General features: G+C 70.1%; 297 protein-coding genes, 5 tRNA genes, 2 pseudogenes and 2 riboswitches. Of the genes and pseudogenes, 196 read left to right on the top strand and 108 right to left on the bottom strand.

Annotated features, from left to right (window positions below; all coding sequences use genetic code 11):
- Positions 1 to 1,161 (bottom strand): maltotransferase domain-containing protein (locus OO69_RS24240; protein ID WP_033282825.1); only part of this gene is annotated, 1,161 nt, incomplete at its 3' end.
- Positions 1,162 to 1,381: 220 nt separating this feature from the next.
- Positions 1,382 to 2,584, bottom strand: a complete 1,203-nt coding sequence (locus OO69_RS24235; RefSeq protein WP_033282824.1) for a S8 family peptidase — start codon at positions 2,582 to 2,584, stop codon at positions 1,382 to 1,384.
- 223 nt (positions 2,585 to 2,807) lie between these two features.
- Between OO69_RS24235 and OO69_RS24230 the strand changes: the two genes are divergently transcribed.
- Positions 2,808 to 5,432, top strand: a complete 2,625-nt coding sequence (locus OO69_RS24230; protein WP_033282823.1) for a glycosyltransferase family 1 protein — start codon at positions 2,808 to 2,810, stop codon at positions 5,430 to 5,432.
- A 76-nt stretch (positions 5,433 to 5,508) separates the two neighbouring features.
- Here OO69_RS24230 and OO69_RS24225 read toward each other — a convergent pair whose 3' ends face one another.
- The 3 genes from OO69_RS24225 to OO69_RS24215 all read right to left on the bottom strand — a co-directional run bounded on the left by OO69_RS24225 (position 5,509) and on the right by OO69_RS24215 (position 9,858).
- Positions 5,509 to 6,018, bottom strand: a complete 510-nt coding sequence (locus OO69_RS24225; RefSeq protein ID WP_033282866.1) for a DUF1990 family protein — start codon at positions 6,016 to 6,018, stop codon at positions 5,509 to 5,511.
- Between the two features lie 82 nt (positions 6,019 to 6,100).
- Complete coding sequence (locus OO69_RS24220) at positions 6,101 to 7,756, bottom strand: M4 family metallopeptidase (RefSeq protein WP_033282822.1); 1,656 nt, start codon at positions 7,754 to 7,756, stop codon at positions 6,101 to 6,103.
- 257 nt (positions 7,757 to 8,013) lie between these two features.
- A complete protein-coding gene (locus OO69_RS24215; RefSeq protein ID WP_033282821.1) occupies positions 8,014 to 9,858 on the bottom strand; it encodes a M4 family metallopeptidase in 1,845 nt (614 codons plus the stop codon).
- Positions 9,859 to 10,229: 371 nt separating this feature from the next.
- Here OO69_RS24215 and OO69_RS24210 point away from each other — a divergent pair, with 371 nt between their 5' ends.
- Both OO69_RS24210 and OO69_RS24205 read left to right on the top strand, forming a co-directional pair.
- On the top strand, positions 10,230 to 11,654 hold the full coding sequence (locus OO69_RS24210; RefSeq protein ID WP_033282820.1) for an ammonium transporter: 1,425 nt from the start codon (positions 10,230 to 10,232) through the stop codon (positions 11,652 to 11,654).
- Between the two features lie 24 nt (positions 11,655 to 11,678).
- The gene (locus OO69_RS24205) at positions 11,679 to 12,014 is read left to right on the top strand and encodes a P-II family nitrogen regulator (RefSeq protein ID WP_033282819.1); all 336 of its coding nucleotides are present in this window, start codon (positions 11,679 to 11,681) and stop codon (positions 12,012 to 12,014) included.
- Positions 12,015 to 12,041: 27 nt separating this feature from the next.
- Here OO69_RS24205 and OO69_RS24200 read toward each other — a convergent pair whose 3' ends face one another.
- Positions 12,042 to 12,437 carry a Dabb family protein gene (locus tag OO69_RS24200; RefSeq protein WP_033282818.1) on the bottom strand — a complete coding sequence of 132 codons (396 nt, stop codon included), beginning with the start codon at positions 12,435 to 12,437 and terminating at the stop codon, positions 12,042 to 12,044.
- Between the two features lie 93 nt (positions 12,438 to 12,530).
- On the opposite strand from OO69_RS24200, the gene OO69_RS24195 reads away from it, so the two are divergent.
- A complete protein-coding gene (locus OO69_RS24195; protein WP_033282817.1) occupies positions 12,531 to 13,160 on the top strand; it encodes a TetR/AcrR family transcriptional regulator in 630 nt (209 codons plus the stop codon).
- Positions 13,161 to 13,178: 18 nt separating this feature from the next.
- Here the strand turns inward: OO69_RS24195 and OO69_RS24190 are convergent, their stop codons facing one another.
- The 3 genes from OO69_RS24190 to OO69_RS51390 form a co-directional block, all read right to left on the bottom strand.
- A complete protein-coding gene (locus OO69_RS24190; protein WP_033282865.1) occupies positions 13,179 to 14,945 on the bottom strand; it encodes an ABC transporter ATP-binding protein in 1,767 nt (588 codons plus the stop codon).
- An 11-nt stretch (positions 14,946 to 14,956) separates the two neighbouring features.
- Positions 14,957 to 16,669 carry an ABC transporter ATP-binding protein gene (locus OO69_RS24185; RefSeq protein WP_033282816.1) on the bottom strand — a complete coding sequence of 571 codons (1,713 nt, stop codon included), beginning with the start codon at positions 16,667 to 16,669 and terminating at the stop codon, positions 14,957 to 14,959.
- Between the two features lie 179 nt (positions 16,670 to 16,848).
- Complete coding sequence (locus OO69_RS51390; protein WP_033282815.1) at positions 16,849 to 19,131, bottom strand: LPXTG cell wall anchor domain-containing protein; 2,283 nt, start codon at positions 19,129 to 19,131, stop codon at positions 16,849 to 16,851.
- Positions 19,132 to 19,339: 208 nt separating this feature from the next.
- Here OO69_RS51390 and OO69_RS51990 point away from each other — a divergent pair, with 208 nt between their 5' ends.
- Positions 19,340 to 20,038 (top strand): DUF6333 family protein, encoded by a 699-nt coding sequence (locus OO69_RS51990; protein ID WP_158713416.1) that lies wholly within the window; start codon positions 19,340 to 19,342, stop codon positions 20,036 to 20,038.
- A 6-nt stretch (positions 20,039 to 20,044) separates the two neighbouring features.
- Here OO69_RS51990 and OO69_RS24170 read toward each other — a convergent pair whose 3' ends face one another.
- The 4 genes from OO69_RS24170 to OO69_RS24155 form a co-directional block, all read right to left on the bottom strand.
- Positions 20,045 to 20,953, bottom strand: coding sequence for an alpha/beta hydrolase family protein (locus tag OO69_RS24170; RefSeq protein ID WP_033282813.1), 909 nt, complete (start codon positions 20,951 to 20,953; stop codon positions 20,045 to 20,047).
- 24 nt (positions 20,954 to 20,977) lie between these two features.
- On the bottom strand, positions 20,978 to 21,997 hold the full coding sequence (locus tag OO69_RS24165) for an aldo/keto reductase (RefSeq protein WP_033282864.1): 1,020 nt from the start codon (positions 21,995 to 21,997) through the stop codon (positions 20,978 to 20,980).
- Positions 21,998 to 22,239: 242 nt separating this feature from the next.
- Positions 22,240 to 24,108, bottom strand: a complete 1,869-nt coding sequence (locus tag OO69_RS24160; RefSeq protein WP_033282812.1) for an ABC transporter ATP-binding protein — start codon at positions 24,106 to 24,108, stop codon at positions 22,240 to 22,242.
- A complete protein-coding gene (locus OO69_RS24155; protein ID WP_033282811.1) occupies positions 24,105 to 25,940 on the bottom strand; it encodes an ABC transporter ATP-binding protein in 1,836 nt (611 codons plus the stop codon). The genes OO69_RS24160 and OO69_RS24155 overlap by 4 nt, the downstream gene beginning before the upstream one ends.
- Positions 25,941 to 26,146: 206 nt before the next feature.
- Here OO69_RS24155 and OO69_RS24150 point away from each other — a divergent pair, with 206 nt between their 5' ends.
- The 4 genes from OO69_RS24150 to OO69_RS24135 are packed head-to-tail and all read left to right on the top strand — an operon-like array spanning position 26,147 to position 29,721.
- The gene (locus tag OO69_RS24150; RefSeq protein ID WP_033282810.1) at positions 26,147 to 27,058 is read left to right on the top strand and encodes an ABC transporter ATP-binding protein; all 912 of its coding nucleotides are present in this window, start codon (positions 26,147 to 26,149) and stop codon (positions 27,056 to 27,058) included.
- On the top strand, positions 27,055 to 27,789 hold the full coding sequence (locus OO69_RS24145) for an ABC transporter permease (RefSeq protein WP_033282809.1): 735 nt from the start codon (positions 27,055 to 27,057) through the stop codon (positions 27,787 to 27,789). Before OO69_RS24150 ends, OO69_RS24145 begins: the two co-directional genes overlap by 4 nt.
- A 26-nt stretch (positions 27,790 to 27,815) precedes the next feature.
- On the top strand, positions 27,816 to 29,084 hold the full coding sequence (locus tag OO69_RS24140) for a sensor histidine kinase (RefSeq protein WP_033282808.1): 1,269 nt from the start codon (positions 27,816 to 27,818) through the stop codon (positions 29,082 to 29,084).
- Positions 29,077 to 29,721: a response regulator gene (locus tag OO69_RS24135; RefSeq protein WP_026151002.1), complete on the top strand. Its 645-nt coding sequence runs from the start codon at positions 29,077 to 29,079 to the stop codon at positions 29,719 to 29,721. Before OO69_RS24140 ends, OO69_RS24135 begins: the two co-directional genes overlap by 8 nt.
- On the opposite strand, the gene OO69_RS24130 is transcribed toward OO69_RS24135, so the two are convergent.
- Complete coding sequence (locus OO69_RS24130; protein WP_033282807.1) at positions 29,722 to 31,128, bottom strand: sulfatase; 1,407 nt, start codon at positions 31,126 to 31,128, stop codon at positions 29,722 to 29,724. It lies immediately after the preceding gene.
- 148 nt (positions 31,129 to 31,276) lie between these two features.
- Positions 31,277 to 33,568 (bottom strand): glycogen debranching protein GlgX, encoded by a 2,292-nt coding sequence (gene glgX, locus OO69_RS24125; RefSeq protein ID WP_033282806.1) that lies wholly within the window; start codon positions 33,566 to 33,568, stop codon positions 31,277 to 31,279.
- Between the two features lie 152 nt (positions 33,569 to 33,720).
- Between glgX and OO69_RS24120 the strand changes: the two genes are divergently transcribed.
- From OO69_RS24120 to OO69_RS24090, 7 genes are all read left to right on the top strand, one after another.
- On the top strand, positions 33,721 to 34,953 hold the full coding sequence (locus tag OO69_RS24120) for a L,D-transpeptidase (RefSeq protein WP_078652546.1): 1,233 nt from the start codon (positions 33,721 to 33,723) through the stop codon (positions 34,951 to 34,953).
- Positions 34,954 to 35,120: 167 nt separating this feature from the next.
- Positions 35,121 to 36,365 (top strand): L,D-transpeptidase, encoded by a 1,245-nt coding sequence (locus tag OO69_RS24115; protein ID WP_033282805.1) that lies wholly within the window; start codon positions 35,121 to 35,123, stop codon positions 36,363 to 36,365.
- Positions 36,366 to 36,445: 80 nt separating this feature from the next.
- Positions 36,446 to 37,213 carry an enoyl-CoA hydratase/isomerase family protein gene (locus OO69_RS24110; protein WP_033282804.1) on the top strand — a complete coding sequence of 256 codons (768 nt, stop codon included), beginning with the start codon at positions 36,446 to 36,448 and terminating at the stop codon, positions 37,211 to 37,213.
- 285 nt (positions 37,214 to 37,498) lie between these two features.
- On the top strand, positions 37,499 to 38,002 hold the full coding sequence (locus tag OO69_RS24105) for an ATP-binding protein (protein ID WP_033282803.1): 504 nt from the start codon (positions 37,499 to 37,501) through the stop codon (positions 38,000 to 38,002).
- A gap of 205 nt (positions 38,003 to 38,207) precedes the next feature.
- Positions 38,208 to 38,999: a polysaccharide deacetylase family protein gene (locus OO69_RS24100; RefSeq protein ID WP_033282802.1), complete on the top strand. Its 792-nt coding sequence runs from the start codon at positions 38,208 to 38,210 to the stop codon at positions 38,997 to 38,999.
- Positions 38,999 to 40,177 carry a beta-propeller fold lactonase family protein gene (locus OO69_RS24095; protein WP_199811007.1) on the top strand — a complete coding sequence of 393 codons (1,179 nt, stop codon included), beginning with the start codon at positions 38,999 to 39,001 and terminating at the stop codon, positions 40,175 to 40,177. Before OO69_RS24100 ends, OO69_RS24095 begins: the two co-directional genes overlap by 1 nt.
- 98 nt (positions 40,178 to 40,275) lie before the next feature.
- Complete coding sequence (locus tag OO69_RS24090) at positions 40,276 to 40,875, top strand: ADP-ribosyltransferase (RefSeq protein WP_033282801.1); 600 nt, start codon at positions 40,276 to 40,278, stop codon at positions 40,873 to 40,875.
- Between the two features lie 29 nt (positions 40,876 to 40,904).
- On the opposite strand, the gene OO69_RS24085 is transcribed toward OO69_RS24090, so the two are convergent.
- The gene (locus OO69_RS24085) at positions 40,905 to 41,540 is read right to left on the bottom strand and encodes a GNAT family N-acetyltransferase (RefSeq protein ID WP_033282800.1); all 636 of its coding nucleotides are present in this window, start codon (positions 41,538 to 41,540) and stop codon (positions 40,905 to 40,907) included.
- 57 nt (positions 41,541 to 41,597) lie between these two features.
- On the opposite strand from OO69_RS24085, the gene OO69_RS24080 reads away from it, so the two are divergent.
- Both OO69_RS24080 and OO69_RS24075 read left to right on the top strand, forming a co-directional pair.
- Positions 41,598 to 42,515, top strand: coding sequence for a MerR family transcriptional regulator (locus OO69_RS24080; RefSeq protein ID WP_033282799.1), 918 nt, complete (start codon positions 41,598 to 41,600; stop codon positions 42,513 to 42,515).
- A 48-nt stretch (positions 42,516 to 42,563) separates the two neighbouring features.
- Positions 42,564 to 42,776 carry an EF-hand domain-containing protein gene (locus OO69_RS24075; protein WP_033282798.1) on the top strand — a complete coding sequence of 71 codons (213 nt, stop codon included), beginning with the start codon at positions 42,564 to 42,566 and terminating at the stop codon, positions 42,774 to 42,776.
- A gap of 65 nt (positions 42,777 to 42,841) precedes the next feature.
- Here the strand turns inward: OO69_RS24075 and OO69_RS24070 are convergent, their stop codons facing one another.
- A complete protein-coding gene (locus tag OO69_RS24070) occupies positions 42,842 to 43,630 on the bottom strand; it encodes an ABC transporter ATP-binding protein (protein ID WP_033282861.1) in 789 nt (262 codons plus the stop codon).
- Positions 43,627 to 45,225 carry a 2-isopropylmalate synthase gene (locus tag OO69_RS24065; RefSeq protein ID WP_033282797.1) on the bottom strand — a complete coding sequence of 533 codons (1,599 nt, stop codon included), beginning with the start codon at positions 45,223 to 45,225 and terminating at the stop codon, positions 43,627 to 43,629. Before OO69_RS24065 ends, OO69_RS24070 begins: the two co-directional genes overlap by 4 nt.
- 195 nt (positions 45,226 to 45,420) lie before the next feature.
- Between OO69_RS24065 and OO69_RS24060 the strand changes: the two genes are divergently transcribed.
- Together OO69_RS24060 and OO69_RS24055 are read left to right on the top strand one after the other, a co-directional pair.
- A complete protein-coding gene (locus tag OO69_RS24060; RefSeq protein ID WP_033282796.1) occupies positions 45,421 to 46,098 on the top strand; it encodes a FadR/GntR family transcriptional regulator in 678 nt (225 codons plus the stop codon).
- 120 nt (positions 46,099 to 46,218) lie between these two features.
- Positions 46,219 to 46,878 carry an NADPH-dependent F420 reductase gene (locus OO69_RS24055; protein ID WP_033282795.1) on the top strand — a complete coding sequence of 220 codons (660 nt, stop codon included), beginning with the start codon at positions 46,219 to 46,221 and terminating at the stop codon, positions 46,876 to 46,878.
- A gap of 32 nt (positions 46,879 to 46,910) precedes the next feature.
- On the opposite strand, the gene OO69_RS24050 is transcribed toward OO69_RS24055, so the two are convergent.
- Positions 46,911 to 47,468, bottom strand: a complete 558-nt coding sequence (locus tag OO69_RS24050; RefSeq protein ID WP_033282794.1) for a glycoside hydrolase family 25 protein — start codon at positions 47,466 to 47,468, stop codon at positions 46,911 to 46,913.
- A 35-nt stretch (positions 47,469 to 47,503) separates the two neighbouring features.
- The gene (locus OO69_RS24045) at positions 47,504 to 48,544 is read right to left on the bottom strand and encodes a phosphatidylinositol-specific phospholipase C domain-containing protein (RefSeq protein ID WP_033282793.1); all 1,041 of its coding nucleotides are present in this window, start codon (positions 48,542 to 48,544) and stop codon (positions 47,504 to 47,506) included.
- Positions 48,545 to 48,721: 177 nt separating this feature from the next.
- Between OO69_RS24045 and OO69_RS24040 the strand changes: the two genes are divergently transcribed.
- The 4 genes from OO69_RS24040 (at position 48,722) to OO69_RS24025 (ending at position 53,823) form a co-directional block, all read left to right on the top strand.
- Positions 48,722 to 49,708, top strand: a complete 987-nt coding sequence (locus tag OO69_RS24040) for an LLM class flavin-dependent oxidoreductase (protein WP_199811006.1) — start codon at positions 48,722 to 48,724, stop codon at positions 49,706 to 49,708.
- Between the two features lie 185 nt (positions 49,709 to 49,893).
- The gene (locus OO69_RS24035; RefSeq protein WP_234444512.1) at positions 49,894 to 51,510 is read left to right on the top strand and encodes a streptophobe family protein; all 1,617 of its coding nucleotides are present in this window, start codon (positions 49,894 to 49,896) and stop codon (positions 51,508 to 51,510) included.
- Complete coding sequence (locus OO69_RS24030) at positions 51,497 to 52,243, top strand: response regulator transcription factor (RefSeq protein ID WP_199811005.1); 747 nt, start codon at positions 51,497 to 51,499, stop codon at positions 52,241 to 52,243. The genes OO69_RS24035 and OO69_RS24030 overlap by 14 nt, the downstream gene beginning before the upstream one ends.
- Positions 52,240 to 53,823 carry a sensor histidine kinase gene (locus tag OO69_RS24025; RefSeq protein WP_051801174.1) on the top strand — a complete coding sequence of 528 codons (1,584 nt, stop codon included), beginning with the start codon at positions 52,240 to 52,242 and terminating at the stop codon, positions 53,821 to 53,823. The genes OO69_RS24030 and OO69_RS24025 overlap by 4 nt, the downstream gene beginning before the upstream one ends.
- On the opposite strand, the gene OO69_RS24020 is transcribed toward OO69_RS24025, so the two are convergent.
- The gene (locus OO69_RS24020) at positions 53,794 to 54,726 is read right to left on the bottom strand and encodes an aminoglycoside phosphotransferase family protein (RefSeq protein ID WP_051801173.1); all 933 of its coding nucleotides are present in this window, start codon (positions 54,724 to 54,726) and stop codon (positions 53,794 to 53,796) included. The two genes, OO69_RS24025 and OO69_RS24020, sit on opposite strands and share 30 nt — an antisense overlap.
- A gap of 64 nt (positions 54,727 to 54,790) precedes the next feature.
- Entirely contained in the window at positions 54,791 to 54,970 is a 180-nt protein-coding gene (locus OO69_RS24015; RefSeq protein ID WP_033282789.1) for a hypothetical protein, read from the bottom strand.
- A gap of 385 nt (positions 54,971 to 55,355) precedes the next feature.
- Between OO69_RS24015 and OO69_RS24010 the strand changes: the two genes are divergently transcribed.
- Both OO69_RS24010 and OO69_RS24005 read left to right on the top strand, forming a co-directional pair.
- Entirely contained in the window at positions 55,356 to 55,712 is a 357-nt protein-coding gene (locus tag OO69_RS24010) for a PRC-barrel domain-containing protein (protein WP_033282788.1), read from the top strand.
- 54 nt (positions 55,713 to 55,766) lie between these two features.
- Positions 55,767 to 56,054, top strand: a complete 288-nt coding sequence (locus tag OO69_RS24005) for a hypothetical protein (protein WP_019060897.1) — start codon at positions 55,767 to 55,769, stop codon at positions 56,052 to 56,054.
- Here OO69_RS24005 and OO69_RS24000 read toward each other — a convergent pair.
- Complete coding sequence (locus OO69_RS24000) at positions 56,051 to 57,262, bottom strand: N(5)-(carboxyethyl)ornithine synthase (protein ID WP_033282787.1); 1,212 nt, start codon at positions 57,260 to 57,262, stop codon at positions 56,051 to 56,053. The genes OO69_RS24005 and OO69_RS24000 overlap by 4 nt on opposite strands.
- Positions 57,263 to 57,502: 240 nt before the next feature.
- Between OO69_RS24000 and OO69_RS23995 the strand changes: the two genes are divergently transcribed.
- From OO69_RS23995 to OO69_RS23975, 6 genes are all read left to right on the top strand, one after another.
- Positions 57,503 to 57,994, top strand: a complete 492-nt coding sequence (locus OO69_RS23995) for a MarR family winged helix-turn-helix transcriptional regulator (protein ID WP_033282786.1) — start codon at positions 57,503 to 57,505, stop codon at positions 57,992 to 57,994.
- A 285-nt stretch (positions 57,995 to 58,279) separates the two neighbouring features.
- Complete coding sequence (locus tag OO69_RS23990) at positions 58,280 to 59,896, top strand: MFS transporter (RefSeq protein ID WP_033282785.1); 1,617 nt, start codon at positions 58,280 to 58,282, stop codon at positions 59,894 to 59,896.
- Positions 59,897 to 60,180: 284 nt separating this feature from the next.
- The gene (locus tag OO69_RS51985) at positions 60,181 to 60,336 is read left to right on the top strand and encodes a hypothetical protein (RefSeq protein WP_158713415.1); all 156 of its coding nucleotides are present in this window, start codon (positions 60,181 to 60,183) and stop codon (positions 60,334 to 60,336) included.
- The gene (locus OO69_RS23985; protein ID WP_051801172.1) at positions 60,333 to 61,247 is read left to right on the top strand and encodes an aminoglycoside phosphotransferase family protein; all 915 of its coding nucleotides are present in this window, start codon (positions 60,333 to 60,335) and stop codon (positions 61,245 to 61,247) included. The genes OO69_RS51985 and OO69_RS23985 overlap by 4 nt, the downstream gene beginning before the upstream one ends.
- Positions 61,244 to 63,145 carry an ATP-binding cassette domain-containing protein gene (locus tag OO69_RS23980; protein WP_051801171.1) on the top strand — a complete coding sequence of 634 codons (1,902 nt, stop codon included), beginning with the start codon at positions 61,244 to 61,246 and terminating at the stop codon, positions 63,143 to 63,145. Before OO69_RS23985 ends, OO69_RS23980 begins: the two co-directional genes overlap by 4 nt.
- 28 nt (positions 63,146 to 63,173) lie before the next feature.
- Positions 63,174 to 64,241, top strand: a complete 1,068-nt coding sequence (locus tag OO69_RS23975) for a bifunctional class I SAM-dependent methyltransferase/NUDIX hydrolase (RefSeq protein WP_033282784.1) — start codon at positions 63,174 to 63,176, stop codon at positions 64,239 to 64,241.
- Positions 64,242 to 64,297: 56 nt separating this feature from the next.
- On the opposite strand, the gene OO69_RS23970 is transcribed toward OO69_RS23975, so the two are convergent.
- Both OO69_RS23970 and OO69_RS23965 read right to left on the bottom strand, forming a co-directional pair.
- Positions 64,298 to 65,014 (bottom strand): GAF and ANTAR domain-containing protein, encoded by a 717-nt coding sequence (locus OO69_RS23970; protein WP_033282783.1) that lies wholly within the window; start codon positions 65,012 to 65,014, stop codon positions 64,298 to 64,300.
- Positions 65,015 to 65,093: 79 nt separating this feature from the next.
- Positions 65,094 to 65,861, bottom strand: coding sequence for an ANTAR domain-containing protein (locus OO69_RS23965; RefSeq protein ID WP_033282782.1), 768 nt, complete (start codon positions 65,859 to 65,861; stop codon positions 65,094 to 65,096).
- A gap of 953 nt (positions 65,862 to 66,814) precedes the next feature.
- Between OO69_RS23965 and OO69_RS23960 the strand changes: the two genes are divergently transcribed.
- Entirely contained in the window at positions 66,815 to 67,813 is a 999-nt protein-coding gene (locus OO69_RS23960) for a hypothetical protein (RefSeq protein ID WP_033282781.1), read from the top strand.
- Positions 67,814 to 68,637: 824 nt separating this feature from the next.
- Here OO69_RS23960 and OO69_RS23955 read toward each other — a convergent pair.
- The 6 genes from OO69_RS23955 to gcvT form a co-directional block, all read right to left on the bottom strand.
- Complete coding sequence (locus tag OO69_RS23955; RefSeq protein ID WP_033282780.1) at positions 68,638 to 69,537, bottom strand: nucleotidyl transferase AbiEii/AbiGii toxin family protein; 900 nt, start codon at positions 69,535 to 69,537, stop codon at positions 68,638 to 68,640.
- Positions 69,537 to 70,151, bottom strand: a complete 615-nt coding sequence (locus OO69_RS23950) for a type IV toxin-antitoxin system AbiEi family antitoxin domain-containing protein (protein ID WP_033282779.1) — start codon at positions 70,149 to 70,151, stop codon at positions 69,537 to 69,539. The genes OO69_RS23955 and OO69_RS23950 overlap by 1 nt, the downstream gene beginning before the upstream one ends.
- A 229-nt stretch (positions 70,152 to 70,380) precedes the next feature.
- Positions 70,381 to 71,748: an L-serine ammonia-lyase gene (locus OO69_RS23945; RefSeq protein WP_033282778.1), complete on the bottom strand. Its 1,368-nt coding sequence runs from the start codon at positions 71,746 to 71,748 to the stop codon at positions 70,381 to 70,383.
- Between the two features lie 90 nt (positions 71,749 to 71,838).
- Positions 71,839 to 73,098: a serine hydroxymethyltransferase gene (gene glyA / locus OO69_RS23940; protein ID WP_033282777.1), complete on the bottom strand. Its 1,260-nt coding sequence runs from the start codon at positions 73,096 to 73,098 to the stop codon at positions 71,839 to 71,841.
- Positions 73,099 to 73,112: 14 nt separating this feature from the next.
- The gene (gcvH, locus tag OO69_RS23935; RefSeq protein WP_019058529.1) at positions 73,113 to 73,490 is read right to left on the bottom strand and encodes a glycine cleavage system protein GcvH; all 378 of its coding nucleotides are present in this window, start codon (positions 73,488 to 73,490) and stop codon (positions 73,113 to 73,115) included.
- A 111-nt stretch (positions 73,491 to 73,601) separates the two neighbouring features.
- Positions 73,602 to 74,729, bottom strand: a complete 1,128-nt coding sequence (gene gcvT / locus OO69_RS23930; RefSeq protein WP_033282776.1) for a glycine cleavage system aminomethyltransferase GcvT — start codon at positions 74,727 to 74,729, stop codon at positions 73,602 to 73,604.
- A 144-nt stretch (positions 74,730 to 74,873) separates the two neighbouring features.
- A riboswitch (glycine riboswitch) is annotated at positions 74,874 to 74,973 on the bottom strand.
- Between the two features lie 149 nt (positions 74,974 to 75,122).
- On the opposite strand from gcvT, the gene OO69_RS23925 reads away from it, so the two are divergent.
- The 10 genes from OO69_RS23925 (at position 75,123) to OO69_RS50315 (ending at position 86,512) form a co-directional block, all read left to right on the top strand.
- Positions 75,123 to 75,806: an AAA family ATPase gene (locus OO69_RS23925; protein ID WP_033282856.1), complete on the top strand. Its 684-nt coding sequence runs from the start codon at positions 75,123 to 75,125 to the stop codon at positions 75,804 to 75,806.
- A gap of 64 nt (positions 75,807 to 75,870) precedes the next feature.
- A complete protein-coding gene (locus OO69_RS23920; protein WP_033282775.1) occupies positions 75,871 to 76,656 on the top strand; it encodes an enhanced serine sensitivity protein SseB in 786 nt (261 codons plus the stop codon).
- A 151-nt stretch (positions 76,657 to 76,807) separates the two neighbouring features.
- The gene (locus OO69_RS23915; RefSeq protein WP_033282774.1) at positions 76,808 to 77,596 is read left to right on the top strand and encodes an enhanced serine sensitivity protein SseB C-terminal domain-containing protein; all 789 of its coding nucleotides are present in this window, start codon (positions 76,808 to 76,810) and stop codon (positions 77,594 to 77,596) included.
- Positions 77,597 to 77,939: 343 nt separating this feature from the next.
- The gene (locus OO69_RS23910) at positions 77,940 to 78,938 is read left to right on the top strand and encodes an ABC transporter permease (RefSeq protein WP_033282773.1); all 999 of its coding nucleotides are present in this window, start codon (positions 77,940 to 77,942) and stop codon (positions 78,936 to 78,938) included.
- A 53-nt stretch (positions 78,939 to 78,991) separates the two neighbouring features.
- Entirely contained in the window at positions 78,992 to 80,743 is a 1,752-nt protein-coding gene (locus tag OO69_RS23905; protein ID WP_033282772.1) for an ABC transporter substrate-binding protein, read from the top strand.
- 75 nt (positions 80,744 to 80,818) lie between these two features.
- The gene (locus OO69_RS23900; RefSeq protein ID WP_033282771.1) at positions 80,819 to 81,826 is read left to right on the top strand and encodes an ABC transporter permease; all 1,008 of its coding nucleotides are present in this window, start codon (positions 80,819 to 80,821) and stop codon (positions 81,824 to 81,826) included.
- On the top strand, positions 81,823 to 82,929 hold the full coding sequence (locus OO69_RS23895) for an ABC transporter ATP-binding protein (protein WP_106971101.1): 1,107 nt from the start codon (positions 81,823 to 81,825) through the stop codon (positions 82,927 to 82,929). Before OO69_RS23900 ends, OO69_RS23895 begins: the two co-directional genes overlap by 4 nt.
- Positions 82,926 to 84,320, top strand: a complete 1,395-nt coding sequence (locus OO69_RS23890; RefSeq protein ID WP_033282770.1) for an ABC transporter ATP-binding protein — start codon at positions 82,926 to 82,928, stop codon at positions 84,318 to 84,320. Before OO69_RS23895 ends, OO69_RS23890 begins: the two co-directional genes overlap by 4 nt.
- A 97-nt stretch (positions 84,321 to 84,417) precedes the next feature.
- Positions 84,418 to 85,809 (top strand): M1 family metallopeptidase, encoded by a 1,392-nt coding sequence (locus OO69_RS23885; RefSeq protein WP_033282769.1) that lies wholly within the window; start codon positions 84,418 to 84,420, stop codon positions 85,807 to 85,809.
- Positions 85,810 to 85,855: 46 nt separating this feature from the next.
- Positions 85,856 to 86,512: a trimeric intracellular cation channel family protein gene (locus OO69_RS50315; RefSeq protein ID WP_078652544.1), complete on the top strand. Its 657-nt coding sequence runs from the start codon at positions 85,856 to 85,858 to the stop codon at positions 86,510 to 86,512.
- Here the strand turns inward: OO69_RS50315 and OO69_RS23875 are convergent.
- Positions 86,421 to 87,659: an alpha/beta hydrolase gene (locus OO69_RS23875; RefSeq protein WP_033282854.1), complete on the bottom strand. Its 1,239-nt coding sequence runs from the start codon at positions 87,657 to 87,659 to the stop codon at positions 86,421 to 86,423. The two genes, OO69_RS50315 and OO69_RS23875, sit on opposite strands and share 92 nt — an antisense overlap.
- 163 nt (positions 87,660 to 87,822) lie before the next feature.
- Here OO69_RS23875 and OO69_RS23870 point away from each other — a divergent pair, with 163 nt between their 5' ends.
- A complete protein-coding gene (locus tag OO69_RS23870; protein ID WP_033282767.1) occupies positions 87,823 to 88,695 on the top strand; it encodes a thioesterase family protein in 873 nt (290 codons plus the stop codon).
- Positions 88,696 to 88,873: 178 nt separating this feature from the next.
- Here OO69_RS23870 and OO69_RS23865 read toward each other — a convergent pair whose 3' ends face one another.
- Positions 88,874 to 89,461 carry a TIGR03086 family metal-binding protein gene (locus tag OO69_RS23865; protein ID WP_033282766.1) on the bottom strand — a complete coding sequence of 196 codons (588 nt, stop codon included), beginning with the start codon at positions 89,459 to 89,461 and terminating at the stop codon, positions 88,874 to 88,876.
- A gap of 78 nt (positions 89,462 to 89,539) precedes the next feature.
- On the opposite strand from OO69_RS23865, the gene OO69_RS23860 reads away from it, so the two are divergent.
- Both OO69_RS23860 and OO69_RS51980 read left to right on the top strand, forming a co-directional pair.
- A complete protein-coding gene (locus tag OO69_RS23860; protein ID WP_033282765.1) occupies positions 89,540 to 90,517 on the top strand; it encodes a helix-turn-helix transcriptional regulator in 978 nt (325 codons plus the stop codon).
- 140 nt (positions 90,518 to 90,657) lie between these two features.
- The gene (locus OO69_RS51980) at positions 90,658 to 91,029 is read left to right on the top strand and encodes a hypothetical protein (RefSeq protein ID WP_033282764.1); all 372 of its coding nucleotides are present in this window, start codon (positions 90,658 to 90,660) and stop codon (positions 91,027 to 91,029) included.
- Positions 91,030 to 91,108: 79 nt separating this feature from the next.
- Here the strand turns inward: OO69_RS51980 and OO69_RS23850 are convergent, their stop codons facing one another.
- Positions 91,109 to 91,732, bottom strand: a complete 624-nt coding sequence (locus tag OO69_RS23850) for a TetR family transcriptional regulator (RefSeq protein ID WP_033282763.1) — start codon at positions 91,730 to 91,732, stop codon at positions 91,109 to 91,111.
- Positions 91,733 to 91,882: 150 nt separating this feature from the next.
- Between OO69_RS23850 and OO69_RS52545 the strand changes: the two genes are divergently transcribed.
- The 3 genes from OO69_RS52545 (at position 91,883) to OO69_RS23835 (ending at position 93,645) form a co-directional block, all read left to right on the top strand.
- Entirely contained in the window at positions 91,883 to 92,050 is a 168-nt protein-coding gene (locus OO69_RS52545) for a hypothetical protein (RefSeq protein ID WP_033282762.1), read from the top strand.
- A gap of 65 nt (positions 92,051 to 92,115) precedes the next feature.
- On the top strand, positions 92,116 to 92,409 hold the full coding sequence (locus OO69_RS23840; RefSeq protein WP_033282761.1) for a hypothetical protein: 294 nt from the start codon (positions 92,116 to 92,118) through the stop codon (positions 92,407 to 92,409).
- Between the two features lie 72 nt (positions 92,410 to 92,481).
- The gene (locus OO69_RS23835) at positions 92,482 to 93,645 is read left to right on the top strand and encodes a cysteine desulfurase family protein (protein ID WP_033282760.1); all 1,164 of its coding nucleotides are present in this window, start codon (positions 92,482 to 92,484) and stop codon (positions 93,643 to 93,645) included.
- A gap of 22 nt (positions 93,646 to 93,667) precedes the next feature.
- Here the strand turns inward: OO69_RS23835 and OO69_RS23830 are convergent, their stop codons facing one another.
- Positions 93,668 to 95,230, bottom strand: coding sequence for a multicopper oxidase family protein (locus OO69_RS23830; RefSeq protein ID WP_033282759.1), 1,563 nt, complete (start codon positions 95,228 to 95,230; stop codon positions 93,668 to 93,670).
- A gap of 214 nt (positions 95,231 to 95,444) precedes the next feature.
- Positions 95,445 to 96,185 (bottom strand): N-acetylmuramoyl-L-alanine amidase, encoded by a 741-nt coding sequence (locus OO69_RS23825; RefSeq protein WP_033282758.1) that lies wholly within the window; start codon positions 96,183 to 96,185, stop codon positions 95,445 to 95,447.
- Positions 96,186 to 96,245: 60 nt separating this feature from the next.
- On the opposite strand from OO69_RS23825, the gene mnmA reads away from it, so the two are divergent.
- A complete protein-coding gene (gene mnmA / locus OO69_RS23820; protein ID WP_033282757.1) occupies positions 96,246 to 97,376 on the top strand; it encodes a tRNA 2-thiouridine(34) synthase MnmA in 1,131 nt (376 codons plus the stop codon).
- A 45-nt stretch (positions 97,377 to 97,421) separates the two neighbouring features.
- Here mnmA and OO69_RS23815 read toward each other — a convergent pair whose 3' ends face one another.
- Positions 97,422 to 98,201 (bottom strand): alpha/beta fold hydrolase, encoded by a 780-nt coding sequence (locus OO69_RS23815; RefSeq protein ID WP_033282756.1) that lies wholly within the window; start codon positions 98,199 to 98,201, stop codon positions 97,422 to 97,424.
- Between the two features lie 37 nt (positions 98,202 to 98,238).
- Positions 98,239 to 98,562, bottom strand: a complete 324-nt coding sequence (locus OO69_RS23810; protein WP_033282755.1) for a DUF427 domain-containing protein — start codon at positions 98,560 to 98,562, stop codon at positions 98,239 to 98,241.
- A 50-nt stretch (positions 98,563 to 98,612) separates the two neighbouring features.
- On the opposite strand from OO69_RS23810, the gene OO69_RS23805 reads away from it, so the two are divergent.
- The 6 genes from OO69_RS23805 to OO69_RS23780 all read left to right on the top strand — a co-directional run bounded on the left by OO69_RS23805 (position 98,613) and on the right by OO69_RS23780 (position 106,110).
- A complete protein-coding gene (locus OO69_RS23805) occupies positions 98,613 to 99,152 on the top strand; it encodes a TIGR00730 family Rossman fold protein (protein ID WP_033282754.1) in 540 nt (179 codons plus the stop codon).
- A 7-nt stretch (positions 99,153 to 99,159) separates the two neighbouring features.
- Positions 99,160 to 99,858: an SDR family oxidoreductase gene (locus tag OO69_RS23800; RefSeq protein ID WP_033282753.1), complete on the top strand. Its 699-nt coding sequence runs from the start codon at positions 99,160 to 99,162 to the stop codon at positions 99,856 to 99,858.
- On the top strand, positions 99,855 to 100,238 hold the full coding sequence (locus tag OO69_RS23795) for a hypothetical protein (protein WP_033282752.1): 384 nt from the start codon (positions 99,855 to 99,857) through the stop codon (positions 100,236 to 100,238). The genes OO69_RS23800 and OO69_RS23795 overlap by 4 nt, the downstream gene beginning before the upstream one ends.
- Before the next feature lie 127 nt (positions 100,239 to 100,365).
- Positions 100,366 to 101,373 (top strand): methionine synthase, encoded by a 1,008-nt coding sequence (locus OO69_RS23790; protein WP_033282751.1) that lies wholly within the window; start codon positions 100,366 to 100,368, stop codon positions 101,371 to 101,373.
- A 15-nt stretch (positions 101,374 to 101,388) separates the two neighbouring features.
- Positions 101,389 to 103,581, top strand: a complete 2,193-nt coding sequence (ligA, locus tag OO69_RS23785) for an NAD-dependent DNA ligase LigA (protein ID WP_033282750.1) — start codon at positions 101,389 to 101,391, stop codon at positions 103,579 to 103,581.
- 270 nt (positions 103,582 to 103,851) lie between these two features.
- A complete protein-coding gene (locus OO69_RS23780; RefSeq protein WP_033282749.1) occupies positions 103,852 to 106,110 on the top strand; it encodes a putative bifunctional diguanylate cyclase/phosphodiesterase in 2,259 nt (752 codons plus the stop codon).
- Positions 106,111 to 106,203: 93 nt separating this feature from the next.
- On the opposite strand, the gene OO69_RS23775 is transcribed toward OO69_RS23780, so the two are convergent.
- Positions 106,204 to 106,788, bottom strand: coding sequence for a TetR/AcrR family transcriptional regulator (locus OO69_RS23775; RefSeq protein ID WP_033282748.1), 585 nt, complete (start codon positions 106,786 to 106,788; stop codon positions 106,204 to 106,206).
- Positions 106,789 to 106,884: 96 nt separating this feature from the next.
- On the opposite strand from OO69_RS23775, the gene OO69_RS23770 reads away from it, so the two are divergent.
- From OO69_RS23770 to gatB, 6 genes are all read left to right on the top strand, one after another.
- Positions 106,885 to 107,256: a DUF4267 domain-containing protein gene (locus OO69_RS23770; protein ID WP_033282747.1), complete on the top strand. Its 372-nt coding sequence runs from the start codon at positions 106,885 to 106,887 to the stop codon at positions 107,254 to 107,256.
- Positions 107,257 to 107,315: 59 nt separating this feature from the next.
- Positions 107,316 to 107,810: a cupin domain-containing protein gene (locus OO69_RS23765; protein WP_033282746.1), complete on the top strand. Its 495-nt coding sequence runs from the start codon at positions 107,316 to 107,318 to the stop codon at positions 107,808 to 107,810.
- Between the two features lie 92 nt (positions 107,811 to 107,902).
- On the top strand, positions 107,903 to 108,199 hold the full coding sequence (gatC, locus tag OO69_RS23760) for an Asp-tRNA(Asn)/Glu-tRNA(Gln) amidotransferase subunit GatC (RefSeq protein WP_007384860.1): 297 nt from the start codon (positions 107,903 to 107,905) through the stop codon (positions 108,197 to 108,199).
- A gap of 5 nt (positions 108,200 to 108,204) precedes the next feature.
- Positions 108,205 to 109,707 (top strand): Asp-tRNA(Asn)/Glu-tRNA(Gln) amidotransferase subunit GatA, encoded by a 1,503-nt coding sequence (gatA, locus tag OO69_RS23755; RefSeq protein ID WP_033282745.1) that lies wholly within the window; start codon positions 108,205 to 108,207, stop codon positions 109,705 to 109,707.
- Complete coding sequence (locus tag OO69_RS23750; RefSeq protein ID WP_019058562.1) at positions 109,704 to 109,946, top strand: hypothetical protein; 243 nt, start codon at positions 109,704 to 109,706, stop codon at positions 109,944 to 109,946. The genes gatA and OO69_RS23750 overlap by 4 nt, the downstream gene beginning before the upstream one ends.
- A 15-nt stretch (positions 109,947 to 109,961) precedes the next feature.
- On the top strand, positions 109,962 to 111,476 hold the full coding sequence (gene gatB, locus OO69_RS23745) for an Asp-tRNA(Asn)/Glu-tRNA(Gln) amidotransferase subunit GatB (protein WP_033282744.1): 1,515 nt from the start codon (positions 109,962 to 109,964) through the stop codon (positions 111,474 to 111,476).
- A 54-nt stretch (positions 111,477 to 111,530) separates the two neighbouring features.
- Here gatB and OO69_RS23740 read toward each other — a convergent pair whose 3' ends face one another.
- Complete coding sequence (locus OO69_RS23740; protein ID WP_033282743.1) at positions 111,531 to 112,313, bottom strand: SAM-dependent methyltransferase; 783 nt, start codon at positions 112,311 to 112,313, stop codon at positions 111,531 to 111,533.
- A 117-nt stretch (positions 112,314 to 112,430) separates the two neighbouring features.
- Here OO69_RS23740 and OO69_RS23735 point away from each other — a divergent pair, with 117 nt between their 5' ends.
- From OO69_RS23735 to OO69_RS53070, 7 genes are all read left to right on the top strand, one after another.
- On the top strand, positions 112,431 to 112,724 hold the full coding sequence (locus tag OO69_RS23735; RefSeq protein ID WP_033282853.1) for a hypothetical protein: 294 nt from the start codon (positions 112,431 to 112,433) through the stop codon (positions 112,722 to 112,724).
- Positions 112,725 to 112,942: 218 nt separating this feature from the next.
- Positions 112,943 to 115,186 (top strand): MMPL family transporter, encoded by a 2,244-nt coding sequence (locus tag OO69_RS23730; RefSeq protein WP_033282742.1) that lies wholly within the window; start codon positions 112,943 to 112,945, stop codon positions 115,184 to 115,186.
- The gene (locus tag OO69_RS23725; protein ID WP_033282741.1) at positions 115,164 to 115,739 is read left to right on the top strand and encodes a GNAT family N-acetyltransferase; all 576 of its coding nucleotides are present in this window, start codon (positions 115,164 to 115,166) and stop codon (positions 115,737 to 115,739) included. The genes OO69_RS23730 and OO69_RS23725 overlap by 23 nt, the downstream gene beginning before the upstream one ends.
- Positions 115,740 to 115,774: 35 nt before the next feature.
- A complete protein-coding gene (locus tag OO69_RS23720) occupies positions 115,775 to 116,383 on the top strand; it encodes a hypothetical protein (protein WP_033282740.1) in 609 nt (202 codons plus the stop codon).
- A 209-nt stretch (positions 116,384 to 116,592) separates the two neighbouring features.
- Positions 116,593 to 116,778, top strand: a complete 186-nt coding sequence (locus OO69_RS23715; RefSeq protein ID WP_033282739.1) for a hypothetical protein — start codon at positions 116,593 to 116,595, stop codon at positions 116,776 to 116,778.
- 113 nt (positions 116,779 to 116,891) lie between these two features.
- On the top strand, positions 116,892 to 119,963 hold the full coding sequence (locus OO69_RS23710; RefSeq protein ID WP_033282738.1) for a helix-turn-helix transcriptional regulator: 3,072 nt from the start codon (positions 116,892 to 116,894) through the stop codon (positions 119,961 to 119,963).
- Between the two features lie 37 nt (positions 119,964 to 120,000).
- Positions 120,001 to 120,345, top strand: coding sequence for a DUF6191 domain-containing protein (locus OO69_RS53070; protein ID WP_106971099.1), 345 nt, complete (start codon positions 120,001 to 120,003; stop codon positions 120,343 to 120,345).
- On the opposite strand, the gene OO69_RS23705 is transcribed toward OO69_RS53070, so the two are convergent.
- Positions 120,302 to 121,462, bottom strand: coding sequence for a PQQ-dependent sugar dehydrogenase (locus tag OO69_RS23705; protein WP_033282737.1), 1,161 nt, complete (start codon positions 121,460 to 121,462; stop codon positions 120,302 to 120,304). The genes OO69_RS53070 and OO69_RS23705 overlap by 44 nt on opposite strands.
- Positions 121,463 to 121,682: 220 nt before the next feature.
- Positions 121,683 to 122,681 carry an aldo/keto reductase gene (locus OO69_RS23700; protein ID WP_033282736.1) on the bottom strand — a complete coding sequence of 333 codons (999 nt, stop codon included), beginning with the start codon at positions 122,679 to 122,681 and terminating at the stop codon, positions 121,683 to 121,685.
- Between the two features lie 76 nt (positions 122,682 to 122,757).
- Between OO69_RS23700 and OO69_RS23695 the strand changes: the two genes are divergently transcribed.
- The 6 genes from OO69_RS23695 to serA all read left to right on the top strand — a co-directional run bounded on the left by OO69_RS23695 (position 122,758) and on the right by serA (position 132,722).
- A complete protein-coding gene (locus OO69_RS23695; protein WP_033282735.1) occupies positions 122,758 to 123,729 on the top strand; it encodes a 2-hydroxyacid dehydrogenase in 972 nt (323 codons plus the stop codon).
- Between the two features lie 446 nt (positions 123,730 to 124,175).
- On the top strand, positions 124,176 to 127,154 hold the full coding sequence (locus OO69_RS23690) for a putative bifunctional diguanylate cyclase/phosphodiesterase (protein WP_033282734.1): 2,979 nt from the start codon (positions 124,176 to 124,178) through the stop codon (positions 127,152 to 127,154).
- A 243-nt stretch (positions 127,155 to 127,397) separates the two neighbouring features.
- On the top strand, positions 127,398 to 129,245 hold the full coding sequence (locus OO69_RS23685) for an acetolactate synthase large subunit (protein ID WP_106971103.1): 1,848 nt from the start codon (positions 127,398 to 127,400) through the stop codon (positions 129,243 to 129,245).
- 20 nt (positions 129,246 to 129,265) lie between these two features.
- Positions 129,266 to 129,793, top strand: a complete 528-nt coding sequence (ilvN, locus tag OO69_RS23680; protein ID WP_033282732.1) for an acetolactate synthase small subunit — start codon at positions 129,266 to 129,268, stop codon at positions 129,791 to 129,793.
- A 111-nt stretch (positions 129,794 to 129,904) separates the two neighbouring features.
- Positions 129,905 to 130,903, top strand: coding sequence for a ketol-acid reductoisomerase (ilvC, locus tag OO69_RS23675; protein WP_019058578.1), 999 nt, complete (start codon positions 129,905 to 129,907; stop codon positions 130,901 to 130,903).
- A gap of 229 nt (positions 130,904 to 131,132) precedes the next feature.
- On the top strand, positions 131,133 to 132,722 hold the full coding sequence (gene serA, locus OO69_RS23670; protein ID WP_033282731.1) for a phosphoglycerate dehydrogenase: 1,590 nt from the start codon (positions 131,133 to 131,135) through the stop codon (positions 132,720 to 132,722).
- A gap of 72 nt (positions 132,723 to 132,794) precedes the next feature.
- Here the strand turns inward: serA and OO69_RS23665 are convergent, their stop codons facing one another.
- On the bottom strand, positions 132,795 to 134,357 hold the full coding sequence (locus OO69_RS23665) for an MFS transporter (protein WP_033282730.1): 1,563 nt from the start codon (positions 134,355 to 134,357) through the stop codon (positions 132,795 to 132,797).
- Positions 134,358 to 134,454: 97 nt separating this feature from the next.
- On the opposite strand from OO69_RS23665, the gene OO69_RS23660 reads away from it, so the two are divergent.
- Positions 134,455 to 135,030, top strand: a complete 576-nt coding sequence (locus tag OO69_RS23660; RefSeq protein WP_033282729.1) for a TetR/AcrR family transcriptional regulator — start codon at positions 134,455 to 134,457, stop codon at positions 135,028 to 135,030.
- On the opposite strand, the gene OO69_RS23655 is transcribed toward OO69_RS23660, so the two are convergent.
- Together OO69_RS23655 and OO69_RS23650 are read right to left on the bottom strand one after the other, a co-directional pair.
- Positions 134,981 to 136,207, bottom strand: coding sequence for an MFS transporter (locus tag OO69_RS23655; RefSeq protein WP_033282728.1), 1,227 nt, complete (start codon positions 136,205 to 136,207; stop codon positions 134,981 to 134,983). The two genes, OO69_RS23660 and OO69_RS23655, sit on opposite strands and share 50 nt — an antisense overlap.
- 33 nt (positions 136,208 to 136,240) lie before the next feature.
- Positions 136,241 to 136,834, bottom strand: a complete 594-nt coding sequence (locus OO69_RS23650; RefSeq protein WP_051801170.1) for a Type 1 glutamine amidotransferase-like domain-containing protein — start codon at positions 136,832 to 136,834, stop codon at positions 136,241 to 136,243.
- A 149-nt stretch (positions 136,835 to 136,983) separates the two neighbouring features.
- On the opposite strand from OO69_RS23650, the gene OO69_RS53065 reads away from it, so the two are divergent.
- Positions 136,984 to 137,094 (top strand): DUF4240 domain-containing protein, encoded by a 111-nt coding sequence (locus tag OO69_RS53065; protein ID WP_234444511.1) that lies wholly within the window; start codon positions 136,984 to 136,986, stop codon positions 137,092 to 137,094.
- A gap of 6 nt (positions 137,095 to 137,100) precedes the next feature.
- Here OO69_RS53065 and OO69_RS23645 read toward each other — a convergent pair whose 3' ends face one another.
- Together OO69_RS23645 and OO69_RS23640 are read right to left on the bottom strand one after the other, a co-directional pair.
- Complete coding sequence (locus tag OO69_RS23645) at positions 137,101 to 137,763, bottom strand: HAD family hydrolase (RefSeq protein ID WP_033282727.1); 663 nt, start codon at positions 137,761 to 137,763, stop codon at positions 137,101 to 137,103.
- Positions 137,764 to 137,793: 30 nt separating this feature from the next.
- On the bottom strand, positions 137,794 to 139,071 hold the full coding sequence (locus OO69_RS23640) for a PucR family transcriptional regulator (RefSeq protein ID WP_106971097.1): 1,278 nt from the start codon (positions 139,069 to 139,071) through the stop codon (positions 137,794 to 137,796).
- A 129-nt stretch (positions 139,072 to 139,200) separates the two neighbouring features.
- Between OO69_RS23640 and OO69_RS23635 the strand changes: the two genes are divergently transcribed.
- The 6 genes from OO69_RS23635 (at position 139,201) to OO69_RS53560 (ending at position 143,688) form a co-directional block, all read left to right on the top strand.
- The gene (locus OO69_RS23635) at positions 139,201 to 140,127 is read left to right on the top strand and encodes a proline dehydrogenase family protein (RefSeq protein ID WP_033282726.1); all 927 of its coding nucleotides are present in this window, start codon (positions 139,201 to 139,203) and stop codon (positions 140,125 to 140,127) included.
- Between the two features lie 59 nt (positions 140,128 to 140,186).
- The gene (gene pruA / locus OO69_RS23630; RefSeq protein ID WP_033282725.1) at positions 140,187 to 141,818 is read left to right on the top strand and encodes an L-glutamate gamma-semialdehyde dehydrogenase; all 1,632 of its coding nucleotides are present in this window, start codon (positions 140,187 to 140,189) and stop codon (positions 141,816 to 141,818) included.
- Between the two features lie 39 nt (positions 141,819 to 141,857).
- Entirely contained in the window at positions 141,858 to 142,346 is a 489-nt protein-coding gene (locus tag OO69_RS53740; RefSeq protein WP_324604566.1) for an alpha/beta fold hydrolase, read from the top strand.
- Positions 142,347 to 142,727: a hypothetical protein gene (locus OO69_RS53735; protein WP_324604565.1), complete on the top strand. Its 381-nt coding sequence runs from the start codon at positions 142,347 to 142,349 to the stop codon at positions 142,725 to 142,727.
- A 24-nt stretch (positions 142,728 to 142,751) separates the two neighbouring features.
- Positions 142,752 to 143,294, top strand: coding sequence for a GNAT family N-acetyltransferase (locus OO69_RS23620; RefSeq protein WP_033282724.1), 543 nt, complete (start codon positions 142,752 to 142,754; stop codon positions 143,292 to 143,294).
- 262 nt (positions 143,295 to 143,556) lie between these two features.
- Complete coding sequence (locus OO69_RS53560) at positions 143,557 to 143,688, top strand: hypothetical protein (RefSeq protein WP_106971096.1); 132 nt, start codon at positions 143,557 to 143,559, stop codon at positions 143,686 to 143,688.
- A gap of 58 nt (positions 143,689 to 143,746) precedes the next feature.
- Here OO69_RS53560 and OO69_RS23615 read toward each other — a convergent pair whose 3' ends face one another.
- Positions 143,747 to 145,306 (bottom strand): purple acid phosphatase family protein, encoded by a 1,560-nt coding sequence (locus OO69_RS23615; protein ID WP_033282723.1) that lies wholly within the window; start codon positions 145,304 to 145,306, stop codon positions 143,747 to 143,749.
- Positions 145,307 to 145,459: 153 nt separating this feature from the next.
- Between OO69_RS23615 and OO69_RS23610 the strand changes: the two genes are divergently transcribed.
- From OO69_RS23610 to OO69_RS48885, 4 genes are all read left to right on the top strand, one after another.
- The gene (locus tag OO69_RS23610; RefSeq protein WP_033282722.1) at positions 145,460 to 146,503 is read left to right on the top strand and encodes a 3-isopropylmalate dehydrogenase; all 1,044 of its coding nucleotides are present in this window, start codon (positions 145,460 to 145,462) and stop codon (positions 146,501 to 146,503) included.
- A 263-nt stretch (positions 146,504 to 146,766) separates the two neighbouring features.
- Positions 146,767 to 147,855: a branched-chain amino acid aminotransferase gene (locus OO69_RS23605; RefSeq protein ID WP_033282721.1), complete on the top strand. Its 1,089-nt coding sequence runs from the start codon at positions 146,767 to 146,769 to the stop codon at positions 147,853 to 147,855.
- 120 nt (positions 147,856 to 147,975) lie between these two features.
- Positions 147,976 to 149,043: a hypothetical protein gene (locus OO69_RS23600; protein WP_158713414.1), complete on the top strand. Its 1,068-nt coding sequence runs from the start codon at positions 147,976 to 147,978 to the stop codon at positions 149,041 to 149,043.
- A gap of 14 nt (positions 149,044 to 149,057) precedes the next feature.
- The gene (locus tag OO69_RS48885; RefSeq protein ID WP_051801168.1) at positions 149,058 to 150,377 is read left to right on the top strand and encodes a KamA family radical SAM protein; all 1,320 of its coding nucleotides are present in this window, start codon (positions 149,058 to 149,060) and stop codon (positions 150,375 to 150,377) included.
- On the opposite strand, the gene OO69_RS23590 is transcribed toward OO69_RS48885, so the two are convergent.
- Positions 150,324 to 151,757 (bottom strand): cytosine permease, encoded by a 1,434-nt coding sequence (locus tag OO69_RS23590; RefSeq protein ID WP_051801167.1) that lies wholly within the window; start codon positions 151,755 to 151,757, stop codon positions 150,324 to 150,326. The two genes, OO69_RS48885 and OO69_RS23590, sit on opposite strands and share 54 nt — an antisense overlap.
- 117 nt (positions 151,758 to 151,874) lie before the next feature.
- Here OO69_RS23590 and ureA point away from each other — a divergent pair, with 117 nt between their 5' ends.
- The 5 genes from ureA to cimA all read left to right on the top strand — a co-directional run bounded on the left by ureA (position 151,875) and on the right by cimA (position 157,865).
- Positions 151,875 to 152,555, top strand: coding sequence for an urease subunit gamma (ureA, locus tag OO69_RS23585; protein WP_033282720.1), 681 nt, complete (start codon positions 151,875 to 151,877; stop codon positions 152,553 to 152,555).
- Positions 152,552 to 154,225: an urease subunit alpha gene (locus OO69_RS23580; RefSeq protein ID WP_033282719.1), complete on the top strand. Its 1,674-nt coding sequence runs from the start codon at positions 152,552 to 152,554 to the stop codon at positions 154,223 to 154,225. Before ureA ends, OO69_RS23580 begins: the two co-directional genes overlap by 4 nt.
- A 41-nt stretch (positions 154,226 to 154,266) precedes the next feature.
- Positions 154,267 to 155,301 (top strand): agmatine deiminase family protein, encoded by a 1,035-nt coding sequence (locus OO69_RS23575; protein ID WP_033282718.1) that lies wholly within the window; start codon positions 154,267 to 154,269, stop codon positions 155,299 to 155,301.
- Positions 155,302 to 155,318: 17 nt separating this feature from the next.
- On the top strand, positions 155,319 to 155,921 hold the full coding sequence (locus OO69_RS23570) for a TetR/AcrR family transcriptional regulator (protein ID WP_033282717.1): 603 nt from the start codon (positions 155,319 to 155,321) through the stop codon (positions 155,919 to 155,921).
- Between the two features lie 339 nt (positions 155,922 to 156,260).
- Complete coding sequence (gene cimA / locus OO69_RS23565) at positions 156,261 to 157,865, top strand: citramalate synthase (protein WP_033282848.1); 1,605 nt, start codon at positions 156,261 to 156,263, stop codon at positions 157,863 to 157,865.
- A 161-nt stretch (positions 157,866 to 158,026) separates the two neighbouring features.
- Here the strand turns inward: cimA and OO69_RS23560 are convergent, their stop codons facing one another.
- Positions 158,027 to 159,895, bottom strand: a complete 1,869-nt coding sequence (locus OO69_RS23560; protein ID WP_033282716.1) for a ricin-type beta-trefoil lectin domain protein — start codon at positions 159,893 to 159,895, stop codon at positions 158,027 to 158,029.
- Between the two features lie 134 nt (positions 159,896 to 160,029).
- Here OO69_RS23560 and OO69_RS23555 point away from each other — a divergent pair, with 134 nt between their 5' ends.
- On the top strand, positions 160,030 to 163,041 hold the full coding sequence (locus tag OO69_RS23555) for a glycoside hydrolase family 3 protein (RefSeq protein WP_033282715.1): 3,012 nt from the start codon (positions 160,030 to 160,032) through the stop codon (positions 163,039 to 163,041).
- 57 nt (positions 163,042 to 163,098) lie between these two features.
- Here OO69_RS23555 and OO69_RS23550 read toward each other — a convergent pair whose 3' ends face one another.
- Together OO69_RS23550 and OO69_RS23545 are read right to left on the bottom strand one after the other, a co-directional pair.
- A complete protein-coding gene (locus OO69_RS23550; protein WP_033282714.1) occupies positions 163,099 to 164,175 on the bottom strand; it encodes a sensor histidine kinase in 1,077 nt (358 codons plus the stop codon).
- Positions 164,176 to 164,204: 29 nt separating this feature from the next.
- Positions 164,205 to 164,900, bottom strand: a complete 696-nt coding sequence (locus OO69_RS23545; RefSeq protein ID WP_033282713.1) for a response regulator transcription factor — start codon at positions 164,898 to 164,900, stop codon at positions 164,205 to 164,207.
- 93 nt (positions 164,901 to 164,993) lie between these two features.
- Between OO69_RS23545 and OO69_RS23540 the strand changes: the two genes are divergently transcribed.
- A complete protein-coding gene (locus OO69_RS23540; RefSeq protein WP_051801178.1) occupies positions 164,994 to 165,986 on the top strand; it encodes an endonuclease/exonuclease/phosphatase family protein in 993 nt (330 codons plus the stop codon).
- A gap of 93 nt (positions 165,987 to 166,079) precedes the next feature.
- Positions 166,080 to 167,435 (top strand): hypothetical protein, encoded by a 1,356-nt coding sequence (locus tag OO69_RS23535; protein ID WP_033282711.1) that lies wholly within the window; start codon positions 166,080 to 166,082, stop codon positions 167,433 to 167,435.
- Positions 167,436 to 167,450: 15 nt separating this feature from the next.
- Here OO69_RS23535 and OO69_RS23530 read toward each other — a convergent pair whose 3' ends face one another.
- Positions 167,451 to 167,825: a hypothetical protein gene (locus tag OO69_RS23530; RefSeq protein WP_051801166.1), complete on the bottom strand. Its 375-nt coding sequence runs from the start codon at positions 167,823 to 167,825 to the stop codon at positions 167,451 to 167,453.
- Between the two features lie 36 nt (positions 167,826 to 167,861).
- A complete protein-coding gene (locus tag OO69_RS23525; protein ID WP_033282710.1) occupies positions 167,862 to 168,305 on the bottom strand; it encodes a MarR family winged helix-turn-helix transcriptional regulator in 444 nt (147 codons plus the stop codon).
- Between the two features lie 62 nt (positions 168,306 to 168,367).
- Here OO69_RS23525 and OO69_RS23520 point away from each other — a divergent pair, with 62 nt between their 5' ends.
- Positions 168,368 to 169,432, top strand: a complete 1,065-nt coding sequence (locus tag OO69_RS23520) for an FUSC family protein (RefSeq protein ID WP_158713413.1) — start codon at positions 168,368 to 168,370, stop codon at positions 169,430 to 169,432.
- Here OO69_RS23520 and OO69_RS23515 read toward each other — a convergent pair.
- Together OO69_RS23515 and OO69_RS23510 are read right to left on the bottom strand one after the other, a co-directional pair.
- The gene (locus OO69_RS23515) at positions 169,396 to 170,055 is read right to left on the bottom strand and encodes a response regulator (RefSeq protein WP_033282708.1); all 660 of its coding nucleotides are present in this window, start codon (positions 170,053 to 170,055) and stop codon (positions 169,396 to 169,398) included. The genes OO69_RS23520 and OO69_RS23515 overlap by 37 nt on opposite strands.
- Positions 170,052 to 171,212, bottom strand: coding sequence for a sensor histidine kinase (locus OO69_RS23510; protein WP_051801177.1), 1,161 nt, complete (start codon positions 171,210 to 171,212; stop codon positions 170,052 to 170,054). Before OO69_RS23510 ends, OO69_RS23515 begins: the two co-directional genes overlap by 4 nt.
- A gap of 131 nt (positions 171,213 to 171,343) precedes the next feature.
- On the opposite strand from OO69_RS23510, the gene OO69_RS23505 reads away from it, so the two are divergent.
- Genes OO69_RS23505 through OO69_RS23495 form a run of 3 tightly spaced genes read left to right on the top strand, consistent with a single transcriptional unit; the run spans position 171,344 to position 174,581 of the window.
- Complete coding sequence (locus OO69_RS23505; protein ID WP_033282707.1) at positions 171,344 to 172,297, top strand: ABC transporter ATP-binding protein; 954 nt, start codon at positions 171,344 to 171,346, stop codon at positions 172,295 to 172,297.
- On the top strand, positions 172,297 to 173,829 hold the full coding sequence (locus OO69_RS23500) for an ABC transporter permease subunit (RefSeq protein ID WP_033282706.1): 1,533 nt from the start codon (positions 172,297 to 172,299) through the stop codon (positions 173,827 to 173,829). Before OO69_RS23505 ends, OO69_RS23500 begins: the two co-directional genes overlap by 1 nt.
- 5 nt (positions 173,830 to 173,834) lie before the next feature.
- Entirely contained in the window at positions 173,835 to 174,581 is a 747-nt protein-coding gene (locus OO69_RS23495; protein WP_234444513.1) for an ABC transporter permease subunit, read from the top strand.
- Here the strand turns inward: OO69_RS23495 and OO69_RS50300 are convergent.
- From OO69_RS50300 to OO69_RS23485, 3 genes are read right to left on the bottom strand one after another with little or no spacing between them, the layout of a single operon-like run.
- The gene (locus tag OO69_RS50300; protein ID WP_078652543.1) at positions 174,562 to 174,762 is read right to left on the bottom strand and encodes a DUF397 domain-containing protein; all 201 of its coding nucleotides are present in this window, start codon (positions 174,760 to 174,762) and stop codon (positions 174,562 to 174,564) included. The genes OO69_RS23495 and OO69_RS50300 overlap by 20 nt on opposite strands.
- Positions 174,763 to 174,769: 7 nt before the next feature.
- Complete coding sequence (locus OO69_RS23490; RefSeq protein WP_033282705.1) at positions 174,770 to 175,012, bottom strand: DUF397 domain-containing protein; 243 nt, start codon at positions 175,010 to 175,012, stop codon at positions 174,770 to 174,772.
- Complete coding sequence (locus OO69_RS23485; protein ID WP_033282704.1) at positions 175,012 to 175,830, bottom strand: helix-turn-helix domain-containing protein; 819 nt, start codon at positions 175,828 to 175,830, stop codon at positions 175,012 to 175,014. Before OO69_RS23485 ends, OO69_RS23490 begins: the two co-directional genes overlap by 1 nt.
- Before the next feature lie 112 nt (positions 175,831 to 175,942).
- Between OO69_RS23485 and OO69_RS23480 the strand changes: the two genes are divergently transcribed.
- Positions 175,943 to 176,362 carry an ATP-binding protein gene (locus OO69_RS23480; RefSeq protein WP_033282703.1) on the top strand — a complete coding sequence of 140 codons (420 nt, stop codon included), beginning with the start codon at positions 175,943 to 175,945 and terminating at the stop codon, positions 176,360 to 176,362.
- Here OO69_RS23480 and OO69_RS23475 read toward each other — a convergent pair.
- Positions 176,353 to 178,554 (bottom strand): tetratricopeptide repeat protein, encoded by a 2,202-nt coding sequence (locus OO69_RS23475; RefSeq protein ID WP_051801164.1) that lies wholly within the window; start codon positions 178,552 to 178,554, stop codon positions 176,353 to 176,355. The genes OO69_RS23480 and OO69_RS23475 overlap by 10 nt on opposite strands.
- A 97-nt stretch (positions 178,555 to 178,651) precedes the next feature.
- Between OO69_RS23475 and OO69_RS23470 the strand changes: the two genes are divergently transcribed.
- Positions 178,652 to 179,491, top strand: coding sequence for a hypothetical protein (locus tag OO69_RS23470; protein WP_051801163.1), 840 nt, complete (start codon positions 178,652 to 178,654; stop codon positions 179,489 to 179,491).
- The gene (locus OO69_RS23465) at positions 179,484 to 180,554 is read left to right on the top strand and encodes a DNA glycosylase AlkZ-like family protein (protein WP_033282702.1); all 1,071 of its coding nucleotides are present in this window, start codon (positions 179,484 to 179,486) and stop codon (positions 180,552 to 180,554) included. Before OO69_RS23470 ends, OO69_RS23465 begins: the two co-directional genes overlap by 8 nt.
- Here OO69_RS23465 and OO69_RS23460 read toward each other — a convergent pair.
- Complete coding sequence (locus OO69_RS23460; protein WP_033282701.1) at positions 180,541 to 181,149, bottom strand: YceI family protein; 609 nt, start codon at positions 181,147 to 181,149, stop codon at positions 180,541 to 180,543. The genes OO69_RS23465 and OO69_RS23460 overlap by 14 nt on opposite strands.
- A 433-nt stretch (positions 181,150 to 181,582) precedes the next feature.
- Here OO69_RS23460 and OO69_RS23455 point away from each other — a divergent pair, with 433 nt between their 5' ends.
- Both OO69_RS23455 and OO69_RS50295 read left to right on the top strand, forming a co-directional pair.
- Positions 181,583 to 183,166: an acyl-CoA carboxylase subunit beta gene (locus OO69_RS23455; protein WP_033282700.1), complete on the top strand. Its 1,584-nt coding sequence runs from the start codon at positions 181,583 to 181,585 to the stop codon at positions 183,164 to 183,166.
- A 56-nt stretch (positions 183,167 to 183,222) separates the two neighbouring features.
- Positions 183,223 to 183,414 carry an acyl-CoA carboxylase subunit epsilon gene (locus OO69_RS50295; protein ID WP_078652542.1) on the top strand — a complete coding sequence of 64 codons (192 nt, stop codon included), beginning with the start codon at positions 183,223 to 183,225 and terminating at the stop codon, positions 183,412 to 183,414.
- A gap of 66 nt (positions 183,415 to 183,480) precedes the next feature.
- On the opposite strand, the gene OO69_RS23450 is transcribed toward OO69_RS50295, so the two are convergent.
- From OO69_RS23450 to OO69_RS23410, 9 genes and pseudogenes are all read right to left on the bottom strand, one after another.
- Positions 183,481 to 186,576: an NACHT domain-containing protein gene (locus OO69_RS23450; protein WP_033282699.1), complete on the bottom strand. Its 3,096-nt coding sequence runs from the start codon at positions 186,574 to 186,576 to the stop codon at positions 183,481 to 183,483.
- A 142-nt stretch (positions 186,577 to 186,718) separates the two neighbouring features.
- Positions 186,719 to 187,051 (bottom strand): annotated as a pseudogene (locus OO69_RS23445) (GTP-binding protein); the annotation flags it as partial.
- On the bottom strand, positions 187,032 to 187,604 hold the full coding sequence (locus tag OO69_RS23440; protein WP_033282698.1) for a DUF742 domain-containing protein: 573 nt from the start codon (positions 187,602 to 187,604) through the stop codon (positions 187,032 to 187,034). The pseudogene OO69_RS23445 and the gene OO69_RS23440, both read right to left, overlap by 20 nt.
- Positions 187,605 to 187,698: 94 nt before the next feature.
- The gene (locus OO69_RS23435; protein WP_019058640.1) at positions 187,699 to 188,112 is read right to left on the bottom strand and encodes a roadblock/LC7 domain-containing protein; all 414 of its coding nucleotides are present in this window, start codon (positions 188,110 to 188,112) and stop codon (positions 187,699 to 187,701) included.
- Between the two features lie 10 nt (positions 188,113 to 188,122).
- On the bottom strand, positions 188,123 to 191,416 hold the full coding sequence (locus tag OO69_RS23430; protein ID WP_033282697.1) for a nitrate- and nitrite sensing domain-containing protein: 3,294 nt from the start codon (positions 191,414 to 191,416) through the stop codon (positions 188,123 to 188,125).
- Positions 191,417 to 191,834: 418 nt separating this feature from the next.
- Positions 191,835 to 192,152: pseudogene (locus OO69_RS23425) on the bottom strand (GTP-binding protein); the annotation flags it as partial.
- Positions 192,133 to 192,531, bottom strand: a complete 399-nt coding sequence (locus tag OO69_RS23420; protein WP_019058642.1) for a DUF742 domain-containing protein — start codon at positions 192,529 to 192,531, stop codon at positions 192,133 to 192,135. The pseudogene OO69_RS23425 and the gene OO69_RS23420, both read right to left, overlap by 20 nt.
- Before the next feature lie 111 nt (positions 192,532 to 192,642).
- Positions 192,643 to 193,056, bottom strand: coding sequence for a roadblock/LC7 domain-containing protein (locus OO69_RS23415; RefSeq protein ID WP_005479910.1), 414 nt, complete (start codon positions 193,054 to 193,056; stop codon positions 192,643 to 192,645).
- Between the two features lie 9 nt (positions 193,057 to 193,065).
- The gene (locus OO69_RS23410) at positions 193,066 to 197,010 is read right to left on the bottom strand and encodes a nitrate- and nitrite sensing domain-containing protein (RefSeq protein ID WP_106971095.1); all 3,945 of its coding nucleotides are present in this window, start codon (positions 197,008 to 197,010) and stop codon (positions 193,066 to 193,068) included.
- A 572-nt stretch (positions 197,011 to 197,582) separates the two neighbouring features.
- On the opposite strand from OO69_RS23410, the gene OO69_RS23405 reads away from it, so the two are divergent.
- The 10 genes from OO69_RS23405 to OO69_RS23360 all read left to right on the top strand — a co-directional run bounded on the left by OO69_RS23405 (position 197,583) and on the right by OO69_RS23360 (position 202,252).
- The gene (locus tag OO69_RS23405; RefSeq protein ID WP_019058645.1) at positions 197,583 to 197,768 is read left to right on the top strand and encodes a hypothetical protein; all 186 of its coding nucleotides are present in this window, start codon (positions 197,583 to 197,585) and stop codon (positions 197,766 to 197,768) included.
- 79 nt (positions 197,769 to 197,847) lie between these two features.
- The gene (locus tag OO69_RS23400) at positions 197,848 to 198,624 is read left to right on the top strand and encodes a fumarylacetoacetate hydrolase family protein (RefSeq protein ID WP_033282696.1); all 777 of its coding nucleotides are present in this window, start codon (positions 197,848 to 197,850) and stop codon (positions 198,622 to 198,624) included.
- Complete coding sequence (gene gltX / locus OO69_RS23395; protein WP_033282695.1) at positions 198,608 to 200,092, top strand: glutamate--tRNA ligase; 1,485 nt, start codon at positions 198,608 to 198,610, stop codon at positions 200,090 to 200,092. Before OO69_RS23400 ends, gltX begins: the two co-directional genes overlap by 17 nt.
- Before the next feature lie 114 nt (positions 200,093 to 200,206).
- A complete protein-coding gene (locus OO69_RS23390) occupies positions 200,207 to 200,866 on the top strand; it encodes a DUF4241 domain-containing protein (protein ID WP_033282694.1) in 660 nt (219 codons plus the stop codon).
- A gap of 50 nt (positions 200,867 to 200,916) precedes the next feature.
- Positions 200,917 to 201,648 (top strand): HAD family hydrolase, encoded by a 732-nt coding sequence (locus OO69_RS23385; RefSeq protein WP_033282693.1) that lies wholly within the window; start codon positions 200,917 to 200,919, stop codon positions 201,646 to 201,648.
- Positions 201,649 to 201,739: 91 nt separating this feature from the next.
- Positions 201,740 to 201,811, top strand: a tRNA-Gln gene (locus tag OO69_RS23380).
- A 42-nt stretch (positions 201,812 to 201,853) separates the two neighbouring features.
- Positions 201,854 to 201,926: transfer RNA gene (locus tag OO69_RS23375), tRNA-Glu, on the top strand.
- 61 nt (positions 201,927 to 201,987) lie between these two features.
- Positions 201,988 to 202,060: transfer RNA gene (locus OO69_RS23370), tRNA-Glu, on the top strand.
- Positions 202,061 to 202,080: 20 nt separating this feature from the next.
- Positions 202,081 to 202,152 (top strand) — tRNA-Gln (locus tag OO69_RS23365).
- A 27-nt stretch (positions 202,153 to 202,179) separates the two neighbouring features.
- Positions 202,180 to 202,252: transfer RNA gene (locus OO69_RS23360), tRNA-Glu, on the top strand.
- 155 nt (positions 202,253 to 202,407) lie between these two features.
- On the opposite strand, the gene ndgR is transcribed toward OO69_RS23360, so the two are convergent.
- Positions 202,408 to 203,124: an IclR family transcriptional regulator NdgR gene (gene ndgR, locus OO69_RS23355; RefSeq protein WP_019068721.1), complete on the bottom strand. Its 717-nt coding sequence runs from the start codon at positions 203,122 to 203,124 to the stop codon at positions 202,408 to 202,410.
- Between the two features lie 191 nt (positions 203,125 to 203,315).
- Between ndgR and leuC the strand changes: the two genes are divergently transcribed.
- The 4 genes from leuC (at position 203,316) to OO69_RS23335 (ending at position 206,602) form a co-directional block, all read left to right on the top strand.
- A complete protein-coding gene (gene leuC / locus OO69_RS23350; RefSeq protein ID WP_033282692.1) occupies positions 203,316 to 204,740 on the top strand; it encodes a 3-isopropylmalate dehydratase large subunit in 1,425 nt (474 codons plus the stop codon).
- A gap of 5 nt (positions 204,741 to 204,745) precedes the next feature.
- Positions 204,746 to 205,339: a 3-isopropylmalate dehydratase small subunit gene (gene leuD, locus OO69_RS23345; RefSeq protein WP_033282691.1), complete on the top strand. Its 594-nt coding sequence runs from the start codon at positions 204,746 to 204,748 to the stop codon at positions 205,337 to 205,339.
- Between the two features lie 276 nt (positions 205,340 to 205,615).
- Entirely contained in the window at positions 205,616 to 205,846 is a 231-nt protein-coding gene (locus OO69_RS23340; protein ID WP_033282690.1) for a hypothetical protein, read from the top strand.
- A 138-nt stretch (positions 205,847 to 205,984) separates the two neighbouring features.
- Complete coding sequence (locus OO69_RS23335) at positions 205,985 to 206,602, top strand: HU family DNA-binding protein (protein WP_033282689.1); 618 nt, start codon at positions 205,985 to 205,987, stop codon at positions 206,600 to 206,602.
- A gap of 103 nt (positions 206,603 to 206,705) precedes the next feature.
- Here OO69_RS23335 and OO69_RS23330 read toward each other — a convergent pair whose 3' ends face one another.
- Positions 206,706 to 206,909: a hypothetical protein gene (locus OO69_RS23330; protein ID WP_033282688.1), complete on the bottom strand. Its 204-nt coding sequence runs from the start codon at positions 206,907 to 206,909 to the stop codon at positions 206,706 to 206,708.
- A gap of 19 nt (positions 206,910 to 206,928) precedes the next feature.
- Positions 206,929 to 207,567, bottom strand: coding sequence for a 2-phospho-L-lactate guanylyltransferase (cofC, locus tag OO69_RS23325; RefSeq protein WP_033282687.1), 639 nt, complete (start codon positions 207,565 to 207,567; stop codon positions 206,929 to 206,931).
- A gap of 144 nt (positions 207,568 to 207,711) precedes the next feature.
- Between cofC and OO69_RS23320 the strand changes: the two genes are divergently transcribed.
- The 3 genes from OO69_RS23320 (at position 207,712) to OO69_RS23310 (ending at position 210,867) form a co-directional block, all read left to right on the top strand.
- Entirely contained in the window at positions 207,712 to 208,521 is an 810-nt protein-coding gene (locus OO69_RS23320; protein ID WP_033282686.1) for a lysophospholipid acyltransferase family protein, read from the top strand.
- Positions 208,518 to 209,528 carry an NAD(P)H-dependent glycerol-3-phosphate dehydrogenase gene (locus OO69_RS23315; RefSeq protein ID WP_033282685.1) on the top strand — a complete coding sequence of 337 codons (1,011 nt, stop codon included), beginning with the start codon at positions 208,518 to 208,520 and terminating at the stop codon, positions 209,526 to 209,528. The genes OO69_RS23320 and OO69_RS23315 overlap by 4 nt, the downstream gene beginning before the upstream one ends.
- 181 nt (positions 209,529 to 209,709) lie before the next feature.
- Positions 209,710 to 210,867 carry a D-alanine--D-alanine ligase family protein gene (locus tag OO69_RS23310; RefSeq protein WP_033282684.1) on the top strand — a complete coding sequence of 386 codons (1,158 nt, stop codon included), beginning with the start codon at positions 209,710 to 209,712 and terminating at the stop codon, positions 210,865 to 210,867.
- Between the two features lie 23 nt (positions 210,868 to 210,890).
- On the opposite strand, the gene OO69_RS23305 is transcribed toward OO69_RS23310, so the two are convergent.
- Positions 210,891 to 211,382 (bottom strand): DUF3515 domain-containing protein, encoded by a 492-nt coding sequence (locus OO69_RS23305; protein WP_033282683.1) that lies wholly within the window; start codon positions 211,380 to 211,382, stop codon positions 210,891 to 210,893.
- A gap of 20 nt (positions 211,383 to 211,402) precedes the next feature.
- Positions 211,403 to 211,636, bottom strand: a complete 234-nt coding sequence (locus OO69_RS23300; RefSeq protein WP_003997603.1) for an Lrp/AsnC family transcriptional regulator — start codon at positions 211,634 to 211,636, stop codon at positions 211,403 to 211,405.
- A gap of 212 nt (positions 211,637 to 211,848) precedes the next feature.
- Between OO69_RS23300 and OO69_RS23295 the strand changes: the two genes are divergently transcribed.
- Positions 211,849 to 212,814: a thiamine-phosphate kinase gene (locus tag OO69_RS23295; protein WP_019058663.1), complete on the top strand. Its 966-nt coding sequence runs from the start codon at positions 211,849 to 211,851 to the stop codon at positions 212,812 to 212,814.
- Positions 212,811 to 213,596, top strand: a complete 786-nt coding sequence (thiD, locus tag OO69_RS23290) for a bifunctional hydroxymethylpyrimidine kinase/phosphomethylpyrimidine kinase (RefSeq protein WP_033282682.1) — start codon at positions 212,811 to 212,813, stop codon at positions 213,594 to 213,596. The genes OO69_RS23295 and thiD overlap by 4 nt, the downstream gene beginning before the upstream one ends.
- 89 nt (positions 213,597 to 213,685) lie before the next feature.
- Here the strand turns inward: thiD and rpmB are convergent, their stop codons facing one another.
- The gene (gene rpmB / locus OO69_RS23285; protein ID WP_033282681.1) at positions 213,686 to 213,871 is read right to left on the bottom strand and encodes a 50S ribosomal protein L28; all 186 of its coding nucleotides are present in this window, start codon (positions 213,869 to 213,871) and stop codon (positions 213,686 to 213,688) included.
- 260 nt (positions 213,872 to 214,131) lie between these two features.
- On the opposite strand from rpmB, the gene OO69_RS23280 reads away from it, so the two are divergent.
- Positions 214,132 to 215,820, top strand: a complete 1,689-nt coding sequence (locus OO69_RS23280) for a DAK2 domain-containing protein (RefSeq protein WP_033282680.1) — start codon at positions 214,132 to 214,134, stop codon at positions 215,818 to 215,820.
- 15 nt (positions 215,821 to 215,835) lie between these two features.
- Here OO69_RS23280 and OO69_RS23275 read toward each other — a convergent pair whose 3' ends face one another.
- On the bottom strand, positions 215,836 to 218,778 hold the full coding sequence (locus OO69_RS23275; RefSeq protein ID WP_033282679.1) for a tetratricopeptide repeat protein: 2,943 nt from the start codon (positions 218,776 to 218,778) through the stop codon (positions 215,836 to 215,838).
- Positions 218,778 to 220,595 carry an HSP90 family protein gene (locus OO69_RS23270; protein ID WP_033282678.1) on the bottom strand — a complete coding sequence of 606 codons (1,818 nt, stop codon included), beginning with the start codon at positions 220,593 to 220,595 and terminating at the stop codon, positions 218,778 to 218,780. The genes OO69_RS23275 and OO69_RS23270 overlap by 1 nt, the downstream gene beginning before the upstream one ends.
- 168 nt (positions 220,596 to 220,763) lie before the next feature.
- Between OO69_RS23270 and recG the strand changes: the two genes are divergently transcribed.
- From recG to mutM, 8 genes are all read left to right on the top strand, one after another.
- A complete protein-coding gene (recG, locus tag OO69_RS23265) occupies positions 220,764 to 222,977 on the top strand; it encodes an ATP-dependent DNA helicase RecG (RefSeq protein WP_033282677.1) in 2,214 nt (737 codons plus the stop codon).
- An 80-nt stretch (positions 222,978 to 223,057) separates the two neighbouring features.
- On the top strand, positions 223,058 to 223,645 hold the full coding sequence (gene rsmD, locus OO69_RS23260; protein WP_033282676.1) for a 16S rRNA (guanine(966)-N(2))-methyltransferase RsmD: 588 nt from the start codon (positions 223,058 to 223,060) through the stop codon (positions 223,643 to 223,645).
- Positions 223,646 to 223,671: 26 nt separating this feature from the next.
- On the top strand, positions 223,672 to 224,151 hold the full coding sequence (coaD, locus tag OO69_RS23255; RefSeq protein ID WP_199811009.1) for a pantetheine-phosphate adenylyltransferase: 480 nt from the start codon (positions 223,672 to 223,674) through the stop codon (positions 224,149 to 224,151).
- Between the two features lie 99 nt (positions 224,152 to 224,250).
- Positions 224,251 to 225,333, top strand: a complete 1,083-nt coding sequence (locus OO69_RS23250) for an ATP synthase F0 subunit B (protein ID WP_033282674.1) — start codon at positions 224,251 to 224,253, stop codon at positions 225,331 to 225,333.
- A gap of 155 nt (positions 225,334 to 225,488) precedes the next feature.
- Entirely contained in the window at positions 225,489 to 226,142 is a 654-nt protein-coding gene (locus OO69_RS23245; RefSeq protein ID WP_033282673.1) for a YceD family protein, read from the top strand.
- A gap of 2 nt (positions 226,143 to 226,144) precedes the next feature.
- Positions 226,145 to 226,318, top strand: a complete 174-nt coding sequence (gene rpmF / locus OO69_RS23240; RefSeq protein WP_015657589.1) for a 50S ribosomal protein L32 — start codon at positions 226,145 to 226,147, stop codon at positions 226,316 to 226,318.
- 19 nt (positions 226,319 to 226,337) lie between these two features.
- Positions 226,338 to 227,183, top strand: coding sequence for a ribonuclease III (gene rnc / locus OO69_RS23235; RefSeq protein WP_033282672.1), 846 nt, complete (start codon positions 226,338 to 226,340; stop codon positions 227,181 to 227,183).
- A 79-nt stretch (positions 227,184 to 227,262) separates the two neighbouring features.
- Positions 227,263 to 228,117 (top strand): bifunctional DNA-formamidopyrimidine glycosylase/DNA-(apurinic or apyrimidinic site) lyase, encoded by an 855-nt coding sequence (mutM, locus tag OO69_RS23230; protein ID WP_033282671.1) that lies wholly within the window; start codon positions 227,263 to 227,265, stop codon positions 228,115 to 228,117.
- A 13-nt stretch (positions 228,118 to 228,130) separates the two neighbouring features.
- Here mutM and OO69_RS23225 read toward each other — a convergent pair whose 3' ends face one another.
- Both OO69_RS23225 and OO69_RS23220 read right to left on the bottom strand, forming a co-directional pair.
- Positions 228,131 to 228,532: a winged helix-turn-helix transcriptional regulator gene (locus OO69_RS23225; protein WP_033282670.1), complete on the bottom strand. Its 402-nt coding sequence runs from the start codon at positions 228,530 to 228,532 to the stop codon at positions 228,131 to 228,133.
- 80 nt (positions 228,533 to 228,612) lie between these two features.
- Entirely contained in the window at positions 228,613 to 229,884 is a 1,272-nt protein-coding gene (locus tag OO69_RS23220; RefSeq protein WP_033282669.1) for a CAP domain-containing protein, read from the bottom strand.
- Between the two features lie 155 nt (positions 229,885 to 230,039).
- On the opposite strand from OO69_RS23220, the gene OO69_RS23215 reads away from it, so the two are divergent.
- The 4 genes from OO69_RS23215 (at position 230,040) to OO69_RS23200 (ending at position 236,370) form a co-directional block, all read left to right on the top strand.
- Positions 230,040 to 230,321 (top strand): acylphosphatase, encoded by a 282-nt coding sequence (locus OO69_RS23215; RefSeq protein ID WP_051801162.1) that lies wholly within the window; start codon positions 230,040 to 230,042, stop codon positions 230,319 to 230,321.
- A 393-nt stretch (positions 230,322 to 230,714) separates the two neighbouring features.
- Entirely contained in the window at positions 230,715 to 230,915 is a 201-nt protein-coding gene (locus OO69_RS23210; protein ID WP_033282668.1) for a hypothetical protein, read from the top strand.
- A 218-nt stretch (positions 230,916 to 231,133) separates the two neighbouring features.
- A complete protein-coding gene (gene smc / locus OO69_RS23205; protein ID WP_033282667.1) occupies positions 231,134 to 234,739 on the top strand; it encodes a chromosome segregation protein SMC in 3,606 nt (1,201 codons plus the stop codon).
- A gap of 209 nt (positions 234,740 to 234,948) precedes the next feature.
- Positions 234,949 to 236,370 carry a sugar porter family MFS transporter gene (locus tag OO69_RS23200; RefSeq protein WP_033282666.1) on the top strand — a complete coding sequence of 474 codons (1,422 nt, stop codon included), beginning with the start codon at positions 234,949 to 234,951 and terminating at the stop codon, positions 236,368 to 236,370.
- 129 nt (positions 236,371 to 236,499) lie between these two features.
- On the opposite strand, the gene OO69_RS23195 is transcribed toward OO69_RS23200, so the two are convergent.
- Complete coding sequence (locus tag OO69_RS23195) at positions 236,500 to 236,859, bottom strand: hypothetical protein (protein ID WP_234444509.1); 360 nt, start codon at positions 236,857 to 236,859, stop codon at positions 236,500 to 236,502.
- Between the two features lie 70 nt (positions 236,860 to 236,929).
- Complete coding sequence (locus OO69_RS23190; protein ID WP_033282664.1) at positions 236,930 to 237,901, bottom strand: LLM class flavin-dependent oxidoreductase; 972 nt, start codon at positions 237,899 to 237,901, stop codon at positions 236,930 to 236,932.
- 177 nt (positions 237,902 to 238,078) lie between these two features.
- Here OO69_RS23190 and ftsY point away from each other — a divergent pair, with 177 nt between their 5' ends.
- A complete protein-coding gene (gene ftsY / locus OO69_RS23185) occupies positions 238,079 to 239,281 on the top strand; it encodes a signal recognition particle-docking protein FtsY (RefSeq protein ID WP_033282663.1) in 1,203 nt (400 codons plus the stop codon).
- Positions 239,282 to 239,411: 130 nt separating this feature from the next.
- Here the strand turns inward: ftsY and OO69_RS23180 are convergent, their stop codons facing one another.
- The gene (locus tag OO69_RS23180) at positions 239,412 to 240,077 is read right to left on the bottom strand and encodes a bifunctional DNA primase/polymerase (RefSeq protein WP_033282662.1); all 666 of its coding nucleotides are present in this window, start codon (positions 240,075 to 240,077) and stop codon (positions 239,412 to 239,414) included.
- A 446-nt stretch (positions 240,078 to 240,523) separates the two neighbouring features.
- Here OO69_RS23180 and OO69_RS23175 point away from each other — a divergent pair, with 446 nt between their 5' ends.
- From OO69_RS23175 to ftsH, 6 genes are all read left to right on the top strand, one after another.
- Positions 240,524 to 242,008 carry a hypothetical protein gene (locus OO69_RS23175; RefSeq protein ID WP_033282661.1) on the top strand — a complete coding sequence of 495 codons (1,485 nt, stop codon included), beginning with the start codon at positions 240,524 to 240,526 and terminating at the stop codon, positions 242,006 to 242,008.
- Between the two features lie 506 nt (positions 242,009 to 242,514).
- Positions 242,515 to 243,846: an ammonium transporter gene (locus OO69_RS23170; protein WP_033282660.1), complete on the top strand. Its 1,332-nt coding sequence runs from the start codon at positions 242,515 to 242,517 to the stop codon at positions 243,844 to 243,846.
- Positions 243,843 to 244,181: a P-II family nitrogen regulator gene (locus OO69_RS23165; RefSeq protein ID WP_003997576.1), complete on the top strand. Its 339-nt coding sequence runs from the start codon at positions 243,843 to 243,845 to the stop codon at positions 244,179 to 244,181. The genes OO69_RS23170 and OO69_RS23165 overlap by 4 nt, the downstream gene beginning before the upstream one ends.
- Before the next feature lie 24 nt (positions 244,182 to 244,205).
- Positions 244,206 to 246,656, top strand: a complete 2,451-nt coding sequence (locus tag OO69_RS23160) for a [protein-PII] uridylyltransferase (protein ID WP_033282659.1) — start codon at positions 244,206 to 244,208, stop codon at positions 246,654 to 246,656.
- 300 nt (positions 246,657 to 246,956) lie between these two features.
- Positions 246,957 to 248,510 carry a signal recognition particle protein gene (ffh, locus tag OO69_RS23155; protein ID WP_033282658.1) on the top strand — a complete coding sequence of 518 codons (1,554 nt, stop codon included), beginning with the start codon at positions 246,957 to 246,959 and terminating at the stop codon, positions 248,508 to 248,510.
- 124 nt (positions 248,511 to 248,634) lie between these two features.
- Positions 248,635 to 250,572: an ATP-dependent zinc metalloprotease FtsH gene (ftsH, locus tag OO69_RS23150; RefSeq protein ID WP_033282657.1), complete on the top strand. Its 1,938-nt coding sequence runs from the start codon at positions 248,635 to 248,637 to the stop codon at positions 250,570 to 250,572.
- 33 nt (positions 250,573 to 250,605) lie between these two features.
- On the opposite strand, the gene OO69_RS23145 is transcribed toward ftsH, so the two are convergent.
- Positions 250,606 to 251,463, bottom strand: a complete 858-nt coding sequence (locus OO69_RS23145) for an SAM-dependent methyltransferase (protein WP_199811003.1) — start codon at positions 251,461 to 251,463, stop codon at positions 250,606 to 250,608.
- A 198-nt stretch (positions 251,464 to 251,661) separates the two neighbouring features.
- Here OO69_RS23145 and proS point away from each other — a divergent pair, with 198 nt between their 5' ends.
- The 18 genes from proS to OO69_RS23055 all read left to right on the top strand — a co-directional run bounded on the left by proS (position 251,662) and on the right by OO69_RS23055 (position 267,166).
- Positions 251,662 to 253,077: a proline--tRNA ligase gene (gene proS / locus OO69_RS23140; RefSeq protein ID WP_033282655.1), complete on the top strand. Its 1,416-nt coding sequence runs from the start codon at positions 251,662 to 251,664 to the stop codon at positions 253,075 to 253,077.
- A 260-nt stretch (positions 253,078 to 253,337) separates the two neighbouring features.
- Positions 253,338 to 253,931: a hypothetical protein gene (locus tag OO69_RS23135; protein WP_033282654.1), complete on the top strand. Its 594-nt coding sequence runs from the start codon at positions 253,338 to 253,340 to the stop codon at positions 253,929 to 253,931.
- Between the two features lie 287 nt (positions 253,932 to 254,218).
- Positions 254,219 to 254,638 (top strand): 30S ribosomal protein S16, encoded by a 420-nt coding sequence (gene rpsP / locus OO69_RS23130; RefSeq protein WP_033282653.1) that lies wholly within the window; start codon positions 254,219 to 254,221, stop codon positions 254,636 to 254,638.
- 2 nt (positions 254,639 to 254,640) lie between these two features.
- Entirely contained in the window at positions 254,641 to 254,880 is a 240-nt protein-coding gene (locus tag OO69_RS23125) for an RNA-binding protein (protein ID WP_005479813.1), read from the top strand.
- Between the two features lie 82 nt (positions 254,881 to 254,962).
- Positions 254,963 to 255,523, top strand: coding sequence for a ribosome maturation factor RimM (rimM, locus tag OO69_RS23120; RefSeq protein WP_033282652.1), 561 nt, complete (start codon positions 254,963 to 254,965; stop codon positions 255,521 to 255,523).
- A complete protein-coding gene (gene trmD / locus OO69_RS23115; RefSeq protein WP_019058700.1) occupies positions 255,520 to 256,353 on the top strand; it encodes a tRNA (guanosine(37)-N1)-methyltransferase TrmD in 834 nt (277 codons plus the stop codon). The genes rimM and trmD overlap by 4 nt, the downstream gene beginning before the upstream one ends.
- Before the next feature lie 133 nt (positions 256,354 to 256,486).
- Positions 256,487 to 256,837, top strand: a complete 351-nt coding sequence (gene rplS, locus OO69_RS23110) for a 50S ribosomal protein L19 (RefSeq protein WP_033282651.1) — start codon at positions 256,487 to 256,489, stop codon at positions 256,835 to 256,837.
- Positions 256,838 to 256,882: 45 nt separating this feature from the next.
- A complete protein-coding gene (gene lepB / locus OO69_RS23105; RefSeq protein WP_033282650.1) occupies positions 256,883 to 257,599 on the top strand; it encodes a signal peptidase I in 717 nt (238 codons plus the stop codon).
- A complete protein-coding gene (gene lepB / locus OO69_RS23100; RefSeq protein ID WP_033282649.1) occupies positions 257,592 to 258,713 on the top strand; it encodes a signal peptidase I in 1,122 nt (373 codons plus the stop codon). The genes lepB (OO69_RS23105) and lepB (OO69_RS23100) overlap by 8 nt, the downstream gene beginning before the upstream one ends.
- The gene (gene lepB, locus OO69_RS23095) at positions 258,601 to 259,575 is read left to right on the top strand and encodes a signal peptidase I (RefSeq protein WP_078652539.1); all 975 of its coding nucleotides are present in this window, start codon (positions 258,601 to 258,603) and stop codon (positions 259,573 to 259,575) included. The genes lepB (OO69_RS23100) and lepB (OO69_RS23095) overlap by 113 nt, the downstream gene beginning before the upstream one ends.
- Positions 259,576 to 259,653: 78 nt before the next feature.
- Positions 259,654 to 260,433 (top strand): signal peptidase I, encoded by a 780-nt coding sequence (gene lepB, locus OO69_RS23090; RefSeq protein ID WP_033282647.1) that lies wholly within the window; start codon positions 259,654 to 259,656, stop codon positions 260,431 to 260,433.
- Positions 260,423 to 260,962 (top strand): NUDIX hydrolase, encoded by a 540-nt coding sequence (locus OO69_RS23085; protein WP_033282646.1) that lies wholly within the window; start codon positions 260,423 to 260,425, stop codon positions 260,960 to 260,962. The genes lepB (OO69_RS23090) and OO69_RS23085 overlap by 11 nt, the downstream gene beginning before the upstream one ends.
- Before the next feature lie 56 nt (positions 260,963 to 261,018).
- Entirely contained in the window at positions 261,019 to 261,327 is a 309-nt protein-coding gene (locus OO69_RS23080; RefSeq protein WP_003965949.1) for a DUF2469 domain-containing protein, read from the top strand.
- Between the two features lie 128 nt (positions 261,328 to 261,455).
- Entirely contained in the window at positions 261,456 to 261,818 is a 363-nt protein-coding gene (locus tag OO69_RS23075) for a YraN family protein (RefSeq protein WP_033282645.1), read from the top strand.
- 1 nt (position 261,819) lies between these two features.
- The gene (locus OO69_RS23070; RefSeq protein ID WP_033282644.1) at positions 261,820 to 263,445 is read left to right on the top strand and encodes a YifB family Mg chelatase-like AAA ATPase; all 1,626 of its coding nucleotides are present in this window, start codon (positions 261,820 to 261,822) and stop codon (positions 263,443 to 263,445) included.
- 626 nt (positions 263,446 to 264,071) lie between these two features.
- Positions 264,072 to 265,376: a DNA-processing protein DprA gene (gene dprA / locus OO69_RS23065; RefSeq protein ID WP_420707901.1), complete on the top strand. Its 1,305-nt coding sequence runs from the start codon at positions 264,072 to 264,074 to the stop codon at positions 265,374 to 265,376.
- A gap of 271 nt (positions 265,377 to 265,647) precedes the next feature.
- Entirely contained in the window at positions 265,648 to 266,490 is an 843-nt protein-coding gene (gene whiG / locus OO69_RS23060) for an RNA polymerase sigma factor WhiG (protein WP_019058710.1), read from the top strand.
- Between the two features lie 118 nt (positions 266,491 to 266,608).
- On the top strand, positions 266,609 to 267,166 hold the full coding sequence (locus OO69_RS23055; RefSeq protein WP_033282643.1) for a TetR/AcrR family transcriptional regulator: 558 nt from the start codon (positions 266,609 to 266,611) through the stop codon (positions 267,164 to 267,166).
- 64 nt (positions 267,167 to 267,230) lie between these two features.
- Here OO69_RS23055 and OO69_RS23050 read toward each other — a convergent pair whose 3' ends face one another.
- Positions 267,231 to 267,773 carry a murein hydrolase activator EnvC family protein gene (locus OO69_RS23050; RefSeq protein ID WP_078652538.1) on the bottom strand — a complete coding sequence of 181 codons (543 nt, stop codon included), beginning with the start codon at positions 267,771 to 267,773 and terminating at the stop codon, positions 267,231 to 267,233.
- Between the two features lie 307 nt (positions 267,774 to 268,080).
- Between OO69_RS23050 and rpsB the strand changes: the two genes are divergently transcribed.
- The 9 genes from rpsB to OO69_RS23005 all read left to right on the top strand — a co-directional run bounded on the left by rpsB (position 268,081) and on the right by OO69_RS23005 (position 278,076).
- A complete protein-coding gene (gene rpsB, locus OO69_RS23045) occupies positions 268,081 to 269,031 on the top strand; it encodes a 30S ribosomal protein S2 (protein ID WP_033282642.1) in 951 nt (316 codons plus the stop codon).
- Positions 269,032 to 269,204: 173 nt separating this feature from the next.
- Positions 269,205 to 270,041: a translation elongation factor Ts gene (tsf, locus tag OO69_RS23040; protein WP_033282641.1), complete on the top strand. Its 837-nt coding sequence runs from the start codon at positions 269,205 to 269,207 to the stop codon at positions 270,039 to 270,041.
- Positions 270,042 to 270,245: 204 nt separating this feature from the next.
- The gene (gene pyrH, locus OO69_RS23035) at positions 270,246 to 271,004 is read left to right on the top strand and encodes a UMP kinase (protein WP_033282640.1); all 759 of its coding nucleotides are present in this window, start codon (positions 270,246 to 270,248) and stop codon (positions 271,002 to 271,004) included.
- Between the two features lie 130 nt (positions 271,005 to 271,134).
- Entirely contained in the window at positions 271,135 to 271,692 is a 558-nt protein-coding gene (frr, locus tag OO69_RS23030; protein ID WP_019058716.1) for a ribosome recycling factor, read from the top strand.
- Entirely contained in the window at positions 271,692 to 272,882 is a 1,191-nt protein-coding gene (locus OO69_RS23025) for a phosphatidate cytidylyltransferase (RefSeq protein ID WP_033282639.1), read from the top strand. The genes frr and OO69_RS23025 overlap by 1 nt, the downstream gene beginning before the upstream one ends.
- Before the next feature lie 92 nt (positions 272,883 to 272,974).
- Positions 272,975 to 274,081: a 23S rRNA (adenine(2503)-C(2))-methyltransferase RlmN gene (rlmN, locus tag OO69_RS23020; protein WP_033282638.1), complete on the top strand. Its 1,107-nt coding sequence runs from the start codon at positions 272,975 to 272,977 to the stop codon at positions 274,079 to 274,081.
- Positions 274,082 to 274,105: 24 nt separating this feature from the next.
- Positions 274,106 to 274,211: riboswitch (TPP riboswitch) on the top strand.
- 71 nt (positions 274,212 to 274,282) lie between these two features.
- Positions 274,283 to 275,359 carry a thiamine ABC transporter substrate-binding protein gene (locus OO69_RS23015; protein ID WP_033282637.1) on the top strand — a complete coding sequence of 359 codons (1,077 nt, stop codon included), beginning with the start codon at positions 274,283 to 274,285 and terminating at the stop codon, positions 275,357 to 275,359.
- A gap of 44 nt (positions 275,360 to 275,403) precedes the next feature.
- Entirely contained in the window at positions 275,404 to 277,005 is a 1,602-nt protein-coding gene (locus OO69_RS23010) for an ABC transporter permease (protein ID WP_033282836.1), read from the top strand.
- Positions 277,006 to 278,076 carry an ABC transporter ATP-binding protein gene (locus OO69_RS23005; protein ID WP_420707900.1) on the top strand — a complete coding sequence of 357 codons (1,071 nt, stop codon included), beginning with the start codon at positions 277,006 to 277,008 and terminating at the stop codon, positions 278,074 to 278,076. It abuts the gene before it with no gap.
- 98 nt (positions 278,077 to 278,174) lie between these two features.
- On the opposite strand, the gene OO69_RS23000 is transcribed toward OO69_RS23005, so the two are convergent.
- The 7 genes from OO69_RS23000 to OO69_RS22970 form a co-directional block, all read right to left on the bottom strand.
- Positions 278,175 to 278,858, bottom strand: a complete 684-nt coding sequence (locus OO69_RS23000) for an LAETG motif-containing sortase-dependent surface protein (RefSeq protein ID WP_033282636.1) — start codon at positions 278,856 to 278,858, stop codon at positions 278,175 to 278,177.
- Between the two features lie 160 nt (positions 278,859 to 279,018).
- Positions 279,019 to 280,140 carry an LOG family protein gene (locus tag OO69_RS22995; RefSeq protein ID WP_033282635.1) on the bottom strand — a complete coding sequence of 374 codons (1,122 nt, stop codon included), beginning with the start codon at positions 280,138 to 280,140 and terminating at the stop codon, positions 279,019 to 279,021.
- A gap of 25 nt (positions 280,141 to 280,165) precedes the next feature.
- A complete protein-coding gene (locus OO69_RS22990) occupies positions 280,166 to 280,573 on the bottom strand; it encodes a VOC family protein (protein ID WP_033282634.1) in 408 nt (135 codons plus the stop codon).
- Positions 280,574 to 280,637: 64 nt separating this feature from the next.
- Complete coding sequence (locus tag OO69_RS22985) at positions 280,638 to 281,975, bottom strand: hypothetical protein (RefSeq protein ID WP_033282633.1); 1,338 nt, start codon at positions 281,973 to 281,975, stop codon at positions 280,638 to 280,640.
- On the bottom strand, positions 281,957 to 282,697 hold the full coding sequence (locus OO69_RS22980) for an ABC transporter ATP-binding protein (protein WP_033282632.1): 741 nt from the start codon (positions 282,695 to 282,697) through the stop codon (positions 281,957 to 281,959). Before OO69_RS22980 ends, OO69_RS22985 begins: the two co-directional genes overlap by 19 nt.
- Before the next feature lie 210 nt (positions 282,698 to 282,907).
- Complete coding sequence (locus tag OO69_RS22975; protein WP_033282631.1) at positions 282,908 to 284,287, bottom strand: aspartate aminotransferase family protein; 1,380 nt, start codon at positions 284,285 to 284,287, stop codon at positions 282,908 to 282,910.
- Positions 284,272 to 284,790 carry an Lrp/AsnC family transcriptional regulator gene (locus OO69_RS22970; RefSeq protein WP_033282630.1) on the bottom strand — a complete coding sequence of 173 codons (519 nt, stop codon included), beginning with the start codon at positions 284,788 to 284,790 and terminating at the stop codon, positions 284,272 to 284,274. Before OO69_RS22970 ends, OO69_RS22975 begins: the two co-directional genes overlap by 16 nt.
- A 208-nt stretch (positions 284,791 to 284,998) precedes the next feature.
- Between OO69_RS22970 and OO69_RS22965 the strand changes: the two genes are divergently transcribed.
- The 3 genes from OO69_RS22965 to OO69_RS22955 all read left to right on the top strand — a co-directional run bounded on the left by OO69_RS22965 (position 284,999) and on the right by OO69_RS22955 (position 289,016).
- Positions 284,999 to 286,438 (top strand): gamma-aminobutyraldehyde dehydrogenase, encoded by a 1,440-nt coding sequence (locus tag OO69_RS22965; protein WP_033282629.1) that lies wholly within the window; start codon positions 284,999 to 285,001, stop codon positions 286,436 to 286,438.
- Between the two features lie 264 nt (positions 286,439 to 286,702).
- On the top strand, positions 286,703 to 287,893 hold the full coding sequence (locus tag OO69_RS22960; RefSeq protein ID WP_033282628.1) for an extracellular solute-binding protein: 1,191 nt from the start codon (positions 286,703 to 286,705) through the stop codon (positions 287,891 to 287,893).
- A 205-nt stretch (positions 287,894 to 288,098) separates the two neighbouring features.
- Positions 288,099 to 289,016 carry an endo-beta-N-acetylglucosaminidase H gene (locus OO69_RS22955; RefSeq protein ID WP_033282627.1) on the top strand — a complete coding sequence of 306 codons (918 nt, stop codon included), beginning with the start codon at positions 288,099 to 288,101 and terminating at the stop codon, positions 289,014 to 289,016.
- Positions 289,017 to 289,164: 148 nt separating this feature from the next.
- Here OO69_RS22955 and OO69_RS22950 read toward each other — a convergent pair whose 3' ends face one another.
- The gene (locus tag OO69_RS22950) at positions 289,165 to 290,034 is read right to left on the bottom strand and encodes a helix-turn-helix transcriptional regulator (RefSeq protein ID WP_033282626.1); all 870 of its coding nucleotides are present in this window, start codon (positions 290,032 to 290,034) and stop codon (positions 289,165 to 289,167) included.
- Positions 290,035 to 290,184: 150 nt separating this feature from the next.
- Between OO69_RS22950 and OO69_RS22945 the strand changes: the two genes are divergently transcribed.
- The 5 genes from OO69_RS22945 to OO69_RS22925 all read left to right on the top strand — a co-directional run bounded on the left by OO69_RS22945 (position 290,185) and on the right by OO69_RS22925 (position 293,857).
- Positions 290,185 to 290,511, top strand: coding sequence for a carboxymuconolactone decarboxylase family protein (locus OO69_RS22945; RefSeq protein WP_033282625.1), 327 nt, complete (start codon positions 290,185 to 290,187; stop codon positions 290,509 to 290,511).
- Between the two features lie 56 nt (positions 290,512 to 290,567).
- The gene (locus OO69_RS22940; RefSeq protein WP_033282624.1) at positions 290,568 to 290,975 is read left to right on the top strand and encodes a cupin domain-containing protein; all 408 of its coding nucleotides are present in this window, start codon (positions 290,568 to 290,570) and stop codon (positions 290,973 to 290,975) included.
- 29 nt (positions 290,976 to 291,004) lie between these two features.
- A complete protein-coding gene (locus tag OO69_RS22935) occupies positions 291,005 to 292,021 on the top strand; it encodes a zinc-dependent alcohol dehydrogenase family protein (protein ID WP_033282623.1) in 1,017 nt (338 codons plus the stop codon).
- A 30-nt stretch (positions 292,022 to 292,051) separates the two neighbouring features.
- On the top strand, positions 292,052 to 292,822 hold the full coding sequence (locus tag OO69_RS22930; protein ID WP_033282622.1) for a glucose 1-dehydrogenase: 771 nt from the start codon (positions 292,052 to 292,054) through the stop codon (positions 292,820 to 292,822).
- 63 nt (positions 292,823 to 292,885) lie between these two features.
- Complete coding sequence (locus tag OO69_RS22925; protein WP_033282621.1) at positions 292,886 to 293,857, top strand: aldo/keto reductase; 972 nt, start codon at positions 292,886 to 292,888, stop codon at positions 293,855 to 293,857.
- Between the two features lie 23 nt (positions 293,858 to 293,880).
- Here the strand turns inward: OO69_RS22925 and OO69_RS22920 are convergent, their stop codons facing one another.
- Positions 293,881 to 294,852, bottom strand: coding sequence for an Lrp/AsnC ligand binding domain-containing protein (locus OO69_RS22920; protein WP_033282620.1), 972 nt, complete (start codon positions 294,850 to 294,852; stop codon positions 293,881 to 293,883).
- Between the two features lie 112 nt (positions 294,853 to 294,964).
- Between OO69_RS22920 and OO69_RS22915 the strand changes: the two genes are divergently transcribed.
- Together OO69_RS22915 and OO69_RS22910 are read left to right on the top strand one after the other, a co-directional pair.
- The gene (locus tag OO69_RS22915) at positions 294,965 to 296,407 is read left to right on the top strand and encodes a carboxylesterase/lipase family protein (RefSeq protein WP_033282619.1); all 1,443 of its coding nucleotides are present in this window, start codon (positions 294,965 to 294,967) and stop codon (positions 296,405 to 296,407) included.
- 95 nt (positions 296,408 to 296,502) lie between these two features.
- Positions 296,503 to 297,351 carry a PhzF family phenazine biosynthesis protein gene (locus tag OO69_RS22910; protein WP_199811002.1) on the top strand — a complete coding sequence of 283 codons (849 nt, stop codon included), beginning with the start codon at positions 296,503 to 296,505 and terminating at the stop codon, positions 297,349 to 297,351.
- 17 nt (positions 297,352 to 297,368) lie between these two features.
- On the opposite strand, the gene OO69_RS22905 is transcribed toward OO69_RS22910, so the two are convergent.
- Positions 297,369 to 297,824, bottom strand: coding sequence for an Lrp/AsnC family transcriptional regulator (locus OO69_RS22905; protein ID WP_033282618.1), 456 nt, complete (start codon positions 297,822 to 297,824; stop codon positions 297,369 to 297,371).
- A 159-nt stretch (positions 297,825 to 297,983) separates the two neighbouring features.
- On the opposite strand from OO69_RS22905, the gene OO69_RS22900 reads away from it, so the two are divergent.
- Both OO69_RS22900 and OO69_RS22895 read left to right on the top strand, forming a co-directional pair.
- A complete protein-coding gene (locus OO69_RS22900; RefSeq protein ID WP_033282617.1) occupies positions 297,984 to 299,168 on the top strand; it encodes a trans-sulfuration enzyme family protein in 1,185 nt (394 codons plus the stop codon).
- 49 nt (positions 299,169 to 299,217) lie between these two features.
- Positions 299,218 to 300,504, top strand: a complete 1,287-nt coding sequence (locus OO69_RS22895; RefSeq protein ID WP_033282616.1) for an amidohydrolase family protein — start codon at positions 299,218 to 299,220, stop codon at positions 300,502 to 300,504.
- A 24-nt stretch (positions 300,505 to 300,528) separates the two neighbouring features.
- Here OO69_RS22895 and OO69_RS22890 read toward each other — a convergent pair whose 3' ends face one another.
- The 6 genes from OO69_RS22890 to manD form a co-directional block, all read right to left on the bottom strand.
- The gene (locus OO69_RS22890) at positions 300,529 to 301,170 is read right to left on the bottom strand and encodes a bifunctional 4-hydroxy-2-oxoglutarate aldolase/2-dehydro-3-deoxy-phosphogluconate aldolase (RefSeq protein ID WP_033282615.1); all 642 of its coding nucleotides are present in this window, start codon (positions 301,168 to 301,170) and stop codon (positions 300,529 to 300,531) included.
- A 61-nt stretch (positions 301,171 to 301,231) separates the two neighbouring features.
- Positions 301,232 to 302,248: a sugar kinase gene (locus OO69_RS22885; protein WP_234444508.1), complete on the bottom strand. Its 1,017-nt coding sequence runs from the start codon at positions 302,246 to 302,248 to the stop codon at positions 301,232 to 301,234.
- Between the two features lie 43 nt (positions 302,249 to 302,291).
- Positions 302,292 to 303,413 (bottom strand): L-idonate 5-dehydrogenase, encoded by a 1,122-nt coding sequence (locus OO69_RS22880; protein WP_234444507.1) that lies wholly within the window; start codon positions 303,411 to 303,413, stop codon positions 302,292 to 302,294.
- On the bottom strand, positions 303,410 to 304,810 hold the full coding sequence (locus OO69_RS22875; protein WP_033282614.1) for an MFS transporter: 1,401 nt from the start codon (positions 304,808 to 304,810) through the stop codon (positions 303,410 to 303,412). Before OO69_RS22875 ends, OO69_RS22880 begins: the two co-directional genes overlap by 4 nt.
- 71 nt (positions 304,811 to 304,881) lie before the next feature.
- Positions 304,882 to 306,351, bottom strand: a complete 1,470-nt coding sequence (locus tag OO69_RS22870) for a mannitol dehydrogenase family protein (RefSeq protein WP_234444506.1) — start codon at positions 306,349 to 306,351, stop codon at positions 304,882 to 304,884.
- Entirely contained in the window at positions 306,348 to 307,556 is a 1,209-nt protein-coding gene (gene manD / locus OO69_RS22865; RefSeq protein WP_033282613.1) for a D-mannonate dehydratase ManD, read from the bottom strand. Before manD ends, OO69_RS22870 begins: the two co-directional genes overlap by 4 nt.
- A 122-nt stretch (positions 307,557 to 307,678) precedes the next feature.
- Here manD and OO69_RS22860 point away from each other — a divergent pair, with 122 nt between their 5' ends.
- The gene (locus OO69_RS22860; RefSeq protein WP_033282612.1) at positions 307,679 to 308,392 is read left to right on the top strand and encodes a GntR family transcriptional regulator; all 714 of its coding nucleotides are present in this window, start codon (positions 307,679 to 307,681) and stop codon (positions 308,390 to 308,392) included.
- Positions 308,393 to 308,407: 15 nt separating this feature from the next.
- On the opposite strand, the gene OO69_RS22855 is transcribed toward OO69_RS22860, so the two are convergent.
- On the bottom strand, positions 308,408 to 308,857 hold the full coding sequence (locus tag OO69_RS22855) for a MarR family winged helix-turn-helix transcriptional regulator (protein ID WP_033282611.1): 450 nt from the start codon (positions 308,855 to 308,857) through the stop codon (positions 308,408 to 308,410).
- A 93-nt stretch (positions 308,858 to 308,950) separates the two neighbouring features.
- Between OO69_RS22855 and OO69_RS22850 the strand changes: the two genes are divergently transcribed.
- The 7 genes from OO69_RS22850 (at position 308,951) to OO69_RS22820 (ending at position 315,465) form a co-directional block, all read left to right on the top strand.
- Positions 308,951 to 310,045 carry an ABC transporter permease gene (locus OO69_RS22850; RefSeq protein WP_033282610.1) on the top strand — a complete coding sequence of 365 codons (1,095 nt, stop codon included), beginning with the start codon at positions 308,951 to 308,953 and terminating at the stop codon, positions 310,043 to 310,045.
- Between the two features lie 95 nt (positions 310,046 to 310,140).
- On the top strand, positions 310,141 to 311,571 hold the full coding sequence (gene lpdA / locus OO69_RS22845; RefSeq protein ID WP_033282609.1) for a dihydrolipoyl dehydrogenase: 1,431 nt from the start codon (positions 310,141 to 310,143) through the stop codon (positions 311,569 to 311,571).
- A 144-nt stretch (positions 311,572 to 311,715) separates the two neighbouring features.
- Entirely contained in the window at positions 311,716 to 312,093 is a 378-nt protein-coding gene (locus OO69_RS22840) for a hypothetical protein (RefSeq protein ID WP_033282608.1), read from the top strand.
- Positions 312,090 to 312,701 (top strand): class F sortase, encoded by a 612-nt coding sequence (locus tag OO69_RS22835; protein ID WP_033282607.1) that lies wholly within the window; start codon positions 312,090 to 312,092, stop codon positions 312,699 to 312,701. Before OO69_RS22840 ends, OO69_RS22835 begins: the two co-directional genes overlap by 4 nt.
- A 58-nt stretch (positions 312,702 to 312,759) precedes the next feature.
- Complete coding sequence (locus OO69_RS22830) at positions 312,760 to 313,251, top strand: RNA polymerase sigma factor (RefSeq protein ID WP_033282606.1); 492 nt, start codon at positions 312,760 to 312,762, stop codon at positions 313,249 to 313,251.
- Entirely contained in the window at positions 313,235 to 313,711 is a 477-nt protein-coding gene (locus OO69_RS22825) for a hypothetical protein (RefSeq protein WP_033282605.1), read from the top strand. The genes OO69_RS22830 and OO69_RS22825 overlap by 17 nt, the downstream gene beginning before the upstream one ends.
- Positions 313,712 to 313,845: 134 nt before the next feature.
- Complete coding sequence (locus tag OO69_RS22820) at positions 313,846 to 315,465, top strand: carboxylesterase/lipase family protein (protein WP_234444505.1); 1,620 nt, start codon at positions 313,846 to 313,848, stop codon at positions 315,463 to 315,465.
- A gap of 15 nt (positions 315,466 to 315,480) precedes the next feature.
- Here OO69_RS22820 and OO69_RS22815 read toward each other — a convergent pair whose 3' ends face one another.
- Positions 315,481 to 316,173, bottom strand: coding sequence for an IclR family transcriptional regulator (locus tag OO69_RS22815; protein WP_033282603.1), 693 nt, complete (start codon positions 316,171 to 316,173; stop codon positions 315,481 to 315,483).
- Positions 316,174 to 316,246: 73 nt separating this feature from the next.
- Here OO69_RS22815 and OO69_RS22810 point away from each other — a divergent pair, with 73 nt between their 5' ends.
- Together OO69_RS22810 and OO69_RS22805 are read left to right on the top strand one after the other, a co-directional pair.
- On the top strand, positions 316,247 to 316,891 hold the full coding sequence (locus OO69_RS22810) for a nitroreductase family protein (RefSeq protein ID WP_033282602.1): 645 nt from the start codon (positions 316,247 to 316,249) through the stop codon (positions 316,889 to 316,891).
- A gap of 64 nt (positions 316,892 to 316,955) precedes the next feature.
- Positions 316,956 to 317,483 (top strand): hypothetical protein, encoded by a 528-nt coding sequence (locus tag OO69_RS22805; protein WP_033282601.1) that lies wholly within the window; start codon positions 316,956 to 316,958, stop codon positions 317,481 to 317,483.
- On the opposite strand, the gene OO69_RS22800 is transcribed toward OO69_RS22805, so the two are convergent.
- Positions 317,476 to 318,627, bottom strand: coding sequence for a serine hydrolase domain-containing protein (locus OO69_RS22800; RefSeq protein ID WP_033282600.1), 1,152 nt, complete (start codon positions 318,625 to 318,627; stop codon positions 317,476 to 317,478). The genes OO69_RS22805 and OO69_RS22800 overlap by 8 nt on opposite strands.
- A 331-nt stretch (positions 318,628 to 318,958) precedes the next feature.
- Between OO69_RS22800 and OO69_RS22795 the strand changes: the two genes are divergently transcribed.
- Together OO69_RS22795 and OO69_RS53060 are read left to right on the top strand one after the other, a co-directional pair.
- Positions 318,959 to 320,248 (top strand): alginate lyase family protein, encoded by a 1,290-nt coding sequence (locus OO69_RS22795; protein WP_033282599.1) that lies wholly within the window; start codon positions 318,959 to 318,961, stop codon positions 320,246 to 320,248.
- Between the two features lie 32 nt (positions 320,249 to 320,280).
- Positions 320,281 to 322,356, top strand: coding sequence for an RNA polymerase sigma factor (locus OO69_RS53060; RefSeq protein ID WP_037831839.1), 2,076 nt, complete (start codon positions 320,281 to 320,283; stop codon positions 322,354 to 322,356).
- On the opposite strand, the gene OO69_RS22780 is transcribed toward OO69_RS53060, so the two are convergent.
- The gene (locus OO69_RS22780; protein ID WP_078652537.1) at positions 322,338 to 322,724 is read right to left on the bottom strand and encodes a winged helix-turn-helix transcriptional regulator; all 387 of its coding nucleotides are present in this window, start codon (positions 322,722 to 322,724) and stop codon (positions 322,338 to 322,340) included. The two genes, OO69_RS53060 and OO69_RS22780, sit on opposite strands and share 19 nt — an antisense overlap.
- Before the next feature lie 36 nt (positions 322,725 to 322,760).
- On the opposite strand from OO69_RS22780, the gene OO69_RS22775 reads away from it, so the two are divergent.
- A complete protein-coding gene (locus OO69_RS22775; protein WP_033282827.1) occupies positions 322,761 to 323,399 on the top strand; it encodes an NADPH-dependent F420 reductase in 639 nt (212 codons plus the stop codon).
- 13 nt (positions 323,400 to 323,412) lie between these two features.
- Here the strand turns inward: OO69_RS22775 and OO69_RS22770 are convergent, their stop codons facing one another.
- The 3 genes from OO69_RS22770 to OO69_RS51975 form a co-directional block, all read right to left on the bottom strand.
- Positions 323,413 to 324,099 (bottom strand): glycerophosphodiester phosphodiesterase, encoded by a 687-nt coding sequence (locus tag OO69_RS22770; protein WP_033282598.1) that lies wholly within the window; start codon positions 324,097 to 324,099, stop codon positions 323,413 to 323,415.
- A 20-nt stretch (positions 324,100 to 324,119) separates the two neighbouring features.
- Positions 324,120 to 325,187, bottom strand: coding sequence for an adenosine deaminase (locus tag OO69_RS22765; RefSeq protein ID WP_033282597.1), 1,068 nt, complete (start codon positions 325,185 to 325,187; stop codon positions 324,120 to 324,122).
- Positions 325,188 to 325,371: 184 nt separating this feature from the next.
- The gene (locus OO69_RS51975) at positions 325,372 to 325,617 is read right to left on the bottom strand and encodes a hypothetical protein (RefSeq protein WP_158713412.1); all 246 of its coding nucleotides are present in this window, start codon (positions 325,615 to 325,617) and stop codon (positions 325,372 to 325,374) included.
- Between the two features lie 166 nt (positions 325,618 to 325,783).
- Here OO69_RS51975 and OO69_RS22760 point away from each other — a divergent pair, with 166 nt between their 5' ends.
- Positions 325,784 to 326,587 (top strand): DUF4190 domain-containing protein, encoded by an 804-nt coding sequence (locus tag OO69_RS22760; protein ID WP_033282826.1) that lies wholly within the window; start codon positions 325,784 to 325,786, stop codon positions 326,585 to 326,587.
- The last annotated feature ends 246 nt before the right edge of the window (positions 326,588 to 326,833 follow it).

Genomic DNA, 326,833 nt, shown 5'->3' with positions numbered 1-326,833 from the left:
CGGGTAGATGTCCTGGTACTTCTTCGGCGGGTTCTCCGCGTACGCGATCGTCCCGTCGGGGCGGTGGTGGAACCACTCCGGGTGCTTCTCCACCCACGGGTGGTCCGGGGAGCACTGGAGCGCGAAGTCCAGCGCGATCTCCATGCCCAGCTCGGCGGCCCGCGCGACGAACGCGTCGAAGTCCTCCAGCGTGCCCAGCTGCGGGTGGATCGCGTCGTGGCCGCCCTCGGGGGAGCCGATCGCCCACGGGACGCCGACGTCGTCCCGCCCTGCGGACAGGGTGTTGTTCGGGCCCTTGCGGAAGGTGGTCCCGATGGGATGGATCGGCGGGAGGTAGACGACGTCGAAGCCCATGGCCGCGATCCCGTCCAGGCGTTTCGCGGCCGTGCGGAACGTGCCGTGGGGCTGGGCCGGGGTGCCCTCGGAGCGCGGGAAGAACTCGTACCAGGCGCCGTAGAGGGCCCGTTCCCGCTCGACGAGAAGCGGCCGGGGCTCGGCGGCCGTGACCAGTTCCCGCAGGGGATACCGGGCCAGGACCCCGTCCACCTCCGGCGTCAGCGCGGCGGCGAGGCGGGACGCGGGCGGGCGGGTCTCGTCGCGGAGGGCGGACACGGCGGCGCGGAGGACGGGGCGGAGGCCCTTGCCCTTCGGGACGCCGGAGATGGCGCGTTCGTACAGTCGCGCGCCCTCCTCCAGGACCAGGTCCGTGTCCATTCCGGCCGGGATCTTGATCCGGGCGTGGTGGCGCCAGGTGGAGACGGGGTCGCTCCAGGCCTCCACGGTGTAGGTCCACCGGCCGGGTGCGCCGGGCGTGACCGTGGCGCCCCAGCGGTCGGAGCCCGGGGCGAGCTCCCGCATCGGGGTCCACGGGCCGGGGCGGCCGTCCGGGTCGTAGAGGACTGCGTTCGCGGCGACCGCGTCGTGGCCCTCGCGGAAGACGATGGCCGAGACCTCGAACGTCTCACCGGTGACCGCCTTGGCGGACCGGTGGCCGTGCTGGACGACCGGCCGGACATCGAGGACGGGGATGCGTCCGATGCCGGGCGAGGTGCCGTCCGCGGAGGGTGGCTCCGGGGCGGGGGGTGCCGTGCCGGCGGGGCGCACGGGGGGCGTGGCCTTGCCGGGTGTCGGGGGTGGTGACGAGTGGTGCGTGGCGGGCATGACCGCTCCTGTCCGCGTCAACGTGGGTGTGGGCGGATGGATGTGGGGAGGTGGGTCCTGCGAAGGAGATCCCGTGGTGCGTCTGGGGGGCGTACCGGTGGAGCCTTCCCACCCTATTCGGGTTAGCAATCCGGCAGGTTGCTAACTACTTACGCGCAGGTCTCCACAAAAGATCCAGGCCCCGTCCTGGGCGGACGGGGCCCGAACCGTCACTCCCGCGCTACGACCGCGGTACTTGCAGAAGTTTGTCCGGCGAACCGATCCCCGCGCCGGACACCTTCCCGGAAACCGCCCCCGAGACAAGAGCCGCGGAGACCTGTGCCGGGGTGGCACGCGGGTGGCCGGCGAGATAGACGGCCGCCGCGCCTGCCGCGTGGGGTGACGCCATGGACGTACCGGAGAAGGTCGCCTTCCCCGTGTCGCTCGCGTACGACGCGGAGGTGATCGAGACGCCCGGGGCGAACAGATCGACGGCCGGGCCGAAGTTCGAGAAGGCCGCCCGGGCGTCCGTCCGGTCGGTGGCGCCGACCGTGACGGCCTCCTTCACGTCCGCGGGGGAGTACAGGCCGGCCTGCAGCCCGTCGTTGCCCGCCGCGACCGTGTACGTGACACCGGCGGCGATCGAGTTGCGTACGGCCGCGTCCAGCTGGGCGTTGTGGATGCCGCCGAGGCTGAGGTTGGCGACCGCGGGCTTGTGCGCGTGCCGGGTGACCCAGTCGATACCGGCGATGACCTGCGAGGTCGTACCGGCTCCCGCGTTGTCGAGGACCCGGACGGCGACGACCTTGGCCTTCTTGGCGACGCCGTACGTGGTGCCGGCGATCGTTCCGGCGACATGGGTGCCGTGGCCGTTGCCGTCCTGGGCGGTGGCGTCGTTGTCGACGAAGTCCCAGCCGTAGCTCGCCCGGCCGCCGAAGTCCTGGTGGGTGATCCGGATGCCGGTGTCGATCACGTACACCGTCACGCCGCTGCCCCCGGCGGTCGGCGAGGTGTAGCTCTTGCTCAGCGGCAGGCTCGGCTGGTCGAGACGGTCCAGGCCCCAGGACGGCGGGTTGCGCTGGGTGCGGTCCACGGTGATCCGGGTGTCCTGGGCGACCGAGGCGACCCGGGCGTCCGCCGCGAGGAGTCTGGCCTGTCTCTCGTTGGCCTCGATGGCGTAGCCGTTCAGCGCCGTGCCGTAGGTGTGGCTTATTCTCGCCCCGTACTTCGTGGCGAGGCCCTTGCCGACGGCCGACGGAGCCGCGGTTCCCCCCTTCAGAGTCACCAGGTAACTGCCGCTCACGGAACCGGGTTCACCGGCGCCGAGTATGGTCCCCTCCGGTGCGGCGTGCGCGGGCAGGGTGATGGCCGAAAGCACCACGATGGTGGTGACCGCGGTCAGGCCCCCCGCCCGGCGCAGACGCCGCGTGCGCGTCCGTGCCATGTCGAGTTCCCCTCCTTCAACTCTCCACAGGGCAGCCTCTCGTGAGGCGCGAAGCACCACAAGGGCGCATGAGGGCGCCTTTTCAGTACATGCCGGTTCAACTTCTTCAGCGGGGGTCTGGGGGCGAAGCCCCCAGCAACGCCCACACCATCACCGGTACCGTCATCACACACGACGACGCACATAGCCGTGTGTCATCCAGCGAACGCGCCGAGGTGGAGCTGTGAAGGCGATCCGTCGATTCACCGTCCGTCCCGTTCTCCCCGAACCCCTCCGACCTCTCAGTGATCTGGCGCGCAATCTGCGCTGGTCCTGGCACGCCGACACCCGCGATCTCTTCCAGTCCGTCGATCCCGAGCGCTGGACCGCCTCGGAACGCGATCCCGTACGACTCCTCGGCAGCGTCTCCGCCGAGCGGCTCGCGGAGCTGGCCGAGGACAGCCGTTTCCTGCGCCGGCTCACCGAGGTCGCCGGAGACCTCGCCGACTACGTGGGCGGTGACCGCTGGTACCAGACCCAGGCCGCCGAACGTGAACTCCCCGCCGCCGTCGCCTACTTCTCGCCCGAGTTCGGTGTGACGGCCGCCCTGCCGCAGTACTCCGGCGGCCTCGGCATCCTCGCCGGCGACCATCTGAAATCGGCCAGCGATCTCGGCGTACCGCTGATCGGTGTCGGACTCCTGTACCGGCACGGATACTTCCGCCAGTCGCTGTCCCGGGACGGCTGGCAGCAGGAGCACTATCCGGTCCTCGACCCCAACGAACTCCCGGTCGCGCTGCTGCGGGAGGAGGACGGCTCCCCGGCCCAGGTCTCCCTCGCGCTGCCCGGAGGGCGTTCCCTGCGCGCCCGCGTCTGGCTGGCCCAGGTCGGCCGGGTGCCGCTCCTGATGCTCGACTCCGACGTCGAGGAGAACGACCTCGGCGAACGCAGCGTGACCGACGTCCTCTACGGCGGCGGCAGTGAACACCGGCTGCTCCAGGAGATGTTGCTCGGTATAGGGGGTGTGCGGGCGGTCCGGACGTACTGTCGCCTCACCGGTCACCCCGAGCCCGAGGTGTTCCACACGAACGAGGGACACGCGGGCTTCCTCGGCCTGGAGCGGATCGCCGAACTCTGCGACGCGGGGCTGGACTTCGACGCCGGCCTGGAGGCGGTGCGGGCCGGCACGGTCTTCACCACGCACACCCCGGTCCCGGCCGGAATCGACCGTTTCGACCGGGAGTTGGTGGCCCGGCACTTCGGTTCCGAGGCCGAACTCCCGCGCCTGGACGTCCAGCACATCCTGAACCTCGGCATGGAGACCTACCCGGGCGGCGAACCCAACCTCTTCAACATGGCCGTGATGGGCCTGCGCCTGGGGCAACGGGCCAACGGCGTCTCCCTGTTGCACGGCCAGGTGAGCCGCGAGATGTTCTCCGGACTCTGGCCGGGGTTCGACGCCGAGGAGGTGCCGATCACCTCCGTGACCAACGGGGTGCACGCGCCGACCTGGGTCGCCCCCGAGGTGTTCCGGCTCGGGGCGCGGCAGATCGGCGCTCAGCGCACCGAGGACGCTCTGACGGTGGGCGGTTCGGACCGCTGGGACGCGGTCGCGGAGATCCCGGACCAGGACATCTGGGAGCTGCGCCGCGATCTGCGTGAGCAGCTGGTGGTGGAGGTACGGGAGCGGTTGCGTGCCTCCTGGCGTCAACGCGGCGCGGGATCAGCCGAGTTGGGCTGGATCGACGGTGTCCTCGACCCCGACGTCCTCACGATCGGATTCGCGCGCCGCGTCCCGTCGTACAAGCGTCTGACGCTGATGCTGCGCGACCGGGACCGGCTGATGGATCTCCTCCTGCACCCGGACCACCCGATCCAGATCGTGGTGGCGGGCAAGGCGCACCCGGCGGACGACGGGGGCAAGCGGCTGGTGCAGGAGCTGGTGAAGTTCGCGGACGATCCGCGCGTCCGGCACCGCATCGTCTTCCTGCCCGACTACGGCATGGCGATGGCGCAGAAGCTGTACCCCGGCTGCGACATCTGGCTCAACAACCCGCTGCGCCCGCTGGAGGCGTGCGGCACGAGCGGGATGAAGGCGGCGCTGAACGGCTGCCTCAACCTCTCGGTGCTGGACGGCTGGTGGGACGAGTGGTTCCAGCCGGACTTCGGGTGGGCGATCCCCACGGCGGACGGTACGGGCACGGATCCCGATCACCGGGATGACGTGGAGGCCGCGGCGCTCTACGACCTTCTCGAGCAGCGGGTCACCCCGCGGTTCTACGAGCGCGGTCAGGACGGGCTGCCGGACCGGTGGATCGAAATGGTGCGCCAGACGCTGACGTTGCTCGGGCCGAAGGTGCTTGCCGGGCGCATGGTGCGTGAGTACGTGGAGCGGCTGTACGGGCCGGCCGCGCATGCCCATCGCGCGATGACCCCGGATGCGGCTCGTGAACTGGCCGCCTGGAAGGGGCGGGTGCGGGCTGCTTGGCATGGGGTGACCGTCGATCACGTGGAGGCGTCTGCGGCTACGGCCACGGCGGAACTCGGTACGACGCTGAATCTCCGGGTGCGGGTGGGGCTGGCGGGGCTTGCTCCGGATGATGTGGAAGTGCAGGCCGTTTCGGGGCGGGTGGATCCGGAGGATCGGATCGGGGACGCGACGACGGTTCCCTTGAAGCCGGCGGGGGGTCCGGATTCGGAGGGGCACTGGTTGTACGAGGGGCCGCTTGCCCTTGATCGCACCGGGCCCTATGGATACACCGTGCGGATCCTGCCTGCGCACCGACTCCTCGCGTCCAGTGCGGAGTTGGGGCTGGTGGCGGTGCCGGTGGAGGACGGGGTTGAAGGCGCGGGCGTGTTGATGCGGTAGTTCTTTGTCTGCCAGTCCGTCGTGGCTGGTCGCGCAGTTCCCCGCGCCCCTCTGGGGCGCGGGTCGTCCCCCTCTCCTACACCTCCGAATACGGCGCGCACATCTGCCTCAGCGTGCTGCCGAGCTTTCGGGCGTACGCGTGTTGCAAGCCCCTCGTCGCCGGGCCGCCCAGGCGGGCGTACCACTTGGCGCCTCGGCTGAAGGCGGAGACCGTCAGCCAGACCGTGCCGTCGCCCGTGCGGTCGACGACGAAGGCTTCCTCGCCGGATTCGGGGTGGCCGGGGAGGGTGCCGTAGGCCCAGCCCGCCCGGCGGTGTTCCTCCACCGTCCAGACGATGCGGCAGGGGGCCTTGATGAGGCCGGCGAGGGTGACCGTCACGTCGACGCCGGGGGCCGCTTTTTCTGCGGTCGCCTCGATGCCTACGCCCATTTCGCGGTGGAGTTCCCAGGTCAGGACCGCCTCGGCGGCCCGGCGGAAGACCTTCTCGCCCTCGCCGATACGTGTGCGCACATACATGGGGTGGAAGCCCGGGGGGCAGAAGCCGCGTTCGCGGGTCGCGCCGACGTCGTCGTACGTGAAGGACATGGAACCCAAGAGTAGGGCGGTACCCGGAATTGCCTTCGCTCCGGGTACCGCCCTAGTCACTTACCTGTCAACTCGGCTGTCGTCAGCTGACGTTGACGGCCGACCAGGCGGCCGCCACCGCGTTGTACTCGGTGGAACCGGAGCCGTACAGCGCCGCCGCCGCCGACAGGGTGCCGGTGCGGGCGCCCGCGTACTTGGTGGTCGACGTGAAGTACGTCGTCAGCGCCTTGTACCAGATCTGCAGCGCCTTGGCGCGGCCGATGCCGGTGACCGTGGAGCCGTTGGACGTGGGCGAGTTGTAGCTCACGCCGTTGATGGTCTTCGCGCCGCTGCCCTCGGACAGGAGGTAGAAGAAGTGGTTGGCGACGCCCGACGAGTAGTGCACGTCGAGGTTGCCGACCGAGGAGGACCAGTAGTTGGCGGAGCCGCCGTCCTTGCTGGGCTGGTCCATGTAGCGCAGCGGGGTGCCGTCGCCGTTGATGTTGATCTTCTCGCCGATGAGGTAGTCACCCACGTCGGACGAGTTGTTGGCGTAGAACTCCACGCCGGTGCCGAAGATGTCCGAGGTCGCCTCGTTCAGGCCGCCGGACTCGCCCGAGTAGTTCAGGCCCGCGGTGTTGGAGGTGACGCCGTGGCTCATCTCGTGGCCGGCCACGTCCAGCGAGGTGAGCGGGTGGGTGTTGCTCGACCCGTCGCCGTACGTCATGCAGAAGCAGCTGTCGTCCCAGAACGCGTTCACGTACGAACTGCCGTAGTGGACACGGGAGTAGGCGCCGACACCGTTGTTCTTGATGCCGCTGCGGCCGAACGTGTCCTTGTAGAAGTCCCACGTCTCCTGGGCGCCGTAGGCGGCGTCCGCGGCGGCGGTCACGTCCGTGGTGGAGCTGGACGCGGCGCCGGTGCCCCAGGTGTTGGTGGTGTTGGTGAAGAGGGTGCCGGTGCCGGACGTCCCGTGCTTCAGGTTGTACGTCTTGTGGCTGCCGCGCGAGGCGTCGGTCAGCGAGTACGTCGTGCCCGACAGCGTGGTGGTGAGGCTGACGGTGCCCGAGTACAGGGTCTTGCCGGTGCCGGTGGCGTTCTCGATGCCCTGGTACTCGAAGAGCTTCTTGCCGGAGGCCGCGTCGGTGATGACGTGCAGCTGGTTCGGGGTGCCGTCGTCCTGGAAGCCGCCGACGATCGTCTCGTAGGCGAGGACGGGGGTGGCGCCGCCGGCCCAGATGACCTTGCGGGCACCGTCGGCGGCGGTCTTGTCCGAGCCGGCGGCCTTGGCGATGGTCAGCGCCTGCTTCTCGGCCTTCGCGGTGGAGATCTTCGGCGTGACGGTGGAGACCTTGATGGCCGCCGCGTGCGCCTTGGTGACACCCTCGGTCTTGCCGGCCGGCGAGGTGTGCACGACGAGGTCGCCACCGAGGACCGGGAGGCCCGCGTAGGTGCGCTCGTAGCGGGTGTGGAGCGTGCCGTCGACGTCCTTGACGACGTCCTTGACGACCAGCTTCTCCTTGGTGCCGAGGCCTATCTGCTGGGCCGTCTCGGGCGCGGCGGCCTGCTTCTCCTGGACCAGCGCGGCGCGCGCGGAGTTGGAGAGGAGCTGCGGGGCGGCGGCCAGGGGCGCCGGCTTGGCCGCGGCGGGCTGGGCGGAGGCGCCGGTGCTGACACCGGTGGCGAGCAGGGCGCCGGCGGCGACCGCGGTGGCGATGGCCAGGGTGGTGCGCTTGTGACGCGCGTAGAGGGGGGTCACGCAAGCTCCTCTGTGGGGGAGTCCGGCAGTGTGGGGTTACTGACCGGAGCGGGTTGTGAATTGGCTGTGCTGAAGCGGCGTGAGGGAAGAGTGGCATCAGGGGCGCGTACATGTCAGGACCCCCAAGTGATGTTGGCTGAAAATCGACTGTCCGGGAAACATTGCGGCAATGTAAACGTCCACAACAGAGCGCCGCCCCGGAGTTGAAACCCCGAGGCGGCGTCTTGTTTGCGCGGCGTGAAGTGGACGCCTGGGTTTTACGGGAACGTAAGCTTCCAGCTGTTGATGTAGCCGGTGTCCTGTGCCGCCACGTCCTGGACCTTCAACTTCCAGACGCCGTTGGCGACTTCGGAGGACGCGTTGACGGTGTAGGTCGCCTGCACGTTGTCCGCCGAGTCGGACGAGCTGGAGTTCTTCAGCCGGTACGTCGACCCGTCCGGAGCGACCAGGTCGATCACCAGGTCACCGCGCCAGGTGTGCACGATGTCGACCGTGACCGAGAGGTTCGAGGGCGCGTTGCCCGTCCGCCCGGACACGGTGACCGAGGAGGTGACGGCCGCCCCGTTGTCCGGAATCGACACGTCGGCCGTGTTCTCGAACGACGTGCCGCCACCGCCGCCGCCACCGGAGCGCGCACCGACCGCCACGGCCGCCCACGCGTCCTGCACCGCCTTGTACTCGGCGCCCGTCGTGCCGTACAGCTCACCGGCCGCCGCCAGCGTCCCGGTGCGGGCCGCCGCGTAGTTGGTGGTGGACGTGAACTTCGTGGTGAGCGCGCGACTGTCCGCGGAGCCGCCGTCCTTGCTCGGCTTGTCCATGTAACGCAGCGGCGTGCCGTCGCCGTTGATGTCGATCTTCTCGCCGATGAGGTAGTCGCCCACGTCGGTCGAGTTGTTGGCGTAGAACTCGACGCCGGTGCCGAAGATGTCGGAGGTCGCCTCGTTCAACCCGCCTGATTCACCGGAGTAGTTGAGCCCGGCGGTGTTGGAGGTGACGCCGTGGCTCATCTCGTGGCCGGCCACGTCGAGGGCCGTCAGCGGGTCCGCGTTGCCGGAGCCGTCGCCGTACGTCATGCAGAAGCAGCTGTCGTCCCAGAACGCGTTGACGTACGAATTCCCGTAGTGGACACGGGAGTAGGCGCCGACGCCGTTGTTCTTGATGCCGCTGCGGCCGAACGTGTTCTTGTAGAAGTCCCAGGTCTCCGCCGCGCCGTAGTGCGCGTCGGCGCCGGCCGTCGCCGCGTTCGACGTGGTGCCGTTGCCCCAGGTGTTGGTGGTCTGCGAGAACAGCGTGCCGGTGCCGGACGTCCCGTGGTTCAGGTTGTACGTCTTGTGGCCGCCGCGGTCGCCGTCGGTCAGGGTGTAGTTGGAGCCCGACTGCGTCGTCGTCAGCGGGACCGAGCCGCTGTACTGGGTGTTGCCGGTGCCGGTGGCGTTCTCGATGCCCTGGTACTCGTAGAGCTTCTTGCCGGTGGCCGCGTCCGTGATGACGTGGAGCTCGTTCGGGGTGCCGTCGTCCTGGAGGCCGCCGACGACCGTCTCGTAGGCGAGAACCGGCTTGCCGCTCGCGGCCCAGATCACCTTGCGGGCCGAGTCCGCGGCCGACTTGGTGGAACCGAGGGCCTTGGCGCGGGAGACCGCCTGCTTCTCGGCCGCCGCCGTCGTGACGTCCGGGGTGAGGTCGGCGACCGCGATGGTGGCGTTGGTCGCCTTGATGACGCGCTCGGTGGCACCGGACTTGGCGGTGTCGACGACCAGGTCGCCGCCCAGGACCGGGAGTCCGCCGTAGGTGCGCTCGTAGCGGGTGTGGACCGTGCCGTCGGCGTCCTTGACGACGTCACGGACGACGAGTGCTTCCTTGGTGCCGAGGCCGATGTCCTTGGCCGTCGAGGTCCGCGCCGACGCGGCGTCGCGGAGCAGCTCGGCGCGCTGCGAGGGGGAGAGCGAGAGGGCCATGTGCGCCGGATTCCCCTTGCTGGCAAGGGGGTTGGCCGGAGCGGCGGAGGAGGTCGCGCCGGCCTGGACGGCTGCGGCGAGCAGAGCGGTGACGCCGGCTACGGCGACTATGTGGGAGGTGCGTCTGCGCGAGGAATTGCTTCTCAACACTGACTCCTTCGGGACGGTCGCGGATCGCGCGACCTGGGGAGATCACAGGGATCACAGTGATCACTGGTGTGAAGCTGTGGGGTTGCTGTGAAGCGCCAGGGGGAAGAGTGGCAGCAGCTCGCGCTTTCTGTCAGGAGCGCGTCAGGAGGTTGGCCGGAATTCGTTCGTTGTCCGGATGTTCAAGTCCGTTATGCGGATCGTCACTTGACGCATGCGAAGCACTGCTTGACGATTCTTTGACCGTGAACAGAAATTTTCCGGGCCGACATGCCCCCGGAACCAACCCGTAAAAGATCCGGCACGATCCTGCCGTTCGAACCGGCGGTCCTGCCGGACCGCCGCTCCCACGAAGGGAGTTGACGGCTGCAGTGATTCCTTATCCCAACTGGCTGGACGCGGGCGACAACGCCTGGCAGCTCGTCGCGGCGACACTCGTCGGCCTGATGAGCATCCCCGGCATCGCGATCCTCTACGGCGGCCTGGTCCAGCGCAAATGGGTCGTGAACACCATGTTCATGGCCTTCACCGGCTTCTCGCTGGTCCTGGTCGGCTGGGTCCTCTGGGAGTTCAAGATGGGGTTCGGCGAACCCCTGGACTCCCACTGGCCCGGCATCCTCGGCGCGTTCGTCGGCCGGCCCGGCACCATCGTCGGTTCGGCGAGCGAACAGCAGCAGGCGTGGATACCGCTCGTCAACGGCAACGACCTGATGCCGAGCTTCCACTTCCCGCAGGCCACCCTCGCCTACTTCCACTTCGCGTTCGCGGCGATCACCCCGCTCCTCTTCATGGGCAGCGTGATCGGCCGCATGAACATCCGCGCGTGGCTGCTCTTCGTCCCGATCTGGTCGACCCTGGTCTACACGGTCAACGCCTTCCTGCTCTGGGGCGGCGGCTGGTGGGCGGCCAAGGGCGCGCTCGACTACTCCGGCGGCTACGTCATCCACCTCGCCGCCGGCACCTCGGGCTTCGTCGCGGCGGCGGTGATCGGACCGCGCCTGGCCCGCGACCGCGCCCACGGCGTGCCCAACAACCTCCCCATGGTCGCCGTCGGCGCGGGCATCCTCTGGCTCGGCTGGAACGGCTTCAACGGCGGCGACATGTACTTCGGCGGCCACAACGCGGCCCTCGCCGTCCTCAACACCAATCTCTGTACGGCAGTTGCCCTGCTGGTGTGGGTCTTCTGGGACATGTTCGTCGGCCCGCAGCGCAAGCCGACCTTCCTCGGCGGCATCAACGGCATGATCGTCGGCCTGGTGGCGATCACCCCGGCGGCCGGCTTCGTCACCGGGATCGGCGCGATCTACATCGGCATCATCGCGTCGTCCATCGTCTGGCTGGCCTGGAACTACCTCTCCAAGGTCCCGCCGTTCAACAAGGTCGACGACGCGCTCGGCGTCGTCTACACCCACGGCATCGCGGGCCTCGCCGGCGGCATGCTCGTCGGCATCTTCGCCGACCCGGCGGTCGCCGTGTACCTCAACAAGGACGGCACCACGGCGTTCTCCACCAGCGGCTGGCTCTACGGCAACCTCGACCAGCTCTGGAAACAGGCGGGTTCGGCCGGCACGGTCATCGTCTACGACGCCGTGATGACCTTCCTCATCCTCAAGGCGATCGGCCTGTTCGTGAAACTCCGGGCGCCGGACGAGGTGTTGGAGGCCGGCGACATCGCGGTCCACGACGAGGAGGCGTATCCGGCGGAGTCGGCGGTGGCGTCGGCGTCCGTGTCCGAACCGGTGGGCGCGGTGGCGGCACCGGCCGCGGAGAAGGCCAAGGAACCGGACTCCAGCTGAAATGGCCGGAGTTGAGGAAGACCCGTGAAACTCGTCACCGCGGTCCTCCCTCCGCACCGCGTCCCGGACGTCATGAAAGCCCTCCAGTCGTTCGGGGTGCGCGGAGTGACGGTGACCGAGGTGAGCGCCTACGAGCCCCGGCAGGTCCGGGTCGAGGTCTACCGGGGCAGCGAGTACCGGGTGAACCTCGCCCCGCGGCTCCGGCTCGACATCCTCACCCTCGACTTCGACGCGACCGACCTCGTCCGTGTCATCCGCGCCGCGGGAGGACGCGGCACGGGCGGCGGCACGGTGTGGGTGACTCCGGTGGAGGAGGTGGTGCGGATCCGGACGCGGGAGCGGGGGCCGGACGCGGTGTGAGCCGGCCGTCCCGGAGGTTCGTACGGCTCAGCCGAAGCGTGCCTCCGGGATCGCCTCCAACTGCTGTGCCCACGCGGGGTACTTGGCGACCTTCGCGGCGGCCGCCCGGCCGACCTCCGTGGCGAGGCCAGGGTCCATGTCGTCGGAGAAACGGACGGCGGTGATGCGCTGGATGTGCGGCAGGATCGTGTCGTCGCCCGCCAGATGGACCGGGTCGTGCAGGTACCGCTCCAGCGCGGCGAGGTCCGGCACGGCCGCGCAGTAGGTGTGCGTGTACCCGTCGTCCGGGCCGATGTCCTGGCCGACGACACCGAACGCGGCCGATTCCACGGACGCCGTCCGCCGCATCGCCGCGAGCACCGCGGCCTTCTCCTCCTCGGTCGTGCCGTCCTTGAAGCTGAACCGCAGGATGTTGACGATCACCGGATTCCCTCCCGGGGGCCGTATGCCGTAACTGAACCGATTGGTTCAATCTATTGGTCCATCAGATCCACCACAAGGGGATACCCTGCGGAGGTGACTGCGACGGCCCGTGGAGCCCGGGGGCGGATCGACAAGCGGCAGGCGATCCTGGACGCGGCCTTCGTCGTCTTCGCGCGCCGGGGGTACGCGCAGGCATGCGTGAAGGAGATCGCCGACGAGGCGGGCGTGGCCAAGCCGACCGTCTACAACCACCTCGCCGACAAGGAGACCCTCTTCCGGCACGCGGTGGAGACCGCGGCGGACGCGGTGGCGGCGGAGAACCTCGCCGTCCTCGAACGGCTCCGCGACCCGGGTGACGATCTGCGCGAGACCCTCGCGGACACCGGTCACCGGCTGCTCGGGGTGTGCTGCGGCGAACGCTCCCGGGCCCTGCGGTGGCTGACGTACTCGCAGGTCGGCGGCTTCCCCGACCTGATCGAGGCGGTCCAGTCGCGTACGTCGGACCGGATCGCCGAGGCGCTCGCCGACCGGCTGGCCCGCCTCGTGCTGGCGGGCCGGCTGCGCTCCTGCGACCCGGCGCTCGCGGCGGAGCAGTTCCTCGCTCTCCTCACCGGCCCGCTGGAGGGCCGCAGCCGCCTCGGTACGCGCGAGGTGCCGGCCGCGGAGATCCGCGCGGTGGCGGATGCGGCGGTCGACACCTTTCTGCGGGCGTACGGGGTCTGAACTCCTCGAGGGCGTCGGTCAGTTGGCTCCGGTGCCCGGCCGCTCCCCGTGCCACGAATGCCACAGCGCCGCGTACGCCCCCTCCGCCGCCACCAGCTCCTCGTGCGGCCCCAGTTCGGTCAGCAGGCCGTTCTCCATCACCGCCACCCGGTCCGCGTCATGCGCGGTGTGGAGACGGTGGGCAATGGCAATCACGGTGCGGCCCTCCAGCACGGCGGCCAGGGCGCGCTCGGTGTGGCGGGCGGTGGCCGGGTCCAGCAGGGCCGTCGCCTCGTCCAGGATCAGCGTGTGCGGGTCGGCCAACACCACGCGGGCCAAAGCGAGTTGCTGGGCCTGTGAGCCGTCCGTGGCCGAACCCCGGGGGCCGAGGCGGGTGTTGAGGCCGTCCGGCAGGTCCCGGACCCACTCCTCGGCGCCGACCGCGTTCAGCGCCGCCCACAACTCCTCGTCCGTGGCGGCCGGTTCGGCGATCAGGAGGTTGTCGCGGACCGAGCCGAGGAAGACGTGGTGCTCCTGGGTGACCAGCACGACCTGGCGGCGCAGCGTCTCCGGTGAGAGGCCGTGGACCGGCACCCCGCCGACGGTCACCGTGCCCTCGGTCGGCGCGTCGACGCCGGCCAGCAGCCGGCTCAGCGTGGTCTTGCCGGCGCCCGACGGGCCGACCACCGCGAGCCGTTCACCCGGCCGTACGGTCAGGTCGACGCCGTGCAGGACCTCGCCGCCGCGCTCGTAGGCGTACCGCACGCCCGTCACGTCGATCCGGTCGTCCGCCGGGGCCGGGGCGTCGCCCTCGCCCTCCGCGCGGGGCGCCCGGGCCAGCCCCTCCACACGGGCGAACGAGGCGCCGCTGCTCTGGAGTTGCTCGATCCGCATCAGGATCTGGTCCAGCGGTTCGGTGAACTGCCGCAGATACAGCGCCGCCGCGACCACCGCACCCAGGCCAACCTCCCCGCGCCCGTGCAGCCACCCGCCGACGAACAGCACGCCCGCCACCGGGATCGTGTACGACACCTCGACCGCGGGGAAGAACACCGTCCGCAGGAACAGGGTGTAGAGCCTGCTTCGCAGCGCCGTCCGCAGCGTGTCGCGGCTCGCGGTGACCCGGCGCTCCTGGAGCCGGAACGCCTCCACCGTGCGGGCCCCGGCCACGGTCGCCGTGAGGATCTCGGCGACCTCCGAGTTGGCCGCGCCCTCCGCGAGATAGCCGTCCCGGGCCCGCCGTAGATACCAGCGCAGCGCGAACCACACCGGCGTCAGCCCCAGCACCCCGAACAGCCCGAGCAGCGGGTCGAGGGCGAACACCGCGCCCATCACGAACAGCGCCTGCACCGAGTTGACCAGCAGATCCGGCCCGACATCGCGCAGGGTCGTCCCCACGATCGCCACGTCCGCCGTGCCGCGCGCGGTCAAGTCCCCCGTCCCGGCCCGCTCCACGACCGACGCGGGCAGCGCCAGCGCCCGGTCGACGAAGTCCTCCCGGACCCGCGCCAGCGTGCGCTCGCCGAACCGGTGCCCCACGTACCGCGCCCACCGCGCCAGCAGCAACTGGGCCAGCGCGCACGCCACAATGACCAGGGCCAGCCGGTCCACCGTGCTCACCCCGGCCCCGGCCCGCACCTCGTCCACGATCCGCCCGAGCAGCCACGGCCCGGCGAGCCCTGCCCCGGCGGCCAGCGCGTTCACGACGAGCACGACGGCGAACGCCCGCCGGTCCACTCGTACGAGACGAAACGCGGCCCGCCGTACGTCCGCCCGCTCCGCGACCGGCAGTTGACCCTTCGCCAACGAGGACTGCGTCACCGTACGACCTCTTCCTCTTCCGCGTCCCGGGCCACCAGCGCGCGGTAGCCGGGTTCCTCCGCCAGCAGCTGGCGGTGGACTCCGCTGGCCGCGACCTTGCCGTCGACCAGGTAGTGCACGGTGTCCGCGTGGTCCAGGACCAGCGGGGACGTCGTGGTCACCACCGTCGTACGGCCGGTGCGCTCCGCGTGCAGCCGTAGCGCGACCGCCGCCTCCGTGTGCGCGTCGAGCGCCGAGGTCGGCTCCACCGCGAGGAGCACCTCGGGTTCGGCGAGCAACGCCCTTACCAGGCGCACCCGTTGACGCTGTCCTCCGGAGAGACTGCGCCCCTGCGCGGCCACCGCCGAGTCGAGTCCCTCCGGCAGCCCCTGCACGATGTCGTCGGCGGCGGACGCGCGCACGGCCTTCGCCACCGCCTCCGCCGGCCGCTCGTGGCGCCCGGACACGACCTCCGTCAGCGGTCCGGCGAACAGGTCGGCCTCGTTGTCGGCGACCAGGATCCGCGCCCGCACCTGCTCCAGCGGAATCGCGTCCAGCCGTACCTCACCCCAGGTCGCCACGGACGGCGCGTACCGCCCGAGCCGGTCGACCACCGCCAGCGCGTCGGCGGGCCGCGCCCCGACCAGCGCGGTCAGCCGCCCCGGCAGCACCCGCACCCCGGAGTCGGGATCGTGCAGGACGGCCGGTTCGGCGGGAGCGTCCAACTCCCCGCGGTCCGGGGTGGGTTCGAGCCGCAGCAGGTCCACGACCCGCCGCGCGGCGACCACGCCCCGGCTCAGCTCGTAGACCATCTGCACGAAGAACGCCACCGGGCCGATCAGCACCGCGACATAGCCGTACACCGCGACCAACTCGCCGATGCTGAGCTGCCCTTGGGCCGCCAGCCGGGCCGCGAGCCAGGTCACCACGGCGAGGAACAGCGTCGGCAGTCCGACCCCGATCGCCTGCACCCAGCTGGCCACCGCGCCCACCCGGTACCCCTGCGCCCGCAGTCGCTGCGAGTCACGGCGGAACGCGTCGGCGAACAGCCCTTTGCCGCCAAGGCCGTTGAGGACGCGCAGGCCGCCCGCGAGATCGCCGATGCGCGCGGTCAGCACGCTCTGCCGCTCCCGGTACTCCGTCTCCACGCTCTGCAGCCGCAGCGTCAACGGCCCCGCGAGCAACGCGATCACCGGCACACCCAGCAGCACCACGGCGGCCAGCGGCGCCGAGATCGACAGCAGCACGCCCGCGACCACGCCGTAGACGACGAGGGCGCCGAAGCCGGGGCCGACGACCGTCAGGGACTGGGCGATCGTCCACACGTCGCCGACGCCGGTGGTGATGACCTCGCCGGCCTGCGCCCGTCGGGAGAGCACGGCGCCGAGCCGGACCGTCTGGCCGACGATCAGCTTGACCGTGCGGAAGTTGGCGTCGATCCGGACCCGGGTCATCGTGCGGTGGCGCATGATGCTCAGCCACGAGTTGACCGCGCCGACCACGAACAGCACCCCGGTCCACCAGGCCAGCGCGCCCATGTTCCCCGGCACCAGCCCGTCGTCGACCGCCCGGGACATCAGATACGGCGCCGCCGCCATCAGCACCATCCACACGCTCGACAGCAGCGCCCCGGACACCGCCCGCGCCCGCTGCCGCCACACCAGCCACCACAGGAACCGCCAACCGCCGCGACAGTCGGGCGTCCCGGGATCCTCGTACGCGTCGATCATGTGCCTCCTTGCCCGGGCTGCCGGGCGCGCGCAGCCGTGAGCGATCCGGGGGTGGTTGGAGGCAACGAAGATTACCGAGCGTGAGCGCGGTTGCCCATCGAATATCGGGCGCCCGCACGCCGAGGGGCCGGTACGCAGGCTGCGCGTACCGGCCCCAACAGGTGTTCGTCAGCCTGGGGTTACCCCTGCGCGGTCCTACGGCGGCGCATCCACCACACGAGCGCTCCGCCCGCGACGGCGAGGGCGCCGGCGATGCCCGCGATCAGGCCGACCGGGGTGTCGTTGCCGGTGTGGGCGAGGTCGCCACCGGAGTCGTCGGGCGCGGGTGTCGTGGGTGCCGGTGCCGGGGTGCTCCCGCCGCCTCCGCCGCTGTGGGTCGGGGTGGGCGTCGGCTTCCCGGTGTGGGTCGGGGTGGGTGTCGGGGTCGGCGTGGGGGTGGACGTGCCGGTGTCGTCGGCGGCCGTGTTCGCGCCGAGGAGCACCTGACCCGTCGTGTCGGTGTTGTCGGTCAGGGTCCTCACGCTGGTCTGCGTCTGCCGGGGCAAGTACCGGTGCTGGGCGGTGAATTGGACCTTGCTGACGTTCTTCTTGGGCTGCTTCGAGAGGTCGACGCCGCCCACGATGTAGACCTGCACGGTGCCGTTGGCGGGGACGTCGTACGTGAACTCGCCGTGCGTGTAGATGTACCGGTACTTCTGGAACAGCGCCTCGCGGGTCCAGTTCTGGTTGGGCGCGCGCAGCGGCCAGCGCGTGGCGTCGCCGCTGTTGATGATGGCGTGGTAGTCGGTGGGCGCCTTGGCGTCCTGCTGGCGGATGTACTCGGCGGCGACGCGCGCGGTGTAGACGCGACGCAGATCGGCGTATTGGGGCGCGGTGTTGATGGTCTTCTCCACCGCGGGCACGATCATCGAGTCGATGACCCGCTGGGCCGCCGCGGTCTGGGCCGCGTCCGGGGTGCAGATCGGCTCGCCGGGACCGGGCGTGACGGTGGTCTGCGCGGTCGACTTCAGGCGCAGCGGGGTGTCGAGGATGTAGATGCCGCCGTCCTGCTCACGGACCTGCGCGGTCTTCGGCTCGATCCAGTTGCGCAGCCCGGGCATGCAGGGCTTGCCGTTCACCTGGGGAAGAGCGGCCCAGTAGCGCTTGCCGAGGTCGGTGGCGGGGTCCATGGCCTTGTAGAAGTCGTGCTTCATCTGGAGATCTGCCTCCAGGAGCACCCGACCGGCGTCCGTCTTGCCGAACTTGGCGTCCATGATGCGGTCCGGCTCGTCCGGGTTGAGATTGACCCAGAACTTGTCGGGGGTCAGCGCGAGCCACGTGAAGAACGCGTCCGAGATCAACTGGGAGTTGGCCTTGCCGCCCCACCCGGACTGCTCGGCCGGGTCCTCCTTGGCGTCGAACGCGAAGTCGACTCCCTTGCCCCTGACCGGCTTGCCGACGTACTTCAGGTCCAGCGTCGAGAAGTCGACACCGCCGGGGCCGCGCGGCAGGCCACCCGGGTTGGCGGCGTTCTTGGCGTTCAGGAAGTCCGCCATGGTCTTCGGGGTGGGCCGCGACTCACGGATCAGATCGGTGAGCCCGCCCCGGGTGGAACCGGCCTGCCCGGGGGGCTGCATGAGCCCGCTGCTCGCGCGCTCTCCAACACCCTTGGGTGCCAACTCCACGCGGTCCGTACGGTAGTTGTACTCGGTGACCCGGTTGCCGGCCACCTGCCGCATCTCCCCGAGGAACTTCTTCGCGTCCGCCTTCTGCGGCTCCGCGAAGACATACTTGACCTTGCTGTCCTTCCACGCCGGGTCCTTGGCCCACGCCAGGTCCTTGGGCACCTGGGTGCGATCCGGGCTGCCGTTGGACTTGATCTCCAGGATCTGCTTCGTCCGCGTGTTGTACGCGTCGAGCTTGCGCCGGTACGTCTTGCCGGTGTCGGGGTCCTTGAACTCGACCTCCTTCTGGCAGATCCACTCCGGCCCGACCAGCCCGTGATCCTTGATCACCTTCTGCTCGAAGGCCTTGCCGCGCGGGTCGTTCCCGGAGTTCGGGATGAAGGCGGCGTCCCGATAGTCGGTGAAATTCGGGTACTTGTCCTTCTGCTGGAGCCACCGCCACCAGACCCGGTCGGGCTGCGTGGCCGGCGCCTTGGTCAACTCGGACAGCGCGGCCTGCTTGACGGCGGACGGCGCCCCGAGCCCGTCCCACTCCTTCGCCGGATTGACGTACGAGTAGTCGTCCCACTGCGAGGTCGCGCGGGACGCGTCGAACTGCGGAAGCCCCACGGTGGGGCGGGTGTTGGAAGGCAGGCCGTACAACTCGTCACAGCGCTTGCCCGGGTCGAGTGGTCGCGGCGCGGCCTCCGCCGACGTGATGCCCGGAAGCCCGGTGAGGGCCATGACCGAGGCGCACGCGAGCGCGACGACCGACCGCCGCAGCGCGCGCAACCGCCGGGCGCGTATGGGTGTTTGCACGTGAAGTCCCCGTGGGGGCCCAGTAGGCATGGGGTGTCCGCGCGGCACCAGGGGCCCCCGTGGTCGATGTGGCGCCGACGAACGGACCACACGCTAGACACGCCCATGTACATGCCGAAGCCGATCCGTCCTTCGGTGACCGGGTCAACTCGCCTTCTCCACAGGCTGTTCACAGCTTGGTGCGGGCCCGCGTCATACGCTCGGCGCCATGAGCCCCGTATCTCCCGAAACCCGGGTGGACCCCCGTCGCAGCGGGCACGCACATCTGGTCGTCGTCCAGCCCCCCTTCGCGCCTCCGCTACGTCCCGACGAGCGCCCGCCGGTTGTGGCGCATGCCCCGGAGGCGGCGCGGGCGGCGGTGTTGTCGCTGTCGTCGGTCGCGGGGATTCGGCGTGAGGAGACTCCGTCGGGGCTGGGTCATCCCGAAAGCCCTGCGGATCGGCGGGAGTTGGACGTCGTACGGGCCGCTGTGTGGGGGTCCACGGTCAAGGTGACGGACCCGGCGCTCGTCGAGGACGGGGTGTTGTCCAGCGCGTTGGAGGACGAGTTCCGGGCGCAGAAGAAACTGCACCCGGACGCCCGCGTCGTCGCCGTGTGCGAACGGGACTTCGGGGCCGCCTACTTGAAGATTCTGGTGGCGGTGCCCGGGGCGCCCGATCTGACGGTCGAGGGCTTCGACGAGCTGGATGTCACCGGTGACGCTCGCACCACGCTGACCGCCGTGGGTGCCGATCCCGGTCAACTGATCGACGAGGACGCGGACTTCGTCGACTACGACGGGTTGTTGCACGTGCTGACCGGCGGGGCGTTGTCCGTCTACGCGGATGAGCAGCGGGGGGAGTCGACGTTCGTGGTCGACCGTAGTGCGGAGGGGGAGGCGGAGATCGAGGAGGTGTGGTTCGCCTGAACCCCGCTACTTGCTCTCCAACTTGCCCAGGGGGCTTGGGACTTGGTCCAGCGCGGTGACCGCCGCCTGCCAGTCGGTGTCCTCGGGATGCAGCGCGCTGCGCAGGAACGCCGTGGTGAGCTGCTGGAGCAGGGACACGCGGGCGGGGTTCTCGTCCGTCGTCTCGGCGACCTCGTAGCCGGGGATGCCGCCCAGCGAGTGTTCCGCGTCGAAGAGGGTGAGCAGGGTCTTGTCGCCGGGGCTGTAGGTGTACGGGTCGGTGAACCAGTCGGGGCCCCGGGTGGAGAGCGGGGAGTCGTCGTGGTCTCCGGCGACGATGAGGGCTGGGGTGGTCATCGTGGTGAACGACGGCCGCATGAAGGGGAGTTGCTCGGCGGCGAACGGGGTCAGGGAGTCGCCCAGGCCGGTCAGGGCCAGCAGAATACCCGCCTTGACGCGGGGGTCTGACAGGTCCTCGCCGGGGACGCCGTCGGAGTCGAGGACGCGGGCGCCCAGGAGCGTGCTCGCCGTCTGGGCTCCCCAGGAGTGGCCGGCCACGGCGATGCGGTCGTGGTCGACGCGTCCCGCGAGGCCCGGTACGGAGGCTTCCAGGACGTCGAGTTCATCCAGTACGTGCTTGAGGTCCGCCACGCGGAAGCGCCACATCTGTGGGAAACGGGGGTCCTCGTGCGGGATGGCGAGCGTTCTTGAGTCCAGGTGGGTCGGCTGGATGACCATGAAGCCCTGTGCGGCCCAGTGGTCGGCCAGCGGGGCGTAGCCGTTCATCGACCAGCCGTAGCCGTGTGAGAAGACGAGGACGGGCAGGTCGTCGCCGGTCACGGGTGCGGAGACGCGGACCTGGAGGTCCTCGCCCCGGTCGGGGGCCGAGAGGGTCACCGGCTTCACGGACACGATCGCGGGGGGTGAGTCGGACATCGTTGTAGTTCCGTTCCGGTGGGCTCAGCGGCGGCGCAGGGCCGGGTCGAGGAGTGCGGGCGGGGTGTCGTTCTTCTCGTGGGCGGCGAGATCGGTGCCGGGGGCGACGATCGTGTCGATCGCGTCCAGTACGTCGGCGGAGAGTGCCGTGTCGGCGGCGGCGAGCTGGCTGTGCAGGTGGTCCAGGGTTCGCGGGCCGATCAGCGCGCTGGTCACGCCGGGGTGTGCGGTGACGAAACCGAGCGCGAGCTGGATCATCGTGAGCCCGGACTCGTCGGCGACCTTGGCCAGCTGTTCGACGGCGTCGAGCTTGGCGCGGTTGGCGGGGACGGTGGTGTCGAAGCGCTGCGGCATGAACGAGGAGCGGCTGGTGCTGACCTCCCGGCCCTCGCGGATCGCGCCGGACAGCCAGCCCGAGGCGAGCGGGCTCCAGGCCAGGACGCCGAGGCCGTACTCCTCGGTCACCGGAAGTACGTGGGTCTCGATGCCGCGCTGGAGGATCGAGTAGCTGGGCTGCTCCGTGACGTAACGGCTCAGGTGGTGCTCCCGGGCGGCCCACTGCGCCTGGACGATGCGGTATGCGGGGAAGGTGGAGGAGCCGAAGTAGCGGATCTTTCCCGCGCGTTGGAGGTCGGTCAGGGCGGAGAGGGTCTCCTCGTCGCTGGTGCGGGGGTCCCAGCGGTGTATCTGGTACAGGTCGACGTGGTCGACGCCGAGCCTGCGCAGGCTGTTGTCCAGCTCGGTGACCAGCCAGCGGCGCGAGGCGCCCTGGTGGTTGCGCTCCTCGCCCATCGGCAGGCTCGCCTTCGTGGCCAGCACGAGGTCGTCCCGGCGACCGGCGATCGCCTTGCCGAGCAGCTCCTCGGACTCGCCTCCGCTGTACGCGTCTGCGGTGTCGATGAGATTCACCCCGCCCGCGAGAGCGGCGTCGACGATCGCGGTGACCTCGTCCTGGCCCGTGCGGCCGATCCGGCCGAAGTTCATCGCACCGAGCGCGAGGGTGCTGACCTGTATGCCGGTGCGGCCGAGGGTGCGGTATTGCATGACGGCGTCCTCCACAATGGGTAAACGGAACCTTGTTCCGGTAACGATACGGAACGGGGTTCCGCTTAGCAAGCGGGGAGGGGTGGGGGGTGGGGTGCGTTGGCTGCTTGCGGTGCGTCGTGGCTGGTCGCACAGTTCCCCGCGCCCCTTAAAAGACACGGCGGGTCGGCGCTTTTAGGGGCGCGGGGAACTGCGCGACCAGCCCCCACCGGCCGGCAGCCAAAAAACAACCTCACCCGCGCTTATGCCAGGCTGTCCCGCCACGCCCGGTGCAGGTCCGCGAAGCGCCCCGCCCCCGCGATGAGCTCGGCCGGGGTGCCGTCCTCGACGACTCGGCCGTGTTCCATGACCAGCACCCGGTCCGCGATCTCGACCGTGGAGAGCCGGTGGGCGATGACGACCGCCGTGCGGCCGCGCAGGACCGTCGACATCGCGCGCTGCACCGCCTGTTCGCCGGGCACGTCCAGGGAACTCGTCGCCTCGTCCAGGATCAGGACCGCCGGGTCGGCGAGCAACGCCCGTGCGAACGCGACGAGTTGGCGCTGACCCGCCGAGATACGGCCACCCCGCTTGCGTACGTCCGTGTCGTAGCCGTCGGGCAGCGCGCTGATGAAGTCGTGCGCGCCGATCGCCTTCGCGGCCCGCTCGATCTCCTCACGGGGTGCGTCCGGGCGCCCGATCGCGATGTTCTCGGCGACCGTGCCGGAGAACAGGAACGCCTCCTGCGTCACCATCACCACCCCGCGCCGCAGTTCGGGCGCGGACAGCTCGCGCAGGTCGACGCCGTCGAGCAGGACCCGCCCGTCCGAGGGGTCGTAGAACCGGGCCAGCAGCTTGGCCAGGGTGGACTTGCCCGCGCCGGTGGAGCCGACGACGGCGACGGTCTGGCCGGCGGGGAGGGTCAGGTCGAAGACGGGCAGCACCTCGCCGCCGGTGCGGTAGGCGAAGCGGACCCCGTCGAAGACGACCTCGCGGCCGGGTTGGTCGGTCTCAAGTTCCGGGAGCTGGACGGGGGTTGAGGGTTCGGGGACCGACGGGGTCTGGGCCAGCAGGCCCGCGATCTTCTCCAGGGAAGCCGCGGCCGACTGGTACGAGTTGAGGAACATGCCGAGCCGGTCGATCGGGTCGTAGAGCCGCCGTAGGTACAGCACCGCGGCGGCCAGTACACCCAACTCCAGTGAGCCGTCCGCGACTCGGGTCGCGCCCCAGAGCACGATCACCGCGACGGCCGTGTTGGCGACCAGACGGGAACCGGTGACATAGCGGGCCATCTCCAACAGGGCGTCGCCGTTGGAGCGTTCGTGCTGTTGGTTGAGGACCTGGAAGTCGGCGTCGTTCACCGCCTCGCGGCGGAACGCCCGGACCGGGCGGATGCCGTTCATCGTCTCGACGAACTTGACGATCACGCGCGCGATCGCCGTGGACCGGATCGCGTACACCCGTACCGCGCGCCGCTGGTAGACCCGCACCAGCAGGTACAGCGGCACGAAGGACGCCACCGCGACGGCGCCGAGACCGAGGTCCAGCCAGAGCAGCATCGCCGAGATGTACACGAACGACAGGATGACCGTGATCAGCTCCTGGAGTCCCTCGCTGAGCAGTTCGCGCAGGGCCTCGATGTCCGTGGTGGAACGGGAGATGAGCCGGCCGGACGTGTACCGCTCGTGGAAGTCGATGCTGAGCGCCTGCGCGTGCCGGAAGATACGGCCGCGCAGGTCGAGCAGCACGTCCTGGTTGACGCGGGCGGAGGCGCCGATGAAGGCGTACTGGAGTCCGCCGGAGAGCAGCGCGCAGAGCAGGTAGCCCGCTCCTACGGCGATCAGCGGGCCGTGGTCGTCGTTCCGGAACGCCGGGACCGCGCGGTCGATGGCGTACGCGACCAGCAGCGGGCCCACCTGTACCGCCGCCTGCTGGAGCAGCAGGAGGAGCGTCGTGACGGTGACCCGTGCCTTCATCGGTGCGAGCAGGGAGCGCAGGAGGGTGGCGGTCGCGCCCGGGGGAGTGGGCAGGACGTCGTGGTCGAAGGGGTCGCCCGCGGCGGCGGGCGGGCGTGGGGGTTCGGGGTTGTCGTCGTCGCCTGTGGTGGGGGTGGAGGTGGTGGCCGCGGTCATCGTTCGTCCCCCTGGTGGTCGGCGCCCGACATCAGGTACGCGTACTCCGTGTTCGTCCGCAGGAGTTCCTGGTGGGTGCCGACGGCTGTGATGCGGCCGTCCGACAGCAGGGCCACGCGGTCGGCCAGGAGGACCGTGGACGGGCGGTGGGCCACGATCAACGCCGTTGTGTCGGCCAGGACTTGGCGCAGGGCGGCCTCAACTGCCGCCTCTGTGTGGACGTCCAGGGCGGAGAGCGGGTCGTCCAGGACCAGGAAGCGGGGGTTGCCCACCACCGCTCTTGCCAGGGCGAGGCGTTGGCGTTGGCCGCCGGAGAGGCTGAGGCCCTGTTCGCCTACCTGGGTGTCCGTGCCCTGGGGGAGGGTGTGCGCGAAGTTGGCCTGTGCGACGGCGAGGGCTCGTTCCAACTCCGGTTGTCCCGCGCCCTCTTCTGATCCCATGAGTACGTTCTCGCCGACGCTGGCTGAGAACAACGTGGGTTCCTCGAAGGCCACAGCCACGAGGGCGCGCAGCGAATCCCGGGGCATGGCGGTGATGTCCTTGCCGTCCAGTGTGATCTGGCCGGAGGTCACCTCGTGGAGGCGGGGGACGAGGGCGGTGAGGGTGGTTTTTCCCGTGCCGGTGGCTCCTACCAGGGCCATGGATTCGCCGGGTTTGATGTGCAGGTTGATGTTGTCGAGGGTGGGTGGGGAGTCGGGCGGGGCGTCTGGGTAGCGGAAGGAGACTGAGGAGAAGCGGATGCCGTCGTTGTTGGGTGCGGGTTCGTGGGGGCTGGTCGCGCCGTTCCCCGCGCCCCTTTGGGGCGCGTCCCCTGAGGGCGTTTTTTGGTCCTCCGGTGATTCATCCATGACCTCGAAGTAGCGCTCCGTCGCCGTCGCCGCCTCCTGGCTCATCGCCAGTAGGAAGCCGATCGACTCCACGGGCCAGCGCAGTGCCAGTGCCGTGGACAGGAACGCCACCAGGGTGCCCGCCGACAGGCCCCCGTCCGCGACCTGGACCGTCCCCACCACCAGCGCTGAACCGAGGGCCAGTTCGGGCAGGGTGACGATGACGCCCCAGATGGTGGCCAGGAGCTGAGCCTTACGCAACTCCGTGCCGCGCAGGGTGCGGGAGAGGTCGCGGAAGGCTCGGGCCTGGGTGCGGTGGCGGCCGAAGCCCTTGATGATGCGGATGCCGAGGACGCTCTCCTCGACGACCGTCGTCAGGTCGCCGACCTGGTCCTGGGCGCGGCGGGCCACGTGCGCGTACCGCTGCTCGAAGATCACGCAGGTGATGATCACTGGGATGGCGGGGCCGAGGATGACCAGCCCCAGTGTCCAGTCCTGGAGCAGCATGATGATCACGCCGACCAGGATCGTCACCGCGTTGACCAGCAGGAACGTCAGGGGGAAGGCGAGGAACATGCGGAGGAGCATGAGGTCGGTGGTGCCTCGCGAGAGGAGTTGGCCCGACGGCCATCTGTCGTGGAAGGACACCGGCAGGCGTTGCAGATGCCGGTACAGGTCCGCCCGCATCTCCGCCTCGACGTGGGACAGCGGTCGCGCCACCAGCCAGCGCCGCAGCCCGAACAGGGCCGCCTCCGCGATCCCCAGCAGCAGGAGATACAGCGCCCCGAGCCACACACCCGCCGTGTCCCGGTCGGCGACCGGTCCGTCCACCATCCACTTCAGGACGAGCGGGAACACCAGCCCCGTACAGGACGCGACGACGGCGACCCCGGCCGCGGCGAACAGCCGTACGCGCACGGGGCGGACGTACGGCCACAGCCGCGCGAGCGTGCGGACGGCGGACCGGTCGGAGTGGTCCTCGGCGGAGGCGGGTGTCGTGGTCATCACGGGCGAGCCTACGGACCACCACTGACAGTGCCCACCGAGTTTTGGCCGGACCGGGATCGGCCGTTGGTCCTACGACCTGGGTGTTCGAGGGGTCGTAGCGGCGCGTCCGGGGGAGTCGTAGGGGCGCATCAACCGATCGGTTGATGTCCCTTCGAGCGCGATGGGCGATGTGGCGGACCCGGCGCCGGCGGGACCCTCGGTACATGTCAGCCACACCAGTCATCGAAGTCACCGCACTACGGAAGTCCTACGGCGGCCGGGCCGTCGTGGACGGGGTCTCGTTCGCCGTCGAGGAGGGTGAGATCTTCGGGATCCTCGGCCCGAACGGTGCCGGCAAGACCACCACCGTCGAGTGTGTCGAGGGTCTGCGGGTTCCCGACGCGGGACGGGTCCGCGTCACCGGACTCGATCCCGTCGCCGACCACGAAGAGGTGGCCCGGGTCCTCGGCGCCCAGCTCCAGGAGAGCGAGCTCCAGGCCAAGCTCACCGTCCGCGAGGCGCTGGAGCTGTACGCGTCCTTCTATCCGCACCCCGCCGACTGGCGGCCGCTGGCCGAACGCCTGGGCCTGACCGCCAAGTTGACCACCCGGTTCGCGAAGCTCAGCGGCGGTCAGAAGCAGCGGCTGTTCATCGCGCTCGCGCTGATCGGCAACCCCCGCGTCGTCGTCCTCGACGAGCTCACCACCGGCCTCGACCCGCGTGCCCGCCGTGACACCTGGCAGCTGATCGAGGACGTGCGGGCGAGCGGGGTCACCGTCCTGCTGGTCACGCACTTCATGGAGGAGGCGCAGCGGCTGTGCGACCGGATCGCCGTGATCGACAAAGGGCGGGTGGCCGCGCTGGACACCCCGGACGGGCTGATCCGGCGTTCGGCGGGGTCGACCGTCATCAGTTTCACGCCCTCCGCGGCGCTGGACGACGGTGATCTGAACTCCCTTCCCGCGCTCACGTCCGTGGCGCGCAAGGACGGCCGGATCACGCTCTCCGGCTCCGACGAGACCGTCAACGCGGTCATCACCCTGCTCGCCCGCAACCACATCACCGCCCACCAACTCCGCGTGTCCGACGCCACGTTGGACGACGCGTTCCTGGACCTGACGGAGGTCTCCGCATGAACACCGCAGTGCTGCGTACGGAGTTGCGTCTCTTCCGCCGCGAACCCGGCGCGCTCTTCTGGATCCTGCTCTTCCCCACCCTGCTGCTGGTGATCCTGGGTTCCATCCCGGGCTTCCGCCACCACGACGCCGACCTCGGCGGGCTGCGCACGATCGACGTGTACGTCCCGGTCGCCGTCCTGCTCGGCATGATCGTCGGCGCGCTCCAGTCGATGCCGCAGAACCTCACCGGCTACCGCGAACGAGGCATCCTCCGCCGCATGTCCGCCACCCCGGTCCGCCCGACCGCCCTGCTCTCCGCGCAGATGGTGGTCTACGGCGCGGCGGCCCTCGTCTCCGCCCTGCTCGCGCTGGTCGTCGGGCGGCTCGCCTTCGACGTACGGCTGCCGAAGCAGCCCGGCGGGTATCTCCTCGCCCTGCTCCTCGCGATCCTGGCCGCGCTCGCGCTGGGCGCGGTGGTCTCCGCGCTGTCCCGGACCACGAAGATCGCCGGTGCCGTCGGGTCGGCCGTGTTCTTCCCGATGATGTTCTGCGCGGGTGTGTGGATCCCGGTGAACGCCATGCCGGACGTCATGGCCCGCATCGTCGGCTACACCCCGTTCGGCGCCGCCGCCGAGGCCCTGAACCGGGCGGCGGCCGGGAACTGGCCGGGCTGGACGCACCTGGGCGTGCTGGTCGCCTGGACCGTCCTGCTGACCGCCGGCGCCTCGCGCTGGTTCCGCTGGGAGTAGGGGGAGCGGCCGTGCAGACTGGGGAGATGACCACCAAGGACGGGCAGATCGAGCGGCGCTGGGAGCAGCTGCACACCTGGGGGCCGTACGCGCTGCTCGGAGTCAGTGTCGTCCTCGCGCTCGCCTCCTCCGGTCTGTTCGACTACTCCGCCGCCCAGTGGTGGATCGGCTGGTCCCTGGCCGGCGCCGCGCTCGTCCTCCAGCTCTGGTGGCACGGCACCCGCTCCCGCCGTCCCGGCCGCGGCCGGACCCCGTCGCGGGCGGGGACGCTGTACTACGTCGTCCGATGGGCCATCGCCTTCGTCCTCACCTGGATCGACCCCTTCTTCGCGTTCTACGCCGCCTCCGGATTCATGGACGCCGACGAACTGATCCCGGGCACGGTGGCACAGCGGGTCGGGCTGTTCGCGAGCGCGGTCACCGTGGCCGGAGCGCAGGCGGGCGGGATGCCGTTCGGGAGCGGGCTCCAATGGGTCCTCTTCGCGGCGCTCGTGGCCGCCAACTCCGGTCTGCAGATGGCGATCGCGCATCTCACCCAGCAGGAGACGGAGCGCTCCCGCGAGCGCACCGAGACCATCACCGAACTCGAACGCACCAACACCGCGCTCCAGCAGGCCCTCGACGAGAACGCCGCCCTGCACGCCCAACTCCTCGTCCAGGCAAGGGAAGCGGGGGTCGCCGACGAACGCCGCAGGCTCGCCGCCGAGATCCACGACACCATCGCCCAGGGACTGACCGGCATCATCGCCCAGCTCCAAGTCGTAGCCAACGCACCCGACTTGAGCACCGCGCGCACCCACCTCGAACGCGCCTCCACCCTCGCCCGGCACAGCCTCGGCGAGGCCCGCCGCTCCGTGCAGAACCTCGCGCCCATCGCCCTGGAGAACGACGGATTGCCCGAGGCCCTGAAGAACACGGTCGCGGAGTGGGGCGAACGCACCGCCGTCCGCGCCGAGTTCACCGTCACCGGCATCACCGAGCAGCTCCACGACGAGATCTCGGCGACCCTGCTGCGCATCGCCCAGGAGGCGTTGTCGAACGCGGCCCGGCACGCCCGCGCCACCCGCGTCGGCGTGACCCTCAGCTTCCTCGGCGACGAGGTCATCCTCGACATCCGGGACGACGGCCGGGGCTTCGACCCGCTCGCCCTCCCCGAACGCACCCGCACCGGCGGCTTCGGCCTCGACGGCATGCGTGCCCGCGCCGAACGCGTCGCGGGCTCCCTCGCGATCGAGTCCGAGCCGGGGCACGGCACGGCCCTCTCGGCTCGCGTACCGTTGGTCCGCCATGAGTGACGAGTTGCTGATCTCCCTGTTGATCGTCGACGACCATCCCGTCGTACGGGACGGTCTGCGCGGCATGTTCGAGTCCGCGCCCGGATTCCGCGTCCTGGGCGAGGCGTCCAACGGCGTCGAGGCCGTGGAGCGGGCCGCCGACCTCGACCCCGACGTGATCCTGATGGACCTGCGGATGCCGGGCGGCGCGGGCGTCGACGCCATCCGCGAGCTGACCCGCCGCGCCGCCCGCGCGAAGGTGCTCGTCCTGACGACGTACGACACGGACTCCGACACGCTCCCCGCGATCGAGGCGGGCGCGACGGGTTACCTGCTGAAGGACGCCCCGCGCGACGAGTTGTTCACCGCCGTCCGCGCGGCGGCGGAAGGCCGCACGGTCCTCTCACCCGCCGTCGCCTCCCGCCTGGTCTCCGCGGTCCGCAGCCCCCAGTCGCCCGGCAACGAACCGCTCTCCGCCCGCGAACGCGAGGTCCTCGCCCTGGTCGCCAAGGGCACCTCGAACCGCGAGATCGCCCGCGAACTCTTCATCAGCGAGGCGACCGTGAAGACCCATCTCACCCACCTGTACGGCAAGTTGGGCGTCAAGGACCGGGCTGCGGCGGTCGCGGTCGCCTACGACCGGGGCATCCTCGGCTGATCAGGCGGCGGGGTACGGCAGCAGCCCGGCGTTCGTCCTCTCCCAGGCCGCCTTCAGCTCGGCGAGCAACTCCGGCTTGTCGGGGGCGAGATCGGCCTGTTCGCGGACGTCGGCGCCGAGGTCGAAGAGGTGGTCGTCGCCGTCCGCGTCCTGGTAGTACTTCCAATCCCCGCGCCGCAGCGCCCGGTTGGCCCGCACCCGCCAGAACAGGTCCCGCTCGGGCGGCTGTTCCCCCTTCAGCAGGTAGCCCGCGAGGCTCGTGCCGTCCAGCGGGTACGCCGGGTCGGGGCGGGCACCGGCCAGCTCCAGGAAGGTCGCGGTCCAGTCGGGGGAGAAGTTCGGTTCGTGGCTGACCTGGTTGCCGTCGATGCGGTGCGGCCAGCGGACGATGGTCGGCACCCGGATGCCGCCCTCCTGGAGCACGAACTTCTCGCCGCTCAACGGCCAGAGGTACGACCAGCGTTCACCGCCGTTGTCGCTGGCGAAGTACACCAGCGTGTTCTCCTCCTGCCCGGACCGGCGCAGCGCGGCGAGCACCTCGCCGACAGCCGCGTCGAGGCTCTGCACCATCTCCGTGTACTTGGCGACCGAGCCGCCGTCGTAGTGGTTGAGGGCGTCGCTGATCTCCGACTGGCTTGTCGCGGCCCGGATCTTCGCCGCGATCTCGGCGCCGGTCTCCTCGTCGCCCTCCGCGAGCCAAGGCCAGTGCGGGGTGGTGAAGTTGAGGTTCAGCAGCCACGGCTCGTCGTGCTTCCGGCCGACGTACTCCACGGCCCGCTCGGTCAGCACCTGCGTGTAGTAGCGCAGGTCCTTGTAGGTCGCGTCGCCCTCGTACAGGTCGTAGTCGCCGAGCTGGCCCAGCTTGGAGAAGTACTCCAGCACGCCCCCGTGGTTGCCGAAGAACTCGTCCCAACCCGACTTCGTGGGGCTGTAGTCGGGCAGCCAGCCGCAGTGCCACTTGCCGATGAGGGCGGTGGAGTAACCCGCCTTCTTCAGCAGGGAGGCGAGGGTCGGGTGGCTCGGGTCAAGCCCCTGCGTCTTGTTGGCGATCGGTTCGGCCAACCCGCCTGGCGTACGGCCCGGATAGCGCCCGGTGTACAGGCTGAACCGGGTCGGGGAGCAGGTCGCCGAGCCCGAGTACGCGTCGGTGAACCGCACGCCCTGCCGGGCCAGCCGGTCCAGGTTCGGCGTCTTGATGTGCGGGGCGCCGTAGGAGGAGAGGTCGGCCCAGCCGAGGTCGTCGCCGAGGATGACGAGGAGGTTGGGACGCTTGCCGGAGGCGGCGGGGCGGGCCGCGAAGGGGCGTTCCGCGGGAGCGGCCTCGGCGGTGGCGGCCGTACCGGCGACGGCGGTGACGGCACCGCCACCGACCAGGCCGCCGAAGGCGCGGCGGGATATCTCGGGCATGCGGGGTCCTTGTGGGGAAGACGGCGGGAGGCGGCGGAAGCCGTGGGGGGCGACCTCCATGTGATCACCGGGCCCGCCCCAAGCCCAGCCATCCGCCCGGGAGTTCACGGACCTGAAACGTCACCCCGGCCGGAACCCCGGTCGCCCCTCAGCTCACCACCTTCAGCAACAGCACAGCCCGCGCCGGCACAGTGATCGCCGCCCCCGCACGGTGCACCACCCCGGGCGCCTCCCCCTGCTCCTCCCGTGACGTGTCGACGACCACCTCGTACCGCTCCGCCCACGGCGGCCCCGGCAGCACGAAGCTCACCGGCCGGTGCCCCGCGTGCAGGACGGCGAGGAAGCTGTCGTCGACGATCGGGGCGCCGCGTTCGTCGCGGCCGGGGATGTCCCGGCCGGAGAGGTACATGCCGAGGGTGGCGGCGGGCGCGTACCAGTCGCGTTCCGTCATCTCCGTGCCGCGTGCGGTGAACCAGGCCAAGTCCCTTATGCCGTCGGCCGAATGGGCCCGCCCGGAGAAGAACGCCCGGCGGCGCAGCACCGGGTGGCGGTGCCGCAGGTCGATCAGGCGGGCGGTGAGGTCGGTCAACGCCCGCCAGCCGGGGTCCTCTTGCAGACCCCAGTCCACCCAACTGATCTCGTTGTCCTGGCAGTAGGCGTTGTTGCTGCCGCGCTGCGTCCGCCCCAGCTCGTCACCCGCGACCAGCATCGGCACGCCGGTGGAGAGGAGGAGGGTGGTGAGGAGGTTCCTCAACTGCCGTCGCCGTAGCGCCTTTACGCGCTCGTCGTCCGTCTCGCCCTCGACCCCGCAGTTCCAGGAGCGGTTGTCGTCGGTCCCGTCCCGATTGCCCTCGCCGTTGGCCTCGTTGTGCTTGCGTTCGTACGACACCAGGTCCCGCAGGGTGTAACCGTCGTGCGCCGTAATGAAGTTGACCGAGGCGTAGGGGCGGCGGCCGCCCCACGCGTACAGGTCGCTCGACCCCGACAGGCGGTACCCGAGGTCCCGTACGTCCGGCAGCGCGCCGCGCCAGAAGTCGCGGACGGCGTTGCGATAGCGGTCGTTCCACTCCGTCCACAGGGGCGGGAACGCGCCCACCTGGTAGCCGCCCGAGCCGACGTCCCACGGCTCGGCGATCAGCTTCACCCGTCGTAGGACCGGGTCTTGGGCGATCACCGCGAGGAACGGGGACAGCATGTCGACGTCGTGCATCGAGCGGGCCAGCGCCGCCGCGAGGTCGAAGCGGAAGCCGTCGACGCCCATCTCGGTCACCCAGTAGCGCAGCGAGTCGGTGATGAGCCGGAGCACGTGCGGCTGGACGACGTGCAGGGTGTTGCCGCAGCCGGTGTAGTCCGTGTAGCGGCGGGCGTCGCTCTGGAGGCGGTAGTAGCCGCGGTTGTCGATGCCCTTCAGGGAGAGCATCGGGCCCAACTCGCCTGCTTCCGCGGTGTGGTTGTAGACCACGTCGAGGATGACCTCGATCCCGGCCTCGTGCAGCGCCCGCACCATCCGCTTGAACTCGCCGACCTGTTGACCCGCCGTACCGGTCGCCGCGTAGCCCGCGTGCGGGGCGAAGTAGCCGATGGAGTTGTAGCCCCAGTAGTTCTTCAGGCCCCGGCGCAGCAGATGGTCCTCGTGCGCGAACTGGTGCACGGGCAGCAGCTCTACGGCCGTCACGCCCAGTTTCACCAGGTGCTCGATCGCGGCCGGGTGCGCCAACCCGGCGTAAGTGCCCCGGAGTTCCTCGGGTATCCCGGGGTGCAGTTTGGTGAAGCCGCCGACGTGGAGTTCGTAGATGACCGAGTCCGCCCACGGTGTCTTCGGGCGGCGGTCGTCCATCCACTCGTCGTCGGTGGTGTCGTCGTGGACCACAACCCCCTTGGGGACGTGGGGTGCTGAGTCGCGGTCGTCGCGCACGGTGTCCGCGACCTGCTGCTGCGGCCAGTCGCGGACGTGCGCGTACACCTCGGGCGGCAGCCCGAACTCGCCGTCCACCGCGCGGGCGTAGGGATCGAGGAGCAGCTTCGCCGGGTTCCAGCGGGCCCCGGTCCACGGGTCCCAGCGGCCGTGCACCCTAAAGCCGTAGCGCTGTCCCGGCATGACACCCGGCAGGAAGCCGTGCCAGATCTCGTGCGTCAGCTCGGTGAGGGGGACCCTGGCCTCCACGCCCTCCGCGTCGAAGAGACACAGCTCGACGGCCTCCGCACCCCCCGCCCACAACGCGAAGTTGGTGCCCGCCACCCCGTCGGGGCCGACCCGGTACCGGGCCCCCAACGGCATCGGCGTCCCCGGCCACACGGGCATCGGAGGCCCGGTGTGCGGGGCGCCGTTCAGGACGGGGGCGGCACGCGGCGCCGGTACGGCCTCCACGGCGCGCTCCATGGGCACGCCGTCGTCGACGCGCCCCTCCTGCACGGCCTCCTGCTCGGCTGCGCTCGACACCGTCCGGCCTCCCGCGGCTCATGGAACGACGAGGTGAAGGGCGTACGGCGTCCCGGCCGCGCACGTCTGTCATGTCGTTCTCCCCACTGTTCTGCCCAGAGCTTGGGTCGCACTCACGTTTCCCTGAGGCGGGCCCGCTCGTTGGGCACCCCGTGAGGCATGCACAAGGACGCGCGCGACGCGCGGGGGTCGCACTGGCCGCCGTACTGACATGGGCAGGACTGCTGGCCGGAGCCACCGGCTGTACTTCGGACGGCTCGGGCGGGGGCGGTATCGACGAGCTCTTCGGCAAGGCGCCGTCGCCCGAGGATGTGATCCGGATCTCGCCCGACGACGCCAGCAAGGGAGTCAAACCCGACCAGCGGCTCGTGGTCCGGGTGCCCAGCGGACGCCTGGAGTCCGTGCAGGTAGTCAAGGAGCAGGACGCCCAGGACAGCCCGGTCCCCGGCCACATCTCCGACGACGGACTGCGCTGGGAACCCGAGGACGGGAAGCTCGCGCTCGCCGCCGAGTACACCGTCGACGCGGTCGCCCTCGACGGCCACGGCCGCCGCTCCGCCCGGCACACCACGTTCACGACCTACGTCCCCGACGAGCGGTTCATCGCCTACGTCGCCCCGGAGAACCGCGCCACCGTCGGCACCGGGATGATCGTCTCCCTCGGCTTCAACCGGGAGATCGAGAACCGGGCCGCCGTCGAGCGCGCGATCCACGTCACCGCGAAGCCGGCCGTCGAGATCCGCCCGCACTGGTTCGGCAAGGCCCGCCTGGACTTCCGCCCCGAGGCGTACTGGAAACCCGGCACCCAGGTCACCGTCTCCCTGCGCCTGCGGGACGTGGAAGGCGCGAAGGGCGTCTACGGCCTCCAGTACAAGACGTTCGCCTTCACCGTCGGCCGCAGCCAGGTCTCCCTCGTCGACGCCGCCAAGCACACGATGGAGGTACGGCGCGACGGCGACCTGCTGGCCACCGTCCCGATCACGGCCGGTGCCCCCGGGAAGACCACGTACAACGGGAAAATGGTGGTCATGGAGATGCTGGAGGTGACCCGTATGAACAGCCGTACGGTCGGCTTCGGCGGTGAGTACGACATCCCCGACGTCCCGCACGCCATGAAGCTCACCGACTCCGGCACCTTCCTGCACGGCAACTACTGGGCGCCGTCCGCCCCCGGACACGTCAACGTCAGCCACGGATGCGTGGGGTTGAGGGACGTCAAGGGCGGCAGCTCGGACACCCCGGCCGGGTGGTTCTTCGACCGCAGCATCGTCGGGGACGTCGTCGAGGTCGTGAACAGCGACGACAAACAGGTCGCTCCGGACAACGGCCTCGGCGGGTGGAACATGGGTTGGAAGGAGTGGAAGGCGGGCAGTGCGCTGAGGTGACCCGAGAAGGGGTCGGGTCCCTGTGTCAGGCGGCAGTTGAAGTTGCGACCGAACGGTGACATTCGCCTGACATGAAGCTCAAATCCTGGCGGTTAATATGCGCGGACGTGCACGTCAGATGCGCGAAGGGGTGCGGGCCTGACCGGGCCCGGCGAGGGGAGAAAGTCTTGAACGTGCGACCGATATCGGGGGCGTCGGTTGACGCGCGCGGCCGGAGAAACAAGGGGCTGCTGGCGCTGATCCTCGGCGTGCTGCTGCTCGCCGTGACCGCGTGCGGAGGCGGCGGCTCCAACTCCGGGTCCGCCTCGGGCGACGGCAAGGCCAAGGGCTCGGACACCGCCGAGACCAAGCAGTCGCAGGCGGTCGTCACCATCGCCCCGAAGAACGGCTCGAAGTCCGTCGACACCAGCGGCGCCCTCAAGATCAGCGCCGCGAAGGGCAAGTTGACCGAGGTCGAGGTCAAGGACGCCGACGGCGCCAAGGTCTCCGGCGCGATCACCGGCGGCGGCGCGAGCTGGACGCCGGCGACGCACCTGGCCGCCGCCACCAAGTACACCGTGCACGCGGTCGCCAAGGACTCCGACGGCCGGGTCGCCGCCGAGGACTCCAGCTTCACCACGCTGACCCCGAAGAACACCTTCGTCGGCTACTTCACCCCCGAGGACGGCTCGACGGTCGGCGTCGGCATGCCGTTCTCCATCCGCTTCACCCGGGGCATCACACACCCCGAGGACGTGAAGAAGGCCATCAGCATCACGACCTCGCCGGCCGTCGACGTCGAGGGCCACTGGTTCGGCAACGACCGCCTCGACTTCCGCCCGGAGAACTACTGGAAGTCCGGCACCAAGGTCACGATCAAGCTCAACCTCGACGGAGTCGAAGGCCGTTCGGGCGTTTACGGCAAGCAGACCAAGACGGTCAAGTTCACCGTCGGCCGCAACCAGGTCTCCATCGTCGACGCCAAGAAGCACACGATGAAGGTCACCCAGGACGGCAAGACCATCAGGACCATCCCGGTCACGACCGGCAAGCCCGGCTACGACACCTGGAACGGCCAGATGGTCATGAGCGAGAAGCTCGAAGTGACCCGGATGAACGGTGAGACGGTCGGCTACGGCGGCGAGTACGACATCAAGGACGTCCCGCACGCCACCCGCCTGACCGACTCCGGCACCTTCGTGCACGGCAACTACTGGGGCGGCGGCGCCTTCGGCAACTACAACGCGAGCCACGGCTGCATAGGCCTCCAGGACGTCAAGGGCGGTTACAGCAAGACCGTCCCGGCCGCGTGGTTCTTCAACCACTCGATCCTCGGTGACGTCGTGGTCGTCAAGAACTCCAACGACGCGACCGTGGCACCGGACAACGGGCTCAACGGCTGGAACATGTCGTGGGCGAAGTGGAAGGCGTAAGCGGTTAGTTGACGTACGGGCCCGGTGCTGTGACACACAGCACCGGGCCCGTTGTCGTTAGCGCGCGTTAACCTGCCGGCATGACCGTGAATCTCGAAGTCGCCGAGGGCGTCGGCACCATCCGCCTCGACCGCCCGCCGATGAACGCGCTGGACGTCGCCACCCAGGACCGCCTCAAGGAACTCGCCGAGGAGGCCTCGCGGCGCGACGACGTGCGGGCCGTGGTGATCTACGGCGGGGAGAAGGTGTTCGCGGCGGGTGCGGACATCAAGGAGATGCAGCGGATGGACCATGCGGGGATGGTCGTGCGGTCGCGGGCGTTGCAGGAGTCGTTCACGGCGGTGGCCCGGATTCCGAAGCCGGTGGTTGCGGCGATCACGGGCTATGCGCTCGGCGGGGGTTGTGAGTTGGCGTTGTGCGCGGACTTCCGTATTGCCGCCGACAACGCGAAGTTGGGGCAGCCGGAGATCCTGCTCGGGTTGATTCCGGGTGCGGGTGGGACGCAGCGGCTGGCGCGGCTGATCGGTCCGTCGAAGGCGAAGGATCTGATCTTCACGGGTCGGATGGTCAAGGCCGATGAGGCTCTGGCGCTGGGGCTGGTGGACCGACTCGCCCCGGCCGCCGAGGTGTTCACCGAAGCGCATGCGTGGGCGGCGAAGTTGGCGCAGGGTCCGGCGATTGCGTTGCGTGCGGCGAAGGAAGCGATCGACACCGGGTTGGAGACGGACATCGAGACGGGGCTGGCGGTCGAACGCACGTGGTTCGCGGGGCTGTTCGCGACCGAGGACCGTGAGCGGGGGATGCGCAGCTTCGTCGAAGAGGGTCCCGGCAAGGCGAAGTTCCAGTGAACCGGACCGTCAAATACCGCTCAACCACTTGCAATTGACGTGATGTCTCATACAGGTCCCTCGGCGGGGCGGTTTATGGGAACCTTAACGTGACCTTAAGCCTGCCTTGTCGAGGGAGCCTGTCGATTGCCTCCAACAGAGCCTTCACCGCAGGTCGGAGGGGCTGTGGCTGGCCCTGAAATGACAGTGGCACATGCCAATCGGATGTCGCGGAACGGGGGCTTCCGGGGGGCGTATTCCTCCGGAACCGCCCCGGAGCCCGTTCGGGGCGGCCATGATGGACGCATGGCGGGGCTGGAAGGTATCGGACAGCCGCGGGGACAAGGCCGTGCGACCGCGGCGCGCTGGTCGCCTGCGGTCGAGGACGAGCGGGCGCTCAAGGCGATCGAGTTGTTCGGCAATCCGACGGAGGCGGAGGTTCCGCTCCCGTCCCGTCCGGAGTCCGCGGCGACGGCCCGTCGGCTCACCCAGATCGTCGTTCTGCGGCACTGGGGGCTCAGTCCGAAGCTGACGGAGGACGCCGTTTTACTTGTCTCGGAGCTTGTCGGGAATGCCGTGCGGCATACCGGGGCGCGGGTGTTCGGGCTGCGGATGAAGCGGCGGCGGGGGTGGATCCGGGTTGAGGTTCGTGATCCCTCGCGTGGGTTGCCGTGTCTGATGCCGGTTCAGGAGATGGATCTGAGTGGGCGGGGGTTGTTCCTCGTCGACAAGCTTTCCGATCGGTGGGGTGTCGATCTGTTGCCGCGTGGGAAGACGACGTGGTTCGAGATGCGCGTGTCTGATCGTTGAGCGGAACTGTTGTGGATGCCGGGGCAGGTTGTCGGTTGTCTGCGGGTCCGCTGTGGCTGGGCGCGCAGTTCCCCGCGCCCCTTTAAGGCATCGTCGGACCGGAGTTGACTGGTGCGGCCCCTGTTGTGAACCTTCGTTCTCGGCGCGACCCGGGCGGGTCCCCCGAACGGGTTAATGCCCCGGTTTCTTACTCGGCGCCCCTTAAATGGGGCGGGTGACCACGACCGACCGCCGTACGGCGTTGCGTGCGGGTGCCGGGCTTGTCGCCGGGGGCGCTCTCGCCGCCGGATGTGCCACGACCGGCTCCACCGCATCCCCCGCCGCCCCCGCCAGCGGACCGGCCCCCGCCGCCAAGGCGACGCCGCTCACCGCACCCGCCCCCCGCGCCTTCCCCCACCAGCCCGCGCAGATCACCCACGGACCCCGCGACCGTCCCGCCGTCGCGCTCACCTTCCACGGCCAGGGCGACCCCAAGATCGCCACCGCCCTTCTCGCCGAGGCGGAGAAACACGGCGCCCACGTCACCGTCCTCGCCGTCGGGACCTGGCTCGACACCCACCCCGAGATGGCCCGCCGCATCCTCGACGGCGGCCACGACCTGGGCAACCACACCCAGCGGCACATCGCCGTCAACACCCTGTCCGAGGCCGACGCGCTGGCCGAGATCACCGGTTGCGCGGACCGCCTCAAGCGGCTCACCGGCTCGATCGGCACCTGGTTCAGGCCCTCGCGCGCCCCGGCCGCGTCCCCGCTCGTCCAGCGCCTGGCCCACCGCGTGGGCTACCCGCACGTGCTGTCCTACGACGTCGACTCCCTCGACTTCACCGCGCCCGGCGCCCCCGCCGTCACCCGCAAGGTGCTCGCCGAGGTCCGGAACGGGTCGGTCGTCAGCATGCACTTCGGGTACGCCGACACGGTCGCCGCGCTCCCCGCCGTACTGGAAGAACTCCACCGCCGCGGACTGCGCGCGGTGACGACCACGGAGCTGCTGAGCTGATGCGACACATCCCCCTCACCCGCGCCCTCGTCGCCGGGATCGCGCTGGCCGCCCTCGCCGGCTGCGGCTCGCAGGACCACGCCGACGAGGCCCTCGGCACCAAGGCCGCGCTCCAGCCGCAGCAGCAGAAGAAGGCGCAGGTCGCGCGGGCGCTGCCCGGTATGCCGCCGGTGCTGAACCCGGCCGACGTGTACGCGGCCGACCGGCCCAACCAACTCTCCCCGGTGGTGCGGGACTTCCCGTCCCGGGTCTACGTCCCCAACACCAACTCCAACACCGTCTCGGTGATCGACCCGAAGACGTACAAGGTCATCGAGACGATCCCGGTCGGCGTCCAGCCCCAACACGTCGTCCCCTCCTGGGACTTGAAGACGCTGTGGGTCAACAACGACCGGGGCAACACCCTCACCCCGATCGACCCGCGAACGGGCAAGGCGGGCAGGCCCGTTGACGTGCACGACCCGTACAACCTGTACTTCACGCCCAACGGCAAGTACGCGATCGTGATGGCCTCGCTGGACCGGCAGCTGGTGTTCCGGGACGCGCACACGATGAAGACGGTGAAGGCGGTCCACGTCGGCTGCTACGGCGTCAACCACGCCGACTTCTCGCCGGACGGGCGGTACTTCATCGTCTCCTGCGAGTTCAGCGGCGAACTGCTCAAGGTCGACACCGAGAAGATGAAGGTCGTCGGGCAGCAGAAACTGCCGTTCCACGGTTCGATGCCGCAGGACGTCAAGATCTCGCCCGACGGCAAGAAGTTCTACATCGCCGACATGATGGCCAACGGCATGTGGGTCCTCGACGGCGACACCTTCGCCAAGCCGGACTTCCTGCCCACCGGCAAGGGCTGCCACGGTCTGTACATCAGCCGGGACTCGCGCGAGATGTACATCTCCAACCGCGGTGAAGGCACCATCTCCATCTTCGACTTCACCAAGAACAAGCTCACCAAGAAGTGGCACCTTCCCAACGGCGGCAGCCCCGACATGGGCGGCGTCTCCGCCGACGGCAAGGTCCTGTGGCTCTCCGGCCGCTACAACTCCGAGGTCTACGCCATCGACACCCGCACCGGCACCCAGCTCGCCCGCATCAAGGTCGGCGGCGGCCCGCACGGTCTCGCCGTGTACCCGCAGCCGGGCCGCTACTCGCTGGGCCACACGGGCATCTTCCGCTGAGGCCGGCCGAAGACCGACTGAAATGCGGTCAGTTGGACACGCCCCCGTACGGGTGATGATCCGCGACTCGTCGCCGCAGAACCGGGATCGTGCCCTGCATGATCACGATTCACCTGTGGCGACGAGCCGTTGCCGCCGCCCTGTCCCTCGCGGCCGTCTTCGCCACCACCGCCGCCACCGTCCCCGCCCACACCCCGGCCCGCGCCGCCGCGCCCGCCTGTCCCGTCGTCGCCGACCCCGCGATGGCCGCCGTCGACCAGCGCGTGGACATCAGCCGCATCACCCCCGACCCGGTCTGGCGCACCAGCTGCGGCACCCTCTACCGCAGCGACAGCCGCGGCCCCGCGATCGTCTTCGACCAGGGCTTCGCCCCCAAGGACGTCGTCAACGGCCAGTACGACGTCGAGAAGTACGTCCTGGTCAACCAGCCCTCGCCGTACGTCTCGACGACGTACGACCACGACCTGTACAAGACCTGGTACAAGTCGGGCTACAACTACTACATCGACGCCCCGGGCGGTGTGGACGTCAACAAGACCATCGGCGACACCCACAAGTGGGCCGACCAGGTCGAGGTCGCCTTCCCCGGCGGGATCCAGCGGCAGTACATCATCGGCGTCTGCCCGGTCGACAAGAAGACCAAGGTCGAGATCATGAGCGACTGCGAGAGCAACCCGAACTACCGCCCGTGGCACTGACGTTCAGCACGTACTGACGTCCAGCGGCTCTATCGCGCGCTGAGCAGCACCGCCTCCGAACCCACCGGACGGTAGCCCGCCGCCAGGAACGCCCGCATGCTGCGGGCGTTCCCCGGCGCGACCTGCGCCCACAGCGGCTCGGCGGTGAGATGCCGGGCCGCCGCCACCAGGGCGCGGCCCAGCCCCCGGTGTCGTACGTCCTCGTCGATCTCCACGGAGACCTCAAGCCGGCCGCCGACCCCGCGGCCCAGCACCACCACCCCACCCTCCGTCGTCCACGCGCGCACGTCGTCGCGGCGGCCGCGGGCGTACACGATGCGCGGATGGTCGCCGTCCGTGATCTCCGTGAGGGGGAGCGGGGGTTCGCCCGGCAGCGGGGCGCCCACCAGCATCGCGTCGATCGTCTCCGACCGGCGGCCCGTCCGCTCCAGGAGGGCCATCAGGAACCACGGGTTCATCGGCGCGGCGAGCGCGTCGCAGGGGACGGCCGAGAGGGTGTCGTGGACCCACTGCGGGTCCTCGTCGATGAAGACGACGGCGTGCGCGGTGAAGGCGAGCACCCCCGCGTCCCGTTCGGACATCTGCGGTACGACGGTCACGCGGCCGTCGGGCGGCGGGATGTCGTCCCGGGCCACCGCATCGAGAATGTCCCGAAGAGTCTCCATCGCCAAGCTCCTTGCGCCGCTTGAGTCTCCACCCACTGGAAGGCCCACACTCAGGACATGATCGACGACGGCACCGGACTCCTCACCATCGGGGAACTGGCCAGGTCCACCGGACTGACCGTGCGCACCATCCGCTACTGGTCCGACGAGGGCGTCCTCACCCCCGTGACCCGCTCCGCGGGCGGCTACCGGCTCTACGACGCCGAGTCCGCCGCCCGCCTCGAACTGATCCGTACCCTGCGCGAGTTGGGCCTCGGTCTGGACGCCGTGCGCAAGGTGCTGGCCGGTGAGACGACCGTCGCGGAGGTGGCCGCCACGCATGTGGTGGCGCTGGACGCACAGATCAGGTCGCTGAGGGTGACCCGGGCGGTGCTGTCGACCGTCGCGAGACGCGGTTCGACCGCGGAGGAGATGACGCTGATGAACAGGCTGGCACGGCTGTCGGCGGCCGAACGCAGGCGGATCATGGAGGAGTTCGTGGAGGAGCTGTTCCACGAACTCGACGCCGTCGATCCCTGCATCAAGGAGCGGATGCGCTCCATCGCGGTGGACCTGCCGGACGACCCGACCCCCGAACAGGTCGACGCCTGGGTGGAGTTGGCGGAGATGGTGCAGGACCCGGAGTTCCGGGCGCAGATGCGCAAGGCCGTCGAGTTCAACGCCTCGGACCAGGAGCGCGCCTCCGTCCGCGGGCGGTCCACCTGGTTTCCCATGCGGCTGGTGCAGCTGGGCGCGGAGGCCAGGGAGCGGGGGATCGACCCCGGGTCGCCGGAGGCCGACGCGATCCTGCGGGAGGTGCTGGGCGACGGCGGCGACCCGGCCGTCGTACTCGAACGCATGGAGTCGACGTCCAACGAACGGCTCGCCCGGTACCGGGAGTTGCTGGCCACGGTGAAGGGTGGCGGGCCCGCGGCGGCGCACCGGCCGGAGTTCGCGTGGGTGGTCGCCGCACTGCGGGCGCGCGCGGCCGGTTAGTCTGACGTCCGTCAACAGGCAGTAAAGCGTTACGAAGGGGCGGATCCGGTGGCGGACATCGAGGAAGCACGCAAGCATTTCCAGCGGATCGACACGGACGGTGACGGTGTCATCACCGCGGCCGAGTTCAAGACCGCCCTGGCTCAGGGAGGCGACTGGAACGTCACCGAGACGGTCGCCGAGGCCATCATCAAGAGCCGGGACCTCAACGGGGACAAGGTCCTGTCGTTCGACGAGTTCTGGGCCCACCTGAACAAGTGACCCGAGAGTGACCCTCACCTGAGCGGAAGGGGCGCCCGTCCTGTGTCGGACGGGCGCCCCTCTCGTCATCGCCGTCGCCTGATCCGCACGCTCCAGCGGCCCTCGTGCCGCTCCAGCATCAGCGGCAGGTCGAAGCACTTGCCGACCTGGTCGCTGGTGAGGATCTCGGCGGCCGGGCCCTGCGCGAGTGGGCGGCCGTCGCGCAGGAGCAGGGCGTGGGTGGTGCCGACGGGCAGTTCCTCCAGGTGGTGGGTGACCAGGACCGTGGCGAGGTCCGGATGCTCCCGGCGCAGCCCGTCCAACGCTTCGAGCAGCCGCTCCCGGCCCGGCAGGTCCAGGCCCGTCGCCGGTTCGTCCAGCAGCAGGAGCCGGGGCTCGGGCATCAGCGCGCGGGCGATCAGGGTCCGGCCGCGCTGCCCCTGGGAGAGCGTGGGCCAGCGGGCGTCGCGCAGTTCCGCCAGCCCCATCGTGTCGATGAGCCGCTCGGCCCGCGCCTCCTGGTCGGCCGTGGGACGCCAACGGGGGAGCGGGGCGACGGAGTTGGTCAGCCCGGTCAGGACCACCTCCCGGACCCGGAGGGGTTCGGCGAGCGGGTGGCGCGGGTTGACGTGGCCGACGTAGGACCGCAACTCCCGTACGTCGACGCGGCCGAGCTTGCGGCCCAGTACCTCCACCGTGCCACCGGTGGGGTGGACCTGGGCGCCGAGCAGGCTCAACAGGGTTGATTTTCCTGCCCCGTTGGCGCCGAGGAGGGCCCAGTGCTCGCCGGTGCGGACGGTGAGGGAGACCTCGGCGAGGATGGGGCGGCCGTCGCGTACGACCCGTACGTCCTCGGCGCGCAGTACGTCTGTCATCGCGGCACCCGGTTCACTGCGGAGCGGACGGCCCGCACGGAGGCCGCCGGGCCCTCCGCCGCGCCCCACACCGTGACGCCGTCGACCTGGCATTCGGCGTAGGCGGCGGTCTCGTCCTCGGTCAGTTCCAGTACCTCCACGGTGCGGCCGGTCGCGGCCAGTGTCTCGACCAAGGTGTCCAGATCCGCCAACTCGGCCTGTTCTGGGGGGCCTTCGATCACGTAGGTCTCCCGGAAGAGTTCGTACAGCTCCTTCGGGGTCGCCTCCCGGCCGCTCGTGTCCGTCGCCTCCTGGACGACCCGGGAGAAGTCGGGGCGCAGGCGCGGGGGCAGGTCGAGGCCGTGGTGGGTGCGGAGCAGGTACGCCATTCCGCCCTTGCCCGACTGGGAGTTGACGCGGATCACCGCCTCGTAGGAACGGCCCACGTCGGCCGGGTCGATCGGCAGGTAGGGGACGGACCAGGGGGCGCGGCTCTCGGGAACCCCCAACTTCGCCGCGCTGCGGGCGTGTTGTGCGAACCCCTTGCTGATCGCGTCCTGGTGGGTGCCCGAGAACGCCGTGTAGACGAGGTCGCCGGCGTACGGGTGGCGGGGGTGCACCGGCAGCCGGTTGCAGTGCTCGACAGTGTCGCGGACCGCGTCGATGTTCCCGAAGTCGACCATGGGGTCCACGCCTTGGGCGTACAGGTTGAGGGCGAGGGTCACCAGGTCGACGTTGCCGGTGCGTTCGCCGTTGCCGAACAGGCAGCCCTCGACGCGCTGGGCACCGGCCAGGACGGCGAGTTCGGCGCAGGCGACGCCGGTGCCGCGGTCGTTGTGCGGGTGGACGGAGAGGATCACCGCGTCGCGCCGGGAGAGGTTGCGGTGCATGTACTCGATCTGGTCGGCATAGACGTTCGGCGTCGCGATCTCGACCGTGGCCGGGAGGTTGTGCGTGACCGGACGGTCCGGGCTCGCGTCCCACAACTCCGTGAGCCCGTCGCACAGTTCGAGGACGAAGTCGGGCTCGGTGAGGTTGAAGGTCTCCGGCGAGAACTGGAAACGGATGCCGGGCGCGTCCCCGGCCCGGCGCGCCATGTGCTCGGCCGCCGCGCGCACGGTCGCCCACACCTCGCCGCGGTCCCGGCCCAGCACGACCTCCCGCCACACCGGGGAGGTCGCGATGTACAGGTGGACCACCGCGCGGGGCAGTCCCTCGATCGCGTCGAAGGTGCGGTCGATCAACTCCGGCCTGGCCGGGGTGAACACGACCGGTGTGACGTCGTCCGGCACGGCGCCGGAGGTCACCAGGTGCCGTACGAAGTCGAAGTCGGTGCGGCTGGCGGAGGGGTAGCCGACCTCGATCTCCTTGAAACCGGTCGCCACCAGCAGGTCGAACAGGCGGCGCTTGCGCGGGGTGTCCATCGGCTCGGCGAGCGCCTGGTTGCCGTCGCGCAGGTCGACGGGGACCCAGAGCGGGGCGCGGTCGATCCGGGCAGCGGGCCAACTCCGGTCCCCGGCAGGGACGTTGACGCGTTCGTGGAAGGGGCGGTAGCGGTCGTACGGCATCGGGCTCGGGCGCTGGGGGTTCCAGCGGAAGGGCGTTGCGATGGTCATCGTCTGCTGACTGCTCTCGGCTCGGTCGGACGGTGACCGGCAGCACGGCGACCCGCGGCGGGGTGCCGGTCGCGTCAGGCCCCGCCGCGGCAGCCGAGAAGAAGGAGACCGCGAAGCGTCATGCCGGTAGGCTAGCCACACCTCAGGTCCTCAGACAAGTGAGAATCTGCTGACCTCCAGGTTGGTGAAGTTCCCGTGCCGCTAGGTCCCGTCCGTCCCAGTCCCCTCGTCGAACAGGCCGCCGAGCGGTTGCGCGCGCAGATCGCCGCCGGTGAGTGGCCGGTCGGCAGCAAACTGCCCGGCGAGACCACGCTGGCAACGGAGTTGGGCGTCGGCCGCTCCACGGTCCGCGAGGCGTTGCGGGCGCTCGCCGGGGCGGGCCTGGTCCGGCCGCGGCAGGGCGCCGGAGTCTTCGTCGTCGCCACCGAACCCGCCGAGGACTGGCCGACCCGGCTGCGCAGGGCCGCCGTGACCGACGTCTACGAGGTGCGGATGGGCGTCGAGGTCCAGGCGGCACGGCTCGCGGCGAGCCGTCGTACGCCCGAGGACGTGACGGCGCTGGAGCGCGCGCTGGAGGCCCGCCGGGCCGCTGCCGGGGCGGACGACCTCGCGTTCGTCGACGCCGACATCGCGTTCCACGCGGCCGTGGTCGCCGCCGCCCACAACCCCGTACTCGCCGATATCTTCGGCCAGTTCACGCCGGTGCTGCGGGAGGGGCTGGTGGAGCTGCTGGCGCTGACGGAGCTGCGCGCGCACGATCCGAACACCGGGGACGAGGCTCATGAGGCGCTGGTGCGGGCGGTCGTGGAGGGGGACGCGGAGGCGGCGGCGGAGGTGCTGCGGGCGGAGCTGGAGGATCCGTTCGGGGAGTAGGTGCCGGGGGCGCGGTGTCACTCGTACGGGGGAGGGTCCGGAATAGGGGGCGGGCACCCGGGGTTGCAGCCGTCCAGAAGCATGCGCATGCATGGAGTCTGGATCGGCGAAGGGTCTGTCATGAAGATCGGCATCATCGGCGCGGGCAACATCGGCGGCAACCTCACCCGGCGGCTCACCGCGCTCGGGCACGACGTCTCCGTAGCCAACTCGCGCGGCCCGCAGACGCTCACCGCGCTGGCCGAGGAGACGGGGGCCACCCCCGTACCGGCCGAGGAGGCGGCGAACGGGGCCGAGGTCGTCGTGGTCACCGTCCCGTTGAAGGCGGTCCCGGACCTGCCCAAGGGCTTCCTCGACGGCGCGGCGGAGAACGTCGCCGTCATCGACACCAACAACTACTACCCCGGGCGGGACGGCCGGATCGACGCCATCCTCGACGACGGCCTCACCGAGAGCCGCTGGGTCGCGCGGCAGATCGGCCACACCGTGATCAAGGCCTTCAACGGCACCTACGCCCAGGACATCCTGGACCGCCCCCGCCCGTCCGGCGCCCCCGACCGCCTCGCCCTCCCGGTGTCCGGCGACGACGAGGCCGCGAAGCGCGTGGTCCGGGCCCTGATCGACGACCTCGGCTTCGACACGGTCGACGCGGGCACCCTCGACGAGTCCTGGCGGCAGCAGCCGGGGACGCCGGTGTACGGGCTGCGGGAGGGTGTCGACGGGATCGTGAAGGGGCTGGCGGAGGCTTCGCCGGAGCGGACCGGGGACTTCAAGGCCTGAGAGGGCGGCTCGCGCGCCGACTTACACGGCCGTCAGGCGTCCTTCGCCCACGTCTGCAGCGCCGCCTTCGTCGTGAAGTCGGCGACGTCCTTGTCGTGGGGGTCCGAGGTGTACTGGTGGAACTTCCAGTCCGCCTTGACGCGGGGCTTGCCGGCCGTGACGTAGTCGGCGATCCAGAGGCCGTCGCCCGCGTAGGACGTTGTGTCGATGTTCAGCCAGAAGTTGCGGTTCGTGTAGAGGATGACGCGGTTGTTCGGGCGGAGGGACTTGACCTTGCGGATGAAGCTGTCCTTCTCCGCGTTCGTGGCGTGGGTGCCGTCGCCCGTGGTCTCCCAGTCGACGGCCAGCAAGTCCCCTGCTTTTTCAGGGGCCTTGCTGACGAAGTACTCCGCCTGGGCCGTGATGTTGCCCGGCCAGAGGAAGTGGTAGAAGCCGACGACCAGTCCCGCGTCACGGCCCGTTTTCGTCTGGGCGGTGAGTCTGGGGTTGACGTACGAATGGCCCTCCGTCGCCTTGATGAAGACGAAGGAGGAGCCGTCCGTGTCGTACGCGGTGGACTGGAACGCGCTTACGTCGATGCCATGCAACATGGGGGACTTGTGCCCCGTCCCCGCTATCCGGAACCTCAGCTTCTGGTGGCCACCGACGACAGCACCGACGCCGATTTCGCCGACCAGTCAGAAGTGATCACGCTTGCGTGGTCAGCCGCCAGGAGTGCCAGTTTGGCGGCGACTTCCGCGTCTGTTGGGGCAGTTGAGGAGATCGCGGGGGCCACCGCGTACGCGTCCGTCATGATCAGGATGTAGTGGTTCGTGGAGTAGAACGACGTGTCGTAGCCGTTGTTGACGTACGTCGCCGCGTCACCGTCGAAGAAGACGAACCACGGGCGGATCGAGGTGTCGGAGGTCCAACGGGTCGCCCTGGGATCGCCGTTGGCCGCGCCCAGTACCGCCGGGAAGGCCTGCGCCTGGCTGATCGTGCCGGCCGCATACAGGTCGCGCAGATGGTCGCCGTACTCCTGGTCGGTCCAGTAGTGGTCGAACGGGTTGGCCTGCTCGACCGTGCCCGGGATCAACTCGAAGATGAACTTGCCCTTGAGGTCGTCGCGTGAGGGCCACGCGTTCGCCTGGGCCGCCGCCTCCAGCGTGGAGTAGGAGGAGCCGAGCAGGTCGGACGGCTTGTAGACGCTGTTGCCGAGCTTCTGCGAGACCAGGGTGTCGAAAGCGGTCGGGCCGAGGCCGATGGTCTGGTTGAAGCCGACCTTCATCTCCACCTTGATGATGATGGGCGCGTGGTCCGGGTGCAGGGTGTTCCAGGCGGCCATGTTGTCCAGGCAGCTGCCGAGGTCCTGGTTGCGGTCCTTGCTGTACAGGTCGGCGGGGGTGCTCGCGTACTCGCAGTTGTTGTCGTTCGAGAACAGGTCGCTGTGGCTGACCCGCCACCGCTTGCTCAAGCTGTCGACGTAGACGTCCAGTTCGAGCAGCGAGGCCCCGGAGTCCAACGCCTGCGCCCAGTACGTGTACTTGTCCTTCTCGTACGCGTTGTGCGTCCCGATCGTCGTCGTCTCGGAGAACTTCGCCGCCGCCGCGTGGGCGTTGCCCGCGGCCCCCGTCAGGAGCAGGGCCGTACCGGCGAGCAGTGCCGCCAGCCGTCTTATCGCCTTCATGAGTCTCAAGTCCCCTTCGCCGTGGCCTAGTTGGAGCCTTGGTGGCGGCAGCAGCGTAGGGCGAAGGGGTTACTGCCCGGTAGAGGCTGGGGGAACATCAGCTTCCGCCGACTTGGCAAAGGTTGTCCCCGCTCGCGGATATTGCGTTCTCCTCATCGAGAATCATATTCTCGGACGATGACTGGTCCTGGTGTGGGGTTCGCTCTTCGATTCGACTTCCGTAACCCGGAGTCGGCCGGTACGGCCATGGCGGACCGGTACGCGGCCGCCCTCGACATGGCCGAGTGGGCCGACGGGCTCGGCTGTACACGGATCACCGTCTCCGAGCACCACGGTTCGCCGGACGGCTATCTGCCCAGCCCGGTCCAGATGTTGGCGGCGATGGCCGCCCGCACGAAGCAAGTCCGGTTCGTCGTCGCCGCGTTGATCGCGCCCTTCCACGATCCGCTGCGCCTCGCCGAGGAGTTGGCGGTCCTCGACAACATCAGCCGGGGGCGCGTCGACCTGATCGTCGCGGGCGGCTATGTGCGCGAGGAGTTCGCCATGTTCGACGTGCCGATGAAGGAGCGCGCCAAGCGGGTCACCGAGGTGGTGACCACCCTCAAGTCGGCTTTCACGGGGGAGCGGTTCAGCTATCGCGGCCGTACGGTACGCGTCACGCCGGCGCCGTTCCGGCCGGGCGGGCCCGCCGTTCTGCTCGGCGGCAGCAGCGAACCCGCGGCGCGCCGGGCCGCCCGGATCGCCGACGGTTTCGTGCCCTCCGTGCCCGAGGTGTGGGAGTACTACCGCGACGAGGTCGGGAAGTTGGGGCGCCCGGACCCCGGGCCCAGTCCGATCGGGCCGAACCAGGTGGTGGCCCTCGCCGAGGATCCCGACGAGGGGTGGGAGCGGATGGCACCGTTCTTCCTGCACGAGACCAACGCCTACGGCGAGTGGCAGGCCCAGGACGACGTGGCCGCGCCCTTCCGTACGGCCGACGGGCTGGCGGAACTGCGGCGCGGCAGCCAGTACCGGGTCCTCACGCCCGAGCAGTTCGTGACCGAACTCAAGGCCGCGCCAACGCCGTTCACCCAGTTCCATCCACTCTGCGGGGGCATGCCGATGGACCTGGCGTGGTCGAGTCTGCGGCTGTTCGAGCGCGAGGTGCTGCCCGCCTTCGGCTGACGGGCCGCTCGGCGCCTCTGGGAACTTCCTGGGAACCCGGTCGGCCGCGCGCAGCCCCGCGCCCGTGACCTGCACCCGTTCCGCGCCGACTCTCAGAAACCTCCCAGAACCTCTCCGGAACCCGGCAAACGCGTACGCCACCTTGTGCGGACGACGTCCCCGAAACACCCCGGAGGGTTCCCGCGATGACCGCCTCTGCCTCTGCCTCTACGACCGCAAGGTCCCGTCCTGTTTCCCGTCCCGTCTCTGTACCCCTGCCCGACGGCCCGGGAGTCAGCGCCCTCGAAGGAGCCGCGGCCGCGCTGTGCGCGCTCGTCGCGATGGCCGCCGTGGCGTGGCTCGCGTTGTGGCTGCTGGGGGCGGGTTCGGCGGGATCGCTGGGCACGATGGCAATGGCCCTGGCCGCCATGGCGGTTGGCGGGTCGGTGAGTGCGGGCTCCGTCAACTCCGGTGGGGGCACGGGCGGTTCGGGGTCGATGAGTTCGATGCTGTCCGGACTCTTCGGTGGCGGCGGAGGTGGGATGAGCCCGTCGATGAGCGGCGCCGCCGACCTCGCGCCGCTCGGGGTGACACTCGTCGGGTCCGTGGTGCTGTGGCTGGTGTTCTCACGGCGGTTGCGACAACGGACGATCACCGCACGGGAGTTGGGTGCCCGTGCCGCCGGTGCGGCAGCGGCGGCGCTGGTCGCGTTCGTGCTCGTCGCCACCCTCGCGCACGGGACGTTCAGCCTGCCCGCCTCGGCGATGAGCCGCGGGCTCGGCGGCGGGGCGCAGGGCGCCGGGGCGAGCGGCGCCGGTGGCGCGATGGGCGCGCTCGGCGGGATGTTCGGCGGCAGCAGTGGCGGTGCCGCGCAGGACACGACCATGTCCTACGACGTCCACGTCGGCGCGACCGCGTTCGGCGCCCTGGTGTGGGTGGCCGTCGTGCTCGCGCTGGGGTGCCTGGTCAGCCGCCGGGTGCGGGTGCCGTTGGGCGGGGCGGTGGACCGGGTGCGGCCGGGGTGGGCGCCGGGTCTCTCCGCGGTCGTACGCACACTCCTGGTCCTGGTCGCCGTACCGATGGCGCTGATGACGTTCGTCGGGGTGGTGGCCGGTGGGCGGGTGGGGACCGTGGCCGGTGGGGTGCTGCTGCTCGCGCCGAACGCGCTGGCCGTGCTGCTGACCCTGGGCGTGGGCGCGCCCTGGACCGCCGCGACGCACCCCGTGCAGAGCCAGGGCGGCAATCCGCTCGCCTCGCTCATGGGCGCCCTGGGCGGCGGCGGACAGCAGGCCACCGCGCAGCAGCAGGACCGTACCGAGCACCTCAGGAGTCTCGCGGCGGGCGGCTGGCCGTTGTGGCTCGGGGCGCTCACGGTGACCGCGGTCATCCTCCTGACCTGCGCCTTCGTAGCCGCCCGGAACACGGTCCCCGCGCACAGCCGCCCGCTGCATCGCTACGACGGTCCGCTGGCCCGGCACCTCGGGACGGCCGAGCGGTTCGGGGTCGTCACGGCGGTCGTGCTGGGGTCGGCGGCCTGGCTGGCCGGGGCGTCCGGGCACTTCGGGGTCAGCATGTTCGGGAGTGAAATGGGCGGTACGCGGGCCGAGTTGAGCGGCGGCGTGCTGTGGACGGTGGTGTTCGGGCTGCTCGCCGGAGGCGTGGCCGGATTCCTAGGGAGCCTGCTGCGCACAGCGGACCTTTACGGAGGAATGACATCCTCCCGCCGTATCCTCGCGCGCAAGTCCCCGTCGGCCGCGTCCTCGCACGCCCCGGCGCCGGGAACCGATCCCGGCACCCTGGAGGCACCCCTTGGCAACCGTTGAGCGCGCCGGACCGCACCTCTCCCGGCCCACCACCACGGACGTGAACCTGCTGGTCGTGGACGACGAGCCGACCGTACGGGAGCTGCTGTGCGCGGCGCTGCGGCACGCGGGGTTCACGGTCGCCGCGGCCGCCACCGGGCAGGAGGCGCTGGACGGGGCGCGTGACGTCTCGCCGGATCTGGTTCTGCTGGACGTGATGCTGCCCGACATGGACGGTTTCGAGGTGATACGGCGGCTGCGGGAGCAGCGGGGCGCGGACTCGCGTGCGGGGCACATCCCGGTCGTGTTCCTCACCGCCCGCGACGCCACGCAGGACAAGATCGAGGGGCTGGTCCTGGGCGGCGACGACTACGTCACCAAGCCTTTCGACCTCCAGGAGCTGATCGCCCGGATCGGCGCGGTGCTGCGCCGCACGAGCGGTGACCCCTCGGCGCTGCTGCGGGTCGCCGATCTCGAACTCGACCCGGAGGGCGTCCAGACGACCCGCGCGGGCGAGCCGATACGGCTTTCGCCCACCGAATTCCGGTTGCTGCACTACCTGATGACCAACGCCGGGCGCACGGTCGGCAAGGCGCAGATCCTCGGGCGGGTGTGGGAGTACGACTTCGGCGGCGACACCGGGATCGTCGACACGTACATCAGCTATCTGCGGCGGAAGCTGGACAACGGCGGGCCGAAGCTGATCCACACGGTGCACGGCGTCGGGTACGTCCTGCGCGGGCCGCGAGCATGAGCGCCAAGTCGCTTGGGCCGCGGGTCATTTGGGCGCGGGCCTCGCTGCGGAGCCGGGTGCTGCTGATCGCCGTGGTGCTGCTGACGGCCGGGTTCACCGCGTTCAGCCTCGTCACCGGGAACGCGCTGCGGGCGTACATGGGGGACCGCGTCGACGCCCAACTCCGGGCCTCCGCGCAGGTGTTCGCGGCGCTTCCGCCGACCGTGGCGAAGACGGGGGCCGACGGGAGGATGCCCCCGGGGCTCACCGACTTCAGTACGGAGGTGCTGGGCAACCCGGTCATCACGTACGTGGACAAGGACGGCGTCGTAGAGAGCAGTATCGACTCGCTCGCCGGGCCGAAGCGCACCGAGGACGCGTCGGGGCCGGATCTGCCCGGGCTGGACGCGTCCGCGGTCGCCGCCCGGGCGGGCAGGGCGTTCACCGTGGCCGGTACCTCGGGCGACACCCGGTGGCGGTCGATCGCCGTGCCCCGGGTGCCGCGTGGCGTGTTGCCGGGTGGCGGTACGGCCGACGACGCGGGCGGCAGCGTCATCGTGTCGGCGTCGATGAGCCAGGTGGACGGCACGGTGGACCGGATGTGGCACATCTACGAGACCACCGGGCTCGGGCTGCTCGTGGTGCTGGGCCTCGCCGGGTGGTTCGCGGTGCGGTCCGGGCTGCGCCCGCTGACCCGGATCGAGCAGACGGCGGCCGAGATCGCCGCCGGTGACCTGTCCCGCCGCGTGCCCGAACTGGCGGGCCCGCACACGGAGATGGGCCGTCTCGCCACCGCCCTGAACGGGATGCTCGCCCAGGTGGAGACCGCGTTCGCGGCGCGTGCGGAGTCCGAGGCGAGGATGACCCGTTTCGTCGCCGACGCCAGCCATGAGCTGCGTACTCCGCTGGCCGGGATCAAGGGCCTCACGGATCTGCACCGCATGGGCGCGGTCTCCGACCGGGAGGACATCGACGCCACGATGGCCCGTATCGCGCGGGAGTCGGACCGGCTCGCCCGGCTGGTGGAGGACATGCTGCTGCTGGCCCGCTTCGACGAGCACAGCCTGGGCACCACCGGCGACTCCGGTCCCGCCCTCGAACTGGCCCCCACCGACCTGCGCACCCTCGCCGCCGACGCCCTGCACGACGTACGGGCCCTGGACTCGACCCGGCCGGTCGCCCTCACCGGCCCCGGTGGCGTCGGCGCCCCCGCCTCGGCCCCCGCCCTGGCCGACGAGGCCCGCCTGCGCCAGGTCGTGACCAACCTCGTCGGCAACGCGGTCGCCCACACCCCGCCCGGCACCGCGATCCGCATCGGGGTGGGCACGGTCGGCGAGGACGCGGTCCTGGAGGTGGCGGACGAGGGGCCGGGGCTCACCCCGGCCCAGACCGCCCACATCTTCGAGCGCTTCTACCGCGCCGACACGTCCCGTACGCGTGCCACCGGGGGCGCCGGGCTGGGGCTGGCCATCGTCGACTCCCTGGTCAGTGCGCACGCGGGGCGGGTCGAGATCGACTCGACGCCCGGGCGGGGCGCCACCTTCAGGGTCCGGCTCCCGCTTCACTCCGAACTACGGGCGCCGGCCGGTCTGTTGGGGTGACTCCCGGGTGCTGAGTGTCGCGTGCTCGGTGAGTACCTCGGTGAGCTGGCGGGTGCTCTGCCGGGCGACATGGGGTTCGGTGGCCGCGACCCGTGTGTAGGCGTTCAGCGCGGTGGTCAGGGCCCAGCCCATGCCGCGTGTCCAGGTGGCGTCGTCCAGGGCGAGCGCGGTGCGGAAGAGCGGGCGGGTCGTGGCCGACAGCAAGGTGTACGCGATGACCAGATCGCAGGCGGGATCGCCCATGCTCAGGCCGCCGAAGTCGATGACGGCGGAGACACGGCCGTCGACGGTGAGCAGGTTGCCCGCGTGGAAGTCCCCGTGACACCAGACCGGTTCGCGGTCCCAGGCGGGGGCGTCGAGCGCCCTGTCCCAGACCTCGGTCAGGGCGGCCGTGTCGAAGACGCCGTCCACGGCCTCGATCGCCGCCCGGGTCGATCGGTCCCGGGTGGCCAGTGGGGGACGGGTCAGCTCGGGCTGAGGTCCGGGGGCCAGGACGTCGGCGGCCGGGATGCGCTGCAACGCCCTTAGGAAGTCGGCGAGTTGGGCGGCCGCGAGATCGGGGTCGGCGAGGCCGTCCACGGTCGCCGTCGTCCCGTCGAGCCAGCGGGTGACGGACCAGTGCCACGCGTAGCCGCAGCCGGGTGTGCCGAGGGCGAGCGGTTCCGGTACGGCCAGGGGGAGTTGGGGTGCGAGATGGGGGAGCCAGGTGTGTTCCTTGGCGGCCTCGCCGTCCGCCCAGCCGCTCCGGGGCAGCCGTACGGACATGGTGTCGCCGAGGCGGTGGATTACGTGGTCCGAACCGGCGGATTCGAGTGGTTTCAGGGGTAGTTGGGCCCACTGGGGGAACTGCGCGGCGAGCAGGCCGCGGACGAGGGCGGGGTCGATGGCGGGGGCCATGGTCATCTCTCGCTTTCGTGTCCTCCTGGGCGAGGACGACGCCGACCGGCCCACCGGGCGGGTAAGAGGCCTATTTTACCGGTGAGTTCCCGGTAGCCGGAGTCTCGGTCAACTGGGCCTCGGAGTCGAGGAGTTGGGGGAGTGGAGCCGGGGCCGGTGTCGGCAGGATGCGGTCCTCCCACCAGGACAGGCCCAGGACGGTGGCGAGCAGGACGAAGGGGGTCGAAGCCGGAACGATCAGCGCGTACATGTGTCCGCCTGTCGTGGAACGCGAGCGAGGCGGCGGGCGGCGGAAAGGCGCCCGCACGGAGCGCGTCGAGCCGCGGGGCGATCCGGCACCGATGCGCGAGACGCGCCCCCGAGGAGCGCGGGAGAGCGAGCGAGGGTCGACGCTGCCGGGGGCTGGGGCCGTAGGACACACGCTAGTCCTCGCCGCACCTCCCGAACAGGCGTCCGGTGGCCATCCGTCTGACGGCCCTCCGCTCCGGCCTCCGCGTCCGCAAGCCGTCGTCCCCGATCACTGTGCGCGTTCTGTGGTGGGGACTACGCTGGTGGAGCCGGGTCTGGGCCCGGCCCGGACCCCGGGACACCGCTTCGGATCCCGCTGGTGGACGCGTCGTCCGAAGGAGAAGGTCATGATTCGGTCAGCCGATGTCCGGGAGTGGCGGGAGCGTGACGTCGTGGACGCGGAGTCGCACAAGATCGGGGTGCTGGAGGCGGTGTATGTGGACACCGCCACCGACGAGCCGGCCATGGCGACGGTCCGGGTCGGGCTGCCCACGCGGCATCGGCTGGTCTTCGTGCCGTTGGACGACGCGATCGTGGGGCCGGACTACGTGAAGGTCGGGTATCCCAAGGCCCTGGTGAAGCAGGCCCCCTCGATCGGTACGGACGACGTGCTGCCCGCCGAGCAGGAGGAAGGCATCTTCAAGCACTACGGCCTGCCGTACCAGCCGGGTGCCGGAGGCGAGCGCCAACTGGCCCGCCGCTGACGGCACCGGAACACCGAGAGGTTTCAACTCGGCGTTCCGGGCCACCCGTTGAACATGTCCAGACGCTACGGCGGAAGCCCCGCGGGGACGGTCATCTCCGTCATCGCGGACATCGCGGCACTGATCCTGATCCTGTGGATCGCTCTCTATCTGTTCGACGCCAACACCGCGAACAACTCGGTCGACTGGGTCCACAACGCGGCCGACTGGCTATCGGGCTGGTCGCACAACCTGTTCACCATCCACTCGGCGGACTGGCGCACTGTCGTCAACTACGGCCTGCCCGCCCTCGTCTACCTCTTCATCGGCCACGCGGTGGCCACCGGTGTCAACCGGAGCTAGACCACCACTGGGCCGTCAACTGCCCTGCCGTCAGGCCGCCTTACCCCATTGCCTTCAGGCCGTAGTGCCTCGGGGCTGTGCGGGTAGGCGGCCGACCGGTGCTGGAAGGAGAGGATCTTCGGGTTCTGGACGACACCGTCCCGGATCTCGATGGCCTTGCGCACCGTGACGTCGCCGTCCCACGCGCCGGGTCCGCTCATGACCGTACGCAGATACGGCAGGAGCGCCTCGCTGATCTCCCACGTCGCGGAGTTCCACAGGTGGGACGGGCTGTGGTCCACGGCGTAGTAGTGGCAGCCCGGTCCGACCGTGGACATCGGGTCGCCGAAGCCGCTCGGCCGGGCCCAGGCGAAGCCCATGCCCTCGTCGCAGGCCACGTCGATGAAGAAGGTCCCCGGCTGGAACAGCGCGAGTTCCTCGTTGTTGACGAACATCAGCGGCGCGTCGGTGTCCTGCAGAACGCAGTTGACGACGATGTCGAACCCGGCCAGATACTGCGCGAGCGGCACGGGTCCGAGCCCGGTGGCCGCCTGGAGGCGCGTCGGGTCGTCCTCCTGCTCCTCGAAGTGCCCCATCACGACCGACGGCATCGGCGAGGCCACGGCCGCCGCCGCGCGCTGCGTGAGCACCGTGACGTCGGAGACACCCATCGCACCCAGGCCCGTGACCGCGCCGCGTGCCGTGGCGCCGAAGCTTATGACCACCGCGCGCAGCCGGCGGCCGTAGCTGCCGGTCAGTCCGCCGAGCTGGAGGGCGTGCAGGACCGAGCAGTAACCGGCCAGCTCGTTGTTCTTGTGGAACACGTGGACGCTGAAGGCGCCCGTGGAGGTCCAGTGGTTCATGGCCTCCCAGGCGATCAGGGTCAGCCGCCGGTCGATGCCGATCTGAGTCGTCTTCTCGTCCTGCACGCAGTGCGGCCAGCCCCACAGCACCTGGCCCTCGCGCAGCTCGGCGAGGTCCTCGTGCATGGGCTTGGGCAGCAGCATGATGTCGCACTCCGCGACCAGCTGCTCACGGGATCGGAGTCCGCCGACGAGGGGCCGCAGCGCGTGGTCGGCGAGGCCGAACCGCTCGCCGTAGCCCTGTTCGAGGAAGATTCTCTCCCGGATGTCCGGCGCGATCCGCTCGAGGTGGCGCGGGTGCAGCGGCAGACGGAACTCGTTCTCCTTGCGGGAGGAGTGCAGTACTCCGAGACTCATCAGGCTCATGTGGGGCGGCTCATTTCCGGCCGGAACACGAAGCGCTCCGGCGTTGCCGTTCCCCGAGGGCGACGCCGAAACGGCTGACGGCGTGCGAGGTGCGCTCGGTGATGCCACGGTACTCCAGTCCGGAAAGGGCTGGATTCCGCCGACGGGGGCGCTGCGGCGCATCGGACGGCGCCTGCCGGAGCACGCTGAGAACGTTGTATCTTCGATGGTGGAGATTGCGACGATCGAAGGAGTCGGCTCATGGTGCGCACCGGTGGCACGGAGCAGTACGGGGTGTCCCCCCGGGAGGACTTCCTCATCGCCGAGCGTCCCGGCTATCTGCTCCACAAGGCGGGGCTGGTGCTGGTCGAGGACGTGGAGAAGGCGCTGGGCGCGGTCGGTATGCGCATCCGCGACTTCTTCGTGCTGGCCGCGCTGGCCGGTGGGCCCGAGCTCTCCCAGCAGGATCTGAGCCGGCTGCTCAACCTCGATCCGACCACGGTCGTGACGGTGATCGACGAGATGGAGCGCAACGCGTACGTGGAGCGCCGCCGCAACCCCGCCGACCGGCGCCGCTACAACCTGATCCTCACCGAGAGCGGCCGCGAGGCCCTCGCGATGGCGGACCGGGTGGCCACGGAGGTCGAGTCGGCGTTCTTCGGCGCGCTCTCCGAGGACGAGCGCGGGGTGCTGCGCAAGATGCTCGGCACGCTGATGGCCGGCCGCTGGCCCGCGTCGGTCTGCTCGGACTGACGAGGAGCCGGCTTGAGTTGACGGACGCCGTCCGGGAGTTGACGCAGTACGCGCTCCAACTCACCTAGAACGTCCGCGAGTTGACGTAGAACAACCCCGAATTCCCGCAAGCCCGTGGTGCCGACCGGTGCCGCGGGCTTTGTCGTGCCCGGTGGTCGTCACTCCGGGTTACTTCGCTCGCCGTGCCGACCGTGGCGGCGTTGACTCATGACTTTCCAATCATCTAGATTTCCATCATCTATGGATCCTAAGGTCCAAAGTTCCTGGTGATTGGAAGGTCCCCGCATGTCCGCAGAACGCGCACCATCTCCCACTAGGTGGTGGACACTCGGGATCGTCGCGTTGGGCTCGTTCATGCTGATGCTCGACCTGAGCGTGGTCTCCATCGCGCTGCCGCAGATCCACAAGAGTCTGGGCAGCAGCTTCGCCGACCTGCAGTGGGTGTTCGACGCCTACGCCCTCACGCTCGCGATCTTCCTCGTCGCGGCGGGCTCGCTCGCCGACCGGATCGGCCGCAAGAAGGTCTTCCAGGTCGGCTTCGCGGTCTTCACCGCCGCGTCCCTGGCCTGCGGACTGGCCGACGGGGCAGGGGAGTTGAGCTGGTTCCGGGCCGTCCAGGGAGTCGGCGCCGCCATCATGTTCGCGGTCGGCCCCGCGATGCTGAGCCATGAGTTCCACGGCAAGGAACGGGCCACCGCGTTCACCGCGTTCGGCGCCGCCGTCGGCCTCGCCGTCGCCACCGGACCGCTCATCGGCGGCTCGCTGATCAACGCGCTGTCCTGGCGCTGGATCTTCTACATCAACGTGCCGGTCGGCGTGCTCGCCCTCCTCATCGGCGCGCTGCGCGTCCGCGAATCCCTCAACACCCGGGCCCACCCCACCGATTGGGCCGGCCTCGGCACCTTCAGCCTCGCGCTCGGCGCCCTCGTCCACGCCACCGTCCGTGGCCCGGTGGAGGGTTGGACCAGCGCCGACACGCTCGGCCTCTACGCGGTGAGCGTCCTCTTCCTGGTCGTCTTCGTCGCCATCGAGCGCCGGCTCGGTGAACGCGCCCTGATCGACCCGGCGTTCTTCCGCAGCCCCACCTTCGTCGGCATCTCCCTCGTCGCGATGATCGGCAACGCGGGCGCCCTGCCCTCGGTGTTCTTCGAGACCAGCTACCTGGAGAACATGCTGCACGTCGACGCGTGGGGGACGGGTCTACGGTTCCTGCCGCTGACCGGCGCGATGTTCGTGGCCGGTGCGCTCGGCGGCGGCCTCATCGGCAAGGTCCCCTTCCGGATCCTGCTGGGCGGCTCGACCCTGGTCATGGCCATCGGCATCCTGTGCTTGAACCTCACCGAGGCGGACTCGTCCTGGACCGTGCTCGTCCCGGCGCTGGTCGTCTCCGGCTTCGGCATGGGCGCCTTCAACCCGGCCCGCGCAGCGCTGGCCATCGGGGTCGCCGAACCGGCCAAGTCCGGTGTCGCGTCCGGCATCAACGAGACTTTCCAGCAGGTCGGCATCGCGGTCGGCATCGCCGGTATCGGCGCCTACTTCCAGCACACCGTGTCCAAGGACTTCACCTCCTCGGCCGTGGGCAAGCAGCTCGGCGCCGACACCGCGGAGAGTGCCGCCCACGGCATCAGCGCCGGTGGTCTCGACGCCGTCGTCAAGGCCGCACCGGACGCGCTGCGCGAGAAGGTACTGGCCGCCGGACAGGACGCGTTCATGAACGCCTTCCACGGAGCGATGACCCTCAGCGCGATCCTCGGCTTCGTCGCCGCGGTCATCGGCTTCACGATGCTCCGCACGAAGGACCTCCACTCCAGCGCCGTCTCGACGATCCCCCCTGACGTCGACGAGGACGGCGAGGCACGCCCCGACGACGCGTCGGACCTCCCGGTCGCCGCCCCGGCCTGACCGCGCCGCGCGGCTGAACAGCCCGCCCGATGCACCGTCCCAGTGGCCGATGCCCCGCGCCACCGGGACGGTTCAGTGCTGTCCGGCAATCCCTCGATCAGGTGACGGCTCCCGGTACGGCCGATCGAACACCGGATCGTGGCCACACCTCCCAGCGGCCCCTAGGGCGGCACCCGCGTCCTCGAACTTTCGTCCGACGGTTCGCCCGTCCGCACCCGTGACGGCATCGTGATCAGGCACGTTCTTCTGGCACCGAGTCACCGCACCGACCGCAGGAGGTTGCCATGAATCCCGTGCCCGTCCCCGCCCTCGTCCCGCTCGCGTTCGAACATCGCACCCCCGCGGTCGCGGTCCCGCTCCCGCCCGCGATGCACGAGGTTGACGCCACGGCCGCCGCCGACGCGGATACGTCACGACGCGCACCGAGGTGGGGGGCATGACCGGAGCGACCACACTGCCGGACCCCGTCCGGGCCTGGGCCGAATCCGTCATCGGCCCCCTCACCTGTCTCCGCGACGCCTCCGCCGCCCACCCCTCGCGCGTGTGGGAGGTGACTACACGACCGGAGAGCGGCCGGCGCTTCTGCGTGAAACTCGCCGCCTCCCCCCTCGCCTTCACCCGCGAGACCTTCGCCCACCGGCACGCCGTGTCCTACCTCGGCCCCGGCCGCGCACCTCGCCTCACCGCGACCTCGGCCCAGCACCTCGCCCTGCTCATGACCGCCCTCCCCGGCACCCCGCTGAGCGACCTCAGGGCGACCGGCGCCGCGCTGGAGACCGTCCACCGCAAGGCCGGCGCCCTCGTCGCCCAACTGCACCAGGCCGGAAAACTGACCCCCGCGGCCCGCGAGGAAGCGGCCCAGACACTACGCCGCACCGCCGACAGCGCCGAGCGGAGCGTCCACGCGTCCGGAGACCAAATGCCGCCCGAGGAAAGGGAGTTCGTGCTGGCCCGCGCCGCCGAACTCCGCACCCTGGGGCGGGTCCCGCTCGGCTACATCCACGGCCACGTCGACGAGCACACCCTGCGGTGGTCCGGCACCCGGGAACCCCTCGCGCTGATCGCCTTCGAGCGGGCCCGGTTCGCCCCCGTCGTCCAGGACTTCGTCCCCCTGGCCCGCGGACCCTGGGCAGAACAACCCCGCCTGAGAACCGCGTTCTTCACGGGCTACGGCCGCCCCCTCATCCCGGAGGAGAAGCGCGCCCTGCTCTGCCTGACCGCGCTGCACGGGGTCGGCGTTCGGGCGGCTAGTACCGGAGCCGTCGGGGGAGGCTGCCGTATGACGCATCCCGAACCCCGCCTGCCCGAACGGCAGTTGACGCCCCGCCGCGCCGAGAGTGCGGCCCGATGAGCGCCGGGACGACCGGCCGGGCACCGCTGCCCGGGACCGCCACGCGTGTGCCGCCACCGCAGCCCGCCGAGCTCCGCTACGAGGGCCGGCACGCCCAGAACCCGTTGGCCGAGGCCGAGTTCGGGAAACTCTGCGCGCGCCTGCCCTCGGTCCTCGCGCAGACCGCGCGGATGGCGTGGGCCATCGACCGGTCCGCAGTCCTCCTCCTGGCCGGCTGCCAACTGGCCGTCGGCGCCGCCGCCGTGGTGCTGCTGCTGTCCACCGCGCGGGCGATGCGCTCGGTGCTGGCCGCCGGGCCCGTGAGTGACCGGCTGCATCAGGCGCTGCCCGCGCTGCTGGTCATCGCCGTCGCGGCGGCGGTCGGCCGGGTCGCGAGCGCGTTGTCCTCGTACGCGGACGGGCGGATCACCCCGCGGCTGACCACGGCGGCGGACAGTTCCCTGGTCGAGGCGGTGTGCCGGGTGGAGGCCGCCGCGCGGGCCGAGGACGGGTTCGCAGACCGGCAGGAGGCCGCCGAGATGGGGGTGATCCGGGGCCATGTGATGGTGCAGGACGCCACGCGCTTCACCGCCGCCGTGGTCCGGATGGTCAGCGCGAGCGGGGTGCTGTCCGTGCTGCACCCGCTCATGCTGCCCCTGCTGCTGCTCGCGGTCGTGCCCGCCGGTGTGGGCGCGATCCTGCACGCGAAGGTCCAGTACGAGACGCACTACGCCAACATCGGCGACCGCAACGTCCGCCAGAACATGCGGGGTTGGGTGACCAGCCCGAAGTTCTCCGACGAGATCCGCGCCAACGGGATGGTCCCCTACCTCGGCTTCTGGCACCGGACGATCTCCGAGCGCATCGACCGCCGGGTCCTGGACGTGGCGCCGCGGATGCTGCGGATCGTGCTGGCCAGTTCGGCGATCGGCGGTGTCTTCCTCATCGCGACCTGGGCCGCGCTCGCCTGGCTGGCCGCCACCGGACGCGTCGAACCCGCCATCGCCGCCACGGCGGTCGTCGCCGTCCAGACCACCCTCGCCGCGCTCGGCCAACTCGTCGTCTACGGCGCCGCGATGTTCCACACCGCCCTCTACCTAGCCGACCTGGAGGGCTTCCTCGCCTTCGCCGACGAACGCGCCCCGAGGCGCGGGGAGTTGGGGCCAGGTCAGCCGGTGGAGGAGATCCGGCTCGACGAGGCCGTCTACTGCTACCCGGGCAAGGAGATCCCGGCGGTGGCCGGGGTCTCGCTGACCGTGCGGCGCGGGGAGATCCTCGCCGTGGTCGGCGAGAACGGTTCCGGCAAGTCCACGCTGACCCGGCTCCTCGCGGGCATCTTCCTCGCCGACAAGGGCACGGTCAGCTGGAACGGGCACGACCTCGCGGGTCTCGCCCCGGACACGCTCTGGGAGTTGTCGGGACTGGTGCCGCAGAACTTCGCCCAGTGGCCCCTCAACGTCCGCGACAACGTCACCCTCGGCCAGCCCCGGACACAGGACGACCTGTTGGTGTGGGAGGCGCTGGACGCCGTAGGGCTGCGGGAGTCGGTGGAGGAACTCCCGTACGGGCTCGACACGTTGCTGGCCCGCGAGCTGTGGGGCGGTACCGAACTGTCCGGCGGCCAGTGGCAGCGGCTGGCCTGTGCGCGGGCCCTGTACCGGCAGCCGGACCTGCTCATCCTGGACGAGCCGACCAGCCAGATGGACGCGCGCGGCGAACACGCCGTCCTCGAACAGATCAAGGCGATCGCCGCCCGCCGGATGACCATCGTGGTCACCCACCAGCTGGTCAACACGAAGATCGCCGACCGGGTTGTGGTCATGCGGCACGGTCGCATCGTCGAACAGGGTACGTACGACGAACTCGCCCATGGCGGTGGCCTGTTCGCCGAGCTCCTGGCCCTGTCGAACGACCGCTGACCGATCACCGCTTCGCAAGGAGAACCCCGTGACCGACGCATGGGACGCGCACTACGCCGACGGCAACACCTTCAGCCCGCTCCGTGACTCCGAACGCGCGCTGCTCGCCGAGCACGCGCCCGTCCCCGAGGGTGGCGGATACGCCCTGGACATCGGCTGCGGGCTGGGTGAACTCGCCCGGCATCTGGCCGAGTCGGGGTACGAGGTCGACGCCGTCGACTTCGCGCCAGCAGCCCTCGCCCGTGCTCGCGCCGGAGCCCAGCCCACCGCCGCCAACTCGGCCGTGAACTACCGCCTGTTGGACTTCGAGCACGACAGCCTCGATGCCCTGCCGCATCCCGCCTACGACCTGATCACCCTCCGTCTCGGCTGGGCCTTCGTGCACGACCGCACCCGGGTGATGAACCGGCTGCGGGAGCGGCTGCGACCCGGTGGCGTCGTCTGTGTCATCACGCCCGTCGCGGAGGAGGCGGGGGACGGCAGGCGCTCCATCGCCCTGGACGACGAGGAGATCCGTGCGCTGTGCGGGAGTTGGGCGGTGGCCGAACGGTTCGACGCGGACGGGCTGGCGTTCGTCGTCCTGCGTGATCCCGCTCCCGGGGCCGTCACCTGCGCGGGCAAGAAGCGGCCCTCACCGCACGCCCTCACCGGTGCCGGTGTCGTCGTGACGGACTCGGCGGGCCGGATCCTGCTGGGCTGGTCGGTGCGCGGGGTCTGGGAGTTGCCCGGTGGCAAGAACGACCCCGGCGAGGGCTTTCTGGAGGCGGGCGTAAGGGAGTTGGAGGAGGAGACAGGCCTGAAGGCGGACCCGATCCCGGGCGGCGCGCGGCTGTTGGCCCTGCTGATGGACTCCACGCACGGGATGCCCCGGCTGACGGGAGCCGTCCGGGTCACCGCCTGGACCGGTCAACCGACCGTCACCGAACCGCAGTTGATCCACCGCTGGGAGTGGCACGAGGTCGCCGATCTGCCCACCCTGGCCCAGCCGCTGTTCACGCCGAGCGCGCATGTCATCGACACGGTCTGGCCGGGGTTGCTGCCCGGCCTGCCACCGGTCCACCGTTATCCGGTGGCCACGACCGCCGTCACTTCATAGCGGCGGCGGCCGTCCGGACCGTAGAGCGGCAGGCCAGGACCCCAGCCGCAGCTACTTCACGACCCCAGACCCGGCAGCGGCTCGGAGCCGTCCACGAAGGCGCGGGCCACGTCCGACAGGCGCCGGTTGTGCGCGCGGGCGTAGCCGCGGAGGGTGGTGAAGGCGCGCTCCATGTCGATGCCGAGGCGTTCGGCGAGTTTGCCCTTGGCCTGTTCGATCAGGACGCGGCTGTTCAGGGCGGTCTGGAGTTGCTCGTTGAGGAGCGTGCTGCGGTGGCTGGAGCGTTGTTGCAGCAGGCTGATGGTCGCTACGTCGGCCAGGGCCTGGGCGATCAGGGTGCCGGCCGGGTCGAACGGGCCGGGGGCGGCCCGGAAGAGGTTGAGGGCGCCGACGACCTCGTCCCGCAGCCGCATCGGCAGCGCCTGCACGGCGGTGAAACCGCTGCGGTGGGCCGTCGTGACGAAGCGCGGCCAGCGCTCGGCCTCCCGGGTCAGATCGGGGACGACCACGGGTGCGCCGGAGCGGAAGCACTCCAGGCAGGGGCCCTCGTCGTTCTGGAGCTGGAACAGTTCCAGGAGGCGCACCTGTTCGTCGGAGGCCGCCATCACGCGCAGTTCGCCGTCGCGGTCCGCGAGCAGCACGCCCGCCGCGTCGGCTCCGAGCATGCCCACGCAGCGGTCGGTGAGCAGGCGCAGGAAGTCGATCAGATCGAAGTCGGCGACCAGGTTGTCCGCCAGTTCGACGAAGGTCTTGGCCAGGAGCTGCTGATTCATCGTGTCACCTTCGTTGGGGACCGGGTTCCGCCGGGAGGGGGCGGGAAGTGCGGCGCGTCGGTCGGCCGACGTCGACGCGTCAGGTGTCCTCGTCGGACCGGTCGTCCTGGTCCGGCTCGGCGTGCGGGGAGAAGCGGAGCCGGTGGGCCACGATGTCGGCGGCCACGTCGGCGAGCCGGCGCCCCCGCATATAGGCGTGCGCGCGCAGCCGTACGAAGGCCTCGTCGATGCCGATGCCGAGCTGGACGGTGAGGATGCCGGTGGCCTGGTCGATCTGCGCGCGGTATCCGTCCAGGTTCCAGAAGTCCCGGTCCGCCGGGGCCTGTTGGGCGGACGGGCCGCCCGACCCGTCGATCCGGGCGTCGAGCAGGAGCAGCGTCGCGAGATCGGCGAACGCGAGGGCGTCGGCCAGCTGTTCGCCGTTCAGTACGGTCGGCACGTCGGCGTACAGGTCCAGGACTCCCGGGCTGATCGCGCCCACCTGCAGGGGGAGCGCGAACACCGCGCGTGCCCCGGCCTCCAGGGCCGCGTCCGCGAACACGGCCCAGCGGTCCTGGAGTTGGCCCGTGAGGAGGTCCGGTGTCAGGACGGCCGCACCGTCCAGGAACGCGTCCACGCACGGCCCCTCGCCCAACGTCAGCTGCAGTTCCTCCAGTTGCTCGCTGATGTCGTCGGTGCTGCACAGCGGATGGCTCGCGGCGGTGCGGGACATCGCGGACAGCCCCGCCCCGCCGACCGGGAGCGCGGCCACGGCCGCGGTGCACACGTCCACCACCCCGGCCCGCCCACCGCGCCGCGCCGCCTGCTCGGCGACCAGCACCTGGATCCGGGCCGACCGGGCGGTCACCGTGCGTCCCCGGAGAGGCCGGGACTCACGGCCGGGGTGGTCGGTGCCCGTGTCCTTCGGTCGTGGCGGTCGACGGTGAGCTGCGTGCGGGGCATGACGCCTCGGTTCGGGGGACCATCCGGCAACGGGTGTGGTGACGACGGGAGTTCCGGCGCCCGGGCCGCGCTGCGGGCGGGGGGCGTACGTTCGGCGGAGCGGGTACGGGGACGGGTCCGTGGGCCTGCGCTCCAGGACGGCGGACCCACCCAGATCCCTCCAGGGATGCGCCGGGCGACGGACGAAGAATCCGCTCCCCGCAACCATCTGTGTCGAGCTACGACAAGCCGCCGGGGTCTGGGACGTCCGTGCAGCAGCATAGTCCTCGTGCGGGTGCGCGCACGGTCCTCACCGGTAAGTGGTGGGCACGGCACGGGAGTTGCCGCTGGGGGTGTCCTGGACGAGGACACCCCCAGCGGCCGTGGGAAACGGCTCGGTGGTCAGTCCAGCCTGTGGGCGGCGTTCGTGCACTTCGGCCCATGAACCCGAACCGCAAGCCCGGATCGCATCATTGACCAGGAACGGCAACGGGCGAGGAAGGCGGTTCTCAACCAAGACTGCCTCGCCACAAGTTGGGACGCCGCGGGCGAGAGGCAAGCGGAACCTGCAGCAGACCCGGCGACTGGGCGTGGGAAGACGCTGGCAGGGGATGCTTCCTCCTCGGCCGGGGCTGCCGGTGACACCAGGCAGTGTTGGCCTTGCCGGCAGCCACCTGCTCCCGCGAAGCCAGGCAAGCTGGTTGCGGCGTGCTACACGTACACCTGGGGTGCACGGAGGCAAGGAGCTCGGGATAGGACCTGGGCCACCGCCGGTCTCTTCGAGGTACGGAGCGTCGGAACGCGCCCTCGCCACCGCCTCTCTCCGCATTCTTCCGTGACCACCAGGCTGTCTCGGCTCGGTGGTCGAAAGGCGTTCTCATGACCGTTTACTCTCAGCACGCGAACCGCGGGAAGACGCAGATTCTGGCGACCTACCAGGGGCCGGGCGGGGTCGAGTCATCGACTGTCACCAGCCTGGCCACATCCGCCCTCGCAGCACCGATCGTTGACGCGCTCAATCGGGTCTCAGCCCTCACCACCGTTCCGGTGAGCGTTTATGATCGTCGTGACCACGGGGTGGCGCACTATCCGACGAAGCACCTTGCAGCGCTGACCGACGTGGCTTCGCGCGCCGATCTTCTGAGTGGTACGCACAGCCTGTGGTACGAGTACACCTGTCTGGAACTCCACCAGGCGCTTGCCGATTTGGACGAAGCTCTGACGGCGGTACCTGAGCCCATCCGCGTCGCGATCCACGCGGAACTGGAAACGGAAGCACGGCAGTTGTCCGAGGCGCTCGCCGAGTACTCAGAGGGAACTTCCGTGCCCGAGACGGATGGCCGGCGTTCTTGGGACTTCGGCCAGCCGTTCGTGACGTATGACGGCGGGGTGGACATGCTGAGCCGTGAGGCGCGTGAGCAGCTGGATCGTCTCGAAGAAGGGACCACCCCCGAGGAGCGTGAGGAGGCCGTCGCAAACCTGCGGGTGCTGGTCACCGCCTGCTCTCGGTTCCCTGCCATGTTGGGGGGACTGGAAGAGGCCAACCTTGCGATCTTCGCTGAGCCGTACGATTCAGATGGGTACTACCTGTCTGTTCATGCGCCGGAGCCCGGTGACGGCGGCGCCGATTCCTGGCACGTCGAGATCGGCCGCTGGGTACCCGATGACCCCGATGAGGACTACGGGGATTGCGACAGCGCGACAGGTAGTGCGGTAGTTCGCTGTGTACTCCCCAGGTCGCCGGGCGCTGATGAGATCGCCGATCTGTTGAACCGGGTTGAAGGCCAACCGGACCTGCTTGCCAAGTGGGCCGAGGTGCCTGTCGGAGGGGTACTCGATGGGACGCGGTTCCTCGTCACCGAGTGCTACGACGACTGATCCTCGGCCCTCATCATCAGGCGGTCGGTGGTCCCAGGGCGGCAACACTCGATCTACTTCTCGTCCCCAACCGAGTTTGCGGTCAGCCGCCCATGGTGTGCGGGCTGCTGCCTCTGACGCGTAAGTAGGTCCAGATCGGGGGCTGTTCGGGCAGGGCTGGGTGCCCGGTGGTCGTGGTAGCCGCCGGGCACTTGGGCTATGGATGGTCAGGCTGCGTCTTGGACCAGGTTGAGGGTGATGGTGTATCCGAGCTGGTTGAGTGCGGTGATCGCGCGGCGGATGGCGCGTTCGGGGTCGCGGCGGGCAGTCATCCGTTTGTAGCGGGCCTGCAGGTAGGTTTTTGTTGGTTCTCTGGGTGGTGAACGTTCCCGGCCGCTCCGTGGTCAGGTTGCGGACGCGCGCTTTGACGTCCTTCTTGCTGATGTCCAGGCTGGCGCAGCATTCATGCAGAACGTCCACGTTCCGGGAGGGCCAGGGTGGATCAAGGATTCTCACGCGCGTGCTCACAGCAACACTCCACGGTTCCCATGGATGGCCCTCGGCACCATGTTGACCTGCGAGCTCACCGGCATCATAGAAGCGTCGGTTTCGACCGGAACGAACACCTCCAGTGTCCCGGACCGGCCTCGGCCCACGTCAGGGCGGACAGAAGTACCTCCGGCGCGCGCCACAGCATTTATCACGCCCCGGCGCGCTGATTCCCTGACGAGGGAAAAGCGGATCGAGCGCGATCACGGGTCAGCGACCGTCACGATCGTGCAGGCCCTCGCAATGCGTAGTTCCCGGGTTCGCCCCGAAGGTTTGGCCGGTCGGCCGGGTATGGTTCATGACCACGTGAGGGTCGCCGAACTCCAAGTGAGAGTGAGAGCCTCGCCGTTGAGAAGTGTGTCCGCGAAGCCGGTGACCCGTCGGACGACGTCGGTGAAGCGTTCGGGGTAGCCGGTTGCCGCGGGACCTTGCCGACGGCGCCAGGCGGTGTACGAGGTCTGGCGACGTTCGCCGAGGTCGCTGATGGCGGTGCTGAGGGGTTTCAGGGTGATGCCGCGGTGTGCGGCTGTGGCGTTCAGTGCGGTGGTGAGTTCCTGGCCGTCGAGGTCGTTGAGCGTCAGCAGGCGGTAGAGGTCGCCGTAGTCGCGGTCGCGGGTGTTGAGATCGCCGAGTGAGACGGCGGTGGAGAGTTTCTCGGCGATGACGGTAGCGAGCGGGTAGCCGAAGAGTTGGAAGCTTTCCGCGGTGAGGTGCTGTGGGTAGTTGATGGTCTGAGGTCCAGGGGTGACGGGGTCACCAAAACTGACGTCCAATTGGAGCTTGAGCCGGGCCCGGGCGATGGACGCGGCCATCGACAGGCGCAGGCCGTGGTACTCGTCCTCCTCGCGGATGGGCACGGTCTTGAGTGTCGCGGGATCGAATACGACTCCGTCGTCGATCTCGGTGGCGGCGATGGCCGCGATCCTGTGGACGATTTCGGTTTCGGTGCCTGGGAACGAGCGGCCGAGGATGTCGATGTCGCGGGTCATCCGGCGTGCGCCGAACTGGGCGAGGAGCAGGCCACCCTTGAGGACGAAGTGTTCGCGGCCGAGGGGCGATGTGGCCAGGCGGTAGAGGAAGCGTTCGAGGACGTACTCGACCATGATCTCGTCTGTTGACCGGCTGGTGCGTCGGGCCAGGTTGCGCAGGTCGTTGTAGACGCGGCCGGCGGTGGTGTCACGCGTGGGGTTGGCCATCAGGCGAGCACCGCCTCAACGGCAGGGCGGATGACGGAGAGAGCGCCCAACTCGCGCGCGATGTCCTGGAGTTCGCCGACGTTTCGGCGTCCGCCCTGGCGCAGATAGCGGCCGAGCGCGGACAGGGCGAGGGTCTCGCCGATGCGGCTGCGGTGGCGCATTGCGTCGACGACGCTGCGGGCGGCGCTGTACACGGGGATGGTTTCTCCTGGGGCTGCTTCGAATCGTTCGACGCCGAGGGCGAAGGTCGTCTGGGCGTACTGCGCCACTACGGTGGGCGGGTAGGAGATCGTGGGGCGGCGTGTACCGCGCGGCACGGCGATGTGTACCGCTGTAGGGATGTCGTCGATGAGTTCATGCAGGGCCAGGGCGGACTCACCGCACACCACGGCACGCGGAGCCCGCGCGCACACGGCCAGCAGATCGGCGTGCGCTGTCTCTGGTGCGTCTGCCCGTCGGTAGACACCCCGGGACAGTTCGTCTATCTCTCCCGCCGCGACCAAGGACGCCAGATCACGGGGGGAAAGCAGGGCCTGACGTGCCTGTGCCGTCGTGAACGTGGGGGCGAGGCCGGTCAGCCGCTGCTCCAGGCGTGAGGTCTCCGCAGCACTCATGTATCGAATGGTACCCCTGTGGTGGTCTTAGGGGATCGATTTGATACATTCTCGCGGTTGTCGGCGGCCTGTGCGAAGCGAAGCAGTAATTGAGGGTGTTGTGATTCCCCAGGTCAGGTGTCTGTCCCGTGGGACAACCCAGGGAGTTTCCAGGGACTTTCCGTCGCGTGATCACGGAAGGCCCTGACAGTGCTGAAAGACGCGAACGCGCTGGTCAGGGCCTACGCCCTCAGCACTCGATGATGTTCACAGCCAGCCCACCCCGGGCCGTCTCCTTGTACTTCACGCTCATATCCGCCCCCGTCTCCTTCATCGTCTTGATGACCTTGTCGAGGGACACCTTGTGCGACCCGTCCCCCCGCATCGCCATCCGCGCGGCGGTCACCGCCTTCACCGCCGCCATGCCGTTGCGTTCGATGCAGGGGATCTGGACGAGGCCGCCGACGGGGTCGCAGGTGAGGCCGAGGTTGTGTTCCATGCCGATCTCGGCCGCGTTCTCGACCTGTTCCGGGGAACCGCCGAGGACCTCGGCCAGCGCGCCCGCCGCCATCGAGCACGCCGAGCCGACCTCGCCCTGGCAGCCGACCTCGGCGCCGGAGATGGAGGCGTTCTCCTTGAAGAGCATGCCGATGGCGCCGGCCGAGAGCATGAAGCGGACCACGCCCTCCTCGTCGGCGCCGGGCACGAAGTTGATGTAGTAGTGCAGGACCGCCGGGATGATGCCGGCGGCGCCGTTCGTCGGGGCCGTCACCACGCGGCCGCCCGCCGCGTTCTCCTCGTTCACGGCCATCGCGTAGAGCGTGATCCACTCCATCGCGTGGGCCAACGGGTCGCCCTCCGCCCGGAGTTGGCGTGCCGACATGGCCGCCCTGCGGCGGACCCGGAGGCCGCCCGGCAGGATGCCCTCCCGCGACATGCCCCGCGACACGCACGCCTGCATCACGCGCCAGATCTCCAGCAGCCCGGCCCGGATCTCCTCCTCCGTGCGCCAGGCGCGCTCGTTCTCCAGCATCAGGGCCGAGATCGACAGGCCCGTCTCCTGGGTGAGGCGCAGCAGCTCGTCGCCCGTGCGGAACGGGTACTTGAGGACCGTGTCGTCCAGCTTGATCCGGTCGGCGCCCACCGCTTCCTCGTCGACGACGAAACCGCCGCCCACCGAGTAGTACGTCTTCGACAACAGCTCGGTGCCTGCCTCGTCGTACGCCCACAGCGTCATGCCGTTCGCGTGGTACGGCAGGGTTTTCCGGCGGTGCAGCTTCAGGTCGTTGTCGTAGGAGAAGGGGATCTCGTGCTCGCCGAGGAGGCGGATGCGGCCCGACTCCCTGATCTGCTCGACCCGTTCGTCCGCGCCCTCCACGTCCACCGTGCGCGGCGACTCGCCCTCCAGGCCGAGCAGCACCGCCTTCGGGGTGCCGTGGCCGTGGCCGGTCGCGCCGAGGGAGCCGTACAGCTCGGTGCGGACGGAGGCGACGGAGTCCAGCAGCTCCTCGTTGCGCAGCCGGCGCGCGAACATGCGGGCCGCCCGCATCGGGCCGACCGTGTGGGAGCTGGACGGGCCGATGCCGATCGAGAACAGGTCGAAGACCGAGATGGCCACGGTGACTCCTCAGAACGCAAGACGTGCGGGGTGGTGCAGGGGTAGGACACCGGCGCGCACCTTCCAGTGTGCGCCGGTGTCCCCTCAGGGCTACAGCCCGGGATACAGCGGGTACTTCTCCGCCAGCGCGGTCACGCGGGCCTTGAGGCCCTCCACGTCGTACGACGGCTTCAGCGTCTCCGCGATGACGTCGGCGACCTCGGCGAAGTCCTCGGCCGTGAAGCCGCGGGTCGCCAGCGCCGGGGTGCCGATGCGCAGGCCGGACGTCACCATCGGGGGCCGCGGGTCGTTCGGGACGGCGTTGCGGTTGACCGTGATGCCGACCTCGTGGAGCCGGTCCTCGGCCTGCTGGCCGTCCAGCTCGGAGTTCCGCAGGTCGACCAGGACAAGGTGCACGTCCGTACCACCGGACAGGACATCGACGCCTACGGCCTTCACGTCGTCCCGGACGAGACGCTCGGCCAGCAGCCGCGCCCCCTCCACGGTACGTCGCTGCCGCTCCTTGAAGTCCTCGCTCGCGGCGACCTTGAAGGAGACCGCCTTGGCCGCGATCACATGCTCCAGCGGACCGCCCTGGAAGCCGGGGAAGACGGAGGAGTTCAGCTTCTTCGCGAACTCCTTCTTCGCCAGGATGATCCCGCCGCGCGGGCCGCCCAGCGTCTTGTGGGTCGTGGACGTGACGACATCCGCGTACGGCACGGGGTTCGGGTGCAGCCCCGCCGCGACCAGGCCCGCGAAGTGCGCCATGTCGACCCACAGGTAGGCCTCGACCTCGTCCGCGATCCGGCGGAACTCGGCGAAGTCCAGCTGGCGCGGGTACGCCGACCAGCCCGCGATGATGACCTTCGGGCGGTGCTCCTTGGCGAGCTTCTCCAGCTCGGCCATGTCGACCAGACCGGTCGTCGGGTCCACGTGGTAGGCGACCACGTCGAACTGCTTGCCGGAGAAGTTCAGCCGCATTCCGTGGGTCAGGTGACCCCCGTGCGCCAGGTCCAGGCCGAGGATCGTGTCGCCGGGCTTGGCCAGCGCGAACAGGGCGGCCTGGTTCGCGGAGGCGCCCGAGTGCGGCTGCACGTTCGCGTACTCGGCGCCGAACAGCTCCTTGACCCGGTCGATCGCGATCTGCTCGGCCACGTCGACGTACTCGCAGCCGCCGTAGTAACGACGGCCCGGGTACCCCTCCGCGTACTTGTTGGTGAGGACCGAGCCCTGCGCCTCCATGACCGCGACCGGAGCGAAGTTCTCCGAGGCGATCATCTCCAGCGTGGACTGCTGCCGGCGCAGCTCGGCGTCGACGGCCGCGGCGATGTCCGGGTCGAGCTCGTGCAGGGGCGTGTTCAGGACGGACATGTTTCTACGACTCCTCAGCCGGCGGAAAACGCGGTGTACTCGTCGGCGGAGAGCAGGTCGCCCGGCTCCTCCGCGACACGCACCTTGAAGAGCCAACCGCCCTCGAAGGGCGCCGAGTTCACCAGCGACGGGTCGTTCACGACGTCCTCGTTGATCTCGGTGACCTCGCCGCCGACGGGCGAGTACAGGTCGGACACCGACTTCGTCGACTCCAGCTCACCGCAGGACTCGCCCGCGGTCACCGTGGAGCCGACGTCGGGGAGCTGGGCGTAGACGACATCGCCGAGCGCGTTGGCCGCGAACTCGGTGATGCCGACCGTCGAGACGCCGTCCTCGGCGACCGACAGCCACTCGTGCTCCTTGCTGTAGCGCAGCTGCTGGGGGTTGCTCATGGCCTGAATTCTCCTGTACGCGGGGGAGTGCTGATGAATGGGGGACTACGAAGGACATCGACAGGCAGGGGCGATCCGCCCCGGGTCACAGACGTGACGCTACGACGACTGTCACTTCTCGCGCTTGTAGAAGGGCAGCGCCACGACCTCGTACGGCTCGTGGCTGCCCCGGATGTCCACGCCGACACCGGTCGTGCCCGGCGCCGAGTGCGCGGCATCGACGTAGGCCATGGCGATGGGCTTGCCCAGCGTGGGGGAGGGGGCGCCGGAGGTGACCTCGCCGATGACCTGGCCGTCGGCGACGACGGGGTACCCGGCGCGCGGGACCCGGCGGCCCTCGGCGACGAGCCCGACGAGGACGCGCGGGGGCTGCGAGGCGGCGCGCTCGGCGGCTGCCTCCAGGGCGCCGCGCCCGACGAAGTCGCCGTCCTTCTCGAACTTCACGACCCGGCCGAGCCCGGCGTCGAAGGGCGTCAGCGACGTCGTCAACTCATGGCCGTACAGCGGCATCCCGGCCTCCAGGCGCAGGGTGTCCCGGCAGGACAGCCCGCACGGGATCAGCCCGACCTGCGCCCCGGCCTCGGTCAGCGCCAGCCACAGCTTCTCCGCGTCACCGGGGGACACGAACAGCTCGAAGCCGTCCTCGCCGGTGTACCCGGTGCGGGCGATCAGCGCGGGGACGCCCGCGACCGTGCCCGGCAGACCGGCGTAGTACTTCAGGCCGTCGAGGTCGGCGTCGGTGAGCGACTTGAGGATGCCGGGGGACTCGGGGCCCTGCACGGCGAGCAGGGCGTACGCGTCACGGTCGTCGCGGACGACCGCGTCGAAGCCCGCGGCCCGCTCGGTGAGCGCGTCCAACACCACCTGCGCGTTGGAGGCGTTGGCCACCACCATGTACTCGGTGTCCGCGAGCCGGTAGACGATCAGGTCGTCCAGGATGCCGCCGTCGGCCCGGCAGATCATGGTGTAGCGGGCGCGGCCGAGGCCCACGGAGGCGATGTTGCCGACGAGGGCGTAGTTGAGGAGCTGGGCGGCCTGCGGTCCGGTGACGGTGATCTCGCCCATGTGGGAGAGGTCGAAGAGGCCGGCCTTCGTGCGGACGGCGAGGTGCTCGTCGCGCTCCGAGCCGTAGCGCAGCGGCATGTCCCAGCCGGCGAAGTCGGTCATCGTCGCACCGAGCGAGCGGTGCAGCGCGTCCAGCGCGGTGCGGCGCGTCTCAGGGGTGGCGGTACTGCTCATCGGTCGGTCTCCCAAGGCATGACGGCGAGGTCGTTCCTCCCCATCTGTCATCGGGACCTGAGAGGTTCGCCATGACCGCGCGCGGGACATGGGTTGCACCTTGGGTGGGACCACCGTCGCCGGCGGTCCGCTTTTCAGATGTGCCTCGCCCGCGCGGTAACGGGGCCTGAGAGATTCAAGGGAGGGACTTGCTCCTTCGGCGCCCCAGGCGACGTACGACTGGGAACTCTCCCGCGCGGATTCAAGCGGCCGGTATGCAGTTAGGCGGGCACATCATCGCACAGGCTTTGTAACAGGCCTGTGGCTGGACGCGAACCGAACCGCGAGACACCGTGCATTACCTTCTCTTTACGTTCAGTGGGGAGAACCTTTCCTGACCCCGCAGGGAGGACGATCACGGTGACAAGGACCACGGTGTACGCCACGACCTCGGCCGTAGCGCTGCCCAAGCAGCCCTCGGCCCCGGCCAGAGAGGCATGCCAGGCCCGCCCGGCACCGGTCGTCCGCGACCTCCGCGAGCGCGCGGGGCACAGCCCGCACGGACTCCGCTTCGGCCCCCGCGACCTGGTCGTGGTCACCGGCCTGCCCGGCAGCGGCAAGTCCACGCTGATGCGGCGCGCGGTGGCGGGGGGCAACGGGGTCCGCGTCGACAGCCAGGACACCCGGGACCGCTGGGACGCGCGCATGTCCGGAGTCCTGCCCTACGCGACCTACCGCCCCCTGGTCCGCCTCGCCCACTACGCCGGACTGCACCGAGCCCTGCGCTCCGCGTCCGGAGCCGTCGTGCACGACTGCGGTACGCAGACCTGGGTGCGCGGCTGGCTGGCCCGGGCGGCCGGGCGCCGGGGCGGGGCGCTGCACCTGGTGTTCCTCGACGTCAGCCCGGACACCGCGCTCGGCGGGCAGCGCGAGCGAGGGCGCGGGGTCTCGCGGTACGCGTTCCTGCGCCACCGTCGGGCCGCCGCGCGCCTGTTGCGCGCGGTGGAGCGCGGCGAACTGCCGCACGGTGTCGGCTCGGCGGTCCTCCTGGACCGGGACGCGGCGGACGTGCTGCGCCGGATCGACTTCGCGGACTGAGCCGCTAGCCTTTTCAGCCACAGCAGGGTTACAGCAGGCGGTTTCACCAGCAGGCGGTAGGTAGATGGACTTCCCGGCGGACTTCCCCGGTCAGGCGTACCCCCACCCGCATCCGCACGGCGGATGGCCGGGCAACGAGCTGGAGGAGGTGCTCTCGGTGTCCCTCGGCATGCCCTCGGCAGGCGGCCGGATCGTCGAGGTGCTCGGCCGCAGCTTCGTCTGGGTCCCGCTCCCCAGCGGCGGCGGCCCGCAGAGCGGCCCCCTGGACCTGCCGACGCTGGACATCGAGGGGCAGGCGTACGTCCCGGTCTTCAGCTCCGAGGAGCAGTTCCGCCAGGTCGTCGGCTCGCATCTGTCGTTCACCATCGCGCCGGCGGTGGAGTTCGCCCGCGGGCTGCCGCCGCAGGTCGGCATCGCGGTGAACCCGGGCGGCATGGTCGGCGTCCCGCTCCCGCCGCTCGCGGTGGCCGAGCTGTGCCGCATCGGCCGCACCGCCCTCGACGGCCCCACCAGCGGCGGCCGCGTCCGCCTCTTCGAACCCGACTGGCAGGACGACCCTGTCGACTTCCTCGCCGCCGCCTCCGCCGAGTTCGCCGCGATCGGCGTGGTCGGCTCGGCCCGCCGCTGCCTGGCTTCGATCGAAACAGCCGCCCCCGTGATGTTCGTAGGCGTAGAACTGACCAACTGGGACGGCGACTTGAGAGCGGCCCCGATGGAAGCGCTCGCCCGAGCCCTGGGCCAGGTAACGGTCCAGTGGCAGGTCAACCTGGTCCTCCTGGACGTGACCCAGGACCCGGTGGCGGACTGGATGCGCCAGACAGTGCGCCCCTTCTATACACAGGGTCACTAGAAGTCGGCCCAAGGGCCAACTCCCCAGGGGCGCGGGGAACGGCGCGACCAGCCACACTCGACCCGCACTCGCCAACGCACACAAGGCCCCCACCCCTCGGGCGCTTAAGCTGTTTCCCAACGCAGGCCAACTACCAGAAGGGGCGGTACACGTGAGCGCCAGCGGCACAGCGACCGGCCAGGTCGAGCACATGCTGCGCCAGGTGACGCCCGGGCGCTACGACGCCTACGAGGCGCTCCTGCGCGCCCTCGCGACCCCCCACTCCGGTCAGATCTGGATGCTCCTGTGGCACGGCCAGTCAGGCTCCCCGGACGCCCAGTACGGAAACATGCAGGTCGACAAGTACGGCTACGCCCCCTGCGTCACCTCCGCCCAGGAACTGTCGGCGAGCGGCTGGAACCGCTCCTACGAGGTGGTCGACGGCCTCGACGTGGCCCGCACCCTCTACCCCGACCACTTCGGCCTCTGGCTCAACCCGCACGCGCCGGGCGGCGGCGTCGGCATCCCCTGGCTCGACCTCCGCCGCATCGCCACCGGCCTGGAACGCCAGCCCGCAGGGCCCCTGCGCCTGTCGGAACCGGGCATCGAGGTCCCGCAGTTCTACGCCCTGCTCACACAGAACGCCCACCGCACCCCGGCGGTCCGCGCCCTGCGCCGCGCCTGGGTCCAGCCCGCGCTCGGAGCGCCGTATCTCGCGATCGGTCTGGACGTCTACGACACCAGCCCGCCCGCCGTCGACTCGGTGCGCGGCATGATGCAGCAGTCGATCGGCGCGGTCCCCGACGGACTGCCGGTGTCGACCGTGGCGATGTCCGACGAGTACGACCCGGTCGCGCTCTGGCTGCGGGCGAACGCCCGCCCGTTCTACGACCGTGAGGCCCACGCGGCACCCGCTCAGGCGGGCGGGTACGGATACCCACCCGTCCGTGGTGGATACTGAACCCGCGAGTCCTCTTCCCAGCTTCTCCGCAGGATTTACGTCTACGACACATTTCTTCGCGCGTAGACGGCGGTGTGGTGCCCCGAAAGACGCCGAATCTCTGTTCTGTCCCAAGTGTCCGGCGTCCGGGGTGCGTTACCCACTGTTCGGATAACGGAATCCCTAGTTAAGCATCACGGTTGCGCATACTTTCGCCGTCAGACCTGGCGGGTGATCGCAGCCACGCTGAAGACTCGCGACTCAGACACAGGGTCCAGGGACCCATGTCCACTGCAAGTCGACAAAGCCGCTAATCCGCGGCAGGCGTAAGCCGGTAACCACCGGCGAGAGGGGTCGGGTCACAGTGACCGCACCGATCGAGACCACGGGGGCGGAAGCCGGGGCGCAGCCGGAGGCTGTGCTGGCCGGCGCCGAGAAGGGGCAGATCGAGGGCCGTTCCCTTGGACAGATCGCCTGGACCCGGTTCAAGAAGGACAGAGTCGCCGTCGCCGGCGGCGTCATCGTCGTCCTGCTGATCCTGGTCGCGGCACTCTCCCGTCCGATCCAGTCGGTGTTCGGGCTGGATCCCGACGCCTTCCACCAGAACCTGATCGACGCCAACACCTCGCTGCCCAAGGGCGGTTGGGGCGGCATGAGCTGGGACCACCCGCTCGGCGTGGACCCGCAGTTCGGCCGGGACGTCGCCACCCGCATCCTCGAGGGCTCCTGGGTGTCCCTGGTGGTCGCCTTCGGCGCCACGATCCTGTCGAACGTGATCGGCACGATCCTCGGCGTCGTCGCCGGGTACTACGGCGGCCGGGTCGACTCGATCATCAGCCGTCTGATGGACACCTTCCTCGCCTTCCCCCTGCTGCTCTTCGCGATCGCCATCTCGGCGACCCTGCAGGGCGGTGCCTTCGGCCTCAACGGCCTGCCGCTGCACCTGAGCGTGCTGATCTTCGTCATCGGCTTCTTCAACTGGCCCTACCTGGGCCGGATCGTCCGCGGCCAGACCCTCGCCCTGCGCGAGCGCGAGTTCGTGGACGCCTCCCGGGGCATGGGCGCCAAGGCGCCGTACATCCTCTTCCGGGAGCTGCTGCCCAACCTGGTCGGCCCGATCATCGTCTACTCGACGCTGCTCATCCCGACGAACATCCTCTTCGAGGCGTCCCTCAGCTTCCTCGGGGTCGGTATCCAGCCCCCGCAGGCATCCTGGGGCGGCATGCTGCGGGACGCGGTCACCTATTACGAGGTCGACCCCGCGTACATGATCGTGCCCGGCCTCGCCATCTTCGTGACCGTCCTGGCGTTCAACCTGCTGGGCGACGGTCTCCGCGACGCTCTCGACCCCCGCAGCCGCTAGGGCCCGCACCCGAGAGTCCATCAAGTTTCCGACAATGGAGGAAGCAGACCATCATGCGAAGGTCAGCGCTGGCCGCAGTTGCGGCCATCGGCTCCGCGACACTGCTCATGGCAGGTTGCAGCAAGGCCGATGACAGTAAGAGTGACAACGGTGGTACCAAGGCGGCTGGGGCCAACGCAGCGACCAAGGACGTCGTCAACGCCTCTACCCACAAGGGCGGGACGGTCACCTACGAACTGTCCGACGTTCCGGACTCGTTCGACCCGGGCAACACGTACTACGCGTACATGTACAACTTCAGCCGGCTGTACGCCCGTCCGCTGATGACGTTCGAGCCCGGCCCCGGTTCCAAGGGGAACACCCTGGTCCCGGACCTCGCCGCGAGCAAGGGTGTCTCCAGCGACGGCGGCAAGACCTGGACGTACAAGCTGCGTTCGGGCCTGAAGTACCAGGACGGCACGGCGATCACGTCCAAGGACGTCAAGTACGCCGTGGAGCGTTCGAACTTCGCGCGTGACGTGCTCTCCCTCGGCCCGAACTACTTCCAGCAGTTCCTGGTCGGCGGCAAGGACTACAAGGGCCCGTACAAGGACAAGAGCGCCGAGGGCCTCAAGTCCATCGCGACGCCCGACGACACCACGATCGTCTTCCACCTGAACACGGCCTTCCAGGAGTTCGACTACCTGGTCGCGGCGCCGCAGACGGCTCCGGTGCCGCAGGCGAAGGACACCGGCGTCGACTACGTCAAGAACATCGTGTCCTCCGGCTCGTACCAGTTCCAGAGCTACCAGGACGGCAAGCAGGCCGTCCTCGTGCGCAACAAGAACTGGAACGCGGCGACGGACCCGCTGCGCAAGCAGTACCCGGACAAGATCGTCGTGAACCTGAAGGTCAACGCCGACACGATCGACAAGGACGTCCTCGCGGGCAACGCGATCGACATGGGCGGTACGGGTGTCCAGGCCGCGACCCAGGCGCAGCTGCTGACCTCGGCCGACAAGAAGGCCGGCACGGACAACACCTTCGGTGGCCGTCTCGTCTACATGGCGATCAACACCAAGGTGAAGCCGTTCGACAACGTGGCCTGCCGCAAGGCCGTCGAGTACGCCATCGACAAGGTCTCCGTGCAGACCGCCGAGGGCGGCCCGATCCGCGGTGAGATCGCCACCACCGTCCTGCCGCCGGACATCACCGGCTACGAGAAGACCGACCAGTACGCCACCACCGGCAACAAGGGTGACGTCGCCAAGGCCAAGGAGCAGCTGAAGGCCTGCGGCAAGACGTCGATCTCGACGAACCTGTCGGCCCGCAGCGACCGTCCGCAGGAGATCTCCGCGGCCACCGCGATCATCAACTCGCTGAAGGCCGTCGGCATCAACGCCAGCCTGAAGCAGTACCCGTCGGGCAAGTACTTCACCGACTACGCGGGTGTCCCGAAGTTCACCGAGCAGCAGAACATCGGCCTGATCATGATGCAGTGGGGTGCCGACTGGCCCTCCGGCTACGGCTTCGAGCAGCAGATCCTGAACGGTGAGGCGATCGGTGCCTCGGGTAACACCAACCTGTCGCAGTACAACAACAAGACGGTCAACAACCTCCTCGCCAAGGCCATCGGCACCGAGGACGTCGCGACCCGCAACAGCATGTACGCCCAGATCGACAAGCAGACCATGAGCGATGCGGCCCTCGTTCCGCTGACCTACTTCAAGGTTCTGCTGGCCCGTCCGGCGAACTACAGCAACCTGGTGTCGACGGCGGCCTTCAGCGGCCAGTACGACTACCTCAACATCGGCACCACGAAGTAGTCGTAGCCCCGGAAGGCAGGTGAAGGCATTGGTGCCCGCGGGCTTTGCGGCCCGCGGGCACCAGCGCCGATCCCCGTGATCTCGTACATTCTCCGTCGGACGGTCGCAGCGGTGATCCTGCTGCTGGTCGTCTCCGCGGTCACCTTCGGCATCTTCTTCCTGCTGCCACGGCTCGCCGGCCAGACCGCGGACCAGCTGGCCCAGCAGTACATCGGGAAGAGCCCGTCCGCGGCGGACATCGCCGCGGTCAAGCACAACCTCGGTCTGGACCAGCCCCTTTACCTGCAGTACTGGCACTTCATCAAGGGGATCGTGGCGGGCGCCACCTACAACCTCGGCCCCACCACGGTGCACTGCGACGCGCCCTGCTTCGGCTACTCCTTCAAGGACCACGTCGAGGTCTGGCCGCAGCTCACCTCCCGCCTTCCGGTCACCATCTCGCTGGCCTCCGGCGCCGCCGTGCTCTGGCTGCTGTCCGGTGTCACGGTCGGTGTGATCTCCGCGCTCAAGCCGCGGTCGTTCTTCGACCGCGCCTTCATGGGCGTGGCGCTCGCGGGTGTCTCGCTGCCCATGTTCTTCACGGGCAACCTGGCCATCCTGCTCTTCACGTACCAGTGGCCGATCTTCGGCCGCACCTACGTCCCGTTCACCGAGAACCCGGCGCAGTGGGCCAACACCCTCTTCCCGGCGTGGTGTTCGCTCGCGCTCCTCTACTCCGCCATCTACGCGCGGCTCACCCGCTCGGGCATGCTGGAGACGATGAACGAGGACTTCATCCGCACGGCCCGCGCCAAGGGCCTGCGGGAACGCAACGTCGTCGTCAAGCACGGTCTGCGGGCCGCCCTGACGCCGATCATCACCGTCTTCGGCATGGACCTCGGTCTGCTGCTCGGCGGCGCTCTGATCACCGAGTCGGTGTTCTCCCTGCACGGCATCGGCCAGTACGCGGTGCAGTCGATCGAGAGCAACGACCTGCCCCCGATCCTCGGCGTGACCCTGCTCGCAGCGTTCTTCGTAGTGATCGCAAATCTCCTGGTGGACCTGTTGTACGCCGCCGCCGACCCGCGGGTGAGGCTCTCGTGACCGACCTTGATCCCCTGTCTGCGACTGGCGCCGCAGTGGGCGAGCCCGTCAACTCGCCCGGCAAAGCCCCGAGTTCGTTCCTGGAGGTCCGCGACCTCAAGGTGCACTTCCCGACCGACGACGGCGTGGTCAAGTCGGTCGACGGGCTCAGCTTCTCGCTGGAGAAGGGCAAGACCCTCTCCATCGTGGGCGAGTCGGGCTCCGGCAAGTCCGTCACCTCGCTGGCGATCATGGGTCTGCACCGGCTCGGCCCGCGCGGCAAGAACGTGCGGATGACCGGCGAGATCTGGCTCGACGGCCAGGAGCTGGTCAACGCCTCGCCGGACGACGTGCGCAAGCTCCGCGGTCAGCAGATGTCCATGATCTTCCAGGACCCGCTGTCCGCGATGCACCCGTACTACAAGATCGGCGACCAGATCGTCGAGGCGTACCGGGTGCACAACGACGTCAGCAAGAAGGTCGCCCGCACCCGCGCGATCGAGATGCTCGACCGGGTCGGCATCCCCGAGCCGGCCAAGCGCGTCGACGGCTACCCGCACGAGTTCTCCGGCGGTATGCGGCAGCGCGCGATGATCGCGATGGCCCTGGTCAACAACCCCGAACTGCTCATCGCGGACGAGCCGACGACCGCCCTGGACGTCACCGTCCAGGCGCAGATCCTCGACCTCATCCGGGATCTGCAGAAGGAGTTCGGCTCCGCGGTCGTCCTGATCACCCACGACCTCGGTGTCGTCGCCGAGATCGCCGACGACGTCCTGGTCATGTACGGCGGCCGGTGCGTGGAGCGCGGTCCCGTCGACGAGATCTTCGAGAAGCCGCAACACCCGTACACCTGGGGCCTGTTGGGCTCGATGCCGCGCATCGACCGGGAGACCTCGGAGCGGCTCATCCCGGTCAAGGGCCAGCCGCCGAGCCTCATCAACGTCCCCTCGGGCTGCGCCTTCCACCCGCGCTGCCCGTACGCGGACATCCCCAAGGGCGACGTCACGCGAACCGTGCGCCCCGAGCTGGAGCTGGTTCCCGGCGGGCACTGGTCCGCCTGTCACCTCCCGGCTGAGGACCGTACGCGGATCTGGACCGAAGAGATTGCGCCGAAGCTGTGAGCGATACGAACAAACAGGCCGCCACCGCGGTCGTACCGGAGCAGGCGGCCTCCTCGGGGGACCGTGAGGTGCTGCTCAAGGTCGAGGGCCTGAAGAAGCACTTCCCCATCAAGAAGGGGATCCTGCAGCGCCAGGTCGCCGCGGTGAAGGCCGTCGACGGCATCGACTTCGAGGTGCGCAAGGGCGAGACCCTGGGCGTCGTCGGCGAGTCGGGCTGCGGCAAGTCGACCATGGGCCGGGTCATCACCCGGCTCCAGGACCCGACGGGCGGCTCGATCCACTTCGAGGGCCAGGACATCACGACCCTGAACGCGGCGGGCATGCGTCCGCTGCGCCGGGACATCCAGATGATCTTCCAGGACCCGTACGGCTCCCTGAACCCCCGGCACACCATCGGCTCGATCGTCTCGGCGCCGTTCCGGCTCCAGGGCGTGGAGCCCGAGGGCGGGGTGCGCAAGGAGGTCCAGCGCCTGCTGGAGCTGGTGGGTCTGAGCCCCGAGCACTTCAACCGCTACCCGCACGAGTTCTCCGGCGGCCAGCGCCAGCGCATCGGCATCGCCCGCGCGCTCGCCCTCAAGCCCAAGCTCGTGGTGGCGGACGAGCCGGTCTCGGCGCTCGACGTGTCGATCCAGGCGCAGGTCGTCAACCTCATGGACGACCTCCAGACGGAGCTCGGCCTGACGTACGTGATCATCGCGCACGACCTCTCCGTCGTCCGCCATGTCTCGGACCGCGTCGCGGTGATGTACCTCGGCAAGATCGTCGAACTCGCCGACAGCACCAAGCTGTACGAGTCGCCGATGCACCCGTACACCAAGGCCCTGATGTCGGCCGTGCCGGTGCCGGACCCCAAGCGCCGGGGCGCCAAGAGCGAGCGCATCCTGCTCAAGGGCGACGTCCCCTCGCCGATCTCCCCGCCCAGCGGCTGCCGTTTCCACACGCGCTGCTGGAAGGCCACGGAGATCTGCCGGACGGCGGAGCCCCAGCTGATCGAGCTCCGGCCCGGCCAGCAGGTCGCCTGCCACCACCCGGAGAACTTCGCGGACCAGGCCCCGCAGGACACGGTCCTGCTGAGCGCCGCGAAGGAAGCGGTGGAGCTGGTGGGCGCGGCGGTCCTGGAGAAGTCGGCGGAGCCCGAACCGGAAGCCGAGGTCGCGGCTGTGACCGAGGCGGCGGAGGTGGCTGCGCCCGCCGCGACCGAGAAGCCGGCGGAGCCGACGGCGCCTGTCGTCGCGGAGCCGGCTGCCGCCGAATCCGTGGCCGACACGGAGGAAGCCGCTGCGGAGGCGCCCGCCGCCGAAGCCCCGGCCACCTCCGAGGAGACCCCCGAGGCCCCGGCCCCCGCTTCTCCCGAAGCGGAATCCGGCGATCAGGAGTCAACTGCCAAGTAGCACATGACGAGTTGGTAAAGTCATGTTCATGGCGAAACGGGAGAGTGCAGAGTCGAGCGCGTCCGTCTGATCGGAAACGCACCCGAAGGGACGACTCATGGCACTCTCCCGTTCGGCACGTCTGGGGGCCCTCGCGACAGCGGCGGCCTCTTTTCTTGTCATCGCCGCTTCCTCCGCCCCCACCCCCGGCGCCGACGGCATCGGTGACCCCTACTTCCCGCAACTGGGCAACGGCGGCTTCGACGCCCGGCACTACGCCCTCGATGTCGCCTACAACCCGGACACCGACCGCCTCGACGGCCGTACGACACTCACGGCACGCGCCACCCAGAACCTCTCCTCCTTCGACCTGGACCTCCAGAAGCTGGAGGTCACGCAGGTCCAAGTGAACGGAAGACGGGCCCAGTTCACCCGCACCGGCGACGAACTGCGCATCACCCCGCGGGACTTCCTCCGCAAGGGCAGGGACTTCACGGTCGCCGTCACCTACGGCGGTGTCCCCGAACCCCTCAACGGGCCCATCGTGTTCGGCTCCGACTACGGCTGGATGAAGACCCCCGACGGAGTCTTCGTCGCCTGCGAACCCAACGCCGCCTCCACCTGGTTCCCGTCCAGCGACCACCCCTCCGACAAGGCCACCTACGACATCCGCATCAAGGCCCCCAAGGGCCTCACCGGAGTCTCCAACGGCCGGCTCGTCTCGACGTACAGCAAGGGCGACTCGACGTACACCCACTGGCGCGAGAGCAAGCCCATGGCGACCTATCTCGCGACCGCCACCATCGGGAAGTTCGACGTCAAGACCGGCAAGACCCCAGGCGGCATCCCGATCTACGTCGCCATCGACCCCGTCCTCGCCAACAGCAACAGCGTCGACGTGTACGCCGTGACGGCCGCCGCCACCGACTACTGGTCGCAGCTCTTCGGGCCGTACCCCTTCGAGGAGACCGGCGCGATCGTCGACGACATGCCGGAGGCCGGGTTCTCGCTGGAGGTGCAGAGCAAGCCCGCCTACTCGGCCGTGCGCAACGAGACGACGATCGTGCACGAGCTGGCCCACCAGTGGTTCGGCGACTCCGTGTCGGTCGCGCACTGGAAGGACATCTGGCTCAACGAGGGCTTCGCGACCTACGCCCAGTGGCTGTGGGCCGAGCACCAGGGCACCCGCACCGCGCACGACTCGTTCCTGGCCGGCTACAACTCCCGCCCCGCCGACAACGCCTTCTGGCAGACCGTCGTGGCGGACCCGCAGCGGGACACCATGTTCGCCTCGGCCGTCTACCAGCGCGGCGCGATGACCCTCCAGATGCTCCGCGAACGCATCGGCGACACCGCGTTCTTCAAGCTGCTCCCCGCGTGGACCAAGCTCCACCGCTACGGCAACGGCGACACGGCCGGGTTCATCAAGCTTGCCGAGAAGATCAGCGGGCAACAGCTCGACGACCTGTTCCAGACCTGGCTGTTCACGCCAGGGAAACCGACCCTGTAACCCTTGCTTTGAAAGGGAGGCACCCTTCTGTAGGTAAGAATGTGGGGTGCTTCAGCAACTGTTCAGTCCCTCCGTCCAGCACACGCTCGACCTCGTCGGCATCTTCGTGTTCGCCATCTCCGGCGCGCTGCTGGCCGTCCGCAAGAACTTCGACGTGTTCGGCATCGCCGTGCTCGCCGAGGTCACCGCGCTGGGCGGGGGGGTCTTCCGGGACCTCATCATCGGGGCCGTACCCCCGGCCGCCTTCACGGACCTGGGCTACTTCAGCACCCCGCTCTTCGCCGCGCTCCTCGTGTTCTTCCTCCATCCGCACGTGGAGCGCATCCAGGCCGGCGTCAACGTCTTCGACGCGGCCGGCCTCGGCCTGTTCTGCGTCACCGGCACCGTGAAGGCGTACGACTACGGGCTCGGCCTGACCGCCTCGGTGGCCCTCGGTCTCGGGTCCGCCGTCGGCGGCGGTGTGCTGCGGGACGTCCTGGCCAACGAGACTCCCTCCCTGCTCCGTTGGGACCGCGACCTGTACGCGGTCCCCGCCATCGTCGGCGCCACCATGGTCGCCGTCTGCATCCGCTACGACGTGCTGGGCCCGTTCACCAGCGGGCTCGCGGTCGTCACCGCTTTCGTGTTGCGCCTGCTCGCGATGCGGTTCCACTGGCGAGCTCCGCGTGCGTGGAACCGGAGGTCGACCGTCCGTGAGGAGTAGCCGATCCGGTCTTCGCGTGCGGGTGGTTCTTGCCCATCTCCAGGGTCAGCCAGCGGAAGACCGCCTTCACCTGCGGCCGCCACAGCGCCATCGTGTGACCGCCGTCGCTGCGCGGCAGGAACACCACGTGCACGGTCGTCGGAGCCTCGGCGACGGACGCCAGGGCGGTGCCCGCCTGGTAGCCGTCGCCGGACTCGCCGGAGATGTACAGCGCGATCGGCGGCGGGGTCTTCTTCGCCTTCAGCAGCAGGTACGGGTTGTTCGCGGCGCGCAGGGCCGGGCTGGCCGCGGCGAGTGAATTGCGTTCGCCGATCGGGTCGTTGTAGCCGGACATGCCCACGGCCGCGCGGTAGCGGTCCGGGTGGGCGACGGCGAGCTTGACCGCGCAGTGCGCGCCGGCCGAGTAGCCGGCCACCGCCCAGCCCGAAGGGGCGGGCTCCGCGCGGAAGTTGTCCATGACCATCTTCGGTACGTCGACGCTCAGCCAGGTGTCGGCGTTGACCGTGCCGGTGATGTTGGCGCAGCCCGTGTCGACGCCGGCCAGCAGGTTGGTGCGCGGGGCGACCAGGATGAAGGGCGCGACCCGGCCGCTCTTCATCAGCGGCATCAGCTGCTCGTTCGCGTGCAGCGACCCGAACCAGGCCTTCGCCGAACCGGGATAGCCCGGCAGCAGTTCGACCACCGGGAACTTGTGGTGCCGGTAGGCGGGCTCCTTGTACTGCGGCGGCAGCCACACGTACACCTCGGCGTTGACACCGGAGACCTGGCCCTTGAGCTGGGTGACCTCGACCCCGCCGGCCGCGCGCATGCCCGGGCCCTCGGCGGGAGAGAAGTCCTGCTTCACCTTGGGCAACCGTTTCAGCGAGATGTTCCCGGTGCCGTTCTTGCCGAGGTTGGCGGCCTGCTGGACGTGGTTGCCGGTGCCGAGGAGGTCGGCCCAGTTGTCGTAGAGGTTGTTCTGGTTGTTCACCATGACGAACACCAGGGTGACGGCCGTCGCCTGGGCGAACAGCAGCATCAGGGCCCGTGCCGCCACGCGAACGGCCTTGGGGCCGCGCATCCGCGACCACAGCACGAGCGGCAGTATGAGGGCGACGATCGTCAGCACGACTGCGGTGTAGAGGAACGAGGTCCCGGTGAGGCTCATGTCCCCAAAGAGGGGGATCACGGGCCGCGGGTCACGGACGAGTTCGGACACTTACCAAGAAATTGCCGGTTCCTCACCCGGTCGGCGGACAACCGGCTGGTGTTTTCATATGCCCGCAACAACAAAGCTACCGCTTAGTAATGTCATGTTGTACGGTTCATCCATGCGAGAAGCAGCACCCGCCCCGGCACCCACGCGGGCCGCACCGGCCACGATCGGCGACAGTGAGTTCGACCGCGACACGGCGGTCACGCGCCGCGCCCCGGGCGTCTACGACATCGACCTCTCGGCCGGCTGGACGATCATCAGCGCGGTCAACGGCGGCTACCTCCTCGCCGTCCTCGGCCGAGCCCTGGCGGACGCGCTCCCGCACAGCGACCCGTTCACGATCTCCGCGCACTACCTGACGGCGTCCCAGCCGGGCCCGGCGGTCATCCGCACGGACACGGTCCGCACCGGCCGCACGCTGTCCACCGGCCAGGCGTCCCTCTTCCAGTACGACGAAGAGGGCGGGGAGATCGAGCGCATCCGAGTCCTGGCCTCCTACGGCAACCTGGACACCCTCCCGGACGACGTCCGCACGACGGCACGCCCGCCGGTGTTCCCGCCCATGGACCAGTGCTTCGGCCCGCAGGACGCCCCGGCCCCGGTCCCCGGCAGCTCGGCGATCGCCGACCGCCTGATGCTCAAGCTCGACCCGTCCACCCTCGGCTGGGCCCTGGGCGCCCCCTCCGGCAAGGGTGAGATGCGCTCCTGGTTCGGCCTGGCGGACGGCCGCGACGCCGACCCGCTGTCCCTTCTCCTCGCGGTGGACGCCCTCCCTCCCACGGCCTTCGAGATCGGCCTGAAGGGCTGGGTCCCCACGGTGGAACTCACCGTCCACGTCCGAGCCCGCCCGGCCCCGGGCCCCCTCCGCGTCTCCATCACCACCCGCAACCTGGCCGGCGGCTTCCTGGAGGAGGACGCGGAGATCTGGGACAGCGCGGACCGACTCGTCGCGCAGTCACGGCAGTTGGCACGGGCGAGGCTGGGCTGAGGGGCGTGCGGTTCGACGGGGGCGCCAACTCCCTTTGGGGGAGGGCTTCTTCGGGTGTCGGTTCGGTCGAGGTGCAGAGGGACCGGCGGGGTTTCAGGTGCGGACCGCGATCTCCGTGGCGCCGTACTCGATCCGCGGCCGTCGGCCTGCGGCCGCCGGCACATCGCCCGCGCCGGACTCAGCCGAGCGGCTTCCGGCCCAGCCAAGCCGCCAACTGCCCGTAGGCGTCAGCTCCTTCGGGCGCCGGCTGTGCCGTGTCGAAGGGCGTGTCCGCGTCCCGTTCCTCGTCCGGCAGGACCCGGCGGGCGATGGCGAGGGCGAACTCGGCCAGTTCCGGGTCGAGTTGGACGGGGTGGCCCAGGGACTCCGAGAGGTCCCAGACGTGGGTGACGTTCTCCATGACGTAGCCGGAGAGGGCGACGCGGCCCGGGGCCTCGCCCCAGGGGACCTGGACCAGGGCGTCCAGGCGGGTGTCGTCCGCCCAGGCGGCGCGGACCCGGGTGCGGGCCTCGTCGTAGGCCGTCGGCCAGCCCTTGTCGTCGATGCCGTGGACGAAGGGGTGTACGGCCATGCCGTCGCCGCCCTCGCCGATCGTCGCGATGCGGTGGGTGCCGCCGGTGAGGTGGCTCAGGAGGGTGCGTACGTCGAACTCCGGGCAGGGGGTGGGGGAGGAGAGCTGGTCCGGGCGTACCGTCCTGATCAGGGCGGCGGCCTGCTCGGTGGCTCGGGTGTACAGGGGGCGGGGGTCGTTCGCGTTGGGGTTCATGGCAGTGATGGTGGATCCATAACCTGACAGTTTCCGTCAACATTTGCGCGGGGTTTCCGGGAGGCGGATCCTGGGGGCGTGAAGGCCGACCGACTGCTCTCGATCCTGTTGCTTCTGCAGACCCGGGGGCGCGTTCCCGCGCACGAACTCGCCGACCGGCTCGAGGTGTCGGTGCGGACCATCTACCGCGACGTCGAGGCGTTGTCCGCCTCCGGGGTGCCGGTGTACGCGGAGCGCGGGCGGCACGGTGGGATCGAGCTGCTCGCCGGGTTCCGTACGGACGTGACGGGACTGACCGCCGACGAGTCGCGCGCCCTGTTCATCCTGGCCGCGCAGGGCGCCCACGCCGCCCTCGGCCTCGACGCCGCGCTCGGTTCCGCGCTGCGCAAGGTGATGGCCGCGCTGCCGGCGCCGTACCGGCCGGCCGCCGAAGTGACCTCGCGGCGCATCCTCGTCGACGCCACGCGGTGGAAGGGCGGGCCTCAACCCGCCGTGGATCTGGACGTGTTGCAGGACGCGGTCTTCGCCGACCGGCGGCTTCGGCTGCGCTATCGGCACAGCGGGGCGAAGGAGCCGAGCACCTACACCGTCGACCCGTACGGTCTCGTCTCCAAGGCCGGTGTCTGGTACCTCGTCGCCGACCGTCGAGCGCGCCCCCGCCTCTTCCGCGCCGACCGCGTCCACTCGGCCACCCTCCTCCCCGACCCCGTGAAGCGCCGCCCGGGCGTCGAACTCGCCGACGCCTGGGAGGAGTTGCGCCGCCAGGTCGAGGAACGCCCCGGCGGACTCGACGTCACCGTCCGCGTCCGCCGCTCCCGCCTCGACATGTTCCTGCGCCTCAACGCCTCCTCGCTCGCCGAACTCCCCGAGGACGAGGGCGAGAAGGAGTGGGTGACGGTCCGGCTGTCCTACGGAGTCGTCCGTGAGGCACGCCAACTGCTCCAGTTCGCCGACGCGTTGGAGGTCGTATCACCGCCGGAGGTACGCGCGGAGGTGGCCGCGGCGGCCGCTTCTGTCACGGAGCTGTACCAGCGAGTAGGTGCGGGCCGAGAGTGAAGTAGCAGGTCAGAGCGGTCTCTTGGGCTGCCCTTTACTTCGCGCACAGGGTGGGGACAGGGCTCCGACAACGAAGGCTTAAGCGGCGTTGGTTGAGTTCCCGTCACAAGACATCCTCATCGTTTTTGGAGCTGTTTCTCATGAAGCGTGCGCGTCTCCTCCCCGCAGTGGCCCTGCTGGCGCTCTCGCCCCTGGCCCTGGCGGCCTGCGGTTCGAGCGACTCGTCGTCGTCCTCCGGCAGCGGCAACTCCGGTTCCACACAGTCCTGTTCCGCCTCCGGCATGCCCACCGGCAACGCCACGGCACGGCCCAGCGGCGCCCCCTCCGGCGCGCCCACGGGTGCCGCGGCCTCGGGCAAGCCGACGGGCCAGCCGACCGGCAACGCCTCCGGCATGCCGACCGGCGGCCCCGGCGGGGGCGGCGGGCAGGGCGGCCAGGGCGGCGGCCCCGGCGGCGGGTGCGGCGGTGGCCCGGGCGGCGGCCAGATGAGCGGGGCCCCGCAGCAGGGCTGACCGCGGCCCCGCACGACAGGGGCGGCACGCTCGTACACCGGGCGTGCCGCCCCTGTCGTATGTCCCGCGTGCGTGGTGGTCAGCCGAGCCAGTGCCGCCGCCCCACGCTGATCAACCGCATTTGCTGCTGGGCGAGTTGGGCCACCCGCTCGCGCTCCTCGGCCGGTGCCTCCAGCGCCTCCAGGAAGAGCGAGGCCGTGATGAGCATCTGGTCGACGTAGAGGTGGGCCAGCATCAGCAGGTCGTCGTCGCGCCAGCCCCGCGACTCGGGGTCCTTGGCGAGCTCGGCCTTCACCTCCTCGGCGAACCGGGCGAGTTGGTCCCGGATGGCCTCCCGCACCGGCTGCACCCCGCCGTGCCGCTCGCGCGCGATGAAGCGGACGTGCGCCGGATACGTGTCCACGTGATGGGCGATCAACTCGACGGCCCGCGTGATGCGTTGGCCGCTGTCCGCCGGGGCCACCGTCTGCCGGATCATCGGGTGCAGACTGCCCAGCGCCTCCTCGACGAGCGCGACCCCGAGGTCGGCCGTGGAGCGGAAGTGCCGGTAGAAGGCGGTCGGGGCGACGCCCACGGCCCGGGTGACCTCGCGCAGGCCGAGACTGCTCAGGCTCTGCTCCTCCAGCAGCCCCAACGCGGCGTCCAGCAACGCCTGTCGGGTCTTCTGCTTCTGTGCCTGCCGGATGCCGAGGGTGTGACTCATGTCATCCAGTTAACAACTGTTCTCCGTAATTGGAAAGTCGCCGGACGCGCTAGACTCAAGTTCAGTGAACAAGTGTTACTACAACCGTTCACCGAAACGTAACGAGAGCCGTCCCGGACGTCCCGGCCGACTCGGAGGGGGATTCATCCCATGCTGTTCCTCGTCGTAGCGCTCCTGCTGTTCGGCGTCGTGGTGGGCACCGTGGCCCACGCGCCGCTCGCCTTCACCGCTGTCGCCGCCACCGTCATCACCGTCTGGCTGGGCATCTTCGCGCTCCGCGAGCGGCACGGCCGCCGCAGCCGTACGACCGCCAACTGACCATCCGCGGCTGCCAGTCGACCGCCCGACCCACCATCCACCCGATCCTCGGGAGCCGAACCGCCATGCAACTCACCGCACCGGCACACAGCAGCACCACCGAAAACCCGCACGTCAAGCCCACCGGCCGTCGTGACGCCGACGGCATGGCCGTCGCGTCCTTCATCCTCGGCCTCGTCGGTCTGCTCGTGCTCAACGTCTTCCTCGGCCCGATCGCCATCGCCCTGGCCGGCGTGGCGCTGTGGCGCGGCACCGGCCGCCGCGGCCGGGCCTTCCTCGGCCTGGGACTCGGCATCGCCGATCTGCTGGTCCTCGTGGCCTTCATGCAGCTGGACAGCACGGTCTCCTGGAGCTTCTAGGGGACCGGCCGGATCCCGTCGGGCGCCCGCCCCTCCGGGGTGCGCACCGGGGCCCGTAGAATCGGCGTCACCATGGCATACCTCGACCACGCCGCGACCACCCCGATGCTTCCCGAGGCAGTCGAGGCGATGACGGCCCACCTGAGCATCACGGGCAACGCCTCCTCCCTCCACGCTTCCGGCCGCAAGGCCCGCCGCACGGTCGAAGAGGCCCGGGAGACCCTCGCCGAAGCGCTCGGCGCCCGCCCCAGCGAGGTCGTGTTCACCTCCGGCGGCACCGAGGCCGACAACCTCGCGGTGAAGGGCCTGTACTGGTCCCGCCGCGACGCCGACCCGGCCCGCACCCGGGTACTGGCCAGCCCCGTCGAGCACCACGCCGTCCTGGACGCCGTCCACTGGCTGGGCGAGCACGAGGGCGCCACCGTCGAGTACCTCCCGGTCGACTCCTACGGCCGGGTCCGCCCCGAGGTGCTGCGCGAGGCGATCGCCCGCAACCCCGACGACGTCGCCCTGGCGACCGTGATGTGGGCCAACAACGAGATCGGCACGGTCCTGCCGGTGCGCGAACTCGCCGATGTGGCGGGGGAGTTCGGCATCCCGCTGCACGCCGACGCGGTGCAGGCCTTCGGTCAGATCCCCGTCGACTTCGCCGCCTCAGGACTCGCCGCGGCCACCGTCTCCGGGCACAAGATCGGCGGCCCGTACGGCATCGGCGCCCTGCTGCTGGGCCGCGAGTACACCCCCGTACCCGTCCTGCACGGCGGCGGCCAGGAACGCCATGTCCGCTCCGGCACCCTCGACGTCCCCGCGATCGCCTCCTTCGCGGTCGCGGGCCGGCTGGCCGCCGAACAGCGCGAGTGGTTCGCCCGCGAGATCGGCGCCCTGCGCGACGAGTTGGTCTCCGCCGTCCGTACGGCGGTCCCGGACGCGATCCTCGGCGGCGACCCGGTGGACCGCCTCCCGGCCAACGCGCACTTCACGTTCCCCGGCTGCGAGGGCGACTCCCTGCTGCTCCTGCTGGACGCCCAGGGCATCGAGTGCTCCACCGGATCGGCCTGCACGGCGGGCGTCGCCCAGCCCAGCCACGTCCTCCTCGCCACCGGCACCGATCCGGACCTGGCCCGCGGCACCCTGCGCTTCTCCCTCGGCCACACCTCCACGGAGGCCGATGTGGAGGCGGTCGCGAAGGCGATCGGCCCGGCGGTGGAGCGTGCTCGCGCCGCCGGGCTGACCTGAGGGCTGCTCCTCGGCGTCCCGCTTAACTCTCCGTCACCATGAGGGAGGCCATCATGCCCTCGTCCTCGTGCTGCAGGAGATGGCAGTGGAGCATGTACATATAGGTGTCGTCGGAGAAGTCGGTGAACTCCATGGCGATCTTGATCGAGCCGCCGCCGACCACCTCGTAGGTGTCGTACCAGCCGAGCTGGACCCCGGTGGGATCCTCGCCGTTGATGGAGATCAGCTGGTAGGGCACGTCGTGCAGATGGAACGAGTGTTCCAGCTGGGTGGAGTTCTGGATCGTCCAGATCTCCTTCGCGCCGACCGTCGTGCTGATCATCGCCATCGCGGCCATGGTGGTGCCCGCCGACCCGTTGATCAGCATGGTCGCGCCGCTCTGGCCCAGGGTGATCGTCCGGGCGGTGAAGTCGGTCGTGTCGTACCGGTCGATGGTGTTGAGGGTGGGCAGGTCGGCCGGGGTGTCGGTGCCGCTGGCCGTCACCGCGAGGACGTCGTAGGTGCCGCTGCCGCCGCGGATCCAGCCGGTGGTGATCACGGCCTGGAGGGTGGCGTCCGCGGTGAGGTCCATGACGAACTCGGCCCGGGCACCGGCCACCAGGCGGATCGTGGTCACCTCGGTGGCCTCGGTCAGATAGCCCTGGTCGGTGCTGATCTGGGTGAGGGTGCCGCCGTCGCTGCGCTGGATCACGATGATGTCGGACGGCGAGGCGTTCAGCGCGCGGAACCGGGTCCGGGTCTTGGTGGCGGTGAAACCGAGCGTGGTGGAGTCCACGTTGGTCCCGTTGAGCAGGAGGGGGAAGGTGGTGGTGCTCAGCCGGTAGCCGGCCGCGTCGTACTTGATGTCCCCGTCGGTGTCCACGGCGAGGGACTGGAAGATCAGCGGGACGTCGTCGACGCCGTAGTCGCTGGGCAGCGCGGTGGACGCGTCCGTGGAGTCCTCGACGATGATCATCCCGGCCAGGCCGTGCACGGCCTGCTTGGCGGTGGTGCCCAGGGCGTGCGGGTGGTACCAGAGCGTGGTGGCGGGGTCCTTGACCGTGAACGTGGGGGACCAGGTCGTGCCGTCCGCGAAGGCGACCTGCGGGCCGCCGTCCATCTTCGCGGGCACGTGGGCGCCGTGGAAGTGGACCGTCGTGTCCTCGCCGATGTCGTTGGTGATGTTGAGAAGGACCACGTCGCCGTTGGTCCACTTCAGGGTCGGGCCCAGGAAGTCCTGGTTGTAGCCCATCGTGCTGCTGGTGACGCCCGAGATCACCTCGTGGGTGCCGGTCTTGGCCTCCAGCGTGTACGTGGTGACGCCGTCGGTGGTGGTGCCCTCGAGGAGGTCCGGGATGGTGAGGGTGGCGTCCGCCGCGGAGGCCTTGCTCTTCGCCGCGCCGTTCAGCAGGGCGAAGGCGCCGCCGGCCGCCGCGACCGCCGCGATGCCGGTGCCGGCCATGCCGCCGAGGAACTTGCGCCGGTGCAGACCCTTGCCCCGGGCCGCGGTGTCCTTGCCGTGGTCGCGCTTCTCGGCCGTGTTCTTGCGGTGGTTGCCCTGGTTGTCTCTGTTCTGATCGGACGCGGGCTCGCTGGTGTGTGTCATGAGGCCAGAGATTTGACCTAAGGGCTGTGTAAAGACTGGGGGGTTGTTAGCAGTCAGCAGAGCAATCTATGAAAGATAAGCGTGCGGGCTCGCTCCCCAACTCCCCTTGGCTGAAAGCCGAGTTGGCGTGCCCCAGGTCACATCCGGAACAGGGGACGCATCGGACACCGCCGTGACTGAAACGACTCATAGCCAAACCGCCCTGTGACCCGAGTCACACCTGCGTCCGGTGTGCCCGCCTTACGAGCGTCATGTACCGGTCCCAGTCCCAGTACCGCCCGGGATCCGTGTGATCCGTCCCCGGCACCTCCACATGCCCGATGACATGCTCCCGGTCCACAGGGATTCCGTAACGCCCGCATATCTGGGCCGTCAGCCGCGCGGAACTCGCGTACATCGCCTCGGTGAACGACGACTTCCGCTCCACGAAGCCCTCGTGCTCGATGCCGACACTGCGTTCGTTGTACGACCGGTTCCCCGCGTGGAAGGCCACGTCCAGCTCGCGGATCATCTGCGTGACGTCGCCGCGCTGCCGGACGATGTAGTGCGCGGCCGCCTGGTGCCCGGGGTCCTGGAAGGCCTTCACGGCACTCGCGTAACTGCCCTGTGTGACATGGATGACCACCCGGTCTATCGCGTAGTCGTCCGGCCGGTCGGCCCGCCGGTAGTTCGCCGAGGAAGCCGCCACCCACGTGGCCCCCCGAAAATCGACGGCCCCCGGAGTCCGCGGCTTCTCCACCCCCGGCGTCCGCCACCACAACCGCGCCAACTCGTCCCGGGCCACCACAGCGGTCCCTACGGCGGCCACGGCCCCGCCGATGAGCAGCGCACGCCGCCCGGGGTGCCGGCCGGTGCCGCCCGGCGGCTTCTCGTCGGTGCCGGGCGGCTTCGCCGGCCGGTCGCCCGGATCGCCCTGGGCGTCCTGACGGTTCTGATCGCTCTGTGTCTCCCCCATGTGATCGTCAACGGATACTCGCGGGTCCCGGTTCCCGAGGACCCGTACCCTGGAAGGGTTATGACTGAGACCTCGCAGCGCCCCCGCCCCCTTCGCGTACTCGCCGCCATGTCGGGCGGCGTCGATTCCGCCGTCGCCGCCGCCCGCGCCGCGGAAGCCGGCCACGACGTGACCGGTGTCCACCTCGCGCTCTCCGCGAACCCGCAATCGTTCCGCACGGGCGCGCGTGGCTGTTGCACGATCGAGGACTCACGGGACGCCCGCCGCGCCGCCGACGTCATCGGCATCCCGTTCTACGTCTGGGACCTCGCCGACCGCTTCCGCGAGGACGTCGTCGAGGACTTCGTCGCCGAGTACGAGGCCGGCCGCACCCCGAACCCGTGCCTGCGCTGCAACGAGAAGATCAAGTTCGCCGCGCTCCTCGACAAGGCGCTCGCCCTCGGCTTCGACGCGGTCTGCACCGGCCACTACGCCCAGGTGATCGTGAACGAGGACGGCACCCGCGAACTGCACCGCGCCTCCGACATGGCCAAGGACCAGTCGTACGTCCTCGGCGTCCTGGACGAGCGGCAGCTCGCGCACGCCCTCTTCCCGCTCGGCGACACGGTCACGACGAAGGACGAGATCCGCGTGGAGGCCGAGCGCCGTGGCCTCGCGGTCGCCAAGAAGCCCGACTCGCACGACATCTGCTTCATCGCCGACGGCGACACCCAGGGCTTCCTCGCCAACCGCCTCGGCAAGGCCGAGGGCGACATCGTCGACGAGTCCGGCTCCGTCATCGGCTCGCACGAGGGCGCGTACGGCTTCACCATCGGCCAGCGCAAGGGCCTGCGGATCGGCACCCCGGCCGCCGACGGCAAGCCGCGCTACGTCCTGGACATCTCCCCGGTCGACAACACGGTGACGGTCGGCCCGGCCGCCTCCCTGGACGTCAGCGGCCTCACCGCCGTCAAGCCCCGCTGGTGCGGCACGGCCCCGACCGGCCCCGGCACCTACACCGCCCAGCTCCGCGCCCACGGCGGCGAGACCGAGGTCACCGCCGAACTCGTCGACGGCACCCTGGAGGTGTCGTTCACCGAGCCGGTGCGGGGCGTGGCCCCCGGGCAGGCGATCGTGCTGTACGACGACACGCGCGTGGTGGGGTCGGCGACGATCGCGACGACCACGCGCGCGGCGACGGCGATGGCCTGAGACAGCCGATGCCGGGCCCGTCCGTGTGATGTCGGGCCCGTGTGGCTAGTCGGCGAAGAACTCCGTGAGCACCGGTGCCAGGACGGCCGGGTCCACCATGTGGGTCTGACCGTCCAGCGTGCGGTACGTCCCGTCCGGCGCCGTGTCCGCCACGGCCCGGGCGGCCTCCCGCATCCACTCGGCGCTCGCGCCGCCCGCGATGGTGAGCACCGGGACGGACAGGGACGCCAGCCGCTCCGCCGGCACCAGACCGTCGCCCATGGCCGCGTCGTCGTAGGCGAGGGTGGGGGCGATGGCCTCCATGCCGGGCCACATGGGGGAGTGGCGGGCGCCGTCGATCATCTCCGGGGGTGCGCCGGTGAGCGCCATGAAGAGGGCGACGGCGTCGCCGTGGCGGCCCTCGGCGAGGAGTTCCGTGAGGCGCCCGGTGTACTCGGCGCGCTCCTTGGCGCCGGTCGAGTCGAGGGCGAACGGGGGCTCGTACAGGGCGACTTGGGTCACCGGCAGGCCGCTCGCCACCGCGTGCAGGGCGAGGGCGGCGCCGGACGAGTGGCCGTAGAGGGCCGCGCTGCCGCCCACGGCGTCGATCAGCGCCGCGAGGTCCTCGACCTCCCGGGCCACCGCGAACGGCGCCGTGTCGCCGCTCGCGCCCCGGCCGCGGCGGTCGTACGGGACGGCCCCGAACCGGTGCGCGAGCTGCGCCGCGAGCGGCAGGAGCCCGTCGCCCGTCGTCATCGCGCCACCGACGAGGACGACGGGCGGACCCGCACCGATGCGTTCGTACGCGATGGCGGTGCCGTCGCGCGAAACAGTCTTCTTGTCCATGGAACGGGAGACTGCCGCACCTCAGGGAACTAATCGGTCACAACACTTCTACTTCGTAGAAGCAGAGGTGGTCCTTGATCTGGGCCACGTCGGGCTTGGGGTCGGGGTACGCCCACACCAGGTCGGGCGCGTCCGGCAGCGACCAGTAGGACGCGTCGCCCTTGAAGGGGCAGTGGGTGTGGGTCTCGGAGGGGGTCAGGAGGTCGAGGCGTACGTCCTCCGGGGGGAGGTAGTACCGCACCGGAGAACCGGTCTCCTTCAGGACGAGGGGGCGGTCGCTCTCCGCCAGCACCTGGTCGCCGTGGACGACGCGGACGTGCCGGTCGCCCTGCTCGATCGTGATCGTGTGTCCTTGGGCCATACCGGAAAAGCACTCGCGGGCCCCTGGTTCTTCCCGCGTACGGTGACGACATGAAGATCTGTGTCTTTCTCTCCGCCGCCGACCTGGACGAGCGCTACACGCGCCCCGCGCGCGAGTTCGCGGAACTGCTCGGCAAGGGCGGGCACACGCTCGTGTGGGGCGGTTCGGACGTCGGGCTGATGAAGGTGGTCGCGGACGGCGTTCAGGCCGCCGGTGGACGGCTGGTGGGCGTCTCGGTGACCTTCCTGGCGGCGAGGACGAGGGCCGGCGCCGACGAGATGGTGATCGCGGCCGACCTCGCCGAACGCAAGAAGCTCCTCCTGGAGAAGGCCGACGCCGTGGTGGTCATGGTGGGCGGCACGGGGACGCTGGACGAGGCGACGGAGATCCTGGAGCTGAAGAAGCACGGCCACACCGACAAGCCGGTCGTGCTGCTCAACACCGCGGGCTTCTACGACGGCCTGAAGACCCAGTTCCGGCGGATGGAGGACGAGGGGTTCCTGCCGGTCCCGCTCACGGACCTGGTGTTCTTCGCGGAGGAGCCGGTGGGGGCGCTGGCCTACCTGGAGGAGTCTTTCGGTACCCGCTGATGCGAGCATGGCGGACATGGCAACACATGTGATCACCGGGGCCGGTTCCGGTATCGGCGCGGCCGTCGCCCGCCGGCTGCACGCGCGCGGGGACCAACTCGTGCTCCACGCGCGCGACGCGGGCCGCGCGAAGGAACTGGCGGCGGAGTACCCCGGGGCGAGCACCCTGGTGGGCGACCTGGCCGACCCGGACAAACTCAGCTGGGCGTTCTCCCACCAGACCCTGCCCGACCGCGTGGACACGCTCCTGCACATCGCCGGGGTGGTCGACCTGGGCCCGGTGGGCGGGCTGACCCCGAAAACCTGGCGCCACCAGCTCAACGTCAACCTGATCGCCCCCGCCGAACTGACCCGCCACTTCCTGCCCCAACTCCGCCTGTCCGGCGGCCACGTCCTCTTCGTGAACTCCGGCGCGGGCCTGCGGGCGAGCGCCGACTGGTCCGCGTACGCCGCCTCCAAGCACGGCCTGAAGGCTCTGGCGGACTCCCTGCGCCACGAGGAACACGCCAACGGCGTCCGCGTCACCTCGGTCTACCCGGGCCGCACCGCCAGCCCCATGCAGGCGAAGGTCCACCAACAGGAGGGCAAGCAGTACGACCCCTCCCAGTGGATCGACCCCGAGTCGGTCGCGACGACGATCCTGATGGCGATCGATCTGCCGGGGGATGCGGAGGTCAACGACCTGACGGTGCGGCCGGGGCGGTGAACGGGGCGAGCGGTGCTGAAATCCTGGACTGGCTCGACGAGGTCTGGGGGCGCACGGCAGCCGCGGTCGTCCTCGAAGGCGGCGACAACTATGGGCCGCTCGCCGAACGGGGGCTCATAGGTGAGGTGTTCGACGCAGAGGAGCTCGCGGAGCTGCGCTCTCTCACCACGACCGGCGCTTTCATCGACGACATCTGCCGCTGCTTCGGCAGCGTGACCATCGCCCTGCTCGACGCCGACGGCGAGTTCATCGGGAGCGGCAGCGTGCACGGCGGGACGGATGTCTCCTGGGAGCGCGACCGCTTCGGCAACAACCTGGAGGTCGCGGACCCGGAGCGGATGGTCGCGTTCCTGGGGCGGCTCAGGATCCGGATGCGTTGAATCGCCGGTCGTTTCCCAGCCCGTCCGGCGTCTGAGGACAAGGCCCTTTCGGGGCCGGAGCGGGAGTCTGGGGGCGCAGCCCCCAGGGGCTCTGCTTCACCCCCGGAGGGTTCCGTAGGCTTCCAGGGTGAGCAACAACAGCCAGTTCAGCTTCGGTCCCGCCACCGGTGTCGGTTCCCTGCCCGGCACCGACGCCCGTGAGGCCGCGAAGACCGCGACCGGGGCCTTCGAGGACTTCCCGTTCCTGCCCGAGCTGCCCGCCCGGGGACCCGGCGCGGACATGATCGGCCGGACCGCGGGACTGCTCGTCGAGGTGTACGCGCGTGTGGAGCCCAGCGGGTGGCGGATCGGGGACCGGCCGGGGCGGGACACGAAGCGGGCGTGGGCGTGGCTGGGGGAGGACCTCGACGCGTTCGAGGAGTTCACCCAGGGGTACGAGGGGCCGCTCAAGGTGCAGGCCGTGGGGCCCTGGTCGCTCGCCGCCGGCCTGGAGTTGAGGAACGGCGAGGCCGTGCTCTCCGACCCCGGCGCCTGCCGCGACCTCGCCGGCTCGCTCGCCGAGGGCCTGGGCATCCACCTCGGCGAAGTCCAACGCCGCGTCCCCGGCGCCCAGATCGTGCTGCAGCTCGACGAGCCGTCCCTGATCGGCGTCCTGCGCGGACACGTCAGGTCTGCCAGCGGCTACCGCACCTACCGCGCCGTCGACCGTCAACTCGTCGAGAGCACGCTCCGCGAGGTCGTCCGGGTGCACGTGGACAGCCCGGTCGTCGTCCACTCCTGCGCACCGGACGTGCCGTTCGCCCTGCTGCGCCGGGCGGGCGCGGCCGGGATCTCCTTCGACTTCTCGCTCCTCACCGAGCGTGACGACGACGTGATCGGCGAGGCGGTCGAGGCCGGCACCCGGCTCTTCGCCGGTGTCGTGCCGGGCACGGACACCGCGTTGTCGGACCCTGCCGGTAGCGTCATGGGTGTCAGGACGCTGTGGCGCAGGCTGGGGCTGCGACCGGGACTTCTCGCGGAGGCGGTCACGATCACCCCGTCGTGCGGACTCGCGGGGGCTTCTCCCGAGTACGCGCGCCAGGCCCTCGCCCACTGCGTCCGGGCGGCGAGATCCCTCGCGGACAACCCTGAGTGACGGAAGGACAACACGGTGGCCGGCGACAGGCAAGCGGAGACGGCGGTGCCCGCAGAGGCACGGGAGAAGCACGCGCAGCTCGCTGAGCAGATCGAGGAGCACCGCTTCCGGTACTACGTGAACGATGCACCGGTCGTCAGCGACGCGGACTTCGACAAGCTCCTGCGCTCCCTGGAGGCGCTGGAGGAGGAGTACCCGGAGCTGCGCACGCCGGACTCGCCGACCCAGAAGGTCGCGGGGGCGTACGAGACGGAGTTCACCTCCGTCGTCCACCGCTCCCGCATGCTCTCCCTGGACAACGCGTTCGACGACCTGGAGCTGGCGGCCTGGGCCGAGCGTGTCCAGAAGGACGTCGGTACCTCCGACTACCACTTCCTGTGCGAGCTGAAGGTCGACGGCCTCGCCGTCAACCTGACGTATGAGCACGGCCGTCTCACGCGCGCGGCGACCCGCGGTGACGGCCGTACGGGCGAGGACATCACGCCCAACGTCCGTACGATCGCGGAGATCCCGGACCGCCTGACCGGCGACCGCGTGCCCGACCTCGTGGAGATCCGCGGCGAGGTCTACTTCCCGATGGAGAAGTTCGAGGAGCTGAACGCCCGGCTGGTCGAGGCCGGCGACAAGCCCTTCGCCAACCCCCGGAACGCGGCGGCGGGTTCACTGCGCCAGAAGGACCCCCGCGTCACCGCCACCCGCCCCCTGCACATGGTCGTGCACGGCATCGGCGCCCTGGAGGGCTTCGACCCCCTCACCCGCCTCTCCGAGGCGTACGCCCTGCTGAAGTCCTGGGGCCTGCCGACCTCGTCGTACAACAAGGTGGTCGACGACCTCGACGGCGTACGGGAGTTCATCCGGTACTACGGCGAGAACCGCCACTCCGTGGCGCACGAGATCGACGGCGTCGTCGTCAAGCTCGACGAGATCCCCCTCCAGGGGCGGCTCGGCTCCACCTCCCGCGCCCCGCGCTGGGCGATCGCGTGGAAGTACGCGCCCGAGGAGGTCAACACCAAGCTCGTCAACATCCGCGTGGGCGTGGGCCGTACGGGCCGGGTCACGCCGTACGCCCAGGTCGAGCCGGTGACGGTGGCCGGCTCGGAGGTCGAGTTCGCGACGCTGCACAACCAGGAGGTCGTCAAGGCCAAGGGCGTCCTCATCGGCGACACGGTGGTGCTGCGCAAGGCCGGTGACGTCATCCCGGAGATCCTCGGCCCGGTCGCCGACCTGCGCGACGGCAGCGAGCGGGAGTTCGTGATGCCGGCCGAGTGCCCCGAGTGCGGGACCCCGCTGCGGCCGATGAAGGAGGGCGACATCGACCTCCGCTGCCCGAACGCCCGTGCCTGCCCTGCCCAGTTGAGGGAGCGGCTCTTCTACCTCGCGGGCCGCAAGGCGCTGGACATCGACCACTTCGGCTATGTGTCGGCCGCCGCTCTCACCCAGCCGCTGGAGCCGGCCGACCCGCCGCTGAAGGACGAGGGAGACCTGTTCGACCTCACCATCGAGCAGTTGCTGCCCATCAAGGCGTACGTCCTCGACCAGAACAGCGGGCTGCCCAAGCGCGATCCGAACACCGGCGAGGAGAAGATCGTCACGGTCTTCGCCAACCAGCAGGGCGAGCCCAAGAAGAACGCGCTGGCGATGCTGGAGACCATCGCGGCGGCCAAGGACAGCCCGCTCGCCCGCATCCTCACCGGCCTGTCGATCCGTCATGTCGGCCCGGTCGCGGCCGAGGCGCTGGCCCGCGAGTTCCGTTCGATCGAGCGGATCGAGCAGGCCACCGAGAAGGAGTTGGCGGACACCGCCGGTGTCGGCGGGATCATCGCCGCCTCCCTCAAGGAGTGGTTCGCCGAGGACTGGCACCAGGAGATCCTCCGCAAGTGGCGGGCCGCCGGGGTCCGGATGGAGGAGGAGGGTTCCGCCGAGGACGAGGGCCCGCGCCCGCTCGAAGGTCTCACCGTGGTCGTCACCGGCACACTCGAGCACTTCACGCGGGACGGGGCGAAGGACGCCCTGCAGAGCCGGGGAGCGAAAGTGACCGGTTCTGTTTCGAAGAAGACGTCTTTCGTTGTCGTAGGTGACAATCCTGGTTCGAAGTACGACAAGGCGATGCAGGTCAAGGTGCCTGTTCTGAACGAGGACGGCTTCGTTGTCCTGTTGGAGCAGGGACCCGAGGCTGCCGCCGAAGTCGCGCTTCCGGTCGAGGAGTAGCGAGGTGCGGCGGTTGAAGCCCACCCGATCGGCGCATACCAGATGCATACGGGTGGCCGGGTCGCATTCGGGCAACCGTCTACGACCGCTGCCCGTGGAAGCCTTCTGCGGCCTACTGTTGAGGTGTGCACCTGCCGTGCCCAGCTGCGGTTGGGGCAACCCCCTGCTCTTGGTGAGCAGGGGGAGGGGTTTTCCAAACGCGGTGCCGTTGACGGAAGTCGGGCATCGGACCGCGTGGCGTGGGCACCGCCGGCTGTGAGAGGGACGGGAATGGAACCGACCGAGAGCGCCCCCCCGGACTCACTGCTGCGCCGGCTCACCGGCGCCTGGCGGGAGAGTCGTTGGGGAGCGCGACCCGTGGAGCGTCCGGGCGCCACCCAGCCGCGCGCCACCGGACAGTACTCCACACCCGACGCCCGCCACTCCGCACCACTCTCCGCCGACCCGGGCTCCGGGCTGCCGGGCGACGGCGACCGCCATCTGACCTGGCCCGCGCTGCCCACGGCGGTCGTGGTCGCGGCCGGCTTCGTCCTCGGCGCCGGCTTCTTCCGGGCGTTCACCGGCGACCACGCGCTCTTCCCGTCCGGCACGGTCGGCTGGTCGCTCGCCGTCCTGACCGGCATCATCGTCGGCCACCTCGTCGCCCTCGGCCGCGCCCGCTGGTGGGGCGGCACCGGCTCGGGCGCCGCCCTCACCCTCGGCGTCCTGCTGCTCTACGGCTGGGTCGCCGCCGGCATGGTCAGCCTCACGGTCGTCGTCCTGGTCGGCATAGCCAGGCGCAACCGCTGGCGCCAGGGCGTCCTGCACGGCGCGGTGGACATCCTCGGCATAGCCGCCGGCGCACTCGTGCTGGGCGCCTTCGGCCGGGTGCCGTCCGTCGAGAAGCCCTGGAACCCGGACACCTGGACGGTCTACACCGCCCCCGAGGTGGTCCTGGTCGCCGTCGCGTACCTCGCCGTGACCCGCACCCTGCTCTGGTATCTGCACGCCCCGCGCCACGGCGGACTGCCCACCGTCGCCCGCACCGCCCTGCTCAGACAGGGCCTGGTCGCCGTAGCCCTGCTCGGTATCGCGCCGCTCATCTGCGTGGTCGCCGTGGCCCAGCCGGTCCTGCTGCCCCTGTTCTCGATCCCGCTCATCGCCCTCGACTCCACCCTGTGGATGGCCCGGGCCCGGGCCGAGGAGCAGCTGCGCGACCCGCTCACCGGGCTGCCCAACCGGCAGTGGCTCCTGGAGCGCATCTGGACCGCTCTGGACGACGCCGAGCGCATCGGCGCCAAGGCCGCGCTCATGCTGATCGACCTCGACCGGTTCCGGTCGGTCAACGACACGTTGGGCCATCTCGCCGGTGACCGGCTGCTGTTGCAGATAGCCGACCGGCTGCGGGTGGCGCTGCCGCGCGGGGCGGAGGCCGCGCGGCTCGGCGGTGACGAGTTCGCCGTCCTGCTGCCCGTCGCCGACTCCACGACATCCGCGACCCGGGTCGCCCGCAACCTCGTCGCCGCGCTCAGCTCCCCGCTCGACCTCGACGGACTCACCCTCGTCCTGGAGGCCAGCGCGGGTGTCGCCGTCTTCCCCGACCACGCCCTCGACGCCGAGGGGCTGCTGCGGCGGGCCGACGTCGCGATGTACCAGGCGAAGCGGGACCGTACGGGCGTAGAGGTCTACGAGTCCAAGCGGGACTCCAACACCCCTGACCGGCTGGGCCTGTTGGGGGATCTGCGGCGGGCGCTCGACGCGCACGAGGTGCAGCTGCACTACCAGCCCAAGGTCCGGTTCGACGGTCAGGTGGCGGGGCTCGAGGCGCTGGTGCGGTGGGTGCACCCGGAGCGCGGGAAGGTGCCGCCGGACGAGTTCATAGCGATCGCCGAGTCGTCCGGGCTGATGCCCCACCTGACGGAGTACGTGCTGGACACGGCGCTCGCCCAGGTCGCCAGGTGGCGCGCCCAGGGGCTGTTCGTGCCGGTCGCGGTGAACGTCTCCCCGCGCGACGTCCACACCCCCGGCTTCGCCGGCTCGGTCGCCGCGCGCCTCGCCCGGCACGGTGTCCCGCCGGGCTCGCTCCAGCTGGAGATCACCGAACACGTCCTCCTGGAGGACCCCCAGCGCGCCGCCGACACCCTCAACGGGCTGACCGGGCACGGCGTGAAGATGTCTCTCGACGACTTCGGTACGGGGTATTCGTCCCTGGTGCATCTACGGCGGCTGCCGGTCAGTGAGTTGAAGATCGACCGGTCGTTCGTGGCTCGGCTGGCGGTGGACACGGAGGATGCGGAGATCGTTCGGTGCACCGTTGATCTCGCGCATTCCCTCGGGTTGCTCGTCGTGGCTGAGGGGGTTGAGGACGACGAGACGTGGGAGCGGTTGCGGGATCTTGGGTGTGATGCCGTGCAGGGGTGGCTTGTTGCTGCGGCGATGCCTCCCGAGGACATGACGGCTTGGTTGCGGGCGCGGGGGTCTCGGGGGTGGCAGCGGCCTCGGGCTGCGTTGCCGGCGGCGGCTGCGGATGATCCGGGGCGGATCGGGTGACCTTCTGCGCCTAGTGGGGTGGGGGCTTCTGTTTGGTCGCGGCTGCGGCCCGGTTGTGGCTGGTCGCGCAGTTCCCCGCGCCCCTAGGGGGGTTCAACTTGCCCCTGCTGTGAAGTGGGCGGTCAGTAGCGCGAGTCGCTGCTCGTGGGCCTTCTCCGGTAGGCGGCCGCTGCGCATCAGCGTGACCAGTCCGTGCAGGCCCGCCCAGTACGTCTCCGTCAGCACGCCCGGGTCGTCGCCCTCGGCCGCGATGGGCTCGACGGCCTGGAAGATCTCGCCGAAGGCCGCCTGCAAGGGCGCCGGTGCCTCCGGGGTGGCGAACGGCAGGTCCACCATGTGCGTGAACATCGCGTCGTAGAGGGCCGGGCGGCGGCGCGCGAACGACGTGTACGTCTCACCGACCGCGCTCAGTGCCCCGCGCGTGCCCTTCGCCGCCGTGCGCGCCGTACGCAACTCGGCGGCCAGCACGGCGCAGCCCTCCACCGCCACCGCCGCCATGATCGCGCCCTTGTCCTTGAAGTGGCTGTAGAGGACGGGCTGGCTGTACTCGATCTCGGATGCCAGGCGCCGGGTCGTCACCGCGTCCCAGCCCTCCGTCTCGGCCAGTTCGCGTGCGGCCGAGACGATCAGTTGCTCCCGCTCCGCCCGTTCGCGCTCCCGGCGCGTCTGAATCGTCATGCCCGGGATTCTAGCATCGCTAGCGTTTCTTTCGATGCTCTGTTAGCTTCGCTCTTGTCGCTAGCGTTGCTAGAAAACGAGACGAGGAGAAGTGGCATGACCATCACCGCGTACACCCTGGCGATCGTGCTCGACCTGTTCTGCCTGTTCCTGGGCTACCGGTTCCTGTTCCAGCCCGGCTCCGCCGCCGCCGGTTACGGGGTCCCGGCCGACCCCGCCGGTGACGCCGGCGCCTACCTCACGATCAAGGGCCTCAGGGACGGCACGCTGGGCGTGGTGGGCCTCGCGGTGCTGGCCTTCGCCGGGGCGCACGCGGAGGCCTGGTTCATGCTCGGCGTGGCCCTCGTGCCGTTCGGCGACACCCTGATAGTGCTGCGCCACGGCGGGGCGAAAGCCGTCGCTTTCGGGATCCACTTCGCCACGGCGATCGTTGTACTGATCAGTGCCGTGCTGCTGTTCCTTGCCTGAGCCGTCCGAGTCGTGCTTCTCCTTCTCGTCCGCATTCCTCATCCGAACGGGGCCCCGAAATGTCGTTGCTCGTACCGAAGTTCGACGAGTCCGTGATCGTCCGCGAGGCCGAGGCCGAGGTCGTCGGCCGGGCGCCGACCACCGTCAAGCTGCTGGCGGACAGCAGCGCGACCGGCGGGGCGCTGTCCACCCAGCGCGTCACCCTCAGCGGGGGAGCGGACGGCGCCAAGCCGCACTGGCACGACAACTCCGCCGAGATGTTCTTCCTGCTCGACGGCGCCGCCGAGATCCTCTCCGGCGACCAGGTCGTCACCGCCGGACCCGGTGACCTGGTCGTCGTCCCGCCGGGCCTGCCCCACGCCTTCGCCGCCGCACCCGGTGCCGACGCCGACCTCCTCATCGTCATCACCCCCGGTGTCGAGCGCTTCGAGTACTTCCGTCACCTCCAGCGCATCGCCCTCGGAGAGGTCGGTCCGGAGAGCCTTCTGGAGGTGCAGGAGCTGTACGACAACCACTTCATGAAGAGCCCGGTGTGGGACGCGCGAGGCCGGTGACCGGGGTCCCGGCGAAACCGTTTAACGGCTGAGGGCCCCCGCCCCATAGGATTGGCGCCAAACCACACACACTCACCCCAGAGGAACGCCGCATGCCTGGCATCACGCGCGAGGAGGTCGCCCACCTCGCCCGGCTGGCGCGTCTGGAGCTGAAGCCCGAAGAGCTCGAACACTTCGCGGGACAGCTGGACGACATCATCGGCGCGGTCGCCCGCGTCAGCGAGGTCGCCGACCAAGACGTACCGCCGACCTCCCACCCGCTGCCGCTGACGAACGTCATGCGCGCGGACGAGGTCCGTCCCTCGCTCACCCCCGAGCAGGCGCTCTCCGGCGCCCCGGCCCAGGAGCAGCAGCGTTTCAAGGTGCCGCAGATCCTGGGGGAGGACTAACCACCATGACGGACCACAGCAGCATCATCCGGCTCACCGCCGCCGAGATCGCCGCGAACATCGCGTCCGGCGTGCTCACGGCCGTCGAGGTCACCGAGGCCCACCTCGCCCGGATCGAGGAAGTCGACGCGAAGGTGCACGCCTTCCTGCACGTCGACCGCGAGGGCGCCCTCGCGCAGGCCCGCGCCGTCGACGAGAAGCGGGCCAGGGGCGAGCAGCTCGGCCCGCTGGCCGGCGTACCGCTCGCGCTCAAGGACATCTTCACCACCGAGGGCATCCCGACCACGGTCGGCTCCAAGATCCTCGAAGGCTGGATCCCGCCGTACGACGCGACCGTCACCAAGCGGCTGAAGGCCGCCGACGTCGTCATCCTCGGCAAGACCAACATGGACGAGTTCGCCATGGGGTCCAGCACCGAGAACAGTGCTTACGGGCCTACCGGCAACCCCTGGGACCTCACCAAGATCCCCGGCGGCTCCGGTGGCGGTTCCTCCGCCGCGCTCGCCTCCTTCCAGTCGCCGCTCGCGATCGGCACGGACACCGGCGGTTCCATCCGCCAGCCCGCCGCCGTCACCGGCACGGTCGGTGTCAAGCCGACGTACGGTGCGGTCTCCCGCTACGGCATGGTCGCCTTCTCCAGCTCCCTGGACCAGGGCGGCCCGTGCGCCCGTACGGTCCTGGACGCGGCGCTCCTGCACGAGGCGATCGCCGGACACGACCCGCTCGACTCCACGTCGATCGACGCCCCGGTCCCGCCGGTCGTCGAGGCCGCCCGCAACGGCAGCGTGCAGGGCATGCGCGTAGGCGTCGTCAAGCAGTTCCGCGGCGAGGGCTACCAGGCCGGCGTCATCCAGCGCTTCGACGAGGCCGTCGCGGTGCTGAAGGAACTGGGCGCGGAAATCGTCGAGTTGGACTGCCCGTCCTTCGACCTCGCCCTGTCGGCGTACTACCTGATCGCGCCCTCCGAGTGCTCGTCGAACCTGGCCCGCTTCGACGGCCTGCGCTACGGCCTCCGGGTCGGCGACGACGGCACCCACTCGGCCGAAGAGGTCACCTCCATCACCCGTGAGGCGGGCTTCGGCCCCGAGGTGAAGCGCCGCATCATGCTCGGGACGTACGCGCTGAGCTCCGGCTACTACGACGCGTACTACGGCAGCGCCCAGAAGGTCCGTACGCTCATCACGCGCGACTTCGAGAAGTCGTTCGAGAGCGTCGACGTGATCGTCTCGCCGACCACGCCGACCACCGCCTTCCCGATCGGCGAGCGCGCCGACGACCCGATGGCGATGTACCTCGCGGACCTGTGCACCATCCCGACCAACCTGGCGGGCAACTCGGCCATGTCGCTGCCCTGCGGTCTCGCGCCGGAGGACGGTCTCCCGGTCGGGCTGCAGATCATCGCCCCGGCGCTGAAGGACGACCGTCTTTACAAGGTCGGCGCCGCCGTCGAGGCCGCCTTCGTGGAAAAGTGGGGCCACCCGCTGCTTGAGGAGGCACCGTCGCTGTGAGCAATGCACTGTCGAAGGCCAAGGGCTTCAAGAAGTCCAAGTCCGGCACGTACGTGTCGATGGCCACCACCGCGTTCGGCGCGCTGGGTGTCGCCAAGCAGATCAAGAAGGCGCGCACCGAGCACGACACGCTCCGTCTGATCGACGCCACGGTGTCCGCCGTCGCGCTCGTCACCGGCTTCGCCATCCTGTACCGCGAGCTGAAGCGGCTGGGCGACGACGACGTCCTGCTGGGCTGAGAGGGAAAGTTCACCGTGACCACCACGACCGACCTGGAGTCGTACGAGGACGCTCTCGCGTCGTACGACCCCGTCATGGGCCTTGAGGTCCATGTCGAACTCGGCACCAAGACCAAGATGTTCTGCGGCTGTTCGACCGAGCTGGGCGCCGAGCCCAACTCGCAGACCTGCCCGACGTGCCTCGGCATGCCCGGCGCGCTCCCGGTCGTCAACGCGATCGGCGTCGAGTCCGCGATCAAGATCGGCCTCGCGCTGAACTGCGAGATCGCCGAGTGGTGCCGCTTCGCCCGGAAGAACTACTTCTATCCGGACATGCCGAAGAACTTCCAGACCTCCCAGTACGACGAGCCGATCGCCTTCAACGGCTATCTGGACGTCCAGTTGGAGGACGGCGAGACCTTCCGGGTGCAGATCGAGCGCGCCCACATGGAGGAGGACACCGGCAAGTCGCTGCACGTCGGCGGCGCGACGGGCCGTATCCACGGCGCCTCGCACTCGCTGCTCGACTACAACCGCGCCGGCATCCCCCTCATCGAGATCGTCACCAAGCCGATCGAGGGCGCCGGTGAGCGTGCTCCCGAGGTCGCGAAGGCGTACGTCGCCGAGCTGCGCGAGCTGATCCGGGCGCTCGGTGTGTCGGAAGCCCGTATGGAGCAGGGGCAGATGCGCTGCGACGTGAACCTGTCGCTGCGCCCGCACGGCCGAGAGAAGTTCGGCACCCGGAGCGAGACGAAGAACGTCAACTCGCTGCGTTCCGTGGAGCGTGCCGCCCGTTACGAGATCCAGCGCCACGCCGCGGTGCTGAACTCCGGCGGCACGATCATCCAGGAGACCCGCCACTTCCACGAGGACACCGGGTCGACGACCTCGGGCCGCGTGAAGGAGGAGGCGGAGGACTACCGCTACTTCCCCGAGCCGGACCTCGTTCCGGTGGCCCCCTCGCGCGAGTGGGTCGAGGAGATCCGCGGCGGTCTGCCCGAGCAGCCGCTCGCCCGCCGCAACCGGCTGAGCGAGGAGTGGGGGATCACCGCGTTCGACATGCAGTCGATCCTCAACGCCGGTGCCATCGACCCGATCGTCGCCACGATCGACGCCGGTGCCGACGCGGCCTCCGCCCGCAAGTGGTGGATGGGCGAACTCGCCCGCAGCGCCAACGAGTCCGGCAAGGCGCTCGACGAGCTGCCCATCACGCCGGAGCAGGTCGCCCGGGTCACCGCGCTGGTCACGGCCGGCGACCTGAACGACAAGCTCGCCCGCCAGGTCATCGAAGGCGTCCTCGCCGGCGAGGGCACCCCGGACGAGGTCGTCGAGAAGCGCGGCCTGAAGGTCGTCTCGGACGACGGCGCCCTCACCACCGCCGTCCAGGAGGCCATCGCCGGCAACCCGGGCGTCGCCGACAAGATCCGCGGCGGCAAGGTGGCCGCGGTCGGCGCGCTGGTCGGCGCGGTCATGAAGGCCACCCGGGGCCAGGCCGACGCGGCCCGCGTCAAGGAGCTCATCCTGGAGCAGCTGGGTGTCAGCGAAGGCTGAGCCAGTACGCCCCAGCGAACGGCCCCGGAGACCCGCTCTCCGGGGCCGTTCCCGTCACACCCGGCGGCCCACGACCCGGGCGAAGCCGAGGAGTTGCCCCTGGTCGGCCTTCACCAGGTCCACCGACTCACGGGCCATGTCCGCCATCCACGCGTACGGACTCTCCGCGGCGCACACCTCGCTCCACAGCAACCAGTCCTTCCAGCCGTCGGGCTGCCAGTCGGCGGTCTCGACCTGCACGGTCCCGCCGCGGGTCCAGTGGCGGCGCCACCAGGCGGGGGAGTGGAACGCCCAGAAACCGGGGTCCCAGAAGGGCTTGAGGTGCTCCGGGGGTTCGTCGCCCGCGAGTTCCTCCCGGAGGGCGGGCATGACGACCCCGATCCGGCCACCCGGCTTCAACAGCCTTGTCAGGGTGGGCAGATACAGGTCGGCGGTACCGAAGTACTGGTAGGCGTCGATCGACACGATCGCGTCGAACGTGCCCTCCCCGAAGGGGATGTCATGCGCCTCCACCCGGAGGGGGAGCACGCGGTCGGCGACACCCGCCTCCGCGATCCGTACGGCGTTCTCGTCGGGCTTCACCCACAGGTCGGCCGCGGTGACCTGGACGCCGTACTCCTTGGCGAGGAAGACGGAGGTCATGGCGCGTCCGCAGCCCAGGTCCAGGACGCGGGCGCCCGGGGGCAGGGTGTCCAGGCCGAGGGCCGGGGCCAGCCATTCCAGGAGCCACAGGGCGTGCGGGCCCATCTGGTTCTCGATGGTCCAGCTGGCGTCGTAGGTGTTGCTGCGCGGGTAGTCGGGGTGGGTCAGGCGGGCGGTCAGGTCGGTGTCCGGCATCGGTGAACGGTGTCCTCCGGTTCTGCGTAGGTTGCTGTGAGGAAGCAACGAGATTGTGGAGGACGTCGGTTGGCCGCGCACCAGGTTTCTCAGGCGGAGGCGCTACCCTCGCCCGCCATGGACGGACGCGGAGATTCCGAGACACCGGACTTCGGGGACCCGGCGCTGGACGCGCGACGGGCCCGTTGGACGGCCGCGCTGACCGGTGCCGTGCTGGCCCTCGCGGGCGTGGCCGCTGCGGTGCTGCGGGCGAGCGGGGCCGCGCCGGTGCTCGTCCCGGCTGCCTACGCGGTGGGCGCCGCGGTGTGCGCGCTCGCGTCGGTGCTCGGGTCCAGGGGCCGTACCAGACGGGCGCTTTGGCTGCTGGTCGTCGGGGCGATGGTGATGGCGCTGGGGGACCAGTTCGACTGAGCGGGCGGTCAAGGCGGCAGTCGGGGCTACAGAGTTGCCGTTACTGTCCTGTGATCTGGCTCCCACTCCCGTGATTCAGCGCACGAACGTCATAAACGATCATTTTCTGCTGCAAGAGTGAACCCTGTATTGCTCATGCGTTCTTTGCGGGCTGTTCATCCCTTGAACCAGGATTCCCGGTCAAAGATCCACAATTCGCCTTCCCCGGGAGCACGTTCGTGGCAGCCCTTGCCCGCTGGTGTGTTCGGCACCGCCTTGTCGCCGTCCTGCTGTGGCTCCTCGCGCTCGGCGGGGTCACCGCGGCCGCCGCCGTCACCGGCTCGGCGTACTCGAACGACTACGAGGCCCACGGCACCGAGTCGGGTCGTGCGACCCAGTTGCTCAAGGAGGGGTTTCCGGATCTCGGCGGCGACAGCGACACCGTCGTCTGGCGCACCTCCCCCGGCTCCGTCCGCGCCGCCGCCGTCGAACAGACCATGACCGGCGCCCTGGACAGGATCGCCGACCTGCCCGGAGTCGCCTCCGTCGTCAGTCCGTACGACGGCCAGGGCACGGGACGGATCAGCGCCGACGGACGCACCGCCTACGCCACCGTCACCTTCGCGCACCAGGCCGAGGACATCGACAAGTCCGAGGCGCAGGCGGTCGTCCGGGTCGCCAAGGCCGCCCAGACCGACGGACTCCAGGTCGAGTTGGGCGGCAGCGCCATCGCGCTCACCGAGGCATCCAGCGGGCACACCGCCGAGATCGTCGGGGTCGCCGTGGCCGCCCTCGTGCTGTTCCTCGCGTTCGGGTCGCTCGCCGCCTCGCTGCTGCCCATCGGCACCGCCCTGGTGAGCGTCGGCACCGCGTACGGGGCGATCGTGCTGCTCGGGCACGCCATGACCGTCGCCGACTTCGCGCCCATGCTCGGCATGCTGATCGGGCTCGGCGTCGGCATCGACTACGCCCTGTTCATCGTGACCCGGCACCGGCGCGGGCTGAAACGCGGCCTGTCCGTCACCGAGGCGGTCACCAACGCGGTCGTCACCACCGGACGCGCGGTCGTCTTCGCGGGCGCCACGGTGTGCATCGCCCTCCTGGGGATGCTGATCCTGCGGCTCGGCTTCCTCAACGGGGTCGCCATCGCCGCCTCGTTGACCGTGGTGCTCACCGTCGCGGCCTCCGTGACGCTTCTCCCGGCCCTGCTGTCCTTCATCGGCCCCCGCGCCCTCAGCCGCCGCGAACGGCGCCGGCTGGCCGAGCACGGGCCCCAGCCGGAGCTCCCCACCGGCCTCGCCGCCCGCTGGTCCGCGTTCGTCGAGCGCCACCCGAAGTTGCTCGGCGCCGTCGCCCTGGTCGTGATGGCCGTCCTCGCGCTGCCCACCCTCGCCCTCCACCTGGGCACCTCCGACCAGGGCAACGACCCTCAGTCGTCGACCACGCGCCAGGCCTACGACCTCCTCGCGACCGGATTCGGCCCCGGCGTCAACGGCCCCCTCACCCTCGTCACGAAGATCGGCGGCGCCGAGGACAAGCTCACCCTCGACAACCTCGACGCCACACTCCGCACCACCGAGGGCGTCGCCTCCGTGACCCCGGTGACCTACGACGCCGGCGGCTCCACCGGGTACTTCAGCGTCGTACCGGACTCGGCACCGCAGTCGCAGCGGACCAGCGACCTGGTCGACCGGCTGCGCACCGAGGTGCTGCCCCGGGCCGAGACCGGCACCTCGCTCGACATCCACGTCGGCGGCGTCACGGCGAGCTACGACGACTTCGCCGACGTGATCGTCGGCAAGCTCCCGCTGTTCGTCGGGGTCGTCATCTCGCTCGGCTGCGTACTGCTCCTGCTCGCCTTCCGGTCGATCGGCATCCCGCTCAAGGCCGCCGCGATGAACGTCGCCGCCGTGGCCGCCGCCTTCGGGGTCGTCGTCGCGATCTTCCAGTGGGGCTGGGGGAGCGAGTTCCTCGGCCTGGGACGCGCCGGGCCCATAGAACCCTTCCTCCCCGTGATCATGGTGTCGGTCCTTTTCGGGCTCTCCATGGACTACCAGGTCTTCCTGGTGAGCCGGATGTACGAGGAATGGCTGGAAACCGGCGACAACCGCCGTGCCGTCCGCGTCGGCCTCGCCGAGACCAGCCGGGTGATCAACTCGGCCGCCGTCATCATGATCTCGGTCTTCCTCGCCTTCGTGCTCAGCGGGGACCGCGTGATCGCCATGTTCGGCATCGCCCTCGCGTCCGCCGTCGCCCTGGACGCGTTCGTCCTGCGCACTCTCCTGGTGCCGGCCCTGATGCACCTCCTGGGGGGCGCCAACTGGTGGCTGCCCCGGGGCCTCGACCGCGTCCTGCCCCGCATCAGCATCGAGCCCCCCGAGTGCCGCGCCGCCCATGAGAGGCTGGCCGCCGTGACGGACGCCGAGGTGGCGGACGTCCTGGCGAAGGAGCAGGAGCAGGATGTACGCGATATCCCTGGGTGACGACGGAGCCGAACTGCGCCCCCTGGAGCCGTGGTACGCCGAGGAGTTTCTCGCCCACCTGGACCGCGGCCGGGAGTTCATCGGCCAGTTCATCACCTTCGGCTCCAAGGCGACGGACGTCGACTCCGCGCGGGCCATGCTCCAGCGCTACGCCGACCTCCGCGCCGCCGACGAGGCCTCCCTGCACGGCATCTGGCTGGACGGCAAGCTCGTCGGCGGGGTCCTCTTCCTGAACTTCCACGCCGACCAGGGCAACTGCGAGGTCGGCTGCTGGCTGGAACCCGCCGCCGCCGGGCACGGGCTGATCACCCGCGCGATACGGATTCTCATCGACTTCGCGATCGAGCAGCGCGGCATCCACCGGGTCGAATGGCACGCCGCCGCGGGCAATGAGAAGAGCCTGAATGTTGCCCGCCGCATGGGCATGACCAGGGACGCGGTCCTGCGCGAGTCCCACCCCTACGGGGGCGTAAGACACGACATAGAGGTGTGGTCCGTGCTCGCCCCCGAGTGGCGCGAGGCACGCGCGCGTGCGCAACACAGCGATCTTTAAGGAACTTCTCAGACTTCACCCCTACCGTGCGCACCATGGGTACCAAGACTGTTGACGAGGCCGCGAACGAGGCCACCGAGGTGAAGAGCGACGCGGAGACCGTCGATGTCACCAAGACCGACGAGGAAGTGACCGAGCCGGAGACCGCGAACACCGAGGCCGAGGCCGCCGAGGACGAGGACGACCTCTCCGAGGAGGAGTACGCGGCCGAGCTCGCGAAGCTCCAGCTGGAGCACCCCGAGGAGGGCCCCTCCGGCGTCGGCCAGGGCGCGGCCGCGGTCGTCTCCGCCGCGCTCGGCTTCATCTCGCTCTCCGGCGGCTGGGTCGGCTCCGTCGCCGCCGCCCGCGAGACCCTCGTGGGCCAGCTCCACACCGCCTCCACCGCGAGCGTGGCCACCCAGATCAAGGAGGTCTACGGCGACGCCTGGCACACCACCGCGCTGTGGGCCGGCATCTTCGCCCTGGTCGGCGCGCTCGTCGGTGTCGCGGCCCTCATCCGGCCCGCGTTCGGCACCCCGGGCAGGCCGCAGGCCACCTGGATCAAGTCGGTCGCCTGGGCGGGCGTCGCGCTCGGTGTCGTAGGACTGCTCCTGGCCGTCCTCAAGTACACCGACGTCCTGCTCAGCCTGCCGTCGGCCACCTGACCGCCGGCTCGCGCCACCGCACGTGACCAGGGGTCTTAGGGCCTCCGTAAGCACCTTACGGAGGCCCTAAGACCCCTTACGCATGTCTAAGGCCCGCCCGGCCCCGCAAGATGCGGAACTCTCCCGATGTGGCGGACCCCCCTTGGAGACGAAGGTTGAGGCATCGCAACAAGCGAAGCCGAAGAACCGCCTCCACCAAGGGACTTGAGATGTACGAGTACGAACTCCACCAGATCCGATCCGCCGAACTGCGCCGGCAGGCCGCCAACGAGCGGCTGGCCCGCGAGGCCGTGCGCGGCGCCCGCGCCGCCCGCCGCGAGCAGGCCCGCCAGGCAGCCGAGGGGGAGGTGCATACCCAGCGCCCCCGCAGGCACCTGTTCGCCCGTGCGTCGTGACCGCCCGGGCCCGGGAGGACGGCCGTACGGCGCCCGCCCGGCAGGTTCGCGGGGCGCTCCTCCCCGCGGCCGCCCTCCCGAAAACCGGTGCCGCGTTGTCAGACCCGCGTGACATGCTCGCAGGCGTGGAGACCAGGTCCGTCAGTCCGGTCTTCGTCGGCCGTACCGACGAACTGGACACGCTGAACGATGCGCTCGCCCGCGCCGCCGCGGGCGAGCCGCAGGCGTTGCTGCTGGGCGGCGAGGCGGGCGTCGGCAAGACCAGGCTCGTCGAGGAGTTCGCCACCGCCGCCTGCCGCCGGGGTGCCGTCGTTGCGCTCGGCGGCTGTGTCGAGATCGGCGCGGACGGACTGCCCTTCGCCCCGTTCTCCACCGCCCTGCGCGCGCTGCGCCGTGAGCTGCCCGACGAGCTGTCCGCCGCGGCCGCCGGCCAGGAGGAGGAACTCGCCCGGCTGCTCCCGGAGTTGGCGGAGACGGCCACTCTCCAGCGGGCCGGCCGGCACGACGAAGAGGGCATGGCCCGCCTCTTCGAGCTCACCGCGCGCCTCCTGGAGCGCGTCGCCGCCGAGCGCACGGTCGTCGTCGCCCTGGAGGACCTGCACTGGGCCGACGCCTCCACCCGCCACCTCCTCGCCTACCTCTTCCGCACGCTGCGCACCGGCCGCCTCGTCGTCCTCGCCACCTACCGCGCCGACGACATCCACCGCCGCCACCCGCTGCGCCCCCTGCTCGCCGAACTCGACCGGCTCCGCACGGTCCGCCGGATCGAACTGGGCCGCTTCAACCGGCAGGAGGTAGGCCGCCAGATCGCCGGCATCCACGCCGCCGAACCCGACCCCGCCCAGGTCGACGAGATCTTCGAACGCTCCGACGGCAACGCCTTCTTCGTCGAGGAACTCGCCGTCGCCGCCCACGACGGCTGCCGCAGCAACCTCACCGACTCCCTGCGCGACCTGCTCCTCGTCCGCGTCGAGTCGCTGCCCGAGAGCGCCCAGCGGGTCGCCCGGATCGTCGCCGAGGGCGGTTCCACCGTCGAGTACCGGCTGCTCGCCGCCGTTGCCCGGCTCGCCGAGGACGACCTCATCGAGGCGCTGCGGGCCGCCGTCGGCGCCAACATCCTCCAGGCCGCGCCCGGTGACGACGGCTACCGCTTCCGCCACTCCCTGGTCCGCGAGGCCGTCGGCGACGACCTGCTGCCCGGCGAGCGCTCCCGCATCAACCGCCGCTACGCCGAGGTCCTGGAGGCCGACCCGACGCTCGTCCCGGCCGACCAGCGCGTCATGCGGCTGGCGAGCTACTGGTACCACGCCCATGACGCCGCCAAGGCCCTCCCCGCCGTCCTGGACGCCTCCGTAGCGGCCCGCGGCCGGCACGCCCACTCCGAGCAACTGCGGCTCCTGGAGCGGGCGATGGAGCTGTGGGACACCGTCCCCGACGCCGTCCGCGCGGGACTTCGCCCCGTGGACTACACCGAGGTGTACCCGCCCTGCGGCTGCGACCCGGAGACCGCGCCCCTGCGCTACCTCGACCTGATGGCGGAGGCCGCCGTCGCCGGGCGGCTGAGCGGGGAGCGCGAGCGCGCCCTGAAGATCACCAAGCGGGCCCTGCACCTCCTGGAGGACGAGGGGGATCCGCTGCGCGCCGCCTGGTTCTGGGTGCAGCGCTCCGTCCTCGTCCGGTCCCAGGCCCGCGGTGACGGCTGGCCGGAACTCGCCGCCGCGCAGGAACTGGTCCGCGGACTGCCGCCCTCCGAAGTGCACGCGGAGGTCCTCGCCAAGGTCGCCGGCTGGTCCATGGTCCATGTCCCGGGACCCGACGCCTACGTGGCCGCCGAGCGCGCGGTCGAGTACGCGCGGATGGTGGGCGCCCGCGAGATCGAGATGGACGCCCGCCTCACCCTGGCCGGCCTCATGGTCGCCTCCGGAGACGTCGAGGGAGGCCTCGCCGAACTGGTCGAGGTGAACGAACGCACGGTCGCCGAGGGCATCTCCATCGTCGCCGGCCGCAGCTACGTCAACCTTCCCTCCTCCCTCCAGACCGTCGGCCGCTCCCGCGAGGCCGTGTCCATCCTGGAGACGGGGCTCGTCTTCGCCAAGAAGTTCGGCCAGTTCGACAAAGAGGCCTGGATCTGGGGAAACCTCGCCGAATCCCTGTTCTCCCTGGGCCGTTGGGACGAGGCCGCCGACGCGGCGGCCAAGTCGGAGCGCATGGGCCAGAGCGCCCCGCCGCGCGGCTTCCGCGCCCGGCTCCGCGCCGAACTCGCGCTCGCCCGCGGCGACCTGCCCGAGGCCCGCCGTCAACTGGCCGCCGCCCGCGAGCACTTCGGCACCCATGACGTCGCCCCCCAGCACCATCTGCCCCTGGAGCGGATCGAACTCCAGGTCGCCACCGCCGAAGGCCGCCTCCTCGACGCCCGCGCCACCCTCGAACTCGTCCTGGACGCCGGCTTCCGCCCCGGCACGTACTTCGAGGTCTGGCCCCTGCTGGTCACCGCGGCCACCGCCGAGACCCAGGCCGTCGGCCTGCCCGTCGCCGACCCCGGCCGCCCCAAGATCCTCGAACGCATCCGGGAGGCCGCGAAGCCGGTGCCCGCCAACGTCCCCGTCTGGCAGGCCCACGAACGCTGGCTCCGCGCCGAACTCCTGCACGCCGAGGGCCGCTCCACCCCGGACCACTGGTCCGAGGCGGTCGCCGCCTTCGAATGCCTCGAGCGCCCCTACGACCTCGCCCGCGTCCGGCAGCGCCTCGCCGAGGCGCTGCTGTCCGACCCCGACGGGGGTGACGACGAGCGGGATCGCGCCACGGAACTGCTCCGCCTGTCCGCCGCCGTGGCCGACCACCTCGGCGCCCGCCCGCTCGCCGACTCCGTCGCGCTGCTCGCCCAGCGGGCGCGGCTGACGCTCACGAAGGTCCCGGAGCGGCGAGGGGTCTCCTCCGACCCCGCCGACCCCGTCGAGGCGCTCGGCCTCACCAGCCGTGAGCGGGACGTCCTGCGGCTGGTCTCCGCCGGCCGCACCAACCGGCAGATCGCCGAGGAACTCTTCATCTCGCCGAAGACCGCGAGCGTCCACGTCTCGAACATCCTCGGCAAGCTCGGCGTCTCGGGCCGGGGAGAGGCCGCCGCGGTCGCCCACCGCCTCGAACTGTTCCCGCCCGACCCGCTCACCGCGCGCTCCGCGCGATGAGTCGTACGCTGTAGGGGACCGGCACAGGGGAGGCGCCGTGTTCAACATGTTCGAGGAGTTGTTCTCACCGGGCCGCAAACACACCCAGGACGAGGCCAACCGGCTTGAGCTGACCAGGGTCGACGTCGCGGACGGGGATCCTGGGCGCGGGCCGATAGACCTGGAGTCCGGGAAAGTGGTCGTACGCCTGCCAGAGGCAGAGGCAGAGGCAGAGGCAGAGGCCGGCGCCGATTCCGATCCCGAGTCCGATGCTGGCCCCGGGTCCGAGTCCGACCCTGATTCTGAGCTGGACGCCGACGCCGACGCCGGTCCCGAGTCCGCTCCGTCGTCTGGAGCGGCTACGTCACCTGAATCTCCAGAATCCGGTCGTCCCCCGACTTAGGCGTGCCCCTGCCGTCCGTGTTGCTGGTGATGAGCCACAGCTTGTTGCCGCCGGCCGAGGCGACCGTGCGTAGGCGGCCGTACTCGCCGGTGAGGAAGGCCTGGGGGGCGGCGGATGTCTTGACGCCGTTCAGCGGGATGCGCCACAGGCGTTGGCCCTTGAGGCCGGCCATCCATATCGAGCCCTCGGCGTAGGCGATGCCGCTGGGGGAGGCGTCGTCGGTGTGCCACTGGGTGATCGGGTTGTGGTACTTGGGGTTGTCGCCCTTGCCTTCCGCGTTCGGCCAGCCGTAGTCGTCGCCCGGAGTGATCGCGTTCAGCTCGTCCCAGGTGTCCTGGCCGAACTCCGAGGCGAACAGGCGTTGCTTGGAGTCCCAGGCGAGGCCCTGCACATTGCGGTGGCCGTAGGTGTACACCGGCGAGTCCGGGAACGGGTTGCCCGGCGCCGGGTCGCCCTCCGGGGTGAGCCGCAGGATCTTGCCGCCGAGGGACTTCCTGTCCTGGGCGAGGCCCCGCTGACCGCTCTCGCCGGTGCCCGCGTACAGCATGCCGTCCGGGCCGAAGGCGATGCGCCCGCCGTTGTGGATGTAGCCCTTGGGGATGCCCTTGAAGATGGTGTCGGGCGCGCCCAGCTGCTCACCGGCCGGCTTCTTCTCGTCGTACAGCATGCGGGCGATGCGGTTGTCCGAAGCCGTGGTGAAGTACGCGTAGATCATGTGGTCCGAGGCGTAGTCCGGGGAGAGCGCGATGCCGAGGAGGCCGCCCTCGCCGGCCGCGGAGACCCCGGACACCTTGCCCAGCTCGGTCTTCTTCCCGGTCTTCTCGTCGATCCGGGTGATCGTGCCGTCGTCGCGGGAGGACACGAGCAGGTTCCCGTCGGGCAGCGGGGCGAGACCCCAGGGCGTCTTCAGGCCCTCGGTGACCGTACGCAGCACCTTCACGGTGCCCTTGGCGGGCGGGGTCTGCTCGGCGGCCTGCGCGGAGGGCGGGGCCCCCGTACCCGTACCGCCGGACGACGAACCGGAGGACGCACTCGTGCCGTCGCCCGGGGATCCTCCCCCGTCGGAGGAACAGCCGGCCGTCAGCAGGAGCGCGGTCACGGCCAGGGCGGCCGGCACGACTCGACGTCGCACGATCAGGTCCTTTCGACGGGCGGGTTCTACTTTTCATACACCGCTCGCGCCGCCCGGGTTCCCGATCACCGCGCACCGACGCACGATCGAGCCGTCGGGGCGGGAAAGCGAGGCGGCGCTCATCCCCGAGCCCCCAGCCCGTACACCCTCAGTCCCGAGCCCCTGAGCCCCCTGAGCCCCCAGCACCCTCGGCGACTTCACACCCTCAATCCCAAGACCCCAACGCCCCCGGCAACTCCGCCACCTCCGCAAGATCCTCCCCCGTCAACCGCAACCCCGCCGCCCCCGCGTTCTCCACCACCCACCGCTCCCGCTTCGTCCCCGGCACCGCCACCACATGCACCCCCTGCGCCAGCACCCACGCCAGGGCGACCTGGGCCGGGGTCACCTCCGGACCGTGGCGGCGGGCGACGCGGCGCAGGCCGGCGATGATCGGCTGGTTCGCTGCGGTCATCTCGGCGGTGAAGCGGGGGTGGCGGGCGCGGACGTCGTCCGGTTCGAAGCCCTCGCCCGGGGTGAGGGTGCCGGTGAGGAAGCCGTTGCCCAGGGGCATCGCCGCGAGGAAGCCGACGCCTCGGGCCGTGCACCACGGCAGCAGCGATTCCAGGGCCTCCGACGACCACACCGACAGCTCCGCCTGCACCGCCGTCACCGGGAACACCTGCTGTACACGCTGGAGTTGGCGGATCGTTCCGTCATGGAGGCGGGCCCCGGGTCGGCGGGCGGAGCGGGCGCCTACCGCGCACATGCCCAACGCCCGTACTTTTCCGGCCTGTACGAGGTCCGCCATCGCACCCCACGTCTCCTCGACGGGGACCTCGGGGTCGGCGCGGTGGAGTTGGTAGAGGTCGATCACATCCGTCTGGAGGCGGCGCAGTGACGCGTCGCACGCGCGTCTCACATAGCCGGGGCGGCCGTTGGCCACGATGTGCTGCTCGCCGACCAGCAGGCCGACCTTGGTCGACACGAACGCGTCCGCACGGCGCTCCTTCAACACCCGCCCCAGCAACAGCTCGTTGGTGAACGGGCCGTACATGTCGGCGGTGTCCAGCAGGGTCATCCCCAGATCGAGCGCCCGGTGCACGGCCCTGACCGACTCGTCGCCCCGCCGCCGCGACCCGCTGTAGGCCCAGTGCATCGGCATGCAGCCGAGTCCGACGGCCCCCATCGCGAGCGCCCCCGCGCCGATCGTCCTGCGCTCCACCTGCTCGTGACCCTCTCTCTTCCGGCCCACCAACCTAGCCGCTACGCGCGCGTGGCCCTGACATAGCCTCCTGACCATGACCAATGACGTATGGCTGCCCATCCCCCCGGAGGAGATCGAAGGGCTCCCCGAGGGCCCCAACTACCTGTTCTGGGACGGGGGTGAGGACGGCGATCAGGCGTTCCCCGGTGATCCAGCTGACTGCGTTCTATACGTAGTGCCGTACATGAAGCGTCACCCTGTGAAGACACGGCCCTTGGAGCAGATGCGGAATCTGCAGGTCATCCAGACCCTCACCGCCGGCATCGACGACATGACCGCGAGCCTCTCGTCCATCGTCCCGGGGGTGCGGCTCTGCAACGCGCGCGGAGTGCACGAGGCGAGCACCGCCGAGCTCGCGCTGGCCCTGACGCTCGCCTCGTTGCGCGGTATCCCGGGGTTCGTGCGGGCGCAGCAACAGGAGCACTGGCAGGGGGACTTCCACCCGGCGCTCGCCGACCGGTCCGTCCTCATCGTCGGCTACGGGGCGATCGGGTCCGCCATCGAGGACCGGCTCACTCCCTTCGAGCTCGCGCGGGTGGCGCGGGTGGCGCGCTCCGCGCGTGCCACCGCGCGCGGGCCGGTGCATCCACTCGCCGAACTGCCCGCCCTGCTCCCGGACATGGACGTCGTCATCCTGTCCACGCCGCTCGACGAGACCACCCGCCACCTCGTCGACGCCGAGTTCCTGGCGCGGATGAAGGACGGGGCGCTGCTGGTCAACGTGGCCCGTGGTCCGGTGGTCGACACCAAGGCGCTGCTCGCGGAGCTCGAAACCGGCCGTATCACCGCCGCGTTGGACGTCACCGACCCCGAACCCCTGCCCCAGGGACACCCGTTGTGGCACGCGCCCGGCGTGCTCATCAGTCCCCATGTCGGCGGGCCCACCTCGGCGTTCCTGCCGCGTGCGAAGCGTCTGGTCGCCGACCAGTTGGGACGATTCGTGAACCGGGAGCCCTTGCGCAACGTGATCCTTACGACAGGTGATACAGGGAAGCCGGAGAACTAGCCGCAACAGGCGGGTAGTCCGCTTCCAGCACCCTCCGCAACCTTTCGGAAGCGGGGTGTGCACGCATCTCCGCTGGTCGTTACGGAGCGTAGAGGAACTATGTCCCTGAGTGACGAGACTGGTGTATCGTCCCGGCAGGGGCTGCGCCGCGCACCGTTCGGCGCCGGGGATGGACATTTCAGACTGTGAGGGGGGCGACGGGCGATGCACGGCCTATGGACGAGCGATCCGACGCGGCGGGGCCGCCGACGGCGACCCTGGCGCACCGCCGCGCGCGGCCGCGGCCATCACGCCAACCACTGCGCCCACGGCGGACATGGCGGCCGCGGCGGACATCACAGCAGCCACAGCCATCACCACCGCAGGCCCAACAGCCGCCGCAGGCACGCTCATCCAGCGCACCGGGGCCCGCGGGACCCGGGAGCGACGCGGAGCGGGAGGGCCCGGTGAGTTCGCCACCGTCTCCGACGACCACCCTCAACGGGGCGCTCCGGGACCGGACTTCACCCGGGGCGCGGCAGCCACGACCGCCGGCGACCGGCGGCACGTGGAGCCTGGTCCAGCAACTCGTCCTGGCCCTGGTCTGCGCGGGATACGCCGTCGGTTCCGCGCTCGACTGGGGGTCCGCCCAACTCGCCCTGATCATGGGCGACTTCGGGCTCAGCGCGGCAGCCGGTACCGCCGCCGTCTCCTGCTTCCTCTACGCGCGAAGCCGCCGTATCCGCTTTCGACCCGCCTGGCTGCTGTTCTCGCTCTCCTCGGCGATGGCGGCACTGGGCAACGGAGTCTGGGGGTGGTACGAGGTCGTCCTGGAGCGCCCCGTGCCCAGCCCCAGTTTCGCCGATCTGTTCTTCCTGTGCTTCGCACCGCCCGCCATCGTCGGGCTCCTGGTCCTCGCCAAAAGGCCTGTCACGAAGGCCGGTTGGGTCTGTCTGGCGCTGGACGCCTGGCTGATCGGGGGCTCGCTGCTCACGCTGTCCTGGAGCCTCGCGCTGGCCCAGGCCGCCAAGTTCGACGGGCCGAGCGTGGCCCACACCGCGCTGTCACTGGCGTACCCGCTGCTCGACATCGCGCTCGTCAGCATGGTGCTCGCGCTGCACTTCCGGCGCTCCTCGGTCAACCGCACCGCGGTGAACACCGCGATCGGCGCGCTGGCCCTGACGGTGATGTGCGACGCCCTGTTCACCTCGCCGCTGCTCCACAACAACTACCACTCGGGCCAGTTGCTCGACGCGGGCTGGTTCGCCGGCTCCCTGCTCCTCGCCTACGCCCCCTGGGCCACGCCCCGGCACACCCACCCCGAGGACGACGGGCACACGCGCGTGGTGCACGAGCACCGGCCCGGACAGCGCACCGGCGCCCCGCCGCAGGCCTCCGCGCCCGGCGTCGACCACGGGCGGTATCCGGCCACCCGGCCCATCGCCGGTTCGCTGGCCGCGCTCACCCCGTATCTCGCCGCCGCCGTCTGCACGTTGGGGGTTCTCTACAACGTGCTCAACGGCCGCAGCCCCGACCGCGTGGTGCTCATCACCGCGGGCTGCGTGGTCCTCGCCCTCGTGGTGCGCCAGGGCATCATGCTGCTCGACAACATCACCCTCACCCAGGAGTTGGCCCAGAAGGAGAACCACTTCCGCTCCCTGGTCCAGGGCTCCAGCGACGTCATCATGATCGCCGCCCCGAACGGCATCCTCCGCTACGTCTCCCCGGCCGCCGCCGGTGTCTACGGCAAGGCCGCCGAGGAACTGGTCGGGACCGAACTGGCCTCGCTGATCCACCCGGAGGACCTCGGCTGTGTGGTGCACGAGGTGCGCCGCTTCCTCACCGCCAGCCCCTTCGAGGAGTCCACCACCCGCATCGAGTGCCGCTTCCGTTCCGGCGACGACGGCTGGCTGAACGTCGAGTCCACCGTCAACCGCCACCACGGCGGCCTGATCTTCAACAGCCGGGACGTGACCGAACGGGTGCGCCTCCAGGCGCAGTTGCAGCACAACGCCGAGCACGACCCGCTCACCGACCTGCCCAACCGCGCCCTGTTCACCAAGCGCGTCCAGCAGGCCCTGTCCGGCCGCCGCTCCACCGACCGCGGCACGGCCGTCCTCTTCATCGACCTCGACGGCTTCAAGGCCGTCAACGACACCATCGGCCACCAGGCGGGCGACGAACTCCTCATCCAGGCCGCCCGCAGGCTCGACGGCGCGGTCCGGCACGGCGACACCGCCTCCCGGCTCGGCGGCGACGAGTTCGCGGCCCTGATCGTCGGCGACGGCACCCGGGACCGTACCGCCCGCGAGCGGCACATCATGGAGCTCGCCGACCGCCTGAGAATCACCCTGTCCCAGCCGTACCTCATCGACGGCAACGATGTCCGCGTCGCCGCCTCCATCGGCGTCGCCTTCGCCGAACCTGGCCTCGGCGCCGGGGAGTTGCTGCGCAACGCCGACCTCGCGATGTACCGCGCCAAGGGGGCGGGCAAGGGCCGCGTCGAGCTGTACGCACCGCAGATGCAGCAGGACGTCGTACGGAAGGCGGAGCTGGCCACGCGGCTGCGGGCGGCGCTGCACGACGGCGAGTTCGCGCTGCTGCACCAGCCCGTGGTGTCCCTGGTGGACGGCCGGATCGCGTCGGTCTCCACCCAGGCGCGCTGGCGGTCCTCGCAAGGAGTGCTGTTCACGCCTGCCGAGTTCCTGCGGGTGGCCGAGGACAGCGACAAGACCGCCGAGCTGGGGCGCTGGATGCTGGAGGAGGCGGTGGAACAGGCCGCCGAGCGGACGGCGACCGGGCTCGCCGTGTCCGTCGCCGTACGGATAAGTGCCCGGCGGCTGCTGGACAAGTCGATGCCGCTCGGCTCGATCGAGGCCCTGCTGACCCGGCACGGGCTGCCGTCCGGATCGCTGGTGATCGAGCTGTCCGACACCGACCCGCGGGTCTCCCTGGACGAGCTGGAGCGCCGGCTGACCGCGCTGCGGCGGCTCGGTGTCCGGATCGCCCTCGACGGGTTCGGGAGCGGCTACGCGGCCATCACGGCGCTCCGGCGGCTCCCCGTCGACGTACTGAAACTGGACCGCAGTCTGGTCGAGGGCGTCGTCGAGTCCGCGCGGCTGCACAAGATCACCAGCGGGCTGCTGCGGATCGCCTGTGATCTCGGACTGCAGTCGGTCGCCGACGGAGTCGATCTGCCGGAGCAGGTGGTCGCCCTGCGCGCGATGGGCTGTACGCACGGGCAGGGCATGGCCTTCTCCGCGCCGCTGGACGAGTACCGGCTGCGCCGGGCCCTGTCGCGCGGCCATTATCCGGTGCCGCACGGCCCGGCCGAGCCCGCGTTCGCGGGGGGCGCGCTGGGGGTGTACACCAGTGGTGTGCCCGCGGTTTTCGGGGGTGGAACGGCCCTCCGTTCACATAATGAGACTCCCGTCCCACCCACTTGACAGTGGATGCGTGCCGGGGGGAGGGTCAATGCCATGCGCACCCGAATTCTCGTACTTGGAAAGCGCGTCGGCTGAAGCTGGTGACGTCCGGACGGACCCGGAACTCCCAGCGACCGCACCCGGCGCGCTCCCCTCGCTTGCCTCACGGCACGAGGGGTTTTTTGTTGCACAGGATCCAGTCGTGCAGCAGTAGAACCCCGCACAAACCTCGCAAAAACCCTCAGCATCGAGAAGAGAATGACGATGACCGAGCAGGCCACCGGGGCCCATCCGCAGCCGCGGCCCCGATCCGGAGGACAGCAGTCCGCCCCCGAGCACGTCACGGGCGCGCAGTCTCTCATCCGCTCTCTTGAGGAAGTCGGGGCCGACACGGTATTCGGCATCCCCGGGGGTACCATCCTGCCGGCGTACGACCCGCTGATGGACTCCACGCGAGTGCGCCACGTGCTGGTCCGCCACGAGCAGGGCGCGGGTCACGCGGCCACCGGTTACGCGCAGGCCACCGGCAAGGTCGGGGTGTGCATGGCGACATCCGGGCCGGGCGCCACCAACCTGGTCACCCCCATCGCGGACGCGAACATGGACTCCGTGCCGCTGGTCGCGATCACCGGGCAGGTCGTGTCCGCCGCGATCGGCACGGACGCCTTCCAGGAGGCGGACATCGTCGGCATCACCATGCCGATCACCAAGCACAGCTTCCTGGTCACCAAGGCGGAGGACATCCCCCGGGCGATCGCGCAGGCGTTCCACATCGCCTCCACCGGCCGCCCCGGCCCGGTCCTGGTCGACATCCCCAAGGACATCCTCCAGGCCAAGACCACCTTCTCCTGGCCGCCGGTCATGGACCTGCCCGGCTACCGCCCGGTGACCAAGCCGCACGCCAAGCAGATCCGCGAGGCCGCGAAGCTGATCACCGCCGCGAAGCGGCCCGTCCTCTACGTCGGCGGCGGTGTCCTCAAGGCACACGCCACCGCCGAGCTGAAGGTCCTCGCAGAACTCACCGGAGCGCCCGTCACCACCACCCTGATGGCGCTCGGCGCATTCCCCGACAGTCACGAGCTGCACGTGGGAATGCCGGGCATGCACGGTGCGGTCACCGCCGTCACCGCGCTGCAGAAGGCCGACCTGATCGTCGCCCTCGGAGCCCGCTTCGACGACCGCGTCACCGGCAAGCTGGACAGCTTCGCGCCGTACGCGAAGATCGTCCACGCCGACATCGACCCGGCGGAGATCGGCAAGAACCGCGCCGCCGACGTGCCGATCGTCGGGGACGCCCGCGAGGTCATCGCCGACCTCGTGCAGGCCGTCCAGAAGGAGCACAGCGAGGGTCACACCGGCGACTACAGCGCCTGGTGGAACGACCTCAACCGCTGGCGCGAGACATACCCGCTCGGCTACGAGCAGCCCGACAACGGCTCGCTCTCCCCGCAGCAGGTCATCGAGCGCATCGGCCAACTCGCCCCGGAGAACACCATCTTCGCGGCGGGCGTCGGCCAGCACCAGATGTGGGCCGCGCACTACATCCAGTACGAGAAGCCCGCGACCTGGCTCAACTCCGGCGGCGCCGGGACCATGGGCTACGCGGTCCCGGCCGCGATGGGTGCCAAGGCCGGAGCCCCGGACCAGACGGTCTGGGCGATCGACGGCGACGGCTGCTTCCAGATGACCAACCAGGAACTCACCACCTGCGCCCTGAACAACATCCCGATCAAGGTCGCCATCATCAACAACGGCGCCCTCGGCATGGTCCGCCAGTGGCAGACCCTGTTCTACAACCAGCGCTACTCCAACACCGTGCTGCACAGCGGCCCGGAGGCGGACGGCAAGCAGCCGAGCGCCGGCACGCGCATCCCCGACTTCGTCAAGTTGTCGGAGGCGATGGGGTGTTACGCGATCCGCTGCGAGTCCCCCGACGACCTGGACAAGGTCATCGAGGAGGCGAACTCGATCAACGACCGCCCCGTCGTGGTCGACTTCATCGTCCACGAGGACGCCATGGTGTGGCCGATGGTCGCCGCCGGCACCTCGAACGACGAGGTCATGTTCGCCCGGGACGTCCGCCCCGACTTCGGCGACAACGAAGACGACTGAGCGAGAGAGACGAAAGAGAAATGTCCAAGCACACGCTCTCCGTCCTGGTGGAGAACAAGCCAGGTGTCCTCGCCCGGATCACCGCCCTGTTCTCCCGGCGCGGCTTCAACATCGACTCCCTCGCGGTCGGCGTCACCGAACACCCCGACATCTCCCGCATCACGATCGTGGTGAACGTGATCGAGGCACTCCCGCTCGAACAGGTCACCAAGCAGCTCAACAAGCTCGTCAACGTGCTGAAGATCGTCGAGCTGGAGGCCGGATCGGCCGTTCAGCGCGAACTCGTTCTGGTGAAGGTGCGCGCCGACAACGAGACGCGCTCCCAGATCGTCGAGATCGTCCAGCTCTTCCGCGCCAAGACGGTCGACGTCTCCCCGGAGGCCGTCACCATCGAGGCCACGGGCAGCAGCGACAAGCTGTCCGCGATGCTCAAGATGCTGGAGCCGTACGGCATCAAGGAGCTGGTCCAGTCCGGCACGATCGCGATCGGCCGCGGCGCCCGCTCCATCACCGACCGCTCGCTGCGCGCGCTCGACCGCTCCGCGTAGAGCCGGGTGCGGGCGGCCCCGGTCGCCCGCATTCCGAGACCCCCGAACTTCGATTCCCACCGCCGTCATACGGTGGGACGCAACACCTGCACTCCAAGGAGAGAACCCAAAGTGGCCGAGCTGTTCTACGACGCCGACGCCGACCTGTCCATCATCCAGGGCCGCAAGGTCGCGGTCATCGGCTACGGCAGCCAGGGCCACGCCCACGCGCTGTCGCTCCGTGACTCCGGCGTCGACGTGCGCGTCGGTCTGCACGAGGGCTCCAAGTCCAAGGCGAAGGCCGAGGAGCAGGGCCTGCGTGTGGTGACGCCCTCCGAGGCCGCCGCCGAGGCCGACGTCATCATGATCCTCGTGCCGGACCCGATCCAGGCCCAGGTCTACGAGGAGTCCATCAAGGACAACCTCAAGGACGGCGACGCGCTGTTCTTCGGCCACGGCCTGAACATCCGCTTCGACTTCATCAAGCCGCCGGCCGGCGTCGACGTCTGCATGGTCGCCCCCAAGGGCCCGGGCCACCTGGTGCGCCGTCAGTACGAGGAGGGCCGCGGCGTTCCGTGTATCGCGGCCGTCGAGCAGGACGCGACCGGCAACGGCTTCGCGCTCGCGCTGTCGTACGCGAAGGGCATCGGCGGCACCCGCGCCGGCGTCATCAAGACGACCTTCACCGAGGAGACCGAGACCGACCTGTTCGGTGAGCAGGCCGTTCTCTGCGGTGGTACGGCCGCGCTGGTCAAGGCCGGTTTCGAGACGCTGACCGAGGCCGGTTACCAGCCCGAGATCGCGTACTTCGAGTGCCTCCACGAGCTGAAGCTCATCGTCGACCTCATGTACGAGGGCGGCCTGGAGAAGATGCGCTGGTCGATCTCCGAGACCGCGGAGTGGGGCGACTACGTCACCGGCCCGCGGATCATCACGGACGAGACCAAGGCCACGATGAAGCAGGTCCTCGCCGAGATCCAGGACGGCACGTTCGCGCGTGAGTGGATGGCCGAGTACCACGGCGGCCTGAAGAAGTACAACGAGTACAAGCAGAAGGACGCCGACTCCCTGCTGGAGAGCACCGGCAAGCAGCTCCGCAAGCTGATGAGCTGGGTCGACGAAGAGGCGTAAGTCCTGTGGCACAGGGGCTGGAGCGAACGCTCCGGCCCCTTTGTCCAACCCGTCCAGCCACGGACGGGTGATCCTTCCGCAGCGGCGTAAGACGACTGTCGGCGCGCCACTACACTGCCGTACTAATACGCGTCAGGCCCACAGCGTCGTGCGTCTCCGCGGCTAGCCCCTCCACCGCCTGCGGCCGTCGGGACGGCCGTCCGCACGCAATGGACTTGTGAGGACTCACGTGAGCTCGAAACCTGTCGTACTCATCGCTGAAGAGCTGTCGCCCGCGACGGTGGACGCCCTCGGCCCGGACTTCGAGATCCGGCACTGCAACGGCGCCGACCGGGGCGAGCTGCTCCCCGCGATCGCCGACGTCGACGCGATCCTGATCCGCTCGGCCACCAAGGTCGACGCCGAAGCGGTCGCCGCCGCACGGAAGTTGAAGGTCGTCGCACGAGCCGGCGTCGGCCTCGACAACGTCGACGTCTCCGCCGCCACCAAGGCCGGCGTGATGGTCGTCAACGCGCCCACCTCGAACATCGTCACCGCCGCCGAGCTGGCCTGCGGTCTGCTGCTGGCGACCGCACGCCACATCCCGCAGGCCAACGCCGCGCTGAAGAACGGCGAGTGGAAGCGCAGCAAGTACACGGGCGTCGAGCTCGCGGAGAAGACCCTCGGCGTCGTCGGCCTCGGCCGCATCGGCGCGCTGGTCGCGCAGCGCATGTCCGCGTTCGGCATGAAGGTCGTCGCCTACGACCCCTACGTCCAGCCTGCACGGGCCGCGCAGATGGGCGTGAAGGTCCTGTCGCTGGACGAGCTGCTCGAGGTCTCCGACTTCATCACCGTGCACCTGCCCAAGACCCCGGAGACGGTCGGTCTGATCGGCGACGAGGCGCTGCGCAAGGTCAAGCCGACCGTGCGCATCGTCAACGCCGCGCGCGGCGGGATCGTCGACGAGGTGGCGCTGTACTCCGCGCTCAAGGAGGGCCGCGTCGCCGGTGCCGGCCTCGACGTGTACGCGAAGGAGCCCTGCACGGACTCCCCGCTGTTCGAGTTCGACCAGGTCGTCTCCACCCCGCACCTCGGCGCCTCCACGGACGAGGCCCAGGAGAAGGCCGGCGTCTCGGTCGCCAAGTCGGTGCGCCTCGCCCTCGCCGGTGAGCTTGTCCCCGACGCGGTGAACGTCCAGGGCGGCGTCATCGCCGAGGACGTCAAGCCGGGCCTGCCGCTCGCCGAGAAGCTCGGCCGCATCTTCACCGCGCTGGCGGGCGAGGTCGCGGTCCGCCTCGACGTCGAGGTCTACGGCGAGATCACCCAGCACGACGTCAAGGTGCTCGAACTCTCCGCGCTCAAGGGCGTGTTCGAGGACGTCGTCGCCGAGACGGTGTCGTACGTCAACGCTCCGCTGTTCGCGCAGGAGCGGGGTGTCGAGGTACGGCTGACCACCAGCTCGGAGTCCGCCGACCACCGCAACGTCGTCACCGTGCGCGGCACGCTCGGCAGCGGCGAGGAGGTCTCGGTCTCCGGCACGCTCGCCGGTCCGAAGAACCTGCAGAAGATCGTCGCGGTCGGCGACTACGACGTCGACCTCGCGCTCGCCGACCACATGGTGGTGCTGCGCTACGAGGACCGGCCGGGGGTTGTCGGCACGGTCGGCCGGGTCTTCGGTGAGGCCGGGATCAACATCGCCGGGATGCAGGTGTCGCGGTCGGTCGCGGGCGGCGAGGCGCTGGCCGTGCTGACGGTCGACGACACGGTTGCCGCGAATGTGCTGGCGGAGGTGGCCGAGGAGATCGGCGCGACGTCGGCTCGCTCGGTGAACCTGGTCTGACGTCTCGCAAGAACGCCGGGTGGGTTGAGGAGATGATCCTCAACCCACCCGGCGTTTCTGTGTAGTTGGGGCTCACGCCTCCGCCTTCTGCGGCTCGGCGGGCACCGGCTCGGGAGCCTGTACCCGGATGCCCCGCAGGGTCCGCGCCGCCGCGAACGCCGCCCCCAGGAGCAGCACCGCCCCGGCGATCGCCGCCCCGTGCATGCCGTCGGTGAAGGCGTCCCGGGCTGTCGCGATCAGGGCGTCTCCCGTGCGCCCCGGCAACTGGTGGGCGACGGCCAGGGCGCCGCCGAGGGTCTCGTGGGCCGGGGCGGGGGCCGAGGTCGGGATGCCGTGGCGGTAGATCGCCGTACCGATGGAGCCGAGGACCGCCATGCCGAGGGCGCCGCCGAACTCCGCGCCCGTCTCCATCAGGGAGGACGCGACGCCCGCCTTCTCGACCGGGGCGCTGCCCATCGCGAGGTCCATGATCTGGGACATCACCATGACGATCCCGGAGGCGAGGACACCGGCGGCGGCCAGGACCAGCCAGAGGGAGTCGGTGCCGGCCAGGGCCAGCAGGACGTAGCCGCCGGAGGCCAGGGCGAAGCCGGCCGCGACGACGTGGGCGCGGTCGACTCCCTTCTGGACGAGGGTCGTTGCCACCGGAGCGGCCACGCCGACCAGGACCGAGGGGAGCAGTGCCCACAGGGCCGCCTCCATCGAACTCTTGCCGAGCACCGACTGCAGGTACTGCGTGGTGAAGAAGGCCGAGCCCATGATCCCGAAGGTGGAGACCAGGTTCAGGACGACGGACGGGCCGAAGCCGCGGCTGCGGAAGAGGGCGGGGTCGATCATCGGGGACGCGGTGGTGCGCTGGCGGTGGACGAAGAGGGCGGCGAAGAGCAGGCCGACGGTGATCGAGACGACGTACTGGACGTGCCAGCCCTCGGAGGGGATCTCCTTCAGGCCGTAGATCACGGGCAGGACGCCGGCCATCGACAGCGGGACGCTCGGCCAGTCGAAGCGGCCGGGGGCGGGGTTCTTGGACTCGGGGAGCAGGAACGGGCCGATCAGGAGCAGCAGTGCCATCGCGGGGAGGTTGACCAGGAAGACCGAGCCCCACCAGAAGTACTGGACGAGGACACCGCTGAGCACCGAGCCGAGGGCGACGCCCGCGGTCATCACGCCGGACCACAGACCGATCGCCTTCGCGCGCTGGCCGGGGTCGGTGAACATCGTGCGCAGCAGCGCCATCGTCGAGGGCATCAGGGTCGCGCCGCCGATGCCGAGGGCCGCGCGGGCGGCGATGAGGGTCCCGGCGCTGTCCGCGTAGGCCGCGATGACGGAGGCGGTACCGAAGGCGGCGGCGCCGATCAGGAGGAGCCGGCGGTAGCCGACGCGGTCGCCGACCGAGCCCATCGTCATCAGCAGGCCGGCCAGGACGAAGGCGTAGATGTCGAAGATCCACAGCTGCTGGGTGCCGCTGGGCTCCAGGTCGGCGCTGATCGCCGGGATGGCGAAGTAGAGGACGGAGACGTCCATCGAGACCAGCAGGAGCGGCAGCATCAGGACGCCGAGCGCGGTCCATTCGCGGCGTCCCGCACGGGAGTTGGGGGTGGTCGGGGGGTTCGGTGAGTGCGTCGGGTTCGTCATGACAGCGAATGTACGCGCGTCTTAAACGCTTGTCTATGACGCACGTATAAATCGTTCGTCTAGGACGGTTGTATGGATCGGAGGTAGCCTGGTGCGCATGGGACACCGTGAGGATCTGCTCGAAGGCGCGAAGCGCTGCCTGCTGGAGAAGGGTTTCGCGCGCACCACGGCGCGCGACATCGTGAAGGAGTCGGGGACGAACCTCGCGTCCATCGGCTACCACTACGGCTCGAAGGACGCGCTGCTCGCGCAGGCGTACGTCTCGCTGGTGGACGACATGTCCTTCGAGTGGGGTGAGCGGCTCGAAGGGGCGCCGGGTTCGCTGGAGCGGTTCAGGGAGGTGTGGTCGAACGTCGTCGCCTCGCTCCGTGAGCCGGGCTCGATGTGGCGGCTCAGCGGGGAGATCATGGTGATGGGTGACCAACTGCCGGAGGCCCGCGATCAGTTGGCGCTCGCGCAGCGCGAGGGCGGCCGGGGGCTGGTCTCGCTGCTCATGGCTGTGCCGGAGGAGGAGGTGTCGGACGAGACCGCCGACACGCTCGGCTCGTTCTATATGGTCGTGATGTCCGGGCTCATCATGCAGTGGACCTTCGACCCGAAGACCGCACCCGACGCCGACCGGCTCACCGAGGGTCTCCGTCAACTGCTGGAGGGTGCGCGGAAGGCGCCGTGACGCGCCGGTCCCGCAGCGCCGGTGCCACCGCGCCCAGCATCAACAACGCGGTCAGCGCGAAGGCCCACGGGTAACCGGTCAACCCGGCCGCGACGCCGAAGCCTGCCGCGCCTACGCCCATTCCGCCGTCGTAGGCGAGGTTCCACAGGGCGCTGACCGTGCCGTACGAGGTGGCGGAGACGCGGGTGTACATCAGGGCCAGGGTGGCGTTCTGGGTGATGCCGAAGCCGGCGCCGAAGAGGGCTGTGCCCGCAACGACCGCTACCGGGTCGGCAGTTGGGGCGATGACAAGGACACCGGCCGCCGACAGGAGCAGGCCGGGGAGGACGAGCCGGGCGCTGCCGTGCCGGTCGCCGTGGCGGCCCGCGAGCCAGCGGGTCAGGGTCGAGGCCGCGGTCTGCACGAACAGGGCCGCCGCGACGACCCCGGCCGACGCCGACGGCAGGGCCAGCGGCAGGAAGGTCACCACGATGCCGGCGGCGGTGGCGGTGGCCGCGAAGACGAGGACCGGCCGGAGCAGCGCGCCGGTGCGCAACCCCCGTACGACACCGAGCGGTTGCTCTTCGCGCTCCGCCCGGTCCGGCAGTCCGAGGACGAAGACGATCGCGGCCAGCGCGGCGAGGCCACCGGTGACGGCGACCGGCCCGTAGCCCACGCGCCCGGCCAGCCACAGCCCCAGCGGCAGCGCCACCAGCGACGGCACCCCGGACACCACACCCACCAACGCGAGCCCCTCGCCCCGGCGTTGGTCCGGGATCAACGACGCGGTGAGGGCACCGCCCGCGACGATCGTCAGCGCGAAACCGATCCCGCGCACGAAGCACACGGCCGCGATCCAGGCAGCCTGCCCGGAGACGGTCAGCACCAGCGCCGGTGCGCCGAGGAGGAACAGCCCGGCGATCAGGGTCAGCCGGTACCCGAAGCGGCCGACGATCCGGGGCGTGCCCAACTCCCCGAGCACCGTCGCCAGCATCAACGAACCCGTCGCGAGCCCCGCCGCGCCCCCGCCGCCCCGCTCGGCCGCGTACGCCGGTACGACCGACAGCAGCAGGAAGAAACTGAGACTGGCCCCCACCATGCTGACGAAGCGGAGGAGGAGGGGGCGGGTGAGGAGCGTTGCCCGCGCGCCCGAAGTGGCCTCGGGGGTGGGGGAGTTGGGGGGCGGACAGGTCGTCATGACGTCGACACTAGGGTTCGGCGGGGGCGTCGGTCAGTGCCAATTCCGGGGCGCTGGACCGGTCGCTCCGTCGAACAGCCTCCAGTGCCCCTCGGACACGACCTCGACACCACCGCCGTCGGTCACCTTGATCGCGGTCTGGGCGTCGATGGCGTACGCCGGACCCTCGATTGCGGCGGCCCACCGTTCCGCCTCCGCCATGGTGTTCTCCGGGCAGCCCGGGCTGTCGAGGTGCGGGAAGAGCGAGAAACCGACGACTCCGAGCGCGCTGTCGTCACCGGTGAGCGGCTTCCAGTCGGCGAAGGGCTCGCCGATGCGGGGAGTGAGCGCCATGCTTCCGGCGCTGAGCCCGACGTAGACCGTGTCGCGCAGGGACGGGAGGAGGGCGTCCGCCTCCCGGACCCACGAGACCCAGCGTTCCCTGTCGATGCCGGGCAGCGCGGTGAGCTCCAGCACGCCCACCGACTTCCAGCCCAACTCGGTCATGGGGCTGGGGGATCGACCGCTGATGAAACGCCATGGCCCGCCCGGATCCCCGTACGGGCCCCCGTACCCCGCGGTGGGGATGCAGAGCGCGCTGGCCTCGGCAATCGGTTTGACGCCGGAGTCGGTGAGGAGAAGCTTCATCGGGACTCCCTGCTGCTTGCACAACTGCCTTTTCCACCCGTCATGGTGGGACCCTCCCCGTGGAAGTGTGACACTTTGGTGGAAAGCGTCACACTTCTGCGCTGTACCTACCCGGGGGCGGTGTCAGTCCCGCCTGCCAGAGTGCGGCCATGGACGACGAGACCTTCTGGAACCTGATCGAGAACTGTCGGCGACAAACGCCGGACCCCGACGAGCGCGTGGCCCCGAACTGCCGGGCGCCCGGTCCGCAACGGTGCTGAAGTCGCCTACGGGCGGGCTGATTTCGGGACACCGGTGACGTAGTGGATCGCGGACGCGGCGTCGACGGCGATGTGCGTCGGGCGGAACGCCGGCTCGGTCCATGTGCGGCCGTGCGACACCCACACGCTGCGCACGCCGATGCCCGTCGCGCCCTGGATGTCGGCGTGTGCCGAGTCGCCGATGACCCAGGACGAGTGGGGGGAGGCGCCGACCTCGGCGGCCGCCGCGTGGAAGATCTCCGGGGCGGGTTTCTTGCGGCCCGTCGACTCGGAGATCACCCAGCCGTGGACGATCGTGTCGAGCCCCGTGTTCCGGATCTTCAACTCCTGTTGTGAGACACGGCCGTTGGTGACGATCGCGCACGTCCAGCCCGCGGCGACGGCCTTCGTGAGGGCGTCGCGGGTGGGCTCGCTCAGGGTGACGCGGTCGGCGGCGCCGCGGTCGAGGAACGTCCGTACGACATCGCCGGTGACCGTCCCGCCGTAGCGCTCGGTCATGGCCTCGGCGACCGTCCGCCTCGGCGTGTAGCCGCTCGCGTCGGCCGACATCAGCCAGGCGAGGTCGTCCGGCGGCAGGCCGTGCGCCGTCAGGAACTCCGACGCCGCGTCCCGGAACGCGACGTCGCGGTCGACCAGGGTGTTGTCCAGGTCGAGCATCAGCAGGGGCATGCCGAGAAGTAGATCACCGGGCGGCCATCACTACAGCCGCGCCCGCTTCAACGCCATGTGCAGCAGCAGCCGGTCCTCCCCGTCGTCCAGGTCCAGGCCCGTCAACTGCTCCACCCGCGACAGCCGGTAGTACAGCGTCTGCCGGTGGATCCCCAACTCGGCCGCCGCGCGCCCCGCTTGGCCCGCGCAGTCGAGGAACACCTCGGCGGTGCGGGCGAGTTCGTGGTGGGCGGGGGAGAGGAGGGGGGCTACGGCGGGGTCGTGGGGGGACTCCGGGGAGAGGGCGGTCAGGAGGCGGTACGGGCCGATGTGGGACCAGTCGGCGACCGGGGCGAAGCGGGGTTCCGCGAGGGCCGCGCGGCACGCCGCCGTAGCTTCCTGCCAGGCGGTGCCCAGGTCGGCGAGGCCGACGCGGGGGGTGCCGATACCGGCGGCCGGGACGCTCGCCCTCGGCGACCGTTCGGCGCCGGTCGCGGCGGGAGCGCGTCCGTCCGCCGGTACCCGGGCGGTGGGGTTCGCCGCCGGAGTCCGTACATCCGCCAGCAGCCGTGCGGCGGCGCTCGCCGCCGGAGTCGGTACGTCCGTCGAGCGGAGCCGTACCAGCACCGCCAGGCACTGCTGCTCCGCCGCACCCCACGGCACCGTGCACAGCGCCGTCGCGTGCGGCACCGTACGGGCGGACGGGGCGTCGTCCGGGTCGGCGGACGGCCACGGCGCGACGCAGACCACCGCGTGCGGGCCGTCGCCGCGCGGGCCGAGGGCCGTGCGGAGGGCGGCCACCGCCATGTCGCGCTGCCAGCCGCGGTCGGCGGTCAGCACCGCGCGGAGCTCGCGCGTCAGGTCCGCGCCCGCCTGGGCCTCGTCCGCGAGGAGCGCGCCGATCCGGGCCGCGACCTTCATCGCCGCGTCCAGCTGCGGAGCGGACGGGCCCGGATCGTCGTCGTCCAGGAGCCAGACGTAGCCGAGGACGACACCCCGATGGCGTACGGGGAGGCAGATACGGCCGCGGTAGACGCCCGCCTCGGGGGTCGGCGGAATCCGGACCGGGCCGGTCGCCCGCGTGATGCCGAAGCCCTCGAACCACGTGCGGATCGCCGCCGTGGAGCGCCGGGTCAGGATCGAGCGGGTGCGGACCGGGTCCAGGGCCGCTGGATCGAGGTCGCCCTCACCGTCGTAGGCCCCGAAGGCGATCAGCTCGAAGTCGCGGTTCTCCAGGGTCGCGGGGGCGCCGAGGAGCTCCGAGATCTCGTCTACGAGCTCCTGGTAGTCGCCGGTGGAATCGGATGTCACCCGGGCATTCTCCCGCATTCCCGCCGGGCCTTCATACATCTGTCTGAGATCTGCGGCACGGATGCGTGACAGCTGTCGATGGCCCACGATCGGAGAGATCCCTAGGTTTCACGGTGGTCCTGTCTGCTGGTTCTGTGGAGGTGCCCCGTGCTGGGTCCCGTGATTCTCGCCGCCTCGCGCAGCGATCAGATGCGTCGGCTGATCTCGGCGGCGCCGGTGACCAAGCAGGTCGTCGACCGCTTCATCCCCGGCGAGACCGTGGACGAGATCGTGCCGATCGTCCAGGACCTCACCGCCAAGGGTCTCGAGCTGACGATGGACGTCGTCGGCGAGGACATCACCACCCCCGAGCAGGCCGCCGCCGCCCGCGACGCGTATCTCCAACTCGTCGACCGGCTCAAGGAGTTGGAGCTGGGCACGAGGGCCGAGATGTCCATCAAGCTGTCCATGTTCGGGCAGGCGCTGGACGGCGGTCACGAACTGGCCCTCGCGAACGTCCGGCCCGTCGTCGAGGCCGCCGCCGCGATCGGCACGACCGTCACGCTCGACGCCGAGGCCCACACCACCCTCGACTCGATGTTCACGATCCACGAGGAACTGCGGAAGGACTTCCCGCAGACCGGCTGCGTCATCCAGGCCTACCTCTTCCGCACCGAGTCCGACGCCCGCCGCCTCGCCGAGGCCGGCAGCCGCGTCCGCCTGGTGAAGGGCGCGTACAAGGAGCCCGCCGAGGTCGCCTACCAGCAGAAACACGAGATCGACAAGGCGTACGTCCGCATCCTGCGCATCCTGATGGAGGGCGAGGGGTACCCGATGATCGGCTCCCACGACCCGCGCCTCATCTCCATCGGCCAGGAACTCGCCCGGCGGGCCGGTCGCAAGCTCGACGAGTACGAGTTCCAGATGCTCTACGGCATTCGCAGCGACGAGCACCTCCGCCTCGCCGCCGAGGGTCACCGCATGCGCGTCTACACGGCCTACGGCACCGACTGGTACGGATACTTCATGCGGCGCCTCGCCGAGAAGCCGGCCAACCTCCTCTTCTTCGCACGCTCGACCCTCACCAAGGGCTGACCGAGGCTGACCAGGGATTGACCCCAACACCCGCTCACGTACAAGGAGTTACGGATCTCATGGACGCTGTGACCCAGGTCCCCACCCCCGTCAACGAGCCGGTGCACGGCTACGCGCCCGGCTCTCCCGAGCGCGCCCGTCTTGAGGTCAAGCTCAAGGAGCTGGCCGAGAACCCGATCGACCTGCCGATGACCATCGGCGGCGAGCGGCGGATGGGCGGCGGCGAGCGCGTGGACGTCGTACAGCCGCACAACCACAAGGCGCGCATCGGCACGTACGCCAACGCCACCCAGGACGACGCCCAGGACGCGATCGACGCGGCCCTCGCCGCCGCGCCGGCCTGGCGTGCGATGTCCTTCGACGACCGTGCCGCGATCATCCTGCGCGCGGCCGAACTGCTCTCCGGCCCGTGGCGCGAGACCCTCGCCGCGTCCACCATGCTCGGTCAGTCGAAGACCGCCCAGCAGGCCGAGATCGACTGCCCCTGCGAGCTCGTCGACTTCTGGCGCTTCAACGTCAAGTACGCCCGCGACCTCCTCGCCGAGCAGCCCCCGGCGAACTCCCCGGGCGTCTGGAACCGCCTCGACCACCGCCCGCTCGAAGGCTTCGTCTACGCGATCACGCCGTTCAACTTCACGGCGATCGCGGGCAACCTGCCGACGGCGCCCGCGCTGATGGGCAACGTGGTGGTCTGGAAGCCGAGCCCGACGCAGACCCATTCCGCGGTCCTCCTGATGCAGCTGCTGGAGGAGGCGGGTCTCCCCAAGGGCGTCATCAACCTCGTCACCGGCGACGGCATCGAGGTCTCGAAGGTCGCCCTGGAGCACCGTGACCTGGCGGCCATCCACTTCACCGGTTCGACCAAGACCTTCCAGTACCTGTGGAAGACGGTCGGCAACAACATCGAGAAGTACCGCTCCTACCCCCGTCTGGTCGGCGAGACCGGCGGCAAGGACTTCGTCGTCGCCCACCCGAGCGCGGACCGCGCGGTGCTGAAGACGGCACTGACCCGGGGCTCCTTCGAGTACCAGGGCCAGAAGTGCTCCGCGTCCTCCCGGGCGTACATCCCGGCGTCGATCTGGAACTCCGGTTTCAAGGAGGAATTCGCCGCCGAGGTCGACTACTTGACGATGGGTGACGTCACCGACCTGTCGAACTTCATCGGCGCGGTCATCGACGAGCGCTCCTTCGCCAAGAACAAGGCGGCCATCGACCGCGCGAAGGCGGACCCCAACTGCACGATCGTCGCGGGCGGTTCGTACGACGACTCGGTCGGCTACTTCGTCCGCCCCACGGTGGTGGAGTGCAGCGACCCGACGAACGAGGTCTTCACGACGGAGTACTTCGGCCCGTTCCTCGCGGTCCACGTCTACGAGGACGAGAACTACGACGAGATGCTGACCCAGATGGAGTCGGTGTCCGACTACGCCCTCACCGGCTCGGTCATCGCCAACGACCGCGCGGCGGCGGCCCACACGATGGAGAAGCTCCGCTACGCGGCCGGCAACTTCTACATCAACGACAAGTCCACGGGCGCGGTGGTCGGCCAACAGCCCTTCGGCGGCGGCCGCTCCTCCGGCACCAACGACAAGGCGGGCGCCCCGCAGAACCTGATGCGCTGGACGCTGACCCGCGCGATCAAGGAGACGCTGGTGGCTCCGACGGACTACGGGTACCCGCACATGGGCTGACAGCCACGCAGGGCGCCCGCAGCGGGCAGACTCCCCGTCATGACCCCAACCCGTATGCAGGACACGGCGGTTGCGGCGGACGACGGAGTACGGCTGTGGGCGTCGCGGTCCGGCCGTGGCACATCCGGCACCACACCCCTGGTGCTGTGCCACGGCGGCCCCGGCCTGTGGGACATGTTCGGTGACGTGGCCGGGATGATCGACGACCGTGCCACGGTGATCCGTTGGGACCAGCGCGGCTGCGGGCGCTCCGAGCCGTGCGCGGGCCCGTGGACCATCGAGCGCTTCGCGGCCGATCTCGACGCCGTACGACGGCACTTCGCGCTGGAGCGGATCGTGCTGCTCGGCCACTCCTGGGGCGCGTCGCTCGCCCTGAACTACGCGCTCGCCCACCCCGAACGGGTCGCCGCGCTCATCTACGTCAGCGGCACGGGCATCGGGCCGGACGCAGACTGGCACGGCGCCTACGAGGCGAACCTCCTCGCCCGCCTCGGCGAGGATCCCCAACGGCTCGCCCGGTGGCGGTAGTTGCCGGACACGAGCCGCGAACGGGCCGTACTCCAGTGGTCCACCGAGTTCGTGGACCGGGAGCGGGCGATCCGGCACGCCGAGGCGATGGCCGACCCCTGGTTCCCCATCAACTTCCCCTGCAACAAGGCCCTGAACGCCGAAGCGAGGCACAGCGCCGGCACCACCCCCCTCCAATCCGCCTGCCAGGCACTGGAGTTGCCCGTGGTCGTCGTGGACGGGGACATGGACATCCGGCCCCGCTCGGCCGTCGACTCGCTCGTGCGGGCCTTGCCGCAGGTGCGGCGGGTGACCCTGGCGGACAGCGGGCATCTGCCGTGGGTCGAGGATCCGGACGGATTTCGCGATGCGGTGATGATGGCGATGACGGCAGCGCGGTGAGCCCTCGTCTCCGATACTGACCCCGTGACCATCCGTATGCGCACCGTCCACACGGCCGACCTCACCCCGGCCGACCTCCGTGCCGCCCGCGAACTGCTGGACGCGGCCTTCGGCGGCGATCTCACCGACCAGGACTGGGAGCACGGGCTCGGCGGCGTCCACGCGCTGCTCGCCGACGACACCGGGCGGCTCCTCGCGCACGGGTCGGTCGTCATGCGGCGGGTGCGGTATCGCGGGCGGTGGTTGAGGGTCGGGTACGTCGAGGGGGTTGGCGTACGGCCCGATGCTCGGCGGCGGGGGTATGGGGGGCTCGTCATGGCTGAGCTGGAGCGGATCGTCGATCATGCCTACGACGTCGGGCTGCTCGGGGCCAGTGATGACGGGGCCCGGCTCTACACCGTGCGCGGGTGGCGGCTGTGGGGCGGGAAGATCTCCGCGCTCGGGCCTGACGGGATCGTTCATCTGCCGGAGGAAGAGGACAGTACGTATGTCCGGCCCGCGCTCGCCGGGCCCCTCGACCTCGGCGAGGACCTCCTCTTCGACTGGCGTGACGGCGACGTGCTCTGACGGGCCGGATCACATAAGTCCAGGTCAGGCGCGTGTGACTCGTTTCACCGTCTCAGATAGTAGGAAGTCCGAGTAATTGTGGAGACAGATGCGCGGTCCTGTCCTAGCTTTGTAGGAGCCGAACGTCTCGCTAGACCAAGCGAATGGCGGTCGTGAGCCGGACACCGTGCAGGCAACCCCTGTAGTTCGTCGCTCCCCGTCTCTTCCGGCGTCTCGTAACCCCCTTCAGTACTCCAGGAATTATCGAAGGAGTCGGTTCTCCATGGCCGAGACGACCGTCCGCCCCCGCGTCCGCCACGTGTCCCGCGCGAGCGAGTCCGAGCGCAAGAACGCCGCCGCCGCCCTCCAGCGCGCCCTCGACCGCCGGGACAACGGCGGCGAGACCGGCCACTGAGCCGCAGCAGCACCACCCATTAGCCGGGAGCCGCGCCCGCACGGGGTGCGGCGCGGTCTCAGTGACCGCGCCGCACCTCGAAGTGATCGATGCGCTTGCCGTTCCCGTCGAGGGCCGACACCTTGAGCCGGGGCGTGCTCCCGCTCTCCGCCTCCACCGAGAGCAGCGAGAAACCCCGGTAGCGCACCCGCGACCACTCCACCGTCTCCGCCTGCGTGTGCTGGCCCTTCTCCCACCGCACGGTGTCGACCGTCCCGTGCCGCGTGACGTGCCCCTCGTAGCTCTCCTTGACGCCCGCCGGGAAGCCGTACAGATCGCGCCCGCCGCCGCCCGCCGTGACGTAGACGATCCCGTCCTTCGTCGGATCGGTCGACGCGCCGATCGGGACGGACCTGCCCACCTTGCCGTTCTTGATCGCGTCGGTGCGCTCGTACACGTGGTTGTGCCCGTTGATCACCAGGTCCACCTGGTGCTTCGCGAACAGCGGCAGCCACTCCGCCCGCACCCCGCCCTCCGACGCGTGCGACGAGGTCGAGTACGCGCAGTGGTGGAAGAAGACGACGACGAAGTCGACCCCCTTCGTCGCCCGCAGCTCACGCAGCCTGCCGTCCAGCCACTTCGTCTGCTTCCCACCGGTGTAACCGAGGTTGGCGGTGATCTCGTACGACACGTCGTTCGCGTCGAGGGCCACGACGCCGACGTTGCCGTAGACGAAGGAGTACACGCCGGGCGCGTGCTTCGGGTCGAAGCCGTTCTCCGGGAGGGACCAGCGGGCGAGCTGGCCGCCGTAGCCGTCGGGGGAGTACCAGGCCTCCATGTCGTGGTTGCCGGTCGTCACCATCCACGGGACGGAGCGGGAGACGGGCTCGTTCTGCTTGAGGAACAGGTTCCAGTACGTCGGGTCGTAGCCGTCCGTCTTCTTGCCGAGGCCGTTGGTGTCGGCGTAGCAGATGTCGCCGGCGTGGAGATGGAAGGCGGGGTTCTCGCGCAGGACGACGTGGTCGTTGGCGGCGGCCGCGTTGCTCACGCCCTGGTCGCCGAAGGCCGTGAACACGAACTTCCCGGGGTTCGCCGGTGCGGTGCGGAACTCCCCGATGGTCGAGCGGTGTTGCGGCGCCGCCGGGTCGAAGCCCTGGTGGCCGACGCCGTAGTAGTACGTCGTGCCGGGCCGGAGGTCGTCCAGGGCCGCGTGGACGTAGTACTGCTCGACGGCCGAGCGGACGCCTGTCAGGCCCGGCGTGTGCAGGTCGCGGACCTCGGCGGTGATCCGGCGGCTCAGGTCGTCCGGCTTCAACCCCACCCGTACGTACGGCTTCTTGACCGCGAACGGGACCTGCCAGGAGATCCGCATCGCCGTCTTCGGGTCGGCGCCGAAGGCGAGATGGCGGCCGAAGGGGGTGACCACCGCGCCGGGCACCTTGGAGGTGGCGGGGGCGGTCCCCTTTTGATCGCTCGTCCCCGTACCGCCACACCCCGCCAGCAGGCCCCCCGCCGCCACCGCGCCCGCCGTCACCAGCGTCCGGCGCCGGGACAGCTTCGTGCGCAGGTACTCGTACTGCTCGGCCATGCTCATCCGGACCGCGAGGTGTTCCGGGATGCCGACGTCAGGTGTCTCCATGTCGATGAAGCTCCCCTAGAAGTCCAACGCGGGCCATGCGTAAGGGTGAACGTACGTCGAACGGCCGATATCGGCGCCCGGGAGCGGGCCGAATCCCGTCCGCATCATGGACACCCGGTGTCATCCCATGGGACGCGGAGTACGGTGGCGGGCATGTCTCGCAGCATCGATCTCGCAGTGATCCCCGGTGACGGCATCGGTCAGGAAGTCGTGGCCGAAGGTCTGAAAGTCCTCTCCGCCGTCCTTCCGCAGGATGTGAAGCTGGAGACCAAGGAGTTCGACTTCGGCGCCCGGCGCTACCACGCCACCGGTGAGACCCTCACCGACGCCGACCTGGCCGCGCTGAAGCAGCACGACGCGATCCTGCTGGGCGCGATCGGTGACCCGAGCGTTCCGTCCGGGGTGCTGGAGCGCGGCTTCCTGCTGAAGCTCCGCTTCGCCTTCGACCACCACGTCAACCTGCGGCCGAGCAAGCTGCTCCCGGGAGTCGCGACCCCGCTCGCCGGTGAGCCGGAGATCGACTTCGTCGTCATCCGCGAGGGCACCGAGGGCCCGTACACCGGCAACGGCGGCACGATCCGCAAGGGCACCGAGCACGAGGTCGCCACCGAGGTCTCCGTCAACACGGCCTTCGGTGTCGAGCGCGTCGTCCGCGACGCCTTCGCCCGCGCCCAGGCCCGCCCGCGCAAGAAGCTCACGCTGGTCCACAAGAACAACGTGCTGACCTTCGCGGGCCACCTGTGGACGAACGTCTTCAACAAGGTCGCGGCCGAGTTCCCCGAGGTCAGCACCGATTACATCCACGTGGACGCGGCGACGATCTACCTCGTCACCGACCCGGCCCGCTTCGACGTGATCGTCACCGACAACCTCTTCGGCGACATCATCACCGACCTCGCCGCGGCCGTCTCCGGCGGCATCGGCGTCGCCGCGAGCGGGAACATCAACCCGTCCGGCGAGTTCCCCTCGATGTTCGAGCCCGTGCACGGCTCGGCGCCCGACATCGCGGGCCAGGGCAAGGCCGACCCCACCGCCACGGTCCTGTCCGTCGCCCTCCTGCTGCGCCACCTCGGCTACGAGTCCGAGGCCGTCCGCATCGAGGACGCCGTCTCCGCCGACCTCGCGGACCGCACCGGCAAGCCCGCGCGCAGCACGTCGGAAATCGGCGACGCGCTGACCGTACGAGTAGCCGGCTGACCCCGCCGCCACTCGAAAAACTCACGCAGTATTTCGAAGCCGCCGGGTCGCAACCGCACCCGGCGGCTTTTCTTACGTCCCCGCCGGGTGCCACCATCATCCCTGGGTCGCATTCACGCCGTTTTCGTCCACGGTCCACCTCGCGCGATAATCGAACGCGGAGCCGCGGAATGAGGCAATGCTCGGACGTCCTAACACTGGCCACTGGCAGTCGAGGGCGTGAGCGCGGCCCGTCACACACAACCGGTGAAGGACAACCACTCATGACGACGCCCACGATCGAGCTCAAGCCCTCGGCCTCGCCACTCTCCGCCGCCGAGCGCGACGCGATTCTGACGAACCCCGGGTTCGGCCGCCACTTCACCGACCACATGGTGACGATCAAGTGGACCGAGGGCCGCGGCTGGCACGACGGCCAGCTCGTGCCCTACGGCCCGCTCTCCCTCGATCCCGCGAACATGACCCTGCACTACGCGCAGGAGATCTTCGAGGGCCTCAAGGCGTACCGGCAGGCCGACGGCTCCGTCGCCACCTTCCGCCCCGAGAAGAACGCCCGCCGCTTCCAGACCTCCGCCCGCCGCCTCGGCATGCCCGAGCTGCCGGTCGAGACGTTCATCGAGGCCTGTGACGTGCTGGTCCAGCAGGACCGCGACTGGGTCCCGGCGCACGGCGGCGAGGAGTCGCTGTACCTGCGCCCGTTCATGATCGCGACCGAGGTCGGCCTGGGCGTGAAGCCCGCCAACGAGTACCTCTTCCTGGTCATCGCCTCCCCGGCCGGCGCGTACTTCCCCGGCGGCGTGAAGCCCGTCTCCATCTGGGTCTCCGAGGACCACGTCCGCGCCGTCCCCGGCGGCATGGGCGACGCCAAGACCGGCGGCAACTACGCCGCGTCCCTCCTCGCCCAGGCCGAGGCCGCCGAGCAGGGCTGCGCCCAGGTCTGCTACCTCGACGCGGTCGAGCGCAAGTGGGTCGAGGAACTCGGCGGGATGAACCTGTACTTCGTGTACGGCGACCGGATCGTCACCCCCACCCTCACGGGCTCGATCCTGGAGGGCGTCACCCGCGACTCCCTCCTCACCCTGGCCCGCGACCTCGGCTACACCCCCGAGGAGGGCCGGATCTCCATCGACCAGTGGCAGCGCGACTCCGAGAACGGCACCCTGACGGAGGTCTTCGCCTGCGGTACGGCCGCGGTCATCACCCCGGTCGGCACGGTCAAGCGCACCGGCGCGGAGTGGCAGCAGTCCGCCGGTGAGCCGGGCGAGGTCACGCTGAAGCTCCGCTCGGCACTCCTCGACATCCAGCGCGGCGACACCGCCGACAAGCACGGCTGGATGCACCGGCTCGGCTAGCCCCGACTCCCGGTCGAGCGCCGGACGTCGGTTCGACGCGTATCGCCTCCCCCGTGCGGGTATCCACTGATTCCGCAGGACATGCATCAGAGCCACGGGGTCACGGGGGAGGGGACGCGGGTGAGTGGTGGGCCGATACCGCGACTGCGCTGGCTGCTGCGCACGTTACGGACCCCGCGCCGCCCCCAGAGCCTCACCGTGCTCGTCCTGCTCGCCGCCTGCGCGGGCCTGTTGCTGTGGTTCGCCAAGCGCATGGACAACTACGGCGAGAACCTCGCCCTCAACCTGGGCACCGACATCGTCGGCGTCGTCATCACCGTCTTCGTGATCGGCCCGCTGATCTCCCGCGCCCAGGAGGGCCGGGTCCGCGAACACACCCGGCTCGACTACGAGTGGTTCAGCGCCCAGGTCTACGGCTCGACGTCGAACGTCAAGGTCCTCGACACCTTCTCCAACCTGTTCGGCCCGCAGTACTCCGAACGCCTCTTCCGCGGCATCAGATCCGCCACCGCGCACGGCGCCCGGGTGCAGATCCTGCTCCTGGACCCCGACTCGCTCGCCGTCATCCTGCGCGGCCGCGAACTGGGCGAACACGGCGCCGACATCCGCCGCGACATCCTGCGCAACCTGCGCACACTCAGCCAGTTCGCGCGCCGACTCGACGACACCGCACGCCAGTTCCTCGAAGTCCGGCTCTGCTCGACCTCGCCCGGTGTGACCCTCTACCGCTGGGACGAACGCTCCCTGGTCTCCTTCCTCACCGTCGGCCGCCTCTCCGGCGAGGGCGTCCAGCTCGAGGTCGCCGTCCGCTCCCCGCTCGGCGCCTTCGTCGAGCAGCGCTTCGACGAACTGTGGGAGCAGAGCAAGCCGATGGACCGGTTCACCCATCTGCCGGTCACCCTCGTCGACGCGACCGACGGCCGCCGGGAGTTCACCTGCCGCTTCGTCTACGTGGACGACAGCCCGTATGTCGCCGGGCACGACCTCGTCTCCTACATGGCACGCCACCGCCTCGACCAACTCTCCGCGTACAGCGAGAACCTGACCGTGCCGGGTGCTCACGAACTGATCGTCGTGGACGACGAGAGCGACCTGCATGAGCTGCTGAGACAGCACTTCGCGGAGAAGTACGATGCGTCGGCGACCGCATTCGTCGAATTGCGGCCGGCGGTCCTGGTCACGGAATAGAGGCCCTGGCACATATGAGTTCGGCGCACCACCCCGCTCCACGCACGAGCCCCAGATTCCGCGCCTTCACGCCCCGCGACCTGGACGGCCTGCTGCAACGCGTGCCCCTGTCGGCCACCGAACGGCTCGACCTGCGGGCCGTCTCCTCGGTCCTGCCGTTCCGTACGAACACCTATGTCGTCGACGAGCTGATCGACTGGTCGGCGGTGCCCGACGACCCGATCTTCCGGCTGACGTTCCCGCAGGCCGGGATGTTGCCCGAGCCGGACCTCAAGCAGATGGCGGACCTCCTCTCCCAGGAGGCGCCCAAGGCCGAAGTCCTGCGCGCGGCCCACGAGATCAGGATGAAGCTGAACCCGCACCCCTCGGGCCAGCTCGACGCCAACGTGCCTGTGCACGAGGGCGAGCGCCTGGAAGGGCTCCAGCACAAGTACCCCGAGACGGTGCTGATCTTCCCGCGCCAGGGCCAGACCTGCCACGCCTACTGCACGTACTGCTTCCGCTGGCCCCAGTTCGTCGGCGAGTCCGAACTCCGCATCGCCACCGACGACATCGGCATGACCAGCGCCTATCTCCGGGCCCACCCCGAGGTCACCAGCGCGCTGATCACGGGCGGCGACCCGCTGGTGATGAGCACCGAGGTGCTGCGCCGCTACGTCGATCCCCTCCTGGAGATCGACACGATCCGCTCGATCCGTATCGGCACCAAGTCCCTCGCCTTCTGGCCGTACCGCTTCACCACCGACCGGGACGCCGACGACCTGCTGCGCCTCTTCGAGAAGGTGGTGGCGAGCGGCCGTCACCTGGCCCTGATGGCCCACTTCACCCACCCGCAGGAACTGCGCCCGCCGGTCGTCCGGGACGCGATGCGCCGGGTGCGGGGCACGGGCGCCGTGATCCGCTGCCAGGGCCCGCTGGTGGCCGGCATCAACGACAGCGCCGAGGCCTGGGCCGAGCTGTGGGACGAGACGACCACGCTCGGCGCGGTGCCGTACTACCAGTTCGTGGAGCGCGACACCGGCCCCCAGGGCTACTTCGGCGTCCCCCTGGCCCGCGGCCACCAGATCTTCCGCGACGCCTACGCCCGCGTCTCCGGCCTCGCCCGCACGGTCCGCGGCCCGGTCATGTCCGCGATGCCGGGCAAGGTCTGCGTGGACGGCGTCGCGGAGGTGGCCGGCGAGAAGGTCTTCGTGCTGCATCTGATCCAGGCCCGCGATCCGTCCCTCGTGGACCGCCCGTTCTTCGCGGCCTACGACGAGAGCGCGACCTGGTTCACCGACCTAGAGCCTGCTTTCGGAGCGAGCGAGTTCCTGCCGGGGCTGCCGGCGCACTGAAGCCTGCCCGGCTGTCAGCGCGAGGTACACCACGCCTCCCACCACCCCCGACAGCAAGAAGCTGCAGTCCACCCCACCCGTCAACGACAGCAACGGCCCCTCGTACGACGGCAGGGACACCGCCAGCAGACCGACCCCCGCGCCCACCGCCCAGGAGATCACCGCCGGGACGTTCCAGCCCGCCCGGAACCAGTAAATCCCGCCCCGGGAGCGGCGGTTGAAGACCTGGAGGGCGTCCGCGTCGTACATCCCGCCGCACCGCACGAAACCGATGAGCGTGATCACCGCCCACGGCGTGCCGATCGCCGTCAGCAGGAGCACGAAGGACGTCATCGCGGACTGGGCGTTCCAGGCGTAGTGGCCGACGAAGACGCAGGCCATGGCGACGACCGCGACCGCGCAGGTGGCCCGGGCCCGGGACGCGCGGGGCAGGATCGCGTCCAGGTCGAGGCCCATGGAGTAGAGCATCAGGCCCGCGTTGCCGACCGAGCCCGCGGAGGCGGCGAGCAGCAGCGGGACCAGGTACCAGGTGGGGGACGCCGACACCAGCGGGCCCGCGTAGTCGAGAGCCGCCCGCGCCCCGAACGCCGTGAACGTGCCGAAGAGTTGGGGGACGAGGAGCCCGGCGATCAGCCCGAGCCAGGTCGCGTGCAGGACCCGGCGTGAGGTGTGGCGGGCCGGGGAGATGTAGCGCGTGTAGTCCCCGAGCAGGGTGATGAACGCGATCGGTCCGGACAACCCCGCCGCCACCGTCGCCAGACACCAGGTCGGCCAGAACCCGCCCAGCAGATACCCGCCCGCCCCCGGCAGCGCGGAGGTCGTGAAGTGCGGGGCGTACGCGATCACCCCGAGGACCAGCAGCGCCGTCATGCCGACGGACAGCACGCGGGACATGGCCAGCAGCACCCGGTAGCCGTACACCGCCCCCGCCACGGTCGCCGCCGCGAGCAGCGCGTACACGACGGCGTACGACACCCCGTCCGCCGGCAGCCCGAACAGCCGCCCCAGCACGCCCACCATCACATCGCCGCCGATCCATACGGTCAGCGCGGTATAGCCGAGGGCGAGCAGCAGGCCGACCACCGAGCCGACCAGCCGGCCCCGTACCCCGAACTGGGCGCCGGACGACGTCGACAGGTTGGTCGCGGTGCGCAGCGAGACCAGCGCGAGCGGGGCCGTGAACACCGTCCCGACCACCGTGCCCGCGACGATCGAGGAGACCGAGGCCCACCAGCCGAGCCCGAACGACGGCGGCAGCCAGCCGAAGATGATCACGCCGAGACAGAGGTTGGAGCCGAGCAGGATCGACACGAGATCGCGCGGGCCGCTGGTGCGTTCCGCGTCGGGGACGGTGTCGACTCCGCGCTGTTCTATCGGCATGGTGGGCCACCTCTTTCTTAGAGTGACGTTCAATGTGAACCGGGCAAGGGTGGCGCGTCAAGCATTCCGGATATGGCTTTTACGGTTTAGAGTGATGCTCTAAAGGAGGGATACGGGATGAGGCTCACCCCCACGGAACGCGACCGGCTGCTGCTGTTCTCGGCCGCCGAACTGGCCCGCGCCCGCAAGGCCCGCGGCCTGCGGCTCAACGTGCCGGAGGCCACCGCGCTCATCGCGGACACGGTGTGCGAGGCCGCCCGGGACGGGAGGCGGCTGGCCGAGGCCATCGAGCGCGCGCGGTCCGTCCTCGGTCCCGACGACGTCCTCCCGGGCGTCGCCGACGTCGTCACCGAGGTGCATGTCGAGGCCGTCTTCGACGACGGTTCGCGGCTCGCGGTGGTCTCCGACCCGATCGGCGGGGGACTGGCCGGGGACGCCCCGGGCGCCCTGCTCCCGGGACCGCCGCACGCCGAGCCCGAGGCCGTCGTCCGCGTCACGGTCACCAACACCGCGACCGTCCCCGTCTCCGTGACCTCACACTTCCACTTCTTCGAGGCCAACCCGCGCCTCGACTTCCCCCGCGCCGAGGCCTACGGCATGCGCCTCGCCGTACCCGCCGGATCCTCCGTCCGCTTCGGCCCGGGCGAGAGCGCCGACGTCGGCCTGCTGCCCATCGGCGGCGAGCGCGTCGCGATCGGTTTCGCGGGCCTCGTCGACGGCCCGCTGGACGCGCCGGGCGCCAAGGCGGAGGCACTGCGCCGCGCAACCGCCTGCGGCTACCTGGGAGTTGAGCAGTGAACCCGTACGAGTACGCGGCCACCCACGGCCCCCGCGCCGGCGACCGCGTCCGCCTCGGCGACTCGGGGCTGACCATCCGGGTCGAGTCCGACTCGCAGCGCTACGGCGACGAGTTCCTCGCCGGGTTCGGCAAGACGGCCCGCGACGGACTGCACCTCAAGGCCGCCGCCGTGCGCGACACCTGCGACGTCGTGATCAGCAACGTCGTCGTGATCGACGCGGTGCAGGGCATCCGCAAGGTGTCCATCGGGATCCGGGAGGGGCGGATCTGCTCCATCGGGCGGGCCGGTAACCCCGACACCCTCGACGGGGTCGACGTCGTCGTCGGCACCGGTACCTCCATCGTGTCCGGCGAGGGGCTCATCGCCACGGCCGGTGCGGTCGACACCCACGTGCACCTCCTCTCGCCGCGCATCATGGAGGCCTCGCTGGCGTCCGGGGTGACCACGATCATCGGGCAGGAGTTCGGCCCGGTGTGGGGCGTCGGCGTCAACTCGCCCTGGGCGCTGCGCCACGCGTTCAACGCCTTCGACGCCTGGCCGGTCAACATCGGCTTCCTGGGGCGGGGTTCGTCGTCCGACGCGGCCCCGCTGGTGGAGGCCCTCGCGGAGGGCGGCGCGTCCGGCTTCAAGGTGCACGAGGACATGGGCGCCCACACCCGCGCGCTGGACACCGCGTTGCGGGTCGCCGAGGAGCACGACGTCCAAGTCGCCCTGCACAGCGACGGGTTGAACGAGTGCCTGTCCGTCGAGGACACCCTGCGCGTCCTGGAGGGCCGGACGATCCACGCCTTCCACATCGAGGGCTGCGGCGGCGGACACGTGCCGAATGTCTTGAAGATGGCGGGAGTTGCGAATGTCATCGGCTCCTCCACCAACCCCACCCTGCCCTTCGGCCGGGACGCGGTGGCCGAGCACTACGGCATGATCGTCTCCGTCCACGACCTGAAGACCGACCTGCCCGGCGACGCCGCCATGGCCCGCGACCGCATCCGCGCCGGGACGATGGGCGCCGAGGACGTGCTGCACGACCTGGGCGCGATCGGCATCACCTCGTCCGACGCGCAGGGCATGGGCCGGGCGGGCGAGACCGTCCGCCGTACGTTCGCGATGGCCGGGAAGATGAAGGCCGAACTGGGCGCCCCGGACGTCGGCCACGACAACGAACGCGTCCTGCGCTACATCGCCAAGCTGACCGTCAACCCCGCGATCGCGCACGGACTTTCGCACGAGGTCGGCTCCATCGAGGTCGGCAAGCTCGCGGACATCGTGCTGTGGCGGCCGGAGTACTTCGGCGCGAAGCCGCAGCTCGTCCTGAAGTCCGGGTTCCCGGCGTACGGCGTGGTCGGCGACCCCAACGCGGCGACCGACACCTGCGAACCCCTCGTCCTGGGACCGCAGTTCGGCGCGCACGGCTCGACGCCCGCCGACATCTCCGTGGCCTTCGTGGCCCAGGCGGCCCTGGACCAGGGGAACGACTCGATGCCAACTCGGCGCCGACGGGTGGCGGTTCGCGGCACCCGGGGCATCGGGCCCGCCGACCTGCGGCTCAACTCCCGTACCGGAGCGGTCGACGTGGACCAGCGGACGGGCCTGGTCACCCTCGACGGCGAACCGCTGCGCTCGGAGCCGGCCGACTCCGTCTCCCTCAACCGACTGTACTTTCTGTGACACTTTCGCGAAAAGTGTCACACTTTTTGAAAGGGGCCCCCATGTCCGCTGCCACCGACGGCTTCCGGATGCCCGCCGAATGGACCCCGCACGAGCGCACCTGGATGGCCTGGCCGGGCCCCAACCCGACCTTCACCAACGCCGGCGAACTGGCCGAGGCCCGCGCCGCCTGGGCGTCCGTGGCCCGAGCCGTGCGCCGCTTCGAACCGGTGACGATGGTGCACGGGCCGGGTCAGGGCGACTCGGCGCGCGAGCTGCTCGGCCCGGACGTCGACCTGGTCGAGCGCGAGCTGGACGACGCGTGGATGCGGGACATCGGCCCCACGTTCGTCACCGACGGCAAGGGTCGACTGGCCGCCGTCGACTGGACGTTCAACGGCTGGGGCGCCCAGAGCTGGGCCCGCTGGGAGCACGACTCCAAGATCGCCCGCCATGTCGCCGACCTGGCCGGAGTCCCCGCGCTCAGCAGCACGCTCGTCAACGAGGGCGGCGCGATCCACGTCGACGGCGAGGGCACGGTGCTGCTCACGGAGACGGTCCAGCTCGGCGCCGGGCGCAACCCCGGCTGGACGCGTGAGCAGGTCGAGGCGGAGATCCACGCGAGGCTCGGCACCACAAAGGCCATCTGGCTCCCGCACGGCCTCACCGGCGACTACGGCGTCTACGGCACCCAGGGCCACGTCGACATCGTCGCGGCCTTCGCCAGGCCCGGCACCGTCCTGGTCCACAGCCAGCGCGACCCGGCCCACCCGGATCACGCCCGCTCGCAGGAGTACCTCGGCCTCCTCCGCGCCGAGACCGACGCGAAGGGCCGCCGCCTGGAGGTCGTGGAGATCCCCGCCCCGACGGTCCTCAAGGACGAGGACGGCGACTGGGTCGACTACTCCTACATCAACCACTACCTCTGCAACGGCGGGGTGGTCCTCTGCGCCTTCGACGACCCGAACGACGAGGTCGCGGCCGGGATCTTCCGCCGTCTCTTCCCCGAGCGGACGGTCACGCTGGTGGACGCCCGTACGATCTTCGCGGGCGGTGGAGGCATCCACTGCATCACCCAGCAGCAGCCGAGGATCTAGGGCCGGAGGAGACGGGAATGGCCGGTGCGCGGAAGAACGCGCCGCCGCGCGAGGACGTCCTCGCCGCGGCCATGGGCATGATCGCCGAACACGGCCTGGAGCAGCTCACCATGGCGGCGCTCGGCCGCGAGGTCGGCATGAGCAGCGGCCATCTCCTCTACTACTTCCACTCCAAGGACGAACTCCTGCTCCAGGCCCTGGAGTGGAGCGAGGGCAGGCTGGGCGCCGAGCGCGGCCGCCTGCTCACCCGTACGGGGGCGACGGCCCGCGAGCGTGTCGACGCGTACGTCGACCTGTACGTCCCCGAAGGCCACCGCGACCCGCACTGGACCCTGTGGCTGGAGGTCTGGAACCGCTCGCAGAACGCCGACGACGACGCCCGCGACCGCCAGGCCGCCATCGAGGGCGTCTGGCACCGCGACCTGGTCGCACTGATCGCGGAGGGTGTCTCGCGCGGGGAGTTCCGGGCAGTCGACCCGGACCGTTTCGCCGCTCGGCTGCGCGCTCTTCTCGACGGTTTCTCCATCCACGTGGCGATCGGGCTGCGGGGCACGGACCGGACCCAAGTTCTCGGCCACGTACGGGAGTTCCTGGACGAGGGACTGCTCGCGGACGTGTGACCTTCCGTCCCGGTCGGATCGGCGGAGTTGATCAACCGGCTGTTCGCATCATGAGACGGACGGTGAGCACGGACGCGGGGTGTGCCAGACTGCGTCCGTGTTCTCGTTCGCCACGATTATTGGCAGCAGGCGCGCCGGTCCGCAGTGACCGCCTCGTACGACCAGGTACGGGCGGCCACCGTCGTCACTCGACCCGCGCGCAGACCTCTCGCACCCGCGAGGGGTTTTTCGCTTTTCTGGCCCACCTGCAGCCGGGAAAGCAGTGCGAGGGATCATTGAGGGACGGTGGAGCCGGTCATTCCGGTACAGACCGAGATTCAGATCCTCAGGAGCCAGACCATGACGGAAACCAGCGAACTCGACGATTCGTTCCACGTCTTCGACACGACCCTGCGTGACGGCGCGCAGCGGGAGGGCATCAACCTCACCGTCGCGGACAAGCTGGCCATCGCTCGGCACCTGGACGACTTCGGCGTGGGCTTCATCGAGGGCGGCTGGCCCGGCGCCAACCCGCGGGACACCGAGTTCTTCGCCCGCGCCCGGCAGGAGATCGACTTCAAGCACGCCAAGCTGGTGGCCTTCGGCGCCACCCGGCGAGCGGGCGCGAAGGCGGCCGAGGACCCGCAGGTCAAGGCGCTCCTGGACGCCGACACCGAGGTCATCTGCCTCGTTGCGAAGTCCCACGACCGCCACGTGGAGCTGGCGCTGCGCACGACCCTCGACGAGAACCTGGCGATGGTCCGCGACACCGTCTCCCACCTGGTCGCCCAGGGCCGCCGCGTCTTCGTCGACTGCGAGCACTTCTTCGACGGCTACCGCGCGAACCCCGAGTACGCGAAGGCGGTCGTACGCTCCGCCGCCGAGGCCGGCGCCTCCGTCGTGATCCTCTGCGACACCAACGGCGGCATGCTCCCGGCGCAGATCCAGGCGGTCGTCTCCACGGTCCTCGCCGACACCGGCGCCCGGCTCGGCATCCACACCCAGGACGACACGGGCTGCGCGGTCGCCAACACCCTCGCCGCCGTCGACGCGGGCGCGACCCACGTCCAGTGCACGGCGAACGGCTACGGCGAGCGCGTAGGAAACGCCAACCTCTTCCCCGTAGTAGCGGCCCTGGAGCTGAAGTACGGCAAGAAGGTCCTCCCCGACGGCAAGCTCCGCGAGATGACCCGCATCTCGCACGCGATCGCCGAGGTCGTGAACCTCACCCCCTCCACCCACCAGCCCTACGTAGGCGTCTCCGCCTTCGCCCACAAGGCGGGCCTGCACGCCTCCGCGATCAAGGTCGACCCGGACCTGTACCAGCACATCGACCCCGAGCAGGTCGGCAACACCATGCGGATGCTGGTCTCCGACATGGCGGGCCGAGCGTCGATCGAACTCAAGGGCAAGGAACTCGGCGTAGACATCAGCGGCGACCGCGAGCTGGTCGGCCGGGTGGTGGAGCGGGTCAAGGAGCGTGAGCTCAAGGGCTACACGTACGAGGCGGCAGACGCGAGCTTCGAGCTGCTGCTCCGCGCGGAGGCGGAGGGCAAGGCCCGCTCCTACTTCGAGGTCGAGTCCTGGCGCGCCATCGTCGAAGACCGCCCCGACGGCACCCACGCCAACGAGGCCACGGTCAAGCTCTTCGCCAAGGGCGAGCGCATCGTAGCCACCGCCGAGGGCAACGGCCCGGTCCACGCCCTGGACCGCGCCCTCCGCGTAGCCCTGGAGAAGATCTACCCCCAGCTCGCCAAACTGGAGCTCGTCGACTACAAGGTCCGCATCCTGGAGGGCAAGCACGGCACGTCCTCCACGACCCGCGTCCTGATCGCCACGTCGGACGGCTCGGCGGAGTGGTCGACGGTGGGCGTGGCGGAGAACGTCATCGCCGCGTCCTGGCAGGCGCTGGCGGACGCGTACACATACGGCTTGCTGAAGGCGGGCGTGGAGCCGGCGGAGTGACAAGTACCGCCGGAAGGGCTGGACTCCAGCCCTTCCGGCGGTGTGTTCTTTTCAGCCCTCCGGCGTTTGAGGAGCGGGGGTCCAGGGGGCAGAGCCCCCTGGCGGGGCCTGGGGCGGAGCCCCAGAAGGATGGGACGGGTAGGGGCGGCGGGGGCGAAAACCTACTGCAGATGCCACTTCTGGTTGGCAGCCCCGGTACAAGTCCAGATCTGCGCCCGAGTCCCATTCGCAGACGTATTGCCCGTCACATCAAGGCACTTGTTGGCCGCCGTATTCACCACATCCCCGGTACTCGCGTTGTACGACCACTGCTGAGCGGCGGTCCCATTGCAGTCGTAGAGCTGCACCTTCGCCCCGTCGGCGGTCGAAGCCGACGTAACGTCAAGGCACTTGCCCAGCGCCCGCACCGTCCCGTCGGTCCCCACGGTCCACTGCTGGGCAGTCGAGGAGTTGCAGTCATAGAGCTGCACGGCCGTGCCGTTGGTGGTCGAACCCCCAGCAACATCAAGGCACTTGCTCGCGAGCCCCACGAACGCCCCGGTCTGGCTGCCGCCACCCGCCTGCGTCCCCGCCCACGTGAACGTCGCGGACGTCTTCCCAGGCAACGAGTAAGTCGCGTGCTGCCCACCCCAGTTGATGGTGACAGTCTTGGCCGCAGACGAGTCGTTGTACGCGATGAGCGCCTTGGACCCATCGGGATTACGCCAAGCCACGTTAGGCACATTCGTGGACGCAGTAGAAGCGATCCGCTGAGCACCCGGCCGCACGAACTTCGTCAGTTGCCCCATCGTGTAGTACTCGACGGTGTAGTCGACGGTCCCACTCGCCCCGTCCCCGTTGTGCACGGTGATGAGCCCGGTGCAGGTACCACAACCCCCGTTGTGCGGCCCCATGTTCTGATCCACGGCGAGGGACCACTTGGTCACCGACTTAGCCCAATTCCGGGTGTAGTCAATGATGTTGTTCATGTCCTCGCGCTGCTGATTGGCGATCCAGGTACCACCGGAGTGCTCGGTACCGAACGCGTCCAGGTTCGGGTACTGGTTGTGCACGGTGGTCTGCTCGCCGACGTCACCGCCGTACCCGTGCCAGGCGATCCCGCCGAAGTTGGGGTGGTTGCGGATCGCCGCGTCGTTGACGAGCGCGGACGCGTAGGAGTCGTAGACGTCCCAATTCCAGTCGTGCGCAAGGACCTTGGTGGTGAGTCCCGCCGACTGGAGCTGCGGCAGCAGGTCGTTCTCCAGGAAGTACTGCAGCCCGGACGCGTTCCAGCTCATCGACGGATAGCCGGAGCAACAGGTCGGCTCGTTCTGCGGAGTGACGTACGAGACGTTGATGCCCTGGTTCTTGTACGCCTGGAGGTACTTGACGAAGTAGTTGGCGTAGGCCGCGTAGTCCTCGGACTTCAGCCAGCCCCCGTTGAGCGACCCGCTGTCCTTCATCCACGCCGGTGCCGTCCATGGCGAGGCCATGACAGTCAGGGAGGGGTTGAGGGTCAGCGCCTGCTTGGTCAGCGGCACGACATCGGCCAGATCGTGCGCGATCGAGAAGGAGTTGAGGTTCGGGTCGGTCTGCCCGGCGGCCACGTCGTCGTACGAGTACCCGTACCGCGCGAGGTCCGAGGCACCCATCGGGTTGCGCAGGAACGAAAGCCCGATCCCGTCGGTCGGCGAGAACAGCTTGGTCATCGTCGCGTTCCGGGTCGCCGCCGACAGCGCGCCGCTGCTGTTCATCAGCCAGGCCGCCGTGTCCGTGAAGGACGCGCCGCCCCCGGTGAACGTCTGGTAGCGGGTGTTCTCGTCGACGGTGATGTTCTCGCCGCTGCCGCCCGTCCCGGACGAGAAGGCGAACGGCGTCTGGGCCTGGAGGCCGCGCGTGACATGGCGTCCGGCGGCGTCGTCGGTGGTGGTGAGCCAGGCCGTGACCTGTTCACCGGCGGCGTGTGCGGGGGGTACGGCCGCGGTGAAGCCGGCCACGGAGAGCAGTCCGGCGAGCAGCAGCCGGGCCGTGCGGGGGGTTCTCCTGGACATGGATGCGTTAGCCCTTCCTGACGAGATGTCTTGACGGGTCTGCGGGCCGTTAGTTAACTCACGGCGTGATCTAAGTCATGAGTGAACTGTGCGAACCCAGAGTGAACCAGAGCCCCAGAGCCGAGGGAAGGTCCATGCCAAGAACCGCCCTGCTCGTTTCCGCCGCCCTGTGCGCCGCGCTGCTGTCACCGGCCGCCGTCTCCCAGGCGGTCGCCGCCGCCGATCCCGCCCCCACCCCCGTCGACCGCTTCGAGGGCGAGGTGCCCTTCGCGAGCCAGCCCGCCGAGGGCATCTTCACCTGGGGCGGTGACACCGACGACCCGCCCCAACTCGCCCTGACCGCGAGACCGGACGCCCCCGAGGGCGCGAAGGTTCTTTCCGGCACGTACGACATCAGCGGCTACGGCGGCTTCACCCACGACTACGCCGCGACCGAACCCGGCCACGACTGGTCCGCCCACCAGGGCATCCGCTTCTGGTGGGACGGCCAGAACACCGGCAAGGCCACCAACTTCGAGATCAAGGACGGCGGCGCGAACGGCGAGGCCTCCGAGCTGTGGACGACGTCCTTCACGGACGACTTCACGGGCTGGAAGCAGATCGAGATCCCGTTCACGAACTTCGTCTACCGCACGGACTACCAGCCCGTCGGCGGCATCGACCACGTCCTCGGCCTGACCCAGATGTGGGGCTACGCGGTCACGCTCCCCGTCGGCATCAAGGGCCAATTCGCCATGGACGACGTCGAGTTGTACGGCAAGGCCGACCAGTCCCTGCGCGCCTCCGTCACCACCGACTCGGCCGTCTACCCGGTCAAGGAGGGCGCTACGGCCGCGGTCAAGGTCACCGTCTCCACCACCGGCGCCGTCCCGCTCGACGACCCGGTGACCGTCGCCTACACGTCCGACGGCGGCACCGCCACCTCCGGCAAGGACTACACCCCGGTCTCCGGCACCCTCACCTTCCCGGCGGGCACCGCGTCCGGCGCCACCCAGACGGTCAAGGTCCGCACCCTCAAGGACAAGTCGGCCGAGAACGCCGAGACGATCCCGCTGAAGCTCACGGTCACCGGCGCCAAGGCCCCGACCGAGAACCCGCAGGTCGTCGTCGACGCGCACGGACTGCCGTACCTGGACAGCAAGTTGCCCATCAAGAAGCGCGTCGCCGACCTCGTCAAGCGCATGTCGCTGGAGGAGAAGGCCGGGCAGATGACCCAGGCCGAGCGCGGCGCGATGAGCACACCGAGCGACATCGCCTCCTACGACCTCGGCTCCCTGCTCTCCGGCGGCGGCTCGACCCCGACGCCCAACACGGCGGCGGCCTGGGCGAAGATGATCGACTCGTTCCAACTCCGCACGCAGGCAACGCGGTTCCAGATCCCGCTGATCTACGGCGTCGACGCGGTGCACGGCCACAACAACCTGGCCGGCGCCACGATCATGCCGCACAACATCGGCATCGGCGCGACCCGCGACCCCCAACTCGCCGAGAAGACCGGCGCGGTGACGGCCAGCGAGGTCCGCTCGACCGGCGTCCCGTGGGACTTCGCCCCCTGCCTCTGCGTCACCCGTGACGAACGCTGGGGCCGCTCCTACGAGTCCTTCGGCGAGGACCCGGCACTGGTCCAGTCGATGGAGACGATGATCCAGGGTCTCCAAGGCGCCGCGAACGGCAAGCAGTTGAAGGACGACGACAAGGTCCTGGCGACCGCCAAGCACTTCGTCGGCGACGGCGGCACCGCGTACGGCTCGTCCACGACGGGCACGTACACGATCGACCAGGGCGTCACCACGGTCACCCGGCAGCAGCTGGAAGCCATCCATCTCGCCCCGTACCAAACGGCAGTTGACCGGGGCATCGGCACGGTCATGCCGTCGTACTCCTCGCTCGACATCGTCGGCGACGGTCTCGGCCCGGTGAAGATGCACGCCCGCGCCGACATGATCAACGGCGTCCTCAAGAACCGCATGGGCTTCGACGGCTTCGTCATCAGCGACTGGAACGCCATCGACCAACTCCCCGGCGACTACGCCTCGCACGTCGACACGGCGGTCAACGCGGGCGTCGACATGATGATGGTCCCGTACAGCTACAAGGACTTCAGCTCGACGCTCATCGCCGAGGTGAAGGCGGGCCACGTCACCGAGAAGCGGATCGACGACGCCGTGTCGCGCATCCTCACCCAGAAGTTCAAGCTCGGCCTCTTCGAGAAGCCGTACGCCGACACGAGCAACGCCTCGAAGATCGGCTCGACTTCACACCGGGCCGTGGCGCGGCAGGCGGCGGCCGAGTCGCAGGTGCTGCTGAAGAACGCGGGCGGCGTCCTGCCGTTGAAGAAGAACCAGAAGGTCTACGTCGCCGGTTCCAACGCCGACGACCTCGGCAACCAGACCGGCGGCTGGACCATCACCTGGCAGGGCGCGTCCGGCACGAACACCACCGGCACGACGATCCTCCAGGGGATGAAGAACGCCGGCGGGAACGTCACGTACTCCAAGGACGCGTCCGCCTCGACCAGTGGTTATGACGTGGGGGTGGTCGTCGTCGGCGAGACGCCTTACGCCGAGGGCGTCGGTGACGTGGGCAATGGCAACGACCTGACCCTCACCCCGGCCGACCAGGCAGCTGTCGACAAGGTGTGCGCGGCGATGAAGTGCGCGGTGCTGATCGTCTCCGGGCGGCCGCAGCTGATCGGGGACCGACTCCCCAAGATCGACGCCCTGGTGGCCTCCTGGCTGCCCGGCACCGAGGGTGACGGTGTGGCCGACGTGCTCTACGGCAAGCGGTCCTTCACCGGTCAACTCCCGGTCACCTGGCCGAAGTCGGAGGCCCAGCTGCCGATCAACGTGGGTGACACGTCGTACGACCCGCAGTTCCCGTACGGCTGGGGACTGACGACGGTGACGAAGGCGCCGACGGGTGGCGCGGCCACGCTGAAGACGCTGGAGGCCGCGGCGGCGCACGCCAGGTCGGCGGCGACCGGCAAGGCGCTCGTCACCAAGGCGCGGCTGCTCGTGCAGGCGAAGGTGGGCCAGAACGTGACGGCGGCGGTGTCGAAGCCGTTCGCCGACGCGGATCACCTGTTGCTGACGGGCAAGTACGCGGCGGCTGTGAAGAAGTTGGAGGAGGCGTACAAGGCGGCGTAGCACCTGCTCCGTGGTCTCCCCGCACCCCCTGTGGCCTCAACGGCACGGGGGGTGCGGCTAGTTGGCGGGGAGTTCCACCGTGACGCGGAGGCCGCCGTCAGGGCGCGGGGTCAGGGTGAGGGTGCCGTCGTGGGCGCCGGTGATGGTCTTGACGATCGCCAGGCCGAGGCCCACTCCCGCGTGGTCGGTGTGGAGCCGTTCGGTGCCGCGCTGGAACGGCTCGGTGAGGGTCGAGACCTGGTGCGGGGTGAGCGGGTCGCCGGTGTTCTCCACCGTGAGGACGGCGGACTTGGGGCCGACGGCGGTGGTCACCCACACGGTGCCCTGCTCGGGGAGGTTGTGGACGATCGCGTTCTGCACGAGGTTCGTGGTGAGTTGGAGCAGGAGGGCCTGGGAGCCGCGGGCGGGGGTGATGTCGCCGTCTGTCTCGATGGTGACGCCGTGCTTCTCCGCGAGGGGGAGGAGTGTCTCGGTCGCCTCTTCCGCGAGGAGGGAGAGGTCGACGGGTTCGCGGGTGATGGACCACTGGTTGGCGCGGCTGAGCAGGAGCAGGGCCTCGGTGGCGTCGATCGCCCGGGTGTTGACGGCGTGGAGGCGGTCGATGATCTCGCCGGTGTCCTGGTCGGGGTCGGCGCGGGCCAGGTCGAGGAGGGTCTTCGAGATCGCGAGCGGGGTGCGCAGTTCGTGGGAGGCGTTGGCCGCGAAGCGCCGCTGTTCGGTGACGTGGGCTTCGAGCCGGGCGAGCATCGTGTCGAAGGCGTCGGCGAGTTCGCGGAACTCGTCGGTGCGGCCCGGGAGTTGGATGCGGTGGGAGAGCGAGCCGTTCGTGGCCGTGCGGGTGGCCTCCGTGATGCGGGTCAGCGGGGCGAGCATGCGCCCGGCGAGGATCCACCCGCCCACGAGGCCGAACAGCAACAGGAACGCGAGGACGGCGGCCGCCCGCGGCGCGAAGACCTCCAGGAGGGCGGAGCGGATGGGGAAGACCCCGTCCGTGGGCCGGTCGTTGGGGTTGATGAGCATCGCGCGGTTGGGGACGTAGCGGAGGAGGAACACCCACACCGCCGTGAGCAGCAGGGCACCCGCCACCATGAGGAACCCGGCGTAGCTGAGGGCGAGTTTGAGACGGACGCTCATCCCGGGCGCCCTATCCACGGCCGTCTCCGTCATCCACGGTCTTCTCCATCGCGTCCGGCCTCGGGCTGCGCGTCGATCCGGTACCCGACGCCCGGCACCGTGGCGATGATCCAGGGTTCGCCGAGCCGCTTGCGCAGCGCCGAGACGGTGATGCGCACGGCGTTGGTGAACGGGTCGGCGTTCTCGTCCCAGGCCCGCTCCAGGAGTTCCTCGGCGCTGACGACACCGCCCTCGGCGGTGACGAGGACGTCCAGTACGGCGAACTGCTTTCTGGTCAGGGCGACATAGCGGCCGTCCCGGTAGACCTCCCTGCGGAACGGGTCGACGCGCAGGCCCGCCAACTCCCGTACAGGCGGACGGTTGTGGGCGCGTCTGCGGTCCAACGCCCGGAGCCGGAGCGCGAGTTCCTGGAGTTCGAAAGGCTTCGTTAGGTAGTCGTCGGCGCCGAGTTCGAACCCGCTGGTCTTGTCGTCGAGTCGGTCGGCGGCGGTGAGCATGAGGATCGGCATCCCGCTGCCGGACGCGACGATGCGGCGGGCGACCTCGTCGCCGGAGGGGCCGGGGATGTCGCGGTCGAGGACGGCGATGTCGTAGGCGTTGACGCTCAGCAGCTCCAGCGCGGTGTTCCCGTCCCCCGCGATGTCGGCGGCGATCGCGGCCAGGCGCAGACCGTCGCGGATGGCCTCCGCCAGGTAGGGCTCGTCCTCGACGATCAGCACACGCATGGGTCCGATGGTAGGAGTCGGCCCATATCGTCCGCGTATCGAAAACCCCATACGGGCCGGCAACACCGGACCGCCTTGAGTGGCGGGGTGAAGATGCCCCGGATTCCCCTCGAACCCTGGAAACGCCGCCCGGAGCTAGCGGTGCTGGCCCTGCTGCTCGGCCTGCTGATGATGCTGCACGCCCGGATCCCGGACCTCGCGGGAGTCGGCAGCCTGGCGGAGAGCCTCCTGCCGTGGTTCGGCATCTACGTGCCGGTGCTGCTGGCCGGGGCGCTGTGGCGCCGGTCCCCCTCCGCCGTGGTCGCGCTGGTGCTGCCGGTCACGGTGTGGCTGAGCTTCTTCGGCGGGCTGCTCACCGACAAGTCCCACCCCGGCGGCGACCTCACCGTCGTCAGCCACAACGTCGACGCCGGCAACTCGGACCCGTCCGGCACCGCCCGCCAACTGGCGCTCTCCGGCGCGGACTTGCTGGCGTTGGAGGAGCTGACCGACCAGGCCCGGGGTGCGTACGAGAAGGGGCTCGCGAAGGCGTACCCGTACCACGAGGTGCGGGGCACGGTCGGGCTGTGGAGCAGGCTGCCGCTGTCGGACACGCGGGCCGTCGACGTCGTACAGGGAGATGTCGGGCCGCTGGCGAAGACCAAGCCGCCCCCATCGGCGGCGGAGGCGGCGGCCGAGGTCCGGGCGCTGCGCACGACGGTGGCCACGGTTCACGGGCCGCTGGCGGTGTACGTGGCGCACCTGGGTTCCGTGCGGGTGATGCCCAGCCAGGGCTTCTGGACGGACTCCCGTGACTTCGGCGCCCGCGCGCTCGCCAAGGCGATCGCCGCCGAGCCGAACCAGCGGGTGGTGCTGCTCGGCGACCTGAACGGCACCACGGACGACCGCGCGTTCCACGGCCTGACGTCGAGGCTGACCTCGGCCCAGGAGACGGCCGGGAACGGCTTCGGCTTCACCTGGCCCGCGGCCTTCCCGATCGCTCGCATCGACCAGATTCTGGTACGGGGGGTGCGGGCGCGGAGTTCGTGGGTGCTGCCCGAGACCGGGAGCGATCACCTGCCGGTGGCGGCGCGGGTCAGCTGGTGAGCGGACACCGGTGAGCGGACGCGGGTGAGCGGACGCGGGTGAGCGGACGCGGGTGGGCCGACCAAAGAGACCGGCTTCCGGTAGCGTCGAATCATGAAGGCCGTCGTACGGATCCGAAGCCTCTCCGGGCTGCTGCTGGCCCTGCTGCTCGCGGCCCTGACCATGGCGTCCCCGGCCGCCGCGGACACCGGCGTCTCGACGATCGCGCAGGCGTTGCGCAAGAGCCCGGTCTACGTCGACCCGGCGGCGAGCGGGCAGCTGTCGACGGCGGACGCCGACGCGCTGGCCAAGCGGATCAAGGACGCCGACAAGCCCGTGTTCGTCGTGGTCCTCCCCGCCGACTTCCCGAAGACGAGCTTCACGACCCTCCGCACCGCGACCGGCATCACCGGCCTCTACGCGGTCCGCGTCGGGAACCAGTTCGCTGCCCGGGCCGATTCCTCCGTCCTGTCGAACACCGCCGTGCAGAACCTGGTCAGCAGCGTCCAGGGCGAGGACACGAAGACCCAGCTCACGGACTTCACCGACCGCGCGCTCGCGAGCATGGGCGGTTCGGCGCCGGCGTCCTGGGGCGGCTCGTCGGACGGCGGCGGGGGAGTCTCCGGTACGGCGCTGATCGTCGCGGGCGGGGTGCTGGTGGCGGGCGGCGCGGGGGCGTACACCCTCGTGCGCCGTAGCCGTCGCCGCCGCGAGGAGGAACAGCGCGCGGCGCTCGACAGGCTGCGGGTGGTCGTGGACGAGGACATCACGGCCTTCGGCGAGGAACTGGACCGCCTCGAATTCCACCCGGCCGAACCCGGCGCCGACGACGCGATGCGCGCGGACTACGAACGCGCCCTCGACGCCTACGAGCAGGCCAAGTCGTACATGGCGGCGGCCACGAAACCCGAGGACGTCCGGTCGGTCACCCAGGCCCTGGAGGACGGCCGCTTCTCCCTGGCTCAACTCGCCGCCCGCCGAGAGGGCCGCCCCCTGCCCGAACGCCGGGCCCCGTGCTTCTTCGACCCGCGCCACGGCCCCTCGGTCGCCGACGCCACCTGGACCCCGCCCGGCGGCGCGCCCCGCGAGGTCCCGGTCTGCGCGGCCGACCAGGCCCGCCTCGCCGACGGCCGCGACCCGATGATCCGCGAGGTCGACACCGACTACGGCCGCCGCCCGTACTGGGACGCCGGCCCGGCCTACGGCCCCTGGGCAGGCGGCTACTTCGGCGGCGGCCTCCTCCCCGGCCTCCTCGTCGGCACACTCCTCGGCAGCATGATGTCCACCCCGTCCTACGCCTCCGACTACGGCACGGGCTACGGCGACTTCGGCACCGGCGGCTACGACGGCGGCGACGTCTCGGGCGCGAACTTCGACCCGAACGACTTCGGCGGCGGCTTCGGCGACGGCGGTGGAGGGGACTTCGGGGGCGGCGACGGTGGCGGCGGAGACTTCGGCGGCGGCTTCTGAACCCGGCCGCGAAGGTCAGCGCGCGGTCACCCGCAGCTGTTCGACGGACGGCAGCGCACTCGGCATCTCGTCGGTGACCCAGGCGTACTCCAAGCCCGCCAGGGTGGCGCCCTCGGCGGTCCACACCAGCAGCTCGCCGACGTAGTCGCCGGACCGGTCGTGGACGTGGGCGTCGACGGGCACCAACTCGCCTGCCATGGCCGCACGTTGTACCGGCTCCCTGACCCGCAGGTCGACGCTCACGGACCCGGCCGCCCAGAGGGCCACGACCTCCGTCCGGTCCAGCTGGCCGTACAACTCGGCGGCACCGGAGAAGTCGGCCGAGAGGATGTGCTCCAGTACGGCTCGCTCGGAGGCGTTCAAGGGGCGGGGGTCAATGGGCACGGGCATAAGCCGATCATCCCCCCTCCGGCTGAGCCCTGCCCCTCAGGCCTTTCCTGCCTCCCCGGCCGCGTCCGCCAGCCGCTCCATCAAGGCCGACGCCAGCTCCAGCACGCCGCGCTCCGTCGCACTCAACGAAGCCAACGCCTCCGCCAGCCACACATCCCGCTCGGCCATGTCCTGATCGAGCGCCCGCCGCCCCTGCGCCGTGAGCGTGAGGACGGACTGACGCCGGTCGGCCGGGTCCGGCGCACGCGCGATCAACCCCTCCGTCTCCAGTTCGGCGAAGACGCGGGTCAGGGACTGCGGCCGCTGCCGCTCGGCCGCAGCGACCTCGCCGGGGGTCGCCGACCCGTTCCGGTGCAGGTGTCCGAGGACGATCAGCTGGTTCGGGGTGAGTCCGGCCTCGTTGCCGCGCTCCTGCCGTAGCCGCCGGTTCAGCCGTACGACGCCACGACGGATGCGGGCGGCCTCGGAGAGATGATCCATGACGGGTATCGTACGCAGATGCTTACTATTCAGGGTCTGCGCAGCCCGATAACCTCGGGATGGTGACCGAGAAACTCATACGCAACGCGTACGAAGCGGCTCTGACGATGACCGCCGTACTGCTCAGCTGGGGCATGGCCCTCTGGCTGGAGGGCGCCGAAGGACTCCACACCGACGTGCTGGTCCTCGCGGTCGCCCTGACCCTCACCCTGTCCTCCAGCCAGCGCACCGCCGACACCCGCCGCAGGCTCACCTCCCTCGTCCTGCTGCCCGTCACGGCCGGCGCCTCGATCTTCGTCGGCCGGCTCCTCGCCTCCCACTACGTGCTCGGCGCCACCGTCTACACGGCGGGCATGACGCTGGCCATCTGGATCCGCCGCTACGGCCCCGCCGCCACGAAGGCCGGCACCCTGCTGGCGCTTCCGCTCGTGGCCCTCCTCGTCGTACCCGGCCCCGCACTGCCGTCCAAGGCACAGAGCGGGCTGGTCACTTGGGGCTGGTCGGCGCTGGTCGGGGCGCTGGCGTGCGCCGGGGTCTGGCTCGTCCAGGGACTCGGGGACCGCTTCGGACCCTGGCGCGCGGAACCCGCCCCCGAACAACCCCCGCGCCGCTCCCGCCTCCACCCCCGCCCCAGCACCCGTATGGCGTTGCAGATGGCGGCCGGGATCGCCGCCGCGTTCATCCTGGGGCGGCTGTTCTTCGACGACCACTGGCCGTGGGTCGTCCTCACCGCGTACGTCGCCGCGAGCGGCAACCGCGGCCGAACCGACGTACTACGCAAGGGAATTGAACGCCTGGCCGGAGCCACCGTCGGCACGCTCCTGGCCGCGGGTATCGCGGCGGCGGGACTCACCGGCGACCCCGCCGTGGCGCTCATGTTCGCCGTCCTGGCAGTGGCGTTGTGGCTGCGCCCTCTCAACTACGCCTACTGGGCCGCCGGAATGACCTGCGCGCTCTCCCTCCTCCTCGGCTACTTCGGCCAGGACGCCCTGAGCCTGCTGCCCACCCGGCTCGAAGGGATCGCGGTCGGGGCGGTGTTGTCGGTGGCGTCGGCGTGGTGGCTGCTGCCGGTGCCGCGCGTCCGCCGCCGTCAGCCGGTCCTCGGCACGACGAGCCCCGTCTCGTAGGCCATCACCACGGCCTGCGTACGATCCCGCAGCCCCAGCTTCGACAGGATCCGGCTGACGTGTGTCTTCACGGTCTCCTCGCCCACGTGCAGCCGTTCGGCGAGCTCGGGGTTGGACAGCCCCTCCGCGAGCAGCCGCAGGACGTCGGTCTCGCGCGGGGTGAGGACGTCCAACTTCCCCTGCGCGGGCGCCTTCGGCCGCATCCGCGCGAACTCCGCGATCAGCCGCCGCGTGATCCCGGGCGCGAGCAGCGCCTCACCCGCGGCCACGACCCGTACCGCCTCGAAGAGCCGTTCCGCGGTCACGTCCTTGAGCAGGAACCCGCTGGCACCGGCCGCGAGCGCGTCGTAGACATGCTCGTCGAGGTCGAAGGTGGTGAGCACCAACACCCTTGGTGTCGCGGGGCCGTTCTGGAGTCGCGCGGTGGCCTCGATGCCGTCCATGACCGGCATGCGTACGTCCATCAGCACCACGTCGGGCGACTCCTCGCGGCAGACGCGTACCGCCTCGGCGCCGTCGCGGGCCGTGCCCACGACCGTGAAGTCGGCCTGGGTGGCGAGGATTCCGGCGTATCCGAACCGGACGATCTCGTGGTCGTCGGCGACGACGATACGGATGCTCATGGCAGCGCCGTCGCCTCCTCCTCCGACTTGACGGGCAGCCGCGCCTCGACGACGAATCCGCCTCCGGGCGCGGGCCCGGTGCGCAGGGTGCCGCCGACCGTCGCGGCCCGCTCGCGCATACCCAGCAGCCCGTGACCGGAGAGGTCGACGGTGGGCCCCGGCCCGTTGTCGCGCACGCGGACCGCCAAGTCCTGGTCCCCGTAACGGAGTTCTACGTCCACTGCCGCGCCCGGCGCGTGGCGGCGGGCGTTGGTCAGAGCCTCCTGGACGATGCGGTACGCGGTGACCTCGATGCCGGGGTCCAGTGGGGTGATGGGGCCGCTGACGATGAGGCGGGTGCGGGAGCCGGCCGCGTCGCGTGACTCGTCGACCAGGTCCATGAGTTGGGCGAGGCCGGGCTGGGGGCGGCGTTGGACTCCGGTGTCCGCGTCCTCTCGCAGCACGCCCAACAGCCGCCGCATCTCGGTGAGTGCGGTGCGTGCGGTGTCGCCGATGGCGAGGAGGCGGGTTGCGCCCTCGGTCGGCAACCCGGGAGTCGTGAGCCGGGCGGTCTCGGCTTGGACGGCGATCATCGAAATATGATGCGCGACGACGTCGTGCAACTCCCGTGCGATACGCGCCCGTTCACCCCGGGCGGCGTGTTCGAGGAGGGTGTCCGCGAAGGCCTGTTCGGTCGCGCTGTGGGCCTGGGCCGTGCTGCGGACGTGGTGGGCGATGCCAGTGGCCGCGGCGGCGGAGGCGAGGGTCGCGACGAGGACGGCGACGATCCGGGTCAGTTCCTCGTGACTGCCGAGGGCGATCACGACGTAGGGGAGGACGAGGACTCCGCCGAGACGGGTCGCTCCGGCGCGGCCCAGCACGTACACGCACGCCAGTTGGGACACGACCCCGCCGACGGTGAGCCCTCCGAAGGGCACGAGGGAGAGCACGCAGGCGAGGCTGAGCGCGAGGGCGGCGCAGCTCCGGGCGAGGCGTCCGGTGCCGAGGACGAAGGCGAGGGGGAGGGTGGAGGCGAGGGCGAGCAGCAGCAGGGCGGCGAAGCCACCGGCCAAGTCGGTTCTGCGGACGAGGACTTCGGCGACGGCGAGGACGGCCAGTGCGACGCCCGTGACCAGGGCGCGGGTACCGGCCTCGGCGGTCCGCCACCGGGACCTCACCGCCCGTACGCCCTCACTGTCGTCACCCACTCCGTCATTGTGCCGACCCCCCTCCCCGTCGGCGTCCCCCTCGTGAGGGACCTCTGCCGCGTGACGACGGGGGGTGCCCGTCGCCCCTAGCCTCCCTCAGCATGAGTCACGCAACCGACGCAACCATCGAAGTCCGGGACCTGCGCAAGCGGTTCGGGCGGACGCTCGCGGTCGACGGGCTGTCGTTCACGGTCGAGCCCGGCACGGTGACCGGGTTCGTCGGTCCCAACGGGGCGGGGAAGTCCACCACCATGCGGGCCCTTCTGGGGCTGGACGCCCTCGACGGGGGACAGGCGCTGATCGGCGGCCGCCCCTATCACGCCCTGCGCACCCCGCTGTTGGAGGTCGGCGCCCTGCTGGACGCCGCCGCCCTGCACCCCAGCCGCCGGGGGCGCGACCACCTCCGCTGGCTCGCCCACTCCCACGGCCTGTCGATGCGGCGCGTGGACGAGGTGCTCGAACAGGTCGGCATGGAGGAGGCGTCCCGGCGGAGGGCGAGCGGCTACTCCCTCGGAATGCGCCAACGGCTCGGCATAGCCGTCGCGTTGCTGGGGGACCCTCCCGTACTTCTCCTCGACGAACCGGTCAACGGCCTTGATCCGGAAGGGATCCAATGGATCCGCGGCCTGCTCCGGCACCTCGCCGCCGAAGGCCGGGCGATCCTCGTCTCCAGCCACCTGATGAGCGAACTCGAAGACACCGCCGACCACTTGGTCGTCATCGGGCGGGGACGCCTGATCGCCGACACGGCCGTGGCCGACCTCCTCGCGGCGGCCTCCGGCGACCGGGTACGGCTGCGCACGAGCAGTCGTACGGAAGCGATGGAACTGCTGGCCCGGGAGGGCGGGACGGTGGCCGTCACCGACCGCGACACCCTCACCGTCACCGGCCTGCCCGCCGAACGGATCGTGGAACTGCTCGCCGCGTCCCGGGTCCCCTTCGCCGAAGTGGGCGCGCATCGGGCGTCGTTGGAGGAGGCATACATGGAACTCACCCGGGACGCGGTCGAGTTCACGTCCACGCCCGCCGAGGAAACGGACGAGGTGACCCGGTGATGACGACGACACCGACGAGGACGGTTCCTCCGTACCGCTCGGCGCTGCACCCGGCCCGCGCCGGCTTCGGGCGGCTGCTGCGGGCGGAGTGGGCGAAGTTCTGGACGGTCAGGGCCTGGTTGCTGGTGCTGGCGATCGCCGCCGTGGTCACGGTCGTGATCTGCCAGGTGGGCGCGAGCGGTTCCAGCGTCGGCGGCGGCCCCACGATCGTCCTGGGCCCGGGCGGTGAGGTCGTCCACGACTCCTTCCGTTTCACCCACCGCGCGCTGACCGGCGACGGGACGGTCACGGCTCGGGTCACCGGTCTGAAAGACGCCTCCGGCAAGGGGCTGGGGCCCTGGACGAAGGGCGGGATCATCGTCAAGTCGAGCCTGAAGCCGGGCTCGCCGTACGCGGCGGTGATGGTGACCCCTGGCCATGGCGTGCGCATGCAGTGGAACTTCACCGAGGACAAGGCGGGCCCGAGCAGTGATCTGGCGAAGGCCCCGCAGTGGCTTCGCCTGAAAAGGCTGGGGGAAAAACTAACCGGCTATGCGTCGGTAGACGGTCAGAAGTGGACCCGGCTTGGGGAGGTGGAGGTGGCGGGGCTGGGGAGGACGGTTCAGGTCGGGCTGTTTCTGGCGGCTCCCGACCATCAGATCGTCCACCGCTCCTTCGGCGGTACGAGCGAGGTGGCAGGGAGCGGCCAGGCCACCGGCACCTTCGACCACCTCACCCTCCAGGGCGAGTCGACCGACAGCACCTGGTCGGCCACGGACGTCGGCGCCCCGCCCCCCAACGGACCGAACAGCCGGCCCGGTACGACGACGGTGTCACCGGCCGGCGCCTACAGCCTCACCGGCCAGGGAGACATCGCCCCCGACGAGAACAGCCCCGACATGCTCCAGATGAGCTTCCAGGGAGTCTTCATAGGCCTCCTGTTCATGGCAGCCCTGGGCACGCTCTTCGTGACGACGGAATACAAACGGGGCCTGATCCGTACGACGTTCACGGCGGCACCGTCGCGACTGAAGGTGCTCGCGGCGAAGGCGACGGTCATCGCGGCAATCACCTTCACAACAGGCCTGCTGGCAACGGCGATCGGCTTCACCCTGGCCCAGAAGACCCTGCGCTCCAACGGCTTCAAGCCCCCGGAGTTCCCCGACCTCTCCCTCCTCCAGAACCCGGCCCTGAGGGCGGTGGTGGGCAGCGCGGTACTCCTCTCCCTGGTGGCGGTCCTGGCCCTCGCGCTGGGAGTGGTGCTGCGCAGCAGCGCGGGCACGATCGCGACGGTGGTGGTCCTGGTGATCCTCCCGCAGATCCTGTCCTTCGCCTTCCCGCTCCCCGCCGCGCAATGGCTCCTGCGGGTGACACCGGCGGCGGCCTTCGCGATCCAGCAGGGCGTGACGTACTACCCGCAGGTCCAGCACAACTGCCTCCCGGAGAGCGGCTGTTACCCCCTCACCCCGTACCACGGCCTAACGGTCCTGGTGGCCTACACGGCGGCGGCCCTGCTGCTGGCGGCCTGGACGCTAAGGAGGCGGGACGCGTGAGATGGATGAGCTCTCTCCACGCGGAGTGGACCAAACTCCGTACGCTGCCGAGCACTTGGTGGCTCCTGGCGGCAACGGTCGCCCTGACGGCGGCGGTCGGCGCGGCGGCGGCCTCCTCGCTCACGACCCAGGTGTGCCCGTCCCCGACGGCCTGCCACGAGGACACGGTCAAACTGAGCCTCACGGGCGTCCAGTTGAGCCAGTCACTGTGCCTGGTGCTGGGCGTGCTCTCGATCGGCGCGGAGTACAGCACGGGCACGATCCGCACGACGCTCACGGCGATGCCGGGACGGTGGCGCGTCCTGGTATCAAAGGCGCTGGCTTTGTCATTGCTGACGTCGACTGCGGGAGCCCTGGCGGTCCTGTCAGCCCTGACCTTGTCCCGCCTGATCCTCCCGAGCCCCACGGACGGCGCGACGCTCCGAGCGGCAGCAGGCTCGACCCTGATCCTCGTCCTGGTGACACTCCTGGGCCTGTCCCTGGCGACCCTGCTCCGCGACACGGCCGGCGCGATCACCCTGGGCCTGGGCATCCTCTACGTCACCCCGCTCCTGTCCCACCTGGTCAACTCCCCAACCTGGCAACACCGTCTGCAACGCTGGACCCCCATGCCGGCGGCCCTCTCCATCCAGGCGACGAAGAACCTGGAGAGGCTGGCGATCGCTCCGTGGCCGGGGTTGGGGGTGCTGGCGGCGTATGCGGTGGGGTTGTTGGTGGTCGGGGGAGCGGCGTTCAGGCTGAGGGACGCGTGACCCCGTCCAGGAACTCTGTCCAAGTCCCGGGAGAAACAGTGAGGTTGGCACCGGCGGGGACCTTGGAGTCACGGATGTGGATCGCGGCGGGGTGGGCGGCGACTTCGATACAGTCCCCGCCCTCATTGCTGCTGTAGCTGGACTTGAACCACGCCAAGTGCTGCCGTGCTGCGGTGTTCATGACTCTCCTAGCAGACGCGACCGAGGAATTCCGTCCAGGTGCCGGGCGAGACGGTGAGGATGGGACCGGCGGTGACCTTGGAGTCCCGGATGTGAATGGCGGCGGGGTGGGCGGCGACTTCGATGCAGTTGCCGCCCTCGTCACTGCTGTAGGTGGACTTCCGCCAGGCGTATGCGACTTCGATGCAGTTGCCGCCTTCGCTGCCGCTGTAGCTGGACTTGAACCACGCCAGCGCGTCCACAGTGTTCATCAGTCTCCTAGCAGTCTGTCCAAGAGGCGCGCACTCTCGTCAGGAGTGAGGGCCTGTGACCGCAGCATTCCATACTTGTGGTGATAGTCGCTGACCTCGTCGGGATCCTCGACGAGGAAGCTGGCTCGCTGCACCTCCAGCCAGACCAGGCGCTGGTGGTGGGGGGTCTCCAGCAGCACCATGGGCCCGGCGAGGCAGGCATGCGGCGTGCGATCCATGGGCATGATCTGCACGCTCATGTGCGCGGGTTCGGTGAAGTCCAGGATCTGATGGATCTGCGCCCGCATTGCCTCTGGTCCGCCGACCTGCCTCCGCAGGACGCTCTCTTCGATGATGAAGTGGCCCACGGGAGGTTGGTCACGCTGCCAGATCAACTGCCGTTCCATCCGGTTGTCCACCCACTGCTCAGCAGTTTCGTTCCCGAGCCGTGGATACCGGTACTCGAACATGGCGCGGCAGTAGTCCCTGGTCTGGAGCAGCCCAGGGATCACTTGGCTCTCATACGACAGAATGCTGAGCGCCTCCTGCTCGTTGTCGGCCAGCTCCTGAGCGAACTGCGGCATTCGCTCCCGCACCGGCAACTTCTCCACCAACGCGAACAACGCCCCACCCGTACCCAGCAGTTCATCGAACTCGATGGCCCGATGCTCCTGCAGCGCAAGACGCCCCTGCTCGATGGACCTGATCGTGTCGATGTGCAGGTTCGCAGCTGCCGCGAACTGTTCCTGCGTGAGGCCCGCCTGCCTTCGGAAGTGGGCGACCAGCCCGCCGACCGCTTGCCAAGTACCGACCTTCTTGGGCTTCTTCGCCGATTGCATGCGTGTCCCTTTCCCCCGCGCACACCCGAAGTCGTCGTAGTGAGGTCGTAGAGAAAACAAATACGACCTCACTCACTGACCCACGATAGTGACTGCCTGTGACAGTGGCCTCATGAACGAACAACTCCAACAAGGCCACACCCGCGAGGCGTTCTACCGACGCGACCGCAGATCCGTCGCGCTGGCCCGCGAGTTCACCCGGAACACCCTCGCGGACTGGACCATCACCGACCGGACCGACGATGTCCTGCTCTGCGTAAGCGAGTTGACGACCAACGCGGTCCTCCACGGCGTACCACCCGGCCGGGGTCTCGCCCTGCGCCTGTGCATCCACCTCGACGGAGTCCTCCGCGTCGAGGTCCACGACAGCGGTACCGGCGAACTCCGCAAGGTCAGGACCCCGTACCGGGATCTCCACGCGGAGGACGGCCGCGGCCTGATGCTGGTCTCCGTGCTCGCGGACAAGTGGGGGGTGGGGGAACGGGCGCCGGGGAAGGTGGTGTGGTGCGAGTTCGCGGTGGGTTATGGGTGAGTGTTCGGGAGTTCGGCGAGATCGGGCTCATCGCCGAACTCCCGATACAGATTCAGCGCTTGGCAGGTGGCTGACAGTGCCTCCTCGGCGCGGTCGAGTCGGAGAAGCGCGCTGCCCATATTGGCCCGGACCCGGGCCTCTGCAAGACGGTCACGGGAAAAGACGAACCAGTTCAATGCCCGGATGTGGGCTCTGAGCGCCTCGTCATGCAACCCCAACTTGTTCCAGGCCACCCCCAGTCTGTTCCAGACGATGGCCCGGCGTTGCCAGTCTCCGGATTCGGCGCACAGCCCCAGAACATGGACGAAGGCGGTGACGGCTTCCTCATGTCGGCCCAGCCTGAAAAGGGTGATGCCAAGACTGTCACGGGCTATTGTCTCGCCCCTCTTGTCGCCGAGTTCCACGTGGACGGCCAGGGCTTCTTCGAAGACGTCGTATGCCTCTTCCACGCGACCCGCATCGCTCAGGGCAGCGCCGAGATTCATGCGCACCCTGGATGCCTGCCGGACCAGACCGATCTCGGCGGCGAGCTGCGCGCTGCGGGTGTGGGCATCGATCGCGTCGTCATACCGTTTGAGTGCCCGCAGCGTGAATCCAATGCGATTCCACGCCATGGCCTGCCCCTCGACGTCGCCAGGGTCCGCGGACAACCGCAGGGGTCGGCGCTGGGCGGTCTCGGTCGAGGCGTCGTGGACCCGGAGGGCGGCTTCGTATGCGGCCGTCGTCACGGTGGCCCAGTCGTCGAAGGCGCGTCGAAGGCCGAGGTAGCTGTCCAGGTACAGAGCGATCAGTAGAGAGCCGGGCCGCCCCTTGTCCTCGTCGTCGGTCCAGCGGGCGATCTCCAGCAGTCCCGTGCGCTCGGAGTCGAGCCAATTCAGGGCGAGTTCGCGTGTGTTGAAGTAATCATGGGGCGCCGTTGCGGGGATCCCCTCGACGTGAGCCTTCGCGGATACGAGCAGTTGGCGGTAGAACTCCAGCAACTTGTTCCGGGCCTCGGTCACTTCCTCATGCGCCCCGGGATCCTCGACAGCGATGAGTCGGGCGTAGACCCGTACGAGGTCATGCATCACCCAGCGCCCACCACTCGGGAACGGGGTGAGGAGCGAGACCGCGACCAGTTCGTCGAGGAGTGGTTCCAGGCGCTCCGGTTCCAGCGAGGTCAGGTTGACTGCCGGCCAGAGCCCGATACTGTCCCCCGGCGCCTGCCCCAACAGCCGGAAAACCCGGGCGAGTTCAGGCTCCATCCGCGCATACATCACGTCGAACACGGGTCGCAGACTCAGTTCCTTGCCGTACTGGTCAACCCCCTTCGCCCGCAACGCCCGCACCCGATCCTCCGCCGCCCGCAACTCACCGACCAGCGTGGATACCGGCCGCAGCCGACGCCGCCGTAGCAACGCCGAGACGATCAGCAGAGCAAGCGGCAAGTGCCCGCACAGTTCGGCGAGTTGCCGTACAGCCTCCGGCTCGTCCGCAACCCGACGATCATCGGGGTCGAACCGCCGTAGAGACCGGTCCACCAACTCCCGCGACGCGTCCGGCGACAGCCCGTCAACCCTGAACTGCCGTACCGGAAGCGAGTCCTGGACCTCCCGAGACGTCACCAGGACCCGGTGCCCGCTCCCTTCCCCCGGCAGCAGCGGAACGATCTGAGCCGGGTCGGAGGCGTTGTCCAGAAGGATCAGCACAGGCTCACGGGAACTCAACTCGCCCCGATACCGCGCGTATTGCTCGTCAGCCGTAGGCGGCAGATCCGCATCCCCCACCCCCAACGCCCGCAACAACGCCAGCACCGCCTGATCCGCAGTCACCGGAACGTCGTCGTACCCCCGAAGATCGACGAACAACGCACCCCCGGAAAACCACCCCCGCCCCCGAGCCGCATGCGCAACACACAACGCCAGCGCGGTCTTTCCGACGCCGCCGAGACCCGAGACCGCAGAGATGACGACGGACTCGGAGCCACCACCGACCCCCGGATCGAGCGCACTCAGCAACTCGGCCACCTCGTCCTCGCGGCCCGTGAAGACGGCGGGCGCGGCCGGCAGCGCGGACAGTGCCGTGGGGGAGGGAGCCGCACGCGGGGACTCCGATTTCCCCGTCACAGGCCCGTGGAACGTACCGCCCCGAAAGTCGAAGTAATCCCCGTCGCCCACGCGCCCCGCCCACCGCTCGTCCTCGCGCAGCTCCACCCACTGCCGTACCCCATAGTGCCCGGGATGTCAGTGGGGCGTCCTAGGGTCGACAGACACAGGCAGGGCGTCTGTTCGTGGCGGAGAGGGGCGGCACGTGGGGGACGGCATTCAGTGGCTGGTGGGTGCTACGACGAGTTCCGGGTGGATGCTGGACGTCCACTTCGCCCGGGGCATCGGCGTCGAGGAACTGGCGCGTCGGATGGGGGCGACGTTCGGGGCGACGGCGGAACCGATGACCGACGCCGAGATGGACGGTCTCGACATCGACGCCTACCCCGACCGCGGGCCGGGCAGCGCCGTGATCCGCGTCGGCGAGGACGCCGGCTGGGCGTTCGCCCTCACGTACGGTCCCTACATCGAGCGGCTGGCGGAGGTCTCACAGGACGGCGTGGAAGCGGTCCACTACCACTACAACTCGGAGCACCCGCCCACGATCGTCCTGTACGCGCGCGACGGCCGCACCGTCTGCTACGCGCGCGACGGCCGCACCGTCTGCGGATTCGGGCTGTGCGAAGAACGCCACCGCTACGGGCACGAACCCGACCTGCTCCTGCCCGACCTCGTCGCCGCCGGGATCCTGCGCCCGGACGGAGAGACCTACCGCGCTGCAGACATCGGCATCGGCATCGACGACTACTACGCCCGCAAGCGCCTCGGCCTGGCCGTCTTCGAGGACCGCTTCGGCCTCTCCCTGCCCCGCTCCGCACTCGCCGAAGACCCCCTGCCGGTGTACGCGATCATGGGCTCACCGGCCCCCGACTTCGAAGAGATCTCCGCGTGGGCCGCAGCCAACGAGCAACCCTTGCCCGACCCATACCTGCGCCTGATCCCGGCCGGCCTGCGCAACGACTACGAACGGGCCACCGACCCCCAGTGGTGGGAGCGCCGAACACGCCCCCTCACCGCCCCCGTCGAGTGGAGCCCCCATGCATGAACTCACCCGCCCCCAAGCCCGCCGCATCGCCGTCCAGGCCCAACTCCTCGACGCCCCCCGCCCCACCGAACTCCACACCGTCGTACGCCAGTTGACCCTGCTCCAGATCGACCCGATCGCCGCGATCGCCCCCAACGCCGATCTGGTCGCCTGGAGCCGCCTCGGCTCGTCGTACGTGCCGGACGAGCTGGCCATCGCGCTCAAGGACCGCACCCTCCTCGAACTCCGCGCGATGATCCGCCCGAGCGAGGACCTGGCGCTGTACCGCGCCGACATGGCCGTATGGGAAAGGGAGTCGAAGCACTACCGCGAGTGGGTCGCCGCCAACGACGCGTGCAGGCGGGACATTCTGGAGCGGCTCGGCGGTCAAGGGCCGCTCACCTCGCGGGAGTTGCCCGACACGTGCGCGGTGCCGTGGAAGTCGTCGGGGTGGACGCACAACCGCAACGTCAGCCAGCTGCTGGAGCTGATGGTGCTCAGAGGGGAAGTCGCGATCGCTGGGCGCGCGGGGCGGGAGCGGCTCTGGGACCTGGCCGCACGCGTCTACCCGGACGAACCCGCCGTGCCGCTCGATGAAGCGCGCTACCGACGCGACGAACGGCGGCTGCGTGCCCTCGGTATCGCCCGCGCCACCGGCACCGCCCTCCCGGTCGAACCCGCCGTCGTCGGCGAGGCCGGCGAACCGGCCGTCGTAGAAGGGGTGAAGGGGGAGTGGCGAGTCGATCCGGCGTACCTGGAGCGGCCGTTCAGCGGGCGGGCCGCACTGCTCTCGCCCTTCGACCGGCTGATTCACGACCGGAAGCGCACCGCCGAACTCTTCGGCTACGACTACCAGTTGGAGATGTACAAGCCGGCCGAGAAGCGCCGCTGGGGTTACTTCGCTCTGCCGATTCTCTACGGCGATCAGCTCGTCGGAAAGCTCGACGCCACCGCCGACCGCAAGGCAGGCGTGCTCCTGGTGAACGCCGTCCATCAGGACGTGGAGTTCAGCAGGAGCATCGCCGATGCCGTGGACGCCGAGATCGAGGATCTGGCGGTGTGGCTGGGCCTCAGGCGCTCTTGATCGCCGAGATGTCGAAGTTCAGCTTGATCTTCTCGGAGACGAGGACGCCACCGGTCTCCAGCGCCGCGTTCCAGGTGAGGCCGAACTCGGAGCGCAGGATCTCGGCCTTGCCCTCGAAGCCGACGCGCTCGTTGCCGAACGGGTCCTTGGCCGCGCCGTTGAACTCCAGGTCGATGGTGATCGGCTTGGTGGTGCCGAGGATCTCCAGGTCACCGGTGATGCGGTAGTCGTCGCCACCGAGGGACTCGGCCGAGGTGGAGCGGAAGGTCATCGTGGGGAACTCGTCCGTCTTGAAGAAGTCCGCGCTCTTGAGGTGACCGTCACGGTCCGGCGAGCCGGTGTCGATGCTGTCCATCTTGACGTCGAGGGACGCGGTGGACTTGGCCGGGTCGGTGCCGTCCAGGTGCAGCGTGCCGGTGAAGTCGAGGAACTTGCCCTTGACGTTGGTGACCATCGCGTGGCGGGCGGTGAAGCCGAGCGTGGTGTGCGCCGGGTCGATCGTGTAGTCGCCGGTCAGCGCGGCCAGGTCGGGGTTGACGGCGGCGGGGGCCGAGGTGGTGTCGGTCTCGTCGCTCTTGCGGCCGAAGATGCCCATGACGTGCTCCTAAAGGGGACGGGGAGTGTGCGGGGATGGTGCGGAGGTGATGCGGGGTGGTGCGGGGCTGAATCTGTTGAACGTTCAACGATGCCAACACGAAGGACCGTAGACCTATTCCATTCAATTTTCAACATCATCCGCAGGGTGTTGTGCCAACTACTACGAGTACGCTCCTCCGGCGGTCCCGGCAACGCGAGAACCGCTCCGCGCATCGCTTCGGGAGTCACTCAGGGGATGGCATCCGCCGCACGTGAATGTGAGGTGGCTCTCAGCTGTCGGGTTTGTGTAACCCCTACAACCACCATGCCCCGTGAGCAGTCGGAACGGCTGCATGCCGGTGAGGTTCTGTTCAGTGGCACCAGGAAAACGGTCCGGAGACTGTGAAGAGTCGACGGCGCCCTTTCCTTGGTCCCCTTCGTAGGGTCAGTACATGACCGTTTTGGATGAGGCGCCGGGTGAGCCGACGGACGCGCGCGGGCGAGTGGCCGAGCTGCACGAGATCCGTGCGCGGGCACTGGCCGGCCCGAGCGAGAAGGCGACCGAGGCGCAGCACGCCAAGGGGAAGCTGACCGGCCGGGAGCGTATCGACCTGCTCCTCGACCCCGGGTCCTTCCGCGAGGTCGAGCAGCTGCGCCGGCACCGCGCCGTCGGCTTCGGCCTGGAGGCCAAGAAGCCGTACACCGACGGTGTCATCACCGGCTGGGGCACGGTCGAGGGCCGCACGGTCTTCGTCTACGCGCACGACTTCCGCATCTTCGGCGGCGCGCTGGGCGAGGCCCACGCCACGAAGATCCACAAGATCATGGACATGGCCATCGCGGCGGGCGCTCCGCTGGTGTCGCTCAACGACGGCGCCGGTGCCCGTATCCAGGAGGGCGTCTCTGCCCTCGCCGGCTATGGCGGCATCTTCCAGCGCAACACCAAGGCGTCCGGTGTCATCCCGCAGATCAGCGTGATGCTCGGCCCGTGCGCGGGTGGCGCGGCCTACAGCCCCGCTCTGACGGACTTCGTGTTCATGGTCCGCGAGACGTCCCAGATGTTCATCACCGGTCCGGACGTCGTCAAGGCGGTCACCGGTGAGGAGATCTCGCAGAACGGCCTCGGCGGCGCCGACGTCCACGCGGAGACCTCCGGCGTCTGCCACTTCGCGTACGACGACGAGGAGACCTGCCTCGCCGAGGTGCGCTACCTCCTGTCGATGCTCCCGCAGAACAACCGCGAGAACCCGCCCCGCGCCGAGTCGAGCGACGAGGCCGAGCGCCGCTCGGAGATTCTGCTGGACCTGGTTCCGGCCGACGGCAACCGGCCGTACGACATGACCAAGGTCATCGAGGAGATCGTCGACGACGGCGACTACCTCGAGGTCCACGAGCGCTGGGCCCGCAACATCATCTGCGCGCTGGCCCGCCTCGACGGCCAGGTCGTCGGCATCGTCGCCAACCAGCCGCAGACCCTCGCGGGCGTCCTGGACATCGAGGCCAGCGAAAAAGCTGCGCGCTTTGTCCAGATGTGTGACGCTTTTAACATTCCGATCGTTACGTTCCTGGACGTTCCGGGATTCCTTCCCGGCGTCGACCAGGAGCACGGCGGAATCATCCGGCACGGAGCGAAGCTGCTCTACGCGTACTGCAACGCCACCGTGCCGAGGATTTCGCTCATCCTGCGCAAGGCGTACGGAGGTGCCTACATCGTCATGGACAGCCAGTCCATCGGCGCCGACCTCACCTACGCCTGGCCCACCAACGAGATCGCCGTGATGGGCGCCGAAGGTGCCGCCAACGTCATCTTCCGCCGCCAGATCGCCGACGCCGAGGACCCCGAGGCGATGCGGACGCGCATGGTCAAGGAGTACAAGTCCGAGCTGATGCACCCGTACTACGCGGCTGAGCGCGGACTCGTCGACGACGTCATCGACCCGGCCGAGACCCGCGAAGTACTCATCAAGTCGCTCGCGATGCTGCACACCAAGCACGCGGACCTGCCCTCGCGCAAGCACGGCAACCCCCCGCAGTAACCCAGCGGACCCTCCGCGCTACCCGTGCGGAAACCTCAGCCACGGAGACTGAACCTATGAGCACCCCTGACATTCGTGTCGAGAAGGGCCACGCCGAGCCCGAGGAAGTCGCCGCGATCACGGCGATCCTGCTGGCTCGTGCGGCGGCTGCGCCTGCGGAGGCTCCGGCCCACCGTCCGTTGCCTAAGGCCGGCTGGCGTCGGCTGGAGCGCGAGGGTGGATTCCGCGCTCCGCATAGCTGGCACTGAGGCTTTTAGCGCGTTCACGGCGGCCCCATTCTCCTTCGGGAGGGTGGGGCCGTTGGCGTTTGTGGGTCAGGTGATGGTGAGGTTTTTGACTGGGAGGTCGAGGGTGGTGATGGGGGTGCCGTCGGGAGTCTGGCAGGAACTGAGGGTCAGTGAGTTGAGGGAACTGAGGTCACAGTAGGCGCGGGGGTCCGCAGGCACGAGGCAGTCAAACAGCGTGAGCGCTCGCAGGTTGGCCGGAAGGGAGTCACGCGCTGTCAGCCACACCGGCAGGTACATGTTTATGAGGTTGAGGGAATAGAGCCCGAGCATGGCGGAGATGTCCCTCAGGACACGCGGTTGACACATGCTCACGGTCGACAGATAGAGGTATTTGACAGCGGGCAAATCGATCGATGCCGTCAGTTCGCTGGTCTCGCTCAGCTCGTGGAGGCCCAACGAGGGCGTCATCGACCCAAGACGCAGACTGCCGAGGTTGGCCATGCCCCCGCGGCCGAGCCCCAGGTAGAAGAGTTTCCCCAAGTTCTCCATGGATTCGAGCCCGTGAAGCTTGCCTTGCCCAAAGACCGTGAGCATCTCCAGCCGTGGGTGAGCCGTCAGCACTGAGAGGTCTCCGGGGCCACGGAGGTTGTAGACCGACAGAATCCTCAGGGGCGGGAGCTGGTCCACGGCAGCGAGTGTCGGGAGCGGGTAGTCGATCGACAGCTTCGTGATGGACTGCAATCGAGTTGCTGCACGCCACTGCTGGGAGTGTCTGAGACTGACGTCGTGTTCCTCCAGCGGCATCCCCGCCAGTACCTGCTCGCCGTAGGCGTCCGCGTCGAAATACGCCCAGGCCTCGATGATTCCTTTAATAACAGGGTCGCGCCGGTCCTCGGCGTACCCCACCATCAACGCCAACGCTTCCTCACCGCCGATCATCGCCACGGTCCGTACCGTCTGCACCGCGGCCTTCTCCGTCAACTCGCCCAGAGAACGCGGCAACCGCCGCAGCAAGCTCGTTCCCACAGCCGCCAGAGCCGGCGGGTCCGTCTGCCTACGAGCCGGCAGCAGCGCCGCGACCGCCCCGTCCAGCCGCCCCGCCAGCCCCTCCGAAACCGTCGGCAACGTCTCCTGACAAGAAGCCGCGAGCAACCGCAACACCCGCGCATACCGGGGTTCCGCCTCCGCCCGATCCAAGATCCCGTCCAACAACTCTTGCCGCTGACGGGAGTTGGCATGCCCCGCAGCCATGACGATCGTCTCGCGCCACAGGTCCAGATGGGCCCGCCCGACGAGATTGCCGATCCGGTCCTCCTCCGTGGCCTCCTCGGCGGCGAGGTACTCCTGGAAGGTCCGATGGACGAAGTCCAGGCGGCCTTCCACCGGGGAGCGGAGGATCCCGGAGCGGTCCCGCAACTGCTCCAGAACGCCGTGACCGTCCTGCACCTCCAGGTGCCGCATCGCCGAAAGCTTGCCCGCGACATGGACGGCAGCCTGGTCCAGGGCGATCTCGCTGCGGTTGTTGTCCGACAGACGCCACGCCAAATCCCGCAGCACGACCAACTTGTCGCCGAGGCTCAGCTTGCTGTCCACCGCACTCGGCACGTTCCGGTCGGCGTCGCGGTCGTGGACCAGGGTATGGAGCGCGTTCCGGTACAACTCCATGCGATCCCGAGGGAGTTGGCTACCCCGGTTCAGATGCATCGCGCACAGCATCGCCGCCAGCAATGGCGTCCCCGCCAGGGACTGGAGATGCGCACGGTCCTTAAGGCTGTTCAGCAGGGACTGCTCGTAGCGCGGCAACTCGTCCACGCCGCAGGGAAGTTCGTCCCCCAGCTCCCGCACCGCCTCGTGCCACTGCCGTACGAACGCCGCCAGGTCAGGCGGTGTCATCCGGTCCAGGTGCAGCGCGGTGAAGTCCTCCCGGCGGAGCCAATCCGCCCCGGCGGCGGTCGGACGGGAGGTCACGACCACCCGTATGCCGCCGTACGCCCCAAGCAACTTGCGCAGCCAGTCCCGTACCGACCGCCGTTCCGAGCCGAGCAGCTCGTCCACTCCGTCCACCAGCAACAGGACCTTGTTGTCCCGGAGTTGGCGTTCCACCCACCCCCTGGGCATGATCCCGGTGATGTTCCCGGCGACGCCGTCCAGCAGTTCCTCGGGCGTCTTGGGCAGTGAACGGCCGCTGTACTCACGGAGCTTGACGAAGACCGGCGTGAGGCCGTTCCAGTCGGCCAGTTCCGCGGTGAAGGCGCCCCGCGCCGCCGTGATCGCCAGCCAGCGCAGCAGTGTGGTCTTGCCGGAGCCCGCCTCACCGCGCAGGAGGACCCTGGACGCCCCGCCGAGCGCCGACTCCACCCGCATCCCGGAACTCTCCGTCCCGGACTCCTCCCAGCCGCTCAGGTCCGGCCTGAGGGGTAGTGCGCGGACGGAGCGGCGGCGGGTTCCGTCGTCACCCGTGGCGCGCAGGCTGACGTAGGCCACCGACAGCCGTACCTGCGCGGCGGCGCGGTCGGACGTACGGCGGAACAGTTCCACCTCGTCGAGGGTGTTGCTGACCAGCTCCATGTACCAGCGGCGGAACTGGTGGTCCTGATCCGTGCCGTCGGGGGCGAACAGGGAGCGGTCGGGGAGGCGTTCGAGGATGCGGGCTACCCGGTCGCTCAACGAGCTGGTGCGGGCGAGCAGTTCGGCCAGGGTGCGCTCCTCGAAGACCGGGAGGGTCCGCACGATGCTGACGTAGTACTCGCAGCACTCGCTGAAGAGGAGGTCGTAGAGGCGTGTCTCGGGTTCGTTCAGGCCTGTCGGCGCGCTCACCGATGCCGTGATGCGGCGGATCAGTTCGGCCGGTTGGGCGTCCGCCGCCAGGATCGCCTCGTCGGACAGGTCGGCGCGCTCGAACGTGTCGCACACCCCGTTGAGGGCCGCCTCGCGGCCGCTCTCGTCCAGGCCGCGGAACTCCTGGGCCAGGAACGGCTCCAGGCGTGCGGCCACCGTGTCGGCCATCTCCTCGAACTGGCGCTGGACGCTGCGCTGTTGGCGCAGGCCCGGCAGCCGTCGTCGTACGAGATCGTCCATCGGGAGCCGGCGTTCCTGCTCCTGCCGCTTGCCGCCCAGCCACGTCTGCGCCGCCGCCCTCACCACGGTCGTCCCCAGGCGTAGTGCAGCCGCCTCCGCGCTCATCCTGTCCCCCTTGCCGAACCGAAGAGCGTTCATTGTGGCAGGGGGTACGACAAAGGGGCCTACTCCAGCCGGAGTTGGCCCCTTGGCGTGGTGATGCCGCGTACTACCGGAGGCGGGCCATGAGCGCGTGCTCGACCAGCGTGATCAGCGCGCCGATCGCGCCGCGCACCAGGTCGTCCCACATGAACCAGAAGCGGTCCTGACCGGGCGTACCGAAGAGGTACAGGATCAGGTCCTGGTCCAGGGTGATACGGCCGAAGTCCATCGCGACCGTGGTGGTGGTCTTGTCTCCGGTGTGGGTGAGGTCGTCGATGCCCGCGGACGCGGACGTCATCACAGCCTCGGTACGCAGCGGGTTGATCTCCGAGACGGCCCCGACGAACGTGGTCTTGCCCACGCCGAAGCCACCCGCCACCACGATCTTCGCCGAGGTGGTGGAGCGGGAAGGCCCTCCGCTAGAGCTTGCGAAGTCCACTGAGCACCCTTTCGAGCAGTGTCACATCTGGCTGGCCGCCGGCGTTCTCGTCGCCGCCGGGTTGATGGATGGCGACCAGGCCCGCCTCCGCCAAGTCGGCGACGAGGATCCTGGCCACACCGAGAGGGATCGTCAGGAGGGCCGAGATCTCGGCCACCGACTTGATCTCCCGGCAGAGGTTGCAGATCCGCTGATGCTCGGGCAACTGGCCCTGCATCTGGTGCGGCTGCGCGGTGGTGTGCACCAGCGCCTCGATGGCGAGCTGGTAGCGGGGGCGGGTCCGGCCGCCGGTCATGGCGTACGGACGCACCAAGGGGTTGCTCGACGACCCGGCGGGTGCCGACTCGGGTGAGCGTCGATGCGGCTGCACGGGCTGGATGCGCGGCGCCGGAGGCTGGTCGTACGGCGACGGGCCGGGGCCCTGCGGGTACTGCGGGCGGCGCGGGGACGGCGAGGAGGGGAAGTTGTACCGGTTCTGGGAACCGTCGCCCTGCCCCTGGCCGGGGCCGTACGACCAGTTGCCCGAAGACGAACCGCCTGGGGGTGTTGCCACTTTCTCCTCCTCCGACTGTGCCGGGCACCCATCAATGTGGAGCCGCGTCCCGAAACCTTATGGCCTCAGGACGCCAAAACGCACCGTCCGTCTGTTAGTTGAGAAGGCTCCCCTGGAGCTCTGCTCGAAGGTCCGGGGTCAGGACCGTACCGGCACGGTCCACCAGAAGGGCCATCTCGTACCCAATGAGGCCGATGTCCGCCTCGGGGTGCGCGAGAACCGCGAGCGAGGAACCATCGGATACGGACATGAGGAAGAGGAATCCCCGCTCCATCTCCACAACCGTCTGGTTCACGGCACCGCCCTCGAAGATGCGGGAGGCGCCCGCGGTCAGCGAGGTCAGACCCGACGCGACGGCCGCCAACTGGTCGGCACGGTCGCGCGGGAAGCCGTCGGACATCGCCAGCAGGAGTCCGTCGGCGGAGACCACCACCGTGTGGGACACCCCAGGGGTGTTGTCCACGAAGTTGGTGATCAACCAGTTCAGGTTCTGCGCCGCCTGGCTCATCGGGCTCACACTAACGCTCCTGGTTGTAGGTGCTGTCAGAGCCGAAGCCCTGACCGTTCGTTTCACTGCCTTCGCTGCGTCCCCGCTGGACCCCGCGGCGCAGGTTGCTCAGCCTGCCCCGGATGTCCTCGGGAGCGCGGGAGACCTGGGGGCCGCCCTGCGGGGTGCTCTCGGCGGTGCCCTCGACCAGGTTGGCCTTGGGTACCCGCCGCGGCAGGCCGGAGGAGGTGACCCCGCCCGCCTTCGGCTTCTTCAGCGCCGACGCCTGCTGCCAGCGCTCGTCGTTCGCGGAGCGCCAGTCCACGGCTCCGGTGCCGCCGTTCGCCGTGCCGAAGACATCGACCTTGCTCTCCGGCGCCGCTGAGGCCGGCTGCGCGGGCTGCGAACCGTTCGTACTCGTGCCGTTCCCGGTCGAACCGCGGCGCGGCAGTCCGGCGTCGGTCAGGGCGTGGACTGCGGAGGGGGCCGGTCCCGGACGCTCGAAGCCTACGTGGTCCCGCTCACTCACGTCAGCGGCCTGCGTGGACTCCGCTTCCGGAGCGTACTGGTCCGGGTACCCGTTGCGGTAACCGTCCTGCTGCGGCCAGTCGTCCTGGTAGGACGGCTCTTCGAAGGTCGGATACGTCTCCGACCCCGTGGGGTGCTGCGACGGGTGCTCCTCCTGCGCCGGCTCGGCGTAACCCGGCTCCGGGTAACCGCCGTTCGCCGGGAAGGAGTCGGGGAAGGCGTCGGTCCCCGGTGCCGTGCCGTTCGGCGGGAAGTACTGCTCGTCGTACGAGGGCTGGCGCGGCTCGTCGTACGACGTCTGCTGCTGCTCCTCGTACGCCGGCTGGCCGGTGAAGCCGGTCGGCTGGTCCTGGTAGCCCTGCTGGCCGTTGCCGTACGGCTGCTGCTGCGGGGCGTCGAACTCGTTGAACTCCGCGTACTCGCCCGCTTCGAGCTCCTGGCCCGGCTTCTGGGACTCCAGGGCCGCGCGGCGCTCCTCGCGCATCAGCGAGCGGCCCACCGGGTCCAGCTCGCGGATGTCGTCCGGCACCTCGGAGTAGCGGGTGTCGTCGAAGCCGAGCTCGGCGGCCGTGCGCAGCGGGGCCTGGTTGAAGTCCTCGCCCTGGTACTGCGGCTGCTGGGGCTGCTCCGGCATGATCTGCGAGACGGTGAACTCGTCGCGCTGGAGCTGCGACTCACCACCGCCACCGTGCGTGATCGCGTCCGGCAGCATGACCAGCGAGGTCGTGCCGGCCTGCTCGCCGGAGGGGCGGAGCTGGACGCGGATGCCGTGCCGGTCGGACAGGCGGCCGACCACGAACAGGCCCATGCGCTGGGAGATCGCGACGTCCACGGTCGGCGGGTTGGCCAGCTTGTGGTTGATGTCCGCGAAGTCCTCGGCGGTGAGGCCGATGCCCTTGTCGTGGATCTCGATCATGACCCGGCCGTCGGGGAGACGGGTGGCCGTCACGCGGACCTTGGTCTGCGGGGAGGAGAAGGTCGTCGCGTTCTCCAGCAGCTCGGCGAGCAGGTGCACGAGGTCGGTCACGGCGCGGCCGTGGATCTCGGCCTCCGGGACGCCCGACAGCTCGATGCGCTCGTACTGCTCCACCTCGGAGGAGGCGGCGCGCAGCACGTCGACCAGCGGGACCGGCTGGTCCCAGCGGCGGCCGGGCTCCTCGCCGGCGAGGACCAGGAGGTTCTCGCCGTTGCGGCGCATACGGGTCGCGAGGTGGTCCAGCCGGAAGAGGTTCTCCAGCTGGTCCGGGTCGGCCTCGTTGTTCTCCAGGTCGGTGATGAGGGTCAACTGGCCCTCGATCAACGACTGGTTGCGGCGCGAGAGGTTGGTGAAGATCGCGTTGATGTTGCCCCGCAGGAGCGCCTGCTCGGCGGCCAGTCGTACGGCTTCGCGGTGGACCTGGTCGAAGGCTCTGGCGACTTCGCCGATCTCGTCGGTCGTGGTGATCGGGATCGGGGAGATCCGGGTGTCCACGCGTCCGGGGTCGGTGCGCGAGAGCTGGTCGACCAGCATCGGCAGGCGCTGCTCGGCGATGCCGAAGGCCGCGTTGCGCAGCTGGCGCATCGCGCGGCTCATCTGGCGGGCGACGGCACCGGCCAGGATGAAGGCGAGGAGCAGGGCGACGACGACGGCGGCACCGGTGATGATGGCGTCGCGCTTGGCGGTGTTGGCGATGTCGGACGCCTCGCTCACCGCGGTGTCGGCCTTGTCCTCCTCGATCTTGCGGTAGGCCTCGTACTTGAGGGTCGTACCCGCCCACCAGTTCTGCGCGGTGATGCCCTTCGTGGCGAGCACCGCGCGCGCCGAGGCGTCGGTGGTCTGCAGCTGCGACATCGCCGTGATCATGTCGATCGGGTTGGCGGGCGGCGGCACGTACGTCTCGTTGGCGGCCTTCGCCTGCGCGGCGGCCTGCTTGACCATGGCCGCGCCGTCGGTCTTGACCTTCGCCAGGGCCGTGTTCAGCCGCGCGATGTCCGCGTCGGTGCCACCGGCCTGGTACTCCTGGATGGCGATGCCCTCCAGGTACGCGTACGAGGTGATCGCGGTGCGCTGCGTGGCCAGGCTGCCCTCGCCGGGGCCGGGCTTCACCAGCAGGTGCATGCCGATGGAACGCTCCAGCGAGAGCGCGCCCTTGGCGAGTGCGATGGCGTAGACGGAGCGGCCGTAGCTGGTGATGTTGCCGGTGCCGAGGCCCAGTTCGTTCGAGAACTCGAGGAGCGGGTGCTCCAGGTTGACGTAGGCCTCTTCGGTCTGCACACCCGTGAACTTGGTGGTGTACGCGGCGGCCCGGATGGACGTCAGCTGCGGTTCGACCTTGCGGAAGCGGCTGAGCCGGCGTTCCAGGCCCGACTGGTCCGGCATGTTCTGCGCGGCCTTGTCGAAGGTGTCCGCGGCGTCGTCCGTGGCCTTGCGGGCGGCGACGACCGTCGGGTCCTTCACGCCCTTGCCCAGCAGCAGCGGTGCGGCGGTGGTGTCACGCTCGTTGGTGATCGCGTTGCTGTAGGTCAGGGCCGCCTGCACCAGGCGGGCGGTCTTCTCCGCGTCCTCGGCGTTCTGCCAGGTGTCGATCGAGCTCTTCACCTGGAAGCCGCCCATGACGAGGCCGACCACCACGGGTATGAGCAGAATCGCGTTCAGCCTGGTCGGCACCCGCCAGTTGCGGGGGGAGAAACGGCCGCCGCTCGGAGCGGGTGGCGCCGTGGGCTCCGAGCCTGGCACAGGGGCGGGCGCCGCTCCGCGCGGCGGCGGGGTGAAGTTGCCCCGGGCCGACGGCTCGGGACCGTTCTTGCTTCGCCTCACTCGACCAACAACCTTCCGGCGGTCGGCACCTATCGTCGTGCCGCAGTGTCTCAAGCCCGTCAACGACCTCTGCTTATCAGTACGTCGTTGACTATTGGGCAGTTCACGCATTCCAGCACGTCAGCATGCGCGATTCCAAACAGTCGGAACCGCGGATTCCGAGTGATGTAAGCCCCAGATAAAACGGTCATAAAGAGCGAGCCCCGCCAAAAGACGGGGCTTTGTTAGCGCAGTGGCACCGGATGACCGCGACGCGTTGCGGTACCACCCGATTCCTCTGCCGAAACGTTATGAACACCGGGGCCGACCGTGTCAAAGGCCACAGCCGGCTCCGGGGTGTCTACGACAACTGCCGTATGGCGCTGCCGACTTGAGCACTGCATTCAGGGCTCGCCGCGTGCTACCGCAGCCGGGCCATGCCGATCGCGCCGCGCACCAGGTCGTCCCACATGAACCAGAAGCGGTCCTGACCGGGCGTACCGAAGAGGTACAGGATCAGGTCCTGGTCCAGGGTGATGCGTCCGAAGTCCATGGCCACCGTGGTGGTGGTCTTGTCCCCGGTGTGGGTGAGGTCGTCGATGCCCGCGGACGCGGACGTCATGACGGCCTCCGTGCGCAGCGGGTTGATCTCCGAGACGGCACCCACGAACGTGGTCTTGCCGACGCCGAAGCCACCCGCCACCACGATCTTCGCGGAGGTGGTCGCCCGCCCTCCGTCAGAGCTTGCGAAGTCCACTGAGCACCCTTTCGAGCAGCGTCACGTCCGGTGCGCCGCCGTTGTTCTCGTCGCCGCCCGGCTGGTGGATGGCCACCAGACCGGCCTCGGCGAGGTCCGCGACGAGGATCCTGGCCACACCGAGGGGCATGGCGAGGAGTGCCGACACCTCCGCGACCGACTTGACCTCGCGGCACAGGTGGCAGATGCGCTGGTGCTCAGGGAGCAGTCCCATCAGCGCTGCCGGGTCGGCCGTGGTGCTGATCAGCGCCTCGATGGCGAGCTGGTAGCGCGGCCTGGTCCGGCCGCCGGTCATCGCATACGGACGGACCAGCGGCTGGTCGCCCTCGTCCCCGTACGGCTCGGCGTACGGGTCGTGAGAGGCGGTGGGCGGGGTCATGAATCCTCCGGGCGGGACAGCAAGTCGGTCGGGCTAGCCGTCTGACAGGGCCGGTGGGGGGATTGTGGCGGCCGGACGGTGATTTGGTGAGACGGGTGGTGCCGGGGCCGGTCAGTGAAGCAGACTGCCCTGGAGTTCGGCGCGCAGGTCCGGTGTGAGGACCGCCCCCGCGCGGTCGACGAGCAGTGCCATCTCGTAGCCGACGAGACCGATGTCGCACTCGGGGTGCGCGAGCACTGCCAGGGACGAGCCGTCCGAGACGGACATGAGGAAGAGGAATCCCCGCTCCATCTCTACGACCGTCTGTGCCACGTCGCCGCCCTCGAAGATCCGGGATGCCCCGGCCGTCAGCGAGGTGAGCCCGGAGGCCACGGCCGCGAGCTGGTCGGCGCGGTCGCGCGGGAACCCTTCCGACATGGCCAGAAGGAGTCCGTCCGCGGACACGACGACGGTGTGGGACACACCCGGGGTGTTGTCCACGAAGTTGGTTATCAACCAGTTGAGGTTCTGTGCCGCCTGGCTCATCTGGCTCAACTAACGCTCCTGCTGGTGAGTGGGGCTGGGGAAGCTGCCGGTCTGGCCGGTACCCGTACCGGCCTGTCGACCCTGTGCGATGCCCCGACGGAGATTGGTCAGCCGGCCGCGTACGTCATCAGGCGCACGGGAGACCTGCGGACCCGTTTGGTGCTGTTGCTGCTGAGCCGTGCCCGGGACGAGGTTCGCCCTGGGCACCCGGCGCGGCAGGCCGGAGGTGGTGACGCCGCCCGCGGCCGGTTGCCGTACACGCTCTGCCTGCCGGACGAGGTCGTCGTTCGGCGAGCTGCGCCACGTACCGCCCGTGGAACGCTGAGGGGGTGTTGTCGCCGGAGCCGACGGTGCCTGCGGCTGCGGGGCGGGAGCGGAGCCGTTGGTCTGGCTCTGCTGCTGTTCCGCCTGCTGGCCGTGGAACCAGTTGGTCTCCAGCGTGTCGTACAGCGGCGTCCTGCCGTCACCGGGACCCGTGGCAGGCGGCAACGCCTCGGGCTCCTGGCGGGTGGGACGCTGCGGGGCGGGCGGCCGCTGGGCGCCGAGGTCGGCGCCGTTGCGGTTCCCGTTGACCTGCGGCCGCTCGAACTGCCCGGTGTTCGCGGGGTTCTGACGGTTCGGCAGATTGTGCTGACCGGTGGAGCCGTTGTCAAAGCCGGGTGTCGCGAACTGGCCCGTGGAGCTGGGGTCGTACGCCTGCGGGACGGCGAACTGTCCCGTGTTGGCCGGGTTCGACGGGTTGTTGGCCGGGGTGTTCGGAGCGCCGAAGACGTCCGAGCGGACGAACTGGCCGCCGTTCTGCGGGGAGTTGGCGTCCGGCCGGGGGAACAAGCCGGTGTCCGCCGGTCCGCCCGCGTTCGGCCGCGGGAACTGTCCGCCGCCCTGCGATCCGTTCGCACCGGGACGGGCGAACTGCCCTGTGTCCTGGGGCCCGTTGGCATCCTGCCGGGGGAACTGGCCGGTGTTCTGCGAGCCGTTGGCACCGGGACGCGGGAACTGGCCCGTGTTCTGCTGCCCGTTGGGGCGCGGGAACTGGCCGCTGTCCTGGGCGTCGAGGCGCGGTATCGCCGGCATCTCCGTCGTGGCCGCGGGGCCCTGGCGGTCGTCGATGCGCGGCATCCGGGAGGTCTGCTCCGCGTCCCGCTCGTCGTGACCGCGCGGGGCGTCGAGGTTGCCGCGGCCCAGCGGGGGCTGCGCGTTCTCGTCGCTCCAGCTCGGGCGCTGGCCGTTGTTGCCGCCGGGCAGCTCGGCCCGGGCGCCACCGCGCGGCGGAAGCTGCGGCTGGCGGTTGCGGCGCCGGCCACCACCGCGGGGCGGCTCGGGCTCGTCGTTGCTCGTGCGCTGCGGCGGCACCGGGTTGCCCTGCGGCGGGGGTCCGCCGAAGGCGTCCTGGCGACCGTCGCCGAAGCCCTGGGGGGCACCGGGACCGGCTGCCTGGAGACCCTGCGGGGCACCCGGGGCCTGGCCGAAGAGACCGGCACCGGAACCCGCGGCCGGACGGCCCTGCGGCGCCGAGGGACCCTGAGGTCCACGCGCACCGCCCGGACCACCGGGACCGCCGGGTCCGCCCGGACGTCCACCGCCCGTACCGGGCAGCGCGGCCCGCGGGCCCTGACCGGCGCCGACCTGGCCGCGCGGAGCGGCCCCGGCACCGAGAAGTCCACCGTTGCCACCGGCGGGCGCACCCGCGCCGAGCGCGGAGCCGTTCTGGCCGTTGCCCCGGCGGGCCGCACCGGCACCGGCCGCGGCGGCTGCCGCCGCGGAACCGACGGCGGCCTGACCGGGCTTGCCCGGAGCGGGCTTCTTGCCGCCCTGGGCGACGTCGACGGGGAGCATGACCAGCGCGGTCGTACCACCGGAGTCGGAGGGACGGAGCTGGATGCGGATGCCGTGGCGCTGCGAGAGGCGGCCGACCACGAACAGACCCATGCGGCGGGAGACCGAGACGTCCACGGTGGGCGGCGAGGCGAGCCGCTCGTTGATCGCCGCGAGGTCCTCGGGGGAGAGGCCGATACCGGTGTCGTGGATCTCGATCAGCACGCGGCCGTCGGGCAGCGCGTGACCGGTGACCTTGACCTTGGTCTGCGGCGAGGAGAAGGAGGTCGCGTTCTCGAGCAGCTCGGCGAGGAGGTGCACGAGGTCGTTGACCACACGGCCGGCGACTTCGGTGGTCGGCACGGAGGAGAGCTCGATGCGCTCGTACTGCTCCACCTCGGAGGCGGCGGCGCGGAGCACGTCGACCAGCGGGACCGGACGGGTCCAGCGGCGGCCGGGCTCCTCACCGGCGAGGACCAGGAGGTTCTCGCCGTTACGGCGCATGCGGGTCGCGAGGTGGTCGAGCTTGAAGAGGGAGGACAGCTGGTCCGGGTCGGCCTCGCGGGACTCCAGCTCGGAGATGAGCGAGAGCTGACGCTGGATGAGGCCCTGGGAGCGGCGCGAGAGGTTGGTGAACATCGCGTTGACGTTGCCCCGCAGGAGGGCCTGCTCGGCGGCGAGGCGGACGGCCTCGCGGTGCACGTCGTCGAAGGCCGCGGCCACCTGGCCGATCTCGTCCCGGGAGTGCACACCGACCGACTCCACGGACGTGTCGACGTCCTGCGGGTCGGACTCGGAGAGCTGCTTGACCAGCTCGGGCAGCCGGTCCTGGGCGACCTTGTTGGCGGTCTCCTGGAGGCGGCGCAGCGAGCGGATCATGGACCGGGCGATGACGAAGGCGCCGACGAGGGAGACACCGAGCACGAGCAGGATCAGCGCACCGGAGATGATCGCCTCGCGCTCGGAGGCGGAGCGCAGCTCGCGGGCCTTCTGCTCCATGTCCTCGAGCAGCGTGTGCTCGATCTTCTTCATCTGCTCGATCTTGGTCGAGCTGTCGTCCACCCAGTCCTTGTAGGACCGCTTGTCCAGCGAGGCCAGGCCGTTGGCGTTGTCGAGGACGCGCTGGGCGTAAGTGTCGGCCGACTCGATGGTCGGGTTGCCGTCCTCGATGGGCGCGATGAGTTCCTCGGCGCCCTGGTTGCCGTAGATGTTGCGGAAGATGCTCAGTTCCGACTTCTCGCTCTCCAGGGCGGAGTCGGCGTAGAGCCGGTCGTTGGGGGAGAGGGAGCCCTGCTGCGTGTTGTTGTTCGGCAGGGCCGCCGCGATCACGGCGCGCTGCACGGACGAGAACTCCTTGGCGGCGGAGAAGGCCGCCAGGGCACGCGTGCGCTGGATCATCTCCGGGTTGCTGGTCGCCTCGGCCATGTCCTGCGAGAGGTCGAGCAGCTGGCTGATCAGCCGGTGGTAGGCGTCGACCGTCTGCGTCGAGTTGCCCTTCGACTGGTACGCCGACTTGCGGATCTTGTCGAGGTTGTCCAGCTCGGTCGCGAGACCGACCAGGCTCTCCCGGACACCCTGGAGCTGGCCGGTCTTGCTGGCGCTGTCCACCTCTTCCGAGGCGTTGATGAAGTTGTCGCGGGCGCGGTCGGTCTTCTCCTCGTAGCCCTTGACCTCGTAGTCGGTGGCCTTGCCACCGTGCGAGAGGGGACCGGCCGACTGGTCGCGCTCCTCCTGGAGCGCGGTGGCCAGCTCGGTGGCCTGCTTGGTCATGTCCGTCAGCAGCTTCATGTTGTCGAGCTGCTGGATGTCGGTCATGGAGTCGCTGATGCGCAGGGCGCCCAGCGAGGTGGCCGCGACCACCGGGAGCGCGAGCAGCGAGACCAGGCGCGTGGAGATGCGCCAGTTACGCAGAGCGACGCGCGATCCGGGTCCTGGTGCGCCCGACGGCGGCTTCACCGGGGGCGTGGGGGTCGGGGCTGCGGACACACCGGGGCGCCCGGGGCCTCCACCGTCGCCTGACGGCGCCGGGCCCGGGTTCTGGGCGTGCTGGGGCGAGGAGCTGCCGGTCTTGGGGCCAGCCCCGCCATGCGGCTCCGGCTCCGCCGAAGCACTGCCATCCCTCTTGAAACGTCCCTGCACTAGCGTCGCAACCTCTGGACCAGGCGCCCCTCCGCGCGAACGGAAGGACGGTGTCGGCGTCTTAGGGAGCGCCCTGAACGCGCCCCCCAGTGTGTGGTCGTGAGTGACCGGCGCTGCTCCCCCTTCCGCCGCCCCTGGCGCTGCGTTGCGCCCTCTGCGCGCCGGGCTGATTCTGCGGCGGTCCGTGGAATTCCAGCACAGTGCCGGATCTCCAACAAGGCCCGTAGGCCAGGCTGTGACCTGTGTGACACCGCGTGAGGGGTGCGTCACGAGACGTAGAAAGCTATTCACTCCAAAGGGGGCATATCCCTACGACCCCTGGGGGCATGCCATGTGCCCAAGTCGCCATGATCAGGAGCGGAATGACAGCTTCAAGGGGGCAATGTCCGTTTCGTTGAGGTGAGTTGGGGGTCCGAATTGGACGCTTTGCCCATGCGGCCGTGAGCAAACTCACACGCAGATCAGGGGTCCTTCGCGTCTTCGGCCGGGAATTGGATGTTTAGCCTGACGCTTTACATGAGGGCACATACTGCCAACCACCCACCCACGGACGACGAGGGTCAAGCACAACGATGAAGACCACGATGATGTTCCGCAACATCGCCAACCCGCGCCGCACGACCCTGGCACACCTCACGGACGCCGAGCCGCTGCAGACGCCGGAGCTGCAGGAACACTCCCTCGACCTGCCGGCCCAGACGGCCAACCCGCGCCGCACCATCCTCATGGAGATCCCGGTCACCGCCGCCGCGGAGTAATCGCGCGAGCAGGGGTCCCGCACCGCGTTAGCCTGGAGCGTCAGACTCCAGCCAGCTCAGTGAGGGGCGCCAGGATCCCGTGCGCATCGCCAGATTCTCCATCGACGGGAACGTCGCCTTCGGCGCGGTCGAGGGCGACAAGCCGGACGAGCTCGTCCTCGACATCATCAAGGGCATCCCGTTCGCGGACTTCGAGCTCTCCGGTACGAAGGTCCCGCTCAGCAAGGTCAGGCTGCTGCCGCCGGTCCTCCCGAACAAGGTCGTCGCCTACGGCCGCAACTACGCCGAGCACGCCCGGGAACTGGGCAACGACGTGCCGGACGTCCCCTTCGCCTTCTTCAAGCCGTCCACCTCGGTGATCGGCCCCGGCGACGACATCCAGTACCCCTCCTTCACCGAGGACCTCCACCACGAGGCCGAACTGGCCGTCGTCATCGGCCGGATGTGCCGCGAGGTCCCGCGCGAGCGCGTCAAGGACGTCATCCTCGGCTACACCTGCGCCAACGACATCACCGCGCGGGACGTCCAGAAGCGCGAGAAGCAGTGGGCCCGGGCCAAGGGCTTCGACACCTCCTGCCCGCTCGGCCCCTGGGTGGAGACGGACCTCGACCCGAGCGACCTCACCATCCAGCTCACGGTCAACGGCCAGCAGCGCCAGCTCGGCCGCACCAGCGAGATGATCCACTCGATCGAGGATCTCATCGTCAACATCACCGAGGCCATGACGCTGCTCCCCGGCGACGTGATCCTCACGGGCACCCCGGCAGGCGTCGGACCGCTCACCGTCGGCGACGAGGTCGCCGTCTCCATCGAAGGCATCGGCACTCTCACCAACAAGGTTGTCAAGCGTGGCTAGCGCACCCGTACGCGTCCGTTTCTGCCCGTCGCCGACCGGTAACCCGCACGTCGGCCTGGTCCGCACCGCCCTGTTCAACTGGGCGTTCGCCAAGCACCACCAGGGCACCCTGGTCTTCCGCATCGAGGACACCGACGCGGCCCGCGACTCCGAGGAGTCGTACGACCAGCTGCTCGACTCGCTGCGCTGGCTGGGCTTCGACTGGGACGAGGGCCCCGAGGTCGGCGGCCCGCACGCGCCGTACCGCCAGTCGCAGCGGATGGACATCTACAAGGACGTCGCCCAGAAGCTCCAGGACGCCGGCCGCGCCTACCACTGCTACTGCTCCACGGAGGAGCTGGACGCCCGCCGCGACGCCGCCCGCGCCGCCGGAAAGCCGTCCGGCTACGACGGCCACTGCCGCGACCTCAGCGCCGAGCAGGTCGACGCCTACAAGGCCGAGGGCCGCACGCCGATCGTCCGCTTCCGGATGCCCGACGAGACGATCACCTTCATCGACCTGGTCCGCGGCGAGCTGACCTTCACCGCGGAGAACGTGCCGGACTACGGCATCGTCCGGGCCAACGGCGCCCCGCTGTACACGCTGGTCAACCCGGTCGACGACGCCCTGATGGAGATCACCCACGTCCTGCGCGGCGAGGACCTGCTCTCCTCCACCCCGCGCCAGATCGCCCTCTACAAGGCGCTGATCGACCTGGGCATCGCCAAGGAGATCCCCTCCTTCGGGCACCTCCCGTACGTGATGGGCGAGGGCAACAAGAAGCTCTCCAAGCGCGACCCGGAGTCCTCGCTCAACCTCTACAGGGAGCGCGGTTTCCTCCCTGAGGGACTGCTCAACTACCTTTCCCTGCTGGGCTGGTCGCTCTCCGGCGACCGGGACGTCTTCTCGATGGACGAGATGGTCGCGGCCTTCGAGATCTCCGACGTGAACCCGAACCCGGCGCGCTTCGACCTGAAGAAGTGCGAGGCGATCAACGCCGACCACATCCGCCTGCTCGACGTGAAGGACTTCACCGAGCGCTGCGCGCCGTGGCTGAAGGCCCCCTTCGCCCCCTGGGCGCCGGAGGACTTCGACGAGGCCAAGTGGCAGGCCGTCGCGCCGCACGCGCAGACCCGCCTGAAGGTCCTCTCCGAGATCACGGACAACGTCGACTTCCTGTTCCTCGCCGAGCCGGTCGAGGACAAGGTGTCCTGGACGAAGGCCATGAAGGAGGGCTCCGACGCCCTTCTCCGCACGGCACGCGAGAGGTTGGAGTCCGCGGACTGGACCTCGCCCGAGTCCCTCAAGGAGGCCGTCCTGGCCGCCGGTGAGACCCACGGCCTCAAGCTCGGCAAGGCGCAGGCCCCGGTCCGCGTCGCCGTCACCGGCCGCACGATCGGGCTGCCGCTCTTCGAGTCCCTGGAGATCCTCGGCAAGGAGAAGACCCTCGCCCGGATCGACGCGGCCCTCGCCAAGCTGGCCGCGTAACGCACGCACGCGTGAAGGGGCGGCAGCCGCAACGGCCTGCCGTCCCTTCGGCGTTGTCAGTGCGGGGCGTTAGGGTTCCGGATCATTGAAGATCGTTCAGGAGAGGCACCTTTCATGCCGATGACCGCTCGTGACTACACCTGGCTGTTCACGCCGGGCAGCGAGTTCAGGGAGGACGAGACCGGCACGGTCGGCGTGATCCACCTCGTCGACGGCGGCCAACTCTGGCTCCCCACCGGCCAGGTGATCGCCTGCGACCCCTTCGTCGGCCTCGGCCAGGGCGAGGCGGAACCCTTCACGGTCGCCGTCGCCCCCGGCCACTACCGCGTAGAAGCGGCCGTCGCCACCCTCACCCAGCCCGACCAACTCCCGTCCGACGACCCGCACTTGCGCGTGGCCGCCGCCCGCCTGGTCATACGGGACGAGCCGACCGCCGCCTGGGAACTCGCCCTCCAGCCCGGCCAGGACCTCGCCGAACTCACGGAGGACGAGTTCTACGGCTATGGGGTCGACGCCGGCACGGGCGCGTTCTACGACGCGTCGGTCGACGGCTCCTTCCCGGAGTGCGAGGGCGACGAGGGCCCGCTGTGGGACGCCTTCGAGCAGAGCAAGTGGGCCCCGGGACCCCACCTGATCACCGCCCCCGACACCGGTCACAACCTGATCGCCTTCACCTCGGGCTGGGGCGACGGCGCGTATCCGACCTTCATCGGCCGTACGGCGGCCGGTGAAGTCACCTGCTTCGTCACGGACTTCTTCGTCGCCCCCGTGTGACAGCAGGTGGGGGGCAGACGCGCCCCCGGGCCCCGGGTTACCGTCGGATCATGACCATTCGGGCCGTTGTCTGGGACGTCGACGACACCTTGTTCGACTACACGGGTGCGGACCGCGCGGCCATGCGCGAGCACCTGCTGGCCGAGGGACCGGCCGACGGGGACGGGAGCCTGGCGGACGCCCTGGAGCGCTGGCGGGTGGCCACCGAGTTCCACTGGGCGCGCTTCTCGGCCGGCGAGGTCTCCTTCGAGGGACAGCGGCTGGACCGCGTCCGGCAGTTCCTGGACCGGGAGTTGACCGACGCCGAGGCCGAGGACTGGTTCCGGCGCTACAAGGCCCACTACGAGACCGCCTGGGCCCTCTTCCCGGACGTCCTGCCCGTCCTGGACGCCCTCGCGGCCACCCACCGGCACGCCGTCCTCTCGAACTCCAGCCTCACCGTCCAGGACCGCAAACTGCGCGCCCTCGGTGTCCACGACCGCTTCGAGGCCGTCCTGTGCGCGGCCGAGCTGGGCGTCTCCAAACCCGAGGCCGGCGCCTTCCTCGCGGCCTGCGAGGCGCTGGACCTGCCGCCGCACGAGGTCGCGTATGTCGGAGATCACCCCGAGATCGACTGGCGGGGTGCCGCGGACGCCGGACTGCTGTCCGTGTGGATCGACCGTCACGGCGGTCACACCCCTGGTGAGGCCTTCGTGGGGCGCCACCGGATCGCCTCGCTCGCCGAACTCCCCGCGATCCTCGGCGCTGATACCCGTTTTGGAGCCCCGTCCACCTTCAGGTAATGTTCTTCCTGCGCCGCCGGAGAGCAGACCGAAAGGTCAGCCACCTGGGGGCGAACGCTAGAACAAGATCCCGACAGGGATTGCGTCTTAGTGGCCTATGGTGTAATTGGCAGCACGACGGTTTCTGGTTCCGTTAGTCTAGGTTCGAGTCCTGGTAGGCCAGCTCGCAGAGCTCATCTGCAACCGCAGAGGTCAACTCTGCAAAGCCCCCGTTGTGTAGCGGCCTAGCACGCTGCCCTCTCACGGCAGTAGCGCCGGTTCGAATCCGGTCGGGGGTACAGATCCTTCCCAGGAAGGTGGTCGGGTCGCACCCGCCGCCTCTCATGCAGGATCGCTAGGGCCCCCGTTGTGTAGCGGCCTAGCACGCTGCCCTCTCACGGCAGTAGCGCCGGTTCGAATCCGGTCGGGGGTACGCTTTACCTTGAATCACCTTGGTCTATGGTGTAATTGGCAACACTACGGTTTCTGGTACCGTCATTCTAGGTTCGAGTCCTGGTAGACCAGCTTTGATCTGCGGAAACGTACGATCTGGCCCCCGTTGTGTAGCGGCCTAGCACGCTGCCCTCTCACGGCAGTAGCGCCGGTTCGAATCCGGTCGGGGGTACATACAGCAGAGCCCCTCCACTTCGGTGGAGGGGCTTTCGCGTTGTCCGCCCGGTGTGTCAACTCGGCCTGGTTCACCAGGAGTTCGGGGTCCGGACATGACGAAGGGCCTGCCGCGGCGTTGAGGCAGGCCCTCCTCGAGATCTTCCCGGCGGATCAGCCGGTGCGGCGCAGGGCCTCGGAGAGGCGGGCGGCGGCGTCGATGACCGCCTGGGCGTGCATACGGCCCGGGTGGCGCGTCAGGCGCTCGATGGGGCCGGAGACGGACACGGCGGCCACCACGCGGTTCGAGGGGCCGCGCACCGGCGCGGAGACGGACGCGACGCCCGGCTCGCGCTCGCCGATCGACTGGGCCCAGCCCCGGCGCCGTACGCCCGAGAGGGCCGTGGCCGTGAAGCGGGCGCCCTGGAGGCCGCGGTGCAGGCGCTCCGGCTCCTCCCAGGCCATCAGGATCTGCGCGGACGAACCGGCTTTCATGGTGAGTGTGGAGCCGACCGGGACCGTGTCCCGAAGGCCGGACAGGCGTTCCGCGGCGGCGACGCAGATGCGCATGTCGCCCTGGCGGCGGTAGAGCTGCGCGCTCTCGCCCGTGATGTCCCGCAGGTGTGTGAGCACCGGGCCCGCCGTGGCGAGCAGGCGGTCCTCGCCGGCGGCCGCGGCCAGCTCGGCGAGACGGGGGCCGAGGATGAACCGGCCCTGCATGTCGCGCGCCACCATGCGGTGGTGTTCCAAAGCCACGGCCAGCCGGTGTGCCGTGGGTCGTGCCAGCCCGGTCGCCGCGACCAGACCCGCGAGGGTGGCCGGACCGGACTCCAGAGCGCCCAGGACAAGGGCTGCCTTGTCCAGGACGCCGACGCCGCTACTGTTGTCCATGAAACGATACTCGCGTCTCACTCTGTGAAACGCAAGTTCCTTTTTTCGTGAGACGCGCAACTCTTGTAGGCACAGCGGCCCGCGTACCGAACGGGCCAGGCGGCGGCTGCCCGTGAACCAGGGGTGCGAGCGCCGTCTCCTCAAAGATCTCTAGTTGGGCCGGCGCTGTCTTGCCGGCCGGAGGGAAAGCGATGGGTAGGACACTCGCGGAGAAGGTCTGGGACGACCATGTCGTCCGGCGCGCCGAGGGCGAGCCCGACCTCCTCTTCATCGATCTGCACCTGCTGCACGAGGTGACCAGCCCGCAGGCCTTCGACGGTCTCCGTCAGGCGGGCCGTCCGGTGCGGCGCCTCGACCTCACCATCGCCACCGAGGATCACAACACCCCGACCCTCGACATCGACAAGCCCATCGCGGACCCGGTCTCCCGGGCCCAGCTGGAGACGCTGCGCAAGAACTGCGCGGACTTCGGCGTACGCCTGCACTCCCTGGGCGACGTCGAGCAGGGCGTCGTCCACGTCGTAGGGCCGCAGCTGGGGCTGACCCAGCCCGGTACCACGGTCGTGTGCGGTGACTCCCACACCTCCACGCACGGCGCCTTCGGGGCGCTGGCTTTCGGTATCGGCACCTCCCAGGTGGAGCACGTGCTGGCCACCCAGACGCTGCCGCTGGCCCGTCCGAAGACCATGGCCATCACGGTCGACGGCGAACTGCCCGACGGCGTCACCGCCAAGGACCTGATCCTCGCCATCATCGCGAAGATCGGCACCGGCGGCGGCCAGGGCTACATCCTCGAATACCGCGGCTCCGCCATCGAGAAGCTCTCGATGGAAGCCCGCATGACCATCTGCAACATGTCGATCGAGGCCGGCGCCCGCGCGGGCATGATCGCCCCCGACGAGACCACCTTCGAGTACATCAAGGGCCGCGCCCACGCCCCCGAGGGCGAGGACTGGGACGCCGCCGTCGCGTACTGGAAGACCCTGAAGACCGACGCGGACGCGGAATTCGACGCCGAGGTCGTCATCGACGGTCCCTCGCTGGCGCCGTTCGTCACCTGGGGCACCAACCCCGGTCAGGGCGCGCCGCTTTCGGCGTCCGTCCCCGACCCGGCTTCGTACGAAGACGCTTCGGAGCGCTTCGCCGCCGAAAAGGCCCTGGAATACATGGGGTTGGAGGCCGGCCAGCCGCTGCGCGACATCAAGGTGGACACCGTCTTCGTAGGTTCGTGCACCAACGGCCGTATCGAGGACCTGCGTGCGGCCGCCGCGATCGTCGAGGGACGCAAAGTCGCCGACGGCGTACGGATGCTGGTCGTCCCGGGCTCCGCGCGGGTCGGTCTCCAGGCCGTCTCCGAGGGCCTGGACGTCGTGTTCAAGGAGGCCGGCGCCGAGTGGCGGCACGCGGGCTGCTCGATGTGTCTGGGCATGAACCCGGACCAGTTGGCGCCCGGTGAGCGCTCCGCGTCCACCTCCAACCGCAACTTCGAGGGCAGGCAGGGCAAGGGCGGCCGTACGCACCTCGTCTCGCCGCAGGTCGCCGCCGCGACCGCCGTGCTGGGTCACCTGGCCTCGCCCGCCGACCTGTCCGACGCCCCTGTGCCCGCTGGAGTCTGAGAGTCATGGAAGCATTCACCACGCACACCGGCCGGGCCGTCCCGCTGCGCCGCAGCAACGTGGACACCGACCAGATCATCCCCGCCCACTGGCTCAAGAAGGTGACCAGGGACGGCTTCGAGGACGGCCTCTTCGAGGCCTGGCGCAAGGACGAGAACTTCATCCTCAACCGCCCCGAGCGCAAGGGCGCCACGGTCCTGGTGGCCGGCCCCGACTTCGGTACGGGCTCCTCGCGTGAGCACGCCGTGTGGGCGCTGCAGAACTACGGCTTCAAGGCCGTCATCTCCTCGCGCTTCGCCGACATCTTCCGCGGCAACTCGCTCAAGAACGGCCTGCTCACGGTGGTTCTGGAGCAGAAGATCGTGGACGCGCTGCAGGACCTCACCGAGAAGGACCCGCAGGCCGAGGTCACGGTCGACCTGGAGGCCCGCGAGGTGCGCGCCGAAGGCATCACCGCCGCCTTCGAACTCGACGAGAACGCCCGCTGGCGGCTGCTGAACGGCCTGGACGACATCTCCATCACCCTCCAGAACGAGGGCGACATCGCCACGTACGAGGCCAAGCGCCCCTCGTACAAGCCGCGGACGGTCCAGGTCTGACCCGAAGGACCTCACGAGGCCTTCCCCGAGTCGAGATTCGGCCACGCGACACCCCCGTCTGTACCCCCGATCGCCACGATTGGGGGTACAGCCATGTCTGCACCCGAACGGCCCTGCGCGCCTGCAACGCTTTGCTCAACTCCCTGTGTTAGACAGGGTGTTGACGGGGTAGGCGCAGCTTTGAGCCAAGGCTGCCGCCGGGCTCCGGAACGCTGTCTGAGGCACCAGTTGCTACCCCCGCAGGCGACAACTCGCCCCAGATGGCACAATCTGTGCATGGAACACGACGGCCAACTCAAGCTCTATGCGGCAGTCGCGGACCAACTCAAGGAAGCGCACACAAGGGTGCGCGCACTGCAAGTCCCGGAGGGCGTACGGATGGCGCTGGCCCGGAAGCTGCTGGTCATTACGGCCGCGGCCAAGCACGATCTCGCCGACGCGACAAGGCGGCTGGACCGGTTCACAGAGGACCTCGACGCGGGTCGATTCCCGGAAGAGGAACGCTGAAACAAGTCCAGGACAGCCGAAATCGTTGCGGCGCACGGGTGATTAGCCCGTTTCGTGTTTGATTTGCGGTATATATCTGCCTAACGTGCGAAAAAGCCGGAGCAGTTTCGTTCCGGCAATGTCTCCGAAGGGGAAGACGTGAACAAGGCGCAGCTCGTAGAAGCGATTGCGGACAAGGTCGGTGGCCGTCAGCAGGCCGCCGAGGCGGTCGACGCGGTTCTGGACGCAGTCGTCCGTGCCGTCGTCAATGGGGACCGGGTTTCGGTCACCGGCTTCGGTTCGTTCGAGAAGGTCGACCGTCCGGCCCGTTACGCCCGCAACCCCCAGACGGGCGAGCGGGTTCGGGTCAAGAAGACCTCCGTGCCGCGCTTCCGCGCGGGCCAGGGTTTCAAGGACCTGGTGAGCGGCTCGAAGAAGCTCCCGCGCGGCGGCGAGGTCGCCGTCAAGAAGGCGCCCAAGGGCAGCCTGAGCGGCACCGCTTCGGCGACGGTCAAGAAGGCCGCGGCCAAGAAGACCACCGCCAAGAAGGCGACGGGCGCCGCGAAGAAGACCGTGGCGAAGAAGACGGTCGCCAAGAAGACGGTGGCCAAGAAGGCCACCGCCAAGAAGGCGACCGCCAAGAAGACCACGGCGACGGCCAAGAAGACGGCGGCCAAGAAGGCCACCGGCACGGTCAAGAAGGCTGCGGCCAAGAAGGCCCCCGCCAAGAAGTCGGCGACGCGCAAGACCACCGCCAAGAAGGCCACCACCCGCTAGTCACGGGGCGCAGGGCACTCACGCGCCGGGCCGGACTCCCTCTGGGAGTCCGGCCCGCGGCGTGTTCAGGGGCGTACGGAAGGGCCGCGTACGGAAAGGGCGTTCAGAAGGTCTGCAGCGTCACCAGCGTGACCCTGAGGCCGTCCCTGGGCCCCTCGGTCTCGATCCGCACCCGCTGCCCCGGCCGCAGCAGCCGCAGCCCGCCCGCGTCGAACGCGGCGGCGTCGAAGGACACCGGGGTGCCGTCGTCGAGCAGCACACTTCCGGTACGGGTCCCGGCGTCGTAGGTGTAAGCGGTCGCCTGCATGGGCGCAGCCTACTGCCGGTCACTGCCCCGGAATCAGCAGCCCCGCCGCCGCTGCCGCCGTGCGCGGGCCCACCCCGAGGGCCAGGGCCGCCCGCAGGTCCTCGCCGGTGTCCACGTCCTGGCGTACGGAATCCACCGCGTCCAGGGTGAGTTCGCTCGCCCCGGAGGCACGATGACGGGCGCGGGAATCCGTGCCGAAAGCCGGGCGCAATTCGCGGCCCTCTCGTGCGGTGAGCAAGGTGGTGCCGATTGCGGCCGCGTCCGGGAGAAAAGCGCGCGGGAATTCGGCGGCCGCGTGCAGGACGCGGGCCAATTCCGCGGGGCGCAGAGCCGGCAGATCGGCGTTCAGGGCCGCCACGGAGCTTTCGGGTCGGGAAACCCGCACGACCGCCGCCGCGTGCCGCAGAGCGGCGTTCAGGCCGCCTCCCGGCTCGTCCGCGACGATACGGGCGCCCAGCGCGGCCAGTTCGCGGCCGGCCAGGGCGTCGTCCGTGACGACCGCCACATCGCGCACCGCCGGGCAGGCCAGCGCGGCCGCCACGGTGTCCTGGGCGAAGGCGAGGGCGAGGCCCGGGCGCAGCCCGTCGCCCGCGGTGTCCGAGAGCCTGCTCTTGGCGCGCGCCAGAGGCTTCAGGGGGATGACCAAGGTCCACTGCACGGGCGTTCCGCCCCTCTCTTGTCGCGGCCATTGTCACCCGGCACCCCTGGCGGTGTCGGTGGCGGGGCGTACGGTGTTCTCGACAGACCGACGGCCTGGGGCGACACTTGTGCGGCCCCCCAGGTCCAAGAGGAAGGTGTTCGCGTGCCCCGCCGCAGAATCGGGTTCTGGTACCGCTTCGCAGCGGTCCTCTGCAAACCGCCGCTGGTGGTTCTGATCAAGCGGGACTGGGGCGGAATGGAACACATTCCGGCCGAGGGCGGGTTTATCACCGCGGTGAACCACAATTCACAAGTGGACCCCTTCGCATACGGACACTTTCAGTACAACACCGGACGTGTTCCGCGATTCCTGGCGAAGAGCAGCCTTTTCGGGAAGGGATTCGTCGGGGCCGCGATGCGTGGCACCGGACAGATCCCCGTCTACCGCGAGACCACGGACGCGTTGAGTGCCTTCCGCGCCGCGATCGCCGCTGTGGAACGCGGTGAGTGCGTCGCGTTCTATCCCGAGGGCACCATCACCCGGGACCCCGACCAATGGCCCATGACCGCCAAGACCGGTGCCGCGCGCGTGGCCCTGCAGACCCAGTGCCCGGTGATTCCCGTAGCGCAGTGGGGCGCCAACGAGTTGCTCCCGCCGTACGCCAAGAAGTTGCACGTCTTCCCGCGCAAGACCAGCCATGTGCTCGCGGGCCCGCCGGTGGACCTCACGCGGTTCTACGGCAAGGAGATGACCCCGGACCTCCTCAAAGAGGCGACCGAGGTCATCATGGCCGACATCACCCGCCTGTTGGAGCGGATCCGCGACGCGAAGGCGCCCGAGGTGCCCTACGACCCGCGCCGCGAGCGGATCGAGCAGCGGCGCCGGACGGCCGCGGAGACACAGGAGTTGGAGGCTCAGGCCCACGCGGCACTCGAGCCGAAGGTAGAGCAGGAAGAGGGGCAGGGCACGTGAGCAAGCCGGTCAAGGCGGCTGTCTTCAGCGCCGGTTCGTGGGGCACGGCTTTCGGCATGGTGCTCGCCGACGCGGGGTGCGAGGTCACGCTGTGGGGGCGTCGCGCGGAGGTCGTCGAGGCCATCAACTCCACGCGTACGAACCCCGATTACTTCCCCGGTGTCGAACTCCCGGAGAACCTGCGGGCCACCACCGACGCCGCCGAGGCCGCCGCCGACGCCGACTTCACCGTCCTGTCGGTGCCTTCGCAGACGCTGCGCGCCAACTTGGCCGACTGGGCACCCCTGTTGGCGCCCGACACGGTCCTCGTCTCGCTCATGAAGGGCGTCGAGCTCGGCTCCGTGATGCGGATGAGCGAAGTCATCGAGGACGTCGCGAAGGTCGGCCGGGACCGGATCGCCGTGGTCTCCGGGCCCAACCTCGCGCGCGAGATCGCCTCCCGGATGCCGGCCGCGGCGGTGGTCGCGTGCACCGACGAAGCGGTGGCCCGGCGGCTCCAAACCGCTTGCCACACGCCGTACTTCAGGCCGTACACCATCACCGACGTCGTGGGCTGTGAGCTCGGTGGCGCGGTGAAGAACGTGATCGGGCTCGCCGTCGGTATCGCGGACGGGATGGGGCTCGGGGACAACGCGAAGGGGTCGCTCATCACCCGGGGGCTTGTCGAGACGACGCGGCTCGGGCTGGCGATGGGGGCGGATCCGTTGACGTTCTCCGGGCTTGCGGGTCTTGGTGACCTGGTGGCCACTTGCTCGTCGCCGTTGTCGCGCAATCACACCTTCGGGACGAACCTCGGTAAGGGCATGACCCTTCAGGAGACGATCGCGGTCACCAAGCAGACCGCGGAGGGGGTCAAGTCCTGTGAGTCCGTGCTGGACTTGGCCCGTCGGCACGATGTCGATATGCCGATCACGGAGACGGTGTTCGAGATCGTGCACGAGGGGAAGTCGCCGGTAGTCGCCGTCAAGGAGCTGATGTCTCGGAGCGCCAAGCCTGAGCGGCGCTGAGCGCTCCACTGGGGTGCCGCATGGGGTTGTCGGGCGGCTGCGGCTCCGTCGTGGCTTGTCGCGCAGTTCCTCGCGCCCCTTTGGGGCGCTGTCCGACCGCATGTTTCAAGGCGCGGTCTGAACCGCCGCTCGTCAACGGACGCTGACTCAAAGCACTACCACCGGGTACTCTCATCGCGATATGAGCACCGAGAACCTCTCCCAGAGCCCTGAGCAGCCGCCTCGTAAGCCGCGTGTGGCCGTCGTGTTCGGCGGTCGCAGCTCCGAACACGGGATCTCCGTGGTCACCGCCGGCGCCGTCCTCGCGGCCATCGACCGGGACAAGTACGACGTCCTGCCGATCGGCATCACCCGCGAAGGCCGCTGGGCCCTGACCGCCGACGCCCCGGAGCGGATGGCGATCACCGACCGCCGTACCCCGGACGTCGACGAACTCGCCGAGTCGAGCGAGGGCGGCGTGGTGCTCCCGCTCGACCCCGGAAACCGTGAAGTCGTCGTCAGCGAACCGGGATCCGTGCCGAAGGCCCTCGGCGAGGTCGACGTCGTCTTCCCCGTCCTGCACGGCCCCTACGGCGAGGACGGCACCCTGCAGGGACTCCTGGAGCTGTCCGGTGTGCCGTACGTGGGCGCGGGTGTGCTCGCCTCGGCCGTCGGCCAGGACAAGGAGTACATGAAGCGGGTGTTCACCTCGTTCGGCCTCAAGGTCGGCCCCTACGTGGTGATCCGGCCGCGCGAGTGGCAGCGGGACCAGTCCGCCGCACGCAAGAAGATCGTCGACTTCGCGGGTGAGCACGGCTGGCCGCTGTTCGTGAAGCCCGCGCGCGCGGGGTCCTCGATCGGTATCACCAAGGTCGACGACCTGGCCGGTCTCGACGAGGCGATCGAGGAGGCGCAGCGGCACGACCCGAAGATCCTCGTGGAGGCCGCGCTGCGCGGCCGCGAGATCGAGTGCGGGGTGCTGGAGTTCGAGGACGGGCCGCGCGCGAGCGTGCCGGCCGAGATTCCGCCGCCCCAGGAGCACGCCTACTACGACTTCGAGGCGAAGTACATCGACTCGACCCCCGGTATCGTGCCCGCCCCGCTGACGCCGGAGGAGACCGCCGAGGTCCAGCGGCTCGCGGTGGACGCCTTCGACGCGGCCTCCTGCGAGGGGCTCGTGCGGGCCGACTTCTTCCTTACCGAAGACGGCGAGTTCGTCATCAACGAGATCAACACGATGCCCGGGTTCACGCCGATCTCGATGTACCCGAAGATGTGGCAGGCAAGCGGCGTCCCCTACGGGGAGTTGGTCGACCTGCTGGTGCAGGCGGCGCTGCGCCGGTCGACAGGGCTTCGCTGAGGCCGAGGTCGAGGTCGAGCCGGTCAGTCGGCGATCCCCGCGGGGATCGCCTTCTTGACGGACTTCGCGAGGTCGACCAGGGGCGCCATGCCGTCTCCGGTGCGGTCCTTCGGGATGGTCACCTCCACGTAGGCCTTCCGCAGCGTCGTGGTGAAGCGGAAGGAGCCGTCGTCCTCCTTCTGGAGGAGCCAGCCGACACCGTTCACCTCGACGCCGTCGGCCTCCGGGTCGTTCATCTTCGCGGGTCTGACGACACCGCAGCGCAGTATGATCGCCGGGTTCCCCCAGCCCGCGGTCAGTGCTGACGCGGGCTCGGGATCCCGGCGGCCCTGGTCGTCGACCTTCGACGGCAGCATCTTGTCCAGGTTCCGGCACAGCCCGGTGACCTTCGCGCCCGGCGAGGGAACCGCCGCCGACGCGCTGTCGTCTGCTGAGGAGCAGCCCGCGACGGTGATCAGCGCGGCGAGCACGGACAGCCCGATGACAGAACGGTGCCGGTGACGGAGAGAGTTCACCGGCCAAGGGTAGACGGGGGCTACAGATGCACCACCGGGCAGGTCAGGGTGCGGGTGATGCCGTCCACTTGCTGGACTTTGGCGACCACCATGCGGCCGAGGTCGTCGACCGTGTCGGCCTGGGCCCGCACGATCACGTCGTACGGTCCTGTCACGTCCTCGGCCTGGATCACTCCAGGGATCTTGCTGATCGTTTCGGCGACGGTCGACGCCTTGCCGACCTCCGTCTGGATCAGGATGTACGCCTGTACCACGGAACCTCCAGGGCGGCCACGAGGATCATGTGGGGAAAAGGAACGCCACGGTATCGCGTCGCCGCTCGCCGCGGGGAGACCCGCGGAGGCCCGACACGACCTGGTCCCCGTGCCGGGGCGCGGGCACGACTGAAGTCGACGGTCATCTCGACCGTACCGAGCACACGGACGGCTCGCGACCGGGCGCTGCCGTCACGAGAAGAGGACGAACGATGAAGGGCACCGTCGGTGAGTTGGGGGAGTTCGGGCTCATCAGGGAGCTCACTTCCCGGCTCACCACCACCCCCGCGGTCCGGGTCGGCCCCGGCGACGACGCCGCGGTCGTGGCCGCGCCCGACCGCAGGGTCGTGGCGAGCACCGACATCCTGCTGGAGGGCCGCCACTTCCGCCGCGACTGGTCCACCGCCTACGACGTCGGACGCAAGGCCGCCGCGCAGAACCTCGCGGACATCGCCGCCATGGGCGCCGTACCGACCGCGCTGCTCCTCGGCCTGGTCGTACCGGCCGAACTCCCGGTCACCTGGCCCATGGAGCTGATGGACGGCCTGCGCGACGAGTGCCAGGTCGCGGGCGCCTCGGTGGTCGGCGGGGATGTCGTACGGGGCGACACGATCATGGTGTCGATCACCGCGCTCGGCGATCTGCGCGGCCGGGAGCCGGTCACCCGGGGCGGTGCGCAGCCCGGTGACGTGGTCGCCGTGACGGGGTGGCTGGGCTGGTCCGCGGCAGGGTTCGCGGTGCTGTCGCGGGGCTTCCGCTCGCCGCGCGCCTTCGTGGAGGCGCACCGGCGCCCCGAACCGCCGTACCACGCGGGTCCGGCGGCGGCCGGGCTCGGGGCGACCTCGATGTGCGACGTCAGCGACGGGCTGATCGCCGACCTCGGGCACATCGCGGAGGCCAGCAAGGTCCGGATCGACATCCGGTCGGGCGCGATCGACGTCCCTACGCAGATGAACGACATCGGGCAGGCCGTCGGCGTCGACCCCATCCAGTGGGTGCTCACCGGGGGAGAGGACCACGCGATCGTGGCGACCTTCGCGCCGGACGTGAAGCTGCCCGCCCGCTGGAAGGTGATCGGCGAGGTCCTCAACCCTTCCGCGCTGCCCCAGGTGACGGTCGACGGGGCACCGTGGACCAGCAAGGGCGGCTGGGACCACTTCGGGGACATCGAGTCGTGAAGCCCCGTGTGCTGACGGTCGCGGGCTCCGACTCCGGTGGAGGGGCCGGAATCCAGGCCGACTTGAAGACGATGCTCGCGCTCGGCGTGCACGGCATGAGCGTCGTCACGGCGGTCACCGCGCAGAACTCCCGCGGTGTGCAAGGCGCTTGGGAACTTCCGGCGGAGGCGGTGCGCGCCCAGTACCGCAGCGTCGTCGACGACATCGGCGTCCAGGCCGTGAAGACCGGGATGCTCGCGTCGGCCGAACTCGTCGAGGCGGTCGCGGAGTTGATCGGCGGCACGGACGTCCCCACGGTCGTCGACCCGGTCGGCATCTCGAAGCACGGGGACTCACTGCTGGCGGACTCCGCGCTGGACGCCGTACGGACGAAGCTGCTGCCGGTGGCGACCGTGGCCACGCCGAACCTGGACGAAGTGACGCAACTCACCGGCGTACGGGTCGAGTCGGAGGGGCAGTTGCGCGAGGCCGCGGCGGCCGTGCTGTCGTACGGGCCGCGTTGGGTGTTGATCAAGGGCGGTCATCTGCCCGGTGACGCCGTCGATCTGCTCACCGATGGCTCCGAGGAGCACTGGCTGCGGGCGGCCCGGCACGACAACCGGCACACCCATGGGACCGGCTGCACGCTCGCTTCGGCGATCGCGTCACAGCTCGCCAAGGGGGAGTCGGTGCCGGAGGCGGTGACGGCGGCGAAGGCGTATGTCACGGGGGCGATCGCGGCGGGGTTCGCGCTCGGTGGCGGGATCGGGCCGGTGGATCACGGATGGCGTTTCCGGGGCTGACCGGCTCCGGGGTACGGCAAAAAGCCGGCCCACACGAGGTGGACCGGCTCGATGCAGCGAACCAGCAGTGGCCGCGCGCTAGCAGTACGTCAGCGCGAGACCTTGCCGGCCTTGATGCACGAGGTGCAAGCGTTCACGCGCTTCGGCGTCCCACTGACCACCGTACGGACGCGCTGGATGTTCGGGTTCCAGCGACGCGGTGTACGGCGGTGCGAGTGCGAGATGTTGTTGCCGAAGCCCGGCCCCTTGCCGCAGACGTCGCAGTTGGCAGCCACGGGTCACTCCAAAGACTTCAGATGCACAGATGCACTTACGGATGATCCCGGCATGCCGGGATCGAGATCGTAGGATCTGGAAGTGGCACTGCCAGGGGGGATGGCCCGATCGGGATCGGGCAACCGGAGCAGCATACAACGACCGCGCCAGTACAACGAAACTACCATGCCTGGTCGGGGGCCCGCTCCGGCCCTCCTCGGGCCCGGGCCGTTCCGGGGTCTACGCTGCGTTGCCAGTCCAGCAGCTCAAGGAGGCGCAGGTGCCGCAGGTGCCGCAGACATTCTTCGATGCTCTCGCGGTGCGCACCTGGTGCGGTCTCGCGCTGCGGGCGCTGGGGCGTGCGCGCGAGGAGATCGACGCGATCAACGTGTACCCGGTGGCCGACGGGGACACCGGCACCAACCTGTACCTGACCATGGAGTCCGCCGTCGCCGCGGTCGAGGCGGTGTTCGACGGACACGGCACCCTGGCCGAGCGGAAACCGCCGCTGGCCGACGCCGCCCGCGCGATGGCCCACGGAGCGCTCATAGGGGCGCGCGGCAACTCCGGGACGATCCTCGCGCAGCTGCTCCGGGGCATGGCCCAGGTCCTCGCCGCCGACGGTGAGACGGCTCACACGGACGGAGAAGGTCTACGGCTCGCTCTGCGCCGTGCGGCCGACTCCGCCCGGCACGCGGTGGCCCACCCGGTCGAGGGCACGGTCCTCTCGGTCGCCTCGGCGGCGGCGGACGCGGCCGACGGCACCGAGGGCGACTGCGGGAGCGTGGCACGGGCCGCCTACGGGGGAGCGTGCGCGGCGCTGGCCGCGACCCCGGGGCAGCTGGCCGTCCTGGAGCGCGCGGGAGTCGTGGACGCGGGCGGGCGGGGGCTGGTGGCGGTGCTGGCCGCGCTGGTGGAGACGTTCACCGGAGAGGTGCCGGTTTTCGCGGCGCACGCACGCGTGGAGGCTGTTCCGGCTTCCGGCTCTCCTGGTGTCGCCGATGTCACCCTGTGCGGTGACGGTCCGGAAGCTGTTCAGGAGGGTGGCCCCGCCTTCGAGGTGATCTACCTCCTGGAGGCCGACGACTCCGCCGTGACGCGACTGAGGCAGCGGCTCGACGCCCTCGGTGACTCGCTCGTCGTGGTCGGCGGCGACGGCCTGTGGAACGTGCACGTGCACGTGGACGACGCGGGCGCCGCCGTCGAAGCGGGCGTCGAGGCCGGCCGGCCGTACCGGATCCGGATCACGCACTTCGGGCTCGGTGACGTGCACACCACCGGTGCCGAACGGCCGCCCAGGGAGCGCGCGCAGCGGGCCGTCGTCGCCGTGGTGCCGGGGGAGGGGCTCGCGGGTCTCTACGGCGAGGCCGGCGCGACCACCGTGCTCGCGCGCCCGGGGGAGCCGCCCGCCAGCGGGGAGTTGGTGGCGGCCGTACGGCGGGCACACGCGCGTGAGGTCGTGCTGCTGCCCAATGACGCCGAGCTGCGGCACACCGCCGCCGCTGCCGCCGAGCAGGCCCGGGCCGAGGGCATCCGGGTCGCGCTGATCCCGACGCGCTCCGCGGTCCAGGGGATCGCGGCGCTCGCCGTGCACGAGCCGGAGCGGCGGTTCGACGAGGACGTCGTCTCGATGACCTCGGCGGCGGGCGCGACCCGGTACGCCGAGGTCGCCGTCGCCGAGCGCCAGTCCTGGACCATGGCCGGGATCTGCCAGGCCGGGGATGTGCTGGGGCTCGTCGACGGCGATGTGGCGGTGATCGGCGCCGATGTCACGGCCACCGCCCGGGCCGTCCTGGACCGCATGCTCGCGGCCGGCGGCGAGCTGGTCACGCTGGTCCTGGGCGACGAGGCACCCGTGAGCGTCGCCGACATCCTGGAGATGCACGTCCGGGAGACGTACCTCGCCGTCGACACGGTGGTGTACCGGGGCGGGCGACAGGGTGCCCTGCTGCTCATCGGTGTGGAGTAGGCCCCCCAACTCCCCCTATTTCTCCGTCTGTTCCTCCATCAGCTGGAGCAGCTGCTCGGCCTCGGCGCGACGGGACCGTACCGTCTCGTCGCCGTCGTCGGCACCCTCGTAGGCCTTGAGTACGCCACGCGCGCGTGCCGCCGCGTCGGCGGGGCGGCTGAGGTCGGCCTCCAGCCAGCCCGCGGCGAGTTCGGCGCCGGTGCGGGTGTGCACCGCGCCCTCCCCAAGGGCGGCGAAGACGGTGACCGACTCCGCGGTCTGGGTCAGGGCGTCCTCGAACGCGGCCTGGATCGCGGTGTCCTCGGCCTCCTCGGCGACGGAACGGGCCAGCAGTTCGCCGAACTGCCGGTGAGTGTGGCCGAGTTCACCGGTGAGCCGCTGCCGCGCCTCCTGGTCGTCGGTCACGAGCAGCGCGGCCTCGCACTCCTCGATCGCGCCCGCCATCAACTCCCGCGCGCGGTCCAGCCCTTGGTCCGCGCGCAACGCCAGCCACGCGCGGGCGCGCAGCGAGCGGACCAGCCCGTGCACGTTCCCCAGTGAGCGCCACAGGTCGCCCGCGCGCTCGTACGCCTGGTCCGCCTCGGCGGGCAGTTCCGCGTGGCCCAGGGACTCGGCGGCGAGGTGGGCGAGGGTCGCGTGGTCGTTCTGCTCGGGCCAGGTCCGGGCGATCTCGGCCGCCTGCAAGCGCCGTTCGGCGGCGGCCCGGTGCTCGCCCAGCTCGCTGAGACAGTCGCCGAGCCACCACTGCGTCTGGACGATCGCTCCGTCGCCGTGCGTCTCGGCGCTCAGGTCGGGCAGGGCCGACTCCAGCACCTCGGCGGCCTCGGCCCAGCGGCCCTGGCGCAGCAGGAGGCCGCCGAGCTGGTGCCGCGCCCAGGCTCCCAGCGTCGGGCCCTCGCCGGCCTCGTCGGACCAGTGCGCGGCCTCCAGGGCGTGCTCAGCGGCCTCCTCGGACCGCCCCCGGCCCCCGAGCACCTCGGCGAGCTGGAGATGCAGCTGAGCCCGCCCAGGGGCCTCCAGATACGGCCCACCGTGCTCCAGCGCCGCCCGCAGCGCCCGCTCCGCCTCCGTGATATCGCCGAGCTGATGGGCGAGCCCGGCCAGCCGGGCCTCGTACTCCACCGCGAACCACGGCAGCCCCGCGCCCACGAACGCCGTCGACGCCTTCGCGAACAGCCGCACGGCCGTCTCCAAGTCCCCCGCCCGCACCGCGAGTTCGGCCAGCATCGCCTGACCCTCGGCACCCCGCGCGGCCAGCCGCACATCGGCCACGTCACCCGGAAGGGGCTGCCCCTCGACCAGGGCCAGCACCTCCCGTACGGCGGCTTCGGCGGCGGCCAGGTCCCCGCCGGCGGGGGTGTGGTCGGGGGAGTCCCCGTGGACCCTGCGCATCAGGATGCGCGCCCGGCTCATCAGCACGGCCGCCGTCTGCCGTACGCCCGTGCCGTCCTCGGAGTACAGGGCGAGGACCCCGTCGTACGGCTCGGCGATCGCCGCGAGGGCCTCGTCGACCTCGCCCGTGAGAGCGCGTACGTACGCTCCACGCGCGCGTGCCGCCCATGCCTCCCCGGGGTCGCCCGCCTCGGCGAACAGCTCGGCCGCGTGCTCGAAGAGGCCGATGCCCTCGGGGCCCTGGTCCATCGCCTGGTGGTCGGCGATCTCGGCGCGGTCGCGGGCGGACAGCTCGACGCCCTCGGCGGCCCGGGAGACCGCCAACCAGGCCTCCACGGCGTGCGGTTGGAGGGTGTCGGACAGGCGTCGCGCCTCTGTGAGGAGCGCGGTGAGGTCCTTCTCCGGGATGACCTCGGGTGCCGTGGTCGGTACCGGTGCCGTGACCGGCCGGGCCGCCGAACGCACTCCCAGGGGGAGCCGTTCCACCAGCGGCCGCTGGTCCATGCGCGCGCGTGCCCGGTCGCCGACGTGGGTCGTGCCGTTGCGCTGGTCGAAGCGGGCGGCCAGCGCGAGGGTCTCCACGCGTGCGTGGACGGCGAGTTCGCGTGCCGTCCAGGTACGGCCGGTCGGCCCGGGCACCTGCTGGTCGCCGAGGCCCAGCTCGGTCAGGCGGTCCATCAGCAGGGTCACCACGGACAGGAAATCCAGCCCGCTGCCAGGATTCCCGGAGTCCGTGAAGTACACCGGACGCTCCGCGAGCAGCTCCAGACCGCGCGCCTCGTTGCCGCTCAGCGCGCAGAACTCCACATGGTCCGCGTAGGCGGCCCGCATGCTCTCCATGGGCCGTACGAGACGGAAGCCCCGCAGGTGATGGGCGCGGGCCTCGTCGGCGCGCCCGAGGCGCAGCAGCGGCGCCAGGGAGGACGCCAGCGCGGCGTGCGGCTCGTGGGCGCAGGTCAACTCGCCCTCCAGGACCGGCGCCCACAGGTCGAGCGCCTCGGCGTACCGTTCCTGCTTCACCTGCCACTCGCCCTGGGCGTGCAGTTCGCACGCGTGGCAGTCGGCCATGGTGTCGCGGTCTGCGGCCAGCCACGCGGCGTACGCCCGCTCGGCCCGCGCCAGGTCCCCGATGTGCGAGGCGACGCTGAACTCGGCGCTGCGGACGGCCCGTTCGGAGTGTCCGGCCAGCCGGTAGCGGTGCTCCATCTCGCCGAGCCACTTCTCGATCGACGCGAGCGGGATGTGCGGCTGGCCGAGCATGCCGGACGACATCCACTTGAAGACCCAGTGCAGCGAGTGGACCTCGTACTCGTCGAAGTCCTCGGGCCGTTCGTCCCACATGCGCAGCAGGCGCGCGAAGGGGACGAACATCTTGTCCTTCTCGGAGCTGTAGTTGTAGACCTTCAGCTGGTGTCCGAGCGCCTCGATGACGGCGAGCGGGATGTCCAGCTTCTCGGCCTCCGCGAGCAGGTGCTCCGCGCGCGCGTTGCGGGCCGGGCCCTCCGGCTCCTCGGAGTTCTCCGCCATCGCCCGGCGCAGCGCGTCGAAGTCCGTGATCCCTGTCATCAGTGGTCGCCCTCCCCGTGTGTGGCCCACTCCAGGAGGCCGATGAACGCCCGGTTCAGCAGAGCCGAATCGGCGGGGCGCAGTGGTCGCTGCGCCATCAGGAGTGCCTGCCCGTAGAGCGACTCCGTGGCCGTCCCGATCAGGTCCCGGTCCCTCAGCGAACTGATCCGCCGGATCAGCGGGTTGAGGTGGTTGAGCACGAGACGCGCGCGTGGAGCACTGCCCCGCAGCGAGCCCAGGATGCCCGCCCACAGGTCGTCGGCCTGTTCCTCGGCCTCCGCGCGGGCCTGCTCGTGCCGGGCCGAGCGGTCGTCCAGGTGCAGCGCGGGCACCGACAGCGGATGGAACGCCCGGAGGACCACATCGCAGCCCAGGGGGTCCAGCTTGGCCCGCGCGGCGGCCAGGAAGTCCGCCAGGGCCAGTTCCTCGGCCGGGTCGACCGAGTCCAGGTGCGCGGTCACGGTGTCCGAGTCCAGCTCGGCGACCACCGTCCCCGGGCGCACCGACGGCAGCGCCTCGACCAGCTCGCCGTCGTAGGTGTAACCGCCGTTGATCACGCCGATGCCCTGCGCGGACGCGATGGGGGCGACCTGCCGGTACTCCTCGACGGTCCGCGTGAAGTGCACCACCGGGTGCCGCTGCGCGAACTCCTCCAGGGACACCCGTCCGTCGGTCGTCTCGAACGGGAGCCACGGCAGCATCGTGCGCAGCATCTCCTTGTCGTGCCGCGCCAGGGACTTGACCCCCAGGTGGTGCACCGACAGGAACGCGGCGAGCCGCTCCGGATCACCCGCCGCGAGCCCGGTCAGCCAGCCCCGGATCCGCTCCCCGAGCGCCTCCCGTACGGCGGCCAGCGTCTCGTCCTCGTACAGCGACTCGCGCGATGCCGTGGGCCGCAGACTGTCCGTGTCCAGCACACAGCGCACGAAGAACGCCCAGTCGGGCAGCAGCTGTTCGGCCCGCTCGGTGAGCAACATGCCCTTCAGATGCACCCGGTGACTCGCCCGCTGCGCCGGACTCACGGCACCGGGAAGGACGTAGGCCACCCCGCGAATCCCCGCGAGCGGCACGGAGAGGTCGATCGAGTCCAACGGCGTGAACCCGAACAGCTCGTGACAGTGCCGCGCCAGCGCCACCCTCCGGGTGCTGGGACTCGGGTACGGCCGGTCCCAGGGAGCGGGCAGATCGGTGACCGCCTCGCCGTCCACGCGCACGTCGTACGGCAGCAGCGCCCCGAAGTCCCGCGCCAGCGCGAGGACCTTCTCCTTGGTGAGCCACTCGGCGGCGCCCGCGCGGGCCACCAGGTGCACGGTGGTGCCCGGTTCGGGGCGTTCGGCGTCGGGCAGGGTCCGCACGGTGTACGAACCGTCGTCGGTCGCCGTCCACTCCACGGGCGGCGCGTCCGGCGTACGGGCGCTGCGGCTGACGACCCGGATCCGCTCGGCGACCACGAAACAGGCGAGCAGCCCGATGCCGAACTGCCCGAGGAAGTCGGAACGGGCCTCCTGGAGCCCGTCGGCGCGCTTGGAGCTACGGCCGATGGTGGCAAGGAGGTTGTGCACGTCCGCCTCGGTGAGGCCGACGCCGGAGTCCTCGACGCGCAGGGTGCCCCCGTCGGCGAACAGCCGCACCAGGGCAGGGGAGTCGGGCTGCTCGGCCCGGCGGGCGGTGATCGCGTCCACGGCGTTCTGCAGCAGTTCGCGCAGATAGACCTTGGGGCTCGAGTAGAGGTGATGGGAGAGCAGGTCCACCAGACCGCGCAGGTCGACCTGGAACGTGTGAGGTGACTGGGATGACTGTGAGGTCTGGGAGTCCATCGTCGCAGCGCCGAGGTGGGGGAAGTGCGAACGGCGCGAGGGTCGGGCGGTCCCTGTGAGGCGGTGACCGCGGGGGATGGCCGGAGCGCGCCATCCTAGGCCTCGAACGACCCGCCTGACCAGGGGTTTCGCAAGACGTATACGGCATTGTCAGTGGCGTGGTGTGCAATGGATCTCGTGCCCGCACTGGAAGAACCACTGAAAAAGGTGCTCGGCCCCGCCACCGCGAAGGTGATGGCCGAGCATCTCGGCCTGCACACAGTAGGCGATCTCCTGCACCACTACCCGCGCAGATACGAGGAGCGGGGCCAGCTCACGCACCTCGCCGAGCTGCCGATGGACGAGCACGTCACCGTGGTCGCCCAGGTCGCCGACGCCCGTCTGCACTCCTTCGCGTCCAGCAAGGCCCCCCGGGGCAAGGGCCAGCGCCTCGAAGTCACGATCACGGACGGCAGCGGCCGACTCCAACTCGTCTTCTTCGGCTCGGGAGTTCACAAACCCCACAAGGAACTCCTGCCGGGCACCCGCGCGATGTTCGCCGGCAAGGTCTCCGTCTTCAACCGCCGTCTTCAACTCGCCCATCCGGCATACGAGTTGCTCAAGGGCGACGCCGAGGAAGCGGTGGAGACCTGGGCGGGCACGCTGATCCCCATCTACCCCGCCACCGCCAAACTGGAGTCCTGGAAGATCGGCAAGGCCCTCCAGACGGCACTCCCCAGCGCCCAGGAAGCCGTGGACCCCCTCCCGGACTCCCTCCGCGAGGGCCGCGGCCTGGTCTCCCTCCCGGAAGCCCTCCTCAAGATCCACCGCCCCCACACCAAGGCGGACATCGCCGCGGCCCGCGACCGCCTCAAGTGGGACGAGGCCTTCGTCCTCCAGGTAGCCCTCGCCCGCCGCCGCCACGCGGACGCCCAACTCCCGGCGGTGGCCCGCAAACCGTCCCCGGAAGGCCTCCTCTCCGCCTTCGACGACCGGCTTCCGTTCACCCTCACGGACGGGCAGGTGAAGGTCTCCAAGGAGATCTTCGACGATCTGGCTACGGAGCATCCGATGCACCGGTTGCTCCAAGGGGAAGTTGGTAGCGGAAAAACAATGGTGGCCCTCCGAGCCATGCTCGCCGTGGTCGACGCAGGCGGCCAGGCAGCCATGCTCGCCCCCACCGAAGTGCTCGCCCAGCAGCACCACCGATCCATCACCGAGATGATGGGGGAGCTGGCCGAGGGAGGGATGCTGGGCGGGGCCGAGCGGGCGACGAAGGTCACGTTGCTCACGGGCTCCATGGGGACCGCCGGCCGGCGTCAGGCCCTCCTCGACCTCGTCACCGGTGAGGCCGGGATCGTGATCGGTACGCACGCGTTGATCGAGGACAAGGTCCAGTTCCACGACCTGGGCCTGGTGGTGGTCGACGAACAGCACCGCTTCGGCGTCGAGCAGCGCGACGCCCTGCGCGGCAAGGGCAAGCAGCCTCCGCATCTCCTCGTCATGACCGCCACCCCCATCCCGCGCACGGTCGCCATGACGGTCTTCGGCGACCTGGAGACCTCCGTCCTCGACCAACTTCCGGCCGGCCGCTCACCCATCGCCAGCCACGTCGTCCCCGCAGCCGACAAACCCCACTTCCTGGCCCGCGCCTGGGAGCGCGTCCGCGAGGAGGTATCCAACGGCCATCAGGCGTACGTCGTCTGCCCCCGCATCGGCGACGAGGACGACGACCCCAAGAAGGCCGGCAAAGCAAAGAAGAAGTCCCCCGAGGACGAGGCGGAGAAGCGCCCACCGCTCGCCGTCCTCGACATCGCGGCCCAGCTCGCCAAGGGTCCCCTCCAAGGGCTGAAGATCGAGGTGCTGCACGGTCGTATGCACCCCGATGACAAGGACGCGGTGATGCGCCGTTTCGCCGCCGGGGACACCGACGTCCTGGTCGCCACGACGGTCATCGAGGTCGGCGTCAACGTGCCCAACGCCACGGCCATGGTGATCATGGACGCCGACCGCTTCGGCGTCTCCCAGCTCCACCAACTCCGCGGCCGGGTCGGTCGTGGCTCGGCAGCCGGCCTCTGCCTCCTGGTCTCCGAAATGCCCGAGGCCAGCCCCGCCCGCCAACGCCTCAACGCCGTTGCCTCCACTCTCGACGGCTTCGAACTCTCCCGCATCGACCTCGAACAGCGCCGCGAGGGCGATGTGTTGGGGCAGGCGCAGTCCGGTGCCCGTACGTCCCTGCGCGTGCTGTCGGTCATCGAGGACGAGGAGGTCATCGCGGAGGCGAGGGAGGAGGCGACGAGTGTGGTGGCAGCCGATCCGGAACTCACGGGGCTTCCAGGCTTGAGGACTGCCCTGGACGCCCTCTTGGACGAGGAAAGAGAGCAGTACTTGGAGAAGGGCTGAGGCTGCCCCACCCAGGGGCGCGGGGAACTGCGCGACCAGCCACAATGAAACCTGAAGACGCCCACAAGCAAGGACCCAACATGACCCGCGTGATCGCCGGCGAAGCCGGCGGACGTCGACTAGCCGTCCCGCCAGGCACCGGCACCCGCCCCACCTCCGACCGCGCACGCGAGGGCCTCTTCTCCACCTGGCAGTCCCTCCTCGGCGCCCCCCTGAACGGCGAACGCGTTTTGGACCTGTACGCGGGCTCAGGCGCCGTAGGCCTGGAGGCACTGTCCCGCGGCGCGAGCCACACCCTCCTCGTCGAGGCCGACCCGAAGGCCGCCCGCGTCATCAGGGAGAACGTCAAGAACGTCGGCCTCCCCGGCGCCGAGGTCAGGGCGGGCAAAGCGGAGCAGATCGTCCAGACGCTGGCGTCGGCGGACCCGTACGACATCGTCTTCCTCGACCCGCCGTACGTTGTCCCAGATCACGATCTTCGGGAGATTCTCCTCACACTCCGGTCCGGGGGCTGGCTCGCGCCGGACGCGCTCGTCACCGTGGAGCGCAGCACCAGAGGCGGCGAATTCGGGTGGCCGGACGGATTCGACGCGATCCGGGCCCGTCGCTACGGCGAGGGGACCTTTTGGTACGGTCGCGCCGCCTCTACGTGCGAAGACGCACGATGACCGGACCGGAGAGCGAGGGAACTCAGTTGCGCCGCGCCGTATGTCCGGGGTCGTTCGACCCCATCACCAATGGACACCTCGACATCATCGCCCGTGCCTCCCGGCTGTACGACGTCGTGCACGTCGTCGTGATGATCAACCAGTCGAAGAAGGGCATGTTCACCGTCGACGAGCGGATCGGGCTGATCGGCGAGGTCACCGCCGAGTTCGGCAACGTCCAGGTCGAGGCGTACCACGGCCTGCTCGTCGACTTCTGCAAGCAGCGCGACATCCCGGCCATCGTCAAGGGCCTGCGCGCGGTCAGCGACTTCGACTACGAACTCCAGATGGCCCAGATGAACAACGGACTGTCGGGCGTCGAAACCCTGTTCATCCCGACCAGCCCCACCTACAGCTTCCTGTCGTCCTCGCTGGTCAAGGAGGTCGCGCAGTGGGGCGGCGACATCTCCCACCTGGTGCCGCCGATCGTCCTGGAAGCGCTCCACGAGCGGCTCGGCCAGGGCTGAGGCACTGACAGTGCGTCACCCGGTGTCGGGCGGGGCGGGAGTGGTCGTACAGTCGACCCGTCCGTCTCCAACACGTCGGTAGAGAGTGGCGAGCACACGGTGGACGTGCAGAAGAAGCTCGACGAGATCGTCGCCTCGGTCTCCAGCGCCCGGTCCATGCCCATGTCGGCCTCGTGCGTGGTCAACCGCGCCGAGCTGCTCACGCTGCTCGAAGAGGTGCGCGCGGCCCTGCCGGACTCGCTGGCGGAGGCGCAGGAGCTGATCGGCGGCCGGCACGAGATGGTCGAGCAGGCCCGCCAGGAGGCCGAGCGGATCATCCAGACCGCGCACGCCGAGCGCGGCTCGCTGATCTCCGACACCGAGGTCGCCCGCCGCTCGCAGAACGAGGCGGACCGCATCCTCGCCGAGGCCCGCCAGGAGGCCGAGGAGGTCCGCGCGGAGGCCGACGACTACGTCGACTCCAAGCTCGCCAACTTCGAGGTCGTCCTCACCAAGACCCTCGGGTCGGTGGGGCGAGGCCGCGAGAAGCTGCTCGGTACCGGCCCCGGCATCGACGACCAGGGCTACGAGGACGAGGACGCCCCCGAGCGCAGCCACGACCCGGAGACCCTGCGCCGCGACGCCGACGCGTACGTGGACGTCAAGCTCGGCGCCTTCGAGGCGGTGCTCGCCAAGACCCTGGAGGCCGTAGGGAAGGGCCGGCAGAAGCTGCACGGGCGGATCGCCAGCGACGATCTCGGCGCCCTCTCCCTCGACGACGACGGCAACCAGGTCCAGCACACCAGCGACGCCGACTACCTCGCCGACCTCGCGACCGTCACGGACACCCCGGTCTCGGCCACCCCGCTCCAGCCCGAGCAGCAGGACTACGCCCCGCAGGCGGCCTACGACTACCAGCAGACCGCCCAGCAGCAGGACCCGTACGGCTACCAGCAGCAGGGTTACGCCCAGCCCCAGCAGCAGGACCCCTACGGGTACCAGCAGGCCGACCCCTACGCCTACCAGGGCTACGACACCGGCCAGCAGCCCGTGTACGACCCGAACCAGCTGCAGCAGGCCCAGCTCGACCCGCAGCAGAACCAGGGTCAGCAGGGCTACGCGCTCGACGAGACCAGCCTCTTCGACACCGGCATGATCAGCGCCGAGCAGCTGCGGGCCTACGAGCAGGGGCGCGGCCTGTAGCGATCCGGGCCGGTGGCCGAGAGCGCACACCGGATTGGGCCGTGAGCGAAAGGTCCAGTATCCTGGCTCTTCGGTCGCGTGTACGTCCGCGATCACCGCTGCCCGGAAGCACCGAAGGGCAGCGTCCCATGAGCTCAGCAGACCGAAAGACAGGGATGGCTCTGAACGCCCGCCTCGACCACCGCAACCCTCTCGTGTTCGACACTCACGAGCTGGGTCGGCGTCCTGGTGCGCTGCAGCGCCTGAACCGTTCGATCGACGCTCCCAAGGATCTCGGGATCCAGGGAGTCATCGGAGTGCCGGAAGGCGCCCCGGTGGAGCTCGACCTCCGCCTTGAGTCGGTCATGGAAGGGGTGCTTGTCACAGGCACCGCCCGTGCAACGGCCAAGGGGGAGTGCGTAAGGTGTCTGGAGCCGCTTGAGCTGTCGCTCGAAGCGGACTTCCAGGAGATGTTCTCGTACCCTGACGCCGACGACCGTGGCCGTGTGAAAGCGGAACCGGTCGACGACGCCGAGGAAGACGAGGACAGGCTCTTCATCGAGGACGGCTTGTTCGACCTCGAATCCGTGCTGCGCGATGCGGTGGTGCTCGCACTGCCGATGCAGCCGGTGTGCCAGGACGACTGTCTGGGCCTGTGCTCCGAGTGCGGGGTACGGCTCACGGACGACCCGGACCACCACCATGACGCCGTCGACATCCGTTGGGCGGCACTGCAGGGACTCGCCGGTTCACTCGAAGACGGCGAGAAGGACGAGATCAGTGGCGAAGCGCCCCGACCGGCGCGCGCCAACGAGAAGCAGGAGAAGTAGCCGTGGCTGTTCCGAAGCGGAAGATGTCGCGCAGCAACACGCGCCACCGCCGGTCGCAGTGGAAGGCTGCGGTCACCCCTCTGGTTGCGTGCGAGCGCTGCCACGAGCCCAAGCAGCAGCACATCGCGTGCCCTTCTTGCGGCACGTACAACAAGCGCCAGGTCCTCGAGGTCTGAGCGGCTGGTGAGAGGCACCATGTCTGACGTCAAGGCCGACTCAGTCGCCAAGAAACACGCGGACACAGCCTCGTCCCACACGCTGTTGGAAGGGCGGCTCGGGTATCACCTCGAGTCCGCCCTTCTGGTGCGTGCGCTGACCCACCGTTCGTACGCGTACGAGAACGGCGGTCTGCCGACGAACGAGCGGCTGGAGTTCCTCGGGGACTCCGTGCTCGGCCTCGTCGTCACGGACACGCTGTACACCACCCACCCCGACCTGCCCGAAGGCCAACTGGCCAAGCTGCGGGCCGCGGTGGTCAATTCTCGTGCGCTGGCGGAGGTCGGTCGCGGTCTGGAACTCGGCTCCTTCATCCGGCTCGGCCGGGGTGAAGAGGGCACGGGGGGCCGGGACAAGGCGTCCATCCTCGCCGACACCCTGGAAGCGGTGATCGGCGCGGTCTATCTCGACCAGGGCCTCGACGCGGCCTCCGAACTGGTGCACCGCCTGTTCGACCCGCTCATCGAGAAGTCCTCGAACCTCGGTGCCGGCCTGGACTGGAAGACCAGTCTCCAGGAGCTCACCGCGACCGAGGGGCTCGGTGTTCCCGAGTACCTGGTCACGGAGACCGGCCCCGATCACGAGAAGACCTTCACTGCTGCCGCCCGCGTCGGAGGCGTCTCGTACGGCACCGGCACCGGCCGCAGCAAGAAGGAGGCGGAGCAGCAGGCCGCCGAGTCCGCCTGGCGGTCCATCCGGGCCGACGCGGACGAGCGAGCCGAGAAGGCGAAGGAGGCGGCCGAACAACAGGCCGTCGAGACCGCCGCCGAGGCCGCTGAGCAGCCTGCCGAGGAGAACACCGACACGTCGTCGGCGTCCGCCTGACCGAACAGCGCGACCCGAGCGCCCGTCCCCGCACCGGGGCGGGCGCTCGGCTCATTCACTCGTCGTCACAGGGGATGCCATGCCCGAGTTGCCCGAGGTCGAGGTCGTCCGGCGCGGTCTGGAGCGGTGGGTCGCCCAGCGCACCGTCGCCGACGCCGAGGTACTGCATCCGCGTGCGGTACGACGTCATGTCGCCGGCGCCGACGACTTCGCGCACCGGCTCAAGGGGCACCGGATCGGTACGCCGAGCAGGCGCGGCAAGTATCTGTGGCTGCCGCTGGAGGACACCCACCAGGCGGTGCTCGCGCACCTCGGGATGAGTGGTCAACTCCTGGTCCAGCAGCACGAGTTCCCCGACGAGAAGCACCTGCGCATCCGGGTCCGCTTCGCCGACGCTCTCGGTACCGAACTCCGCTTCGTCGACCAACGCACCTTCGGCGGGCTGTCGTTGCACGACACCACCCCGGACGGGCTGCCGGACGTCATCGCGCACATCGCGCGTGACCCCCTGGACCCGTTGTTCGACGACGAGTTGTTCCACCAGTCGCTGCGCCGCAAGCGGACGACGATCAAACGGGCCCTGCTCGACCAGTCGTTGATCAGCGGAGTCGGCAACATCTATGCGGACGAGGCCCTTTGGCGGGCCCGCGTCCACTACGAACGCCCGACCGCGACCTTCACCCGCCCGCGCACCGCCGAACTCCTGGGCCACGCACGGGATGTGATGAACGCGGCCCTCGACGTGGGCGGCACCAGCTTCGACAGCCTGTACGTCAACGTGAACGGGGAGTCGGGCTACTTCGACCGCTCGCTCGACGCGTACGGCCGCGAGGGTCTGCCGTGCCGGCGCTGCGGTACGCCGATGAGGCGGCAGGCGTGGATGAACCGGTCGAGCTACTTCTGCCCCAAGTGCCAGAAGGCGCCCCGGGTTTGAGGATCCCGCGGGTCTAGAGGCCGGCGCGCGTCTCGTCGTAGCGCGTGAGGGCCGCGAGGACGTCGTCCATGCGGGACTCCACGAAGTCGACGAGTTCCTTGAGGCGTTCGGCGACGCCGTGTCCCAGCGGGGTCAACTCGTAGTCCACGCGCGGTGGGTTGGTCGGCTGGGCCTCGCGGTGGACCAGGCCGTCGCGCTCCAGGGCGTGCAGGGTCTGCGAGAGCATCTTCTCGCTGACGCCGTCGACGCGGCGCCGCAGTTCGTTGAAGCGCAGCGAGCCCTCGTGCAGCGCGCACAGGGTGAGTCCGCCCCAGCGGCCCGTGATGTGCTCCAGGGTGCCTCGGGAGGGGCAGGCCCTCGCGAAGACGTTGTACGGGAAGTTCTGCTCCTCCGTACGTTCCTGGGTCGTGTCCATTTCCTCAGAGTACGCGAACGCAGCGCTAACCAAAAGGGAGCACTAACCGGTGGTTAGTGCTCCCTGTCGGCGTGCTCGTCCTAGTACCCGAAGTCCTGCGTCCACCAGGGGCCGCCGGTGCCGAAGTGCACACCGACGCCCAGGGTCTTGAAGTCGCAGTTCAGGATGTTGGCCTTGTGGCCGGGGCTGTTCATCCAGGCGTCCATGACCGCGGCCGCGTCGGCCTGGCCGCGGGCGATGTTCTCGCCGCCGAGGTTGGTGATGCCGAGCTTCTCCGCCCGGTCCCACGGGGTGGCCCCGCTGGGGTCGGTGTGGTCGAAGAAGTCCTCGTCGGCCATCTGCGTGCTGAAGTTCTCGGCCAGGGTGGTCAGCGAGCTGTTGGCGGCCACCGGGCTGCAGCCGACGAGCGCGCGCTGTTCGTTGACGAGCTTGAGCACCTCGGCCTCGGCTGCGGCCTCCGTGGAGACCGTCACCGGTGCTTCGGCGGACTGTGTGGGCGCCGGAGTGGTGGGCTTCGCCGAGGGGGCCTTGGTCGTCGGCTCCTCGGTCGGGGTGGCCGCCGGCTTCTTCGCCGGGGCCTTGGTGGCGGGCGCGGTGGCGGACTTGGTCGGAGCCGCCGACGGGGAGGCCGCGCGGTTCGCGTCGCGGCTCGTGGAGGAGCCGTCGTCGCGGGACTCCGCGCTGCCGGACGTACCGCCCTGCTCGGTCGCCGAGTTGGACGGCGAACCGGCCGCCTGCACCTTGTCCGAGCCGCCACCGCCGCCGAGCTTGTAGTTGTCCAGCCCCGGCATCGCACCCGCGGCGACCGCGACCGTGCCGATGGCGACGGCGGCGGAGACACCGAGCAGGCCCGTCTTGACCGGCGTCGCGGTCTTGCGCTTACGGCGGCGACCGCGGCCCGGGCGTGAGCCGTCGCCCCGGGAGGCGGTGGCGCCGGCCGCCTCGGGGAAGACCACGGCGTAGTCCTCCTCGGTGGCGAAGAGATAGGCCTCGCTCTTGCGGCGGGAGTCGGCCTTGAGGCGGCTCTCGGCCTTCAGGCGGGCCTCGCTCTTCGGCGGCACCTCGTCGCCGTTCGCGTGGACCTGGCGGACCCGGTGGTCAGCGGGGCCCTGGTGGTTCACGTGGGTCTGGTGGAACTCGGCGGGGCCCTCCGGGTGGAGATAGGGCGCCATGCCGATCGTCGAGCCGTCGGCCGGGTTCCAGGCGAAGCGGTCGTTCCGGTCGGAGTGGTCGTTCCAGTCGTACGAGTCATGCGGGTCGTAGCCGCTCGTGTATGAGCCGTGCGTCTCTGTGACCCCCGTGGCGCGGCTCGTGGCGGCGCGGCCGGCGGCGGAGCGTCGGTGGCGTCCCATGTCCTTGCCTTTCGTCCTTGCGGTCAACTCGTCCGTGCGGTGACCCAGCTCACTCGATCGAGTGAGTTTCATATGAGATTCATTGGGGCGGACGGTACCGCATGGCGCGAGGGGAGCAAGTGCCCAGAGAGGTTTTGGCCGGTTAGGTTGCAGCCATGAGCGAGGATGTGCGGATGGTCGCCTGGGTGCGAGGGCGTGTGCAAGGTGTGGGTTTTCGGTGGTTTACCCGTGCCAAGGCTCTGGAGATCGGGGGCCTGAGTGGTTTTGCTCTCAATTTGGGCGACGGACGCGTCCAAGTGGTCGCAGAGGGATCACGCGAGGGCTGCCAAGGACTCCTCGACTGGCTCCAGGGGTACGACACGCCCGGGCGCGTGGATGGCGTCACCGAGATCTGGGACACACCTCGCGGCGGCTACGACGGCTTCGCGATCCGCTGAGCACAAACTGCGAAACGGTGTAAAGGGGCCCTGGCGGAAGCGAAGGGACATGCCACCGGCAGCTGCCCGCAGCGGAAACTGCCTGGTGGTTGCCAAGAACGGCTCGCTCTGGCAGGCTCCGCACCTAAGGATGATCGCCACACCCAGCGAGGCCCCGCAGGAGTCGCAGTGCCGCCCGGTCAGGGCCCTCTGCCCCCGGGTCGCCCGCCAATACGGGGCGTGATCGTGTTGACCGTCAAACTTTTTGGTGAGACTCTGAAAGCCCCGCGCACCTTAGCTGTTTGGCATGGAAGAACAGCAGAGCAAGACCCAAGACTGTCAAGCATCGCGGGTGCGATTCCCTCACGACCCACACCGCTTCGGTCGGTCACTCAGTGTGGAGGACCATCCATCATGGCAAAGGCGCTTCTCGGTTACGTCGGCGGCTCCGACCCGCGACTCCTCGCCGAGATGCGACGGCTCCAGCAACGCGTCCAGGACCTGGAATCCGAGCTCGTTCGGATCCAGGACGAGAACGACGCGCTGACGGCTGCCGCAACTCACGATTCGCTTCTCGAGCTCGACGCACGCCAGGCGGAGCCCGCGCTCACCTGATCACTGCGACGCACCACATGACAAGCAGTGGTTGAGCGCCCTGTATCAACCGCTAAGTTGTCAGAGTTTGCAAGGGACGCTTCGGCGTCCCTTCTTTCTTTCCCCCGCAAGCCTCCACCCTCTTTAACGTTTGGTGTGCCCTGCACGTTCAAGGGCGAAACCGCGGGGAACCGGACGTTCATGGAGAGAGCGAGCGGCGGAAGGTAGAGTCCAGCGGCGTGCACCTCAAGGCCCTGACCCTGCGGGGGTTCAAGTCGTTCGCCTCGGCGACCACGCTCCGGTTCGAGCCGGGGATCACGTGCGTGGTCGGACCGAACGGCTCGGGCAAGTCGAATGTCGTGGACGCGCTCAGCTGGGTCATGGGCGAACAGGGCGCCAAGTCGCTGCGCGGCGGCAAGATGGAGGACGTCATCTTCGCCGGCACCACCGGCCGCCCCCCGCTGGGCCGCGCCGAGGTGTCTCTCACCATCGACAACTCCGACGGGGCACTGCCCATCGAGTACGCCGAGGTCACCATCACGCGGATCATGTTCCGCAACGGCGGCAGCGAGTACCAGATCAACGGCGACACGTGTCGCCTCCTCGACATCCAGGAACTCCTCTCCGACTCCGGCATCGGCCGCGAGATGCACGTCATCGTCGGCCAGGGCCAGCTCGACTCCGTGCTGCACGCCGACCCCATGGGCCGCCGCGCCTTCATCGAGGAGGCGGCCGGGGTCCTCAAGCACCGCAAGCGCAAGGAGAAGGCGCTCCGCAAACTGGACGCGATGCAGGCCAACCTCGCGCGCGTGCAGGACCTGACGGACGAACTCCGCCGCCAGCTCAAGCCCTTGGGCCGCCAGGCAGCGGTCGCCCGCCGCGCGGCCGTCATCCAGGCCGACCTCCGCGACGCCCGCCTCCGCCTGCTCGCCGACGATCTCGTACGACTGCGCCAGGCGCTGAACACAGAGATCGCCGACGAGGCCGCGCTGAAGGAACGCAAGGAGGCCGCCGAGCAGGAGCTGCGCAAGGCGGTCCAGCGCGAAGGGCTCCTGGAGGACGAGGTACGGCAGCTCACCCCGCGCCTCCAGCGCGCCCAGCAGACCTGGTACGAGCTGTCCCAGCTGGCCGAGCGGGTACGCGGCACGATCTCGCTGGCCGACGCCCGGGTGAAGAGCGCCACCTCGGCCCCGCCCGAGGAACGGCGGGGCCGCGACCCCGAGGACATGGAGCGCGAGGCCGCCCGCATCCGCGAGCAAGAAGCCGAACTCGAAGCAGCCCTAGAGGCGGCCGAGCACGCCTTGGAGGACACGGTCGCCCACCGCTCCGAACTGGAGCGGGAGTTGACGGCCGAGGAACGCCGCCTGAAGGACGTGGCCCGTTCCATCGCCGACCGCCGCGAGGGCCTCGCCCGCCTCAACGGCCAGGTCAACGCGGCCCGTTCACGCGCGGCCTCCGCCCAGGCCGAGATCGACCGCCTCGCCTCCGCCCGCGACGAGGCCCAGGAACGAGCGGTCACCGCACAGGAGGAGTACGAGGCACTCCAGTCCGAGGTCGACGGCTTGGACGCAGGCGACGCGGAACTCTCCGACCAGCACGAGGAACTCAAGCGCCAACTGTCCGAGGCAGAGACCACGTTGACGGCGGCCCGGGAAGCAGCCACGACAGTCGAACGCAAGCGGGCCGCCACCCAGGCCCGCCACGAGGCACTGGCGCTGGGCCTACGGCGGAAGGACGGCACCGGGATACTGCTGGGCGCCCGTGACCGCCTCACCGGAATCCTGGGTCCAGCGGCGGAGCTGTTGACGGTGACCCCCGGCCACGAGGTAGCCCTTGCGGCAGCCTTCGGCGCGGCGGCGGACGCGATCGCCGTGACAACTCCAGCATCGGCGGCAGACGCAATCCGCCTGCTGCGCAAGCAGGACGGCGGCAGGGCGGCACTGCTGTTGGCAGGAGCCCCGGACGATCCAACACCGGGCACGAACACACCCCTAAGGGGCGCGGGGAACGGCGCGACCAGCCACGACGAGCCCGCAGACAACAGACAACCTTTCGCCGCCGATTTCGTCCGCGCCCCCGCCGAACTCATGCCCGCAGTCCGCAGACTCCTCCACAACTACGTCGTAGTAGACACCCTCGAAGACGCCGAGCAACTCGTATACACCCACCCCGAGTTGACCGCGGTCACCGCCGAAGGCGACCTGCTCGGCGCCCACTTCGCCCACGGCGGCTCCGCAGGCGCCCCCAGCCTCCTCGAAGTCCAGGCCTCCGTAGACGAAGCCGCAGCCGAACTCGAAGAACTGGCCGTCCGCTGCGAGGAGTTGGCCGAAGCCCAGCAGACCGCAGGTGAGCGCCGCAAGGAAGTCGCCGCGCTGGTCGAGGAGTTGGGGGAGCGCCGCCGAGCCGCGGAGCGCGAGAAGTCGGCCGTGGCACAGCAGTTGGGACGCCTGGCCGGGCAGGCACGCGGCGCCGCCGGAGAGGCCGAGCGATCGACCGCGGCGGCGGCACGGGCACAGGACGCCCTCGACAAGGCCGTAGAAGAGGCTGAAGTCCTCGCTGAACGGCTTGCTGTCGCTGAGGAGATGCCGGTCGAGGAAGAGCCTGACACCTCCGTGCGGGATCGGCTTGCCGCCGATGGGGCCAACGCTCGGCAGACCGAGATGGAGGCGCGGCTTCAGGTCCGTACGCATGAGGAGCGGGTCAAGGGGCTTGCAGGGCGCGCGGACTCCCTCGACCGCGGTGCCCGAGCGGAGCGGGAGGCACGGGCGCGGGCCGAGCAGCGGTTGGCGCGGCTGAGGCATGAGGCCGCCGTAGCCGAAGCCGTTGCCTTCGGGGCGCGGCAGTTGCTCGCGCACGTCGAGATCTCCCTCGCCCGCGCCGACGACGAACGCACCGCCGCCGACGCCGCCAAGGCGCGCCGCGAGCAGGAGTTGGCCGCTGCCCGGAACCAGGGGCGTGACCTCAAGGGCGAGCTCGACAAGCTCACCGACTCCGTGCACCGGGGGGAAGTGCTCGGGGCCGAGAAGCGGATGCGGATCGAGCAGCTGGAGACCAAGGCGCTGGAGGAGCTGGGGGTGGAGCCCTCGGGGCTCGTCGAGGAGTACGGGCCGCATCAGCTCGTGCCGCCCTCGCTCGCCGCCGAGGGCGAGGTGCTGCCCGATGATCCGGAGGACCCCCGCAACCAGCCCCGTACGTTCCACCGCGCCGAGCAGGAGAAGCGGCTCAAGTCAGCCGAACGGGCGTACCAGCAGCTGGGAAAGGTGAACCCGCTCGCGCTGGAGGAGTTCGCGGCGCTGGAGGAGCGGCACAAGTTCCTCAGCGAGCAGCTGGAGGACCTGAAGAAGACCCGCGCCGACCTGCTTCAAGTGGTGAAGGAGGTCGACGAGCGCGTCGAACAGGTCTTCACCGAGGCCTACCGGGACACGGCCCTGCAGTTCGAGGGGGTCTTCAGCCGACTGTTTCCGGGCGGCGAGGGCAGGTTGATCCTGACCGACCCCGACAACATGCTGACCACGGGGGTGGATGTGGAGGCCCGCCCGCCCGGCAAGAAGGTCAAGCGGCTCTCCCTGCTCTCCGGCGGGGAGCGGTCCCTGACCGCCGTAGCGCTGCTGGTGTCGATCTTCAAGGCTCGGCCCAGTCCGTTCTATGTGATGGACGAGGTCGAGGCGGCGCTCGACGACACCAACCTGCAGCGGCTGATCCGGATCATGCAGGAGCTCCAGGAGGCCTCGCAGCTGATCGTGATCACCCACCAGAAGCGGACGATGGAGGTGGCCGACGCGTTGTACGGCGTCTCCATGCAGGGCGACGGAGTGTCGAAGGTCATCTCGCAGCGCCTTCGCTAGATCTCCATCGCGCGTTCAAGTCTTGAACGTACGGCTGTCACCTGTGGGGTTGGATTTCACAGGGGACCCCCTATTGACTTCGAAACTTGAAGGCATAGTCTCTGCAACGTTGCTTTTACCTTCAGGTGGTGGGCAGCGGGAAGCTGTGCGCCACTGGAAGGGTCGCCCCCCCACCCCGGCAGCGACGCCGGTGGCCTCAGGAGTTACACGTGACCAGCACTGCGCAGGCACCTCAGTCAGGAGCCGGGTCGGCTCATCCCGAACATCTCGCGCACGTCATCTTCATCGCGGCGGCGGCCGCGATGGGCGGCTTCCTCTTCGGCTACGACAGTTCCGTGATCAACGGTGCCGTCGAGGCGATCCGCGACCGCTACGACGTGGGCTCGACGGTCCTGGCGCAGGTCATCGCCATCGCCCTGATCGGCTGTGCCATCGGCGCGGCGACCGCCGGCCGGATAGCCGACCGCATCGGCCGTATCCGCTGTATGCAGATCTCCGCCGTGCTGTTCACGATCAGCGCCGTCGGTTCGGCGCTGCCCTTCGCGCTCTGGGACCTCGCCTTCTGGCGGGTCATCGGCGGTTTCGCCATCGGCATGGCCTCCGTCATCGGCCCGGCCTACATCGCCGAGGTCTCGCCGCCCGCCTACCGCGGCCGGCTCGGCTCCTTCCAGCAGGCCGCGATCGTCATCGGCATTGCGATCTCGCAGCTGGTCAACTGGGGCCTGCTGAACGCCGCCGACGGCGACCAGCGCGGCAAGCTCATGGGCCTGGAGGCCTGGCAGGTCATGCTCGGCGTCATGGTGATCCCGGCCGTCCTCTACGGCCTGCTCTCCTTCGCGATCCCCGAGTCCCCGCGCTTCCTGATCTCCGCGGGCAAGCTGACCCGCGCGCACGAGGTACTGCGTGAGGTCGAGGGCGACGACGTCGACCTGGACGCCCGCGTCGCCGAGATCGAGCACGCGATGAAGAGCGAGCACAAGTCGACCTTCAAGGACCTGCTCGGCGGTGGCGGCTTCTTCTTCAAGCCGATCGTCTGGGTCGGCATCGGCCTCTCGGCCTTCCAGCAGCTCGTCGGCATCAACGTCGCGTTCTACTACTCCTCGACGCTGTGGCAGTCCGTCGGCGTCGACCCGACGCAGTCGTTCTTCTACTCCTTCACCACGTCGATCGTGAACATCATCGGCACCGTGATCGCCATGATCTTCGTGGACCGCATCGGCCGTAAGCCGCTGGCCCTCATCGGTTCGGTCGGCATGGTCGTCGGTCTCGCGCTGGAGGCCTGGGCCTTCTCGTACCACCTGGTCGACGGCAAGCTGCCCTCCGCGCAGGGCTGGACCGCGCTGATCGCGGCCCACGTCTTCGTCCTGTTCTTCGCCCTGTCCTGGGGTGTCGTGGTCTGGGTCTTCCTCGGCGAGATGTTCCCGAACCGGATCCGCGCCGCCGCCCTCGGCGTCGCCGCCTCCGCGCAGTGGATCGCCAACTGGGCCATCACCGCGAGCTTCCCGTCGCTGGCCGACTGGAACCTCTCCGCGACCTACGTGATCTACACGGTCTTCGCCGCGCTCTCCATCCCGTTCGTCCTGAAGTTCGTGAAGGAGACGAAGGGCAAGAGGCTGGAGGACATGGGCTGACCGGCCCCAAGAACCAGGCCCCCCAAGAACCAGGCCCACTAAGAACCGGGCCCCGTGAGCCGGGGCCCCGCAAGCTCGGGGAGACGGGCTCCATCCCCCGCCGCCCGTCTCCCCGAAACCACCCCTCAGTCACCAGATGAGGACGCCGCCGCCGATCTCCCGGGCCCGGAGAGCGGCGGCTTCGATGTTGTCCAGGCGGCTCTCGACCAGGTCGGGACGCTCCCCGACCGCCGCGGCGACGGCCTCCAGATGCTCCCGCAGCAACGCCAGCTCGCGCAGGAACTCCGGTACGTCCGCGGCCTCGACGTACAGGTCGCTGGAGGCCAGCACGGGGAGGTACACGCAGCCCAGCGCGCGCACGGGCGCCGAACCCCACACGGTCTCGCGCCAGTTCTCGAAGCCGGCCGAGTCGTTGCACCCCTCCGGAACGTCGAGCACGTTCCACTGGCCGTCCGCGTCACGCAGGAACACATCCACAGCCAAGGTCATGACCGCAGTGGACCACCGGTCGACCGGCCGGTCCACCGGTTGCGGGTAAAGGTCACTCTCCGGATCGGCGTCACTCCCCGAGCCGCGGCAGCACCCGCTCCGCGAACAGCCGCAGGCTGCGCCACCCCTCGTCCACCGGCATCCCGCCCGACAGCGGATGCAGGACGAGGTTGTCGAGCCCCAGCGCCACACACTCGTCCGGCGTGAGGATGCGGTAGACGCCCTCCGCGCGCAGCTCCGCCACGGTCGTGGCCCCCGATTTCACCGCCGAGCGGATGTCCCCGGACTGCCAGGAGGCGTACGTCCGCGCCTCGTGCAGGAAGTGCGCCCCGTACTCGGCCCAGGCCCGGTCCGGGTCCTCGGCGATGTGCAGCAGCGGGGTCTCGGCCCCCGGCATCATGGTCCAGCCCTCGGTGCCGTACTCGACGAGCCGGTCCTTGTAGTACGCCTCCAGGTCGGGCAGGTGCGCGCTGGGGAAGAAGGGCAGACCAAGCCGCGCGGCACGGCGGGCGGCGGCCTTCGAGGAACCGCCGACCAGCAGCAGGGGGTGCGGGTCGGAGAAGGGGCGCGGGGTGACCCGTACCGTACGGCCGCGGTACTCGAACTCCTCGCCGGACCACGCCTTCAGCACCGTCTCCAGCAGCTCGTCCTGGAGCCTGCCCCGGCGCTTCCAGTCCACGTCGAACTGCGCGTACTCCTCGGGCCGGTACCCGATCCCGGCCACGGTCACCAGGCGGCCGCCGCTCAGCAGGTCGAGTACGGCGATGTCCTCGGCCAGCCGCAGCGGGTCGTGCAGCGGGCCGATGACCGCCGAGACGGTCACCGCGATGTGCCGGGTCGCGCCGAACACCGCGCCCGCGAAGGCGAAGGGCGAGGGCAGCCAGTTGTTGGCCACGCCGTGGTGCTCCTCCGTCTGCACGGTGGTGATCCCGTGCTCGTCGGCGTACGCGGCCATCTCCAGGGCGGCCCGGTAGCGGGCGCTCAGCGAGGCGGGGGTGGCGCCGGGTTCGACGAGGTTGAAGCGTACGACCGAGACGGGCATGGGAGGTCCCCCTTCGGGTGTGGCGGGGTCGTGCGTGGTGGGGGACGGTAGCTGACGGTACGTCAGATGGCCATGGGTGTGACTAGCGGCTTCCGGGGCTCCGGGCTCGGCGCGTGCGAGGTCCGGGCGCGCCCGCGCTGGGCCCCGGCGAGACCCATGGCTGATACTGGGTGGGTTATGGAAACCGTCATCCTTGCTGTAGTCATCGCCGTGGTCGTGCTCGGTGCGCTCGGCGGGCTCGTCGTCGGCAGCCGGCGCAAGAAGCCGCTGCCCCCGCCGCCCACCTCCGTGCCCGACATCACCGCCCCGCCGGCCGAGCCGCACGTCGGCGACGAGGCCGAGACCCCGCGCGACGAAGCGCGCCGGACGATAGAGGAGGTGGATCTCCCCGACGGCTCGGCCCCGGTCGCCGTCGAGGAACCCCCTGTACTGGACGTCCCCGTACTGGATGTCCCCGAGCCCACCGCAGGCCGGCTCGTCCGGCTGCGTTCGCGGCTCTCCCGCTCGCAGAACGCGCTCGGCAAGGGGCTGCTCACGCTCCTGTCGCGCGAGCACCTCGACGAGGACACCTGGGAGGAGATCGAGGACATCCTCCTCACCGCCGATGTCGGCGTGGCTCCCACCCAGGAACTCGTCGACGGGCTGCGCGCCCGCGTGAAGGTGCTCGGCACCCGGACCCCGCAGGAGCTGCGCACGCTGCTGCGCGAGGAGCTGCTCAAGCTGGTCGGCACGGATGTCGACCGGACCGTGAAGACCGAGCCGGAGGATCGCAAGCCGGGCATCGTGATGGTTGTCGGGGTCAACGGCACCGGCAAGACCACCACCACCGGGAAGCTCGCCCGGGTCCTCGTGGCCGACGGGCGGAGTGTCGTGCTCGGTGCCGCCGACACGTTCCGGGCCGCTGCCGCCGATCAGTTGCAGACCTGGGGGGAGCGGGTCGGTGCGCACACCGTGCGGGGGCCCGAGGCCGGGGATCCCGCCTCCGTCGCGTTCGACGCGGTGAAGGAGGGCAAGGAGATGGGGGTCGATGTCGTCCTCATCGACACGGCCGGGCGGTTGCACACGAAGACCGGGCTCATGGATGAGCTGGGGAAGGTCAAGCGGGTTGTCGAGAAGCATGCGCCGCTTGATGAGGTGCTGCTGGTGCTCGACGCGACGACCGGGCAGAACGGGCTTGTGCAGGCGCGGGTCTTCGCCGAGGTCGTCGACATCACCGGGATCGTGCTGACGAAGTTGGACGGCACGGCCAAGGGGGGCATCGTGATCGCCGTTCAGCGTGAACTGGGTGTTCCGGTCAAGCTGATCGGGCTTGGTGAGGGCGCGGATGATCTGGCGCCGTTCGATGCGGAGGCGTTTGTTGACGCCCTTATCGGCGACTGACGCTCCGCGGGTTGGGCGGTTCTTTTGGCCGCGCGTCGGTGGGGGCTGGTCGCGCAGTTCCCCGCGCCCCTTACGAGGCGCTGAAGTGCCCTTCTCCAAGCTGGAGAAGGGCACTTCGTCGTTCTACGGCCTATGCGCGCGACCTGTGTGCCACGTATGCCAGCGTCCCCAACAGGAGCCGTGCGGCCGGGGGTTTGGTGGCTGAGTCGAGGGCGGGGGAGCGGAGCCAGTGGACCGGGCCCAAACCTCCTCGGTCCGAGGGTGGGGCGGTGATGTGGGTGCCGGGGCCCAGGCCTCGGAGGTCGAGGGAGGTGGGGTCGTCCCAGCCCATGCGGTAGAGGAGGGAGGGGAGTTCGGCGGCGGCGCCGGGGGCGACGAAGAAGTGGGCGCGGTGGTCGGGGGTCGCCGCGACCGGGCCGAGCGGGAGGCCCATGCGCTCCAGGCGGGCCAGTGCGCGGCGGCCCGCGGGTTCGGCCACCTCGATCACGTCGAACGCGCGGCCGACCGGCAGCATGATCGCGGCGCCCGGCAACTCGGCCCAGGCGTCGGTGACTTCGTCGAGGGTCGCGCCGGCCCGTACTTCCGGGGCGAAGGTCAGTGGATGTGCGCCCGGCGCGGGGCACTTGGTGTCGCCGCAGGAACACGCGCCGCCCGCGGCCCGTGCGCCGGCGACCACGTCCCAGCCCCAGAGGCCGGTGAACTCGGCCACCGCTGTGCACTCCGACGCGCGGCCGCGGCGGCGCGTGCCGGACCGGATGTCGCGGATGGTCCGGCTGCTGCCGATCGTGAAGCCCATGCCCCCTCCAACGGGTCCAACGCACCGGTGGTTACGAGACGGATGCGTGTCGTCACTCTGTGTTCACGCCTGCCCCGCGCCGCGTGGTCCAGGCAGCGTCCGGGAGTGCCTCGGGTGGTGTGCCCGACGGTGCGCGCCCCTGCGTGCACCGCTGCGCCCACCTTCGGCCGTCCTATGTCAAGTGAATCGTGCGCGGGCAACTGTAGGTTCATTCGAAGGGGTGGCGAATGGTGGCGTTTCCGCGATCGCCGTGGCTGGACGGGTGATCGTAGGATTACTTTGAGTGCACAAGTCCTCGGGGCACATGCGCTTGTGGGTATGCCGGAGGCAACTCGTCATCTCGTTCGAAGGGTGACAAGTGCGGGACGGGAAGCCGTATTTACCGGCATTCTGATAGGGCTTGGCGCACAGCGGCGACAAGTGGTTCCAGGGATGGGGGCGTTCCAGTGGGCGGCAACGGCGGAAGCGGGACAACCGCGGCCAGTACGGAGAAGCGCCCCAATGAGCTGCTCGGCTCGTGGTTCGTGCGCAGCGGCTGGTCCAAGGGTGAGCTGGCGCGTCAAGTGAACCGCAGGGCACGGCAGTTGGGGGCCAACCACATCTCCACGGACACCTCGCGCGTGCGCCGCTGGCTGGACGGCGAGAACCCGCGCGAGCCGATCCCGAGGATCCTCTCGGAGCTGTTCTCCGAGCGCTTCGGCTGTGTCGTCTCGGTCGAGGACCTGGGCCTGCGCGCGGCCCGCCAGGCACCCTCCGTGTCCGGCGTCGACCTGCCGTGGACGGCCCCGCAGACGGTGGCCCTGCTCAGCGAGTTCTCCCGCAGCGACCTCATGCTGGCCCGCCGCGGCTTCCTCGGGGCCTCGCTGGCCCTGTCGGCGGGGCCGTCCCTCATCGAGCCCATGCAGCGCTGGCTCGTCCCCGGCCCCTCGGCCCACCAGCCGGAGCCCGAGCCGGTGAGCGCCTCCCGGCACGTCGGGCGGCTGTCCCGGCCCGAGTTGGAGCTGCTGGAGTCCACCACCGCGATGTTCCGCAAGTGGGACGCCCAGTGCGGCGGCGGCCTGCGCCGCAAGGCGGTCGTAGGGCAGCTGCACGAGGTGACCGACCTGCTGCAGGAGCCCCAACCCGAGGCCACCACGCGGAAGTTGTTCAAGGTCGCCGCCGAACTCGCCGAGCTGGCCGGGTGGATGTCGTACGACGTGGGGCTCCAGCCCACCGCCCAGAAGTACTTCGTCCTCGCGCTGCACGCCGCCAAGGAGGCGGGCGACAAGCCGCTCGGGTCGTATGTGCTGTCCAGCATGAGCCGGCAGATGATTCATCTCGGGCGGCCCGACGACGCGTTGGAGCTGATCCACCTCGCGCAGTACGGCAGCCGGGACTGCGCGAGCCCGCGGACCCAGTCGATGCTGTATGCGATGGAGGCCCGCGCCTACGCCAACATGGGGCAGCCCGGGAAGTGCAAGCGGGCCGTCCGGATGGCCGAGGACACCTTCGGGGACGTACACGACTGGGACGACCCGGACCCGGACTGGATCCGTTTCTTCTCCGAGGCCGAGCTGTACGGCGAGAACTCGCACTCCTATCGCGACCTCGCCTACGTCGCCGGCCGCAGCCCGGCCTACGCCTCGCTGGCCGAGCCCGTCATGCAGCGGGCGGTGGACCTCTTCGCCAAGGACGAGGTGCACCAGCGGTCGTACGCACTCAATCTCATCGGCATGGCCACCGTGCACCTGCTGCGGCGGGAGCCCGAGCAGAGCGCGGTGCTGGCGACGGAGGCGATGACCGTCGCCAAGAAGGTGCGCTCCGAGCGCGTCAACACTCGTATCCGAAAGACCGTCGACACGGCGGTCCGCGACTTCGGTGAACTGGCCGAAGTCGTCGACCTCACCGACCGGCTCGCGATCGAGCTGCCGGAGACCGCCGAAGCGGTCTGACACCCCGAGCCCCGGCCGCGGCCGGCCCTCCCGAACCGCCCGACTCGGCTCCCCCATGCCAGGTCATTCGGAGGGCCGACCGCGGCCGGTCCTGTCCAACGGGACTCGTATTCGAAAGACCGGCCGCGCGGCCGTGCGAGGTACCGGTGGGACGGCCGGAAACGTCGGCCTCGGCGAGAGGCTTCCGAGCGGGCTGCGGGAGAGCGCTGAAGGGGTCTAGACCCCGTGCCCCGGCGCTCCCGTGCCAGGTCGGCGGAAGGCCGGGCGCGGCCGGTTTCCAGCCGCCGGAAAAGGTTGCGCCACGATAACGATCGCGCCGCCGGAGATCCGGCGGTTCATCGACGCGTAACACGTACGGCGCCTTCGTCACCCCGGTGAAACATCGAGGGGCTTCGACGGAAACCGCGCTGCGCCAATCTCATGGCGCATAACCGGACCCCCCGCCTTGACCGGACCGCATCCAGGCTTCGCCCGCACGGGGCCGTACAACCGACGAGGAGACGCCGATGGCATCAGCCGCCATCACGCTTGCCGCTGAGGCACCCAAACTGTCCTCCGCGAACACAGGCTTCATGCTGATCTGTTCTGCCCTGGTGCTGCTCATGACACCGGGACTGGCCTTCTTCTACGGAGGCATGGTCCGCGTCAAGAGCACCCTGAACATGCTGATGATGAGCTTCATCAGCATCGGGATCGTCACCATCCTGTGGATTCTCTACGGCTTCTCGCTCGCCTTCGGTTCGAGCAACGGCTTCATCGGCTACGACTCCCACTGGCTGGGCATGAGCGACGTCGGGCTGACGGACCTCTGGCCCGGCTACACCATCCCGATCTTCGTGTTCATGGTCTTCCAGATGATGTTCGCCGTCATCACGCCGGCCCTGATAAGCGGTGCCATCGCCGACCGCGTCAAGTTCTCGGCCTGGGCGCTCTTCGTCGCGCTGTGGCTGACGGTCGTCTACGTCCCGGTCGCCCACTGGGTGTGGGGCGCCGACGGGTGGGCCTACAAGCTCGGTGTGATCGACTTCGCCGGTGGTACCGCGGTCCACATCAACGCCGGTGCCGGCGCCCTCGGCGTCATCCTGGTCATCGGCAAGCGCGTCGGCTTCAAGCGTGACCCCATGCGTCCGCACAGCCTTCCGCTGGTCATGCTCGGTGCCGGTCTCCTGTGGTTCGGCTGGTTCGGCTTCAACGCCGGTTCGTGGCTCGGCAACGACGACGGCGTCGGCGCGCTGATGTTCGTCAACACCCAGGTCGCCACCGCCGCCGCCATGCTCGCCTGGCTCGCCTACGAGAAGATCCGGCACGGCGCGTTCACCACGCTCGGCGCGGCCTCGGGTGCCGTCGCCGGTCTGGTCGCGATCACCCCGTCCGGTGGCGCTGTCTCCCCGATGGGCGCGATCGCCGTCGGTGCCATCGCCGGTGTCGGCTGCGCCGCGGCCGTCGGCCTGAAGTACAAGTTCGGCTTCGACGACTCCCTCGACGTCGTCGGCGTCCACATGGTCGGCGGTATCCTCGGCTCCCTGCTGATCGGCCTCTTCGCCAGCGGCAAGGGTCAGTCCGAGGTGAAGGGCCTCTTCTACGGCGGCGGCATGCACCAGTTCTGGATCCAGTGCGCCGGTGTCTTCGCGGTCCTCTTCTACTCCCTGATCGTCTCCGCGATCCTCGCCTTCCTCCTCGACAAGACCATCGGTATGCGGGTCACCGAGGACGAGGAGATCTCGGGCATCGACCAGGCCGAGCACGCTGAAACCGCATACGACTTCAGCGGCGCCGGCGGTGGCCTCAGCGGGGGCACGCTCACCTCCGCCACGGAGACGAAGAAGGTGGACGCATGAAGCTCATCACCGCCGTCGTGAAGCCCCACCGGCTCGACGAGATCAAGGAAGCCCTGCAGGCCTTCGGGGTCCACGGTCTGACGGTCACCGAGGCGAGCGGCTACGGTCGTCAGCGGGGACACACCGAGGTCTACCGGGGCGCCGAGTACACGGTCGACCTGGTCCCCAAGATCCGCATCGAGGTGCTGGCCGAGGACGACGACGCCGAGCAGCTGATCGACGTCATCGTCAAGGCCGCCCGCACCGGCAAGATCGGTGACGGCAAGGTCTGGTCCCTCCCGGTCGAGACGGCCGTCCGGGTCAGGACCGGCGAGCGCGGTCCGGACGCGCTCTAAAAAGAAACGAACAGGAGTCGCTGGGTGACGAGTACGGACGTGCGCAAGGATGCAGAGGACTCCGGACCCAGCGGCTACGCGGCGGCCCGGCTGCGCCTCCTCACTGAGGGGGTGCGGTCCGGGCCGCCGCGCCGTGCCGCCCTCGCCGAACTGACCGACGACTGGCTGACCGGCCTCTTCACCGCCGGTTCCGAAGCGCTCAAGGGCGTCTCCCTGGTCGCGGTCGGCGGCTACGGCCGCGGCGAGCTCTCCCCGCGCAGCGACCTCGACCTGCTCCTCCTGCACGACGGCGGCGACTCCGGCGCGGTCGCCGCGCTGGCCGACCGCATCTGGTACCCGGTCTGGGACCTCGGCCTCGCCCTCGACCACTCCGTCCGCACCCCCGCCGAGGCCCGCAAGACCGCGGGCGAGGACCTCAAGGTCCAGCTCGGCCTCCTCGACGCCCGTCACATCGCGGGCGACCTCGGCCTGACCGCCTCCCTGCGGACGGCCGTCCTCGCCGACTGGCGCAACCAGGCGCCCAAGCGCCTCCCCGAACTCCAGGAACTCTGCGCCGAACGCGCCGAGCGCCAGGGCGAGTTGCAGTACCTCCTCGAACCCGACCTCAAGGAGGCCCGCGGCGGCCTGCGCGACGCCACCGCGCTGCGCGCCGTAGCCGCCTCCTGGCTGGCCGACGCCCCGCGCGAGGGCCTCGCCGACGCCCGCCGCCGCCTCCTCGACGTGCGCGACGCCCTGCACCTCACCACCGGCCGCGCGACCGACCGGCTCGCACTCCAGGAGCAGGACCAGGTCGCCGCCGAGCTGGGCCTCCTCGACGCGGACACCCTGCTGCGGCAGGTCTACGAAGCGGCGCGTGTCGTGTCGTACGCCAGTGACGTCACCTGGCGTGAAGTGGGGCGCGTGCTGCGGTCCCGTGCCGTGCGGCCGAGGCTGCGCGCGATGCTGGGCGGGGGCGCGAAACCCGCCGCCGAGCGCTCCCCGCTCGCCGAAGGCGTGGTCGAGCAGGACGGCGAGGTGGTGCTCGCCCGCGCCGCACGCCCCGAGCGCGACCCGGTCCTTCCGCTGCGCGCCGCCGCTGCCGCCGCACAGGCCGGCCTCCCGCTCTCCCTGCACGCCGTACGGCGCCTCGCGGCCACCGTGCGCCCGCTGCCCACGCCCTGGCCCGCCGAGGCGCGCGAGCAGCTGGTGACGCTGCTCGGTTCCGGGCAGCCCACGGTGGACGTGTGGGAGGCGCTGGAGGCGGAAGGCCTGATCACCCGGCTCCTCCCCGACTGGGAGCGGGTGCGCTGCCGCCCGCAGCGCAACGCCGTGCACATCTGGACCGTCGACCGCCACCTCATCGAAACCGCCGTCCGCGCCTCGGAGTTCGCCCGCCGCGTCAGCCGCCCCGACCTCCTGCTGGTCGCCGCGCTGCTGCACGACATCGGCAAGGGCTGGCCCGGCGACCACTCGGTGGCCGGCGAGATCATCGCCAAGGACGTGGCCGCCCGCATCGGCTTCGATCGCGCCGAGGTCGCCGTACTCGCGACCCTCGTACGTCATCACCTGCTGCTCATCGAGACCGCCACCCGGCGCGACCTGGAGGACCCGGCGACGGTCCGCTCGGTCGCCGAGGCGGTCGGTACGACCAGCACCCTGGAACTGCTGCACGCGCTCACCGAGGCGGACGCGCTGGCCACCGGACCGGCCGCCTGGTCGTCCTGGCGGGCCGGTCTCGTCACCGACCTGGTGAAGCGGGTCGCCGCGGTGCTCTCCGGGGACGCCCCCGAGGAGCCCGAGGCGGGCGCGGCCACGGCCGAACAGGAACGCCTGGCGATCGAGGCCGTGGCGACCGGCGGCCCGGTGCTGGCCCTGCGCGCCCAGACCGAACCCCCGACCGAGGACGAGCCCGCGGGCGACCCCGAACCCCTCGGCGTGGAGTTGCTGATCGCCGTCCCGGACCAGCCGGGCGTACTCCCCGCGGTGGCCGGCGTCCTGGCGATGCACCGCCTGACGGTCCGTACGGCGGAACTGCGCGCGCTGGACCTGCCGGACGGCGTGGAGGGTTCCGTCCTCCTGCTCAACTGGCGGGTCGCCGCCGAGTACGGCTCCCTGCCCCAGGCCGCCCGGCTGCGCGCCGATCTCGTACGCGCCCTGGACGGCTCCCTGGACATCGCGGGCCGCCTCGCCGAGCGCGACGCCGCGTATCCGCGCCGCCGGGGCGTCGTGGCCCCGCCCGCCCGCGTGACGGTCGCCCCGGCCGCGTCCCGGCACGCGACGGTGATCGAGGTGCGCGCGCACGACGCCCCGGGGCTGCTGCACCGGATCGGACGGGCGCTGGACGACGCGGGGGTGCGGGTGCGGAGCATGCACGTCAGCACGCTGGGCTCCAACGCGGTGGACGCGTTCTACGTGACCCAGGCACCCGGCGCGCCCCTGGCGGGGGACGAGGCGCTGGCGGTGGCCCGGAAGCTGGAGGAGAGACTGAGGGAGTGACCTGCCGATCGCTCTCGCGTCGGCGGGGCGTGCTGCTCCGCAGTCGCGGGGCTGATCCGGCGGTGGACGCGGGGCGTGATCACCCTGGAGTTGTTCTCCGCCGGTAGGACGGGCTCTCCGCTCCCGCAGGGGCGATCCGGCGCTGGACGCGTCCTGCGTGAGCATCGCGGAGTTGTTCGCCGCCGGCGCGCGGGTTCCGTCCCCGCTCGCTGAATACAGCAGGCGGGGACGATTGTCTTGCGCGGCCGGATACCCTGGAAGACACCCACACCGACCCCGACTCCGAGGACCGACGCCGCCGTGTTCGATACTCTCTCCGACCGCCTCTCAGCGACCTTCAAGAATTTGCGTGGCAAGGGGCGTCTGAGCGAGGCGGACATCGACGCCACCGCGCGTGAGATCCGGATCGCCCTTCTCGAAGCCGACGTGGCCCTGCCGGTCGTCCGGACGTTCATCAAGAACGTCAAGGACCGTGCCCTCGGCGCCGACGTCAACAAGGCGCTGAACCCGGCCCAGCAGGTCCTGAAGATCGTCAACGACGAACTCGTGACGATCCTCGGCGGCGAGACCCGCCGCCTGCGCTTCGCCAAGAACCCGCCGACCGTGATCATGCTCGCGGGTCTGCAGGGTGCCGGTAAGACGACCCTCGCGGGCAAGCTCGGCAAGTGGCTCAAGGACCAGGGGCACTCGCCGCTGCTCGTCGCCGCCGACCTCCAGCGCCCGAACGCCGTGAACCAGCTGAGCGTCGTCGCCGAGCGCGCCGGTGTCGCGGTCTACGCGCCCGAGCCGGGCAACGGCGTCGGCGACCCGGTCAAGGTCGCCAAGGACTCCATCGAGTTCGCGAAGTCCAAGGTCCACGACATCGTGATCGTGGACACCGCGGGCCGCCTCGGCATCGACCAGGAACTGATGCAGCAGGCCGCGGACATCCGCGACGCGGTCTCGCCGGACGAGATCCTCTTCGTCGTCGACGCGATGATCGGCCAGGACGCGGTCAACACCGCCGAGTCCTTCCGCGACGGCGTCGGCTTCGACGGCGTGGTGCTCTCCAAGCTCGACGGCGACGCCCGCGGTGGTGCGGCCCTGTCGATCGCGTCCGTCACCGGCAAGCCGATCATGTTCGCGTCGAACGGCGAGAAGCTCGACGACTTCGACGCCTTCCACCCGGACCGGATGGCCTCCCGCATCCTCGACATGGGTGACCTGCTCACCCTGATCGAGCAGGCGGAGAAGACGTTCAGCCAAGAAGAGGCCGAGAAGATGGCCTCCAAGCTGGCATCCAAGAAGGGCCAGGACTTCACCCTCGACGACTTCCTGTCCCAGATGGAACAGGTCAGGAAGATGGGCAGCATCTCCAAGCTGCTCGGCATGCTCCCCGGCATGGGCCAGATCAAGGACCAGATCAACAACCTGGACGAGCGGGACGTCGACCGTACGGCCGCGATCATCAAGTCGATGACCCCGGCCGAGCGCGCCGAGCCGACCATCATCAACGGCTCGCGCCGCGCCCGTATCGCCAAGGGCTCCGGCGTCGAGGTCAGCGCCGTGAAGGGCCTGGTCGAGCGGTTCTTCGAGGCCCGCAAGATGATGTCCCGCATGGCGCAGGGCGGCGGAATGCCCGGCATGCCGGGGATGCCGGGCATGGGCGGCGGCCCCGGCCGCACCAAGAAGCAGCCCAAGCAGGCCAAGGGCAAGCAGCGCTCCGGCAACCCGATGAAGCGCAAGCAGCAGGAACTGGAAGAGGCCAAGCGCCGCGAGGCCGGTGCGGCGCAGGGCGGCAACGCGTTCGGACTGCCCGAGCAGGGCGGCCAGGACTTCGAGCTGCCGGACGAGTTCAAGAAGTTCATGGGCTGAGCTTGAGAAGGTCCATGGGCTGACGGCCCGTCTTCTACGTCACTGAGGGCGCCCCTCTTTAAGAAGGGCGCCCTCGGCGCATCCTGAGCGTGCCGACGCCTGGCCCGTGTCGTAACTTGCCGATATGACCAACCCCGCGCCGCCGCGCAAGTCCCCGGATCAGCCCTGGCGTACCGAGGGCACTCCCGACGAGCCCCCGAAGCCGTCGCCGGGCGGGAAGAAGATGCGTGGCGGCTGGTGGAGTCTGATCCTCACCGCGCTGGTCGTGTACCTGGTCGCGAACCTGATCCTGTCGTTCTTCAACGAGGGCGACGAACCGACGATCTCGTACACGGAGTTCAGCAAGCAGGTCGACGCGGGCAACGTCACCAAGATCTACGCCAAGGGCAACGCGATCCAGGGCCAGCTCAAGAAGGAGCAGAAGAACCCGGACGGCGACGGCAAGTACACCAAGTTCGACACCGAGCGGCCGACCTTCGCGGACGACAAGCTGTGGGAGGACCTGACCAAGCACAACGTCACCGTCACGGCCGAACCCGTCCTCCAGCACCGCAGTTTTCTGGCCAATCTGCTGATCTCGCTGGCCCCGATGCTGCTCCTGGTCGTGCTGTGGCTCTTCATCGCGCGTCGGATGAGTTCGGGGCTCGGCGGCGCGGGCGGCATGCTCGGCCGCAAGGCCCCGCCCAAGCCGGTCGAGCTGGAGCCGGGCAAGCAGCGCACGACCTTCGAGGACGTCGCCGGCATCGACGAGGTCGAGGGCGAGCTGAACGACGTCGTCGACTTCCTGAAGAACCCCGACGAGTACCGCAAGATGGGCGCCAAGATGCCCCGGGGCGTGCTCCTCGCGGGCCCGCCCGGGACCGGGAAGACGCTGCTCGCGCGGGCGGTCGCGGGGGAGGCGGGGGTGCCGTTCTTCTCGGCGTCGGCCTCCGAGTTCATCGAGATGATCGTCGGTGTCGGTGCCTCACGCGTGCGTGAACTGTTCGCGGAGGCCCGCAAGGTGGCCCCCTCGATCATCTTCATCGACGAGATCGACACCATCGGCCGGGCCCGCGGCGGCGGCTCCGGCATGGGCGGTCACGACGAGCGCGAGCAGACCCTGAACCAGATCCTCACCGAGATGGACGGCTTCTCCGGCTCCGAGGGCGTCATCGTCATCGCGGCCACCAACCGCGCCGACGTCCTGGACCCGGCGCTCACCCGCCCCGGCCGCTTCGACCGGGTGGTCGTGGTCTCGCCGCCCGACCGGGGCGGCCGCGAGGCGATCCTGGAGATCCACACCCGCGAGATCCCGCTCGCGAAGGACGTGAACCTCGCCCAGGTCGCCCGCACGACCCCGGGCATGACCGGCGCCGAACTCGCCAACCTCGCCAACGAGGCCGCCCTCCTCGCCGTCAAGCGCAAGCAGAGCGAGGTCACCCAGTCCGACCTCTCGGAAGCCCTGGAGAAGGTTCAACTGGGCGCGGAACGCCCGCTGGTGATGCCCGAGGAGGAGCGCCGCCGCACCGCCTACCACGAGAGCGGCCACGCCCTCCTGGGCATGCTCCAGCCCGGCGCCGACCCGGTCCGCAAGATCACCATCGTCCCGCGCGGAAGGGCCCTCGGCGTCACGCTCTCGACCCCGGACGCGGACAAGTACGCGTACACCGAGGAGTACCTGCGCGGCCGCATCATCGGCGCCCTCGGCGGCATGGCCGCGGAACAGGTCGTCTACGGCGTGATCACCACCGGCGCCGAGAACGACCTCGAACAGGTCACCAACATCGCGCGCGGGATGGTCGCCCGCTGGGGCATGAGCGAGCGCGTCGGCCGCCTCTCCGCCCTCCCCAGCGACGCCCAGCAGGCCTACGGCCTCTCGGCGGCACCGGGGACCCTGGACGTGATCGACCACGAGATGCGCCGCATCGTCGACGAGTGCTACGACGAGGCCATCCGTAAACTCGGCGACCACCGCGACCAGTTGGACGCGCTCGCGGCGGCCCTCCTGGAGAACGAGACCCTGGAGGAGACGGACGCCTACCGCATCGCGGGCGTCACCCGCCTCTTCAAGGAAGAGCCGTAGTCATCCCCAGGTCGCACGTGCGATGACTCATCCTCAGGTCGTACGCGCGATCAGATACCGGAAGACGTTCGGCATCCACACCGTCCCGTCCTGCCGACGATACGGATGCAACGCCTCCGCCAACTCCTTGTCCACCTGCGCCTGATCCGTCGCGACGATCGCCGCGTCGAAGAGCCCCGTCGACAGCAGCCCTCGTACGGCACTCTCGACATCGGCGTACCCGAAGGGGCACGCCACCCGGCCCGAGCCGTCCGGCCTGAGACCCGAGCGGTGGGCGACCACCTCCAGGTCGTCGCGCAGGACCGGGCGCGGGCTGCCCGTGCCGCGCAGCGGGTCCGCCAGCCTGGTGGCCACCCGCAGCACGGACGAGGTCGCGCAGCGCTCCGGCGGACCCCAGCCCGCCAGCACCACGGGCGTCCCGCGCGCGGCGAGCGGTGTCGCGGCGGCGAGCGTGTCCCCGAGTCCCTCCGAGTCGCCCGCCAGGCACCCGATGGGCTCGAAGGCGGTCACCAGGGTGTACGCGGGCGTCTCCGCGCCGGCCGCGTCCCTGGGGGAGCCGTAGACGAGCCGGGTGTGCGCACGCGCGCGTGGGGACCAAGCGGTCGGCAGCAGTCGCTCGCGGGCGAGGGCCAGGCGCTCGGGGGAGAAGCGCTCGACACCGGTGACCGTCGCGCCTCTGGAGGCCGCCATCAGCAGGGCGAGCCCGGAGCCGCAGCCGAGGCCGAGCAGCCGGGTGCCGGATCCCACTTCCAGTCGCTCGTAGACCGCTTCGTAGAGCGGTACCAGCATCCGCTCCTGGATCTCGGACCAGTCACGCGCGCGTGCACCCAGGTCCACGCGGGGCGCAGGCCCCGCATGAGGTAGGTACTGCCGCACGAGCGTAGGTGTCATGGAAAGCGCCCCAATCCGCCGAGAGTTGTGGCCGTGCCCGTTTCCGAGGCCCCCGTGATGTGCGCCCGCACTTCCCCCGTATGCCAGCAAACTCCGCGCTCGCCACGGCGTCCAGGGGTTGTGAGGCCCGGCTTGTGGCTTCTCTGTGGGAGTGAAAAGAATTCACATGACGGCAACGCGGGCCCGTACGATCTCGCCATGGCCAAGGCACCCGTACTCACACCCCGGGCGGACGACTTCCCCCGCTGGTACCAGGATCTGATCAGCAAGGCCGAGCTGGCCGACAACGGCCCGGTGCGCGGCTCCATGGTCATCCGACCGTACGGGTACGGCATTTGGGAGCGGATGCAGGCGGAGATGGACGCCCGCATCAAGGAGACGGGCACCGAGAACGCGTACTTCCCGCTGCTGATCCCGCAGTCCTACCTCGCCCGCGAGGCCGACCACGTCGAGGGCTTCGCGCCCGAGCTGGCCGTGGTCACGCACGGCGGCGGCAAGGAGCTGGAGGAGCCCGCGGTCGTCCGGCCCACCTCCGAGATGATCATCAACGAGTACTTCGCGAAGTGGGTGCAGAGCTATCGCGACCTGCCCCTGCTGATCAACCAGTGGGCGAACGTGGTCCGTTGGGAGCTGCGGCCCCGGCTCTTCCTCCGTACGAGTGAGTTCCTGTGGCAGGAGGGCCACACCGCGCACGCGACCTACGAGGAGGCGCGCGACTTCGCCGCGCACATCCACCGCCAGGTGTACGAGGACTTCATGGTCAACGTCCTCGCGATGGACGTCGTCCCGGGCCGCAAGACGGTCAAGGAGCGGTTCGCGGGCGCGATCAACACCCTCACCCTGGAAGGGATGATGGGCGACGGCAAGGCGCTGCAGATGGCGACCAGTCACGAGCTGGGCCAGAACTTCGCGAAGGCCTTCAACACGCAGTACCTGTCGAAGGAAGGCAAGCAGGAGCTGGTCTGGCAGACCTCCTGGGGCTCCACCACGCGCATGATCGGCGCCCTGGTGATGATGCACGGCGACGACGACGGACTCCGGGTGCCGCCGCGGCTGGCGCACATCCAGGTCGTCGTGCTCGCCATCAAGGGCGACGAGGCGGTTCTGGCCAAGGTCCGCGAGATCGGGGCCCGGCTGAAGGCGGCGGGCGTGCGCGTCCGGGTCGACGACCGCACGGACGTCCCCTTCGGGCGTCGCGCCGTCGACTGGGAGCTGAAGGGCGTGCCGGTGCGGATCGAGGTCGGACCCCGTGACCTGGAGAACGGCACGGCGATGCTGGCCCGCCGCATCCCCGGAGGCAAGGAGCCGGTGGCGATCGACTCCCTCGTAGAGCTGCTTCCCGTAGTCCTGGAGGAGGATCAGGCGCTGCTGCTGAGGCAGTCCCGCGAGCGGCGCGAGTCCCGTACCTCCGAGGTGTCGACGGTCGCGGAGGCCGTAGAGGCCGCGACCGCCGGCGGCTGGGCGCGCATCCCGTGGGCCACGCTCGGCGAAGAAGGCGAGGCCGCGCTGGCCGAGCACGCGGTGACCGTACGGTGTCTCGTCGCCGAGGACGGGTCGGTACCGGACTCCGACACGGCACCCGGTAACGTCGCGATCGTCGCCCGCGCTTACTGAAGCGCCGGGCTCCGGCGGGAGAGCGACCGAAACGCCCCTTGCGCAACGGCGGACATCAGCTCACCCGGCGCGCGGACACCGTCTACGCGCCGGGTCGTACGTGGGCCTACGCACCACCTTGTGCTGAGCTGTGAGGCTTCTCCGCAGATCAGCGCACCCGCCCTCCTCCGGACGCATCAGCGGCAACTGACGGGTACGTGCAAATTATTTGGGATGCCCCGGAATCGGAACACAGGGGCACTCCGGCTCGTTGTCATTACGTGAGCACGACACAGACACCACCTGTTCTCGCCGCAGAGCTGGCAGAGGCGTGGGCCGATATTCAGCGGTACCACCCCGAACTGCCCGATCTGGCCGCGCCCGAGTCCCTGATCGGAGAGTCGTCGTCCGCCTGCGGACACGAGCTCTCCTTCGAGCGACTGCTGCATGAGGCAGTCCATGGCATCGCCGCTTCGCGCGGCGTGCGTGACACGTCCCGCGCCGGCCGCTACCACAACCGCAGATTCCTTGCGATCGCCGAGGAGCTGGGCCTGGACCACCCCGACGAACCGCATCCCAGCAGCGGTTTCTCGCTGGTCCAGCTCAACCCCGAGGCGAAGCGGCGCTACCGGCCGACGATCGAGCGCCTCCAGCGCGCGCTCAAGGCCCACACCGTCGCCACCTCGGCCGACACCTCCCGTACCTTCCGCGGCCCGGCCGCCCGTCACGGCTCGTCCGGTGGTGGCGTCCGCGTCAAGGCGGTGTGCGACTGCGGTCGTAACGTACGGGTCGTCCCGTCGGTGCTGGCCCAGGCGCCGATCGTGTGCGGGGGCTGCGGCAAGCCCTTCCGCATTCCGGAGGCCGTGGCGGCCTGAGGACGCGGCTGCTCGTGGCAGCCGCATCCCGCGGGCCGGGTTGCGCACACCCGCGCCGGTCACCTCCCGGCGCCGGGTGTCGCTTCGGCGTGGGCGGGAGCATGTCGGGGGCATGCTCCCCGGTCGGGCGGGCCGCCGGGGTGTGGCACAATGGCTAGCTGTACTCGACAGCCGCACAGGAACCCTCTCGCCTCCGGCTGACGCGTCCATCGGGCACTCGGGTACCGCAACCCCACGCGGCCATCTCGCCGTGCCCAACCACGTCAAAACCAGGAGAACCCACTCCCGTGGCAGTCAAGATCAAGCTGAAGCGTCTGGGCAAGATCCGTTCGCCTCACTACCGCATCGTCGTCGCCGACTCCCGTACCCGCCGTGATGGCCGGGCCATCGAGGAGATCGGTCTGTACCACCCGGTGCAGAACCCCTCGCGCATCGAGGTCGACACCGACCGTGCGCAGTACTGGCTGAGTGTCGGCGCGCAGCCGACCGAGCCCGTGCTCGCCATCCTGAAGCTCACCGGCGACTGGCAGAAGTTCAAGGGCCTGCCGGCCCCGGCTCCGCTGCTCGTGGCCGCGCCGAAGGCCGCGCGTCCCGTGTTCGACGCCCTCGGTGGCGACGACGCGAGCAAGGGTGAGGCGATCACCCAGAAGAAGAAGGCTGAGAAGAAGGACGAGGCTCCGGCCGAGTCCGAGTCGACCGAGGCCTGAGCATGCTCGAGGAGGCTCTCGAGCACCTCGTGAAGGGCATCGTCGACAACCCTGACGATGTGCAGGTCGCCTCGCGCGACCTGCGTCGCGGGCGCGTGCTGGAGGTCCGGGTGCACCCCGACGACCTCGGCAAGGTGATCGGCCGCAACGGCCGCACCGCTCGCGCTCTGCGCACCGTCGTGGGCGCAATCGGCGGCCGAGGTGTCCGCGTCGACCTTGTCGACGTGGACCACGTCCGCTGACGCTTATCGCACACCGGCTCGGGCCGGGGAGGGCCACTGGCCGTCCCCGGCCCGATCTGCATGAAACAGGAGAAGTGGACACGTGCAACTGGTAGTCGCACGGATCGGCCGTGCCCATGGCATCAAGGGCGAGGTCACCGTCGAGGTACGCACCGACGAGCCCGAGCTCAGACTCGCCCCCGGCGCCGTCCTGTTCACGGACCCCGCCCCGACGGGACCGCTCACCATCGAGACGGGCCGCGTCCACAGCGGCCGCCTCATCCTCCGCTTCGAGGGCGTCAGCGACCGCACCGGCGCCGAGGCCCTGCGCAACACCCTCCTGATCGCCGAGGTCGATCCCGAGGAGCTGCCCGAGGAGGAGGACGAGTACTACGACCACCAGCTGATGGACCTCGATGTCGTCACCAAGGACGGCGAGGAGGTCGGCCGGATCACGGAGATCTCGCACCTGCCCTCCCAGGACCTCTTCATCGTGGAGCGTCCCGACGGCAGCGAGGTGATGATCCCGTTCGTCGAGTCGATCGTCGTCGAGATCGACCTGGAGGAGCAGCGCGCGGTCATCGACCCGCCGCCCGGACTGATCGACGACCGGGCCGAGGTCGTGTCCTCCAAAGAAGACTCTTCAGAGGACGCCGACGCATGAGGCTCGACGTCGTCACGATCTTCCCCGAGTACCTCGAACCGCTGAATGTCTCCCTCGTCGGCAAGGCACGCGCGCGTGGACAGCTGAATGTGCACGTGCATGATCTGCGCTCCTGGACCTACGACCGCCACAACACGGTCGACGACACCCCCTACGGCGGCGGCCCCGGCATGGTCATGAAGACCGAGCCCTGGGGCGACGCCCTGGACTCCGTCCTGGCCGACGGCTACGAGACGGGCTCCGGCGCACCGGCGCTCATCGTGCCCACGCCCAGCGGCCGCCCCTTCACCCAGGAACTCGCCGTAGAACTCTCCGAGCGCCCCTGGCTGGTCTTCACGCCCGCCCGCTACGAGGGCATCGACCGGCGGGTGATCGACGAGTACGCGACGCGGATGCCGGTCTACGAGGTGTCCATCGGTGACTATGTGCTCGCCGGCGGCGAGGCGGCCGTCCTGGTCGTCACGGAGGCCGTGGCACGGCTGCTGCCGGGTGTCCTGGGCAACGCCGAGTCCCACCGCGACGACTCCTTCGCGCCCGGCGCCATGGCCAACCTCCTGGAGGGGCCGATCTACACCAAGCCGCCCCAGTGGCGCGGCCAGGGGATCCCGGACGTGCTGCTCAGCGGCCACCACGGCAAGATCGCCCGCTGGCGGCGCGACGAGGCGCTGAAGCGCACGGCCGCCCACCGGCCCGACCTGATCGAGCGCTGCGAGCCCAAGACCTTCGACAAGAAGGACCGCGAGATGCTCTCGATCCTGGGCTGGTCACCGGACCCGGCGGGGGAGCCGTACGGCCGATTTTGGCGCAGGCCGGACGGCGTGGAAGAATAGGTCGCTGTTGTGCGTCGTCCGGCGTGCGCCCCTGCCACAGGGGGACATGACGCCCGCCCCGACACGGACAGCATCCTTCCCTTCACCTATCTCCCGTCGGTGACCTGTGGCATCGATGAAGAAAGCAGACGAAATGTCCCACCTGCTCGACATCGTCGACGGCGCCTCGCTGCGCACCGACGTCCCGGCCTTCCGCCCGGGTGACACCGTCAACGTCCACGTCCGCGTCATCGAGGGCAACCGCTCCCGTGTGCAGCAGTTCAAGGGCGTAGTCATCCGTCGCCAGGGCGCCGGTGTCCGCGAGACCTTCACGGTCCGCAAGGTCTCGTTCTCCGTCGGCGTCGAGCGCACCTTCCCGGTGCACACCCCGATCGTCGAGAAGATCGAGCTCGTGACCCGTGGTGACGTCCGTCGCGCGAAGCTGTACTACCTCCGTGACCTGCGCGGCAAGGCCGCGAAGATCAAGGAGAAGCGCGACAACTGAGCTTGATACGGGGTTCTCATCGGGGCCGGATAACATCTGGCTCCGATGGACACCGAAGCACAGCACACGGAGCGCGACCGCTCCTCCCGCCCTTCCGACTCCGAGGACACCTCGGACACCGGAGGGCCGGAGGACCGGTCGCGCTTCGCGTTGGTGTCGTGGGTCGCCGAGTGGCTGCCCGGCGGCCGGATCACCCTGACTGCCCTGGTCTGTCTGGTGTTCCTGCTGCTGCTCAACACCTTCTTGCTGCAGCCTTTCCAGATTCCCAGCGGATCCATGGAATCCGGATTGAGGATCGGCGACCGCGTTCTCGTAAATAAGTTGGCGTACCGTTTCGGTGCTCATCCGCGGCGCGGCGACATCGTCGTGTTCGACGGAACCGGCTATTTCGGGGACGCCGACTACATCAAGCGCGTTGTGGGTGTGGGGGGAGACCACGTGCTCTGCTGCGACGAGAAGGGGAGGCTCGAGGTGAACGGGCGGTCGGTCGACGAGACGGCGTTCCTGTACCCCGGGGACGCTCCGTCCACCGTGGCGTTCGACGTGGTCGTGCCCGACGGCACGCTGTTCGTCCTCGGTGACCACCGCGGCGACTCAAGTGACTCCCGGGACCACCTGGGCGACCCGGGCGGAGGCATGATTCCTGTTGGTGACGTCATCGGGCGAGCCGACTGGGTCGTCTGGCCCGCCGGGCACTGGACCCACCTCGTCCGACCCGGCGCCTACGCGCGCGTACCCGCCGCGGACGGCGCCCATGGGTAACCGCGGCAAGCCGCGCGGCGCGACGCCGCCGGGCGGCTCCTTCGGGAACGAGAACCTGCTGCCCACCGGTTTCCGGCGTGCGGGCGCGGGCGCGCTCGCCCCGGCCGGGGGAGCGGGCCGCAGCCGGGCCGAGCGGCGCAAGCTCCAGCGCAAGGTCAAGCGGCGCCGACGGCGGTCCGCAGTCCGGGAGATACCGCTCCTGGTCGGTGTCGCCGTCCTCATAGCCCTCGTCCTGAAGACCTTCCTCCTCCAGGCGTTCGTGATCCCGTCGGGCTCCATGGAGCAGACGATCCGCATCGGCGACCGTGTGCTGGTCGACAAGTTCACCCCGTGGTTCGGCTCCGAGCCCAAGCGCGGCGACGTCGTAGTCTTCCACGACCCGGGCGGCTGGCTCGCGGACGAGCAGACCACCAAGAAGAACGACCCGATCGTGGTCAAGCAGGTCAAGGAGGGCCTCCAGTTCATCGGCCTGCTGCCGTCCGACAACGAGAAGGACCTCATCAAGCGGGTCATCGGCGTCGGCGGCGACCACGTCAAGTGCTGTGACGCGCAAGGGCGGGTGACCGTCAACGGCGTCCCCCTGACCGAGGCCGACTACCTGTATCCCGGGAACGCACCGTCCGAAACGGCGTTCGACATCACCGTCCCCAAGGGGCGGCTGTGGGTGATGGGCGACCACCGCGGCAACTCGGCGGACTCCCGCGCACACCAGAACACCAACTACGGAGGCACGGTCGCGCTCAGTTCGGTGGTGGGGCGGGCCAAGGTGATCGCCTGGCCCATGGGCCACTGGACCAGCCTGAACGAACCTAAAACCTTCGCATCGGTTTCCAACTCCGTGTCGGGGACGACCGCCGGTCCCGAACTGTCGCATAGGGTTGCCCCGGTCGATCCGAACGGATCGGTCCAACTCCCGAGCCCTGCGGAACTCCCGCTCGTTATGGGAGTGGTGGGCCTGCGCCGAGGATGGGGCAGGCGGCGGCACAGAGTAAGGAGTTGGCGTGGGGGATGTGGCGGTTGGCGCACGGTCCGGACACGATGGCGAGGAGCACCACGGACGTCCCGTGGAAGCACCCGCCCCGGCCGCGGACAGCGCCGTGACCTCAGGGAGTGACTCCGGCCCGGACGAGGACGGTACGGCGCCGGGCGACGCGACCCGCACCGAGGAGCAGGGGCCGGGCGACCAGCCCCCGCAGCCGAGGAAGCCGCGCTCCTTCTGGAAGGAGCTGCCGATCCTGGTCGTCATCGCGCTCGTCCTCGCGCTGCTGATCAAGACGTTCCTGGTGCAGGCGTTCTCCATCCCCTCGGACTCGATGCAGAACACCCTCCAGCAGGGCGACCGCGTCCTGGTCGACAAGCTCACCCCGTGGTTCGGCTCCAAGCCCGAGCGCGGCGAGGTCGTCGTCTTCCACGACCCGGACGACTGGCTGGCGGGCGAGCCGGCGGCGAACCCCAACGCCCTGCAGACGGTGCTCAGCTGGATCGGTCTGATGCCGTCCGCCCAGGAGAAGGACCTCATCAAGCGGGTCATCGGCGTCGGCGGCGACACCGTCTCCTGCAGCGGCACCGGCCCGCTGATGGTCAACGGCAAGGCGCTGAACGAGCCGTACGTCTACCCCGGCAACACCCCGTGCACCAACGACGACCAGGGCGGCCAGTTCACCGTCAAGGTCCCCAAGGGCGACATCTGGGTGATGGGCGACCACCGGCAGAACTCGCGGGACTCGCGCTACAACCAGTCCGACAAGCACCACGGCATGGTCCCGGTGAAGGAGGTCGTCGGCCGCGCGATCGTCAAGGCCTGGCCCATCAACCGCTGGGGCACGCTGCCGATCCCGGACACCTTCGACCAGACGGGCATCAACACCCAGGCCTCCGCCTCCCGCCTCCTGACGGCCGCTCCGGAGGGCCTCGCCCTCGTCGGTGTCCTGCCGCTGGCGCTGTGGCGCCGCAAGCGGTCGGGCAAGGACGAGTAAAGGCCTTGTAGAGCTTGTGACCTTGGTCCCGGAGGAAGGGCTGACCACCCTCGGTACCGCCGGGTAGGGTGCGGACCCATGGGTGGCGAGAGCGCAACACGTACGGCCCCGCGTACCGGCGGTGGCACAGGCAAGGGCCCGGTGGGCAGCCGGACCGGACAGCGGTTGTCCGGACTGGCCGTCGCGCTGGGCCTTGTGCTGTTCCTCGGCGGCTTCGGCTGGGCAGCGGTGGTCTACCGGCCGTACACGGTGCCGACCAGCTCGATGACGCCGACGATCGACGCGGGCGACCGGGTGCTGGCCCAGCGGGTCGACGGCGACGAGGTGCACCGCGGCGACGTCGTGGTCTTCACCGACAAGACCTGGGTGACGAACGCGCCCGTGGTCAAGCGGGTGGTCGCCGTCGGCGGGGACACCGTCTCCTGCTGCACGAACGGCAAGCTGGTCGTCAACGGCAAGCAGATCGCCGAGGACTACCTCAAGGGCGGCGCGGTCGAGGACAAGTCGATCCCCGTGGTGAAGGTCCCCAAGGGCCGCCTGTTCCTCCTCGGTGACGAACGCCAGGGCTCCCTGGACTCCAGCGCCCACCTCACGGACGTAGCCAGCGGCACCGTCGCGAAAAGCGCCGTGAGCGCCCGCGTGGACGCCGTCGTCTGGCCCATGAAGGGCATGCTGGAGCGCCCCACCGGCTTCGAGCCGCTCGGCAGCCTCTCCCACCCCGGCCCGCTGCGCACGATCCTGGCCCTGATCGTCGTGGGCGCGGTCCTCGTCCTCGGCGGCGGCGCCTACGGCCCGGTCGCCAAGCTGGCGGCAGGCCGCCGCGCCCGCACCCGGACGGAGCCCGCCGGTGCCCGCTGAGGCCACCGAGGAGGGCCCGTACGGCGACTCGTACGAGGGCGGCCTGCGCAAGGTCGCCCGGGTCGTCCTGCTCGATCCCCAGGACCGCATCCTGCTGCTCCACGGCCATGAGCCGGACGATCCGTCCGACGACTGGTGGTTCACCCCGGGCGGCGGCCTGGAGGGCGACGAGACCCACGAGGAGGCGGCCCTACGGGAACTCGCGGAGGAGACCGGCATCACCCAGGTCGAACTCGGCCCGGTGCTGTGGACGCGGACGTGTTCCTTCCCGTTCGCGGGCCGCCGCTGGGACCAGGACGAGTGGTACTACCTGGCCAGGACGTCCGCCACGGCCGAGGGCGTGCCCGGCGCCACGGCCCTCACCGAACTGGAGCGACGCAGCGTCTCCGGAGCACGTTGGTGGACGTACCGGGAACTGGACCGGGCGCATGAGACGGTGTATCCGACCAGACTCGCCGAGCTGCTCCGCAGGCTGCTCGACGAAGGTCCCCCGGCCGGGCCCGTGACCCTTGACACCGAAATCGTCTAGGGGCTTACGGGACTGGCGCACAATGGTGGGATCGCACGGGTGAAGGGGAACATGCCATGAGCGCCGAGGACCTCGAAAAGTACGAGACCGAGATGGAGCTGAAGCTCTACCGGGAGTACCGAGATGTCGTCGGTCTGTTCAAATATGTGATCGAGACCGAACGGCGCTTCTACCTCACCAACGACTACGAGATGCAGGTGCACTCGGTCCAGGGTGAGGTGTTCTTCGAGGTGTCCATGGCGGATGCCTGGGTGTGGGACATGTATCGACCGGCTCGCTTCGTCAAACAGGTCCGCGTGCTCACGTTCAAGGACGTGAACATCGAGGAGCTGAACAAGAGCGACCTGGAGCTGCCGGGCGGCTGACGGCGGATACCCGCGGGGTGGCTTTCACTCGTGCGGGTGACGGAGTTCTCCACAATCACCGAACGGTCCACCAAGATCCACTTGGTGGACCGTTCCGCGTGACGGTTGGTGCCGGAGGTGGTGCCGACATGAACGCACGCAGTGCACTCGGCAAGTTCGGCGAGACGGTCGCCGCACGACGGCTGATCGAGGCCGGCATGACGGTCCTGGAGCGCAACTGGCGCTGTGGCAGGACCGGCGAGATCGACATCGTGGCGCGGGACGGCGACGTCCTGGTGGTCTGCGAGGTCAAGACCCGGCGGACGGGCGCCTTCGAGCACCCGATGGCCGCCGTCACACCCCAGAAGGCGGAGCGCCTACGGGGCCTCGCCGAGCGATGGATCCACGCGCACGGCGGAGCCCCGCCGGGAGGGGTCCGTATCGACCTGGTGGGTGTTGTCGTGCCCCGGTGCGGCAGGGCCGTGGTCGAGCACGTCCGGGGGGTGGTCTGAGATGGGGTTCGCTCGTACGTGTTCGGTGGCGCTGGTGGGCGTCGAAGGTGTGGTGGTCGAGGTCCAGGCCGACCTCGAACCGGGCGTCGCCGCGTTCACGCTGGTGGGACTGCCCGACAAGAGCCTGACGGAGAGCAAGGACCGGGTGCGGGCCGCGGTCGTCAACTCGGGTGCGCCCTGGCCGCAGAAGAAGCTGACGGTCGGGCTCAGCCCGGCGTCGGTGCCGAAGAGCGGCAGCGGGTTCGACCTCGCGGTGGCGGCGGCCGTCCTCGGTGCGGCCGAGCGGATCGATCCGCGTGTGCTCGCCGACATCGTGATGATCGGCGAACTCGGCCTGGACGGACGGGTCCGGCCGGTCCGGGGCATCCTGCCCGCCGTGCTGGCCGCGGCCGACTCCGGATACGAGCAGGTCGTCGTCCCGGAGTGCGCCGTCGCCGAGGCGTCCCTCGTGCCCGGGGTGTCCGTCCTGGGCGTCCGCACCCTGCGGCAGCTGATCGCCGTACTCGCCGACGAACCGGTACCCGACGAGGATCCGGACGAGCTGGGACGCCCGGACCCGCTGCTCGCCGGGCTGCGCATGCCCGGCACGGGCTCCGCCACGGGGATGCACAGCATGGGCGCGTCCCAGTACGATCCGGGGCACGATCTCGCCGATGTCGTCGGCCAGTTCTCGGCACGGACGGCGGTGGAGGTCTCGGCGGCCGGCGGCCATCACCTGTTCCTCGCGGGCCCGCCGGGGGCAGGGAAGACGATGCTCGCGGAGCGGTTGCCCGCGGTGTTGCCCCGGCTCGACCGGCAGGAGTCCTTGGAGGTCACGGCGGTCCACTCGGTGGCGGGCCTGCTGCCTCCGGGCAAACCCCTGATCGACGTCGCTCCCTACTGCGCCCCGCACCATTCGGCGACGATGCAGGCCCTCGTCGGGGGCGGGCAGGGGATCGCACGGCCCGGGGCGGTGTCGCTGTCCCATCGAGGCGTCCTGTTCTTGGACGAGACGCCCGAGTTCAGCGGCCAGGCCCTGGACGCGCTACGACAACCTCTGGAGGCCGGGCATGTGGTGATCGCGCGGAGTGCGGGGGTCGTACGTTTCCCGGCGAGGTTCCTGATGGTGCTGGCCGCCAACCCCTGTCCGTGCGGTCGTTTCTCGCAGACCGGCGACCTGTGCGAGTGCGCGCCGATGTCGATCCGGAGGTACCAGGCCAGGCTCTCCGGGCCGCTGCTCGACCGGGTGGACCTGAGGGTGGAGGTGGACCGGGTCACGCGGGAACAGCTCACCGGACGCGGTTCGCGGGGAGAGTCCACGGCGACGGTCGCGGACCGGGTGCGGGCGGCCAGGGAGCGGGCTGCGGCACGGCTCGCGGACACGCCCTGGCGCACCAACAGCGAGGTGCCCGGCCGCGAACTGCGCAGCCGCTGGCACGCCGAGCGCGGGGCGATGGACGAGGCCGAGCGCAGCCTGGAGCGCGGCGCGCTCACCGCGCGCGGGCTGGACCGGGTGCTGCGCGTCGCCTGGACGGTCGCGGACCTGGTCGGCCACGACCGACCCGGGGTGACCGATGTGGCCCTCGCGCTCCAACTGCGCACCGGCGTACCGCGAGGCGTGCCGATGGCGATCGGGGCGATGACGTGACCCGGGGCGATGACGTGACCCGGGCCGAGGACATGGGCGGGGTCAATCACCGGGCGAGGGGCGATGGTTGGACCGGGGGGCATGATCGGGCCGGGAGTCATGATCGGGCCGGGATTGATGACGCGGGCGGGGTCGATGGCTGGGCCGGGGGCGACGATGTAGCCGGGTTCGATGGTGCGAGCGGGACCCATGGTCGGACCGGGATCGGTGGCACGATCGGCGCCGATGGCGTGACCGGGGCCGATGGCCGGGCCGGGGTGGATGGCCGGACCGGCACCGACGATGTGACCGGGTTCGATGGTGCGAACGGGTCTCCTTGCCGCACCGGGACCGGCGGCACGATCGGGGCCGGCGCCGTGACTGAGGTCGATGGCCGGAGCGGGGTCGACGATGTGACCGGGTTCGATGATTCGAGTGGGTCCCATGATCGGACCAGGACCGGTAGCAGGACCGGGGCCGATGGTCGGACCGGGACTGATGGCGTGACTGGGTTCGGTGGCCGCACCGGGGCCGACGTCATGACCGGAACTGATGGTCAGACCGGGACTGATGGCGTGACTGGGGTGGATGGTCGGGCCGGGTCCGATGGCGTGAGTGGTTTGGGCGGCCGCACCGGGGCCGACGTCATGACCGGAACCGATGGCCAGGCCGGAACCGATAGCCAGGCCGGAACCGATGGCCAGACCGGAACCGCCGGTCGGACCGGACCCGATGCGGTGACCGGGATGGATGGCCGCACCGGGCCCGATGACGCGACCGGAACCCATGACCCGGCCGGGCTCCAAGACGCGGGCGACGACCTGTTCGCGCGTGTCTTTCTCGCCCGGGTTGTCGAACCCGGGGACGAGGTCGCCGGGCGATGGATTCGGGAGCTCGGGGCCGTGGAGGTCGCCCGGCGGCTGTGGAACGGAGGGCCGCAGCTGACCGGGGTGACCGACAAGCGGTGGGCCGGGCTGTGTGCGCGGGCCCAACTGCTCGAGGCCGGGCGGGACTTGGCCGTTGCGCGGGACGCGGGCGTCCGGTTCGTGTGTCCCGGTGATGTCGAGTGGCCCGCCCAGCTCGACGACCTCGGGGACGCGCGGCCCATCGGGCTGTGGGTGCGCGGGGAACCCAACCTGCGGATGTTGGCACTCAAGTCGGTCGCCGTCGTCGGCGCCCGCGCCTGCACCGAGTACGGCGCGCACATGGCGGCCACCCTCGCCGCCGGACTGGCCGAACGCGGCTGGGTGGTCGTCTCCGGCGGTGCCTACGGAGTCGACGGCGCCGCCCATCGCGGCGCCCTCGGTGCGACCGGGGTCACGGTCGCCGTCCTCGCGTGCGGCGTCGACCGGCCCTACCCGCGCGGGCACGCCGAGTTGATCCGCAGGATCGCCGAACAGGGGCTCGTGGTCGGCGAGTTGCCGCCCGGCGAGCATCCGACACCGAGCAGGTTCATCCTCCGGAACCGGGTGATCGCCGCGCTCACGCGGGGCACCGTGGTGGTCGAGGCCGCGTACCGGAGCGGGTCGCTCGTCACGGCGCGGGCCGCACAGCGATTGGGGCGTCACACCATAGGGGTACCTGGGCCGGCGACCAGTGCGCTGTCAGCCGGAGTGCACGAACTCCTGCGCGGGGACGCGGTGCTGGTCACCGACGCCGCGGAAGTCGTCGAACTGGTCGGTGGCATGGGCGAACTGGCCCCGGACCGACGCGGACCGGTGCTCCCGCGCGACCTGTTGGAGCCGGCCGCCCAGCGCGTCCTCGCCGCACTGCCCGGCAACAGGGCCGCGCCGCCGGGGCAGATCGCGCGCGGTGCGCAGACCACGGAGGACGACGCGATCGCGAGACTGTACGAACTCCGAGCACTTGGTTACGTCGAACGACACGGCGACGGCTGGAAGTTGACACGCCAGGCGATGATCTCGGTCCGGCCGGATCGGGGGCGCCGCTGACCGAGTGTGTTCGGCCGTCCGGGGGAACCCCGACACCCTTGGGAATTCCCGCAGTTGGCGCATTCCGATGATCACGCAGAGCGATCGGAGTGACCTGTTCCGGCACCTCGTCGAACGCGTCCGTGCCCGGTCCGAGCCCCGCCCTTCGCACACCGCGACACTCCAGTCACGCTACGCTCACGGGGATTCCGGCACAGACCGGCATCTCCCCATCACTCCGACAGCTCACCCAGGCAACCCCACTTCACGGCAGAACGGCACAAGGCGACGAATGCCCCAGCACACCTCCGGGTCCGACCGGGCGGCGATCCCCCCAGCCGCCCGCGACGGTGGCAGCGTCCGGCCGCCCGCTCCCTCGACGCTCGACGAGCTGTGGCGGTCGTACAAGACGACGGGCGACGAGCGGCTGCGTGAGCAGCTGATCCTGCACTACTCGCCGCTCGTGAAGTACGTCGCGGGACGGGTGAGCGTCGGGCTGCCGCCCAATGTGGAACAGGCGGACTTCGTGTCGTCGGGGGTGTTCGGACTGATCGACGCGATCGAGAAGTTCGACATCGAGCGGGAGATCAAGTTCGAGACGTACGCGATCACCCGCATCCGGGGCGCGATGATCGACGAACTCCGCGCGCTGGACTGGATCCCGCGCTCGGTACGGCAGAAGGCGCGGAACGTCGAGCGGGCGTACGCCACGCTGGAGGCACGGCTGAGGCGCACGCCCAGCGAGGGCGAGGTGGCCGCCGAGATGGGCATCGCGGTGGAGGAACTCCACGCCGTCTTCAGCCAGTTGTCGCTGGCCAACGTGGTCGCCCTGGAGGAGCTGCTGCACGCCGGCGGCGAGGGCGGCGACCGGCTCAGCCTGATGGACACCCTGGAGGACACCGCCGCCGACAACCCGGTGGAGGTGGCCGAGGGGCGGGAGCTGCGGAGGTTCCTGGCGCGGGCGATCAACACGCTGCCCGAGCGGGAGAAGACCGTCGTCACGCTGTACTACTACGAGGGCCTGACCCTCGCCGAGATCGGCAACGTGCTCGGGGTGACCGAGAGCCGGGTCAGCCAGATCCACACCAAGTCCGTGCTGCAGTTGCGCGCCAAGCTGGCGAGTTTTGGCCGCTGAGCAGAAGGAGTACGGCCTGGGTGACCTCGCAGAATCGTGCCTGCATGGCCTGGGTCACTCCCGCCGGGGGTGCGCCGTCCGTAGAGTGGTTGACGTGCCAAGGATTCGAGCGGCCTCCGTGGCCGAGCACCGGTCGATGCAGCGAGCCGCCCTGCTGGACGCGGCTCGTTCCCTGCTGTCCGAGGGTGGGACGGAGGCGCTGACGTTCCCGGCCCTGGCCGAGCGGACGGGGCTGGCGCGGTCGTCCGTGTACGAGTACTTCCGCTCCCGGGCCGCGGTCGTCGAGGAGCTGTGCGAGGTCGACTTTCCCGTGTGGGCGGCGGATGTGTCTTCCGCGATGGAGGGGGCCGGCTCCGCCGAGGGCAAGGTCGAGGCGTATGTGCGGCAGCAGCTTGCCCTGGTCGGGGATCGGCGGCATCGGGCTGTTGTCGCCATCTCCGCGAGCGAACTCGATGCGGGGGCTCGGGAGAAGATCCGGGCCGCGCATGGGGGGTTGGTGGCGATGATCGTCTCGGCGCTCGGGGATATGGGGCATGCGGAGCCTCGGCTGGCGGCGATGTTGGTTCAGGGTGTTGTTGATGCGGCTGTGCGGCGGATTGAGCTGGGGGCCGCTGAGGATCCCTCGGTGATTACTGAGGCTGCGGTGAGTATGGCTTTGCGGGGGGTTCTGGGTTGAGTTTTGAGTGTGGGGCCGGTGGGGGCTGGGCGCGCAGTTCCCCGCGCCCCTAGAAGAAGCGGGGTCACAGAACCGGCAGCAGGCGGGATGGGCCCCGATTCAGCAGCCATGGGGGCAGCAGCTCCAGCGGGTTCAAGTACGTCTCTCCTCTCAGCAAGCCCCAGTGCACGCATGTCGTTGCGCAATGGGAGCCGGTGATTTCCACGGTGCCCACCACCTCGCCCGGTTCCACCTCGTCGCCCTTCTTCACGGTCGCGGTCACTGGCTCGTACGTCGTGCGTAAGTCCGTGCCGGTCAGTTCGACCGCGACCACTCCTCTTCCCGCCACCCGGCCCGCGAAGGACACCCGGCCCGCCGCTACCGCTCGTACCTCAGCGCCGGCCGGGGTCGCCAGGTCCACGCCTCGGTGGCCGCGGCCGTAGACCGTCGCCGGGGGCTCCCAGCCTCGTAGGACCAACGGGTGGGAACCGACGGGCCAGGCGCGGGCGATGGCCGGTACTGAGGGGGCCGGGGCTCCGGGTAGGGGTGGTGGGCTGTCGTTCGCACGGGCCGTGCAGGTCAGCAGGGTCAGGAGGACGGCCAGCAGTAGCGCCGGTGCCATGCGCATCGGGGGTCCATGTCGTCGCGTTCGCATGGCACAAACCGTGCCGTACCCGGGCCGATCATGGCCGGGACCTGTGGACCGGCGTGGGGTTGTGGACAACGGCGTCACCCGGTGCCTCGCGGGTCCCGTACACTTCCTTTGGCGATCCGGGTCACCGGGTCGACTTCGCACGCCCCGGCATCTGGTCCTCCGTCGTCAAGACGAAACCGGTGTCAGCGCTCCTCGGTCCTCTGGGCACGCGCACGTGGGCGTCAGGCGCGAGTGCCGTCCGGTGCTCGCGGCACAACCGAGTAAATCAAGGAGAACGGCCATGGCCGTCGTCACGATGCGGGAGCTGCTGGAAAGCGGCGTCCACTTCGGTCACCAGACCCGTCGTTGGAACCCGAAGATGAAGCGCTTCATCTTCACGGAGCGCAACGGCATCTACATCATCGACCTGCTCCAGTCGCTGTCGTACATCGACCGCGCCTACGAGTTCGTCAAGGAGACCGTCGCCCACGGCGGCACGGTCATGTTCGTCGGTACGAAGAAGCAGGCGCAGGAGGCCATCGCCGAGCAGGCCACCCGCGTCGGCATGCCCTACGTCAACCAGCGCTGGCTGGGCGGCATGCTCACCAACTTCTCCACCGTCTACAAGCGTCTGCAGCGCCTCAAGGAGCTCGAGCAGATCGACTTCGAGGACGTCGCCGCGTCCGGTCTCACCAAGAAGGAGCTTCTCGTGCTCTCGCGCGAGAAGGCCAAGCTGGAGAAGACCCTCGGTGGTATCCGCGAGATGTCCAAGGTTCCCAGCGCCGTCTGGATCGTGGACACCAAGAAGGAGCACATCGCGGTCGGTGAGGCCCGGAAGCTCAACATCCCGGTCGTCGCCATCCTCGACACGAACTGCGACCCCGACGAGGTCGACTACAAGATCCCGGGCAACGACGACGCGATCCGCTCCGTCACCCTGCTCACCCGCGTGATCGCCGACGCCGTCGCCGAGGGCCTCATCAGCCGCTCCGGTGTCGCCGCCGAGGCCAAGGGTGACAAGGCCGCCGGCGAGCCGCTGGCCGCGTGGGAGCGCGACCTGCTCGAGGGCGAGAAGAAGGCCGACGAGACCCCCGCCGCCGAGGCCGAGGTGCAGACCTCCGCCGAGACGGAGAAGGTCGCCGACGCCGAGCAGGCCGACGAGGCTCCGGCCGCCGCTGAGGCCGCTGCCGAGGTCGAGGCGCCCGCCGCCGAGGTCGAGGCCGCTCCGGCCGCCGAGGCCGAGCAGGCCTGACCTTCCGGGCCAAAGGGCTGGCAGGAGGACGGCGGGTGGTGCGGACCGCGCCACCCGCCGTTCATCCACAGCCCCTAGATCTTCGTAGCCCGTAGATCCTTGGCGGAAGCCCGCGCTATCTGCGGCCGCCGCCGACTTCGAGACTTCGAACTCCGAGAAGAGATTCACAGATCATGGCGAACTACACCGCCGCCGACGTCAAGAAGCTCCGTGAGCTCACCGGCGCCGGCATGATGGACTGCAAGAAGGCGCTGGACGAGGCCGACGGCAACGTCGAGAAGGCCGTCGAGGCGCTCCGTATCAAGGGCCAGAAGGGCGTCGCCAAGCGCGAGGGCCGCTCCGCCGAGAACGGCGCTGTGGTCTCGGTCATCGCCGAGGACAACACCTCCGGTGTCCTGGTCGAGCTGAAGTGCGAGACAGACTTCGTCGCCAAGGGCGAGAAGTTCCAGTCCGTCGCCCGCCAGATCGCCGAGCACGTCGCCGCCTCCGCCCCGGCCGACATCGCGGCGCTCCTCGCGTCCGACATCGAGCCCGGCAAGACGGTCCAGGCGTTCGTCGACGAGGCCAACGCGAACCTGGGCGAGAAGATCGTCCTCGACCGCTTCGCCCAGTACGACGACGGCTACGTCTCCGCGTACATGCACCGCACGATGCCCGACCTGCCCCCGCAGATCGGTGTCCTCGTCGAGCTGGACAAGGAGAACGCCGAGGTCGCCCGCGGTGTCGCCCAGCACATCGCCGCCTTCGCGCCGAAGTACCTGGCCAAGGAGGACGTGCCGGCCGAGGTCGTCGAGTCCGAGCGCCGTATCGCCGAGGAGACCACCCGCGCCGAGGGCAAGCCCGAGGCCGCGATCGCCAAGATCGTCGAGGGCCGCGTCAACGGCTTCTTCAAGGACGCGACGCTGCTCGGTCAGCCGTACGCGCTCGACCCCAAGAAGTCCGTCCAGAAGGTTCTGGACGAGGCGGGTGTCACCCTGAAGCGCTTCACGCGCATCAAGGTCGGCATCTGAGTCCGTACCGCGATCGACGCGCGGCGCCCGGCGGAATCCCGCTAGGGTCGTCAGCAGTCGGCCCGGTACGCCGCCGCGCACGCGCGCGTGGCGGACGACAGCAGATCTGACGAGGAGGCCATTGCCGAGCATGGGATGCGACAGACACCCCACCGGCAGTGGCCTTCTTCGTATGTGCGACCACGTTGAAGAGGCGAGAACACCATGACCACCAAGCCCCAGAAGAGCGACGACGGCAAGGTACGCGGCCGGTTCATGCTGAAGCTGTCCGGAGAGGCCTTCTCCGGAGGCGGCGGCCTGGGCGTGGACCCCGACGTGGTGCACAAGATCGCCCGTGAGATCGCGGCCGTCGTGCGGGACGGCGCGGAGGTCGCCGTCGTCATCGGCGGCGGCAACTTCTTCCGCGGCGCCGAACTCCAGCAGCGCGGCATGGACCGGGCCCGCTCCGACTACATGGGCATGCTCGGCACGGTGATGAACTGCCTCGCTCTCCAGGACTTCCTGGAGAAGGAGGGCATCGACAGCCGCGTCCAGACCGCCATCACCATGGGCCAGGTCGCCGAGCCGTACATCCCGCTGCGCGCCGTGCGCCACCTGGAGAAGGGCCGCGTGGTCATCTTCGGCGCCGGTATGGGCATGCCCTATTTCTCCACCGACACCACCGCCGCCCAGCGCGCCCTGGAGATCAACGCCGAGGCGCTGCTGATGGGCAAGAACGGCGTGGACGGGGTCTACGACTCCGACCCGAAGACGAACTCCGAGGCCGTCAAGTTCGACTCGCTCAGCTACGGCGAGGTCATCACCCAGGACCTCAAGGTCGCGGACATGACCGCCATCACGCTGTGCCGCGACAACAAGCTTCCGATCCTGGTCTTCGAGCTTCTGGCGGAGGGCAATATCGCCCGCGCCGTCAAGGGTGAGAAGATCGGCACGCTTGTGGGTGACCAAGGCAGCCAGGGCTGATGACCCTGACCGGGGGATGGACAATGTCCTGCCGGTCGGGAACCGTGCAGGAAGAAGACGCGACGCAGCCGGCCGCCGACGCCGACACAGCACAGCAGCCGGGCCTACTCAAGACACGCAGGAGCAAGTGGTGATCGAAGAGACCCTCCTCGAGGCCGAGGAGAAGATGGAGAAGGCCGTCGTGGTCGCCAAGGAGGACTTCGCCGCGATCCGCACCGGCCGTGCGCACCCGGCGATGTTCAACAAGATCGTGGCCGACTACTACGGCGCGCTGACGCCGATCAACCAGCTGGCCTCGTTCTCCGTACCGGAGCCGCGGATGGCCGTGGTGACCCCGTTCGACAAGACCGCGCTGCGGAACATCGAACAGGCGATCCGCGACTCGGACCTGGGCGTCAATCCCAGCAACGACGGCAACATCATCCGTGTGACGTTCCCCGAGCTGACCGAGGAGCGCCGCAAGGACTACATCAAGGTCGCCCGGACCAAGGCCGAGGACTCCAAGGTGTCCATCCGCGCCGTCCGCCGCAAGGCCAAGGACGCGCTGGACAAGCTCGTCAAGGACAAGGAGTCCGGCGAGGACGAGGTCCGTCGTGCGGAGAAGGAGCTCGACGACACCACGGCGAAGTACGTCGCCCAGGTGGACGAACTCCTCAAGCACAAGGAAGCGGAGCTGCTCGAGGTCTGATGAACGACTCTTCCTGGGGGGCACCGCCACAAGCCGGGTACTGGGGGCCGTCCGACCAGGGGCCTGTCCAGGGGGTTGCCCCGGCGGGTCCCACGTACGATGCGCCTGAGGCGCAGCAGACTCGCCCCATGCCCATCGTGCCCGACGAGCCCGCATACGGCGGACACCAGGATGACGACCGGGGGGCCGCTCGGCTGAGCGGCCCCTTGTTCCGCGACGAGACGCAGCAACCGCCGTACGACGTACGGCAGCCGCAGCCGTACGACCCGCGGACGCAGCCCTCTGACACGCCGCAGGCGACGCCCTACGGGGCGGTGCCGCAGAATCCGGAGCCCATGTCCGACGTCCCGCCACCGGCGCCCGCCCCGCAGAAGAAGAGCGCGGGCCGGGACCTGGGTGCGGCCATAGGGGTCGGCGTCGGGCTCGCCGTGGTGATCGTCGCGTCCCTCTTCGTGGTGAAGGCCGCGTTCGTCGGAGTGATAGCGGTCGCCGTCGTCGTCGGCCTGTGGGAGCTCACCTCGCGGCTGCAGGAGCGCAAGGGCATCAAGGCGCCCCTCGTGCCTCTGGCGGTCGGCGGGGCGGCGATGGTCGTCGCCGGTTACGTCCGGGGCCCTGAGGGCGCCTGGGTCGCCATGGCGCTCACCGCGCTCGCCGTCCTCGTCTGGCGGATGACGGAACCGCCAGAGGGCTACCTCAAGGACGTCACGGCGGGCGTCTTCGCGGCGTTCTACGTGCCGTTCCTGGCCACGTTCGTCGCCCTGATGCTCACCGCCGACGACGGCGCCTGGCGGGTGCTGACGTTCCTGCTGCTGACCGTGGTCAGCGACACCGGGGCGTACGCCATCGGCTGGCGCTTCGGCACGCACAAGCTCGCGCCGCGCATCAGCCCCGGAAAGACCCGCGAGGGCCTGTTCGGGGCGGTGTCGTTCGCGATGGTGGCGGGCGCGCTGTGCATGCAGTTCCTGATCGACGACGGCAGCTGGTGGCAGGGCCTGGTCCTGGGCCTCGCGGTCGCGGCCAGCGCCACGCTGGGCGACCTCGGCGAGTCCATGATCAAGCGCGACCTGGGCATCAAGGACATGGGCACGCTGCTGCCGGGCCACGGCGGCATCATGGACCGGCTGGATTCTTTGCTGCCGACCGCTCCGGTGGTGTGGCTGCTGTTGGTTCTGTTCGTCGGCTCCGGCTGAAGACTGGGCTGACCTGGGGTTTTACGTACGAGGGGCTCGTTGTCCACAGGGCGGCGAGTCCCTCTTCGTATGTCTGCGACACTGGTAGGGCCATGCCTAAGCCCGGAGAACTCACATTCGTCGCCCCCCGCGGAGCCCAGAAGCCGCCGCGGCACCTTGCCGATCTCACGCCCGCCGAGCGCAAGGAAGCCGTCGCCGCGATCGGGGAGAAGCCGTTTCGCGCCAAGCAGCTCTCGCAGCACTACTTCGCGCGCCTCGCGCACGACCCGGCGGAGTGGACCGACATCCCCGCCGGTTCGCGCGCCAAGCTGCAGGAGGCGCTGCTTCCTGAGCTGATGACCGTCGTACGGCATCTGTCGACCGACCAGGAGACCACGCGCAAGACGCTGTGGCGGCTGTTCGACGGGACGCTCGTCGAGTCCGTGCTGATGCGGTACCCGGACCGGGTCACCATGTGCATCAGCTCGCAGGCGGGGTGTGGCATGAACTGCCCGTTCTGCGCGACCGGACAGGCCGGCCTGGACCGGAATCTGTCGACCGGCGAGATCGTGCACCAGATCGTCGACGGGATGCGTGCCCTGCGCGACGGCGAGATCCCCGGCGGGCCCGCGCGGCTCTCGAACATCGTGTTCATGGGCATGGGCGAGCCCCTCGCCAACTACAAGCGGGTCGTCCAGTCCATCCGCGCCCTCACCGACCCCGAGCCGGACGGGCTCGGGCTCTCGCAGCGCGGGATCACCGTCTCGACGGTCGGACTGGTCCCGGCGATCCACCGGTTCTCCGACGAGGGCTTCAAGTGCCGCCTCGCGATCTCGCTGCACGCGCCCGACGACGAGTTGCGCGACACCCTGGTCCCCGTGAACACCCGGTGGAAGGTGCGCGAGGTCCTCGACGCGGGCTGGGAGTACGCCGCGAAGTCCGGGCGCCGGCTGTCCATCGAGTACGCGCTGATCCGCGACATCAACGACCAGGCGTGGCGCGGTGACCGCCTCGGCCGCCTCCTCAAGGGCAAGCCCGTGCACGTCAATCTCATCCCGCTGAACCCGACGCCGGGCTCGAAGTGGACCGCCTCCCGCCCCGAGGACGAGAAGGCGTTCGTCGAGGCCATCGCGGCCCACGGGGTGCCGGTCACCGTCCGGGACACCCGGGGCCAGGAGATCGACGGAGCGTGCGGCCAGCTCGCCGCGACCGAGCGGTAGGCTGACCGGCGTAGGCACATCTTCATATTCCGACAGGGGAGCGCCACAGCGCTGAGAGTGCGGGATTGTCCGCAGACCCTCTGAACCTCGCCCAGGTCATTCTGGGTAGGAAGTTCGGTCACCACTCTTGCTGTTGCGCCCTGCCCGCGTCCTGTGGGCAGGGCCGCGTCTCTTCCTGGACACCCCAGGAGGAAAACAACCGTGCACCACACCAAGGCATGCATCGCCGCGGCCGTCGGCCTCGGGCTGCTCACGCTCTCCGCGTGCGGCTCGTCCGGCGGCGGCAGCGGCGGCGACTCCAAGACCGTCACCCTCGTCAGCCACGACTCGTGGGCCGTCTCCAAGAGCGTCCTCAAGGACTTCGAGAAGCAGTCCGGCTACACGGTCAAGGTCCTCAAGGACGGCGACGCCGGCCAGGCCGTCAACAAGGCGATCCTGACCAAGGACAACCCCCAGGGCGACGTCTTCTTCGGCGTCGACAACACCCTGCTCTCCCGCGCGCTCGACAACGGCCTCTTCCAGTCCTACGACGCGAAGGGCTCCGCGCTAGTCAAGCCCGAGTACCGCGTCGACCAGACCAAGCACCGGGTCACGCCCATCGACACCGGCGACATCTGCGTCAACTACGACAAGGCGTACTTCAGCAAGCACAAGCTGACCCCGCCGACGTCCTTCGCCGACCTGGTCAAGCCCGAGTACAAGAACCTCCTCGTCACCGAGAACGCGGCCACCTCCTCACCCGGCCTCGGCTTCCTGCTCGGCAGCGCCGCGCAGTACGGCGACGACGGCTGGCAGGCGTACTGGAAGAAGCTCAAGGCCAACGGCGTCAAGGTCGTCGACGGCTGGGAGCAGGCCTACGACCAGGAGTTCTCCGGGTCCGCCGGTGGCAAGAAGGCGGGCGGCGACCGGCCCCTCGTCGTCTCGTACGCCTCCTCGCCGCCCGCCGAGGTCATCTACGCCGACCCGAAGCCGACCACCGCGCCCACCGGGGTGTCGTACGGCACCTGCTTCCGGCAGACCGAGTACGCGGGACTGCTCAGCAACGCGCAGAACACCAAGGGCGGCAAGGCGTTCCTCGACTTCCTGCTCACCAAGGAGTTCCAGCAGGACATGCCGCTCAACATGTTCGTCTACCCGGTGATCCAAGGCGCCCAGGTCCCGCAGGAGTTCGAGAAGTACGGCCGCCAGGCCCCGGACCCCGAGACCATGGCGCCCGCGAAGATCGCCGCCGACCGGGACCAGTGGGTCAAGTCGTGGACCTCGCTCGTACTGAAGTAGCCCCACGGCGCACCCATCGGGGCAGCGTGACGCGGCTCGGCCTCATGGCCGTACCCGTCGCGTTCTTCGCGGTGTTCTTCGCCTACCCCGTATCCGCGATCGTCGCGCGCGGCCTCAAGGTCGACGGCGCCTGGCAACTGGGCCGTGTCTGGGACGTGTTGGTGGAGTCCGACATCCGGCACGTCCTGTGGTTCACCACTTGGCAGGCGCTCGCCTCCACCGCGCTCACGCTGCTGATCGCGCTCCCCGGCGCGTACGTCTTCGCGCGCTTCGACTTCCCGGGCCGACACGTCCTGCGGGCCGTCGTCACCGTCCCCTTCGTGCTGCCGACGGTCGTCGTCGGTACGGCCTTCCTCGCGCTCGTCGGCCGGGGCGGGCTCCTCGACGACCTGTGGGGCGTACGGCTGGACACCACCGTGTGGGCCATCCTGCTCGCGCACGTCTTCTTCAACTACGCGGTCGTCGTACGGACGGTGGGCGGCCTCTGGGCCCAACTCGACCCGCGCCAGGAGGAGGCCGCGCGGATGCTCGGCGCGTCCCGGCTGCGGGCCTGGCGGACGGTGACGCTGCCCGCGCTGGGGCCCGCCGTGGCCGCCGCCGCGCTGATGGTCTTCCTCTTCACCTTCACGTCCTTCGGCGTGGTCCAGATCCTCGGCGGCCCGACCTTCTCGACCCTCGAAGTGGAGATCTACCGCCAGACTTCGGAGGTCTTCGACCTGTCCACGGCGGCCGTCCTGACGATCGTCCAGTTCGTCGCGGTCGGCGCGATTCTCGCCGTGCACGCCTGGACGGTACGGCGACGGGAGAGCGTCCTACGGCTCGTGGACCCGTCGGTGACCGCACGGCGCCCGCGCGGGGCCGGCCAGTGGACCCTGCTGGCCGGGGTCGTCGCGTCCATCGCCGTGTTGCTTCTGCTGCCGCTCGCCGTGCTGGTCCAACGCTCGCTGGACACACCGGACTTCGGGTACTTCCGGGCGCTGACCCACGACGACGGCGGCACCTTCCTCGTCCCGCCGATCGCCGCGATCGGCAACTCGCTGGAGTACGCCGTCGCCGCCACCGCCATCGCCGTGGTGATCGGCGGACTCGCAGCGGCCGCCCTGACCCGGCGCGATGCCGGGCGGCTGGTCCGGGGCTTCGACGCGCTGCTGATGCTGCCGCTCGGGGTGTCGGCGGTGACCGTCGGCTTCGGGTTCCTGATCGCGCTCGACAAACCCCCGGTGGATCTGCGGAGTTCATGGATCCTGGTGCCGCTCGCGCAGGCGCTGGTCGGTGTCCCCTTCGTCGTACGGACGATGCTGCCCGTGCTGCGGGCGGTGGACGGGCGGCTCCGCGAGGCGGCGGCCGTGCTCGGGGCGTCGCCGTGGCGGGTGTGGCGCGAGGTCGATCTGCCGCTCGTACGGCGGGCGTTGCTGATCGCCGCCGGGTTCGCGTTCGCGGTGTCGCTGGGCGAGTTCGGGGCGACCGTGTTCATCGCGCGGCCCGACAACCCGACCCTGCCGGTCGCGGTGGCCCGGCTGCTGTCGCGCCCCGGTGATCTCAACTACGGCCAGGCGATGGCCCTTTCGACGATTCTGATGGTGGTGTGCGCGGTGGCCCTGCTGGTGCTCGAGCGGCTGCGCACCGACCGGACGGGGGAGTTCTAGATGCCGCCGAACATGCCGCCGAGCGTGAAACCGGACCCTGCGCCGACCATGCTGCTCAGCCTTGAGGACGCGACCGTACGGTTCGGTGGGCGCCCGGTGCTGGACGCTGTCGACCTGGGTGTAGCCGAGCACGAGATCGTGTGTGTGCTCGGGCCCAGTGGCAGCGGCAAGTCGACGCTGCTCCGGGCGGTCGCCGGGCTCCAACCCCTCGACTCCGGGCGGGTGTTGCTGGACGACCGGGACCAGTCGGGCGTGCCCGCGCACAAGCGCGGGGTGGGTCTGATGTTCCAGGACCACCAGCTGTTCCCGCAGCGGGACGTGGCCGGCAACGTGGCCTTCGGGCTGCGCATGCACGGGGCGTCGAAAAAGCAACAGGGCGACCGGGTGGGCGAGTTGCTCGACCTGGTCGGGCTGCCGGGTGCGGCCCACCGTGCCGTCGCCGGACTGTCCGGCGGTGAGCAGCAACGGGTGGCGCTGGCCCGGGCGTTGGCGCCCCGCCCCCGTCTCCTCATGCTCGACGAACCCCTCGGCCAGCTCGACCGGTCACTGCGGGAGCGGCTGGTCGTCGAACTCCGGGAACTCTTCGGCACGTTGGGCACCACCGTGCTCGCGGTCACGCACGACCAGGGCGAGGCGTTCGCGCTGGCCGACCGGGTCGTGGTGATGCGGGACGGGCGGATCGCCCAGTCCGGTACGCCACTTGAGGTCTGGCAGCACCCCGCCGACGAGTTCGTGGCCCGCTTCCTGGGCTTCGACAACGTGGTCGAGGCCACGGTCGTAGGAGAAGCCGCCGACACCCCCTGGGGCAAGGTCCCGGTCCCCGAGGACGCCCCGCAGGGCACCCGCACACTCCTCGTACGCCCCGCAGGCGTACGCCTGTTGGCCGCCGACGAGGGCCTGCGCTGCACGGTCGCCGCCCGCACCTTCAAGGGCACCCACGTCGCCGTACAGCTCCAGCCGGAGGACGCGCCGCGCCTGGAGGCGGCCTGCGCGCTGCGGGCGGCGCCGGAGGTCGGGAGCGCGGTCGGGGTGGAGTTCGACGCGGCGGAGATCGTCGTGCTCGGCGGCTAGCGCGCACGCGGGTGCCCGCACCCACGCACCGGACATGTGTGTGGCCCGTCCCCACGAACCGGACGGGCCACAACAGCGTTTCGTTCAGCGGCTGTTGATCAGCCGCCGTTGTTCGCACCGCGACGGCGCATGCCGAAGTAGACGGCTCCGCCGCCCACGACGACGAGGGCGCCCGCGATACCGGCGATCATGCCGGTGTTGGAGTTGGCACCGGTCTCGGCGAGGTTCGAGGAACCGGCCGCCGGGGACGGCGCGTTGTCGGTCGTCGTCGCGGGAGCGGTGCTGCTGCTCTCCGTGGCCGACGGGGTCGGGGTGTCGGACTCGGCCGGGGTCGAGGCGCTCTCCGACGGTGCCGGAGAGGACTCCGACGGGCTCGGGCTGGGCGAGTCCGTCGCGCAGGCCTTGGACGGGGTGGTCAGGTTCGGCGTGATGTCCTTGTCGACCAGGTTGCCGGCCTTGACGTGAACGCGGTACGTCGCGTTCGGCTGCCAGTCCTCGGCGAAGGTGACGGAGACACCTTCCTTCGAGCCCTTGACGGTCTGCGCGTCGCCGACCTGCTTGGCGTCGGAACCGTTGTTCTCCAGGAACACCGTGATGGTCGCCTCGGTGGCCGAGGCGTCCTTGTCGGTGACGGTGATGACACCGTTGGCGCCGTCACACGTGGCTTCGGCGGAGAACTCGCTGATGTTGCAGGCGAGCGCGTTGCCCGCGAATCCGAGTGCGAGTGCGGCCGAGGCGGACGCGACACCGAGGATGCGTACGGAACGTCGAGATATGGACACGTTTGCCCTTCACGGGATGTGCAACTGCGGGGGGTTTAGGGGGAGATGGAGCGGCAATGAGGTGAGGCACCACTGCCCCCAGGAGTCTCACTGGTCTATAAGTGCTGCGTAAGCAGTGTCAATGCATATGCGGTGTACAGCAGTTGCCTTTACCCGCACTTTAATCAGTGAGACGTTTCAGTGCTTCCGGAGCCTCCTCGATCCGGTCAACGAGGGCGATACGGGCCTCCATCGGCCGTTCCCGGGCAAGTGCACGCAGCAGCGGCCAGGTCGGCAGCCGCTCCGTCCAGTGCTCCCGGTCCACGAGAACCATCGGCGTGGGCTCGCCGCGCGACTCGTAGTAGTTCGGCGTCGCGTTGTCGAAGATCTCCTGTACGGTCCCGGCCGCGCCCGGCAGAAACACCACCCCGGCGTTCGAGCGGGCCAACAGGCCGTCCTCGCGGGTGGCGTTGGCGAAGTACTTGGCGATGTGCGAGGCGAAGGCGTTCGGCGGCTCATGGCCGTAGAACCACGTCGGGATGCCGATCGAGTGGTTGCCCTTCGGCCAGCGGGTGCGGACCTCGAAGGCGCCCTGGGCCCAGTCGGTGATCGAGGGGCTGAACGACGGTGATCCGGCGAGGAGTTGGCACGCCTCCTCCAGCATGGCGTCCTCGTACGGCGCCGCGTACGCGCCCAGGTTCGCCGCCTCCATCGCGCCGGGTCCGCCGCCGGTCGCCACCGTGAACCCGGCGCGGCTCAGCTCGCGGCCCAGGCGCGCGGCACCGCCGTAGGCCTCCGTCCCGCGGGCCATCGCGTGGCCGCCCATGACGCCCACCACCCGTGCGCCGCGCAGGAGTTCGTCCAGGGCGTCGGAGATGGAGTCGTCGTGGACGGCGCGCAGCATCGACGCGTATATGTCGCCGTCGGCCTTGGTCCGCTGGAACCAGGCGTACGCGAGCGCGTCCGGCGTCTGCTCGTACCCCTTGTCGAGCGAGGCGAACAGCTCGTCCGGCGTGTAGAGATGGCCGCGGTAGGGGTCGAACGGGAGGTGCGGGACGGGCGGGAAGACCAAGGCGCCGTCGGCGCGGACCTTCGTGGCCGCCTCGTCGCGCATCGGGCAGCCGAGGAAGACGGCGCCCGAGGTGTCCGTGGTGAGCAACTCCCGCGTACGGTCCGTCAGATCGACGCCCTGGACGCGGTGTCCGGCGAGAGTGCCGCGGGACGAGACGGTCGCGTCGAAGTCCTCGACCGTCTCGATCTCGCGTTCGTCGTGGTGGGCCGCATGGGCCGGGCTCGTCTGCACGCGCCCATGCTAGGCACCCGACCGCTCAGCCCTGGACGGCCGCCGGGTCCATCCACACGATCTCCCAGGAGTGGTTGTCGAGGTCCTCGAAGGAGCGCCCGTACATGAAACCCTGGTCCTGGACGTCGTCGTTGGCGGTGCCGCCTGCCGCGACCGCCTTGTTGATCAGCTCGTCGACCTTCTCGCGGCTCTCGGCGCTCAGACACAGCAGCACCTCGCTGGTCTTGGCCGAGTCGGCGATGTCCTTCTTCGTGAAGTCGCTGTAGCGCTTCTTCTCCAGGAGCATCGCGATGATCGTCTCGCTGATCACGACACAGGTGGTGTCGTCCGAGCTGAACTGGGGGTTGGTCGAGAAACCGAGCTCGGTGAAGAACTTCTTCGACGCGGCGGCGTCGTTCACGGCCAGGTTCACGAAGATCATCTGCTGGTACATGCTGGGGCCTCTCCCATCGGGCGTGCGTGCTATTCGGTGGGTAGACCGGCACTCCGGGAAAAACTCATCGGTGGGCGAGCGGAAGTGCCGCGAGTTCGGCGATCACGACGGTCAGCGGCACGAACAGGGCGAGCAGCGCCCCCGCGCGCAGGGCCGCCGCGCTGCGCAGCACGGTGGCCGGGGCGCCCAGCCGTACCAGCGCGGCCGTGGTGTCGGCGCGGGCCTGCCGGGCCTCGACGGCGGCGGTGAGCAGGGTCGCCACCGTGCAGCCGGTCACCAGGAGCGTGCCGAGGGTGGTGAGCGGGCCGACGGCCGCGTCCGTGTCGTAGAGCGCGGTCATCGCGTACGCGCCCGACGCCACCGCGCAGACCACGCCCAGCGGGCGGCCGATGCGGGTCGCCTCCTCCATGAGGACCCGGCCCGCGAGGAGCCGGAGGGCGCCCGGGCGCACGGCCTGGAGGAGCCGTCCGCACAGGTGGGTGAGGCCGGGGCCCGCCAGGGCGAGACCGATCGCGGTCAGCACCCAGCCGGCCAGCACCCCCGCCGGGCCGCCCACGTGACCGCCGGGCATCGACAGCCCGTCGGTGTCCGCCGTCCGGTTCGCGTACGCCTCTACGGCGAGACCGGCGGCGAGGACGGCAACACCCCAGGGGAGGCCCTTGGGGACCTCGCGGGGGGCAGGGGGGCGGGTGGGGTCCGGGTCGGGTGTGGTCGGTTCGGTGTCGGCCGCCGGTTCGGGCGCCGGGGTCGGGGCGTCCTCAACTGCCGCCGTACGGCCGCCCGTTCGCAGGTGGGCGCCGAACCTGCCGTACGCCCCGAAGGTCTCGCGGGTGCCCGACTTGCCGTAGGCGCCGAAACGGCCGTAGGACCTCGGGGTGTTCTTCGGGGAGGTGTCCTTCGGGCGGAGGGTGAAGGCCACCGCGACGGAGGCGGTCACGGGGACGATGGCGAGGAGGGTGAGGGCGGCGGGGAGGGGGAGGGGGGTGTCCGAGGCGAGGAACTCCGCGGCCGCTCCGTCGAAGGGCATGCCCGTGAGGTCGCCGCGGAGGTGGAGGAAGAAGAGCAGGGCGAGCATGGAGCCGAGGGTGCAGGCCAACGCGGTCGTCGTTGCCGAGATCGCCATCAGGCGGCCCGGGCCGAGGCCGATCGCGGAGAGGCCGGGGCGGGGTTTCGTCGCCGGGTCGGTGCGGGCGACGGCGACCGCGAAGTAGACCGTGGCGGCCAGCGGGGTCGCGCACCAGGCCAGGCGGAGGGCCGCGGCGGCGGCGGAGTCGGGGTGGCTCATCGCGTAGCCGAGGGTGCAGAGGAGGAGGAAGCCCGTGCCCGCCGAGGCCACCGCGACCAGCAGGCGGCGCAGTTGGACGGCGGGGTGCGAGCCGCGGGTCAGACGGAGAGCGAGCACGCGGCCCGGCCTTCCGACTCGGCGACCGGGGGGAGGTGGACCGTGTTCACCCGGCGCCCGTCCAGGAGCGACACCGTGCGGTCCGCGAGGGCCGCGGTCTCCGCCTCGTGGGTCGCGAGGACGACCGTGATGCCGTGCGAGCGGGCGGCCGTCGTGAGCGTGCGCAGGACCTGGGCGCGGTCCGCGCGGTGCAGCGGGGCGGTCGGCTCGTCGGCGAACAGCACGGTGGGCGCTGGGGCCAGCGCGCGGGCGATCGAGACGCGCTGGCGCTCCGCCTGGCGCAGCTCGTGCGGGCGCTTGCGGGCGTGGTCGCCGATGTCGAGGCGGTCCAGCCACTCCAGGGCGGCGGTCTTGGCACGGCGGCGGCTGGTGCCGCGCAGCATCAGGGGGAGGGCCGCGTTCTCCCAGACGTTCAGCTCCGGGACGAGCACGGGGGCCGGGTCGATCCAGCCGAAGCGGTCGCGGCGCAGCCGTTCCCGGGTGAGCGGGCCCATGGTGTGCACGGGCACGCTGTTGAACCAGACCTCGCCGCGGCCGGGGCGCTCCAGGCCGGAGAGGCAGCGCAGCAGGGTCGTCTTGCCGCTGCCGCGCGGGCCCGTGACGGCGAGGATCTCGCCCTCCCGGACGCCGAGCGAGACGCCGCCGAGCGCGGGCGTGCCGTCGTGGTGCTGGAAGTGCAGGGCACGTGCCCAGAGCACGTCGTTGTCCGGCGGGGCCACCATGCGCGTACACCTCGTTCTGATCCGTTTTCCGTACCGCGTCCCCCTTGCGGGGGAACGAGGACGGGGCCGATCGGTTACCAGGCACGCTAAGGAGGGTGGGGGTGCGACCCCGGACAGCACACGGCCCGGGGTGCACCCTTCTCACTCGAACGGGTGCACCCCGGGCCGTATAAACCGCTGAACTGCCGGAGGCTGGAGCCTCGCCGGAGGTTAGAGCTTCGTCCAGGCCTCGGTCAGCACCTGGCGGACGATGCCCTCGATCTCGTCGAAGGTCGACTGGTCGGAGATCAGCGGCGGCGACAGCTGGATGACCGGGTCACCGCGGTCGTCGGCGCGGCAGTAGAGGCCGTACTCGAAGAGCTTCTTGGAGACGAAGCCGTAGAGCACGCGCTCCGACTCCTCGTCCGTGAAGGTCTCCTTGGTGGCCTTGTCCTTGACGAGCTCGATGCCGTAGAAGAAGCCGTTGCCGCGGACGTCGCCGACGATCGGGAGGTCGTGCAGCTTCTGCAGGGTCTGCAGGAAGTTGGCCTCGTTGTCGAGGACGTGCTGGTTGAGGCCCTCGCGCTCGAAGATGTCGAGGTTGGCGAGGCCGACCGCGGCGGAGACCGGGTGGCCGCCGAAGGTGTAGCCGTGCAGGAAGGTGTTGTCGCCCTTGTAGAACGGCTCGGCCAGGCGGTCGGAGATGATGCAGGCGCCGATCGGGGAGTAGCCCGAGGTCATGCCCTTGGCGCAGGTGATCATGTCCGGCACGTAGTCGAACTTGTCGCAGGCGAACATCGTGCCGAGGCGGCCGAAGGCGCAGATGACCTCGTCGGAGACCAGGAGCACGTCGTACTGGTCGCAGATCTCGCGGACCCGCTGGAAGTAGCCGGGCGGGGGCGGGAAGCAGCCGCCGGCGTTCTGCACGGGCTCCAGGAAGACCGCGGCGACCGTCTCCGGGCCCTCGAAGAGGATCTGCTGCTCGATCTGGTCGGCGGCCCAGCGGCCGAAGGCCTCCGGGTCGTCGCCGAAGAGCTGGGCGCGGTAGATGTTGGTGTTCGGGACCTTGTGCGCGCCGGGGACGAGCGGCTCGAACGGGGCCTTCAGGGCCGGGAGTCCGGTGATGGACAGGGCGCCCTGCGGAGTGCCGTGATAGGCGACCGCGCGGGAGATGACCTTGTACTTGGTCGGCTTGCCCTGCAGCTTGAAGTACTGCTTGGCGAGCTTCCAGGCGGTCTCCACGGCCTCGCCGCCGCCGGTGGTGAAGAAGACCTTGTTCAGGTCGCCCGGCGCGTAGTGGGCGAGGCGCTCCGCCAGTTCTACGGCCTTCGGGTGGGCGTACGACCAGATGGGGAAGAACGCCAGCTCCTGCGCCTGCTTGGCGGCGGTCTCGGCCAGCTCGGCGCGGCCGTGACCGGCCTGGACCACGAACAGACCCGCGAGACCGTCGAGGTAGCGCTTGCCCTTGTCGTCGTAGATGTAGGTGCCCTCGCCACGGACGATCGTGGGAACGGGCGCGTTCTCGTACGAGGACATGCGGGTGAAGTGCATCCACAGGTGGTCGTACGCGGTGCGGCTGAGGTCCTTGCTCACGGTTATCGGGTTCCCCACATGTAGGTCTGCTTCTTGAGCTTCAGATAAACGAAGCTCTCGGTGGAGCGCACGCCGGGCAGCGCCCGGATGCGTTTGTTGATGACGTCCAGCAGGTGGTCGTCGTCCTCGCAGACGATCTCGGCGAGGAGGTCGTACGAGCCCGCGGTCATCACCACGTACTCCACTTCCGGCATGGCCGTCAGCGCGTCGGCGACGTTCTCGACATCACCTTCGACGTTCACCCCGACCATCGCCTGTCTGCGGAAACCCACGGTGAGCGGGTCCGTGACGGCGACGATCTGCATGACGCCCTGGTCGAGCAGCTTCTGGACGCGCTGGCGCACGGCCGCCTCGGAGAGGCCTACGGCCTTGCCGATCGCGGCGTACGGCCGGCGGCCGTCCTCCTGGAGCTGCTCGATGATGGCGAGGGAGACGGCGTCCAGATGAGGAGTGCTGCCGTTCCTGGACTCGCGGGAGTCCCTCTGTTCTGCGCTGCGACTGGCCACGGCTTCACTGTGCACGACGTCTCGACCGTTCCGCAAGGCCGCTTCGATGAAATTCGTTGTTTACGTGGTCGAGACTTGCGGATTTCGTAGCCTTGGCGCGATCAGGGGTGTTGAAAACGTGGGCCGGGCGATTAGGGTGGGTGTCTCAGTGAATGGACACACTCAGAACTCCCAGAACATCCAGATCACCCACTCAGAACACCCAGACCTTGGAGGGCCGGAAGTGAGCACCGAGCTGCGTCGTCTGCGCAATTACATCGACGGTGAGTTCCGGGACGCCGCCGACGGACGGACCACCGAGGTGGTCAACCCGGCGACCGGTGAGGCGTACGCGACCGCGCCGCTGTCTGGCGAGGCGGACGTCGACGCCGCGATGGTGGCCGCCGCCGCGGCCTTCCCGGCCTGGCGGGACGAGACCCCGGCCAAGCGGCAGAAGTACCTGCTGGACATCGCCACCGCGTTCGAGGAGCGCTCGGAGGAGCTGATCGCGGCCGAGGTGGAGAACACCGGCAAGCCGATCGGGCTCACCCGCTCCGAGGAGATCCCGCCGATGGTCGACCAGATCCGCTTCTTCGCGGGCGCGGCCCGGATGCTCGAAGGCCGCTCGGCCGGCGAGTACATGGAGGGCATGACCTCGATCATCCGGCGCGAGCCGATCGGCGTCTGCGCGCAGGTCGCGCCGTGGAACTACCCGATGATGATGGCGGTTTGGAAGTTCGCCCCAGCGCTCGCGGCCGGCAACACGGTCGTCTTGAAGCCCTCGGACACCACCCCCGCCTCCACCGTCCTGATCGCCGAGATCATCGGCTCGATCGTGCCCAAGGGCGTCTTCAACGTCGTGTGCGGCGACCGGGACACCGGCCGCGCGATGGTCGAGCACCACACGCCGGCGATGGCCTCCATCACCGGTTCGGTGCGGGCCGGTATGTCCGTCGCCGAGTCCGCGGCCAAGGACCTCAAGCGGGTCCACCTGGAGCTGGGCGGCAAGGCCCCGGTCGTCGTCTTCGAGGACACCGACATCGCCAAGGCCGTCGAGGACATCTCGGTGGCGGGCTTCTTCAACGCGGGCCAGGACTGTACGGCGGCGACGCGCGTCCTGGTCCAGGAGTCGATCCACGACGAGTTCGTGGCGGCGCTCGCGAAGGCGGCGGCCGAGACGAAGACGGGTCAGCCGGACGACGAGGACGTGCTGTACGGCCCGCTCAACAACGCCAACCAGCTCAAGCAGGTGACCGGCTTCATCGAGCGGCTGCCGGCGCACGCGAAGGTGGAGTCCGGCGGCCACCGGGTGGGCGAGAAGGGCTACTTCTACGCCCCGACCGTCGTCTCGGGCCTCAAGCAGGACGACGAGATCATCCAGAACGAGGTCTTCGGCCCGGTCATCACCGTCCAGTCCTTCACGGACGAGGCCCAGGCCATCGAGTGGGCCAACGGCGTCGACTACGCGCTGGCGTCCTCGGTGTGGACTAAGGACCACGGGCGCGCGATGCGGCTGTCGAAGTCCCTGGACTTCGGCTGCGTGTGGATCAACACCCACATCCCGCTGGTCGCCGAGATGCCGCACGGCGGCTTCAAGAAGTCGGGCTACGGCAAGGACCTGTCGGGCTACGGCTTCGAGGACTACACGCGGATCAAGCATGTGATGACGTCGCTGGACGCGTAGGCCTGCGGCGCTTGACCGGACGTACACGCGCGGCCCTGTACGGGATCAACTCCCGTGCGGGGCCGCGGTGTTGTGTTCCGGGGAGACCTGGCTGCCGCGGTGCCGGACACCCGGACCGGCGCCGGCGAAGACCTCGCGCCGTCCGCTCCGTGTGAACGGGCGGTTACTTCACAGGCAACCGATCGACAAGGTGTCGGGTCCGCGGGAACCCGCTCGACGCAGCGTCCATTGATCGGGGACAGGTCGGCGGGTCATGCTGCGCGGGTGCCCCAGACTCCGAAGTCGTTCCCGCCCTCCCGCCGCTCCCTGCTGCGCGCCCTCGGCGGTACCGCCGCGCTCGGCGCGCTCGCCGGGTGCGGTGTGCCCGCCGCGTATGTGAAGGCGGGGGACCGTGCCGGTGCCGATCTGTCCGCGAAGGACAAGAAGCTGACCTGGGCGAACTGGCCGCTGTACATCGACACCGATGACGACGACCAGACGAAGCGGCCCACGCTGGACGCCTTCGAGAAGAAGACCGGGATCTCCGTCGACTACATCGAGGAGATCAACGACAACGACGAGTTCTTCGGCAAGATCAGCCCGGCGCTCATGAACCACCAGCAGACCGGCCGCGACCTGATCGTCATGAGCGACTGGATGTGCGCGCGGTTCGTCCGCCTCGGCTGGGTCCAGCGGATGGACCGGTCCGCGCAGCCGAACGTGGCGAAGTACCTTGACCCGCAGCTCAGTTCGCCCGCCTTCGACCCGGGCCGCCGGTACACCGTGCCGTGGCAGTCGGGGATCACCGGCATCGCGTACAACCACCGCAAGCTCGGCCGCGAGATCCGCCATGTCTCCGACCTGTGGGCGAGCGACCTGAAGGGCCGGGTCACCCTGCTCTCCGGCCTGGACGAGGCGTTCGCGCTGCTCATGCAGGGCAACGGCGTCGACATCACCAAGTGGACCGCCGCGGACTTCTACAAGGTGTGCGACCAGGTACAGACCCAGATCAGCCGGAACCAGATCCGCCGCTTCACCGGCAACGACTACACCAAGGACCTGGTCAGCGGCGACGTCCTCGCCTGTCAGGCCTACTCCGGCGACGTGATCCAGCTCCAGGCCGACAACCCGGACATCCGCTTCGTCGTGCCCGAGGAGGGCGCCGAACTCTGGGCGGACTCCCTGATGATCCCCGACCTGGCCCGCCACAAGACCAACGCCGAAAAGCTGATCGACTACTACTACGACCCCGAGGTCGCCGCGGAACTCGCCGCCTGGGTCAACTACGTCTGCCCCGTCCCCGCGGCGCAGGCGGTGCTCGCGGACTCCAAGGACAAGGACACGGCGGCGCTGGCCGAGAACCCGCTGATCTTCCCGGACTCGACGATGCGGAAGCACCTCGCGATCGCGCGGGACATCACGTCGACGGAGCGGGTGGAGTTCGCGAAGGAGTGGAACAAGATCGTGGGGTTGTAGGGGCGGTGTCGCATGCGTCCCGTGCCGCGCAGATTTCCAGCAACTCCCTTGCCCGGATTGAGAGTTGTGGCGGGATGTGCGTGGAGTCGGGAAGGGTTCCCGCATGGTTCCGGGGATTCGGTCCCGGGAACGGAAGGGGCGGGGGACCCCTCGGCGCTCGTCGGCAGGGCGGGCGCCGCTCCATGCGATGGGAGACCGATCAACGATGTTCACTCCGGTGCGGAGAAGAGTAAGGACGGCCGCGCTCGCCCTCTCGGCGATCGCGGCCCTCGCCCTGGGCGCGACCGCCACGAGCGGCGCGGCGGCGGCGCCCGCCGCCGCGAAGCAGGGACCGACCTCGGTGGCGTACGTCGAGGTGAACAACAACAGCATGCTGAACGTCGGCAAATACACCCTCTCCAACGGCGGCGCCAACGTCTTCGACATCGCCGTGATCTTCGCGGCGAACATCAACTACGACGCGGGCACGAAGGCGGGGACCCTGTACTTCAACCCGAACGTGCAGAGCGTCCTCGACAACGCCGCCACGCAGATACGGCCGTTGCAGCAGAAGGGCATCAAGGTCGTCCTCTCGGTGCTCGGCAACCACCAGGGCTCGGGCTTCGCCAACTTCCCGTCCCAGCAGACGGCTTCGACGTTCGCGAAGCAACTGTCGGACACCGTGACCAAGTACGGCCTCGACGGCATCGACTTCGACGACGAGTACGCCGACTACGGCAACAACGGCACCACCCAGCCCAACGCCAGCTCGTTCGTGTACCTGGTGTCGGCACTGCGCGCCAACATGCCCGGCAAGATCATCAGCCTTTACAACATCGGCCCGGCCGCGTCGCGCCTGTCCTACGGCGGCGTCGACGTCACCTCCAAGTTCGACTACGCCTGGAACCCGTACTACGGCAGCTGGCAGGTCCCCGGCATCGCCCTGCCCAAGTCGAAGCTGTCACCGGCGGCCGTCCAGATCGGCGGCACCTCGCAGAGCACGGCCGCCTCCCTCGCCGCCCGCACGGTCAGTGAGGGGTACGGCGTCTTCCTGACGTACAACCTCGACGGCACCGACCGCACCGCCGACGTCTCCGCGTTCACCAAGCAGCTGTACGGCAGTGCCGCCGTCTACACGCCGTAGGCCGACGGCACTCCCCGGCGTCCGGTGCCCGCTCGGGTCCGGCCGCGTCCCGTAGATCAGCGCATCGCGCGGGCCGGGTCTTCGACAACGATGTCGGAGGCCCGGCCCGTCGCACGTGCCGTGACCCGGTGCCGAACGGCACTCCTCGTCACAGCTCCGCGGTGGTGTCCTGGTCGAGGGTCGCGGCCCAACTGGCCAGCAGCTGAAGGCTGTCGTGGGCCGGGGTGCCCGGTTCCGCGCTGAGGGCGGTGAGGGTGAGGCCGGGCTCGGTCGGGATGGGCATCGCCTCGAAGGGGAGGGCGAGTTCGCCGACCGCGGGGTGGTGGAAGTGCTTGACGCCGGTCTGGTGCAGCCGTACGTCGTGGGCGGCCCACAGGGTGCGGAACTTCTCGCTGCGGGTGGACAGTTCACCGACCAGGTCGGTCAAGTCCCGGTTGTACGGGTCGCGTCCGGCCTCGGTGCGCAGCAACGCGACCGCTCCGGCGGCCTGGCGTTCGAGCTCGGGCAGGAAGTCGGCGGCGCCGGGGTTGAGGAACTCGTACCGGGCGAGGTTGACGGGCCGCGCCGGGTCCGCGAACACCGGGGCGTAGAGGGCGCGGCCGAGCCGGTTGGTGGCGACGATGTCGAGGCGGCCGTTGCGGATGAAGGCCGGGGCCTCGGTCATCGCGTCGAGCAGGTGCTGGAGGCTCGCGCGGATCGGCTGCGGGGCCCGTCGGCGGGCCGGTCGGCGGCTGGTGTTCGCCGTACGCGCGAGGTCGTCGAGGTGGGCGCGCTCGGCGTCGTCGAGCTGGAGGGCGCGGGCGAGGGAGTCGATGACGGGCTCGGAGACACCGGAGAGGTTGCCGCGCTCCAGGCGGGCGTAGTACTCGGCGCTGACACCGGCGAGCAGCGCGACTTCTTCCCTGCGCAGCCCCTTCACGCGCCGGTTGCCGGTGTGGACGGGCAGGCCCGCCTGCTGGGGCGTGATCTTGGCGCGGCGGCTGGTCAGGAACTCGCGTACCTCGCTCCGGTTGTCCATGGATTCGAGGCTACGTCGGTCGGTCCCGTGGTGTCTCCGGGCGAAGGGTGTACTGGCAGTACACGTATCGACGAGTCCTTCCCCGTGCGTGTGACCTGCAGTTCCATCGGTGGTGGCGCAGGCCGCGCCGCGATGGAGAGGACACGGACGATGACGGAGAAGACCCAGGCCCCGGGGCCGCGCGAGTTGTTCGGGGACATCGCCCCCGCGCTGGCCGGTTACAGCGAGGACGTGCTGTTCGGGCAGGAGTGGAAGAGCCCGGAGCTGTCCCCGAGGGACCGCAGCCTGGTGACCGTGGCGAGCCTGATCACCAGCGGCAGCAGCGAGCAGCTCACCTTCCACATCCCGCTGGCCAGGCAGAACGGCGTCACCGAAGCGGAAATCGTCGGGACGATCACGCACATGGCGTTCTACGCCGGCTGGCCCCGGGCGATGTCCGCGCTGACCGTGGCCCGGGAACTGTTCCGCAGGCCCTGACCCCCCTCCCATCCACACGTCCACCCGTCACGCCGACGCAAGGAGCACGTACCACCATGGAGATCCTCAAGCAGCCCGCGACCATGAAGCTGCCCCCGCACATGTTCGCCGGTGACGTCTGGGCGGATGTGATCCTCCGGGGCGAGGAGCCTTCCCGGGCACGGGCCAACCTGGTCCGCTTCGCGCCCGGCGCCCGTACCGCCTGGCACAGCCACGGCATGGGGCAGACCCTGCACGTCGTGTCCGGAGTCGCCCTCGTCGGCACCCGCGACGGCGTGATCATCGAGGCCCACCCGGGCGACACCATCGGCTGCCCGCCCGGCGAGGAGCACTGGCACGGGGCGACCCCGGACCAGTTCATGGAGCACCTCGCCCTGTGGGAGGGCGACGAGGTCGAGTGGCTGGAGCACGTCACCGACGCCGAGTACGACGGCCCGCGCACCAGCACCCGCGCTTCGAACTGACCCTCCCCCCCACGGATACAGGAACCCCCATGCGCGCAACCGTGATCCACGCCCCCGGTGACATCCGGGTGGAGAACCTCCCCGAACCGAAGATCCTCGCCCCCACCGACGCGGTCATCCGCACCGTCGCCGCCTGCGTCTGCGGCTCCGACCTGTGGGACTACCGGGGTATCAACCCCGTCACCCAACCCACACCGATCGGCCACGAGTACGTCGGCGTGGTCGAGGAGACCGGCGCCGAGGTGCGGGACATCAAGCCGGGGCAGTTCGTCATCGGCTCCTTCTTCGCCTCCGACAACACCTGCGCGATCTGCCGCGCCGGGTATCAAACCTCGTGTCCGCACCGGGAGTTCGTCGGCGGCTGCCAGGCCGAGTGCATCCGTGTCCCGCTCGCCGACGGCACGCTCGTCGCCCTCGACGGGCAGCCCGACGACACGTTCGTGCCGAGCCTGCTCACCCTCTCCGACGTCATGGGCACCGGCTGGTACGCGGCCGTCGCCGCCGAGGTGAAGCCCGGCTCCACGGTGGTCGTGGTCGGCGACGGCGCGGTCGGCCTCTCCGGAGTCATCGCCGCCCGCGAACTCGGCGCCGAACGGATCATCGCCATGAGCCGCCACGCCTCCCGGCAGCGGCTGGCGACCGACTTCGGCGCCACCGACATCGTCGCCGAACGCGGCGAGGACGGCGTCGCCCGCATCAAGGAACTCACCGGCGGCCTCGGCGCCGACTCCGTCCTGGAGTGCGTCGGCACGCAGGAGTCGATGACCCAGGCCGTCCGTTCCACCCGCCCCGGCGGCAACGTCGGCTTCGTCGGCGTCCCGCACCAAGTGGCCATCGACGGCGCGGAGTTGTTCTTCTCCCACGTCGCCCTGCGCGGCGGCCCCGCCCCGGTGCGCCGCTTCCTCCCCGACCTGATCGACCGCGTCCTGAACGGCCGTATCGAACCCGGCAAGGTCTTCGACCTGACCCTGCCGCTGGACCAGGCCGCCGAGGGCTACCGCGCCATGGACGAGCGCCGCGCCGTCAAGGCACTGCTGCGCCCCTGACCTGCTGACCCATGATTGGAACCCCCTCCCATGACCCCGACCTACGACTTCCATGACCAGGTCGCCCTCGTCACCGGCGCCGCCTCCGGCATGGGCCTCGCCACCGCCCGGGCCTTCGCCGAGGCCGGTGCCGCGGTCGTCCTGGCCGACCTCGACGAGAAGGCCGTACTGCACGCGGCCGAGGAGCTCGCGGCGGCCGGTCACCGGGCGATCGGCGTCGCCTGCGACGTGACGGACGAGGCGCAGGCCGCCGCGACGGTCGACCGGGCGGTCGCGGAGTACGGCCGCCTGGACATGGCGTTCAACAACGCCGGTGTGCAGGTCCCGCCCAGTGACGCGGCCGACGAGACGGCCGCGAACTTCGACCACGTCAACGCCGTTAACCTGCGCGGCATTTGGGCCGCCCAGAAGCACGAACTGCGCCGGATGCGGGAGCAGGGCAGCGGCGGCGCCATCGTCAATTGCTCTTCCCTGGGCGGGTTGGTGGGGCTTCCGGAACGGGCCGCGTACCACGCGTCCAAGCACGGGGTGATCGGCCTGACCAAGAGCGCGGCGGTCGAGTACGCGCCCAAGGGCGTCCGGATCAACGCCGTTTGCCCCGGGGTGATCGACACCCCGATGGTCGCCGACATGCTCGAAGGGCAGGCCGAGGCCATGGCCGAGATCATGAAGCAGCAGCCGATCGGACGGCTGGGCCGGGCCGACGAGATCGCGGCGGCCGTCCTGTGGCTGTGCAGCCCCGCCGCGAGCTTCGTGGTCGGGGTCGCGCTCCCCGTCGACGGCGGATACACCACCCACTGAGGAACCCGCGCGTCCGCCAACTCCCCAGCACCCAGCCGTACTTGACTGCGAAGGAGCCTCACCATGGAGTACACCCGTCTCGGCACCACCGGCCTGAAGGTGAGCCGCCTCGCCCTCGGCTGCATGAGCTACGGCGATCCGACCGTCCCGCGTGCCCACCCGTGGGCGCTGACCGAGGACAGGGCCGCGCCGTTCTTCCGGCAGGCCGTCGAGCTGGGCATCACCTTCTGGGACACCGCCAACGTCTACCAGGCGGGCACGTCCGAGGAGTTCACCGGCCGCGCGATCCGCGAGTACTCCCGGCGCGAGGACATCGTGCTGGCCACCAAGGTGCGTGGGAAGATGCACGACGGTCCGGGCGGTGAGGGCCTGTCCCGCAAGGCGATCCTCGAACAGGTCGACGCCTCGCTGACCCGCCTGGGCACGGACTACATCGACCTCTACCAGATCCACCGCTTCGACGACGAGGTCCCGGTCGAGGAGACGATGGAGGCCCTGCACGACATCGTCAGGGTGGGCAAGGTCCGCTACCTCGGCGCCTCGTCCATGTACGGCTGGCAGTTCGCCAAGCTCCAGCACGCGGCCGACCTCGGCGGCTGGACCCGCTTCGTGTCCATGCAGAACCAGTACAACCTCCTGCGCCGCCAGGACGAGCCCGAACTCATGGCCCTGTGCGGCGACTTGGGCGTGGGCCTGGTCCCGTACTCCCCGAACGGCAAGGGCCGCCTCGCCCGCCCCGTCGGCGAGCAGAGCACCCGCTCGGCCACGGATCATGTCGTGCGGGCCTTCGACAGCGAGTACGACGTGCCGGTTATCCACGCCGTGCAGGAACTGGCGGAAGCCCGTGGCGTCCCCATGGCCCAGATCGCCCTCGCCTGGGTGCTGCGCAACCCGCTGGTGTCAGCGCCGATCGTCGGGGCCACCCAGCCCCACCACCTCCAACAGGCCGTGGACGCCCTGGCGTTGAGGCTCTCCGACGAGGAAGCGGCAGCCCTGGAAGCCCCGTATGTCAACGCCGGGCCCTCCTGGTTCTGACGACCGGCCCTGAAAGAGCTGTGTCAGAGGCTGCCCGGGCGGACCAGGCCCGTTCGCTTCACGCCGCTCAGGATGGGGGTGACCTCCAGCGTGGTGACGTGGGGGAGGGCGCCGATCGTGTCGTTCAGGAAGTGGTAGAGGGCGTTGAGGTCGGCGGCGGCGACGGCCACCAGGAGGTTGGCCGAGCCGGTGGTGGCTGAGGCGAAGCGGACCTGGGGGTGGCGGCTCAGCTGGCGGCCCGTCTCCTCCAGGCCGCCCGGGGCGACGGTGATCCACAGCAGCGCTTCGGTACGGATGCCCAGGCGGGCCAGGTCGACCTCGGTCGCGAGTCTGATCACCTGGTCGCCGACCAGCGCCTCCAGACGGCGGCGGGCGGTGAGGGCGGTGGTGTCGGCGCGGCGGGCCAGGTCGGTGTAGGAGGCCCGGCCGTCCTCGACCAGGGTGGCGATCAGGGCCTGGTCGATGTGCTGGAGGGTCGATCGGGGAGTGGGCAACTCCGGCCTGAGGCCGGCCAGTTCGGCCTCCGTGAGCAGGCCGCCGCTCCAGTCGAAGGCCGCCGGGAAGACCCGTAGGAGGATGTGCGAGGTCCACGACTGGACCGCCGGGGTGGCCGGAAGGTCGCGCAGGAGAAGGGAGTTGCGGGCGTCCGGGCCGTCCAGGAACAGGATCGTGCAGATCTCGTCGCCGCCGCCGAGGATGTCCACCCAGATCGTGTCGGGGCGGCGGGCCAGGGTCGCGGCGATGGCGCTGATCTGGTTGGGGCGGCAGCGGATGCGCAGGGCGAGCGGGATCAGGTCGGGGAACCACACCGGGTTGCGTACGGCGGTGGCGCGCAGGGTCTTGTCGTGGAACAGCGGGGCCGCGCGCCGCACCACCGTGCGCTCCGAGATGTCCAGGACGCGGCCGACCGTGCGCCACGAGGCCCGCGGGGAGGCCAGCATCGCGGCGGCGATCCGGCGGTCCGTCTCGCTCAAGGAGTGGCTTGCTTTCGCCATGTATGCCCGGTCCTCTGTCCTGCTTTCGCGCTTCTCTCTTCTCATTCTGGCTCGGATCGGCGCTCGGCGCTAGAAACGGTTCAGAGCGGACGACGGAGAGAGGGTGAGCCCGATGGCGGTGGGTGTCGTGGAGACGGATCGGGGTCGGGTCCGGGGCGTCGCGCGGGGCGAGGTGATCTCCTTCCGGGGGATTCCGTATGCCGCGTCGCCTGTCGGTGAGCTGCGGTTCGCGCCGCCTCGGCCGCACCCGGGGTGGACCGGCGTGCGGGAGGCGGCGCAGGCCGGGCCCGCCGTCCCGCAGGGGGCCTCCCGGCTGGTACGGGTGATGGGCCACCGTGTGCCGGACTGGGACGAGGACGGGAGCCTGACCGTCAACGTCCATGTTCCGGCGGGGGCGTTGGAGGACAACACGGCCCGGCCGGTCCTCGTGTGGTGGCACGGGGGCGGCTTCACCAGCGGCTCCGGCGGCTGGGACTGGTACGACGGCGGGCGGCTGGCCGCGCTCGGCGACATCGTGGTGGTCACCGCCAACTACCGTGTGGGGCCACTGGGTTACCTCTATCTGCCGGAGATCGGCGCCGCCAACCTCGGCGCCCAGGACCAGGCCGCCCTGCTGGCCTGGGTGCGGGACAACATCGCCTCCTTCGGCGGCGATCCGCGCGAGGTGACGGTCGGCGGACAGTCGGCCGGAGCGTATGCCTCGCTCGCGCTGGCCCTCGATCCCCGGACCTCGGGACTCGTGAACCGGGTGCTGCTGCAGAGCGGCCCGTTCGGCCTGGTGCCGCAGGACCCGCACCACGCGGCCGAGAACGCCGAAGCGTATCTACGGCTGCTCGGCGTGCCGGACGGAGCGGATACGGCAACCGCCTTGCGCGCGCTGCCCGTTGAGCGGCTGCTGTCCGCCTACGGCCGGCTCGCGGGGCAGCTCGCGCGTCCGGGCAACGCCGCCCCGCCCATGCATCCGGTGCTCGGCGGCCCCGGCCTTCCCCGCGATCTGTATCGGGGGCTCGTGGAGGGCGGGCTGGAGGGCAAGGCGCTGCTCATCGGCACCACCCGGGACGAGGCGAGCGCGTTCACCGCCTTCGACCCGCACGTCCAGAACCTCGGCGTCGACGGTGCGTTGGAACTTCTCACCGGCCAACTCGGCCCTCGCGCCCCCGAGTTCTACGAGCGGTACGCCGCCCTGCTCGAAGAGCCCACCCCCGCGCGGGTGTTCACCGCGATGGTGACCGACGAGCTGTTCCGCGCCGACTCGCTGCGGATCGCCGACCACCACGCGGCCGGCGGCAACGCGACCTACGTCTACGAGTTCGACTACCGGCCGGCTGAGGACCCGTACGGACTGGGCGCCACCCATTGCGGTGAACTGCCCTTTCTCTTCGGCACGTTCGATGCCTACCCGGACACTCCGATGCTGGGCCGGGTCACCGATGCCGTACGGGAGCTGGGCCGCACCTTCGCCACCGCGGTCGCCGAGTTCGTCGCGAGTGGGTCGGTGCACGACTGGTTGCCGTACATGCCTGGGACGGAGGCTCGCATTCGGCACTTCGGCTGAGGTGGGAGCCTGGGGCATCGGACCTTGGGCCTTGGGCCTTGGGCCTTGGGGCAGTCCACTTCGTTGCTTGAAGCTGTAGTCGTTCGGAGGGCTTGATGAGCATGCCGCGTACCCGTTCGTTCGTGCAGGTCGACGTGTTTTCCACCAGCCCCTATTCCGGCAACCCGGTTGCCGTCGTGCTCGACGGGACCGACCTGAGCGACGAGGAGATGCAGGGGCTGGCGCGCTGGACGAACCTGTCCGAGACCACGTTCGTGCTGCCGCCCACCCTCCCCGAGGCGGACTACCGGCTGCGGATCTTCACCCCCGGGGGCGAGTTGCCGTTCGCCGGGCACCCGACCCTCGGGTCCGCGCGCGCCTGGCTGGACGGCGGCGGCACACCGCGGGACGACGAACGCGTCGTGCAGGAGTGCGGCGCGGGACTGGTCGCCGTGCGGCGGGGTGAGGGGACGCTGGCCTTCGCCGCTCCGCCCCGGGTGCGGGAGGGGGACCTCGACGAGGATCAACTGCTGCGGATCGTAGGCGCGTTCGGGATCTCACGGGACCGGGTCGTGGCCCATCAGTGGGTCGACAACGGGCCCGGCTGGGCCGTGGTGCGGCTGGCCACGGCCGAGGAGGTGCTCGCCCTCGAACCTGACTTCTCCGGCTTCCCCGACGCGATGGTCGGGGCGATCGGGGCCCACCCCGACGGGTCCCGGCACGCGTTCGAGATGCGTACCTTCGCCCCCGCCGCCGGTGTGCCCGAGGACCCCGCGTGCGGGAGCATGAACGCCGGTGTGGGGCAGTGGCTCACCTCGACCGGCGGCGCGCCCTCCTCCTACCGGGTCGCGCAGGGCACACGGCTGGGGCGGGCCGCGAGTATCGGGATCAGCGCCGATGCGGACGGCACGGTCTGGGTCAGCGGCGCCGCCGACGTCTGCATTCGCGGCACCATCACCCTCTGACCGTCACTTCTCGACCGTCATGCGGTGCCCGTGTCGGTGTCCGCCGTGAGCGTCTTCATCGTGACGTAGCTGGTCACCGTGGCGACGCCGGGCAGGGTCGCCAGCTGGTTGGCGTGGAAGTCCTCGTAGGCCGGGAGGTCGGCCACCTCCACCTGGAGGAGGTAGTCGAAATTGCCGGTGATGTGGTGGCAGGCGACCACCTCGGGCAGCCGGGTGACCCCGTGTTCGAAGGCGACCACGTCCGCGCGGGTGTGCCGCATCAGCCGTACGCCCGCGAAGACCCGCAGACTGCGGCCGATCGCGGCGGGATCGATCAGCGCGCGATAGCCGCGGATGACCCCGGACTCCTCCAGCTGGCGCACGCGGCGCAGACAGGGGGAGGGCGACAGGCCCACCCGGGCGGCCAGCTCGTTGTTGCTGATGCGGCCGTGCTGCTCCAGTACGGCCAGAATCGATCGGTCCACCTCGTCCATGGCGGCAGATTATTGCGCCGAAGGCTCGGCTACCACAATCCTGCACCCGCCTGTCACGCAATTTGCTGCCAAAATTGCCGAGATCCGGGCATCTTGGACTGCCGGTCGGTCACGCTTCATGGAGTCGCACCGACGGTCCAGGTCCACGGAAGGGCAGCCATGCCGGGCAAGAGCACCATCACCGTTCACGCCGACCGCGAGGTCCATCCGAGCCGTGCCGTGGCCCCGCCCATCTACCAGACGGCGGCGTTCTCGGCCGAGGACGGGGAGACCTTCGCGCGAGGGGCCGTAGAAGCACGCGGCAAGGACTTCTACACCCGGTTCGGCAACCCGAACCACGCCCAAGTCGCCGCCGTCGTAGCGGAGTTGGAGAACACCGAGGCGGCCATGGTCACCGCGTCCGGGATGGCCGCGCTCACCACGGCCGTGCTGGCGCTGGTGTCCGCCGGGGACCATGTCATCGGGCAGCGGTCCACCTACGGGGGTACGGCATCGGTGCTGCTGAACCTGCTGCCGCGGCTCGGGGTGACGACCACGCTGGTCGACCAGACCGACCCGGAGGCGTTCGCGAGGGTGCTGACCCCGCGGACCCGGCTGATCCTGGTGGAGACCCCGAGCAACCCGTTGCTGCGGATCACCGACCTGCGCGCCGTAGCCGAACTGGCCCGCGCGCACGACGTGTTGACCATGGCGGACAACACCTTCGCCACCCCGCTCAACCAGCGACCGGTGGACTTCGGCATCGACCTGGTGTGGCACAGCGCGACCAAGTATCTGAACGGCCATTCCGATGTGTCCGCCGGAGTGCTCGCCGGGCCCGCCGAACTCCTCGACCGGATATGGGACGTCGGGCTCCTCACCGGTGCCACGCTCGGGCCGATCGACGCGTGGCTGCTGCTGCGCGGGATGCGCACCCTGCCCTTGCGGGTGCCGCGGCACAACGCCAACGGCCTTGCTCTCGCCGAGGCGTTGAGCTCGCATCCGGCGGTGACGAAGGTGCACTATCCCGGGCTGGCGAGCCACCCTCAACACAAGCTGGCCGTCGACCAGTTGAGCGGCTTCGGCGGGGTGCTCGGCATCGAGTTCGCCGGTGGGTTCGAGATGGCCGACTCGTTTCTCGGGCGGCTGCGTTACCCGCGTCGGTCGGCCAGCCTCGGTGGTGTGGAGTCGCTGGCCGTGCATCCGGCGTCGATGTGGCGCGGGATGCTCAGCGAGCAACAGCTCGCGGACTCCGTGCCGTTGGGGCTGGTCCGGCTGGCGGCGGGGACCGAGGACACGGCGGACCTCGTTGCGGATGCGCTGGAAGCGGCCGACGCCGTGCTGGCCGAAGCGGCGACCACCTGAGCGGGTGACGACACCCCCACCACCCCCCCACTACTGAGGAGTTCCTCCGATGACGAAGAAAATCCTGCTCACCGGCGGCACCGTGGTCAGCATGGACCCGGCGGTCGGCGATCTCGGACGCGGTGACGTGCTGATCGAGGACGGTGTGATCGTCGAGGTGGCGGAGCGCGTCGACGCTCCGGACGCCGAGGTGATCGACGCGACCGACCGGATCGTGATGCCCGGTTTCGTCGACAACCACCGGCACAGCTGGCAGACCGCGTTCCGGGGCGCCGGCGCGGACTGGACCTTCCCCGAGTGGGCGCTGGCCATGCACCGCACGGTCAAGCCCCACTACCGGCCCGAGGACGTCTACGTCGGCACCCTGCTCGGCCGACTGGAGGCGCTGCACTCCGGCGTGACCACGATGCTGGACTGGTACCACGTCGCCCAGACCCACGACCACGAGGACGCCGCCGTCACCGCGCTGCGGGACGCGCCGGGACGGTCGATCTTCTGCCTCGGTGCCGGTTGGGGCACCGCCGACTCCGTGGACGCCGACATCCGCCGCGTCCGCGCCGACCTGACAGGGGACGGCCTCGTCACGATGGCGTTCGGCCTGCGCGGACCCGACGACACCGGCATGGACACCGTCGCCCGCGAACTGAAGCTGGCGGACGAACTCGGCCTGCGCACCAGCCTGCACATCGAAGCCGCCGGGACGGTCACCGACCTCCACGCGCACGGTCTGCTGCGGGGGACCACCACGTTCGTGCACGCCAACGGGATCAGCGACGAAGAGCTGCGGATGCTCGCGGACGCGGGCGCCTCCCTGTCCGTCAGCCCGGACGTCGAGCTGAAGATGGGCTTCGGATCGCCGGTCACCGGGCGGGCGTCGGCGGCCGGCGTGCGCCCGACCCTGTCCGTCGACGACGTCCCCTCGGTCGGCGGTGACATGTTCTCCACGATGCGTACGGCCTTCGCCGTGCAGCGCGGTCTGGACGGCGGCCTGCGCTCCCGCGACCTGCTGGAGTTCACCACGATCGACGCCGCCCGCTCCTGCGGACTCGACGCCCGCACCGGCAGCGTCACCCCCGGCAAGGACGCCGACCTGATCCTCCTGCGCACCGACGACCTGACGGTGTTCCCGGTCACCGACCCGGCCGGCAGCATCGTCAGCGCGGGCCACCCCGGCCTGGTCGACACCGTCCTCGTCGCCGGTCAAGTGGTCAAGCGGGACGGGGAGTTGGTGGGCGTTGACCTGCCGACGCTCAGGGCCCGGCTGCTCGCGTCCCGCGACCGGATCGCGGCGGCTGCGGGGATTCCGGTCGACGGTATGTGGCGGCCGGTGGGGTGAGCGGTTCGACGCCGGTCGTAACGACTACACCGGTGACGGTACGGCGGACAGCGCGTCGGTGAAGGCGCGGGCCCGGCGCGTGATCTCGGCCCAGTCGCCCGCGGCCACGACAGCGGGCGGTACGACCTCCGAACCGGCGCACACCGCACGCGCCCCGGCCGCGAGGAACCCGGCCGCGTTCTCCGCGTTGACCCCGCCGGACGCCACCAGCGGTACGTCAGGAAAGGGACCGGCCAGGTCACGGAAGTGCCGGGGGCCGAAGGCGCGCGCCGGGAAGATCTTCACCGCGTCCACGCCCAGGTCGAGGGCCATCCCGACCTCCGTCGGCGTCAGGGCACCCATGACGACCGGCACCCCGGCCGCCGCTGCCGCCTCCGCGACACCGGGTCGGCAGCCCGGGGTGACGAGGTACTGAGCCCCCGCCTCGATCAACTCCTCGGCCTGCGCGCCGGTCATCACCGTCCCCGCACCGACACCGTCCTGCCCGTCGGCCACCGCGCGCCGCAGATGCCCGACGAGTCCGGGGGTGGTCCGGGTGAACTCGATCCACCGGATGCCACCCGCCCGCAACGCCTCGCACAGCGCCGCGGCGTCGGGTATCTCCGGCGCCCGGACGACGGCGATCACACGGTCCTTGGTCAGCTGGGGGAGGAAGTCGGGGGTCATGGGCGGGGGCTCCTTCGGTGGTGGGGAGGGGTCTGTGGTGGGTGTGCTCGCGTCCGCCGATTCATGCCGTCGCCGGCATGGACCACCCCGCGTCGTCCAGCGCGAGCCGGTGATTGGTCTCCGTGCGCGGTGGCATCTCGGGCACGTCGTCCCGTGTCCGCAACGCAGCGGACGCTGCGATGTGGCCGAGGCGCAGGCGGGACCGTTCGTCCCGGTTCTCCAGTACCGCCGAGAGGTAACCGGCGGCGAACGCGTCGCCCGCGCCCACCGGTTCGACCACCTGGGTGGGCAGCGCGGGGACGAACGTCCGGGTGCCGTCGGCGTACGAGGTCGCTCCGTGTTCGGCGTCCTTGACGACGATCAGCGGTGCGGGGCCGAGGAGTTCGGCCACGTCGTCCGGGCGGGCCGTGCCCCACAGCGCCTCGGCCTCGTCCCGGCCGACGAACACGATGTCGGCGGCGCGGGCGAGGGTGAGCAGGTTCTTCGCGGCGTCCGCCGTGCCCGAACGCCACAGCACGGGGCGGTGGTTGACGTCGAAGGAGACGATCGGGCCTCCAGCCTTGTCTGCCTCCCTGCTGAGCGCGCGGTCGACCAGGATCGCCTCCAACAGCCCGGCACAGCTCTCGGAGAGCGCCGCCGCGACGCCCGACAGGTGCACGATCCGGGCCCGGCGCAGCACCGGCAGCCGGGTCAGTTCCGGGCCCATCAGGGTCGCGGCCGATCCGCTCCGGTAGTAGTGGGTACGGGTGCCCTCCGGTGCCGGGTCCTTGAAGTAGACGCCGGTCGGGCGGGCCGGGTCGGTCTCCACTCCCGTCACGTCCACGCCCCGCGCGGTGAGTTCGGCCAGGATGCGGCGCGCGAACGGGTCGTCGCCCAGGCGGCTCAGCCACGCGACACGGTGACCGAGACCGGCGAGCCCGCAGGCGACATTGGACTCGGCACCGCCGATGGCCATCGCGAGCGTCGGCTGCTCGTCGAACGGGCGGCTGTCCGGCGGACTGAGGACGGCCATCGTCTCGCCGACGCACACGACGTCGGCAGCCTTCACCCGTCGGTCGGTCGTAGGGGGCAAGAGCACGTGAATCTCCTGGTTCTCGTTCTTCCGAAGGGCGACCTGTTTGTCACGTACCGGAGTCGGACGTACCGGAGTGGGACGTATCAGAGTCGGACCAACCGGCGTCAGCCGCACCGGAGTTGGGCCCGCCACCCAACCGCAGCAGCACCTTGCTGCTCCCGCTCCCCGGATCCGCCGCCACCGCCAGCGCCTCCTCCGCCCGCTCCAGCGGGAACCGGTGCGTGATCACCGGCGACACGTCCAGCCCGTCCCGCAGGGCGCGCAGCGCGTCGTCGATCTCCTCGACGAAGCGGTAGGAGCCGATCCAGGTGATCTCGCGGGTGACCAGGTCACCGAGGGCCGCGGAGACCGCCGTACCGGGGAGGTTGCCGACCTGGACGAGGGTGCCGCCGCGCGCGGTGGACCGTAGGACCGGGCCCAGCGCCGAGGGGGCGCCGGACGCCTCGAAGACGACCTCGACGTCCTCCGGCAGGGACTCGCCGCGCGAGATGTCCCGCGTCTCGTCGGCGCCCATCGCGCGCGCTACGGCAAGGGAGTTGGCGGAGAGGTCGGCGGCGATGACGGTGCCCGCCCCGGAGTGTTTCGCCGCCGCGATCACCAACGAGCCGATGGGACCTGCCCCGTTGACCAGGACCGTCCGCCCGCGCAGCGCCGGCACCCGGCCCACGGCGTGCAGGGCGACCGCCAACGGCTCGGCCAGCGCGCCCTGTTGGGTGTCGACGCCGTCCGGCAGCGGGCGGACCTGGGCCGCGCGGACCGTACGGTATTCGCTGAACCCGCCGTCCGTGTGCGGGTCGAAGGCAGCCGAGCCGAAGTAACGGACGTGTGGGTAGAGGTTGGTGCGTCCGGAGATCCGGTCCGGGAGGACGCCGTCGCCCACCAACTGGGCCGGGTGGACGGTGACTTGCCGTCCCTCGTCCAGGCCGGTGACCCCGGCGCCGAGTGCCGCGATCCGGCCCGCGACCTCGTGGCCGAGGACCAGCGGGTGGGCCAACGAGGCGGTTCCGGACGCGCCGTTCTTCCAGTAGGCGATGTCCGATCCGCAGATCCCGCCCCACTCCAGCGCGAGCAGCACCTCGCCCGCGCCCGGCGTCGGCCGGTCCCGTTCGTCGATGCGGACGTCTCCGGGGCCGTGCACCACGACGGCCCTCATACGGCCCGTACTCATACGGCGTCCTCCAGTCGGACCAGGTCGCGTCCGCGTGTCTCGGGGGCGAGATACGCGCTGACGAGGGTGATGAGCGAGTAGACGATGAGCATCACCGCGATGGGCCACCAGCTGCCGGTGACGGCGGTGAGCGAGGCCGCGAGGACCGGGCCGATCGCGGTGGTGAGGATGCCGCCGACCTCCTTGGCGAGCGCGAGCTGGGTGAACCGGGTGCGGGAGCCGAAGAGTTCGGCCATCGTCACGCTCTCCAGCGAGAACAGGCCGAGGACCCCGACGTTCAGGCCGAGCACCATGCCGGACATCACCGCCGCCGCGGAGCCGGACGCGATGAGGAACATCACCGGGAAGGCGATCACGGCGGTCAGCAGCGAGAACGCCATGTAGACGGGGCGGCGTCCGTAGCGGTCGCCGAGCAGGCCCACGGCCGGCACGGTGGCGAAGCCGAGCAGCGAGCCGTAGACGATCGCGTCCGTGGGGACGGAGCGGCCGACCGAGAGGTTGGTGGCGATGTAGCCGACGAGGAACGTCTGGATCAGCCCGGAGTTGCCCGCCTGGCCCAGGCGCAGGCCGAGCGCGAGGAAGAACGCCCTGCCCTTGCGCTGGCGGATGTCCGCCGCGAGGACGTCGACCCGGTGTTCGCCCTCCTCGGCGATCGTGGACTCGACCTCGCCGCGGGTCATCGCCACGCCGTCGACGACATCGGCGCGTTCCTCGAAGACCGGGCTCTCCTTGAGGTCGCGTCGCAGCCAGACCGCGAAGAGCATGAGGACGAAGCTCAGCAGGAACGGCAACCGCCAGCCCCAGGCGAGGAGTTGGTCCTCGCTGAGCACGCCGATGAGGATGGCCCACAGACCCGACGCGGCGAGCGTCCCGGAGTTCGTGCCGAGCGACACCAGCGAGGCGATCAGGCCGCGCCTGCGCACCGGAGCGTACTCGGCGAGCAGCACGGTCGCCCCGGCTATCTCCGCCCCGGCGCCGAAGCCCTGCACCAGCCGCAGCAGGACCAGCAGGCTCGGCGCGAGGATGCCGATCGCGGCGTAGGTGGGCAGCGCGCCGATGAGGGTGGTGGACCCGCCCATCAGCAGGATGGTGATGACGAGGACCTTCTTGCGGCCGATCCGGTCGCCCATCCGCCCGAAGTAGACCGCACCGGCGAGGCGGGCGACGTAGCCGACGCCGTAGGTCGCCATCGCGGCGATCAGGCCGATGGCCGGGCTGACGTCCGGGAAGAAGATCTTGTTGAAGACGATCGCGGCGGCCAGCGAGTACAGCTGGAAGTCCATGAACTCCATGGCCGTACCGAGCCAGCCCGAGACGGCGGCCTTGGTGAGATCGCGGGTCGTGCGCCGGGCGGGCGGCGATGGTTCCGTGAGGGCGGGGACGGGGGTGTCCTGCATCATGAACTCCGTTGTTCGTGAGCCGAGTTGAGCGGGCGGACGGGCAGGGGAGTGGGCTTGGGGGCGGGGGTTCAGATCTCGATGCGGCCGGCGCGGAGGCCGGGCAGTCGGTCGGCGATCGCGGCGGTGAGCCGGTCGTCGTCGGCCAGGTCCGTGGCGCCGAGGACGCGCAGCAGTGCGCGAACCGTCTTCACGGGAGTGGTCGTCCCGTCCCAACAGGCGGCGAGGGCGTCGGCGGCGGGGTCGGTCGGTGCGTCGGTGTTCCGGGTGCTCCGGGTGCTCAACACCCAGGCGGCGAGGGCGAGTTCGAGCACTGGCGTGCCCGCGCCCCGTTCGCGCAGGCTGCGCAACGCGGGCAGCCAGCGTTCCGTGATCTTCAGCGAACCGTCGGAGCCGATCTGCCGCAGCAGGTGCCGCATCGCGGGATTGCGGAACCGTACGACGAGATCGTCGGCGTACGCGGACGGGTCGGGGCCGCCGGGCGGGAGCGTGGGCGCGACCTCCGCGCACAGCGCGCGGACCAGCCGCTCGCCCCAACTGGCCGCCATGGTCTCGGAGATGGTGGTGAGGCCCGCTGCCGTCCCCAGGTACGCGAGGGCGGAGTGGGAGCCGTTCAGCAGCCGCAGCTTCGTGAGCTGATACGGCGTCACATCCCTGACGAACAGGGCGCCGTCGAGTTCCCAGGGCGGCCGGGCGGCGGCGAAGGAGTCCTCCAGGACCCACTGCCGGTACGGTTCGGCCGTCACGGCGAGTTCGTCGCGTGCCCCGAGGGCGGTCGCGGCGGCCACGCGGTCGGCCTCGCTCGTCGCGGGCACGATCCGGTCGACCACCGTTGCGGGGAAGGCGACGGTCTCGGCGATCCGGTCCAGGATCCGGTGCCGGTCGGGCCAGTTGGACGCCTCGACGAACTCCCGTACCACCCGGCCGAGTACGGCGCCGTTGTCCGCCATGTTGTCGCAGGACACGACGCTGATCGGCGCGCCGCCCGCCCGTGCCCGCGCCGCCAGTCCAGCGGCCAGGGCCCCAACTGCCGTACTGAACGGGCCGTCAGGGCCGGCCGCGAGGTCGGCGGCGACGGCGGCCGTGTCCAACCCGCCTGTGGACGCGAGCCGTTGATAGCCCTTCTCGGTCACGGTCAGCGTCACCACCGTCACCTCGGGATCGGCGAGCAGCGCGTGGACCGCCTTGGCGTCCGGGCCCATGGTCAGCGCGTCGATCACCGAGCCGACGACCCGGGTGCGGGGGCCCTCCGGGCGGCGCTCGGTGAGCGAGTACAGGAAGTCCTGTTCGCGCAGGGCGCGTACGGTCGCCGCCGACCTCGGCGCCACGGCGGTGATGCCCCAGGGCTCGCCGGACAGCGCGGCGGCGTTCTCGGTGTAGACCGCCTGGTGGGCGCGGTGGAAGGCGCCGAGCCCGAAGTGGACTACATGGGTGCGGAGTTGGGCGGGGTCGACGGCGGGTCGTGTCTGCGGGGCGAGCGGTGCCGCACGGTTCAGTGCGGGGAGCCCGGCACCCCTCGCGGGAAGTCCGATGCCGCTCACCAGTCGTGCACCGACCCGTCGAGACGCCGCGCGACCGGAAGATAGCGCTGCTGGTACGGGAAACGCTCCGCCGCCTTCTCGTCGTACTCGACGCCCAACCCCGGTTCCTCCGAGGGATGGAGCATCCCGTCGGCGAACGTGACCCCGGTCCGGAACACCTCGGCCGCCTCGTCGGGATGGCCCATGTGCTCCTGGATGCCGAAGTTCGGCACGCTGATGTCGAGGTGCACCGCCGCCGCCATGCTGACGGGGGAGAGGTCGGTCGCGCCGTGCGAACCGGTCCGTACCTGGTACAGCGCGGCGAGGTCGAAGATCCGCCGCAGGTGGGTGATGCCGCCCGCGTGCACGACGGTGGTGCGGACGTAGTCGATGAGCTGCTCGGTGATGAGGTGCTGGACGTCCCAGATCGAGTTCATCACCTCGCCCACCGCGATCGGGGTCGTGGTGTGCTGCCGGATGAGCCGGAACGCCTCCTGGTTCTCGGCCGGAGTCGGGTCCTCCATCCAGAACAGCCGGCACGCCTCGACGCTCTTGCCGAACCGCGCCGCCTCGATCGGGGTGAGCCGGTGATGGACGTCGTGGAGGAGGTGGAAGCCGAAGCCGAAGCGTTCCCGGACGGCTTCCAGATACGTGGGCGCGAACCCCAAGTAGGCCTCGGTGTCCCAGGGTTGCTCGTCGGGCAGCTCGGTCGCGGCGGGTTCGTAGACCTTCCCCTTGCGGACGCCGTAGGTGCCGCCGACGTCGGGGACGGCGGCCTGCGCGCGGACGGCCTTGTAGCCCAACTCCAGGTAGCGCTCGACGTCGTCGAGGAGGGACGGCACGTCGGTGCCGCTGGCGTGCGAGTAGACGAGTACGCCGTCCCGGGAGCGGCCGCCGAGGAGCTGGTAGACGGGCAGGCCCGCGGTCTTGCCCTTGATGTCCCACAGCGCGGTGTCGACGGCCGCGATCGCCGTCATGGTGACCGGTCCGCGCCGCCAGTAGGCGCCTCGGTACAGGTACTGCCACATGTCCTCGATGCGGGCGGGGTCCTTGCCGATCAGCAGCGGGACCACGTGGTCGCGCAGATAGCTCGCCACGGCCAGTTCGCGTCCGTTGAGCGTGGCGTCGCCGAGGCCCGTCACACCGTCGTCCGTGGTGATGCGCAGCGTGACGAACGTGCGCCCGGGGGAGGCGACGAACACCTCGACGCGCTCGATCTTGCTCACGGGTGGCTCTCCTAACCGTGTCCTGTTGCCGGTCGACCGGGGTCCGCCGCCGGTCGCTCAGCACTTGTATACAAGCATGTGTCGGGAAGTGGCAATGGTCGCGTCACGGATACGATGGCCGCATGGCTCACTCGAATCGGGACCGCACCAGTCGGCGCGCGATCTATCTGAAACTGCGTCAGATGGTCCTGACCCTCGAACTCGCCCCGGGCGCAGCTCTGTCGGAGAACGAACTCGCGGCCTCGCTCGGTGTCAGCCGGACCCCGGTGCGGGAGAGCCTGATCCTGCTGTCGCAGGAGGGCCTGGTGCAGGTCTTCCCGAAGATCGGCTCGTTCGTCTCCCGGGTGGACCCGTCCCAGGTCGCCGACGCGCAGTTCCTGCGGGAGGCCGTCGAACTCGCCTCACTGGACGACCTGCCCGCCGCACTCGACCCCGAGGTCGACGGCGAACTCCGCGAGAACCTCGCCCGGCAGCAGCGCGCGGACCTCGGCCTGGAGGAGTTCTTCGACCTCGACGAGGCGTTCCACCAGGGCCTGATGCGGCTGAGCGGCCACGGCAACGTGTGGACCAACGTCGCCGCCGCCAAGGGCCACCTCGACCGGGCCCGCCGCCTCGGCCTCCACGAGAACGTCTCCCCGGCCGTCTTCGCCCGCCAGCACCGCGAGATCTACGACGCGGTCGTCGCCGGCGACATCCCGCTCGCCCGCGCCGCCATGCGCACCCATCTCCGGGCCGTCTTCAGCGACATCGAGCGCATCCGGGCGCATTCACCGGAGTTGTTCGCCAGCGGTCCTTCGACGGTGCCGGTGCGGCGCAACGTGGTGGTCTGGGAGTAACGCCTGTCCGGCTCTTCAGGACAGGTCGCCCTCCAGGGCGGAAGGGTTCAGCGACGCCAGCAGCTTGAGCAGTAGCGCGTGCGTCTGCTCCTGCTCCGCGGGCGTCAGCGCCTGAAGCGCCTCGGCGTGGGCGGCGTCCACCGTCTCCGCGGCCTCCGCCGCGAGCCGTACGCCGGCCTCGGTCGCGTGCAGGCGCTGGGTGCGCCGGTCGCCGGGTGTCGTACGCCGCTCCAGCATCCCGCGCTCGACCAGCCCGTTGACCGCCGTGCCCATCGACTGCGGGGTGATCGCCGCCCTGCGCGCGGCGGTCGCGCTGGAGACCCCCGGGTCGAGGACGGCCTGCATCAGGGCCCGGTGCTGGGCGAGCGTGAGCTGGAGCGGGCGCAGGGCGCGCTCCATCCGGGCCGCCATGATCTGGCCGATCTGCCAGGTGACGTACCCGGTGCGGCGGTCGGGATGGTTCACGGGGTGGACCTCTTTTGTAAGGCAGCTGATGGTGATGTACAAATATTATCAGTTGCCTTCTAATCTAGCGCCTCCTGATCTAGGACCCTCCCGATGTCCCAGCAAGCCACCACCCCGGTCACCGGCACCACCAGCTCCCCCCGACAGCCGCACAGGCACGCCCTCGACGTGGCCCACCCGCCCCCCGGCCCCGGAAACCTCCGCGCCGTCCTGCTCCCCGTGGCCGTCGTCCTGCTGATCGGCGCCGTGTTCGTCAGCGTCTACCTCGCCGCCTTCCACGCCCCGAGCCCGCACCAACTCCGCGTCGGCACAACGGAGATAGGCACCGCGCAGGCTCACCTGAACCAGGACCTCGACCGCATCGCCCCCGGCGGCTTCACCGTCGAGACGTACCCCGACGAGTCCGCCGCCCGGAACGCCGTACAGGACAGGAAGGTCTACGCGGCCTACCTCGGCGACGGAAAACTCCTCTACGGCAGCGCGAACGGCGCCGCCGTCACCGCGACCGTGACCACCGCCTTCGGCACCGTGGCCCATGCCGAGCAGCACGAACTCGCCGTCGAGGACGTCGCCCCGGCAGCGGCGGGCGACACCCGGGGCCTCTCCGTCTTCTACGCCGCCTTCGGCCTGGTCCTCGCGGGCTACCTCTTCGGCATGACGACCTACCAGCTCGCGCCCCGACTCCAGTACCGCTGGCGGATGGCCAGCCTGGCCCTGTTCAGCGTCATCGGCGGTCTCCTGATCGCCACGATCGCCGGAAGCACCGGCTTCGGCGCGCTGCCCGGCTCCTTCCTGCCGCTCGTCGTGGTGATCTCCCTGATGGGCGCGGCCGTAGCGGCCACGACCATGGTCCTGCTACGACTCTTCGGCTCGGCGGGCGTGACCCTCGCCTCGATCCTGATGCTGATCCTCGGCAACAGCAGCAGCGGCGGCATCATGCCGGCCGCGTATCTGCCGGGCTGGCTGCGCCCGCTCTCCGAGATCCTCCCGGTGGGCGTCGGTGTCCGCGCGATGCAGGGCCTGTCCCGCTTCCAGAACGACGGCCTGTCCCGCGCCCTGGTGATCCTCCCGGTGTGGGTGCTCGGCGCGGTCCTCGTGCTCTACCTCAAGGACGTGTACCGGCGCGGTACTCCGGCGCCGGGCGCGGGGGAGGGGCACGTTCCGCAGCCCGAGCCGGCGGCGGGCTGACCTCGCCGCGCGAGATCCGCCGACGAACGCGGCATCCTGGACACGTAGAGGATCTCCAGAAGGCCATGGACCTCACTGTGGGAAAGGATCTTTCGATGGACCAGCAGGACGCGCGGGACTCGCAGGACGAGCGGTTCGACGTCGTCGTACTCGGTGCGGGACCCGGCGGTTACGTCGCCGCCGTCCGCGCCGCCCAACTCGGCAAGCGGGTGGCCGTGGTCGAGGAGAAGTACTGGGGCGGTGTCTGTCTGAACGTGGGCTGCATCCCGACCAAGGCCCTGTTGCGCAACGCCGAGTTGGCGCACATCTTCACCCGTGAGGCGAAGACCTTCGGCATCAAGGTCGAGGGGGAGGTCTCCTTCGACTACGGCGAGGCGTTCCGCCGCAGCCGCCGGGTCGCGGACGGCCGGGTCAAGGGCGTCCACTACCTGATGAAGAAGAACAAGATCACGGAGATCGACGGCCGCGGCACCTTCCTCGACGCGAACACGCTCCAAGTGGCGGGCTACGACGGCGAGTCGCGCACCATCGGCTTCGACCACTGCATCATCGCCACCGGCGCCACCCCCAGGCTGCTGCCCGGCACCAAGCGCACCGCGCGCGTCGTGACGTACGAGGAGCAGATCCTCGCCGACGACCTCCCGCAGTCGATCGTCATCGCGGGCGCGGGCGCCATCGGCATCGAGTTCGCGTACGTGCTCCACAACTACGGCGTGAAGGTCACGATCGTCGAGTTCCTGGACCGGATGGCACCTCTCGAAGACATCGAGGTCTCCACCGAACTCGCCAAGCAGTACCGCAAGTTGGGCATCGACGTGCTCACCTCCACCCGCGTCGAGTCGATCGACGAGTCGGGCCCGCAGGTCCGCGTCACGGTCACCGGCAAGGACGGCGCCCAGCAGGTCCTGGAAGCCGACAAGGTGTTGCAGGCCATCGGCTTCGCCCCGAACGTCACCGGCTACGGCCTGGAGAACACGGGCGTACGGCTGACCGAGCGCGGCGCGATCGACGTCGACGGGCACTGCCGCACCTCCGTCCCGCACCTGTACGCCATCGGCGACGTCACCGCGAAGCTGATGCTCGCGCACGCCGCCGAGTCGATGGGGATCATCGCCGCCGAGACCCTCGCGGACGCGGAGACGATGGAGCTGGACTACGCGATGATCCCGCGCGCCACCTACTGCCAGCCGCAGATCGCCAGCTTCGGCTACACCGAGGCGCAGGCTCGGGAGTTGGGGCACGACGTCAAGGTCGCGAAGTTCCCGTTCACGGCGAACGGCAAGTCGCACGGCCTGGGCGACACCACCGGTTTCGTGAAGCTGATCAGCGACGCGAAGTACGGCGAACTCCTCGGCGGCCACCTCATCGGCCCCGACGTCACCGAACTCCTCCCCGAACTCACCCTGGCCCAGCAGTGGGACCTCACCGTCCACGAGGTCGCCCGCAACGTGCACGCCCACCCGACGCTCGGCGAGGCGGTCAAGGAAGCGGTGCACGGCCTCGCGGGACACATGATCAACATGTGAGCCGGACGGCCCCCGGCCGACTTTGCCAGCTCTTTACAACCCGCCCTTCCGCTGCCTCGTCTCTCCGCTCGATCACTGACCCGCCCCACCGCCGAACCGTCGTCCGACGGACCCGGTGGGGCGGCCGACGAGAGAGAGCGATCCATGCGCCGAACTGTCCTCAGCGCCCTGGCACTCACGTGCGGCGCGGTCCTGGCGTCCACCGCGCCCGCGTTCGCGGCCGGGGCCTCCGCGTCCCCGTCCGCGGCGCCGAGCGCCACCCAGGCGCCGACCCCGGCCCCCACCGCCGAACCCACCCGCAGCGCGAGCAGCGCACCCTCCGCCGTACCGTCCGCCGAGCCCACCCGGGCCCCGAGCCAGGTCGCCGAGGTGCCCAGCGGCGCCCCGGACACCGGTGTCACGACGGGGTCGAAGTCGTCCGACGACCTGACGACCGCGCTGGTCGGCGGGGGAGCCGCCGCGCTGGTCGTCGGCGGCGGCGCCTTCGTCGTCGTACGGCGCCGGAGGACGATCGGCGTATGACCTCGCTCTCCAGGCGCGCCTTCGTCACCGCGGCGACGGCGACGCTGCTCACCGGCTGCGGCGGCGGGCACACGATCACTCCGGCCGCGAACTCCGCCGCCCCGCAAGGGAGTTCGACACCCTCGCGGCAACCCGGCGCCAAGAAGGCACACGCCCTCACCCGCTCCGTCCCGGTCACCCTGCGCGTCCCGGCGATCGGGGTCGACACCCCGGTCATGCAGCTGGGGCTGGCGGCGGACGGCACCGTCCAGGTGCCGCCGATCACCGAGCACGACCGGGCGGGCTGGTACCGGCACTCGCCGACACCCGGCCAGACCGGGCCGTCGGTGATCCTCGGGCATGTGACCGTCGGCGCGTACGGGGACGGCGTCTTCCGCCATCTCGCGAAGCTGCGCGCGGGCGACCGGATCGAGGCGGGCCTGGAGAACGGCACGACGGCCACGTTCACCGTCACCACCGTACGGACGGTCGCCAAGGCCGAGTTCCCGTCGGACGAGGTGTACGGGAACGTGGACCGTCCCGAACTGCGTCTCATCACCTGCGGCGGGACCCGCACCGGTACGGGATACCTCGACAACGTGATCGTCTTCGCCACGCTGACCGGCTGAACTCCCTTACCCCGCACGCACTTTGCACGTACTTCGCACGTCACGACCATGGAGAGCGTTGAAACGGTCCCGCGAGAGGGCAGCGTCCGAACTGTTCGCCGCCGTCTACCCGCGCCTCGCCGGCTGGTGCCGCCGTCTCGTCGACGACGACGAGACGGCGCACGAGATCGCCTCCGAGGCGTTCACCCGGCTCTGGGCCCGGTGGACGAAGGTGGCGGAACCGCGCGGCTTCCTCTACGTCACCGCGGCCAACCTCGTCCGGGACCACTGGCGCAAACTGGAGCGCGAGCGCCGGGCCGTGCGCCGGGTCACCACCGAGGAGGCGATCCGCCCGCCGACCGAACAGACCGACCCCTCCGTACGGCTGCTCGTGCAGTCCCTGCCCGAACGACTGCGCGTCCCGATCCTCCTGCACTACTACGCTGACATGCCGATCCGGGAGGTGTCCGTGCTGACCGGACGCAAGGAAGGAACCATCAAGGCCGACCTCCACGCGGCCCGCGAACTGCTCCGCGCCCATCTGAGGAGAAGCCTTGACCACACACTTTGACGAGGGAGACGAGGGCCCGGACATCGACCCCGACGACCCCCTCACGGTCATCCTGCGCCCCTCCTCCGCCGAGTACCTCGGCCCGCCGCCCGGCCGCTACGAGACGATCCGCCGCGGTGCCAACCGCCGCCGCCTGCTCCGCGCGACGGTCGGCGCCGGCGCGACCTGCGCGGTGATCGTCCTCGCCGCCCTCCCGTTCCGCCTGGCCCACCACGACTCTCCTACGACCCCCACGGTCCCGCTCGCCCCACCTCCCGCGAGCAGTGCTCCTACGACCCCGCCGTCCCCGGATCCGTCCGCGACGCAGGTACCCGCACCGAGGGCGAGCGCGAGCCAGAGTTCCTCCGCCGACCCCCGGAACCCGAGCCGCACACCGGTCCCCACCATGGAACCGTCCAGGGCCCCGACGGCATCGGCATCGGCGCCTTCGTCGGCGCCTTCGACGATCGCTGGTCGGTAACTCCCGCGCCCACAGGGGCATTTGCAGCCAATCCTGTCGCACATCTTGCCGACAATATTGCCGAGACGTTACACAAGTGGGTCATGGGAAGGACGACCACACTCCGCAGTAGAGTCCGCACCACTCTGGCAACCGTGAGCGTGCTCGGCCTCGGGCTGCTGTCCCCGATCGCCGTCCACGCACTGAAGTCCCCTCCCGCACAAGGGAGTTCACCCGGCTCGTCGCTGGTGGTCACCACCGCCGCGGGCAAGGTCAAGGGCGAGGCCCAGACCGGATACGACGCCTGGCTCGGCATCCCGTACGCCGCCACCCCCACCGCCGCCCACCGCTGGACCGCCCCTCGGCCCGCCTCCGCCTGGAGCGGCATCCGCGACGCGACCCGCTTCAGTGACCGCTGCGCCCAGGCCTCCGGCTGGGACCCCGGCTACGAGAAGGCGATCACGACTGAGGACTGCCTGGACCTCAACGTCTATGCGCCACAAGGGAGTAGGACAGACACCCCGGTCGTCGTGTGGATCCACGGCGGCGGTTTCACCGGCGGCGCGGGCCAGGACACCAACCCGCGCAAGTTCGTCCAGCAGACGGGCGCGATCGTCGTCACCGTCAATTACCGCCTGGGCCCGCTCGGTTACCTCAACCTGCCGCAACTCCGCGCCGAGAACGCCAACGGCGCCGGAAACTACGGCCTGTTGGACCAGCAGACGGCACTGCGCTGGGTGCGGTCCAACATCGGGCGCTTCGGCGGCGACGCCGGGAACGTCACCATCGCGGGCCAGTCCGCGGGCGGCAGTTCGGTCTGCGACCAGCTCGCCTCGCCCACCGCCAAGGGCCTGTTCGCGCGGGCGGTCATCATGAGCGGCGGCTGCGCCCTCCAGTCGGCGGCGGCCGGTGAGACGCAGAGCCAGGCCTTCGTCAAGGAGATCGGCTGCGCCACCGCCTCCGACGTCCTCGCCTGCCTGCGCGCCAAGCCCGCCTCGGCGATCGTCGCCGCCCAACTGAAGGCCCCGGTCCGCCCGTCCCTCGGCGGCACCGCGTTCCCCCTCGACCCGGGAACGGCCGTACAGACGGGGAACTTCACCAAGGTCCCGGTCATGCTGGGCCAGACCAACAGCGAACGCGGCCTGTTCACCTTCCAGGCCTACGACTACCTCGGCACCCCCATGACCGCCGACCAGTACACCCAGGCAGTGAAGTCGACGTACGGCACCAACGCCGACAAGGTCCTCGCCGAGTACCCGCTCTCGGCCTACCCCACCCCGGGCCAGGCCTGGACCGCCGTCCAGAACGGCTCGACCTCCTACGACCGCCAACAGCTGATGGCACGGCTGTCGAGGTGGGTGCCGACGTACGCCTACGAGTTCGCCGAGAGCGACACCCCGCACTTCACCTCGATCTACCGCCTCCAGCAACAGAGCGCCACGGCAAGGGACTTCCCCTTCGGCGGAGCCATCCACGTCGACGACCTCGGCTACCTCTGGGACTACCTCGGCCAGACGCTGCCCTACGACGACGACCAACTGGAGCTGTCCCGCCAGATGATCACCTTCTGGGACCACTTCACCGAGACCGGCACCCCGAACGGCTCCGGCACCCCGACCTGGCCGAAGTACAGCACCAAGACAGGGGAGTTGATGTCCCTGAAGGCCTGCGACACGGCCCCGTCGAGCAACAAGCCCCCGGCGGCCTGCTCCAAGGTCACCGGTGACTTCGCGCAGGAGCACGACCTGGACTTCTGGCGGAGCCTCGGGTCGTAGCGACGACACCCGCCGTCACGCCCGCCCCGTGCCCGACGACTCGTCGAGCACGCGGCGGACGGCGACGGCGGCCTCCCGCACGGCGGCGTCCAAGCGGTCGTACGGCGTGCTAGTCGCCGCCGTGACCGAGACGGCCGCCACCGTGATGCCAGCCCTCAACACCGGTGCCGCCAGGGACAGTTCGCCCAGTCGGTACTCCTCGTGCGCGGCGGCGAGGCCCGTGGCGCGGACCCGGGCGAGCTGGGCGCCGAGGGCGCCCGGCGCGGTCACCGTGTGCCGGGTGTGGCGTTCGACGGTGGCCGGCGGGCCGTGTCCGTGGGCGAGCAGTACCTTGCCCGCGGCCGTCGCGTACAGCGGCAGCCGTTCACCGCTGACCAGGCACAACGCCGTACCCTCCGCCGGAACGGCGACATCCGCGTGCCCTCCCGTACGCGCGGACAGCGCACGGAGCGCGGGCAGCGCCGCGTCCAGCAGCCCACGAGGGCAGGGTGCCGCCGCGCCGAGCGCCCGGATGCGGGTGCCCAGGCGGTAGGAGCCGTCGGCCGCCCGCTCCAGCCCACCCCACGTCACCAGCTCCCGGACCATCCGCAGCGCGGTGGGCACCGGGAGCCCCGTCCGCCGCGCGATGTCCGTCAGCCGCAGGGTGTCCGGTGCGCCCGCGAAGGCGTCCAGCACCGAGAAGACCCGCCCCGCCACGCTCTCGGCCACTCCGCACCCCACGTTTTCATCCAGTGAAAGCCGGACGTTGTCGCCGCCCGGCACGTCCCGCGAAGGTCAACGCATGACTCTCGACCTCTCTTCCGAAGAGCTTCTGTCCACCACCCGGGCCGTCCGCCACCGCCTCGACCTCACCCGGCCCGTACCCCGTCAACTCCTCGAAGAATGCGTCGACTTGGCGGTACAGGCGCCGACCGGACGCAACCGCCAGCGCTGGCACTTCGTCATCGTCACCGACCCGGAGCGGCGGGCCGCCCTCGCGGAGGTGTGGCGGGCCGGGGTGAGCACGCCGGGTGTCTCCGACCCCGTCCCGGAGCGCGACGTGCGCCGGGCGGGCGTCGCGCACATGGAGCGGGTGTACTCCGGCGCCGCCCACCTCTACGAGCACCTCCACGAGGTCCCGGCGATCGTCGTCCCGTGCGTGGAGGGCCGCACCGACCACGCACCCGTGCTCCGCCAGGCGGGCACCTGGGGATCCATCCTCCCGGCCGTGTGGAGCTTCATGCTCGCCGCCCGCGCCCGGGGCCTCGGCACCTGCTGGACCACGGGCAACCTCGTCCACGAGAGGGAGGCGGCCCGTGTCCTCGGCATCCCGTACGACGACGTGATGCAGGCGGCCCTCATCCCCGTCGCGTACACCCTCGGCACGGATTTCCGGCCGGCCCGCCGTGTCCCTCGCGAGGAGGTCCTCCACTGGGACGCGTGGTGACGCGGCGGAGAAGCCGTTCCGGGATTGTTTTGAACGTGTTCAATTCTCGGCGTACGCTGCTGCCATGAGCGACAGAGCCGCCCTCCTGAAGGGCATCCGCGCCTGGCTGGTCCTGTTCGTCGTCTGCCTGGTGCTCAGCGGCGCCACCGCCTTCCCGCTGGTCCACGAACTCCGCTGGACCGAGGACGTGTTGAGGTCCCTGTCCGTACCGCACTACCTGCCCACCCTCATGGACTGGATCGTGCAGGTACGCCAGGGACTCGACACCGCCGACACCGACTACCCCTTCCTCCTCTACGGCACCGACTGGCTGGCCTTCGCCCACCTCGTCATCGCGGTCGCCTTCTACGGCCCCTACCGCGACCCGGTCCGCAACATCTGGGTCGTCGAGTTCGCGATGATCGCCTGCGCCGGGATCGTTCCGCTGGCCCTGATCTGCGGGCCGATCCGCGGAATTCCCTTCTGGTGGACGGTGATCGACATGTCCTTCGGGGTCGTCGGGATCGTCCCGCTGTACGTCGTACGGAGGAAGATCAAGCGACTGGAGGCCGTGACGCTCGCGGCAACTCCCGCCCTCGCGACGGCTACTTGAGCGCCGCCAGCGCGATCCGTTCCGCCACCGCGTTCATCGACTCGCCCTTCGCGTCCGTGGAGTTGACCGAGTAGACGAGGGTGCGGGAGAGGTCGCGGGTGGCGAGGACCACGGCGCTGTAGCCGTACCGGGAGCCCGACTTGAGCCAGTACACCTTGCCGCCGTACTCGAAGCGCTGGAGCCCCGCGCTGTAACTGGCGCCCTCGATGCCCGCCGGGACCGTGAACATCTCCCGCAGCTGTGGGCCCGGCACGATCCGGCCCCGGAACAGCGAAGTGATCAGCCGCTCCAGGTCGGCGGTCGTCGAGATCATGTCGCCGGCCGCCCAGCGGTCCGCCTGGTTCCAGTCGGTGACGTCCACGAACTGCTGTGTGCCGTCGGCCTGTTGGACCAGCTGGTAGCCGTGGTTGTGCGGGCCCCGGATGCGCGGGTCGGTGCCGGGGAAGTACGTGTCTCGCATGCCCGCCGGGCGCAGGACGAGCCGGGTGGCCTCCGAGGCGTACGAGTGGCCCGTCACCCTTTCGATCAGCAGGCCGAGGATCGTGTAGTTGATGTTCAGGTAGTCCTGCCGCTCGCCGGGGCTGAACTCCGGGCCCTTCGCCACCGCAGACGCCACCACCTGTCTCGGCGTGAGGGTGTCGAAGCGGTGCGCGTACTGGTCCTCGAAGGCGTCCCCGAAGCCGTCACCGGCCTGGATGCCGCTGGTGTGGTTCAGCAACTGCCGTACGGAGATGGGCTCGAAGGTCTTGGGGAGCAGCCCCGGGAGGTAGTGCTGGATGGGGGTGTCCAGGTCGACCTGCCCCCGCGCCGCGAGCCGCAGCACGGTCGCCGCCGTCACGATCTTCGTCGTCGAACCCGCCCGGAAGCGCGCGTCGGGGTCGGCGGCCGTACCGCTCTCCAGGTCGTGCACACCCGAACTGCCGCGCCAGGTCCCGTCGGTGCCGCCCACCCGTACGAGAGCCGCCGTCGCGTCGGAGTTCGGGAGCCCGGTGAGCGCGGCGCGCAGTGCTTCGGCGTCCGGCGCGGTCGTCTGCCGTGCGGTGGCCGACGGGGGCGCGGCGAACGCGGGGGCCGCCAACGGGCCTGCCGCGAGGGCGAGTACGAGGGAGGCGGTGAGGACGGTGGTGCGACGGCGGGGGCGCATCGGCTGCTCCTGGGATCTCCGGCGGGTGTCGGTGATCAGCCTCGTCCTGCGGGGTCGTAGGCGGATCGTCGGCGAGGAGGGTGCCGACCCTGGTGCGGCCCGGAGCAACTGCCGTACAGGGCGCGTGGGTTGTGGGGGATGCCCCCTACGGGATCCAACTCGGCGTGGCGAACCGGGAGTTGGAGACGGAGCTGAAGCCGGGGTTGAAACCGGCGTCGAATCCGACGTTGAAACCGACGTTGAACTCGACGCCGGAAAAACTGTTATCGCGGAAGCCTTCACTCCGTCTCCCTCTGCGTCCCCAGTCTCCTCACGCACCGGAGCCACCCACATGGCCACCAGCGCACGCAAGCCCACCAACAAGCACCGCCTCACCCGCCGGGGCCTCTTCACCCTCGGCGGCGGAGTCGCGGCGGCGGGAGTGGTCGGCGGCGGGATCGCCGCGTTCTCCGGGGGAGGGGCGGACGCCGCGCAGACCGGTACAGCCACCGCCGTCGGCACCGCCACCGCCCGGCCGCAGGCCCTCGCGCACCCGGGCATGCTGCACAACGCCGGCGACCTGCACCGCGCCAAGGTCCGCGTCGCCGCCCGCAAGGACCCCTGGCTGAAGGGCTGGACGCGGCTCACCGACAACCGCCATTCCGCGAGCACCTGGGTGCCCCGCCCGCAGGCCGTCGTCGTACGCGGCGGCACCGGCCAGAACTACGTCACGATGTACAACGACATCCACGCCGCCTACCAGAACGCCCTGCGCTGGAAGATCGGCGGCACCAAGGCCAACGGTGACACCGCCGTCGCCATCCTCAACGCCTGGTCGGCCACGCTGACTTCGGTCAACGGCAACGCCGACCGCTTCCTGGCCGCCGGCATCTATGGCTACCAGTTCGCGAACGCCGCCGAACTCGTCCGCGACCACCCGCACTTCGAGTTCGCCCGCTTCAAGAAGATGATGCGCACGGTGTTCACGCCGATGAACATCGACTTCCTCACCCGCCACAACACCGCCAACATCACTAATTACTGGGCTAATTGGGACCTCTGCAACGTCGCGTCCCTCATGGCGACCGGCATCCTCTGCGACGACCGCGCCACTTTCCAGCGCGCGGTCACCTACATGAAGTCCGGCGCGGGCAACGGCTCGTTCAGGCACGCCATCCCCTTCGTCTACGCCGGCCAGGGCCTCGCCCAGTGGCAGGAGAGCGGCCGCGACCAGGGCCACACGATGATGGGCATGGGCCTCATGGGCGCGATCTGCGAGATGGCCTGGAACCAGGACGTCGACCTCTACGGCTACCTCGACAACCGGTTCATGAAGGCCGCCGAGTACGTCGCCAAGTACAACCTCGGCGCGGCCGTGCCCTTCACGACGTACGGCTGGCGCATGGGTCAGGGCAACGGCAAGTACATGGAACAGCCTGTGATCTCCGACATAGCGCGGGGCGCCGTTCGCCCGGTTTGGGAGATTCTGTACAACCACTACGGCCGCCGACGGCGCCTCTCCACCCCGTTCATCACTCTCATGGCTGAGAAGGTGCGTGCGGAGGGCGGTGGCGGTGACTACGGCCCGAACAGCGGCGGTTTCGACCAACTGGGCTTCGGGACACTGCTGTACAGCAAGTGACATCGGGTGAGGCCGGGAGGGCGGGGAGCGACATGGACGGGCGGCAGTGGCGCTCCACCATCGCGGCGGCGCAGGCCGGTGACCGGCGGGCGCTGGACGAACTGGTCGCGGGCTGGCTGCCGTTGGTCTACAACGTGGTCGGCCGCGCCCTCAACGGCCATGCGGACGTGGACGACGTGGTCCAGGAGACGATGCTCCGCGCCGTCGACCACCTCGGCTCGCTCCGCGACCCCGACAGCTTCCGCTCCTGGCTGGTGGCGATAGCCATGCGCCAGATCCGCGACCGGGCACGCCGCCGCAAATCCCCCGACCAACTGCCGGACGGTCTACCGGGAGACGCCGCCGACTTCGCCGAACTCACCGTCCTACGGCTCCAGTTGGAGGGCCAGCGGCGCGAGGTCGCGGAGGCGGTGCGCTGGCTCGACGACGAGGACCGCCAGCTTCTCTCCCTGTGGTGGCTGGAGGTGGCGGGCGAACTCACCCGCCGCGAACTGGCGTCGGCGCTCGGCATCAGCCGCCAGCACGCGGCGGTCCGCGTCCAGCGCATGAAGGAACGCCTGGAGACCGCCCGGGGTGTCGTCCGCGCCCTCGACGGCGCCTGCCCCGACCTCCGCGACCTCACCGCCCGCTGGGACGGCCGCCGCGACTCGGTCTGGCGCAAACGCCTGGCCCGGCACCTGCGCGGCTGCGCCTACTGCGGCGACCCCCGCGAGTCCGTCGTCCCCGCGGAACGCCTCCTTGTCGGCATCGCCCTCGTTCCGCTGCCGCTGGGCTTCACGCTGTCGCTGGCGTTCGGGGCGAAGACGGCGGCGGCTGCGGCGGGCGTCGCCGGGGCTGCCTTTGGGGTTGGGGCGAGTGGGGTGGGTGGGGTGGCGGGTGCCGGTGGGGTTACAGGGGCGGCAGGGTTCGCGGGCTCGGTGGGTGCGTCTGGTGTTGCCGGTTCCGCCGGGGTTTCTGGCGTTGCGGGTGCCGTCGGTTCCGCGGGCGCGGTCGGCTCGGCGGGAGCCGTAGGAGCGGCGGGTTCCGTGGGCTCGGCGGGAGCGGCCGGGACGGTCGGCGCGGCGGGAGCTTCGGGCGTCGGAGGGGCGGCAGGGGGCGTCGGTGCGTCCGGCGTCGGAGGTTCGGCAGGGGCTGCGGGCGCGTCCGGCGTCGCGGGTTCGGCGGGAGCTTCCGGAGCGGCAGGCTCCGCCGGAGTCGCCGGTTCGGCCGGTGCTCCCGCCGGCTGGTCCGCCAAGTTGCTCGGGGTGCTGACCAAGCCCGCCGTCGCCGTGGCGGCCGGCGCGACGATCGCCGCAGGCGGTGTCTACGTCGTCACCCAGTCCCCGAACGACCCACCCCCGAAGACCCTCACCCCCACCGCCGCAGCCACCACACCCGGCCCGGGAACCGACACCCCGACGACCCCCACGTCACCCTCACCGTCCACATCCGAGTCGTCCTCCCCGTCTCCCTCCCCCTCCCCGTCGAAGACGGCCACCGGCCCGTACGGCTCGGTCGTCGACGCCGTGGACCGGGCGCCGGACCCCAACACCCAGCCTGCAGCCCTCCCGCACCGCCCCGCGTCCGGCGTCACCAGCACCGGCGGCGCGCACGCCACGATGAACCATCGCGGGGACAACGTGACGCTCAGCGGCCAGGGTTACGTCCTGGTCCGCTGGCAGATCTCGCCGCAGTACCGCAACGGCGCGGTGGTGATGCCGAGTTGGACCGCCCTGAAGGGCAAGCTGTTCCACGTGGCCTCGGGCGGCGGCCGCCGCATGGACGACCCGGTCAGCCCCACCGACACCACCGCCACCGGCATGGGCAGCTCCACCACCGGCTACGACGTCCTGCCCACCGGCACCCAACAGATGTGGCAGAACGAGTACTTCTACGTCGACGGCAGCGTCACCCTCACCGTCAACGAACGCGGCGCCGACTACGGCCTCAACGTCTTCCCCACCACCTGGGACGCCGTGGAGCAGGACATCACCACCGGCCCCACCCAGGGTGCGACCCGCTACGGCCTGACCCGGGACACCGGCAAGGACGACACCCCGATACCCCAGTACGTCACCCGCACGACCCCGGCCGACCCGGCGACCGTGCCTCAGGAGTCCCGCGTGTAGTCGTCCTGCGCGGCCATGACCTCGTCCCCGTGCTCGAAGGCCCACGCCCCGAACGCGTCGATCGGGTCGAGCAACGTCCGCCCCAGCGCGGTGAGTTCGTACTCCACACGGGGCGGCGAACCACCGTACGACCGCCGCGCCACGAGCCCGTTGAACTCCAGCCGCCGCAGCGTCTCCGTCAACACCTTCTGGCTGATCCCGCCGATCAGCCCGCGCAGCTCACCCGGCCGACGAGGCTCGTGCCGTAGCGCCCAAATCACCACACAGTTCCAGGTGTTGCCCAACAGATCGAAGGCGAGCCGGGCCCGGCAGTCGGCGAGAAACATCGAGTTCGTCTGGTCCGTCACGTCTGAGGTCACGCACCACATGGTGCCCGAGCGGTTTCCTACCGTCATGGCATGAAGATGCGCATAGGAATTCTGGGCACTGGCGGCATGGCGGACGCCCTGGGTACGCAGTGGATCCGGGCCGGACACGAAGTGCTGTTCGGCGGGCGGGACTTGGGGCGGGCGGAGGCGCTGGCCCGGCGGCGGGGAGGTGTGTCCGGCAGCCTCCGCGAGGCCGCCGACTTCGGCACCGGCGCCGTACTCGTCGCGTTGCCGTGGGACGTAGCGACGGAAGTGGCCCGGCAACTCCCCTTGGCCGGAAGGGTGTTGATCGACTGCACGAACCCCGTCGGCGCCGGCTTCCGACTGCTCACCGCGGGCGGTCCCTCCGCCGCAGCGCAACTCGCCGCCGCCGCAGGCCCGGAGGCCCGTGTCGTCAAGGCGTTCAACCTCTGCCACGAGGACGTCTGGCGCCTGACACCCCCGGTGTTCGACGGCCGCCCGCTCGGGGTTCCGCTGAGCGGGGACGACGCCGAAGCGCTCGCGGTCGTAGGGGAGTTGGTGCGGGAAGTGGGCTGTGTGCCGTTCGCGGCGGGGGAGTTGGAACAGGGCGCGGGGTTGCTGGAGGCGACCGCCGCGCTGTTGATCCGGCTGTGGGTGGGGGAGGGGGTGGACGCTCAATCGATCGCCCCGCCAAGGGAGTTGGCGGGGCGATGACGAGGTGCGTCTCTCAGCCCTTCTTCCTGAGCCCGCAGAGCACGTCGACGCGATTGGTGGTGATCGAGTCGACGCCCATGTCGAGGAGGCGGCGCATCGAGCGGCGAGTGTCCGGGGTCCAGACGGAGAGGAGATAGCCCTCGCGGTGGACGTGCGCGGTGAGGTCCCGATCGACCAGTGTGAAGCGGTAGTTGAGCCAGCGCGGCCGTACCGCTTCGAGCACCGCGGGGCGCGGGGGAGCGAGTGAGGTCCAGGTCAGGGCGATCTCGGCGGACGGGTCGGCCGCGCGGACGGCGAGCATGGCGTCGGCGCCCGCGCAGTAGTACACGCGGTCCTCCGCGCCGTACTCGCGGATCTCGTCCACGATCCTGCGTACGGTCCGCGGGTCGGCGGGGCCGGGCAGGTCGACCATCACCCGGCTGCCCTCGGTCGCGGCGAGCGCCTCGACCAGCGTCGGCACGCGACCCTCTGTGAGCCCGCGCACCTCGTCCACCGACAGTGAGGCCAGCGGCCGTTCCAGCTCCCACAGCCGTTTCAGCGTCTCGTCGTGCAGCAGCACGGGGACGCCGTCACGGGTCAGCCGTACGTCGAACTCGACGGCGTCCGCGCCCTGGTCGAGCGCGGAACGCAGCGAGCCGATGGTGTTCTCGCGGACACGGTAGGGGTCGCCGCGATGGCCCACGGCGGTCACGTTCTGCATGGGCCCATTCTGCGGGTTGGTCAGGGGGCCAGCCATGCCGAGGTGTAGGTGTCGATCTCGTCGTTGATACGGGTCTTGCCGACCGCGTCGAGGAAGGAGGCCTGTACGGCGTTCTTCGCGAGGTCGGCGACACCGCGTTCGTCGAGGTCGAGGAGGCGGGCGGCGACCGCGTACTCGTTGTTGAGGTCGGTGCCGAACATCGGCGGGTCGTCGGAGTTGATCGTGACGAGGACCCCGGCGCGGACGAACTCCTTGATCGGGTGCTCGTCGAGCGTGCGGACCGCGCGGGTCGCGATGTTGGAGGTCGGGCAGACCTCCAGCGCGATGCCGTGCTCGGCGAGATGCGCGAGCAGCTTGGGGTCCTGGGCGGAGGTGGTGCCGTGGCCGATGCGCTCGGCGCGCAGGTCGTTCAGGGCGTCCCAGACCGTCTCGGGGCCGGTGGTCTCGCCGGCGTGCGGGACGGAGTGCAGGCCGGCGGCGATGGCCCGGTCGAAGTACGGCTTGAACTGCGGCCGGGGCACGCCGATCTCGGGCCCGCCGAGCCCGAACGACACGAGCCCCTCCGGCCGTACCCGGTCCTCGGTCGCGAGCCGCGCGGTCTCCTCGGCGGCCTCGAGCCCGGCCTCGCCGGGGATGTCGAAGCACCACCGCAGCACGGTCCCGAACTCCGCCTCCGCCGCCTTGCGGGCGTCCTCGATCGCGTCCATGAAGGCCCGCTCGTCGATCCCGCGCCGGGTCGAGGAGAACGGCGTGATGGTCAACTCGGCGTACCGCACCTGCTGCCGGGCCATGTCCCGGGCGACCTCGTAGGTCAGCAGCCGTACGTCCTCCGGCGTGCGGATCAGATCCACGACGGACAGATATACGTCGATGAAGTGCGCGAAGTCCGTGAAGCTGAAGTAGTCGACCAGGGCCTCGGGGTCGGTGGGCACCCTGGAGTCGGAGTGCCGGGCGGCCAGCTCCGAGACGATCCGCGGGGAGGCGGAGCCGACGTGATGGACATGCAGTTCGGCCTTCGGCAGCCCGGCGATAAAGGCGTGCAGGTCACGGGCGTGGCCGGCGGCGGGTGCGGCGCGGTGGTCGGACAAGGTTCCTCCCCGGAACGGCGTCCCGGGCGGTGCCGTGCGGGACGCGGGTGATCGGCTGATCGATTCCTCGGGATCATCGTAGGCCGGGGAGGGGGTGGGTGGATTGGGGTCGTTGCCGGGTGCGGGTGTGTGGGGGCTGGGCGCGCAGTTCCCCGCGCCCCTGAGGGGGTCGGGGTGGGCCGGGTCAGAGGCCGCGGGGGTGCCGGGGCGCAGGGGTGGTCGGCGGGTCGGGGTCGTGGCGGTACGGCCAGCCCGCCGCCTCGGGGCCCTTCGGTTTGCTACCACGGTGGGGCGGGGTTGGTGCCGGGTACGCGGCGGGCTGCGCCGTACCGCCACGACCCGCTCCCGTCTCGTTGGCGGCCGCGGGTGCGTGGGCCATCCCGGCTGGTTCCGGGTGGGGATACGCGATCACGGGCACGGGCACGGGCATGGGAACACCCACGGGGAGGGGGCGTCAGGCTGGGGGCGGAGTTGTACAAGGGGTTGGGGTCCGGTGATGCCGACGGCGTCCGGGGCCAGCCCGTGTGGCGGAGCTGGTCCGGGGACGCTCTAGCATGGTCGGTCTGACGATCGACCGACGGGGACGGGGACGGAACATGGGGGACCAGACACAGCCGGACGCAGGTGCGGGAGCGGGCGCGAACCGCGACCCGTGGGCACCGCCGGAGAGCAAGCCGTCGCTGGAGAAGAGTGTGCCGCAGCAGCCGGCGCCCGGGCAGTGGGACGCTCCGCAGGACCAGCAGCCCCCGCCGCAGTCACCGTCCGTGCACAACCAGGCGACCGTGACCGCCATGCCGGCCGAGGGCTTCGCCCCGCCTGCTTCCGCCGCCCCCGGCACCCCCAGCTACGGCCCACCCGGCACACCCCCGGGCCTCCCCGCCTACGGCGCTCCCGGCTACGGCCAGCCCGGCCCACCGAACGGCCCCGGCCCCGGAATGCCCGGCGGCCCGGGAATGCCCGGCGGCCCGGGAATGCCAGGCGGCCCCGGCATGTCCAACGGCTACGGCTACCCCGGTTACCCGCAGGGCTACGGCTGGCCCGGTATGCCGATGGCCCCGCAGAACAACATGGGCACCGCGGCGATGGTGCTGGGCATCCTGTCCTGCTGCCTGTTCTGCGTCTACGGCATCGTCTCCCTGGTCCTCGGCGTCACCGCGATCATCCTCGGCGCCAAGGGCAAGAAGCGCGCCGACCGGGGCGAGGCCACGAACCGCGGTCAGGCCCAGGCGGGTTTCATCACAGGCATCATCGGAACCGTCTTGGGTGTCCTCACGGCCGTCGCGCTGATCGTCACCATCGTGTTCGCCATCAACCACGGCGACAGCACCGACACCACGGACTCGGACCCCTTCTACAACTCAGCCCCCAGCCTGCCTGCCCCGGCTCAGCCCCAGACCTGACCCCACCCAGGCAGGAGCCCCACCTCACACCCACGGCAGCCGGCCCCGGCACACACCGGCTCCCCGTGCCCGTGCCCGTGATCGCGTATCCCCACCCGGAACCAGCCGGGATGGCCCACACACCCGCAGCCGCCAACGAGACGGGAGCGGGTCGTGGCGGTACGGCGCAGCCCGCCGCGTACCCGGCACCAACCCCGCCCCACCGTGGTGACAAACCGAAGGGCCCCGAGGCGGCGGGCTGGCCGT

This window comes from Streptomyces sp. NRRL F-525 (assembly GCF_000716605.1).
GTDB lineage: Bacteria > Actinomycetota > Actinomycetes > Streptomycetales > Streptomycetaceae > Streptomyces.
Note: the sequence above shows the minus strand (reverse complement) of the source record. Positions and strands in the feature narration are given on the sequence as shown.

Excerpts from the sequence above, each read along its gene's own strand:
- OO69_RS24015 (WP_033282789.1), bottom strand. The coding sequence starts at position 54,970 with ATGTACGCGCTGATCGTTCCGGCTTCGACCCCCTTCGTCCTGCTCGCC.
- OO69_RS22910 (WP_199811002.1), top strand. The coding sequence starts at position 296,503 with ATGAGCATGCCGCGTACCCGTTCGTTCGTGCAGGTCGACGTGTTTTCC.
- OO69_RS24080 (WP_033282799.1), top strand. The coding sequence starts at position 41,598 with ATGATCGACGACGGCACCGGACTCCTCACCATCGGGGAACTGGCCAGG.
- proS (WP_033282655.1), top strand. The coding sequence starts at position 251,662 with ATGGCCAAGGCACCCGTACTCACACCCCGGGCGGACGACTTCCCCCGC.
- OO69_RS23530 (WP_051801166.1), bottom strand. The coding sequence starts at position 167,825 with ATGCCCGTGCCCATTGACCCCCGCCCCTTGAACGCCTCCGAGCGAGCC.
- OO69_RS23825 (WP_033282758.1), bottom strand. The coding sequence starts at position 96,185 with ATGGGGGAGACACAGAGCGATCAGAACCGTCAGGACGCCCAGGGCGAT.
- cimA (WP_033282848.1), top strand. The coding sequence starts at position 156,261 with ATGACGGAAACCAGCGAACTCGACGATTCGTTCCACGTCTTCGACACG.
- OO69_RS23275 (WP_033282679.1), bottom strand. The coding sequence starts at position 218,778 with ATGACAGGGATCACGGACTTCGACGCGCTGCGCCGGGCGATGGCGGAG.
- OO69_RS22810 (WP_033282602.1), top strand. The coding sequence starts at position 316,247 with ATGACTCTCGACCTCTCTTCCGAAGAGCTTCTGTCCACCACCCGGGCC.
- rsmD (WP_033282676.1), top strand. The coding sequence starts at position 223,058 with ATGACCCGCGTGATCGCCGGCGAAGCCGGCGGACGTCGACTAGCCGTC.
- OO69_RS23550 (WP_033282714.1), bottom strand. The coding sequence starts at position 164,175 with ATGAGCGTCCGTCTCAAACTCGCCCTCAGCTACGCCGGGTTCCTCATG.
- rplS (WP_033282651.1), top strand. The coding sequence starts at position 256,487 with ATGTCCCACCTGCTCGACATCGTCGACGGCGCCTCGCTGCGCACCGAC.
- OO69_RS22835 (WP_033282607.1), top strand. The coding sequence starts at position 312,090 with ATGACCTCGCTCTCCAGGCGCGCCTTCGTCACCGCGGCGACGGCGACG.
- OO69_RS23170 (WP_033282660.1), top strand. The coding sequence starts at position 242,515 with ATGGCATCAGCCGCCATCACGCTTGCCGCTGAGGCACCCAAACTGTCC.
- OO69_RS23215 (WP_051801162.1), top strand. The coding sequence starts at position 230,040 with ATGAGCGAGGATGTGCGGATGGTCGCCTGGGTGCGAGGGCGTGTGCAA.
- OO69_RS23740 (WP_033282743.1), bottom strand. The coding sequence starts at position 112,313 with ATGCCGGACACCGACCTGACCGCCCGCCTGACCCACCCCGACTACCCG.
- OO69_RS23555 (WP_033282715.1), top strand. The coding sequence starts at position 160,030 with ATGCCAAGAACCGCCCTGCTCGTTTCCGCCGCCCTGTGCGCCGCGCTG.
- OO69_RS23610 (WP_033282722.1), top strand. The coding sequence starts at position 145,460 with ATGTCTCGCAGCATCGATCTCGCAGTGATCCCCGGTGACGGCATCGGT.
- OO69_RS23885 (WP_033282769.1), top strand. The coding sequence starts at position 84,418 with ATGGCACTCTCCCGTTCGGCACGTCTGGGGGCCCTCGCGACAGCGGCG.
- gcvT (WP_033282776.1), bottom strand. The coding sequence starts at position 74,729 with ATGAGCAGTACCGCCACCCCTGAGACGCGCCGCACCGCGCTGGACGCG.
- OO69_RS22760 (WP_033282826.1), top strand. The coding sequence starts at position 325,784 with ATGGGGGACCAGACACAGCCGGACGCAGGTGCGGGAGCGGGCGCGAAC.
- OO69_RS24145 (WP_033282809.1), top strand. The coding sequence starts at position 27,055 with ATGAACACCGCAGTGCTGCGTACGGAGTTGCGTCTCTTCCGCCGCGAA.
- OO69_RS23560 (WP_033282716.1), bottom strand. The coding sequence starts at position 159,895 with ATGTCCAGGAGAACCCCCCGCACGGCCCGGCTGCTGCTCGCCGGACTG.
- ndgR (WP_019068721.1), bottom strand. The coding sequence starts at position 203,124 with ATGGACAACAGTAGCGGCGTCGGCGTCCTGGACAAGGCAGCCCTTGTC.
- OO69_RS24155 (WP_033282811.1), bottom strand. The coding sequence starts at position 25,940 with ATGACCACGACACCCGCCTCCGCCGAGGACCACTCCGACCGGTCCGCC.
- OO69_RS23575 (WP_033282718.1), top strand. The coding sequence starts at position 154,267 with ATGTCCGCTGCCACCGACGGCTTCCGGATGCCCGCCGAATGGACCCCG.
- OO69_RS24225 (WP_033282866.1), bottom strand. The coding sequence starts at position 6,018 with ATGTCCTTCACGTACGACGACGTCGGCGCGACCCGCGAACGCGGCTTC.
- leuD (WP_033282691.1), top strand. The coding sequence starts at position 204,746 with ATGGAAGCATTCACCACGCACACCGGCCGGGCCGTCCCGCTGCGCCGC.
- OO69_RS23480 (WP_033282703.1), top strand. The coding sequence starts at position 175,943 with ATGAACGAACAACTCCAACAAGGCCACACCCGCGAGGCGTTCTACCGA.
- OO69_RS22920 (WP_033282620.1), bottom strand. The coding sequence starts at position 294,852 with ATGGCGAAAGCAAGCCACTCCTTGAGCGAGACGGACCGCCGGATCGCC.
- OO69_RS48885 (WP_051801168.1), top strand. The coding sequence starts at position 149,058 with ATGAGTTCGGCGCACCACCCCGCTCCACGCACGAGCCCCAGATTCCGC.
- OO69_RS24020 (WP_051801173.1), bottom strand. The coding sequence starts at position 54,726 with ATGACCATGGCCCCCGCCATCGACCCCGCCCTCGTCCGCGGCCTGCTC.
- OO69_RS22980 (WP_033282632.1), bottom strand. The coding sequence starts at position 282,697 with ATGGTGGCCCCGCCGGACAACGACGTGCTCTGGGCACGTGCCCTGCAC.
- OO69_RS22905 (WP_033282618.1), bottom strand. The coding sequence starts at position 297,824 with ATGGACGAGGTGGACCGATCGATTCTGGCCGTACTGGAGCAGCACGGC.
- OO69_RS23715 (WP_033282739.1), top strand. The coding sequence starts at position 116,593 with ATGTACGAGTACGAACTCCACCAGATCCGATCCGCCGAACTGCGCCGG.
- OO69_RS22795 (WP_033282599.1), top strand. The coding sequence starts at position 318,959 with ATGGCCACCAGCGCACGCAAGCCCACCAACAAGCACCGCCTCACCCGC.
- OO69_RS22915 (WP_033282619.1), top strand. The coding sequence starts at position 294,965 with ATGGCGGTGGGTGTCGTGGAGACGGATCGGGGTCGGGTCCGGGGCGTC.
- tsf (WP_033282641.1), top strand. The coding sequence starts at position 269,205 with ATGGCGAACTACACCGCCGCCGACGTCAAGAAGCTCCGTGAGCTCACC.
- pyrH (WP_033282640.1), top strand. The coding sequence starts at position 270,246 with ATGACCACCAAGCCCCAGAAGAGCGACGACGGCAAGGTACGCGGCCGG.
- lepB (WP_033282650.1), top strand. The coding sequence starts at position 256,883 with ATGGACACCGAAGCACAGCACACGGAGCGCGACCGCTCCTCCCGCCCT.
- OO69_RS23125 (WP_005479813.1), top strand. The coding sequence starts at position 254,641 with ATGCTCGAGGAGGCTCTCGAGCACCTCGTGAAGGGCATCGTCGACAAC.
- OO69_RS24165 (WP_033282864.1), bottom strand. The coding sequence starts at position 21,997 with ATGCAATACCGCACCCTCGGCCGCACCGGCATACAGGTCAGCACCCTC.
- OO69_RS22775 (WP_033282827.1), top strand. The coding sequence starts at position 322,761 with ATGCGCATAGGAATTCTGGGCACTGGCGGCATGGCGGACGCCCTGGGT.
- OO69_RS24185 (WP_033282816.1), bottom strand. The coding sequence starts at position 16,669 with ATGATCGACGCGTACGAGGATCCCGGGACGCCCGACTGTCGCGGCGGT.
- OO69_RS23970 (WP_033282783.1), bottom strand. The coding sequence starts at position 65,014 with ATGAATCAGCAGCTCCTGGCCAAGACCTTCGTCGAACTGGCGGACAAC.
- OO69_RS23920 (WP_033282775.1), top strand. The coding sequence starts at position 75,871 with ATGGACTTCCCGGCGGACTTCCCCGGTCAGGCGTACCCCCACCCGCAT.
- ilvN (WP_033282732.1), top strand. The coding sequence starts at position 129,266 with ATGTCCAAGCACACGCTCTCCGTCCTGGTGGAGAACAAGCCAGGTGTC.
- OO69_RS24160 (WP_033282812.1), bottom strand. The coding sequence starts at position 24,108 with ATGACCGCGGCCACCACCTCCACCCCCACCACAGGCGACGACGACAAC.
- OO69_RS23330 (WP_033282688.1), bottom strand. The coding sequence starts at position 206,909 with ATGCAGGCGACCGCTTACACCTACGACGCCGGGACCCGTACCGGAAGT.
- OO69_RS24110 (WP_033282804.1), top strand. The coding sequence starts at position 36,446 with ATGACCGTGAATCTCGAAGTCGCCGAGGGCGTCGGCACCATCCGCCTC.
- OO69_RS23985 (WP_051801172.1), top strand. The coding sequence starts at position 60,333 with ATGACCGGAGCGACCACACTGCCGGACCCCGTCCGGGCCTGGGCCGAA.
- OO69_RS24140 (WP_033282808.1), top strand. The coding sequence starts at position 27,816 with ATGACCACCAAGGACGGGCAGATCGAGCGGCGCTGGGAGCAGCTGCAC.
- OO69_RS23450 (WP_033282699.1), bottom strand. The coding sequence starts at position 186,576 with ATGAGCGCGGAGGCGGCTGCACTACGCCTGGGGACGACCGTGGTGAGG.
- OO69_RS23165 (WP_003997576.1), top strand. The coding sequence starts at position 243,843 with ATGAAGCTCATCACCGCCGTCGTGAAGCCCCACCGGCTCGACGAGATC.
- OO69_RS23180 (WP_033282662.1), bottom strand. The coding sequence starts at position 240,077 with ATGGGCTTCACGATCGGCAGCAGCCGGACCATCCGCGACATCCGGTCC.
- lepB (WP_033282649.1), top strand. The coding sequence starts at position 257,592 with ATGGGTAACCGCGGCAAGCCGCGCGGCGCGACGCCGCCGGGCGGCTCC.
- OO69_RS23960 (WP_033282781.1), top strand. The coding sequence starts at position 66,815 with ATGACCGTTTACTCTCAGCACGCGAACCGCGGGAAGACGCAGATTCTG.
- OO69_RS23390 (WP_033282694.1), top strand. The coding sequence starts at position 200,207 with ATGCCGATGACCGCTCGTGACTACACCTGGCTGTTCACGCCGGGCAGC.
- leuC (WP_033282692.1), top strand. The coding sequence starts at position 203,316 with ATGGGTAGGACACTCGCGGAGAAGGTCTGGGACGACCATGTCGTCCGG.
- OO69_RS23465 (WP_033282702.1), top strand. The coding sequence starts at position 179,484 with ATGCATGAACTCACCCGCCCCCAAGCCCGCCGCATCGCCGTCCAGGCC.
- OO69_RS53065 (WP_234444511.1), top strand. The coding sequence starts at position 136,984 with ATGGACGACGAGACCTTCTGGAACCTGATCGAGAACTGTCGGCGACAA.
- OO69_RS24070 (WP_033282861.1), bottom strand. The coding sequence starts at position 43,630 with ATGACAGACGTACTGCGCGCCGAGGACGTACGGGTCGTACGCGACGGC.
- OO69_RS23495 (WP_234444513.1), top strand. The coding sequence starts at position 173,835 with ATGAGCTCTCTCCACGCGGAGTGGACCAAACTCCGTACGCTGCCGAGC.
- OO69_RS22935 (WP_033282623.1), top strand. The coding sequence starts at position 291,005 with ATGCGCGCAACCGTGATCCACGCCCCCGGTGACATCCGGGTGGAGAAC.
- lepB (WP_033282647.1), top strand. The coding sequence starts at position 259,654 with ATGGGTGGCGAGAGCGCAACACGTACGGCCCCGCGTACCGGCGGTGGC.
- OO69_RS24040 (WP_199811006.1), top strand. The coding sequence starts at position 48,722 with ATGACTGGTCCTGGTGTGGGGTTCGCTCTTCGATTCGACTTCCGTAAC.
- OO69_RS22770 (WP_033282598.1), bottom strand. The coding sequence starts at position 324,099 with ATGCAGAACGTGACCGCCGTGGGCCATCGCGGCGACCCCTACCGTGTC.
- OO69_RS23835 (WP_033282760.1), top strand. The coding sequence starts at position 92,482 with ATGGCATACCTCGACCACGCCGCGACCACCCCGATGCTTCCCGAGGCA.
- OO69_RS22780 (WP_078652537.1), bottom strand. The coding sequence starts at position 322,724 with ATGTGGTGCGTGACCTCAGACGTGACGGACCAGACGAACTCGATGTTT.
- OO69_RS23735 (WP_033282853.1), top strand. The coding sequence starts at position 112,431 with ATGGACGGACGCGGAGATTCCGAGACACCGGACTTCGGGGACCCGGCG.
- OO69_RS24000 (WP_033282787.1), bottom strand. The coding sequence starts at position 57,262 with ATGAGCCTGATGAGTCTCGGAGTACTGCACTCCTCCCGCAAGGAGAAC.
- OO69_RS23640 (WP_106971097.1), bottom strand. The coding sequence starts at position 139,071 with ATGCGGGAGAATGCCCGGGTGACATCCGATTCCACCGGCGACTACCAG.
- OO69_RS23050 (WP_078652538.1), bottom strand. The coding sequence starts at position 267,773 with ATGCGCATGGCACCGGCGCTACTGCTGGCCGTCCTCCTGACCCTGCTG.
- mutM (WP_033282671.1), top strand. The coding sequence starts at position 227,263 with ATGCCCGAGTTGCCCGAGGTCGAGGTCGTCCGGCGCGGTCTGGAGCGG.
- pruA (WP_033282725.1), top strand. The coding sequence starts at position 140,187 with ATGGACGCTGTGACCCAGGTCCCCACCCCCGTCAACGAGCCGGTGCAC.
- OO69_RS24105 (WP_033282803.1), top strand. The coding sequence starts at position 37,499 with ATGGCGGGGCTGGAAGGTATCGGACAGCCGCGGGGACAAGGCCGTGCG.
- OO69_RS23310 (WP_033282684.1), top strand. The coding sequence starts at position 209,710 with ATGAGCACCGAGAACCTCTCCCAGAGCCCTGAGCAGCCGCCTCGTAAG.
- OO69_RS24100 (WP_033282802.1), top strand. The coding sequence starts at position 38,208 with ATGGGGCGGGTGACCACGACCGACCGCCGTACGGCGTTGCGTGCGGGT.
- OO69_RS53740 (WP_324604566.1), top strand. The coding sequence starts at position 141,858 with ATGACCCCAACCCGTATGCAGGACACGGCGGTTGCGGCGGACGACGGA.
- OO69_RS23455 (WP_033282700.1), top strand. The coding sequence starts at position 181,583 with ATGACCGTTTTGGATGAGGCGCCGGGTGAGCCGACGGACGCGCGCGGG.
- OO69_RS23195 (WP_234444509.1), bottom strand. The coding sequence starts at position 236,859 with ATGACCTTGGCTGTGGATGTGTTCCTGCGTGACGCGGACGGCCAGTGG.
- OO69_RS23005 (WP_420707900.1), top strand. The coding sequence starts at position 277,006 with ATGCCGCCGAACATGCCGCCGAGCGTGAAACCGGACCCTGCGCCGACC.
- OO69_RS23340 (WP_033282690.1), top strand. The coding sequence starts at position 205,616 with ATGGAACACGACGGCCAACTCAAGCTCTATGCGGCAGTCGCGGACCAA.
- OO69_RS23765 (WP_033282746.1), top strand. The coding sequence starts at position 107,316 with ATGTCGTTGCTCGTACCGAAGTTCGACGAGTCCGTGATCGTCCGCGAG.
- OO69_RS23655 (WP_033282728.1), bottom strand. The coding sequence starts at position 136,207 with ATGACGACCTGTCCGCCCCCCAACTCCCCCACCCCCGAGGCCACTTCG.
- OO69_RS22890 (WP_033282615.1), bottom strand. The coding sequence starts at position 301,170 with ATGACCCCCGACTTCCTCCCCCAGCTGACCAAGGACCGTGTGATCGCC.
- OO69_RS23665 (WP_033282730.1), bottom strand. The coding sequence starts at position 134,357 with ATGACGAACCCGACGCACTCACCGAACCCCCCGACCACCCCCAACTCC.
- OO69_RS23650 (WP_051801170.1), bottom strand. The coding sequence starts at position 136,834 with ATGAAGCTTCTCCTCACCGACTCCGGCGTCAAACCGATTGCCGAGGCC.
- OO69_RS23490 (WP_033282705.1), bottom strand. The coding sequence starts at position 175,012 with ATGAACACTGTGGACGCGCTGGCGTGGTTCAAGTCCAGCTACAGCGGC.
- OO69_RS50295 (WP_078652542.1), top strand. The coding sequence starts at position 183,223 with ATGAGCACCCCTGACATTCGTGTCGAGAAGGGCCACGCCGAGCCCGAG.
- OO69_RS23830 (WP_033282759.1), bottom strand. The coding sequence starts at position 95,230 with ATGACACACACCAGCGAGCCCGCGTCCGATCAGAACAGAGACAACCAG.
- OO69_RS23080 (WP_003965949.1), top strand. The coding sequence starts at position 261,019 with ATGAGCGCCGAGGACCTCGAAAAGTACGAGACCGAGATGGAGCTGAAG.
- whiG (WP_019058710.1), top strand. The coding sequence starts at position 265,648 with ATGCCCCAGCACACCTCCGGGTCCGACCGGGCGGCGATCCCCCCAGCC.
- OO69_RS24170 (WP_033282813.1), bottom strand. The coding sequence starts at position 20,953 with ATGTCCGACTCACCCCCCGCGATCGTGTCCGTGAAGCCGGTGACCCTC.
- OO69_RS23615 (WP_033282723.1), bottom strand. The coding sequence starts at position 145,306 with ATGGAGACACCTGACGTCGGCATCCCGGAACACCTCGCGGTCCGGATG.
- OO69_RS23905 (WP_033282772.1), top strand. The coding sequence starts at position 78,992 with ATGCGAAGGTCAGCGCTGGCCGCAGTTGCGGCCATCGGCTCCGCGACA.
- OO69_RS53060 (WP_037831839.1), top strand. The coding sequence starts at position 320,281 with ATGGACGGGCGGCAGTGGCGCTCCACCATCGCGGCGGCGCAGGCCGGT.
- OO69_RS23220 (WP_033282669.1), bottom strand. The coding sequence starts at position 229,884 with ATGGGACGCCACCGACGCTCCGCCGCCGGCCGCGCCGCCACGAGCCGC.
- OO69_RS23245 (WP_033282673.1), top strand. The coding sequence starts at position 225,489 with ATGGCTCTGAACGCCCGCCTCGACCACCGCAACCCTCTCGTGTTCGAC.
- OO69_RS23780 (WP_033282749.1), top strand. The coding sequence starts at position 103,852 with ATGGAACCGACCGAGAGCGCCCCCCCGGACTCACTGCTGCGCCGGCTC.
- OO69_RS23270 (WP_033282678.1), bottom strand. The coding sequence starts at position 220,595 with ATGGACTCCCAGACCTCACAGTCATCCCAGTCACCTCACACGTTCCAG.
- OO69_RS23075 (WP_033282645.1), top strand. The coding sequence starts at position 261,456 with ATGAACGCACGCAGTGCACTCGGCAAGTTCGGCGAGACGGTCGCCGCA.
- OO69_RS51975 (WP_158713412.1), bottom strand. The coding sequence starts at position 325,617 with ATGCCCGTGCCCGTGCCCGTGATCGCGTATCCCCACCCGGAACCAGCC.
- OO69_RS23800 (WP_033282753.1), top strand. The coding sequence starts at position 99,160 with ATGGCGGACATGGCAACACATGTGATCACCGGGGCCGGTTCCGGTATC.
- rpsB (WP_033282642.1), top strand. The coding sequence starts at position 268,081 with ATGGCCGTCGTCACGATGCGGGAGCTGCTGGAAAGCGGCGTCCACTTC.
- OO69_RS23505 (WP_033282707.1), top strand. The coding sequence starts at position 171,344 with ATGAGTCACGCAACCGACGCAACCATCGAAGTCCGGGACCTGCGCAAG.
- OO69_RS52545 (WP_033282762.1), top strand. The coding sequence starts at position 91,883 with ATGCTGTTCCTCGTCGTAGCGCTCCTGCTGTTCGGCGTCGTGGTGGGC.
- OO69_RS23685 (WP_106971103.1), top strand. The coding sequence starts at position 127,398 with ATGACCGAGCAGGCCACCGGGGCCCATCCGCAGCCGCGGCCCCGATCC.
- OO69_RS50300 (WP_078652543.1), bottom strand. The coding sequence starts at position 174,762 with ATGAACACCGCAGCACGGCAGCACTTGGCGTGGTTCAAGTCCAGCTAC.
- OO69_RS23980 (WP_051801171.1), top strand. The coding sequence starts at position 61,244 with ATGAGCGCCGGGACGACCGGCCGGGCACCGCTGCCCGGGACCGCCACG.
- OO69_RS23515 (WP_033282708.1), bottom strand. The coding sequence starts at position 170,055 with ATGAGCATCCGTATCGTCGTCGCCGACGACCACGAGATCGTCCGGTTC.
- OO69_RS23865 (WP_033282766.1), bottom strand. The coding sequence starts at position 89,461 with ATGAACCCCAACGCGAACGACCCCCGCCCCCTGTACACCCGAGCCACC.
- OO69_RS22990 (WP_033282634.1), bottom strand. The coding sequence starts at position 280,573 with ATGTACCAGCAGATGATCTTCGTGAACCTGGCCGTGAACGACGCCGCC.
- OO69_RS24005 (WP_019060897.1), top strand. The coding sequence starts at position 55,767 with ATGTCCAGACGCTACGGCGGAAGCCCCGCGGGGACGGTCATCTCCGTC.
- OO69_RS24010 (WP_033282788.1), top strand. The coding sequence starts at position 55,356 with ATGATTCGGTCAGCCGATGTCCGGGAGTGGCGGGAGCGTGACGTCGTG.
- OO69_RS22955 (WP_033282627.1), top strand. The coding sequence starts at position 288,099 with ATGTTCACTCCGGTGCGGAGAAGAGTAAGGACGGCCGCGCTCGCCCTC.
- OO69_RS23485 (WP_033282704.1), bottom strand. The coding sequence starts at position 175,830 with ATGCAATCGGCGAAGAAGCCCAAGAAGGTCGGTACTTGGCAAGCGGTC.
- mnmA (WP_033282757.1), top strand. The coding sequence starts at position 96,246 with ATGACTGAGACCTCGCAGCGCCCCCGCCCCCTTCGCGTACTCGCCGCC.
- OO69_RS23545 (WP_033282713.1), bottom strand. The coding sequence starts at position 164,900 with ATGCGTGTGCTGATCGTCGAGGACGAGCCCTACCTGGCGGAGGCCATC.
- OO69_RS24025 (WP_051801174.1), top strand. The coding sequence starts at position 52,240 with ATGAGCGCCAAGTCGCTTGGGCCGCGGGTCATTTGGGCGCGGGCCTCG.
- OO69_RS23605 (WP_033282721.1), top strand. The coding sequence starts at position 146,767 with ATGACGACGCCCACGATCGAGCTCAAGCCCTCGGCCTCGCCACTCTCC.
- OO69_RS23435 (WP_019058640.1), bottom strand. The coding sequence starts at position 188,112 with ATGAGCCAGGCGGCGCAGAACCTGAACTGGTTGATCACCAACTTCGTG.
- OO69_RS23460 (WP_033282701.1), bottom strand. The coding sequence starts at position 181,149 with ATGGGCATCTTCGGCCGCAAGAGCGACGAGACCGACACCACCTCGGCC.
- OO69_RS22945 (WP_033282625.1), top strand. The coding sequence starts at position 290,185 with ATGACGGAGAAGACCCAGGCCCCGGGGCCGCGCGAGTTGTTCGGGGAC.
- OO69_RS23500 (WP_033282706.1), top strand. The coding sequence starts at position 172,297 with ATGACGACGACACCGACGAGGACGGTTCCTCCGTACCGCTCGGCGCTG.
- OO69_RS23995 (WP_033282786.1), top strand. The coding sequence starts at position 57,503 with ATGGTGCGCACCGGTGGCACGGAGCAGTACGGGGTGTCCCCCCGGGAG.
- OO69_RS23870 (WP_033282767.1), top strand. The coding sequence starts at position 87,823 with ATGCGAGAAGCAGCACCCGCCCCGGCACCCACGCGGGCCGCACCGGCC.
- OO69_RS23875 (WP_033282854.1), bottom strand. The coding sequence starts at position 87,659 with ATGAGCCTCACCGGGACCTCGTTCCTCTACACCGCAGTCGTGCTGACG.
- rlmN (WP_033282638.1), top strand. The coding sequence starts at position 272,975 with ATGCCTAAGCCCGGAGAACTCACATTCGTCGCCCCCCGCGGAGCCCAG.
- OO69_RS22940 (WP_033282624.1), top strand. The coding sequence starts at position 290,568 with ATGGAGATCCTCAAGCAGCCCGCGACCATGAAGCTGCCCCCGCACATG.
- OO69_RS24045 (WP_033282793.1), bottom strand. The coding sequence starts at position 48,544 with ATGAAGGCGATAAGACGGCTGGCGGCACTGCTCGCCGGTACGGCCCTG.
- OO69_RS23815 (WP_033282756.1), bottom strand. The coding sequence starts at position 98,201 with ATGGACAAGAAGACTGTTTCGCGCGACGGCACCGCCATCGCGTACGAA.
- OO69_RS23225 (WP_033282670.1), bottom strand. The coding sequence starts at position 228,532 with ATGGACACGACCCAGGAACGTACGGAGGAGCAGAACTTCCCGTACAAC.
- OO69_RS23420 (WP_019058642.1), bottom strand. The coding sequence starts at position 192,531 with ATGACCCCGCCCACCGCCTCTCACGACCCGTACGCCGAGCCGTACGGG.
- OO69_RS24135 (WP_026151002.1), top strand. The coding sequence starts at position 29,077 with ATGAGTGACGAGTTGCTGATCTCCCTGTTGATCGTCGACGACCATCCC.
- OO69_RS53560 (WP_106971096.1), top strand. The coding sequence starts at position 143,557 with ATGGCCGAGACGACCGTCCGCCCCCGCGTCCGCCACGTGTCCCGCGCG.
- OO69_RS24035 (WP_234444512.1), top strand. The coding sequence starts at position 49,894 with ATGACCGCCTCTGCCTCTGCCTCTACGACCGCAAGGTCCCGTCCTGTT.
- ftsY (WP_033282663.1), top strand. The coding sequence starts at position 238,079 with ATGGAAACCGTCATCCTTGCTGTAGTCATCGCCGTGGTCGTGCTCGGT.
- OO69_RS23570 (WP_033282717.1), top strand. The coding sequence starts at position 155,319 with ATGGCCGGTGCGCGGAAGAACGCGCCGCCGCGCGAGGACGTCCTCGCC.
- OO69_RS23405 (WP_019058645.1), top strand. The coding sequence starts at position 197,583 with ATGAAGACCACGATGATGTTCCGCAACATCGCCAACCCGCGCCGCACG.
- OO69_RS51990 (WP_158713416.1), top strand. The coding sequence starts at position 19,340 with ATGAGCCCCGTATCTCCCGAAACCCGGGTGGACCCCCGTCGCAGCGGG.
- OO69_RS23535 (WP_033282711.1), top strand. The coding sequence starts at position 166,080 with ATGAAGGCCGTCGTACGGATCCGAAGCCTCTCCGGGCTGCTGCTGGCC.
- OO69_RS24090 (WP_033282801.1), top strand. The coding sequence starts at position 40,276 with ATGATCACGATTCACCTGTGGCGACGAGCCGTTGCCGCCGCCCTGTCC.
- OO69_RS51985 (WP_158713415.1), top strand. The coding sequence starts at position 60,181 with ATGAATCCCGTGCCCGTCCCCGCCCTCGTCCCGCTCGCGTTCGAACAT.
- OO69_RS24095 (WP_199811007.1), top strand. The coding sequence starts at position 38,999 with ATGCGACACATCCCCCTCACCCGCGCCCTCGTCGCCGGGATCGCGCTG.
- OO69_RS22950 (WP_033282626.1), bottom strand. The coding sequence starts at position 290,034 with ATGGACAACCGGAGCGAGGTACGCGAGTTCCTGACCAGCCGCCGCGCC.
- OO69_RS23775 (WP_033282748.1), bottom strand. The coding sequence starts at position 106,788 with ATGACGATTCAGACGCGCCGGGAGCGCGAACGGGCGGAGCGGGAGCAA.
- OO69_RS22925 (WP_033282621.1), top strand. The coding sequence starts at position 292,886 with ATGGAGTACACCCGTCTCGGCACCACCGGCCTGAAGGTGAGCCGCCTC.
- OO69_RS24085 (WP_033282800.1), bottom strand. The coding sequence starts at position 41,540 with ATGGAGACTCTTCGGGACATTCTCGATGCGGTGGCCCGGGACGACATC.
- OO69_RS23415 (WP_005479910.1), bottom strand. The coding sequence starts at position 193,056 with ATGAGCCAGGCGGCACAGAACCTCAACTGGTTGATAACCAACTTCGTG.
- OO69_RS23010 (WP_033282836.1), top strand. The coding sequence starts at position 275,404 with ATGGCCGTACCCGTCGCGTTCTTCGCGGTGTTCTTCGCCTACCCCGTA.
- OO69_RS23840 (WP_033282761.1), top strand. The coding sequence starts at position 92,116 with ATGCAACTCACCGCACCGGCACACAGCAGCACCACCGAAAACCCGCAC.
- OO69_RS23660 (WP_033282729.1), top strand. The coding sequence starts at position 134,455 with ATGGGACACCGTGAGGATCTGCTCGAAGGCGCGAAGCGCTGCCTGCTG.
- OO69_RS23955 (WP_033282780.1), bottom strand. The coding sequence starts at position 69,537 with ATGGCCAACCCCACGCGTGACACCACCGCCGGCCGCGTCTACAACGAC.
- OO69_RS23710 (WP_033282738.1), top strand. The coding sequence starts at position 116,892 with ATGCTCGCAGGCGTGGAGACCAGGTCCGTCAGTCCGGTCTTCGTCGGC.
- OO69_RS24055 (WP_033282795.1), top strand. The coding sequence starts at position 46,219 with ATGAAGATCGGCATCATCGGCGCGGGCAACATCGGCGGCAACCTCACC.
- OO69_RS23695 (WP_033282735.1), top strand. The coding sequence starts at position 122,758 with ATGACCAATGACGTATGGCTGCCCATCCCCCCGGAGGAGATCGAAGGG.
- dprA (WP_420707901.1), top strand. The coding sequence starts at position 264,072 with ATGACCGGAACCGATGGCCAGGCCGGAACCGATAGCCAGGCCGGAACC.
- OO69_RS23990 (WP_033282785.1), top strand. The coding sequence starts at position 58,280 with ATGTCCGCAGAACGCGCACCATCTCCCACTAGGTGGTGGACACTCGGG.
- OO69_RS23070 (WP_033282644.1), top strand. The coding sequence starts at position 261,820 with ATGGGGTTCGCTCGTACGTGTTCGGTGGCGCTGGTGGGCGTCGAAGGT.
- OO69_RS23590 (WP_051801167.1), bottom strand. The coding sequence starts at position 151,757 with ATGCCGATAGAACAGCGCGGAGTCGACACCGTCCCCGACGCGGAACGC.
- OO69_RS24150 (WP_033282810.1), top strand. The coding sequence starts at position 26,147 with ATGTCAGCCACACCAGTCATCGAAGTCACCGCACTACGGAAGTCCTAC.
- OO69_RS23645 (WP_033282727.1), bottom strand. The coding sequence starts at position 137,763 with ATGCCCCTGCTGATGCTCGACCTGGACAACACCCTGGTCGACCGCGAC.
- OO69_RS51980 (WP_033282764.1), top strand. The coding sequence starts at position 90,658 with ATGAAGCGTGCGCGTCTCCTCCCCGCAGTGGCCCTGCTGGCGCTCTCG.
- OO69_RS23025 (WP_033282639.1), top strand. The coding sequence starts at position 271,692 with ATGAACGACTCTTCCTGGGGGGCACCGCCACAAGCCGGGTACTGGGGG.
- OO69_RS22800 (WP_033282600.1), bottom strand. The coding sequence starts at position 318,627 with ATGCGCCCCCGCCGTCGCACCACCGTCCTCACCGCCTCCCTCGTACTC.
- OO69_RS22930 (WP_033282622.1), top strand. The coding sequence starts at position 292,052 with ATGACCCCGACCTACGACTTCCATGACCAGGTCGCCCTCGTCACCGGC.
- OO69_RS23145 (WP_199811003.1), bottom strand. The coding sequence starts at position 251,463 with ATGACACCTACGCTCGTGCGGCAGTACCTACCTCATGCGGGGCCTGCG.
- OO69_RS24235 (WP_033282824.1), bottom strand. The coding sequence starts at position 2,584 with ATGGCACGGACGCGCACGCGGCGTCTGCGCCGGGCGGGGGGCCTGACC.
- OO69_RS22850 (WP_033282610.1), top strand. The coding sequence starts at position 308,951 with ATGTCCCAGCAAGCCACCACCCCGGTCACCGGCACCACCAGCTCCCCC.
- glyA (WP_033282777.1), bottom strand. The coding sequence starts at position 73,098 with ATGTCCGTCCTGAACACGCCCCTGCACGAGCTCGACCCGGACATCGCC.
- recG (WP_033282677.1), top strand. The coding sequence starts at position 220,764 with ATGGATCTCGTGCCCGCACTGGAAGAACCACTGAAAAAGGTGCTCGGC.
- OO69_RS23850 (WP_033282763.1), bottom strand. The coding sequence starts at position 91,732 with ATGAGTCACACCCTCGGCATCCGGCAGGCACAGAAGCAGAAGACCCGA.
- OO69_RS23525 (WP_033282710.1), bottom strand. The coding sequence starts at position 168,305 with ATGGATCATCTCTCCGAGGCCGCCCGCATCCGTCGTGGCGTCGTACGG.
- gcvH (WP_019058529.1), bottom strand. The coding sequence starts at position 73,490 with ATGAGCAACCCCCAGCAGCTGCGCTACAGCAAGGAGCACGAGTGGCTG.
- OO69_RS23805 (WP_033282754.1), top strand. The coding sequence starts at position 98,613 with ATGAAGATCTGTGTCTTTCTCTCCGCCGCCGACCTGGACGAGCGCTAC.
- OO69_RS22895 (WP_033282616.1), top strand. The coding sequence starts at position 299,218 with ATGACGAAGAAAATCCTGCTCACCGGCGGCACCGTGGTCAGCATGGAC.
- OO69_RS23810 (WP_033282755.1), bottom strand. The coding sequence starts at position 98,562 with ATGGCCCAAGGACACACGATCACGATCGAGCAGGGCGACCGGCACGTC.
- lpdA (WP_033282609.1), top strand. The coding sequence starts at position 310,141 with ATGGACCAGCAGGACGCGCGGGACTCGCAGGACGAGCGGTTCGACGTC.
- OO69_RS22840 (WP_033282608.1), top strand. The coding sequence starts at position 311,716 with ATGCGCCGAACTGTCCTCAGCGCCCTGGCACTCACGTGCGGCGCGGTC.
- ftsH (WP_033282657.1), top strand. The coding sequence starts at position 248,635 with ATGACCAACCCCGCGCCGCCGCGCAAGTCCCCGGATCAGCCCTGGCGT.
- OO69_RS24130 (WP_033282807.1), bottom strand. The coding sequence starts at position 31,128 with ATGCCCGAGATATCCCGCCGCGCCTTCGGCGGCCTGGTCGGTGGCGGT.
- OO69_RS22860 (WP_033282612.1), top strand. The coding sequence starts at position 307,679 with ATGGCTCACTCGAATCGGGACCGCACCAGTCGGCGCGCGATCTATCTG.
- OO69_RS23540 (WP_051801178.1), top strand. The coding sequence starts at position 164,994 with ATGCCCCGGATTCCCCTCGAACCCTGGAAACGCCGCCCGGAGCTAGCG.
- OO69_RS22875 (WP_033282614.1), bottom strand. The coding sequence starts at position 304,810 with ATGCAGGACACCCCCGTCCCCGCCCTCACGGAACCATCGCCGCCCGCC.
- OO69_RS23950 (WP_033282779.1), bottom strand. The coding sequence starts at position 70,151 with ATGAGTGCTGCGGAGACCTCACGCCTGGAGCAGCGGCTGACCGGCCTC.
- OO69_RS23725 (WP_033282741.1), top strand. The coding sequence starts at position 115,164 with ATGTACGCGATATCCCTGGGTGACGACGGAGCCGAACTGCGCCCCCTG.
- OO69_RS23295 (WP_019058663.1), top strand. The coding sequence starts at position 211,849 with ATGAAGGGCACCGTCGGTGAGTTGGGGGAGTTCGGGCTCATCAGGGAG.
- OO69_RS23190 (WP_033282664.1), bottom strand. The coding sequence starts at position 237,901 with ATGCCCGTCTCGGTCGTACGCTTCAACCTCGTCGAACCCGGCGCCACC.
- gatC (WP_007384860.1), top strand. The coding sequence starts at position 107,903 with ATGCCTGGCATCACGCGCGAGGAGGTCGCCCACCTCGCCCGGCTGGCG.
- OO69_RS22880 (WP_234444507.1), bottom strand. The coding sequence starts at position 303,413 with ATGAGTACGGGCCGTATGAGGGCCGTCGTGGTGCACGGCCCCGGAGAC.
- ureA (WP_033282720.1), top strand. The coding sequence starts at position 151,875 with ATGAGGCTCACCCCCACGGAACGCGACCGGCTGCTGCTGTTCTCGGCC.
- OO69_RS24050 (WP_033282794.1), bottom strand. The coding sequence starts at position 47,468 with ATGTTGCATGGCATCGACGTAAGCGCGTTCCAGTCCACCGCGTACGAC.
- OO69_RS24065 (WP_033282797.1), bottom strand. The coding sequence starts at position 45,225 with ATGACCATCGCAACGCCCTTCCGCTGGAACCCCCAGCGCCCGAGCCCG.
- OO69_RS23210 (WP_033282668.1), top strand. The coding sequence starts at position 230,715 with ATGGCAAAGGCGCTTCTCGGTTACGTCGGCGGCTCCGACCCGCGACTC.
- trmD (WP_019058700.1), top strand. The coding sequence starts at position 255,520 with ATGAGGCTCGACGTCGTCACGATCTTCCCCGAGTACCTCGAACCGCTG.
- OO69_RS23720 (WP_033282740.1), top strand. The coding sequence starts at position 115,775 with ATGGGTACCAAGACTGTTGACGAGGCCGCGAACGAGGCCACCGAGGTG.
- OO69_RS23770 (WP_033282747.1), top strand. The coding sequence starts at position 106,885 with ATGACCATCACCGCGTACACCCTGGCGATCGTGCTCGACCTGTTCTGC.
- OO69_RS23385 (WP_033282693.1), top strand. The coding sequence starts at position 200,917 with ATGACCATTCGGGCCGTTGTCTGGGACGTCGACGACACCTTGTTCGAC.
- OO69_RS22900 (WP_033282617.1), top strand. The coding sequence starts at position 297,984 with ATGCCGGGCAAGAGCACCATCACCGTTCACGCCGACCGCGAGGTCCAT.
- gatA (WP_033282745.1), top strand. The coding sequence starts at position 108,205 with ATGACGGACCACAGCAGCATCATCCGGCTCACCGCCGCCGAGATCGCC.
- rnc (WP_033282672.1), top strand. The coding sequence starts at position 226,338 with ATGTCTGACGTCAAGGCCGACTCAGTCGCCAAGAAACACGCGGACACA.
- OO69_RS22805 (WP_033282601.1), top strand. The coding sequence starts at position 316,956 with ATGAGCGACAGAGCCGCCCTCCTGAAGGGCATCCGCGCCTGGCTGGTC.